Genomic DNA, 461373 nt, shown 5'->3' with positions numbered 1-461373 from the left:
ATGTCAATCCCTATTATTTAGGTTGAAATTCGACCCCGAAACCAACACCCTTTCTGATGCCGACCATCATTACGGCACGAACTATCCTTCCCTACAAACATGAAGAAATACATGGAGCACTTAGGGATCGTCTCTCTTGGATAAGACGAGCATGCTACTTCCATGATCACCAACCAGCATAACACAAGCTTGGCAAAGAAACTTAGGAGATTTGGGAAGGGAGCCGCGGCAGTCTTAGCATCAGGGATTGCTACACCCTTCCAACCCACATCCTCCTAAAAGGGCTCGCTATGACGTTTTAATAATAAAACAAGGCATCAAGTAATATTTATGGGGGCAGCTTTATTTAAAAGGATGCTATTTCATCTGTGGACTGGATAAATCCAAGGTTTGCCGAGAAGTCCTCTTCATGGCCAAAAGCATGGGCATCGTAAATGTTTAAAGTCATGTAAGCCGCGGATAAAAGATATGAACATGGATTTGCCATTTCTTAAGCATTCTATCTGTGTTTATCAGCATTCATCCGTGGCCAAATAGAACCAAAGTTGGCAAAAAAATATTTACCCATCGAAATAGGCTATCCCCCAACTTTTCGACTTGAACCATAATCTTCCCAAATGACAAGGCTTTACGGTACAAAAAAAGGACTACCTAAGCAGGCAGTCCTAAATTTCTTAGCTAAGAAGTTGGGTTTAGAGCGCAGAGAGGTATTCTCCGACTCCTTTTTCGTCCCTCACCTCGAAAACAAGGTCATCTAGAGACGCTACTCTTTCGAAAGTGAATAATTTCCCGTATTTATTTCCCTCGAAAGTGTCTTCAAAGATCACATGGCCGTCATCCAAAATACGAACATATTTCTTGTTCGCTCCCTGGGCTTTGACCAGCAAGGCAACCTTTTTGGCATCAATGACTTTTACTTTCGTAAAATAGTTTGATCCAGCAGATTTTTCCTCACCAAGTGTGATTTCAAAATTGTTGATCGTGCCATCCTGGCGGGTGAATACTTCAAATTCATAATCCCCCTCTGCCAGTGCAGATAGATCGTAGTTCTTTTTAAATTCTTTTTCTGTCTTGATGATCTCTTTAAAGATCACTCCACTATCAGCATCTTTGATCCTTACCAGGATATTCCCTTTCGGTTCGGTCAAAAACTTAAGCTGAACTTTTTTGTCCCCGATTTTTTCAAGGACCGCCTTAGCTTCTTTTTCTTCTTTCTTGAGGTCAGTGTGACCTGCGGTTACGGCCGTAGCACTAAATGAAATGCTCAAGGCCAACAATGTTACAATAATTAATCTCATGGTTTTAATGATTAAAGGGTTAACAATCTAACTCTTGTAAAAACCTCCCGATGAATACATCGGATTTTCTGAGGCTAATTATTTTGGGCAGGTACTATTAATTAATGAATCACGTGATTATACTTCAAACGTAAAAAAGAGAATCGGTTATTACAAATTCAACAATAAAAAATATTTACAATTAACATTTTAGCAACAATACAGTAAAAACGATAACTTTTTCATATTTTCAAACCGAAACCGTTTGCGGGACTTATTTTAGGCCATATACAAATAGATTCAAGCCGATTATTTACATATTCTTCAATTATACCACCGAAATCACCAATAAAAGTTTTTTTCACCAAGGTAATGCCCCATCTTAATTTATGGGTCGAAAAGACCACCCTTTGGCAGGTGCGACCCTTCCTATTTCACTTTCAACTTATAAAACACATTATAATCCCGCTCTACCTCCGGATCCTGATTGTCATTGACATAGATAAAGCCATCTTCATCCGCAAAGTCAATCACACCGTGCACAGGTAATTTATCGATCACCCCCACTTGTTTTCCTCCTTGGACAAGCATATAATACGGCTTCGCGTACTTTTCATTTGCCTCTTTTGTTTCAGGTAATTTATAATATTCCTCACTTTTGGCTCGGAGCTCTTTTACTATTTCCGCAGGAACCCTAGTATAAAATCCTACCAAAAAACCGTCACCGCACACCCTTAAATCAGTAAATAGGGGATAGTCATCCAGCCATTTTGCTGCATCCAAATCCGCATCTGGAGCCGCCTCAGGTCGAAATCGATGGGTCAGTGAGACGGTATCTTCTAAAACCGGTTCATTTCCCGAATAGTCGTAAATAAACAATTGATTCCCGACAGTAGGCAACAAGGCCATCTTCATGCTTTTTCGGTTAATGGTCACGAGGGGAAATGATGGCCCCACATAACGCCCTTCTGATTTGGGCACCCAAGCATCCGGAAAGGTGGTGAGCAATTTGAAATCCCCTCTGGTGATATCATAGTTGAAAATGGTCTTCGCTTGGTCATAAAACCCACTCCCTAGCTCCTTGGCGCTTATGGCTTTGTGATCGAATGCATTTTGCTCCTCACCCAAGATATAGGCTTTACCGTCTTTCATATAAGGATTGAATGTCGTACGGTTGGTATAGATGGAGATCGAAAACATGCCAGCCCATTGAGCCGGTAGATGCTGCTTTCGGTTTCCTTGATAGTCAAATACATAATATCCCTGCATCAGGTTTTGGGCTATCCAACTGGTGTCATTGAGCAGCCTGTACCCTGCCCCGAAAGTACCAATCCCATCAGGCCCTTCGTTCAAAATATCAAATTCCCGGATCACCGTCCCCTGTTCATCCACCAATAGCGGCTGCCGCCCTTTCCTATTGCGAAGCATAAAGTACCCCAAGTCACTTCGGTGATCATCCATTACCAAAGGTTCCAGTTCGTCCACCACTAAGGAATCTACCACTTCCAACTCCACTTTGACAGTAGGTCCAGCGGCCTTTTTCTCGGTCTTCCCACAGGCCCCCAAACTGGCCAACACTGCCAAACTGTATATAAACGTATTTAATTTCATCTGATTCACTTTTAGAGATTTTAGCAGCACATAACCTACACTGCTTCAGCACGATTACTATGGATATATAACTCGACTGCAAATCAACAGCCAATTGGTGCACAAGATAAATAAAACAAATTAAAAAGCTTTTAGTTTTAAAACTATTTTGATAGTTTTATTAAACATCAACCATGCTACTTTTGGCCATGCGAAAGTTTTTTATCGTAATATCCTATTTTCTATTGATAGCCTGTACCAAGGAGAGTGATGATAAAGCATCGATGACTTCGATATCCTTGGAAAATATTAAAGAAGTGAGACATACTAAACTAACATTGGCCGAAGCTAAGGGGTTAGAGACCACTTCTGAAAACCTGATGGGTTTAAAATTAAGAATACGCTTCTCTAATCAAAAGATCTTTATCATGGACGAAGAAGCGAAACAAAAGAGCATTCAGGTATTCCATCAATCTGGCAAGTATCTGGGTGCGGCCATAGAAGAAGGAGAAGGTCCTGACCAAGTTCCCTCCATAATCGATTTTCACGTAAGTGAGGATGATGAACTCTTTGTACTCTCCGGTGCGGGTGATAAAGTCGCCATTTATCAAATCGATGAAAATCCCATTCAAAAATTTGAGGTAAATTACATTGCTACATCATTCACCAAACTTCCTAATGGTAAATACCTCCTTTATGGAGGTTATAATTCCCCCTTCGTCCAAAACAGGATCATCAAACTATCCAACAAAGGCAACCTCGAAGGCACCTACTTACCCAATGACTACAGTGGAAAACTACTGCCTATGAGCGAACGGAATTTTTATAAACAGGGCAATGAGCTTTTCATTATAGAATCATTTAGCGACCATATTCTTACCTATGAGCACGATTCCTTACACCAAGTAATGAAAATTGATTTTGGTGCCTATGCAATCCCCAAATGGTTTTGGAAATCGGACATTATGGAGAGCTTTCCAAAGTTAAATGAAAAAGGTTTCGGAAATATTATCGGTGTCTACCGCGGACACAACCTAACATTGGCGGAATGTATGATTCAAGGCACTAACGGAGTAGAAAAAGAACTTCTTCTGATAGATCATAAAGGCAGCCCTGTTAAAGTTAGTATCACAGATGCAAAAACGCCATGGCTCTTTCATCCTGTCGGTATAGATGATAAGGACAACCTGCTCTTCATTACCTACCGTAGTATCCTTGAGCAATACCTAAAAGAAGCAGGGGGATCCGAAACGTTCTCCCTTCCAAAAAAAGCGTTTGATTATCCAATCCTTATTTCAATGACATTAACTTCCTAATTACATGGTCTTCCTTCGTTCATTCTACTTAATACTGTTTATGTTTTTCACCATTGCTTGCAAAAAAGCAAATGAACCTTTAACCCTTCCAGAAAACCTAGACATTGTTACGGCTAAAGGAAGCTCAAATGAAATTTGTTTTGATTGTGATAATCAAGTGGTGGTATATTTCAATTATGATAAGCTTATGCTCGTTCCATTTTCAAAAGTATTTAGGTGGGATGAAACGAAAGAAAAATATCCAGAAATAACATTCATTTTTTATTTCACCGGGAAGGATAAAGAAACCCTTAAAAAAGAACTAGAAAAAATGTCTTTCCCTTACCCCGTATTACATGACCCTACCAATTCCTTTTACAAAACCAATCATTTGGATACCACATCCTTGAACAACAAACATTTTATGGCATATATATTAAAACATCAACGTGCTAAATCATTGGCCAATTTAGGCATGGTAGACCTTTTTCATGAGCAATTGGATAAGATTGTAGCTAAAGAGGCTTTGTCTATGGAGGGAGTCAATTAGATTACCGAATGCTAAGTTTTTCAATCGATGAGAAGAAGGGCAATATTGTATTTTAAGCTTTCCACCTGATCTCCTAATCGAGCGTTAAAAAAAACAGCACCCAGCTCGCCAAGGTGAACAACCCCTTCACCCAATTGGCAAAAGGACTCTACCGTGACAGTGGGAGGATTCTTGCCCTTTATCATTTAAAGAATCACCCCCAAAACTAACCGATCGGGAACGTCTTCTCAGGCCTATGTCACGGATCTCAAGCCTTTTGTTTGAATTCTTTCCTCCACAAAAACACCGGCAGTGCCAAAAAGACCCCTACCATGCTGAACACCAGCCCCCCGATGGTGCCAATGGCCAGGGAAAACCAGAAAATCTCATTCTGCCCTTCCATGATAAAAGGGACCAAGCCAAAACAAGTGGAAAGAACGGTCAGCAGGATTGGAATAGCCTTGCCCGCCACGGATTTCAGCACGTTGCGGTTGTACCTTCCCTTGCTGCGGTTGTTCAGGTCATTGACGATAAAGATGGCCGCATTCACCGCCAGGCCACCCAGCATCACAAAGGCCGCATAACCGCCCTGGTCAAAGTAAAAATCAAACAGGGAAAAGATCAAAAACAACCCGATAAAGGCAATGGGAATCACGGCAATGATGTAGAATGGCTGCTTCAGGTTTTCGAAGAGCACCCCACAGATAAAGAAAATCGCTACGATGAGTACCAGCAACAGGGTGTATTGCCGCTTGGCCTTGTCATAGCCCCAATAGTAGGATGACGTCTCAGCCGAATAACCAATGGGCATACTGGCCTTCATTTCTTCCAGCACCTCCTCCAGGTACTCGCTGCCAAACTTCCGTGAGCCCATGTACTCAAAGGCCACCCTGCGGATGTACTGCCGGTCTTCCTTGTGCAGGGAGTTGGTCGTGGTCTCCTTCTCCAACGTCCCCAAGCTGGACACCTTGAACATCCGGTCTTCCCCACTGATCAGCGTGGTCTCCTCCAGGTCAAACCGGGAAAAACCTTCCGAATCTTCCTCCCGTACCATCACACCGTAGTTGGTATCGTCCAGGTTCAGGTAAAGTGAGCTGCGCGTGGGCTTGGAGACCCCCTCCAATGCGTTGATCACCTCGTACTGGTTGACCCGCTGCAGTGCCAGCTGCCGCTGGTCAAACCGCAGGACAAACTCCTCAGAGGTCCTTTCCCCGTAGCCCATCCGTTCGTTGGTGTTCACCTCCTGGATACGCTTGTGCCGCAGCAGCTTTTCGGCGAGCACCTCGGACTGCCGCTCCAGTTCGTCAAAATTGTACCCCTTCATCATGACCGTAAAGGATGGAATCCCCTCTCCACCGGGGCCGGCCGAGAAGCCCTGCCCCACACCATAAATACTCCAATTGGCCCCGCTCCAGTCGGTGGCCTTTACCGACAGCCGCCCTTTCAGCTGATAGGGAAGCGCAGAATTCTCATAGGCATCCTCAAATGTGATGGTGATCGAAGCGTACTGCCCGGAGGATACGTTGCTGACAAACTTGTCCACGCCCTTCACCCCTTTCAGGAACTCCTCAAATTCCCTTACGATAAAGTCCATCTGGTCGAGGGTGTTGCCAAAGGGCAACCGGATATTGACATATAGCCGGGTCTGCGAGGCTTCGCGGTAACCCGATTTTTCGAATACCCCGCGGACAAACATGCGCAAAGACCCTCCCAGGGCCTTGTCCACATAAGGACGGATATCTTCTTGGTAGACCGTACTGCCAACGGTCTTGTTGTACCATTCCTGTCCTTCCCATTTGGCCGGAAGGTAAAAAATGGGAAGGCCAAAGAGCAATACGAGCAAGGTGATCAGTGTTTTCCGAAACCGGGCCACAAAGCCGATCATGCCAACATACCTCCTGAACCAGGCCGCCCTTCTCCGCAGCTCCGGCAAGGTCAACTTTCGTCCCTTCTGTGCCCTCTCGCCAAACAACAGCCCGTACATGGCCGGGGTAAACAGCAGGGCCACCAGCAGGGATACCGCCAGCATCACCGCCACCACCACGGCAAAATCGGTCAGGTTACGCTGGTCTTCCTCTGGCAGCAGGAACACCATCAGCAATGCTGCGATCGTCGTGAAGGATGCGGCCAAAAGCGCCAGAAAGACCTTCCTGTTGCGGTGCTTGTGCAGGTGGTCGATCATGATGATGGCATTGTCCACGATCAGCCCAAAGGAAATCGTCAGCCCTGCAATGCTGTACAGGTGCAGGTGGGTCCCCAGGGCATACAGGATGATCCCCGTGACGCTCAAGTTGATCAGGATCCCAAGGAAAAGTACTGTCAGGTACCGCCAGTTGCGGTTGATCAAAAAGATAAAGACCACCAATATCAGAATGGAAAGCCCGGAACGTTGGTAGATTTTATGGAGTTCCTTGGACAGGAATTCGGTGTCGTCCTGCTCCAGGCGCACATCATAGCCCGCCGGAAGCAATTGTCCGGCCTGCCCGACTGCCTCCCGCAGTTTTTTGGCCAGAACCACCTTGTTCACGCCCGGCCGGCTGGTGATGCTCATGGTCACCGAGTTGTTGCCATTGATCCGGTAAAAGCGGCTGGGTTCGGCCTCTTCCAAGGTCAACCTGGCCAGGTCCCGAAGGTATACTTCCTTCCCGTCCAGACTGGTGATCCGCAGGTTTTCCAGCTGGTCCATACGGGTCAGGCTCCGGTTCAGCTGGATGAAGAGCGCTTCCCCCTGGTGGTTCACCGCCATCCCCGGATACCCCGTCCCAAAGGCATTGCGCAGCACTCCCGTCAGCATTCCCCGGGTAAGGCCCATGGCCTGTAGTTTTTGGATATCGTAGGTCACATAAAGCTGCAGGTCGTTGGCACCATAAACCTGGATCTCTTCCACTTCGTCAAAACGCGTAAGGACGGATTTCAGTACATCCTCGGTCACCTTCTTGATCTCAAAAGGCGCATAGGGCGCATTGATGCTGTACTGGAGGATGGGCGGCTCCTCATGCTGCTGGGCAGATTGGTAGATCAGCGGATAGCTTACCTTTTGGTCCAGCGACGGGTACACCTGCCGGATCAGGGAGGCCACCTCGAATTTCTTGAACTCCATGTCCGTGTGCTTGTCAAAGCGCAAGGTGATCCGCCCGTTGTTATAGTTGGACACCGACTCGATCTTCTTCAGCTCCGACAACTGCGAAAACAGCCCTTCCAGCGGCGCCGTACCGAGCTTCTCGACCAGCTCCGGTGCCGCCTGCTGCACGGCAAACGAGACACTCAGCACAGGCTGCTGTTCACGCGGGTTCAGCTCCACGGTCAGCCGTGGTACCAGCGCAAAGCCGATGATGGCCAGCACAAAAAACGATATCGTGATCCTGAATGAAGTCATTTTTTAGATAAAAGAACCAAGATGAAAGAATCAAGACTCCGTTGTCCCACGTCTCTGACGTGGGACTGCAAGAGTTGAGTCTCCAGACTCAATCTATGCTCTTTCTTCTTATAAACTGCTCGATTAATCTTTATACTAATATTTTGCTACTTGATACTTTGTCATCTGTTAGGCTTTAGTAGTGAGATAAGAGCAGGGAGTGGGCTGATTTTTATCCATCATCAAAATTCGCTGTTCGTCGCCATACAATTAACCCCTCCAAACCTCCCCTACAAGGGGAGGAACAATGTCAATACTCGTATCTCACTACTTGATGCTTGATATTTTTTCACTCTCTCAATCCCCCTAAAAGAGGAACTTTTCGCATTCTCTCTTCTCCAATCAATCTTTGTTCTTTCCTCTTGACTCTTTACTCTAATCTTGATACTTTCTCCCTACTCAGCGCCCAATACGCCAGCGGCACGAAATACAATGCCGTCAGCGTGCCGATGGTGAGGCCACCGATGACGCTGAAGACCAAGGGCCGCTGCAGGTCCGCTCCAAGTCCCGAGCTGAACACTACCGGCAGCAGCGCCAGGATGGTCGTGATCGAAGTCATCAGGATGGGCTTCAACCGGATTTCCCCGGCCCGGAACAATGCCCGATCCAGTATTTCCCTGCTTGTCCCCCCGGGATGTTCCGAGGCATAGCGCTCCCGCAGGCGGTTGACGGTATCGATCTTGAGAATGGCGTCATTGACCATGATGCCCAACATGACCACCAGGCCAATGGCGGACATCACGTTCAGCGAGGTACCCGTCAGCCAGAGCATCAGCAGCGCCCCGCCAATGCCCAACGGCAGGGTAAAGATCACGATCAGCGGCTGTACAAAACTCTCAAACTGTGCGGCCAGGATAAAGTACAGCAACAGCACCGATACACCCAATATCCCCATCAGTTGACGGATATTTTCCCGGTCCCTGAAATATTGTCCCGTAAAGGACACACTGAAATTCCTCTCCCGGCCCCAGTCCCTCAACTTGCTTTCCTGCTGCTCCGGATGGGCGCCCGTCAGGCTGACCGATTGATAGATTCCCGTCTTGTCCGCCGTGACATATTTGTAATGGTCTTCATAACTGACCCTGATAAAATTGTCAAGGGCATAACGCTGCCCTTCCGTTCCTTCCAGGTAATTGCTGCGGAGGATGGTCCTAAAGTCTGACGTGCTGCCCTCCAGCCGGATCGGCGTCACTTCACTGAAACGCTTGATCTCATCGATGGTATAGCGGCCAAAGAGCCTTTCGATCTCCGCAATCAACACGTCGATATCGATCCCGTAGAGGGCCAATCTTTCCAGGTCGATACGGAACAGCACCGCCGATTCCTCCTGCAGCCCGGGGCCCTTCTTCCAGTTGGCAACGGGCAGCTCTTCCAGCCAAGGAGTCATCTCGGCAGCAGGGACCGGCCGCTTGCTTTCCAGTTCCTTCCAGCGCATTTCGTAATGGGGAATGTCAGAGGCAAACAACTGGTCAAAGGCGTTCGGGGCATCGCTGACCTCCACTGTCGCTCGGGGAAAGTCCCGTTCCATCATCCTTTCCAGCCGTGCCGTCAGTTGCTCCTTGGACGGCTCGTCCTTGAAATCCAGGTACACCGTCGCCTGTTGCACGGAATTCTCCCTGTCAAAGAGCAAAAACTGCCGCACGCCCACATCCGCTTCTGCCTGTTCAAAATCCCCTTCCAAGTTGGCCATGATGCCCTTTACGCGGTCACGGTTTTCCTTCACGCCGATGGGCTCGTTCCAGTCCACCTCCAGCACGGCATCTTTTTTGGCAATGGGCGGAAGGCCTTCCGTGGGCAAAACGGTACCCACCAACAAAAACACCGGGATCAGCGCAAAGAGCAACGCCAAACTCCACTTCCTATTGGCCATGACCATTTGGTAGCCCTCTTTGTACAGCTTTATGATCTTCCTGAAAAACGGGCTGTCCTCGCGGTTGCCTTCCCAGGCTTTACGGGCAAAGAATACCCGGTACAGCAATGGCAGCAGCACAAAGGCCACCACCAGCGACACGAACAGGATCGCCGCCACCGAGACCGCCTGGTCCAGGAACAGGGCGCCGGAAATCCCGCTCAGAAATACCAGCGGCACAAAGACCGCCAAGGTGGTCAGCACCGAACTGATCAGTGCGGACATCACCTCGTTTACCCCCTGCACACAGGCCTCGAACAGCGGCAGCCCCTCTTGGCGCTTGCGGGTAATATTGTCCAGCACGATGATGGCATTGTCGATAAGCATGCCCAGCCCAAGGGCCAATCCGCTCAGGGAGATGACGTTGATGGAAATGCCCGCTGCCTGAAAGACCAAGAAGCTGATCACCAGGGAAGCCGGCAGGCTCAGGCCAATGATCACCGGCATGCGGTAGTTGCCCATGAAGATGAACAGCACCCCGAAGGCAAAGATCCCCCCAAAGAGTAGGCTGGTCTGCAGGTTGCTGATCCCTGCATTGAGCAGGGTGCTCTGGTCCTGGGTCATGGCAAAGTCCACCTGTGGGTAGTCCTGCTTGAAATGGCCCACGGACGCCCGGACCTTTTCCATGAGTTCGTTCATCTTGGCCGCGGCCTGCTTGTGGACCGTGATCACCAATCCCTCCTGTTTTCCATAGAGGTGGTAGCCCATGGTCTCGCCCATGCGGTATTGCACGTCGGCCACTTTGCCCAACGGCACGGCCATTCCCCCGGGACCACTGACCGGAAGGTCTTCGATGTCCTCGGGCGTGTCCACACGTGTCGCCAGCCGCAGGAAGTAGCGGTACTGCCCGTCCTTGACACTGATGCCGGGAAGCTCCCGGTTGCCCGCCGTGATGGCATTGAGCACATCCTGCTCGCTCAGGCCCAGCCCTGCCAGCACGGCCTTGTCCGGGCGCACGGTGATCACCCGTTCCTGCTTGCCGTTGATGTCCACCAGGGAAATCCCTTCCAGTTGTTCAATGCGCTTTTTGAGGACATTTTCGGCCAGCTTGGTCACCTCGGCGTAGTCCGTTCCTTCCTTGGGCACCACTTGGATGTGGACCATGGGAATGTCATTGGTATTGATGCGGATGACCTGGGGGCGGGAAAGTTCTTCGGGAAGGCTGTTGGTCAATCGATCGATCTTTTCGTTCACCTCGATATAGGCCAGCTCCATGGAAGTACCGTAGGCAAACTGCAGCCGTACCGTGCCCGTTTCGCTGCCAGCCTTGCTCTGCATGTCCTCCAGGCCGTTCAGCGTGATCAGGCTTTCCCGCACGGGGCGCAGCACGTTCTGCTCGATCGCCTCGGGCGAGGCATTGGGGTAGTTCACCTTGACCACGATCTGCGGCACATCGATGGGCGGCAGCAGCGATACGGGAAGCTTCGTGAAGGCGATCACGCTGAACACCATCAGGGCCATAAAGACCATGGTCACCGCAATCGGTCTTGCCAATAAAAATCTGACCATGGCTATTCGTTTTCTTTTGCGATTTGGATTTGCGCCTGGTGGCCCAGCTGCAGGTTGTTGCTGGTGATGACGGTTTCCCCGTCCTTGATGCCGTCCAGGATTTCGATCTCACGGCCGTTGTCCTTGCCCACCTCCACGTAGTTCCACTTGGCTTCTTTGCCGTTGACCGTAAAAACCACCGGCCGGCCGGAGCGATAGACCAGCGCCTGCTTGGGCACCACCACATTGTCCGACTGCGGGGCGCGGATCACCGCCCGGGCGTTCATGCCGGGGAGCAGTTTCTGGGCACCCGTCAGTTTGATGCCCACTTCCACCAGGCCGTTTTCGTCCACCTTGGGGTTGATGCTGCCCACCTTGCCGGACAGTGTGCCCGTACCGGCAGAAACGGGATAGACCTCCGCTGTCTGGCCGAGGGAGATAAAGGGAATGTCGGATTCGAGGACTTTCACGTTGAGCAGCAGGGTGTGGGTATTGAGCACCTCACAGAGTTCATCGCCGGCATTGACGAGGCTACCGGGTTTCACCTGCAGGTCGGCCACCTTGCCCGAGACGGGGGCCTTGATCGTGGCCTTGGCCAGTTCCAGCTCGGCCTCCTTCAGCTCGATCTCCGCGGACAGCAGGCCACTGCTGGCCTTCAACTGCTCGTCCAGCTGGAGCACTTGCTCCTGGTCTTCTCCCTCCAGGATGGATCCAAAGCCCAGTTTTTCGCTGTTATAGGAAGCCTGTGCGTTTTTCAGCTGCACCAGCGCCTTTTCCTTGCGGAAGACATTGTCGGTATTGTCCAGACGGGCGATGACCGCCCCGGCCTCCACATACTGGCCTTCTTGGACGCTCAGCTCTTTGAGGTAGCCCTGTCGCTCGATGACCACCATTACCTCCTGACCTGCCTCTACCTTGCCGGAGGCATTGATCAGGTAGTCGAAGGAACGCTGCTCCGCCTTGGCCACCGTCACCTTGGTGGCAGAGACTTCATTGCGCATGGATTCGAGGGGGATTTCCTCTTGCTGCTCCGTACTGTTTTCACAGGAAAAAAGAAACGGGAAAACCAGCAATAAAAACAGGCTGTTTGACTTCATGGAAAAGATAATAAAATATTGACCTCCTTAATTAACTAAATATTTAATTAAAAGCAAAGGGAGTGTGGCGCCTTTTAAGGGGTCAAGCGATATTTTATTGACTTGATTTTTATAATTAACATCACACAGGTATCAATCCAATATTATTCGTCATATGAAAATAGTACTACATTAGGGTCTTCTTCGTGGAAGCTCACGCAATAAAACTTCTTCTCCTCCTCATCCACGGTAAACGATAGGATCGAATTATCCAGGAAATATTGATTGAGTATGTTTCCCCTGTAATCAAACTCAAATATCCTCGATTCCTGCTTCTCTATGCTCTCCTTATCGGTAAATCCACAATACAATGCAAAGATTGAGGATTTTCCAAAAAACAAGCCTCTATAATAGATTTTATCTGATTCTATTAACGGATAATCAAATCCTCTACTATTGCTTATTTCAAATTCTGGATCTATATTTTCTGGCCCTCTTATGGACAAAACCTTACCCGTTTCACGATTTAGGATATCTATATAGTCTCTCTGAACTCCACAGATTCCAAAAAAAATTCTATCCGCAGATCCAATTAGCTTTCCTTGGTTTACCACAAACAGAATAAATGAAGAGAAGCTTTCCTCAGACATATGCTCCCACTTACCATAAGTGTTTATTAAACCCCCATTCCAGTTATATTCCAAAAATTTATGTTCGCTATCCATCGCCATCGCCATAAAGGTCGAGTCTGTGATGGGGACGAAATTCGTTACTGATGACAAGGCGTCCGTTTGCTTTATCTGGTTTACGGCGAGTTTATTAGTGTCATTGTAGAGATTAAATTTATTAAAGGTTCTTCCTTCATTATCATACACCCAAAAATCCCCCTTGCTCAGCCCCTTGTGCAAAAAATTACTTCTGGATATCTCTCCAGGACCAAAGCCATCTTTCCCCATGCTCTTCACATAGGTTAGTGCTTCTTTGTCATATACATAGAAAATATCGTTCAAGCCGTTTTCGCAAACTAAGATATAGTCCTCATTTACCATAATGTACCGAGGCTCCAAGAATTCCCCAAAATCAAGTTTTTCTCCTTTCAGGAACTTTGTATTTGGAATATCATCCCTCATAAAAACCTTGACTTCATAGTTAGGGAATACTTCTTCTTTCTCTTGCGTGCAAGAAAAAAGAAGCAAAAGACACATCAATAAACTTAATTTTCTCATTATTTTTTGTTTAAAAAAGCCCGACCAGAACAAAAGTACTTTCTGGTCGGGCAAGCATTCAAATTAACTACAGGTACTCGCTCCACTCTTCCAAATGGAATCGGCGAAGTATATATTGTCAGGATGATAGCATGTCTTATCCTTCGTTTGACAACATACTCCTCCTCCAGTGGTCTGAGCCTCCGCATCAAAAGACTGGAATACTCCCACGCCCATAACAGCCACACTGGCAGCCATCACTACTTTTGGTAACATTCTTTTCTTTTTCATGTCAACATTGTTTTTTGGTTAAAGAATTGATTTACACCGATAGCCTAAACAAAATATCAATATAAAAGGGAAAGTGTACCGATATAACTCGTGAACGTTGAAATCTTAGATGATGTTAAATCAGCTCTTTGCATTTACTAAATGCAAACATTGGTAGGTTTCTTTCCGCCTATTTTTTCGTAAATTGTTTACATTACCAAAAAAGACTCCCTCCATGATCATTACACATGATATCCGGTTGAGCCGCATTGTCAGGGGTACGTGGAAAAACACGATATTGGTTGCCCTGACCTGCTCGATGGCTTATTTTTTCTATAGGTATTTTGTCCAGTATCATTTCGAAATGCCTGCGATCATTCCCACCATCCTGGGTACTGCGCTGGCCTTTTTTATCGGTTTTAATAACAACCAAGCCTATGACCGCTGGTGGGAAGCCCGTAAAATCTGGGGTACATTGGTCAATAGTTCCCGCACTTGGGCCCGTCATGTCCTGCAATTCCCCGTTGCTTCTGAACACATCAAAGACCAGCACCTGCAGCTGATGAAAGAATATGCCATCAAACGCCATATTGCCTTTCTGTACGCCCTAAAGGAAAATCTCCGTGGTACCGATGAGCATGAGTATAAGAAATACCTCATTCAAAGCGACCTGGATATCATAGAAAATGAAAGCAATAAACACAATGCCATCCTCAGCCTGCAAACGACGGAACTGAAAACCTGGCGAAAGGAAAAACTTATCGATGGTTTCGAATTTTTGGAGCTTAACAGGGAAATCACCCGTTTCTGTGATGAGATGGGCAAGTCCGAACGGATCAAGAACACCGTTTTTCCGACTTCCTATAACTACTATACCAAAGCTTTTATTTGGCTATTTAATATTGCTTTTACCCTTGCGGTGGCTCCTACGGTAGAATGGAGGGCCATTGCCTTTGGTACCATCATCGGCTATGTCTTTCACACCATCCATTTTATTGGACAGGCCATTTTGAATCCATTTGAGCCCATCCCGACAGGTATCCCCCTCGATCAGATCACCCGTACCATCGAAATCAACTTGCTCGAAATGATCCACGAAGAACACATCCCCGACCCCGTCAGCCCTATCAATGACGAATATGTGATGTAGGGGGAGGGTTGGAAGGTTTTAAGGTTGGAAGGTTAGAAAGTGGAGTCGCCATATCGACAAGAAACTCCCTTAGTCAAGTAACAATTCCTCCTTATAGGGGGCTCAATGCTCTTAAGTTAGGGTAAATACAACTCGCTTGTCACCCTGAGCCCTTCGACAAGCTCAGGATAAACTAAAGTCGAAGGGTAATGCCGGGCCTCGACTCCCTGCCTGCCGGTCAGGCAAGCGCTCGGACTGACACCACATAAATTTCCATTAACTTAATAGCATTGAGGGGACTAGGGGCGTAAATAAAAGTTGAACTGTTTTAATGATGTGATTTACCTCAGACAGCAACGTAATTCTCCCCCTCAAGGGGAAAAGGTAAAAATATATTCAGCCGCCGCTATCGAAATCCGCTGCCCAGTCTGGCCAAGCAAAAATCACGGTGGTGTCTTTCTCCACCGCTATGGGCTCAAAGTACAACCTTAGCCGTAGGCTGCCCGGCACATCATCTTCGTAGTAATCCATAAGCCGGGCCATCCCTTGAGGTTTTAGGACGCTGATGGTGACAGGTGCCAATCCCATCTGGATCATGCCGAGCTTTCGGGCAGCACCTTTTGCCAAATCGATGGTGCGTTTGGAATTCTGGGGAAGACGGTCATTGACTTTCACAATGATATCTTTGCCATTTCGGAGGTTTGTCACCCGAATCATGGTGCCGAAAGGCAGGTTTTTGTGTGCTGCCGTCATCCCTTCCATGTCGAATATCTCGCCATTGGCCGTCTTCCTGTTGTGAAAAAAACGCCCGTAATAACTTGCTATCCCCTCTTCTATCACCAAGGTAGAATCCACTCCCAATACAGGCGGCTGTGCCAACAGCTCCCCGAACCCTAACACACTCAATAACAGGGACAAAAACAATATTTTTCTCATAAGCATCGGCTTAACAATTTAAATGCCAGATTTTCAATTGGGTATCATAAACCATCATACACGAGCAGAACGGCACAGCCCAACGCTTGCCCACTTGCCCTTCGGTAGACAAGCTTTCCTGACATCATAAATGCTTTACCATTTCCGCTTAGGACTGATAAAACGGCCATGAAAGTCAATATATTCAGGACAACGAATATGTTGGCCTTTTCATACCTTAGAACTGCTATTGGGTTTGTTTACCAATTTTTAAGCCCCTAAATTTAATCTGATTTTCCATTAAAAAGAAAAGCTCTTGCTTTTTAAAATATGTTAAAACTCTTACATTCAGCGGATTGGCATTTAGGCAAACGCCTACAAGAATATGCTAGACTGCCCGAACAACAGCTCGTACTGGAAGAAATGATTGAAGTGGCCGATCGGGAAGACGTCGATTTGGTACTGCTGGCAGGAGACATCTTTGACAGTTTCAATCCCAGTCATGAGGCGGTCGAACTGCTCTATAAAACCCTCCGCAAGCTCTCCAAGGACGGGAAAAGGCCTGTGGTGGCCATTTCCGGCAATCATGACAGCACCCAATTCATCAGTGCCCCGGATCCGCTGGCCAGGGAGTTGGGCATTCTTTTTTACAGCAGCTATGAGCAAGTGCTCGCTCCAGGGAAGGTGGACAGCGGTCTGGAAATCACGCAGTCTTCCCCAGGGTTTGTTGAGCTTAAATTGCCGCAACACCCTTTTCCAGTGCGCATTATCCTGGCGCCCTATGCCAATGAAGTGTTGCTAAAAACGTACTTGGGTGAAGAGGACAAAGAGGCTGCTTTACGGGAAGTTTTGGGCAAAAAGTGGCAAAATATCGCTGACAATTACTGTGATGATGCAGGAGTGAACCTCTTTATGGGGCACTTTTTCTTTATGAAAGAAGGTGAAAAACCCGAAGCCGAACCGGAGAGTGAACGCCCCATTCTTCACGTGGGCGGCACCCAGGCACTTTACACGCACCTGATTCCAGACAGCATCCAATATGCTGCACTGGGGCACCTCCACCGCTACCACTCGGTGGACAAGCAGCCGTGTCCTGTGGTGTACAGCAGCTCGCCACTGGCCTACAGTTTCAGTGAAGCCAACCAAGAAAAAAAGGTGGTTCTGGTGAAAGCGGAACCTAACACCCCCGTCCAATACGAACCCATCTCACTAAAACAAGGGCGGCCGCTATATCAAAAGACCTTTTCCAACTTGGCCGACACCTTAGCTTGGCTGCAAGAAAACCCTTACTGTTTCGTAGAAATCATCTACGAAACGACCTCTTCCATCGATGCAGAAACGCGCAAAACCATCATGAAAGCCCATGACGGCATCGTCAATTTGATCCCCAGACTTACTGGAGACCAGAATGCTGACGGAAGTGGCCTTCGCGCAGAGGATTTGGGAAAAGACATGGGAACACTTTTCTCCCAGTTTTACCAAAGCAGCAAAGGTGTGGCCCCAAACGAGGAGATCAGCGTACTTTTTAACGAAATCATCAGTCAAAACGAACAGCTATGATCCCTGTAAAACTGGAAATTGAAGGACTATATTCCTATAAAGCAAAACAGACCATTGACTTTACCCACCTTACCGGCGCGGGTCTTTTCGGTATTTTCGGAGCGGTAGGGAGCGGCAAATCCTCCATACTGGAAGCCATTCTGCTCGCCCTTTATGGCACTACTGAACGGCTGGCCAGCAAGGGAGAAAAGAACAGCATGGTCAACCTCCAAAGCCCGGGCATCGCCATCCACTTTGAATTCCAGGCAGGCAAAAACAATGAAACCAGCTACAAAGCTTCTTACATTGCCAAGCGAAACACCAAGAATTTTGATGATGTAAAACCTGCTACGCACACTTTTTATGAAAAGTCTAGCGAAGGCTGGCTTCCGCTGGAAGCAAAAGGTGAGGAGTTGGTCGGCATGAAAATGGACCACTTCCGCCAAACCGTCATCATTCCCCAAGGGAAATTCAGGGAGTTTATCGAACAGAAGCCCAAAGACCGGGCGGAAATGATGAAAGAACTCTTTGGCTTGGAGCGGTTTGACCTCGCTGGAAAGACCAAGCAGCTGCTTTCAATCGAAAAGGAAAAGAAGATCAAGCTCGAAACCCAACTGGAGGGATTGGCAGCATTTACCAAAGAGGCCCTCCAAACCTCCGAAGGCCAGTTGCAACAGCAGTTGGCCCAACAAAAAGAAGAGGACCAACGGCTCACTGAAAAAGAAAAGCAGCTCAACAGCAGCTTAGCAGTAAAGGAAAAGGCAGAACAGCTGATCCAACTCAAAACCCAATTGGCGGCGTCCGATCAGCAGCTGCCAGCATTCCAGGAAAAGCAACGCTTGCTCCAACAGTACCAAAAGGCACAAGCCTATGTAAAACCGCTCCTCGATCAATTTCAAGAACTCGAAATTGACCTGGAAAAATACCGGGTAAGTGTGGCGGATTGTGAGCGATTCAAGATACGCTTCGAGCAGGAAATCGAAGAGAAAAACACCCGCTATCAGAAGCTTTACAAGGACTACAGCAACAAAGGAGAGAAAGAAGCCCGCATCCGTGACCTCCTCCAAATCAAGGAACTCAACAAGCTTTCTTCTGAAAAGGACTCCTTAGCGCAACAACTGCAGCAGCTCAACCTGCAAAACAGCGCTCAACAGGAACAAAAAGATAAACTGACCCACCAAATTGAGGATGCTGAAAAAGCACTTGAGCAAATAGCGGCTCCGGAACTGGATCATGTCAGCAAAATGGAAGCTGCCTTGCTGGAACTTCGGCAATTGGAAGACCGGTCCAAGCTGCTTTCCGATCAGCTAAAGGGACTTTCGGCAGACATTGCGTCCACCCAAAAGGCCCAACAGCAACTCCTGCAGGAAGCGGCCATGGAGGCTCCCACTTTCCCGTCCGCGATCCAAACCACCACCGAGCAACTCCATCAAGTACAAAAGGATCGTGAACACCTCTTACAGCAGCAGGGTTTATTTACCTATGCCCATCAATTAAAACCTGGGGAAGCTTGTCCCCTTTGTGGAGCCATGGAGCACCCCGCTCCTTTGGAGCATCACTTTGATGAGGAAAAGCTGCAAAAAACCGATGAGGCCATCCAGCGCTTCAGCCAGCGGCTGGAAACCTTGCGCTCCACCCAATCGAGCTATGAAAAGCTGCACTTGAACATGGAGAATGCAGAAAAAAGCCATCTTGAAAAACAACAAGAAGCCGATCAACTTCAAAACCGCATCCAGCAACTTTTAAAAGAAAATGGTGGCGCACAGGAAGCGGACCTGGCGCAGGCGTTGCAAACCGCCAAGGACACCCTTCAGCGCGAAAAGAACCTCCAACAACAACTCAAGGCCCTGCTTGCGGAGCAGAAGGCGTTTTTGACCAAAGCAGAGCAGGACCTGAACCGCTTCCAAGCGGCCGAACAAGAAGTAAAGACCCTGCAAACCAAAATCGAAACCAAGTTAGCCGAAATAAACTACCCTGACCTGCTGGAAAAATACCGATCTGCCAGCGCCGCCCAAATCGATGAAGACATCTCCAAAGTAAAGCGTTACTTGGATGACCTGGAAGTAAACCTACCCAGGGCACAGGATGCCCTAAACGAAGCACGGCAACAGCAAACCACCAATTTGGCCCACCTGAAAACCTATCAGGAACGGTTGGCGGAAGTAAAGACCAAGCTGGGAAAAACCGATGAATCCCTTTCCCTGGCCTTGGCCCAACATGATTTTACCGGTATCCAGACCGTCAAGGACTTGTTGGAAAAATCCCTGGACCAGACCAAAATGGAAGAAGAGATCAAGGCCTTTGACCGGCAGCGCGCCCTCATGCGAGACAAAATCCAAGCCTTGGAGGCAGAAGAAGCCGTGGCCACGTTTGACCAAGAACAGTTTACAGCTGTCCAGGCAGCCTTTCAGGCCGCCAAAACGGCTTTGGAAGCTACCCAAAAACGTGTGGCACTGCTCCAGAAAGAAATCGATGATATCAACGCCAAATTGGAAGAAAAAGCCCGCCTTAAAAAGGATTTTCAATCGGTAGAAAATCGCGAAACCAATCTAAAAGAGCTCTATGGGCTCTTCCAAGGCAGCGGATTTGTAAAGTATGTATCCAATATATACCTAAAAGAGCTGGTCCAAACAGCCAATATCCGGTTTATGCAATTGGCCAAAAATAGCCTTACCCTGGAAGTGGATGACAGCAACACCTTCTGGGTAAAAGACCACCTCAACGGCGGAAAAAGGAGGCTGCTCAAAACCCTTTCAGGTGGTCAGACATTTCAGGCATCCCTCTGCCTGGCCTTGGCCCTCGCGGAAAAAGTGAAAGCCCTCAACCGCGCCGACCAGAGTTTCTTCTTTCTGGATGAAGGTTTTGGGGCATTGGACAAAAATGCCCTGAGGACGGTTTTCGAAACGCTCAAATCCCTCCGGCATGAAAAAAGGATTGTCGGAATCATTTCCCATGTGGAAGAGCTGCAGCAGGAAATCGGGGTATATGCTCAAGTGGAGCTGGATCCAGAAAATGGCAGCCAAGTATCGTATTCCTTTTGAGCCGAAAATGACATGGTCGCTACTTCTTCATAAACCGGATTTAATCATGGTTGTATCAAAAACCATTCCCCCCTGTTTATGGGGAAGGATGCGTTGGAAACAGGTTCATTAGATCGATTGATGAGTCCGCCTATGAGGAGCTGCGCAGTTACCAAGTCAAGGTGCCATTGAGTGTCAAAACGGAGTTGTTGTCCGCATTGATTACCCGGGCATTGGAAAATATCACTTCTTTTGTCGCGGTGCTGATCGTGACATTGATCGGGTTACTCACGTCAGAAATATAATCCCGCTTTACTCCCTCCGCAAAAATGCTCATCGAAATGGCCAGTTCAGAAGCCACCAGTACAAATTGCTTTTCCAAATTTGTTCCTTCAGGGATCAACTGACCTTCACCGGCTTTAGGAATGAAAATCCCACTGGATACAGCCACCAAAGACTCTTCCAACCCTGTCAAATCCTCCCGGCCATAGGCCGTCTCACTGACTTCCAGTTTATTGGAGGTATAATGGGCTTCATCTCCAGTCAAGGTTAATGTTCCTCCTCCCGAACTTACTGGATCCGGCTCATCGTCGCCATTGTTACAGGATGAAAATAAAATAACAGTCAATCCAATAAGCCAAAAATAATTCTGAGGTTTCATGTTGTTGAATTTTGTTAACGGATAAAAAAACAAATGAATTTACCCATAAATAAATGATATTCAATTCATTAAAAACAAACGGTTGTTTTTTGTAGGCTTAAATGTATTTTTTGTAAATCAATATTTTCTACTAAGGCATTGGATTAAGCGGTACAAGGTGAGGCTAGTTGTATCTGCAATGTCCGATTCTTGATGTAGCCACACCCGAAAGATGGTTTGATCCAAGATATTTTCCACCCCGACCTTGTGATCATCTCCGTATTAACGATGCTAAAATTACTTTTTATTTATACCTCCCACCTGTTTTCCAGCACTTTATCTTAAAAACACAGATGATTTACAAATGGCTACAAACCATATTCTTCTATGCTAGAATTAAAGTAATATCGACCCTACAAACAAGCACTATTTCATTACTAACCAAAACTTTACAACTATGAGTCGAACAACAACTTTTAGAAACCTTTTGTTGGCGTTTTCCACTTCTGCCATATTGGTATCGTGTAACCAAACAGAAGAATCGCAAGAAATTCAAGAAAGTGAAGTAACCCTTTCTGCAAAGGTAAGTACCAACATCCCTTCTGAAGGGGATGATGGAAGCTTGGTATTCAAAAATGTCACCGTTACCGATGTAAACATCGCTGTCAAGGATGTCAAAATGCACTTAAAAATTGCTGATAGCAAAACCAGGCCCATCAACATTATGACACCTAATAAGGGGCCAAAATTTGTAGTTCCTATGGTGAAAGACGAGCATATCTTGCTTTCAAGAATGGGGAGTTTCTTAGCCCCAAATGGCTTCTATACCAACCTGACCTTTGACCTGACCAAAGCAGACAATCTACCGGAAAACAGTGAAATGTATGGAAAATCCGTCCTTATCAAAGCCGACTGGAAAGGGATTCCTTCCATGATGTATATGGACATCGAAGATAAAATCGACATCAAGTTCAATCCAGGCACTGAAGTAAATGCTACCCAAGAATTGGTGCTTGAGCTGTACATGGACCAACTCCTAATGGGCATTGACCCTGGTTTAGTACAAGATGGCAATGGTGATGGCATGATCATCGTTGGTCCTAACAATGAAGATGGTAATGAAGCGGTTTATGATATGATCGAGGCCCATCTTGCAGATGCCCTCAAACTGAAAAACGGTGAATTCAAATAATAAACTTTCATTGGCAAAAAAGCCCTCGTCGTAAACGGGGGCTTTTGAACTGGGCGTTTGCCATGATGCGCTATGAAAGAAATCACATTTCCCAGGCGAGCATTGCAAATGCCCTTATCAAAACACATCAATGTACCTCGTTACAAACGAGGTACATTTTTTTAGACGAGCGGACCATGCCAGGCCTGAATTCTTACTACTTTCGCTCGTACGGCAACCACACCATCATTTCACCATCGCCTCGATTTGCCCAGCTGTAATAAGGAATCAAACGAATATTTCCCTTCTCAAATCCACTATCAGAAACTTCCCTGTAGAGTTGATTCTCCCAGTTGTCTTCAGACTGATAATACACCTCTCCCGTAAGACTGATCAGTTCGCTATTACCAATCGTGAATGCCTCGGGAGATAGTTCCTCGGAAAGAGCGATGACCACATCATCCACGGATTTTCCAGCGGGGAGGTCCATCGACTCCACACAATACACGACCGGACCTCTTTTAACCGCCACTTGGCCACGAGCTTGCTCCACCAAGGGGTTGGCTTCCAAGTATTGCACCGGCATGGCCAGGGTCAAAGTCACTTGGTCTCCTTTCTTCCACGACCGATTGATCTCTACATATTGGCCCGCGGCCAAATCCATGTGCTGCTCCTCCCCATTCACCGTCACAGAAGCCTCGTGGCACCAGCCTGGAATCCGAAGGAAAACGGAGTAATCATCTTTTGGGGCCTTTTCGATGTCCAAAGAAATGGTTTCATCCCACGGATAAGAAGTAGATTGGTTGATCAGGAGCTCTTGGCCATCGGCCAATGTGGTTTGCAGCTTATTGCTTCCGTATAAATTGACATACAGTCCGTCTTCGGTAGTGCTATAAGCATAATTGGCCACCTCTGCCAAGGTCCTGGCCACATTTGGCGGACAGCAATTGGAAAGGGCTATATAGCCTTCCCGGGTATTGGGCCACCTCAGGTGATAAGGGAGATCTTTCTTGGCACTAAGGGGATTGGTATAGAAAAATTCGGTCCCCTGTAAGCTGATTCCTGAAAGAATGCTATTGTACAGATTAAGCTCGATCACGTCCATGTATTTGGCCTCTCCGGTAAGCTGCAGCATGCGCCAGTTCCAAAGGACATTGCCAATATTGGCACAGGTTTCATTATGAGCAGCAGCATTGGGCAGCTGGAAAGGCTTGCCATAGGCTTGGTGGATCTTTTGGACCTCCGTGGGATTATAGGAAGTCCCGTTCGGGGAAACACCATCATAAAGTGCTCCGCAACCTCCGGTCACGTACATTTTGCGATAAACGACATCTTCCCAAATGGACTTTAGGTTTTCAAGCAGTTTTTCTTCACCCGTTTCTGCATAAAGGTCCGCTACCCCTGCATACAGGTAATTGGCCCTTACGGCATGGCCCATGGCTTCTGTTTGCTCGCGAAATGGCACCCGGTCCTGATTGTCATCGGTACCGTCGTCGGTTTTGCCACGAATGTCAATCAGGTTTTGCGCCAGCTCCAAGTAACGCTTATCGTCTGTGGTTCGGTACATTTCCACCACGCCCATATAATGACTCGGACAGATGGCATTACGGGCAAGTGCTGGAGAAGCTTCCTTATAAAAATCATACAGAAAGTCCGCCACACCTTTTGCGATATCCAAGAAATTATCTTTTCCCGTGGCCCTATAATGGACACAAGCAGCCGTCATCAGGTGGCCCATATTGTATTTTTCGAAACCCAACTGCTTCTGGAGGTATTCGTCTCCTAAGGTTCCCCACCGCTCTTCGATCAACACCGGCGTATGCAGGTAACCGTCTTCTCGCTGCGCTTTAGCAATAAGGGCAATGGCCTCATCCATCTGTGCATCCAGTTCAGGGTCCTTGGTCTCGGCATAAAGCGCCGCCATTCCTTCAAAGACCTTGTAAAAATCTCCATCGTGGAAAGATGGGCCATCGTGCTTGCCTTTCATTTCTCCAGCAGCAATTTCAAAATTTCTCACCGCATGGTTTTGATCGGCATCATGGTACAACGCCCACATAAACGGCATGGTCTGCTCCCGGCTGATCTTGAATTTCTCGCCCCAAAAACCATCGGTCCATGTGACGTCTTGGAGGTTGACACTTTTGAGTTTGGCGTAGGGACTTTGGGAATTGTCCACTAGGCCCTCATGCTGGGCCATGGCTGAATGGCTCGTGAAAATCCCCATCCCAATTCCTGCGATTACATATTTTAGGTTCATGTTATTAATGTTAATTCGTTTTTGTCATGAAAATGGTGCCGCAAGCATTTTCGTATGAAAATGAATTTCTTCGGCTTCTTCAAAGGGGATTGCAAATCCCCCTTATCGTTAGTTCCTGATTGCAAATCAGGAACAGACAAATCAGGACCAGCACCAACAGGAGCTCCTCTCAAAAAAGCACTGCTACCCCCTACATCCCCCTAAAAGGGGGACTGAACGTAGCCGTAGGGACTTGGGGATTGCAAATCCCCCTTATTGTTAGTTCCTGATTGCAAATCAGGAACAGCATCCTGCTCTCTGGTCTTTACTCTTGATTCTTTACTCTTGATTCTTTGCTCTTGACTCTCCACGTCCCATCCCAGCAAATTCCTCACATCCGCTTCCCGCTCCTTGGGAAAGACGTTCAACTCCTTGAGTTCGCCATCTTCCAGTATGCCCTCCACAGTCGTTTGGTAAGGGGCATGCAGTTTAAATTTCACATCCCAGTCCTTTGGCCAAGCCGGAAAGAGGTAAATCTTTTCGCCATCCGTCTGCAGCAGCATCTCTTGCATCCCAATCATCCCCGATCCACCCCAATTGTGGTCTGGCACCCAATCAAAACCTGGCCCCCAGAAGGCAGGGAAACGCCTTCCGGAATCCCCCATTTTCTTCAAGGTCCATTTGGCTGCTTCACTGGTCAATCCCAGACGCGCCGCGAAGATATTATCCTGTTTCCAGCCTACATGACTTCTGAACGCTAAGGCATCAGGATCATACTTGAAAGTATTGATAGCGGTCTGAAGGTCTGGCCTCCCGATGCCATAAATCCCCCACGGATATACCGGATAAAGCTGCGGTACTTCCGTATTGTTTACCCGCTCCCACAGCTTTGCTGGCGCCAACAGCCGATGGCCATCGATTTCCCTATAACTCAAAGGCGGAATCCGCTCCAGCATTGCCTGCCAATATGTAGTGCTATCCGATGAGGAAGAGGCTATTAGCCGTTTTAAAACAGTTTTAAGTGCCGAAATGGTCGAATTGGCATTATAGGCCATTTTATAGGTTTCATTGGCAGAACCTGGATAGAGGACCAAGTCTCCGTTTTCATCAAAGACCTTTGCTCCGCGCTGACGGGCCAAATACTGGTAATGCTCATCGAAAAACCGCAAACAGCTTTCGATAAACGGAATGTACGCGGGAACATCTTTACCTGCATACCGCTCTTGTTCCAGCATCATCAGGCAAAACTCCAGTACTGTATCCCATTGGTGTTCCAGCCAAGCATTGTACTGCATGCCGGGATCATAGTCCTCCGGACGTTCCCAATTATATTCTGCTGGATTTGGCAGGCCATAATTTTCGATTTGCTCTGTAAAACTTGCCCCCTCATGCCCCCAATACACTTGACTTCTCAATTCTGCATTTTTCAGCATGCGAAGGTAAAAGTCAAATTGTGGCTTCATCATGTCCACATCACCCGACCGCAGCATGGGGAAATAAACCAACCGCTGGTTCTGGGCAGTCATAGTCCCTCCTCCCCAATTGCGGTGGTCTGGCGTAAAGGGCATATCGGGTTTGGTATAGACTGGATCCACTGTAAACAGCCCTCCGTTAAATTTGGTAGGGTAAGTTCCATAGGCATTACATCCCAGCATGTAGCGGAACAGCTGATAGTTTCGGCCAATCTGCCAAACCGTATCATTCGCCGCCTTTTGCTGAGGGTCTGTGATCACGTAACTTCGTTTCCAGAAGTCATTCCACCATTTTTTCGTTTTTTCTCTGGCCCCGGAAGACGCTAACGTTGCCGTATGCACCACGCTATCCAATCCTGCCTTCCACTGCTCCAAAGAAGGAGTCTGATCCGTGTGCAGGTAAATCTCAAATGCATGATCCTTTTGAGGGCTAATGCTCTTTAGTGGGTAAGCCCTAAAATCAGTATCTTGATAAACACCGCTTTTCACACTAGTAGGAGCCAAATCCTCTCCCCTTAAGATCCCTCCAAAAACAAGGTGACCGATAGGATTCATCATTTGATCCTTTACTGCCGTCATTTGCTGCTGTGCTACAGCCACGTCAAAAACCGTTTCTTCTCGATTTTGATGGTAAAACAAAACCCCTCCATCCTGAAATCCAATACTGTCACGGTAGGTAATGACCTCTCCTTGCGGTGCCCACTTGTAGGAATTGGCGTTATTGGCAGCTCCCTTTACCGTCCGGTCTTTGTAGCGCCAACTTTCATAGGCTACTTCCAAGTAAGTGGGGGTTTCGCCGTTGACTTCCACATGGATTACCGGCCGAAATACATCCACCCATAAGTCGATATTGATCGCTTTATCCTGGACATACCCTGTGATCCGGACGTTCCCATCCTGAAGGTGAAGTTCTTGGCGGAATGCTTCACCCTCCTCAAAAGGATTTGGCGTCAGCCTGACCCTACCTCTTCCCAGTTTCAATAGTGTATTATGCTCATCGAATGTCCCACTTCTGGAAAAATAAAACAGCAGCTCGCCATCCTCCACCCACACATTCATCCCGATATCTCCACCTCCTAAAGGCATGGATTCGCTGGCATTTTTGCTCATGGATGTCCATACGGGATGGTAAGCGGCTAGATCTTGGGCACTACTTGAGGTTATTCCGAGCCAAAAAAGACTAAAGACAATCAGTAAGGGTTGCTTCATTTTTACGTTAATATGACCTCAAAATATAAAAAAGTGAAGTAGTTACCTTCCTGTGGTATGCTGTGAGCAGTCTTTAATTGAAGTCACTTTAGAAATCATAAGCCCGCATTTTGCAATGCGGGCTTTCTGAGCGGGGAAGTTGAAATGCCCTGCTCTCCTACCTCATGCGATCATTCCTCCGTTTGATCTGGGAAAGCAGAAAATGGTTAGCGTCCTTTTTCAAATAGATTCACATAATCTTTAAAGATGTACATCTTACCTCGCTGTCCCCCGGTAATCTCATCAATAATGTCCATCTTTTCCATTTCAGCAATTAACTTATACGCTGATACATTGGACTTTTGGATGATCTTTTCCACTTTCGTCACATCTGTAATTGGTCGGGAATATAGCTGATCTATGACCATCCGAGCGTCATTTCCTCGACTTCCCATTCTCTTGAGCTTTTCATCAAGGATCTTTTGAAGCTGCAAAATGCCATCAAATGTATGTATCCCCTGTTTCGCAGTTTCAATTACTCCAACTAAAAAAAATTTAAGCCATTGATTTAAATCATTATGTGTTCGCACTCTCATAAGGTTATCATAATAAAGCGACCGATTTCGTTCAAAAAAATCAGATAAATATAAAATAGGCCGCTTCAGTATATTCTTGCTCACCAAAAAGAGGGTTATCAATAATCTCCCCACTCTTCCATTCCCATCTAGAAATGGATGAATGGTTTCAAACTGATAATGTATTAACGCGATCTTTATTAAATCAGGCAAAGGATGCTGGTCATCATGCGCAAATTTCTCCAAATCAGACATCAACTCTCCAATTTCAGTGTGTGGCGGGGCAATGAAAACTGCATCGCCTAGTGTAGCTCCTCCGATCCAATTCTGGCTAGTCCTATATATTCCTGGAAGCTTATGCTCTCCTCTTACTCCTTTAAGTAAAATTTCATGGGCCTTCTTAATCAATCTACTAGAAAAAGGTAAGGTATTTAATTGATCTACTGCGAGGTTCATTGCGTCTATATAGTTCTGCACCTCTTCCCAATCATCTCTTTTCTCTGCAGCTATATCATCTCTCCCCATAAATGCTTCCTCCATATTGGTCTGTGTCCCTTCTATCTTGGAGGATTGTGTAGCTTCCTTGGCAATGTGCATACTTACGTAAAGGTCAATATTGACATAATCTGAATACATATCTAATCTTCCCAGCTGCCGATCGGCTTGACTTAACAGTGTCAAAACCTCCATATTCTCTATTTGCCATTCCCTATTGATTTGATTTGGCATGAAGGCTTTATAGGTACCTTGATTAATATATTTTCCAGAAACAAACTTTTTCATAGTATCACCCATTTGCTTATTTAACAAAAGTAGCTATTTACTTAAACAAGCAATGGTGTTATTTAAGAAAAACCATGAAAAACTTAAATAAGCCTCTCTCTTATTTAAGGAAAAGATCAAAAAACTTAAACATCAAAGAAATTAGTTAAGCGGAATAATGCAGTATTTCTGAAAAAACCACACACTAACAAAGAACATGGTTTTTTGATTTTATAGAAGTTGATCTTTCAAACGAAATCCACCTTGAAACTTTTCAACCTTCAACTAACTAATTTTCCAATCCTAAAATCTAGGCGATCAGCAGGACTTTTCATCCGTTTCAAGCCTTAAAAAAAGAGGCTGTCTCATAAATAAATAATCCGTCATCACGAGCGGAGTGCAGTGATCTCGATGTGCTTGCATTGCACGTATGACGAGATTGCTTCTTCCGATATCCATCGGAATCGCAATGACGAGGAGTTATGAGACAACCTCGTCTAAGCAGGGCAATTAAAATGCCCTGCTTCAAATTACTTGTATTTGCTTTCCTTCACACATCACCAATCATCCGTCCTAAAGGAACTCATCGGAATACCTCCTGTGCTGAAAATTTCCCCTACCACAAAATCCTTAAACGCATAGCGCACGGCCACAGGCTTATCTACATGCGGCGAAGAAAGCATCACCGACTTCCTTCTCAAAACGGCAGTAGCTGGATAGAATTTTTTATCTTCTCCGGCCAACTCAAAACTGGTCACTTCCTTACCGTACGAAGTGATGCCCACCGGCACATTCTCAAGCGCAACGATGACCGTACTGCCCTTGATTTCCATCGCTTCGAACCGTGGACTCTTGTATTCAAAGCCTTCGATTCCATAAGTCTCCGCCAACGCCCAGTAAGCCAACCGATGCCCCCCTGCTTTTTTATCCGCCGGGTGGATATTTTCCTTTTCCCCAATATCCATCAATACCGCCATCCCGCTGTTGGGGATCCTGTCCATGGCCTGTAGTTGGGCCTCTCTAAGGTAAGCCGAGTTGTTCTTTTCGATCACTTCATTTGGGGTGAACATCCCGTAATTAAAGGGTGCTATTTGGGCATAATAAAATGGAAAATCGCCTACGCCCCACTCATTGCGCCATTCCCGGACCATGGTCACCATCAGCTCTTCATACTGCTCAGGGCGACCGTTATTGGATTCACCTTGGTACCAGATAGCGCCTTTTATACCATATCCGGCAATTGGTGTGATCATCCCATTGTAAAGTGCTGTGGCGGTCCGATTGGGCACATCGATTTCATCTTCACTCTTCGGAATGCTGATCTCATCCTTAAAATCGGCCAACATCTGTTCGCTCATCCAAGCTTCTATACTCGAACCTCCCCAAGAGACATGTACCAAGCCAATCGGGACACCAAGTGATCGGTGCAGCTGCGTGCCAAAAAACCAGGCCGTAGCACTGAAATTGGAAGTCACGCCGGGTGCGGCTTCTTGCCATTGGCCCTCGAAGTTGTCCTGCGCTTGGACGGTGGATTTACGGGGGACGGTAATCAGGCGGATTTGGTCATTCTTGCTGTTGACGATGGCCTCATTTCCTCCTATGATCGGCTGACCGGGAAATCCTTTCAGCGGCATCTCCATATTGGACTGTCCGGAACATAACCAGACTTCACCGACCAGTACATTCTCCAGGGTCAACTCTTCTCCATCGGTAATGCTGATGACAAAAGGCCCTCCAGCCTCAGGCGTACTGAGTTTGGCCTTCCATTCTCCATCCGCATTTGATTCGGCGGTATAAACATGCTCATCCCAGCTAGTGGTGATTTTTACGGATGTATTAGGCGATGCCCACCCCCAAATAGGGGCCTCCATCTGCTGTTGGAGCACCATATTGTCCGTAAAAATGGAAGGTAAAGTCACTTTGCCAAATGACACATTTACCAAAAAGAAAAGTCCTAAAAAAACCAAACTATTTTTCATGGGTATTTTAAGGTTAAAAGGTTTTTATGGTTGTATGTTGAAAGGTTTCAGGCTTCCAATTGAATGTTTTCGTATTAAGGGATTACTAATCCCATTTATTATCGGTTCGCGATGATAAATCACGAACGGTTAAGTTTTCCTAATGTCTTCATGGGATAACGCTACAGCACCGGCTTCCTACTTGTTTTGCTCCAAGATGCGTACAGGCCCCAATAAACCTGCTTCAAGCGGCTCTCTCCCTTCCATCCGCTCCAAATCAGCTATGGTATTGGTAAATCGCTGCGCTTCAGGAAGCTTCAAATCCCCGATGATCCGATTTGCCCAAGTGTTTGTCACGGCGATTTCCAATTCATTTTGGCCATTTCTCAAGGCATCGGAAATGTCTACTTGATACGGAAAAGTCCACGCGATACCGCAATCCTTTCCATTCACCTTGACCGAGGCGATATTGGCCACTTCCCCTAAGTGAAGCCAAAATACACCTTCATCTTTTTTATTCCAATCAAAAGAAGTTTTATACACTGCCGTGCCCGAATAGTACTTTATACTGTCATTGGCATGGCTGCTCCAATCTTCCAAGGTAGTCATCTCCAGGACTGCATGAGGACCCCGATAATCGGGATCAAAGGCCACTTCCCATGGACTGCTCACGGGCTGCACCTCACTGTAGGTAGGCCAGTTGTCCCCTTCATTGACGGCTTTTTCTGCAGTATCTTCCCTGAAGATCACGAATAAAGATCCATTTGCGGGCAATTGTACCGGAAGAACGGTCCTGCCATCCACTTCTTTCCACTTGCTCACCGGATACTCCCTGTCCAACACCGCGTCATAAAACACCGGTCTCTTGCCACTAACGCGAAAAGAAATGTCCCATCTTCTCGTTTCTTCCTGTTGGTTTGACAGGAAATACACATCCTCTGTCCCGCTTCTGCGATGGGCAAAGGCGAATCCGGCATTCCGCTTTCCGTTTTGGTCTACCGCCACCACATCGGGTGCCAGGCCTATGCCCTCAAAAGTCGCCTGCTGATAAGGCAACTGGACAACTTTCCCTTTTCCGACTTGCCACGTTTTGGGATGGCCTCCTTGTTGGGAGGCATTTTGTTCTCCAGCCCAAAGCTCCTGCACCACAGCTGCCAACCGCGATTCATCTTCCTGATACCCTAAGGTACCTCTTGGCTCTTCGCCCACCAAAACAGTCGCGCCTTCCTTGACGAGTTGCAATAATTTCTCCGCTACCTCCACCGACATCAAACGGGCATTGGGGTTCATCTTCCGCTGCCCGGGGAATACCAAAAAGGAATAGCTGGTACCTTTACCAAAAACCACCTTTCCATCTTCCACTTTTGCCAATGTTAAAAAAGCATCCTTGTTGAAACTGTCATAGTGGTAGCCCCTTAAAGGATCTGTCCAATCTGCTGCATCGGCCATATTTGCGGAATGCTTTACCCCTTTTGGGATGACGCGGGTAGGTTGGTCCTCATTGGCCCAGCGGGCTTTTTCTGCTGCCATTTTTTCCTTTCCTGCCGGACCGGGCAAAAAGGGCACCAAGCGCTCGGGGAGCACCGACCTACTGGGCAAATCCTCTCCCGTAAACACCGCCAAGTCAATCACTGGATGGCCCTTTTGCAATTGATATTGCACCCGTTGGTGATAATCTACCATGGCCTTGCCGGGCTTCCACCAGGTCTGGTCCCGCTGAAAGTACAATCCTATCACATCCAAGGTCATGCCCGGTTTACGGTCTAGCCAAGGATTATGAACAAATACATGGTAAAAAAAACGGTTGATGCCCAGGGCATAATTCCGATCCCCCAAAGCTTTTAACATCCCGGGATATTCATCCCAGTCCATTCTCAATTCTGTATAGGCTTCTGCTTGAATAATCTGCTTCCCATAAATGTGCCCTCCCGAAATCGCATCCCTCATATCATTGGGCTTATCGTGTGTAGGGCTGTTCAGCCAAAATTCCCCCGAGGGATAATCGATGTATTTAAAATGCTCCATCCCATCACTCACCATGGTGGGCGCCACATTTTCGGAGCTGAATTTCACGTCATTTTTAGTGGCTTCGGCTTGCAGGGTCCCAAAGAAATTGTCCATCACTACTTCCGAGATGGTCCTGCGAAGGTCGTAAAGAAGCCGCTCGGATGTCTCGGCACTTTCCAGGGGCACACCTGCCATGACCGGCAAATAGCTGACCATGTCATATCCCCTACGCTTTTTGAATTCCTCCCGAAAAACAGGCGACCAGTTTTGGCTACCGGCTTCCCAGCTGTCAATATGGAAAATCTTCAATACCTTCTCTGCCAACTCAGGCCCTGCGGTGCGCAAAGCCTCTCCAAACCACTGGTCAAACTGAAACTTTACCGCCTCGGCGTTGAATTTATCTACTTCCAGTCCTTTGGCGCCGCCTCCGGTGTAATTGGTATGCCCCGTGGACGTATAGCCAAAACGCATAACCTTCCATTCTCCATCAGGCGCATCCCAGACCAACCTTCCATTAGCATCCATCTGATCGGAAACATCTACCAATTGGTCCAAGGGAACACATTCCGAAGAGGGCAACACCTCCTTGTCCGCACGTTCACTCACGCGCCAGACGGCTCCTGATTTGCCTTCATACTGATTTATGGTAGGCCTGGAAGAAAGGGCGATGGTCTTCACCTTTAGCGATGGCTTCCATTTGGCTGCATCCAAGTCCTCTGCCCCGGGTTCTGTGCCGGATTTATCATAGATAAAACGAAAGTACTTGGCCGTGGTCGCAGGAATGCTGTGGGTGTAATCATAATCCCAATCTTGCCACCCATGTCGCGGTGGAGTGAGCCGTGTTACTTCTCTAAAATGCTCCCCATCATCACTAACAGCAATTTTTAGTCGGTGGGCCTGATAGCTGTTGCCACTGGTCTTGATCCGAATGGACCTGCAGGTAAAGGGTTTTTCAAAGGCATACTGAATCCAAGCTTCATCATTGGTCCCGAAGCGCTGGTCATCGGCATCATCCAACAAATATTCCAAGGATTGATCTCCAAAACTGTTGGTTACCCTCGGCCGTAAGGTTTCTGATGATTGCTGCCATTCAGCTTTTACCGGAAAGGCAAATACTGCCAATTCCCGATAATAATCCTCATAGCTTTCTGGCTGATTTAGCTGAACATCCACTTTGGCTCCCCCCTGTATCAACGTATCCGTCCATACCACTTTTTGCATGGATTTCTCAGGGGTAATCCAAGGCCCGCCCGCTACGGCAAACCCATCACAAGCATGCATGGCCAAACGAAGTCCGAGCCTGTCCGCTTCTTTCATGGCATGATGGACCATCTCCCACCACGCTTCAGAGCCCTGTAAGGTAGGCTGAGGGGTCAACGGCGGCGTGGCAGGGCCCTTGATGGACATCAAAAACGCCCCTCCTATCCCCGCTTCTTTCATGGCCTCCAAATCTGCCGTAATCCCCTCTTTTGAATAAGTGGAATACATCCAGTACCAATACACCCATGGCTGGGAGGTTTCATAAGTGGGCTTAAAATCGTCGGTCGCATCTTTGCCTTCCTCTGCGGAACCGCCACACGACACGGCAAGCAAAGTAAAAAGCAAAAGACAAATGATATGTTGGGTCTTTATTGAAGACATTTGTTTTAACGGTTAAGGCTTTCATGCCGGTACCCCTAATCCCCCTAAAGGGAACTTTTTAGGCGCTCTCCGGTCTTTACTCTAGATTCTTTTTCTTCTTGATTTTAGAATGATAAATCCATGTTATAGTAAGTTCCTCGTTTCTCTTTCGAAATGCTAGGGGAAGGTATTGGGAACAGCTCAGATATTGGTTTTTTCGCTCCAACAATACCCCTCCTAACCTCCCCTTTAAGGGGAGGAATCTTGGCCCTTGCTACTCACGTCTTGATACTTTTACCCCCTCAATCCCCCTAAAAGGGGGACTTTTTAGGCGTTCTCCGGTCTTGATTCTTTAATCTTTCCTCTTGGCTCTAATATAATAGCTGTACCGATAAGGTTTGGCCGGAAGCTGATACTGCTGGAGGGGCTGGGCTACGTCTGACCAACTGTCATTTCCTCCCACTCCCATTTGGGCCAAATCAATATTAACGGTGATAAATCCTGCGTCATCAAGCTCGTAAGTATGCTCGGCCGCATTGATATTTTCTGCCGTGAATGGCCAAGCACTCATGCTCAGCAGGCTATCCGCAGTGATGTTCAATCCATTCTCACCTGATTTATCCGTGAGCTCCATCCAGCGGACATCGGTTCTGTTACCATTTTCTTGTGGCATCACATAGGGTTCCATGAATTGATCGATGGGCTGTTGGTAAATTCCTGCCATGAAGCCATGATTTTTGTCAATGTAATTTTCGACAGGCCCTTTGCCGTACCACCTGATCTGGTCATATTCCCTGCGAATGCCCAAATGCATGCCTACTTTTGGAAGGTTTGGAAGGTCGTCAAGCGGAATCAGCGTATAATCTACCTTTACCACTCCTCCGGCCAGCACCGTGTACACCACCGTAGCTTCCGCTTTACCATCTATCAAGGCATACTTACTCGTTACCTCAATGGATCCATCCTCCTCTTTGGAAGAGGACATATCGCTCAACTTGGGAGTCGCTTCATACCAAACTTTTAATTTTTCATGGGGCTTCCATCCTTTTCGGTCATTATCAGTAAGCGGGCGCGAAAAAGACAACGCCATCGGCTGGGAAATTTGCTCTTCTCCCGCCAACTGATAGCTTTCCAGTGCCCCAGTGGATTTGCCAAAGGCTACTTGAAAGCCTTCTCCCTTCACTAAAATATTCGTAACGGATTCTTCTACTTCGAAAGCTTGACGCGGTGCAGGAAATTCGGGTGAGTTTCCTTTTTGGACCTGAAACTGCTGCTGCGCGACCTCATGGCCTTTCCCTGCCCATAACTCCTCTTCTGACAAGCTAAAGGTAAGATGGGCAAGGTATTCGTCGCCAGGTTGCAGGTCTGGAAGATAGGGCTTAAGGTTTATTACAGTATCTTCTCCTGCTGCCAAGGCCAGGTTCGGCAAATCCCGCCGATTTACTCTTTCCCCGTTCTGCAGCAATGAAAGTTCAAACAGATAATCCTCCAAGCTCTTATCTGCATGCCGGTTGTGAATGCGCACGGTCATCTCAGTCGAATCTTCCCACGTCATCTCCACCGGTTGATACACCCATTTGCATTCGTACATGGCGGCTTTTGGTCGTCCATCGGAGGCAACAATGCCGTTGATACAGAAATTGCCATCATGTCGCTCCTCGTCAAAGTCCCCGCCATACGCATAAAATGCCTCCCCATCGTCGGTTTGCTTCAGCAGTCCCTGATCCTTGAAGTCCCAAATACATCCCCCGATAACTTGTGGCAGTGACCGAAACTTATCCCAAAGCTCCTTCATATTTCCGGTACTGTTCCCCATGGAATGGGAATATTCAATAAAGACAATGGGACGATGGTCTGCGTGCTGATTGACCAATAAATCCGGGGTAAAAATCCCGGGATAAAAACGGCTGACCATGTCCACATAGGGTTGATCGGTGGGTACTTGGATCCGATGGGCATGATCCTTTGGGTAATCGGGATGGTTTGGGGGAATGTACCCTTCTGCACGGTGATTTCCCTGTGCCGGTTCATAATGGACCGGCCGGGTAATGTCCACATCATGCACCCAAGCAGCCATGGCCGCATGATTCGGCCCGCGCCCTGCCTCATTGCCCAAACTCCAGAAAATGATGGATGGATGGTTTTTGTCACGCTGCACCATTCTGCTGACCCGCTCCATATAAGCATGGGTCCATTGGGTATCATTGCTCAACTTCCCGCCAATGCCATGGGTTTCGTGATTGGCCTCATCGATCACCAAAATACCGTATTCGTCGCAGAGCTCGTAGAAATACGGATCATTGGGGTAGTGACTGGTGCGGATGGTATTGAAATTAAATTGCTTGATCGTCTTTACGTCTTCCTCAATATCTTGGCGGGTAAGGGCCTTTCCTCGGACAGGATGATGGTCGTGGCGGTTGACGCCGTAGATATAGGTCTCTTTGCCATTGATGAGCAATTTGCTCGTTTCAGGGTCAAATCGAATATCGCGAAAGCCTACTTTACAGCTTTTGGCTTCCAGCAGCTGTCCCTTTGCGCCCTCCAAACCAATGACCAGCGTGTATAAATAAGGATGCTCATCACTCCATAGATGCGGATTTTCCACAGTGGCTTCCAACAGGCCAAACTTCACATTGTCCAACCTGGGATAGCTTTCGTTCAAAATATCTTCTACCGCCATCTCCAGTGGTGTGGCAAACACGGGCTTGCCTTCTGCATCAAAAAGCTGAGCGGTCAGCTTACTGTCTGGCACCCTTTCTCCAGTGAGGTTTTCGACTTTAGGCCGAAGGCTAAAAGTAGCGTTGGTATAATCTTCCGCTAATGTGGCCTGCCAATGGAAATCATAGACCCTCAGCTTGGGTTCGGCCATCAAAAACACCTCCCGCTGGATGCCACTGAGTCGCCAATGGTCCTGGTCTTCGAGGTAGGAGCCGTCACTCCAGCGAAGAACCTGCACGGACAGCACATTCTCCCCAGAACGTAAGTAGGGCGTAATGTTAAATTCGGAAGGTAAAAAGCTATCTTCTCCGTAACCGACAAATTCACCGTTTAGCCACACCTTAAAAGCAGAACTCACCGCTCCAAAATGAAGCGTAATGTTCATGTCTTCCCAATTTTCCTCCAATTCAAAAGTCCGCTGATAGGAGCCCACACCATTGTAATCTTCTGGGACATAAGGTGGATTAATAGGGCGAAAAGGGTAAACGGCACTTTTATAAATGGGCTTATCATAGCCTTTGAGCTCCCAGTTGGAAGGCACTTCGATCTTGTCCCATCCTGTTACCCTTGACCTGTAAAAGTCACTTGGTGCTTCCTTCATGTTCATGGCGAAATGGAAGTCCCAATCACCATTCAGCAACTGAATGCGGCTTTCCTCTCGATCCCCTATCTTGGCGGTTTCCGCATCTTTATAGGAATACGCTGTGGTCCTTGCTGGCATCCTGTTCAGGCTGGTGATCAGCGGATCCTCCCATGGGTTGAGGTGAAACTTTTCTGGCCGATGGGGGATGGCTGCCGGCTCACCCGTCACCGTTTGGGCGAAGAGCGCATGACCACTTAGGAAAATGACAAAGGCAATACAAAAAACGTTACGCATGCGTTTGATTATAAGGTTTAAGGTTATTGTGTTTGGAGGTTGGAACGTTTGAAAGTGGTTTTGGGGATTGCAAATCCCCCTTATTGCTAGTTTCTGATTGCAAATCAGGAACAGCATCGTGCTCTCCGTGTACCGTGTCTTTATTCTTTGTTCTTTCCTCTTTCCTCTTTTCTCTTTCCTCTTGATACTTGATACTCACGACTCACTACTTTTTCTCCCCCTGAATCCCCCTAAAGGGGGACTGAGCGTAGCCCTAGGAAGCATTTCGGGGATTGCAAATCCCTCTTATTGCTAGTTTCTGGTTGCAAACCAGGAACAACATCGTGCTCTCCGATCTTTCCTCTTGATTCTTTGTTCTTTCCTCTTGATTCTTAATACTTGATAATCATGTCTCAAATCTAGCATCTCACTTCTATTCCCTTTCCAAAGGAAGAAAATCCAAGTCACTTGTGCCAAGGTCTTTTGAGGTAGCCACCGCAATGCCTCGCTGTTCATCTTTGTTGACCGCACAATAGAAATGGTAAACTACTCCATCGTGCTTAACCACAAAGGATTTGTGGGCAAAAAGATTATCATAGGGCTCTGAAGGGCTGATCAAATCGGCTCCTTCCCAATCCACCCAGTCCACTAAATTGTTGGAAACGGCAAATCGGTTAAAAGCTGTGGTATTTTCCCTGTCAGGCCAAAAAGCCCCAAAGTAAAACATCACGTACAATTCCCCCATCTGCTGGATATAGGCATCCCCAGAGATCCCCTTATGGTGATTGATCAGTGGAGCCTCTCCATATCGCTTCCAATTCACCATATCATCTGATACTGCCATGGCTATCCTTTCGGCACCCCGACCAGGATTAATGCTGTCGCCGCGGGCATTATAGTACATGACAAATGGGTGTCCGGTATATTCTTCCTCGTCCCTAATAATGGAGTTTTTGTACATGGTGCTGTTGTCCCACCATCTCGCGTCCTCATCATGCGGTGTCAACACCGGCTCTTTTAGCCGTTGCCATTCATGGGCGGTGGTGGGGGCTTGGTCTGTATAGGCCATACCGATGGACAACACACCGGCTTCATAGCCACGGGTATTGCCGCCAAAATAGCTCATCCAATGCTTGTCTTCATACGTGCCCCAGTGGTAACTTCCGCCCCATTCCATATCCTGAAGGGCAATATAACCTGCTTTTTGGTTCATGTCCCAGTCCGTGGTATCCGAAAAAGACATGATCTTTCCTTTGTCTTCCCAATGCAAAAGATCGTCACTTTCTGCCAGCCATGTCTCGTAACCGCGCCCCCCATAAATCAGGTACGTCATGTACCACTTGTCTCCTTCTCGGAAAATACTGGGACAGTCCATTTTCAGATCGTTGCTTGGCGGGATTTTTACCAAACCATATTTATGGGGCGTTTTGATTTCCTCATAGACCTGCTGCATCACCGATTCGGTTATCACCGGCTTGGATGCCGTAGCTTCTTCGGCGATTTTTTCATTTTTAGAAGAGCAGCTAAGACCTAGTCCTATCAATAAGGACCAGGCACATAGGTAGGTTATCGGTTGTTTCATATTGGCGTTTATTGAAATTGCCCAAAGCAGATTTCTCATTTTGTCCAATAAAATTACAAAACACCCTGTTTTTACCTTCCTGTGCTATCATGGTAGGCTGATGGTTGGAAGATTGTAAAATTGAAAGATTAGAAGATTGGAAAAGAATCGCTCTTCAGGAATTACAATTCTGAATCCATAAAAAAGGGGATTTGAAATCCCCTAAAACTACTCCCCACTGTTCACCCAGCGGTCGATGACTTTTTGGATTTCACCGGATTCTTTGAGTTTTAGAATTTCGATGTCCACCAATCTCTTCAAACTGGAAGCTTCATGAAATGCAAAACCATAATTCTGGGGAAGAATATTCTTTTTGCTAAGCACAAAATCATCTTCATCATGGCTTCTGTAGGTATACTCCAATGCAATGACATCGTACACCAAGGCATCCACATCCCCATTGGAAAGCTTCTCAAATCCCTCATGGATATCGGATACCGGAGCAGGCCTGCCACCGACAGTAGTGATGTTATCGATGATTTTTTCATTGTCGGGGACAGCTACTCTTTTTCCTTCCAAATGCAAAAGAGAGGTAATGGTTTCGTCCTCGCCTTTGATCTGGGAAATGGTCGTGGCGATGCCCGCCACAAACGAGGTCGCCGTAATCAGGGAAATGATCATCCAAATGCCGACAATGACCCTTCCAGAGAGCGTTTTAGGAGCAAAATCCCCATACCCTACAGTGGTCATGGTCACAATGGCCAGCCAGATACCATTTCCGATTCCACGGACGGTACCATTTTTCCCTTCTGGGGTAAGGGTTTTACGCTCGACCATCCACAGCAAGACCCCTACAATGGAAAGTAACAAAAAAAGCCCCAACACGCCGAACAAAAAGGTGGTGCTAAAGATCGGTTTTACGTAATCCCAAAAGCCCTGCTCGATCTTGGGTGCCAATATGGCCATCTCGGTTTCAAAAAACGGCTGAGAAAAAGTGACTTCAGCTGCACGATCAGAATTGATGGTAATCGGCCCCACCAAAACATCAATCGACTGGTTCTTAACGGCCTCCAGACCAGAAGACACCCCTTCGAAATGGGTCAGTTCGTAATCCAATTTTCCCTCAAATGCAATATCCCGCCAAAGGTCCACGGATATCCCATCACCCTCCGAATCCGGGATCACAAAAGGCTGGGAACCTGTAAATCCTACTTGGATAACGGAATCGCTTTCGGTCTGGGCAATGGTGCTCCCACAAAAGATTAAAAAACAAAAAGACAACAGGAAAATGCGGATCATTTGACTAAATTTTAGTGTAGAATTCATTTTTCAGTTTTAAAATTGTTCTGATGCACGTCTAAAGACATTAAGTGCTAAGGATATTAAAAAACGCTCACTAAAAAAACGTAAAAATTAACGAAATAAGCAACCTATCAACCAGTTATCTGTGATTCATCTCTCCCTGCAGCCAAAAAAATAAAAACTGTCCATCCATGAGACAGTAGAGGTGATTCAAACGAAAGATTACTGAAAAAATCAGTTATCCCTTTCATTGGCGGGTCTTTTTCGCCAATAATTGGCCAATATGGAGCCGGTGATATTCATCCATGGACTGAACACCGCCGGTGCCAAGCCCACTGTCCCCAGCTTGCCCATCGAGCCCGCCAGGCCAGAAGCCATGCCGCCATTTTGAAGTCCTACTTCCAAGGCCATTGCTCTTGCAGAAGGAATGTCCAAACCCAACAACCTGCTGAGCCAATAACCGAAGAAGTACCCCAACCCGTTATGGATGACCGCAACCAAAAACAAAAGCATGCCTACCTGGAGGAGATTGTCCCGACCTGCCGCCGTAGTCACGGTAGTAAAATACACAATGCCAAACATGGAAATATACGGCATTAACTTGTCCAACTTTTTGAATTGGCGGGTGCACAAGTGATAAGCCACTCCAAATACCACTGCGCCCATAAAAAAATTCATCAATTCCAAGGATTGCAGTGCAGCGGGAGAAAGACGACTTGCATAAAACTGCCAAAGCCCAAATGGCAAAAGCATCAAGTACCCCGCGCAGCTCACTGCCACCCCATAAATTCGGTTTTTCGTGTTCTTGTCTGCCTTCTTCAGGTAGTCATGGAGCAAGGCTGCGCCAATGGGAACGAGTACAATCTTGATAATATTGAACATCATGTCCAAAAACTTGATATCGATCAAGGTTCCCGCCAATGTCTTCATCCAAAAAGGCGTCATCAGTGGCGCCAGCATGGTCGCCATGGCCGTCACGGTCACTGAAAGAACCAAATTGGCCCTGGCCAAATACACCATCACGTTTGACGCCAAACCGCTGCTGCACGCCCCCATCAAGATGATCCCCGCGGCTATTTCAGGGTCAAAATCAAACAGATTGGTCAGCATAAAACCTACTAACGGCATGATGCTGAACTGGCTCAATAAGCCTACAACAACACCCTTTCCGGTGCTGGCCAAATTGGAAAAATCCTGTAAACTCATCTGGATGCCCATGCCAAACATCACCGCCTGTACGACAAATAATATCAGCCATTTGTTTCGCAAATCCACATCTCCCCACTGCAAAAAGGCGGTTGGGTAAATCATCCCGGCTACCACGGCGGTCATGATCCACGCCGTATACTGATACCCACCAAACCGCTTGGAAGCGCCAAGCCCCAACGAAAACACCACACTGCATGCTACGGCACTGATTTTCCAGACATCGGTAAATCCCATCGCCAAGGCAATACCAAAAACGATGAAGATGACAGGTGAACTGAATAAAAGAAACTTCCGAGTCCGCTGCATGGGTTAGGTTATGGGGGTTATAAGGGTAGAATGTTCTAAGGTGGTAAGGTTTGGAGGATTGGGATCAGGCTAAAGGTGCTACTTCATGCTCCGCGCCAAGTATTTCACCGATTCAGGCGGACTGGCCACGATGGGCACTTTTTTATCTGCTTCATCCAGCTTGTCCACTACCCTGGCCATAGAGGCTTGCGCCAAAAGGATGACATCTACTTCTTTGGCCAGCGCTTTCAGTGCTTCGGCAACCATTTCATCGTGCTGGTCAGGAGCTCCTCCCATCAAGGCCTCAAAAGCACCTTCGCAAAGCTTGGAGGTCAATTTAATATCTTTTCCCATCACGTCTGCCCTTCTTCTCACCAAGTCAGAAGTAGGTTCCAAGGTCGTCGGCAAAGTGGCTACCACTCCAATTCTCACCCCAGTCTGAACAGCCAAATCTGCCATGGGCTGATCTACCCGCAACACCGGAACTTGGGTCAAGTCGGCCGCGGCCTCTACCGCTGCCCCTATCGAGGAGCAGGTCACCATGATCTGATCGGCACCTGCCGCCTCGGCAGACCCCACATAATCCACCACTCTCCTGGCCGTATGGGGCGTTAACTTTCCTTTGCTGATCACGTCTTTGATCAAGCTGTCATCGACAATATTAAATACCTTTACATCTGGCAAATGTTCCTCGCAAAGGGCCTGGAAAATCGGCACCAATGTGGCAGATGTGTGTATGAGTCCTAATGTTTTCATGTTATTGAATTTTAAAATTGAAAGATTATCCAGTTGTCAAGGGGCATGCCCATGAAAAGAAGTGAGCGCTTGTCTCATTTCTAATACCTCGCTGTCCTAAATCACCTTTTCATCCGCCGACATTCCCCTCCATCACTTTTACGAAATAGTCTTCAGCTCCCACCTGGCCGCCTTTGAAGTTTACTTCCATACCATCGATCGGTGATGCTGGGGCATGGGCCACGCACAATGGTGCCCCCGGCACTAAAGGAGCAATCATCTCCACGGCTTCTATTCCGAGGACTCTCGCCACTTTGCTGGAAGTATCTCCCCCAGCGATCAGAAGTCTTTTATAGGGATATTTTTCAGCTACCTTGCGGGCAATCTCTCCTAAAGCTTGCCCAAAGAAGTCGGCCGTTTTGGCACTGACATCTTCGGGAGGAACACCTTGGTTGATCAGTATTTTACGGGTAACGGCCCTCCTCGAATCTTCCGCACCACAAGCGGTATGGACGATTACCGGTTTTCCCTTCTCCATTATTTCCAGCACTTCCTGAACATACTGTTGGACGGCTTTTGGACCTGACACCAGTTGCTCAGGATCTATCGCAACTTCCCCAAATCCATGGACGCGAGCATGGGTAATCTGCCCTTCTGTGATGGGGGAGCAACTTCCGGACAGCACCAACATGGGCCCTGCCTTGCCCGGCTTATCCCAAGTTATTTCCTTCGGAAGGAGTCCCTCGGCCTTCCAATAGGCCCCTAAGGCCATTTCTATCCCCGAGGATCCCACGGAAAAGTGGGGACGTTCGTTTGCTGCTCGGTCCATCAAACCGCCAATTGCGGACAATTGCCTAGAATACATGGCATCAAAAAGCACCGCCTTGGCTCCTGCCTCCAGTTCATGCTGCAACGCCTCTGCCAACACTTCACCGCCGGTCTCCACCGCTAACACATCCACTAACCCTACTTTTAGATCTGTCTGTTTGGCCAAATGCAGTCGAAGATCACTTTCATCGGCGGGGGTGGTCGGATGCTTGCTCATGGAAGGATGCCTGTCGAGACGATAGATTTTTCCTTGGCTGCCAATGCCCATGCGGGCAAACAAATTCCCAAACGCGCAATAGCGCCCAAGTTCAGGCGCTGCCACCAACAGCGAGGCATAAGGTACCTGAAATGCCTCCAGCCCCACCTCCAATGCCTTGCCGATATTGCCGATTTTTGGAGAAGAATCAAATGTGGAACAAACCTTATAATGTACTTGGCGGGCTCCCGACTGCTTCAAGGCCCCAAAAGCGTTTCTCAATTCATGTTCCATGGCTTCCGGAACCATCGACCGCGTCATCCCTGCCACCCCAATGGCCTGTACGCCTTCGTACTTGGCCAACTGTGCTGAAGTGGGGGGAGCGATAAACAGGACGGTTTTCACTCCTGCCTTACTCAAAAAATCAAGCGCATCGGATGAGCCTGTAAAATCATCGCCATAAAAAGCCAACAATAACGGGGATACTTTCTCACGCATTTTTACTTGCCAAATTTCTGTACAGATAACCCAAATTCCTCATACTTCTTGGCTGCTTCTTCGACAGAAAGCCCGTCCACCGCAGCCCTCCAAGCTTGTTGAAGTGCTTTAACACCCCCAGCGGGACCCGCTGGATGCGCCATGATGCCTCCACCAGCCATGTACAATAAATCGGTCGTCTCCGTACGACGGTAGGTTTCTGGTGCTTGGCCTCCCCATTGTCCTGAAGAAACGACCGGCAGCACCTGATAGCCTCCCAGCATAGGGGTCAAACATCCCGCTATTGACCGTACTACGGAATCATCCGATTCCCAAAATTTATTTTGAATGCCGTTTACATGGAGCTGATCCACACCGGCCAAACGCCAAAGCTTCTGATATGCCCTAAAATCGATGCCCAGCAGTGGATGCCGGTTGAGCATTCCCCAGCCATTTCTATGGGCATGAATGGCCAGCTCCCTTCGGTCACAAATGCGCTTTACGCCTGCCATCCCGACGCTGTTGATGCTCATCATCGCACAGGTACCGCCATGCTTCACCACCGTGTCGTAATGTTCGTGCATGCGGTCCATTTCATCGGAGATGTTAAAAGCATACATCACTTTTTTGCCTGATTTATCAGCATGGGCATTGATCACCCTCATGATGGCCTCTACCCGTTTGTCAAAGGGTGAATTGGCCGCCGACCCCATCAATTCATCGTCTTTGATAAAATCAATTCCAGCCTCCACCAAAGTCTTCACCAAGGCCGCGGTCTCTTCGGGACGCATGCCGATGCTTGGCTTAATGATCGTCCCGATCAATGGTCTCCCCGCTTCCACTCCGGTCAACTCCCGACAACCCTTGATCCCAAAAGCAGGGCCAGCAAAGTGCTGTGCAAAAGAGGCCGGCACCTCCAAGTCCATCAGCTTCAGCCCTGTAAACTGGGTAATTTCGTATAAGTTGCCCTGTAGGGTTGATATCATGGTGGGCAAGTTATAGCCAAAGTTTTCGATGGACCAAGAAACGGAAATCATCGCCCGATGGTACTTTCCATGAGAAGACACTGCCCCGGGGATAGCCGGCTGACTGACGGTTTCCAGTTTTTCGATGGATTCTACCCGGGCAGCAAAACGCTGCTTCAGCTCGGCCGTCTCGCCAGGTACCGCCACAAACGTTCCTGAGGATTGCTCCCCTGCCAATACCGCTGCTGCTGATTCCACCTCAAAAGGTGTTTCGATGTAATATGTTGCTGAAATTCTTTCCATAAAATGAAGGCGGGATTAGGGATAAGGTCGGTGATAAAAAAAGTAAGACGGGAGAAATCCCCCCATCCTACTTAAAAACCTAATAAAACCCTATTAACACAAATGTAATTAAGACACTTTATATCAGCATCCTGAACTTACCTGCTTGTGCGGGATTGAAATATTTTGACATTTGGAAATTGGCATGCGTTAGTCTCCAAGTGTACCCGTATCACTGGTCGATAGTAGGCAACACCACCCCGCCCTGCTCACTGGACTGATGGGCGGCCTCCACACAAGCCATGGTGTAAATGCAGTCTTCCACACTGTTGTCGGGAAGATATGCCGGGTTTTCCAGTGCTTTTTTCATCTCGGTCATGGAGCCTATAAAAGCATGAGGAAACCACGTTCCCGCTATTTCTACTTCCTTCCATTCGGCCTCCTTCCCTTCCGCTGCAATGATATATTCAAATTTGTCAGCAGTTCCTTGGGGATAATTTTTTAACAGCCCCATTTCAATCATGATCGCCCCTTTGGTGCCTTCAATCTTCACGTAAGACTGTTGGTGTTTTAGCCCAAATGCATGCGCATGATTGGTGAGAATATTGGCTCCTTTCAGTGCTCCATAGTCCATGATGATATTGGTCTTCACCGAGGCCAGTTGTGTCATTTTGGGGTGCTTGATGGTCTTGGCATATACTTTTTCAGGATTGCCGAAAAAGGAGCGAACAAGGTCCACATAATGAATGCTGTGGTACAAAATCTCCACTCGTGAAGCCGTAAAAAGAAAATCCCACAGGTGCCAAGGGGTATAAACGTTGATTTTGACCTCTATATCACATACCTCGCCAATGTGGCCCGCTTGGATGATTTCGCGGGCCTTTTGGATGTAAGGCGCATAGCGCATCTGAAAATTGACCCCTGCCTTCAGCTTTTTCTTTCTGCACAGGGCCAAAATGGCTTTGGCAGCCTCCAAATCTTCCCCCATCGGCTTCTGGATCAGGACCACGGCTCCATCAGGTAGCTTCTCCAACACCTCTAACACGGCACTCCCGGGCACTGCCACATCAAAAACCGTATCCTCTGTGGCATGGGCTGTCAACTCATCCAGAGAGCCAAAAACACGCGGAATCCCAAACGCAGTAGCAAGGCTAATAGCATTTTCTTCGTCAAGGTCATAGACACCTTCCACCTCAAAACCGGCTATTTTGTAGGCCGGCAAATGGGCGTCCTTCACGATTCCGCCCGCTCCGATTTGTAGTATTTTCATATCATTGATTTATCGCTTGCTGCGCCTCCAAAAAACGGCGAAAGTATCGGCCAAACTTCACATTCCCTCCAGACCTACCCCTTCCGGTATAAAGGCTTTACGAATTCACATTCATTTCTTAAGGTTATCAACAATTTTTGATATTCCATATTTTTAACCCGAAATGCTGCTAACATAACCGCATTTTCAGCTAAACACCTTAATTCTATCGTGACCTGCACGCCATCGCGTAACTTCTTAGGCCCCGATAGCATTCCCTACTGTCAAGGCCAAAACTGCCGCCAGTAAAACGGCCAAGGCCAGTACTAGCGCATAAACCGTTTTCCCCTTTGCGTGCGTCCATTCCTTCATGGCCAACCCGGCCACCGTGCTGAACATCACCAACATGATCATGTGTACGGCCCAACTGGTAAATTTATAATCCCCCATGCGAACGTGTCCTAGCCCATAAAAGAAAAACTGTGAGTACCACATCATTCCTGTCATGATGGCCAGCAAGTAATTTTTGGTCAGGGGAGCCTTTGCCTTGCGGGTAAATTCCCTGAATGTCCTTTGCTTCCGGTGCAGGTAAAGGCAATAAAAAAGGGTCACCAAAAATGCTCCGGTATTGGAAAAAATATAGACCACGTTGCTTTGGAAATCGCCAGCACCGTATTTCACGGCCACATCCGCAATGGGCTGCCCCTGATCAATCGAAAAGCCATACAATGCCGAAAGCACGCCCGCCAAAATGCATAACGGAAGGCCTTTGGATACGGAAAAGCTGGACTGGGCACCAATTTCAAGCTTTGCCAAATCCAGTTCCTTGTACCTTCCTGCCAAGCCACACAAAGCGATGCCCAACACTCCCAACACCATGCCGGTCACAATCCAGCCGGATCCTTCTTGCTGTAAAACAGCCGCCAATTCTCCTTTTACCAAAGGAGGCAACAGCGTCCCTACCACACAGGAAATACCGATCGATATGGCATAGGTCAGCGAAAATCCGATATAACGGATGGCTATTCCAAAAGCAGTCCCGCCTACTCCATAGGCCATGCCCAATCCAAAAGCCTTCCACATCGCATCCTTGGGGGCCTCATCCAATACTTTCATCAGTTCCGGAATCGTCAACCAAGCCCCGATAATGGGCAATAAAAACCAACAGAAAAAGGCTTGTGCCAGCCAATAAGTTTGCCAAGACCAACTGACCACTTTTTTCTGCGGGGTATAACAAAGTGCTGCAAAGGAAGCCCCGACAGCATGAAACATTACTCCACCGATGACACTCATGTTAGGTTATTTTAGTTTTAAGGTTAGCATGATGCTGGGATTACAAATCCCGAACAGTTTCAGCACTCTATCTTCTTTTCTCTCTCCTTGTTTTTTCATTGGATACCGTAAAATGCTAAGGCATTATCATACAGCACCTTTCCCTGTTCCTTTTCGTATAAAAGCGTGTCCAACACTTCACGGTATCGCTTCCAAGAGTATTCATAGCTCCCCGCCAAGAGCGATACGGGCCAATCTCCGCCGCAAAAACAGCGATGCATTCCAAACGTATCCAAGGCAAATTCGACATAAGGCAAAATATCATACCTTCCCCATTCGAATGGTTTTCCAGTGGTGGTTCCCATCCCTGAAATCTTCACATGAAACATCGGATGTTCAGCAGCCTCCCGCATTTTGTTGCCCCATGCGCCGAAGTGAAGCCCTTCCTGTATGGGGGGCTGGTTGAGATGATCGAAGACCATCTTCAGCTCGGGCACTTTCTCGGCCACCTTCAATGCAGTATCGATGTGTGCTGGCAATACCCCCACCAGGTCATAGGTGAGGTGATGATCTGCCAACAGCTGTAAACTTTCCAGCACGGCCGGTTGAAGCAGCCACTTTGGGTCGGGCTCGTCATGGATCAAGTGGCGTACTCCCTTGAAATAGCCATTGCTAAGATAACGATCCTCCAAGGCCCTTGCGGTGGCTGAAGGATCCATCAGCGGTAACCAGCCCACCACTCCCTTGATCCAGTCATGGGCAGCGGCATTTTCCAGCATCCAATTGGTGTCTTCAAAATTGTTTGCCGCCTGCACCAATATCCCTTCTGAAACGCCTGCCGCTTCTCGCTTATCCTCCAGATCTTTCAACTGGTAAGGTTGCTTCAGGATAGAAGTATCGTTTTCCAGCCAAGCATACTCCGCCTTTTCAAAATCCCAAATGTGAATATGTGTATCTATGATCTTCATCATTACTTGCTATTCGTTATTTTTTCCTACTGAAATGCTTGGTCATTTGCCTTACAGGCCAAACTCCCGGGCAAGCGCATCATTGTGCTCTCCCAAAAAGGGGGCGCCGCGTCCCGGCAATATCCGCTCGCCATTTACCCGAATAGGACAGCGGGTGGTCCTGATGCGATCGCCATTTGTGGTCCTGACCTCCATCTCCATTTCCAATACTTGGTACCCCTCTTCTTCCATCATCGCTTCCATGTCCAACACCTTTGCACACCAAATGTCCGCTGGCTCTAATATATCCAGCCAGTGTTGGGTGGTATTGTTTGCCAAATGTGCTGCCAAGACGGCCTTGATTTCATCCCTACGGTCAAACCAACCTTTGGGGTCATCAAAAACCGCCAGCTCTTCGCACGCCAATAAATCGCCTAACGTGACAATATTTCCCATTGCCAAGGCCAAAAAACCGTCCTTTGTCTCATAAACTCCGTAGGGAGCAGCAATATAACAATGCCCATGATTGACCTTACTTCGCTGGGGGAGCTCTTCTCCGTCGTTCAAAAAGGTGGTGAATACTTCAAACTGAAAATCCATGGCGGATTCCAGCATGCTCACTTGTACCAAACTGCCCCGCCCGGTATCTTCCTTCCGGTACAGTGCAGCCAAAATCCCTTGTGCCAATTGGGTGCCTGCCAATAAATCCACCACCGATATCCCCATGGGTGTGGGGGCTTTGTACTCCTCCCCATTGAGAAAAGTTAAGCCTGTCAGGGATTGGAGTAATAGGTCCTGGCCCGGCAAATCTGCCCAAGGGCCATCTTGGCCATAACCGCTGATTTCCGCATAGATGATCTGTGGAAACCTGGCTTTTACCTCATCATATGAAAAACCCAATCGCGCCATCACTCCCGGCCGAAAATTATGCATCACCACATCCGCCGCGCCAATCAACTTCCAAATGGCTTCCTGATCGGCCTTTTCCTTTAAATCGGCCGTAAAACTCTCCTTGTTCCGGTTTATGGTATGAAAAATGGTGGATTCCTCTGCAATCTCTACCGCTGAAACATAGAGCTGTCGGCAGATATCCCCTGTCTTTGGTTTCTCTACCTTGATCACTCGCGCCCCAAAATCGGCCAACCTCAAACTTGCAGAGGGTCCTGACAAAAATTGGGAGAAATCGACGATGGTTATTCCTTCTAGCAATGGCATGGGTACTTAGTGAGTGAATGATAGATTAATAGCAAATGATCAATTAAATTCCTGCTTAATGGAGGCGGTATGTTCGCCCAATGTCGGCGCCGGCCTATCACTGAGGAGCACTTCTCCGTCGATCCGGATCGGGCAGCGGTTGGTTTTGATGGACTGTCCATTGGTGAGTTTTATGATCTGCTCAAGGTTGCTTTGTCGGTAACCTTGGGTTGCTTTAAGCTGCTTCCAATCTTTCACATCCATGGCCCATAGGCCTTTTTCACGAAGCTTGGCGAGCCAATGATCCGTAGTCGCTGATTTCAGGAAATCGGCCAACACCTGCTTGATCGCATCACGATGGGTAAACACCATCGACTGATCAAACCTTTCCAATTCCCCACAGCCCAATGCTTCCCGGAGAGGTGCTATAGGAATCATCGCTATGGCCAAATGGCTATCCTTGGTAGCGTAAATCCCGTACGGTGCTCCCAGCAGCGGATGAGCACTGTTCACCGCAGATCGAAGGGGCCGCTTTCCACTGGCAAAATAAGTCGTCAACACTTCAAACTGCATGTCCAGCAGCGATTCCAACAAGCTCAATGATATCCGGCTTCCTTTCCCGGTCCGCTTTCGATGGACCAAAGCCGCTAAAATCCCCTGCACTGCTTGGGCTCCACAAAGCATGTCCCCAATGGCCAATCCAAAAGGCATCGGCCCATCTTTCTGATTGCCACTGGCAAACATCAAACCGCTCATGGCCTGTAGCAAAAGGTCTTGCCCCGGCTTACGTGCCCACGGCCCCTCTGCTCCATAACCGCTGATTTCAGCATAGACAAGCCCTGCATTGAGGGCTTTTACAGCTTCATAGCCCAGCCCCAACTTCTCCATGACCCCTGGGCGAAAGTTATGCATGAGCACATCGGCTTTTCCGATGAGTCGCTTGATTTCGGCAAGTTCATGCTCGGATTTGAGGTTAGCGGTATAGCTTTCTTTATTTCTGTTAATGGTATGGAAAAGCAGGGAATCGTTTTCCACCCACCTGTTTTTGATGGGTAAAATTCGACAAAGATCCCCCTTGCCCGGGTTTTCAATTTTGATGACCCTCGCGCCTAGGTCTGCTAGCCTTAAGCCTGCGGAAGGACCGGATAAGTACTGGCAAAATTCCAACACGATCACCCCTTCCAACGGTAAGCTTTTAGTGGTGCTTTTTGACTCAGGATTCATGGGCAACGGTTCGCTGGGAGATCTGATAGATTTCATTGACACGGTCGAGGACGGCCTCCGGGCTTCCTGACCCCATCATGTATTCCCGGATCGGGTCTCCGGCATGATCCTGAAAATGCAGGTAGCCATGATACCGCGGTCGCATGTACGAAGCATCTAAAGTCTCCAGGGTGCTTTTAAAATAGTGATGCGTGACGGCATTGGCCTGCTCACTCAGCCAAGCTTTACGATGGCCGGGCTGGCCGCCGTTGAGTACATATTCGGTAGCTTGGTACCTTTCTGACATGATCATTTGCGCAAACAGTAATGCTTCCTTCTTATGCTCACTAAAAGCAGAAACGGCCAATCCTGTCCCCCCTATCGTACTTCTTAATTTTTTGCCGGGGGCAAAATCCACTAAATTGCCATAGGTCAACAAATGGTCGCTGTAACCATCCCGAGCATAATTCGAATATCCGTAAGCAAACGGGCAGTACCAATAGTCATCTCCCATGGACATGTACTCCGCCACCCGAATGGGGTTGGCGTCAAACAGCTTCCTGTCCAATAAACTGTAAAAGGCCTTCATCGTCTCCAGGGCTTTTAACCCGGTGGATTTATCGATGACCTCCTCCGTACTTAAAAAAGGCTCTCGGCCATGGGCTTGGCAAAACATGTAGAAGTTCATCAGCAAATCAATGGGAATGGCAGGGGCAGCTACTTTTCCTTGCTTGGCCAAAGCCATTACTTCTTCCCACCTCCTTGGAACGGCCACCGCATGTTGATCCAACAAGTCTTTTCTAAAACTGGGCACCGGCGTGGCCGCATCAATGGCCAAAGCCCACTGGTGGCCACCATAATGGTAGCTCTGATGGGAACGGCCTACGTGGTTTTCAGCCTGATTTGCAAGAAACTGTTCCGGTAAATGCTCGTCCAATGCCAACACGCAATTTGTTGCGGCAGCACAGCCTACCCATGGATGGTCAATGATGAGCAGATCGTAAGTTTCAGTGAGTTTTTCAATGGGGTAATCAGCAAACTCCTGTAGGGTCCGCTGTCGCCATTGCACTTCAATATCGGGATAAAGCTGGTTGAACCGCTGGGCAAATGCCTGCAAGGGAGAAATCCCTCTGCTATGCCCCCAGGTCATGCCTTTTAAAATCTTCTTTTCCATGATGTAGGTTTATTGTTTCTTTTCGGTCAATAAAATATGCTCGCAAAGCATCACCAACTCATCTTTCTGGTTAAACACCTCTACCAACTCCGTCACTAAGCCATACGCGGGCCTTTTATGGTCTTTTTTATCCTTTATGGATACTTTTACCCTTATGGTATCCCCAATAAATACGGGTTTGGTAAAGCGGAGTCGTTCATAGCCATAGGTCATGGCCACCTCATTGATCACCTGAGCAGTCATCCCTACCGCCACGGAAAAGATCAAAGTTCCGTGGGCAATCCGCTCTTTGAAAGGCTGGGTCTTGCACCATTCTGCGTCCATATGATGCGGAAAAAAGTCTCCCGTTTGCCCCGCATGCATCACTATATCCGTTTCTGTAATGGTACGCCCTAGCGTTTCCCTCGTCTCTTCCAGCTCGAATTCTTCGTAATACTTCTTTATAAACATGATCGGTTATTGGTTTATAGCCATTTTCTCTGTGGTCAATAGGTAATCGTCGGCCGCTGCACTTAACGGTCGCATCTGAGATTAAAGTTACGTTCCTCCATACAAAAACCTTCCTGTGGTATCATGGGGATCAGTCTAGCAATATGAAATATGGGAAAGTCAAAGATGGTGGAACCTCAGGAGATATTGATCGCTGAGGATCTGAAAATTAGCGGGGTATACTATTGAAAAAATCTGGTCATGTGCACATGAAAGAAGAAAGCCAAATACCTAACCACTGCGAGTCCTCTCATTGCTTACCTGCCTTGTAGACGTATTGCCCAAAACCTTAAACCCGGCACCTGAAAATTCAGGGCAAACGCATTTTAAAATGTCAGCATAGCACTTTGGGCGAGCGGTACGGATGATCACTGTCTTTTACAAAGATCGCTCCCACCCCAAAATAAGTTCATGCGTTTGCCCTGCTGAATACTTGCGGAAAGTACGCTATGGTTTTTATCCTTCCCGCTTCAATGCTTCCTCCCAACATGCCGCCGCCAACTCCTTGTAAAGTAAGGCTTGCTGCCATCGGTCCCCTTCTTCTTGGGTGACTCCTTGGGAATTTCTGAACGTCCTGGCATAGAAAATATCCGCTTGGAGCAGCTCCACCGCAAAACAGATGTAGTCACCGGTATCAGCAGATCGTAAAAAGCCCTGAAAAGCCCGCGTCCACATTTCCTTGAAATGATCCACATAGGATTGACCTTGGCCGTCGCCCACATCCACTTGGATATTGCCGGGGTTGCCTATCCTTCCGTGCATAAACCGAACCCGGTCAAACACTGGCTGGATAAACTCCCATTTATTTTCGATTCCTCCATAAACCATTTCCTGACCAGTGTACCAGTGGGAAAAGTCCCCGTTAAAACGGATCTCTGGAAATCGCTTGGTCAGCTCCACTGTCCGCCACATGTCTTGGGTGATCGTAGCCCGATGGGTTTCGATATAGATGGGCAAATCATATTTTACCGAGCTGTTAAGTACATATTCCACCAATCGGTTCACCTCATCGTCACTTTCCATACCCCAGCCTACGTGGAGGGTGGCACAATTATAACCACCGTCTTTCCACTTGGGCAGCAGGGCATCCAAGTCCCCCACTTGGTTCATCCTTGCATGGGCCGTCAGTGCCAAACCTAGTGCTTTGCACAAGGCCGGATCTCCATCTTGAATTCCTCCAAAACCTGCTTCGCTGATGGCTGCATGCTTTTCCTGATCATCCCCTTTTGGCCCTGAGGAAAAGGGGGGTAAATCATTGCATCCACCATAATTCATGTCCACCCTGAGGTATGGGGCTTTATCCGTTCCGTCGTTGGTGTTTTTGATCATATCATTGGATAATTAAAAGATTTTAAAATTGTCGGGCGTCCCTCTGTCTCTGACACAGGACGCTGGCCTTACGAAGTCCCTAATCCCGATAGTCATCGGGACAGGACTCCTTAACGCCGGGGATCAATGAGCCTTAAATTTAAAGTAAACCCGGCCTTCCTTCTTACCGCTTACATGCTGTGGCTGGGAAGAAGGACCAACCAAGTCAGTGGCATTCACCTTGTTTCTCACCCCAGGAATGACATCGAAAACAGCCAGCCCTGTCTGAGGCAAGGTGTACAAAAGTGCGTCGCGGCCATCGCGGGGAGTATATACACCCAGGTAATTGTCAGGTCGGTCATTGGCCATGTAGATTTTACCTTCCTCGGTTTCAAATGCTGCCCAATGCCAGTCATGGAAATAGCCTTTAAACTCCGGATAAGTAAAGGATTCCCCGGGAATAGGGTCATTATAGTCATTTCCCCAAATATCCAAAGTGGTCCCGTGAATACGGTTTTGCCACGAACGATAAGGGCCTTCTCCCAACCAGCGAATGGCTTTTACCTTCTCCTCAGGATAATCAAAACTTACCCCCATCAATTCCACCACGCCATTATACCTATACGTATAATCGAGCTGCACCAATCCTCCTGGCTGAATAGTCCAAACCACTTCTTCCAAAGGACCAAAATAACTGGCCTTTACCGTTACCTGCCCGTCTTTCTCCTCTGCGGTAATTGCCCTTAGCTCTTGCTCTAAATCCAGTGCTTTGTAAATCCTGTCCATTCCTTTTTCGAAATCAGGATCTACTGTCCCATCCAAGGTTCTATCACCTCTTCTGGCCGCCACAAAACGAGGGCCTCCGCCGAAGGAAATCGTGCTTCCCCCTTCTTTTACCGCCACGATTTGTCCATTTTCTTTGCTGAACGTCACCTTCAAATCTCCTGATGACACCACATAATCGGATTGCTGCTCTTCCAGCTCCACCGATCCATTGCCTGCCTGCAGGTACTGCGTGGGCTGCTCCCATGTGAAGTGCCAAGTCCATAGCTCCTTGCCCGATGGATCCTTGGCGGTCAGATAAAGGACATCTGCTGCCTCCCAATCGGCCGGCAAGGGAAGGGTGATTTCACCTGACTCGTGCGGAGCCACATCCGGGCCATTCAGTTCACCGGACTTGATGACCTTGTGGCCACTTTCTCCTGTCTCGGGACCATAAAATGCCCCCAAGGACCACTCAAAAGTACAGGCATCCAAATTGGTGAAATCATACCTGTTTTCCACTGGAAAGGTGCCGTCAAAATCAGGCGACAATTCATCCTCCTGCATGACCATCACGGGAGACCAAACCTCCTTGATGGTGAAGAAACTTCCTTCCTTTTCATGATGAGGCCCGACGATGCCATCGGCACCATAATTTCCTTGATTATCGATACGGCCATCCTGATCGGTGCGGGCGATGCCCTCATCGGCAAATACCCACAAGAAACCTCCACCACTTCTTGGGTGGGTGCGCATCAATTCCCAATAATCGTACAAACCTGCTCCATGGCCTCCATCATACAAGCCATGTAAAAACTCGGTCGGCATAAAGATATAGTCTCCTCTAAAGTATTCTTCTGTCTCACCATAAGAGCGATAATGCATGGTTTCCACCCCATTGAGCAGCTGCTGGGGATGAAGGACGGGGCGGTTTTGGGGATCCCACTTCGCAAATTCATCGTCCAATTCCGTATTCCATCCACCTTCGTTGCCATTGTCCCAAAAAATCACGCTGGGGTGGTTTACATCGCGGGTCACCAAGGACTCCACCAGCTCCATGCCGATGGCTTCGTCATAGTGGCCGTGCCAGCCTCCCAGCTCATGAAGCACATACAGCCCCAGTTCATCACAGGCATCCAAAAATTCCGGATCAGAAGGATAGTGCGAAAGGCGCACCGCATTCATGTTCATTTCTTTGATCAGCTTGGCATCAGCATAATTCAATTCCTTGTTCAAGGTCCTGCCGGATTCGGGCCAGAAGCTATGCTTGTTTACCCCTTTCATCAGCACCCGCTGGCCGTTAATGTATATGCCGTCACTTTCTTTCAACTCGATGGTACGAAAGCCAAATCGGTCGTCGACCTGATGAACCAACTCATCTCCATCATATAGCGAAAATTGGATGTGATATAAACTTGGTGTCTCAGCAGTCCAAAGATCCACTCCCTCAAAAGCACTTTCCAGCACGACCTTGTCACCTCCAGCGGTAATGGATTGCTCCATGGGCTGTCCCAAAGACTGTCCTTCCTCATCCTTGACGGTCGCCACCACCTTCATGTCATCTGCGCTCGCATGGCCCAAAAACACCTCGGCCCTGAATTGGCCATTGGCCTGCGCATCAATGGCCGTGCGGTCAATGAATTTGGCCGGGAAGGCCTCAAGGAACACCGGTCGGAATATCCCGCCAAAGTTCCAGTAATCGGCCCGTCGCTCGGCCAGGTTGACACTGGCATTGGAAGACTCTTTGCTTACCGTCACCTCCAGGAGGTTTTCCTTCCCGTATTTCAGCAGGTCGGTGATGTCATACTTAAAACGGTAAAAAGCTCCCTGATGCTTATCTCCTGCCGAGCGGCCATTGACCCGTACTTCGGTGTCGGTCATGGAACCATCAAAAACGATTCTCACCAATTTATTTTCCCATGCTTTGGGCACTTCAAAGGTGTATTTGTATTGGCCCACTTCATCGGCAATCCCATCTGGAAAGGGCTTGCCATAAAACTTTATCCCATATTGGTACTTCCCAAAGCCTTCTTGCTCCCACACAGAAGGCACGCTGATGGTGCTCCACTCACCACTCTTGCGGCCGCCGGAAATTTTGAATTCCCATTCTTTGGTGTCTTGATAGCCTTTACCGGAGAGGTACTGTATTTCTGTTTCCTGTGCCTTTACTCCCCACACCACAAAAACAGATGCCAACCCCAAAAACAGCCTATTGATACGTTTTGATCTGATCATTTTATATTGATTCTTTTTATTTCATTTTTTTTCCTTCGCCTCTAATCCTCGTTTGTAACGAGGATTCCACAAACCAGGCATTTGTAATGCCCCTACAGCCCTTCTCTCCCTACTTCACCGCTGCCTATAACCTCGTTTGTAACGAGGGGCAACACTAATCAGTTTGTAACGAAAATTCCACGAGCAAGAGGCTGTCTCATAAATAAATAATCCGTCATCACGAACGGAGTGAAGTGATCTCAATGTGCTTTCATTTCACGTATGACGAGATTGCTTCTTACGATATCCATCGGAATCGCAATGACGAGGACTTATGAGACAACCTCCCTACTTCAGCGCCTTATACTTCACCACATACTCCTTCCCTGCTCCCAAGGCCAACTCATATTCGTCACCGCCCAAGGCCTTAATTTCTCCTTGGTCAGTACGGGGCTTGGACTTACTTTTGAATATCAGGACACCCTCTCCTTCATCGGAAGAAACCTTGATCTCCTTGGTGGAGCAATACACCGAAACATCTCCGTTGGGTGTCGGCACCTTTCCTTCCATCCAGTCCAACCCACCCAATTCAGGACGAATTTCATAGGTCTCATATCCAGCTGACAGGGGTTTTACGCCCAAGTAATATTTCCCAAAGAGATAAACAGGACTGGCTCCCCAAGCATGGCAAAGACTTTTGCCGTAAGGTCGCCCATACATGGACAAATGCTCTGTTCCGGATTCATTGGGATCATATTTTTCCCAAAAGGAAGTTGCGCCCAAGTCCAACATCCCGCCCCAATAATCACGAATTTCATCAAGCACAAATGCTTGCTCGCCCATCGCACAGAGGGCTTCCAGTTCATAAAAACGCATATAGGGCGTCGTGATTTTTTGTACCTCATCGTTCAGCAGCACGGAATGTTTGACGGCCTCTTTTTGATCATCTGAGAAGTAATCAAAGAATATCCCGAACATGTTCGCATACCTCGTCACATTGTCGAGCACTTTACCATCGACACGCTGGTGCATGATGGCTTCGCGGTCTTCAGACCAAAACACCTCAAACAATTTTTCCTTCATCTCATCAGCCAGCTTTTGGTAGGTGGCATGTCCTTCGTGATCACCCGCTATTTCAGCACTCACGGCCATGGCTTCCAAACTCCTCGCCAACAGCATCTGCTCAAAACTCACCTCTCCCTGTTTGCTCAAGCCATCGGCCCAGTCAATAAAGATCCAATCTCCCGGCAGCCCTTCCATCATGCCATGCTCGTTTCTCCTGCCCAAGCAAAAATCCATCATGCTGACCATCCGGGGGTAAAAGTTTTTGATAAATTCCTCATCACCTGAATACAGGTAATAATCATAAATGCCCACAAACCAGTAAAAGGAATAATCCATAATGGTATTCATGTGGCTGGACACCGGCTCCTTACCCCGCAAGGCCAGCAGCGTTCTCCGCACAGAGGCATTGTCAAAGAACAAGTAATAGTTCATCAAGTAGCTTTGGTAGGCATCGCCGGACCAGATCCAGCGGTCCCGTTTGATCCCATCCAAGAAAAATTCGCGGGTATTGAGGTGCATGGTATAGGCCGAAACATCCCAAATTTCGTTCAGCAGTTCATCGGAAGAATTCCACTCTCCACGGTATTCTACCGGCAAGTATTCATATAACATCGAAACCGAATCATAGCTTACCCCAGGATCATGCTGCACCTGTACGTACCGAAAAGCCTTGGAGTTCTGGACCGTGTAATCCTCTGCTTGACTGCCATCGAAGCTCAGGTAATCCAAGGTCTCGCAATAAGCGCTATCCAACGCCTCCTCCTCAGATTCTCCATAATAAATATTGACATTCCCTTCTCCCTTCAGGCCATGAAACTGAATATATCCAAACGTCTCTTTTCCAAAATCAATCAACTGCCCCTCACCGGCAGGCTGTACCGCCGCTGCAAATTGGGGCGTAGTGGCTAAGCTAAATTCAGAAGGCAAATCCTCTGGTGTGTTAAAATCCCAAGTTCCTACAGCCTCCCAGTTGGTACCGGATTGGTCAGAAGCTTTGCCGGACTCATCAATCCATTCCTTGTCTTCAAAGGTCACCTTCCAGCTATCATCGGTCACCAAATAATCCCCTTCGATAAACACCGCAGGAACACGTTCTTGATTATAGACTTTAACGACAATGCTGTGATCGCCCGGAGGAATGGTAATTTTTCTGGATGATCCATGCTGCTGCTTGCCGTCAATCTGGAGCTTAAACTGCCCCTCAGTATAGATAGCGATTTCATCTTCGGCAGGAAGGGTAAATTCTTTCCTGAATGTCACCAGTGCATACGGACTGTAATACCGCCACAGGGGTGGTAAAAAAGCACCTCGCTCGGTCCTTCTGGCCTGCATTTTATTGCTTAACCAGATTTCATAATCTCCCGGATACCAAATCCAGGTGGCCGATGGCTCATTTTCATTTTCCTGCGCCCACGTTTCCTTTGGAGCGACGAGGAGTATAAAAAGTAATAGAAGGGGAATATATTTTTGGGTTTCCATTGAAGGTTTATTGTTTATGATACCAATTTGGTTATTTGTTCTAAAAATGGGATCCTAATCCCAATTCTCCATCCTGCACATTCCCGTGTTGTTAGTAGTGAATCTTTGCTCTTGGTTCTTGGCTCTTTAATCTTGCTACTTGCTTCTCACTACTTTCTTACCCCCTATATCCCCCTGAAGGGGGACTAGCACTGCGCTTTTTCCGCATAAAACCAAAGTCTCATGTCTCATGTCTCATGTCTCAAGACTCAAGACTCAAGACTCACTACTAAAGACTCAAAACTAATTCCCATTAAACACCACATACATCCCCACCATTACCACGATCAGGGCAATCCATAGCCATTTCACCTTATTCGGTAATTTGGGAATAGTGCCATAATCCAAAGTACTTACATGCAAATCCTTGCGGTTACGCTCCACATAGGAAATCACCACGATCAATGCAGCCAAAAACACGAAAATATAGAAGGAAAGCAGCAGGAAATGTGGCCAGAAGGCATATTCAGCATTGGGGAATACCCACAGGTACAGCACCCCTATGCCTAGGCTCAAGATGGTACCGAAAAGCAACACGGTATTGGCTGCCTTTGTCGTAGTTTTCTTCCAAAGCACGCCAAATAAAAACACAACGGACATCGGTGGTGCGATAAAACCCAAAATGGATTGGAACACATCAAACAGATTAAGCCCTTTGATACTGTCAATGGCCAAGGTCAAGAAAATGGCAATTACGGCTCCCAACACTGTCACCACCCTACCGATCGTGACGATCTGTTTTTGCGTGGCTTCAGGCTTGTATTTTTTTACGTAAATATCCATGGTAAACACCGTACTCAGGGCATTCAATGCCGAATCAATCGTGCTCACCAGCGCCGCGATCAGCACCGCCATGACCAGCCCGGTCATTCCTACCGGAAACAGCTTGGTCACCATGGTCATATAGGCTTCATCGGGATTGTCCAAGTCCGGAAACAACACATAGCATATAATGCCCGGAATAATGAACAGAGCCACATCCAGTATCTTTAGCCAACCGGTAAAATTAGCTCCCAACTGCCCTTCTTTAAGGTTTTTGGCACCCAGGACAGACTGCACCATCGACTGGTCCGTACACCAAAACCAGACCCCCATTACGGGATAGCCAAGCGCGATCGCTACCCATGGATAATTGGGATCATCTGCCGGCAAGAGCAAATTCCAGTATTCCCCGGGGGTATTGGCGATGAGTTCACCCACTCCTCCGACTTTATAAAGTCCCGTAAGCGTCAATGCCAAGGAAACGACAATGAGCAGCACCATCTGAAATACATTGGTGTAGGCAATGGCCTTCAGCCCTCCAGCAATCGTGAAAAAAGCAGCAATGAGAATGAGGATCACCACCGAAAGCCAAAGCGGCAAATCCAAAATCTGGCGGATCAAAATGCCTCCTGCAAACAGTGTCAGGGAAAGCCAGCTTATCAGCACCGTGACGATGGTATACCAAGCGAGAATGTTCTGGGTGGAACTGCCAAATCGCTTTCCCATAAATTCCGGAAGTGTCTGCACCCGTGCTCCCAAATACCGGGGTGCAAAGACCACTGCCAGCAAGAATATAAAGATAAAGGCATACCAAGCGAAATTACCGGCAACTACCCCTGTAGTGTATCCAATACTGGCTGAAGCAATCAACATGGAAGGTCCTACATTGGTGCCCCACATGGTGAAGCCAATACTCGGCCATCCCAGGGAGTTGCCCGCCAGAAACAGGTTTTCATCGGCATCTCTTTTTTTCTTAAAACTTACCCAGTAGCCAATGCCTATCAGGGTCACCAAGTAAAGACCAAGCACTGCAAAATCCAGTGGTTGGAGTATTTCATGTATTTCCATGGGTATCTTGGGGTACTTTAGTTGTCATAATTTAAAAACCAGTTGGGAGTCAATGCTAACATGACGATCCCTTTCGCTCTCCCCTCGATCCACTTAAGGAGGTAGGGGCGCGATGGAAAAGCGTCAAAGTACATGTGCCTTGACATTAGTGGTACATCCCATTCAAGCCGGCACTTCTTTTTTACGGTCGCCGTTGACCACAAAGGGATCTGCCCAGTACAGCGGCTTATCTCCTTTCATGATGGGTTCTGCAGAATACTGAATCAAGAGCACCCTACGGGACTTCCCTGTCTTATTGGAACCACTCCGGTGGAAGCAAGTACTGGAAAAAAGGGCCACATCACCTGCCTTGAGGATCGCTGGAATTCCAGGGTTATCGCCAAAGTAGCCTACCTTGTCATTGGTGCCTTCTTGAAGCTCATGGTCAATCCGGTTCTTGGTTCCAGCGTCCTTATAGGGTAAAAGGTAAACGGTGCCATTCTCTTCGGTAACATCATCCAAAGGACACCATACCGACAAATAAGGCTTGTGCTCAAAATCAAGGTATCCTGAATCTTGGTGCCAGCTGAAGGTCATGCCCTTGTCTGCTGCTTTGACGACAAACTGCTCTAAAAAAAGGTACACATCTTCACCCAGAATTTTGCGGGTAATCTCTTCCATCTCTTTACCGAAGATCAAATCCTGCATGGTCTCACTGTCCTTATAGCGAAGGGCTATAAAATACCGCTTGCCTTTGTGGTTGATCTCGTCTACTTCCACACCCTTCCGGTCCATTTCGTCGTCTTTCTCCTTCATAAAGCGTTGACACTCGTCCTGCAATCGCTTTAGCAGTTCCTTGGGGATCACGTTTTTGACAATGCAAAAACCATCCTCTTTAAACTGGTTTAATTGTTCGTCTGTTAAGATGTTGCTCATGATTGGTTTTGGTTAAATGGTTGTTAATTTTTTTGTTGAGTAGTGAGATGTGAGACTTGAGATATGAGATATGAGACCTTAGGCTTTTGCCTATTCAGCCTCTCTTCAGGTAATCCTCCAGCCCAAATTCAGCAATCACTTCAGCCACTTTTTCGGGCTTGCCGCTAGCCAAGCTTTTCTCCATGGTTTTCAGCAGGGCGATGGTTCCGACCCCTTCGATCAAATCAGGATATGCCACAAAATCGTAATTGATACTATCGGCAAAATGCTCCAAATAGTTATTGTACTCCCCCGCATGATGACTCTTGCCCTCAAAACGGAAGTAATGCTTGGACTTATGCTCCCAGGTCACCACCTGCTCCTCTCCGGTATTATCAGTGATCGCATAGCGCAACTCCATATAATCCCCTTGGCTGCTACCTTCCGTTCCACGAAGGATACAACTCATCTCACTGTCCCGCAGGGCAGGCTGCACTGGTCCGGTATACGCGCCAGAAACCCTGGCGATACGGCCATCTGTAGCTTTATAGATAAAATGCATGGTATCGGGATTTTTTAATCCACCTTGCTTCCCATTGGCACTGAGCATGCCATAGCCCATTACCTCCTCTATTTCGGGCAGATACCACCGGATAAAATCCACGGGATGGCTCAACCCTCCATAGAGCCACTTAAACGCCGGCTCCAAGGCCCAGGGTTTCTCCAAAAACCACCGGTGATCCGCATGGTAATAAGCCTCCACGGTAATCAGGTCTCCGATAAGTCCCTTTTTATAATCGGCTCGCTGTCGCTTCATTGGTTCAAAGAACCGGCTGCTTTGCCCCACAAAAAGACGCTTACCTGTTTTCTTTTGAAGGTCAATCAGCTCCTTGGCATCCTTGAGGTCATCGAGTAGCGGCTTGGTGCATACGACGTGCTTGCCATGCTCCATGGCCATTTTGATGTGGCTGGCATGTAGCTTATCGGGAGTATAAATACCTATGGCGTCGATGTCACTGTTTTCCAACATGTCTTCATAGCGTGTCGTATAGTGGGCAAAATCAAATTCCTTTGCCCGCTGCTTGCACAATGCCTCATTGCGGTCACATATCTGCACCAGCTGGATTTTCTGACTGTTCAATGCCGCAGAAATGGTGCTGCGGCCTTCCCCAAGCCCTAAAATCCCTAACCGTAATGTTCCTTCTTTTGTCATCTATTTTATAATGTTTTTTTCCGTTTTTGCTACTCCTTATGCGATAGTCGATGGGGTTATCCCTGCCCCAAATTAATCCATCCCTTTCTCCTTTAGCACCTGCCAAATTCCATTAAACCCGCCATCGATCACCAAGGGCTGGGTCTTCTTGAAATCCATTTCATCCGTGCATGAAACGGATGTAGGATAAATCGGAATCGAAGCACCTTGCTTTACCCACACGGGCATTTCCTCCAATGGAATAGGATCCATGGCTACCCATTTGGGGCCTTCCTGGCAGGTCCCTGTGAAGAAATCCACCCAACTTCCCTCTGGAAGATAAACCTTTCGAGCATTTCCACTGTTCATGACCGGCGCCACCAAGAAATCCTCTCCAAAGAAATACTGGTCATCCAAGTGCCAGCACATGGGATCGTCAGGGAAATGCAGGAGCATGGCCCTCAGCATAGGCATTCCGGAGCGGATGGACTGTTGGCTTTGCTCCAGGATATAAGGCAGAAGGACATAGCGTAATTCCCACCATTTTCTGACCACATCTGCAATGGCGGGATACTCGTAGGGTTCTCTTTTGGAAGTGCCGTGATATCGGATGTGGGAAGTAAAGACCCCAAACTGAGTCCATCGGACATACAGGTCATCGGGGATCACAGAATTCATAAAATTGGGCACTCCATGGAATCCCGGCACATCATGGCTCCAAAAGCCAAAACCCGATAGTCCCAGGTGCAGTCCACCTTTGAGTGATCCTGCCATTCCGTCCCAGCTCGCCGCAGCATCTCCTCCCCAATGGATCGGGTATCGCTGACACCCTGCCCAACCGGCACGTGCCCAAACCACCCCTTCACCAGCCACTTCTTCAGTCACCTCAAAAGCAGCTTTTTGATACAATAAAGCATAAAGGTTATTTAAAAGCGGTGCGGGCATGTCATGGTAGGCTGCATCTAAATGTATTTCTTCGCCAAAGTCTGTTTTGATACAGGTCACGCCCATTTCGAGCAGCTCCCGTAGTAATCCTTTGTACCACTCCACCGCAGCGGGATACGTAAAATCGATCGTTCCGGCATAGTCCAGCGCACTGAAATTGGATCCTCCCTGGACTTTGCTTTCTTTTAATGGGCCGATATAGTTATTGGCCTTCGCCTCCTCATGCTGCATGGCGTTGGCAGCGATATACGGCATTTGCCAAAGACTCACGCGATAGCCTTGTTTTTTTAGTTTCTGGACAAAACCCTTGGGATGAGGAAAACGATCGGTATTAAACTTCCATTCACACAGCCAATCCGTTTCAAACCAGCCTGTATCCAAATGAATCACGTCACAGGGAAATCTCTCGGCCCGCAACCGGTCACAAATCCCCTCTACCTCTTCGGCAGAAAAATAGGTCATCCTGCTCATCCAAACCCCAAAGGTCCACAACGGCGGCATGGCCGGAAAGCCCGTCAGCCTGCGGTATTCGTGCAAGATCTCATGGGGATTATCGCCCCCCAGCAAAAACACATCTGCCAGCGGCTCTTCTACCAACAGCTGCACGGATCGCGTACTGTGATCGGCCAAAGAAATCTTTCCATATGCCGAGGTATGGAGAAACAGCCCGTACATTTCACTCGAAAGGTAAAATGGGATATTTTTATAGGTCCTTCTGTTATTGACTCCTTGTCCGTCTTGGTTTTTGAGCTGAAAAGTCCTGCCGGACAAATCCATTTTGGTAAAACGCTCCCCCGTACCCACAAACTTTTCATCGGGCTGAGCAGCAAAAGAAAGGGTGGCCTTGGTGGGGATCTCATTTTCGGAAATCATGGCCAAGCCCATCGCGTCCACCCGGGCCGGAAAAAACTGGTCATGACCGTTAAGTTTTACCGCTTTCTTGCCATCAGGAAAAAAAGTGGCCTGAAAGACCGGTTCAGGTGGCGGCAACAAGTCACTCCACCAGTCCGTCACGGGATCTGTCAAGTCAATGATCGCGCGAACCACTTGCCGATCATCTTTGATGACCCACTCATTATCCGCTTTTTCTATGGACAAAGGAACCTCCTCCAGGTCATCGGCGATCTCCAGCATGGGAGATGCTTTGGATGCCTTTTGGCCCAACTCCGCCGTAACCCGTAAAACCCGCTCACCAAAAGCCCGAATATGCACTTCAAATGACTGTGGCGCTACCTCCGAGTCAGGCTGGATATCCACCGCCGGTTTTTGGCAATGGAAAGGAACATGGACAATAATGCCCTTGTCAAATGATTCGATCGCCAATGGTCTGCCCGCTCGCCAAAGTCGGTCAGCGGACACTTCCAGTCGCTCTGGATCGAAATCCAAAAAATCAAAAAGTTGGTAGTTTGTTTGTTTCATTGATTTATCCAATTAGAACATTAAAAGATTGGAAAAACCGATGACCACTTGGCTTCGACCTTTCATCTTTCTTTTCATTCTATACTTATTATTTAATGACCATTCAGCGGCCCATCTCAAGTCTTTCCTCTTGGCTCTTCCATCTCATCTTGATACTTGCTACTTAATATCCCTATAGGCCTCTTCCAATCCAGCCTTCTCTTTTATCGCTGGATCCACATCCGGGCCATTATTTTCCCATTTGTTGCCAGGACCGGGGCTGTTGGAGAAGAACTTATCCCGCTCTGTCCAGTTGTTTATCGCCCGGATATAAGAAGAGCCTTCATCAAAATAAATGTACTGGTGATGATGCGGCATATGGGCATAGGGAGCATCCTGAAGATCATAAATGGCATTTTCACTGATCTCTGTATTGGGCTGGGCAGAAAGGGTATAGACGCCGCCCACGTCATACATTTGCTTCGCAAAGTTGTGGATGCGATTGGCATGGATACGATTGTTTTTGGTCACCGTGATGGTCTTGGTCCAGAACCAGCCGACACAGATTCCCGAATAATTGACATCGCTGACCTCATTGTGCGCGATGTTGACATCATGTGCTGCCCCAATACTGATGCCGACACATCCCCAGTCTTCATTGGTCACATTGGTAATGTAATTGTTGGCAATGGTAAGGTGATGCACCAGTTCCCGCTGGTCCTGCGGATGGTATGGCAGATGGGACTCAAAATCAGGCCCTCCGAAGAAGCCCCCCTGAATGCCGGTCCCGCCGATATCGCGAAACACATTGCCAATCACTTCACTGTCACTGACGCCTTCTACCAAATCCAGTCCTGTGGCTGCCATGTGCTCGAATCGGCAACGCTCAAAACGGATATGCTGTGCATAATTTACGGCCACTCCCGCAGGCTGGCGGCCTGTCCATGCTTGATTTTCCAAGCTGGCCTTATCTGGAGTTCCCGGTTGCTTTAACTTATAAGCCTCCAAAATATACCAACCCGCCTGCAAGGGCACATGCCCACGATGTGAAGGCCTCATCCACGTCGCATGCTCAAAGCCTATCCCCTCAAAACGTACATGCTTGACTGGAAGGTCTGCCGTGCCATCCACCAGAACGATGGTCTCCAAAAAAGGCACAATGGCCGTTGCTGTCTCCATATTTTCGCCGGCTTTTGGCCAATAGTAAACTTTTCCGTCTCGCTTATCATGGTACCACTCCCCTGGCTGGTTCAGCAGTTCCGCAGCTCCCTGCCAGTAAAAAGCTGAATTGCCATTATATTCTTTTTTGGCATCGATAAACGGTGCCGGCCAAGGGTGTTGAAACTCTATTTGGCTTTCTGGTTGGTGAAAGGTCAGCTTGGTTTTGTCCCCTTGGACATCCACTGACTTTACCCGCAAATTCGCAATCGCCCACCATTGGTGAATGACAAACTCCAGCTGATCGAGGTTCTTGAAATCCCATTCCGGCGTAGGAACCCACATCTCCTGTCGAGCACTGTCTACCGAAAGGATCCGATCCAATGCTCCCTCATAGAGGTTGGTAGCCCTTTTGGCTTTTTCACCATCAATCCAAAGCTGGCGAAAGCCGACCTCCTGGCCTCCTACCACCGGCACATCGGCCACCCAAAGGTGCTCCTTTCCCGCCTCAGGGAGACCATCAGGAAGCGCCTCGGCTCGCTGCCAACCGAGCACTGGAACGCCCCCCGAAAAAACAGGGCTGGCACTGGGTGCTGCCATGATGGTCGTAGGACTCTCTGCCGTCCCGGCATCTTCTGGGCGGATACGAAGGGGCTCAAAGAAGCGATACACGCCATCTCCCACCATAATATTAATCCCCTCTGCAATGGAAGGGTCCTGTATCCGGCGTAACTCCCGGGCTTTCCGCAAGGCCATGTGAACTGTGGCCAGAGGGCTTGATTTCGAACCCTCATTGGCATCATCGCCACTCTTGGCCACCCAGATATCGAGGGCCATCACATCGGACATCAAACTGGTCAAAAAGACCCCAAGGATCAATAAGGTTATAATTGGTTTATGCATGCTGTTATGATATAACTGATTGAAATTTTATGAAATCGGAACGGTTGAAGTTTTCCCCGTTGACGCCGTAATGTCTGCTTCCTGCTTCCACCTTCGGTTTTTCCGGCGCTTCCGGCTGTACGTTAAGCTAATATTACAGCAGACTCCCCTGAACACTATCCTGCACTTTCGGGATGAGCTGCCCGTTGCCTTTTTGAGCAGTAGTGCATAAAACCTATTTGCCCATAGGCATGGGGCTTCCTCCACCGATATTCCCAATTTCCAAGGCTCCATTAAAACCCTGGGTTTTGCTCTAAATTCGGATTGGACAGGACATCGGCTGGAGGGATCGGGAAGATCAGGTACTTGGGATCAGAGGCTTCCTTGAGGGTCCATTCCCCCAAAAATGTCCCGAAACGAACCATATCTTGCCTTCGATGGCCTTCCCAAAACAATTCCCTACCTCGCTCGTCCAGCAGCACTTGGGCATTCACCTCTTCCAATGGCCCAATGTTATTTCGCTCCCGCACCTGGTTTATGATTTCCAGGGCACTGGCCGCATCGCCGTTACGCCATTGGGCCTCTGCCTTCATCAGCAAAAGATCCGCATATCGGAGCAATACGATATCATTGTTTGCGGCACCGGGATATTGATAATCCGGAATGTATTTTACGGGACGATAGCCGTTCCAGAGGGTCGCACCGACAATGGTAGGCACTTCCTTCGTAAACACCACGTCCGGCAGCGGATTCCCTTCGGCATCGGTTTGTTGGCCTGTCAGAAAACCTGCATTATAGCCGTGTGCTTCTGTCAGGGGATGTTCATAATACCTCCTGACATCATTTTCTTCAAATAGCTCATACACCTCCGGCGTCGAACAGAAGCCATTCCAGCCTCCACCATTCGGCAGGGTCATTTCCGTAGGGAATATGGCATGCCACCATACCCAAAGGGAATGTGACCTGACACCGCCCAAGCCTTCGATCGTAAAGATCAGTTCAGAGGAAGCACTGTTATTTTCTGGCACAAAACTGTCCCAGTAAAAATCCAGACTTTTTCCTTCGACCGCATCCACATGAGCGATCACCTGATCCATATCGGTAGTGGAAAACTGTGGTGATGCCCGATTTTCATAGACTGCTCTGTTCAGGTAAAGTTTGGCCAAGAGGCCATGGGCGGCATTTTTTGAGGCGTGATAAGCGGGGCCCGTAGCAGGAAGATCAGGAAGCACTTCCTCCACTTCCTGAATGATAAAATCCGCTGCTGCCTTTCCACGAAGGACCGTGGAAGGTTCCAAAAGATTGTCTCCAGGCTCTCGAAAAGGTACTTGGTCAAACAAGTCCAAGACCGAATACATAAAAAACGCCCGTAGAAACCTCGCCTCTGCAGCCAATTCCGCCGTAGGCTCAAAAGAGAGTACATTGGTGGCATCGAAGATTCCTTTGTTCAGGCCTCGCCAAAGCGATTGGATATAGGGATTGGTCGGTACCCAAGTGTGGGTGTGCAGTTGACGGTACACGCCGCCATTATCCCAGCCGGATGGACGGGAGGGCACCACCGCGGCATCTGCACTGATTTCCTGAAACAGCCACACGCACCCCGCATGTTGGATATACCGACTGTCAAAGTCCCGGTAGACTGTCTCCATCAAGGAGCTGAAGTCTACATTCTCTTTCAGAAAAGCTTCTGCCTTTTCCTTGGGCAACTCTGAACGCAATTCTTCCTCCAAATCCGTACATGAAAGGAGGGCGGTCAGCGCTAACGTATATAATAATGATTGTTTTTTCATGGTTATTGGGTTACTCGTTTATGGGTTATCGTAGGCTATAAATGGACATGGAAAGTGGGCAAGCCCCACCTCGCTCAACCTCAGAAAGAGGCACTTACTCCCAACAAAAAGGTCCTGGCCCTTGGGTAAGGAGCATATTCGATTCCATAGGAAGGTACACCATCCACGGCCCTGTTGGTATTGACTTCAGGGTCAAAACCACTGTAGTTCGTGATCAAAAACAGGTTTTGACCGGTGAGGGAGAAGCGGAGGTTGCTGATCACGTTCCCTATTCCCCCCAGGTTGTAGCTGAGAGAGGCATTTTGCAGCCTTATAAAATCTCCATCTTCCAAAAAGCGAGTAGAGACGACATTGGCATTGGACAAGCTTTCATTGCCCAATCCAATTTCTGGCGATGAATTCCTGCCAAGGCCGAAATTGGGCGCCGTCAAATAGGCATTGGCGGTGTTGTTGTAAATTTGATGCCCAAAGGCTCCATTTAAGCTCATGTTAAAGCCAAATTTCCCATAATCCACCCGCGTATTGAGGCCCAAAAGAAAATTGGGATTTGGATCCCCGACAAATGCTTCCTGATCAGCATATTGGGCCACCCCATTTTCATCCAGGCCTTCAAAAACCAGCATCTTAAAGACATTGAGAGGATGGTCATTGACCAATTGCTGGGAATTGGATCCTCCACCAAGGCCATTGCCATTGATTTGGCCTGTCCAAACAGGAGCACCATCATAATCGGTCAGCTCATTGGTGAGGTAAGTGGCGTTCATGCCCACTTCCCAAAGCAATTTCTCCGAATCGGCCACAATGGTGCTCAGCATCAGCTCCATCCCCCGGTTTCTGACGGTGGCAGGCACATTGGTCCAAAACTGAGCTGCAGGAGCCGGCTGGATTGTGGGCAACTGAAACAGCAAGTCGGTAGTGGCCTTGTCAAAATACTCCAGTGAACCCATTACTTTAGAGCGGAAAAGGGAAAAATCAAGGCCGATATTCACCGTTTCGGTCGTCTCCCATTTCAAATCCGGATTGGCCACATTGATCAGAGAAATTTGCTGATTCCCGAAGGCATATCGCTCTTGTGAAGCGCCCGCAGGAAATTCCTGGTTGCCCGTAATTCCCCATCCAATTCTCAACTTCAGGTTATCGATAAGACTGCTGGACTTCAAGAAACCTTCTTCACTCAGTACCCACGCCCCGGCAAATGAAGGGAAATAACCGTATTTATTGTTTTCCCCAAATTTGGTGGAACCGTCCGCCCGCATGGTGCCTGTCAGCAAAAAGCGATCGGAAAAGTTCAGGTTCAAGCGTCCGAAGAATGACTGTAGCTGGTTGGTAGGATCGCGAAAGGAGCTCACACCTACATTGTCCCGGGAGGGATTCTGGAGGATATCCGTCCCAAACACATCAAAAGAAGTGAAACCCCGAGCAGAGATATTGTTCACATAGCTTTTATAATCCTGAAATTCATAGCCCAGCAAGGCATCGAGGTGAACATTCCCCAGTTCCTTTTTATAGTTCAGGGTATGATTCAGGGTTTGACTAGTCAAGGTAGAGGTATTGGACAGGGCCAAGCCCAAGTCTGTAATGGTGCTCAAAAACAACTCCCCGGAGGTGTCCACGGTACGATTCCCCTTGGCGTGGTTTACCCCTATACTAAAGCGGTAATCGAGGCCGTCAATGATGTTGACGGTGAGGGCCAAATTCCCCAATATATTGGTCACATTACTTTCGTCATTGTAATAGGCCAAAAGCGCTGCCGGATTGGTGGACAACCCGTCCACCCCATTGCCTCCCTGATCGTACATCCGCTGGACAAATGACCCGTCCGCGTATCGAAAAGGCACGGTAGGGTTCCATTCGATGGCATTGCCGATCAAACTGCCATTGACATTGGAGTTTTCGGCTATGGGTGCGCCTTGCTCTACCGTGTTGGAAGCAATCAGGCTGACATCAAGCTTTACCCGGTCTTCCGGCAAAAACCGGTAGCCGGTGGTATAACTGGCCGTATATTTCTTTAGTCCGGACTCTTTTACCACGCCTTCTTGATCGTGGTATCCCAACGACAGGCGGTAGTTGTTTTTTTCTCCTCCTCCGCTTACACTTAGGTTGAGCCGATTGGTCAAGGCCGTCTGGGTGATTTCATCGAATGCATCTACGGCACCACCGCCATTATTCCCTTCAATGCCCCTATGCTGCAAAGCCCTTCGGTAGGTATCCCCATTCATAATATTTGGACGGCGCACCATGGTGCTCACTGCTGTGCTCATATCCACGGTCACTTTGGGAGCACCTGACTTCCCTTTTTTGGTCGTGATCATCACCACTCCGTTGGCACCGCGAGAGCCGTAAATGGCTGTCGCCGATGCGTCCTTGAGCACATCGATGGATTCGATGTCATTGGGATTGATGAAATTAAGCGGGTTAGACCCTTCGGTACTGCCCAGCTCCCCTGCAGTGGCGCCAGGTTTGGTGTTTCGGCCATCCAACGGCACTCCATCCACCACAAAAAGCGGCTGATTACCGGAGCGCACCGAAGAAGTACCCCGGATCCTAAACGTCACTTGGCCCCCTGGAGCACCACTGTTGTTGATGATGTCTACTCCAGCGACTTTGCCTTGGATGAGTTGGTCAGGTGACACATTCACTCCTTTGTTAAAGCCCTCTTCCCCTACACGGCTGACTGCACCGGTAAGGTCCCGCTTTCGAGCCGTGCCGTATCCCACTACAATGACCTCATCGAGGTTTTGGACGTCTTGTTCCAGGAATACTTCGAGATTCTCCTCGGCGGTAATGGACACCTCTTGGGAAAGGTATCCGACAAAGGAAACAACCAACGTAGTGGCATCATCCGGAACGGACAATTGGAATGCACCTTCCATATCGGTAACGGTGCCGTTTTGGGTTCCTTTAAGCATGACATTCACACCCGGAATCGTCTGTCCATCTTCGGCATCTTTTACAACACCGCGGATGGTTCTTTCCATCGGGGTTGGTACCGAAATCGAATGTGTGGCCGGCCCCGTATCAGCGACGGTGGCCGTTGATGTCGCATGGGTACCTAGCCAGGTACCGGCTAACATCACAAGTAATTTTGGGTTCATAAATTAGTGTATTTTGGGTTAAAGACTCAACACAACTCACCAGCATCAGTCCTATTTCACCAAACTCTATTCGGATGAATGAACAACAACCAATACTTTTAACTGCATTGCACTCCCAATATCTATTTTAAAAAATTACCAAAAGAAAAATAAAAACGACGGTCGATTTTATAACTACTTACACTACAACAAGTATATCAGCACTCAAATAAAGACCAGGTAAAAGTTGGGGAATAGCCTATTTTGATGGCTAAATTATTCTTTATTACCTGTAATTTCTATTCTGCTAAGGATGAACACTGATAAATACAGATAGGATGCTTCATCCGAATTCAAGTATAAAAATTTGCGACGGCCAGGGAGCAAAATGGTAAATCCATGGATAAATAAAAGTACCATAAAAACACCCTTATCCAAGCCAAAAAAAGAGGTTGTCTCGTTTGTTTCCCTTGCGCTCCAAATATGGCAGCAAATTCAACTTTCGAGACAACCTCCTAAGCGCCTTTATCGCCGATCAATCGTTATAAATAGCCAGGGTTTTGCTTTAAAGGAGCGTCTATGTTTGCATCTATCGTCGTCTGTGGAATAGGGAACAGTTCATGATGCTCCTGAATGGAAGGGCCACTTTGAGGATTGTACATTTTGGTACGCTCTACCAATTTCCCCATTCTATTCAAGGTCAACCGCCTATTCTCTTCAATAATAAGCTCTCGAGCCCGTTCGTCCAATATAAAATCCAAGTCCACTTCTGCTCCAGTAATGGGACTGGCATTGGCCCTCTGGCGCACTTCATTGATATCTGCTGCTGCCAGATCAGGATTGCCATTTAGCAAATAGGCTTCCGCTCGCAACAAGTACGTCTCGGCTAGCCGCATCAAATATACATCTTTAAAGGACCTACCATAATTGGCTCCCTCCAGGTATTCGGCAGTTCCTTCGATCTTTGTGAGCATAGGATAAAATTGGACCATCGAATCCAGTCTGTTAGGATCCAATTGGACCTCCTGACCAAAGTATTCTGAGGCCGGATTGTTATAGTAATAGGTTCTTCGAATGTTAAAAGAAGAATTTCTAACATCGTCTTCGTCCTCCCAAATGTCATAGGAATAATAATTGGTCGGCCTCACCCAAGCTACTCCTCGGCCTAGGCTGTCCACCGAAAGTTCCATCCCTGGTTCACCATTAGGATCGGTGATTTCCCACCATTTCGGCCCCCAAGCCCTTAACCAAGTGACTCCTTTCCATCTACTGTTTTCTACGGTACCGCCCGGGGTAGACCTTGGCTCAAACTGCAAATTCCAGATGGTCTCCATGTTTCCTGTGGAGCGGTTTTGGTTATCTTGGGCATGCAGGTCTGAAATAACATCTCCCGGCTGATCTACCCAGCTTCCAAAACGTTCCCGCATCAGGTCGTAGTTACCATCATCAATGACCCTTGTAGCCGCCTCTATGGCCGCATCGAAATCACCAAGGCTAATGTAAACTTCGGAAAGCAAATGATAGGCTGCGGCTTTGGTCACCCGTCCATCTACACTGGCTTCATCCGGCAGCCATTGGGCGGCAAACTCTAGGTCTTGACGGGCAAAGTCATATACCTCGGCCCTAGGGCTTCGTTGAAAATCGGCCTTTGGTGCGCGGTACAGCTGATCCACAATGGGGACATCCCCGTATAGATTGGCCATGAAATTATACGCATAGGCCCTGAAAAACCTGGCTTCGGCAATGACCGCATTCCGTTGGGCATCGCTTTCCCAAAAATCCTGCTCAGTTGCATATTGGATAATGGTGTTTGCCCTGGGCATTAAGTTTCGATATCCCCAGTTCCAGTAATGGTCCACTGCATAAAGTGTAGGCGTAAGCCACGTTCCATAATCTTTAAAATCTGCCAACGACCGATCTCCTGTGGTGGCCACGTCCGTGCCGTAGTACATGGCCTGCATTTTCGAACCATCTTCCCTGAAATACAGGTGCCTGACAGATTCATAAAGTCCGGTAATGGCACTTTCGAATCCCTCAGGATTGGTCAATACCACATCAGAGTTCAGGAAATCCAAGGGCTTTTCTTCCAAAAAATCATTTTCACATGACAGTACTGCACCGACAATGCATGCTCCAAACAATAGTTGCGTTGCTTTTTTGATGTATTTATGTGTTATATTTTTCATGATATTGGGCTTGTTTGTTAAAAGCTGATATTCAACCCAGCGATGATGGTGCGTGGGGTAGGATACAAATTGGTGATGGTATTGTTTCCACTTTCGGGATCAGGCCCCATCCAATCGGTAAAGGTGGCAAGGTTTCGCCCACTCAAATACACTTTTAAACCTGACATCCGCCATTTTTCCAACATCACTTCGGGAAAACTATAAGCGAGTGTCGCGTCCTGGATCCTGACAAAATCCCTGCTGAGGTAGTAGCCCCGTCCCAATGGATTGGTATAGGTCAGCCCCGGCCGTTCAATGGATTGGTTTTCGGGTGTCCAATATCCGGCATTGAGGAAATTCACTGATCTTCCAGGATAGCTATTTCCCGTTTGGGTACTTATATCCAGCAGGTTAAACTGTGCCTCCCAACCGGTCATGGCATTGACAAAAACCGATAAAGACCAGTTTTTATAATTGAATTGATTATTGATTCCCCATCGGTATTTTGGAGCGGTTTGGCCCAGCACTGTTCTGTCTTCGGGAGAGATTTGACCATCATTGTTCAGGTCTTTTACCCTGACCCATCCAGCTTGATACCCATCAGGGATCTCATCACCTTCTTGGTAGATGCCATCAAAAGCATAATCATAGGTCACTCCAATTGGCTGCCCAATGAACCACCGGTTGCCAAGGTCATCATCTTCTCGTCCGTCCCCATCAGAATCCGCATAATACAGGTGATCGATGCGGTTTTTATTGGTAGAGAACGTCAGGGTACTGTTCCAAGAAAAATCCTGCTTTTGGATAATCCCGCCGTTCAAGGTCAACTCGAATCCGGTATTACTGGTTTGTCCCAAATTGGCCGTGGTGGACCAAAACCCCGTCATGGCAGGAAGGCTTCGTGCCAGCAAAAGATCCGTCGTGGTCATGTCATAAAACTCAGCCGTTCCTGAAAGTCTCCCTCTCCACAGCTCAAAGTCTACTGCAGCATTGAAGGACTCGGTAGTTTCCCAGCCCAAGCTGGGATTGGGCATGTATTCAGGATTGGGGAATAGCGCCGTATACGTATCAGCTCCAAAAACGTATTGGAAGGAATTTGACCGGTCCAGTGATCGGTACGCTGAAACGGCTTGGTTTCCCACCTCACCATAGCTCAACCGCAGTTTTAACATATCGACGGTATTTTGCTTCATCATAAATGCTTCGTCACTCATCACCCAGCCCAAGGCCACGGAAGGGAACGTCCCAAACTTCTTGTCCTCGCCAAATACCGAGGCGCCATCTCTTCTTGCCGTGAGGGTAATCATATAGCGGTTCTTATACCGATAGTTTAACCGGGCCATGGAAGATACCCCATCCTGCTGGCTTCCCTCTGTTTCGATCTGCTGGGTTTCGGCTATTTCAAGGTTATGCCAACCATTGGCATCATTGACAAAGCCCCTTCCTTCCGCAAAGGTTCCTTCACGAAAAGAATGGTTACGCCCATATAGCAAGGTCAGGTCAAAGCCATGGTCATTGATATCTTTAGTATAGGTCACAATATTTTCATACTGCCAATTCATCCGGTTTTGATTGTATTTCCTGCCGGTACCTGGATTATTGATCCCGTTTCTTTGATAAATCGGCTGGAAAGAATAGTCGTGGCTCCAGCGAATGTTTGGGTTATAATTAAACCGATAACTTAAGCCTTCCAAAAAAGGGACATCAATGATCGCAAACAGATTGGCCATAAGGTTATTTGAAATCTGTTCGTTGTCCATCAAAAGGGCATTGAACATCGGATTGCTCACCAGATTGTCGCCTGTAGGATACGGCACTGGATCTGTTTTGGCATCGTCATAATACATTTTGGCGTAAGGGGTAAGCCAGTAGCCATTGAGCACTGAGGCTTCTACGCCCGACAGGTCTCGCTGGACATATTGGGTATTGGCTCCCACCTTTAACCAATTGGTGATTTCATTCGTGAGGTTTAGGCGCATGGATATCCTGCTGGCCCGGTCTCCATAAATCAGGCCTTCTTCATCCACATAACTTCCGGAAATAAAATAATTGGTCTTATCGCTCCGTCCCGATACGCTGAGGTTAATGGATTTCTGGGAGGCATTTTGCGAAATCTCTTCCCAAGGATCCACGGTCCTTCCCGCATCATACATTTCCCTTTCCTCTGCAGTTAACAGTTCCCGCACAGGCAATTCAGGATCATTCGGCTGATTTTGGGACCTAAAATCCAGCCTACGCTGAAGATACTCATCCGGGGAATAGAGGGGCATTTTATAGCTCCAATCCGAGACCCCTGCATAAGAATTGATCCTGATGAGCGGCTTTTCTGACGTACCTTTTTTGGATGTAATCAATATCACCCCGTTAGCAGCCCTGGACCCATAAATAGCCGAGGCACTTGCGTCCTTTAGCACTTCCATGGACGCCACATCAGAAGGGTTAATATCGGATAGTTCTCCATTAAAAAATGCCCCATCCAAAATGATCAAGGGATCGTTACTTGCGGTAATGGAACGCTGGCCCCTTACCAGCACATTTCCGCCTTGACCAGGGCGGCCGTTATCGGTAAATTGCACCCCAGCTACCCGGCCCCGCAGTGCCTGACCTATATTGGTGTTGGGTTGTGTTTCCAACTGATCTACTTCCACGGAGCTTACCGAACCTGTCACGTTTCGCTTTACCTGCGTTCCGTAGCCGACCACCACGACTTCTTCCAAACTCTCCATGTCGGCATGCAGGGATATCTCCATGACCCCTCGGTTGCCTACGGTGACTTCTTGGGCTTCATAACCGATAAAGGAAAACGTCAAAATACTTTCTGGACCTTCAACGGTGATTTCGAATTTTCCATCGATGTCCGTGACGGTTCCTTTGCTGGTTTGCTTTAAACGAACATTGACTCCCGGAATGGGCTCACCCGATTCTGCGTCCCTTACCGTTCCGCGAACGACTTCATTTGCCTGCTGAAATGACATTTCCAGCGGTGGAGGGCTTGGGTGAATAGAAACAGGTTGTGTGGCAGCATTTACATTTAAGAGTAACATGCTGCTTCCTACCACCAAGGTGGCAAAGCGTAGTGTTGATTTCATAAGTTAGGAAATTTTGGGTTGATAATTGAGATAATATCTTCATCAGGGGCTGAAGTAAATATCCCTAGAGCAAACCAAAACCGAATAAAAATTAAAACAACGGTCGATTTTATAAAAAGGTCGTTATATTAGTACTTTATTGCGCAAAACACCCAAAAATCAGTCAAAATCATCATCAATCAACCCAAAACCATGACCGAACGTAGCGCTACTACCTCACCCAAATTTAAGGCTGGAGAATCAGGCATGTGGTACCATGAGGAAAACCCCGGCCCCATCGCCTCCCTCCCGTTTATCAACCAATTTGGCAGCATGAAATTCTCTAAAGTCCGGATGGACGAAAACATGCGCCCACACCTGAACGACGGAATTGAAATCCACTTTATTGAAAGTGGCAAATACGACTGGGTCATCGAAAACAGGTCTGTGGAACTGCTGCCGGACGACTTATCCATCACGGCCCCATGGCACTGGAACGGTAGCCCCGCAGGTAAAATGGACATGGGCCAGATCAATTGGCTGATCATTAAGCCCGAAGCCTTTTCCCCCGGAGCACCATTGCAGCTGGGCAACTGGTCGAAGTTATCATCTGGATTTCAAGAAGAGCTGGGCAATATGATTGCCGCTGAAAAAGGCATGGTGCTCAAAAAAGCCCGTGTGTTCAAAAAGTATTTTGCCGAATTAAAGGATGAACTGCTCCATCAGCGGGAAGGATATGAAAGGATCATCGCCAATCTAATCGAAAATCTATTGATTGAACTGTACCGGGACCTCAAGCACCGGAAATTAAAGATCGATGAAGATGATCATTTTATCGAACAATTGACCTCTATGGTCCAACATGACCTGACCAAAAAATGGATCGTCGACGATATGGCCAGCCATTTCGGAATGGGTAAAACCAAGTTTACCGATGAGGTAAAACGCCTCACGGGATATCCTCCAAACAGTTTTATCATCAACCTCAAAATAGAAAAGGCCAAAGCCCAAATCCTCGACCCGAAAGGCATGGACCTGTCAGACATCGCTTATCATTGTGGATTCTCCTCTTTACAGCATTTCACCACTACCTTTTCCCACCGCACCGGCATCACTCCCGGCAAATACCAAAGTCAGTCAAAAAAGCATGAGTCTCCCTAATGCCTTTAAAAAAGGAAATAGCATAAAAATCACGGGAATTATTGGCTTGGCTACCGTGCTACTTCTGCTCACAGCACTATTGATCTTTGGAAATTTAAACAACGACTTTAGTTTTTTTAAGGACTATATCAGCACCCTGGGTGCCAAAGGGGCTCCCTTCGCTTTAGGTTGGAATATTTGTGGGTTTGCCTTGGTCGGGATCGGGTTAGTAGGCTTTGGGTTCATGTATGGCCTTCTGTTAAAGGATAAAATTGTGGCGTTTTGCCTATCCCTGTTTGGAGTAGGATATGCGTTTACCGCCATACCAATGGATATGGAATTGGTCAATAGCGCTGTTTCCAAAGCTCATATCCTTGCCATTTGCATAGGTTTAGCCGCTTGGTTAACAGCATTATCCCGAATAGGCTTTAACACATCCATTAAAAAGACCATTCGACATCGGGCCAATACCATAGCCTTATTGCTTTTGGCTTCCATGATAGGCTATGTGGCAGGCCTATGGTCCATGCCCCTTACCCACCGGTTGGTTTTTGGTTTGGTCTTTGGCTGGACCACCATCACTTCTATAGGTCTTTTAACAGCATCGAGAGCCAATGACACTGCTGAAAGGAACACCACGGGTAAATAAAAACATTAGCTCATACGCCCAAGGAAATGGCTTTTAACCCGATGAAGTTATTTAATTTAGGCAAGCGCTCAGGCTGACATCTTTCTACTAATAGTTTAAAGCGATTTCCCTGCTCAGACCCCAATGAATCCTGGATCAAGCAGAAAAGATGGGGGGGGGTAGCCTATTTCGATGGGTAAATATGTTCTTCGCCACCTTTGGTTGCTATTTGGCCACGGATGAACGCTGATAAACACAGCTAGGATGCTTAAGGCGTTGCAAATCCGAGGTATGGTGTATGATGTAAACTCGAAAGTTAGCCCCACGGCACATTCATAGCCATGGGTGAAGCCCATGGTAAATTACCCCATTCAACTTTTTCCGTATTAGCGGTGTGCAATTTTCTTTCATAAGAACATGTCGAAAATCATCCCCCCAAAAATATTGCTTGATCCGAAATCCTTAATGGAAGAAAATTTCCAACTTTAACACACACCTTTACGCTTCTCCATCAATCCACCGTCTCCAAGACAATCTCCCCTGGCTGGAGATGCTCTGAAGTGGCCCGAATGGAAATCTCGCCTGCCTCTCTGGCGGACTGGACGATCAACAAGCACTTTCCTTTAAAAGCTTTGCGATAATTTGCCTTAAACGGTTCCAAGCTGGCCTGATAGCCATTGTCTACCCCCATAATCTTCCCCTCTCCCTGAATTTCAAAATTGACCATATTATCTGCATTGGGCACGATATTTCCGTCCATATCGCAAATGCTCACCGTGATAAACGAAAGGTCCTTTCCATCCGCTTTGATGGTTTTCCGATCGGGTGAAAGGGTTACTTTTTGGGCATCACCTGCAGTAGTCACCTTCTTCTCTGCCACTTTCTTCCCGTCCTTACGGGCTACCGCCTTCAGCGTTCCCGGCTCAAAAGGAGTACGCCACATGACATGCAGGTCGTCCCCCTCTTTTTGCTTGATTCCTAACGATTCTCCGTTCAGGAACAATTCCACTTCATCGGCTTGGTTATAATAAGCCCATACGTCCACCTCTTGGCCAGCTTCCCAGTTCCAATGCGGAAATACGTGCAGCACCGTATCAGCTGTCCATTCACTTTGATACATGTAGTAGGCATCCTTGGGAAATCCTGCCAAATCCACGATACCGAAATAGGAACTCCTTGCTGGATAAGGGTAAGGAATTGGCTCGCCCAAGTAATCAAAGCCTGTCCAAACAAACAATCCAGCCATAAAATCTTGGTCCTTGATGGATTTCCAGGTCTCTTCATGCGTACTGCCCCAATAGGCCGAAACTTGGTCATAGGCCGAAACGGTCAAATCTTCATTTCCTGTTTCCAAAGGCTTGTCATGGGCCTGAGGCCACCGCATGATGGTATCCGATGGCAAGTCATAATGTCCACGGGTCGCCAACGCAGACATGTTTTCCGTGGCAATCAGCTTTTCCCCGGGATACCATTTTGGAAAGTTTTTATGGTCTTTGTGCTTGTAATTAAAGCCCAGCAAGTCCAGTGCTTTTGATTGATAAATAAAGTTCTTTGAGGGAATATTCTCGGTCAACGCACAGGTCACCACCCGCGTCGTATCCAGTTCTTTTACGATCCTTACCAGTTCCTTGGTAATGCTGATGCCCGTGCTGTCAAACTGCTCTCGGATCTCATTGCCAATGCTCCACATCATGATGGACGGATGGTTTCTATCCCGCAAGATCAAATCCTCCAAATCCCTGCGGTGCCATTGGTCCCAAAACAAATGACTATCGGCATCCACTTTTTTCTTTTTCCACACGTCAAAAGCCTCGTCCTGTACGATGAAGCCCATCTCATCACATAGCTGCAACAGCTCTGGTGCTGGGGGATTGTGCGCGGTCCTGATGGCATTGACGCCCATTTCCTTCAGGATTTCCAGTCGCCGCTCAATCGCCCGTTTATTGACTGCTGCTCCCAAGGCACCCAGGTCATGGTGATTACAAACGCCCAAGATCTTCATCCGCTTCCCGTTAAGGGAAAAACCTTTTTGGGCATCAAAATTAAAATACCGAATCCCCAGGGGGGTCACATAGTCATCCATTAATTGCATCCCTGCATATACCTGTGTCACCACCTGATACAAATAAGGCTCGTCAGTGGACCATAGTTTGGGTGAAGGTACGGTAAAACGCTGGGTGACGTCAGTACTTTCACCTTTGCCGAGTACCAACGGTTGCTCCTCCTCCGTGACCGCTTCACCATCTGCATCCAAAATGGTCGATCGCACCGTTAACTTCCGCTCATTGAAGCCGTCATTCTTGACCATTACTTCTAAGTTTACCACAGCAGAAGAATCCGTGATTTCCGGCGTGGTGACATAGGTTCCCCAATGCTCCACATGAACTTTTCCGGTGCGGATAAGGCGCACATTTCGGTAAATTCCCGAGCCAGTATACCAACGGGAGTTGGGCTGTTCGGAATTGTCCACACGCACGGCCAAAACATTTACCTTGTCGCCATAATTCAAATGTTCCCCTAGGTCATACTTGAAAGAACTGTAACCGTTTGGCCGTTTTCCTAGGCGGTGACCATTGATCCAGACCTCTCCATTGCGATACACCCCGTCAAACTCAATCCAAATGCTTTGCTCCTTTGCTTCAGTGGGCAACTTAAAGGCCTTCCTGTACCACCCGATTCCTGCTGGCAGGGCTCCCCCTTCTGGCTTGGTCGGGTGATCTTCACTGAAATCCCCTTCGATGCTCCAATCATGCGGAAGGTTCAGTTCCCGCCAATTGGACACATCAAAGTCCTCACTGATCGCATTGGGATGGTCTCCCAACTGAAAGCGCCAACCATAATTAAAGTCAATGACTTGCCTTTCCTTGTCTTCAGAAGAAGCACAATTCCAACTGACCACTGCCAGGGAAAACACAAGGATAAAACTCAGGAATTTTTGCATGGTATTTATTATTTGGCCTTTAACCGTCCCATTAAAGTTATAGGTAAAATAGGACACTCACTGCATTTTTTTAAGGTTTTGCTCGTTATTCATTTCATTTTATTGAAATTCCACCCGGTCCAACCATAAGCCGTCAAGTCCTTCTCCAGAAAGGGTAATGGTATATTTGCCGGCATTCAGCTGCCCGCCGGAAGTGGTGTTCAGGATTTTCCATTTGACATCTGCCACAGGAAATGCGATCACATCATCCCGCATGACCACCCCATTGGCCGCCGTAATGCGCAGTCGCACCTTTTTCGGATCATCGCCATTGTTCATGTACCTAAATCGAATCAAAAAAGTCCCTGCCAACCCTGGATTAACCTCCCAGGAGAAGCTATTGTCTTTTTCAAAGGCGATATAGTCACTTTTCTTAAAGTTTCCAGTGGTAAAACTTCCGTCGACTTGGGCCGATTCTGCTTCCAGTGCCTCCACCGGACGCTGCTCCTCTCCATCTCCCATCTCATATGCTGGCACCAGCACCAAGGTGTACATGGATGCTTCGCCTTCCGATACCGCTCCATTTTCTCCAAAATCAACCTCCTCTCCGCTTTTCAATGCTTTTTCGTACACGTGGAAGTGCGTTCCTTGGCCATTAGCAGCTAGCTGATCTGTCCGTTCAAATCCCGCCATCCAATCAGGCAGCACTGTCACGGCACTGTCCATGAGCACGTATAACGTAGCACTTTCCAACGCTTGGAAGGTACCTGAAACGCTTTGGGCATCCGTGGGAAACCTCACCCAATCAGCACCATACAAATTGTAAGGCAATTGGCTAAAAGCAATCTCCTTGTCGGCATATTGAGGCTGGCCGGTATCCAGCCACGACTGTACACTCGCCCCTTTTTGGCTTGATTGGAAGTTGGTGATGGTCTTCGGGGATGGAGGTGCCGGGTGGATGCCGCCTTCCTTAGTGGCAATGGCAATGGCGGAAATCACCGCTTGGCCGGCCGTGATTTTGGGAAAGCTAACGGTCAATAAACCATCCTTTGCACTTCCCTTCACCACCTTCTTCATGGCTTGATCATGCCCCTCCAACTGCCAAATATCCACATTCCGCAACACCGTATCGCCACTGATGGCTACATCAAAATCACGCCAACCTGCTGCTTCCAAGCTCCCTCCGGTACCGTACCAAGGCTCGACAAAATAGAGCTCGACCAAATACTCGCCATCTGGTAATGGAAATGCATACCGCAACTTGTGTTTGCCATATCGGAATGTCTGGAGCAGTCCCCAGTCTGCCACACCTCCGATAGGATCAAAGGTCCTTCGCTGACTGGCATAATAAGCCGGCAAATCCTCAAAATCATCCGTCCATGATAACGACCCCCAGCTATTTTTATCTTTGCGCTGTACATCAGCATGCCAGAATTGTCCATGCTGGTCCGTATAGGCCGGTCCTCCTGCATTTACACGATACAGGTAATGGTACCCGGGGGCTGACTTCAGCATATCGGTCTGGTCTACCAATTGGTCAAAGTCAGGCGCTTCCGGCAAATGGTGCAGCAAGATCATATCCTCTGCCACAACTTCTCCATCGCGATAGCCCACTGCTTTCAGGACGTTATAGCGGATATCCACATCATCCCATTGGAAATTGCTCCCCAAGCCTGGATTTACTTTTTTGCCAAGGGAATGGCCATTAACGCTATTGAACAATTCTACTTCTTCGCAATTGGAAAATACCACTACGCTGTCCTTGATTCCCGGCTCGATCCAGCGGTCTGGCCAAGTATGGCTCACAAGGTACACCATGGGCTCGCTGGTTTCAGGGGCATATTCCGACCGATACATGTAATACGCATCTGTGGGTTCTTCCCAAGGCGTTACCAGCCCTTTATAGTTTACCGGTCCCACACGGTCGATGTCACGGAAGGCTTCTCCATTCTGGATTCTCCCGGGGTTCTCATGGGAATTGAATAGCCAATGGAATTGTCCGGCCAAACTGTCTTTATGTTGTTCCGCCTCTCGGACTTTGATTTGCATAAGTTGGTAAAAACGATCCTCACTATAGGCTCCTTTCTGGTCAAATGGCCCGGTTGTATGCAAATCCAACGTACGCCAAGCCCCATATTCTCCATTCAGAATTTGCTCACTTAGCTCTTCGCCGTACTGCTCTGGTTCACCGCCATAAGTACCGGACCAGTTTTGGATTACATTCCAATCTGTCCCTTCGCCGCCATTGCAGGTGGTCACCAGCCGTTGGGAAGAAGTGGTGGGATCCATTTCCCGGATGATTGCAGTGCATTCTTCCGCAAAGGCCTTCGGGATGGTGCTTTCATTTTGCAATCCCCATAAAACCACTGAAGGGCTGTTGCGCCGCTCTTTCACCCAGTCGCGCAGCAATTTCTTGAAGTTTGCCTTAAACTCGGGGGTATCGTACCAGATATGGGCCGAAAATTGGGTCCAGAAAAGGATTCCATGGCGATCCCAGGCTTCATGGTAGGTAAAATTATGGGGCTGATGAGCATCTCTAAACGCATTAAAACCAGCTGCCAACATCTGCTCCACCCGGGACATGACCTGCTGATCGGTGAAGGCGTGGCTTTGGCCCATCAGGTGCTCGTACTCGCAAATCCCATTGACAAACAAGGGCTTGCCATTGATAAAAAACCGGTGGTCACCATCCTTTCGCCCCGCTGGCCAACTGATCCAACGAATACCATAGGGCGTGCTTATTTTATCCATTAAACGGTCCCCTTCATACACTTCCGTGACCATGCTGTAGAGGTAAGGGTTTGCGGGAGACCAAAGGTTGGGCTGTTCGATGGTAGCAGTGGTCTGAGGAATGGTGTCCAATTGGCCTGCTGCCAATGAAAGTCGACGCTCTTGCCGATCTATTTCCTTTCCATCTGCATCCAGTAGTCGGTTGACCAGTGTGATGTCCTTTGGGGCTTTACCGTAATTCTTTAGTTCTGTGGTCAAATGCAGTTTGGCAGATTTCTCGGATATGGCTTCATCATTCCAGATATGCACCCCAAAAGGTGCTATGCGAACAGGATCAGTCACAACCAAGGTCACCGGCCTAAAGATCCCCATGGGCTGGGAGCCTTCAGAAAAACCCCACTCACCGGAACATCCCCCACACACCCAAGGCAAATCTGCTATCCATGCAGGATGGTCAGCCTTCACCGCAATGGTGTTTTCGGCTCCAAAAGCCAAGGCATCGGTAATATCCAAGGTGAAAGTGGTCCTGCCACCTGCATGCTTGCCCACCAGCTGGCCGTTTACCCACACCGTAGCGTAAGATCCCACTCCTTCAAAAAACAAGAAATGCCGCTTGCCTTCATCCGTGGACGCAGGCTTGAAGGTCTTGCGGTACCAGGCCGCTCCGTGGCGGTTGCCGTGCTTCATTCTTCGGAAGCCTTCGTATTGGTCCCAATTATGCGGCACATCCACTTGTAGCCATTGGGAGTCGTCAAAAGCTGGTTTCTCGAAACCCTTCTCTTCCAAAGGCAATGCACCAGAGGCAATGGTTTTCCAGCCGTGGTTCAAGGAAAGCTCCTTTCGTACTTCCTGGGCATTCCCTATAGCAATAGCACTCCAAAAAAGGAGCAAAAAGAAGGAAATATATGTGCTAATCGTGTTCATCTTGTGATTGTTTTTTGGGGATTACAAATCCCTTTATTGCAGGTTCGGGATGACAAATCCCTAACAGCCAGATTCTTGAAGAACCAGAGAACTGAGCATCTTTCCTCTTGGCGCTTTCATCTAATCTTACTACTTGATACTTGATACTAGTTTCTCGCATCTTAATAAAACACCCAATCCACCGCCACTTTCTGTGCATCCCCGATCAGTCCTACATCACGGGAAACGATTTCTTGATCACCTTTTACCGCCCCCAGAAACAGTACTTTTCCGTCCTGTAGGGTGAGTTCATTTTCGCCGGCTTCAAAATCATACGTGTGAATGTTTACCGGCGGCAAGCCTTCAATCTGAAGGGCATTGGCCAGCTGGACTTCCGCTTCGCCACGCATATTGCCCATGGCATTGGTCTCCAAGGTGGGCGGTGTCAGAAAGTGCTTGTCCCCGGTGTTAAAATACCCCAACACCAGTTTGATCGGCTGGTCGTTGCTAAAGGTGAGGGTGATCCCCTCGTCATCCAGCTTTTCTGATGAGAGCATCCAGCCTTTCAGCTGCTGGAGCTCGGGAGCAAATTGTGCGATCCTACCCGGATCATCGGTAAATACCTTTTGGCCTTCTTTGACCGTGAAGGGAGCTGCTTCCAGTCCCAAGTCCACCGATACGGCTTCCCAAGGCGTCACCTCAACCTTTGGGCGCTGGCCATCTTTGGTGTCCTGTAACAGTGCGATATTCCTTTTGAAGCTGGCCAACTCCTTTTCATAATGGGGAAGTAATTCTTTCCAATGTTTGTTTTGGCCTTCATCTCCTCCAATCGGGATCCGACGCATGGAGGTTTGCATGCTATTGGCATAGTGGTAGGCATCCTCGGTCAATGCCACCAACTCGCGGTAATGAACGACACTTTTTTCCAAGTGTGGAAGGGCCGCTTCCAAGTCTGCCACATCACCCGAATACTTAAACTCCAACACCTTCATGGCCGCTTTTACCTTTTCCGAAAAAAACTCGGCAAAGGAATGGTAACTGTACACATCATTCTGCAGCCGGAGAAACTCATCCTTATTCGCTTTCACTGCTGGAGCCGCCGCCTCTATGGCTTCCACAGCCTTTCTTCCGTGCTCCACCACCTCCGCAATGAGTTGCGGCGGAATCTCCCCTTCATGTGGAATGCCCTTGTGCTCTTTTTCAGCATATTCGATCAGGATTTCTCCCAGTGGCCCACAGGAAGAATGAAAGCCCGGATATACCCGCCATTTGTAAGGATTGACCAATTGGCTCCCAAACATTCCCAAAAGGAGGGTTTGACGGTTTCCTTCCGTGATCCCAAATTTCCGCAAAAGCTTTGGCGCTATTTCCCCGGTTTCCTCATAAGCTGTCAGGATTTGCCTGCCTGCCTCCTCATGGGTACCATATTCCTTTCCCAGCACTTCACTCCAATAAGCCACTTCATCGGCTCGGTCTCGCCGGCAATTCCAGGCATAGCGTCCCCAAGCCTTGTACCACATCCAATCCCGGTCGATCTGTAGCAGTCGCTCGCCACTTACAGTTTTATCCGCCGTATAAGGCCAGTCCCAATAGGAGGCTTGCGGATAAAGATGAAGGGCATTGGCACCGTGGACGTCGTGCATGGCCTGCACGCTCTTCTGGATAAAATCCGGTGAGCCATAGCGGAAAGGCTCCAAATTGGCCAGGATGTGTACATTGGAAATATGGATGTTGCCTTTGGAGCTCAAGCTTTTGTGGATGTCGGTCCATGGCCCCCTTGGCTGATAGGTGGTGAGGGATTCACCATTGTACTTATGGGTAGTGTAAAGGTTTTTATAGTGCGGCAATGCTTTCTCCATGACCAGTGGAGCATTGGTATCGTGCGCCCTTAAAATAATCGGCGGCTCATCGGTCCTGCCCAATGCCTTCAGCCCGTCTTTTACACCGGGAATGATCGTTTCGGTAAACCATTGCACGTCATTTTCCTCCCCAGACATGGCCTCTCCCAGTGCTACCAACAGGCCCACATTCGGATACTTTTCTATAAAAGCCGCAATGGACTTTTGGGTATAATCGGCTATGTAAGGGATGATTGGACGGTTGCGGTCTTGGGTTTTGATGTCATAGTGCTCCGCAAAAGGTTTGGATACGATGATGTTATAAAACATTTGGATCACCCAAATACCCCGTTTATCGGCTTCCTCGGTGATAAACCGAAACATTTCTTCGTTCTTCTGGAAGGTCTCTTCGTCCACTTCCACAGCAAAAGGGTAATCCTCCAGCTTCACCAAGGAAGCAAAAGGATGGCCATTCCACAGGTACAAGGAATTCATCCGGTTTTCCACCAGCATGTCCAGATAATCTATCCAGAGGTCCTTGTCATAAAACCAAGGGAAATTCTCGGGCGTATAGGGATACTCATAGACCCCACGGCCAGGCAAATAGGAGGTCTTCTGAAGACCAATGCACGCCCCACGAAGCACCATTTCTGGCCCATCGCTCAGTTGCTGGTGAAAATCAATCGCTCCTCTTTCGTTCAACTGATCCACCAGCGCTAGGGCACCATAAAGTGCACCGGACGGGTCCGCCCCTTCTACCAACAGCGTGTTTTCATCAGCACTCCTGATCTGAAAAGCTTCTTTCCCCGCCACTTCCAATTCGGACGCATCCCAAGCATGTCCCTCCTTCCACTGGCGCACAGCCGGGTCATGCTGTTCCCCGATGACAATGATCTTGCCCTCGGGAGTTGTTGCCCCAAGCTTGCTCTGCTGCAAGTCGTAAACATCCGAGGTCTTCAGCGCTTCGGCGAGTTTCTCTGCGCCAAAGACGACCCTTTTGGAAGCATTTTCGGAAGTGAGGATCGTGATTTTTTCCGGCTGTTGGCATGCCAATAGGGAAAGCAATAGGAAAACAGGAGCTAGTAATTTCATTTCAGTTGGATTTTGGGTTTTGGGGGCTTACAAGTCCCCTGTATGAGGAGTTCCTGATTGCACCCTTCGACAGGCTCAGAACAGGAATCAGGAACAGCCAAACCTAAGATTATTATTTACAAATCAGGAACAACATCGGTGTACATCGCCACAATATTATCGATAGCTTTATACGCCAAATATTGTATATATCAGCCTTGGAACACGGACTTCAAATAGGCCACATTACCGCCATAGTTTGCACGGACGTTGTGGACGTCATCTGTGTCGCGGGAACGTTCAATGATCAGCCAACCTCCCCAGCCCAACTTGTCCAAGGTGTCCTTGATGGCGGGCATATCCAGTGCCGGATCATTTTCGATCAGCTCTCCATCGGTATTCGAACAGTGGATTTGGGCAATACGGTCTGCCCCGAGGATTTTCAGTTCACTGGGAATATCTTTGCCATTTTTGATGGCATTGGCAAAATTAAAGCAAATTTTTACGCCTGGAGAATCCACTTCCTGCAGCAGGGCTACTTCCCCTTCGGCATCCAATGCCGTTTCTACGGCAATAACGCCCCCAATTTCCTGCGCTTTGGCACCGGCCATTTTAAGCCTTTCCACAATGGCCGGTCGGAGTTCGGGATGCTTTACCAAATCACCAGGAACACCTAGCGGCAAATAGGCTACATTCACGCCCATTCCTTTCATGGTATCTACCGTATCCTGCACCATTTGGGGCACAGTGGGACGCTCCGCGAAGGATTGCGCATAAAAGCCTGACATGGCAATGGAGCTGATGCCCACGCCCTGCTTCTTGGCTTCTGCCAAAAATTCCTGCCTTACCGCTGGATCACCTAACTTACTGTCAAAGGTATCCCGATTGCCCAGTCCTCCCATGTCCAGCTCAATACCGTCGGCATTGATTTCATTGGCCAGGGCAAAGGCACTTAGTTTTTGGCGTTTCAGAATCATCCAATCACAAACGGCTATTTTATACCGCTCTTTTCCTGTCACAGCCATTCCGCGGCTGGAAGAGCAGGCTGAAAGTGCTTGACCTGACCACACCCCAGCACCAATGACGGCCAGGGATTTGATAAAATTTCTTCTATTATGGGATGTATTGTTCACGGGTTATCGTTGGTTAATGGGATGATTTTAAAATTGTAAAATTGGAAGATTGAAAGATTGAGAGATTGTGCCACTTCCATCTCTTTTCTTGCTTCTTTGCCCTATCCTTACTCCGCAGCCGCTTCTTCCACCGCGGTGTTTTCTTTTGGAAGTTTTGGCCATTGCCCATCTTTGATGGGCAGGGAAGTCAATTTGCTGGGATCGATTTTTACGTACTTGATCCGCTCACGCCTCCACGTATATACAATGTGCACCATGCCATCAGCTGACTGGATGACCGATGGATACGAATATTGGCTGATTTCGGAATCCTCCAAGATCAATGACGCATTCCAGTGGATGCCATCGTCAGACAAGGAAACATTTAGGGGTGTTCTGGGGCCTTTGGCTTTTTCTCCTGGAGGCAGCACATGGTTGTACACCAAAAGGTGCCGGCCATCCTGTAGGGTTACCGCATCGGTTCCGGAGTTGTTGTTAGGCAAATTTGACTTCTCCATAGGGCTCCATGTTTTTCCATAGTCTTCCGACCAAGAAGTGCCAATGGCCCTATTGCGCGTTCTGGCAAGGATCTGAAGTTTGCCGTTTCCATGGTCCAGGACACTGGGCTGAATGGCGTTGATATCGTCCTCTCCTCTGGCGATCGGCCCTACATTCTCCCAAGTCTCACCAAAATCCGGTGTCACTTCAAAATGGATGTTCCAGCCATTACCTTCCGTACTGGAAGGAGCAATCAACGCTCCATTATCCAAAAGCACAGGCTTGTTTTTGACCGGGCCAATGGCACTGTCGGGAAGTGCCTTGGGCGCCGACCATGTATGGCCTCCATCAGCGGAGGTGATCAGCATGCCCCACCATTGGGAAGGATGCGGCCCTACTTTGTAATAGAGCTGAAGGTCCCCGTCAGGCACCTGATACAGCACCGGATTCCATGTAGGATAGCGTAGGGTATCATTGATCACACCATTGGCGACTTCCACGGATTCGGTCCACTTCCCATCCTTTCGGTGACTGACCCAAATGCCCACATCTGGATTTCGCTCATGGGTTCCACCAAACCAAGCCGCCACCAGTCCTTCTGGTGTTTCTGCGATGGTAGCGGCATGACAGGATGGGTATGGAGCTTCTTCATAGATAAACTCATCCACCACTATGCCGTCTCTCCATGTCTCTTTTTGCTTTTCTCCTGCACAGGAAAACAATATTGGCAATGCACACAGGCAATATATCCACAGGTATTTCTTGTTCATGATAGGTATTTCTTTTGGGTTAATAATCCAACAATAAACGGGGATATCCCCAGATTCAAGAACAAGTTAGAAAGATCAAGCAAAGACGCTATCCTGTACCTTCCCGTCAAACAGTCTACGGAATGCTTCTAAAAATGAATCCCGATACCTCCACCATTCCTCGTACACTTTTCCTCATCTGTAATCCTACACTATCCCTCGTATGCAACGAGGAATCTACAAACTCGGCATTTGTAATAGGTGGGCTATATTTGGGCATAAAAAAAGCAACCAACACCCCTAAAACGAGGGGTATTGGCTGCCTTCATCAGTTAGTGTTACTATTTACTTAATTTTCACTTTTCCGACATTCACAGACTGGCCTTGAAGGGTCAGTTCGATGGTCTTCTTTTTGACCTCAAAAGATTTCGTCTTTGGGCTCACTGCCGTAGGATTATCCAGGGAATTATACGCTTCCAAGTCCCTATCGGCCATTTCCAGCCAAGTGCCTTTACCGTTACCTTTATATTTCCCGTCAAGGGCAATGGTGATCTTCTTCGCCTCAGGGGCGATGTTGACCACCTTAAAGATCAACTCATTCGTCGTTTCATCGATGGTAGCAGAAGCGTACAGTCCGTCTTCCCCTGCCAAGCTTTCTCCTTCAGCCGTAATGGGTACTACTGCGGTACCAGGGTTGGTAGAAAATAATTTCTGCACATGATAATTGGTGGTACCGTAAGAACGTAAATTGTCAAACCAGATCAAATCCGGATTCCACTGCCAGCCATCCACATGCGCAAACAACGGAGCATAGGATGCCAATCGAACGATATCTGCATTTCGTTCCAATCCCGTCATAAACGCTGCTTCGGACATGGCAGCCTCCCAATTGTTTCGCTTGAAATCTTCACTTACTGTAGTACTGTGGGCAGCATATTCACCGGCAAAAACTTTGGGTCCGTTACGGTCATAATCGTCGTATCTTCGAGCATTTTCCCGGAACCAGGACGGTGGACGGTAGTAATGTTCATCCACCAATTCGGCGTCCATCTTTTTCAGCTCGCCCCAAAGGTATTCAAACTCTCTTCCATCAGGGAAAGGACCTGATGTGGAAACAATGGTTATTTCTGGATAAGCGGCCTTAATGGCTTTCTCAAAAATCTTTGCACGTTCGATGTACTGGGGACCCCAGTTTTCGTTGCCCACACCGATGAACTTAAGATCAAACGGTTCTGGATGCCCCATTTCTGCCCGCTTGGAACCCCATTCGCTGTCCACAGGACCATTGGCAAACTCAATCAAATCAAGGGCATCGTTCACATATTGGTCCAAGGCGCCGATCGGCACCTGCTCTCCCGTATTGAATTGACAAGCCAAGCCACAACTTAAAATCGGCAATGGCTCAGCACCAATTTCCTCGGAAAGCTGGAAGTACTCAAAAAAACCTATTCCAAATGATTGGTAGTAATCAGGTGTGGTACGGTGGGCAAATTCAATGTTCCATCGATTCTTCATCACTTCCCGGTCTTCCATTTCACCAATCGTTTTTTTCCATTGGTAACGGTTTTCCAAGTCAAATCCCTCTACGATACACCCACCTGGAAAACGCAAAAAGCCGGGGTTCATGTCGGCCAAAAGCTGTACCAAATCTTTTCTCAGGCCTCTTTTACGTCCTTTCCAGGTATCTTCAGGGAACATACTGATCATGTCCACATCCAATTCTCCTTCGCCTTCCAGCAAAAACTGGAAGTTGACACCGTCAAGCGTTTGACCAGCCGTCATGACAATTTCATATTCGGCCCATTGATCGCTAAAATCGCTTACCGACCCTTCGCCGATCACTTGATCCTCATCGAGCAGCTTGGCAGTGACGGTAAGGTTATGGCCCTTGGCAACTTTGGCCAAAAACGTCAGGGTATACTTCAGCCCTTCTTTTACCGCTATCCCGCGGAAGCCTTGATTGTGAAGACCAAAGTTGCCCGCTTCATTGAGCCGTTGCATCCGCAGGTATTTGTGGTTCACTCCTGCTGCTTCATGGTTTTGGTTAAAGACATAGCCCTTTGCCCCATGATCTTCCACACGATTCCACCCCATCATGGGATTTTCAAATTCAAAGGAGTAATTTTTAATCATTTCGGCATAGAGCCCTCCATCTGCGGCAAAATTGATATCCTCAAAAAACAGGCCCCACATGGTCGGGGCGATATCAGCGGTCTTTTCGTTAAGCGCTACTTTTAATGCGGTAGGTTCATCTTGGGCTTGGGCAATGAATGGCAATAGTGCCATGGCTACCCCAAGCATCAGGGGTCTAAATTTCTTCATGGGTTTAGGTTATGATTAGAATTCACTTAATGCTGCTGTTACTAGTGGTAACTAACGGATTCTAATATAAGAAAAAATAATTAAATGTTTTTTATACACTTAAAATAGATTTCAGATTTTATACGCTAGAAAGGACACTACACTATTCCTCGTTTGCAACGAGGAATTTACGAACACGGCATTTATAATGCCGGTCAGCGCACGCGTGCGTGCATTGCAAATGCACAGCTCGATAGTGACTCGTTGTAAACGCGCGGCTATATCTCTTTCCTCTTTATTCTTTATTCTTTATTCTTTACTCTTTTATCTATCATCATGCTACTTGCAACTCAATTCCCGTCCGGTTTGATCACCGAAACATTAGGACTAAGTGGCCAATAAAAATCTTCAAACCGCGGGGGATGGGCCGGATCGAAAGTTGGAATATCTTTCTTTAGGTATTTTTTGAGTTTTAAATCGGTTTTTCTCAGACCTTCCACGACACATCGTGCCAACTGGTAGGCTCCGTAAGTACTAAAGTGGGTATTATCTGCAAAATCCTCCATCTGCCCTTTAAAGGTTCCCGCAGGAAAGTGGACAAAGGCCTTTTTGGATGCTTCCACACCCCAAGCTTCATAAAGCGTCTTACTCATGGCATTCAAATCGATCAGGGCAATTCCATCTTCTTGGGCCAATTGGCGCATGGCTTCAGGGTACTCCTCCAAGGTATTGATGATTTTACCGTCCTCATCAAACCTCCTCCGGTGCATGGAAGTCACCAACACCGGAATGCCTCCTTTAGCTTCTGCAGCGGCCACATATTCACGGATCATTTCCTGATAGGTCGTAAAGGGCTCCACATGGCTCCCTCCCGGCTTTTGGTCGTTGTGTGCAAATTCGATAAAGAGGTAATCCCCTGGCTTCATCATACTGAGTACATTCTCCAACCTCCTCGCTCCTTTAAAGGCCTTTAGGGTCTCTCCTGATTCCGCATGGTTGGCAATGACTACTTTACCAGGCTTGAAAAACACAGGAAACATCTGACCCCAAGCGGCCCAAGGTTCATTGGCCTGGTCCACGACGGTGCTGTTTCCGGCTAAAAAGACCGTTGGGGCAGAAGTATTTGGGGTAATTTCGACCGATGCTACACAGGGTGCCTCTCCGTTAAATTCGATCGTCAGCTGATGATCCCAATGAAAGTATTCCAGTTCACGGGATTTTAGCCTGACTTTTTTATCGGTACCGGCAATTTCGGGATAGCGGACATGCACCGAAAACTGTTTCTTTTGCTGCTTTCCGGCTTTTGTGTCCGTCTTATCTACCATTAATCGGCGATTTTCTACACGAATGGTCGTCGAAGATGGAGCCTCTGAGCCTCCCAATATCACCTTCACATCATAATTACCTTCTGGGACATCCACCGTAAAAAAGAAAGGGCTATCGCTGGAAATCAAATCTCCTGTTAGCGCATTTCCTCCTCTGCTCACGGCTTTTGGAGATTTCCCCTCCAAAAAGCCATAGCCTCTCGCAGCATCGTAAGCCATGGAGGGCAGCACCTGTTCATATCCCTTGGCCACTGGACCATTGCCGAAATCAAATTTATAGGATTGTCCACGTAAAGCCGAAGTGGATAATATCAAAAGCAAAAGGAGAAAACTACGCATCAAGAAGTTCTGTTTTAACATTGACTAGATTACCACAAAAGTAACGGTCATAGACGTAAAAACTGTACGTTGCTGTACGGGTGGCTTTGAAAGCTCTCGTTTGTGGTAGAATCTCGTAAGCCTCAAAAACATGCTCGACTATTCCTCGTTTGCAACGAGGAATAGTCGAATTACAAATGCACATTTTCGAAAGCCCTCATTACAAACGAGGGCTATTTAATAGCTATTCCTTCAATTGATCACCGATCAAGCCAAGGCATTGGATCGCAGCCAAGCCCCATTGGGCGGTGGCATTGGTAGAGATATATCCCTCTTCTACAGGATGCAGGACTTCGGCACCTTTCACCTCATAGATTTTTGGCTTTCCGAAACGGTATCCTGCGGCACCGCCAAAAAACTCTTTCCAAGCCCTTTCTGCCAAAGCAGCATCGTCGGTCTGTTTGGCTGCATAGGCGGTCAGCCGGCTATGCCCTTGCCCCAAGTTGAGCTTGCCGAGGGCATTGCCCAGCGCCTTCTCTTGCTCCTCATCAGTAGCATTATAAAGGGTGCAATATTGTAGCCACGCAGCTTTAAACTCCGGCATATCGATGTTTTCAATCAACTCTGCACAGATTTCCATCAGGCCAAAAACAGCACTTAAATGCGAAGCCCCGGCACGTTGACGCTCTTGGATCTCAAATACTCCTGTCCGCAAGTCCATTCGACTGCCTCCCGTAAAAAATCCTTTTGGCTGTGCAGCGATGGTGCGCATGCTGTTCGTCAACTTTTCCTTCATCTCTTTACTGCCCGTTCGCTCCCACTCTGTCAGCCAAGCTGCTGCGATGGCACTATAATCGGTACCAAAACCTGCATATACGTGGTGGGGATCATCTTCAGTCTCCCACTCAGATTTGCGGCTTACTTTTCTGGTAGGCGGGATTTCTTTCAAGGTAGCCACAGCATTGATCTGCTCACGCATCAGGTCACCGACCCGCTCATCTCCGGTAAGGAAATAATAGAAGCGCCTATTGGCAGCCGTGGATATCCGCAGCTGCTTGGCACTACAGCCCCAGTGCATTACATTATGACGACTGCCCAGCGGTGCAAACTTACCCAAATGGTGGACGTCCACTTCTCCTGTATGGCGGGTCATGGCCTCTGCCATACGGTAAACATCTGCCCTGCCTGTACGGAGAAAATAATACCACAACCATAGGTCTGTGGACAGCTCCGAATTGTCCCAGGCAAAGCCTCCGACATCATAGCGCCAAGTATGCCGGTCAAAATCGTAGCTGTGCATTACATCGCCATAATCCCAAAAGCCATACCAGCGGTGGTCATCGATTTGGCCTTTGTAAAACTCAAAATAGTCATTCAGATAGGCTTCGATTTTTGATTTGGTGGGCGTACTGGTGTCCGGCAGGTCCCAAATTTTTCCAAACACCCCCACCTGGTGAAGGTATTCCGGCGAGGCCATAAGCTGCGGGGGAGTTTCCACCCCATTGGCCAAAGCACTAAAGGCCTCGTGGCTCGGGGTCTTATCTAAAATCCATAGCTGCATCTCACTGGTCCTGGCCACTCCTTTGGCTGTTCCGAATCCCGGCTCGTAATCTTCATAGGTGATGTTAAGCGCATCCAACTGCTTTTCATAGGTGTCTTGGCCCATACCGTCATGATAAAACCGCAGATCCATGGCCGGTGCATCGGGAGCCCATAACCACATGGTCACTTCTGCGCGATCAGTCTCGGCATTTCGGATGTCCAGCTGGGCCGGGTAGCTCTGCCAGAAATTCCGGATGCCAAAGGCCACTCCCCCAGCAGGACCACCAATATAGCCTGTCCCCCTGCTGCGATCGCCAAAGCCTGATTTTAACCAAGCATGACCCGATGCTGTCCGCTTTCTGATCGAAAAGGCGTCGGAACTGGTTTGTGACAACGTATAATCGCCAAAAGCAGGAATATAATGCAACCTAGATCGAACACTATCAGGAAAACTGCTTTCAGGAGGGGTCTTTTCTCCTTTGATTTGTGCTTGGCGAACGGCTTCACCAGCATCTCTCCTCAATCCCGTCAGTCCCCGAACGGCTTCTCCAAAAACCCCTTCTCCTTTGCCTGCAAACCGAACGTGACGGTCGTACAATTCATCCTCCATGGGCACCTCGAAGCGTACGCCCAAGCCTTTTATGAAATCTTTTTCCTCATCCCCATCATAGATAATCGTATGCATGGTGCGGATATTGGCTTCTCCTGCATAAAAATAAAAACGGATCACAAACGGCAACCAAGCCTCCTCGCCGGAAGTATGGTGCTTTCCTTCTACTTTGATGACGGCCCGCACCGAACCGTCTTGCTCCACCGTCACTTGGTTGATTTCTCCTTCAAATAACGCGGTAGCAATCTGTTCGACTTCGCCTAGGATCCCATTCTGCTTTAAAAGCACTAACCTTCCGTTCTTGAGGCTCTCCCGGCCATTTCGAGTGACACTTTTAAGCAAAGCACTGCCACTTTTGCCCACTGTGCATTGGATAACACCTGTATCTACTTTTATGGATGCAGAAGTCTCTTCTACTGATATTTCCTTCTCCGGGCGAACCCCTTTTCCAGGCATCAGCTTCCAATTGCCTTTCATATCCGTCGGCTGCGAAATGGCCAGACCGGCCCATTTGATGGACCCGTCTGGCCAGTAGGCCAATGGCCAACTCTGCACTGGAATTTGCTTGCCAGTATCATCAGCCATAAAAAATTCTGATTTCTTCAGCTGTCCTTTTGGCCAAGGGACACCTAAGGTCACCCCTCCAAAACGAGTATTTTTCGGATCTTCCAGCCAGCTAAGGTCGACAGGGGATTGGACACTGATTTTGCCCCCATCAAAGGCTGAAGCCAGCTGGGGAGCCATATAAAGCCCACCTGAAAACAAGGCAGATCGCTTTACGAAATTTCTTCGGGAAAGGGAATAGTCGTTCATTGCGTTGGGTTATTTGGTTTTATGGTAATTATTGAAAGATTGGAAAATTGTTTAATGTCGGATGTTCGAAGTTGGTGGCTGAGCGGAGCCGAACCTGATGGCTGAGCGGAGCCGAACTTGGTGGCTGAGCGGAGCCGAAGCCAGCTCAACATTAAGCATCCCGCGTCACAGACAGCGAAACAACACGCTCAAGTCCTACCTTTTTTTTTGATACTTCATCGCCATTTATCTCAAGGCTCATATCTCAAGACTAATCACCCTCAACTCATCAATTTCGTGTCTTGACCAAGTGGACCTGAAACCAAAGTAACCTTCTTCAAGTGGGGTCTCATCGGTATATTCAAAGAATTTTTCGCCATCCACCCAGTAGCTGACCACTCCGTCTTCTACTTTGATGTTAATGGTATACCAATGGTTGGGCTTGAGCAAATGTGCCTCATCGTCAAGGTCAAAAAGCAAGGTCTTTACACCATTCCCTTGGTATTCTCGAAAGCGGGTGGTTCCATTATAATTGCCTCCAAATCCTACATAATACATGCTCAGGGAATCATACTCCTCAAATTTGCCAGTCCGTGTAAACAAGTTCTCCTGGCGGGGATCTGTGGCCATCCAAAACTGGTTGAGATCGGATAAGCGATCATTGGGACCATCAGCCACGACGACCTGTCTTTTGTAGGTGATTTCAATATTCCCTTTCAGCTTTTGGTTCAGCCAAACCGTCACCCCTCCTTTGGTGTCCAGCACCAGTTTTCCATCTTTTACGCTGACAGACGAATTGGGCAAGTCATCCATTTCTACTTTCCAGCGCGCGCTGTCCAATGGCGTGGAGAAGTCTTCTGCAGCCAACACTTTATTCGACGCTGCCACTTCCGAAGCCGTTGTTTTGTTACTTTCGGAACTTCCACAGGAAGCCAAAAATGCTCCTGTGATGAATATTAAAAATAATCGCTCCATTATATGATATTTTTGAGGGGAGGCTGAACAATGCCCCCCATCTTCAATAATGCTTACTTTCTCATTCTCCGTTTGCTTCCCAGTTCACCGCAACCTTAGCGCTCAGCTGCTGTACGAGGTTGGTAATGTAACCGGTAAAATATTCCCTATCGGTAAATTGCTCATCAGAAAGCTCCCATCCTGCTGCGGCAAAATACTCGACCGGTTGGCCATTTTCTACGGCCAATTTTGCCAAATAGGTTTTGGAAAGTGGCCCCTCCTCTGGAGCTTCCGTATAGCCTTCATATACTGCTTTTGGCAGGATCAAGGCCATGCCGAGCCACCATTCCTTTTCATAGCTTTGCTGATCATGGGTCAGCAATACGACCCATTCGTCATTGACTTCTATCTCACTGATTTCACGGTCATTATTGATATTGACCAGTCCCACCAACAAGGTCTCGTCACCCTGAAGGCCTTCTACGGAAACGGCATTTTTATAAGCATACATGCCCGGCCAGATGGTGCTGACTTCTTGGACATCATAGCTGCGTTCATGCGTCTGCCAATTGTTATAATTGTACTGAATCACAGAGCGTACAGGGCCTTCCTTTACTATTTGAAATACACTCTCCTCCACATTATTGACGGCATCGTTTACCGTAACCCCCAATCTGGCAGGCTCACCATCAATCATCAGGGCTACGCCACCAAGGCCTACGGAATTGCCCACAGCCAATATATCGCGGCCCCAATCGTGCATGACGTGATAATTATCTTCGACCGCTCCTTCACTGCTGATGCCTACATCTTCAGGACTCATGGCCGATGTCTTTTTGCCAAACAGGTCCTTGGCATTCCGACCGTCAAAATAGTGGCGAAAACCTACCTTATCGTTTTCCCAAGTGGGGCCATCCGTTTGGTAAGGCTGATAGCCCACGCTTTTGGGCAGTCCGTCAGCAGGCAGTGTATCACCCATTGCCGGATGAAGAGGAATGTCCGCCCCTTCACGCTTACCAAAGCGAACACTGGTGCGTGGGGCAAATTCAGGTGCTTCTTCAGCCCAGCCTACTGTATAGGTTTTGGTATCATTTGCCGCAAGGTCAGTCACAAAAAACAATTCATCCCACTTCCCATCACCGTCCGTATCGTCCCATTGGGTAGCAATGGTATCTCCTGCTGAAATGACCAAGGGCAGTTTGCCGGAATGTCCTTCCAAGTCAGGGAAATCGCCCCTTTTGAGCGTTACTGGCTTATCTGTCAATGCCAGCGCTGCTTGATTGGTAACGGTAAACTGTAACGGTTTTTCCTCTTTTGTTTCCGGGCTACAGGCACATGCCAAGAAAACTGCCGATCCAACTAACCAAAAAGAATGCTTCATGATGTGTATTTTTTAATATTACGGTTTCAAAGTAAGTAAAAACACTGACGAAACTCTTCTGGTCTGTCATGGTCGGTTTTGAATTTGAAGCTTTTTAGAATTGAAAGATTTTAACATTGGAAGACTGGGGATTTCTCCGGTAGACAGGCCAGAAATAGTTCACTTGAGTCAGAGACTCTAAACTTGCCAGTGCTGGGGCTCCGCCCCAGCACCACCAAGCAAGATTGAAAGATTACATCTGTCTTTCTTCTTTTATCTTTACTCTTTTGTCTTTACTCTTTTATCTATCATCTTGCTACTTAATACTTGATACTTGTCACTTGCTACTTATCTGCGGCTTTGGAGGCTTGGTCATGCCTGCTCCTAGGTAAAATCCAGTATGTGCCGGCTGATTGTACCCCACATTTTGCCATGCAATGCTAAGGCGATAAACAGGATCGTGCATCAAGGTATACAAGCGGTATTCCGTAGGAATGGTAGTGCTAAAAATCCTTAATTCACGGCCGTCTGCCGTTCTGCCGATCAGCTCTTCTCGCCAGTCACCAAAAATATCTGCACACAAGGCGGGGTTGGATTTTGTGCCGTTGTTTTTGGCCATGTTATAATTTTCACCGGTAAAAATCCTTTCTGATCGCTCTGCTTCAAAGTCCCACTTGTCAATGTCCACACCGTTAAGGATTTCCCTGAGCAAATCACCATCCCACCAAATGCCCATGTTACAGGAACGGGGCTTACGCTCGGAAATCATCTCTCCTTTCACATTCCATAGGCCGTGCAGCCCTTCTCCGGAAGCCCAGCACTCATAGCCTTCGTACCGCGGATCGATGTCAATGGCCAAACCACGGCCCACATCAGGAGAAGGATAAGACCAGATAATTTCGCCCGTGGCCGCATCCCTTAGATTGGCACCATGCTCATGTTTTACATGTTCGTGGATCCCAAAAACCTCCATGCCTGGGCGCTCCGGATCAATGTCCGAAAGATGTAAGGCATCTCCGTGCCCAAGGCCCGTCGTGTAGATCCCGGTACCGTCATCATCGATCGCCATGGCTCCAAATACAACCTCATCCTTGCCGTCTTCATCAATATCTCCGACAGAAAGGCTGTGATAGCCCTGGCCTCCATACGGCTTATGGACAGGATCACCATCTTCACTGTCAAACGTCCACACTTCGGACAATTCCCCATCACGCCAATTCCAAGCCGCCAGCACGGTTCGTGTATAATAGCCTCTGGTCATGATCAGGCTGGGCCGCTCCCCGTCCAGGTAGGCAATACCAGCCAAAAAACGATCCATACGGTTGCCATAGCCATCGCCCCATAGGGACTTGAGTTCTTCAGTAGTGGGATGCAGTTTTCCAGGATGCCTGGGAGGAATATAATCCGTCGTCGCCAAAGCCTTACCGGTCTGGCCGTCAAAAATGGTCAGAAACTCAGGTCCTTCCAGGATATAGCCATCGTCATTGCGCCAATCGGCTTGTGGGTCACCGATGACGGTACCAAGTCCATCAGTGGTACCATCGGCCGTTTTACAGGCCACTTCAGCCTTGCCGTCACCATCCAGGTCATAGACCATAAACTGGGTGTAATGGGCTCCATCTCTGATGTTTTTGCCCAAGTTGATTTCCCAGAGCATCTCCCCTTCCAAGGTATAGGCCTGCAAAATGGGCGGATCTGTCAAGCCCTTGTGGGAATTGTCGTGTGTTTTGCCGGCTTGGTGCAGCACAAGTTCATATTGCCCATCGCCATTGAGGTCCCCTACGGAGGCGTCGTTGGGCATATAGCCTTCCGGGGTTTGGAGGGCTACGGAAAGGTACCCTTGGTTCCAAACGGCAACTGCTTTGGTTCCTTCTTGCTCTTTACCATCAATGATGGCCTTCACTTGATAGGAAACATCCCCACCAGCAGCGGCTTCATCCAAAAAGCTGCTGGCCTTGGTCAATGGAGTGGGATTGAGCTTTTCAGCATCGCCAGAAGCCGAAATCCTATACAGGTTAAAACTGATATCTTCGGGCTCGGTACCGAGTACCCTCCAGCTGACGAAATTCCCCCCTTCTGGAGTTGGCATCGCCACTAGGCCTCTGTCCAAGGCCTCCATCTGCCGTTGGTGCTGGGCAGGAGCTGAAAATGATATACAAGAGAGTGAAAGTAGAACGGCAAGGTTCATCACCTTGCCGTTTTTAAATAAGTTGGTATACATGGTTTATTTTTCAATAGTGGAAATTTCAACATTCATATTTTGATGATTTCCTGTAAAGTGCTGTATTTCGGGGCGGAAGTTTGCCGCCAAGATACAAAGCAGTATGGTAGCCAAATAAACCAACAGTCGTTCTTTCCAGCTGAGGCCGGATTTTCCTTTAAGATTAACGTACTTTTTCATCTTTTTGGGTGATTGTTAATATTGGCTTAATATAATGCTTTCCACTTACAGTACAAACGATTGCATAAAATCTTTATAGTTGTTTTGTATACAATTTTATGTATTTCACTTAAAGGGCAATACTTAGAAAGAGACCTGTCTTATAATTTAAAAATTAGGTCATCACGAGCCGAGCAAAGCCTGCCTGACCGTAGGCAGGCTTCTTCCGAAATTCATCGGAACCGCAATGGCGATAAATTATGAGACCACTCCTTCCTTTTTTGCGCCATTATCCTTTACTCCTCCCAGTGAAACGGCAAGAACCAGTCACCTGCCATAAGCTTGGCCCTAACACCTGCTGCGCGGGATACAGTCTCTGGATCATTGGACTTGGACATTTTATCATAGACCCTGTCGGCCAAAATCGATGGATCGTTTGCGCGCATCGCCATTCTCAACAGCTGCGGCCAACGGTGTCCTTCGAAGGCCAGTTCCAGAGCCGTTTCATCTATGATCATTTCCTCTGTCCAGTCCCTTTCCGCCTGAATAGTAGTGATTTCTTCTGGAAGCGTTACCGGTGGCAAATAAGCTCTTCCACGAATCCCTTGATGACGGTACCAAGTACCTCGATAAAAGGGAAAATCTCCTTGTCTGGCATCAAAATCGTAAGGATAAGACAAATAGAGTGTGTTTTGAACATCGGTCACATCGTCCCCAGAAAAATCATCCGGGGTATACGCAGCATTCAGGCTTTCATTCACCAATGCCCTGGCCAGCTTGGGCAGTTCATCAATACTGTTGTCACGATTGGCCGCCTCGGCATATTTCAAGTGAACAGATGCTGCCCTTTCCAAAAACCATTTGCCATCCTTTACCAAGGGAGAGGTCATGGGATTATAATGGAAGGTATATTTTGCCACTTCAGGATAATCCGTTTCCCAGTTGTTTGTGGACAACGCCCCTCTTGCATCAAACTCAAAATTATTCCATTGAGTCTGCTCATGCCAAAGATCCAAGACTTCCTTTGAAGGCTTGAGCTGATATTCTCCGTCACCAGAATTGGCAAACAACCTTACAAAAGGATATTCTGGAGCAAAATCACTGTCATAATGCATGACCCAAACCCACTCAGTCACCTCATAACGCTCTCCAGAAGCCATTCCAAAGATACTTCGCCATCCATCGGAGTTATTGTCCAATAGGGTATTGATATCATTATCTTTACCGTACTTGACATTAAACTTAGAACCACCTCCCCAAGACATCCTGTATCGATCGTAATAGTCATTATTTGATGGCCCTCCCGCAGTCGCGGTTTCCATGATATCACGATAGTTTGCGGCTGCTTGCTGATAGTTTCCTTGCCAAAGGTATAAATCCCCCATGACCAGCTTTTTGCTGATGAAAAAAGGCGCCATATTGTATCCGTCATAATTTCCAACCAGTCCCACATTATTTGGATAGGCATCCATATAAGGCAGTGTCTCCATGAACTTCACCAGTTCGTCCACTAACTCCGATAAACTCAGCCTTGGAGACATGGAAGGATTATTCACCTGGTCAATCGATTCCAGACTCTGGGTCACATACGGCACCTCTCCAAAGTGAATGCCCAGCTGAAGGTACACCCAAGAGCGAACGGCACCGATATCCGAATACCGTTGGACATACTGCTCTTCCGTGATCCGGTTTTCATCGCGCATTTTCCCCAATCCCTCCAGTGCATCGTTACAATTAAGGATGATTTCATAGAAAGGTTTGGGATCCGCATATTTATTATGATCAGATGCCACGACGCTGTGATTGCTCAAATCCGTCAGGTCTGCATCGGCCATCATGGTGGCTTCTATCAAATCCGCCCGTACTTCATTCAGCACGACATATTGCTCTGCCAATCCCATCAGCTGGCCATATACGCCGATGACTGCAGCGTCCGCATCAAATTCATTTTGGTAATAACGGTCCTTGTCCAATTCTGCCGAAGGTTCTACTTCCAGCATGTCTGAGCAGGAAAACAGCCCCAAGCTCAGCATGGCCATTCCGAGGTATTTTTTGACAGGAATATGTATCATTTTCATCGTTGAAGCATTTAAAATTCTCGTTAACTTTTCCATGATTACAGTCCTATTTTAAGGCCTAACAACACACTGGTAAACTGTGGGGTAAGCCCCACATCTACACCTTGCCCAAAAACACTACTGGTGTAGCTGAATTCCGGATCATAACCAAGGTAATTGGTAAAGGTCAGCAGGTTTTGTCCAGAGGCATAGACATCGATGTTTTTTACAATGTCCCCATTGATCGGAATCGTATAATTCACGCTAAGGGTCTTTAGGCGGAGGTAAGAACCGTCCTCGATCCAGCGATCTGAAAAACGGCTGTTGCCCATCGGGTCACCATAAGCCAGTTGTGGCATATTGGTTTTCTGTCCCTCTGTTCTCCATCGGTTGCGGACACTTTCCAGCTGGTTTTCATAGCCGGACATGCTCTCCAGCTCGTGGCGGACATAATTATATACATCGTTTCCGACGCTAAAAGAAAAGGCTGCATCAAAGGTAAAGCGCTGATAGGCCGCATGGAGGGAGAAACCACCATAAAAATCAGGATTGGGATTGCCTATGATTGTCCGGTCTTTTTCATCGATGACATTGTCATTGTTTTGATCCACAAACTTCACATCTCCTGCCCCAAATGCTCCCAAAGTACCATCTGGCAAATAGGTGCTGAGGCCCGCTGTACTCGCCTCTTCTGAAGTACTGTAAACACCTTCGGTCTGATAACCATAAAACATGGAGGCCGACTCGCCTACGGTGGTGATCACTTCACCTCCTGCCACAGGGGTAATCCGGTGTGAATAAGGCAAGTCCTTCACTTCATTTTTATAGGTACCCACCTGCGCCGCCAAGGTCAATTTCACCTCCCGGTCAAGCACTTTGGCAGAAAGCCCCACATCCACGCCGGTATTGGTCATTTCTCCACCATTGGCAAAGTAATAGTCCAATCCTGTGAAGGCCTCCAAGGGCTGAAGGGTCAGCATATTGCTGATGGTATTTTGATAAACATCCACGCTTAAGCCAAACACACTGTTTGCCGATGCGAAGTCGATCCCGGCATTCACCTTGGAGTTGGTTTCCCACTGGATGGCTTCGTTGGCCAAGTTGTTTCGCACCAAGCCCTGAAGGGCCAGCATATTGCTTCCACTGTAGGTCTGCATGTATTTATAATTGCCAATGCCATCATTACCCGTCTGGCTATAGCTCAATCGTAACTTCAGCAAGTCCAGGTTTACTCCGGACATAAAGTCCTCTGAAGAAATTAACCATGCTCCTTTGATAGAAGGAAATACGCCAAAACGATGGCCAAACAACCCGATGCCGTCAGCCGTTTGCTTTCCAAAGCGGGAAGAGCCGTCCACGGCAACATCCACATCGATGAAATACTTATCCAAGTAGCTGTAATTTACATCCGCATAATAACTCATCCATATCCAATCTCCCGCAACAGCGTTGGCATCGTTCAGGGTAATTACACCGGAATTGAGGGTGATCAAGTCATCCGTACCGGAATTATAAGCAAATCCCCTGTCTTCCTGTAGCTTATTGCTGTTGTATCGGAATCCTAGCCCCACATTCAGGTCATGTGCAAAACCAAATGTATTGGTATAATCAAAGCGGGAATCGCTGTAAGTACTGAACAACCGCTGCACCTGTCCGCCAATTTCATTTCTGATCTCCGCATTGGGACCTTCTGTTTCGTCCGTACCTAAGTCTGGAATAAAGAAAGATTCCCGGTTTTTGTCTATGGTCAGGCCAAACAAGGTCTGCAAGCTAAAGTGCTCATTAAACTGGTATTTGGCATCGTATGAGCCAAAGAACCTGTACCGCCTGTTTTGACCGCTCATATTTTCGACCATGGCCCTGGGGTTACTGATTCCCAAGGAATCCACATCACTCAAATTAGGAGACCGAATTCCCTCTTCAGAGTAAATATTCGGCGCCAAAAACGGTGACTTGACCAACCCAAGGTACAATGGACTGACCGACTCAGCACCGAAACCATATTCATGCAGGTTGTTCACGGCATAGGAAAAGGACATGTTCGTACCTGCCGTCAGTTTCTCGGTGATCTGGAAATCCGCATTGAACCGGACATTGGAACGGGACATGTCTTCCAGGTCCATGATGCTGCTGCTTTTCAAATGCCCAAGGGAAAGGGCGTAGCGTGCGATATTGTCCCCACCGGATACCTTAATGTAATAATTCTGGTCATAACTGGTCCGCATGACTTGGTCCTGCCAATTGGTATTGTTATGGTAATTATAATATCCCAAGGTATCTGCCCGCTCATTCAAATAGCGGTTGCCAATGACCTCATTGGTGGTCAGGCCACTGCTTGCCAGCATTTCAGCATAGTAAGGCTTAAATTCATCTGCCTCCATGACGGGCAAATTCTTGGGCTGGATGTTTACCCCTCCATAGGTGTAAAAATCAATCTTTGTGGTCAGGTCCTTTGCCCGTGATGTGGTGATCAAAATGACACCATTGGCACCTTTGGTACCGTAAATAGATCCGCCATCTTTGATAAAGGAAATGTTATCGATGTACTTTACGTCCAAGAAGGACAATGGATTGGAGCTGTAACCGTTCAGGATGGACCCCTGGTAAGCATCCATATCATAGATCATACCATCCACGACCACCAGCGGCTGCGTACTGGCATTTAAGGACCCCAGACCGCGGATAAACATGTCCGCGCCCATTCCGGGCGTGCCGGCCCTTCTGATCATGTTCACCCCGGCGGCCGCTCCCTGTGTAAAAGTCTCAGGGCTATTGGCCTTTAATTTTGCCGCTGCGGAATAATCCACAGCGGACACCGCCCCGGCCACATGCCTGCGGTCTACTTCCTCATATGGCAATTGGACAAATCCGCTGCCAGCAGCTGCCAATTCCATAGCGGTCAGGGCTATTTCCAGTTGATCACGGCCTTTTAAGGGAATTTCCTTTACCAACTGATCGCCGAAGTTTACCCGAATGGTCGTCGTATAAGCCGGCACCATCAGTTCAAATTCCCCATTGGAATTGGTAAAAGTAGCCGAGAGGTCCTGATAGGCAATGCTAAGCCCTTCCAGTGGTTCACCGGTGCTTTTGGAAATCACCCGGCCCGTGACCTTTTCGATCAAGTAATCCATCTGCTGATTGGGCTGTACCTTGACTTCCTCTACCTCCTGCGCCCATACCGTACCGGCAAAACCCATTTGCAATGCCAGCATGGCGGTACAAAATTTCTGTATATTTTTTCGCTTCATCGTTTCTTGTTTTGGGTTTATTCAAATACCGGTACCAAACGTATATAATCGAGCACCAAGCTGTTCCAATCGTTGCTTGTCGTCGGATATGACTGTAACAATAACCTAAGGTCACCGTAATTTTGCACCTCATGCTGCCCTATATACACTTCTTCGTACGTATTGGGCACCACAAACATCAGGGAAAACAATTCATTCTGAACCGAATCCACCGCAATCCGCTGTTCATTGGTCCGCGGGATATAATCGTCATTTACAGCCCGCCAATAGATATCGTACTTGGTAGAATGTGCCTGAGGGACTTCGTACCGTACACTGTATCCTGCGATGCCGCTATTGATCACCAGCAGATCGCGATTGTTGGAAGCCCAAGTTCTGGCGCGGATATTTACCGGACCGGAACCGTCGCTGAGCCCGTCGTAATATTCACCCTCGATTTTGATCTCTGGAATCTTGTCCGAGAGTTTATAGTCATAGCCATTCATTAGGTAGACCACGCCATTGGAAGCATTGATCTTTTCCACTACCTGATCGGCATGGAAAGCCACCTTCACACTGTCCACGGAAAGGATCGTGTCGGGCACATTGTCATAATAGGCCGTCGTAAACACCAAGTCCTTGGCGAGCCCCAAGGAAAGGGGCATCGAAAGTGTTTCGGTTTCGGGTAGGGTGTCCTTAAAATAAGGCTCCATGGCCATTTTAAAGGTTCCATACGCCTCATCATTTAAAAGGAAAAAGGTGTACGTACTGTCTTCATTGGCGAGATCGGTCACGTCGTACTCGAAATAGTTGTACGTTTCATTGGTCAAGGAATCGGTAATGGTCATTCCTGTAATCAATTGGCTGACGGGATTATCCGATCTTTCCTTGACAATTTCCCATACATTTTTCTTCACCTCCAGGAAACGATCGATCTTATACAATACCCCATTTTTGGACAGGCGGTCTGCATAGTCAAAATTTGCCGTCTGGTCCACGGAGGTGATGCTGTTTTGACGCAGTACATTGACTTTGTCATTGAGCATCTTTACCCGCATAAGTGTATCTTCCGCCTGGTGGCTGAGGCGCTGTTGGTAACCGATGTGGTTTCCCACGAAGGCCTTTAATGCCGCTTTATCTCCGGTGATGCTTTCGGGCAGGTTTTCCAGGGCCGCGTTATTGGGGGCCCATACGGTATAGGAACCGGATGCCAGCTGAGCATCCAGCCCACTTTGCTCCAGCAGGGAAGCAAAGGTGCTCAGATCCGCATCTGCGCGGATCATTTGCACCAAGTTGTTGTTCAGGTCTTGTGTGGCCTCATTATGCTCTTCCCACTGATCACCACAGGAAAAGGCTCCTAGGCAGATAAGGCACAGCAAGAAATATTGATATCTTCTATTCATTGTCGTTGCGATTTGTATTGTTAATCTCTGAAAGCCCATTATTCCTCCCCTTCATACACCGGTGAGCCATCTAAGGCAAACTTCGGATAGATCTGGTCTTGGTCTTCTGGTATAAAATGGATCATATCCAGCCACAAGCCACCATTACTTCTCCCAATACCCGTTACCCGGTCAAAGCGTAGGGTATGCTCTCCGGTCGTGGGCACTTCGATGGTGCCGATAAACCGGCCCATGATCTTTCCTCCATCGGAGCCTGCGGTCAGGTATTCCTTCCACCCTCTGGACTCCAGTTCATCTTCGTTCATGTCCGTCGGAGCCTTGATGGTCGTATCCAGCAGTCTGGCTCCCGGAATATCCTCCCCATTGAAGGTGACTTTCAGCTCACAACCGTTATTCCACTTATCTCCGTGATGACAGATCCATAACTTGTACCTGCCTTTTACCAAGGTAGGGGTTTTGATCTCTGCTGCTGTCAGTCGATTGGCCTGGAGCTCGATTCGTAAATAATCCCCAAATGCATAGTACACTTGATTAAGGCTCGGTGGAAAATAATTCACCATGGCATCCACATAATTGCCTTCCCATGTCATCCTCGACAATTCCCCTAGCTTGAACGTATAGTTTGGTGCCCCGGGAACGCGGAAAAACTGTGTCAGCTGGCGAATCTCCGGCTGCTCGGCCACATCCCAGTACACGGCCGTAGGCGCACGCAGCTTGATCGCAAAGTGATCTTCCACACTGTGTACTACACCGTTGGTGACGGAATTGTCACTCTGCGCCCGAATGATGGGCGATCCCGGTTCATGGACACCAAAGAAGGTATCGTCATTGACCAGTACATCGGTACCGTCCAGCTTAATGGTCACTACCTCCTGTGGAGCCTCCGTAGGGTGCGCTGTAGCAGTCAACAGGTCAGCGATAAACTTGATATCCGGAATCACGTGATAGGCCACGTATAAATTCAAACTGTCCGAAGGATTGGTAGGATCACCTGTCTGGGAATAATGTTCTTTCATCGCTTCAAACGATTCATATCCAGCCGCGGAAAGGGCTTCGTCTGATTCGGCCAAAACGGTGTACCACTGGCCTTCTTCCTCCCGATCCAGGCTATCATACCATCCGGTTTCCTTCAGCACTTGCGAAAAAATAGAAAACCGCTGGTTTTCCTCCAGCCACTGCGCCACGGTTTTGGTAGGTGGCGAAAGCACATTGTCTATGGCATGGATAAATCCATTGCCCAATTTGATATTGCTTTGGATGATATTGGCCTGGCGGTTTACCCGGGTGTAGGTTTCCCCATCAGCAAATTCAGCTCCCGTCACCAAATACTTGCCATACTCGGTGGGAACGGAAAGCTTGCCGTCCGTAAAATCCGCCGTGGACAAGGTATCCGTCAGCAGGTGAAAGCGGACGATGTCCTTGGCTTCTTCTTCACCAAGGCCATCCAGGCTAAGGCCGTTTTCTTCTAAATATCCATCTACCGCCTCGTTATTGGGCGCAAAAAACGTGTAGGTTCCATATGTCCCCAGAAAGCCCTCAGTATTGGAAATTTCCAATATTCTGGAAAGGTTACTGAATTCATCCGGGTGCTGCCTGAGGTAACCGCTGATATTGGTGTCTTCCGTAACATTGATATTGGAAGGAGGATCAAACTCACAACCTATTGCTGCCAAACAAAGCACCACCAGCAGCACCATGCTGCTTCTTATGCGCCATAAGGTATTTATCTTGAAGGTATTCATCTGCAATTATTTTTAGGTTTATTTGAGGTAATAAGGATTTTGTTCCAGCAATGGATTAGCATTAAGCTCCACATTATAGATAGGAAGATAATGGCTACGTGTATCCCTTAGCTGGTTTAAAATCGAACTAAGATTGATTTCCGGCGCATTGGTAATGGCCGCATCCAACATCAAATCCAAGTTGGCATAATCATCCATCTTGGATACCCTCAGCAAGTCAAACCACCACTTGCCTTCAAAGGCCAGTTCCCGGGCCCTTTCGCGCAACACATAGCGGATGACGTCATTGGCACTGGATGGGGAAGGGTTTTCTTCCGTAGCTTGGATGGCGCCGCCCCTTTCACGGATTTCCGCGACGATCTCCAAAGCCTCTTCTCCCCTGCCAATTTGAGAAAGCGCCTCTGCTTTCATCAGCATCACATCGGCCAGTCGGTAAACGATCCAATTGGCATAAGAGTCGGTAGGCTGCCGCCGCTGTGTTTCGCTCACCCCAATGTATTTCCATATTTCACCACTACTTTTCAGCGTGGCATCGATACTTCTTAGGTCAATATCCTCCGGTTGGTCAATACTGAATCCAAAGTTTTCTTCCAGCACCGATGGATAAGCCAAAAACCGGGTTATTCTAGTCGTGCTGAACATGTCAAAGAAGGTGTTTGACTGAGGCGCTTCGTATTGGATCTCGAAGATACTTTCCACGGAATTCCCCTCTACAAAAAGCGCTCGCATCCAGTTTTCCTGTGTCACCAGGGCATAAGGTCCTGCCAGCACCTTATCGGCAGCCTCGGCGGCCGCTTCATAATTTTGCATCCAAAGGTACACGTCTGCCTGAAGGGCGTTTACCGCATAGCGGGTCATCCTGCCCTTGCTCTCCCGAGAATTTTCATGCTGCTCGAAGATATCCGCTTCGGCCATTTCCAGGTCCGTCACGATCTGCTCCAGGACTTCTGCTTGTGAAGACTTTGCAATGGTAAGCTGATCCTCATCGCTGTCCACAGCCTCAATCGACAAGGGCACCTCTCCGAAGGTTCGCACGAGGTAAAAGTACATCAGTGCGCGAAGGGCCCGAGCTTCCGCCACGTAATTGTTCAGGTCTTCCTCTTGGAACGTCTCATCCGTCTCCAAAGCACCAGGCCCATTATCGATCACATTATTGCAAAGGTTAATGGTGCCATAAAAACCACCCCAATCAGCAATGGAGTTAGTGGACTGGATATTGCCCAGCTGCACTTGGATATCCTCAAAGCGAGCGCCCGTACTGGGAGCGATCATATAGCCCCGCAGCTCTCCCCATAAAAACATCCTCTCCGAAAGGTGATAGCCCCGGTAATTTCCATTCAGGGAGGCATAGGCTCCCATCAACGCGGAGCGCACCTGCTCCTTCGTTTTCCAAAAATCCTGCTTCACCACACCGTTTTGGGGACGCTGATCCAGCCAGCTGTCACAGCTGGTCCCTGCGACGATCATCAGTGCAAGCAACGTGTAGGATATATATTTCTTTAACATCTTTCTTTCTTTTTAATGGTCAAATTAGAACCGTACGTTTATACCCAGCGTGTACGTCTGCGTAGGCGGTGTCCGCGCATTGTCATAGCCAATTTGGAACAGCCGATTGGCATTGCTACTGGTCAAGCCTACTTCCGGATCTTGTCCGGTATAGTTGGTCCATGTGTACAGGTTCTCCGCAGTCAGGTAAAAACTCAAATCCCCCAGTTTTGTCCGGTCAAGGAACGGCTTCGGCATGCTGTACCGAACGGTCAACGTCCTGAACCGCATAAAGGAACCGTCTTCCACATAGCGGTCAGAGCCCAGCCAGTTGTAACCGGTTCCGATCAATGCCCGTGGCATGTCGGTCTCATCGCCCGGCTGTCTCCACCTGTTCAGCACAGCTGCGTTTTGATTGTCGTAGGAGTACATGTTTTCGGTCAGCATTCTGGTGCTGTTGACGATGTCTACTCCGTAGCGGAAATTAAAATAACCGGATACTTGTAGGTTTTTATAGGTGACCCTTGGGCCGAAACCACCCGTTAGTTTTGGATTGGCATCCCCGAGCCACACGATGTCTTTGTAATCAATATTTCCGTCATGGTTGATGTCTTCGTACATGGCATCCCCCGGCTGAAACTCATAAGCAATGGTCGGGTACGTAAACATCATCTGAACCGGATCGCCATTGGGGCCGGTGATGACATTGCCATTGGCATCTGTGGCCAAGGTGGCTTCACCATCGGTATAGACGCCTTTGTACTTAAAGCCGTAAAAAGATCCCAGTGGATTGCCTTCCTGAATGGTCACGAAGTAGTTCCCATTTGATTGCATCGCTTCCAGGTTGTCGGTTTGGTATAACTCGGAAATGGATTGGATGATGTTTTTATTCCTGGCAATGTTAAAGTCAAAGTTGATCTTCAAGTCTCCCTTTTGGTAAGGCGTCGTAAACACCGACAGCTCCCATCCTCGATTATCCATCGTGCCAATGTTCATGTTTACACTGGAAAAGCCTGTCGTGCTCGGTATGCGAAGGTTGTCCAAGAAGAGATCGGAAGTCCGCTTTTGGTACCAATCAAACCCGACAATCACACGGCTCTGAAGGATTTCCAAATTAAGCCCCAAGTTGGTCTGGGCCACATTCTCCCATTTGAAGTTGGTCAGCTCCAGGTTATTGGGCACGACACCGGTTTCACCAAGGTAGTTCCAGTTCAGGTTGGAGAACGTACTGAAATGCACGTAGTCCTGTCTTGGAGTGTTTCCACTTTCCCCGTAACTGGCCCTTAAACTAAATTCATTCAGCCAAGTAAAGTCTTCCATAAACGGTTCACCAGAGACTCTCCATCTACCGGAAACACTCGGGAATGTTCCCCAGCGGTGATTATCACCGAATTTAGAACTACCATCCCGGCGGATGGAGGCATTGATGATATAGCGATCCAAGAGGCCGTACTGCACATTGGCGACCATGCCGATAGATCGGGAGATACTCGTTCCGGAAGAAAGGAAGACATTGTCATCCCGGTTTACGGTACCCGGTACTTGCAGGAAGGAGGAAGCGGAATTCGTTGTGCCCACGGCATACCCGTCACTTCTGCCTTCATAAGTGGTAAATAACAGCATAGCCATCAAACTGTGATCCTCACCCAACTCTGGCGTATAGTACAGCTTGTTAAAGGTCTGGGTAATCAGAAAATCCGTGTCGCTTCCAGAAGCCATATTGACATTCTGGTTGTTCATCGGAAGGCCAGTGGCCACCTGTGGCAAAAAGCTTTCTCGCTGGGTATTATTGATATCAAAGGCCACATCCGACTGGAACATCAGATCAGGACGTATGTGGTATTGCAGGGTAAACTTGGGAATGATCCGGTCACTTTCTGTTCTGTTCGTGGCTTCATTGGCCAGTGCCAATGGGTTGTAGGTACCGGGAAAAGCTCCCTGGATGTTACTGGCCGGAGAGAAATAATTAGGCGTCAGGTTACCGAATTCGTCGTACTCATAGGGAGACATATTGGGCATCTTCTCATAGGCAATGCCCCGCACACGGTCTTGGCCGTCTTTGTCGTTTACCCAGTTTCGGTCCGTAGTCGACTTGGTGTAAGCCAAGTCTGTCATGACCCGGATTTTTTTCGACACCAAATAGTCCAAACTGACACGGGTGGCAAAACGGTCAAAGCCAGTTCCTACCGTGGTACCTACGGAATTGTTTTTGTTTACCGAAACCCGGTAACGGGTTTTCTCCCCACCCCCTGACAAGGCCAGGTTATGGTCGAACATATAGCCCAGTTGCGTGATCTCATTGATCCAATCGGTATTGTTTCCATAATTATAGAAATAATACGGATCCTTCGGGTCATAGGAAAACTCTTTATTAGCAGAAATGTTTAGCGGCACCCCACGGCTGTTCATATAGCCTTCGGCAATAAGCGTGGAATACTGGTCGCCGTTGAGCATCGGAATCTGGTCCGGCTGCTGGGTCATGGCGCCTCTGAAAGAATAGGTAATGGTCGGCTTTCCTTTGCTGCCCCGCTTGGTGGTGATCACCAATACGCCATTGGATCCCCTGGATCCCCAAAGCGCCGTCGCCGCAGCATCCCGCAGTACCGTAATGGATTCGATATCTGCCGGTGCTACATTCAGCAGCTGGGCATATTCCTGCTCATTGGCATTCGCAAAGTCAAAAGAAGAAGTATTGGTTTGGAAAGGAATTCCATCCACCACGATCAGCGGTTCGGAGGAGCCGTTAATGGAAGTCGTTCCCCGGATCCTGATGGACATCCCTGCTCCGGGATCACCGGAATTGGAGACAATGTCCACCCCGGCCATTCTTCCTTGCAGTGCCTGATCAATGGAAAGCGCAGACATCTCCTTGAGCAATTCCGCGTCCACCCGGGTAGCGGAAGAAGTCAGGTCACGTTCATCGATCTGCATCATGCCCTGATCGATCAACTTATCCGCCGTCACCTCTGCCACATCCAGGTCACTGACTTGGAATTGCAGTGGCACGTTGATTTCTGATCGGCCATCGATCGGCACAGTTACTGTTTTATACCCGATAAAAGACACCCTGATCAGGTTTTGCTTGCTACTTACCCGGAGGGAAAAATCACCGTTTACATCGGTGGCGACCCCACGCAAGGTTCTTTCATCATTTCGATCCACTTCTACCACCGTGGCGCCGATGATGGTGGAACCGTCTTCTTTGTCCGTGACTTTTCCTTTGACAATTTCCAAGGACTGGGCAGGCTGTTGCTGTGCCCAAGCGTACCCTGAAGTGATCAAAGTCAGCCCCATGACAAACCACAACAGTTTCTTTGTAAAGTTCTTCATAAGAAATATTTTGGTTATTGGGGTTAGTTACTTTCTAAAACTCGGTCTATCTGGTGCAACACCGCATAACTGGCGAGCACGTTACTTTCAGGAATGTTCACATTCGCCACATTTCCATTGAGGTCGGTGACCGTCATGGTATAAGGTGCCTGAAAACCATTTGCACTGTTGTCGATCACCACTTTCTTGATCTCCCCTTCTAAGGAGGCCAACAGTGTACTGAATTCCTCACCGTTATCGCTGACGATTTTCTTACCATCTGGCACGATGGTATTTCTCGGTACAAAATGATACTTCAAAAAGGCTGTGATGGCTTCCCGCTCAGCAGCATCACCCGTCATGGGATCAGCAGGAAGGGTACCGGCAGCCACTGCTGCTTCGATCGCCTCATCACTCGGTACCAACACCGTGAAAAACTGCCCCGGCGATACCCCTTCAATCTGTAAGGTAGAAGCATTGTAGATGCTGGAGTGCTCCAGGTATTCAGCAAACTTGGCAAATTGTGGTGTTTCCATGATAATCTCTGCCAACACTTTTTCAGTGTAGGACACCAATCCTTCGGTATAAAAATCGCGACCGTTGATGGCCTCGTAGGTTTCATCTTCATTGACATCGATCAGTTCGCCACTTTCAACATTTCCAGAGGCAAAAAACTGCCCATTTTCGTAGCGAATATATTCTCCGCCCAAGGTCTCTACTATGCCGGATCCCGAGATGTCTTGCAACTCATCGGGGCTTCCCAGTTTAATGATACTCAGCTCCAGCATTCTGATCAGGCGCTCATATGCCTGAGAGGCAGAACCGTTGTAGGTCCACACATCCCTCGCTCCTGGATCATAAACAAAGCCCGCATCGTTTAGCTGCTGATTTGACATCAGAAGCATGGCAAAATTTTGGCCCGGGTCAGAAACCGTAAAACGATAACTGTTCAACAGCTCCAGCATGATGCTGTAATTTGGATCCAAATAAGGCCTGCTGTAAACGGTAAAGAAGAAGTTTCCTTGCTGCACTTGATTGGTGCCATAAAAGAGGCCATTGCTGAGCACTTTTCTTTCTTCGATGTCCGCTTCAGGATCAAAACGAGCTTCCTCGTTCAGCAAATTGGTCATTAAAGGAAAACGGCTCGGCCAAAGGGCGGTCTGCCACATGTGCATGTTTACAAAGTCAAACAAAATAGGGTCAGGCACATTGGCCAGCTCCCCATAATATTCCAAAAGCACCTCATCCAAAAACTTCTGCAACGCCTCGTTAGTGGGAGCAAAAAGTGTCCAGCTGTCAGATTGCGCTATATTCCCTCCAGATAAGAAATTCTCATTATTGGGGGCGAAGGCATAAGTACCTGTGTAGGACTTCACATACACCGGACCAGCAAGGTCATATACCGGAGCAAAACGTTCCGTTAATTCCGGATAGGTCGTGGCATCATAGTTGACTGCCGTGTTATTGTCCCTGCTCCTAAACTCCATCTCTAAAATGGACTTAAACAAGCTGTATTCAGGCTTGTCCTTTAGGTAATCTGCTATATTCGGCATCGGCTCGATTACCCTGTCCACGGTATGGATGTAGCCGTTTTCAGCTGACACATTAGACTCCACTACATTGGCATTGGCCACTTGGGCACCGGTATAAGGCCGATCATAAAACCCCTCAATGTCCTCGGCGGTAAGCTCCATCCTGTCCAGGTAATGCTGCACGTAATACGGGATGTACTTGTTGTTGTTATCACTGATGCTGTAAGTGGCCACTCCATTTCTATTGGCATCCACCACGTCCAGCTCTTCTCCGTATACATTATCCTTGTAGACGCCCTTATAGTAGGCTGTTTTTCTTCTGAAAGAAGAAGAAAGCGTGTCATTTCCCGGACCTGTTTGATAATAGCCCAAATCCCGCATGGAATAGGCATTGTACACAAGGGAATAGGTGACGATTTCATAGGCCTTTTCATCGGATATGTCATCGATGCCGCTCAGGCCATTTTCTTCAAAATATTGCTCAAAGGCTTCGTCATTGGGGGCAAACACCGTCCAATAGCCCGCCGAGCTGAGGGTTTGCTTGTAGCCTGCCCGATCTACCAAGGCCAGGTAATGGTCAAAGTTTCCCCGAAAGCGGACCGAATCGGAAAGCACTTGATAGACCGGCCCTTCCAGTCCCTCTGGACGGGCATAGTACTCATCGAATTCTTCCTTGCATCCAAAAAGGAAAACCCCTGACAAGCAAAAACACGCAAAAAGCAGTTTTGTAAAGTTGTTCATAGATTATTGAGGTTTTATTGTTAATCAACTCCTTAAATAAAAAGCTTGACGCCCATTTTAATTTTCTTTTGAAAAATCAAACTGAAGCTTACAGAAACTTTTTCTTTAAGTGCAGTATTCGAAATTTAAAAAACTTAAATATTGAAAGTGTTATGATCCATACTGGTAGAAAAAATCAGAATCATCAATCGACATGCAAAGAAATCATCAGTTTATACAAGAAAATAACCTTCTATACGTTAAAAATGATCCTGTTATGAAAATACTAAAAACTGCATTTTACAGTCTCCTAAATCGGTTTTACAACTTATTTGGCCATTTAGACTAAGTATTTATATTTTTGCTTAAAACAATACTTTTTTTGCATCCCTTTTAATTTTAAAAAAAATACTATTTCATGACTAGTAAAAAAAACATTGCAAGTAATAGGTTATTAACATCTCACTATCAGTATTTTTCACAAGCCACACATCTCGTAAACCATCCATTACGCTAGCATCCGACTTGACCTTCATCAAATGATTGCAACGGTTAGAGCCTCTAAAATGCATGCTTGGAGACACAACCTTCGCGTCCATGCAAGATGACAGGATCACCTTGTACATCTTTACTCTTCACTCTTCACTCTTGAATGTGGATGGCAAAGCGCTTGGCCATAAAAAAGAGGCTGTCTCAAAAGTTTACGTCAACGTCATCGATGCTATCTGAAGAAGTGATCTTATCATCAGGTGCACTATAGGCACGTGAAGACCACTTCATCACTCGTGACGTATGGTAGACTTTTGAAACAGCCCCTTCCTATTGGATGGCCGTATTTAACCCGCGGGTATCAAAATTGGCTTACATCAAAACCATCCGGAGGATTTCCTCAAAGTACACCGCCTTCGCTTCATCGGTAAGCTCCCAGTAATAGGAAACTCCTCCCTCGTCAGCACCAAAACCGAAATACGTTCTTGGGCCTGCAGGAGATTCTCCTGCTCCTGAATAAAACTCTACCCCAGCAGTAAAGCGCACATACAACATCGCACCACCTTCATCACTTCCGCCACTGCCAGGTGCTGTCATGGCCATGATATCTCCATTCGTCTCCGTGTTGATGTAGAGTAAATTGGCAGGAGGATTGATCCAAGAAAGCAAGTTTCCTTCCTCTAAGGTTACTTCATCGAAAGCTTCATCTTCTGCATTAGGAATTTGGGCCGTTACGACGTCCCCTCCAGTAGGATTAAAAGCTGCTGGATTTCCATTATTATCAAACCAGTTCAAGCGATTGTTCCTGGCCATCCATTGGGAGTTAAGGATCAGCGGCGGCGTCAAGGCATTCCAGACCTGCTTATCAGGAGCATCAAAATCAGCTGAACCACCACTACGTCCAATGATGATCAAATCGGCAGCATTCAGCATATCGATGTCCTCTTGAGGGGCCGAACTTAAGGACCCGTTATAATAGGTGCTTACATTAAAGCCCTTTTCGCGTAACCACTCGATCTGTGGATCGTCAAGGGAATCATCGGTAATAAACACAATCGAATACAGAGACGTATCGATCGGTACTTCCACCGTAATTTCCTGACTGGTCTCTACCACTACACCATCTTCATCTGTGGCGGTAAGGACCACGGTATACGTTCCAGCTGCCGCAAAGGTGTGACTTGGACTCTCTTCTGTGGAAGTGCCTCCATCTCCAAAATCCCATGAATAGGAAATAACATTCTCAGAAGTATTGGTAAAGTTTACTGTGAGCCCTTCATCCTCAGCGATATAATCAGCCACAGGTGGTCCTACAACAGTCACTTCCTTGGTGGTCTGCACGGTAGTCCCGCCCGGAGCAGTACTGTATAAAACCACTTCGTAAGTGCCCCCTTCCTCATAGCTATAAACCGGCTCCTCTTCCGTGGACGTATTGCCGTCTCCAAAATCCCATGAATAGCTGACTGAATTCTCGGAGGTATTACTGAAGGTGACGGTCAAATATTCACTTTCAAAGCCAAAATCAGCTTTTAGATTTTCGACGATTGTAATGTCCTTATCGGCTTCCGCGATGCTCCCATTGGCACCTTTGGCGGTCAAGACCACCGTATAAATTCCTGCGGCTTCATAATTATGGGTCGGATTCTCCTCGCTTGAGGTATTGCCATCCCCAAAGTTCCAAGAATAAGAAGTCACATTTTCTGATGAATTGGTAAAGGTAGCCTCCAATTCATTGGTGGCAGCCGTAAATCCTGCCGAAGGCTCCACCGGTTTCATATCTTCTTCCTTGCAAGATGTAAAAAGTACAAACGATAAAAAGAGGATCGTTAAACACTTTAAATTTCCATAATTGTTTTTCATAATCGATTATTTTGGGATTGAATTGGATGTTAAACTCATAAAACATTGATGATCAGAGCCATTATTATACTGGTAATGATTTTTTCACGTTTAAGAACATGCTTCATCTTGAAACAAAATCACCCACAGGGTCATACTCCAAGATCAATTTATAATAAAATAAAAGCAAAACCGTTATGCACTGTTATGAACGGAACCCATTATTACCTGTCACCATATAATATTTGCAACAACCCACCATTTATACTATTCTCTAAACCGCAGATAATCGGTCCAGAAAATGTAAAGCATCACCGTCTGGTCTTTCCGCTTCGCTTCAAAATATTATACGCTAATGCTATTTGCTACAGGTTACTGAACCTTTTACCCCCTTTTGCCAAAGGCCAAAAGACAATGATTGACGGGACGGTTTCTAGCCACGATGCTACTGATGAAAAAACCGGGTATTTATTTAGAACAGTTTAGTTGGGATTATCTTCTATTCATAGTAAAAGTCCAAAAATAGCGTTATTTTCGTCTCAGGCACCAACTTTAATGAAGCATAATGCCCAAGGCACCCCATATACACCTCCTCTGCTCTCTTTTAACATTACTTTTCTCCGCAGGGGAAGTCTGTGGCCAACAGCTTCATTTGAAATTTGACCAACTGACCGTCGACAACGGACTCCCTCAAAATTCTGTTTATTCCATCGCTAAAGACAAATACGGTTTCATGTGGTTTGGCACATGGGGAGGAGCCGTGCGGTATGACGGCTACAATGTACAGGTGTTTCGCGCCAATGAAAAGGACAGCACGGCCCTATCGGACAACAGGATCAGTGGAATCGTCACGGATTCGCTTCAAAACATCTGGATCGAAGTAGAACCGCATGGAGCACTTTTCCAATTTGATTACCAAACCGAATCGTTCCACCGCCCCCGTGAAGGACAAGTCCCGGATTATCTGCGTGAAAAACTCCTTAAACGATACAGTTATCACACAAAATATGCCTCCAACCAGCAATATGAGTGGCAGACTTCCGACTATGGGTTGGTCCAAATCAACAAAACCACGCATGATACACTTATTTATCATGCCGATGCTCGAAACCCAATGTCACTTTCTGATCATTTGGTCAAAGATGTTTACCTGGATGACAATGGACACTTATGGGTAGGAACCCAATCTGGAGGTGTAGACCATGCAGATCTCTACGACAAGGCCTTCAAAAACTACTACAAAGGCCGTAGAGGAGAAGGCCTCATCGACAATGTGGCCCGAGCGATTTGTATGGACCAATCGGGAAGGCTATGGATTGGATCTGAAAACCAAGGTATTACCATTCTTTCATTTGATCACGCCACACCTTCCTACTCCTATATTGGCGGAAAAAACCTCCCAGACCTTCGCATCAGGACACTTTTTTGTGACACAAAAGGACGGGTGTGGATCGGCACGAAAAAGGGCTTGTTCTATTTCGATCCCAAGAAGCAGGAATTCACCTCCTGTACCATGGATATGTGCCATCCCAGTGTCTTCTCTATTACTGAGGACCACAATGGTACCATCTGGGTAGGAACATTTTATGGCCTCGCCAGCTACGACCCTCAAACGGATAAATTCCATTGTCTTTCCACCACGAATGGCCTGGCAGGAAACCAAATCATGGACCTGCTGATGGACCACAAAGGCCAACTATGGGCGGCCACGGAAGATGGAGGCATCAGCTGCATCAAAAACCCTGTTCCCTACTCAAACGAACAAGACATCACCAACTATCGCCATAATAGCGCTCCCGGCAATAGATTACTGAGCAATCGTGTATTTTCACTCGCAGAAGACCATCTTGGCCACATTTGGGCGGCCTCTGATGCGGGACTAAATTGCATCTATCCTGACCAGCAATCCATTCAGCATTACAGCACATCAAACGGCCTAATTGATGATTTGACCATGGCAGTGGCTTTTGATGGGAGCCACTCCATTTGGACGAGTCATACCAAAGGCTTGTCCCGTCTGGACCTTGCTACCAATAAAATCCAGCATTTTAACCGAAAAGACGGCCTTCAAGGGAATGAGTTTAAGCAAAGCGCCGTCTTTAGAAACCCTACGGATCACCGTTTGTACTTTGGCGGCTCCAATGGCATGACCACCTTCATTCCCTCCCAGATCAAAACCAACCCCAATCCTCCAAACATGGCCCTCACCAGGCTTAGCGTCATGCACCAAGAACTGAATATCGGAACCAAAGTCAGGGATCGCGTCATTCTCAAAAGCTCATTATTGACAACAGAGGCCATCACCCTTACTTGGTGGGAAAAATCTTTTCAAGTGGAATTTGCGGCCATCCACTTCACCAATCCACTGAGCAATAAATACCAGTACAAACTGGAGGGATACGATGAAGCATGGATCACCACTGATGCTACCCGGAGGATCGCCTCCTATGCCAATCTGCCGCCAGGGGAATATACTTTTAAGGTTTTGGGAGCCAATAGTGACGGCGTATGGAGTGAATCGCCCGCCATGTTAAAGATCATCGTGCTCACCCCTTGGTGGCTGAGCTGGTGGGCCGTATGCTTTTACTTCATGGTAGTCGCCTGTGTCGTTTGGTTGGTTTATCGTTACCTGGATTCCAAAATCCAACTGCGTAAAAAAGAAGCCATTCACCACTCAAAACTTCAGTTCTTTACTGAAATATCCCATGAATTCAGGACACCCCTGACCCTGATCATTGACCCGCTGGACCGGCTGATCCACGAGAAGCCCAAAAAGCAACTTGCCGAGCACTATTATCACCTCATGCGCAACAACGCCCAGCAGCTCCTTATGCTGATCAACCAACTACTGGATTTCCGGAAATTGGAAGCGGGAAAGCTCCGGTTAAATTTACAGTCGATCGATATCGTCCCCTTTGTGAAAAAGACCGTGGCTTCCTTCGAGCATTTGGCAGAAAAGAAGGACATTGCTTTGGGGGTAGAAACAACGCTATCCTCGTATCCGATCAGGATAGATGAGGACAAGATTACCATGGTCCTGAACAACCTCCTGTCCAATGCCCTCAAATTCACCCCGAGTCAGGGGAAAGTCCAAGTATCCCTTCGTCCTGAAGAGGGGACAGCCAAAGGGGTTTATATCGAAGTAAAGGATTCTGGCCCCGGCATTCCCAAAGCAGAGCAAGAAAATGTCTTTGGCATTTTCTATCAGGTAAAAAATGGCAAAGCCCGATCAGAAGGCTCAGGCATCGGCCTTGCGCTGACCAAAGAACTGGTCGTGCTCCACGGAGGGGAAATATCCATCGAAAGTAGTTTGGGAAAAGGAACAACGCTGGGCTTTTTCCTCCCTGATACCTCCTCGGCACCGCAAAGCTCCCGAAAGTCAAAAACTCCAGAAGAAGCCAGCTCCCCTGTATCAGCAGAAATGGAAAGCTTCACCATCGACCAGCCCGCTCCTGGCGATGCTCCGTTGCTCCTCTTAGTCGATGACAATGAAGAGATCAAAAGCTATATCAAAATGCACCTTCAGGGGCAATACACCATCATCACCGCAGCCAATGGAAGGGAAGGAGTAGCCAAGGCCTTTGACAATATTCCGGATTTGATCATCAGCGATGTCATGATGCCGGATATGCACGGCCTACAGCTCTGCCAGCAGCTCAAAACAGACATGCGTACCAGCCATATTCCCATCATTCTCCTGACAGCCAAGCAATCGGACGAAGCCAAATCAGAAGGGTATGGAACGGGCGCAGATTCTTACGTCACCAAGCCTTTCAGCACCCAAGTCCTGAAAGCCCGGATAAAGAACCTGCTCGATCAGCGACAACACTTGCAAGTCAAATTTGCCTCAGCATCCCCGGAAGAACTCCCTTCCTGTACGGCCAACCCAGTGGATAAAGCCTTCCTAGAAAATGCCCGTGAGTACATCGAACACAACTTGGAATCCGAGGACTTGGATGTCGATTCCCTTGCAAAAAAATTAAACATGAGCCGCCCTCAATTTTACCGAAAAATCAAAGGGCTTACCGATAAGTCTGCCGCTGAATTCATCACCAGTTTCAGAATGGAAAAAGCTTCAAAACTACTGCGCAGTGGTGAATTCAATGTCTCCGAAACCGCCTATAAAGTAGGGTATAATTTACCCAACAATTTTTCGCGAGCATTCATCAAACATTTTGGCGTATCTCCAAGCCAATATATCAAGGGGAAAAGAAAAAACACCTAAAAAACTAATATACAGCGTTTTAACGCCTACACATATCAGCCACTATTCAAAAAATGATAGGTTTTTGAACGATAATGATAAGTTCATTCGACAAGAATTGGCGTACTTTAAATCAGTTTAGTAACGAAACTAAGCTTAGGGTTAATTACATCAGTAATGTCTCCATGGTCGGGGATCGATTGCTTGCGGTTTGCCACGTTCAATGTGCTCATTAACTATACCAACCCCATGCATCGGCCACTGCCACGGAGACTTTATTTTTTTATATCGCCCTTCATCACATCATCATCTGAGATGGGTTTTCCATCCAGCTGAATCCCCAGAGACATTTCGTTTACATCCTCCACAAAAACAGCAGGTCGATGCTCCTCTCCCGGGCGGTTTATCGCTATGTTCTCCATGGAAATCCCCTCGACATGCCGGATAAAAAATCCATAAGCGGGTAATACACCGAATTTCTGTGGCTCGGGATAAGCCTCTTCATACTCAGGCACATCTTGCTGGACATTAGGGATTTCTCCTTCGGGCAACGGCCGGTACCAAATACGAATATTGCTCAGGCTTACCGCCTCGATCGGATGCCCCGGAATCCCACTGATAATGGACGAGAAACGGGAATCGGCATCATAGACATTGACGTTATTGATAGACACCCGACCCAGCTTGCCCACTTCAGCACCTTCCGGACCACGCATCCGTGCTCCCAGTCGTAGGAAGAACGGGGAATTGGTCACGTCACGCATGGTGATATTGGTAATGACAATATCCTCCAACAACGCTCCATCTACCGTTTCGAGCGCCAGCCCTCTACTGTGCTTAAAGACACAATTGCTAATCGTGATGTTCTTAAATCCTCCGTTGGATTCGGTTCCCATCTTGATCCGGCCGGTAGGTCCTTCTTGGTCAGGCACCTGATCGGCCTCATTGGTCTGGTAAGTGCCATCAATAAAGGTTCCCAGGTCATACCCGCTTACCTGGCAATTGGTAATGGTCACATCCTCGGTGGCGCGGGCTTCCCCTAGGGCATAGGAGCTTTTTAGGCAAATAGCATCATCATTCGGTGAATTGATCTTACAGTTGGAGATGCTCACATGCCTGCAGCAGTCGATGTCCATGCCGTCCCGGTTGGTATCCATCTTCAGGTTATCGATGGTGAGGTTATCCACCCCAGTGGCCAAAATCCCAAAGTGCCCGCCACGTAAAATGGTAAAATCCTTCAAGGTGACATTTTTGCAAAGCTTCAGGGCAATGGCTTTGTTAGCACCGCCCTCCCACATGTACGGCCGAGCATCCACTCCTATGTTCTCCCAGTGTTTATTCGTGCTATAAAAGCCTCGACTTAGTCCTTTGCCATCGATTACACCTGTTCCCAATATCGCCACATCTTCCAAGCCGATTCCCCAAATCAAGGAATTTTGCCAATGGCTATGCCCAAAATCCTGGAACTTATTTCCGGGGCCAGGTTCTGGATCATCATACCTGCCACCGTCCTCCGGTCCCGCCGCAATCAGCTTACTGCCATGGTCCAAAAACAAGGAAACATGGCTTTTCAGGTGAATGGAATAAGACAAGTATTCTCCAGCAGGGAAAAAGACCGTTCCTCCACCGGCAGCACTCGCCGCCGCTATGGCCTTGTTAATGGCTTCTGTGTCCAGTGATTTACCATCTCCCACGGCACCGTAATCGCGCACGTCGTATGGAGATTGGGCAAAGGAGCCATGAAAACAAAACAATAAAAAAAAGCAAAGGTAAAAAGGAGATTTAGCCATGAGCGGAATCCATTTTAGGTGAATGATCATTACCGAGCGGAAAGTTATATAAAATCCTGACCAATCAGGAATGATCCTATCAAGAATACAGCAGTACATATCAGCATACTAAACCACCGCTTTATCGCTATATTTGGCTAGCAGGAATAGGTACCTGAAATGTCAACCGCCACAATAGGAGAAATTCACGTTATGGATGCATTATTGTTACCGTACATTCGCTGCTGGCGACATTATAGAATCAACAAATCATACTATAAACGAATGCAAATCCGACGAATAACCGCCATGCTTGCCCTCCTGATATTTGCGGCAAGTGTTTCTAAAGCCCAAGAGCTTCCTACGAAAGAGGCTGTCATGGATCAAATGGTCTTGACCAACCAGTACTTTATGGAAAAATGGCCAGATCCAGGCCAAAATGTCATCACCAATAAAGAGCGTACCAGCAATTTATGGACGCGCGCCGTTTACTACGAAGGATTAATGGCACTTTATGGATTGAAACCCGATAAAGCTTATTATGACTACGCCGTAAAATGGGGAGCATCTCACGGCTGGGACCTCCGAAACGGCACCCAGACCCGACATGCCGACAATCATTGCGCCGGCCAAACGTACATCATGCTCTATGAAATCGACCAACAGCCGGAGCGCATTGAACATATCCAATCCTCCATCGATGGCATGATGGACACTTACAAGATAAACGACTGGGACTGGATCGATGCCCTTCAAATGGCCATGCCTGTCTTTGCCCAACTGACCAGTCTTACTGGAGATGCCAAGTATTCCGAACGCATGTACGAAATGTACATGGACACCAAGGTAACACAAGGGCTTTTTAACCCCCATGATGATCTTTGGTGGCGAGACAGCGACTTCCGCCCGCCCTATGCAGAGCCAAATGGCAATGACTGCTATTGGTCTAGAGGAAATGGCTGGGTAGTAGCTGCGATGGTCCGCACACTAGAATTTTTACCTGCCGATGATCCGCACCGCTTCGAATATGTGCAAATGCTGCAGCGTATGCTAAAGGCCGTATTGCCAGTACAACGTACCGATGGCTTCTGGAATGTCAGCTTACACGATCCGACCCACTTTGAAGGTAAAGAAACCTCTGGCACCGCACTTTTCCTCTATGGAATGGCCTGGGGCGTAAACAATGGACTTCTTGAAAAAGAAGTCTATATGCCTGCTATCAAGAAAGCCTGGAACGCCATCGCTTCAGAATCCATCCATGACAATGGCTTCCTCGGCTACCTACAAGGCACCGGAAAAGAGCCCAAAGATGGCCAACCGGTCACCTATACCAGTAAGCCTGACTTTGAGGATTATGGCTTAGGATGCTTTCTCCTAGCTGCTACAGAAATGTATAAATTAGTGGATTAACCCTTTATTATAAACTTGAAAAATGACTGCTAAAACAGCATAGAATTGAGTCAAAAAGTCACCCTTGGCGTACTGAGGGTGACTTTTTTTATTTCCTTGATTTAAAAAACCACAAGCCCATGAAGACCTACTGTTTTTTTCTTTTTTTCATTGCACTTACCTTTTCGGTCACAGCCCAGAACTACCCGTCCCGCAGCAATGTACTCTGGGTCACGGAGCCGGATCATTCTGACTGGCTGTACCAAGTCGGTGAGGAAGCAAAAGTAGCCATATCGCTTTTTGAGTTTGGGGTACCGGCAGATCAGGTGACGGTTCATTATGCCGTAGGCCCTGAAATGCTCCAGCCTGATTCAGAAGGAACCATTACCTTGGATCAAGGAAAAGGAAATATCTCCCTGGGCACTGCTACAGCTCCTGGTTTCCGGGATTGCTGGCTTACGGCCACACTTCATGGCCAAACGTACAAACACCATGTGAAAGTAGGTTTTGAACCGGAAAAACTCAAGCCATACACGGCCTTTCCTGCTGATTTTGAAGCCTTTTGGGATCAAGCCAAATCCGAGGCTGCCCAAACCCCAATGCAAATAGAAAAAGTTTTTGTTCCGGAATACTCCAGCCAAACCGTAGACTGCTACTTGGTCAAACTTCAGGCCTATAAAAAAGGCCAGCATGTCTACGGCTACCTGACGATCCCTAAAAAAGACGGGAAATTCCCCGTGGTCTTTGCACCGCCAGGAGCTGGCATCAAGCCCATGAATCCGTTGAAGCATATGTTTTATGCAGAAAGTGGTGTGATCCGTTTTGACATGGAAATCCACGGCATCCGCCCGGATCTGGACAAGGATACTTACCAAGAAATCAGTGCTGCCTTTGGCAACCGAAACAACAGCTACTTGGTCAATGGGCTGGACGATAAGGACCGTTACTATATGAAAAAGGTCTACCTTTCCTGCATCCGGGCCTTGGACTTTCTCACTACCTTACCGGAATGGGACGGCCAAAACCTCATCGCCCAAGGAGGCAGCCAAGGTGGAGCATTGGCCTTGATCACCACTGGCCTCGATGACCGAATCACTGCCTGTGCGGCCAATCACCCCGCCCTCAGTGACATGGCTGGCTATAAGGCAGGAAGAGCAGGAGGATACCCCCATCTGTTCACCAATTTTGACGGCATGGACACCCCTGAAAAGCTCAAAACCTTAGCGTACTATGATGTGGTCAATTTCGCCAAATTGATAGATGTTCCGGTCTTTATGACTTGGGGCTATAATGACAATACCTGCCCGCCCACCACAAGCTATATCGTCTACAACACACTCGACACCGAAAAAGAATCTTACATTACCCCCATCAATGAGCACTGGGTATCGGAGAAAACCAGAAGGGTCATCCTCGAATGGATTAAGTCAAAACTGAAGTGATGCCAGGAACTGGCGGTTTAAAACGTAAAAATCAGGAATTCTACATGACAACTAGCGTGACTATAAAGGGATTTTTGGCTTGCCAAAACCAACCACATTCGGCAGGTGACCGTAGGGCGTGCCGCTTAAAGAAATGGATGCTGCTATTGCTGGCGGTAATCCTCTGGTCTGGCACAGCACACAGCCAAATCCTAAAACAGCCCATTCCGGACAAGTTAGTGGTCCTCACTTTTGATGATGCTCCCGCCAGCCATTACTCGGTGGTGGCACCATTGCTCCAAGAACATGGCTTTGGGGCGACATTTTTTGTCTGTGAATTTCCCCCAAATTTCGCGGACACGACCAAATATATGAACTGGCGCCAGATGCAGGCACTGCACCGCATGGGATTCGAAGTGGCCAACCACACGCATACACATGCCCATGTCAATGAATTGACCAAACAGCAGACACACGGAGAGTTAGAATACATAGAAGAAAAGTGTGCAGCGATGGACATACCATTGCCCAAAAGCTTTGCCTACCCTGCTTATGCTATCAGTGAAACATGCTTTGAGCTGTTGGAAGAAAAGGCCTACGAATTTGCAAGAGCCGGTGGGAAAAGGGCTTATGACCCACTAAGCGATCACCCTTTCCTTATTCCGAGTTGGGCTACCACATCAGAGAACGAAGAAGAAATTATGGCTGCACTTGGTGAAGCCAAAGACGGAAAAATTGTCGTCCTGACGATTCACGGGGTACCGGACATCGAGCATCCATGGGTAAACACTCCGATTTCCCTTTTCGAAAAATATTTGGAATACCTCAAAGAAAATCATTTTCAGGTAGTCTCCCTCCGAGACTTAAAGCAGTATATTGACCCCATGGCCGCTAAAAAGGTTCTTCCCATTGACACAAATAAGCCTTACAAAAATTGAAGCCTTAGGCAGTACGTGGAAGGGGACGATCCTACAGGGTAAGTATCCATCCGTGCCGCTGGCCCTTGGAGCTCGTAATTTCCCATAACATTTGATAACCTAACATTTTTTCAAATGTTAAGGATGTGAATGTCAGATTTCCCGCTGCCCGTTTCCCCTCCCTTCAATGCTATTAAGTTAAGGGAAATATAGCTCGATAGTCATCCTGAGCGCTTGCCCCGTAAAATTCAACCGATTTGTTTTAGCCCTACATTTTCTACCCTTTCTCGATTTACCTCTAGGATTTTTTACGTAACTTATTGATTAATAAAACACAACTATATTTCCAGTAGTTTTAACCTATCCCTCATGCCATGAAGAAAAAGCTGTCCAAAAAAGACGTTAAACAGGAGGTTTTTGACCTATACGATGCCTACGCCCATAACAAATTGGAACGACGTGAATTTATCGAAAAACTTTCCACCTATGCCGTAGGTGGGATCACGCTTGGTGCATTGACCAGTTTTTTGATGCCAAATTACCGGGACAATATTCAAATCAAGCAGAATGATCCATCATTAAAGACAGAAACCATCACCTATGCATCCCAAAAAGGAGGTGGCAGCATCTCAGGCCAACTCTCTCATCCGGTGGATGCAGCCGGTAAGCTTCCTGGAATCATCGTGGTACATGAAAACAGGGGCCTTAATCCCTATATTGCCGACGTAGGCAGAAGGGCTGCCAAAGCTGGATTTATCAGCATCGCCCCCGATGCTTTATCGCCTTTGGGAGGGTATCCTGGAAATGACGATGATGGCAGGGAAATGCAGCGAAAGCGGGATCGAAATGAAATGCTGGAGGATTTTATAGCTGCCTTTGACCATTTAAAAGAGCATCCCAAGTGTAACGGTAACATTGGTGTGGTAGGCTTTTGCTTTGGTGGCTGGATCTCCAACATGATGGCCGTAAAAGTCCCTGATCTAAAGGCTGCAGTCCCCTTTTATGGCAGCCAACCACCGGAGGAACTGGTACCGCAGATCGAAGCTCCACTTTTACTACATTTCGGTGAACTCGACACGCGGGTCAATGCCGGCTGGCCCGCATACGAAACGGCCCTAAAAGCCAATGGAAAAGAATATCAAGCATTTACCTATCCGGATGCCAACCATGGGTTTCACAATGACACTACCCCTAGGTATGATGCTGAAGCGGCCACGCTAGCTTGGAAAAGGACAATCGACTTTTTTCATAAAAAGCTGGCTTAAGTGTTTTTAATCTTTCATCTGGAAGCCGTTGACATTTTCATTGATGACTTTTTGGTCACGAATTGATTCGACTTGTATATTTTTTAATTGGACTACTTCTACGGGACTTTCAGGATCAGCTTTTATGCGAGAAACAAACGCCACATCAGCAGCTCGGACGTTTTCCATATAAATATTTTCAATTGGAGTCAACCTCCGCTCATAAGTTGGCACCAAGTCTCTCCATTGATAAAGCACATCAGTCTCAATACCTAATACCCCTTTATCAATTTTCCCGCATTGGATATTCTTCATATGAACATTACGGACATAGCCTCCCCTTCTTTCATTTGTTTTCACATATAGCAAGTGGTTGAGCTTAGCCCCTTCCTGGACTTCACAATTTTCCATATATACATTTTCCACCCCACCAGAAAGCTCACTTCCAATAGCCAATAACTGATGGCCATTTTTCACCAAGCTATTTCTTATGACGATATTTTTAGTGGGCATGTTCAGCCTCCATGCATCTTGGTTTCTACCTGATTTTACTGCAATAGCATCATCACCTTGATCAAAAATACAGTTTTCGATCAGCATATTTTGGCTCATTTCTGGGTCGACCCCATCATTGTTATGGCCATGGGCAAAGACTTGTACGTCCCTGATGACCACATCTTTTGACATAAAAGGATGAATTACCCAAAAAGGGCTATTGGTAATCTTCACCCCCTCCAACAATACCTTTTCACAGCGATTAAACTGAATAAATTGAGGGCGAAAATTAGAGGAATCATTCACAAAATTACGTTCTTCTACCGGCACGTCCGTTGCGGCCAAGTTATAAAGCCTCTTGAGACTTTCCATGTGAGCTTTTGGCCTGGAAAACCATACTTTCCACGTATTCATTTTTGCCTTCAATTCACCTTTACCTGTAATGGCAATATTTTCACAATCAAATGCATAGATTAGCGGAGAATAGTTAAAACACTCCATTCCTTCCCATGTAGTCTTTACAGCTGGAAGATAATCTTTTGGATCCTCGGAAAACAATAATGTAGCCCCCTCTTCAAGATGTATATTAATATTGCTTTTAAGGTGGATCTTTCCAGTTGGCCACTCTCCTGCGGGAATCACTATACGACCACCACCCGCCTCTACTGCAGCAGAAATGGCCGTCACAATAGCTTGTGAAGTCGCTTGCTGATCATCTTCCTCAGCACCAAAATCCGTGATTACAAATCGCTGTATATCACTAAAATCAGGCACCTTGATCATGGGCATTTCAAAAGGAGCCTCAACAGACACCTCGTTGATTGGAACATTTACCTTCTTTTGATCACAAGAGGCAAGCAAAATTATGGCCAACAGGAATACCGGGATTTCTTTATGCATCTCATATGATTTTATTATTAAAACTAAAATAAAAAACCCCGGAGAAATTCCCGGGGTTTTTAAACGTTTAAAACACTCCCATTTTAAACGTTAAAATAAACCCATTTGTATGAACGCTTTCGTTAGCATTATCATACAGCAGGCATTTTCTCTCCTGCTGATTTCAAGGGTGAAATTAAAAAATACACTACACAAAAGTGTGCTGTGCTATACTGAGGAGCATACTTTTAAGGCTAACCAAAAGTTTTTACCTTGACACTTCAGCAACCAAAAGAGCATTATAATGAACACAAAATTTATCATGACGGCAAGTGCCATTTTCATGTTTGGCTTGGGGATCGGGTTTACTTTTTTACCTAATGAGCTGGCCCTTCATATCGGCGCTGGTCAGTCACCAGTAAGCATAATATCGCTACAACTTCTGGGAGCATTGTACATTGCCTTTGGAGCCATGAATTGGATGCAGAAAAATGGCCTCATCGGTGGGATTTATAACCGGCCATTGATACTCGGGAATTTTGGGCATTTTATGATAGGAGGCATGGCCTTGATCAAATTTTTGTTTTCGGATTACCCCAAAGGCCCTGTGGTGTGGGGAGTAGCCGTTATCTATCTGATTTTCGCTGTGTTTTTTGGGAGGCTAATGTTTAAAAGCCCTGTCTTGGAAGATGAGGCAAAATAAAAAAGCCAGCCCCCTAAGGGACCGACTTCTTCATGGATAAAATCGTATGGCTACTTTTCTTAGTATCCTGGGTTTTGAATGGCATCCTTTTCCGCAGCAGTCAATGGCTGTCCATCGATGATCAAGGCATCCAAATAACTCTGTGGCACAGGCCTTAGGATATGCCTTTCGGCAATATTGGCGGCTGCCTCAGGATTAAATGCCCTGGCTCGCTGCAACAACGTACCCGTACGGGACAAGTCTACCCAGCGATGAAATTCACCCAGGAGTTCTCTGGCACGTTCATTCAGGATAAAGTGAACAAACATATCCGCCTTAGAACCTACTCCTTCAGGGTAGATCTCTGTAGCAGCTTCCGAAGTACCAGGGGTAAATACCGCTTCAGTTACCGTCATGGATGCTGCAGTACTTCCTTCTTCATCATATGGCACCTGTTCGGCAAGGTGATAAACCCTTCCCCTATCTTCTCCTGCTTGATACGCAGCCCTCTGGCGGACTTCATTGATATATTGCAACGCTTGGCCATAATCTTCCATACGGCCATAAGCTTCAGCGGCGATTAAATACGTCTCGGAAAGCCTGGCCAAAATACCGTCCCGCGTACCTTTGGCATCGTTGAAATTGGTACGGAAAGGATCGAGGTATTTGGAAAGTGATGGGTAGGTGCTCAGCCCCCAATCGGTTCCATCAGGTGTGTTTCTTACCAGCATAAGCGGTGCAAAACTACCTTTATAATCCTCTGTAAAGCGCTGATCATTGGCCTCATTCACCAAATAAATAATTGCGGTATCTCCCTCCGCAAATTTTGGCTGCCCTACCAAGTCAGGGCTTGGAGCATTGGCTGCCGTCCACTCAGGAATATTATCACTGCTCTGAGAAGCAATGTATGCGGTCTTGATGCTCTTGTAAAACCTCGAGTCATTTACCCTGTCAAAATTATCCAACGCAAAATCGGTCGGCTTGAGACGGTCAAACTCACGCCCATTTTCCAAGTCCCTGGTCATTCCTGGGAAATTCCGATAGATCGATAGAAAATACATGTGGGTCTGATTGCCATACCTGCCCAATAATGCTTGGTTATTGTCAAATTGAGAGGCCAGGATAATCTCTGAAAGGTTCTCGTTCGGCCCATTCACGGCTGTATACTCGAAGATATCTGCATAATCTGGTGCCAACGATCGGCCAGAATTATTGATCACCTCCTCAGCAAAGTACGCTGCGCTGTCCAAGTCATTGGCTTGGGCAATGTCAGCATTTCGCTCACTGGCCCTGAAAAGGTAGGCCTTTGCTAAATAGTGCTGAGCAGCAGACTTGGTAATCCGGCCCACTTGCGCGGCGGTAGGCGGCAGCAATTCTTCTGCCCTTCTCAAATCACTGATGATCTGCGCCACGTTCTCGGCCACTGTGGCCCGAGGGAAATTGGCTTCATCACCTTGGGTAGGCGTCAATTTCATGGGAACAGCACCAAACTGTTCTACCAATTTCAGGTAATTGAATCCCCTTAGGAACAAGACCTCGCCCAAACGCGTGTCCCTAGTGGTTGCCGAATTGGGATCCGTGTAGACCTCCGGAATATTCTGAATCCCGATATTGCACACGTTGATTTGTGCGTACATATTATCCCAAAGTGGCCGTAAATCCATCGTTTCTGCTGGATTGAGCAAGCCAGTATAGGTATTGTACATCACATGATTCACACCGCCACCATTGGTAAACTCATCCGTACCGTAATTGGTCAAGGCGTAAGACCACTCGTAATTGTGATGAAAACGGAGCCCTTCATAGGCACCATTCACCAATTCTTCTATCCCTTCCGGGGAATTGTATCGCTCTTGCGTCAGGGTAGCGACCATTTCTTCCTGCAGAAAATCTTGGCAAGAGAAAAGGCTACCAGCTGCCAACGCTATGATTAAGATATTCTTTTTCATAATGTTCAGGTTTTAGGGGTTTAGAAAGTCATGTTCAGACCAAACACAAAGCTCCGGGTCGTGATGCTGGACGCACTTGGATTAGAACCGCCGATCTGATAGCTGCTGTCAGGATCTATAAAATCCGTTTTTGAAAACAGGAACGGGTTCTGCACCTGTGTGTAAAGCTTCAGATTGCTCATCCCCCATTTACCGATAATGTCTTGAGGGAAAGTATACCCCAGCGAAATAAACCGAACTTTCACAAAGGAACCGTCTTGATAGTTCATCGCACTGTAATGGATGGGCTGGCCACCATTGTTATAATCCGCTCTTGGATAAGCATTGGTAGGATTGGTCGGTGTCCAGTAATCGATGATCCTGGAAGCATACCTCCCGGACATGTCTACAGCACCACCCTGTACTAAATTCCCCCATCGGGCATACACAAATGCCGAGAGTTCAAAGTTCTTATAATTAAAGGTGTTGGTAATCCCACCAGTCCATTTAGGAGCCGTCTGCCCTAAGATGACACGGTCATTGTTTGGATCGATTCGGTTGTCACCATTGACGTCCTGCACGCGGATATCACCTGGCTCATAGTCCGACCCGTTCTCGCTGTATTGAGCCAATAGATCCGCATCACTTTGTTGCCAGATGCCGATTTTATTGTAATCATAGTAAACACTGATCGGCTTACCGATAAACCACTGATTGTTCACGTCATCCACAGCTCCATTCTCCAACTCTACAATCTCGGTGCGGTTACTGGAAAAGGTGAAATCCGTAATCCAACTAAAATCGCTCTTATCAATATTGACTGATGACAAGGTCAGTTCCACACCTTTGTTACGGGTTTTACCGGCATTGACGGTTATATTGCTATAACCGGTAACGGAGTTTGGCGTCTTATCCAAAAGCAGGTCATAAGTATCGGCATTATAGTATTCGATACTACCGTAAAGGCGGTCTTTCCACAGCCCAAAATCCAACCCAAAGTTCCATTGTCTGGTTTTTTCCCATCCAAGGTTTCTGTTTGGCAGCGCTCCTTGGGAAGAACCTTTTGGATTTCCGGTCACATAACCGTTGGCTGGGTCGCTACCAAAAACATACGGTACTTGCACCAGTCCACCTGCAGTGTTGTACGGTGCCACGGCTTGGTTACCCACAGTACCCATGCCGATCCGCAATTTCAATTGGTTTACCCAATCCACATCACTCATAAAAGCCTCGTCATGGATCTTCCATCCCAAGGAGAACGATGGGAAAAAGTCCCATTTATTTCCTTCACTCAAGACAGATGCTCCATCTGACCGGCCAGTCAGGGTAAGCAGGTATCGGTCCTTATAAGAGTAATTGAACCGGGCCATATAAGACATCAAGGTATATTGGGAAAATCCGGAACCCCAGCCATCCAGTGCGCCGCGATTGGTGGATCCAAGGTTATACCACAACTGACTGTCATAAGGAAGGTCAGAAGCTGTCATGTCGGAGTTTTCACTCTTCCAGTAAGAAGAACTCTGCAGGAAGGTCGCATTCAGGGTGTGATCGCCAAAGGTCTTGTCATAATACACCAAGTTTTCCCAAGTCCATGAAAACGCTTGGCTTTGGCTCAATCGCGCATAATTGGTCGAAGAAGCAGATCCTCCACCTCGAAGACTGGACTGTGCCGCTTGGAACTGGCCATTTCGGTAATTCCTGATATCCGGACCAAAAATGGTCTTAATCCTCAAGCCTTCGGCTAATTTTGCTTCTGCAAAGAAGCTACCGAATGCCCGCAAGGTGGTACGCTCGTTGATCACATATTCGCCATCCTGAATAGGGTTGACGATATTAGGATCCCCGCCCGGGTTAAAGATATAATTGCCATTGGCATCGTAAGGCTTCGCAAAAGGTAGCTGTCCCAAGGCGGCTTCAAAGATGGTTCGACTTCCCCTCGAACCGCCTGCGGAATACCCGTAGTTTTGGATGCTGTAGCTGGCATTAATAGAGCCGCCAAGTTTCAGCCAGTCCACCGCTTGGATCTCAAGGTTCACCAAGGCATTGTATCGCTTGTAATCTTGGCCGACATTGGTGCCGGTCTGATCCAAATATCCACCGGAAATAAAGGCTTTGGTCTTTTCATTTCCCCAGTTGGAGCTAAGGTTATAATTCTGGGTGATGCCCGTCTGCTCCACATAATCGGTCCAGTCTGTCGTTTCCAGTCTGCTTGGATCATATGCGGGAACCTCGGAAACACCCCACATCTCCTGTTCAGCAGCCGTGGTAGGACGCATGGCAGGAATAAGGTTTTCCCTGTCCACCCAGTCATAGCCATTGGCGATATTGTTCCAGGCGGTGGCATCCGCGCCGAAAAAGTCAAAATCATCTTGTGGGTTTGGATATGCTGTGCCGTACGCTCCTGCACCACGGGCTGCATCCCTGCGATAGTTGGCATAGCCTGCGGCATCGTAATAATCTGCCAAGTTCCTGAGGTTTTGCACCATCATGGATGCATCAAAGTTGATCTGAGCACGGCCGTCTTTTCCTTTTTTCGTAGTGATCAACACCACGCCATTGGCTGCTCGGGAACCATAGATGGCCGATGCAGAGGCATCTTTCAACACCTCAATGGATTCGATGTCATTAGGGTTCAGCATCTCAATGCCGCCCGACTGCAATGGTACCCCATCCAATACGTACAAAGGGTCATTGCCCCCGGCAATAGAACGGCTACCACGAATTCGGATCGAGCCTACTTCACCCGGACGGGCATTGCTGGCAATGTCCACCCCTGCCGCACGGCCTTGGATCCCTTGAAGGGCATTCTGGATCGGCGTGGCTTCCAGCTCTTCAGATGATACCTGGGATATTGCCCCCGTAATGTCACTCTTCTTTTGTGTACCGTAACCGACCACAACGACCTCTCCCAATTGTTGGAGATCTTCGCTCATCGCGATGTCAAGCGTGGTCCGAGAACCCACCGTAATTTCCTGTTTCACATAACCGATGGAACTCACCACCAGTACCGTCTCATCACTGGGAACTTCCAAGGTGAAGTTTCCGTCCAAATCAGTTACTGTGCCACTGCCAGTACCTTTGATCAGGATATTTACACCAGGAAGGGTCTCTCCAGTGGCCGCAGCGGTCACCGTCCCTGTAATGGTCTTCTCTAGCTGATCAACACGCATCTCCAGACGATTGGACATCCCGGAAGCCAGCGCAGGGGAAATCCCCGCTCCACTCGCTCCCACCGTTCCAAAAGCCATTGCCATCAACACCCACTTTTTGGTGTTGATGCGGTTTTTTGGGGTTTGCTTTTTTCTCATTGTATATTGATTGATTAAAAACGATTTTATTTCGGCAGGAAAAAACCTCCTTGCTCAAAGAAGTTGTAGGATTTCTATTTCGCCCATAAGGGGCAAGTTGGGAACGAATGTACCCTCCCATAAAAAAAGGCTTGTACTGTACTATACTGGTAAAAAATAAGGGTAAAAACGTAACAAAAAATTTAATTTAAGCCATAAACATCATATCCGATAACTTATTTTACCCTCATCAATAATGTCAAAATAAACATGACTGGTTTCCACAAAAATCCTACACCCCCTGTCTACACAACTGTTATGAAGTGTCCTGCCAACACTCATTTAAGAGGAACTTTTTTGGAAGCTGGAAATATGCTGGGGTTAAGCCACCGGTAAAAAGGATGAAAATCCCCTAAAAATCATGCATACCACATACTAACACTTGGTTTATTTCTGGGGACTATAGATCTCTTTTTCTATTGGAAGGATGGTATGCCACTAAGATTCTGTGTTAAATGTCAAGAAACAGTTTATTTTTTTATCTTTGGATATAAATCAGCTTAAGCTAGATTCAAAAGGTCCTGCGATGTTTTGCGGGGCCTTTCTTTTTTCTTCATAATCCGGATCAAAAACTGTTTCGGTTTTGTAAAGGATATACATTAGTTCGAGTATTTTTCTCTGGACAGCAACCAAAGCTTTCATTTTTATTCCATGTCTGCCCACTAATCTTGCATAGGTGTTTTTGTATTGTTCACAGTGTTTCACTGCTGACAGGGCCGGTAGATGCACGGCTTTTCTGAGATACCTGTTTCCTTTTTTTGATATTTTGGGCTTGCCTTTTACCGATATTCCAGACTGTTTTTCCTTTACATCAAAACCGGCATAACTTGCTAATTGCCTTTTGTTTTTGATCAGCTCAAAGCCGTTGGTTTCTGCCAACACTATGGCAGCGGTAAGTTCGCCAACACCTGGGATCGAGGTCATATTGGCCACATCCTGTTTCACTTTTTGATCTTGATTTATAAGCTGTCTGATCTCGGTTTTTATCTCGGCTTCCTGTTTATTGAGCAATCTCAACCTGGAATTCAGTCTTTTAATCGAGTTTTTGTTTGGAAATGCCTGGACCTTCTCTGCGTGCAGCTGGTTTTTGATCACCACCCTTTCGGCGACGATCTGCTCTCTTTCCCTTGTGAGCTGTTTGATTTCCCTGAATAGCTGTTTGGGGGGCAGCCAGGTTTCAAGGTGTCTTTCCAGGCCAAAACGTGCTATCGCTTCAGCAGCAGTTTTATCGGTAACGGTCTTGACATCAAGTGTCTTGCTATAATTGCTGATTTTATTGGGAAGCACAATTGCCACTTTTCTTGATTGGCCATGGAGCCAATGGGCAAGCTTTTCGTGGTAGACACCTGTAGCTTCCATTACAAAAAGGATCTCCCCCTCAGCAGTCTTATGTTTTTCAGCCCATTTGAGTAATTTGACAAAACCGGTTGGCTTGTTTTTAAATACCTCACAGGAGTTCAGCTTGATTTTGAGCTCATCAGTTAGAAGGCTGAAATTGCAGACCAATTCCCCCATGGCGACATCAATTCCAATTACTTGCTTTAGTACATTCATAGTTAAAAGAGAAAAAGGTTAACACTAAACAAGTGGATGTCTCTCTCCGTCTTTTCTCCAGTTTGGTTATTGTTGCTATATCGGGTAAATGACGATATGCCTTACATTCTGTTTAAACTCTAAGAGAAAGAAAGAGATGGGGCAATATCTTAGCGAGAATATACCTGTGATGGCTATTTAGGCGCAAATTCGCTCCCATCTCTCACCACTTTTTCCTTTAAATTTAGGAGATTATTCAAACATAGGAGGCGCTAAGACAAAAAGCAATTTTACATTCCTTTCCATGCAGGACCAACGTGCACTTGGTGCCTTTGGGGCGTTGTGGCATGTTTATTTATCCAATGTTTTGCCATTAAGTAAAAATTGGTAGTCCCCGAATCCCATGCTAGAACCGAAGGCTGAAAGCCTTTTATCACGCTAGCCCAAGGCAAAGCCTTGGGGTGCAGGCCTCATAATTTCTTCCTTTCAGGCTGAAAGCCTAGCTCAAAAGTTTGGTAAACCCCGACTTGATGATCAATAGATGGGTAAATATGTTCTTCGTCACCTTTGGTGGCTATTTGGCCACGGATGAACACTGATAGGATGCTTAAGGCGTTGCAAATCTGTGTTCAAATCTTTTATCCGTAGGTTACATGACTTAAAAGTTTACGACGCCCATACCTTTGGCTACGAAATGGGCTTTTCGGCAACGCTTGGATTCATCCAGTTCATAGATGAAATAGCATCCTTTTAAATAAAGCTGCCCTCAGCAATATTGCTTGATCCGCGGTATGGTGTATGATGTAACCTCGAAAGATAGCCCCAAAGGGGCGGCACATTCATAGCCATGGGTGAAGCCCATGGTAAATTAGCCCAACCAACGTTTTCCGTTTTAGCCGCATTGACTGCCCTATTCCCCACAACTTCCTGCTAAAACCCATTCGTACGGATGGAGGAAAACCATCGTTTTAGCGGTGTAAAATTTTCTTTCAGAAGAGCATGTCGAAAATCATCCCCCCAGAAATATTGCTTGATCCCTTTTCAGCTTCCCTTCATTTACCTAAATAAAAAAACCTCCTATCCGAAAATTACAGATAGGAGGTGAAACTAATTAGGGGTTTAATAACCTGAGTTCCCATTTCGCTAAGTTAAACAATTATAGCATGTGGGAGATTTTAAAAAACCTCCCAGGGATGATTGCAAATCCGCCTCAGATCAACAGGTTAATAGGTTTGATAATGCTTATTTCGATGATTCAACTGATCAGAGCAACTGCTCTCTCGTGTGATCAGCCTTCTATAATCAAAGGCAATTTAAAGATGAAATTTTAAAATGTAAAATTTACACTTAATATTTTGCCAAAGGATTTTTTTATTATTGATGCTGAGATAAATATCGCTTGGTAAGCGTAGCCCATGCTTTTAGGTCACCATCTCCCCAACCTCCTGAAGATGATGCGGAAGGAAGGAGCATGGAACAGGTCTCGTCCTTGTCTGAAACTGACCATGTCAGCCAGCTGATGCCATTTTGCTCCATCCATGTGTACCAAGCCTCCCACGAAGCCTGATCGATTTTTCCATCCCCGGAAGCTTCCATGGATGCACATTCTGACACAAACAATGGCAGCCCTTTCGATAAAGCATAATCGGCACGTTTCCTTAAAGGTTCCTTGTGCGTAGCAGCATAAAAGTGCAGCGTATACATCAGGTTTTCATGGCCGATAATGGGATCATCTGCGGCCAAATGCACATCTTGACCCCAATGTGGAGATCCTACCAAAATCAAATTATCGGCATCCACTTTCCTGATAGCCTTGATCACTTCCTCACTGTATGCCTTGACTTCCGGCCAAGTGTCATCCTCCGGTTCATTGTAGATTTCATAAATCACATTCGGATGATTTCCATATTTAGTGGCCATTTTTACAAAAAATTCCTTCGCTTCTTCCAAATGGATATGATGGCTATGCCAATCGATGATCACATAAATTTCTTCCGCTATAGCCGCTTCCACGACCGCCTTTACTTTCTCCATCCCCCATGCCGGACGCTCCAAATAGCCGTCTTCAGGCTCCACTCCCATGGCCGCGCGGACCACATTGACGTGCCAGTCTTTTTTTAACCATTTTACGCTATTCGCATTGTAAAATCTTGGCCACCAATTGTGCCATCCAAAACTCACTCCTCGCAGCGAGACCAAATCGCCATGCTCATCTACCAGTTGCGTGCCCACCACCGAAAGGGGGCTGACACCTTCATCATCGACCAGTTCCGAAACAGGGCTGCCATCTGAAGTGGTATTGCAGCCAAAAAGTAAAAACAGCAGGATATAAATTGATTGGTACATAGGGAATGGGGTTCATTGGTTTGATCTAGGTCAAAATTAACCCATAACCTTCTTTCTTATGGCTGCTTAATGTTTCAGAATAGGATGAAATTTGATAACACCCCAAAAGCTGGCCCATGCTTGGATCGGACAAATCTATCCAAAAACCGTCGATCGTTGCAAGCGACGGCTCTGCTCCCTAAAAACAACAAAACCCTGTGGTAGGTCACCACAGGGCTTGTCATTTCGTTATCAGAAAGGTCAACTATTAGCCTTTTGAGGACTCATCCAGCAGTTGTACTGAACTGTCGTTAATTTCGAAATCATGCATTTGGAGCATGCGGATTACTTCTGCACCTGCTGCGATGACGGGACCGTAACCATGGGCCGCATAAGGATTGATGGGACGATGATAGTAAAACGCTGGATCAAAGCCCATTCCCGTACCGACACAAGTCCCTTCAACCTGGCCTTTGTCATTTACTTTGGTGCTGACGGCATTCCAGGCCAATAACGTCATGGGGGCATAAGCTTGGTCATCTACCCAGCCTTCATTGACGGCTTTGGCGATACAGTACGTGTAGATGGCTGTCGCAGAAGTCTCCAAGTAAGAATCGCTTTTGTCCAGCAATTGATGCCAAAAGCCTGAACCAGACTGCAGCTTGGCAAGTCCCTTGATGTGTTTTTGGAGCAAGTCCAACACAAACGGCCTTCCCGGGTGATCCTCAGGCAATGCATTCAGCACTTCCACTTTGGTCAGGATTGCCCAACCATTGGCACGTCCCCAGTGGAATTGCGGATGCTCGTCCATCCCTTGCACCCATCCGTGCATATAAAGACCTTTTTCTTCGTTGAACATACGGCCTGAAAAAAGCTTGATTTGCCGAACGGCTTCGTCAAAGTATTTTTGCTCCCCGGTCAGCTTGCCCATTTGCACAATGGCCGGTACGCTCATGTAAAGGTCATCCAACCACAGGGTATTCTTAAGGGGCCTATTCCTGGCCAACGTACCATCCTCCAGACGGAACTGACCGTTCATGATATAATCCATAAAATTATCCACCACCGGCCGGACATCAGCATCCACTCCTGTCATCGATGTTTTGATAAATGACGCACAAAGGGCCCCGGCATCATCCAAGGCTCCTGGATAGAGCACGGAATGCAGTGCATGCGCTTTGCCATCCACCTTTTTAAACTGTGGATAGAGATCTGCGATGAACTTGACACGCTGCTTGGTATAATCGGTATAGCGCTGGTCACCGGTCACCTCTCCAGCCAATAACATGGAGGAATAGGTCACGCCCCACTCATAGCTCAACAGCCTGAAGTCACCTTGCTTCAACACGCTATTTCCATCTACTTTGCTGAAATCAGAAAGGGGAGCCCCGTTTTCCTTGTCCAGTATCTCCGTAGGAGTGGTGGAATCCAGGTATTCATATACCCGATCGATCACAGCCTTCACTTCTTTTTCTTCCGGAAAGCCATACGGCACCGGGTAATCTGGCTGCAGCAAGTGCAATGGAGTATTGGTATCGGTAAGCACTTCTTTGGGTTCGGTGCTGGCCGCTTGATCTTCTTGTGTTTGAGGAGAGCAGGCAATGGCGAGGCCCAATGCCCCGATCATCCCTGGTTTAAGTATTTGTCGGACGTTCATAAATGATATGGTAAAGTTTGGGTCTTTGATATCAATGACTGATTTAAAAATATAAAATTAAGCATTACCAAAAAATTCCTGTGCTGTACTGTAGGGGATATTGCTGTGCAAACCTTTGCTTTGGACAAAAGAAGTGAGAGATCGCGCTACTCACATTCCAACGTAGCGATGCCTTGCCCTTGGGAAAGCATATGCATTCCTCTTTGCATTTGATCCCCATATACTACAGTACAGAAATTTTGGCGCATTTAGGTAGATTTATTTCTTGGTTGAACTGATCAGCCAAAAATGCAAACCCAAATCAACGGATATTTCAATCATGAAAAACCTAAAATATGGACTCTCGGCAGGCATCATCTTATGGACATTGTTGATGGCTTTTACGCCGAAAGCAGAAAAACACACCCTTTATATCATCGGGGACAGTACTGTCCGTAACAGCCGCGGGGACGGTGGCCCAGGACAATGGGGCTGGGGGACATTTATCGATGATTTCTTCGACAGCTCGCAGTTGGCAGTTAGTAACCAGGCCATGGCGGGAAGAAGTACCCGGACATTTGTGAAGGAAGGCCGATGGCAACGGGTGCTGGATGCCCTTCAGCCCGGCGATTTTGTCATGATGCAATTTGGTCACAATGAAGGCAGCAAACCCGACACCACCAGAGCGGGTTATCGCGGGGTGCTTCCCGGCACTGGAGAGGAAACGGTCGATCTCACCTGGCCGGACGGAACAGCGGAAACGGTGCATACTTATGGCTGGTACCTGAAGAAATTTGTGACGGAAGCCAAGGCAAAAGGCGCCACGCCCATCATCTGCTCGATGATCCCCAGAAATAAATTCCAAGATGGCGAAGTGGAGCGGGCGGACCAAGATTACGGCAAATGGGCCAAGGAGATTGCCCGTAAAACCGGGGCCCATTTCGTGGATCTCAACAGCATCGTCGCCGATCAATACGATCAATGGGGGCCACAGGTGGTGCCTTCCCTCTTCGAGAAAGACCATACCCATACCAACGAGGCCGGGGCACGGATCAATGCTTGGTCAGTGGTTCAGGGCATTAAGGCCCTGGAAGATTGCTCCCTAAAAGCCTATCTCTCCAAGGACAAGCCAACCCTCTACTTGATCGGAGACTCTACGGTCAAAAACGGCCAAGGTGATGGCGCTGGCGGGCTCTGGGGCTGGGGTGATTATATGGCTCCTTACTTTGACCTGGATCGGATAAAAGTCCAAAACCACGCACTGGGCGGCACCAGCAGCCGAACGTACCAGACCTATGGCCTTTGGGAAAAAGTCCGCGAGCAACTCGAACCTGGCGATTATGTCATCATGCAGTTTGGCCATAATGATAGCAGCCCACTGGATGACAGCCATCGCGCCAGAGGGACCATCCGAAGTGCCGATACGGCGGCAGAGGAAATCTACAACCCCATCACGGAGCAATATGAAACCGTCTACAGTTATGGCCAATACCTCAAACAAATGATCACCGCCACCAAAGCAGCCGGAGCCACACCGATTGTTTGCTCCCTCATCCCGAGAAACAACTGGAAAGACGGAAAAGTAAACCGTGCAAATGACAGCTATGGCCTATGGGCTAAACAGGCCGCAGAAGCCAGAGAAGCTTGCTTTATCGACCTGAACAACATCATTGCCGATGGCTATGACGAACTTGGCGAGGACTATGTGAGGGCCCATTTCTTCAATGACACCGACCACACCCACACCATTCTAGACGGGGCCAAATACAATGCTAAAGCTGTAGTGCAGGGCATCCAAGGATTGGAAGATTGTGACTTGAAGGGGTATTTGGTGGAGGATTGATGATTGGAAAATTAAAAGATTGGAAGATTGAAAAATTGCCCCCCATGCCCAAGTCGGGGACTTGGGCATGGGGGCTTAAAAGTCTGAAGACTTTTGCCTATCGAGTAACCCCATGCTTGATTATGAAACGTCCTCGTAAAACCTTACCCCAAAAGGCATGTTTTGCAGTTGGACAATATCCGTTGTGTTTCCGAGTACCTCGTCTACCAAGCCATATTCTTTGGCTTCCGGCGCACTCATATAACGGTCTCGGAGAAACAACTCCTCGATTTCCTGCCATTTATGGCCGATATTGTTGCCAATAATATGAAAAAGCTGGACCTGAAGACGCTCCTGCTCCTTGGTCGCTATCCTGACATCTTCCGTATAACCTTTGGATCCTCCGCTGGTAGGGTGCATGTGGATAGTGGCATGTGACAGGGCTTGGCGTTTGCCTTTTGCCCCACTTGTGAGCAAGGCCGTCGCCATACTTCCCGTAAACCCCACTGCCAACGTGATCACCGGTGCCGAAATCATCTGGATCGTATCATATATCGCCATCCCCGCATAGACACTCCCCCCAGGGCTCTGAATATACAGGCTAATTGGCCTTTTGGTGTCTTGGCTGTTCAGGAACAGTAGCTGGGCCACCACCAAATTGGCCACTTGATCATTGATGGCACTTCCCAAAAAAATGATCCGCTCCTTGAGCAATAAACTGAAAATATTGTAGGCCCTTCCGCTATAATCGTTCTGGTCGATCACCATTGGGACGACCTGTGAGGCATTTGCTGAAATCATCCTTTATCTTTTAAAGAGGTTAACAATTCGCTTTCTAAATCCTTGGTGTCGGGGAGCCTCAAAAAGCTCATGCTCGACATTCCGAATTTCTTCCCGTAATTTCTCCCTTCCATAGTCACGCACGAGCTGATAAGCCATTTTCTGACGGTTAATTTTCTGGGGCATGGAGGTATCCAGCTGCATTTTGGCTTCCATAAGTAGCCGCTCTTCTGGTAAGGAGATGCCCTGGATGAATCTTTCCAGTTCCCTAATTTCACGTAGTGAAGTCCTCATAGGTCAGTGATTTATCTTTTACTTGTGCTCGTACTTTTTCCAGGCATTTAAATTTCTGCACCGTGGCAGACCGTGTGGTTCGATATCCATATCGGTGGGCAACTTCATCCATCGAAAGTCGATCGTAATAAAATGACCTTAACATCTCCATGCATTTTTCACCTGCTGATTGGAGAAAGCTCAATAGGTGCAAAGGTTTGTCTGCTTTGTCCTGCTCACTATCCGTGACCTGTGACAGCGCTGATTCATCTGCTACAAGCGGCAAAGATGAAGCTTCACGAAAACGCTTGTACCAAAGATGCCTGGCTACGCCAAAAAGATACCCCTCATGCTCGTGAACCTTTTTTCCTGCTACCAACTGCTCGTAATAGATCATCAAACTTTCCTGAAAGACATCCTTTGCATCCTCCATCGAACCTCCTCGCCTACTCACATAGCGGGCGACGGATGGAAATGACTCATAATACATCTTCAGGAAAAACTCCTCCCTGCCTTTACGGGTTTTCAATATATTCCTCATAATCAATTGCCTTGGTATACATTATCATGTGTCACAATCTAACCAAATATCACCTCAGAAGACAACTTTTATTTTTGCAGCTCTTATACCCAGGTAAAAAACAAACTGGTCCAAGTCTTCAGACCTGGACCAGTACACTCAAAAGTCTTCAGACTTTTGAGACTTTTCCGCTTACTTTGTCAAGGCTTTTTCCAGCACGGTATTCCAAGCATAAGGATCTTTCTCCTTCCCGGCACGGATGGCTGACAGTCGAGCTTTCAATTGGTACATCTGAGCATCCTCGGCGATATAGGGCCGAAAATCTTGGCCATCTATCTGGATAAGCTCCAAAGGGGCTACCACTGCTGCCGTTCCGGCTCCAAAGGCCTCTACTTTCTTCCCTGTGCTAAAAGCCTCCTCTAGCTCCTTCAAGCTGATTGGCCGCTCTTCCACTGGCCAGCCCATGTCCCTTGCGATGCTCAGCAGCGAATCCCGCGTCACACCAGCCAAAACCGTTTCTCCTGCCGGTGGCGTCAGCAGGACCCCATCTATGATAAACATGAGGTTCATCGTCCCGGATTCTTCCACGAACTGGTGATCACGGGCATCGGTCCAAATCACCTGGTCAAACCCTGCTTGCTGCGCTAAATGGGCGGGGTAATAGGCCGCGCCATAGTTCCCGCCATTTTTGGCTGCCCCTACCCCTCCTGGGACTGCTCGAGTATAGTGCCTTTCCACTTTTACCTTCAGGGGCTTCGCATAGTAAGCAGCCATCGGTGTGCATACCACCATAAACAAATAATCGGTAGAGATACTGACCCCCAATCGCGCTTCAGTCGCAATCACAAACGGCCGGATATAAAGGGAGTTTCCTTCCCCTCCCCTGATCCATTCCTGCTCCAAGTCCACCAATTCCCTGATTCCTGTTTCAAAAAGTTCCTCGGGTATTTCCGGCATCGCCATCCTGCGCAAAGACTGATTGATCCGCTCGTGGTGGCGCGCTAGGCGGAAAATACTGATGGTGTCATCTTCCTGCCGGTAAGCTTTCAGCCCCTCGAAGACCGTCTGCCCATAATGAAGACACATTGCCAAAGGAGATAAAACCAGCTGTTCATAAGGCTGAATGGTCGCCGAATGCCAATGGCCATCACTGTACCTGGCCACCAGCATGTGATCTGTAGCCTCTACGCCAAATTGAAATTGATTAAAATTAAACTGTTTGATGGCACACTGAGACGTTAACTGCCTTTTAATTTCCATACCCGTTATTTTTCAGATGATTATTTTGATTTTATCCAAAATTAAAAAACCTTTTCAGTTCATTACAGATACAGTTTTTGTATTTTTGACCATAACAGATAGGAAAAAGTAAGAAGTACGAAATGAGGGGATAGCAGATGAGCATACAGATGACTCGACCTGTGTCGATCTCAAGACTTAATACTCAATACTCAATACTCCTTACTTTAACCTCACGTCTACCATCTATTTCCATGAACCTATACGAAAAACTAGCCGCCGAGCTTGAAAAGCAAATCAAAAGTGAAACCTACCGATTTGGGGAGAAACTGCCTTCAGTGAGGGAGCTGCACCGTAGCGCTGGCATGAGCATAAGCACGATCCTGCAGTCCTTGTACCTGCTGGAAGCAAAAGGACTCGTGGAAGCCCAGCCCAAACGTGGCTATTATGTCACCTATCATCCTAATCAAGGCAAGAAAACGCCCGTTGTTTACCATCCGACCCAAAAAGAAGGGACAGGGGATATCGAAGACCTCATCCAGCAAGTCTATGGGGCACATGATGAACCCAGCCCAACCGTAAATTTCGCTATCGGAGTTCCTTCCACGAACATGCTGCCCATTGCCCGGCTGAAGAAAATCGTCCGTGAGACCATGTTGGACTTGACGGATGCTTGTGTGCAGTATGAGCCCATTACGGGCAATGACTACCTTCGCCGCCAAGTAGCCCAGCGGACGTCCCTGTGGCATCATGCCCTCTCCCCGGACGACCTGGTCACCACCAGTGGCTGCATGAATGCCCTGGCCTTAGCACTCATGTCCATCACCAAAAAAGGAGACCGCATCCTCACAGAGAGCCCCGTGTACTTTGGCACCCTACAGTTGGCCCAAAGCTTGGGACTGGAAGTCGTGGAAATGCCCACACATGGCGAACATGGGCTTGACATGGAAGAAGTCAAAAAGACCCTGAAACAAACCGCCATTGCCGCCGTGATTGTCGTCAGTAACTTTAGCAATCCCTTGGGGTACAGCATGTCTTCTCAATGCAAAAGGGCGCTGGTCAATATTTGCACCACCCACCAAGTGCCCCTTGTTGAGGAAGACCTGTACGGGGATGTATATTTTGGCACGGAAAGACCACTTTCCTGCAAAAGTTTTGACCGGGAAGGAATCGTCTTATGGTGCAGCGCCGTATCCAAGACCTTGGCCCCGGGCTATCGGGTAGGGTGGATTGCTCCAGGAAAATACAGGGACAAAGTACTCAAAACCAAACTTTATCATCAGGTATCCAGTCCCTCGCTTTCCCACGAAGTGGTCGCCAGGTTTATGGACAAGGGACGCTATGAAAACCACCTCAGGCAGCTCAGGGTTACCCTGCATCATAACCTCCTCAAGTACCTGAAGATAATCCAGGAATATTTTCCCGAAAACACCAAAACCACCTTCCCCAATGGCGGATTTTTGCTTTGGGTCGAGCTTGATCCACGAATCGACACGTCATTGCTCTATCAGCCTGCACTGACTTTAGGCATCAAATACGCCCCGGGAAGAATGTTTACCCTACGAGACCAGTACAAAAATTGCCTCAGGCTAAGCTTTGGCCTGGACTGGAACGAACAGACCGCCACTGCCTTGACCAAGCTGGGACTGCTATTGCAGCACCAGCTGGTAAATTATTAGATCGGAATGGTTCAAAGGATCCTAGGTTGGATGTCAGGCCATGAACCTGGTCGGCATTTTCCCTTTTTCATCCCTACCGCGATGGGCACCTGAGCGTAGCCGAAGGCCGCCCACGCCTACTCCAAACTTGATTGTACCGGGGCAGGATCCAAGCCCAAGTTAGGAAACAGTACCCTCCCCCCTCAATACTCTTAAGTTAATGAAATTAAGTGAGGTCAGGCGGAGCGGAGTCAAGGTCCTACACTAGCCTTCAACTTTAGTTTATCCTGAGCTTGTCGAAGGGCTCAGGGTGACAATTAAAAATTGAAAGATTAGAAAATTGCGCATTACATTGCGAATAGAGGATTACAAACATGGAACAGCTTAATTGAGTCAGAGACTCAAAGCTTGCCAGTCCTGGGGCAGAGCCCCAGCACAACCCGGGTACAGCCTTCTTGGTTCTAATGCCTCATGTCTCACTTCTCACATCTCCACACTCCTTCATTCCCTCTCCAACGTAACGGCCATCAATCCGATGACCACCTCAATGGTAGTGGCCTTTACTTCCAAGGATTTTAGCTCCTTGGCCGGATCCAAGCGCAAATCCAACACCGTAGCGGCTCCGCCATCTATCCCATAGGTGGTAAAATGATCGATAGCGGTGTAGTCATCATGGGCTTCACGGCTGATCTTTCCGGTTTTCAAGTGAACCCGAACCGGCCGGGGCACTCCTAGCGCAAAGGCATGATCATCAATGAAATAATCCTGTTCTATCGGCCACCAACTTTCAGGATTCCGAAGCGATAAGACCTCTTGACTGCCATCTTGATAGTGAACGATCACTTGGCCATTTTCCATTCGACTCTGCATATGATTGGTAGATCCCGCCATCAGAAGGTACGCATGGCTGGCCTTTCCCGACAACGCTACACTTACCTGCTCGGGGTAATTGTCCCATAAAGAAGCAAACAGGATGTTGTTTTTGGTGGAATCTCCCGGAGTGCTGAAGGGAATGCCTTGGGGCAAAACAAACTGATCAGCCTTACCCGCCAATTTTCGCAGCCCTTGGTCATCGATATCCATATAAGCTGCATACGATGCCCAATCCCCCATTCCCTGGACAGGGATCTGTAAGGTAGGATAAGGAGAACGCGGACTTAGGTATTTATTTCTGAAAATGGACGTGACCTTGTCGTTCAGGGCATTAGAAAGGTCCACTGGCTCCAAGCTTCTGGTGGATGCGCCCAACGCCCAATTGGTCACCTGCTGCCTTGCCATCAACTCACCATCGTCATAAACCTCCACCAAATTAGTTCCTGTTTGAAGCATGGATAGTTCTTGGACATCAAATGCTTGTTCTGCTGTCGGCGCCAAGGTCAATGCCGCTTTCCACGGTTTGCCATTCACGTGAATGGATACGGGCAAGGCCTGCTTTTGGTGGTTGGCGACCGTAAAGGCCAATGCTGAAGAAGAGGTGCTATTTGCAGGAGTAATTTCCACCTTTGGCAGAACTTTTACGGGGATCGGCTCCCACCAAGTCAATTCACCTTGGTGCAATTTGACAAAATAGGTCTTGTCACCAATTTGTTCGCCCACCTTGGCTTCAAATCCATGATCTGCGATTGCTTTTTCCATAAACACCTGCTCCGGATCATGCCACTTCAGCACTTCAGCATCTTGCCCTTCTATCACCAAATTTTCTCCCACCGTAACCTGTTGAGGAAAGCTAAAAACTTCAACCGGCGTGCCTTTCCAAGATATGGAAATACGGGTTTTCTCTGCCAAGGGCGCCTTGATCATAATGGAAGGCTTACCCACTTGGTTTGCCAAAACCCGCCACTCCCCGGGCTGACCATTGACCAAAACTTGCTTTATGGCTGCTTTCTTGGCCCGCACCACCAGCTCCAGGGTCATCTCCTGACCGAACCTATTGGTAACCGTATAATGATCCTCTTCACCGCTTCGCTTAAAGTCAATTCCCACATCCGGAGTGCTCAGGGAAGCCTTATCCCAATCGGCAGGAAAGCCTGGCTTGATCTCCAACCGGTTGTTCATCAAATCGGGCTTTATCCCAAAAAGCCCCTCGATAAGCGACCTCGCTCCCATGCCAACTGCATCTGCAAAATCCCGGTACAGCTCGCTTCTCATCGCATCCAAAAAGGACAATTGCTGAAAATTACCTGGACTGCCGCCCAAGTACATGCTTTCCAGCAAGGCACTCTTCCACAAGTTAAATGCTTTGTCGGTATTTCCTGCTTGCCAATAGGCCAAACTCGTATGCAACACCTCAGCCAGGGCCACATTATTGACCGACCACGTGTAAGGCATCCAATTGGTCGTCGAAAGGGTATGAAAAGCTCCTGCTTCCAGTCCATCGGCCACCAACGGGATATGTGGAATGTGATTGTCCACATAGCGGGTCATTTCCCAAGCCTGAAAAGGGTCGGGCACTTCACTGTCAATGGTATGATAAACGGACCAAACACCTGCTTGAGGGTGAAGGTTTTGGGGACCCAAAAAATCCTTGTATTCGGCATACCAGCCACTAGGAAGCCAAAGGGTTTCGTTCATGGCCTTAAGGATCGCTTCTGCTTCTGCTGCATACTGTTTGCCGTCCTCCCCAATAAAGGCCGCCAGCTCAGCGGCTTTTTTATTGGCAAAATAATTATAGGCGGATGCATGGGCCACTCCTCCACTGTTGTATTGGAGGGCATCACTGGCCCAGATGCTGGCATAAGCATTATATAGGCCATCTCCGTCGGGATCGAAATTTCGTTTCTCCCAAGCCAAATGTCGCTCGATGGACGGCCACACGGCTTGCAAGTAAGCCTTATCCCCTGTCCAATCAAAGTGCCGCAGCAACTGATCAAAAAACACTTGGTTCATGTCATAATGGTGCGGAGAGGATGGGGATCCCGGACGGCGGCTGAGATAGCCACGGTTAAAGATGGATTTACCGGTCTTCTCCACCTGTCGTGCCAGGTGTTTGGCCGTGTCAGGATCATTTCTTGTCCCACTGGGCTCCAAATATTGGGATGCCAGATACCCGTCGAAATGCGTCTTGGCACGGTCATGCCAGCCCATCCAATCGGCCACATATGCACCCCTCCAGCCCGGAAGGGGCATTCGCCAGGCCACTGCTCCATGGACGTACGCTGGGGCATCATATATGGCGTCCGCCGCGATGCCCAAGGCACCTCCAATCGTGTTTATATAAGGATCCGGCGTTTCTACCTGAATGCGATTGGCCAATTGGCTTCTTGCTTCATCCGCTTGGGCATAAGCTGTCGCCAATTCTCCATAAGGCAATTCCCGAAATCCGGGGCGGTAAATGGCAACATAATGCGCCTCCTCTCCTGCGGCAACCTTACCTGCCAATACCGGAGCTTCTACCACTTCTGATTCCCATAAAGTGGCTGGGCTGCCCATCTTTTCCGGTGCTGCACGTTTAAGTTGTGCCGAAGATGGAAAGGTGGCCAACATACGTGGGCGATCTTCGCCATCTTTGGCCTCGCCATAAGCCAATATCATTTCATTTTGGCTATTGATTTCAATATCATTGCCTTGGCACTTCTCTACTGTAAGGTCAAAAACAGAAGGTGGATCAGCACCAAGGTCCCCCATCCTGCTGAAACGTTTACCGGTCACACCACCGTAGACAAAAACCAATTCAGCCCCTTCAGGCAATCCCTCCGTTTCTGTCCTAAAAATGGCACCTTCTTGAGCACGTAAGGGCATTACGTTGACACTGACTGTTGCATTGCCCCAGCGTGGATCAGCAATGGCATACATCATCATGCCGGCCCTATAGCTGGCTTTTACCTGCTCGGCTTCATGGAGCCATATGGATTGTCCATCTACTTGGACGCCGATCCTAAAATGCCCTCCCATGCCGGGCAGGTAAAAAGAAAACAATGGCTGATCGCCCGCTTCTGTGCGAAAATCCGAATGGTAGCCGTAGAGGGCACGATTAAACCTGCGCGCTCCATTCTGGATGACAAAATCCTTTCCCTCTGGGGAATACCGTACTTCCCTAGGAATGTCATGCCAATATTCTTGTGCCGTTATGTGATAAATACTGCCAAGGAAGCACAACAGAAACGCAAACAAAAAAAGTAGCTTATTGCCCTTTGAATAATACATGATGGTTTAGTCTTTTATTTTAAATAGATAGGTACTCGAGGTCATGAACGCTCCCCCCTGACTGGTCAAAAAGAGGTAGTCCGGCTGATCATCCTTAAAGAGGAGCTGTGGCCGCTCAAACCGACCATACTTCGACAAATGACCAGGCTTTGGGGGCTGGCTAAAATAATGATCCGTTTCGTAATAGGCAATCTCCGGCGGATCACTGAAATGGATACCATCTTCGGATTCGAGGTAAAGCCCATATTGGTGATTGTAAATTCCCATATCCCGCATGAGCATTCGGAATTTGCCCTCTTGAAACCAGACAAACCCATCTTCCGCTTGGATATTGTCGCCCTTATCCGCATAGTTGATGATGGGATTTCCATCATACTTTCTATAAGGCCCCTCCGGTTGATCAGCTATGGCCAAGCCATATTTTCGGTTTCCACGTATTTTAGGATCGGTATAATGCTCATATTCATAGGTATTCCACGATTTGTAATACAGAAAACACCGCCCATCCGGGTGTTGGACAAAGGACGGATTGGTGGTACAGTGATCGTCCCAACTCCCCTCTTCCCCTGCTTCCAACAGCGGCTTGTCTGGTCGCTTCCACGGGCCATCCAAGGAATCTGCCATCGCCAAGCCAATGCGCTTGGTATTGGTCCGCTTGTTATGGTTGCCCATGTAAAAGAGGTAAAACTTACCGTTTACTGCTTTGATATGCGGATTATGACAAGTGGTGGCGTCCCAATGATCTCCTCCTCTCGGAGAAAGCACCACTTCTTGAAACGTATAGGGCCCTTCCGGCCGATCGGCCACCGCATGGGCGATTTCAGATTGATGGATCCATCCTCCCATGCCAAATTCCGACTTCCACCTTGAGTAAAACACATGGACTTTTCCTGCTTGATCATAAATGGGACTGGTACCCCAAACGTAATACCCTTCCGTCTCCAGTAATCGGTGCATTGGCTCCAGGCGTTTGGCAAACGCTGATACTGGATCTCCACGGAGCAAAGGCTCCAAGGAAGATGGAAACATGGCCATTGCAGGTAACATGGCGGTATATCCGAGAAAATCCCTTCGTTTCATAAATTGAGTTATTTTAACCTTTTCCATCAAAAAGCCACCCGCCGTTAGCGGATGGCTTTCATCTATCTTTCATCTATCTTCTTGACTCTTTCATCTATCTTAATACTGTCCTCGTACCTAATACTTCGTACTTCTAATAGCCTGGATTCTGCTCATACAGGCCCTCTTTTACGTCCAGCTGATTGATCGGCACGGCATAAATCATATCGTCCGACGTGATGTCCGTAGAAATCTTATTTCCGGAATCATCCGTGGCGATCCAATCCAGCATTACATCGATGGCCATTCCAGAACGCACCAAATCATGCCACCTCAAGCCTTCACCGATAAATTCCCTTCTTCGCTCTTCCATGATCTGATCATACGTGACATTGGAAATGGGTGTGCTGATGCCTGCTCGACCCCGGATTTCGTTGACGATCTCGTCAATTTCAGTTTGGGAGCCACCACTTTTGCTCAAGGCTTCTGCTTTCATCAACAGGATGTCGGCATAGCGGATGACCGGGTAGTTCAACTCAAAGTCAAATCGGTCCACACCAAGGTTATCCAAGTCCAGGTATTTCTTGATAAACCTATCCTGAACGGTATTGCCATTGGCGTCGGTATAATTTACCCAAACCGAGAAATCATCCCGCACATCGACGGATTCATAGGAAGCCATCAAATCCGCAGAAACAGTCTTGGGTGCATCAGGGAAGGTCCCGCCAGCAAATGGAATTCCATTGGATCGGGCAAAGGCTTCAGGATAGTGATACTGCACATACTCACCGCCTACCCCAAGGCCTCCACTTAAAAACTGAATATCAAAGATGATCTCTTCATTGTTTTCATTATCATAGGCAAAGATATCTGCATAATCATCCACCAAGTCAAATTGGCCGCTATTGATGATTTCATTCAGCAAGGTCAGGGCTTCACTCCACTCATTGGTGCCGAGCACGGGACCGTCTGGATGCAGCTGTGTACCGGAACGGGTCATGTATACCCTGGCCAGCAAGCCTCTTGCCGCATGGGAAGTCGCCCGGCCCAAATCACCCGCACTGGTATATTCGTCTGGTAAGTTATCGATTGCAAACTCCAAGTCGGCTATGATCAACCCATAAACATCTGCTACGGGGCTTCTTGGAATCTCCAATGCTTCCAGTGGCGTCACGGGCCGGTCGAAAAGCGGCACTTTTCCGTAAAACCTGATCAAATCAAAGTAATATAAGCCCCGCAAAAACTTGGCCTCTGCTTCAATCCTACTGCGCATCGCTTCATCAGGAAGGACATCAGGACTGATGTTGTCCAAAATGGTATTGGCGCGCATGATATTATTGTACAGGCCATTCCAAGTGGAGTTCATTATCCCCGCCGTCGCCAAGTTGGTATTGAAATTATTGATCAGGTTATAATCCCTGACCCCCGCTGTCCCTGGAGAGTAAATATTATCCGAACGCACTTCACTCAGTTCAAAGTGGTTGATGGGATAAGCATTCAGGCCATTGTACGCACCTGTAAGCCCTTTTATAAAATCTGATTCGTTCTGATAAAAGGCATTGGAACCGATAGATGAAATCGGAGACTGGTCCAGCTTGCTTTCACAGGAAACCATTGCTCCAGTGGCCAAGCCCAACAGCGTAATATAGAGTTTATTCAACTTTTTCATTGTTCTTGTTCTTTTGGGTTAAAACTTCAGGTTGACACCAAATACAATTGATTTGGACAAGGGGAATGCGCCATAATCGTCCCCATCACTGTTTACCGCCTCAGGATTAAACCCTCCGGTGTATTTATCCCCGCCAAAGAAGTTTTCAGCTGTCATATAAACCCGGGCGCCAGAAAGCAATTTTTCATTGGCAATAAGCCGTCCGAGGTCATATCCCAACGTAATATTTCGGATACGCCAGTAATCGGAAGGATACAGCCAGTCGGTGTTTTTGATTCGCCCAAAACTGGACACGGCTTTTCCTGTCTCCCCATCACCTGGATTTTCTGGAGAACGCCACCTGTTGCGGTGTCTTCCCAAGGTATTTTCAACATAGCCCATGCCTGGACGGTCCATGGCACGGCCAAAAGTAGAATAAATCAAACCTCCCCATTGGCCCTGCACCAAGATGTTCAAGTCAAAGCCTTTGTAACGGAAATTATTGGTAATGCCCCAAATATAATCCGGGTTAGGATTGCCCGACAAAATTCTGTCATCAGGGTCGATCACACCATCATTATTAGCATCCAAGTACTGTGGATCACCTTCCTCTTGATTGCCATAAAGGGCCGCTCCATTGTCAATTTCCTCTTGGGTCAGGATCCCGATATTCTGCACCAAAAACAAGGTATTCATCGGCTGGCCAACCATGGTGATCCGGTGGTTAATGTCAAAACTTCCGCCCAAGATCGGCGTATTGTTCGGACCAAGCTGCCTTACCTCGTTGTTGTTATGGCTGAGATTGACATTTGTCGTCCATTCAAATTGCCCCGTGATATTCCTAGAGGTCAACTCCAACTCCCAACCTTTATTCATTACTTCACCGATATTGGTCAGGGCAGTCGTAAAGCCTGTAGCAGACGGCACCGGTATGTTCAGGAGCAGGTTGGTGTTTTTTCGGGTATAGTAATCAAAGGATACGTAAAACCTGTTTTCCAGTATTCCCAAATCAAGGCCTACGTTCATCATTTCGGATTCTTCCCAGCCCAACTCAGGATTGGGGAAATTGCCGGGGATCAAGCCATTGCTCAAAGCCCCTCCATAGGAGTAATTGGCAAAATCCAACGTCGCAATATGGGAATAATCTCCGATGCCATTGTTTCCGGAAAGTCCCCAGCTACCCCTTACCTTTAGGTCACTGATAAAGGGAACATCCTGCATGAATGCTTCGTCAGAAAGCCTCCAGCCCAAGGATACTGAAGGGAAAAAGCCCCATTTGGTCTCGTCCCCAAAGCGCGATGAACCGTCTCTTCTGGCCGAAGCCGACACCAAGTATTTGCCTTTATAGTCGTACTGTACCCGACCAAAATAAGACAGCAATGTGCTCTGTGTTTCGGTGGTATTGGTGCTGCCAGCATTGATCACGGCGGCATTGAGGGTGGTAATGCCTTCTACGTCAAAATTACCGCCCATCGTATAGGTATTTCGCTTATTGAAATTGTACGACATACCGATGACCGCATTCAGGTTGTGTTCCTCGTTAAAGGACTTGACATAGGTCAAGGTATTCTCATTCACAAAAGTCAATTTCCGATACCCGTTAAAGCCACCGGTGGTTTGATTGTTTCTGGTCACCGCAGCAGGGGTATAGTTTTTATTTTGCTGATCCACATTGTCCACGTTTAGCGTGGTCTTAAAAGCAAGGCCGTCGATAAAGTCATATTGCCCATAGGCAGTGGCCAAGTTCCGGAAAATGGTCGTTTCATTCAGCCGTGATTTCGCATAGGCAATTGGGCTTAACCGCGAACTGGCCCACGTATAAAGCGGGATCTCCCCTACACCGGTATTGAGTCCCGCATCCGCTTCTACCACTGGCGCCATCCCTACGGTAGTATGGGTAATCGCATCCTTACCTTCCACGCCTGGATCATTTAAGGTGGAGTAAGACGGATTCAGGTTCAGGCCAAATTTCAGCTTATTGCTTGCCTGCACTTCCACATTGGCACGGGCAGAATAACGCTTATAGTCCAATCCCACGGCAATGCCCTCTTGGTCGAGGTAATCCCCGGAAATAAAGTACTTCACGTTTTCATTTCCTCCCGAGGCATTGAGTTGGTAATTTTGGACCAGCCCTTTTCGGAAAAGGTGATCTTGCCAATCCACCAGCATCAAGCCCGGATAACCTTCCATCGTCCAGCGCTCATCGTACATGTAGTTTCGATCAAAACCACCAATAATCGCTTCACGCTCGGCCAAGCTTTGGGATGCACTGCGTCCTTCACCGGACTGCTCCCATTGCGTATTGATCATTTCGGTGGCACGATCGATCCACTCGGTAGGGCTCAGCACGTCCAGCTTCTTCACCGTTTCGTTAAAACCGATGTAAGAGTTCAAGCTGATTTGTGCTTTGCCAGATTTACCACTTTTGGTATTGATCATCACCACGCCATTGGCGGCACGGGAACCATAAATGGCCGCTGCTGCTGCATCTTTCAGGACTTGGATGGATTCAATGTCATTGGGACTGATATTGTCCATGGGATTGCCGCCTGCAGCCTCAAGCGGGAAACCATCGATCACATACAGTGGCTGGCTATTGGCCGTGATAGAGCCCACACCACGGATTTGAATATCAAATCCTCTCCCGGGGACGCCGGTCGTCTGCTTGACGCGGACACCTGCCATCTGCCCGACCAACGCTTGATCTACCCGCTGGATGGGCCGCTCTGTTAAATTCTCCGGTTCCATTTGGGCAATGGCTCCGGTGATATTGGCCTTTTTCTGGGTACCGTACCCGACGACCACTACTTCTCCCAACTGCTGCATGTCCACCTGTAAGGTTACGTTCAGGGTAGTCTGGCTCCCTACAGCGATCTCCTGCGTCACAAAACCAATAGAGCTGAAGGTCAATACCGCCCCTTCGTCGGGTACTTCCAAGGTGAAATTTCCATCAATGTCCGTAACGGTCCCTTTTCCGGTGCCTTTCAGCAAGATACTGACCCCCGGCAAGGGAAGGTTATCTTCACTGGAAACCACGGTACCACTGATCTGCTTTTCTAATTTGTTGATGGTAACTTCAGGAACTTCTTTCTCCAGGTAACTTGCAGGAAAGGGGATTTCCGCTGCACCAGCTACCGTGCCATAGGCCATGGACATTAACAAAAATGTACACTTCTGCCATGGATTTTTAAGGGTTAATTGTCTTTTCATGGGTTATTTTTTAGGGTTTGCTAAACCGGAAAACATCGTTTTATCCGATCATTTGATTACATCAGCTTTTACATCAAAAAGCCACCTGTTTGCATTCCAGAAAGTAAATTCAACTTTACGTTGGTAAAAACTACCTAAATTCACTTCCTCTACAAGCCTCTAATCTTGTCCTCCTAAAGTACAGTAAAAGTTCTTTTTCTTTGTGCTGTAGTATCCCGCTCCCCATTTCGCAAAATGGCTTTAATGTGTCCTTAACCTCCTATTGAGTCGGTAAACACCACTCATAGTCGCCACACACCATGTTGGATATTGCTTGACGCACCATGGCACCAAGGGAGCCTACGAAACAGTCCTCCGGCGCTCATACCTGTCAGATCATAACAGTTATTTCCGTATTATTATGTTTCTTAGGAGCTAGGACAATAATTCCCTTAAAATGACAAAACAAATTGCCTTTAAAATGAAGTTACTGCCGGGCTATGAGGCAGAATATGAGCAACGGCACCGTGAAATATGGCCTGAACTGGTGAAGCTTCTCAAAGACAGCGGTGTGCAGGATTACAGTATCTATCTGGATCGGGAAACCTCCACTCTATTTGCCGTTCAGACCGTCACCGGTGACAGCAATTCCCAGGACTTGGGTAATACCACCATTGTCCAAAAATGGTGGGCTTACATGGCAGACATTATGGAGACCAACCCGGATAATTCACCAGTAAGTCTTCCCTTAAAGGAAGTGTTTACCTTATAAAGGCTGGCCATCCCAATAATACAACGGCCACAGCAGGACCTTGCTCCAATCGTAAATGGCATCGTCCGCATTTCAAAAAGTAAAAATTAGCAATGAAACTCACCTTAAAAGCACTACTTCCAGCTGCCTGTTTGATGGTTTTTTCTTGTCAGACTCCTTCAGAAAACGCAGCCGACACACCTTCCATAACGCCCGATACCTGGCCGGAAATCACCCAGCAATCCAAGCCGTGGACCCGCTGGTGGTGGATGGGCAACGCCGTGGATAAGAAAAACCTCAGCTACCTGCTGCATGAATATGCTGATGCGGGGCTTGGTGGTGTGGAAATCGCCCCAATTTACGGAGCCAAGGGATACGAAGACCGTTACCTCGACTTCTTGTCGGACGAATGGCTGGAAATGCTAAAATATACTGTTAATGTAGCCGACAGCTTGGACATGCAAGTGGACCTGACCCAAGGAACCGGCTGGCCATTCGGGGGGCCATTTGTCGACGTTGACCATGCCGCTTCTAAACTGGTCACCAAGGAATTTGACTTCAACGGGCAGGGGGAATTCTCGCAAAACCTCACGTGGAAAGACGAAAAACATCCCGAACGCAGCCCAGAACTTCTCGCAGTGATGGCCTATGGAAATGATGGACAAGTGGAAGAGCTCACTTCCCAAGTTACCGCCGATGGCCAACTGACGTGGGAATCTTCCGGCAACTGGAAGATCATGGCCATCTACAATGGCAAAACAGGCCAAAAGGTCAAAAGGGCCGCTCCGGGTGGACAGGGATACACCTTGGATCACTTTTCGGCCGAAGCCGTAAACCGCTATTTGGATGTCTTTGGAGAAGCCTTTGGAGAGGACCTTCCCGGCATTCGGGCTTTTTACAACGACAGTTTTGAAGTATACGGGGCTAATTTCACCAAAAACTTCTTGGAAGCATTTCAGCAGCGAAGAGGCTATGACCTGAAAGCTTACCTGCCACAGCTGCTCGGCAAGGAACACTCGGAAGAAACTGCCCGCATCAAATCCGATTACCGCCAAACCCTGCATGAGCTCCTTCTGGAACACTTTACGGAGAATTGGACTGATTGGGCACACAGCAAAGGTAAAAAGACCAAAAACCAAGCTCACGGCTCTCCAGGAAACCTGATCGATTTGTATGCTACGGTAGATATTCCCGAATGCGAGACATTCGGCTCCAGCTATTTCCCAATACCGGGGCTCAGGAGAGACAGTGCCGATATCCGAAACGTGGATCCCGATCCGATCATGCTAAAATTCGCTTCTTCCGCGGGGCACTTGGCCGGAAAACCCTTGATTTCCTGCGAAACTTTTACTTGGCTCGGCGAGCACTTCAAGTCTTCCTTTTCTCAGATGAAGCCCGAAGTGGACCAAGCCTTCCTTGCAGGCATCAACCATGTATTTTACCATGGCGTCACCTATTCTCCGCAGGATATTGATTTTCCGGGATGGTTGTTTTATGCCTCCCTGAACCTTACCCAGCAAAACAGCCTTTGGCCACATTTCAGAAGCTTCAACGACTATATCGCCCGGTGCCAGTCTGTCCTTCAGGCCGGAAAGCCGGACAATGAGCTGATGGTCTATTGGCCCGTTTATGATGTCTGGGCCGAGGAAGGCAATATGTTCCAGATGATCTCGGTACACCACATTGATGACTGGCTTCACCCTACGGCCTTTTATGCCCAAACTACCAAACTAATGGGGCAAGGGTATTCGGTGGACTTTACTTCTGACAAGCTCATCCGAGAAGCTCGGGTGGCGGAAGGAAAAATCCTCACGCATGGAGAGGCCTCACCGGCCAAAGCGCTTCTGATCCCACAAATGGAATATTTCCCCCTTCAAACACTAGAGAGTGCCATTGCATTGGCCAAAGAAGGAGCGACAGTGATCTTTGAAGCGGCGCCAAAGCATGTACCGGGACACTTTGAGGTAGAAAAAAGAGAAAAGGACCTGGCGGACACCTGGGCACAATTAACGTTTGATGATCATGGAGTGGCCACAGTAGGAAAGGGAAAGGTAATCCTGAATGGAAACTTCCAACAGGCACTGGAGAATGAATCCATCGAAAGAGAGACCTTGGCAGACACCGGATTACAGTTTATCCGAAGGACAGTGGGAGATGACAAGTACTATTTCCTCGTAAATCACACTGCAGCGGCCATTGACAAAGAAATCAGCCTGAACGTGGATGCTTCCTCAGTAGTCCTGATGAATCCACTCACAGGAAAAAGCGGTCTTGCCAAAAGCCGTCGTCAAGAAGGCAAAACCTTCGTCAACGTACATTTGGAATCCGGTGAGAGCTTATTGGTGCAGGCCGCAGCAGCAGAAGCCCAGTCGGTCAGCCCATGGACTTATCGCACGGAAGCAACCAAGACCATCCCTGTAGAAGGCCCCTGGGAGCTTCATTTTGATGCGGGAGGACCTGAGCTTCCAAAAAATCAAACTACCGAGACCATCCAACCTTGGACGGGGCAAGGAGACGATATTGCGGATGCATTTTCAGGCCAAGCCACTTACCACACGACCTTTGACCTACAAAAAGAAGCGGACAAGCATTACTTGCTCAAACTGGCCAACGTCCACGAAAGTGCCAAAGTTTGGATCAATGGTCAAGAGGCCGGCTATGCCTGGAGCATTCCCTACCAACTCCGTATAGGAGAGTTTCTGAAAGACGGCAAAAATGACATCAAAATCCAAGTCGCCAACCTCATGGCCAACCGGGTCCGCTATATGGACCAACATGGAATGGAATGGCGAAACTACCACGAAATCAACTTTGTCAACATCAATTATAAGCCCTTCGATGCCTCCACATGGGATGTGATGCCATCGGGGATAGAAGGATCCGTGGAATTGGAAGTATTTTAACACACGTTGTTCATGAGAAAACTTGTGCTGCCCATAAACATGAACATTTAAAGAAATCAGCCACAGGCCAAAACAAGGGACTTTCTCATTGCCTCAAGTCGTTTTAACTTCACTACAGATTTCAACGACCTGTTATGAGAAAGTCCCTACTCCCCACCAACCCTTTTAAGCTTGCAGCCATCACTTAATGGATATGCTTCTATTTGCAAACATGCGCAATCGATTGTACAAAATAGTATTATGGTTTGGCTAATTCAGTGATTTATATTTACAGCAAACGATTTCGACAATTTGGACAGCCTTTCTTCTTTACAAGAAAATCACTAAATTTCTACATAAACGACACCAAATTAAATTTCCTTAAAAAAAGCGTTTAAACTACGAAAAGATCACATTTAAATAGCATAAATATTAAAACACCGCTAAAAACAGGCTACCATCCATATAAAATAACTTCCGGTACTTGCTTGGTATAGCAAGTTCTATTTATATTACAATCGATTGCGCAAACGACTAACCCCCAAAATGATCGAAGCTCCAACATCCATCCGTATTGATTCGGAGTCCAGGATTCCGAAATACCAGCAAATCGTCAATTCCATCATTGAGGACATTGAGAAAGGCAGCCTATCAGTGGGTGAAAAAATCCCTTCCATCAATGAAATCAGTGAAGAGTATTACCTTTCCAGAGATACCGTAGAGAAAGCCTACAACCTTTTAAAGAAAAAGAAGATCATCGTTTCGGTAAAAGGCAAGGGTTATTATGTCGCCAGAAATGTATCCCAATCTCAGGTAAAGGTACTTTTTTTACTCAACAAGCTCTCCAATTACAAGCTTCGCATTTACAATTCATTTGTCAACAGCCTGGGGGCAGACGCGCAGGTAGACCTCCACATCTATCATTGCGACCCAAAGAATTTACTCAATCTCTTAAACGAAAATACGGGGGCCTATGATTATTATGTAGTTATGCCCCATTTTAAGGACGACGACTTACATCATAACAATTACAATCAAGATGTCATTGATGCGCTTCGAAAAATATCTCCTGATAAGTTGATCATTATGGACAACTACATGCCCGACCTTGGGGATGAAGTAGCTTCTATTTATCAGGATTTTAAAATGGACATCTATAAAGCACTCAAGGAAGGCCAAGCCCGTTTGCAAAAATACGATACCTTAATTTTAGTCTATCCCGACAATGTCATCTATCCTTATCCAAAAGAAATCAAACAGGGCTTTAAGAAATTTTGTGTGGAATATGGACTAGAATTTGAAATCATCAACACCATCTATCCAGAAATGGAACTTAGCCCCAATGATGCCTATATCCTGATCGAAGAAAATGACTTGGTCAACCTCATGAGGCAAATCAGGGACGAGGAATATTTACTTGGTGAGGACGTAGGGGTCATTTCTTATAACGACACTCCTCTCAAGGAGCTTTTGGGCATCACAGTCATGTCCACGGACTTCAAAGTCATGGGAGAAACTGCCGCCTATATGATCAAAAAACGAAAAAAGGAGGTGGTCAAAAACGTCTTTAATTTCATCGATCGAGGGTCTATCTAAACCTCCCGTACTTTCGTTCGTCATAACAGTACAGGATAGCTTTCACACCGTGTTTTTTTAATTTCACAGCTACCCAAAATACGATTTAACAACATGTCCGATAAAAAGAATCTTGTACAGAAACTCGAATCTGTCAATGAATATGAAAGGGAAGCTATCCCTCAAAACAAGCTCAAAAGCTGGAAATCCTTTGTAGGAACCTATGCTGGTGAACACACCGCGGGAACGGAATTTGTCCTGGGGCCACTATTTGTGGCGCATGGTGCGAGTGCCGTTGACTTGGTCAGTGGCTTGCTCGTCGGCAATATTCTTGCCGTGCTCAGCTGGGCTTTTTTCACGGGAAAAGCCGCTACCAAAACCCGGCACACCTTGTACTTCCAGTTGGAGAAAATCGCGGGAAGTCGCTTCACCATGATCTATAACTTGGTCAATGCCGTAGCCTTTTGCTTTTTGGCAGGAGCCATGATTACCGTGGCGGCCACCGCCGTGGGCATCCCGTTTGACTTGGCCATGCCTGCGCTGGATGACACCTTGCCCACGAGCTTGGGGTTTGTCCTTACGGTATTCGTAGTGGGCGCCATCACCACGGTGATCGCCATGTTTGGGTTTAACCAAGTCGTGAAATTTGCGAATATTGCCGCCCCATGGATGATCATGATCTTTGTGGCAGCAGCCGTAGCGGTATTGCCCCGATTAGGGATCAACTCCATTGGAGATTTTTGGCCTGTGGCCAAAGAAACCATCTGGTCGGGAGTCCCCTTGGAAGGGAAAACCAAATTCACCTTCTGGCACATCATGTTCTTCGCATGGTTCTGTAACATGGCCATGCACATCGGAATGGCAGACATGTCCATCTTACGATATGCCAAAAAATGGACAGCCGGGTTTGCCACTTCCACAGGGGTGTTTTTAGGGCACTACGTGGCATGGATTGCCTCAGGGATTTTATACTCCCTTTTCCTACTGGAATCTGATGGCAGTTTGGTTTTTGCTCCTGGGCCTATTGCCTACGAGGCAGTCGGTATTGCTGGCGCGATTTGCGTGATCATCGCAGGCTGGACCACTGCAAACCCAACCCTATACCGCGCAGGACTGGCCATTCAGTCCATTAATCCCAACTGGAAAACTTGGAAGGTCACCCTCTTTGTGGGATTGATTACAACCATTGCGGCATGTTTTCCAGCTTTGATGATGCAATTACTAGACTTTGTCGCCCTTTACGGATTGGTATTGATGCCACTAGGGGCGGTTATCTTTATCGACATTTTCTTGTTCCCAAAAATGGGGATGCAGTCTAATTTTGCAGCTTTGACCCATCGTAATTTTAATCCTGCCGTGGGCATCACCTGGCTCATCACCTTGATATTCTGCTTAGGACTAAACTTGTTTGCAGGAGTAGAAATTTTCTTCCTGGGGCTACCCGGCTGGTTTGTGGCTGTCTTGGTGTACATCGCCAGCAGTAAAATCGTCCAAAAAAACACCTCGATACCCCACACCGCTAAGCCAAACGCTAAAAGTGAAGTTCCCGCATCATAACCCAAATCAACCATGAAAACGATCGTTAAAATAATATCATTCATCGCGCTGGGCTTAAACCTAATTCCTGCCTTTTTGGTATTCCAAGGGATCATTTCCTCCGACCAATGTAAGACACTGATGTTTATAGGCACGGTACTTTGGTTTATCACTGCCCCAATGTGGATGAATAAAAAATCTGAAGAGGCCTCGTCATAGGCCTCTTTTTTTTAACTTACAGACCAAAAGACCTAACCCCATTGCCATGTTTTCCTCAAAAAAAACCTTGGTAGCAGCTTTTATTTTCGTTGCACCATTGTGGACACTTGCCCAGCAAAAAACCTATTCCCTTTATTCAAAAGAAGCCCCCAACACCAGAACGTTACTCGCCAAAGACGGGATCGGTGAAGGAGGGCGCATCACAGAAGTCGCCGTCCCACAGCTGACGGTCTATCGCCCCCAGAACAAAAACTCCAACGGAAAAGCCATTCTCATCTGTCCGGGGGGAGGCTATAAGATCATCGCCATCCAGCATGAGGGACACCAAATAGCGCGATGGTACAGTGAAAGGGGCTATACGGCCGCCGTATTGAAATACCGGTTACCAGAAGAGGAATTGCTTACCGAATCCTGGGAAGTCCCGTTAATGGACGCAGAAGAAGGCATGCGCTTTTTACGAAAACATGCCTCCAAATGGGGTTATGCGGAGGACAAAATTGGTGTATTGGGATTTTCGGCAGGAGGACACCTTGCTTCATCAGTATCGGTTCACCACCACCCAACCAATGGCAAAGTCCCTAGCTCAAAGCCAAATTTCAGCATCTTGGTATATCCGGTGATCAGCATGGACACCACCATAACCCATCAAGGTTCTCGACAAAATCTTCTTGGGGAAAAACTGAACACCGAATGGGAAAACTATTTCTCCAATGAAAAACAGGTAAACGGTGATACACCTCCGGCCTTTTTGGTGCACTCTTGGGATGATGGTGGGGTACCGGCCGAAAACTCCATTCGCTATGCCAAAGCACTTCACAGATACGAAATTCCAGTAGAACTGCATCTTTTCCAAAAAGGCGGGCATGGCTATGGCCGTGGCAACTATGAACAGCATGGTAACGCAGCCGCTTGGCTGGAACTAAGTGATCGCTGGATCACCGATCTTTTTCCTACGAAAGATTAAAGCGGATCATCGCAATTTGACCTTAGAAAATTTCACCAAGTCAACTCCAACGTATGAAGTTCACCCCTCCTATTTGATCATGAAGGTGGTTTTTATAAAATAAACCGCCTATTTTTTTTGTAAAAAGTTTTTCAAAAATTGGGCACTTTACACGGCAATAGTTATATTGCACTCAAAGGCAAAGATGATTCACTCTCCATTGCTGCCTTTAATTGGTTGGCGCACACCAATCAATTTTTCCGATAGTTTCGCGGAAAGAGTTGTTAACCCTAAGCATAAGATTAATTGACCCGATTGTACCTTTGGTTTTTTCCAGTGGAAAAGCCATACGTTTACAGCAATTAAACCCTTAGTATTAACCAACTCGAAAGCGTTATGACATTAGTAGCAGAAGGACTTCTTTTACAGATCGACAGCAAGTCCAGGATTCCAAAGTACCAGCAAATCGTCGACTCCATCATTAAGAACATTGAAAACGGTTATCTAAAAGTTGGCGAAAAATTACCTTCCATCAATGATATTTCAGAAGAGTATTACTTGAGCAGGGACACCGTTGTGAGGGCTTATAATCTGCTAAGGGAAAAGAAAATCATCACCTCGGTGGTATCTAAGGGTTTCTATGTCAACAAAGCCGTAAACAGTTCCAATAGCAGAATACTTTTCATTCTCAATAAACTGAGCAATTATAAGCTGGAGATTTATAATACTTTTGTAAACAGCATGGGCTCTGACAATCAGGTAGACCTTAGGGTTTATCATTGCGATCCCCAGCTTCTGATCAATATCCTAGAGGAGAACATGGGGGCTTATGATAACTTTGTCATCATGCCTCATTTTAAGGATCAAAAATCGGGTCACACCAATTATGACAAAGAAGTCATTTCTTGCTTAAAGAAAATCCCTAAGGGGAGGCTGGTGATCATGGACAACTATTTGCCAGAAATGGGGGATAATATCGCCTGCATCTACCAAGATTTCAAAATGGACATTTACCGGGCCTTGGAAGAAGCTAAGGACCAGTTGAAAAAATACGACAAACTGATCTTAGCCTTTCCAAATAACCCCATCTATCCCTATCCCAAAGAAATCAAACAGGGCTTTTTAAACTTCTGCAACACCTATCATTTTGACGCAGAAGTCCTCGATAAGATCTACCCTGACATGGAGCTTCAAAAGAAGGATGCCTACATCGTCATCGATGAAAATGATTTGGTAAGCTTGGTGAAGCAAACGCGGGACATGAAGTATCAGATCGGAAAAGACATCGGAGTGGTCTCTTACAATGACACCCCGCTAAAAGAACTCTTTGATATTACGGTGATCAGCACGGACTTTGAACTGATGGGAGAATCCGCAGCATACATGATCAAAAAGCACAAACAAGAGGTCGTACCAAACATCTTTAGCTTTATCGACAGGGGATCGCTTTAAGGGTTCAAGCGATAGTGCTAGCAGAACAATAATACTCCACCAAGGGGCCAAGGCAATGAAACATCATACATTCCTTCAGTGCAGGCAAAGCATGCAGTTGGTGCCTTCGGGTAGTTGTGGCAAGTTTACTTAGCCGTTGTTTTGCCACTGGACAAACGGTTTCTCTTTTGGGTCAAACCTATTTTCAGAGAGATTTCCCAAATAGAGGGCATTTTAACTATTGGCTGGATGATGCAGAGATGGTGGTGACGCAGAGGGGCATCACGGAAAGGGTTCTCGCAGATGAGAGTGGATACACTGATAGCATGATTACTAAGCAGGATGCCATCATCGTTGCCAAGACAAGGCCCATGAAAAACATTTAAGTTAGCCACAGACAAAATGGACGAACACAGATGGTGTAAGAATTGCATCTGTGTTTATCTGCATTCATCTCTAACCAAATAGAGCCCAACGGTGGCAAGGAATGTGTTTAGCTTTTAAATCAATCCAATTTCCCCAAGCTTTTCCCCTTGTTTTGATCCAACGAGATGTGTTTTGGAGAGCCAATTACTTGTGAGCCATAAATCCCTGAATGCCCACTGAACAGGTAGGCCAATACACACGCCAAGCCGACATACACGCCAGATTCAGCACCAAAAAGCTCAATGCCCATCAGGGTACACGAAAGCGGGGTATTGGTAGCGCCAGAGAAAACCGCCACGAACCCCATGCCGGCCAGTAACGCCATAGGAAGCGGAATCACTCCCGAAAGCATATTTCCGAGTGTGGCACCAATATAAAAAAGCGGGGTCACCTCACCACCTTTAAATCCTGCGCCCAAGGTCAAAGAGGTAAAGCCGGTTTTGGCAAGAAAATCGTACCAAGGCAAGGGAGCATTAAACGCCTCCTCAATGGTGGGTACCCCCAAACCAATGTATTTTGTGGTACCGATCATAAACACCAAGACCGCCACCATGGCACCTCCTATTACCGGTCGAAGGGGCGGATACCGCACGGAGGTTTTAAATGCCGCTCCAAAAAACTGCGTGGCTTTTGAAAACAGCCTGGCCGCCAAGCCAAAACAAATTCCTGCCGGGATAATCCAAAGTATATTTAACAACGTCAAGGAGGGGATAAAAGGAATCTCGTACGGCGTGTGGTGCGCATGCCAAAAATCAGCACAAGCATAATCCGCCACATAAGCCCCAAGGAACGCCGGCAAAATCGCTTCATACCGGACCCTCCCGACAATCAGCCACTCCAAGGCGAAGATCGCGCCGGCCAAAGGAGTCCCAAAAACAGATGCAAAACCAGCTGCCACCCCAAGGGTAATGATGGCCTTTCTGTCAATGGCATCAAGCTTAAACCATTTGGTAAATCGGTCGGCAATGGCGCCGCCCATTTGCACGGCAGTGCCCTCCCGGCCTGCAGAACCTCCAAAAAGATGCGTAGCGATGGTCCCAAAAACGACTAATGGAGCCATCCTGAGCGGTATTGGGGTCAAGGGATTGTAAAATTCCTCCAAAAGCTGATTATTGCCCTTTACTACGGATTGCCCATATTTATGATAAACCCACCCTATAGCAAAGCCACCTACGGGTAACAACGCGATCATGTATACATGCTCTTCCCGGAACAACGTCGCCCACTCCAGCCCAAACAAAAAGAAAGCGGAGGCTGTTCCGACCAGCAGGCCAATAAAAATGGCCAGCACCAGCCACTTTATGGTATACTGTATACTGGGAACAAATTCTTTGGTAAAGAATCTTTTAACATGAATCAAATCACGCGCCTTCTCCAACATAGGTATCGCTGTTTTTTTCAATGGTAAACTAGTCGAAGCAGGAGTCATCAGCGCTGAAAAATCAGAGCGGTTATAGGTGGCACCCCATCACCTTGTACCATCACCAGCCACTTATGGGATAACATCAAAAAACTCACCAGATGCTCCTTCAGCTTGGTTTTTGCATGATACTAGGACAAATATAGGCTTTTTCTTAACTTATTCCGAAAGATTGAGTTAATGAATAAAAAGCCATGATGAACAACATTCTGATTACCGGGGGATCTGGCCTGATAGGGCAAGCACTTACCAAGGCACTGGAAGCGAAGGGTTATGCCGTCGCTTGGCTTAGCCGGAACCCAGAAAAGCAAACCCAAAAGAGTTTTGCATGGGACATCCAAAAAGGCCACTTGGATACTCAAGCATTGGAATGGGCTGACGCCATCATTCACCTGGCTGGTGCAGGGGTAGCGGAAAAAAGGTGGACCGCCTCGCGCAAAAAACTGATTCTGGAAAGTCGTACCCAGTCTACGAAGCTGCTTTTTGATCAAGTAAGGCTCTTGGAAAACAAACCCAGCACTTTTATCTCGGCCAGCGGAGCCAATTATTACGGCTTGGACAATGGGGAAACATGGCTCAATGAAGAAAGCAAAATGGGCGATGATTTCCTCTCCTTGGTAGTGGAAGCATGGGAAAAATCAGCCTTCCAATTTGAGGGACTAGGCATCAGGACCGTGGCCTTCCGTACTGGAGTAGTCCTCTCCCAAAAAGGAGGCGCCCTGCCCCAAATGCTTCAACCCCCCATTGCCGCACCACTTGGAAGCGGGGAACAATACATGAGCTGGATCCACCTTACGGACTTGGTCGAAATGTACGTGTATGCCCTAGAGGCTGATAACATATCGGGATACTACAACGCCGTCGCCCCGCAGCCCGTGACCAATCGCGAACTCACTAGAAAAGCTGCCGCTGCCAAAGGAAAGCCTTTTGTGAACATTCCTGTTCCAGGCTTTTTGCTTAAACTTGTACTGGGAGAAATGGCAGAAATGATCCTGGGAGGCAATAAAATTTCCTGCGATAAAATCATCAGTGGGGGCTATAGTTTCCGCTATTCATCCCTTGACCATGCCTTAAAAGACCTCTTCGGAAATTAAAGCACCGCCTTCCCCCTACCGATCAAAAACCATAAAATACTTCCCACTAAGGGAAGCAGTATCACGATCAGTACCCAGATCACTTTATCTGTATCAGTGTGAAATTTACTTCTGACCACATCTACGATCGTCAAAATGTAGATAATGGTACCGATGATGCCAAGCTTTCCCATGTTCCTTTCCGTTTTCGATGGATAAAAAATACTATTCGATCAGTTTATTTTACCTTCAGAATTAATTTACTTAATTTTTTTAAGAAATATTGTGCAGCTTTGGATAATGATAAAATAAAATCCTTTAAACGAAATAAGATGTTGAAAAGAATATTATCACTTATTCTCTTTCTGGCAGCATTTCACGGGCTAGCCCAAGAGAATGTATCGCTTGACTATTATCTAAAACCTGGCTATTCGTATAATCCGGACATCCCCACACCAGCATCTGTGCTGGGATATAATATTGGGGAATGGCACGTGAGCTACGACCAAGTGCATATGTACATGAAGGCCCTTGCCGAAGCTTCAGATCGTATAAAACTGGAAATCACGGGGCGTACCTACGAGCAACGGCCACTGATGATGTTAACCATCAGCCATCCGGACAACCTCAACAAGCTAAACGCCTTGAAATTTCAACGCTCCCAACTTCGGAATCCTGCTGAATCCCGAGAGGTAGACATCGAAAACATGCCTGCCGTGGTATATATGGGATATTCTGTCCATGGCAACGAAGCCAGTGGAGTGAATGCTTCCTTGTTGGCAGCATACCATTTTGCGGCAGCCAATGAAGTAGAAGAAGACCTTAAAAATATTGTCATCATCATGGAGCCGGGCATCAATCCAGACGGCATCAATCGCTTTGCAAGCTGGGTAAACAGCAATCGCAGCATCCATATGAACGGTGACCCCAACAACCGAGAGCTTAACGAAGCTTGGCCCCGCGGCCGTACCAACCACTATTGGTTTGACCTGAACAGGGACTGGCTGCCAGTACAGCATCCCGAATCCCGCAGCAGGATTACTAAAATCCAGGAGTGGAAGCCAAATATGGTCTTGGATTTCCATGAAATGGGCACCAACAGCACGTTCTTCTTCCAACCGGGCATCCCAAGCAGAAATCACCCGCTAACACCTACGAAAAATTTTGAATTGACTGAAAAAATTGCCCAGTATCATGCCAAATACTTGGATGAAATTGGTTCCTTATATTTTACCCAAGAAAGCTATGACGACTTCTATTACGGAAAAGGCTCTACCTATCCAGATGTCCAAGGACAAATCGGGATCCTTTTTGAGCAGGCATCTTCCCGTGGTCACTTGCAGGAAAGTGTAAACGGCCCACTGAGCTTTGCCTTCACCATCCGCAACCAGTTTACCGCGTCACTTTCTTCCTTTGAAGCAGCCATTGCCATGCGAAATGAGCTGAACAGCTATATGCGGGATTTTTATATCGATGCCAAGTCCGATGCTGATGCCGACACAAACAAGGCTTATATCTTCGGTGTGGACAACGATAATGGTCGAACATTTCACTTGGCCGACATGATCTTACAGCACCAGATCAAACTGTACAGCCTTAAAGAAGACATCACCGTAAATGGGGTGGATTTTAAAGCAAACAAAGCTTATATCGTCCCGCTGAACCAACCGCAATACCGTTTGGTCAAAGGGATGTTTGAAACCCGAACTACATTTCAGGACAGCTTATTTTACGATGTATCCGCTTGGACCCTGCCGATGGCTTTTGATATGGAATTCATGGCGGTCAACAGCCGAATCATGAACCTGGCCAATGTGGAAGAGGTCAAAAAGGGATTGACGATGCCCCAAGGAAACGTTGCTGGAGCTGCAGGAGCTTATGGCTATGCCTTTGAGTGGGGAGAATATTATGCCCCTAAGGCCGCTTACCGTTTAATGGACCTTGGTTATAATTTGCGCGTGACCCATGAGCCATTCGAAGTAAGCGGAGATTTGCAGTTTAGTAGAGGCACCATTTTGGTGGATAAAGGACAATCGGGAGCTTCCGACCAGGCCTTTTTCGAAGACCTCCAAGCAGTCGCCCGTGAGACAGGAATTACGGTTCATGCTATCAATACAGGCTACACTGGAGGAATCAATATGGGATCCCCCAGCATCGATGTACTGGAAAAACCTGAAATAGCCCTATTGGTGGATAGCGGTGTATCCAGCTACGAAGCAGGTGAAATATGGCACCTGATGGACCAACGATTGGAAATCCCAATCACCCTGCTGCCACTGGACATGGTTTCCCGAGCTGACCTAAACCGCTACAATGTGATCATTATGCCAAATGGCAGCTACCATCCCCTGAGCAACTCCGCTACCGAATCCCTGCAGCGATGGGTAAGTGACGGCGGGACCATCATTGCCAGAGGTCGCGCCCTCAACTGGCTGAACGACCATAAACTGGGTGAGTTTTCCTTTAAAAGTGAAACCGAGAAAGACAGTACTGTCCAAAAAAGTTATGCCAATCTCTCCAACGACTATGGCTCGAAGGTGACAGGTGGTGCCATCTTTAATGTCAAACTAGATCTCACACACCCGATTGGGTATGGATATAAAAATGAAGAACTGTATACCTTCAGAGACAGCAATCAATTCCTTTTACCTTCCGAAAACCCATATGCCAATCCGCTGATCTATACGGATGAGCCTTTGGCAAGTGGATACGTTTATCCATTCAACCTGGAGCAAATGAAAAATACCGCCATGATAAGGATAAGTGCCAAAGGGAGAGGGAAAATCATTGGCTTTGTCGACGATCCAAATTTCAGGGCCTTCTGGTTTGGAACAAACAAACTGTTCTACAATAGTATTTTCTTCGGTCAGACCATCAGTGGTAGTTCGGCCAGGTAAATGCAAGACACCAGCCCTTCTCGAAGGGAGAAGGGCTGGTCCTTTTTCGTAAAATCCCTTGACATGATTTTTTAATCCTTCAAAGAAATGGATACCTGTCTTTTCCTTCCCGCAGACCATTTAAAAACACCTACTCCACACGGCAACGTATAAACCAGCCGTTCCTAAGTGACACTCATCCCTGTATTGCAAGTGATGTTGAAGAAGTATCGGGATCAAGTAACCAAATGGCAATATTGGATTACTGGGTTTCCTCAGTGATATTTTCATAAAGGATCTTTTTTAATGCCGGCAAGGAATAAGGCTTTATGATGTACCCTTGTATTCCTGAATCTTCCATAAGCTTCCGATCCAATTCCTCCTCCATCACAGCTGTATGGGCTATGATCGGTACATCAACTACCTCTTTGATTTTTCTGGATAATGCATATCCACTGATGGAGGGCATGTTCAAGTCCATGAGGACTAAATGAATTTTTTCTTTTAATATGATGGAGACCACGTCATCGCTATCGGTAGCCTTGAAGCATTTATATCCCAACTTGGTAACCAAACGCTCTGCCACCATCAAGTTGATATCACTGTCGTCCACCACCAAAATATGAAGCCCCTCCTTTTTTGGTGATAATTCCGCGTCCCGAACAGTGACCTCATTCTTATTCGTTTCCATTAGGAGTTCAAAAGAAAACGTTGCACCTTCCCCTTCTTCACTTCGTAGATGGATCTTAGAGTCCATTTCTTGCAGCAGTTTCTCCACCACAAAAAGTCCAATCCCCACCCCATGAAGATCAAAAGGATTATGGGAGGAGTCCTGATCCCCGATCCTGTCCATAAAGTTAAACATCTTTTCCTGCTGCTCTTTTGGAATGCCTATTCCGTTATCAGAAACTTTAAAGTTAAATTTTCCGGCATTGTCCTCTGCCCCCACTTTCTCGACACTGAGAACCACCTTGCTATCTCCACTATACTTGATCCCGTTAATGATCAGGTTTAGCAATACCTGCATTAATTTTTGACGTTCGCCTTTTACCCACATTGGTCCTTCCCAAGTGGTGTTCAGTAGCAGGTCAACTTCATTTTGCTGAGCGAAATAATGGGCCGAATCAATAACATCTGCCAAAATCTCGCTCAGATCAAAATAGGATTTATTGGGTTTAGACTGGTCCTTTTGACCTTGCTCAAAATTCATCATTTGTAAGATATTATTGATCAAAAGAAGCAAGTAGTCTCCCGAATGTTTGATTGCCTTGATTTGCTGAGGGACCACCTTGTCCACATCCATAACAGAAGTAAGGCCAGTAATTGCGTAGACAGGAGTCCTCAATTCATGAGAAACCACCGAAAAAAATTTTGATTTGTCCCTGCTTACATTCTCCAACAGCTTATTTTGAGCCATCAAGCTTTCATTAAGCGCCATTTGAATCCTTCTATTTCTTAAGGCCAAATAGAAATACGTCCCCATCAACACCAAGATCAGTACAATTAATCCAATATAAAGCTGTTTCTCTAGGTTCAAACGCCTATTTTTCATCTGTGTCATCTCAAGCTCTTGCTCAAGATTAGAGAGCTCCTTGAGGTAAACCGGGATCTCATGGGTTCTTTGTACGAACTGCTGCTTACTCATCCTCAAATGAAAGTTATACTTTTCCAGACTCGCTTTTACCGCTTCCAAGTCCCCCAACTTGAGGTAATAGTTAAGGTACTCTTCATAGATCCTGGACAATTTTTCTTGATCTCCGTATGGTTCAAAAAAATATTTTGCTTCATCTAAATATGACTTTACCAAATCAAATTTTTGTTCAGTCTTAATGTAACATTTAGCCAGTTCAATTTTAATAATCACCGTTTCGGTAGCCACCCGATAATCCAGCATTGGATCTGGAGCATCCATCTTCTGGTGGTATTCTGCCCTTTCCAAAAAACGCTTTCCAAACACAATTCCTTGTTCATAATTTTGAATATCATAACTATTATACAAGGCAAGTTCCATCAAGGGAATTAACTCCTTAGACTTGACTTGGTAACGTTGGGAAATTTTCAGGCAATAGTCCATTTCAGCTTTTAGCTTGTCGTATTCTCCCAAACTTCTATATACAGTGGCCAGTTCTTTTGCCAGCTCCAGATAAAGCCCCCACTCTTCGATCGATTTTGCCAGCCTCATGCCATTTAAGATGTACTTTTCGCTGTCTTGGAAATAAAAAATGGACCTATAATAAATCCCTAAATACCGAGAAGCCTTTACTATATCCAACGGATCTTCGATCTGATGATAAAAGTTTTCCAATTCTAGGATATAATCAAAATCCATCGAATCGCGGATGTCCCGATTGATCACTCCCTTCGAAGCTTCTAGTACCCTCTCTAGGCGAGCTGTGTCCATACTGGACTGACCCGAAACGAAGGAATACCCCCCGATTAGCAGCCCAAGGACAACCAACGTATTTATGAGCAAACCTTTCCCTAACATTTTAAGCATAATTTAAAATGGTACTTATAGCTATTTATGAGCACTATTAACCTAAAGCCTAATATTTAAAACATATTGATAAAACCATCCTATAATATGCCTATTTTCATATTAAGTCCTTATGTTTTATATGAATTTTTACAATTTATCCAGCAAAAATAAACGGTATAAATGACCCTTGGTTCTTCCTTTTCACCCCTACCCGAAAATTCCTCCCTCTTTGCATTTCCATTTTGACGATAAAACCGTAATTTGCAGGATTATTGTACATAGCTCAACATGATTCAAAAACTCTTTCCATTAGACAAGAACTATATTCTCCGGCAGGCCCAATCTGTCATGGAAGAAGAGTTGGTGGAAGTGCTGGTACAGGAACTCAAAAAATCGTATACTTTACTATACAATCCCTTAGGATTGATGGACAACACGTACCAGCAAATTGTTGAAACACAGGTTTTTCCAAAAGACCGTGTCCGGGTAATTTACGAGCAACTTTGTGGAATTTATCGATTTAAGTATGGCTCCAACCAACTTGAGTTCTTATTTGATGGCCGTAGCCACCTTGATAAGTACAGGGAAGATTGGAAAGCACAGTTTACCAATTGGCTTAGAGAACTGGGCACCCATGAACCCTATGTCAAAACCATGCTTAGAATGACCGTCCTTTTCGACACTGAAAACAGGGCTGAGTTTGCAGAAAACCGCTGTAAAAGCTTTATAAATGATTTTTTTAAATTAAAAATTGTCAAAAGAAAAGGCGAACTTAAGTTAAAGATCGCCTAGTCTCCTTTCCTGTTATTGCCTATCGTTTAATCTCGAAGGTGTCATGCTTAAGATCATATCCTTCACTTAGCAACAAAAGTGCTGTTACTTCGGCTTGGGGAGGCCCATGTTTTAGCCATTTCTCCATGGCTTTCACCTGTTCCTCATTCCCTTGGATCACTGTCAGGACAGAACCATCTGGCTCATTTTTCACCCAACCTTTCACCCCGATTTCCTGGGCTTTTTCTTGAGTACTCTTTCTAAAAAATACCCCTTGGACTTTACCTAGTATTTTGTATTTCTTATTCATTTCTAGTAAAAATTAATACAATTACAAATTAAACAAAGATCAAATTCTTTAAAACCTCTTTTACATTCTCGGACAATTATTTGTAAATTAAAAGGTATAAATGCGCTTGCTTGAAGCAGCATAGATCCTCAAATCACAACCGTTTTTTTAGGATTAAAATAAAAAACAGGCATTCTCCAAACTACTCAACGCGCTATCTTGTTATCCATACAATATGAAAGGATTTAGATTCACTCAATACACCCCTCAAAAGGATCCTAACAAAAATACTTTTGAGAACCTCTTGGATGTATTTTTGCAGCTTGTCACCATGACTGGTGGCGATGTAGGCGAGGCTTTGAGCTGGTTGACGAACTTGGACAATCGCTATGGCATGACCAATCCGGGATACGGGATCGGCGATTTCATCGATGACCTCAAAGACAAAGGATACCTCACGGAAGAAAATCAAAAGGGAGAAATCAAAATCACCGGGAAATCGGAACAACAAATTCGTAAAAGTGCTTTAGAAGAGATTTTCGGCAAATTAAAAAAGGGAAAAGGCGGCCAACACCGGACCACCCTTACGGGGCAAGGTGAAGATAAAGGCAGTGAACGAAGGCCGTTTGAATTTGGAGACAACCTGGAACAAATTGCCCTGACAGACTCCCTTCGCAATGCCCAGATCAACCATGGTTTCGGTGGTGATTTCCTGCTTACCGAAGATGACCTGGAAGTCACCGAAAACGAATACCGTACCCAGACCAGCACGGTGCTGATGATCGACATTTCCCACTCCATGATCCTGTATGGCGAGGACCGGATCACCCCTGCCAAAAAGGTGGCCATGGCCCTTGCTGAACTCATCAAAACCCGATATCCAAAGGATACCCTTGATGTTATTGTCTTTGGGAATGATGCTTGGCAGATCGAGATCAAGGACCTCCCTTACTTGCAAGTAGGACCCTACCACACCAATACGGTGGCGGGACTCCAGCTGGCCATGGATTTATTAAGAAGAAGAAAAAATCCCAATAAGCAAATCTTTATGATCACCGACGGGAAACCCACCTGTCTGAAAGTAGGGATCAAATATTACAAAAACAGTTTCGGCATTGACAGCAAAATCCTAAATGAAACCCTAAAACTGGCTGCTCAATGTCGAAAAATAAAAATACCGGTCACCACCTTTATGATTGCTTCAGATCCCTATCTCAAGGAATTCGTGCAGGAATTTACCAAAGCCAACAATGGCAATGCCTATTACAGCAACCTTAAAGGGCTAGGCCACCTTATTTTTGAAGACTATCGAAGAAACAGAACAAAACGCTTTTAAGCATGACATACCAGCAATTGAAGAGCAAAGATTTATTAAAAATAAAAACACTTGGCGAATTAAAGGCCAGCGGTTATCAGCCTAAATCCATTAAGGAAGAACTCCGCCAAAATCTGATACAAAAAATAAAAGCAAAAGAAAATGTTTTTGCTGGAATTTGGGGTTATGAAGACACGGTCATCCCGGACATCGAGCGTGCCATCCTTTCCCGCCACAACATCAACTTTCTCGGCCTAAGAGGACAGGCAAAAACGAGAATTGCCCGGCAAATGACCGAGCTTTTGGATGAATACGTGCCCGTGGTGGAGGGTGCTGAGCTTAACGATGACCCCATGCAACCTTTAACCAATTTTGCCATAGAGTTGGTGGACGAAAAAGGGGACGATACGCCCATTGGATGGTGGCACAGGGATGATCGATACACCGAAAAACTGGCCACGCCCGACGTCTCCGTAGCAGACCTTATCGGGGATGTGGACCCCATCAAAGCCGCCACGCTAAAACTCTCCTATAACGATGAGCGTGTCATCCATTATGGTTTGGTGCCCCGTTCGCACCGCTCCATATTTGTGATCAACGAGCTTCCTGACTTGCAGGCGAGAATCCAAGTGGCGCTGTTTAACATCCTTCAAGAAGGTGACATTCAGATCCGGGGCTTCAAACTCAGACTTCCACTGGACATCCAATTTGTCTTTACGGCCAATCCAGAAGATTATACCAATCGTGGCAGTATCGTCACCCCGCTGAAAGACCGGATTGAATCCCAAATCATCACCCACTATCCCAAAAACATCGAAATCGGCAAAAAAATCACTGCCCAAGAATCCAAGATCAGTGGAAAGCCGATGGATAAGATCCATGTGCCAGAACTGATGAAAAACCTGATAGAACAGGTGGCGGTGGAAGCGCGCACAAGCGAATATGTAGATGAAAAAAGTGGGGTTTCGGCAAGGCTGACCATTTCAGCCTATGAAAACTTACTTTCAGCCGCCGAACGCAGGATTTATCTGAACGACGAAAACGAAACCGTCACCCGAATTGCAGACCTAATCGGGATCATTCCAGCCATTACGGGAAAAGTGGAATTGGTATATGAAGGCGAGCAGGAAGGCGCCGGACTGGTAGCCTATAACCTTATTGGCAAAGCGATTAGGACCTTGTTTGCACAACACTTCCCCACCCCAGAGCAAAAGAAAAAAGACAAAGAAGGCAATCCTTACGTCTTGCCCCTTTCATGGTTCGGAGAAGGCCACCACATCGACATCTTGGCATCACAAAGTGACAAGGAATACAAAAAATCCCTACATGAAGTCCCTGGATTGGAAAAAGTCACCACGGATTTTGTAAAGCAGCTACCTGAAAAAGAAAAGGAATTCTATATGGAATTTGCCTTGCATGGCTTGGCCGAATACAGTCAACTCAGCAAAAAACTCCTTGACACCGGTATGCAGTTTAAGGACCTTTTCAGCAGCATGTTTGACATGGAAGCCCCTGACGAAGATGATTTCGATGAGGAAAATTTAAATTGACCTGGTTGAGGCTGCCCCATTATGTGATGTCCCTTGCCCCAAATATCTATGTATGTCTTTTGGTGAGTGCATGCGTAAATAATTGGAGCAGCCTCTGATATATTTCACTAATCCAAAACATGTCCAATGGAAGATAAAATCCAACCTTTTAGACAACCCATAATCACTGGAGGAGGCATCATATTAGGTTTTATTTTGAACTTTGCTGCCGAGTTTGTCAAAACCGACACAAAGCACAACACCTTGGCCTTTATCATCGGTGGTTTCACTTTAATAGGAGTCATTTTCATTATCATCTCCATGGCCCGTATACTTAACTTTAATTACCCAAAAGATAAAGCCGACATATACTATCAGAAAACTTATCTTTTTTTTATTATGGGAATTATATTTTCTTTTATCGGGGTATTCATCAATATGACCATCACATTTTTCACCTAATCCGGTGACTCACATTCATTTATAAATATTTTTTTACTAAAATTAATTTATATTCACCTATAATATTAAGAGTAATAGGGAAGCATTTTAGCCACAAAACATAATATTCGTCCCTAGAAAACAACCCTCCTCCTCTATCCTTTGCAATGCATTTAGGTTCATGGCTAAAGATATCATTGGTCATGAAAAAAATTCTCTTAAAGGAGGTGCACCCCCTGCCGTTAGGTAAAGCCATCGACAGGGATAACTGACTATTCAGGACCTTTATTAGCAAAATAATCCTATGCAAAAATGGACATTATTCCTACTATTTTCATTTCTCCTATTTGATAGCGCTTTGGGTCAAGACCGCTTTTTGACCCTCCAATCTCCAGACAGCATCCATGGTGTCCCACGATTTAGCACCAGCTTGGGAGTAAACATGAAACTCAATGGCTATATGGACATATTTGGTGGCCTACAAGACAGCGAAACATTTAAAGTAGGCCAAATCAATGTTTTCGGTAATGACGATTCCAAAAGCTTGCACGTAGACATGTACCAAACGCAGCTAAAATTGGCTACCACGCTCATGCTACCGGATGGTCAACGAATAGATGCCTTGGTGGAATCAGATTTTTGGGGAGGCAATGGTACCATAAGGCTACGAAGGGCATTTGTAGAGATGTCCCATTGGCAGATTGGGCAAAACTGGCATAACTTTGGCGATGAAGTATTATGGCCAAACATCATGGAATGGGAAGGACCTCCATCCGGGATCTGGCTGCGAACCCCTCACATAAAGTATAAAAACCACTTCCAAAACAAGCAATTCATCTATGAAATCAGCCTTGAGGCTCCTCTTAGTGACTACAATCATTTTGGAGAATTGGAACCTTTTGTGGAGGAAGCCCAGCAATTCACCCCTGACCTGACATTTGCCCTCAAAAACAAACGCAGCTGGGGACATATACGACTTTCATCTGTTTTACGATATATACGATACCGCCTTCAAGACCACAACAGTGGCTTTATGGGATATGGATTTAGCCTTTCAGGCATTTACACCAATGCTCTACGCCGTAACAATCTTCAATTCCAACTGGTCGGAGGAAAGGGCATCACGGCATTTATGACCAGTATCGCGGGCCAAGGTTACGATGGGTTTCCTACAAATGACGGACGCTTCCAGGCTACTCCCGTGTATGGGGGCTGGATAAGCTACGAATATTTTTTTACCCCCACCTTACATGGGAACATCGTCACGGGGTACACCCACTTTTCGGCGCAGAACTTGAGCAGATACCTCCTCACCCCTGAGCCAGAGACACCAGAAATCCACTTGGACGGCCATGTGCAGCACATGCATTATTACGGGATCATTAACCTCATGTACGACCCTTACGAACGCATGACCATTGGTTTGGAATTGGATTATGGTGTAAAAGACCTGAAAGCAGATGGGTATGTAAACGGGACGCCTCTATCCAGGGGGAAAGCAAGGGATGCCATGCGGATAAGTTTTGGCTTTATGTTTTATTTCTAAAAATATTAACCCTGCTTTTATTATATTGGTTTTAAGATAATATATAAACTGACAATCTATGGTTAAGAAAATTCTGTTTACCCTATTGGTCATTTTCATCATTATTCAATTTTTTAGACCTGAAAAAAACGACTCAAATGCTCAGCCCGCTCCGCTTAGCGCGGACTATGTCCTCTCAAATGAGGTGAGTTCGATCCTAGAAAAAGCCTGCGATGACTGCCATAGCAATCACACCAATTACCCTTGGTATGCCAATGTGCAACCGGTCGCCTGGTGGCTGGACGGTCACATCAAGGACGGCAAGCGCCACCTGAATTTCGATGACTTCACCAATGCGCCCATCGCGCGTCAAAACCACAAACTAGAAGAAGTCATTGAAGTGATCGAGGAAGGAGAAATGCCCCTCAATTCATATACCGCACTGGGCATGCACAGTGAAGCTAACCTCACGGAAGAAGAAAAAGCAGTCTTGATCGACTGGGCCAAAAACCAAATATCCATGCTCAAAGACAAGTATCCGGCGGACAGTTTGGTCATGAAGAGGCGTCAAAGACCCCAAAATGCAGCTGGCAACCACTAATTCATATGGAACGATTTCTCCATCTCCTCAACCAAAACCAAAAAAACATGCCCTAAGGACAGGAGCCAGATGACCGTGATGCCATATCTCCCATGACCATTTCCATTTTGGTAGGATCGGCACCATTGTCACGGCGATGAAGGCAGTGGCAGGGGGCGACTATCGCCATAGTTGCGATAGCGGTGACCTTGATCCATTGGCCTTTATCGGTACCGGAACGGTCCTTAACAGGATCAGGATAGCATTCAGGAATTGAATTCACTTTTTCTTTTCCAGTAACTCCAAGTACAAGCCTTCCACCTTGGCCCTTGCCCACGGGGTACGGCGAAGGAATTTTAAGCTGCTTTTGATGCTTGGGTTGGAAATAAAACAATTGACGGGTACCTTTTCGGCCAGGTTATCATAGCCGTAATATTTTACCAGCACCGTCACAATTTGTTCAAGTTTTACCCCGTGCATGGGATTATTGGGTTGATCTTCCATGGAATCAAAATAATTTCTGATTTATAAAGATACTTGAATTACCTTTGAGGCATGACACTTTCTAACTTAAATCAGCAAAAAGTCCTTCAAAATTTGGGCATTTCAGCACTCAATGAGATGCAAGAAGCAACGCTTGAGGCCACAAAAAAGCATGCAAACCTTATGCTTATCGCTCCCACTGGCAGTGGCAAAACACTTGCCTATTTGCTCAGCCTGCTAACCAAACTCGAAGAAAAGGATGGAATACAAGCCCTGATTCTTGCCCCTACCAGAGAACTGGTGCTGCAAATAGAAAGTGTCCTCAAAAACATGAAACTCCCCATCAAAATAAACGCTTGTTATGGGGGGCACATGTTCAGTATTGAGCGAAAGAACTTTTCTGTACCACCAAGTATTTTAGTCGGCACACCTGGCCGGATAAAAGATCACTTGGAGCGTGGGACTTTTTCTCCTGACACCATCCGTCATCTTATTTTCGATGAATTTGACAAATCCTTGGAAATGGGATTTATCGGACAAATGAAATACATCACCGGACAGTTATTTCAGGTGACAGATAAAATCCTGGTTTCTGCCACCAAGGCAATAGAGGTGCCGTATTACCTGGACTTTGAAGATCACTTTACCCTAGAAAGTCAACAAACCGCTACAACGACCCTCAAAACCCAAAAGATCACCACCGCTAAAGAAGGCAAACTGGAAGGCCTGCTCATGCTGATCCGCAGTCTGGGAAGTGACCAAAACGCCATCGTATTTGCCAACCATCGCGATGCCTGTGACCGTATAGGAGAATTCCTCGATCAGCATGGAGTGATATTTTCACTCTTTAGAGGCGGATTGGAGCAAGACGAACGGGAATCCCAACTGACAAAATTCAGAAATGGAAGCACCCAAGTGCTCATCGCCACGGATATTGCTGCGCGGGGAATTGACATCCCAGAACTGGACTACGTGGTGCACTTCCAACTTCCCCCACAAGAGACAACTTACCTCCATCGAAATGGCCGAACAGCCCGGATGAAAGCCTCCGGAACCTGTATTCTGATGATGACGGAAGGGGATTATCTTCCCCACTTTCTAGATGAGGTTCCGACAGAATTCAGCCTTGCCCCCCAAAGCCAACCCATCACGCCCGCTTTTGTCACCTTGCACATCAACAAAGGAAAAAAAGACAAAGTCAACAAAATCGACTTGGTGGGCTTTTTCCTGCAATTTGACTTTATGGAAAAAGAAGACCTCGGGCTCATCGAGGTAAAAGACTTCTTTTCTTATGTCGCCGTGAAAAGGGAAAAATTCAAAGAAGCCATTGCCGCTTCCAAAAACCAACGCATCAAAAGAAAGGCCATCAAAGTAAGTCTGGCGAAATAACATAGCCGTCTCGTCGACTGACGAGACGGCCGGTGATTATTCTGCCTCTGAGATCAGCGCAGGCTTTTTCTTCAAGATCACTGGCTCTTGAAGTTTATTGACCATAAATTCCATAAAAGTCTTTAATCCTTGATATTCAGAAGCATACACAATTTCGCTTTTCACATCAAACAACACATTGATTCTGAGAATATTGGTAGCTTCACTCGCTTGAGGCAGGTACATGAATTTCGCCACGCCTCCGGGCATTGAAATGGCCAGCTGCTCTGGAAAATCATCCAGGACATACCCTTCTGGCACATGAATCGTAGCGATATAATTATCAGAAACAAGGTAGTTAAAATCCACTGGGAAATTTCGTTCGTCTACCTTAAAAGGATTTTCCTTATGCCTGGAAACAATGATGGGATTGACCAGCAACATCTCCGCAGAAGCATCGAAAGGCTTGGAAACCTCAAAGGTACTTTCCACTTTCAAGTACTTCTCTAGGCTCTTTTCCACGTTAAACTCCTCCACCGCTGCAGTTTCTTCCAGGGCAAACCAGGATTGAGCATCCTCCAAGTCCACCCCTTCATTTTCCTTCAAAAAGTCTACCGCATCATAATCCAAATACCTCACTGCATGATTATAATGGGCTGTATCCTGATTAAATGTAATGTCCACCATCTGCTTGATCCCTGACTGGTGTTCCAAGGTCACGTCAATCAACCCACTATTCTCTTCCATGACCAAAAAACCACCCTTCACATGATTATTTAACGGTAAATAGCCAAACGGCAAGTGCTCCTCTGAGGTATCTGCATATACAGGCTTATCATCCACCAAAACCTGTACAATTAACCTGTTAAATTGGGTCACAAAAGGAAATTGAACCAGATAGGAGCGTCCATTTCCCTTGCTGCTGATCAGCAAAGGATCTGCTTGGATACCATGGGCCCTTAGCATGGCCATAAAAAGCAAGTTTAGATCCGTCTCACTTCCTATTTTACCATCCATCAACCGCTTGGCAGTTTGGGTGGGAACAAATCCTCGCTCATCGTTCAGCTTATAATTATCCTTGATATATTGATAGATATATGCCGCTTTGGAAAAGTCGTCTTCTCCCTCCACCTTAATTTCTTGGAGGTCCTTTGCTACATTATTTCTAAAATAGGACTTGAAATCATCGATACTGAATAGTTCATCCGCCAATTTTTGCCAAGACCCCAAATAAGACTCATAAAGTCCATTATTGCTAAAGTCCTTGTATCCTGCCAGCTGAAACTCTATCCTATCCAAATAGTCTACAAAATTGCTCATATACGGCTCCGGCTTGATCGACCTGAGATTGGTCAGCACCCATTCATTCTCCCCATATTTATTTTCTTTGTTTTGATTGGCCAACACAAAATTCTCTCCCTGACCCAAAAACCGGTAATCCAAATGTTCGGGGATATCGATTTTGTATCGGGAAAAAATTGTCGGAATCTTGTTTTGGAAACTCCAACCATCCAGAAAGGTAATCGATTTTGAATACACCTTGTATTCGTACTCCAAAATTGAACCGGCTTTTACATCGGGAAAGGTAAATCGAATTTCCTTATGGCCATTTCCGAGGTCAGAGTCATAAAAATCACGCTTTGACAGCTTGGTCGTTTCTTCCTTTCCGTTTTCATAATTCATGACCTGGGCTTTGAGGCCACTGATGCTTTCCAAGTCACCATCCTCCCCTACATAGTACCGTATCGTAATATCTGCATGGTCCTTGGCTTTTTCACTATCAAACACTTTGATCCTTCTCTTAATTTCGGTGACCAAATGTGAATTTGAAAAGAAACTGATGCCTTGCTCTCCTAATACTATCGCAGAGGCTTCTGGCTCAAAACTACAAGAAGTCATATCTAATTCTTTTTGACTGTATTTTCCCAGCTTAATTTCCTGGGCATTACTGGTAGCGGTAAATAGGATCAAGATGGCCATGGTCAAAACAGCCCATCCTTGACACTTGATTGAGTAGTTCATTTTCTTAAAAATATTGGTTGATTATCGAGTTGTGCTATTTTCTTAAGGGCTTTATCCATGGTATCCCGGTCGGTGGACTCGGGAAAATGAAAATTCACCGTGCGGACTACGGTCAGGGTATTGTCTGCAAACTGAATCTCTTTGGCATAATCAAAAAAATCTTCCGACAATTGGACCGGATCTCCACCACTTTCCAACTCCACTGATTCTTCGTTTAAAATCTCCCATCTCTCTTCCCATTTCATGAAGCGGTTGCCCAGCAAATCACTGTCCACAGACTGAAACTTGGGGGTGATGATCATCCGCTTGCTCGTGGACTGATAGAATTGCTGCAAAAACGTATCATGGTTTAGCTCCGCTGTAGGCACCTTTTTACTGCCATCTACACGAAGCTCAAAATCCTCTATGTGTGCACCGCTAAGTCCCAAATCATGGTAAAGGTACTTTTGGATGTCCTTTTCATTAAGGACACTTTGGGCATATAGGTAATTTTGGGCTGCAAACCCTGTCAATTCTTTGGCTTGATGGATCCGGGCCATGCCATTCCCAAGGAGGTTTACCTTGGAGACATTTTTGATCTGATTATAATCGATGGCATCATAACAGGGCGTCTTTAACAAAACCCCTCCTTCGTCCGTAATCGCCAGCACATGGCGGTCCATCGTGAAGTCACCCAAAAATCCTGCTGGAAGGGTGTTGGAAGTACATTCCAGCCAGAGGGTATCCTGCTCAACAGGCACCTGTAAAATCACATGGTTAAACTGGTTGGAAGGAAAACCGGTATCGATATCGTCTTCATCACTTCCTGCTTGCACCAAGGTGTAATTGGCCGCAATACCAGCTTCCTGAAGCATCGACTTCATCAAAAATGTCAGGCCTTTGCAATCTCCATATTTCTTCTCGAAAACCTCATTGGCATAAACTGGCTGAAGTCCCCCGATGCCCATTTGGATACTTACGTAGCGGTAATTTCCCTGCAAATAACGGTAAAGGGCTTTGATCTTCTCCCGGTCAGTCTCCAAACTGTCAACAATTCCTCCTACGGTGCTTTTGGCTTGGGGAGAAAGCTCCGCCCTTCCCGCCAGAAGTTGGTTCACCCACATCCCAAATCCATTCCAAGTGCTCATGTCAGCAGCATAGCCTTCCATGGAAAATGCCTTCGGCGCAATCTTCACCAACGCCACACTATCCTCCTCCGGATCATCAAGGTTAAAAAGGTTCTCAAACATCCATTTCATCCGTACCTCTCCATTGTCTTTGGTGATGTTCGGAGCAGTGGCTATATTCTCCGTCTTATACCGTAATCCCAACTTCTCGGGATAGATGACTTCCAAAACATTTTGTTCAACCAGCTGCTTTGGCTTTCCCTCGGGTGTCCACGAAGGGAAATACATGTTTCCTCTGATCTTTTGGGTGTATTCATACGTGATCTCTACGGGAAATTGATAAAGGGATGGCTTGTAGTATTTTAATCGATCATCCTCAAACACCGACCCCTCACTGATGTGGGAAACATCCTTAAAGTGCTTTAGCTTTAGCTTCTCGATGGTTTTTCCGGTTTGGGGATCCGTGATTTCTCCCTCAAAATCCTCAATAGACAACAAGTCACTATACGAGAGCCAAATATTTCCATCCTTTAGCCCGTCCTCGTTAAGAATAAGAATCTTATTTTTCTCCCTGAGAAAAACCTCATAGTCTTCGGTAAGCCGAATGGTGTTGACACTGTTGATCTTGGAATTGATCAACTTTACTTCTTCCATTCCTTGGCCTGCAGCGAAATTTACCGTCCATAAAAGTAACGAAAAGGGGATTAGCCATGCCCTATCAAAAATAGCAATCATCTTAAAATCAAGCAAGTAGCGTTTCTTAAAACAAAACAGTTTGTTAAAAGAACTATTTTTTTCGCAAAAACAATAACTTTTACATAAAAACGTTCATTTTTTCCTCCAACAACTATCCAACACTTAGAAGCTAATATCATCCATAAAGTGTCATACCAAGAAAGATCACGGCCCTCAAACTAACCTATACAGCACCGGTCATCGAAACGACAAAGGCTACCTTGACGCGTGACAAGTGGCAAATGCTACTCGCTGGCCTAGCCCTCGACGACCTCTGGTTTCTAATCTATAGTCTTTTGTGTATATTCGCTTTTTGAAAATATCAACTTATTTCATGAGCCAATTAGTCATTAACAGTTTTGAGGAGTTTGAAAAATACATCGGCCAAAGCCTAGGAACCTCCGAATACCACAAAATCACCCAAGATCAGATAAATAAATTCGCGGATGCCACGCTGGACCATCAGTGGATCCATACTGATCCGGAAAAAGCCAAATCGGAGGGTGCTTTTGGAAACACCATTGCCCATGGTTACTTGACCCTCTCGTTGGTGCCCTACCTTTGGGAACAGATCGTCAAAGTCAACAACCTAAAAATGTTGGTCAATTACGGCATTGAATCATTCAAATTTGCCCAGCCCGTACTGGTGGACAGCGAAGTAAGGCTTCACGCCTCATTGGCAAACATCACGAATTTACGGGGTACCGTCAAAACTGAAATGAGCATCAAACTTGAAATCAAAGACCAGAAAAAACCTGCCTTTACCGGAAAATTGATCTTCCTATATCATTTTAAGTAATAGCTGACAGCCCTTCTCGCTATCCATTTTGAATAAAACGTAACCTGAGCCCCTGACTTTTAGCAAAGCCTGTGGGCTTTTGTTATTTTAAGCGGAATATCATCGATTATTTGCCCATGATTTTTTCCCATGGCTACTGAAATTAACCCCTTCCGGAGTTAGCTCGGAGGACACGATAGTCCCTATCAAATACCAACCTCTAAATCCACTGATTTTCTACCACTTACACATTTACATACATGCACTAAAATTGGTTATTTCGATTTCTTACCCATCAAAATTATATACCTTTTGTAATTAAAATTATAACTATTACAATATTGCGTACATGTGCGTAGCGTAATTTTTGCCATCTGAGGCTCTTATAGGTAAATTATCTTACACGGCATCTTACCATCCCCTAGTTTCGTCCATCCCATGACCTATGCAGGTGGTCGAAATCTTCTGATGCCTTTATTTAACCAAGAATTCAAAGACATGAAAAAAATAGTGATACCATTGATCATAGTGATGTTGCTGGCCGGATGTGGCCATCAGGAAAACAGGGAGACCTATGCTTTACTGGACCAGTTTGTCCATGAAACCGATACACCTGACAGTCAGGTGTACCTTGTCAGCCATACCCAACCTATCCAGTACTTCCTTAAACCACAAGGTTCCTTGACCGAGGCCTATGGTGCAGTAAAAGACCATCGCTCTCCCTTGACGGGCAAATCCTTTAAGAAGGTTGTTTCTGAACAAGCCTTTACAGAAATCTGCCAACAGCAAGGTAAAAAAATCTATTTTAACCCGCTCAAAGCCAATCAATTTGGCATTCACCTTATCGATGCCCCGCTTCCAAAGAAGGCAACTGAAGGAACCACCCCCTATCAATTGGCCTCAAATGCTGCTTCTAAGGATTACGTCATTACCACTTCCAAGCCGTTCTTTTTGAAAAACTATGCCATCGCCTGCATTTTTTATGCGGCTGAGACCCAAAAAGCAACCACTCGTTCACTCGCCCTTTACCAGAAAATCAATGGTAAATGGACGAAAACCTATGATTTCCGCTTAGAAAAATGGTAATCCCTATCCCGTCTGCTGAGGCTGTAAGCGTAAATGGCTCCCTTTAGTAAACGGTGGACATTTCTAAAACAAAAAATAGCCCCCACTCGGAGACTATCTTTTTATATTAAATCAAATCAACCTCTTTGTTTAATCCAATCGGTTTCGCTCCTCGGCACTACCACTCCTATTGGACACTTTGAATTTTTCGCCTTTGGAGAAGTTCCACCTAAACGTCACCCTGACGGCTTGCTGGCTATTGTATTGCCTGATATCGGTATTGATATCGGCAAAATTCACCCCGCCTTTGATCCCTCGCGTCCTGAAAATATCCTGGCCATTTACTGTCACACTGAACTTATCGTCTTTAAAGGACTTGGTAACCCCGGCATCCACCCAGCCAAAGCCGTTGAATTTCATTTGTCCTTCAAGAAAAGGACTGATATACATGCCCACGAGCTCTACCTTAAACCCTTTGGGAAGGGTGATGTTGTGTTGGGTCCTTGCCATGTACGAAAACTGACTTACATCAAGAAAGTCATCCCCTAATTGAGACTGGTAAGCTTTATAATACAAGTGAAGCATATTACTGGTGCTATACCATTCAGCAATCTCTACCGGTACCATCATCCTTAAGCTAAAATCCTCTGATTTATCAAAGTTTTGTACTTGAAGGGTGGTTTCTTTGGTTTCATCGTTTTGGATCATCACCTGATCGATAGAATTCGTGGTCCTGGAATAGGCCAAGGTAAATTGGTAAGCCTGCTTAAAAACATGGCTCATTTCAAAATTATTGGCATACTGGGGCTGAAGATTGGGATTACCTTTTTCGGTAGTCAATGGATCCACATAAAACACGAAGGGATTCAGCAAGCGATAATTAGGCCGGGTGATCCTTCTGTTTACATTATAGATGATGGAATAATTATCGGACACTTTGTGCTGTAAAAACATACTTGGAAACAGGTTTAGATATTCCTGTTTGTTGACTTGGTTAAGCGTCACTGAATTTCCGGTGATGTCCGAATATTCCATTCTGAGCCCAGCTTGAAAGTCCAGTTTTTTGCCTAGCGGAGATTTTACTGAAGCATAAGCTGCCAATACATTTTCATTGTAAATAAAGTGGTTGCTATTTTGGTCTGGCTCGAAAGGGCCATCTTCAGTGCTCTTGGAAATGTCCAGCATATTGTCCGATTCCACCCAGCTGCCCTTCACTCCAGTTTCAAGCTTCACCTTTTCACTTAGCGGCTTGGTAAAATCTGCTTTGGCCGTAAAAATCGTGTAGGCCATGTCATTGTCCGTTCGAATCCTATCCATGGTACCGGCCTCTGTGGCCTCATTGACCCAATAATTGTTGGTCAGCAAGCTAAGACTTCCTCCATCCACAACGGTATAGTCTACATCAGCCGATAACTTTGTGCCCAGGGTGTCCAAATTACCTACGTAATGGAAGTTGGTGAAAACCCGGGTATTCCCTGATTCGCTGTCATTCAGCGCCTGCAGGTGATTGATGTCCGGATTGTCCGGATTGGAAATATCCGTTCGGGAATCTCCATTTTCCTCGCCATCCCGATCAGAAGCCTGAAAACTAAACCCAACGGAATGCTTTGTGTTTATCTGATAATCCGCCCCGCCAGACAGGAAAAAATTCTCCTCTCCAAGCTGTAAAAGAGCGTCCTGATCAAACTCAGAAGTACCGTTTTCTTCTTTAAACCTCCTTAAGATTTGCAGGTCAATATCACGTACCCAAGTGTTATAGTTTAAGCTAAGATTGGTGGTCCACTTCCCCCGTTTAAGGTTTAAGCTTCCTCCAGCAAAGGGAGCATGTCGACCATTATAATAGTGTCCGGCCTGGATGCTTCCGTTCATGCCATTGTAATCATTCTTTTTCAATTGGATATTGAGCACACCTGCGGCTCCTTCCGCATCGTATTTGGCAGGTGGATTATTGATCACTTCTATGCTTTTGATATTGTCCGCAGGCATGGCCCTTAGAAAATTAGCCAGGTCTTTTGCGCTCATGTAGGTTTGACGATCATCTATCAAGACAATCACCCCAGACCGTCCATTAAGGTTGATATTTCCATCGGCATCTACATAGACACCCGGAGACCGCCCTACTACATCAAGCGCCGTACTACCTTCTGCCATTACGGTACCTTCGACATTTACCACGGTCCTGTCCGCCTCAATGATGACTTCTGGCCTGCTACTCCTAACTTCCACGGCATCCAGCGAGGTCGCCTCCTCTTCCACTTGAATGGTTCCAAAATCCTTTTTCATACCTGACTCAAGGGTAAATGGGGATGTTTGGTAAGTCTTGTATCCAATGGAAGAGATGCTCAGGATGACTTCTCCCGTCTTGGATGTGCTGATCAAAAAGTCGCCATTTTCATCTGAAACAGCACCTACGACCATACGCCCACCTTCTTTTTCCAAAACGGAAACATTCGCAAAGGGCAAGGCCACTCCATCGACATCCTCCACGCTACCCTTCAGCTCGGTATGCTGCCTGGCCACAGCATGGCCTGATGCCAACAGGAAGAAAAATAGGACGGTACACAATTGGTAAGATATTTTCATAGTTCTTTAATTTTCAATGCTACGACCTACCTTTAGAAAAAGCAGTGCCAGACCAAAAATAAAATTACAATCATCTGTATTACAGTGATTTACGAAAACATGAGGTGTACAAAAGTGTACACTTACGTACACTTTGATCGTTCATTTGTATACACTTTGGCCCGTCTAGAAGAGCAACTCAACGCTTAAGGCATCAAAAAACACGAAACAATTGGTACAAGGGCAATCAAGTGCTAATGGACTTTTGGTCTGCCAACTCCACGGTAAACAACATGCTTTACCGTTTCCTCTTTTGACAGACAGAAGAGCATGTCATATTTTCCTGACAGAAAATTGGACAAGCTGACGCAGGTAATGAAGAATTTCGCTGGTCTTTATTGAAGGCACCATCCTAAAAGCGGTCACCTTGGATTTTTTCAGCCCGACAGGGGGCTTCTAATGCTATTAAGTTAAGGGAAATCTAGCTCGATAGTCATCCTGATCGCTTGCCTATCCCGCAGGCGGGGAGTCGAAGTATGACGTATGGCCTCGACTCTCTGGCCTCCGTATGAGGGCGCTCGGCCTGACATCTATTAATTATGTTGACCAATAGCATTGAAGGGCATTAAGCGGATATTTATCCCCAAACCCCATGCTGTAACCGAAGGTTGAAAGGAATTTATGATTGCCAAAGTCCAGCTTTGCTTTGGCTAAAAGCCCCTATCCCTGTTTATCCGTGTCCTTCCGTGCCCCCAGGAATATTGCTTGATCCTACATGCACTATATTCCTACCACGTACTTTTTCATTTTCAGCAAAAAAAAACCCCGACCCGCACTAGCGAATCGAGGATATTTCTCAGTTAATTTTACTTCAGCAAATCCACTTATTTGGCGGCTGCATATCTTTTGCTCACTTCTTCCCAGTTCACGACGTTCCAGAAAGCTGAGATATAATCAGGTCTTCTGTTTTGGTAATTTAGGTAATAAGCATGCTCCCAAACATCAAGTCCAAGGATTGGGGTACCTGGACATTCTGCGATATCCATCAATGGGTTATCTTGGTTTGGAGAAGAGCATACACAAAGTTCTTTATTTTTGTCTACACAAAGCCAAGCCCATCCAGAGCCAAATCTTGTTGCAGCAGCTTTATTGAATTCTTCTTTGAATGCGTCAAAAGATCCAAACTTCGCATCGATAGCGGATGCCAAATCACCAGAAGGCTGACCTCCACCATTTGGCGAAAGAATAGTCCAGAAAAGAGAGTGGTTAAAGTGTCCACCACCATTATTTCTTACAGCCCCGTTAGAGCCAGCAACTTTCATTAATTCCTCAAGGCTTTTACCTTCCAAGTCAGTCCCCGCTACTGCATCGTTCAGTTTAGTTACATAACCATTGTGGTGTTTTCCATGGTGGATTTCCATTGTCTTAGCATCGATATTTGGTTCCAATGCGTTAAAGTCGTACGGTAGTTTTGGTAATTCAAAAGCCATTGTTTATAAAATTTTATGGTTAAACATTAAAATAATTCTTCTATACTAAAATCATGTAATATCCCAACCAAGATAATGCTAAAAGAGTTCTCTAAACCGCTTAAAAATGCTATTTTCTCAGTTGTTCGAAGAAGGAATCTAACAATTCTTTTGCTTCGGCCTGCATAATCCCTTTACTGACTTTGGTTTTGGGATGTAAAAGACCGCTGGAAACGTTAGAATATCCTCTTCTAGGATCTGAAGCTGCAAAATGGATGCCACCTAGCTGCGCCCAAAAACTGGCTCCTGCACACATCACACAAGGCTCCAATGTGACATACAGTTCACACTCTGTGAGGTATTTTGCACCTAGCGCATCCGATGCTGCTGTGATGGCCAAAATTTCTGCATGAGCAGTCACATCGGTAAGTTTTTCCGTTTGATTATAAGCCCTAGCTATCACCCGGTTTCTACAGACCATCACTGCGCCCACCGGAATCTCTCCCTCCTCATAAGCCATCTTGGCCTGCTTCAGGGCTTCATTCATGAAATACTCCGGTGTGTACAACTCCATATTCATTGATTTTGGAAAATGAAGTTAAGGTAAATTTGGCGGGAGACAAAGCGCTTTTTTAGACCTGCACGCAAGATTTTAAAGATGAGGCAAAAAAAAAGCGGCCAAGGCCGCTTTTTCATTCCTGAGATGATCAAAAGATCATGTCTATTATTTCATTCCGCACTCCTTCATTGATGATCAATGCCAATATCAGGGACACCAGCAAGCCGATAGCAGCTTTGACCATGTCATTCCTAGCCATCAAATAGGCACGTACCAAACGGGCTTTTCTCTTTTTAAGCTTTTTGGATTTAGCCATGGCAATGGCTATTTCGCGCCCACCTAAAAGCCCAATAAATACCCAAGTGGTACTCATAGGCATTTTGCTGTACATTTTAAAATAAAACAGCAATATACAATACACAAAATCCACTATCGTGGCCGCCCGAACATCGGTTACTTGTGTTTTTTCATTCACGATACCTTGAATCCGGTCTCCTTTAAAATAGAACAAGAAGCCCATTCCAAAGAAAATAAATCCGGCATAGGCGATGAATTCATAAATGTTAAGGACCCTTGGCAAAAACACCGCTATGTTCGCCGCGTCCTGCATCAGCCAAAGTGACCATAATGCCCCAGAGGTAATCCACTGAAGGATGTACCAGTAATTCTTTGTCTTGCCTTTTAGGTAGGAGGTGACAAACTTCTCCAGCACATACCAAACCACAATGGCAATAACAAAGGCCAGTACATACCCAATCAAACTTTTCTGCACCACGCCCCCTATGGTACCTGCTTTGTAGGTAAATACGTTGAGCAGTAAGAAGGTAGTCGACACGGGCATTCTCAGCCTGGTCATGACCATCAGCACAATAGGGGCTGCCAATTGTAAAAATACAAACTCTTCTGGTGCCTTGTCCAGCCCCTTAACATAGAGGCGCTGGTAACTCACGTCACCACCATAGGTAACCCAACTATAGATGGCAGTGGCCACAAATATACCACCCATGAACAACCACAGCCAGTACCACTTGCGGCGCTGGTTAGAGGCGATGAAGGTACCAATGGTCTGAATACTGTCATTGCCTATGGCAGAGTAAGCTGCTAGGGAAAACCCAAACCACATAGCGGCATATGTGTACTGAGTGATAAAACCGGCAATAGAAACCAGGATACATAAAACAATCAAAAAGGATTTTTCCTTCTTTGTAAAATCAAAAAGTGAATAGGCCGCCTTGGATAATGCATCCTGATTAATGTTTTGATCTTTTAATTTAGCCATAGATTTTTTTTTGGCGATTAATGGAGAGGAATTTTACTCGGCCACAAAGTTAAATAACTTTATAGGAGTTATATATTATGAAATTGTTAACATAACATCACTGATCTGCGAAAAAACTTAATCTACTACAATATGTTCTAAAAAAAATTGCCACCAAAATTTTTGAAAAAAAATCCGTCTTTTCCAAGAATAAAATATTGATCAAGTATTTCATTTTTTCAAAAGGATGAGGTATTATTAACATAAGCTTCACATTAATTACAAAATTATCTAAGGTTATTCGCCTTATTTTGTGAATTACCCTAAATTAGGCCTTAATTTAAGCAGAGCACTCATTACTAGATGACAGAATTGACCCAGAAAAAAGATTACACCAAAAGGTGGATCATGGCAGCGCAAATGTTATTTGCGCTTATTCTTTTCATGACCTCTATAGATCTTTTGACGGTCTCACTCCTGAACATGAACAATGAGGTGGCAAATGAAATTTTCTTGGCCACCAGCAATCCCTTTATTGGACTTTTTATCGGATTGCTCATGACTGGGCTTATCCAGTCCAGTAGCACGGTGACCGCCATGGTCGTAGCAGTGGTCGCCTCAGGCAATCTCAGCCTCACCCAAGCAGTACCAATTGTCATGGGCGCCAATATCGGTACCACCATCACCTCGACATTGGTTTCTTTTACGTATATCATGAAGAAAAGCGAGTTCCGAAAGGCCATTTCTGCTGGAATCCTACACGACCTCTTCAATATCATCACCGTCATCATACTGTTGCCGTTAGAGTATTATTTTAATTTTCTTAGCAAACTGGCATCATTCTTCTCTCAAAGCTTATTCTCCCTAACGAGTGGAGTAGAGGGCGACTACAGCTACAATATCATCTTCACCCGGTCATTGAGCAAGTTAATTATCGATTGGATCCAGATCCCTGTGCTGGCCCTTGCCATCAGTGTGGTCTTGCTCTTCCTGTCCATTAAGATCCTTTCCTCTACCGTTTACAAGACCTTTATTTCCTCTAGCTTCAAAGAAGTCAGTAAACATATTTTCAAATACCCTTACCGATCATTCGCATATGGCGTGTTTTTTACGGCCGCTGTCCAGTCCAGTACCGTGACCACCTCCTTATTGGTGCCGGCAGTCGCCACCAAAAAAGTATCCTTAAACAAAGTTTTTCCTTTTATCATTGGTGCCAATATCGGCACCACCATCACGGCGGCCATCGCGGCTATTTACAAGACTGAGGCTGCCATTGCCATTGCCATCGTCCATTTCCTTTTTAACTTTATAGGTGCCCTGATCTTTTTACCTTACGCTGGCCTTCGAAACATTCCGGTGAAGCTGGCGATCTATTTTGGAAAAAATGCCGCTAAAAAAAAGGTAATTGGTGTGGCCTACATCCTGCTGACATTCTTTATTATCCCGTTTATTTTGATTTATTTGAACAAGGATGGGGATACCGAAAACCTGGAGGTCGATAAGGAGAAAGTGGAAATTCAAGCAACCCAACCCTTTAAAGCTCCGTCTAATGAAAACAAGTGACTGCCGACAATCGGTATCGTCGTCTAGAAAACCAAATGGTAATTTTTAACCATACCCCCAATAACCACTTTATGACAAAAGCTATTTTCGCAGCAACAGTGCTGTTGTTCTTAGGCATTTTTCAGCTCACTTCAGCCCAACAACCGTACGCCGGCGTCGTCCAATCCATCGACATCCAAGATTATCAGGGTAAAAAATTTACATTCACTGCGCTTACCAAGTATAAATCCAGCAACCAAATGATAGGTTTTGCAGCTTATTATGATGACCAAGGCCGGTTTTTGGCAAATCACCTGGGGGATGGTCCCGCTCCAATGGAAGGCAGGGAATGGCAAATGCTCACCCTTTCTGGGAAAATCAATAAAAAGGCCGCTAAGTTATTAGTCGGAGTACTTTGTCAAGGAAAAGGAGCATTCAGCTTAGACGACATGACCCTGAGCATCAAAGGGCAACCAAACGATTCTCTGCTATTGGTAAATGGCAACCTTGAGCAACACGAAGTTGGCGTATCGGCATTTATAAGCCTTAACAAAGACGATAGCATCAGCATCACCCCATCCCCGCTAAAAAAGGACAATCACATCCTAAAGTTGATCACAAATGAAGAAAGTACTGCCATTGGAAGTAATAAAAATGCGGGGAAACGGGTAAATGCCAATGGCGTAGCGCTTTACTATGAAACATATGGAAAAGGGGATCCATTGCTGCTATTGCACGGTGCTGACATGTCCATAGCAAGCTTTAACCGCATTATTCCCATTTTGGCAAAACATTACAAGGTCATCGCGCTGGACACTAGAGGCCATGGCCAATCCAGCGAAGACGGCAAAAAACTGACCTATGAACTGTATGCTGAGGATGTCAACGCCTTTTTGGACGAACTGGGACTGGAAGCGGTGAACGTCTTAGGGTGGAGTGATGGAGGAAACACCGGCTTGATACTTGCCATGAACCATCCCGATAAAGTCAAGTCCCTGGCTGCCATGGCCGCTGTACTGTATAACGACAAGAGCTCCGTAGATCCGCAAGTCAATAAAATATTATCAAAACAAATTAAGGCTTTAGAAAACGGGGCATTAACAGACAGGGAAGCCTTTTCCCTACGTGTCAAAAAAAGCCTCCTGACAGAGCCCAATATTTCTCCTTCCTCTCTATCGAAAATTACTTGCCCCGCTTTGATCATGGCCGGAGAAAATGACTATGTCAAGGAAGCACATACCAAGCTGATTGCCGACCACATCTCCGACGCCACACTGGTGACATTTAAGGATACCGGTCACAATGCCCCTTTAGAGATTCCAAAGAAATTTAGCGAGATAGTGGTTAACTTCTTGAAAGGAAATTAAGGGGAAGCTCAGCCATTTAGGGAAAGCCATTCCTCCATGATCTGGACGCCTGCACTGGTACCGATCCTATCGGCACCTGCTGTGACAAAAGCCTTTGCCTGCTCAAGTGTTTTTATGCCTCCACTGGCCTTGATCCCCACCTGATCTGGCAAGAACTCCCGCATCAGCTTCACCTCTTCCAGCCGCGCACCAGAAGGAGCAAATCCTGTCGAGGTCTTGACAATATCCACCCCGGCATCGCTGCAGATCTTACAGGCTTGCCTGAGTTCGTCAGTCTCAAGATAGGCCGTCTCCACAATTACTTTCAGCAGCTTTCCTGCTTCATGACATACCGAAGAAAGCTTGACCAATTCGATTTTTGGCCAATTCATACCAGCCTTAAAGGCACTCAGTGACCAAACCACATCGATTTCATCGGCACCATTTTCAATGGCCTTTTGCGTTTCGAAGACTTTGGTTTCGGTCATTTGGTAGCCCAAGGGGAAGCCTACTACCGTCACCACCGTGATGCCTGTATTTTCCAATTCACGCTTGACTTTCTTTACCCAAAATGGCGGAACACAGACTCCCAAAAAGCGATATTTCATCGCCTCATGGATCACTCGGTTTACCTGTTGATCTGTAAGGACAGGGTTGAGAGCGGTATGTTCTAGATAAGTATTGATGGAATTCATGAATCATCGGAACGTTCGCGGACAAAGTCCTCCAAATAATCAAAGTAATGGGTCAATTCACCATTTTCTGCAATGGTGGCCTTTTCAATTATCCCGCTTTCATCCTCCAACAAAGCAGGGATCACCGTCTCCATCAGCTGGCTACCAAAATCCTCCGAAGCATCCCTGGGCAGTTCACACGGCAAATTATCAATGGCCATGACCGATATGCTCAATTGCTCTCCAAACGCCGGTAATACTTCAAATGACTCCCTGTCCACATCATACACCGGAGCATCAATGGTGCTGGGCTTTACCGTGGTCGGTACCGAACCATCAATATCACAAGTAATGTCCGCGATCACCGAAAGGTTAAAATCTTCACTGACGACATCCTTCCGCTCGAATAGTTTAGGAGCCTTTGGATCCCAAAAAGCCGCTGCAAATAGCACGTCACTCACTTCTGCGAATTTAAGAAAGTGGCTTTCGTACTTTTCAGGCTGACTGTAAAACTCCGCTTTATCATATCCTCCATCGGTTTTGCGGCGATTATAATCCTCCATTGCCAATTGCACAAAAACAGGCTCATCATAATAATTCTGTAGAAGTTCTTTTGGGCTTACTTCTCGGATACCGGCCACCTGCAGGATTTCCTTTACCCCGTTTCCCACACGGCCATTACCTGTGATGACCATTTTGATCGGTGGGAGCTGGATTTGTTTCACTTCTTCATGAAGCTCCATCAAGTCAAAACAGTCTTTGGCCCGTTTCATATCGAAAAGACCGGTCTTTTTACCATAGGTCCATAACCCATTGTATCCACCTACAATACCGGCCCACCTCCCAAAAGCCACCACTCGCTCGCCCGCATTGCGCAGGACTTCATAGTCAACCAGCCGAATATCCTTTTCCAACACGGCCTGCAAAAGTCCTCGGTTATAGGGCTGTGCCTTAATGGTATGAGAAAAGAAAAAATACGTTTTTCCTTCCATTAACGAAGCTATGGGCACTTCTTTGATGCCCATTAACACATCACAGTCTGACACATCATCCACCACCTCTATACCTTCCTCCTCATATTCCTCATTCTTGAAAGCACGGATATCGCTTTTCTCCACGACAAAAACAGCACGGCCTGCATAAGCCTCATTCATTGTCTTCAACTGCTGTGGACTGAATGCCACACGCCTGTCAGAAGGTACTTTACCTTCTTTGATCAAACCAATTTTCATAATAAATTATAATTACGGATATTCGCAGCTCCTATTGATAGGTAAATCCATTAAATCCATACGGGTAATCAATATAGAAAGAAAATATCATTTTCACCTGAACAGCCTGCTTCAAAAGCCCCTTTATCCCTTCCGATATGACAGAACTCATCATCTATGCCATTATTTTCCTGCTTCTCTTTGGGCACGCCACCATGGCGTCCATGATGTATTCCCAAGTGCACAAAAACACATCACTCAGCATCAAAGAAAAAAATGACTGGAAGCTCAAGGCACTGATATTCCCCATTTACTACTGGGGGCAATACAAAAACGCCACGAAAGACAACTAATAGGCCATATTCTGGGGGACGATAAGTTTCTTTTAGGGTAGGTAAAGCATCCTATCTATATTTATCAGCGCTCATCCGTGGTCAAATAATAACAAAAGGTGGCAAAGTATATGATTTGTCATCGAAATAGGCTAACCCCATCTTTTCTGCTTGGTCTCGCTTTTACTTGGTCAACGCAATCAATGAACACTAAAAAAGGATCAAGCAATATTTATGGGGGAATGATTTTCGACATGTTCTTATGAAAGAAAATATCACACCGCTAAAACGATGCTTTTCCTCCATCCGCTCGAATGGGTTTTAGCGGGAAGTTGTGGGGAATAGGGCGGTCAATGCGGCTAAAACGGAAAACATTGAATGGGGTAATTTACCATGGGCTTCACCCATGGCTATGAATGTGCGCCCATCTAGGGCTAACTTTCGAGTCTACATCATACACCATACCACGGATCAAGCAATATTCTTGAGGGCAGCTTTATTTAAAAGGATGCTATTTCATCTATAAACTGGATGAATCCATGCTTTGCCGAGAAGTCCTGTTCATAGCCAAAGGCATGGGCATCGTAAACCTTTAGGTCACGTAAGCCACGGATAAAAGGGATGCACACAGAATTGCAATGGTCTAAGCATCCTATCTGTGATTATCAGCGTTCATCCGTGACCAAATAGCAACCAAAAGCTAAGAATGTGCGCCCATCTAGGGCTAACTTTCGAGTCTACATCATACACCATACCACGGATCAAGCAATATTCCTGAGGGCAGCTTTATTTAAAAGGATGCTATTTCATCTATGAACTGGATGAATCCAAGCTTTGCCGAGAAGTCCTCTTCATAGCCAAAGGCATGGGCATCCTAAACTTTTAGGTCACGTAAGCTACTTAAAAAAGATCTGAACACGGATTTGCCATTTCTTAAGCATCCTATCTGTGAGTATCAGCGTTCATCCGTGACCAAATAGCAACCAAAGGTGGCGAAGAACATATTTACCCATCGAAATAGGCTCCCCCCCATCTTTTCAGCTTGATCCTAAAAAAGCCATGTCCGATAACAGACATGGCCTTGTAAACGAGTGTATATATTGAGTTGGACTATTCTTTAATCAGCTGAACACTGGCTAAGATTCTGATAGGATCGCCCACCACGACACTGCCAGCTTCTGTTACCGCATTCCAAGTAAGGCCAAATTCCTTTCTACTGATCTTACCTTCCAGTTCAAACCCTGCCTTGGTATTTCCGTAAGGATCCTCTGCGACTCCTCCAAAGTCCACATCAAGCACCACTGACTTGGTGGTTTCTTTGATGGTCAAGTCTCCCTTGAGCTTGTATTCGCCTCCTTCTTTAGATAAAACCCCATTGTCGAAAGAAAGTTTTGGGAACTTTTCGGCATCAAAGAAATCTTCAGATTTCAGGTGTGCATCCCGGTCACTTTGGTTGGTGTCGATGCTGTCAATGTTTGCCGAAAAAGCCACCTTAGCTCCGTCAAAGTCTTCTGAAGGAGTCGATGCCTCTCCTTCGAATTCCTTGAATTTCCCAGTCACGGTCGAAATCACCAAATGCTTGACCTTGAAGTTGATTTCAGAGTGTGTCGGGTCGATTGTCCATTTTACTGTGCTCATAACAAATTGAATTTTATAGTTTTATAATTTAAGTTTTTACATTTAATGTCTATACATTTATACAACGAAATTTTTTATCCTCTTAGTTTATCCAAGAGTGAATTTAACATATTCACCTCTTCTTCATCGAGGTTGATCACATCATGGTTAAAGGATTTGATCTCTTCATCCAGCTGCTGAAGGAGCTTGTTCCCTGCAGCTGTAATGGTAATATCTACTTGCCGCCTATCGGTGGGACACTCTTTCCTATCTGCCAATCCCTTTTGCTTTAACTTCTCGACCAACCGCGAAGCGTTGGACATTTTGTTTAGCATTCTGTCCTGAATAGAGGATACGGTGATCGGTTCAGGGTGGTGACCACGCAAAATCCGCAGGACATTATATTGTTCTGGAGAAAGACCAAAGGGTTTAAACAACTTCCCCTGACGGGTAACGATATAGCTCTGGGTATATAAAATATTTACCACCGCTTTATTATATCCGCTTTTAAAAGTCTTTTGTTTGATCTCCTCCTCTAATCTCATGATTATATGAACTGTTTTTGTATATAATGTATATACATTTAATACAGGCAAAAGGTTTCAAACTTTACGTTTTTTTTATTTTTTTCACCAACACCCTAAAAATCCAGTGTCAAAAGGTACTGCATCACCCCTGAACGGATGTCAGCAGTATGGAACACAAGGCCCCGAACCTTCGGCATACCAAATGGGGCCGTAAAAAGGTGCTTTCGGTCCCTTTGGCAGACGATTTTCACCAAACATTCCTTCCTAGTTTCCCCTTAGAATTTGCATAGGAGGTTTATTGATTATATTACGACCATTCAGCCAGCCCAGCAAAACCGTTAGCAATGTAATGACTGCATAGATGGCCAATGCACTTCCCCAAGCCAATTTTACGGGAAATTCAAACACAAATACACTCAATAAAGCGGTCGCCAAAAAGGACAGTAAGATCCCACTTAATGAAGCCAAACTGCCCAAGAAGAAATATTCCAGTGTGTTGATCTTTCGCACGATCTGGCTACTCGCCCCTAGCGTCCTGAGCAATATGCTTTCTCTCATACGTTGGTATTTACTGATGATCAAGGAGCTGATCAGCACCAAAATCCCAGTCACAATACTAAAAAGTGCCATAAACTGAATCACGAAACTGATTTTCCCTAAAATTTCCTCCAGGGTATCCACGATCATCCCCAGGTTGATCACAGAGATGTTTGGGAAAGCCCTGACAATTTCATTTTGGACCTTCGCCGCTTGCTCGTCCGTCTTGGACTTGGTGATGACCACATGGAACTTGGGCGCTTTTTCCAAGACGTTTTCTGGGAACAGCACCAGAAAATTGGTAGACACTTTCCTGAAATTAACTTCCCTGAAACTCCCCACATACGATTTGAGGGGCCTTCCCTGGACGTTAAACACAATTTCATCTCCCAGCTTTACACCAGCCCTTTCTGCATATCCTTGGTCAAAGGAAACAAAAATGCTATCTCCCGGTGAGGTCACCTGATGCAGCTTCCCTTCCACAAGGGTTTCGGAGCTGATCAACGTATCCCGATAGGTAACCCTAAATTCGCGGTTATAAAGCCTTCTGGATTTCTGTTCCTCTTCCGGCAAAGCTTCATTTTCAGATTTGTCCAGTCCGTTGATCTCGTCCATCCGCATCGTAACAATAGGCACTTCCTGCATGATGGGCAAATCCTCCTCCAGCACAGCCTGCTTTACCTCCTCCACTTGGGAAGTCTGGATATCGAAGAACAGCATGTTTGGCTGGTCCTCCTTATCGGCAAATTTAACCTGATCCAACAATTGATTCTGCACAAAAAACAGGGTTGAAATCATCGCTGTACCCAGACCAATGGTGGCGATGAGGGAAATGGTTTGATTGTTTGGCCGATATAGATTGGCCAATGACTGCCTGACCGGATAGGCCAGTGACAACGGCAAAAACCGCCTGATCAGCCACATTACACCTGTCCCTACCAGCCATAATACACCAAAAGCTAGCAGTACAAACCCTGTAAAGCCCAACGCCTCTTCCCAGCCATCCAGCAAGGTCATGCTAAACCCAAACACAAATACCGTAATGGCCAGCATCACTGCCCAGCGCCACGGATCCCTCACAAAATTCACCATGTCCGCATCAGTCCTTAACGTCATCATGGGCGGTACATTCCGGATTTTGAGCAAGGGAAGCAATGCAAACAAGATGGAAATACACAAGCCGGTCACGATCCCAAATCCCACGGCTGCCCACGAAACCTGGACCGTCACATCCACCGGAAGAAAATCACTGAAGACCTCTGGCAAAATAAATTGGATGACAGTCCCCAAAGCAGCTCCCAGGATTGATCCCATCAGTCCCATGAGCATGATCTGCACCAAATAGATCAAAAAAGTATCGATAGATGACACGCCCAAACAGCGCAAGATGGCCACAGAGGGCAGTTTTTCTTTAGAAAAAACATTGACAGCACTCGCCACCCCCACACATCCCAACAGCAAGGCGATAAATGCCACTAGGCTAAGAAAATCCGACAGGTTCTCAAATGACCTGCCCGTCCTCTCCTTCCGCTCCTGCACCGTATCCTCATCAATATGGTCGGCTTCCCATTCATCCTCGAATGGTTCGATCAATTTCTCCACATCCACCTGCTCGCCAAAGCTGTAATAACGGGAATAATTGATCCTACTGCCATACTGGATAAGTCCTGTTTCTTCTGCAAATTTCTTGGGAATATACACCACTGGAGCCACGGTGGCCGTAATGCCATTCTGACCGGGTGCTTCATGCAGTGCCCCTGCGATGACAAAGCTCACCTTGCCCACTTTCACACTATCGCCCACCTCGGCCCCAAATTGATCCATCAGTATTTTTTCCACCAATGCTTTTTTGGTCCCATCACGGAACCCTTCCGCCGCTGCGGCCGGCACAGTCTCCAATTGTCCATAAAAAGGAAAGGGACCTTCCAGCGCCCTTACTTGCACCAATCGACTTTCATCACTCTTGGGGAAGGCCACCATACTGGCAAAATTGATCTCTGAAGCCATCCCTATGGCCATGGTATCCAATACTTGGTCACCTAAAGACTGGTTATTTTCCAATACCAAATCTGCTCCCAATAGTTCTTTCGCCTGGTTATCAATATCCTTTTCAAGGTTGTCACCAAAAGAGCTGATGGCCACCAAAGCAGCAATTCCAATCACAATGGAAGAAACAAACAACAGTAATTTGGCCTTGTTTTGTCGAAAGTCCCGCAAGGCCATTTTTAGTATCCACAAAAATCTATGCATGTTGCTCCTCTTGTATTTTACCTCCTTTAATATGGATGATTCTGTTGGTCTTGGCTGCCAGGTCCGTATCATGCGTCACCAAGATCAAAGTGGTTCCAAGCGCCTTGTTCAGGTCAAATATTAAGGTTTCGATCAGCTCTCCGGTTTCTGTATCCAAGTTGCCGGTAGGCTCATCTGCAAAGAGAATCTTAGGCTCGTTTGCAAAAGCCCTGGCTATCGACACCCGCTGCTGCTCCCCTCCAGAAAGCTGTGTGGGATAATGGGTCATACGATCGCCCAAGCCTACTTGCTGAAGCAGCTCAGTGGCCTTTTGTTTGGCATCTTTCCGCTTTTTTAGCTCCAAGGGCACCATCACATTTTCCAATGCCGTCAGAGTAGGTAATAGTTGAAAATTTTGGAATATAAAACCAATTTCTTGGCTCCGGACAGCCGCTCTTTGATCCTCGGAGAGTCCTTCCAGTCGGTGCCCGTTCAGCGCTACACTACCCGAGGAGGCACTGTCAAGCCCAGCGCAAAGGCCCAATAAAGTGGTTTTCCCACTACCAGAAGGCCCGACGATTGCGATACTGTCTCCAGCCTTTACGCTTAGGTTGATGTCCTCCAAGACCGTGAGTGTCCTTGAACCGCTTTGGTATATTTTACTTACATTTTCTATAGAAAGTATGTCCATAAAGTTGTGCAGGATAATTGTCGTTGTAACTGAAACAAATCAGGTCTATTTTTTGGTTATACCAAAAGCATCCTGATTATTTCTTAAAATTGTATGGGCTTAGCGCGAAATTTAATCAATTTTAGGATCCGGATATCGCTTAAGCAATAACTATATAAATCGTAATTCCATCTCAATAAGTTTCACATAATGATTAAAATACGTGTATTTTCTGTTTTGACAGTGTTCTTTTTGGTTGCCTTGGGCACATTTTCGTGCAGTGAAAGCCAGCAAACCTCCGATAAAGAAGCGTCGTCTTCCAAAGCCGATACGGAAAAAGAAAATCAAGTCCCTAAAAAAACCATTCTCTTCTTTGGGGATAGCATGACCGCAGGTTATGGTGTAGATCAGGATGAAGCCTTCCCAGCCCTGCTCCAGCATAAAATTGACAGTCTTAACCTTCCCTATAAGGTCATCAATGGTGGCCTGAGCGGAGAAACCAGCGCCAGCGGATTAACCAGAATCGATTGGTTCTTGGAGTCAAAACCAGATATTTTCATCCTTGAGCTGGGGGGGAATGATGGGCTTAGAGGCATAGCATTGTCTTCCACCAAGGACAACCTCCAAGGCATCATTGATAAAGTCAAAGAAAAATACCCTTCCACCAAAATCATTCTGGCCGGCATGCAAATCCCGCCAAATATGGGGGAAGCATACACGACAGATTTCAAAGAAATCTTCCCTTCCCTTGCGGAACAAAACGACCTGCTACTGATCCCTTTCCTGTTAGATGGTGTAGGCGGAAACCCCGATCTCAACCAACCTGACGGCATCCATCCCACGGCCGAAGGCCATAAGATCGTCGCAAAAACCGTTTGGAAATACCTTGAGCCTGAATTGTAATCTTCCAAATTAATGTGCGCAGGGCATCAACATGGCCCACTCCAAATTCCAAGGAGGACATGCTTGCTCCCTTCATCCCATCAATAAAACCGTGAATAAACCATTTATAAAATTTTTCACTGAAGCGGCTAAACAGAAGATTATTTACACATTTTTCAATCAGAAAATGAATTAAATATTCTTTTGACAATACAGCAATAAAATTTTTAACGATCAATCAACCGCATAAAGTGATTTGCAAAATTTCATCAATTACTAAAACCATTTAGCTAATAAATTTTTATTATATTTCCAGTAGAAATAAAGTCGTCTCTGATCCTGACATTCTAATCTATTTCTCCTAAAAAAGTTTTAGAAATGCTGAATCAACGTCTTTGCTTTCGTGAAAAATTGGTTTAACTTAAGAGACAATTACAAAATAATCACACATGAGTTTTCAAATAAAATCGTCCGGTGAAGCGTATGATGTCATCATCGTCGGTTCAGGAGCCGGAGGAGGTATGGCCTCGAAAATTCTTTCAGAGGCAGGATTTTCTGTGGCCGTAGTAGAAGCAGGAGCGGATTTCGACCCGGCAAAGGAAGAAGACCGCACCCAGCTCAGGCCCCCATGGGAATCTCCCCGCAGAGGAGCGAGCACCCGTAACCGTCCATTTGGAGATTTTGATGCTGCCATTGGTGGATGGGATATCGAAGGAGAACCTTACACCTTTGAAGGTGACACCAAGTTTGATTGGTTTCGATCAAGGATGGTAGGTGGCCGTACCAACCACTGGGGAAGGATCTCCCTGCGCTTTGGTCCAAACGATTTTAAGCGAAAAGACATTGATGGTTTAGGAGACAATTGGCCGATAGGCTATGATGATCTTAAACCCTATTACGATAAAGTCGACAAATTAATTGGGGTCTTTGGCTCTAAGGAGGGCATTTACAATGAGCCTGATGGCTTTTTCCTCCCTCCCCCAAAGCCCAGACTACACGAATTATACATCAAGAAAGGCGCTGACAAAATCGGCGTCCCTGTCATTCCATCCAGGCTTTCGATCCTCACCAAGCCGATCAACAACGAGCGAGGAGCATGCTTTTTCTGTAATCAATGTAACCGGGCCTGCCAAGCATATGCGGATTTCTCGTCGGGCACTTGCCTGGTAAAACCGGCCATGAAAAAAGGGAAAGTAGATCTTTACACCTATGCCATGGTGCGCAAGGTCACCACTGATGACAAAGGCAAGGCCACGGGAGTTTCCTATATCAGTAAAGTGGACATGAAAGAATACAAGTTGCGTTCGCGTGTAGTGGTCTTGGGAGCCTCTGCCTGTGAATCTGCCCGTATCATGCTCAATTCCAAGTCCAAAAACCACCCAGATGGTTTGGCCAATGGCAGCGGAATGATCGGCCATTATTTGCATGACTCCACTGGGTCGGACAGGATGGGTTTTATCCCCGGACTCCTCGACCGGAAAAAATACAACGAAGATGGTGTGGGCGGTATGCACGTCTATACCCCTTGGTGGGAAGACAATAGTAAACTTGACTTTGCTCGGGGCTACCACATTGAATACTGGGGAGGCATGAGCATGCCGGGTTATGGCTTTGGTTTTGGCATGGAGACTATCCGCCAACACATCAAGGATGAATTTGGCAATCCTGGCACCAGCGGCGGCTATGGCGAAGGACTCAAAAAGGACATCCGAGCTTATTTCGGCACCATGGTGGGCATGTCTGGTCGTGGAGAGAGTATTCCGAGATATGAAAACTATTGCGAGATCGACAATAACACAGTGGATAAATACGGCATCCCGGTATTGAAATTTAATTACAATTGGACGGACCAAGAAGTCAACCAAGCCAAGCACATGCACGACACTTTTGAGGAAGTCCTCACCAATGCAGGTGCCGTAATTTATGGAAACAAGCCTGGTCCTGACACCCAATATGGCCTCCTGACGCCTGGCAGAATCATTCACGAGGTGGGCACCACCCGCATGGGCAATAACCCGAAAACTTCCGTGCTCAACAGCAACTGTCAAGCACATGAATGTGATAATTTATTTGTCGTGGACGGTGGGCCATTTGTTTCTCAAGCAGACAAGAACCCTACATGGACTATATTGGCTTTGGCATGGAGAACTTCGGATTATATCGTAAGTGAATTGAAAAAGAAAAACATTTAAAGGACAGGACGATGAATAGAAGAGAGAATTTAAAACTGTTATTCACAGGTTCTTTAGCAACCGGCTTTTTTATGACAGGCTGTGGTCCTGAAGCACCCAAGGAGGTCGTCCACGCGCCTAAAATAGGTGACGGCACCAAGTGGGGCCGTACTCCTGAAGAAATGGCCTTGAATGCCGCGCTCAAAAAAGAGGAGTTTTTCACAGAAGATGAAATGAAAAAGCTGCATTACCTTGTCGATGTGATCATCCCCAAGGACGATGTTTCAGGCAGTGCCACCGATGCAGGCGTTCCGGATTTCATCGAATTTATTGTCAAGGACATGCCCCACTACAAAACCCCTATGCGAGGTGGGCTGATGTGGCTGGACACCCAGTCTGAAGACCGGTATGGTAAGCCGTTTATGGAAGCCAGCGAAGACGAGCGCATCAAAATCATTGATGATATTGCCTACCCTGACAAAGCCAAACCCGAAATGGAAAGAGGGGTTACGTTTTTCAATACACTCCGTGACTTGACGGCCACAGGCTTCTTCACTTCTCCGGAAGGGTTCAAAGATTTGGATTACAAAGGCAATACCCCGAATGTATGGACAGGGGTCCCTGATGATGTCATGGCCAAGCATGGTTTTAAGTTGGAAGAAAAATATCTCACGATATACATGAATCCCGATACACGGCATACTCTTGCCCAGTGGGATGACGAAGGAAATTTAATTGGTTAATTGTTTGTTTTGGATGTGAAAAGGCCATCCGCCACGGCGGATGGTTTTTTTTATGCCTTTTTCTATTCTTGAACTTTCTTTCGTTGAAACTGGCCTTTTAGACCAAGGAAGAGTTCTCTCTTGCATTGTTCACAACGTAATATCTCCACCACTACCCCACAAGAAATCCAAATGAAATGAAAACCATGATCAATTCCTCTACTATTTTTCATCCTCCTATTCGGAGGAATTGGCCCTCTGTTTTGAAGTGTGCTCATACAATTAACATTTTTAGGTGATATAAAACTTTAACATCCACTAAGGGAAAGACATCAATAAATGTCAGGTTGGGTAATTGCACTTCAGGTCGGAATTTTGGGCATTGTCTTGCACTATGTAGCGCCAAAATAATCAGCTACATCATAGCGCATACTAACTTAAAAATATCATAGAGAAGGAGTATTCTTTACCAAACAGTCACTTACATAACCATCATAAAACCAATGTTTTACAAAATTAATCAACCCGATTAATAATAAAAATACACTAAAACATGTATTTAAAAAAGTATATACTGCATTAAAAAATCGGCCTTATTTTAATTCATCAAGTCTTATCGCTAAAATCATTCAATTCGCTTCAAAACCATCTTGCCCTTATTTTCCCCAGCCTTTCCAATTGGAGAAAGCACCAAATGATCAGGCGTTAATTCAAGCATTGTAGCCTTTTTGTCTTCCTTCTTGCCCTCTGAGTGGATCACCAGTAACTTTCCTTCCTTTACGCGATAGGTAGCCTTCCGTTGGACGACGCTGCCGTCACTTAGATCAGTGTAGTTAACGCTGTCGGTGCTGGTAAAATGATAAAAAGTATTAGCGATGAAACGATCAATTTTTCTATCCATCCCTTCACGTGCTTGAGGAGATGCTGTGCGGTAAGCCTCCGATAGCCGGATATTTTCGATGGCATCATAACTTTTGAGCTTCCACTTCCCCTGCAGCATGGATGTATCCAAGTCTTGGCTGCTGGCCGAAACCCCATATAAAACAAGCCCAAATAGCAACAATAATCTTTTCATGTGAATCATCTAATCTGTTACATTAACCAAACCACCCGAAAATAATGTGCCACAGATAGGATTACTAACGAATAGGCCGAAAAAAAACTCGTTGCCCTCCTTTCTTTTAAAAGAAGAGGCCCATTCAACAAAGCTCCTTTTTATTTTGCCTACTATGCAAGCCTCATCAAACCCTCCCCCTAAACGCTGCATAATGCCAAATATGAAGTGATTTAAAAAACTTTTTGATTATATTAATTACCGATAAAACAATAACCCATAACACCATGTCAGATCAAACTACAAATCTTCATCGAAGAAGATTCCTTTCCAAAACCGGGGCGTTGGCAGCCGGTTCATTTTTCATTCACCCCATCGCCAAGGCCTTAAATCTACGTGAAAATCCTGCGCAAAAGCTGCGAGTAGCTTTAGTAGGCACAGGCATAAGAGGCACCAGCATGTTTGGCAGAAGCATCGTCGAGGACTATCCAAATGAAGTGGAATTTGTAGGGCTCTCGGATATCAACGAGGGCCGTCTGGCGTATGGCAAAACATACATTGGAGTAGATTGCCCCACTTTTGTGGATTTTGATGAAATGATGGCCACCGTAAAACCAGACGTCCTTATCGTGACCACCATGGACAGTACCCATGACCAATTCATCATCAAAGGCCTCGAAGCCGGCGCCAATGTCATCACCGAAAAGCCCATGACTACCGATGAGGTAAAGTGCCAAAACATCCTTGACGCGGAACGTCGCACGGGAAAACAGGTCATTGTCACCTTTAATTACCGCTACAGTCCCCACCGTCAAAAAATCTATGAGCTCCTCCATGGTGGGGAAATCGGCGAGGTCACCTCTGTGGATTTCCATTGGTATTTGGACACCGATCATGGCACCTCCTACTTTCGCCGTTGGCACGGTTACCGCGAAAAGGGCGGCACGCTGCTCGTCCACAAGGCTACGCACCACTTTGACCTGCTCAACTGGTGGCTAGACTCCGATCCAGCAGAGGTTTTCGCTTTCGGAAAATTAGAATTCTATGGTAAAAACGGCCCCTATCGTTCCACTAATTGTCGGCCTTGTCCCCACAAGGATGACTGTGACTTTTACTGGGACATCACCAAAAGCAAGCGCTTAATGGACCTCTATGTGGCCAACGAGGAATATGACGGCTATTTACGGGATGGCTGTGTTTACCGGGAAGACATTGATATTTATGATAAAATGGCGGTCCAGATCCGGTACATGAACGATGTACAAGTCAGCTACTCACTCACCACCTATTCACCTTACGAAGGATACCGCATCGCCTTTAACGGCACTAAAGGCCGATTGGAAGCCTGGATAAAAGAAAGTCAACCTTGGGAAGAAAAGCCAGCAGATGAACTTCGACTGACCAAGAATTTTGGTGATACGGAAATCATCACCATTCCCCACACAGGGGGAGGACATGGAGGTGGAGATGTGCGCCTGAAAGATAAACTCTTTAAAGACCCCAACATGGCGGATCCGTATCGGCAATCTGCCGGTACCCGTGACGGTGCCATGTCTATCCTAATTGGCATCGCTGCCCGAAAAAGTATCGAAACCAATAAACCAGTTTACATTTCAGACCTGGTGGACATTAAGCTCCAAGCCAAACGCCCTAAGGGCTAAAAGTCTGAAGACTTTTACAACACGGTATAGGTCCAAGTCTGAAGACTTGGGCCATTCTATGCCCTTGGTTCAAGTCGCCCTAGGTTCAAGTCTCCAGACTTGCAACCATTACTTACAGAAGTCTTCTGACTTCTCACCCAATAAATTTCACATCCAACACTTTATCCACCATCCCTGCATAATTTGCAGCACTGCTATATACATAATCCTCGGGCTGATATACAATTCCAGCCTTTACTGGATTCTGATGAATATAATTCAAGTAGTTTATCATCTTCTTCGTCGAATTTAACTCCAGTGGATGACTATGGTGCTGCCAAAATTGATATTTGGTATTGCTGGCCTTAAAACTTCCCGCCCTTTCAAAAAAATATAACAGCCAATCCTTCCTGCTTTCCTCCGTATTTTGCTCAATAGCCTCTAAAATTTTCACGGAAGTGTATTTTTTTACATCCCGGATGATTCCTTGAAGGGAACTCTTGCCATTTCTACCAATAATCAGATGGACGTGATTGGTCATGATGACAAAAGCATACACTTCCAACCCTTTATTATCCTGGCAAAATTTTAAGGAATCGATAAAAATATCCCTATAGCGATTCCGCGTAAACACGTCTATCCATCTTACAATGGTAAAAGTCACAAAATACAACTCATCCTGATCTCTGATTTGGTACTTTCTGCTCATTTTAACCTCCTTTAAAACAAGCTAATAAAAAAATAGGAAGTCTGAAGACTTCCATAAAGTATGAGGTCCAAGTAGACTTGGACCATGCTGTCCACTGGTTCCAGTCCGGGACTGAAACCGATACTTTCCACCGGTTTCAGTCTTCGGACTGGAACCGATACTTACAGAAGTCTTCAGACTTCTACGCCATCTTCTTTTCACTGGCCTCCAAGACCAAGGCCGCTCCATAGGCGGAGCCAAGCGGAAAATCCGAAAACTCCAATTCGCTTTCCGGGAGGTAATACCTTAACAATTCCATAAAAACCTCATTGTGGACAAAACCACCATCGATAAAAACCTTTTTGATACCTGAATTTCCCCTGGCCAATTTCAAGGACTCCACCTGCAGCAAGGTCAGTCCCCATATCAAATGATGATAAGCTTCATCAAAGTTGGCAAAGGATGCTGGGTTCCATTCATTCCCCTCATACAGCGCTTTTACCAGAGGCGTCTCCGCTATATGTCTGGGGTAAAAGGTATTGCTTACCTTGCCCGTCTTGATCGCTTTGATGATGGCCGGATTGGCTGGAACGGATTTATAAAATTTATCCGGTTTGCCAAAGTGCTTGTTGATTCGGTCGATTTGGTAATTAAACTCGTACCCCATGAAAAATCGGGATGCCTTCACCGGCTTGCCCTCGATACTGAGGAAATTCAGGCAGTCGTTGTGCAATTCATCCTTCGTCAGCGGATCTGTTGTAAAAGGATTCAGGGAAATGCTCCAAGTACCTGTAGAAATCAATAGAAAGGGCTCCTTCACCCGCACCAGATAGGAGGCCAGGGCAGAGGAACTGTCATGGATCCCTACACCGATATCCACCTTGCGCCCACACAGGTCGACCTGATACAATTGTCCGGTCGGTACGATATCAGGCAGCACCCGGTCAATGCCCTCCTGCTTTACCCAATCATGATATTGGTCTTTTTGGAAGTCCCATAGCCGCGTATGACAACCAATGGAAGTCGGTTCGCTGACGGCCTTTTTGGTAAACAAGTAGCTCAAGTACTGAGGGAAGTGCAGCGAATAGGCAATCTTGGAAAACAAATCAGGCTTGGTCTTCTTCAGCCAGTACAGCTGCAATCCTGAATTGAGCATCCCAAGGGATGGAGATGCCGTTTCGAGGTTATTGGTTTCTTCCGGATATTGCCGATAAAATTCGTCGATAATTTCCTGAGGGATTTCTTTCAGGTAATTATAAAGTGGCGTAAGCGGGTTTCCGTCCGCATCAATATGTACAAATGACGCACCGTAGGTGGAAAAATTGATTCCTTTGAGCGCATAATCCGGTGATTGGCATATTTCTTCTACCGTGGATGTAATCCATTCGGAAAGGGCCACCAAATCATCACATTCAAAACCATCTTCATCCTCCGTCAAGGGGATTTTATTGTACTCCTGCTTGATTTCATTGCTATGCTCATCAAACAAAAAGAACTTCTTATTGGTCTTTCCTATATCAAATATGGCAATTACCGGTATTGGCGTCATGGGAGGTGTTTTAATGATGCTTCTCGTTCGAAGCAGGAATAATAAAACCGACAATCCAGTTCAATTTTTTTCAGAAGAAAATCTCAAACCTATTAAACCCTTGAAAAAGAGATGAACGGACTGCCGGAATATATGGTGATAATTTTATGTTCTTGTTGCGTCCATGCAAGCATGCCAGACAAGACCATAACGGTCTCAACTCCTTCATGCCGCACAGGTCCGCAATGGGGCCAAACAGCCTGTTACAGCCCGGTGGAAATCACTTTCTCACCACGCTGGGCTATCAACTCCTTGCGGACATTAAGTTTTCTGTATGCCGCTATCGGATCAAGGGCTCCATCTGCCTGCAACCTGGCCTCTGCCAGCAAGGAGCGGACATCGGTGCGATAGGCAGCTTGCAGGATCTCTTGTGCCAAGGCCGGATCATTATTTTCCCGGGCCTCTTCCAAAGCATCCCGATCCACCAAAAGCGCCTGGGCATAGGCCAGCTTGATCGCTTCCAGTGATTGCAACAGGTCCTCCAAGGGATCCTTAAGGTTATGGCTGGCATCGATCATCCAAGCTGGATATGGATTGTTTGAGGAAGGATCTTCCATTCCGTCCACCAGTTCATTGAAGATCAAAAACAGCTGATATGGTTTCAGCGAGCCTACGGTCACGTCGTCATCGCCATATTTGGAGTCATTGAAGTGGAACCCTCCGAGCTTGCCCACCATCATCAGGGTGGCGACGATTTGCTCAATATTGGTATTGGGCAGGTGATGGCCCAGGTCCACCAAGCTATAAGCACGGTCACCCAGCTTATCGGCCAGCATGTGGGAAGTGCCCCAATCCTGTATCACCGTCGAATAGAAGTTCGGCTCGTAAGGCTTGTATTCCACAAACAACTTCCAGTCTTCAGGCATCCCCGCATAGATTTCCTGCAACGATTCCAACGTCCGTTGGAATGCCTTCTTAAAATTCAGCTGTCCCGGAAAAGAAGAGCCGTCGGCCAACCAAACCGTCAATGACTTGGACCCCAAGGCATCGCCATATTTGATCACTTCAAGGTTATGCTTCACCGCTTGGTCACGGACCTTCTTGTCTGCATGGCAAAGAGATCCAAACTTATAGGACAGCTCTTGGTCGGGTTGGTCCTGAAAAGTGTTGGAGTTTACTGCATCGAAGATCAACCCATGGGAAGCTGCCAGTTCTTTGATGGCTTGCACATCATTGGGAATATCCCATGGAATGTGCAATGAAATCGCCCCCGCAGATTGGCTCAACTGATGTAGCAGCCCTACATCGGAAATCTTGTCCTCCAAGGTACCTGGCTCCCCACCCCCGGAAAACCTTCCGAAACGGGTGCCACCAGTGCCCAGCGCCCAGCTCGGCACGGCCACTTGAAATTCCTTAAGTTTCTCTACAAGGACATTGACATCAATGCCTTTCTTTCCCAACACACTGCTCAAATGACCAAAACTCTCCCGGTGTTCCGAGAGAGCTTGGTCGTTTACTTCTTTTATTTTTTGCTTGTCTATTCGCATAATTATCTAACAAAGGCAGCGGCTACTCCGCCATCTACATTCAGAATATTACCGGTACATTTGCTAAGGTGACCGCCTACAAAGGCAAATACACCATTGGCAATGTCATCAACACCGATGATTTCGTTCAGGATCGTTCTTTTGGCATAGAAGGCCGGCAGTTCTTCTACCGTAATGCCATAGGCTTTTGCACGTCCTTTGGCCCATTCGCCTTCCCAGATTTTACTTCCTTCGATTACGGCATCTGGATTCACCACGTTTACGCGGATCTTGTCCTTGCCGAGCTCGGCAGCCAATAATCTGCTCATGTGTACTTGAGCCGCTTTGGCCGTACCATAACCCACGTTGTTTGGTCCAGATACAAGGGCATTCTTACTGGCAATATTGATGATGTCTCCGCCGAGGTTTTGGGCCCTCAAAGTCTCTACACCTGCTTTGGAAACAGCAAACTGACCTTTTACCAAGATGTCCTGCAGCAAGTCCCAATCTTGTTCGGAAGTTTGCTCGATAGGCTTGGAAATCGCCAAACCGGCACAGTTGACGATAATGTCCACTCCACCAAATTTCAACGCCGCTGCTTTGTACGCCTTGATGATATCGTCACCTTTGGTCACGTCCATCACAGCTCCTCCGCCAACGTCTTTGGAATAAGTGGCAACAGCACCATCCAATCGCTCTTGGTTGATGTCCGTGATGAATACACAGGCACCTTCACTGGCCAGCTTATCGGCAATGGCTTTACCGATTCCACCGGCACCACCTGTCACCAAAGCGACCTTTCTGGAAAGTGGCTGCTCTTTGGGCATTCTTTGCAGCTTGGCTTCTTCCAACAACCAGTATTCGATATCAAAAGCCTCTTGCAGTGGCAAGGCCACATATTCGGAAACGGCTTCAGCACCGCGCATTACGTTGATGGCATTGATGTAAAATTCGCTGGCCACACGTGCGGTTTGCTTGTTTTTGGCATAAGAGAACATGCCCACTCCCGGCCAGATGATGACCACTGGGTTCGGGTCGCGCATGGCTGGACTGTTGTCACGCTTATGGTCTTCGTAATATTTTTTATAGTACGCTCTGTACTCTTCGAAATCCTTGTCAAGTTTTTCCTTGATCTCATCGGCTTTGCTCAAATCCACATCAGCAGGGAAATCCAGCACCAAAGGCCTGATTTTGGTTCTGAGGAAGTGGTCAGGACAGCTTGTACCCAATGGCGCCAGCTTTTCAAGGTCATGGCTATTGGCAAACTGCAATACGCGCTCGTCATCGGTGAAGTGTCCCACCATTCTGTTATAGCCGGAAGCCAACCCTCTCAATACCGGGGCGATGATGGATGCCTGCTCTTGACGTTGTTCAGGAGCAAGGGATTCGATCTTTTGTCCACCGAATACTGGACGGTCTTTGCCGTAATTTTGCTCCAAGTACTCGGACGCCTTGTCAATGACCTCAAGGCTGTTGATATAGCATTCGTAAGCCGTATCTCCCCAAGTGAACAGTCCGTGTCCACCCAGCATGATGCCGCGGATACCAGGGTTCTCGTTCAATGCCTTTTCCAATTGCAAGGCCAGGTCAAAGCCGGGACGTTGCCATGGCACCCATGCAATCTGGCCTTCGAAAAGCTCTTCGGTGATCTTCTCACCATCCTTGGAAGCGGCAATTGCAATGGCTGCATCAGGGTGCAGGTGGTCAATGTGCTTAAACGGCAAGAACGCGTGCAATGGCGTGTCTATGGAAGGTGCCTTGGAATCCAGGTCATAGATGCAATGGTTGAACAACCCTACCATCTCGTCCTCAAATTCCAGCCCTCTGTAAACATTCTTCAAAGAATGCAACTTCTCCACATAAAGCCCGGCAAGGCCACTTCTCTTCAACGTACCGATATCACCACCGGATCCTTTTACCCACATCACCTCTGTCTCTTCCTTGGTCAAAGGATCGACTTCCGTGGTTTTACAACTGGTATTGCCTCCACCATAGTTGGTGATGCGAAGATCGGCGCCAAGGATATTGGACCGGTAAATCAAAAGGGCCACCTCATCCCCCTCAAGTTCCTGGGCTTTTTGCTCGTCCCAGAGGTAGTTAACATGCTTAAAAGTACGTTCTGCTGTGCTCATTATGTTATGTGTTTTTTAATTGCAGATTTGAAGTTTATAATAGCGAATTTATCCTTTTTAAACTAAAATACTGTCCTGTTCTGTACTGATAATACCGCCTGCATAAGGATTTGATCGTCAACCACATTACCTGACGTGAAATTGAATTTCTTCATCGTCGGCTTTTTCTCCGGCTGCCCAAAGCACGTTGGCTTCAGCATCATAGGCCCAGCCGGCTTCTCCTGCTCTTATCGCTGTGGCGTCAAGCGGCTGGAGGGCATCCCCATTTAGCTGCACTGCTTCGGGTTGAATATCGGTATGAATTTTCAGGACATAACTTCTGGCTCCCGGACGATAGTCCCCTTCTGATTTGCCCACCGAAATTTCCATGCCTTGGTCATCTGATGTGGCCCTAAAAAGCGTCTCGGCATAGTGCCCTTCCATGTACTTTTCAGACACTCCATCATCTTCAAACAGACGATACTCAGAAGTACCACCCGGGAAAATATCCAAGGTAATCGTACCAAAGGCTTCCTTATTGTCATACGCCACCTCATCCTGCATCGGGATAATAGCACCTGCTTTCACAAAGATGGGGAGCTCTTCCAGTGGCGTGACAATATTATAGTATTGCTTACCTTCATATTGGGTGCCATCCCAGTAGTCATACCACGTACCCTCAGGCAAATAAACGGTTCTGGTTTGGGCCTCTTTGGTCAACACTGGACAAACGATCATGTGGTCACCAAAATAGTACTGATCGTCGACGGTGTACGTATTGTAATCATCCTGGTGCTCCAATACCAATGCCCGCATGATTGGCTTCCCGGATTGGTATTGCTGGAAAGCCGTCGTATAGATATAAGGAATCAAGCGGTAGCGCAATTTGTCGTATTGGGTAAAGATTTCTTCTGCTTTTGCGCCATAATTCCAAGGCTCTTTATAACCCGGATGATCCATACCAAACACATGCGCTACAGGGCTAAACATGCCAAACTGTACCCATCTGGAAAATAATTCTGGATCTGCCTGATGCTCAAAGCCTCCCATATTATGCGACCAATATCCTACGCCCGATAGGCCAATATTGATTCCTGCTTTGATCACGGGGCCATAATACTGCCATTCACTTGGCCAGTCTCCAGCCCAAATGAAGGGATACCGCTGAATCCCGGCATAACCTTCCCGGGTATGGTTCATTCCTCGCATTCCGTTGTAGGCCTTGAACTTTTCGTAAGGGGCCTTTGCATACGCTACAGGAAAGGCATTGTGCAACCTTCGGGCCTCTTCAGTCCTTGGGCCAGTCTTGTCGCTTTCATTGGCCTTCCGGCCAAAAGCACTCCCTTCATCGGTTTTCAGGAACATGGCGCCAATCTCCGCAATCCGCATCACACCATTTTCCCACCACCAGTCTACAGCTTCTTCATCAAAGAAATTGACGAACTCGCCAGGATTGTCCTCCTCTGGGTAAACAAATCCCTGTTCACGGGCTTGATTCAGTAAATCCAGCTGCTTGCCATTATCAAACCGGGGCCTTAAATGCAGTCCCACCATATTGATATCCATGGCATAAAGGCTATCAAACATACTTGCCGGATCCTTAAAAGTCTCTCTCCACTCAAAAGTCGTCGCACCACTTCCGCCGTTTTCACCAAACATTCTCCAAGTGGAATCCAAGTGCAGTACATCGAAAGGAATTCCCTTTTCCCTGTACTTCCGCGCCAATTCCACGACATAATGCGTACTGGTCATCTCCTCATGGCCCCAAGTACCGCCACTGTAGGTCCCCACTTGAAGCCCATGGGCAAAACGCGGCAACAACGGCGACCTTCCCGTCAGACCTGTGTAATGATACAGCAACTTGGAAAAATCCGGACCATACATAAAGAAGTAATCCAGCTCACCTCCCTCGGCCTCGAAACTCAGGTGCTCATTGCTCTCCGAGCCAAGGTCCCAATGGGTCGCGTAGCTATTGTGAAAAAAGATCCCGTAGCCTTTTGTACTCATAAAGAAAGGTACGGGCGCATAATTGGCCTCCAGCACATTATAAGCACCGATGATATGAGGCCTTCCCAATCCTCTTCCCACATTTAAGTCCACTTCCTTTCCCCTTCGATCGAGGAAATCCATTCGCTCTCCAAAGCCGAAAAAATGCTCATCCGGCTGAAGGGTCTTAATTGCCCCCACGACCCTATCATCTTGATAAGCACCCCCGTCGACATCTGAAACATCCTCACCCGAAAGCAAGTTTCCTTGCGTGTCATACACGGCCAGGTTCAGGCTGAATTCGTCCACCTTTACCAACAACCTGCCGGTGTCGAAGACAAAGGTGCCCTCTTTCTGGGTGGTCTGGACAGGAAGAAGATCAAAAGCTTGCTGCTTGAGCATATAAGAAAAGTGCTCTTCCGGCTCCTCTCCCCAAAAGGTCTTTACGCGAAACACCTCTGGAGAGTGAAACTGCAATTGCAGGGTTTTGTTCCCCGCAGTAATTCGATAGGTATTTTGGTCTTTTGAAAGCTTTCCTGAACTACTTTGAGCCAGTATAAGGCTGGTTTGGGTCAAGAAAATGAAAATAGCTGCAAAGAAATGTTTATGATTCATGAAGCTGTTAATTGATTTTATAGGTTTATTTAAGGTAACTTTATCCTTTATAAAGGCAAGGATAATGTGGCCATTGACGGGAAATATAATTCATTTTCCGTCCAATGGTGTACTTTACTTACCTGTCCCCCGACCAAACAGTGCCATATTCGCCGCTTGGGCTTTTGCAGTATCAGATGCTAAACAGTATGGTGCAGGATGAATGTTTTGGCGGCCAAACCTATATTGGGAATTAGAATCTAAAAACTATGCGAGTAGGACTCTTTATACCTTGTTATGTAGATCAGTTTTATCCAGGCGCAGCGCAAGCCACGTTGGAGCTGTTGGAAAAATACGGCATGGATGTCGTGTACCCCCTTTCCCAAACCTGCTGTGGCCAGCCAATGGCCAACTCCGGGTATGAAAGGTATGGGAAGGCCTCTTCGGAGCTCTTTTTGGAGAACTTCGGTGAGTTTGAGTACATCGTGGCTCCTTCTGGAAGCTGTACGCTACATGTAAAAGACCACGTACTTCCCAAAACGGCCGAGGCTCCCAAAATCTATGAACTTTGTGAATTTCTTACGGACATCCTGAAGGTGGACCACGTAGATGCCAGTTTTCCGTACAAAGTAGGCTTCCACTCCAGCTGCCACGGACTGCGCGGACTGCGTTTGGCCAAATGCTCCGAGCGGATGGATGAAGAGTTTAACAAACCCCTTTCCCTGCTGAGCAAAGTCAAAGGCATCGAAATGGTGGAGCTTGACCGCAAAGATGAGTGCTGCGGCTTTGGAGGTACTTTTGCCGTGGCAGAAGAAGCCGTTTCCGTCACCATGGGCAATGACCGGATCGCCGACCACCAGCGTAATGGGGTGGAAGTGCTCACTGGAGCAGATATGTCCTGCCTCATGCACATGCAAGGCCTTCTCAAACGCCAAAAAAGCCCCATCAAAGTCATGCACATTGCCGAAATCCTGAATGGAAATGATGTCATGGATCGCGAGGTATAAGTCCTGAGACAATAGTTAAAATTTAATGGAAACATGAAAGCAAAGACCCACGCCGAAGAGGCGGCAGCATTTATAAAAGACGATGCCAGGACCCATTGGCATGATGAGACCCTCTGGCACGTCCGCTCCAACAGGGATCGCTCGGCCCAGGGAATTCCAGAATGGGAAACCTTGAGGGATACTGCTTCAGCTACCAAAAACTATGTGCTTTCACATTTGGGGGAATTGCTGGAGCAGTTTGAAGCAAACGCAAAAGCCAATGGCGTCGAAGTCCTTTGGGCACGGGATGACAAAGAGCACAACGAGCATGTCTACCGCATCCTGCAAGAAAATAAGGTCAGCAATATCGTCAAAAGTAAATCCATTCTGACGGAAGAATGTGGCCTCAATCATTACCTGGAAAAGAAAGGCTATGACGTGGTGGACACTGATCTGGGCGAACGCATCATCCAGTTTGCAAAACAGACGCCCAGCCATATCGTCTTGCCCGCCATACACCTCAAAAAGCAGGACATTGGCGAGATTTTCCACGACCATATCGGCACCAAAAAAGGCGCTTCCGACCCCAATTACCTGACAGAGGCCGCCAGGCAGCACCTTCGTAAAAAGTTTGTTGAGGCCAATGCCGCCATCACCGGGGTCAATTTTGGCATTGCGGAGACCGGTGGTTTTGTGGTCTGCACCAATGAAGGCAATGCGGACATGGGCACCCACTTGGCCGATGTACACATCGCCTGTATGGGCATCGAAAAACTCATTCCCCGGGCTGCCGACCTTGGGGTATTCCTACGGCTATTGGCACGAAGTGCTACCGGACAGAGCATCACCAATTACAGCTCTCACTTCCACCGCCCTGCCAAAGGCAAAAAGCTTTACATCATCCTCGTGGATAATGGCAGAACAGCACAACTGGGCCGGGAAGACTTTAAAAACTCCCTGAAATGCATTCGTTGCGGCGCATGCATGAACACCTGCCCGATCTACCGTAGAAGCGGAGGCCACAGCTACAACTATACCGTCCCCGGACCAATCGGATCCATCCTTTCTCCTGGAAGGGACCTAAAGCAATACAGTACCTTGCCTTTTGCTTCCACCCTGTGCGGATCATGCTCAGATGTGTGTCCAGTAAAAATCAATATCCATGAACAGCTGTACAAATGGCGACAAGTCATCACGGAAAACACCAATGTGGATAAAAGCAAACAGCTTTCCATGAAAGTGGCCGGAATGACCTTTGGCAAGCCGGTACTTTATGACCTTGCCGGGAAAATGGCCCGAACAGCCCTGAAAATCACCCCCAAAAGCCTTGTGTACAGCAGCCTCAACGTTTGGGGAAAACACCGGGACCTCCCTGAAGTCCCCAAGGAGAGTTTTAAGGAATGGTTTAAGAAAAACAGAAAACAATGACGAGCAAGGAATCCATATTAGCAGCCATCAAGAACAACAAACCGGAAGCCAGTTCCTTACCCGACCTTTTGTCTTTCCCTGAGGAAGATCATCTCATCGAACGGTACGAAAAAGGCCTGACGGGCAATGGCGGCAAACTAAAGGTGGTGGATACTTTGGCGGAAGTGGAAGCCTTTGTGAAGGAAAATTATTCCAATGACCAGCTCATTGCATCATTGGTGGATGAAGTAAAAGGAAATGTGGACGTCCATAAAATTTCCGATCCTCACGACCTGGAGCATGTCGAATTGGCCATTTTGAAGGGAGCATTAGGGGTCTCAGAAAATGGCGCCATTTGGATGCCTGAAAAGAACATCGTCCATCGCGTGCTGCCATTTATCGCCCAGCACCTGATCATCGTCATTCATGAAGAAACCCTGCTCACCAACATGCACCAAGCGTACGAAAAAGTCCAAGTCGCGGCGGATGGTTATGGTGTATTCATCGCCGGCCCTTCCAAGACGGCGGACATCGAGCAGTCCCTGGTCATCGGAGCCCACGGCCCAAGAAGCTTGACGGTGTTTTTGCTGAAAAAACAAGGTTAATGAAAAACGATAAAGGGGGATTTCACTTCCCCCTTATCGTTACTCTTCATTTAGGTCCAGCACTTTTTGGATATCTTTGATATCCCCGAAAAGGACCAAAATATCCCCCTCCTCGATGACCGTACTGCCACTAACCACACCGAGGACTTTCTGCCGCTCTTGCATGTCACCAAAAAGGTTTGGACGATTTCTGACTTTGATAATGGTCAGGATGTTGACGTTGAAACGATTTCTCACATCCGTTTCCCCAATGGTTTTTCCGATAAACTCATTTGGCGCATTCAGCTCCACAATATTGTACCCATCTGAGATATCAAAGCTGTCGATTACGCCCTTCATCTCCAACTTCTTCGCCAATCGCTCGGCCGTCTCTTCCTCGGGATGAATGATCTCATCAATTCCAATGGCCTTAATGACCGTCTCATGGGTATTGGTGATGGCGCGGCTAATGATCCGCTTGGCTTTCAGCTCTTTAAAAACTGCCGTAGCCATAATAGATGCCCCCATATCTTCTCCTATGGCAATCAATACCACATCGGTATCCTTTATGGGCAAATTCTTGACCGCCTGCTTATCTGTGGCATTCATACAAATGGTATGGGTAACCTTGTCCTTGACCCCTTCGATCTTAGACATGTCACTGTCCACACCAATGACTTCATGCCCCTTGTCCGTCAGCCTTGCTGCCAGATAGGCTCCAAAATTTCCCATTCCCACGATGATAAACTTCATATTCTTGGTCGTTATTTTTCAATTAATGGATAGTGCATTATGCGGTTAAAATTCGGATCATGTAATAAAAACACTCTCCTCAGGATAGCGGTAACTCTGGTTCTTGACACCTTTACTCAGCGCGATCAGCAAGGTCAATATCCCGACTCTTCCAATGAACATGGTCATGATCAATACCATCTTGCTGCCAAAGCTCAAACTTCCCGTAATCCCCAAACTCAGCCCCACGGTGGAAAAAGCCGAAAATGCTTCAAACACCACGCTGATCAGCGGAAGATCGCGGTCAAATAGCGTCAAGGCAAAAACCGCCAACCCTATGATCATAAAAGACAAAAAGGTTACCGTAAAAGCTTTCCTCAAGGTACTGCTGGAAATTTCCCTCCTGAACACCTCTACCCGATCCTTGCCTTTGGCTATGCTGAAAGCACTTAAAATGGCCACCGCAAATGTACTGGTCTTCAAACCACCTCCTGTAGAACCCGGAGAAGCCCCGATCCACATCAGCAGTAAATAAATCAATACGGTCGGCACAGAAAGTGCGGTCATGTCCACGGTATTGAAGCCTGCTGTCCGAGGAGTGACTGCCCCAAAAAAAGAAGTGACGACTTTCCCATAGGTATCCAAGCCCGCCAAAGTATGGTCATACTCCAGCATCCAGTAGGAAACAAAACCAACCAGTATCAATATTCCCGTGGTCAATACAATCAACCTGGTCCCGATATTGACCACCCTTGGCAAATGCCGGTAGCTCTCACCATAAGCTATCTTTCTGTACATCCCCCGCACAAAATGCCGCAAGTATCCGTAATAGTTTAGCACCACCGGAAATCCTATTCCTCCAAAAATAATGGAAAAGGCTATCACCAACTGCATCGTGTAGTTGTCCCGAAAACCTTCTTCATAAAGCCCATTGCTCAGGACACTAAATCCTGCATTACAAAATCCTGAAATGCTGTGAAAGATGCTGAAAAATATCATTTCCCCTACTCCGCCAAACAAATCATTGTCCAATGAAACAAAGATCAGCACGGCAGCGACTCCCTCCACCAAGAAGGTAAACAGGATTATTTTCATCAGGGTACTGAATATTTGACCAAAATCATCCTCATTGATAAAATCCTTTAAAAAGAGTTGGTTTTGGATGCTGAAGCTTCCTCGAAAGAAAAACCCAAAGAAACTGGTAAAAGTCATCATCCCCAGCCCTCCCAGCTGGAACAACAGCATAATGATCAGCTGTCCAAAAAGAGTGAAATCTTTGGCGGTATCCAATACAATAAGCCCCGTAACGCAAACCGCACTGGTCGCCGTAAATAGCGCGTCCACCAAATGGATCGGTTGATGGGTGGCGTTTGGCAACATCAGCAAAACCGTCCCGATCAGGATCAACACCAAAAAGCTCAGGATAAATATCAGTGGCGGGTTTAGCTGCAATTCATTGACGCCCAAACTTACCTTGGATAATTCAATCAAAAACACCCCGGCCACCAACAGGTCCACCAAAAAGCGGTCCGTCGTCGCTTGGGTAATTACGTCCAAGCCAGGAACCGAATAGTCTGTGAAAATAAATAATAGGATCCCACTAATGAGCAAGATGGCGATCAGCTCCGAAATTCTTTTTTTGGTAAAGCCTCCCGTCTTTGATTTTACCAAAAAATATAGCGCAAGGTATCCCGCCCAAATGGATGAAAGCATCACTTTTAGCAGCAAATGGGAATCCGTCACTGTCAAAAACGGCTTTTTGAAGCCTTCCTCATAAATCACCAAAGCAAAAGCCGTAAAGCTCAGCACCAGGATTACCTTTTCGATGATTTGTTTGAGCAGCTTTTTGTTCACATTCATACCCTTTAAATAATGGCAGTAAAGTTAGTCCATCTTTGTAGAAAACAAGCGTGGACAAATGGTTTTGTCATGGGTACTAAAGCCTGGTCCCACAATATTTACAATGATAGGCATCATCGTCATGGCCCGAAGCATGACAGGTATGACATACCCGCTCATCTTGCTTTCTCCGCTTGCTGGATGCTGATATTTCAGAAGTGACGATTCCTGTGGGCACTGCTATGATCGCATACCCCAACAGCATGATCAAAGAAGCCATAAATTGCCCAAGAGGAGTGGCAGGTGAGATGTCTCCATACCCAACTGTCGTCAAGGTCACAATGGCCCAGTACATAGCGGTAGGGATGCTGGTAAAACCACTCTCCGGTCCTTCGATAAAAAACATGACCGTTCCCATGACCAACACGATGGTCACGACAGATCCCAGGAAAACCTGAATCTTCAAACGGCTATTGTACAAGGCGTCCGTCAGTACCTGCGCCTCCCTGAGGTATCGTCCAAGCTTCAGTACCCGCAGCACCCTCAAAAACCGTAAGGCCCTGACCACCGCAAGAAAATGGCTGTTGGCCACGATCAAACTAAGGTAGGTGGGCAGAATCGCCAGCAAGTCTACTAGTCCATAGAAGCTGAAAACATAACCCGCCGTACGCCTGCTTAGCCAGACCCGCAACAGGTATTCCATGGTAAATAGAATGGTAAAGCTCCACTCCAAGAGGTAAAACACTGTGCCATATTCCTTATGTAGCTCTTGGACAGAGTCTAAAATCGCTATGGTCACACTGCCTAGAATCGCCACCAATAAAACTATATCAAAACGCTTTGATGCAGTATCATCAGATTCAAAAACAATATGGGCGAGCCTTTTTCTTGTCAAGTCCATGGGGAAACCATCTTCATGGTGTTTTCAGTATTTACTACTCACTTTGCTTGGCAATGATCCATACCGCATGGACAATTCCCGGAATAAACCCGAGCAGGGTCAACAACACATTTATCCAAAAAGATTTTCCTAATCCAACGGTAAAAAAGACCCCTAATGGAGGTAAAATTACAGCTAGAATAATACGAATAAGGTTTGACATCTTAACTTAGGTTTTATATTTCTACAAAAAGACAATTATTCATCGGAAGGTTTATCAAGTTTATGCTTCTCTCGTAATCTATCAAAAGAATCTTTCTTGATATGATCAGCATCCGGCTCCCCTATCAAGAAGCTGAACGGCTGAGTGGCATCGGTCATTTCAAAAATTATTTTCATGACTGCTACCATCGGCAAGGCCAGTATCAATCCTCCCAAACCAAATAGCATCCCGCCCAATAGCAAGGAAATAATGGCCACCAATGGATTAAGGCTCACTTTTCCTCCCACAATATTGGGGGTGATAAAGTTCCCCTCCAAAAACTGCACCACCTGAAACCAACCGATAACCCCCAAGGCATACCAATAACTGTCCATAGTAGCCAAGGCAAACAATGCCGGCACCAACGAGCCGATGGCTACGCCAATATAAGGGATCAAAATCAATATGGCAGCCAAGGTTCCAAAAAACCATGCATATTCCAGCCCCATGATCAGTAAACCAACCGTATTGAGAACTGCTACGATACCCATCACCGTCACCAGCCCCAAAAGGTAACTTTGGATAACATGGTAAATCCTATTGATGGTATCCATGACTTTACTGGCCGGGGCACCTTTCACCGCTTGGATAAGGAAATCCTTAAAGAAGTCTCGATAATACAGGAAAAAGAAGGTATAAAGCGGCACCAATACGCCATTGGCAAGGGTACCACCTGCCGAGCTGAATACAGAGGTCAAGTACTTTCCTACACCGGACAGTTGCTTTTGGCCTGCCTCACGGATGCGCTGGGTCAGCTCTCCTGGCCTCAGGCCAAATGTCGATTCCAGCCATCCCTGGATACTGTCGTATATCATCCCAAAATTATGGGCAATATCCTGACCGTCTTTTCCGATGACGATCACCTGATGGACGATAAAGTACAGCAACGCCGATAACACCAATGTGGCTATAATGACCGAAATGATGGAAGCTGCCGCCCTGGGCAGTTTCATCTTTTCCAAAAAATTGCAAATTGGAAATAGCATAATGGAAATAACCAAGGCAAACATCAAAGGCACTAAAACACTCTTAAGAAAATAAGCGATGGCCACTGTCAAAAACAAGACGATGAGTTTTGCCGCTAAAATGATACTACTGGGATATTGCTTTTCCATAAAACGTAATTGAAACTGGTTCTGTTAATGTTTTCCGTTAATCGATGTTTTCGCCTGGGTTATCGAAGATAAGGCCCATTTTTTTTGCTCTTTCTGCCCATTTGTTCCGTGCCAATACTTGCATATCTCGTTCTTCATCACTTTCATCCTGAATCTCCATTCCTAATAGGGTCTCTAGAATATCCTCCATCGTGACAATCCCCGACATACCTCCATATTTGTCCACGACCAAGGCCACGTGCTCTCGCTTATTGAGCATGGTTTCCAGTACCGTAGGAATTGGATAATGCTCATAAACGATGGTGATTTCCCGCTTTAATTCCACCAATTTTTTCTCAAACTGATCTTCTGCCATTGCAGCGAGCACATCATGCTTCATGATATAACCTGAAATATTGTCAATGGTTTTATGATAAATAGGAAATCTCGAAAACCGTTTGGAATCAGATTTGGCATAAAAATCCTTAACGGTTTCACTTTCTTCCATGGCTACTGTGACCGTTCTGGGTGTCATCACGTTGGCCACTAAAATGGACCTGAACCGGATCAGGTTCTGGATGATTTTGGACTCGTCTTCCCTGAACACTCCTTCTTTCGTGGCGATGGTGGTCATCGCCGCCAGCTCCTCCCGGCTTGTGGTATGCTCCTCTGCGGATTTGAAAAACTGGGTCAGGTACTCCGAAACCTTCACCAACGGATAAAGGCCATAAATCATCACCTTGAGAATACCTCCGATAAAAGGGGCCATCTGCTTCCAATAATTGGCACCAATGGACTTGGGGATTATTTCAGAAAAAACCAAAATCGCAATGGTCAGCCCCGCTGAGATATAACCAAAATACTGCTGCCCAAATACCTCCACGGCTTGGGCTCCCACGCCTGCTGCACCTACGGTATGGGCAATGGTATTGAAGGATAATATGGCCGCCAATGGCTGGTTGATGTTTTCTTTTAGCCGCATTAACTGTTTGGCATAGGCCTTTCCCTTTTCCTGCTGAGTAGCAATGTACGAAGGGGTAATACTCAGTAATGCCGCCTCCAACATGGAACATAAAAAAGACACCCCTATCGCCAGTGTCAGGTAAAGGATCAATAAAACCATAAATGTGTATGTGGTATTGTCATTTAAATTACTAAAAATAAACAGGTTCTTCAATGAGGTATAAAAAAATCATGCCATGACTGGTGCCATGACATGATATCTTTTCCTTCAATGATAACAACTCCATCATTTCACCTCATACGCCGGAACCTTGGGCTGAACAGATGGCTGCTGCTTCAGCAGTCTCAATGTTTCCTCAATGGCCTTTTCCAACTGCGGATCTGTTCCATTGGCCAGCGCGGTAGGATCTTCGGCCACTTCAATATCAGGATCTACCCCGTGGCCTTCCTTAAACCATTCTCCACTCGGATCAAACATCCGGAAGGTGGGCACGGTCACCGAACCTCCATCGATCAAGGAAGGGGCTCCGGAAATACCGATCAAGCCTCCCCAAGTACGGGTGCCAATCAGCGGGCCGAGGCCTGCCTTGCGGAAGTAATCAGGAAAGGCATCTCCACCCGACCCACTCCAGCCATTGATCAGCATGACTTTGGGACCAAAGTTGGCCACCTGCGGCCATTGCCATGTTTCCCCATCCCGTACAGCCCAAAAGGCCAATGGCTTCCGGTTAAGTAACTCTACAAAACGGTCCGGAATCTGGCCTCCGTTATTGAAGCGCTCATCGATGATCAACCCCTCCTTATCAAACTGGGCATAAAACATCCTCGCCAATTCCTGCTGGCCGTCATAACCGGTGCTGGGAACATAGATATAACCTATTTTACCATCCGTGGCTTCTTCAACCCGCTTCCTGTTTTCCTCTATCCAAGCCAAATTCCGTAAGCGCGTTTCAGTGCCCAAGGTCTTGACCATGACTTTTTTACTTCCGTCCAAGCTGGCCTGATCATTTACCGTCAACTCCACTGTCTCTCCGGCCAAATCCTCAAAGGCCGCCCAAGGATCCTTTTCCATGTCTATAGGAACCCCATTTACGGCTAGGATAAAGTCACCTTCACTGATATCCACACCGGCCTCGTCCAGTGGTGACCTGGCTTCGCTGTCCCAAGGAGCTCCCCTGATAATTTCTTTCACGAAATAGGCGTCGTCCTTTTCACCCCAGTCAATGCCCAAATAGCCAATGGACTTGCTGGAAGTACTTTCTGTATCTCCTCCTCCCCGGTAGGTATGGGAAGCACTGATTTCCCCGATCAGCTCACCTATGATGTAATTGACATCTTCTCGGGTGATGGCATGGTCGATCAATTTGCCATAATGGTCACGCATGGCCTCCCAGTCTACCCCGTGCATGTTTGGATCATAGAAGAAATCTCGCTCCAATCGCCAGGCGTCGTTAAAAATTTGCCGCCACTCTGCCTTGGGCTCCAAGATCATCTCTATTTTGTCCGTAGGCATTTTGTCCTCCAGCTTCTTTCCTTCCCCGATACCGATGATGCCAAAAGAACCTTGTGACACTACCAATGCTTTCTCGCCATTGGCGGTCAATCTATAACCGCTGACATTGCCCATGATCGTTTTGGATTCTCGTGCCTCCACATCATAGTAAGCCAATTCGGATTGATGGGAGTCCGATCCGTTTGTGGGATGCTTCAGGTAAAGGACTTTTCCTTTTACCGCTCCTAGACTACTATAATTTCCAGCAGATGGAGGCAATACCACCATTCGACGCTCCAAACCGTCCCAATCAATTTTCACCTTGTCGCTGTCTTCTTCTGTATCCGCATCATCGCTTTTATCCTTCTTGCTTTTTTTGCTTTTGTCCTCTTCCTTGGCCGATTGCTCCTCCTCCTTTACGGAAGTGGAATCATTTTTTGGGGCCAAGGGAGAAGCCGTTTCTTTAAGCAACGGAATGGCAGCCAATTGGGTAGCATTGGCATACACCCAAGTGCCCTCAAAATCACTGTACACGGGATCAAAATCCCTGTTGGTCAAACAGTAAAGATACTTTCCCTCTGGGCCGAACACGGGATTATTATCGCTGTAAAAGCCTGAAGTGATTTGGTGAAGTGCTTCCTCTTCAATGTCGAATACCGCGATGGCATTGTGCTGGTTGGTCAGGTTCTTCTCGAATGCCAAATACCTGCTGTCCGGTGACCAAGAAACAGAAAAATTGTCCAGCCCATATTGAAAAAGAGACTTCTGCTTGTCCACATGGGTCGTTTTGTCTTTTTCCTTATCGTAGACATAAATATCCATGGCCTTGTCCACGAATGCCACTTTCTTACTGTCGGGTGACCAATAAAGCTGGTAACGATAGCCGGCCCCATAGGCACTGAGGGTCTTTTCTGCCCCACCGTTTTTCAAGTCCTTGATGGTCAATTCGTACTCTCCAGTCCGGTCACTCCAGTACGCCACATACCGCCCATCAGGAGACCAAGCAGGATATCGCTCCGCCACACCAGAAGACTGGGTCAGGTTGATCACCGGACCGTCCTTGGCAGGTACTGAAAAGAGTTCTCCCCTTGCCTCGAACACCGCACGGTTTCCATCATAACTGGGCCAAACATTCTGGATATAGCGCTTCACATTTTCCTTTCGCGGCATCAGGGCCGTTACGTCGCTGCTTACCTGGATGCTTACTGCTTCAAACTCCCCTGACGACAGGTCCAAAAGGTAAATCTCACCTCCTGCGGTAAATACAATCTCATCCTTGCCAATACTTGGGAAAAGCACATCATACGCGCTGAAATCCGTAATCTGAGCGATTTCCTTGGTGGCTAAATCATAACTGTAAATATTATTTCGCTGATGTGCTCCACGATCCGACAGGAAATAGATCTTATCCGCTGTCCACATGGGAAATTCATCGTTATAAATGCTATTGCTGATGTTTTCAGAAGCATTGCTGGCCAGATCAAAGGTGAAAATATCAGTGGCCATGCCGCCTTTATAGCGCTTCCAAGTTCGGAATGCCCGGCTCTTAGGGGTGTACGCTATCTTGTTTCCATCTGGAGAAATCATCCCAAACTCCCCATAAGGAACTGGGAGCTTTTCTGGCAAGCCTCCATCAACAGACACCTTATAGAACTGATTGTATCGTTGCTTTTCACTTTCCCGGGACGAGGCAAACAAAATATGGTTCCCATCGCCATACCAGTCCACCATGCGGTCACTCATACCATGATACGTCAATCGCTGCGGCATGCCTCCCTGGAATGGCATCACGTAGACATCCGAATTGCCATTATAAACACCGCTGAAGGCCACCTTGGATCCATCAGGTGAAAACTTCGGGAAGGACTCTGTCCCTTTTGAGGTCGTCAGGCGATTGGCCAACCCTCCAGTTTTAGGGACTATCCAAATGTCACCACCATAGCTGAAGGTGATATGTGTATCCGAGACATCTGGATATTGGGCAATTTTGGCATCCAATTGGGCCCAGCTGACAAAAGGCACCAGCAATGCCGCACCCAATAATTTGCTAAGTTTCTTAAACATAATCTCTGAAAGTTTTAGGAAAAATTATTTTGATACAAAAGCCCATATCGTTCGCCATCGTGCACAAATCCTCCCAAAAACCATTCGGGCTTTCCAAAGATAAAAAAATCCTTGAAAGTGGTGTAAAATAGATGGTATAATGGAGGAGGTAATAACGTCGCTTCCTAGCTTAAGGAACTCCATCAAGAGGTATTTACACCTCACTTACAAAAGCTCTATGTCATAGCCCATAAGAGAAAATACAAAAGGAGTAAAACGGATCAAGCTGCCCCTTCGAAGGGCAAAAAAAAACGTGGATATTACTACCCACGTTTTTATATGATAAAGGTTAATTAACTAACTATTGAAGGCTCTTCTTTAGAAAGTGTATCCTAGCTTGATGCTGATCTCCGTACCTGGAGACAGGCTAGTGAAAATTTGGTCAGCAGCATTGTAAGAACGGAACACTTCTTCTTTCTTATCATTCAGCAAGTTGGTCACTTTCAATCCGGTCTGGAATCGCTCATCAGGACCAAAAGACTTGTTGATGTTCAGGTTTAAGCTATGGAAAGGCACCGTATAAGTATCGGTTCTGTTCGCGAAGCCAATATAGGAAAGTGTACTTCCCTGCACGTTATAATATACGCCGGCTTCCCAACCAGATTCCCAGTTTTCATAGGCCAATCCAGTGTTAATGATATAAGGAGCTTGTCCTGCCATGTCCCTGGTTGAAGACACTTCTTCTCCATCTCGGGCAGAAATCTCCCTGGACCTTAACTCAGATTCAGACATCTGAATGCTGGATTTAGTAAAGGTCAAGTTGGCATTGAAGAAGAAATTTTCAGCCGCTGGAGTAATGATATCCAGTGATTTTCGCACTTCTAATTCCACTCCTGTCACTTGACCGTCGCCAACATTCCTTGGCTGGAAAGAGCCTGGATCTGAAAGGAACTGTACCATCTCGATCGGATCGGCAAATTGCTTGTAGAAAAGGCTCGCAGAAAAGATCTCACCGCGCTTAGGGAACATCTCCCACCGAGCATCCAAGTTATGGATACGGGTGGATTGAAGGTTACCATCCCAAAGTACTTCCGTACCGCCATTGGTGGTTTCTTCAAACAGACCGCCTACAAAAGTCCTACCGGTAATTGGGTCAAGGATTTCAGCGTAAGACATCTCTTTGAAAGAAGGTCTTGCAATGGTCCTGGAGTAAGAGAAACGTAGGTTCTGAATCTCTCCCAGGTCATAGATCAAGTTAAGTGTTGGGAAGAAGTCCGTATCATCGAGTACTTTTTCATTGTCATAAACGATGGTCGCCATTTGGTTTTTACCCGTATAATACTGCTGGTACATTTCCATTCTCACCCCTACGATAGCCTTAAGCTTCTCCCAAGGATTGATCTCGGTATTCACATAGACGCCCAGGTTATTGATACTGGCATTGTACTCATTCGGGTTGTTTGGCAAGAACAACGGATCATAGCGGATACCATTGACATTGTCTGAAGAAAACAACCTGTCCTCAGTAAATACCTGGTTTGGATCTCCGTCAAATGGATTTGTGGTATTGTTGTCACCCATAGGGAACTGGAAGCTCTGGATCAAGAAATCCCGTTGCTTATAGGTATAGCTGGTTCCAAAACCAAATTTGGCCGGCTTATCTCTGAAATCATAATTTTTGATCACATCCACTTTTCCGACGACATTATCTTCCTCCAAGTTACGCCAGATACGCTCAGGAAGTCCTACTTCCGTAGAGATGGAATTATTGGTGTCTCTGAAACGTAGAATCCTTACGTCGGGATCATTGATGACCGACCTTGTTGGCGACAATTTCCAGTTAAGTTCCCAATCGTTCGTTGGTCCCAACTTATGCTCACCACTCAAAAGGATATTGGTCAGTGAACGCTCACTGTATTCAATATTATACTGGTTTGCACCATAAACGGTACCCACATTGGTACTTTCAAAATCAAACTGTCCTACTTTAGACTCACCATTTTGCAGTCTTAGGAAATTCAACTTAAACTTAGAAAGTCCTGTCTTATAGGCCACTCCAGCCATACCGCCTAACAAAACATTATTCACGCCATAGTCCCCTATTTGAGTTTCGAGTGAAGTCAGTTCATAATCAGATGAGCTGCTTGGTTTACCGTACAGGTTGTATTGTGCATCTTTAAAATACGATGTCTCGTTGCTGTAGGTCAAGGCCAGGTTATAGCCCAGTTTATTTTCATTGCCTACCGTCACCTGATTACCAAAGGACAGTCCAAGGCTCATGTCCATTAAGCTGCGGTCACGGTAACCGCCCATGGTGGGGTTAAAGCCCCTAAGGATGCTTTGGTATTCTTGCCCCCTTGGGCCGTCAGGATTCCCTACCACTTGGGCATACTGGGGAATGTCTGTTTTACCGCCTGTTGGAATATCACGGTATCCATTGTCAAAGCCTAAAAAGTCAGTACCACTACCATTTACACGAAGGTAGTTGCTGTTAAAGTGCATGGAAGGATTATAACCTCCGCTAACGCTCACTTTGAATGTTTTTTCTTCTGGAAAATCTTTGGTTTCGATATCCACTACCCCACCGGTAAAATCTGCCGGAAGGTTACTGGTAAATGACTTGGATACAATAATATTATCCACCACGTTGGTGGGGAAAATGTCCATTTGGATGGAGTTTCGGTCTGGATCCAGCCCAGGAATATCCACACCGTTCAAAACGGTTTTGGTATAGCGATCACCCAGACCACGGATGTAAACATATTTTCCACCCTCGATGGAAACCCCCGTCACCCTTTTGATGGCAGAAGCAGCATCACTGTCTCCGATCTTACGGAAAGTAGAGGCCGAAATTCCATCGATGACATTGGCAGCATTACGCTTAACGGTCATCAACGCTGCCTCGGTAGTTCTAATGGCTTTGGCAGAAACTACCACCGACTCCAATTCTTCAGTGGCTTCACCCATTTTGATATCACTAAGGACAGTGACCTCTCCGGGTTTTACTTCCACTTCACTGATTTCAACTTTATTAAAAGAAATGAAAGACGCTACAAGCGAATAAGTTCCAGGCGCAAGCTTGATTTCAAAAGCTCCGTCCAGATCCGTAACAGCACCGGTTTGTGTTTCCTTTACCAAAACAGAAACCCCGATCAAAGGTTCTCCTAGACCTTCGTCAATGATGTTTCCTCGAATAGTCCCCTGTTGGGCAAAGACGAGTTGAGGGATAGCAGCAAATACCAGAAAGGTAAAGGCCACAAGTATCTTTTTCATTTTTTTAGAATTATTAAGTTACAGCTAACGATTTTAAGTTTAAAAAGTAAGAAGAAGGGATCGCAGTCGATCCCTTCTTATATGGATGATTATTATTATTTCAAGATATCAAGAGAACCAGAAGCGGCAGTCCAAGACCATCCGGCAAAGGCAGACTTGTCAGCACCTACAGTGTTTTCTCCTTCGGCTACAGCAGTAGCAAATGCAGCAGATCCACCTTTGAAGAAGTCTTCTACAGTGCTTCCTTCAGGAAGGGTGATTTCGAAATTGCTGAATTCATGGTCTACAGTTGGCAATTGGTCAAATGTCTGACCTGCCATCACGCTAGTGAAGTAGATATTGGACATGTTTACATTGGTATTGTCATCATTATCCACCAAGCCAGCTGCTCCACCAGCGATCACTGATCCGTTGGTCAAGGTATAGTTTCCATTTACATAAGAAGCTTCAGGGCCATCTAGCTCAAAGCACTTATCGCCACCGTTTACCACGATGAAGTTATCCAAGGTACCATTCCAAGCCATATCTGCATCGATGGCATCATCACCTGCATTCCAAACCACAGCATTTTTTACGCTTACTGTGCCACCAAACCATTCGATACCATCATCTTGGTTTCCGACAACTTCCACGTTTTCAATGACTGTTCCTGAACCTACACCACCAAGGGTAAGGCCATTGATTTCATTACCATCGCCAAGGTTAGCTCCACCATGACGGATAGAAACATATTTCAATACACCAGAATTGTCTTCGTCATCTTCACCGCCATAAAGGCCATTAGAATCGGATGGTGGGATACCTTCGATTTGCTTCTCAGTAGTACCGCCTTCTGGAGAAATTCTAGCTTTACCCAAAACCAAAAGACCGCCCCAAAGACCATTCTGAGTAGGCGCAAGTCCATCTGCATGGAAAACTTCACCTGGCTGGATTTCATCAGCAATAGTAGTGAAGATAATAGGTGAATCAGCGGTACCTTCTGCCATGATCTTACCACCTCTGGCGATGATCAGTGCAGTAGCATTTGCTCCAGAACCAGCTTCACCTTTGATGATCACTCCTGGCTCGATGGTCAAAGTCACACCGTCCAACACTGAAACCCTGCTGGCTAGTGTATATACATTTCCAGACTCCAATGTTCTGTCTTCTGTGATGTTGCCATCAAGTACCATTTCATCTTCTGGATCTGGATTCGGTGTCGGAGTAGGATCATCATCACTACAAGAAGTGAACATCACGGATGCTCCGATCAACATTAAAAAGAGTAGATTGAGTTTTTTCATGATATGAAATTGATTTAGTTTGTTTGCTTTTTTTGTTTTCGCTCCACAAAACTGAATCAATTTTTTCTCGTCATGGAATTTTTCCAATTATGTATTTTTTAAAAAAGATGCGGCCATTTAATATTGAATTAACAACAGGTCAAAAAAAAAGCCTTTGACGAATCAAAGGCTTTGCATATCATATTCAAGGCGGTTATTTCAATGTTACCGATTTGTTAATTGGAATCTTATCCAAGATAATCTGGATCAAGTCTCTGGTGTTGACATTGTCTGCTTCGGCTTCATAATTTAGAATTATCCGGTGATTTAGCACATCTTCCGCCACATCCTTGATGTCTTCCGGGAGCACATAATCCCGGCCATCCATAAAGGCTACTGCCCGTGAAGCAAGGTTAAGGTTGATGCTGGCACGTGGTGAAACCCCAAACTGGATGTACTTGGCCTCTTCCTTAAGGCCATACTGCTCCGGAAAGCGTGTGGCGAACACCAATTCGATGATGTAATGCTCCAGTGGCTCAGACACCTGCACTTGGTTGATCTTGTCCCTGATATCAAAAACATCTTCTTTGGAAAGAATCGGTTCCACTTCTGAGCTGAAGCTCATATTGGCCATTCGGCGCATCACTTCCAGTTCATCCTCCTTCCCAGGATAATCAATGTGAACTTTCATCATAAACCGATCCACTTGTGCTTCTGGCAGAGGATAGGTTCCTTCTTGATCTACCGGGTTTTGGGTAGCCAACACCAAAAACGGCCGATCCAGCTGAAAGGTGGTCTCGCCGATCGTCACCTGCTTTTCCTGCATGGCCTCCAGCAATGCTGATTGCACTTTGGCAGGTGAACGGTTCACCTCATCGGCCAGGATGAGATTGGAAAAGATAGGTCCTTTCTTTACCTCAAAATCACCATTCTGCTGGTTATAGATCATCGTTCCGATGAGATCGGCAGGTAATAAATCCGGCGTAAACTGAATGCGGTTAAAATCAAGGTGAAGCACTTTGGCAAGGGTGTTGACGGTCAAGGTTTTGGCCAGCCCCGGCACACCTTCCAATAAAATATGCCCGTTGGTAAAAAGGCCGATCAATAGTCGGTTGACCATTCGATCCTGGCCTACCACCACTTTTCTCACCTCCTTGATCGCGTCCTGTATCTTTTCCTGATGCATTTGATATTTAGTTACTTAGTTTTAGTTATTACTGATCAATAAAGACGTATGGCCCCGTAAATGTTCATTCTGCTAAATTGCCCTTTAGCTATCATGCTTGAGCCTAGCCTAGCTGGCCTCGCTAAATTAAGAAGCCTAAATTAGAATAAATTGCCATTTAACACAATTTAACAAGCGCCGAAATCCATAAGTTTTACCGCCCCTTGCGCCGCTTAGGTGAAAAGGGCTTCTTCCCACGGCCCTGGCCGCCGGTTGTTTTTGCCTGCAGGTTGGAAGGATTTAGTCTCAGGCATTTATAGATCTCCTCCTTTTCAAACTCACGGACTTCCCCCACTTCGAATCCAGCGATGGTCAAATCTTCCATGGACCACCGCACCAATCGAAGGGTAGGATACCCTACCGCTGCTGTCATTTTACGGACTTGGCGGTTTTTCCCTTCTATCAGTGTCAGTTCCACCCAAGCATCGGGGACCGTCTTACGATAACGAATAGGCGGGTCTCTTTCGGGTAGAAGAGGGGCATTATTTTTTAAGTTTGCCTTCGCGGGCTTTGTATGGTATACTTTCCCGTCCACTTTTATGGCCACCCCGCTTTCGAGGCTTCGCAGGGCTGCTTCATCTGGTGCTCCTTCCACCTGTGCCAAATAGGTGCGCCGGTGCCCAAACTGGGGATGGAGCAAATGATGGTTAAGGGCCTTGTCATTGGTGAGCAGCAGCAGCCCCTCACTGTCCTTATCCAGTCTCCCCACGGGATACACATCCGATGGCAAATCTCCTATGGCCTTCAAGGTATGAGCTTCTCCACTAAATTGACTCAAAATGCCAAACGGCTTATAAAGCACAAAATATCTGAACATAAACTAAATGGATAATGGACAAAGTTTGCGATAATTGGTCTCAAGACAAAAAAAGCCCTGAAATAAATCGGTTATCCCAAGGCTTCTTTGATCAAATGGACGGCATCTATTCCACTTCATTTACCAGCACGTCTCCTTCAGCAGTTTTACTTACGATGACCACTAAGGCCGGTCTGATGGTGTGGCTTTGTTCCTCGCCTTCTTCTACCTTATAGGATAAGGTCAAGGTACCAGCACCATCATCCACAAGGCTTACCGGCGTTAGCTCGGTGGCCATGTTAGTGGATGGCTTGGCCACTGCAATGACAAACTGACGCTGGAAATCGATGGCAGTGGGCTTTCCATCATCCCCCATCACCGTGGCAGATCCGAAGAACTTTTGAAATTCCTCTGCGGAATCTATCTTAGGATCGGACAAGCTCGGGGCATCATTTTTTAGGAAGTATTTCTCTGCTATGCGAAAAGACACCTCTTTTTCCATGGGGGCCTCCTGGCTTTCTTCCTTTTCGGTGGTAGCGGTCTCGGATGTTTGGTTGCCTCCGCATGCCGCCAATCCTACTACCAAGATGGTTGCAGCAAAAAATGATTTGATGCTCATAACGATATGATTTGGTTTGAAATTTCTTTGCATGTCAAATGGTGGCTAGCTGTTTTGGCCAAGACAGCCATTGCCTGACACTTAAGGTGAAGTTAACAAAAAATACGCCCAAAACGTGAAATCATGTAAAAATTATAATTATTACAAGTATTTAAATAAAATATACGTCATTTTAACATATATCAATACCTTAGGATCATATGTCATCCTTGATTTAATGGAAAGGTCATTTCTACGAAAGCCCAAGCATGGGCAAATGCTTCACCTTATGGTAAGTTAAGGCTGCTGCAATGCACTTTTTAAGTGTTTCTTTTGGGAGTGCTTCCTCCAAGCTAAAAACCATGGCCCTGGTTCCTTCAAAAGTAAAAACACCGGGGTAGGCCATCTTAAAACTGGGCACCAATTTACTGGTGCATTTAAAGTAAAGCGCGTATTGATCGGGCTGCTTTTGCTTCCAGTCCATCCGCAGGGTGCTGCCCTTTTTGGTAATGAAGCTAGGCTCTCCCCAGCGAAGGGTTTCTTCCAATGCTCCTATCTCGTCCAGCTCTTCAGCGGTCTCCCGCACCAATGCCCTTAACGCCTCCATCTTTGGCTTTACCGCTTGAGGATACTGGTCAAAAACCTGAACAACGCCCGGGTCGGTGGATATTTGAAGTGCTTGCATTGAAAATCATTTATAGGTTGTTCATTATTTATCTATCAAGGAGGCTATACGGTCAATCGGATCTTCATGGCTTTATTTTTCAAGACATAGGAAAAACTGTAATGGTCTCATCATGAAACAAAAATAATAAACCCCGTCAATTTCCAAAGATCAACGGGGTTTTTCGAATTCAACAAGGCGACTTCAGTTTCTCTCTTTGCCATAGATGATTCCTCAGCCGCTTTAGTTTATGTTTTGTCTTGTATTTTAGATTTGCTTCGTATTTGTAATCGTAAAAGAGTTTCAATTCCTTTAAGGCATCCATCCCACTGATTTCGGCATATCTTCGGACAAGGAACGTCAACATTTCAGGCTGAAATCCCAAACGGTTAAGACTCTTGGCCGCTAGCTTTTCATCGATGGAAGTAAATTTCAGCCGGTTGTTATCGATCACCGTAAAATCAAAATTCCCATCCACCTCTTGATAAAGCACATTGCTAAGGGTATAATCCTCATGAAAGATCCTGTTTTGATGAAGTTTCATCGTAAAATGTGCCAGTCCATCCAGCAAGGCCCTCGCCTTATCCGCATCTGAAGCGTCAAAAGCAGAAAGCGGCTGGTAATCGGTGTACAATGATACGAAATATCCCGCCTTCAGCATTCCATTCTCTACACAATCAATATAGGCCACAGGGTCAGGGGTATTGACCCCATGGTCCTGGAGCAAAAGGCCATACTCATAGGCTCGTTTGGCCTTAGATGGGCGAAAATACGCATAAATGATCCTATTGGCCAGGTAAATTTTGCGGAAAGACTTAATGACAATCTTCACCCCACTTACTTCATCGACCCTCACTTGGTTGCGAAGGTCATAAACCACTTCCCCACGCGCCTCAAATTCCTCCGGTATATTTTCCAGATAGGTCCTTAAATGTTCATATTTAGCATTTACGTGTATACTTTTTCGCATCATCTAGTCATTTGGGCATGGCGCCAGCAGTGGAAACCACAGCTTTCTTCCTTAAAAATCAGTTTTGGTGCTGTATCATGTGCCGGATCAGCTCCTCAGGGCTCCTGAGGGAATGGGCCATTTCTTCGGTAAGCTCTAAGTGCAAGGCATCTTCCACATCAAAGATCAAACCGTCCAAGAACACCCGATCAAAGCCCATGTCTTCCATAAAATCTGATCGCTTGACCTTGGAAATTGGTGTAATGCCATATTTCCCCATCACCTCAATGATGGTCTTTAGTTTGGTGTAATTATTCGCTTTCATGGCTTTATCTTTTCTTTTTAGACGAGACTGCTGGTATTTTTGTCTCAATATTTCTTTTATCACTTTACTAAATGACACCTCAGGCGTCATTTACCCTGACTAAGGATGTAAAAATCGGTGCAGCTTCAAGAAGATCCGCTGAGCTTTCCTTCCTTCATGTTGGCCGCAGTCCTTCCCAAAACCGCACCGACTATCATCAACTAACCATATGCATCAGGAACGGTGATGATCCCTAACACGGTATTTACCTAGTTTAGCAGAAGGTATACTTCCTACTAAACATATTCAGCCACCTCGGATTCTGATTCGGAAAGCTCAGTCTCTTCGATGATAATTTCTTCTTTCTTGTCTTTGCCAAAACGTGCGAGGATTCGGTCAAATATGTAATAGATCACCGGCACCACCACCATGGTCAAAAACATGGAGGAAATCAATCCACCAATCAATGCCCAAGCAAGGCCATTTTTCCATTCCGCTCCGGCTCCGGACGCCAATGCAATCGGCAGCATCCCAAACACCATCGCCAAGGTGGTCATCAAAATGGGACGGAAACGAATTTCCACTGCTTTTACCAGGGCTGCTTTCACTTCAAGTCCTGCCGCTTTGAGCTGATTGGTAAAGTCTACCAAAAGAATCGCATTCTTGGCCACCAGCCCCATAAGCATGATGAGCCCTAGAATACTGAAAATACTCAATGCAGAACCGGACATGGCCAATGCCAACAAAGCTCCAATAACCGCTAACGGCAACGAAAACATCACCACGAGTGGGAAGACATAGTTGTCATACAGTGCCACCATGATCAGGTAGATGAGGAGAATGGAGGCCAATAAGGCCACCCCCAAGCTCCCGAAGCCTTCTTCCTGCATTTTCATGTCACCCTCATAGGCCACCGTTACTTCTTTTGGAAGATCCAATTTTGCTATTCGCTCTTGGATTTCGGTCCCTACGGTACCGGAAGGCCTTCCGGACACTTGGGACTGAACGGTCACGGAAGTAATTCTGTCCTGACGGTTAAGCTCGCTTGGTCCTTCAGAAGGAATGGCTTTGGCAAATTGCTTAAGCAAGACCGTCTGCCCTTTGGTATTCACAAAGGCAAGATTCTCAATATCCGCCACGGATTTACGGTCAAATTCATCCATCCGGATGTTGATGTCATATTCATAATCACCATCCCTGTATTTGGTATCGGTATTGCCGTTAAAGGCTACCTGCATCGTCCCACCGACCATCGCCATGTCCAGCCCGAGGTCGGACATTTTGGCGCGGTCCACCTCTACGCGGATTTCTGGGTTTCCATCTTCTAGGGAAGTTTGTGCTTTTCGCGTGCCGGGCACTTTCTCCACTTCGGCCAATACCCGTTGGGAAAAGCTTTTCAAAGTGTCCAAATCAGGCCCAGACAGCACTATCTGAATGGGAGCATCGTTCGCTGTACCTGTAATTCCTATCGGCACGGCGGTAAATTCTGCCCCGACGATATTTTCCTCAAGGGCAATTTCCATTTCCCGGGCAAACTCTGGTGCGGTTAGGTTTCTTTTCTTTCCATCTACCATTTTCACCGTAATCTCCGATGCATATGGCGTGGATTGGCTGCCGGACATACTCCCCGTCGTCTGCCCCACGGTGGTAAAGACACTGGTCACCATCGGGTTTTTGGTCAAGAAGTTCTCTGCCTCCCTAGTGGTGAAATTGGTCTCCTCTAAAGTGGCTGACTTAGGCAGCTCCAAGCGCATGATAAATTCCCCTTTGTCACCCTGACTGACAAATTCACTTCCTATAAAACCATACCCAACCAGCATGAATGAAGAGACAAATAGCACAAAGGTCGCCACAAGGGTAATGATCTTATGGTTAAAGGACCATTTAAGAATCCCGGTTAACCACGCTACGAAAGCATCCAGGAATCCTTCAAAACCGTTTACGATTTTTCCGAAAATACTTTTTGGATCGAGGTGCTCCAGTTTGGAAAACCGAGAGGTCAGTAATGGAATCAAGGTAAAGGCTACCAGCAAACTCATCATCGTGGCCACTGCCACTGTGATACTGAACTGGGTCAAAATCCCTGAAATCAATCCTCCCGTCATGGACAGCGGGACAAACACCACGACAATTACCAAGGTGATCGAAGTCACCGTCCCGCCAATCTCACGGATCCCATCGTACGATGCCTGAATGGCAGATTTGCCTTTCTCCATGTGACGGTAAATATTCTCGATCACCACAATGGCATCATCCACCAAGATCCCCACCACCAACGAAAGTGCCAGCAAACTCATCAAGTTTAAGGTAAAGCCTGCCAGATACATCACCGTAAAGGTCGCTATGATGGACATCGGTACGGCAATCATCACTATGACTGCATTTCTGAAACTGTGCAAGAACAATAACATGATCACGGCCACCAACACGACGGCAATAATCAAATCGTGGATCACGGCATTAGCTGCCTCCAAGGTAAATTCAGAACTGTCCTGTGAAATCTCAAACCGCAAGTCATCCCCGGCATAGGTCGTCTCCAACTGAGCCAATGCCTTGTTTACACGCTCAGCGACATCCACCGCATTGGCATCGGATTGCTTCTGGATACTGATACCGATGGCACTGTTTCCATTCAATCTACTGAGAATTTCCTCATCTTTATTGGAGTCCACTACCTCCGCTACATCCTTGATCTTTATAGGGGAACCATCCGCATAAGAAACGATCAGCTCACCGATTTCATCCACCTGCGTAAATTTCCCTGCCAGACGGATCAGGATTTGCTCCTTATCACTTTTCAATTTCCCCGTAGGAAAATCCAAATTGGCCTGGGCGATGGCTTGGTTTACCTGCAATGGTGAAATGCCATAAGTGTTCAGCTTATTTTGGTCCAAGTTCACCTTGATTTCCCGCTCGGCACCACCAAGAAGGTTTACCTGCGCCACCCCATCGATCTGTGAGATCATCGGCTGGATCCGCTGGTCCATCAGGTCGTAAAAATCCGTTGCAGTCAAGTTAGAATAGGCTCCCATTTGCATAATGGGCATATCGTCAAGGCTGAACTTCCCTAAAGAAGGTGGATCCACGTCCTCCGGCAAATCCCCCAATACCGCATCGATATCCCGCTGGGCGTCCTGAAGGATCAAGTCTACGTCCACATCATCATCCAACTCAATGGTAATGATGGAAAAGCTCTCCAAAGAGGTGGATTTCATCACGTCTATTCCCTCCAAGGAAGCCAAGGCATCCTCCAATTTTCTGGTAACGGAATTTTCTACTTCCGAAGGTGCCGCTCCCGGATAAACCGTGGATACTGTCACTACATTCGGACTGAATTTTGGCAGCAGCTCGTAAGACATTTGCGTATAGGAAAAAATCCCCAGCAATGTCAAGATCGTAAACAGTACCACCACAATGGTGGACCGTTTGATGGATATTTTCGTAATCTGCATGTTTCTTGATTTTTCGGATTAAAGTTCTGAGACAGCGGTACCGTCCTTCAAGTTTATCAAACCGGAAGTCACCAGCTTATCTCCTTCTTTCAGGCCATCCAGCAACACAAGCTTATTATCTCCCACCTGCGCCAACTTTACTTTTTTAAGCACCGCTTTGCCATTTTCCACCACAAAAACTTCTGGATTCTTAACCCCATTGGCCAAGGCTTTTCGATCGATCAAAATGGCTTCCTCTGCAGGGTATTCAAATGAGGCATAGGCAAACATCCCTGGCTTGATCTGTGCTGTTTCCTCTTGCAGAGCGATCTCTACCTCGTATCGCAAGGAGGCATCGCCTTTATTGCTGGTAAAGCTCACCTTACCGGTAAAATCCTTTTCCGGCAATACGCCCACTTTAACTGCTACCGAATCCCCCACGCTGATCCGGGCAATCTCCAATTCGGAAACATTTACCACTAGCTTCAGGGGTTTCACATTGACGATATCCACCACATTCATCCCCGGACTCATCAAGGTTCCGATCTCGATATAATCTTCATTGATGTAACCAGAAATCGGCGCGGTAATGGCCGTATTGGCCAATCGCTTTTTGTTCATTTTGACTTGGGATGCTGCCATCTTCGTGGCATTGCGGATTTCTTCCAGTTGCTTTTCCGTAATGGCCTCTGTGCCAGCGAGATTTTCATAACGGCCCAGATCTTTCTCGTTTTGGCGGAGTTTTACCTCGGAGATGGACAGCTCAGACTGGATCAATTCATCATCCAACTTCGCTATCACGTCCCCTTTGCGAACATAATCGCCTTTTTTCTTATATATCTTCAGCACCTTTCCACTGGCTTCTGCCTTGAGTGTCAATTCTTGGCTTGGCTCAAACGTGCCGTTAGAAGTAAACGAAATTTTGTGAGCGGTCTTTTTAATGGTTTCGGTTCGCACGGGAATCGATTCACTGGTCTTCATGGCCTGCTCAGCTTTGACCTCCATTTCCTGCTTGTTTTTGAAAAGCGTAAAACCAATTGCAGCGGCTATGGCTACTATTATCAAAGGTGTAATTAACTTTTTCATAGCTGTTGATGATATTAAATTAAGGAAGTAGCTCCCTGATTAATGCTTGTTTTAGTTGATGATTTTTTCAATTTGACCTGTGGATTTGTACAAGTCAGCTTCGGCCGTTTTGACATTGATGATCTGTCGATAATAACTTGATCGGGCCTGACGCAGCGATGTCTCTGCATCCAGCAAATCTGTCAATGGCGAAAGCCCTTCGCGGTAAAGCTGTCCTGTCTGTCTGAACACATCCTCTGACAGTTCCAAGTTGGATTCCTGTGCTTTAAGGCTTTTGATGCTATTGTTCAGTTTTTTTACGGCATTCAGGTATTCGGCTTCTGCATTTTGCTCCGCCATATACTGATCATATTTGATCTTCTGACCTTCCACCCTTGCTTGGGCGATTTTGTGCTTCTTCTGAAAACCATCGAAAATCGGCAAGGACAACTTCAACCCTACCAACGCCCCACGGTACCAAACATGTCCAGTGGACAGAAAATCAAATTCACTCGAAAAGGCATTATAGTTTACATCTGCAAAAGCAGACAACGTGGGATAATATCCTGATTTGATGTTATCGACATTCAGGTCATTTAGCTCCTGCTGTTTGCTCAGCACTTTCAGGTCATACCGCTGACTCAAATCAGGATCCATCTGCAGGGCTTGCAATGGCAAGGATTTGTCATCAAAATCATACTGAGCCAATTCAATTTGGGTATTTACAGGAATCCCCATCACCAACTTCAAGTAATTTTTACGTTGCTCGATCGCAATCTCCAAATTGTCCATTTCGGTCTCCAGTGTGGTCAGGTTTACCTTCACCCGGTTATAATCTACTTTTCGGGCCAAGTCATTCTCATACTGCGACCGAATGATCTCTTCTAGCCGCTTCAGCTGGTCGTGGTTGGCCCGAAGGTTATCCATCTGCAGTTCGGTAGAAATCACCGAATAATAGTTTAAGGCCACATCATAGATAATATCCTCTTCGGTCATTTGTGTCATCAGCCGGTAAAACTCTTCAGAGGTTTTAGCGGCCTTCAACCCCACCAAATACGATTGACTGAAGATCAATTGACTCACTTGCACCCCTGCTTTCATACTTTGAGGGACGCCGAAAGCGATCACGTTAATATCACTCGGATCTGAATTGGGATCCAAGACCCCTCCTGGAATGGCTTGGGGATAAACATCTAGGAAATTGTTGTAATCACCGTAAGCATCCACTTGTGGAAGGCCGGTACCCGTGATTTCCTTTTGCTGATGGTCTGCAGCATCTTCGTCCAATTGGGCTTTTTTGATGTCGGTGTTATGCTTTAAGCCCAGCTTAATGGCTTCCTGAAGGGTGAGCACTTCACCATCCGCCACCGGCTCCTGGGCCATGAGGGAATTCCCCACAAAACACACCGCCATAAGTCCGATCCAAAATTGTTTTTTCATTTTAATAAATTATAGTTAATTTCTTAATCATTACTTTGTTCTGTAAAAAAAGAACTAAACAAACAAAAAATATATCAGCTGTTGTGTAGCCGATCATATTTTTCGATCAATTTGGGCATTTCTTCCTGCATGAATTCGATAAACTTTTGAAAGTCTTCAATGCAGTTATTGAATTCCATATTTTTGGCAGAGCGCATGGCCATCACATCCTTCAAGAGCATGTTGATCCTGAAAATTCCCTGCATATCTTCTTGCATATCTTTTCTCCAATTCCGTACTTTCAGCCTGAAATACCGCTTCCGCTCGCCCGGTTTAGTGGTATATTCTACCTTATTTTGGGTTTGGAGCAGGGTAAGGGCGTTGCTTACCGCACTCTTGCTGACCGATAGATACTCTTGGATCTCATCAAAGGTGGCTTCCGCTTCATCCAGCACCAACAGTAAGCCCATGATCCTCCCCAAAATCGGCTGATGTCCTTTTCGTTCGAAAAAAACCCCGATTCGCTCTATAATTTCTTGTTGCTCAGATGTTAACTTCATAATTCCTCCTCTTGTCTGTGAAGACTTAACGGGACAAAGATACAAAAGGTTTTGTTAGTTCATAAAAAAGAGAACCAAATTTTTACTTTTTTGCATTGCTCATCCTTTTTATCTACAGCGTAAAATAGTTTAAAGCACTGGATGAAAAAATGGATCAAGCGGAAAAGCTGGGGACTGCCAGTTTTACTTAAAGGCAAAACCGCGGGTAAAAAAAGCCACAAAGAGGCTGTCTCATAAATAAATAATCCGTCATTACGAACGGAGTGAAGTGATCTCGATGTGCTTTCATTGCACGTATGACGAGATTGCTTCTTCCGATATCCATCGGAATCGCAATGACGAGGACTTTTGACACAGCCTCGACACTTTCTAGCCATGGGTGAAGTCCATGGTAAATTTGCCCATTCATCGTTTCCCGTTTTAGCGGCATGGACCTAACTATTCCCCACAAATTCCCGCTAAACCCCATTCGTGCGGATAGCGGAAAACCATCGTTTTAACGGTGCTAAATTTTCTTTCATAAGAACATGTCGACATTCATTCCCCCAGAAATATGGCTTGATCTGTAAAAATTCATCCTTGAACTAAGTATGCCACAGCACAATAGCTTTACCCTTAATTCGGGGCGATGGTGCCCACAAAAAAACCGGAAAGCCATGCCTTCCGGTTTTCATAAAAATACATGTGATACAACAATGGATCAGCTCCCACAGCCAATACAGTCAAAATGACTGTCCATGGGCTTGGTGCCGTTTAGCTGCATTTCCAAATTGTGTATCTTATCGCGGATTTCCATATCTTGGAACATATCTCCTGTCAAGGATCCTTGTAGTTTTTCGATTTCAGCAGCAAGGGCTTGTTTTTGTTCTGCAGTCATAGGTTTTTCGTTTAGGATAAAACAATCAAGCAAAATTATCGGTAAATAAGTTCGCCCAAAAAAATCAATTTTCAAATAATTCCAGTAACTAATTGAATACGAGTCAAAAAAAATCGGAAAGATATTTGCTGCTTTTTTCCATGGTCAATTCCATGGGGAAGGGGATCGTAAAATGGTAACCCTACTCAAAAGATGGCCCCATTGGCACTAATCCGGTATCTAAACTGTCTGATTACTTGAACTATCCATCAGAAAGCTTTAATTTAAAACAACCAGTAATTTTTCTTATGATGAACAAAGATGACATTAACCGATTGATAAAACTTCGAAAAGAACTCCACCAATATCCGGACATCAGCCATGATGAAGGTGCCACGGCTGCGAAGATCCAGGCATTTTTTGAGCCGCTGGAGCCTACCAAAGTGCTGGATAAGTTAGGCGGAAATGGATTGGCCTTTATCTTCGATAGTAAGCAAAAAGGGCCGACTACGATGATCCGATGCGAACTTGACGGACTACCCATCACGGAGGAATCCAACGCCAAGCATAAAAGCACAATTGACGGGAGATCCCACGCCTGTGGTCATGATGGACACATGGCCATTGTAGCTGGAGTGGGAATGGACCTCGCGAAAAACCCCATCTCCAAAGGCCGCGTGGTATTGCTCTATCAACCTGCCGAAGAAACGGGCGAAGGGGCAAAGAAAGTGCTAAAGGACAAGCGGTTTCCTACTATCAAACCTGATTATGCTTTTGCGCTGCACAACCTACCCGGCTATCCTAAAAATGAAATTGTCCTTAAAAAAGGGCCGTTTGCAGCAGCATCCAAGGGAATGGTCATCCACCTCAAGGGAAAAACCTCCCATGCAGCACACCCCGAAAACGGCAATAGCCCCGCACTCGCAATGGCCAAAATCATTGCAGGGTTGGAGGCACTCCCTGAAAGCATGAACGGCTTCTGCCTGATCACCGTGGTCAATGCCGTTTTAGGCGAAATTGCCTTTGGCACCACTCCTGGAAAGGCCACCATCCGTGCCACTTTGCGAACTTACGACAATGACGCCATGGAGCGGCTCACCAAGTTTGCCGCTGAACTGGTAACGGTAATTGCAAAATCCCATCATCTGGGAATCGACATTTCTTACACGGAGCATTTTGCCAGCACCGTCAACCATGAAGCCGCCTGGGAACAGGTCAATCACGCAGCAAAAAAACTTAAACTCAAGACCAAGCATATCCGAAACCCATTCCGTTGGTCTGAAGATTTCGGCCAATTTTCCTTAAACACCCCGACCATGTTCTTTGGATTGGGAAGTGGCAAAACACAGCCCCAGCTGCACAACAGTAATTTTGATTTTCCGGATACCATTATTCCATCAGGCGTCGGTATGTTCAACCAAATCATTCATCAACTCAATCGTTAATTCGAGCATTTAAGCTTAATCACTCCGTTAATGAGGCATACTTCACGTATCGAGATCAGCAAATCTGCCTATCGCAGGAACATGAAATTCATCAGAAGTCAAGTAGGAGATGACACCATCGTTTCTGCGGTGATCAAGGGCAATGCCTATGGCCATGGAATCGAAAACATCATCAAGATCGCCGAAAACGTAGGCATCCGCCACTTCAGTGCTTTCAGTACCGATGAGGCCAAACGTGTGCTCCAAGCAAGTGAAAAAAACAGTGACATCATGATCATGGGCATGGTGGACAATCAGGACCTGGAATGGATCATCAAACACCGCATCAGCTTTTTTGTGTTTGAATTTGACCGGCTGATGGCGGCCATTAAAATGGCCAAAAAACTGCATATCCCTGCTAAAATCCACGTAGAAGTAGAAACGGGATTTCACAGAACTGGATTTGAATGGAATGAAAAAGAGTTCTTGGCAGATGTGATCTACGAACATGGAATTCACTTGGAGCTTACAGGCCTCTGTACGCACTTTGCCGGAGCAGAAAGCATTGCCAATTACCTGCGAGTACAAAACCAAATCAAGCAGTACCGTAATTTCAAAAATTGGTTTGACCGCCATGGAATCAAATTCGGGACCTACCACACCGCCTGCTCAGCAGCATCGTTAAGCTATCCCGAAACCATCATGGACATGGTGAGGATCGGCATTTTACAGTATGGATTCTGGCCCAGCCAAGAAACATACATGAGCAAATTCAAGGAGCTGGCTGCCCATCGAAAAAACCCACTCAAAAGGCTCATCAGCTGGAAGAGCTCCATCATGAGCATCAAGGAAGTGGGTATGGGAGATTTTGTGGGGTATGGCACCACCTTTATGGCACACCGCCCCATGCGCATTGCTCTGGTCCCTGTAGGCTATTGCCATGGGTTTAGCAGGATGCTCAGCAACCTCGGCAAAGTACTCATCCAAGGCAAAATGGTCTCTGTGGTCGGCACAGTGACCATGAATTCGATCTCAGTGGACATTACAGACCTGAAAGATGTCAAAAAAGGCGATGAAGTGGTCATCATCGGCAAACAAAAAAACAACGAGATCACCGTGGCCTCTTTTAGTGAAACCACCCAACAAGTCAATTACGAACTCTTGACGCGGCTTCCTCATGACATCCCCAGAAAAATCGTTTACTGAAGCTCACGTGTATCCATCGCTGGAGCGCAGGCCATCTTCATCAGAATAATCCCCAAAGAACGAAAAGAAAGGAAACATACCGCGTGAAGCACCCGCTATGTATGGATCATGAATTAAGGCTTTAACCCGGTTTATGCATTCGGAATCGTAGTGAGAGTTGAAAATGCAAGAAAATCAGTTAGTTTGGAGGTGTAAGCATTACATCGCTACGGTTACACCGAAAACTAAAGCGAAGCGGCTGATTTTAAAGCAATTTCAGTTCGTTATACTTGTGCACCGTGGTGTAGATAAGCTAATGCATATTCCAGGTAAAATCACATTTACCATTTTTTAACATGAATAATTGTCATCACGACACATTTAAGTATGGTATTTGCGGGATTTCACCCAGTAAAACTGTTGTTTTTTTAAACATTTCACATTGAACGATTCAGTTTATTGATGATTTCATAAACAGCAGGATCATAAATCTTTTTCCTAATTAAAAAATTTACTAAAAATGAAGTTATTCAAAACGCTCATTTGCGCTGGTTTACTTTCATTAACCTTATTTTCATGTGGTGGTTCTGATGATATTGGCCAATTTACATGGAAAGTCCGGTCCATCAATGGTGCCCCTGCCACAAAAGAACAGTTGGCTGAGCTTACCCTGAAATTTGGTAAAGAACAGAAAGTAAACGGTCAAGCACCGTGTGATGAATTTCGAGGAAAGGCCGTCTATAATGCCGAAAAGATTAAATTCTCCACGCTCTACACCGACTCCCAAAACTGTGACGAAAAAACCATTCAAACAGCCTACCTTAGCTCTTTGGAAATGAGCAAAACGTACACAACCACCGCAAACAGAATGGTGTTTTATGACGGAGATGGAAATATCACGGTGGAATTTGAGCAGGTAAATTAAAAAAGCCTATTTACAGGGACCTTAAAGGCCCAATCGAATCATCATGGCCTGACATCCCACCTGTAGGGAAAATAATAAAAAGAGGCTGTCTCTTAAAGGAACCATCCGTCATCACGAGCCTCCGCCTCTTGGAAGACAAAGCGCGAAGCCTGCCGGACAGCTGGCTGGTGAGCTCGATGTGCTTTCATGGCATGTATGAGCGAAATTCCTTCTCCGCCACGGCGGATCTTGATGAGGAAGACTTTTGAGACAGCCTCTTTCATCGGCAAGAGGGATCCGATGAATATTTAGTTGAAAATAATGGTCTTATTTCCCATCACCATGACCTTCTTGGTCAAGTGATACTTGATGGCTTTTGAAAGCACGACTTTTTCGACATCCTGACCGATTTGCACCAGCTCTTCCACGGTATTGTGATGCCTTACCCTGGCAATATCCTGCTCGATAATCGGACCGGCATCCAGCTCCTCTGTCACATAATGCCCTGTGGCCCCAATGATCTTCACCCCTCTTTTATGCGCTGCATGGTAAGGCTTGGCCCCCACAAATGCCGGCAAAAACGAATGGTGAATATTAATGATATTGTGCGGATAGGCTGCAATAAACGTTGGACTCAATATCTGCATATACCTCGCCAAGACGATAAAATCCACCTTGTGCTCCTTCAATAACTGCAATTGTTTCTCTTCTTGCTCTTGCTTATTCTCTTTGGTGATGGGTAGATGATAAAATGGAATGTCAAACGCCTCCACCACAGGTTTCAAGGTCTCGTGATTCGAAATGACCAAGGGGATTTCCACATCAAACTGACCAGAGTAATAACGGGACACAATATCAAACAAACAGTGGGAAAGCTTGGATACAAAAATGGCCATTCTGGGCTTGGGTTCATTAAAGTGCAAGGTGAAGTTCATATCAAACTTGCTCCCAACCGTCTCTGAAAACACTCGCTGAATATGATCCTTCTGGATGGCAAAGCTCTTTAATTCCCATTTTGCCCGCATGAAAAAATCACCTGTTTCATTATCAATGTATTGGTCTACCTCTTGGACATTCCCATTATGAAAATATAAAAACTGCGTCACGGCAGCTACGATTCCCTTCTGATCCTTACACTGGATGATTAGTATGGCACATTCCATTTTTTGATAAAAATTTCTGGTTGATATTAAGTGGGTTATTAAATTTCTGCCCCTAAGATATTGAGTTAGGTGAAAATTACCCCTTTAGCCACGTGAAAATATCTTTAATTTCCCTGTGCAGCACTATTCCTTAAACCCGCTTTATGCATTTGGAATCGTTATGAGAGCTGAAACTACAATAAAATCAGGCTGTTTGGAGATGGAATCATCCGCCGCGGCGGATGGTGAACCTGTCTGCCGCTAGGTAGAATCGAAAACAGCAGCGAAGCGATTGATTTTGAAATGGTTTCAGGTCGCAATAGATAGGCTAATGCACAATGCGGGTTAAAAGCATAAACATAAGGTGATTTTTTGAAAAACAACTCATCACGGTGTAGGACAGGGAATTGACCGGCAGCTTCGTTCCCCTTACATTCATCAGCTCCCCATGCCAGCTTCCCAAACATCCTAAGCCAGTAAAGCCTCGATATCCTCTTTTTCCAAACTCTTCATAAAGCTCTCCTCTGTGCTGATCAACTCATCTGCCAAGGCCATTTTACGCTCCTGGAGGGCCATGATTTTTTCTTCCACGGTATTGTGTGTGATAAATTTATAAATGATGACCTTATTCTCTTGCCCTATTCGGTGGGCCCGGTCAATGGCTTGCGCCTCCACAGCAGGGTTCCACCAAGGATCCAGCAAGAACACATATTCTGCCTTGGTCAAGTTAAGGCCTACGCCCCCTGCTTTGAGGGAGATCAAGAAAATTTTCACTTGATCATTCTCTTGGAAATCCTTCACCTGTGCTTGACGGTCCTTAGTCGTCCCGTCCAAATAAGAATAAGCAATGCCGCTTTCATCCAAATATTCTTTCACGATGGCCAAATGCTTCACAAACTGACTAAATACCAAGACCTTGTGCCCTTCTCTGGCGGTAGAATCCAGCATGTGGACAATGTCTTCCAGCTTTCCAGAATCACCTGTATAAGCCGTATCGGTCAACCTCGGGTGATTTGCAATTTGCCGAAGCTGTGTCAAGCCTCTCAGCAATGTAAATGCCTGCCTGTTCATGCCAGGAATGCTCATTTCCTTTACGATCTTCTCGCGATAATAACCCTTCACTTCCTCATAGGCTTTTTCCTGCTCTGGGGTCATGTTGGAGTATTTTACATTGACCACCTTCTCGGGAAGATCGGTCGCCACTTGGGTTTTTAACCTCCGCAGGATAAACGGCTTGATCATGGCATGCAGCTTGGCAGCCTTGTCCATGTCATTTTTCTTCTCGATCGGCTGCAAGAACTGTTTTTTGAAAATGGATTGCGTGCCCAAGAGCCCCTGGTTAACGAAGTTCATCTGCGACCAAAGGTCCATGGTACCATTTTCCACCGGCGTACCCGTCAGGATCAATCGGTGCTTGCACACCAGCTGATTGACCGCTTTCGAAATGATGCTGTTGGGATTTTTGATCGCTTGGGATTCATCCAATATGATATAATTGAAGAAAAAGTCCTTTAATATATCCACATCCAACCGGGTAATGCCGTAAGATGTCAACACCAAATCGTACTTGGAAAACATACTGCTGTCTTTGATCCGCTGTGATCCCGTGTAGACCAATACCTTTAGATCCGGTGTGAACTTGCGAGCTTCCACCTCCCAGTTGTAAATCAAGGAAGTAGGCATTACCAAGAGGGAAGTGGCTCCTTCCGTCCTCTTTTTTTCGTGGGCCAGCATGGCCAGGGTCTGCACCGTCTTCCCCAAGCCCATATCATCGGCCAAACACCCGCCAAAATGGTATTCATTAAGAAACCTCAGCCAATCGTAGCCGGCTTTTTGGTACGGGCGAAGGGTGCCGTTAAAATTATCTGGCAAGTCATAGGATTCCATTTCCGAAAAGTCCTTCAATTTCTCCAACTTCCGGCTTAAGGTAAGGTTAATGAGGTTTCCTTTCTGAAGCTCTTGCGCTAAGGCAATATGGTGCTTCTTCAGCATCATCTTCTCATCCTGCTTTTCACCGGTTTCCAAGAAAGAAAAGATCTCAGAGTAATTGACAAACCAACTGTCAGGAATAACGGCAATCTCCCCATTGGGGAGTTCAAATTCTGACTTTCCTTTTACGAGCAGCCTCCTGATCTGAGCAAAAGGCACCTCGAAGGACCCAAAGCTGATAATCGCATCCACATCGAACCAGTCGATGTTTTCCTTGATATCGACCTTGATGGAAGCATTTCCTATAAAGTACTTTTTCCCCTTAGCGCTTTGGTTTTGGAGAATTTTCACGCCCATATCTTCCAAGGCCTCTCTATTGGAGTTTAGCCAATCGAACGCCTTCGATTTCCCCAGGGAAAACCGTGAAGTCCGCACCGGCAGTCCCAGGTCCTTTAAGTAATCGCCATATGATTTCTCCTTTTCCAGGTCTCGGATGACTTTATGGAAAATATAATTGTCTCCTTGCTGCTCCAGTTGTACATTATTGGATTTTTTTTCCTCGGAGCGAAAAGAGTAATCTCCATACTGAAACCGCAAGTCAAATACGATTTTGTCCTCTTCCTCTGCTGCTTGGACATTGCCAAAGAGGTCAGTTCCCCCTCCCCCTCCGGGCAAATCACTTAAGCTCAATAACGCCTCGGGATTGCTTCGCTGCACTTTGATGTCAAAACCTTTGGCATACACATCAAAGGAGGCCACCAGCTGGGTGATGAACTTTTCATAATAGGACTGCTCCACATTTTTGGGAATGACAATAAATTTTTTGTTGAGAAATGGCTTGAGCTTTTTACCGTCCACGCCTTTTTCAAAATTATACAAACAGCCATTCACCACCAGCCAAGCCGGCTCTTCGCAAAGCAAATACCCCCCTTTATATTGCCAATCCAACTTTTCTCCGCCGTGCTTGAGCGTCGGAAAATAATGGGTATTGTCCTCGTTTCTTCTGAAATGAAAAAGCACTGACGCCTTTTCCTCCATTACATTGATCTCCTTCCAGATGGGATTTCCATCATTGCCCATCTCAAAAAGTCGCTTCCCTATAATACGTTCCAAAATCTTGGCCCGAATTCCCTCCAACCGAACCTCGATCATGCGGCGGATTTCCTTATTCGCCGTCGTTTCACTATTGGTGTCAAACACCTTCCGCAAAAACTCCTTGGGCTTTAGTTTCTTGGTGTTGAAAGTCTTCACGATCGCATCATGCTGCATGCTGTCCATCAGCTCGATCAGCTCATAATCCGTGCTGTCCAGGCCAGAAGCAAACTCCTTGGCATTTTGGGTGGCAATATTTTGATAGGCAAAAGAGAGCCTGCCCTTATCATCATGCTGAATCACAAAGGACTCAAATAGAATCCCTAAATATTCATGACTAAAAAGAGAATATATTATTTCAAAAGACTTATCCGGAGATACTTTCATAATCTTTTCTGCTAAATCAATCGAGCCAAAACCATTCGAAGCGGTATGATTTTCAAAATATACTAGCTTGCAAAGTAAATAATTATTTCAACTTTTAATAGAAAAAAGAGATGAATTAAGGCAAGATTCACCAGAAGTCAGCCTCCCTGCAGGCTGTTTGAGCCAAAAACACTTCCTTTAGGCCGAAAGACCTTTTATTGATCCAAGCATAGATATCCACTCTTTCACTGCCCCCTTCTCCCAATTTTTCCCAAAAGGGGCAATCCCGATGAATGCCTATATCCGTATGTCAGAGAGCACAAAACCAGATATCATCCACTTATATAAAAATCACCTATTGTGCGTATATTTGCGTACACAAAAATCCAATTTTTGTAAACAAAACGTATATTTTTGTCACATAAATCAAAATCACCCAATACATTTTGATTTTCACCTTCCCAATAACCTGTAAAAGCTGTGTATCGCGTTATGCCAGCGATAAGAAAACTATTTTCAAAATTTACTAATTGCTTTTCGAATATATTTTTTTGTATTTCATAAAATATATTCAGATATTCGATTCAAAATCAACCCCTTATGAAAAAGAAACTAATTGTATTCCTCATTGCCTTACTGATCACCGCTCCGCTAAGCATGCTGAGTGCCCAAGTAAATTCAAACTTCCAACTCCACTTGGGCAGCCAACATTTCACCAAAAACAACATGATGCCGCATCAGATTGTGGCCAATGACCCAAACGGCATTTATGTGACCAAGATAAAGCTCAGTGACGAGCTAAGGGGAAGAGAAACATTTCCAGTACTGGAGTTTTATAACAATCAGATGGAACTTAGAAGCTTTCGTCAGTTGCAGGTCATCGACACCAAAAGACCTGTTACATTCGAACAGATCATGCAGATTGGTGGCAGGCTCTATTGTTTTTATAGCACGGAAACAGAAAATTCCCATGTGCTAATGGCTGATGAAATCAACAAATCCACTCTGACGCTCCAACAATCCCCCGTGACTTTACAGGAAATTCCTGCCAGAAAAAACACCTCTTTTAACCAGCCTGGATTCCATCTCAAACTGTCCGAAGAAGGTAATTTCCTTCTGGCCACCTTTAGCCAAGCTGGAGCTAAAAACAACCCAGACGAGTTAAACTTTACCGTTTTCGATCAAGGTCTACAGGCACAATGGACCCACCAATTGGCCGCCACAACGAAAAAAGAGCACTATCAGGTCATCAATTACCACCTCTCCAATACAGGAGACCTTTATGTCCTTAAAAAGGAGGCTGACAGCCAAAAGGCCCTTGAAAAATTTTGGCAACCCCTTTACCAATTTGGCATTACGGCCATAACGGGTGGTGGGAAACATATCACAGAACTGCATCCATCCATACCCGGAAAACACCTGACCAAAATGCAAATCGGCACCAATAAAGCCGCTCAATTGGTATGTGCTGGATTCTACACGGACACAGAAGGCCATGATGCCGCGGGCAGCTATTTCCTGACCTTCCAAGACCAGCAAATCGCACAAAAAAGCTTCAAACCATTTGCCCCTATCTTGATGATGGAGTCCGAAAAAGCCACCAAGGAAGAAAAAGAAGAGGGGCTCTATGCCTACCGACTAAATGACCTTACCTTCCGCAGCGATGGAAGCGTCGTCCTCATTGCGGAGCAAGCCACCCAAACCGCTGGTTTTAATCCCCGCACCAACTTCCGCACAGCCAGGACAGCCTTTAACACCATTGCCGTGGTGAGCGTTGACCCCGATGGAGAAGTGATGTGGACCGAACAAATCCGCAAAAACCAAGTATCGCCTGAAGGGTATAGCTTTTTCTCCTCATACGCCACCGCTGTCCTAAACGACAAAGTCTATTTGGTGTTCAATGACCACCCCGAAAACCTATGTGAGGGCATTTGTGAACCGGTTCATTTCAACCCCAAAGCCACCCAAAAGGACGTGCTGATCGCGATGGTCGAATTAGACTGGCATGGAAACATCAAAAAGGAGGCGCTGCCTTTTAGCCGCGACCTGCACATTCTTACCAAGCCAATGGCCTGCAAGCAAGTGTCCAACCATCAGATGGTGGTATTGGGACAGTATAACAAAGCCTACCGCATGGCAAGGTTAGATTTCGAAAAAACATTTAGCTACCAATAACCGGTAAGTTACGACTGTGCCCGTCCCATCATGATCGCATCAAAACCTCGGAATAAGCCACTGCTTTTCCGGGGTTTTTCTGTTTTAGAAACAATCTCCTTTTCCTAACGTTTCACCCCATTAGCCTTAGCTGGCCTTGGCCAGAAACCAGAAATTTTACGGGAAGGCGGAAAAATTCTCACAAATGCTCCACTGTATTCACCTTTGCTGCAATGGTAGCGGGGCGATAGGCCGCAAAGAAGGTAATGACGATCAGGCTAAGGCTGGTCCATAAAAAATCGGTCCATATCATTTTTACAGGATAGCTGTCTACCACCGAACTCGCCACGCCCAAGGACACCAACCCATAACGATCCTGTAACCAACAAATCGCAAATCCGAGCACCAGCCCTACAATGGCTCCAGAAAAAGCAATAATCGCTCCCTGCTTGATATAAATGGAACGTATGAGTTTTTGAGTGGCCCCCATGGCGATCATCACTGCAATATCCTTTTTCTTTTCGATGGCCAGCATGCTTAAGGAAAAGAAAATATTAAACGAGGCCACGGCCAAGATAAAGGTCAAGGTGATAAACACAAAGAGCTTTTCAATTCGAATGGCCCTGAGGAGTCCAGCGTGCTGCTCGTCGGTGTCCTTTACGGAAAACCCTTCTCCCAATAGGTCCCGCATGGCTGCCTTTACACTGGAAAGGGAGGCGCTGGGGGCTACCTTAATCTCCAAAGCCGTCCGTTTATCCCCGTAATCCATGAGATCCCGCGCAAAGGTCAGCGGTACCACCACAAAACTATCATCAAACTTTTTTTCTACACTGAAGGTCCCTGCGAGTCCCAACCTGCCGGAGTTGTACATCTGCCGCGGATCGATGGTTCCGGCCCTAGGAGCTTTGGGGTAAAACATCCGTAGCTGCTCAAACTCATTCTTTGGATCCACCCCAAGCATAAAACTTACGCCTCTCCCCATGATGGCTTTGGGCTGGTCCGGGCTGCCCAAGGTCATGTCCCCTGCAAAATACCCTTGCTCAAACCGCTCCTTATCCAAAAACTCCTCACTGACCCCTTTCATGGTCACCACCATTTGGTCTTCACCGTACTTTAGAAGTGCATTATCCTCAATAACTTCCGTGATGGACACCACCCCCTCTACAGCCTTCAAACTATCCAAAAAATCGTCCCCAACTTCAAAAGACTTCCCCTTCACCAACTCCACCTTAAGCGGTGCATCAAAAGACGCATAAAGCCCCCTGATCAAATCCTCCAGCCCATTAAATACCGATAACACAATCACCAAGGCCATTGTGCCCACCGCCACACCGATCATCGCTATCCTGGACAGGATATTGATAAAATTCCGCTTCTTTTTACTTTTAAAATACCGGGATGCAATAAAAAAGGAAAGGTTCACAGGACAGTAAAATCAAGATTTAACAGGTGAATTAATTATTTATCATTGAAAAAACGTGGCCATTCGAATGCCACTTTTCAATCTTCCTCCTCCTCATCATCGGGAGCTTCTGGAATATCCAAGCCGCCAATGATTTTGTCCATGTGTTGGGCATATGCAGAGGAATCATCCGGGTAAAAAACCAATTCGGGAATGCTCCTTACCGACTTGCCAATGCGCTTACCCAAGTGTTTTCTGATCTCTTTTTTGTGTGCATCAATTTTTTCCAACAGCTCCTGATTATTGGCCAATAAAAAACTCAAGTAAATTTTGGCCACGCCCAGATCGGGACTCATCAGCACCCTGGTCACGGTGACCATGGCATTGCCCACCAAGGGCTTGGACTCGCGCTGAAAGATATCTCCCAGTTCCTTTTGGATTAACTTTGAATACTTTTGTTGTCTCTTGCTTTCCATAATGAATAATTATCTATACAAATTTAGTGATTTAATCGACTAACCTTTAATTTCGTACGTTCAGAATACATAACTATCAACAGATATTACCCTTGCTGAGTTTTTTCAAAATCAACGATCCGTTTAGAATTTTAGGCATCGCGCTGCTATTCATGGCACTGAGCCTTCCTTATGTGCTCATGGACATCCCGCTCCTGAGTCCAGAACTTTCTTGGATGTTGGTGGGTGAACGGCTCGCAAACGGGCATTTCCTGTACGTTGATATCGTGGACGACATCGGGCCATTGTCGGCTTACGTGTATTGGTTGATCGATTATGTGGCCGGCAGGTCGTGGTGGATGTACAAGCTCCTGGCAGCTTCCATCATCCTCTTTCAGATTTATTATGTTAACCGACTTTTCATTCGATACAAAGCTTTTGATAACACCTCTTATATTCCAGCCTTGGTCATGCTGGTGCTTTTCCACTTTTCATTTGACCTGCTGACACTTTCTCCAGCACTGATGGGGACCACTTTTATCATTTTGGCCTTGGGCCAATTATTTTCCCAAACCTTGCTGAATGAACAAAATACAGAATCCATCCTTCTGGTAGGGCTTTATGGGGGAATTGCGGTCTGCTTCCATTTTCCGATGATCGTATTCCTGCCATTTCTACTGGTAGCAGGCGTTACCGTAAGCGGCTTCAGCTTCAACCAGCTCGTCCTATCGTTGGCCGGGTATTTTCAGCCCTTTGTGCTGTGTTGTATTTACTTCTTTTGGATAGGAGGGCTGCCGGAATTTATCACCGAATTTGTCCTGGCGACGCGGATTACCAGTAGCTACCCGCATGTAACCTATATTGACCTGCTCACTTTGTTGGCTGCACCGCTGCTGTTTGCCGTCATCGGCTATTTTGTCGGCACCGTCACCACCAGCATTACGGTCAATCAGCAAAAACAAAAACAGCTTATGCTGCTCTATACCATTTTTGCGATTTTTTCCATCTTCATTGCCAATAGAAGGACTCCCTACCAGATGGTAATCATGTTGCCGGGATTGACTTACTTTATCGCACAGATATTCCTTTACCTGACCAACCGCAAGCAGCTAAATGTGCTTTTTTACACCTTCATATTGATCATTCCTACGGCTGGTTATGCCTGGACCATCTATAAAATACAATCCAACAAAACCTGGAACTACACCTTGGACGACACCGTCCAGCCCCAGGCCGAAAAAATCGTCATACTTGGGGATGAAATCAGCGCTTATCAGCATGCCACCTTGGCCAGCCCCTACCTCAATTACCGTCTGTCCAAGCGGGTCTTGACCGATTACAGCAATCAAGAAAACATGATGGAAGTGTATTTGAATTTTGTGGAGGAAAAACCTACCCTTATTTACGACCAAGAAGGCCTTTTTGAAAAAATCACCGAGCGTATCCCTGCCCTTGCCAAGCGCTACCAAAAAGAGCAGCAAGGCGTGTACCGTTTGTCAGAATAATACTTGGCTAATTTTTATAATCAGCGATATTTGAAGCTATATTTCTAATTTTAACCATAATCTAAAATGACGTATTTAAAAAGCATCTTTTTTTTGCTACTTTTTCAAGCATTCATCACATCATTTGCCCATGCTCAAGTCACTGTTGGGGCTTATTCCAATGGCATCCTTACCCAACTGGCAGTCGGAACTGATCCCGAGGAAAAGTTTTTCGGCGAAGGGCGCTTGTTTGCAGGAGATTTCCTTAACCGCTATTTCGGAGCGGAAGCGATCGGGCAATACAACTTCCATCAAAGTGAGTGGTATAATGCCTCAGCCGGTTTGATGGTGGGGTATTATGACTTTGACAATGGAGCACGAGTAGGGATCCCTGTCCTATTGGCCTTTAAGCCCATATCCAACCATCGGGCTTTTGCCATCATGATGGAAGCCACTCCAATGTTCAATGGATCACTCGGCTTACGCGGTAATTTCGGACTTCGATATACCATTGGAAAAAATTAGTCCCCAGTAATCCTTTGACACGACACAAAAAAATAACCACAGATGAACAGCTGTTCATCTGTGGTTAACGATTTCCTTCTTGCTCTCGGAGGTCTTTCCTATTTCAAACGGGCCAAAGGGGTAATGCCGCCCTTCGTCTTATCATCAATATTGACTAGGATCTCTGCATCCAACGGCACAAACACATCCACTCTGGAACCAAACTTAATAAAGCCAAACTCCCCTCCTTGGATCACGGGATCACCTTCTTTTACATAGTATTTGATTCTTCTGGCCACGGCGCCGGCAATTTGCCTTACCAATAATTTCACTCCTGTCTTGGTATGCCTGATGACCATGGTGGACCGTTCATTTTCATAGCTTGCCTTCGGGTGCCAAGCCACCATGTATTTTCCGGGGTGGTACTTAAAATACTCCACGATTCCACTTACCGGTGAGCGGTTCACATGAACATTTACAGGTGACATAAAAATGGAAATCTGCTTTCTCCTTTCCTTCAGGAATTCATCTTCCTGCGCTTCCTCTATGACCACCACTTTCCCGTCAGCGGGCGCATATACCATTTGCTCATCTACTGGCATGGGGATAGTGGGACTCCTGAAAAACTGCAGCACCAACAAATAAATGATGATACTGGCCAGCAAAATCAAATTTAATACCGTATCCTGTCCTGGCAACCACTGATGGGTGGCAAAATTGATCCCAGCAAGCACTACCAGCATCCAGAATAATAATGTTCTTCCTTCTTTATGTATCGTCATCAGAATGGGGTTAATTCAATATAAATCAATGTTTTGAAATCAATTTTAGTTCCTTTATTATAAACAACTCTATTGATCCAAATTTAATTCGGCTGCAATTTGCCAATATTTCTCGGTATGTTAAAGAAAAAAATGAATATACCTTCACCATTTGCCGCGGTCAGCAGCTTTACGGGATGTTAAATGTAAATGGCACTGACGGTGAACCTACACCAGCAGTGCCATTTATGCAATTATGTGGTACACCCACGTGAAGGATGCGCTTAGAATCCTCCCCTAAACTGATAGGTTTGGGCTACTTTATCGATGGCCACGATGTATGCAGCTATTCGCATGGGGACCCCATGCTTTACGGAAACCTTATAAACTTGGTCAAAGGCTTCTTTCATGATCCGGTCGGATCTTCTGTTCACCCTTTCTGCAGTCCATTTATATCCGAGACGATTTTGCACCCATTCGAAATAGGACACGGTCACCCCACCGGCATTGGCCAAGATATCCGGCACGACCATGATGCCTTTATCGTTGATGATTTTATCCGCATTAAAAGAAGTAGGTCCATTGGCACCTTCGACGATGAGGCGTGCATTGATTTTATCCACATTGGCCTTGGTGATCACATCTTCCACGGCCGCCGGCACCAGCACATCCACCTTCAATTCGAGCAGTTCCATTGGATCTGATAGCTTCTCTGCACCGTCAAAGCCTTCCAGCGTCCCCTTATTTCCATCACGGTAAGCAATGGCTTTTTGGATGTTGATGCCATTGGCATTGTAATAAGCACCGGAAATATCCGAAACCGCCACCACTTTCAATCCCCGCTCTTCCAGCAATGCCGAAGCCCAGGAGCCTACGTTGCCAAAACCTTGGACCGCGCAGGTGGCCTGAAAAGGGTTGATTTTAAGTTTCTCCATGGCAGCCAGTGCCGAAACCATCACCCCACGGCCTGTCGCCTCTGTCCTCCCCAGAGAACCTCCCAATACGAGCGGTTTGCCCGTCACCACAGCATTTACCGTTGTTCCTTTTGCTTTGGAATACTCATCCATTAACCAGGCCATTTCCTTAGGCCCGGTCCCCATGTCTGGTGCAGGAATGTCCTTGTCCGGACCAAACACATCAATCATGGCAAGGGTATAGGCCCGCACCAAACGCTCGATTTCACCCGGTGACATTTCTCTAGGATTGCAGCGGACGCCACCTTTTCCTCCACCATAGGGAATGTCCACGACGGCACATTTCCACGTCATCCAAGCAGCCAGCGCCCGTACTTCGTCGATGTGCACATCCGGTGCAAAGCGAATGCCTCCTTTTGCAGGGCCCAAGATGTTGGAATGAACGACACGAATCCCTTCAAAAACCTTTATTTTACCATTGTCCATGGTAATCGGAAGGGATACGATCACTTGTTTTGCGGGGTTTTTCAGCACATTGTAGACCTCCTCGGAAAGGCCCAGTTTTTCTGCTGCTATATTAAACCTCTCCATCATTGACTCCAATGGATTTTCTTTATCCTTAATTGGAGCCGGTTCGATATAAGCCATAATTGGGTTTTAGTTTATGTAGAGACTAAATTTGATGCAATATTAGACACATTTTCAAAATAGAACTATGTATTTTAAAATATTTTCAAAAATGCCGCGATAAAAGGCGCTGAAACTAACAATCCGTCAAAACGATCCATAAACCCTCCATGACCAGGAAGGCCTTTCCCTGAGTCCTTGATCGCAATACTTCGTTTAAACAAGGACTCGATCAAGTCACCGTAGGTTCCAGCGATAATGATGATTCCGCTTATGCTCAACCACTTCCACTGAGGAATCACCATGAAATTCAAACTAAGCAGGTAAGCGGTCACGATGGCAGCCGCTGCTCCTCCCAAACTGCCTTCCCAAGACTTCTTGGGAGACACCCGTTCAAACAACTTCGTTTTACCGAATTTTGTTCCAGCAAAATACGCACCACTATCACTTGCCCAAAGGATAAAAAGTGACCCCACAATGACTTCATAATGGAAGGTTTGATCCACTGAAAAGGCCGCTAAATTTAGCAGTGAAAAAGGCACGGCCACATAAAATATCCCCAAAAATGTGTAAGCTATACCTGTAAATGGTTTTTTATCCGATTTTCTGTACAATTTGATAAAGAATATCAGGGATATCATAGGAAAGATAAGAAAATAATATTTATCATCCATATGCTGCATCTCCACAAAAAAGGTCATCACGAAAATCATTAACCCCAAAAAAGTACCGAATGTCTTGAGCGGAAGCATCCCATCTAGCCCACATAATTTGTAAAATTCCAGCTGGGACAGCACCAATATGGTTCCGAAGATGGAAAAATAAGCCCATTCACTATACATGCTCCCAAAGACGATCACCGCCGCTCCCAAAAGAGCCGTGATGATGCGCTGCCCTAACTCACTATAATTGGAAATATTAAAACGATATTTCATTCTTAATTAAATTTGCAGCCTCAAAGGCCTTTTCGGACACCACCATCACATGGTAGCTTCCAATAATTTGGTATACAGACTCTTTTTTATTGAGGACAATGGCGGTAATATCATGCTCGCTCAACACTCCTTTGACAATCTCTGCCCGGACGAGGGATGCTGATTCAAATACCTTCTGCCACTTCTCCATGGGACGATTTTTGCTTGTTTTGTTGAACAAAGAGCCGCATGCATACCACAAAAACAATCAGCCCCAATACCACCGTATACCAGCTAACGCCTTCCGGATCTTCAATATCAAACTCCACCACCCCTAACTTGTTCAAATAAACCATGACTATGGTAAAGGAATTGTTCAATACATGCCCCACTATGGGATACACCAAACTTCCTGAATACAGGTACAAGTAACCAAAGAGTGCTCCCAGCAATAAACGTGGGAAAAACCCAAAAAATTGGAAATGGATGGCAGAAAACACAAAAGCCGCCAACCATACTCCTGCATGTGCATTGCCCAGGTACCGGTGCAGCTTTGGCTGCAGAACACCCCTAAAGAAATATTCCTCTCCAATCCCCGCCAACACACCAATTACCAGCACGCCAGCCAAAAACTCGCCGAAGTCCTGAAAATCCGTCAAAAACTTGGTCATCTTCATGGCTTGGTCCTCCATCTCACGGGCAAAGGTCTCAAACCCTTCCAAAAATGCCGGAAAATTTATGTTCATATTCCACTCGATCACCTTGGCATCAAATAACATAAAACCAAACAGTAACGGCAGCAAGAGCAAGAGGTAATTGAACTTTACACGGGCAAATTGTTGTTGCCAACCAAGACTGGCCTTTTCCACCACCTTAGAGAATAACCAGCCGGCAATAAAAAAAGCCAGGCCTCCACCGATCCCCTGCAGAAATAGCATGGCCATTCGGCCGTTGGGATAGGATAGCTCTCCTGTAAACAGGGGCAGGATGTCTTCATAACTGATATTAAACAAAAAAGGGATCATGACCAATGCAATCCCTTGAGTCAATGCAAGTACGCCAAAAGTAATCAAAACCAAGACAACCAGGGACAATAACCAGTTGTGTTTTGCAGCAATTTGGCTTTGGGTTTTATAAATCTCCATAATTGGGGTAAATTTACAGGAAAATTATAAATCAATCGTGGTAAAAATAGGAAACTTAGCCTTGGGGGAATTTCCCTTACTGCTGGCACCAATGGAAGATGTCAGCGATCCGCCTTTTAGAGCGGTGTGTAAGGAAAATGGTGCAGATTTGATGTATACGGAGTTTATCAGCTCAGAAGGGCTGATCCGGGACGCCGCCAAAAGTGTCCAGAAACTGGATATTTTTGAATACGAACGTCCCATTGGAATCCAGATTTTCGGAAACGAAATCGACTCCATGCGGGAGGCTGCTGCCATTGCCGAACAAGCGGGGCCGGACATTTTGGACATCAATTACGGCTGTCCCGTGAATAAAGTAGCTTGCAAAGGTGCTGGAGCCGGAATATTATTGGATATCGACAAGATGGTCTCCATGACAGCTGAAATCGTCAAGGCGGTAAACATTCCGGTGACCGTCAAGACCCGACTTGGCTGGGACAATAACACCATTCGTATCGTGGAAGTCGTAGAAAGGCTGCAGGACGTCGGCATCCAGGCCATCAGCGTACATGCGCGTACCCGAAAACAAATGTATAAAGGAGAAGCGGACTGGACCTACTTGGCCAAAATCAAGGAAAACCAACGCATCCACATCCCGCTTTTTGGGAACGGGGACATCGACAGCCCCGAAAGGGCCCGGGAATACCGGGACCGTTTTGGAGTGGACGGCATGATGATCGGCCGTGCAGCCATTGGCTATCCTTGGATATTCAATGAAATCAAGCATTATTTCGAAACCGGCCAAAAGCTGGCCGCTCCAGGGCTGGATGAACGCATCAATGTCGCCAAGAAGCATCTTGACTTCTCCGTAAAATGGAAAGGTGAAAAACTGGGTATCCTGGAAATGAGAAGGCACTACACCAACTACTTCCGGGGAATGCCAAATTTCAAACCCTACCGCACCAAAATGGTCACGGCAGACACGTATGCTGAAGTTTCTTCACTACTGGATCAGGTAGCGGTAGATTTTGCCGATTACCAGTTTGTGAGCCAAGGGTAGGGATATTAACTGTTAGTCGCTAGATAGCACGATGTATAAGGCACGAAGGAGGCTGTCTCAAAAGTCCTCGTCATTGCGATTATGGATATCGGAAGAAGCAATCTCATCATACGTGCAATGAAAGCACATCGAGATCACTTCACTCCGCTCGTGATGACGGATTATTTATTTATGAGACAACCTCTTTCTGTATCACGCTTCATGGCACTTCATTGTTATGATAAACAATGAAGACATCGCTCCCAGCAATATTACTTAATCCACTTTTTGAAAAAAGTAAAAGCAATGCTAACATAAGAGGGCTGCCTTCCCACTGGAAAGCAGCCCTCTGGTTTTCTTTGCTCCAAAACACCTCTCCTAGTATTTCCTTCAAGGTGAGGTAATCTAGATACTTGCTACTTGATACTTGCAACTCCTATCTCTTGCTTCTACCCTAGTCTCTACCACCAAAGAAAATCATCGCATAATAGGCCAATGTCGCCAAGGAAGCCAATGCCGCTACCACATAGGTCATGGCAGCCCATTTCAAGGAGTCTTTGGCCATCCCGTACTCGGAAGTGGTCACTATATTTCTTTCTTTCACCCAAGCAAGTGCTCTTCTACTGGCGTCAAATTCCACCGGAAGGGTCACAAAGGTGAACAAGGTAATCACCCCATAAGATCCCACGACAATGACACCTACCGCTTCGATAGGAAGGTTAAATAGCGCCAATCCCCCAAATAAGGAAGCAATCAAGACAAAATTCAGAATTTTGCCGCTGACATTCTGGATAGGGACCATGGCAGAGCGTAAGCCCAACCACGAATAAGCCTGAGCATGCTGCACGGCGTGCCCACACTCGTGAGCGGACACTGCGGTGGCAGCAGCATTTCTGCCATAATACACATCAGGGCTAAGATTGACGGTTTTATTTTGCGGATTATAGTGGTCAGTCAACTTTCCTTCCACACAATTCACCGTTACATTATGGATCCCGTGGTCAGCCAACATTAATTCTGCAATTTCCTTTCCGGACAAGTTGGCCTGTAAGGCCGTTTGTGAATACTTTTTGAATTTCTTCTTGAGCTTTTGACTTACCACAAAGCCCATAATTCCAAATACAACTACAATTAGAATCAGTAACATACTTTTGTTGTTTTAAACGCTTAATTATTACGCAAATGTCCCGCTTGTGGTTTTGTTGTAACAGAAATTTTTGCCACCACCAATAAGCTTATGACACCTGCTACCAGTACAATCAGTACTTGGGAACTGTGGACAATAATAGCAAAAATTTTGCCCTCTTCTTCCGTAAGACCATATGTCATTAAAATAAAGGCTACCAAGGCATGAAATGTACCGATTCCACCTTGAACGGGCGCCACCATGCCAATACTGCCCATTACCATTACCATAAGGACTGACGACGGGGACAAATTGGCAGTGCTGGGCATCGCCATGGCGATAAAATACATCATCAAAAAATAAATCACCCAGATCCCTACCGAAGCACTCCAGAATCCTAGGCGGTTTTTCATTCGCTGGACGCTTTTCAGGCCACCGATAAGTTCACGCATAAAATGATGAAACTTCTTCACCAATCCATGATCGCGGTATCGACTGGTCACCCAGTAAAACACGATCACCAACAAAGCCACACCACCAACCAACAAGGGCATGTATTCCTTAAAGCCTGTCTTGATGGCATCAAGTGAGATCAAGTCTTCAGCCAGCCCTACAAAAACCTCCCGCTCGAGCACAAAGGCCAAAAAAATCACCCCGATCATGAACAGCAGGTCTACCGATCGCTCCAAAATCACCGTCCCCAGTAATTTACTGACCGGCAGCTTATCCGTCTTTTTGAGTACGCCACAACGGGCCACTTCTCCGGCACGCGGCACGAGCATATTGACCAAATATCCGATCATCAAGCCCCAAAAGGCCCTGGAGGTGGGCAACTTTTCAGCCAAGTCCGCATCAATGAGCAGCTTCCACCGCCAAGACCTCAACCCAAAGCCGAGTACCGAGATCCAAATGGACATGCAGATCCAAAACAGTGAAGCCTGCTGAAGTGCTTCCAACAGGCTTTCCATCTTGACATCCTTGTATAAGAACCAAAAAATCCAAATGGCCACCGCTAGGGAAACGACCACTTGGATCCATTGCTTTATGCTTAGTCTCAACTTAAATTAATTTATTGGAGTCATCTGGAAATATGACCACAGGTTTATACTTTTTGGCCTCTTCAAATGCCATCGAAGCATAAGAAATAATGATCACCACATCGCCCACTTGCGCTTTCCTGGCCGCGGGCCCATTTAGGCAGACCATACCGCTGCCGCGCTCACCTTTAATCACATAAGTTTCCAAGCGCTCGCCATTATTGACGTTGACGATCTGCACCTTTTCATTTTCAATGATGTTCGCTGCATCCATCAAATCTTCATCAATGGTAATACTTCCCACATAATGAAGTTCTGCCTGCGTAATCTTAACCCTGTGAATCTTTGATTTCAATAACTGAATTTGCATTGCTTTCTAAATTTGCCACAAATTTAAGGATTAAATCGGTAAGTTGTCGATCAACCTCACATCTCCGACATAAGCGGCGGTACAAAGAGAGTACTCCTTGCCTGTCGTTTGTTCGGAAATATCGATTGTTGACACCACTTCAAGGCTATTTGTCCTCACTAACTCAAAATACTCCAACTCCACGCCAGGCACCAAATTAAATTTGTGTGATATTTTGTCCTGTACCTCAAACCATGGCTTGCCGGCTAAAAGTTCCTTTCTTGCCAACGTCAGGGATTCAAACAGGACCAAGGCATGCTTGCGATCCTCAGCTGTCAACCTTCCATTGCGGGAAGACATGGCCAGTCCGTCCTTTTCTCTCGAAGTAGGCACTACTACCATTTCCACGTCAAACGCCAAGTCATCAACCATTCTCCTGATGATGGCCACTTGCTGCAGGTCTTTCTGGCCAAAAAAGGCTTTGTCAGGATGAATGATATGCAACAACTTGGCCACCACCACCCCAACTCCGTTGAAATGTCCTGGCCGAAAAGCTCCTTCCAGGATCCGTTCCAAATCCCCAAAATCAAAGGTCAATCCTGTGGGTTTCGGATACATTTCTGCTACTTCTGGAAGGAAAACATAATCCACTCCTTCCGCTTCCAGCTTGGCCAAATCCGTTTCGACGGTCCTGGGATACTTGGCCAAGTCCTCAGGATTATTGAATTGTGTAGGGTTCACAAAGATGGAAACCACCACGACATCCGTCATCCTTTTGGCATTTTTTACCAGATTTAGGTGGCCATCATGAAGCGCTCCCATGGTGGGCACCAAGCCAATCGTCCGGGCGTCCTTCCGATAAGTAAATAACTGCTGCTTAACCTCTTTCTTGGTCTTTAGAATTTTCACGGTATTACATTTACACTTCGCAAAATAGGAGCAAAAGTAAATTATTCTAGACAATATCAACGGGTTTTTGTATTTTTTTTTGTATCTTTGTAGTCCCGTATTATCCCTCAACAAAAAAAACAAGATATGTCCAAACTTCGTATTCTCTACGTAGCAAGTGAAATCAATCCATTTCTTCAAACATCCGAGGTAGCTAACTTCGTCAGAGCGTTACCACAGGCAATGCAGGAAAAAGGAATGGAAATCCGTATTCTTGTTCCGAGATTTGGTTTGATCAACGAAAGAAAGAACAGGTTGCATGAAGTAGTAAGGCTTTCAGGAATCAACATTTCTGTAGGGGAGGAGGAAAAGCCATTGATCATCAAGGTAGCTTCCATTCCTAATGCAAAGCTTCAGGTATATTTTATCGATAATGAAGACTATTTCCAGCGAAAGAGCGTTTTCCATGACAAGCAGGAAAAATTCTATGAAGACAATGACGAAAGGGCCATTTTCTTCTGCAAAGGCGTCATCGAAACCGTTAAAAAACTGGGATGGGCACCGGACATTGTACATTGCAATGACTGGATGACCAGCTTGATTCCTTTGTACCTGAAAACCACTTATAAAAACGAACCGTTATTTAAAAACACAAAATCAGTGTTCACTATTTATAATAACGGATTTAATCATAAATTTGACGATGATTTGCTGGAGAAGGTCAAAATGGTCGACATTGATGACAGTATCCTGACACCCTTGAAGTCCAAAGATTATGAAGGCTTCTTGAAAATCGGAATGGAATATGCCGATGTGGTGATCAAAGGGGACGAAATCTCCGAAAATCTGAATCAAATAATTGAAGAGTGCTCTAAAGACAAAAAGTGTGATATTAACAACGAAGACGAAGAAGAACAACTTTTTGAAAGTTATTACAACATCTACACAGACTTGGCAGGCTAAGCTGGCCGGACTGTTATTGTTATGTACACCATTGATCAATGCCTGCACCGATCCATCTGATATCGGCTTGAAGCTTGATCCAGAAGCAAACAGAATAGGGGTTTTCTATGCGGAAATACCCCTTTCTGCTTATTTGGTAGCTACAGATTCACTTAACACCACAAACGCCGGCGTATTGGTAGCGGGTGGTGATATCAGTGATTATTTTGGAGAAACAGAGGCTACAGCCTACAGTAGAATGGCTTTCAGCACCTCTGCTACCAAGCCGGAAAATGAGGCCATCTTGGATTCAGCAAAATTCAGCCTGGAAATTGGGTCCTTGACCGCCGAAGACCTGGATGAAACCAAGACCTTCGCTGCTCATAAACTAACCGAGCCGATCTTGGATACCGCCTATTACAATTTTGATCAACTTGGCTTTGAGGAAACGCCCTTTGCATCAGGGTCTTTTATGCTGGAAGAGAATTCCGACACCGTCGTTTTCATGAACATTGATGAGGCATTGGCCACCGACTTGTTCACGAAGATCAAGGATGAAGACCCAGTCTTTGATGACATCTTTTCCTTCAGGGATTATTTCCCCGGGTTTGCCCTTAAGGGATCTCCCTCACAACAAACGACCCTACATGTTAATCCTGGGACAAACACCGGTTTCAAACTATATTACCGAAACAGTGAAGAAGATACCATATCCAGTGTCTATACGATCTACACCAGCTCCTCACGGCACTTTAATGGTGTCACCAATAATCCCACTGGCACACCAACAGAAATCGTCACTGAGAAAAACAAAGCTTATGACGTTGGCGCCTTAGTCGGTAGTAAAGCCTTGTTGGGCCATTTGGTAAAACTGGATATGGAACCCTTGTCGAATTTCTTGGATACCCTGGACAATGTCATCTTTAACCGTGCCACGCTTTCCATGGGGCCGACGGAAAATTTCCCTGACAGCAAAATGCCCATACAAGGTTTGATCCAGTATTTTACCGATGACAGTAACAAGATCCTGAGAAGGGAAGAAGATAATGCTCCATACAGTGTGCAATTGGGGACAGTCCTCCAAACCATGACCGATGAGGATGGCAATGTGGTCCCTGCGGTCACTTCCGGTGGCACTAACCCACTGGTTTTTAATACCAGTGAATATATATACGGCCCTGCCAATACACGCGAGGGAATTACCTCTTATGTGGATGCCTTATATCGAACGGATGTTATGCGGACAGATCTATTGCTCTACCCGGCCGTCGTTTCTACCTCAGGAACTAGTATAATCACCTCCAGCAGCATCACTAGGTCACTGAGGGAATATGTAGTCAACCAAAATTCGATAACACTCAAAATCTATTATTCTAAACTTAGATAATCGATCATGATATAATTAGAAATTAAATTCGGACCCTAATAAGTAATTTTTATGTGTGGAATTGTTGCCTATGTTGGCAAGCAGGAAGCCCTGCCTGTCATCATAAAAGGCCTAAAACGTCTCGAATATCGAGGCTATGATAGTGCCGGTGTGGCCTTACTAAATGACGCCGGACTCAATGTTTACAAGAAGAAAGGGAAGGTTTCGGAATTGGAAAACTTCATCGAAAGCAACCCGAACCTTCATTCTCATATCGGTATTGGACATACCCGGTGGGCTACCCATGGAGAACCCAATGATGCCAATGCACATCCGCATTACTCGGCATCGGAAAATTTCGCCATGATCCATAACGGCATCATCGAAAACTACGAAGTCCTCAAAACCGACCTGATCAATAAAGGGTATACCTTCCATAGTGATACCGATTCGGAAGTGTTTATCAACTTTATCGAGGATATCTACCAAAACAATAACTGCAGCTTGGAAGAGGCGGTTCGCTTGGCCCTTCACAAAATCGTCGGAGCCTATGCGATTGTTTTGATGAACAAGGAAGAACCAGACACCTTAATCGCCGCGCGTAAAGGCTCGCCTTTGGTGATCGGCGTGGGAGAAGATGAATTTTTCTTGGCGTCTGATGCCACTCCTATTGTGGAATACACCAATCAGGTGGTATACTTGGACGATTACGAAATCGCTGTTATCCGGGATGCCAAGCTCCAGATCAAGACCATCGAAAACGTCGAAACCCACCCTTACATCAATAAGCTGGACATGGAGTTGGAAGCCATTGAAAAAGGTGGCTATGAGCATTTCATGCTAAAGGAGATCAATGAACAGCCCCGGTCGATTGCAGATTGTATGCGAGGAAGACTGGATTCTAGGGCTGGCCGACTGATCCTCGGCGGACTGCGGGACTATATGAACAAGTTCCAAAATGCTGACCGGATCATCATTACCGCCTGTGGTACCAGTTGGCATGCCGGACTCGTGGCTGAATACTTGTTTGAGGAATTTGCCCGTGTTCCTGTGGAGGTCGAATATGCGTCTGAATTCCGATACAGAAATCCAGTAATTAACAGCCGGGACTTTGTCATCGCCATCTCCCAGTCAGGAGAGACAGCGGATACCTTGGCTGCGATCGAATTGGCCAAGCAGAAGGGAGCCACTATCTTTGGCGTCTGCAATGTCGTAGGCTCTTCCATCGCCCGGGCCACCCATGCTGGTTCGTATACACACGCAGGACCTGAAATAGGTGTCGCTTCTACTAAAGCTTTCACCGCCCAAATCTCGGTTCTCTCCATGATGGCGCTCATGCTGGGCTATCAACGCGGCACCTTGCCGGAAAGCAAATACATGGAACTACTCAGTGAGTTGGAAGCCATTCCTGCCAAAGTAGAAAAGGCCTTAAAACTCAACGAGCAAATCGAACGGATCGCGGCTCAGTACAAAGATGCCAGAAACTTCCTATACCTCGGAAGAGGGTATAACTTCCCTGTAGCCTTGGAAGGAGCGCTCAAACTGAAGGAAATCTCGTATATCCATGCAGAAGGATACCCTGCCGCAGAAATGAAACATGGCCCGATTGCGCTGATTGATGAAGAAATGCCCGTGGTATTCATCGCCACTCAGGACAGTTCTTACGAAAAAGTGGTCAGCAATATCCAAGAGGTAAAAGCACGAAAAGGCAAGATCATAGCCGTGGTCACCGAAGGAGACCAAACGGTAAGGAAAATGGCCGATCACGTGATCGAAATCCCAAGAGCCCATGAGGCCTTTGTCCCGTTGATTTCTGTCCTGCCGTTGCAGCAACTCTCTTATCATATCGCTGTCATGCGCGGCTGTAATGTAGATCAGCCAAGAAACTTGGCTAAATCCGTTACCGTGGAATAATCTTATACATCATATTACTCCGAAAGAAGGCTGTGAATTTTAGTTCACAGCCTTTTTTTTGCTGCAAGTCGTCCGTTCAATGGATCAAGTAAAAAAGCCGGAGATGAGCTGTCGATTCCTAAATATCCCAATCATAAAAACTTTTGCCTCGTGCAACTATCCATTTCAATGGATTGTTATGGATAAACTTTGCTTATAGTGGATCATTAATTTATAAAATCAGGCCCGATATGACGACTAACACTGCTGAAAGCCAACCGCTGAGAAGTTGGCTGCTTTTAGGTTTTCTATCACTGGTATGGGGAAGTTCATTTATTTTGATCAAGAAAGGGCTGGTGGTCTTTTCACCTGGGGAAGTGGGGGCGTACCGTATCGTCTCTGCCGCCGCAGTATTGCTACCGCTTTCACTCCCAAGGATCGCAAGGTTAAACAGAAAACAAATCGGAAACCTCATGGCCGTGGGACTGGTCGGCAGCTTTTTACCGGCATTTCTCTTTGCCAAAGCCCAAACCCAACTGAGCAGTTCCATCACTGGTGTACTCAATGCGCTAACACCACTCTTTGTAGTCCTTATAGGAGCCTTATTCTTTAAGGCCAAAATCACTTTAAGAAATGGCCTCGGGCTCCTCATTGCCTTCGTGGGAGTGATCATCCTTATAAGCGTCAAAGAGGGCAGCAGCCTTTCCAGTCTTTCTTCCATCAACAGCTATGCATTTCTGGTGATTTTGGCCACCATTTGCTATGGCATCAACCTGAACATCATAAAACATTGGTTTGAGGCCCTAAAGCCAGTAGAAATCACGGCCATTTCCCTCCTTTTAGCCCTTCCTGTGGCCTTGGGCTATTTGATTTCCCAGACAGACTTTATCCCTAAACTGCTTTATCAAGAAGGCGCACCATTGGCAGCAGGTTACTTGACCATTCTGGGTGTGCTGGGCACCGCCGTCTCCCTCATTGTGTTCAATGGTCTGGTCAAAATTGCCAGTCCCGTATTTGCCAGCACGGTCACCTATCTTATCCCTATTGTAGCCATAGCATGGGGCGTATTAGATGGAGAAGTACTCCTTTCCGGTCATTTCATCGGAATGATTGCCGTGATTACCGGCGTGTGGATCGGAAATAGAAAAAAGCGAAAAAAAGTCATTCCTGCGACTTCCTCCAACGTTTAACTTCCTTCTTGCTCATCTCCTTCGTTATCAATGATTCAGGAAAAACTGGGTGATAAACTTCATTGGATTTTAAGGAAACCACTCCTTTTTCAGCATCTAAGAATTTAATGTAAAGGCTTTTATAAGCCAGTTCTTCTCGAGACTTTTTATAGAGTTGACTTGTATAAAGCCTAATCTGGTATCCTGAATTGTAATTTTCACCACCACATAAGGCTATCTCATCTCCTACATTCACTTCCTGTCCGGGACGGACCTTGACAGATCCGGACTTAAGTACAGAAATCACCGTGAAGGTTCCATCGTCATGCAAAATTTCTACACTATTTGCTGTTCGACTATAAATCAAATTACCGAGTATCGACGTTTCATCCCCTACCACATCCATTACGATACCCCTCCTTGGTGCTAACACCGGCGTCTCTTCATCAAAATGAAACCCCACCACATAAAAATCATCCGGACGTTCCTTATCTTTTAATAATTCGTCAAAATGCCCCGCCATAAATGCCCTGCCCTTTACTCCCTCAGGAAACGGCAATCCATATGGCACTTCATTTAATTTCCGCTTGATCTCTCCTTTAAAATACCGATAACTATACTGATAACCGTCACTGGAATTTTCCCTGACCCGACTCAGGGAAAGCAATTTGCTTTTTCCTCTTCGCACCGTAACTATTGCCGGAAGAGATGTACTGGGTTTTAGATTGGAATAATCCTCCAGGTCCAGCACTACTGTATAGACGCTTGAAGTAGGATTTTCCCCATAAATAATCACATTATTTTCGCTATCCCTCTCAGAACTTAGCCTAAGTTCTTGGCCATTTACGCCATAACAAAAAGAAAGTAAAACAACTAAAATGGCAACTCTGATCATCGTAAAAATAGTTAAACTGAAAAGGTTAAATATGTGAAATTTAAATCAAATAATCAACAGGGAGGGTCCGCACGTCTGCAGAAGTACCTCTCCCCTTACCTGCTTATTTTCCCTTCAATTTATTTCTCCAAGCATACGCAAGCATGGGCATTTGGGCATAACTTTTCACACCTGCTTTTACCCCTTGGGCCTTTAGAAAAAGGTCATTTGACCGCCTGCTGAGTTCCAAGGAAAAAGCCTTGATCTGCCGGTGATTTTCTGAAATATCGATCAAGTCATTTCGAAGTCCTTTATCCAAGGTGGTCAAAAACTGTCGGTATCCAGTGGGATCCAGTCGGTACATATCATTCAACTGATAACTTAACAACCTCAAATGCCCTGAATATTGTAAAAGGGGATTGTCACTGTGGCTGCAGATCACCCAACCGATAAAGTTGGCTTCGCCCTCATCGGTAACTCCATAACTATGAGCCATCTCATGTGCGATCGTAAAGGGCTTTTCCAAGGGGTGCAAAGTGGGGTCAATATAACTCTCCCCTACAAAGGGAAAGTAAATTCCCAAAATACCAAGTTTCCTCAACAAGCCGCCAGGATACAATTCCTTGGTTCGGGGATGGCCTGTAAAATTAAGCCCCATCATATATAGATTTTCACGGATATTGGAACGGACGACATCCTCAAGTTCTCCATAAGGAAGCGTGCTGCCGATCGCTACCGTATCATCTGAAATTTGGGGACGAATCTGATGTAATAAATCCCGAGTAAGCACCATTTCATTCACCAGAACATCCTTTTCCAAGGCCAATGGTTTAAGCCCCAACTGCTGAAAAATAGGCACCCGCTGGTAATTAAATCCCCAAAGGACCAAAAAGAAAAACACCAACAATCCTGCGAAGTTTAATAGGCACCGGCCACTAAAAAATACTTTCCCCTTCCACCCGACACGCCTTCTTACACGCCAGACATAAAGCCCAAAAGCCAATATTACTCCCAAGAAGAAAAGGTAAACTGTCGGAAAAGGCAAACGGGCAATGGAAATATCAATGACATTACGGATTGCTGGAAAAAATTCTCGTGAATAAACACGCTCAGTCGTCTCAGGAAAACGGACTGCAAAATAGCGAATGATCAGGCATATTATCCCCAAAATCATCCACGTCCAGTTTTTCTTAAGCATAGGTCACCAGCAATTTATAATGAGTTGCATCAGCAAAAAAAAGGCCATCCACGAATGTGGATGACCTAAACTATATAATTTCTTTTTCCTAAACCCCTTCGGCCTCTACCGTTTTGACATCATCAGGAAGCATTCGCGTAAGCAGGTTCTCGATACCCGCTTTAAGTGTTACGGTACTGGAAGGACAGCCCGAGCAGGCTCCTTGTAGCAATACCTTCACCACACCATCTTGGAAACTATGGAAAATAATGGCTCCCCCATCCTGCTCTACTGCTGGACGAATATATTCATCGAGGATTCCCTTTATTTTTTTGACTACTTCACTGTCATTCTCATCAAATAAGGGATCCTTATCCAACACCACATCAATGGCCGGCTTTCCTGACTCCAGGTATTGCCGGATATGATCGCGGATAAAATCCTGTACTTCCGGCCATTCTACACCATCATTTTTGGTCACCGTCACAAAATTGGAGGCGATAAAGACCCGTTCCACAGCCGCAAAATTAAACAGCTCTTTGGCCAACTGTGAATTTTCGGTACTTTTCTCATCCGGATAATCGAAACTCACCCCCTCGTCTGTCAACATAAAGTTCACGACAAACTTCAGCGAATTCGGATTGGGATTCGCTTCCATATAGATATGTACTGGCTTTTTCTGCGCTTGTAACATGATTGTTATTTTTCTTTCTTCGAAAATCTATTCTTATAAAATCGCTTTTCCGACCCACTACCGAGCCCAAAGCAGTAATGAACGGCGGTTTGTTTCCATGACGTCCTAGCAATTCAAACAGCAAAACCGCTTATAAGTTCCCTTACTGGCTCATTTTATGCATCACTCGTAGTGGTCAGCGGATTGGATTCCCGGATCAGGCCATCGGGAAGCTCCCCTTCCGTGCTGGCCACCACGGTACAAACCGTCGCATCTCCCGTCACATTGACCACCGTCCTGAACATATCCAAGATCCTGTCCGGAGCCAAAATCAACGCCAGACCAGCAGAAGGCACGCCTATGGATTCCAGTACGATGAGCAACATGATCAAGCCCGCCCCCGGAACACCGGCGGTGCCGATAGAAGCTAGCGTAGCTGTCAACACGATCATCAATTGCTGTGTTAGGCTCAGGTCAAGACCGAGTGCTTGGGCAATAAACACCGCCGCAACTCCCTGATAGAGGCATGTCCCGTCCATGTTGATGGTGGCACCAAGGGGAAGCACAAAACTGCTGACCTCCTCGGAAACCCCAATTTCTTCTTCTACCTGCTTCATGGTCACCGGCAAGGTGGCAGAACTGGAACTGGTAGAGAAAGCCAACAATTGTGCTGGCCTAAGGGCTGCGAAGAAGTCTTTGTATTTCACTTTGGTGAACAGCTTCAAAATGGTCGGATACACCAGCACGATCATCAATAACAATCCCGCCACTACCAATAAGCTATATTTTAGCAAAGCAAACAGCAATTCTATGGCCGAATCAGGATTATCCCCTGCTATCTCCACGATCAGCGAAGCCATTAGGGCAAAGACGCCATAAGGCGCTATCAACATGATATAGCCGACGATCTTGATGATGACATCATTTAGCCCATCAAAAAAGGCTATGACAGGACTGGCCTTGGACTTTGGAATTTCCAAGAGGGCTATTCCCACGATGATGGCAAAGAACACCACCTGCAGCATGCTGCCATTGTCCGCGGCAGCCAGGAAGACATTCTCCGGCACCATGTCCACTAAGGGTTTGAGGGGTGTTTGCTCTTTCAGCTCGGCTGCTTGGGAGGATTTATCACCTACCACGTCATCAAACTGCTCCATCAGCCTTTCCCGCGTTTCTATGGGCAGGCTTTTGCCCGGGGCAAAAACATTCACCAACAACAGCCCCACGGTCACCGCGATCACAGTGGTCATCATATAGGCCCCAATGGTCTTACCACCAATCCTTCCCAGTTTCGTTATATCGCCCAAATTGGATACCCCCACGATCAGTGAGGCCAGCACCAAGGGTACTGCGATCATTTTCAGCCCATTGATGAAAATGGTACCAATGGGCTTAATATAATCCATGGTAAAATCTGGAGACATCTGTGTCTTGATCACAATCAAACCGAACACCAAGCCCAGCACCAGGCCAATGATAATTTGAGTGTGAAGGGGTATCTTTTTTAACATACTATTTGGGTTAAATTCTTAAACGTCCAATTTATTCAATCGCTTTAACAAAACGAAGTCCGCTAATACCAATGCGGCCATGGCTTCCACGATCGGTACCGCACGTGGAACTACACAAGGGTCATGACGGCCTTTTCCAGAAACCGTCACTTGGTCTCCAGCTTGGTTTACACTGTCTTGATCCTTCATGATGGTCGCCACTGGCTTAAAAGCCACGCGGAAATATATATCTTCTCCATTGGAAATACCTCCTTGGATTCCTCCGGAATGATTGGTTTTTGTCCTCACGGTGTCCCCATCCATATAGAAAGCGTCGTTATGCTCAGAACCGAGCATGGTCACTCCTTCAAACCCGCTTCCATATTCGAACCCTTTCACCGCATTGATGCTGAGCATGGATTTTCCAAGATCGGCGTGCAGACGATCAAACACAGGCTCTCCTAGGCCCACCGGAACGTTCTTTGCCACACAACTGACCACACCCCCTACGGTGTCCCGGTTTTTTCTGATCTCATCTATATAGTCAATCATGTCCTGTGCGACCTCCGGGTCTGGGCAGCGGACGATGTTTTTTTCTATCTCTGCGAAGTCCAGTTCTTGGTATGGCTTATCCAGTTTGATATGACCTGCTTGGGAAACATAGGCATTGATTTCGACGCCTATATGCTTCAGAAAAAGTTTGGCTACGGCTCCGGCAGCCACCCGGGCGGCCGTTTCACGTGCACTGCTTCTTCCTCCTCCACGGTAATCGCGGACACCAAATTTTTCCTGATACGTATAATCCGCATGGGATGGACGATATTTATCAGCGATATGGGAATAATCCTTGCTTTTTTGATCCGTGTTCATGATCACAATCGCAATAGGCGTCCCTGTACTTTTCCCTTCAAATACCCCAGATAAAATCTGGCACTCATCCTCTTCCTTTCGCTGGGTGGTAATTTTGGATTGCCCCGGCTTTCTGCGCTGCAGCTCTTGCCGGATGAACGCTTCATCAATCGGCAAACCTGCCGGACAGCCGTCAATGATCACTCCTAGCCCCTTTCCATGCGATTCACCGAAGGTGCTTATCTTAAATACTTTTCCAAATGAATTACCCATTACCTCTTTTTAATAATCAATACGACCAGCAAAACCACTGCTCCGGCCAATAGTATGTTGATAAAAGCCGAAAAATAATACTTATATCGTTCGTTTAAAAGCTTATTGTCTTCAAGTTCTATTAAATCATAAATCCCCCCTAGCCTGGTACTTGAAATGGCCTGGTTGATTTTGCTCTCTCCGACCACGTTTAACACGGCATTGGGCCTCAAGGTGTCATAAGCGGCCTTGTCGGTATTAAAATAAATCCATTCAAAATGATCTGCCAATTTCACCTCACCAGGCTCATTGATGGTAATGTAATATTCAAACTGCTTGATCCCGGTCACACGACCGCGGCCACGGTTGATCTGCTGGCGCTCGTTGGGGTCATAGGTGTTCAGCTTTTGGATGTTCTTCTTTCTCGGTGCCTTGATGGTGCTGACATTTCCTTCACCCGTGATGCCAAAATCGTAGGTTACCCCTTCACCTGTTTCCACCTTTTTGGTATCAAAGTTTTCTCGCAATCGGTAAACGCCTACACTCACCTGATTTTTCAGCGGATGGGGAGGCAGTGGCTTGACAAAAACTGTCTTGCCCGGTGCATGGAAAGTCTTGAAATCCTGCTGGCGATTATTACCAAAGAAAGTAGGGTTCTTGGCGACCTTATATTTGATCATTTCCCAGTCAATCCCGGGCAGTGTTACCTCGCCTTCATTGAAAGGATAATAGGTGGATTCATATACCTTAAAACGCGTCCAATTTTTTCCATCAATGGTAACGCGCTCCGGCTGAATATTGGTGATGTTGAAGTTTTCTTCCCAAGCATTGGTAGGCTTGATTTTTTTAACAATTTCCTCCAACTGCTTGCCCGGCTCATGAAAATCAAATGGCGCTTGATTGGATTCTGACATGTAAAATGCCAAGCTCACATTAAAGCCCTCTCCAACGTAAATACTGTCCTTATTGACGCTCATCGCAAAAAAAGCCTCATCATCAAGCTCGATAAATTCCTGTTCCTGCTGATCTCCTCCACCGAAAAAATCATCAAATGGATCCGTCCGCTGGCGCTGGCTCCGCCTTGACTGCTGTGCATCGGTTACCTTGATGGTCTTTCCCGCTGAAGATACTTTTTCTCCATTGATCTGAACACTAAAATCAGGGAGTGTATAGGACCCTTTTTTGAGCGGTCTATAATACTGTACGATGCTGTTGGTACTGCTCACTTGTCCGTTGATCACATTCATGGATGAGGACTGGGACACTCCTTGCTTCTGGAATCCAGGGATCTCCGGAAACTGGTCGTAAGACTTTATTTTTTCATTAGAAATGGTTATTTTTACACTGAACGTTTCATTCAACCCTATTTCATCAGGACCCAGTTCAACTTTTATTTCCTGCGCATATCCATAGGAAAAAACCATTGTCCAAATGAATACTAGAGTAAAGTATAATTTCGTTCTTTTCATAGATACCGAGATGCTTTAGGTTGCAAATTAACGAGTATATTTTAAACGCAACAAATTCAAAGTATTGTCGTATCAATTTTAGTATTGTTTAACCAACTTAAATATAAATGAGCCATGATAGAATATGTTAAAACCATTTTACTTAAGGTGAGTTTTGACAAGAGACTTTTCGAGAAAGAGTTAAGAAAGGGCCTCAACATGTTGACGCCCCATGAGGTTCAGGAGTTTAAAACCTGGTGTTACAAGACGTTTTCAAAAATTTATTTGGGAGTACTCAATAAATATTTTGTAAAACTCGCCTAATCATAACAGCCCCGCCAAGCGGGGCTTTTTGTTTTTGCTTACTATTTTATCCTGATTTAGAATCATGACAAAATTCTGGGAGCATTTTTTTATTTATCGGAAAAATCATACGCCACGAAGTCACTAAGACACAAAGTAATTTTAAATTCCTTTCAGTGCAGATTACAGCTTTCACTTGATGCCTTTGGGACCTTTTCCTGCTTTTTTATCCGTAGCTATGGTGTTTTTAGGGATCATGCAGAAAAGATAGAGGATCGCCTATTTCGATGGGTAAATATATTCTTTACCACCTTTGGTTTCTATTTGACCACGGATGAACGCTGATAAATACGGATAGGATCCTTAGGGCATTGCAAATCCGTGTACATCCCATTTATCCGTGGCTTAAAATAACTTTGATGCCATGCTTTGGCCATGAAGAGGACTTCCCGGCAACGCTTGAATTAATCAAATCCATAGCAGAAAAGCCCTCTTTTTATGGAAACTACCCCCAGAAAAATTCCTTGATCCGTTTTTATCTCAACACCTCATGGCAGGTTTTTGGCACATGACATATCGTCAACCGCACAGAAAACAATACGGGTAAATGCAACTTATCACCATATCGATGTCATCACTATTTTAATGGGGGATACATCACAAATCCTCCAGGACTTACATGACCTTACGTCCTTTATTTCTCCCCCATGAAATCTCTGCAAATAAGGAAAATAGTATTACCCCAACCTTTCCTACGTGAACAATCACAATCAAAGATCTCTCTAGAACAATTATTCAATTCTAAAAACATCAACTGAAGAATGGGTATTATTCGAAGCATATAAGACACCCTTTCTTACAAAAATTGAATTGTACCAATTGGATCCATTGTCGCCTTTCCGTTTCAATATGTAATTGGCCAATACAGACTTATTTTTCAGATCACAAGCGATCACTGTATTTAATCCCGTTCCCTTTTCCCTGCTGTAACATAGAAGATAAACAATCTCCTCTTCACCTACATAAAAATCTTCCACTATCATAATAGTTGTATTCGCATCCCCATCCTTTCTATATTCTTCAGTGATCGATTCGGACTCCTTCATATAGAAACCTATTTGAGACAAGTCATATACAGTACTGTCCATAGATAATATATTTATCAATTCGATTTCAGGACGAGAAGTTGACACTAGATACAACCAATCACCTACTTTGTGCAACAATTTATCATCATATTTTTCGGCTATTCCAGTATAATAGTTCTTTTGATTTTTAAACCCATATCCTTTTTCCGAATATAATTCAAACACAGGCTGAGCCACCTCTTCGTTCATGGTAGCTATAAAAAAACCATCCTGATCTACATTCATGATCCTTCCATTAAAAACAAAATAGCTTACTTTATGGGACTCCAAAAAAGCTCCATCAGTTGCCGAAAATTTAGAAAGCCTCATCATTTCCCAATCCCAGACATACACCGTATCTCTATACACATCTAGACTTGAAATTGAGCTGATCTCGCCAGGACCAGTACCAAAATCACCAAAGGACATAACCACTTTGTTACTCCCTATACCTATTTTCCCTATCTTATGCTGCTTTCCATCGTAAAAATATACAAAAGGGGACTTTTCTCCTGGACTTACCAGTAACTCTGGATCACTGATCAATGCTCCATCCTCATAAGTATCTATGGAAACAAAATTTTCCAAAATCACTGGACTAATCCCCATATCTGTTAATGAAACGTATGAGTCCTCTCCATGATGTCCACTTACCTTTCCTTTACACCCTAAAAAAAAATGTGCAACTATGAGGATCACCATTAAAACAACTAATTCTCTTTTATGCTCATTCATACCCCTTATGTCATAACACTTTTTTAACAAAAAAGACCTCTACTCCTATATGTCGTAAGAGGAGTAGAGATCAATTTAAATCACCTAGCAACTTGTCCTTTTACCGTCACATTCAACATATCCAGTCCCTCTTTCACATTTTTTGGTACCTGTACATCCTACTGTCCCTGAAACTTTACCACCAATGTTGAAACAATTTGTAGTAACGGTACAGCTATACCCGCCATCCCCTGGTTCTTCTACTTGTTTAAATTCATGATTTTGGGAGTGAAGACTACCTGAAACAGCCATAAACATCACTGCTGCTGCAAAAACTTTCAAACTTGCTTTCATAATAAATTAGGTTAAAACAATTAATAATTTCACCTAGTTTACTCCCGAGTTTATTCTAATCAAAAAAAACACCTACGCACATATACTCAAAAAAATTATCTTCATATATTCTTTAACTCAACATCCCGAAATAGTTTTTTTGACACGACTTGGTGTTAACCGCACAGAAAACAATACGGGTAAATGCATCTTATCACCATATCGATGTCTTCACTATTTTAATGGCAGATTAATTACCTTACCCCAGCTCCTCCATGGTCACCACGGGAATATCCTTCTCTGCCACGGCATTCAGCTCCTTAAACTTGTCGGAAGGATACTGGTAGCCATTTTCCGTAAGTGGCCATAGCAGTGGACTGAGGTTTAGCACCGTGGCCTTATACCCCTGCATGATGGCAGCCATATTTCCGGTACCTTTGGAGAGCCCCGCTTCATTTTCAATTTCAAAGGGCCCAGAAAAGCCTTTTTCTTGCAGCACCTTGATAAAGCGTCTCCAGTCCATGCTGTCCCCGACCCCGAACCCCGGCAAGGTCGCCTCATAATGGTGCCGGTCCCACTCATGCTCCGCTGTCGGTACTCCTGCTCGATCTGCCAGGCCTTTATCTACCAACTGGGTAGGGTACATATTTCCCCAGTAAGGATCGGCATTATTTCGGGTGGACTTCACATGGATCCGCTTCAGGCGATCCATATCGGTATGCTGGATTACCTCCACAGGGTCAGTATGCTGCCATACGTCGTGCGAAGGATCATAGATCTCCCCATGGGCTTTACTGGGGATCATGGTGTACATCAGCTTTCTTGCGGCCAATACACCAGGGAGGTTATTAAAGGTTCCCGTATATCCAGCGGACCGCCAGCCTTCCATCGGGCAATTTTCGTACAGCACTGTTACGCCTAAATCCTCGGCATACTTGATGATGGGACCAAATACCTTCGCGTATTCCTCCAAGTTCTTTTCAAATCCATTTTCTTGGTTGCCCAGTTCATGATTATACCCCACAAACGTCCCCACTTTCACATCATTGGCATCCCCGCCCAGCAGGTGGGCCATTCGGATCAACTTCAGCAAATGGTTTTGGTTCTTAATCCGCTGCGCGGGATCACCTCCGATCAGGTTGTCGAAAGCACCGATGGAAAGCTGCAGTTGGGCACGGTTAAATTTATCCAGCACTTCCTTGGCCATATCAAGGGTGAAATGATCATAATCTAAATGGGTCGCCACAAAATCATCTCGGGTACCATCTTTCCGAAATACACACACATCAAGGCCTTGAACACCCGTCTCTTGGGCTTTTTTGATCACTTCATCCAAGTTCAGCTGGTCAAATGCCGAAGTCATTATCCAAATGGGATTGGTCATGGCTTTTAAGGTTTAAAGGTTGATAACGTTGTAATGCTGTAAAGTTATGAGGTTCTAAGGTTGAAAGGTCAATTGGTTTAATGGTGATAAACCTTTAGTAACGGTAGAATTGTCGAACCGAAACAGCCCTGGACTGTCCAAGGAATAAAGATGTTTACACAACATCCTTCGATTCGACAATTCAACAAGCCCCCGGTTCAAGAACCAGGACCACGAAACGTTAAGCACTAGGCCTTATGTCTCTCGCCACCATTGATAACCGTAACCTTCATCAATGGAACGTAAAGCGGATGGACAGGGCAATCTCATCGCCCCACCAGCCTACATCATCGGTAATGTTAAAGGCGGGCTTATAATCTAACGACAGGTTTATCGGCGCATCGACAAACTTGTAATCCAATCCGATGATGCCATCAATACCGAACACGGTATAGCTGTCATCATAATCATGAAAAGGAGGGTCACTGCGATCACCCCAGGTTCCGAGGTGGGCACCTCCACCATAAAACCACTTAAGCCCTCTGACTTCTCTGATGTCTTTATGCTTTTCATAAAGTCCCGTGATCACCAAGCCCTTCCATCGGGTGTGCAGTATTCCCTCAATCGCCTCGTCGAGGGAAATAAAATGCTTTACCGTAAGGCCATTAGAAACACCAGCTCTCAGGCCGACGCCAGTGGAATAGGTCTGGGCTTCAGCCCGGTGGCTGACGACCATAACCGCTACGACAAAAGCTGTAATAATTGCTTTTTTAATCATAATAATAATCGTTAATAATAGATGGTTTAATTGAATTCGATAATTCCGCTTGGCAAAATACAAATATCCAATGAAATGTCATGCGGTTCTGCAGGAATGGAAATTTCCGGGACAAAGTACGATAGTCCCACCTTAAATACCTCGGGTGATAAACGAGATAGAAACTGGTCATAAAATCCCTTTCCATATCCAATACGGTTTCCTTTCAAATCGCATACCAAAAGTGGGATAAAAACGATTTCTATGCACTTTTCGTCGACTTCCTCCGCCTCAATGGGCACAGGAATCCCCCATTGATCATTGACGTACTGGGTATTACTAAAAATCTCTACGGTCTTCATGCCGCCATTGACATGGTCGGTGATGGAGGTGTACACATGATTACCTGCTGCCAGTAATTCGCGGACGATGGGAAAAGTATCAATTTCCGAAAGTTTGGCAATGGGCAAGAAAAAGTGAATATGCTGAAACCGCTGATGGGCACGGCAATATGCCAAGACCTTTGCCGCCACCTGCGCATCCAGCTTAGCCTTGTGGGAGGTGTCAAATGCCCGCCGCTTTTGTTTATAATGTGCTCTTAGCCGATCCTTTTCATGCATCCTGTACCAGTATAATGTAACGGTAATCCAACGGATCAAAATGACCATACAGCTCCTCAATGAAATGCCCATTGGCCAAGTAAAATTCCAGAAAATTACATGTTCGCTCTTGTGGGGCTCCTCCGGGAAACAACATTTCCTTTACTTCCCTAAGCCTTCTGAGCGCCACTTCCATGTTGCGCTCTTCTCCTTGCCGAAGTTTTTTGCCAAAGTGAGCCAAAACCTTTAGCGCCCTTACTTTTGCAGCTTCTGCTGCAGGCTTCAGCGTCGGATCAATCGCCGCAGCGTCCACTCCCAATTGCTCAAAAACGGCTGCCAATGCTTTCTTTTCCTCCGCCAAATCCAAATCAGACTGGGCATGAGATTGGACATAATCCTTCTTGAGCTCTTCAAAATCCACAAACAGCTGCTCATCGGACAAGGCCAAAGCTGACGCCTTTCGCTGTGCCTTTACTGATTTGATCATCGCAAAGTTACGCGGCATGATCATCGGGTAAGCGATGTCATAATGATCAAACACACCTTTAAGCTGTAGCCAATAGGCTACTTCCGCAGGCCCACCCAGATAGGCTACATTCGGTAAAATACATTCTTGATACAATGGACGCAGTACGACATTCGGGCTGAATCTTGTCGGTTCCTCTGCCACCAGCTTCGTCAGCTCCTCAGGGGTAAAAGTCTTTTCGGTGTCCAGCACCTCATACACTCCAGCATTTTTTACAATTCGGCTTCGCACTCCCTTATCAAGGTAAAAGAAATTGATTTCACGCGGAAATATCTGGCTCTTATACCCCAGCTCTTCCAATTTTTGGGTCTGGGCATTTACCAGATCGTTGGCCTTTCCTTCAAGCAGCTCTGCCTTCATAATGGGCACAAATAGCTCCTTTAGCTGCTGATCATGGCCGTCCACAATCACCAATCCCTTTTCTCCAAACAAATGATTCACATATTCCCGTACAGCCCCTGCCAAGGTAGTATTCTTCCGATAGGCTTCCTTAAAAAAATCAGGCACAAAACTTACCTCCTTTAACAACTCCTCCATGGATGCATCCAGTGCAAAATCCCCCACTGCACCCTTTTGATGCGTATTCCAGCGATACTTATTTCCTTCGTAACGGAAGTAATTGATTTCCTCAAAATCGTGATCCTCGGAAGCCATCCAATACACCGGCACAAACCGATATTGGGGATATGCTTCCCCTAACTGTTTGGCCAGGTTAATCGTCGAGACAATCTTATAGATAAAGTACAGTGGACCGGTAAACAGGTTGAGTTGATGGCCTGTGGTCACGGTAAACGTCTTTTCACTCTCCAGCGCAGCGATGTTCTCCGCAACTGATTCACTTATGTCAACTCCCTCATATTGTGCTTTCAAAGCCTGTGAAAGCACCTTGCGTTTGGAAACCTCAAGATGCCTGTTTTCGATCACAGCCTTAAAGTTCTCCAACGTCGGGTATGCATGGTAAAAAGGCACCAGCTTTTCCTGCTGCCGAATATAATCGATAAACAATGGTGAAAACTGCCCGGTACACTCGGGCTCTACGGTAGATTTCAACATAAAATTTGAAGGTTTTTATTGGGCCGAAAAAGGGCTTTAGGTGATTAAACTGATTAGCGCCCTTTAAAGTTCGGGATTTTTTCATGAAAACAGGCAACGTTTACTCCCCTGTTTAATTTGATCAAAAATTATGTAAGCCATCCTTCTTCTGCTCTTGTAACTTTGTACCAGTAGCTATTGATCTGACTAACCCACTTAGAAATGAATGAGCATGAGCAATAAAATAGAATGGCCCGTGACCGGCATGACCTGTGCGGGCTGCGCCAATACCGTCGAAAAAACGCTGAACAAGCAGCAAGGCGTAAAAAAAGCCACGGTAAACTTCGCCAGCCATACCGCCCTTTTAGAACTAGATGAAAAAGCCAAACCCGGTCTCCTGCAGCAAGCCGTACAGGAAGTCGGCTATGACCTTATCATCCAACAGGACGGTGACGAGGATCCTGAAGCGCTCCAACGAAAAGCCTACCAGGACATGCGAAAAAACACCTATGCCGCCGGCATCTTAGTGGTACCGGTATTCATCATCGGGATGTTTCTCCCGACCATCCCTTACGCGAATGAGATCATGTGGCTGTTGACCACTCCGGTGCTGTTTATTTTTGGCAGACAGTTCTTTTCCAATGCCCTTCGTCAAGCCAAACACGGCACTGCCAATATGGATACCTTGGTAGCCATCAGTACAGGTGTAGCCTACCTTTATAGCACCTTCAACACGTTTTTTCCTGCTTGGCTGTCCCAAAGGGGCATCACTCCACACGTCTATTTCGAAGCTGCAGGAGTCATCATATTTCTGATTCTTTTGGGCAGAATGCTGGAATCAGGCGCAAAGGCCGGAACGAGCGAAGCCCTTAAAAAACTGATCGGGCTACAGCCCAATGAAGTAACGGTCATCGACCAAGGCCAAGAGCTCATCAAAAAAACAGGGGACGTCCTGCCCGGCGATATTATACGGGTAAAACCAGGCCAAAAAATTCCATTAGATGGAAAAATCACCGATGGCCATAGCTTTGTGGACGAAAGCATGCTCACAGGAGAACCGATTCCTGCCGAGAAACAGCCTGGTGACAGCGTTTTTGCCGGGACGATAAACCAGCAGGGGAGTTTTGAGATGGCCGTCGAACAAGCCGGCCACGAAACCGTCTTGGCTCAGATCATCCAAAAGATCAAGGAAGCCCAAGGCTCCAAGGCTCCCGTCCAAGGGCTAGTGGACAAGATCACTTCCGTGTTTGTCCCAGTGGTCATCGGCATTGCACTGCTGTCCCTGGTGGTTTGGGGACTAAGTGGAGCTGAAGACGCTTGGCTCCATGGAATGCTGGCCTTCATTACGGTGTTGGTGATCGCCTGCCCCTGTGCTTTGGGACTCGCCACGCCCACCGCCATCATGGCAGGAATCGGAAAGGGAGCTTCCATGGGCATGCTCATCAAGGATGCCGAAAGCCTACAAACGGGCCAATCCGTAGACACCGTTATCCTGGATAAAACCGGCACCCTTACCGCAGGAAAACCTACCGTAAAGGCCATCCATTTCAGCCCGGATATCAAAAATGAAAAAACAGCTCTGGAAGTCATGCTCAGCATGGAAACCAAAAGTGAACATCCTTTGGGAATGGCCATCGTCAACCACCTAAAAGACCAGCAAAAAGCCCCCATCGAACAATTTCAGTCCCACACGGGAAATGGGATTACGGCCGTTTATGAGGGCATTACCTATGCCATTGGAAAGAAAAGCTGGTTACTGGAAAATAAATTCAAGCCCAATCCCCTCTTGACGGAAGTTGAAGAAAGAAGCCTGGACAAGGGTGAAATCGTCATCCACTTGGCCAAAAAAGACCAAATTATAGCGGTCATCTGCATAACAGACCCCCTAAAAGAAGGAAGCAAAATAGCCATTGACCGACTCCATGAAATGGGCATGAAGGTGCACATGCTTACCGGAGACCAGGAAAAAACGGCGGCGGTCATTGCTCGGGAACTAGGAATTACCACCTTCAAAGCAGGCATGCTTCCCGCTGATAAGGCCCACTATATCCGTGCCCTTCAGTCCGACGGCAATAAAATCGCCATGGTCGGAGATGGGATCAACGACAGCGAGGCCCTTGCCGTAGCTGACCTCAGCATTGCCATGGGCAAAGGAACGGATATTGCCATGGACGTGGCCAAGGTAACGCTGCTTCATGGAGACTTGAGACAAGTCCCCGAGATGCTTCTCCTAACTCAAAAAACGGTTAAAACCATTCGTCAAAACCTATTTTGGGCCTTTATCTATAATGCCATCGGGATTCCTATTGCCGCTGGGGTCCTTTACCCCGCCTTTGGTTTCCTGCTAAATCCCATGATCGCCGGTGCAGCCATGGCCCTGAGTTCCGTTTCAGTGGTGACCAACAGCCTCCGATTGAAAAATGGATAAGAGGAACTCCCCTTTAGGACAAATCGCTTGTGCCTAACGGGTAGCGTTCATGTGGCAAAACCGTTCAACCGTTAACTTGTAAACCTGTAAACATACAAATTCATGATTCAGTTAAAAACCAATATCAAATGTGGCGGATGCATCGAAACCGTCACACCAAAACTAGATGCCCTCCCAAACAGTAAATGGCAGGTCGATCTGAATGACCCGAAAAAAACACTCACCGTGACGGGTGACGCTACAGAAACTGAGGTAAAAACTGCCTTGGAGGCTGCTGGCTACCACGGCGAGCCGATTTAGGGCATTTGGGCGTTAATGTTCAAGGAATTTCTTAGATTTGTTAAGGTCAACGGCTAATTGATCTATATTAGCCGTTGTTTTACAATTTGTTCAAACTCATTTACTAGCATTTTCAAAGCCCCGTCTACCAGACCATTATTGTCGTAGATATTATTTGAAAATTCGCCAAACAAATCGATGATCAACTACGAGCATTACGTATTGGACAACGGCCTTCAGGTACTGATCCACCCCGATCACAGTACCAAGATGGCCGTTACTAATATTATTTATAAGGTGGGTTCTCGCAACGAAGTCCCCGGAAAAACAGGGCTTGCCCATTATTTCGAGCACTTGATGTTTGGAGGCTCCAAGAACGTCCCCCAGTTTGACAGTGCCCTGGAGCGAGTTGGTGGGGAATGCAATGCCTTCACCAATACTGACATCACCAATTATTACATCACGCTGCCAGCCACCAATATCGAAACTGCTTTCTGGCTGGAGTCGGACCGGATGTTACAGCTAAACCTCGGCAAAAAGACCGTCGAAACCCAGCGAAAGGTCGTCATTGAGGAGTTTAAGCAGCGTTACCTGAACCAGCCTTATGGTGATGCCATGCATTTACTGAGGGGCTTGTGCTATGACGTACATCCTTATCAATGGCCGACCATTGGCAAGGAAATCAAGGACATCGAAGGGTTTGATGAAGAAGACATCAGGGCTTTTTACCAGTATCACTATGCCCCAAACAACGCGATTTTGGTGATCGCTGGTGACGTAAAGGAAGCTGAAGTCCTGGAAATGGCCAAAAAGTGGTTTGGCCCCATTCCTGCAGCCAAAACTTCTCCTGCAGACATTCCTGAAGAGCCCAAGCAAACCCATAAACGAACCCTTTACCATTCCGCAGATGTCCCTACTGACGCCCTGTACAAAGCCTATCATATGCCGGGGAGAATGCAAAAGGGCTACTTGGAATGTGACTTGATTACGGATATTCTGGGGTTTGGCAGATCTTCACTTTTGGAACAAAGGCTGGTCAAAAACACCGATATCTTTGCTTCCTGTCATGGTTATATTTTGGGTGCCTTGGATCCAGGGCTGATGGTTTTTTCCGGCAACATGGAAAAAGGCAAAACCGCGGAAGAGGCCGAAAAGTTACTGGATGAAGTAGTGCAGGAGTTTATCGAAAACACCATTTCACAGGAGACGTTGGACAAGGTCAAAAACCAAGCGGAGGCCATGAAAACCTACGAATCCATCCAGCTCATCAACAGGGCCATGACCCTTGCCTATTACACCCAGCTGGGATCTCCAGACATTTACCAAATAGAATACGACCGTAAGACGGCCATCTGTGCAGACCAAATCTCAGATGTGGCCCGCGAAGTCATTCAGGAGCCCAATGCATCCGTGCTGTACTACAAAAGCGACAAGCATTAACGGCTCGACTGAGCGGCTACCATTGTTTTTTTAAACAATTTGGGCAAAATCCATTATCTTCACTGCATGAATAAATTTAGAATTGGATTTGGTTATGATGTGCACCAGCTGAAAGAAGGCTATGATTTTTGGCTGGGGGGGATTAAACTTGAGCATAGTAAAGGGGCTGTAGGCCACTCTGATGCCGATGTACTGATTCATGTGATCTGCGATGCCCTGCTGGGTGCGGCTAACCTGAGGGACATTGGTTACCATTACTCTGACCAAGACCCGGAATACAAAGGCATCGACAGTAAGCTACTTTTGGCCGATGTCCTCAAAATGATCCGTGAAAATGGCTATGAAATTGGTAATTTGGACACCACCATTTGCCTTCAATTGCCCAAAGTAAATCCACATATTGATACCATGAAAACCTGCTTGGCAGAAGTGATGGCCATTGCAGAAGAAGATATTTCCATTAAGGCCACCACCACCGAGAAGTTAGGATTTGTGGGAAGACAAGAAGGTGTTTCGGCGTATTGTGTCGCGCTGATATATAAAAACGATTGATATGGAAAGAGCGATAAAACTTATTGAAACAGAAGACGGTTCCCATTCCCTTTACGTGCCTGAGCTTGATGAGACGTACCATTCTTTTCACGGGGCTTACCGGGAGTCCATTCACGTATTTTTTCTTTATGGCCTGGATCATTGGTTCACGCACCATCCCCACCAAAAGCCCATTCGCATATTTGAAGTCGGTTTCGGAACGGGACTGAATGCTTGGCTGGCGTTGGTATGGGCAGAGCAAAACAAAGTGCCCCTGCTCTATCATACCATTGAGCCGTTTCCTATTGAAAAGGAAGTCTACACCCAGCTTAACTATAAAAATATCAATACGGATATTAGCCACTACCAAGGTGCCTTCGATAAGCTGCACGAGGCAGCATGGGATCAAGGTGGCCCAATCACTCCGTATTTTAACATGAAAAAGGACAAAACCACCTTGGAGGAAGTTCAGCTATATCCTACCGATGTGGTGTTCTTCGATGCCTTTGCGCCGAGCAAACAGCCAGAATTATGGTCCAAAAACCTGCTGCAAAAGGTGGTGGACGCCATAAATCCAGGAGGGATATTGGTCACCTATTGTGCCAAAGGCCAAGTAAAAAGGGACCTTGCCGAAGTGGGACTAAAAGTGGAAACCCTACCAGGCCCTCCGGGCAAAAAGGAGATGATCAGAGGCGTAAAACCCTTGGACTAGCCTTCTTGCCAAACGGTTACTTACGGACCTGATCCACGCTGTACAGGTAGTTATCGGCTGTTTCCAAAAGGCTTTTTCTTCGCCCGGCATCCATTTTATCAAACGTGGCCAGTAACATTTTCATGCGAGGGTTGTTCTCGAAGTAATTCCTGTGGACATGCATAAAGCGCCAAAAGAGTGCATCCCAGGTCTTCTGCCAATCGCCCTTGGGGAAATCGCCCATCTTTAGAAGGTAATTGCTGCCACTGATATAGGGCTTGGTTGCCATCAAGCCCCCGTCTGCAAATTGGCTCATGCCATAGACATTTGGCACCATCACCCAATCGTATGCGTCCACATACATTTCCATAAACCAGCGATAAACCTCGTCCGGGTCAAATTCACATAACAGCATAAAGTTTCCCAGCACCATCAACCGCTCAATATGATGATTGTAGGCGTATTTTAAGGTCTTTTGGATGGTCAAGTCCACGGGGACAACTCCCGTTTCCCCATGCCAAAAGGACGGGGGAATCTGACGTTTGAATCCCCAAAAGTTTTGTGTGCGCTGCTGCCTTCCTTTCCAGATGTAAACTCCCCTGATAAACTCCCTCCAGCCCATTACCTGTCGGACAAACCCCTCCAGTGAATTTAAGGGAACTTTGTGGTTTTCGGCATACCCCATGGCTCGGTCGAGCACCTCCTTGGGCGTGAGCAATCCCACATTCAGCATTGGCGTCAACACACTGTGATGTAAAATCGATTCATCCGCCACGATCGCATCTTCATACGTTCCAAACTCCCTGAAACGCTCCACTAAAAACGCCTCAAGCCAGTTGGCTGCCTCCTCAAACGTCACCGGATAAGGAAACGGCTCCGCCAAATCCCCTGGGTGGTCTGCAAAATGTTCCTCCACGTATTCCTTGGCCTCTTTGACAAAACTGTTTTGGGCGGGGCATTCCACTCGAGGTGGCCGCTTTTTCTTGGGATATTTTTTGCGGTTTTCGGCATCAAAGCTCCACTTGCCTCCCTTTGGCCCTCCTTTATCCATCAGGATATTCCGCTTTTTTCGCGCTTCGATGTAAAAATCAGCTTGATGATATGCCGCATTGGCGCCAAAATATTCCGACAATTCATCCAAATTATTCAAAAAGCCTGGGTTGGCCTCGAGGTCAAGGGAAAGCCCCGCTTGTTGGCAAGCTTTGGTCAACCTGCTTTCCAACCAGTCATCGGTCGGATCCAAGCAGGCCACATTCTCCACTCCCAGTTGTTTCAAATCGGGAATCAGCTTCCGAATGTCAGCAGCATCTCCCTCCACATAGCGTACCTCAAAACCGCGCTGCAGCAGGTGCGCCTCATATGCCTTCATAGAAGCACGATGGAAAGCTAATTTCACCCGGTGGAATTTATACTGCCTGAAAAACAAGGCCTCTTCTATGAACCAGACCGGTATGTCCTTTTGCAGCAAAGCATGGTCCCTGAACAGCTGATGGGGAAAAACCAAGGTGACCGTTTTGCCCATCTTACGCTGAAGTATGGGAAGGAAATTTGCCAAACTTCTCCTCCACGGCCTTGAACCTGTACGCAAAGATGGTGTCCAGCTGCTTTCGGATAAAAAGGGCATTGGCAATGTCGCCCAAAGGCCCCATGGGAGGTTGATAAGTCACGATATCCTTCATCAAGACGCCACCGGCTATCGGTTCCAAATGATGCTGATGGTGCCACATCGCATACGGACCAATGCGCTGCTCGTCCACAAAAAAAGCCTTTTCCTTCACCTGTGTAATTTCCGTCACCCAGGTCATTTTGATTCCCAGCATGGGACTCACCTTGTAGCTGATGATCATGCCGGGGTGCATCTTTTCAGGCATAGCCTTGGAGGTAATGTCAAACCCCATGTGGTCTGGAGTAATCTCTTTTAGGTTTTGGGGAGTAGAAATAAAATCCCATACCTCGTCCAAGCTCGCAGGAATCTTTTGTTCTGAAAACAACTGGTAATGCCCCATGGATATGTCTTATTGCGTTTGTTCCCATTCAACTTCACCGATGGCCAAAATGTTTGTGGGCATGGCTACTTTTGATCACCTATTGAGCCACCAAATGCTGACATTGAGCAAGGTCGCAAAGCTGACCCAGAGGAGATATGGCAATTGTAAATAGGCCGCTAGCTTGTCAACCCGTCTAAAAATCAGGATCATCCAAATGATCATGCCCAGCAGCAAGACAATCTCAATGGCCGCCCAGCCGATCAAATGAAAGTAAAAGAAGATAAAGCTCCAACAAAAGTTCAGCACCAATTGGACGATAAAAACCTGGATGGCCTTTTTTCGCTGTGGTGAATCAGGAGATTTCCAGACGAGGTAAATCCCCACCCCCATCAAAGCATACAACACCGTCCAAACAGGACCAAAGAGACTGTTGGGTGGATTAAAAGGAGGCTTTTCCAAGGTGGCGTACCACGTGGTGATGTTTCCCGCATTGGCAATCCCAGCTAGACTGCCAATGACCATCACCCCAAACATAAAGCCCAGCAGATGGAGCCAATTGATCTTTTTTCCAGAAGCTTTTCCTTTTGTGTCCATCATCATAACTTTTACTTGTAACCAACATCCTGGCAAAATGTTTCAGCCCTTTTTTCTTTTGGATGAAGACATCCTCAGGTAGATCGCACAAATTTGACTGAAGGAAAATACCTTGGCCCTTTGCCTTCATGTATCTTAAAAGTATTGACCACTATTATCGCTGCATTATAAACGTATAAGAAAAACCATATTACCCGCTCTTCAATATAACCGATAGAAAACAAATCACTAGGCATCCCTGTCATGCCCAATGAGATCGCCAGTAACCCGAAAAGCAAGGGAAAGATCAAGAAAGGAAGCAATATCAGCAAAATGGTCCAAGAAATCTGGAAATTTATTAGCGGTCTGGCTACTTCATCGATTCCCTTGACTTTATCCTTATAAAGTACCCATAACACTGAAGGCACTAAAATACCCAGTAAAGGAAAAAGAATAAACGACATCGCTGACAAACTTAATTTTTTCAGAAAATCGGTATTTTCGATAAGGTGAGGGTCGATAAAAGCATCGGGGCTGATCCCTAGTGCCTCCGCTAGTCGCTGACACGTAGAGCCATTGGGTTTTGAACGACCGCTTTCTATCCGCTGGACTGTTCTCAGACTGATGCCGGCCTCTTATGCAAGCAATTCCTGGGAAATTCCTTTGCTGGACCTTAATTCTTTTAACTTTGATGAAATACTGTTTTCTTCCATAGCTTTAGCTTTTTGTTTAACCCAAAACTAGTGGCTATGCCCTGACGTTGATAGTGTCGTAAAGACGCCTAATTTATGACATCACTACGTCTAAATGGGCAAAATGCTAATTTTAAAGCGTTTTCCCCGATGACCTGAGAATTCATTTACGAAATCGATCCCTCCACGTAATATTACATTTCACCAACACCCGCTCTCCTAAATCTTCTTCACCCAAGCATTGGCCAAGCCTTTTGACTTATAGGCTTCTAAGCCTTTGGAAGCGGCATGATAGCTTTCAAAAGTCGTCACATAACAGTAATACAGCTGATCTTCGGCATTTAAAAAATATGCTCCATCGACGAATCCTTGTTTTTCAAGCTCCTTAAGGTGATCCTCGGCATTTTTTTCAGTGCTAAACACGCCTGAAATAAGGTAAATCCCTTCTGAAGCGCTTGGCAAGGAGGACATTTCCCCGCTGGAGGAAGGCTTGCTGGAAGCATCATTAATATTGACCCCATCCAGCATCAGCATGATTTCTGTTCGACGGTTGAGCTGGTGCTCTGCCTCGGTACAGGGCTGCTCAGCACAGTCGTGCACTGGACGGGTTTTACCATACCACTTATAGCTAATGCGGTCTTCCTCGATCCCCAAGCTGATCAAATAGTCTCGGACTACCGCTGCTCGATGTTCCGAAAGACCTTCATTATATTGCTCAGAACCCCGAATATCGGTATGTCCCGCCAAGGCCAATTCCACCGTTGGACGCTCCCGCATCAGCAAGGCCACACGGTCCAACTGTGAAATGCTTTCCGGCCGCAGGGTATGTTTATCGAAATCAAAATAAATGATCGGCACGTCCATCATCACCCCTAAATTGGGCGTTTCGCATAGGTCTTTAAGATCAGCAGGCAATTCATATGCCTTTCCCTCTTCAGAGAATGCCATCAGCACCAATTCACTTCGCCGGTTCAGCTGATGCTTCCACTCTGGGCATGGCTTACCATCTCCACAATCATTGATCAGCTCTTCTTCCCCGTACCAAGCTTCATGGACCCGCTCGGAGGAAATCCCCTTCCCTTCCAAATAGGCCGCTACAGCATCTGCCCGCGAACTGCTCAACTCTTCATTGTATTGATTGGAAGCCCTGGAGTCTGTATGGGAACGGACTTGTAGGTCTAAATAGGACTGGGAAGCCATCAGCTCAGCCACCTTGTCCAGCACGGGCATGGCATCACCCCGAATGACAGCCTTGTCCAAGTCGTAATACACCAAGTCCACAAAAACGGTCCTTCTGTAGGGAATGGGAACCAAGGTATACGATCGCTCGACAAGACCATTTTCGGCCTCAGCCTTGATCAAATCATCGTGCACAGGGAAATAGCCACGCTTGCTGATCTTTAAGGAATAATCAGCACCAGGCGTCAGGTCCCCGTGGAGCTCACCTGCTGACTTCTGATCAAGCTCCAAGGCCGATTGCTCATCCTTCTTGATCATCTCCGCCATAAAGCCATCACTGATCAATGCGCCATCGCAATCCACCACCTTGGCCAAGAAGCGCATTAACCTTGCCTGCATGGTATAAATATCGTCCAATCCGGCACCACCACTGCGGTTGCTGGACAGGTAGGTTTGCCCATCTTCAGCCAATAAAAAGCTAAAATCATCCCGAGGTGAATTATAGGGAACACCAAGGTTTTTCAACCCGGAAAATGCACCACCCCGATACCCTGCACTGAACAGGTCAAATCCTCCCAATCCGAAATGACCATTGGAAGAAAAATAAAAGGTATCGTCCATCAAGAAAGGATCACGCTCATCCTCAGGACTATTGATTGGTTCGCCCAGGTTCTCTGGTGTACCAAAGTTAAAATCATCATCAAAAGACACTCGATAAATATCATAGCCGCCAAGACCTCCTGGCATGTCCGATGCAAAATATAGCATCCCCGCTTCTTCGTCTACAAAAGGAGTAATGATAGAATACCCTGTAGCATCATTCCAAGGGACAGCCTGATAATCGGTGAATTTTCCTTCATCGTCCACATGGCTAAAGTATAATTCCGAATAAAAATCAATATACGAATCCGAGGGCTGGCCATAATCCATCTCTGGATTTACGCGTTTATCCGGCCTGATTTTCTTGCCATTCTGCCGCTTTATCTTTCTCGTAACGGTATAAAAGACCGTATTTCCTCCATCCAAAAAGAAGGGATCTGCAAAATGGTAGCTGTCAGGAACAGGAACTTCCATGCTGCTGATGCCTCCAGTGCTGTCTGCCTTGTAAACCTTTAGGAAATCTCGTCCTGTCCACTCATAAAAGTCTTCATTCATCTTTCCCGATAAGTCAAAACGGATCGCAGACTTTTTCGAATTGCCGGAACCACCCCTGTCAGAGGTGAAATACCGATTGCCCTTTCCATCTTCGACCAAGCCAAAATCTGCGGTAGGACTGTTTACCCCCTCCATGGGCTCCAATGCCAAATCAGTCTTGGATTGGTACCAATACTGGAGGGAATCTAAGTTCAAGGGATCCAAGCCCTCTCGATCGGGCAAAGTGTCCAAGGCTACCAAAACCTCCTCAAGCTTGCCTTCATAATTGGCCGCTGCGGCAAAATGGACATAATCTTCCGTTACGGACTCCTCAAAACCAATCACCTTCTCCCACCACTCAAAAGCGGACTGGTAATCGTTCATTTTTTCATGGCTTAAGGCCGCTCCTTTCGCCGCCCGGTATTTACCCCGTTTTTCAAATGCCCGCTCATAGGCCTCTGCAGATTCTTGGTAATGTAATAGCCCATATTCTTTGTCCGCATATCGCAAAAGTGCTTGCTGGCCATAACTCTTTTCGTACACCAGCAACGCAAAAATGATAACAAATGCTGCTTTAAAAATCTTGTTCATACTTAAAACCATCTTGGGTTATGTACTCTAACATCTCTAGGAATAATATAATACCCCACCGAAATTTCATGGGAATTGTTCCTTAAGTTACTCAAAATATTTACATTATGATCATAGGAATAGCCTATTCTAAGCTGTTTAGTTGCAAAGATTTCTACAATTGCCGCTATTGAATTACGATTATTGAGGTTTTCTTGCAAAGATTCACTTCCATTGCCCAAATTGGACCGGTAAGACGCCCCAAGCCACAAGCGCTCCATCAACAGTAACATCCCGTTGATATCATAATTTGTTGGGCTTCCTTTTGCCTCCTTGATAAGCACCGATGGTTTGAACTGCACATCATCCGAAATAAAAATCATTGCGCCCGCCGTGAAGTAATAGTGCATATCATGGTAGGCCAGTGAAATGGACTCCTTTTCGAGGGCTTTTTTACCAATCAAGTTAAACATGCTAAGCCCTGCATAGAACCTTGAGGTGTGAAAAAACACCCCCGTGTTCAAGTTTGGGGTAAAGGTATTTACCTTCCCTTCTGGAATATCAGGATCATTATACTCATCGGGACTGAACATCGTCCCATCAATGGCGTATTCGGACACTCCTCCACTTACCCCAACACTCAAAAACGAATCGTATCCCATCTGCAACCGGTAGGCATACGTGAGCAATGCAGAAAAGGTAGAGGCAGGCCCCAGCTTGTCGGACAGCAAGGACGCACCAAAACCCATCGTCCCCTCATTGGCACTCAAGTCGGCAGATAGGGAAAAGGTCTTGGGAGCGCCCGGAAAGCCCGACCATTGGCTCCGGTAGGACGATTGGAGGTAGGGGGCGCCTTTGTAGCCGGCATAGGCAGGGTTGATATTCAAGCCATTGAAAATGTACTGGCTAAACTGCGGAAGCTGCTGGGCATGCCCCTCACTTCCCGAAAAGAATATCCCGGCAAATATGCAGAAACAACTTAGTATAAAAATCTTCTTCATGATGGATTTCGTTTTATCGTTCTGTTTGGTTGGAAGTTGTGCCTTTAATCACCTGAACCCAGCCCTTAAATACATGATGAGCCCCCTGAGTGTCGGTCACGGACAAGACATAAAAATAAGCTCCGCCATTTAGCCCTTTGGCGTCCCAATCATTTTGATAGTTTTCCTTTTCAAAAACATGATCGCCCAAACGGTTCATGATCACGATATTGTTTTGGCGAAACTGCTGCAATCCCCTGATCACAAAGGAATCGTTGATATTGTCCTTGGTGCCTGGCGTAAATACATTGGGGATAAAAAATTCGACAATGGTGTTCCAATCTTTATCGGCATTGTCATCTGGGTTTTCCTCTTCATGGGGACTCTCCACCAGCGCCTCGTTCAGCAATTCCCCCAATCCATTTGCCTTAACGGTAAGGGCAATTTCTACACTTTCCCCCGGGGGAAAGTGAGCAATTTCCCATCGCAATGTACTACCCTCTTGCTGGAGCTGAGGCACGATATCCTCTGACGAGGGCACATACGCACTGCTAACGTAGCTAACCAAATCAGGTAGGACATCCGTGATCACCACATCAGTGGCAGTATCTTCACCGTTATTTTGGACGGTAAGGGTGTAGGAGAATTCATCCCCTTGGTAGATCTTTGCGCCATGTGAGGTTTTGCTGATGGCCAAGTCCACGTTGCACTCCCTGATCACCACCGCCTCAGCTTCCGCCTGGGTCTGGTAATCATCCGCGGTAAGCTCCACGATATTGACCACTTCGCCCACTTGGGTCGCCATCACTGACAATTCCACAACCAACTGCTCACCGGGAGCCATGGCCGCAATCTCCCAGCCACCATCTGCCCCTCGCGGCAACGTGGACGATACATACGTCAACTCTTCTGGCAACGGATCCAAAAGTCGGATATCCTTCACCTCCACCGGACTGGTATTGGTAAGAGAAATGGTGTAAGTCAACTGCTGGCCTAACACCGCCCGGGTGATGTCCACCTCTTTGGTCAAATCAAACCCAATGGGCTGGCCAAGACCTTGAAGGATGACCGTGTGGGTGTCACAGTCGGTAATGGGTTCTCCTTTAGGATTTTCCCCTACTGCCGTGGCTTTGTTGGTTACTTTCCCTTGATCAATATCCGCTTGGGTAAGGGTATAGGTGGCTTTAAATGTAGTTTTATCCTTTTGGCCGGGAGCCAAGGTGATGGGGCCTCCGGTAACCTCCACCAGCGTATCCAAAATATGGACATTTCTCAGCGTTACATGACAACTGTTTTTGACCTCGAAGGTATAGCGAATTTCGTCCCCCGGACTGGCAAATCCATCGCCATTGGTATCGTGATATTCTCCGGTCTTCTTTAGCTTGATCGCTCCACTGACCTCAAAAACCTGTTTGTCATCATCTTTATCGACAATAGCTTCTCCGTGCGGATTAATCCCTTTGGCCACCGCTTCATTTATAAGCATTCCCGCATCGATATCCCCTTGCGTCAAGGCATAAACTGCCGAAAAGGTCGTCTTGTCTTTTTCGCCTGGTACCAAGGTAATCGGCCCACCTGTCACCTCCACCAGTGGATCCGTCACGACAACATCGGTCAGGGTCACGTGACAGCTGTTCTTTACGACAAAGGTATACCGGACATGGTCGCCGACATTGGGCAAACCATCTTCATTGGTGTCCACGTAAGTGCCTGTTTTTTCCAGTTTGATGGAGCCCTTTACATAAATGTCCTGAACATCCTCATCTGAATCTTTGACGGACTCCCCATGCGCGTTCCTGCCAATGGCCGTGGCCGTATTCACCAAGGTCCCCGCATCGATATCCGCTTGGGTAAGGGCATAACTCCCCGAAAAGGTAGTTTTGTCTTTTTCACCAGGCGCTAACGTAATGGGGCCTCCACTGATCTCCACCAACGCATCCAGCACCACCACTTCATAAAGGGTGGCATGGCAACTGTTTTTGACTGTAAAATGATAATGGACATGATCGCCTACACTGGGTTGTCCATCACCATTCGTATCTTCATAAGTGCCTGTTTTTTCCAGTTTGATGGAGCCCTTTACGTAAATGTCCTGAATATCCTCATCCTCGGCCGATACCACCTCCCCAGAAGGCAGCTGACCGGAAACGGTGGCCGTGTTTTTAAACACTCCAGCATCTACATCTTGCTGCGTAAGTACATAAAAAGCTGAAAAGGTGGAATGGTCTTCTTCTCCAGGAGCCAATGTAATGGGAGTTCCTTGAAGGGTCGCTGCCGGATCTTTCACCATAATATCCGATATCGTACCCGAACATACATTTTTGACCACAAAGGAATAAAAAACCGTATCTCCGGCACTAAATTCCCCATCTTCGTTGCTGTCCATATACTGTCCTGTCTTTTCCAACAGCAGGTGAACATCATCTACAGTGGGCTTTCCGGATAATGCATTAAATTCATGGTCAAATCCATGGGCAGCATGGACAAAACAACATGCAGCCCAAAACAAAAAGCTGTATAAAAGTGCTTTCATAGTAAGTAGAGTTTAGCGTAGTTCTTTTAATTGTCAGGTTCAAAAATGTAGTAAAAGAGGACCCTCCAATCATACATGCTTCAAAACACACGTAAGCAAATTATTGCGTTTCAAATACATATATTTAATGTAAATATGCACTTTATTGTATCTTTCACCAAAACAAACTGCGTTTATTTTTAATTGAATTACATTTTTGTATACACAAAAATCGTTTAATAATATTTTAAAATGTTACTAAAAAATCAAATAGTTGCACTATTCAATAATGATCCTTGAGGATATTATCTGTTTAGACTTTATTTTATATCTTGTATTGAAGTGCTTATAGTTCTGATATTCAACCCATAAATTCACCCCATGATTCAAGAGACCGTTCAAGCCCAAAAGCAAAAGGCACTAAAAAACCAACAGTCAACACTGTCCAGTAGGATCAAAAAACTGGAGCAGTTAAAAGAGTGGATCAAATCCAATCAAAAGGAAATCGAAAAAGCGCTTTACGCAGACCTTCGTAAACCGGCTGCCGAAGTAGCGGTCACGGAGACCAGCTTTGTAGTGATGGAAATCAATGCAGCCTTGAAGCAATTGCCCAAATGGACCGCCCCCACCAAGGTAGGCCAACCCATTCATATGCTGGGCACCCAGGCATATCTTCAAGCAGAACCCAAAGGGGCCGTATTGATCATTTCTCCATGGAATTATCCATTCAACCTTTCAGTAGCCCCCTTGGTATCCGCTATTGCCGCAGGGTGTAGCGCATGCTTAAAGCCCTCCGAGCACAGCCCACACACTTCAGCATTGCTCAGGAGGATGGTCACTGAATTGTTTGCTGTGGAAGATGTAACCATTTTTGAAGGAGGAGTACCAGTTACCAGCGAACTCCTCGAGCAGCCATTTGACCATATCTTCTTTACAGGAAGTACTGAGGTGGGGAAAATCGTCATGAAAGCTGCCGCTAAAAATCTTACCAGTGTCACCTTGGAGCTAGGCGGAAAGTCTCCAGCCATCATTGACCAGGGCTTTGACCTGGAAGATGCCGCTAAAAAAATCGCCATTGGCAAATTCATCAATAGTGGACAGACCTGTATCGCCCCAGACTACCTTTTCGTCCATGAATCCCAAAAGCAAGACTTTATTGAAACTTTAAAAGCCCAGGTAAACCGGATGTACAATGCCAATGGCAAAGGCTTTGACCGTAATCCCGATTACGGAAGAATCATCCATGCACCACACATCGTACGCCTTCAAAACATGCTCAAAGACGCCCAAACCAAAGGGGCGCATGTGGAGTTTGGCGGTAAAAACTCCCTGGATCAGCAGTTCATGGAGCCTACCGTGGTCAGTAACGTCTCGGAAGCCATGGATCTAATGAAGGAAGAAATTTTTGGCCCCATTCTTCCGATCATCACGTACCATCAACTTGACGATGTCATTCAGCTAATTCAGCTGAAGCCCAAACCACTTGCCGTTTATGCCTTCACCACTGATGACCGGATCATCGAGCAGCTCAGCAAAAACACCAGCAGTGGAGCGCTCGTGATCAATGACTGTGCGATCCAGTTTCTCCATTCCGAGTTGCCTTTTGGCGGCATTGGCGCCAGCGGCATGGGCCGATCACATGGCCACGCTGGGTTTTTGGCGTTCAGCAATGAAAAGGCCATCCTAAAGCAGCGTACGGGAAAGACCTTGCCAAAATTGCTTTATCCACCCTATGGACTGAAGACCTCTGGAATCATCAAGGCCTTTATGAAATGGGTAATGAAGGGATAAGGACACGCTAAAATTTAAGCTGCCCTTTTTCGTGATCCTTGTATAGAATCAACGTTTTTGGCTCATCATCCACATAAAAGTTCACCATATTGCGCTGATCAGGGAAATCACTGACCAATATTTTATTGGATACCTCAACCTTCCCGGGCTTGCTGACTCCTTTGGCTTCCATGTAAAACCAAGCGGCATCTTCCTCCACTTCGAATCCCAGGTATTCCAATGCGGTATTCTTGCCATTAACGACAAGCGCATTATGCTTGAGCAAATAGGATTTGATCATGGAAGACAATTCCTCCGGGTCTTCGGGATGCATAAAGTCCACTGAGGCACCCGCCTCTTTCCCCAAGGCTACCTCCAGGTCATCCCAAAAAATCTTTTGGGCGATTTCCAGGCTTTTGGCCTCTTCATTATAGTTGATGTCCGTGACACTGATATAAAAGGGATGGAAATTTGCCATCCATCCTATCATTATTAAGCATATATAATTATAAAACATTTACCCTTTGATTGTTATTTTTTATGCGAATTTAACATTAATATTACAACCAGTTTTTCCAAACCCAAATTAAATATTAAGCCCAAGCCCTTCTTGCAGACCCTACACGGCTTCCCAGCAGTATGGAAAAGTCGTTTAGCGATTAAATTTTCGACATGCAAAAGGACAAATAAAGTATTACATGAGTCAGTTTCGAGCGTATTTCAATCTTGGTTTAGAACACATCCTTGACCTTAATGGTTTTGATCACATCTTATTCGTCATCGCATTATGTGCCATTTATCTTTTGCGTGATTGGAAAAAAATACTTGTTCTGGTCACCGCATTTACCATTGGCCATTCCATCACCTTGGCCTTGGCGACCCTGAAAATCTTCAGTGTCAATGCCAATTTGATTGAATTTCTGATTCCGGTGACCATTGCCGTTACGGCTTTCTTCAACATTCTGAAGCCTCGCCCATCCAGCGGAAGTGGCATTCAGGCAAATTATGCCTTTGCGCTTTTCTTTGGGCTTATCCATGGACTAGGCTTCTCCAATTACCTACGGTCATTATTGGGCCGTGAAAGCTCTATCTGGGAGCCGTTATTGGCTTTCAACCTCGGCCTAGAGGCGGGGCAACTTATCATTGTAGGTATTTTCATCGTGATTTCTTCGATTACGATCGGTATATTTGGTACAAATAGGAAAGAATGGGCATTAGTCATCAGCGCCATTGTGCTGGGCATGTCCATCATGATGATTTTGGACAAAGTATATTGGTAAAATCAATATCTAAATAATCGATCAACCCAAATAGTCTATACAGACCAGTTTTCTAACTTTAAACAAGAGATATGAAAAGATTTATTCACATCCTTGCTGCTATCCTGACCGTCTCCTCCCAGGCAGTGGCACAGCACAGTGAGCAAAACCACGCCGAACGTTTTGAGCAGTTGGGCAATATGCTCCGCTCTCCCAATGTCTATAGGACAGCCTCTGGAGCTCCAGGCCATCTGTACTGGCAGCAGCAAGCAAACTACGACATCAACGTAACGCTGGATGACGAGAACCAGACCATCAAAGGTACAGAAACGGTCACTTATATTAACAACTCTCCGGATGCCCTCAGCTACCTATGGATACAGCTGGACCAAAACCAACGGGCAAAAGATGCAGACAGCCACAAAGCATCTACCAGCAAAATATATGATAAAATGTCCATGCGTCAATTGGAATCCATCCTTTGGCACGACTTGGACTTAGGCTATAAGATTCACAGTGTAAAAGACGCCCAGGGCAATGACATCCCCGTGGCCATCAATAAAACCATGATGCGGGTGGACCTGCCCGAGCCCCTTACTGCCGGAGAGCAAGTAGAATTTACGGTGGAATGGAGCTTTAACATTCATGACCGGACCAGCTTCATCGGCGGCAGGCCAGGATATGAGTATTTTGAAGAAGACGGCAATTACCTGTACACCATGGCTGAGTGGTTTCCTCGAATGGCCGTGTATTCTGACTTTCAGGGATGGCAAAACAAGCAATTTTATGGCAGCGGTGAATTTGCCCTTACTTTTGGAAACTACAAGGTAAGCATCACGGCACCGGCTGACCACATGGTAGGCGCTACTGGCGTGCTCCAAAATCCGGAAGAAGTGTTGAGCGACAAAGAGCTGGACCGGTGGAACCAAGCAAAGGAGACCTTTGACGACCCTGTCATCATCCGTACACAAGATGAAGCAGAAAAGCTGGAAAAGGGAAAAGCCTCAGGAACGAAAACATGGGTATTTGAAGCAGAAAATGTCAGAGACTTCGCTTGGACGTCTTCTCGTAAGTTTATCTGGGACGCCATGGCCGTGGACGTAGGCAATAAAAACGTAATGGCCATGTCTTACTACGCCAAAGAAGCTAATCCCCTTTACGAACAATATTCTACAAGGGTGGTCGCCCACACCTTGAAATCCTATTCGGCCAGAACATTCGATTACCCTTACCCTACGGCCATTTCCGTAGAGGCATCGAACGGCATGGAATACCCAATGATCTGCTTTAACTACGGTCGTCCTGACAAAGACGGCACCTATTCGGAGGCCATCAAAAATGGAATGATCTCTGTCATCATCCACGAAGTGGGACACAACTTCTTCCCGATGATCGTTAATTCCGACGAGCGCCAGTGGACCTGGATGGACGAGGGCTTGAACACCTTCATGCAGTTCCTTGCGGAGCAGGAATGGGACAGAGACTACCCTTCCAGAAGAGGTCCCGCACACAAGATCGTCGATTATATGAAGGGTGAAAAGCAATACTTGGAGCCCATTATGACCAATTCTGAAAACATCATTCAGTTTGGTGCAAACGCCTACGCCAAACCTGCCACCGCGCTCAATATCCTAAGAGAAACGGTCATGGGGCGTGAATTATTTGATTTTGCCTTCAAGCAATATGCACAGCGATGGAAATTTAAGCACCCGACTCCTGCCGACTTCTTCCGCACCATGGAAGATGCCTCTGCCGTGGACTTGGACTGGTTCTGGAGAGGTTGGTTCTTTGGCACTGAGCCCGTGGACATTTCCCTTGCCGATGTAAAATGGTACAAACTGGACAACAGGACGCCTGCCGAAAAGAAAAAAGCGGAAGCGGAGGAATATGAGAAATATGAAAGCTACCTGACCAAGACCAGAAACGAAGAGGACATTCCTGAAACAGTACTGGAAAAAGATCCTGCCACAAGAGACTTCTACAGCACCTATGACAGGTTTGCGGTCACGCCTAGTGATGAAGAAGCTTACAATCAATTTGTATCAAGTCTTACGGACAAAGAAAAAGAGCTCTTTAACAGTGGCCTGAACTACTATGAACTGACGTTCAAAAACATTGGCGGTTTGGTCATGCCATTGATCATCCAGTTTAACTATACTGATGGTTCTTCCGAAGTACAGCGCATACCAGCCTACATTTGGAGAAAGAATGAGTCGGAAGTGACCAAGGTATTCCCCACCAAAAAAGAGGTTGAAAGCATCGTATTGGATCCGTATAGAGAAACGGCCGATATCGATGAAGAAAATAACTATTTCCCAAGAAGAGACATCCCTTCTCGTTTCGAGCTCTTCAAGCGTGAGAACGGGCCTCGTGGCGCCGCTAGTGGCACCAACCCTATGAAAGAAGCGAAAAAGAAAAAATAATAACAGCAGGAATTTTTCCGTAAATTGAAAAGGCCACAGCACCCCAACATTTTAACGGGTTGCTGTGGCTTTTTTTGTCATTAGATGGATCAGAGGCTTAAACTCGATCAAGCGAAAAAGTTGGGGGCCAGCCTATTTTGATGACTAACCATATTCCATTTGGCCACAGATGAATACTGACAAACACAGGTTGGATGCATAAGCTATGGCATCTGTGTTCACGCTTTTTATCCATGGCTTAAAATGACGTTAAATAAAAAGGGCACAATTTCGGATTAAACCATATTTCTGAGGAGATACATGCTTACATGTTCTTATAATAGAAAATTCTACACCGTTAAAACAATGGTTTTCCTCCATCCGCTCGAATGGGTTTTAGCGGAAAGTTGTGGGGAATAGGGAGGGAAATGCGGCTAAAACTGAAAACGTTGGTTGGGCTAATTTACCATGGGCTTCCCCCATGGCTATGGATGTATCGCCCCTCCGGGGCTAGGCAAATAGCAATTATACAGGATCAAGCAATATTTATGGGGGACAAATTTTGACATGGTCTTATAAAAGAAAAATTCATACCGTTAAAACGATGGACTTCTGTCACAGGGCAAACACCTTTAAAAAAATGTTCCTATTTGCATTTATATCTGCCGTTCCTACGGAACTTAACCTTTTGTGTGTAATCATTTTTGGTGCAGGTTGTCACCTGCACCTTCTATATGACCCTCCGCCAAGGGCGGATTAGGTAGGATGCTCAGTTGCTAGCGCATATTCAGCGTTTAACCTCTACCAAGCCAACCGTTATGCATGAGCAGATAGCTGCGACGGCTTGTACGATCCAAATCAACAAATCATTCTTTCAGCCTATCCCTCCATTCGGCACCACAGGCTACTGCTGCGGTTTCCCATGTACAAATCGGACCAAAGTGCCTGCGGCACGATAAATTTTGTAACCTGCGGATTCATCCGCAGGAACTTAAGCGCTCCTCAACCTCCCGAAGGAGTGCCAGCCGCACGGATGATAGCTCCTCTACACGAAATTAGTACTAAATGTTGTAAAATGCCCCTAACTATTCTGCTTGATCCATCATTTTACGATAAATATAGAAGCTTGCGCCCCAAGAATAATGCTATACCCCTATAAAAAAAGTAAGGAGGCCAAATAAAGCCTCCTCACCTTGGGTTATTGTTAATTGTAAAATGGGTACATTTTTTTAATCTTCTTTGAAACGATCCACGATGTACAGAAAAAGATTGAATGACAAAGTGGACATTTCTTCTTTCTTGGTCTCCTGCTCCCCGCCAGACTTGTAGATTGGATTTTCTTTCCGCTCTTTTACGGAAGATTTGGCGGGTTTAGAGGAGGTGACTTTTTCAGGTTTATACTCTTCAAAAGGAACTTCTGCATACTCATGTTCCTGTGATCTGGCCTCTTCCTCATAGTGTCGGTCACGATCACAGTCCCTTACTTCCTGTGCGCTAACCTCTGCGGAATAAAACACCACAAAACCGATTCCCAAGAGGAAAATCTTGCCGTAATTAGACAGAATTTGGTTAGCTTTGAACATCGTAAAATATAATTTTAACAATAATAAATTATTCTTAGATAATTCGAGGTTTCCAAATATACAAATTATTGAATAATATGCAAACAATTCAGTTCTCTGATTTTCAAAAGGTTGATATCCGTATTGGAACCATCCTTCATGCTGAAATTTTTGAGGAAGCACAAAAACCAGCTTATAAGCTACAAGTAGATTTGGGTGAAATGGGGATAAAAAAATCTTCAGCGCAAATAACAAAGTATTATGAACCGAGTGATTTGCGCGGAAAACGGGTGATTTGTATTTGCAACTTTCCCCCCAAACAAATCGCCAACATGATGTCAGAGGTATTGGTAACGGGCTTTCATGACGAAAGCGGACATGTGGTGCTCGCCACGGTCGACATGCCCGTCCCGAATGGAGCAAAACTGTCCTAATCCGAAACTTGATTCTCGTGGCCTTCACGTTTTTTGAACAATGGTAAATGCGCTAACCCTTCAAGAACTCCTTCTCATCACCAATGGACAGCTCCTTCATCAGGGGCATCATCCTTCGGTAACCGCTATCAGTACCGATTCCAGAAAAATATACCATGGGAAGCAAACCCTTTTTGTTGCTTTAAAAGGCTTTAAAGTAAACGGGCACGATTACCTCATGGATGCCTTTTCCAAAGGAGTAAGAACCTTCATTGTAGAAAATGACAAGCACATTTCTCCATTAACAGACTGCACGATCATTGTGGTCAAAAGTGCATTGGAAGCGTTACAAGCATTGGCCAAGTGGAACAGAAACCAATTTTCAGGCGTCGTCATTGGCATTACGGGCAGCAACGGCAAAACCATCATTAAGGAGTGGCTGGGGCAAATCTTGGCTAGCCGTTTCGACATCGCCAAAAGCCCCAAAAGCTACAACAGCCAAACAGGCGTGCCCCTTTCCATTTTCGGGATCGAAAACCACCACAAAGCGGCCATCATAGAGGCTGGCATATCCTTGCCGGGCGAAATGGCCAAACTCCAGACCATCATCCAACCGAATATCGGCATCATGACCAACATCGGCACGGCACATGCCGAGGGCTTTTCCAGTCAAGCAGAAAAACTCCACGAAAAGCTGCTGCTTTTTAAGGACGCCCAACTGATTGTCTACCGAAAAGACCATGCTGCCATTCACCGGGCCTTGACCGATCAATTCCCTTCCGATCGGCTCGTCTCCTGGTCCGACCAACCGGGAGGAGACTATACCTTATCAACGAAAAAGGAAAAAGAGGGCAGTAAGCTTACGCTGATCAAACCAGACCTGGGATTGTTCACTTTCCATAGCCACTTTACGGATGAAGCCTCCCTGGAAAACCTCCGTCATACCATTGTGGCCGCCTTGGTACTGGGACTGTCGGAAACCCAGATCCAACAATCCATCCCGGTGCTGGACACGGTGGAGATGCGATTGACCTTAAAAGCAGGCATCCACCAGTGCTTGCTCATTGACGACACGTACAACAACGATTTGGCAGGTTTGGACATTGCATTGGAATTTTTGAACAGCCAGCGTCCCAAAAAGCGCAAAATCCTCATCCTTTCGGACTTGCTCCAAGCTGGGGACAAGTCTTCCGTTTATGACAGCGTCAGTAACTTGATTAGCCATTACCAACTGGACATGGTATTTGCGGTGGGATCCGATATTGGTCAGCTGAAAGCTCCCCCTTCATGCACCGTAAATTTCTTTCGAGACACCGCTCATTTACTGGAAAAACTACCAACATATGCCCTTCAAGATGATCTAATCCTCATCAAGGGCGCTCGCATTTTTCAGTTTGAACGCGTGGTAGACGCCCTTCAAGAACGCATTCACGGCACCGTTCTGGAAATCAACCTCAATGCTTTGAGGAAGAATTTCACCTTTTACAAAAGCCTTCTTAAGCCTTCCACCAAGACCATGATAATGGTAAAAGCCTTTGCTTATGGGGGAGGGGCCACTGAAATAGCACATCACCTGGAACAGCTCAAGGCCGACTATCTGGCGGTAGCCTATACAGATGAAGGGGTAAGCTTACGGCAAGAAAAAATCAAACTCCCCATCATGGTGCTCAATCCGGTACAGGAATCATTCGGCAATTTAATTAAGTACGACCTTGAACCGGTGGTCTATAGCCTGTCCTTTTTCCGCCAACTCGGCGAATACTGCCAGTCAAATGCCACCACCATTAAGGTACATCTGGACCTTGACACGGGGATGCACCGGTTGGGATTTGGGGAAGAAGACCTGGAAGCACTCGGCACCTTGTTGCATCAGTTTCCAGCGCTACAAATAGCCAGTTTATACACCCACTTGGCAGGAGCGGATGAAGCCCTGCACGAGGGTTACTCCAAGCGTCAATTGGCCCAGTTCCAATCAATGTGCTCCACCATAAAAGGATTTCTGGGATACGCTCCCCTAATGCATGCCCTAAACTCCGCCGGAATCGTCCGATATCCTGCACATCAACTGGACATGGTTCGACTGGGAATTGGCCTCTATGGAATCGAGGTAAACGGCCTTCACGAAAATGCGCTTCAGCCCGTCAGTGTCCTTAAAACAACCATTTCCCAAATCAAACACCTTAAAAAAGGAGATACAGTCGGCTATAGCCGAAAAGGAACCATGGACCACGACGGCAAAATCGCCACCATCGCCATCGGCTATGCGGATGGCTACGACAGAAGGTTCAGCAATGGCACTGGCCAAGTGCTTATAAATGGCCAAAAAGCTCCTGTAATCGGCAACATTTGTATGGACATGACCATGATTGATGTCACGGGAATGAATGTGCACGAAGGTGATGAGGTCATCATTTATGGTCATGGGCTGTCCCTAAAGGAACAAGCCAAGGCCATTGGGACGATTCCTTACGAACTCCTGACCAATATCAGCAGCCGTGTAAAACGGGTTTATTACCTGGATTAAGAATGCTTTCAGGAGCAATGCAGGGCAATCTTGACAGCACAGCCCTTCTTTGCTGGTCTCTAGAGGTGATATAGGGCGAAAATGGTCTTACGCGGACACATGAATCATCGAGAAACTTTTCCATAGATTTCATAGAGCACTTTAATGATCCTCTCCGCGGCATGACCGTCCCAAAGGGAAATCCCTTGGTATTGTTTCCAATTGCCTGCCAAAATTCTCTCGAGAAAAGGCTTAAGCCGCTCAGGAGACGTCCCCACCAATTCATTAGTGCCTTGATGAATGGTTTCAGGTCGCTCGGTATTATCGCGAAGGGTCAGGCAAGGCACATTCATGACGGAGGCTTCCTCTGTAATTCCCCCCGAATCGGTGATCACGCCTTTTGCATGCTGCACCAAAAAATTAAATGACAGATACGATAAAGGCTCCAAATAGTGTAGCCGGGGATGTTTGATGCCCAAGTTTTTTAGGATTTTCGCTGTCCGAGGATGGACAGGGAACAACACCGGACATTCTCCTGTTCCAGCCAAAATCGCTTCCATGGTAGCTTTCAGCTTAACTTCCTCATCCACATTGGCCGGCCGATGAAGTGTAAGGACAAAGTAACCATTCTTCTCCAAGGCATCGAACAGCTCGCCCTGAGGTTTTTGAAACCGCGGCTGTTGTTTCAGCAAAGTATCAATCATCGTGTTTCCCACGAAATGTATCCGCTGGGCGTCCACACCGACCTTTCTCAAGTTTTCATTGGCCAATTCAGAAGTGGTAAAAAAATGATCGGTAATGCTATCGGTTACGATTCTATTGATCTCTTCCGGCATGCTCATATCACCAGACCGGATCCCGCCTTCCACATGCACCACGGGGACCTGCAGCTTTTTGGCCGTAATGCTGCAGGCCAAGGTAGAGGTCACGTCCCCTACCACCAATACAACATCCGGCCGGTTCGCGATAAGTTCCTTTTCGAAACCAATCATGATGGCAGCGGTTTGTTCTGCCTGAGTGCCACCGCCAGCACCCAGGTTAACATCAGGGTCTGGAATTTCCAATTGCTCAAAAAAGTCTCCGGACATTTTGTGGTCATAATGCTGCCCGGTATGGACCAATCGATATTTCAGTGCATGGCCTGCATGTTGTAAATCATGAATAGCATGGATAAGTGGCGCTATTTTCATGAAGTTTGGGCGAGCCCCGGCGATCAGCGTAATTTGAAGCATATTTAAGGCATTTGGTGGTTTGAGCAAACCAATAATACATGACTGCGAATATACACAATCTGTCTTTCGTGGCCCCCATTCTAGGGTCAAATTCCTGGTTTTGCCGGGCACAAAAGCAATTACAAAGGTGGGATCGAAAACTTTCTTTGAAATTCCCTTATATTTGTGTGCTCGAAAAAAATGAGCAACGAACTGTCCTTCAATGGATAAAATCGGTAAATGAACAATTAATTCCAGCTATATTACCTCATGCAGTTTATTTCATCCAAGATTATAGTATTTTTCGCCTGTGTTTTCCTGCTTTCATTGACCAGCTCCTGCCATGAAGATCAGCTAATGGATGAGGTACTGGTTTATGAAAATGACTTTTCGGCACCGGCTAGTCTTTCTGGCATCGAAAATGGAAAATTGATGGTATTCGAAGAGGACACGGTATTGGGAAATTATAACAATGAAGAAGTATCCGTAGCCGTAAACGGTATGCCGGGACACAACACTGTCCGGGTGGTGATCGAACTACTCGTCCATGACAGTTGGGATGGAAACAACACAGGAGTAAGTGGACCGGATTATTGGTTTATGGAGGTAAGCGGCGTGCAAATCCTCAACACCACCTTTTCCAATTCACCCTGTGTCTCCAGCTATTGTCTGTTCCAGTCCTATCCTGACCCATATGGACGCCACAATGACCCCAAAACGGGAGCCTTGGAAACCGATCTTCCCGGGCTTTGCCAATACGCCGATACTCCGAATTGGACCACCAAGTACAGGATTTCCAAGCTGGTCTCCCACAATGGCCCAACGCTCACCATTACATGTGGAGACCAATTGCTGCAAGAAAATGCTCCTGACCCTATCTGTGATGAAAGCTGGTCCATCTCTAAAATCGAAGTCAGTGCCCTTACTGTGAAGTAAATGAAGTTATTAAAACACATCATAATGCCATTCCGTTTCAAAGCGATATTTTTGTTCTCCATGGTATGGATGCCTTTGGCTGCCATGGCCCAGACCGCTAACCTCAATGCGCCATTTCTGGAAGATTACCTGAGAAGACAGCAGCTAATTGGGAAATTTGACAAGCACTTTTCGTTTAACCTACGTCCACTAAACCCCAACATGGAGGATTTAGAAGGAGCCTTTGCGAACAGTACTTACGCCAAACTCTATGGCTATAATGACGATCAGGTTTTTGAAGATGGTAAGTTAGTGGTCAAGCCCTTGCCCATATTCATAAAGTCCCAGTTCAACTCGAAGTATGCATTTGGGGTGAACGATGGTGCCATGATCCCTAACCGTGGACTTCAAGTATTGCTGAGCGGTGGGGTGTACTTGGAATATGGTGGCCTTACAGTCCAATTCCAACCAGAATTGATGAGTGCCCAAAATAGAGATTACATTGGGTTTCCGGACAAGACCAATGGCTATCACTACATGGATTATTATGAATGGCTGAACACCAGTGATATCCCAGAGCGTTTTGGCACAGGATCCTACACCAAGTTTCTTCCCGGCCAATCCAGCATCAAATATTCCTATCGTGATTTTTCTGTGGGAATTTCCACGGAAATGCTTTGGTGGGGGCCTGGCAAGCGCAACTCCCTCTTGATGAGCAATAATGCTCCGGGCTTTTTACACGCCACGATAGAAACCAAAAGACCTGTGAAAACCAATATCGGTTACTTCGAGGGGCAGCTTATCGCTGGCCAATTGCAAAGTTCAGGATTCCTCCCTCCAAATTCCGGTTTGGTCTATAAAAACACTCCAGCCTACATCCCCAAAAGAGATGAAGACTGGCGGTACCTCTCAGGCATCACCATAAGTTATCAGCCCAAATGGGTCCCCGGCCTAAGTGTCGGCTACAGCAGTGTTTCCCAAATGTACCATAATGACATGGACAGCTTTGGGGACTATCTGCCCCTTTTCAACGGTGAAAAAGGGCCAAAAAACATCGAAAACCCTGATCGTGATCAGCGAAACCAATTAAGCTCCGGATACTTCCGATGGATGAGCCATGGCGGGCTATTTGAGTTTTATGGTGAATACGGCTCTAACGGCAACAGCAGGCAATTAAGGGACTTTCTGGTGAACCCTGATCTGAACAGGGCCTTTACGTTTGGTTTTAGCAACCTTATTCCCCTTAAAAAAGAAGATGCCTATATCCAGATCAGCTCAGAGATGACCCAAACGGGACAGACTGTTCGTGATGCCATCATCTCCTATAATTCTTGGTACACCCACCCTCATGTCAGGCATGGCTACACCCATTTGGGACAAGTTTTGGGTGCAGGGAATGGTCCGGGGAGCAATGTGATTTTTGCCGGCGCCAGCTATGTCCAAAATTACAACAGAATAGGGTTTCAAGTAGAGCGCATTGTTTACAACCTCGATTATTACTACAACACCTACGAGATTATTAAGGACTGGAGGCGTAAATATATTGACCTGACACCTGCTTTGGTAGCGGATTGGAAATTGGATAATTTTCTACTTTCCGGAAAGCTCCAATACATTTATTCGCTCAACTACAAATGGTACTTGGAAAACAGTCCAGACCAATATTTCGTGGCCGGATGGGACCGTAATAATTTTGTAGGACAGGTAAGTTTGATGTATTTATTTGAATAAACGAGAACCAAATTTGGTGGACGTCTTAACAAAGTATGAACTGGGAAAAATACTTTGTCCATGTCGAAAATAAACTTACATCAAAACCGAAACCGTAGTAGCTATTTGATATTCTCAAAAATTTAGTTTTATATTTGACCAGACAGGAATATCATCTTGTTCTTTTTTCGAATTTCAGGATTATCTCGCTCTTATTACATAGCAAATCATAAGCTGTATGGGGATTTTGTTGTGTACCAGATTAATACTTTAAGGGAATACTGTAGCGAAACTGCTTAGATGATCGTCTTAATCATTATAAGGTCCTGATATTAACCAACAAATACGGGCTCTTTATGGAAAATATTTACGAACCACTGTTGTTTACTAAAATGCACAAATTTTTATTTTTTTGTACACTATTATTCTTTATCAATTTTGGAGTAAAGTCTCAGCAAATCACGATTAATGAAGTAATGTCTTCAAATGATGGATCTTTTTATGATGATGATAATGATGATGAAGATTGGATAGAACTATACAACTATGGGGAATCCGCTATAAACTTAGGAGGTTTTTCATTAACAGATGATAAGGATGAAACAGATAAATGGGAGTTTCCAGATTTCACGTTACAGCCAGGTGCTTACCTATTGATTTGGGCATCCGGCAAGAACAAAAAAGACTCCATGTCTCCACTGCATACTAATTTCAGCATCAGTGCTGATGGGGAGGCTCTGTATTTATTCACACCTGACAATGAGGAAATCAGTAAAATAGACGTTCCTCCCGTACCCACTAATTATTCCTATGGCAGATTTCCAAATGGGACTGGTGATTGGTATTTTTATAACTCTCCAAGCCCCAAAAAAAGCAATGGAGAAAATGGACAGTCAAATCTTTTATCACCTCCAACATTTTCAACACCTCCAGGATGGTATTCACAGCCCACAACCATCGAATTAACGTCCTCCGTCCCAGAAGCAATGATCCTTTATACACTTGATGGATCTATTCCGGATATAAACAATCTCGATGGAGAGGGGATTCCGTTTCTCATTAATTATTTTCATTTTGGAGAATGGAACGAAAGCAAAAATATCTCAAGAAGGAATACCACATACGTATACACAACGCCGCTTCAACTTTCCGATAAAACATCCAAAGACAATGATTTATCAGATATCATCACTACATATCGTACTGATTTTGGCCATGGCTGGAAGCGCCCTCAAGAAAACGTATTCAAAGGTCAAGTCATCAGAACGGCCACCTACAAAGACGGAAATATCAGCCCTGTAAATACTGGCAGTTTCCTTTTCCATCCAGATAAAAATAACCGGTATGAATTACCTATAATCTCCTTGGTTTCTTCCCAGGAAAACTTATTTGGTCATGAAGAAGGAATCTACGTACAAGGAAAAGAATATTTTGATGCAGGCGGCACTGAGCACAGCTATGTTTCCGTTGCGAATTATTACCATAGGGGCAAAGATTGGGAAAAACAGGTTCATTTAGAATTTTTTTTAAAAAACGGGAAGCTCGATTTTTCTCAAAATCTCGGCACCCGTATACATGGCGGGGGGTCAAGGTCCAAACCTATGAAAAGCCTTAGGTTATACGGAAGAAATGAATATGATAGTGACAATGAAATGGCTTATACTTTTCTGCCAGAGGCATCAGATGCATTTGGCAATACGATGGAAAGCTATAAGCATCTTTTGTTACGAGCTGGAGGGGATTACATGGATATTTATACAGATGCGGTATCTCAAAAAATCATGTCTCCAGCAAAAGTAGATCTTCAGGACAGTCGCCCCTCTATCCTGCTATTAAATGGAGAATTTTGGGGGATTATCAATCTACGAGAAAGACTAAATGACCACCATATTTCCAGAAAATATCACGTAAAAGATGACAATCTAATAATTCTTAATGCCCCATGGGGAAATGGAAGTGAAAGCCAAGTAGAAACGGGCGAGCCATCAGATATTAGTTATTATCGTAATCTATATCAATTTGCGATTGACAAAGATCTCAGTCAGGAAACAAATTATAGTTATATAGAAGAGCATTTAGACGTTCTTAGTTATGTAGATTATAATATCATGTTTATCTACATGAACAATACGGACTGGGACGGAGAAAAACATTTTAGGTATTGGAGAACAAAGGAAACGAGTAGTAAGCCATATGAAGATGGTAAATGGCGTTTGATGATATGGGATTTTGACGCAAGTGCCCGCTACCAAGCTCCAGCCTCATATGATTTTTTAGACAACTTTATTCACCCCGAGGGCGGAGGTGAATTCCGCCCCACTGGTGATCCGGAGAAAACTGCCCTGTTGCGAAGCCTACTTACCAATGCTTCTTTCAGAAACCTCTTTATAAACAGGTTTGCTGATCACATTAACACTACTTTTCATCCCGATAGGACAGCAAGGATAATCCAAGAAAGATACCAAGAACTTCAACCACATCTGGAAGAGCACTTTAAAAGATGGAACCATCATGGAACAAACGAAGATCGAAAAAATGAGTTGATCACCTATTTCAAAGAACGGCCCAACTATCAAAGAAAACATATCGAGGACCACTTTAATATCGAAGAAGACCTGAAACTGACACTCGATGTATCGAATCCAAATCATGGATTTATCAAATGCAACACCATCGATATTAAGCCGAGCACCCCTGGAATACCGGATCAATCTTACCCATGGAATGGCACCTATTTTAAAAACATCCCGGTCACTTTAGAAGCAAAACCAATGGAGGGTTTTGAATTCCACCACTGGGCAGTAGGTGAGGAAAGGTATAATGATCCAACAATTACATTAAGCTTAGAGGAAAACACAAAGGCCTTAGCTGTATTTACTCCGACTGAAGAGCAATCACAGCGTCTCATTCATTTTTGGCATTTTGATAAAGATAATGTAGAAAATGATGTCGCATTAACACAAATAGAAGCTTCCTACAGTCTTACCGGTTCAAATGCTGTCTTACATTTCCAACCAGTCATTCCATATTATCCTCCTCCTTCTGGCACAGCAGGAATAATGGACCGAGTCAACGATCCGACACCAATAAACTACCGAGAAAAAGGCAACCGTGGCAAGCCTTATCTATCAAACCAAATGCGAGGCATCCGAACGCGTAACCCACTTGTAATGAGCGGAAAAGAAGCCTTCTTGGTATTTGAAATCCCTACAAATAATTTTAAAGACATCATATTATCGATGGCTATCTCTAGGACAGGAAGTGGGCCTGAAAAAGCTTTGATAGAGTACACCATGGATGGAGAAGAGTGGATTAGTGACCAATTAGAAACCAAAGAAATTTTACTGGAAGAAGATTTTAAGTTAGTTTCTATGGACTTCACGTCAATCCTTGGAGCTAACAACAACAAGGACTTCAAGGTGAGACTAAAGTTTAGCGGCCCCACTGTATTCGGTGATGCTGGCAATGCACGTTTCAACAATGTCAGTGTAGATGGATATCTAATTGAAGATGTCATTACGGATCTCCCCTCCAATCCCGAAGAAACACCAGGAAATTATCTTGAAAAGATATATCCCAATCCAACAAACGACAAACTGAACCTGAAGTTCAAGGGTGATAGCCACTCAAATATCAGGTATATGGAAATCATAAATTCAAATGGCAATATTATAAATAAGATCGATAACATCCCATCAAATCAAATTACTATATCGACCTCAGCGTTTCCTACGGGGCTTTACACCCTGAAGATAGTGACAAATCAAAAAATAGAAATTTCCAAATTCATCAAATTATAACACTGACAAGTTGCTTAAAACGCATTAATTTTCAATAAACTATGGATTATTTTAGTCTTCAAACTACCGCTGAATATCCCGCTTTTTTCACAGTGCTCTATTCTGTCATGTTTGCATTTAGCCTAGCGGTATTAGTTGCATTTACCTATTACAAGACGTCAGAAATCGCAGGGTACAGTGCAACATTTATTCAAGCTTTGGTGCTAAGCCCGATAGTTGCTATTATGGTTATTCAAGCTATTGGAGACAGTGTAGCCATAGGCTTGGGCATGTTAGGAGCATTGGCAATCATCAGGTTTCGGACTAATTTCAGAAACCCGAGGAATATTATTTTCCTATTTGCCAGCTTGGCCATTGGGATTTCCTGCGGAGTATATGGATATGCAATCGCTATCGTGGGTACGCTTTTCTTCTGCCTTACTGCCTTCATCCTAAATTTAACCTCCTTTGGAAAGAATCATTTACCAACTGGAATGCTAAGGATAAATTATGAAGGAACTGAAGACTTAAAGGATTCGATCGAAAAAGAGCTTAGCAATTGGTGTAAATCTTTTAACCTTCAAGTATTAAGGTCAAATACCTCCGTAGAAGACTTTAGAAAGTACCAGTTTTCATATCAAGTACGCATGAAAAATCAACAAATAGAAACACAATTATTAGCATCACTTCAAAAAATCAATCCAAGTTTTTCTCTACGGATGGAGTATGATATTGTTAACGAAACTTTTAATTAGTAATGAGCAAGTTTACATATATTCTCACTTTTTGGATCATCATTATTGGATGTTTGATTTATGTCAATTTCAACCTTAGTAATTTTAACAACTCATTTTATGGTATTGCCGAAAACAATGATTTTGTTGTTAGTTATGGAGGTTTAGTGGAAATTAAAGAAATCCATGTAGTATCAGGCCAAAATGTGACAAAAGGGGATACGTTGATTGAAGTAATAAGACCTGAACTGGATCAACGAATCCGCGAAATCTCTGACCAACTGGTTACGCTGAGGAGTCAAAAAATTGCCAATGAAATGAACAATCAGTCCATGATTTCGCAATTGGAAGCTGAAATAAAAGCCAAGCGTGCTGAAATAGAGTCTCAAATCCGGCAAATTGAAATGCAATATGACATCAACAAATCGTTGACCAATGAACTGAAAAGTTTAAAGTTTGAAGCTGACAGTTCTTCCACATTGAATCCAACTGAAGCAAGAATCAATTCGCTAAATAAGGATTTAGAATTGTTAACCAGCCCCCTTAAGCTTCGAATAGAACAGCTCAAAGCACAGTCAAACCCACAAAAAAATCCTCATAACATTCAGATACAAAATTTGGAGAATGAACTAAATAAGCTAAAACAAGAAAAGAAAAAACTTATTGTTTATGCTCAAGCCGATGGTGTAATTGGTACTGTGGGTTTTAAATCAGGAGAAATTGTTTCCCCTTACACCCCGATTTTAATTCTTAATTCGCAAACCCCTTCCTATATCACCGGATTCATTCATGAAAACAGCTACCAAAACATACAAATCGCCGATCAGGTCCAAGTACAGTCCTTGGCGGATAATTCAAAAAAACTTATGGGGGAAGTAGTGGGCGTGGGCTCGAATATCGCCGAATATCCTGAACGGCTTAGGAAAAACATGGAAGTACGATTATGGGGAAGGGAAATCCAAGTAAAAATCCCCAAACAAAACCAATTGTTACTAGGCGAAAAAGTTATCCTCAAAAAGACGCATTAATGCTATGTTACTAGTTTTTTTAATTTCACTTTTAAGTCTTTCCCAACAAGACACGATAAAAATCTCCTCTTCTGCGATATTGGCTACAGCATCGGAAGATCCAATTTATATTCATCACACTGAGCAACTTGACTATATCGATAAAAACACCTACAAACTCTCTTATGTAGATCATCTTGAATTAAGGACCAGAACACGCAATTTTAATTTGAACGAACAAATGCTTCGGTTTAGGGCATATACTAATTTCCCCAAAGAGAGAAAGCTAAATACAACTTACAAAGAAGAGAGTCTCAACGAAGGTAGACTCCAAGGAAAAGAAAAGCTTAACAACGCCCTAAAAAACCGCTATAAATTAATCATATCCTTAATAAAAAACCAACGAGTTTTGCGAGGGAAGCTGGAATTAAAGGATTTATTGGAAGACCGCATCAGCACCTTAAGGAAACTAGCAAATAATCTTGACTTTGATTATCAAGAACTCTTAGAAGCAGAAAATGATTTGCACAAACTCCGGATTGATCAAGTAGACCTTGAAAACAACGTTTTGCAATCATCCAAAGAGATCGGGAGGCTGTTAAATATCCAAGGGCCAATTGAGTTAGAAGAAAAAGACCTGATATCAGTAAATGACATTATGTTGTTTGTGAAATCCTATAGCGGAGAGATTGATAACAATAATTTTTACTATAAACAACAAAGCCTAAATGTAACCTTAGCTGAACTGGAATACAAACAAAAAAAAGCTTCCGCCAAAAATCCTATAAAATTTTTCGAGGCTTCCTACAGGGATGACCTGAATGACACGTTCAGAAAAGACTTTAGTGTGGGCATGGGAATAAAAATCCCTATCGGGTCAGCGGTAAAAGGAAGCCTTAATGAACGGGTTATCAAGATCGTCAAAGAAAAAAATGAACTGGATGAACTCAAATTTGAATTAAATGAAAGCATAAGAGAAATTGTTTTACGGTTAGATGTATTATTTGATAAACACAGGTTATTATCAACCATCCTTAAAGAAAGCAATGAACAAGAGTCATTGAAAAAATATAGATCTATAGAAGGAATTTCCCCTTTGGTCTTATTGAAGGTAAAAGAGAATATTATCAAAAAACAACAAATACGATTGGACCTTGAAAAGGAAATCTTCTCTCTCTATTTGGAATTTCTTGATTTAAATGGACTGCTGATCAAAAGCCCATTGGTGAATTACCTCAACAGTCAACAGATATACATGAATCCATGATAAAGGATAAGCAAAAGTTCCTAAAAAACCTCATTCAACCCAAAATAGAAAGCTGTCTGGTCACCAAAGCCAAAATCAATGCGGATATTGATTCCTTCGTCCATTAACTGGTAACGGAACCCAAACCCTGCACCGTAATGGAACCGGTCGAAGCTATATTGTGAGGCCTGTGCTGCCACTTGGCCTGTGCTGCCAAAAAAGACCATGCCCAAGCTCCGGTAGATAGGCATCCGAAGCTCTGCCTGGTAAATCATGGCTAGTTGGTCGCGGTACCTCCCCTCAAAATATCCCCTCATCCGTTTACTGCCGCCCAAAAGGGACGTTTGCTGAAAAGGAGCCAGCCCGTCCACAAAACTCCAATACCCTTGGACTGCCAAGACCTTATTCTTCCAAACCGGGAAGTACTTCCTCATATCGACCTCATAACGGTCAAATGTGTACTCACTTCCCAAAAATGATTGGTTGGTAATCCAGGAAAGTTGGTGGAATGAGCCTTTGCCCGGTTGGAATATGTCATTTCTGGAATCATAATTCAGTTTTAGGCCCACGCCGGCTACTTGTGGACCATCACTACCGGCAATGGTACCGCTATCCAACAACCCACCAGGCAGGGTTTTATAGACATCCTCCGTCCTGAATTCTATCCATGGCCCCAAGTATACATTTGACCACACTCTTCGCATATAATTCATGCGCAAATAAAGGTAACGACTGGCGTATGACTCTTGGTTTTCAGCAGGCATATCGTTTCCTATGCCATAGAAATCAAAGGGATAATTGGCCAGCTCTAAGCTTGCATTGAAGAAATCCCGGTTTTCATGCTTCCACAGGTCCAAATCCACTTCCAGTATCGCTTGCTTCTTTAGCGTATAAATAAAGGTAATGGGCATGGAGGAAGGGCGAAGGGATGGAGAGGCTCCTTCTCGAGGCTGAAACAGCTTGATGGCCCCAAGCCCCAAGCCCAAACTGGTTTCGGGAGAATACGTCACCACCGGGATAAAGGACCACGTATCCGTACTCATCCAGTCCAATACCTCATCTGCGGTATTGAGCAGCTTATCATGGAGTGCCGCATCACCGGTATCGGCGACCGCTGAACTATCGGATTGTGCCAACACCGAACCAGCCAACTGAACAAACAGGGTGCTCAACACAAACGTGTACAAAGGCAAAGGAATGCGTACGCTCATCAACCAAGAGAATTTAAAACCAAGGCGTAAAAGTACGGCAAAAGCCCGAAACATTTAAAACCCGTTGCCAGGTTTCTTCCCTGGCTTATTTCATTCGCCACAGTTGCCACCAAGGAGTACCCGGAGCATCATGGTGCTCAAAATGATACCCAAAAAAGTAACAGCTCAAAAATGCCCAGAAATGGTTTTTGGACTGTGTGGACGATTTATGCTTATTATGATGCTCTCCCCGGTGAGGCAGATACGTTCCAAAATAAAACAACTGGAAGGTGGACAGGATAGCAGGAAGAATCCAAAATAAAATCAAATTCTCCATGGGTAAGAAAAGCTGCAAGATCCAATACGTAAGGCCCATTAACACCAGCTGCAAAGGATTCAAGTAAGTGGTCATAAAACGCCAATACCATCTCCAAAAATCATCGGATGCATGATAGTCTGGATCCTCATCAGTAGCTACAAATCGGTGGTGAAGGTAGTGCTTGGGCAATAGTCGATGGTAAAAATTATAAGAAAACAAAATCGCCGCCGTCCAACCAATCGCCCTGTTCAAGTCTGCATTTTTCGACACGCTTCCGTGCATGGCATCATGGGCGGTAATAAACAGCCCAGTATACAAATGCATTTGTATCAATATGGCCAAATAAACCAGCGGATTGGATAATTCCATTTCCCATTGAAGTAAAAACACCAATGACACTCCCCAAAGGCCAATTATCAGCAAGGCGATAAGGGGTCCCGTGGGATCTATCGGACGATATGGTGCTTTGGGACGAGCCATGAACATTGAATTTCACACAAGGTACTCAAAAAGTCAAAAGGTCAGTAATCTTTCCTTTACTTCCTCCATCAACCACATGGGAGTGGATGTGGCTCCGCAGATTCCTACTGTATTTCCATGCTGAAACCAGCTCGGATCAAGTTGATCTGGGCGGGATACAAAAATGGTCTGCGGGTTCTGCTGCTTGCACACTTCAAACAGGGCCTTCCCGTTACTGGATTTGCTACCGCTCACAAACACTATGGCATCGTATAAGGAAGTAAATTTCCTGAGCTCCTTGTCCCGGTTAGAAACTTGGCGGCAGATGGTATCATTGGATTGGACTTCTATTCCTTTTTCACGGAGCAGTTTGTTGATGGCATAGAACTTATCGGTACTTTTGGTCGTTTGGCTGAACAGCGTAATCTTGGAAGGCATGGCATCAAAATCCAACTCTTCTACCTCCTGAAAAACCACTGCCTCATTGCTGGTTTGCCCCAAAAGTCCTGCTACTTCGGCATGGCCATGCTTTCCGTAAATGTAGATGGGCTCGTTTTTATCGTAGGCATTTTTGATCCGATGTTGGAGCTTCAGTACCACCGGGCAGCTAGCGTCGATCAGGGTAAGGTCATTTTTTATGGCCAATTCATAGGTGGATGGCGGCTCTCCGTGTGCCCTGATCAATATCTTTTCTCCTTGGAGGGATTTAAGACCATCATGATCAATGATTTTAAGGCCCTTACGGACCAATCGTTTTACCTCCTCGTCGTTATGGACAATGTCCCCAAGGCAGTAGAGATGTCCCTCCTGATCCAAGATATCTTCAGCCATTTCAATGGCATATACTACCCCAAAGCAAAAACCTGAATTTTGGTCGATATGAACGGTCAGCTGCTTCATAACTTATGAACCATTTGCAAGGGCTATTGTTTTGCGCCGGCGAAAAAATTCATATAAGGAAACGTTCATCAACATCAAACCCATGGAATAAACAAAATCTTCGATGGGGATAGTGAAAACGCGAATGCCCAAATTTTCGGTATCATCATAAAACACCACCGGCTCTGGAGTAAAAGCTCCTGTCAATGCGCCGTTTACGATCAGGAAAGGAATAAGGTGAATCAAATAGAACACATAAAACCGTCCCAATAATGCAGTCCGAAACATGAAATAGTGAATCGCCAAAAGCATGGCCACCACGGAAAAGTTCACAGCGGTATACCACTTGTCCGTATGGAGACCTGCCAATACCAACAGCAGCACGATCAATCCAAAAGTAATGGGCTTGACCTGCTTGAACTGCAACCCCTCAGGTTTATAATACAGCAAAACTTCATAAATGAAAATACAGGAAAAGGGTACGGTTACGAAAAACAAATATTCCCCCAAAGGCAAATTGCCCAAGGTAATTCCTGACAGGTACCGGTCGTTAAAGCCCCACACTCCCATATCGGTAAACCAATGGTCCCAAACCAAAAAAAAGACCGCCGTAATGATCATCGCTGGAAAGAGATTGCCCCATTTTTTATAATAAGTGACTTTTGGCTCAAATGACCATAACAACGGAAAAAGAATGGTACCGATATTTAAGGCCAGGTACAGATAATGCTCCATGTTTCGTATTATTCAATTCCCAATTTGGCACCAAAATACATCCCCATCAGCAGCGAAAGCTTTTTGATATTGGGAATCCGTACGCGTTTGGCCGTGATGGTCTGGGGAGGCAATCGCTTGATTTTCGAAAAGAGGCTCAAGTAGTACAGGTACGCAATCTTCACCCCCATTTTGGCTCCGGCCGGCAACTGTTTGATGCCCTTGTAAGCCTCATCAAAATCCTGCTGAATATCACGTTCTATGGCCCTTTTGGCTTGCTGATCAAACTTCAAATAATCCACACCGGGAAAATATACCCTCCCCCGTTCTTCGTAGTCGCTTTTGATATCCCGAAGGAAATTTACTTTCTGGAATGCCGAGCCCAATTTGCAAGCGGGCGCTTTGAGTTTTTCATAGATGGCATCGTTTCCCTCACAGAACACTTTCAAGCACATCAGCCCCACTACTTCCGCTGATCCATAAATATAGGCTTTGTACTTGCTGTCATTATATGTGCTAAAATCCAGATCCATGGCCATGCTGTCCAAAAACGCATCGATCATATCCAAGGTGATGCCGTACTTGTGCACGACCATCTGAAAGGCATGCAGCACGGGATTTAAGGAAAATTCCAGCTTGATGGCCTCATACGTATCTTCCCGAAATTTGCAAAGAAGAAGCTCCTTGTCCTGATGATGGAAGGTATCCACGATCTCATCCGCAAAACGCACAAAACCATATATCCCATAGATCGGTTGGTGAAACTTCACGTCCATGGTCCTAATGCCCAAACTAAAAGAAGTGCTGTAGCGCTGTGTGATCAGCTTACTGCATTCCATGGTGGTCTGATGATAGATTTCTAATGCATTCATAACTTAGTGTTGAAGTGAAGTGGATAGATACGCTTTTACAATTTCATCGGCCACCACCTGCCCTGAAATCAGGGATGGGGGGACGCCTGGACCGGGAACGGTAAGCTGTCCTGTATAGAAAAGATTACTGATCTTTTTATTTCTGATTTTGGGTTTAAGCATGGCCGTTTGTCCAAGGGTATTCGCCAAACCATACGCATTGCCTTTAAAGGCATTGTAATCCTCTATAAAATCCCGATGGGCGTAGGACCGCTTGAAGCAAACTTTTTCACGAACAGCCTGCCCAGTATGCTTTTCAAGCCGCTTCATGACCAAATCATATATCGCCTCGCGCTTTTCTTCTGTGTCCTCCAAATCAGGCGCCAGCGGCACCAAAATAAAGAGGTTTTCCTTTCCCTTTGGAGCCACAGAAGGATCGGTTTTGGAAGGGCAGCACACATAGAACAAGGGTTTCTCGGGCCACTCTGGCTGGTCATAAATGGCCTTGGCATGTGGCCCCAACGGTTCATCAAAAAAGAGATTATGGTGTTGTAAATGGTCGACGCGCTCCTCCACTCCCAAATAAAATATCAGGCTGGAAGGAGCTAAAGTACGCTTGTCCCAGTAGCGATCAGAATAATTGGCAGCACCAGGTGGCAGCAGCTTGGTCTCCACATGATGATAATCGGCCCCTGCGATCACCACATCAGCCGAGAATTTCCGACCGTCTTCCAGCGCCACTGAGGTCGCTTTTCCATTTAAGGTATTGATATGGGAAACGGTTGCTTGGTATTCAAAATGAACTCCCTTTTCCTCTGCAAGGCTGACCATTGCCCTGATGATTTCATGCATGCCTCCCATGGGATACCACGTCCCCAAGACCAGATCGGCATAATTCATCATGCTGTAAAGGGCGGGTATTTTTGCGGCAGTTTGCCCTAAAAACAGCACAGGAAACTCCATGATTTGCACCAGTTTTTCATGTTTGAAATAACTGCGGACGTGCTTTTGCATGGTCTGAAACAAATCCAGTCGGATCAAGTCATTAAAAATTCCGGGTTGGGCAAACTCCCAAACGCTCTGGCAAGGTTTGTATACCCAATCCTGAATCCCCACCTTATATTTTCTGGCGGCTTGATCCAAAAATTGCTGTAAACGCAGTCCTGCTCCCGGCTCCACGGACTCAAACAAAGCCTGAAGTGCTTCGAAATCAGCAGGCATCAGCCAGTTGTCCTGTTCCCCAAAAATAACTTTGTAAGAAGGGTCCAAACGCACCAAGTCGTAGTAATCCCGAGGATGCTTGCCAAAGCGCGCAAAATATTGCTCAAAAATATCCGGCATCCAATACCAGCTTGGCCCCATATCAAACGTAAAGCCCTCGGCAGAAAATTTACGTGCTCTTCCCCCTGCACTGTCGTTCTTTTCTAAAACAGTGACCTGAAACCCTTGGGCTGCCAAGGTGGTGGCTGCTGCTATTCCCGCAAACCCAGCCCCAATTACAATCGCCTCATCATTCCCCATTTAATTGGTCTTGTAGATTTTTAAATTATCCTTTAAGATCTTTCGGGCCAGGTGGATCCGGTTCTTTACAGTTCCGATGGGCAAATTAAGGTCATCGGCAATCTCCTGATACTTAAACCCTTTAAAATACATCATAAAGGGTGTCCTGTAATCTGCATTCAGATGATTGATACAATAATTAATATCATCCATCGCGAATTTGCTGTGCGCGCGATTTTCTATCGAAACATCTCCTGAGTTAATATAGTGAAGATTATCGGTACTATCTACAAAAGTCGCTCTCCTCACCATACGCTGGTAACGCGTAAAAAAGGTGTTCTTCATAATCGTATATAACCATGCCCGTAAGTTGGTGCCATCCGAAAACTTGTCCCGGTTCGTATAAGCTTTTAGCATCGTCTCTTGCAGCAAATCATTGGCATCATCTACGTCTTTGGTCAGTCGAAGCGCAAATGGTTTTAATGACTTAGAATGCTCATTTATCGAATAACTGAATTCTAAAGTTGTCATAATCTACCTTTTTGTTTAATCAAATGTAATTTTAATTAAACAATAATCAAACTTTTGTCTAATATTTTTTAATTTATATTAAACAAAAAATACTGCAAAGATCTCACCAGCTGGCTTCAATCCACCCATAAAGGCCCATAGGAAGTGATCATCCCCGTAAATAATGCTGTAAGTGCTTTAGCGGTAATTTAATAGAAACCTGAAAAAAAAGCGGTGGCGAAAACCAATGGTACCCCTACCGCATGCTTTGGTCATGATGACATCCGCTGGGAATTGGCCTCTTCTCCTCCTAATAATATTAAAAGAGTACCAGCAACAAGGTGAGAAGTGATTGAGATATGATGAATCCCTGAAATAGGTAAAGGACGACGCCCGGGGGACAAGATTTTTGTCCTTTTTATTCCCCCAAGGATTAGACGATCAAATCAAGTATTCCGAGGCAATCGCCAAGAAAGCAGCCAATAAACTCACCAAAAGGCGGGTAAGGTGAAACTTATGGTGCGGACTACTTTCAAAAAATATGGTGGTGGAAATATGCAAAAATCCTCCTGCAACCAATCCAAAAAGCACATCCATCGCCTCTGCAGCCAAGATCTGCTGCGAAAAAGCAATATCGGACACCAGCATCCCCATCGGGGAAGCCAAGGCAAAAACCACCAACAACGCCAAGACCGTATTTCGCTTCAAACTCGCAGACAACACGGCCACCAAAGCAAATGCTGCCGGGGCTTTGTGCATCACAATTCCAAAAAGCAACGTCTCTGTTCCGTGATGATGGCCACTGAGCGAGGGCTGCTGGCTGAGCAAGGTCCCTTCCAAAAAAGCATGCAATGAGAGGCCTATCATGACCATCCACACGGTGTTTTTCCCATGGTCATGATGATGGATGTGTCCATGCTCGATCCCAGAGGACAGGAATTCCAACACCTGCTGTAACAAAAAACCAATTAACACATAAAGCCCCATATAATAGGCTGAGGCTGGATTGGCAAAAAGCTCCGGAAGAATATGCAATACCGTAATGGAAAAGAGATAAGAGCCCGCAAAAACCAAAATCATCTTAAAGTTTTTCTCCTTCCAGCTGGGCATCGCCATAGCCAACAGGCCCGACAACAATGCCGATAAAAAAAGTACTAGGATTTTAACGACCATTTCTATTCTTTTTCTCCCTTGATATACGAAACAAAAGGCTTGAGTTTTTCACTGATATACGTCTGCATCCCCAAACTATCGCTATAAATTAAAAAGACATCGATGTCCTCTTGGCCTTTTTGAAGTGCGATCGCCTTTTCCGTCCCCATTACCATCATGGCCGTGGCAAAGGCATCTGCGGTCATGCAGTCTTCTGCCACCACCGTGGCACTGAGCAGCCGGTGGTTTACGGGCTGGCCAGTCTTGGGGTCGATGGTATGGGAATAACGTACGCTGTCTTTGTAATAAAAATTGCGATAGTTCCCTGACGTGGCCATTCCCTTATTGTCCAATCCGATGATGCTGAAAATATCATTGGCCGTGACATCCTCACTGGGCTGGTTTACGCCCACCTTCCAAAGCTCCCCATTTTCATTGGTTCCGCGTGCCACCAGCTCTCCACCGATTTCCACCAGCATATCGTCAATTCCTTCATCTTGCAAATATCCAGCGACCACATCGACCCCGTAACCTTTGGCAATGGCACTGAAATCCAGATACGTGTCGGGCTGGGTTTTCCAAACTTTCTCCGTATCAAACTGAATATGCTCAAAACCTATCAAGCGCAATAGCTGGAAAATATTGACACTGTCCTTTAATTGTGCTCCTTCTGGCCCAAAACCCCAAGCGTTTACCAGTGGGCCCACCGTAGGATCAAATGCTCCATCTGTACGTCGAAAGATATCTTTGCTGGTTTTCAGCACCGTAGGAAGGTATACCGACTCAAAAGCCAATGTATCTCCGTCATTAAACCGGCTCAATTCTGAATCGGGGATATAAGTGGATAAGGACTGATTAAACACCTCTAATAAGGAATCTACTGCAGGCTTAAAATCCCTCCCCTGCTCATCCAGGTAAACGATGCGGTAACTTGTCCCCATGGTCTTACCGGTGATCGTCTTTTTCCCATCCTTTTCGGGCGTCGGAAGTTGAGGGCTTTGTTGATTTTGTCTGTAAAGGTAAACCAGAAATACCACCAAAAGTAGAATGATGGAGTAGATGATGTTCTTACGAGCGTTCTTTTGCATGAAAAGGCGGAATATTTTCGGCAAAGTTACGCTATATTTTAATAAGGAAAAATAGCAGCACCCTGTTCAAAAAAAGGCCTTTTCCAACATCGCTTCATCCGTTCCCAAAACTGCCCTCCTTTAGTTGGACAAACAAGTTACCGGAGCACCTTGTTTGTCCACGTCTGGAAGTAAACACAGGACTACTTCAGTAGCTCTCTTGAAATCACTATTTTTTGTATTTCGGAAGTTCCCTCTCCGATGGTGCAGAGCTTGACGTCCCGGTAATATTTTTCCACGGGATAATCCTTCGTAAAACCGTAGCCTCCATATACCTGAACGGCCTCGTTGGCCAATTCCACAGCTATTTCAGAAGCATAATATTTTGCTTGGGCACTGGCCAAGGTTACGTACTCTCCTCGGTTTTTTAAATCTGCCGCTTTAAACGTCAGCAACTTGGCCGCCTCGAGTTTGGTGGCCATGTCTGCCAGCTTAAAAGAAATCCCCTGGTAAGCGCTGATGGGCTTCTGGAACTGCTGACGCTCCTTCGAGTAACTAAGGGCTGCCTCAAATGCTCCTTCCGCAATCCCCAGCGAAAGTGCCGCAATAGAAATTCTCCCCCCATCCAATACCTTCATGGATTGGATAAATCCTTCCCCTACTTCACCCAATATCTGAGACTTATGCACCCGGCAGTCCTCAAAAATCAATTCTGCCGTCTCGGAAGTCCTCATGCCCAGCTTATCTTCCTTTCGCCCTCCACGGAATCCTTCAGTACCTTTTTCGACCACAAAAGCGGTCATGCCATGCTTATCTCCTACCTCGCCAGTCCTGGCGATGACCACCGCCACATCCCCGGAAACACCATGGGTGATAAAGTTCTTTGCCCCGTTCAGCACAAAATAATCACCCTCTGCCGTCGCTGTCGTCTTCATATTAGCGGCATCAGATCCGGTATTGGGCTCAGTGAGGCCCCAAGCTCCCAAAAATTCGCAAGAAGCCAGCTTTGGCAGGTATTTTTGCTTTTGCTCTTCCGACCCGAAGAGCATGATATGCCCAGAACAAAGGGAGTTGTGCGCGGCCATGGACAGTCCTATCCCAGGGTCCAGCTTGGCCAGCTCCAAGATCGCGGTTACATATTCCAAATAACCAAACCCACTCCCCCCATACTCACTTGGAATAAGGACTCCCATCAAGCCCAGTTCTCCTAACTTTTTAAAAAGTGGCAGTGGAAAAGTTTGGTGATCATCCCATTCCTTCCGAAATGGAGTGATTTCCTTGGCTCCAAAATCCCTGATCATTTGTGCAATCATGGACTGGTTTTCTGTCAATTGAAAATTCATCATACTAGTGTTATTATTATTTGGGTTTTATTCTTCAGGCGCAATGATCAAAAAAACTCTATATTCTTTTGACCAATATCACCCAGTGTAAGATATTAACTTCCAACTAAAAAAATTAGTTTTCACCCATTTAAAACCAAGAAAAATTTCATGCCTGACAGGTTTAAATTATATTTGTTGTTACGTCATTTGTCGACCCATAACCCCCGTAAAAACAACTACATTTCATGCAACAGATTTTAATCACAGGCGGAGCAGGCTACATCGGATCCCACACGGCTGTAGCGCTCGTCAATGCGGGCTATGAGCCCATCATCGTGGACAATTTTTCCAATTCCAACAAAGAAGTACTCAACGGCCTGGAAAAGATCCTGGGAGCTCCCGTAAAATACCACGAAGGCGACTGCAATGACCGGAAATTTATGCAGGCTGTTTTCGAAGAAAACGACCTACAAGGCGTCATTCACTTTGCCGCTTCCAAAGCAGTGGGAGAAAGCACCAAAATCCCACTTACCTACTACAGCAACAACATCAATTCGCTTATTATCCTGCTGGAAACCATGAAACAATTTGGTGTTAAGGACATTGTATTCTCTTCCTCCTGTACCGTGTACGGCCAGCCTGACAAACTTCCCGTCAAGGAAACTACTCCGAGAAAAGATGCCGAAAGTCCTTATGGAAACACCAAAAAAATATGTGAAGACATCCTGACCGATCATGTCAAAAGTGGTGCTCCCGCAAGAGTCGTGGCCTTGCGCTATTTTAACCCCATCGGCGCCCATCCATCCTCCCTTATTGGAGAGCTGCCATTGGGAGTACCGGCCAATTTGATCCCCTTCGTAACCCAAACCGGCGCGGGTATCAGAGAAAAGATCACCGTTTTCGGGGACGATTACAATACGCCCGACGGCACCTGCATCAGGGACTATATCCATGTGATGGACTTGGCTGATGCACACGTAAAATCCATTCAGTACCTCGCGGACCAGCCGGAAAATTTCATCGACCTCTTCAACGTGGGCACCGGAAATGGGAATACCGTCATGGAGGTGATCAAGGCCTTCGAAAAGGTCAGTGAAAAACCGCTGAATTATGAAATCGGTCCAAGAAGATCAGGCGATATTGAAAAAGTATGGGCCAATACCGATAAAGTCTCCAAGGTCTTGGGATGGACACCGCAATTTGGACTCGAAGAAGCCCTTCGCGATGCTTGGAATTGGCAATTAAGTTTGAAAAAATAACCTTTTTTTCAAAGATCATGGCATACAAGACAGTACAGGACGGTAAAATCAAGTATTTTACCTAATTTTATCGTACAATTATAATTTTAATTAGGGGTTTATTAATCAAAAAACCATTCGCTAAATAGCGAATGGTTTTTTCTTTTTGATGAAAAGCAGCTCGACCTGGAACATATACGAGACTTTCGCGTATTTTTGAAGTATGAATCACTCGCCATCAGCTGAAAAAGCTTTTTCATTTACTGCTTTTTTAAGGATCATCAGAACAGATAACCTGCTGATGATGGCTTTTGCCCAGCTGATGACAGCGTATTTTCTGGTAGAAGAAACCCAAACGGGCACTCCTGCACTTTTGGATCCCAAAATTTACCTATTGATCACCTCCACCATCCTGATCGCGGCATCCGGTTACTTGATAAACGACTATTACGATGTCAAGATCGATTATATCAACAAACCTGACGAGGTCGTCATTGGTAAGGGAATGCGCCGCAGAGTGGTGATGTTTCTCCACACTTTCTTCAACCTGGTAGGCATTGGTTTGGCATGTTTGGTCAGCCTGAAAGTGGGAGCCATTCATTTTATTGCAGCCATCTTGCTTTGGATGTATTCCAATTCCCTCAAACGCCTCCCTTTTGTCGGCAACCTGGCCGTGGCTTTACTGACCGCATTGGCTATATGGATCGTGGGGTTTTACTATCAACAGTCCGCTTTAGTGGTGCTCGCTTATGCTATTTTCGCCTTTTTCATCAACCTCATCCGCGAAATCATCAAAGACATCGAAGATCGGGAAGGAGACAGAAAACATGGCTGCAAAACCTTACCGGTGGTGCTGGGCTTTCGGGCGACCAAGAACATCATCTTTATCATCGCCACGGTATTTGTAACGTCCATCATCGTGGTCGCCTATAAGATAGACCAACCCTTACTCTACTTATATTTTGGCTTGATCGGCTTGCTGTTCCTTTATTTTATGTACCTCATTTACCAGGCCGACCGAAAATCACACTTTACCAGGCTCAGCAAACTCTCTAAAATCCTCATGCTCACAGGGGTGATGAGCATGGCTTTTCTATAATGCATTAAAATTTGGCGTATGTTTTGAAGAATGCTGACAGGCGGAGAACATGGTCGAGGCAAAGTACTTAAGGCTGCCCATGAGATGGAAGCGTTACCTTTGTTCTTTGGATGGAACGGATTATATTGGTCGATCAATCAACAAGGGGGAATACCTCCGATTGGGCACCCGATGCCATCACACTAAACCCCGCTACACCTCCCTTTTCGGGTAAACGATAAATTATGATTATTTTTGCTTACTAAACGTTGTTAAACGCATCCAAACCTGTTTTCAATTGAAAAAAATCGCCATACTCGCTTCTGGAAACGGCAGCAATGCCGAAGAAATCATCAAACACTTCAATGGCTCCACCAAAGGGAAAGTCGCCATCATTGCATCCAATAAAAAGGACGCTTATGTGCTGGAAAGAGCCAAAAACCATGACATCCCCTTCATTTCCTTTTCCAAAAAAGAAATGGACGAAGGCCTCCTCGAAAAAACCTTCGAAGCATTAGAAATTGACCTGGTGGTACTGGCCGGCTTCCTGCTAAAAGTGCCAGATGGGCTGATTCAGATGTTTCCCGAAAAGATCATCAACATCCACCCGGCACTGCTTCCCAAATTTGGCGGCAAAGGCATGTACGGCATGCGTGTCCACGAAGCGGTAAAGGAAAAAGGCGAAAAAGAAACAGGCATTACCATTCACTATGTGAATGAAAAATATGACGATGGCCGGGTGATCTTTCAGGAAAGCGTGAAAGTGGAGGAGACAGACAGTCCTGACGAAATTGCCCATAAGGTGCATGCTTTGGAACACAAATATTTTCCAAAAGTCATCGAAAGCCTGCTTTAATCGGCTGATTTTCCTACCTTTGCAGTTTAAAACAAAATTAAGCAAACCTATTTCATTCAATACTTCAAAAAATGGCTGTTAAGAAAATAGAATCTGCCCTTATCTCGGTCTTTTACAAAGACAATCTTGAACCGATCATTGCCCAGCTGAAAGCCCAAGGCGTGAAAATCTACTCCACCGGAGGAACACAAAAGTTCATCGAAGATCAAGGTGCAGAAGTAACTGCTGTAGAAGACCTGACAGGTTATCCTTCCATCTTTGGAGGAAGAGTAAAAACACTCCACCCTAAAGTCTTTGGAGGCATCCTCCACAGAAGAGAAGACCAAGGAGACCTTTCCCAAGCCCAGGAATTTGACATCCCTGCCATAGACTTAGTGATTGTAGACCTTTATCCGTTTGAAGAAACCGTTGCTTCCGGTGCTTCTGAGCAGGACATCATTGAGAAAATCGACATTGGTGGAATTTCCCTGATCAGGGCAGCGGCCAAAAACTTCAAGGATGTCACCATCATTGCTTCCCGCGACCAATACGGAGAACTGGAAGAGCGATTGAAAAACAACCAAGGAGGCACTACCTTGGAAGACCGAAAATATTTTGCGGCCAAGGCTTTCCAAGTGTCTTCCCACTACGACACACATATCTTCAACTACTTCAACCAAACGGAAGAAATTCCAGCCCTGAAAGTAAGTGAGCACCACTCCAAGGCGCTTCGTTACGGAGAAAACCCACATCAAAAAGCCCACTTCTACGGCAAACTGGACGACCTTTTTGACCAGCTAAACGGGAAAGAGCTATCCTATAATAATTTGGTAGATGTGGATGCTGCAGTGGCGCTCATGGCTGAATTTGACGGAGAAACGGCCTTTGCCATCCTTAAGCACAACAATGCATGCGGCGTCGCAAAAGGTGCCACCGTAAAAGAAGCTTACCAAAAAGCATTTGAGGCAGATACCCTATCGGCCTTTGGAGGTGTCCTGATCACCAACCAGCCGGTGGACAAAGCAGCCGCTGAAGAAATGCACAGCCTTTTCTTTGAGGTCTTGATCGCCCCTGCTTTTGACGAGGATGCCCTGGAAGTGCTGAAAGGCAAGAAAAACAGGATTTTGCTGGTACAAAAAACCAGTGTCGGCGGCACCAAGCAGATCAAAACATTGCTTAACGGTATCATCGAGCAGGACAAAGACTTGGCCACCGAAACCAAAGACGATTTCAAGGTCGCGACCAAAGTCGTCCCTACTGACGAGCAAAAAGACGCACTGGTATTTGCGGCGAAGGTCTGCAAGCATACCAAATCCAACACCATCGTGCTGAGCAATAAAGATCAATTGTTTGCCAGTGGTGTAGGCCAGACCTCCCGAGTGGACGCACTAAAGCAGGCCATCGAGAAGGCCAAATCATTTGGTTTCGACCTGAAAGGATCCGTAATGGCATCCGATGCGTTCTTCCCGTTCCCAGACTGTGTGGAAATCGCCTCCAAAGAAGGCGTCGCCGCCGTGGTACAACCCGGTGGATCCATCAAAGACCAAGACAGCATCGACTACTGCGACAAGGTGGGCATGAGCATGGTGATGACGGGTGTAAGGCACTTCAAACATTAAACTATCCCGCTACAATAGTTTTCCAATCCCCAGCAGAATTGCTGGGGATTTTTTTTGTGCCATTGACGGGTAGAGATTTGTAACGACCTTCCTACAGTAAGGCCACTCACCATCTAATCCGCATTTGAAATGTGGATTGATGAGATGCACATTTTGAATGCCCCTCATGCCGTTAGGCAACCGGGCTTGACTCTAGGAAAATAACAGGCCAAACACACAATTGGACTGTTTTTTGCTTGTTGTGGCCAAAGCTTGGTTCGACAATCTGGCATCACCCAAAAATCAATTATTATCCTGCTTCAAGTGGGCTTTGGTATCAAGGCTGTTTGTATCTCTGTGCAAGTGACTTAAAAAAAGTCAGTGGTCACTATTAGAAATCCAAATTAAGGTAATAATTTTGTCGTCCCTCGTTTTATTTAAGCATTGTTAATGCTAACTTTAAACGATCAACTCAAACGTAAATTCTAAGTAAAACTACCAGGATGGGATTATTTGACTTTTTCTCAAGTGATATAGCAATAGATTTAGGTACTGCAAATACCCTTATAATTCATAAAGAAAAAATTGTAGTGGATGAGCCTTCCATTATAGCCATTGACAAGTCCAGCAACAGGATATTGGCTGTGGGAAGGGAAGCCATGAACATGCATGAAAAAACGCATGAAAACATTAAAACTGTCCGCCCGCTTAAAGACGGTGTGATCGCTGACTTTTACGCGGCGGAACAAATGATCCGTGGCCTGATCAAAATGATCCCCGGGCATAAAAAGGGAATGTTTCCCCAATCTCATCGGATGGTCATTTGTATTCCCTCGGGGATTACAGAAGTAGAGAAAAGAGCGGTACGGGACTCGGCCGAACATGCCGGTGCCAAGGAAGTGTACATGGTATACGAACCTATTGCCGCGGCCATTGGTATCGGTATCGATATAGAAAAGCCCATGGGATCAATGATCGTGGATATCGGTGGGGGTACCACTGAAATTGCCTTGATAGCCCTTTCCGGCATCGTCGCCGACCAATCCATCAGGGTAGCGGGCGATACCTTCACCAAGGACATCTTGGATTATATGAGGAGGCAGCACAACTTGCTGATCGGCGAGCGCTCTGCCGAAAAGGTAAAGATTGCCATTGGGTCTGCCCTTACAGAGCTTGACGACGCACCGGAGGATTATGAAATCCGTGGTCGTGACCTGATGACCGGCATTCCAAAAGTGATCAAAGTTTCCTATTCTGAAATAGCCTTTGCACTCGATAAGTCCGTCTCTAAGATCGAAGAAGCTGTCCTAAAGGCCTTGGAAATTGCTCCCCCGGAGCTATCTGCCGATATTTATGACAATGGCATTCACTTGACCGGCGGGGGTGCGCTTCTTAAAGGTTTGGACAGAAGGCTTCATCAAAAGACCAAGCTGCCCATTCATATCGCCGAGGACCCGCTAAGAGCGGTAGTGCGAGGAACAGGCACTGCCCTGAAAAACATAAATAGTTTCCGAACCGTGCTGATGACCTGATGACTGAATGCAACGCATTTTATTATTTCTATATAGTATAAGGGCCTTCTTGCTGTTTGTCACCTTGGAAACTGTCGCCATTTGGTTGATCGTTTCTTATAATTCACCGCAAGGGGCCGTCTTCTTCAATAGTTCGAATAGCTTTACCGGAGCATTTCTCAGTACCAAAGATAATTTTACGGAGTACTTCACCTTGGGCAGATCCAATGAGGAACTGGCGAAAAAGAATGCCTTGCTGATGAAGCAGCTGGCAAACCTCAGCCCTGTCAAAGACAGTGTCAACATCCCGCTGGACAGCCTGATGGAGAGCACCTATGATTTTAGGTCCGCCAAAGTCATCAACAACTCCATCAACCTGAGGAATAACCACATCACGCTAAACCGAGGTGCTGAAGATGGCATCAAGGAAGGCATGGGCGTCTTTAACGGAGATGGTATCGTCGGGCGTGTAAAAGGAGTCAGCCGGCATTATGCTTCGGTCATCTCCTTACTCCATACAGACCTCCTGGTCTCCTCCAAAATAAGAGCAACAGATGTATTCGGGTCTACCCAATGGGATGGTAAAAACCCACAAAAAGCCAAGCTAAAATATGTCCCCAGACACGTTCAGGTAGCCCATGGCGATACCGTGGTCACTTCTGGATACAATGCGGTATTCCCTGAAGGAATCCTCGTGGGAACGGTGGATTCGGTCAGCAATGGCACAGACACCAATTACCTGGATATCACCATTGATTTGGCGGCAAATTTCAGCACCCTCACGTATGTATATTTAGTAGAAAACAATCGGGAAGCAGAACTAGATTCGCTTCAGGAAATCACCGAAATCGTCAATGAATAGTAGAACAGTCATCGCTTCTATCGGAGGTATTTTTCTCTATTTTATCGTTCAAGTTTTGATCCTAAAAAACTTGGTACTATTTGGCATGGCCTTTTGTTTTCTGTATGTCATTTACTTGCTATTGCTTCCCATCGAAATCAAAACCATCCCCTTGATGGTCATTGCTTTTGTATTGGGCTTTTCAATCGACATTTTTTACGACAGCCTGGGCATCCATACGGCCAGTGCCGTCATGTTGGCTTTTTTCAGAAAACCATGGATTACGGTCATCACACCCACGGGAGGCTATGACTCCAACACCCCTCCCACACTCCTCAACATGGGTATGGGCTGGTTTTTGATGTACAGCGTTCCGCTAATACTTTTGCATCACCTGACTTTCTTCTTAATTGATAATCTGGGGACTTCCTTGTATATTCCAATGGTTTACAAAACCCTTAGCAGCACGGTTTTTACGTTTATCATCGGAATGATCGTTCAGGTATTGTTCTATAAGAAAAGGAGAGGCATTTAAATGAACGAAAATAGACACAGTGTCATCGTCATCGTGATCATTATCGTCGGGGTAATTCTCCTGACCAAACTCTTTATGATCCAAGTGGTCGATGATAGTTTCCTCAGGCGTGCCGAACGAAATGCAGTCCAACGAATCGTGGATTATCCTTACAGGGGATTGATATCAGATCGCCATAATGAGCTTCTGGTCCATAACAACCCGGTGTTTGACCTTATGGTCATACCGCAGGAGTTCAGTATTGAGGATACCGCAAAGTTTTGCGATATCTTTCAGATCGAAAAAGAAAAGCTGATCGAGCGGTACACTGCTGCCAAAAAATACTCTTGGGTAAAACCCTCCCCACTGATCAAGCAGATTTCCACCACGGACTTTGCCAAAATCCAGGATTACTTGATTGATTACCCTGGCCTTTTCGTCATGACCAGGTCCGTCAGGGCCTACCCCGACTCCATTGCCGGCAGTGCCCTAGGGTACATCGCAGAGATCGTCCCCCGCCAACTCGAACGGGACACCATGCACTACTACAGCCAAGGGGACTACATCGGTCATTCCGGCCTGGAATCCTATTATGAAAAAATCCTTCGGGGAAAGAAAGGAGCCAAGTACAAAATGGTCAATGTACGCGGCGTAGACAAAGGATCCTTTAAAAACGGAGCATTGGACACTGCCTCCGTGGCAGGGCTGAACCTCCAGTCCACCATCGACCTGCAATTACAGAAGTACGGGGAAAAGTTGATGAAGGGAAAAAGGGGCTCGGTCGTGGCCATCGAGCCAAAGACCGGTGAAATCCTCTCCATGATTTCTGCACCAGTGTATGACCCAAACCTCTTGGCAGGGGCAGCCTACAGCAAAAACTATAATGTGCTGCTTTCAGACACGACCAAACCACTCTTCATCAGGCCTATTCAAGCCAAATATCCTCCAGGTTCTATCTTTAAGGTCGTCCAGTCGCTTATTGGCCTGCAATGGGGCATTTTGACACCAAACACTACCTTTGCCTGTAACAAAGCACTGGTCGCTTGCCACAATCACCCGAGTCCGGTAAACCTCTTCGGGGCTATACGTAACTCCTGCAATCCATACTATTATCAAGCTTTCCGGCAGATGATCAACCAAGATGTCTCCACCAACACCTATACCGATACACAAATCGGTTTGGACAAGTGGCATGAGGCCGTAGAGAAATTTGGCCTAGGCCATAAGCTTGGTGTGGATTTGCCATATGAGAATAGTGGCAGTGTTCCTTCCAGTCAGCTGTACAATAGAATTTACGGAGAAGGACGCTGGAAATACAGTACGATTTATTCCCTCTCCATTGGGCAGGGAGAGATGTTGGTAACGCCACTTCAGATGGCCAATTTAGCGGCTATTTTTGCGAACAAAGGTTATTATTACACGCCACATCTGATCAAGGCCATTAACGGTGACCCGAACAATATTCCAGAAGAATATACCACAAAACACGATGTAGGCGTATCAGCCCATCATTTCGACATGGTGCACGACGCCATGGCCGAAGCATTGTATGGCACGGCCATGAGGGCAATCATCAAGGACATCACCATTGCAGGGAAAACCGGAACAGCGCAAAATCCTCATGGGGAAGACCACTCTGTTTTCGTGGCATTTGCCCCCAAGGAGGATCCCAAAATTGCCATTGCCGTTTACGTAGAAAACGCAGGCTGGGGAGGACGAGCAGCTGCCAGCACAGCCAGCTTGATGATCGAGAAATATTTGAGAGGACATACAGAAAGACCAGCACTGGAAGAATATGTACTGGCTGGAGAATTCGGAGACTGACGTGAGACAAAACGACTTATATATCAATAAAATCGACTGGCTGAGCATTTTGCTTTACGGCGCTTTGGTCATGATCGGGTGGTTCAATATTTATGCGGCAGTCTACGATGAACAAGCTGCCAAAAGTATCTTTGACTTCAGCATCAACAGTGGAAAGCAGCTGGTATGGATTGGCACCGCGGTGCTGCTGATCACGGTCATCATGGTCGCTGATTATCGGCTCTTTGATAACCTCAGCCTGATCTTATACGGCATTTTCCTGCTAATCCTCTTACTGACGCCCTTCATTGGCAAGGAAATCAACGGCCAGCGTGCATGGTTTGAAATCGGTCCGTTCCGCCTCCAGCCTGGAGAGTTTGCTAAATTTGCCACGGCACTTGCCTTGGCCAAATTCATCGAAAAACCTTCCTTTGACCTTAGCCGGCCCAAATTCCAGTTTCAGGCCATCCTCATCATCATGTTGCCGGTGTCACTCATCATGCTGCAGCCAGATACAGGTACGGCGATGGTCTACATGGCATTTTTTATTATGCTTTACCGGGAAGGGATGCCACAAAAATATTATGTCTTTGCCTTGGTATTTATCGCCATATCATTGCTTTCCCTTGCCGTAGACAACAACCTCTACATCGCTCTTCCCGTGGCTGGACTGACCCTAGTCCTGATCTTAATGGGCAAAAAGAACTGGCAGCGCATTGTGACATTGTGCATGATCGGCATCGCCATCATCGCTTATTCCTACAGTTTGGATCTCGTGGTCTCCAAACTGCCCCAGCACCAGCAAAACAGGATCATGGTTCTCTTCAACCCAGATATAGACCCGCTAGGAGTAGGCTGGAACGTTACCCAGTCCAAGATCGCCATCGGATCCGGCGGCTTTTGGGGAAAAGGCTATCTTGAAGGTACCCAGACCAAGTTTGACTTTGTGCCAGAACAGCATACCGACTTTATCTTTTGTACCCTTGGAGAAGAATTTGGTTGGATAGGCAGCTTGATAGTGGTGTTGTTATTTGTAGCCCTACTGATCAGATTGGTTTTTCTTGCCGAACGACAGAAGACCCGTTTTTCCAGGGTGTATGGCTACTGTGTCATATCCATCTTGCTCTTTCACTTTATGATCAATATCTCCATGACCATTGGCCTGTTTCCAGTGGTGGGAATTCCGCTGCCCTTCTTTAGCTATGGCGGATCTTCCTTATGGTCTTTTACCATTTTGCTGTTTATCTTCATCAAGCTGGACAGCCACCGCATTCAACTGCTTGGAAGGATGAACTGAGCTTTAGCGAGGTTGGACAATGGGATATTTTTTGTCGTATTGGCCTACTTGTACTTTACGCCATTCAGCACCCTCCAAGAACAACGGGTGTGGTAACCTAACATCCCAATCCCCAAGTTTCTTGAGAAGGTTTTTGGTAATTGCTAAATTTTCCAAGGCTACATCATATTGCTCTGAAAAATCCGTTTGGAGGTTAAATAACATCGGCAACCTGTCTGGGAGCCTTACCAATTTCCATTTTCCTTCTCGGATCGCTGCACTAACGGTAAATTTCCACTTCATCTCATCATGTGGCGCACCTTCCTTCTCCCCTTGCAGGTAAGGCATTAAGTTGAGACCATCGAATTGATCTTCCTCTTTGGACTCCCCACCCGCAAGTGCAACAAAGGTAGGCGTGAGATCCAATGAACTTACCGGATGCTCAAAGACTTTTCCAGGTTCAAGATGCCCAGGCCAACTTATGAAAAAGGGTACTCTGATGCCTCCTTCCAGCAGCGTGCCTTTCTTACCATTATATGGTGCATTGATGGAACCATTGGTCATCACAGGCCCACCATTATCACTGATAAAAACGAAAATAGTATTTTCAAGTAAGTCAGCCTCCTCCACAGCTTCGACAATCCTCCCCACATTTATATCCAATCGATGCACCATGGCGGCATAGGTCCTCCTTTTTCTATCCTCGATATGTTGATAGATGGCCAAATCTTCAGCCGTAGCTTGCATGGGCGTATGCGGTGCATTGAATGAAGCATATAGGAAAAATGGCTCATCCTTATGACGCTGAATAAAGTTGATACATTCGTCTCCTTTGTCATCTGTAATATAAGTGATTTCCTGAGGAGTTTTATAATTGCATTTAATCTTGGCCTTATACCCACGCTTAGCTTCCGATGCTTCAAAATAATCATGGCCTCCTCCCAGGTATCCCCAAAATTCATCAAAACCACGATTTAAAGGAGAAAATTGATCTTCATATCCTAAATGCCATTTTCCTACCAAGCCGGTAACATATCCCAGTTTCTTTAGGTGGTCACCCACCGTCTTAACATTTACCGGCAATCCCAAAAAAGCAGGATCAAATCCAGGTTGACTATTTGCCAGATTATTGTCATAGCCAAAACTCACTTGATTACGACCGGTAAGTAGGCCCGCTCGAGATGGACTACACACTGCAGAGGAAACATAGCCCTCTGGAAAAAAAACACCAGATGCTGCAAGCTCGTCAATATGAGGGGTTTTGACTTGGGTGCTGCCAGTAAAACTTAAATCGCCATACCCTAGGTCATCAGCTACAATAAGCACGAAGTTGGGATGGGAATTTCTTCCTGAAGTGGAAGGAGTGGAAATTATTTGAGCCGACAAGGAGAATATCAATAGGCTTTGGAGAAATAGGAAACAACCGATTTTATACATTTTCACTTTTTATAGTAAGCAATAAAGTCCCATCATTCCCATTGTGAACAGGATGGCAAGACTATGAAATCTGAATAATGAATATCGGGTGAGTTAGGGTCAGTAAGATACTATTTTTCGTCAAACTTCCGATAGATCAACTGCAAAAATTCTGCGACCTCATCGGAATCTTTATCCCAGTCCAGCTTTGTGACATAGCGATCATTGACAAGTTCTATGGCTTCCACAAAGCTATCGCATTCATCAATCGATTTCAGTGCATGTCCCATCAGGTCTGGATTGCTGTCAAAAAGCTTTTTGGTAAACATAAATCGTTGGTTAATGGCCAGTCCCTCATCCATGGAGGTGATAGGGCCTTTCAGCACACCACTCTGCTCGGCTTCAAATCTCGCCCAAGCCAATGCGGGGTCAATACCGTCCCCGTGGGAAGTAAAGGAACCACTTTCTTGTGAAATAGCGGCAGGCTCTTCCGGGGCACTCTCCGAATCGGATGGGATGGCTGTAGCTTCCTCTTGGCTATCCGCTGAGGCATCAGCCGGTTCAGGGGATTCCACTTCAGGAATAAGCTCTCCCCAGTCAATGGACACCACTTGTTCCAAGCTTTCCAGCAATGCTTTTGGAGATTCGAGCTGCTCTTGAAATTGCTGGTAAGTATCGCTTAAGGATTTTTGGTACACTTCGGCATCCCCTTGTCCCCCTTTTTCCATCAGCGCATTCAAGAATTTCTCATGCCACTTGATGTACTTTTTGGAAGCCTTCAGGCGAGCATGTGGACTTGCCCCATTACTTTTTTCAATTTCCCCCCAAAAATAAACCATCGGATCTATGGCCAAGAGCACGGTATCCATCACGGCGATCTCCAGCAGTGGCAAAAAATGCTGATGTTCGATTTTGATCGCACGGGAAAGGACATTCATAAACTCCTTCAAGGCTTCGGACACGGCTATATCCCTGTAGTCAAAGAAAGGGTTGGCCTTCATCTTCTCCACCTCTTCATTCCACTTTTCAAACAAGGTTTTGATCACCATAAAATTAACCTGCGAGCTGGGGGTCAATTGGATGATTTCTTGCCCTGACATGTACTTTTTGGTACCGAAATATTCAGCACATATCTTTGCTGATACATCATGAGCATAGTTTTCTAAATAATTGAGGTTAATTTTATCGTTCATTAGTTGTTGTATTTGCTGTAGTCGTTAGAGATTGATGCCTAAAATAATAATTGAAAACCTATACCACAAGGAGATTTCTTCAAAAGGAACCGATCGTAAAGTTATCGAAATTATCCATGATAATAATGTAGATTGGATGCATGCTTGTGGAAAAAAAGGACGGTGTACCACCTGCATGATGATCGTGACAGCGGGAATGGAAAACCTCTCCGAACCGACCGATCGGGAATTGTATTTTCGAAACCTGGGAAAGCTCAAGCCCCATCAACGGCTGACCTGTCAAACCCAGTTAAAAGAAGGGGAAATCCATATTCGGGTTAACGACGCGTATAAGCTACCTCATATGGATTATGGCGAATGAAGCGCTATAACGGTGGATCAAGCTAGTCCCTACTAAAGGCAGCGGACACCTCAAAGTCAACGCCTTTTATGGGTTATCGTTCAGTAATTTTCCTTAACATTGTAAAACCATGTTCATAGAACCCGTCATAGGAAATAATACCCTTAAAGATAAAAAGGGGCACATAGAAGTAATCTGCGGATCGATGTTTTCTGGTAAAACAGAAGAACTCATCCGGCGCCTGAACAGGGCCCTCATTGCCAAGCAAAAGGTGGAAATCTTCAAACCTTCCCTTGATACGCGCTACCATGATCGTGACGTCGTTTCTCATAATGAAACGGTGATCAGGTCCACGCCCGTCCAGTTTGCCGATGACATCATGCTTTTGGCCGGTGACTGCGATGTCGTGGGCATCGATGAAGTCCAATTCTTCGATAAACAAATCGTCCATGTCGCCAATAAACTGGCCATCGCCGGTAAACGCGTGATCATGGCTGGTTTGGATATGGACTTTGAGGGAAAACCCTTTGATCCTATGCCTCAGCTGTTGGCCAGTGCTGAATACGTCACCAAGGTACATGCGATCTGCATGAAATGTGGCGACCTCGCCTCCTACAGCTACCGGCTCACTCCTGCAAAGGAAAAGGTCGTGCTGGGAGAAAAAGACAACTATGAGGCTCGGTGCAGAACGTGTTTTTACGAAACCAAGTCCTAGGAAACTGACTACCACCCATGCTGAAGAAGACCCAGGGCATCGTCATCCATTACATCAAATACCGCGAATCTTCTATTATCGTGAAGATCTTTACGCGGGACCTAGGGCTAAAAAGCTATATTGTCAACGGGGTCAGAAGTGCCAAATCCAAATCGAAAATGGCCCTTTATCAACCCCTAAGCTTACTTGACTTGGTCGTATATGATAAAGAAAACGCCTCCCTAAACCGCATCTCTGAAGTAAAGCTGAACTATCCCTTCCAGCGAATACCGTTCGATTTTCACCGTTCGGGAGTAGCCATGTTTGTGGGAGAAGTGTTAAGCAAGGCCATATACGAAAACTATCAAAACGAATATTTATTTGACTTCATCTATCAATCGGTCACCTTTTTGGACAGTGAGACAGTTGGCCTGAGTACTTATCCCTTATCATTTTTGCTAGAAACCTCTCGCTTTCTGGGCTTTGCACCGGATACTGCCGGGGAATTTTTTGAACAAATACACCCGGATATAAACAGCCCGGCTTTTGCCCAGGAAGAAAAAAAATACTTCGCTGAACTTTTAAAAAGCCCATTCGATCCCGGCATCAAGGTTCCCGCAGCCATCCGAAAGCGTTTACTGGATGAACTGTTGACGTTTTACAAACTCCATTTGGACACCTTTTTCGAAGTGCGGTCATTAGAAGTGCTCAGAAACTTGAGGTAGGCTAACACCCCTACTTTACTCCACCTTCACCTGCTTGATGCTTTTGGAAAAAATTCCGGGCAACTCCTTGCCACTGCCGTCTACAAGTGCTATCGAAATCTTTTGGGAGCCTTTGGACAAGCCTTGGATGCTTATTGTCCCCAACTCATGCGTCATGAATTCCTGACCATCAGCCGTAACCTTCACCTGGAGGCCATCTTCCTCCAAATCACCGCCAACCAAAATATAATCTATCAGGATGGCTTCTCCTGCTTGGAAAACCGCTCCGTTTTCAGGCATGTTGACCGCAATGTATGGGTCCTCGGAATCAGGAAATGGTTGCGAATCACCCACCACAAAATCCCTTTCCACGTAATTGCCGTATTCCTTGAGCGCCCGTCCCTCATCATCTACCAAAAATGCCAGCACCTTAAACGTCCCCGTTTCAAATTCCTTTCTGAAAATGGGCATATTGTATCCAATGGGATCTGCGCCGTTGATGATCATTTTTAGCTGAAAACCTTTCCACCCATGCTCAAACGGATAATTTTTGATGTTAAATTCAAAAGGTACCGCTCCTTCATCAAACGTTTGGTTTTCGAGGGGAGTGTGCAGCTCCAACATGGCATCTGGATAAGAACTTTCCTGCTGTTCATGGTGAAAAGCTATATCCTTCTTTGCCGTCTGGCCCATATCAGGAGTATCTTTTAGTTCGCTGGTGGTCTCTTTATTGGAATCCGACGCACAGGAAAGACAAAAAACACTAGCGATACACCAAACGAATACAATCTTTTTCATAGCGGGAGGATAATTGGGTTAAGTTAAAGATATTTAAATTTCCTATAAAATATTTACCTTGCAGGATAAAATAATCCAGTCATGAGCGAAATCCTTTATAACGAAATACCCTCTTTAGACCTATCCGACTTTACTTCGGGCGATGCCTCACAGAAAGCCGCATTTGTGCATAAGCTTGGCGATGCCTATGAAAATATTGGGTTTGTGGCCATCAAAAACCATGGCCTGACCCAGGCACTACAAGACCAACTGTATACCGCCATCAAAACATTTTTTGCCTTGGATGATGAGACCAAGTCCAAGTATGAGCGCCCAGAGATCGGCTATCAGCGAGGCTATACCGGTAAAGGAAAGGAGCATGCCAAAGGCAGGAATACCGGAGACTTAAAGGAGTTTTACCATGTAGGCCAAGAATTATCCAAAATTCCGGATACGGATCCCCTCAAAAAGGACTATCCGCCAAATGTCTGGCCAGAAGAAGTTTCGGACTTTCAGGAAACAGCATTGGAGGTTTTTCAGACCATCGAAGCCGCTGGAAAAGCCATGCTGCAGGCGATTGCCTTACACTTGGGACTAGATGAGCAGTACTTTGAAGACAAAGTGCTCCATGGCAATTCCATTTTACGTCCCATTCATTATTTTCCCATCGAAGATCCTGCTTCGGTACCTTCAGACGCTGTTCGGGCAGCGGAGCATGGAGACATCAACCTGATCACCCTGCTGATGGGCGCCAGTGCAGACGGACTGCAAGTACTACGAAAAGACGGCCAGTGGATTCCCATTACAGCCCTCCCAGACCAGCTCGTCGTCAATGTGGGAGACATGCTGGAACGGCTCACCAATAAGAAGCTAAAATCCACCATCCACCGTGTGGTCAACCCTCCACGCGAAAAGATGAACAGCAGCCGCTATTCCATTCCGTTCTTTATGCACCCTAGATCCGAAATGGACCTTACTTGTCTGGACAGCTGTGTAGACGAAGATAATCCAAAGGAATTTGCAGACGCTACAGCAGGTGAGTTTTTGGAGGAAAGACTTCGCGAATTAGGACTTCGCAAATAGGCGCCGGTGACCATCCGCAAAGTAAAATACTACCTTTACCTGAAGGATGTCATCACCCTTTCAGTCACGGCCTTCGGTGGTCCACAGGCCTTCTTGGCCATGGTCCTGGACATCATGGTCAAGAAACGGCGCTATATCACTGAAGAAGAGCTGTGGGAACTCCATGCCCTTTGTCAGGTGCTGCCTGGCCCCACCTCTACGCAGACCATTTCAGCCATAGGCTATCGCGTAGGCGGCCCTAACCTCGCCTACTTATCGCTTTTGGTTTGGATACTGCCTGCGACCATCATCATGACAGCAGCGGCCATTTTGGTGGATTTTCTGCAGACCCAAACCAAGGGCTCCCTGAATTTCGCCAAATTTATCCAGCCTATGGCGATTGGATTCATCATTTACGCCGCCCAAAAAACCATTGGCAAGATGGTAAAAACCACCGAGGCCATGGTCCTGATGCTGCTATCCGCTTTTGTCGCTTTCTTCTATAACTCGCCTTACATCTTTCCCTTTATGTTGGTGGCAGGCGGCATCACCACTTCCTTGAAATTTAACAAGCAACCTAAGATTGAGGAAAAAAGCGGCATTAAAATCCAATGGGCCAATTTCTTGCTTTGGGGAGGCGTCCTAATCATGGCGGCCACCTTGGGACATTTTACCAAAATTCTTCCCATCAGGTTATTTGAGAATTTTTACCGTAACGGCAGTTTGATCTTTGGCGGCGGCCAAGTACTCGTACCGTACCTGTACACAGAGTTTGTGGAATTTAAAGCTTACCTTACCTCGGAGGAGTTCCTAACAGGATATGCCATTTCACAGGGTGTTCCCGGCCCCACCTTTAGCATCAGTTCTTATATTGGTGCCTTGTCCATGCGCAGTGCCGGTTTGGGAACCGGAGGAGCCATTATCGGAGGCCTCGTCTCTGCAGCGGGGATTTTTCTGCCCGGCACCTTTTTGATATTTTTTGTCATTCGGTTCTGGGACGAACTGAAAAAGTACCGCCCTGTACGTGCCGCACTGGAGGGCATCAATGCCGTTAGCTGTGGCATGCTGATCGCCGCGGCCTATTTGCTGTTCGAACCCATGCCTGCAAACTTTTTCAATATCGCTGCCATTGCCTTCACTTATTTCTTGCTCCAATTTACCAAAATCCCTTCACCCCTTATCATCATTGGCGGGATAGTGGTCGGACTTGGCTACCAGCTCGTGATTCATAACTTTTTAGGTTAAACGCCTCTTGACTTCATTGCATCCTGATCAATAGAAATAATCAATGAAAAAATAATATCCATACGTGAAATGGATAAAAACGGCCACGAACACCACGATAATGGCATGTTAATTGTTTCATGGAAAAACCACAAACCAACTAATCATTTGCTATGCGAAATTTTCACATTAAAACCTGTCTTCTGGGGCTCGCAGGCTTGGCCGTAATGGCATCCTGTAATTCGGATGACGAAGAGTCCATGGAAGGAGCAGCTACAGTAAACGTATCGCTCGTAGATGCGCCAGCAGATTACGACGAAGTATGGATTGAGGTATTGGGAGTAGAACTTCTTCCTGGTGATGAACCGGAAGAGGGTGACGGTTGGGTTTATATTCCATATGATGAGGAAGACGCCCACATCAACTTGCTATCTTTGGTCAATGGAAACGAAGCCTTCATCGGATCAGAAGAAATTTCTGCAGGCTCTATTTCTAAACTGAGACTGATTTTGGGTGAGGACAATTTCTTGGTAATGGATGGAGAAGAAATTCCATTAACCACTCCCAGCGCCCAGCAAAGTGGCTTAAAATTACAGCTTGATCAAGAATTAATGGCGGGCATCCAATACGACTTGGTCATTGATTTTGATGCTGCGAAATCCATTGTTCAAGCTGGCAATTCCGGTCAATATATCTTGAAACCAGTGCTTAGGGTTATTGCGGAGGAGTCAGCCTCCATTGAAGGTCAAGTATTGCCAATTGAAGCCCACCCGGTAGTTTATGGTGTCATTAATGAAGATACCGTAAGTACTTTTGCAGACGAAACAGGATCCTTCGCGTTAAGAGGACTTGTGGAAGGTAATTATACGGTGATTTTTGACCCCTCTGAGGAATATGAAGCGGATACGCTTTTAAATGTTCCTGCTGTGGATGGTGAAATTACAGTATTGGACCCTGTGGAGCTTGAAATGGCCGCTGATCTAGAAGTAGATATCGAAGCAGGAAATTAAAAAACGACAACCAACTATTATTTTATACCCAAAAAGAGGCTAATCCAAATCTTGGAGCAGCCTCTTTTTTTTTGTCCCTACATGGAATTCAAACTCAAGACCAAGCTGGAAAGTTGGAGCTAGCCTATTTCGATGTCTATCACTGTTCCTGGATCAAGCAATGTTTCTGGGGGGGGGGATGATTTTCGACATGTTCTTATGAAAGAAAATTTCACACCGCTAAATCAATGCCTTTCCTCCATCCGCTCGAATGGGTTTTAGCGGGAAGTTGTGGGGAATGGGGCGGTCAATGCGGTTAAAACGGAAAACGTTGAACGGGGTAATTTACCATAGGCTTCACCCATGGCTATGAATGTGCCGCCCCTTTGGGGCTAGCTTTCGAGGTTAAATCATACACCATAACACTAATTTGCCATTTCTTAAGCATCCTATCCGTGTTTATCAGCGTTCATCCGTGGCCAAACAGCAACCAAAGGTGGCGAAGAACATATTTATCCATCGAAATAGGATACTCCCCATCTTTTCTGCTTGATCCCTATTCCTTGACATCTTTGGTGGCTATGCCGCCACGGATAAGCGCTGATAGAATGCTGAAGGCACACTATAAATTTTAAAACCACTTATTGGCTATAAAAACCAATTTTAAGTAATACAAAACAAGTCCAAATCCTATTCATTCACAATTGAATGATTTGCGTATCAATGCGCATATCTGCGCATGTGAAAGTTTGATTTTAAGGTACGCTCGCCATAGATTTATACTCTCAGTTCACATTTTTCTATCGCTAGCGATTTTTATCTTTAGTCTATCTATTCGTTAATGTCCATCTCTTCTATCAGAGATGGACATTTTTTTGATCAAGCCATATTCCTGGAGGCAATATCTTTGATTACGGAAACCATGAAAGGCCGCTGACCCTATGGCAAAACGCAATTATAATTTCCTTTAAGCCTAGGCACAGCATCCACTTGGTGTCTTTGGGAAGATGTGGCATTTTTCGTTATGTGGTTTTACCATTAAGGAAGCCACCAGTTCCCAACTCTTACGATTGATTCAATTCTTAGCTAATCCCCAGCCTTTTACATAGAAAAGCCCCACCGAATTACTCGGTGGGGCTTTGGTTTGTTAGGGTAGCAATAAAATTTATGCTGACATTTGACGGCCATCATCCCAAATGCTTAGCGAAGCCGTTTAGCTTCAACTCATTTGGCATAAAGGGCCTCAACTTATTCCTTGGTGGCAAAGTCAGGATAGGCACGCATGCTATGTTCGTTGATATCCAGTCCTTCCACTTCTTCCTGCTCATGCACCCGGATACCGACCGTTTTCTTCATGGCATAGAATACCACAAAGCTAAAAATCACACAGAATACGCCAACTGCTCCGATACCGATCAATTGTGACATGACTTGGGAAAAACCAGCCAGGTCGCCGAATAAACCTACCGCTAATGTTCCCCAGATTCCTCCTACCAAGTGGACCGAGATGGCACCTACAGGATCATCAATCTTCACCTTATCAAAGAAGACCACCGCAAAGACCACTAGTGATCCTCCGACAAAACCGATAATGGCAGATTCGCCTACTCCCATGAGGTCTGCTCCTGCGGTGATGCCAACAAGACCTGCCAAGATTCCATTCAGGACCATGGTAATATCGTAAGATTTGAATTTAATGTAAGAGAAGAGCAAGGCACCAAAAGCTCCGGCAGCACCGGCGATGGAAGTCGTTACAAACACTTTGGAAACTGTGCCTGGATCAGCGGTAAGCACAGACCCACCGTTAAAGCCAAACCATCCAAACCATAGCAAGAACACGCCGATAACGGCCATAGGGATGTTATGACCAGGAATAGCCTTCATTCCTTTATCCGTATATTTTCCGATCCTTGGCCCCAACAGGTAAGCCCCTACCAGTGCACCCCATCCGCCAACAGAATGGACGATGGTCGAACCGGCAAAATCATAAAATGGAGTGCTCAGGCTATCCAAAAAGCCTCCTCCCCACTTCCACATACCTACGATGGGGTAGCAAATGGCCACATAAAGGGTAGAAAAGATGATGAAAGGCCCCAACTTGATTCGTTCTGCCACAGCCCCGGAAACGATCGTGGCCGCAGTGGCTGCAAACATGGCCTGAAAGATAAAATCTGTGAAGAACGTATATCCTTCATTATAATTAAAGGTGTCCCAACCTTCCGGTAAACTCAGGCCAAGCCCGCTCAATCCAAAGAAACCTCCTGTAAAAGCCTCTCCTGGATACATGAGGTTAAAACCTACAAAAGCATAAGTCAAAAGCCCCATGGCTGGGATAATCGTATTTTTAAATAGAATATTGACGGTGTTTTTTGCCCTGGTAAGACCTGCTTCCAAGGAAGCAAAGCCCAAGTGCATGATAAATACCAGGATAGTGGCTACCATCATCCACACATTGTTGACGGTAAATAATTCTTGATTCATCTGAATGGGTAATTTTTGGTTACTTTATGTCGTTTGTTAGGGTAGAATCGGAAGACCAATACACTACAAGGCATCAGCTCCTTTGTCATCATTTCGCACTCTGTAGGCTTCCAGCACATCGGTGACGAAAATTTTCCCGTCTCCTATTTGCCCTGTTCGGCCCTCTTTTAGAATGCAGTTGATCACGGGTTCTACCAGTTCTTCGGTAACCACTATTTCTAACTTTGTTCTGGGGATAAATGCGGGTTCATAAGCTACCCCTCTGTATTTTTCAATCTTTGCGTGCTCTAGCCCCATTCCTTTTACTTCATAAAATGTAAGGAATTTGACCCCAAGCGCGGCAATACACTGATGAATCACCTCAAATCGAGATGTTCTAATAATTGCTTCTACTTTTTTCATTTTAGTTAATTGACAAACTGATTGGTTATTTTTATAACCGATTTTTCAATAATCGGATACAAACTTAATAATTTTGATTACTTCAGACACCATAAAAGCAATTATTTTTGACATTTTAACCAAAAAGGGACAATAACACACCTTCAAATGATCAACAACCAATTTTTATAACATAAACAGGTGAAATCGACATCGATTTTGGAGTTTTTTAAATTTTAGCACGGTTTATGGGCGGTTAATAAAGATTATCTTAATTTTATGTGCCAAAACAAACCAGATATATCGAATTCAACATTTAACTTCATGAATAAACCTACACTTTTAATCCTAGCTGCAGGCATCGGCAGTCGATATGGAGGAAATAAACAAATTGAAGGGTTTGGCCCCCATGGTGAGACCATTATTGAATATTCCATTTTCGACGCCATTCGAGCAGGATTTGGTAAAGTGGTCTTTATCGTACGCCAAGAAATCCTTGAAACCGTCAAAGAGATTTTTTTGCCTAAACTGGAAGGAAAAATTGAGGTGGACTTTGTCGTCCAAACACTGAACAGTTTAGTGCCTGAGGAATATCGCGCTCCAGATAGAAAAAAACCATACGGCACCGGACATGCCGTACTCTGTGCCAAAGAGGTGATCAATGAGCCATTTGCCGTGATCAATGCAGATGACTTCTATGGTAAAGAGGCATTTGAGGCTTTAGGCACCTTCCTTAAAGATGATGTCAAGGAAAACCTTCACTGTATGGTAGGATATGCCCTTAAAAACGTGCTTTCAGAAAACGGAACCGTCAGTAGGGGAGTTTGTGAGACCAATGAACATTTCCAACTTATTGGTATGACTGAACGTACCGCCATCGCACGTGAAGGGGATGAAATCGTTAGTAGGGAGGAAAATGATCCGCTTGTTATCGCCCCAGATACTCCCGTGAGTATGAATTGCTGGGGTTTCCATCCTTCATTCTTCGAAGAAGCTGATAGAATTTGGAAAGCTTTCTTACCAGAAAACAAAGACAATATCAAATCTGAATTTTACATTCCCTCGGTGGCCAACACGCTTATTGAAGAGAAAAAAGCCAATATCGCCATTTTGGAAGGCGGAAAGACGTGGTTTGGCGTGACCTACCCAGAAGATAAGCCCGTAGTGGTAGCTGCGCTGAAGCGGCTCCATGAAGCAGGAGATTATCCCGACCATCTTTGGGAATAAAACTTCAAAACCACTACTCCAATAGATTAATCATTTCTACGTTTTATTTTATACATCACTTCTAAATCTCGCTTAGCAAAATGAAAAAGATACTCTTTTCCAATAGTCCCATCTCACGCAGCCTGGCATTGTTACTCCTAAGGGTGGGCGCCGCCGCTTTGATGATGACTCATGGATGGACAAAAATCGCCAATTTCAGTGAACAATTAACCAAATTCCCTGACCCTATTGGCGTAGGCCCTGCAGTATCTTTACAACTAACGATTTTCGCTGAGTTTTTCTGCTCCATTTTATTGGCACTTGGTTTTATGACCCGGTTTGCATTGATCCCGCTGACCATCACCATGATCGTGGCCGTATTCATCATCCATTCAGGAGATCCCATCGGCAACAAGGAAGTTGGGCTGCTTTATTTGGCCACCTTTGTATCCCTGTTCTTCTCTGGTCCAGGAAGTATTTCCATGGATGCACAAATCCTGAAGAAAAACCGGTATCGGTAAGCCCCACGGATAAAAATCGATTTCAGCTGAAAAAGTAGAGCGCTAGAGCATAACACCCATTGGTTGCTGGACTTCTTTGGCTAAAATCACAAGAGGCTGCCTCATAAGTCCTCGCCATACGATCCGCTCGTGATGGGGAATTTTAGATTATGAGACAGCCTCTTTAGGAAATCAAATAAACAGCTCTCATAGCTTTATTTTGGTAGCATATCGACAGATCCTACACCATTCGGGCCGTCTCAATCTGTGAAATAATCGCCCCATAATCAACTTGTTGCCAGTTTTGCATGATCATGGGATCCTCCATCACCTTATCCATCACTTCATCCTGAAGTTTGCCCTGGGCATAGGCATCCGCATATTTCATATCTGAAAATGTCACCATAGTGTAAAGCGGGATCCACTCCGTCGGATACAGTTCATGCAGCTTTGCTTCGATTTTCTTACGTACAAGGAAACGTGGATTGGCGACGCTGTCCCGCATCTCGGTAAAATTGTTCCGTGCCATTTCACTGATGGCATCGGTATCTGGTTTTCTCACTTTTTGGAATTTCTCAAAAACCAATTCCCAAGACGTAGTCCCATATTTTTCGATGAGGCCATCCAAGATAAAACAATCCTCAAACCCACAGTTCATGCCCTGACCAAAGAAAGGCACCATGGCATGACAGGCATCACCGATCAGCATTGACTTATTGGCCAGCCACGGGAAGCATTCTACGTTAATGAGGGATGAAGTGGGATTGCCAAAATATTCCTTGTTCAAGTCAGGCATCAAGGCAAAAGCATCTGCAAAATAAGTTTTAAACACACTCTCCAAGTCTTCTTCATCATTGATCTTGTCAAAGCAAACCTTTCCGCCCTCAAACGGCAAGAAAAGCGTACAGGTGAAAGACTTATCAGGATTAGGCAGCGCAATTAGCATAAATTGCCCCCTCGGCCAAATGTGCAAGGCATTGGGATCCATGGCAAACTCCCCCTCCGCAGTAGGAGGAATAGTCAATTCCTTATAGCCATGGGAAATATACTCCTGTTTATAGTTAAGCCTGGTCTGTCGCTGCATGGCGTCCCGCAGGGAAGAATACGCCCCGTCAGCACCAATAATCACATCTGTTTCACGGTACTCCTGGGTGCCGTCCGGCAAAACCACTTTTATGGCCGTATCTGCAATGCTGATCTCTTCACAGCTATGGTTAAAATTCATTTTAGCACCATACCTCTCTGCTTCATCCACAAGCATATGGTTAAACTTTCCCCTTGAGATGGAATAAATCGCCTGGTTTTCTTTTCCATAGGGCAAAAAGGAGGTTTCTCCGTGTTCATCATGCACCCTTCTCCCATACATGGGAATGACATATGGTGCTACCATTTCACGCAGGCCAATTTTATCCAAGGCCTTCCACCCTCTGTCACTAAGTGCCATATTGATCGAACGGCCTGCTGGAGCATACTTCTTATCCCTCAGATCAGGCCTCTTTTCATAAATCGAAACATCCAGCCCTCTTTTCTGGAGGTAAATCCCCAGCAATGAACCAATCAGTCCTGCACCAATAATGCTGACATCATTTTTCTTCATCGGTTTTATAAGATTAATAGGTTTGTAATAGGTTCTCTTTATTTAAGCGAATTTTGAAAGGGATTGTTCCAGTATTTTGGCAAATCTAAACACATCCTCAAAGCTATTGTAAAGAGGGGTCGGTGCTATCCTGATTACATTGGGATTTCGCCAATCCCCCACAATCCCGTTCTGATAAAACTCATCAAAGACCGCTTTTCCGCCTTTGTGGATCAGCAATGACAATTGACACCCCCTTTCCGCTTCGGCATTTGGGGTAATCACTTCCAACACACCACTTTCACCACTTATCTCACGGATCAAAAAAGCTAAAAAGCCTGTCAGTTGCACACTCTTTTTCCTTAAATGCACCATCCCTGCTTCTTGGAAGATATCCAAGGAAGCTTGGTGGGCTGCCATGCCAAGGACGTTTCCATTGGAGTTTTGCCAACCATCTGCACCATACATGGGCACAAAGCCCTTTTCCATCTTAAAGCGAACTTTCTCATCATGTCCCCACCAGCCAGCAAATCGATTGAGGGCCGGATTATTGCCGTGCCGCTCATGTACAAAAATCCCCGCCACGTTTCCTGGACCAGAATTCAAATACTTATAGCTGCACCACGCCGCAAAATCCACTCCCCAGTCATGCAAATGTAAAGGAGCATTACCTGCTGCATGCGCTAGATCAAAGCCTACCGTAGCCCCTACCGCATGGGCAGCACTGGCGATGGCCTTCATGTCAAAAACCTGGCCCGTATAATACTGCAAGCCTGCCATCATCACACAGGCCAACTCATCTTGATGTTTGGAGATCGCTTGAAGGATATCTTCGGTTCTGATCGTATGCTCTCCCGGTCGTGGCCCAACTTCCACTATCGCTTCATCGGGGTCCAGTCCATGGTATTTAACCTGGGATTCCAGCGCATACATGTCCGAAGGGAACGCACCCGCTTCTGTCAGAATCTTGTTTCGTTTTCCGTTGGGTTGGTAAAAAGAGACCAACAGGGCATGGAGGTTGGTGGTCAAACTTCCCATGGCGACCACCTCATGCTTTTTCGCACCAACAATCTCCGCCAGCGCTGCTTTGGACCTTTCATGCACGGAAAACCATGGCGCATCCCCTTCAAAATGTCCGTCCACCGCCTTGCTGGCCCAACTTTCCAGGTCTCGATCAAGGTGTTCTCTGACCGCTTTTGGTTGAAGTCCGAGGGAATTGCCACAAAAATAAATGGCCGCTTCCCCATTTACTTTAGGAAAGTGAAAGCGACTTTGGAATTTCCTCAGGGGATCCTCACGGTCCCTCTCTTGGGCAAAGGCCAAGCTGTAGCGGTATGAAGACATAGTTTACTGTTTTAGTCTAGGGTGCAGGGGACTTAAGGTTATTTTTCCATCTTGGTCCCGCAGGATTGGCAAGTGGTATTTTCTGGATTGCTCCAAAAGCGCTCCATGATCGGCGGCAGCTGGCTTACAATATCCGTCACCACGGCATATTCTTCGTATAGCTTATTTCCACAATTTTCACAGTACCAGATAAAGCCATCTTTCTCGCCTTCTTTACGGTAACGCTCCATCACCAGTCCCACTGTATTGGCAGGTCGTCTGGGGCTATGGTGCACTTTGGGAGGCAACAGGAAAATCTCGCCTTCCTTGATTTCAATATCCTTCGGCTTCCCTTCTTCGATCACTTTCAGGACAATGTCTCCCTCCAGCTGATAAAAGAATTCCTCCCCTTCATTATAGTGGTAATCCTTCCGGGAATTGGGGCCTCCTACGACCATCACTATAAAATCATCATTTCCCTTGTAGACTTGTTGGTTACCCACTGGCGGCTTGAGCAAGTGCCGGTTATCCTCTATCCATTGCTTGAAATTAAACGGTTTTGTCAACGCCATCTGATTTGTAGTTTTTGGTAAAAAGGAAAGCTCTTTTGACGGCTTCCCCATACTGCCATTCCGCGGATGGAGCGGATGGTATTTGCCCCATAAAAGTAAAAAAAAACTGGCAGTAATTAGGATTCAAGACGTGGTAATTCACAGGTATTGCGGACCCTCATCCGAAAACTTCCACTAATGGGTAAGCTGTACATACCAACTTCCATCTTCGGAAAAATTATTGTTACTTTGAAGCGTAACATTCTTTCAAAACAGTCAAGTAATGTCTTCTCATCATTTTGTAAAAGAGCAGCAGGAACCAGCCTTGCTCCTCTTGGATACCGCACAGCTTTCATACGAGCAGATTGCTCCGTTATTGGAATGGGTTCCCACGGTCCTGGTGGCAGAACCGATGGTAGAAAGGGTGCTTTCGTGGGGAATTAAAATCGATGTCATCCTAGCGACTCGCGAATACCAAAAAGCGCATTTTAATCTTTTAGAAGAACAGTATCCCCTGCGTTTCTTGACCTGTCCATCCGGCGATTACCTGCAGGAAGGGCTTCAGTACCTTATCGCCACCAAGCATACCGCGGTAAACATCATTGGTTACGATCACCGTCATGTTTTTGCACTGGAAGCAACGCTGGACCTGATAAACGTGGTGATCTTTGACGGCCCTATCCGCTATTTTCCAGTAAGGGAAAAAACCTTCAAAAAATGGTTTCCCCAAAGCTCCATTCAGCTCCATGCCCCAGATGAAACGCTCATCGAAATGAAAACCGATACCGACAGCCAATTTATCAAGGTCACCCATGCCACGTTCGTAGAAGCCGAGGAAGGGACCATTACCTTTCAGGCCATGCAGCCTTTCTGGATTGGAGAAATGATCGGGGACGGAAATTCACAACCATGAGCAAGCAGACAGTCTCTCTTTACAGCTTTCGCACCACTTCCTTTTTAGGAATGGCAATGCTCCACATGCCCCTAAGCCCTCCTACTTTGTGCCCTTTGGCCTTATCATCAGGATATAAGCTCTCCAGCTTCCCCAAGGTCGCCTCATCAATATCCGTCGCGGGATCTCCGTGGCATTTCAGGCACATCTCTCCGGGAATTTTAATGGCCTTGGTATAAAGAAGGATTTCGCCATTTTCGATTTCCTGCACATTGGGTTTGCTTTCGATGCCGTTTTCCTCATTGTATTCATACGCCTTTAGCAGCATTTCCTCCGCCTCATTGGGCTGATCGACCGGGTTTCTGAAGTCGTGGGAAACCCTTCTGATGACCACCTTGTGTTTCTTGCTCACTTCGTCCAGTGATGGCAATGCCGCCACATTACAAAATTCCACCGCGCCGGCCACACCTTTCTCATCGATAGATGTGGTCAGTTTAGCCATAAGGGCCTGTTGGGCATCCGTACTGATTTCATTGCCCCATTTGATGGCTTCGTTAATGATATCCACTTCATTGACCTTTTTGATTTCCATGGACTCGTTTACTGCATCAAACACTTCCCGATCCACTTTCTTGCGAGTACCACATGAGACCAAGGCTCCAGCCACCAGTATTGATAAAATTACCCGTATCATATTTCCACCGTTAAGTATAGGGTCAAAGGTAGTCCATTAACCGCTCCAAAGCCAGTTTTCGGCTGATTCATCCTGAGAAGTCCAATTGATTTTGGCTCATGAAGGGCCCCATATCTTAGCGGTAAAACAGGATTCCATAAAACGTGTGATTACTGTGCCGCAAGGTTTTACTTGATACAACGGATCCAAAACACCCCACTTAGGGCCTTTGAGCCTTCAGGACTGTCCCCCTATCCAGCGGAATGAAGTGGGGGACCGTTATCGCGATGTCACTTATTTTCTTAATTTTGTCCCTGCAAAGACCAAAAACTATATGCTTGATAAATTAGAGCACGTCAAAGATCGATTTGAAGAAGTGGGGCAGCTGATCATTCAGCCGGATGCAATGTCCGATATGAGCAAATACACCAAGCTCACCAAAGAATACAAAGACCTGGAGAAAATCGTCAAAGTGTTTGATGAATACAAACTGGTCCTGGACAATATCAAAAGTTCAAAAGCCATTTTGGAAACCGAGAAAGACCCTGATTTCAGGGACATGGCCAAAGCAGAGTTGGATGAGCTAAAGGAAAAGGAAACCGAATACGAGAAAGCGCTCAAACAGATGCTTATTCCCAAAGACCCCAATGATTCCAAGGACTGTATCTTGGAAATCCGAAGCGGTACGGGCGGTGATGAAGCAGCTATTTTTGCGGGAGACCTCTTCCGCATGTACGAGCGCTATGCCGAAAAGCAAAACTGGAGCCTCACGGTACTCGACCTTACCTTTGGTTCTGCCGGTGGATATAAAGAAATCATCAGCACTGTTTCAGGTGCCGATGTGTACGGGATGCTGAAGTATGAATCCGGCGTCCATCGTGTACAACGGGTGCCTGCCACAGAAACCCAAGGTCGGGTACATACCTCTGCTGCTACCGTGGCCGTACTTCCAGAAATGGAAGATGTGGATGTTCAGATCGACATGAACGATGTACGAAAAGACACCTACTGTTCATCAGGTCCCGGGGGGCAATCGGTCAACACGACTTATTCGGCCGTAAGGCTTACGCACGAACCTACGGGAATCGTCGTGACCTGCCAAGACCAAAAGTCACAGATCAAAAACTTCGAAAAGGCCTTAAAAGTACTCCGGTCCAGAATTTATGAAATCGAGCTGGCCAAGCATAACGAAGAAGTAGGTGCCCAGCGTAAGTCAATGGTGGGAAGCGGGGACAGATCAGACAAGATCAGGACATATAACTATCCCCAAAGCCGGGTTACGGATCACCGGATCAACAAAACCGTGTATAACCTTCCTGACGTGATGGATGGCAACCTTGAGGAATTTACAAGTGCCCTGCGCTTTGCAGAAAATGCCGAACGGCTCAAAAACAGCGGCATGGAAGACTAACTTCCATGCCATTTCTTTTTTTTGGTGAAAGCCATATTTTAGGTATGGATTATGCAGTGGGTGCTCCATCAATACGTTCATCAAAAAAAGAAAAGCTGTATATGAAAATCGAAGGAGAAAATGGTATCACTCTTCATACCTGGGGCGGACAGCACTTCCACAAACTGTACCCATTGGCCAACAACCCTGCCATTGCCAAGAACCTCAAAGATAGCTTTCCCCAACCTTACACCTTGCATGATGCTCGTTTCTGGATCGAGCATAATATCAAGTTCAACCCTCCCCACAACTTTGCAATCGAGCAAAACGGCCAACTGGTAGGCGCAATAGGCATCCACAAAGGAGAAAATGAACTCCGCACCAACATGGAGCTCGGATTTTGGCTGGGTGAGCCCTATTGGGGACAGGGCATTGCTACTGAAGCCGTCAGGCTTTTCGTTCCCTATCTGTTCAAAAACTTTGAAGTACAGCGGGTCTTTGCCACCGTTTATGACTTCAACATCCCCTGCATGCGAGTACTCCAAAAAGCCGGTTTTGAAGAAGAAGCCATCCTCAAAGGGGGATTTATCAAAAACAATAAAATTGGCGATATCTTTCAGTTTGTCGTTCTAAGAGAGCAGTTTATATAAGATTTTAGCAGAAAAAATTGGCTTACCAATCAAACTGGTTCAGTTTTTGGAAGCCTAATGGCATGAAACGACTTGTCATAAATTTCTGTTTTGCGGCAGCCTTTATGCTCGGCACCGTAACCATGACCACTTCCTGTGTAGTGCATCACGGACATTATGGTCAACATTATAAAAAGAGCCATAAGAAAATGCCCCCAGGACAGGTCAAAAAACATTATGGAATACATCCCAAACATCAAAAAAAGGGAAGATGGTGATCGCTTCACCTAACTTGCTATTCCCCTTTAATGCCTAACAAATCCAGTCATCAACGGCCATTTGTTAGGCATTTTTTGGATCAAGCATTGTTTCTGGGGACTGGGATTTAACTTTATGGGGAATAGTACATCCAGTACAACCTTTTTCCACCTGCCCACCCTGATAGGCTAACCTCAACAACGCGTAGGCTCGAACTTTCCTTTTCCTATCGTCCATTAAAAACTTCTCGCTACCTTTGTGTGACTTTCACATGCCATGATCAGCGCAAGAGCACTATATCAATCCTACCATTCCAGTTTGCAACCGATGTACCCTGAACAGGAAGCCAGTCAATTGGCCTTTTGGCTATTGGAACATTTCTTAGGCTGGAAGCGGGGAGATATTGTAAGAAATGCTTCGTTACCCGAACTCCCCAATGACATTCAAGTGGCTTTTGAAAGGCTTATGGAAGGCCATCCTATCCAATATATCCTAGGGGAAGCACCCTTTTATGGCCGGGACTTTAAGGTTGACCCAAGCGTCCTAATTCCTCGAAATGAAACCGAAGAACTTGTTCATTTAATCCTCAAGGATAATCTTCAAGCTGGACTCCAAATCATGGATATCGGTACGGGAAGTGGCTGTATTCCCATTACACTTTTCTTGGAAATGGCCCATCCAGTGGTCCATGCCATGGACATCAGTAAAGAGGCATTGCAAATGGCGCAGGAAAATGCCAAGCGCTTGGGAGCAAAGGTAACCTTTCTCCAAACTGATATCCTCAGCAAGGAGATCCCCATAAATCAGCTTGACATTTTGGTCAGCAACCCTCCATATGTGCGTGAGCTAGAAAAAGCACACATGCACAAAAATGTACTGGAGCATGAGCCTTCCCTGGCATTGTTTGTTTCCAATGAGGATCCACTAGTTTTTTACAGGACAATTGCCACAAAAGGCTTGAAAGCACTAAACCCCGGGGGCAAGCTGTATTTTGAAATCAACGAAGCCTTTGCCAAGGAAATGGAAACTTTGGCCGAAAGCTTGGGCTATCGCCACGTGACCATCCATGATGACTTACAGGGCAAGCCTCGGATGCTGTCTGCTATTCGTCCTTGATGAAAAAATCCCCTGCCCAAGCCCGCATGCTTGAACAAGGGGGAAATCAAATCAATCGCAAAAATTAATCTTTCGTGGTTTTAATTTTGAAATGGAAAGTGCCCTGGCAGGTTCGGGTCAATCCTTCATCCTCAACCCCTTCCATTTGCATTTGATAGTGGCCTTTGACTCGATAAATCTCATAATCCGTTGCGGTGCCAGCGTGAGTGATGGACACGATTTCAGTGAAAGAGTTTTCCTCATCAAAACCAGCTTTGGACCTTATTCGACTGTCACTGCCTTGGCTCACGGGGAGCACTTGTGCCATCGAAAAATATTCTTCTGTCCCTATGGGATACTTACCGAAATTTTCAGCCTTAGCCATTTCAGTGCTGCTGGATGGTACGACAAAATAAAAGGTAGAACCAGTCGATTGGGAGGTTGCCTTCAGCAGCGTGCTTTTTGTGGCGTCCAAATCCAAGTGGGTACAGTCCACCTTTCGTTCCCAATCTTCCGTTTTAAACGCGAAGTGTAAGCTGGTGGGGATCTGATTTTCAGGTTGGTTTTCAGGATCAGAAGGATCGGATCCATCTTCATCACTGATCATATCACAGCCCCCTACAAAAATCACTAAAGCAAAGAGTAGTAGTTTCTTTAATGTATTCATATTAACAAAGTTTATACACCATATCGTATTGTTCACACCAAAATTATACGGTTTTAGCCTATATAAAAATACACATAAACATGTAATTTATTCTCATTTGCAGTATAGCTAATGTACTATGGATTTGCCTACAGGCCAGATCATAAAAAAAGTACCGGCGCTGAAACCGATACTTTTCTCGATAAATGGCAAATTATACTTCGAGCAGCTTGGTGGAAGGTGGCGATGGATCTTCCTTACCCAAAGTCATCATTTCTGAAGAAGTTCCCTTAGTGCTTTTTTCAGGAAGGTTTGTGCCCTTACTTTAAGTCCCTCCAAACCCAGCTCTTCCCCCGATTCTTCCTTGATTACATAGTTCATAAAGGATTCATGGAAAAGTAAATGCTTGGTGATGCCCGGCAATAAAGAATAGAGCATCAATAAATCAACATCTGCTCTAAAATCTCCAGCGGCCTGCCCTTCTTCGATAAACTGTTTGACCATTTTATAGTGTCCATGACGTTTCCTATCAATAAACTCCCTGAGGCTTCCTTTGCTGTGCAAGCCACTCTCTCGGAGAATAATTCTATGCAAGTATTGGTGTTCCAAAAACCTGTCAACATATTCATCCACTAGCCAATCCAGTTTTTGCCAACGGGTAAAAGCATCCTTTTGAAGCAGGCTTTCTACCATGACATTTAAGTAATCACCTCGATAGTGAAATATCGCTTCCAGCAATTTTTCTTTGCTCTCAAAATAATAGGAAATCATCGCGATGTTTACTTCTGCCCTCTTGGCAATTTCCCTAACTGAGGTACCGGAAAAGCCATTCTTTGCAAAAAGCTTCTCGGCTACCTCCATGATGTTCACCTTTTTTTTCATTGAGTTCCATGATCCAAAATTAATTTGGTAACATATCTTAAACAAACGTTTAATTAAAAAGGTTAAACAATTGTTTAATATTTAAGTTATTTTAACATAAATCAGGTAAATTATAAAACCCAATCTAATGATGACATTGGGTCGACAACGTTATCAATCTGGAACAACCAACTAGGTCAAACGCACAATTTTGAAGGTTTGGGCAATATTATCCTCTCAAAAATAGAGAAATGGTTACTATAAATCATTGGGCAATTACATGCTTGACCAAAAAGACATAATCCTGATAATCTCCATTGGCCGCTTCTTCAAAACAGACCAGATATTGCGCTGGGAGGACTTTCCCATTACTGTCCCTCACCGCATATACTCTACAGGCATGCGTGGCATGATCCGGATGAAGCGATTGATTCCAGTAATCCTCTGAATAGGCCACATGGCTTGGGCTGGTGGTATAAAACCCAAATGACAACTTGCCCGGATCAAATGAGGGGTGTCCCTCTTCAAGGGCCGGATAGATGGTTTGGTGTTCAGGATAACTGGTACTATTTGCCAGCACTCCAACCTGTTTCAAAACAGGGGTTTCATTGCCCCTTTCATAATACCCAAAAGGAAGGGCAAACGGTGGACTATAGCGTGCTATTGGTATCATCTCTACCCTCTCCGCACCTTCTGCCTTTTTAAAAGAGGTTACGTGCAACTCTTCTCCTTGAAGCTCAGCTCTAGTGTGATTGGCTAGCTGAGTCCATCCTAGATCAATCTTCCAACCAAATGCCTCGACGACCAAAGCCAATGACGGTTCATTTTCTCCCTCCAAGGCTTTTGTGCTCAAGCCACGAACAGGCCTGCTCGCCAATACTTCATCCTCCAGCCTTATTTCCATGACCGCTTCGGCAAGACCAATAAATTCCATGTTGGGTGTAAATTGGACAGATATCATCAGCGTATCATCCAAGACGTCCATTTTCCTGGCCGAAAAATAATCCGCTTGATCTCCCAAAAAGATCACCTTTGCCGTATTTACATCCCCTTCATCAACTTGAAAAGCCATTGTACCCGCTTTACTGTGTTCACTCCTGATCGCAGATAGCACTATTGTTGAATCATGGTTTGTCTGTGCCACGACGGTCTTTAAGAAACTCAAGCACATCATCAACGTAGCCAATAGGATTTTCATAGATTGTCGGACATTTTTTTTGGACGTATAAAAAAGCCACAGATTAAATGCATGAGGTATACCCATCCATTTTATCCATGGCCATAAAGAAAATTTATTACAAATTCTGCTTCTTCAGTTCCTTAACCGCATGATCGCAGGCCCTGGCTGTAAAAGCCATATAAGTAAGGGAAGGATTTTGGCAGGCCGAAGATGCCATAAAAGCACCATCTGTGATATAGACATTGGGCACTTCATGCATTTGATTATAGCCGTTCAGGACTGAGGTCTTCGGATCCTTGCCCATCCTGGCGGTTCCCATTTCATGGATGCAATGGCCCGGAGGCGGTGCACTATCGTATGAATTGATATTTTTAGCTCCGACAGCCTCTAGGATATCCACGGCACTTTGGCGCATATCTTTACGCATGGCCATTTCATTTTCCTTAAACTCACAGTCGATGTCCAATGTGGGCAGTCCATAAGCATCTAACTTATCATGATTGAGGCTTACCTTGTTATCATAATAGGGCAAATGCTCACCCCATGACCCGATACCAAAGCTCCAATCTTCACTTGGTTGGGTTTTGGACAGTTTGAAATCTGCTCCCACACCAGCAGGACCACCTTGACCGCGTCCGCGTCCGGCACCTCCTTGGTAACCAAACCCACGTACATAATCCGGTCGCTCAGTGGCTTCACTGATATTTCTAAAGCGGGGTACATAAATACCGTTTGGCCTGCGGCCATAATAATATTTATCTCCAAAACCTTCAATGGCTCCGGAAGCCCCCACACCATAGTGATGATCCATCAGGTTATGCCCGACCTGCTCACTACCATTCCCCAACCCATTGGGAAAGGCATCCGAAACGGAATTGAGCAGGATCCAAGCCGTGCCCAAGGTGGAAGCATTCAAGAAAACTACTTTCGCATAATATTCGGTATATTCCTTGGTTTCGGCATCCATGATGCGCACACCATTGGCCTTACCAGTTTCTTTGTCATAGAGCACTTCCGTCACAATGGAAAAAGGCCTAAGGGTCATGTTTCCGGTTTGCATAGCGGCTGGAAGCGTAGCTGAGTTACTGCTAAAGTATCCTCCAAATGGGCAACCCCTAGCACAGAGATTTCGATACTGGCATGGCCCCCGACCGTTTAAGGCAGCTGTCGCATGTGCCGCCCTGCCGATGGTAATGATCCGGTCGTCAAATTTCTCCTTTACCCGAGCGGCAACATGCTTTTCTACACAGTTCATCTCCATGGCAGGCAAAAAATGACTGTCCGGTAACTGCGGCAAACCTTCCGCTTGGCCAGAGATCCCCGCAAATTTTTCCACATACGTGTACCACGGTGCCAAGTCCTTATACCTCACCGGCCAATCCACACCGTATCCGTCCTTAGCATTGGCTTCAAAGTCAATATCACTCAAGCGGTAACACTGCCTTCCCCACATCAGGGACCTCCCTCCGACGTGGTAGCCTCTGAGCCAATTGAAAGGCTTTACTTCATTATATGGATTCTCCAGGTCATTGACCCAAAACTGTTGGGTGTCTTCTCCAAAGGCATAGCAGCGGCTTTGGATGGGATGCTTCTCCTTGCTTTCGTTGGTCGACCATCCCCGGTGATCGAGTTCCCAAGGGTTCAGGTTTGTGGTGGGGTAGCCCTTGATGTGTTCCACATTCTTGCCGCGTTCCAGCACCAAGGTTTTTAGTCCCTTTTCACACAGTTCTTTTGCTGCCCAGCCTCCACTGATGCCGGAGCCCACGACGATCGCATCGTAGGTATTTTCTTTTGTTGCTTTGATATTCAAATTCATGGTAAGGATTATTTTAGGTTATGCCCAGGCTTTGTCTCCGGGCTTCAGATCGACACAGCCATCATAGCGGCCGGGCACCAGTTCGTAACGCAGCGCCTGAGTGGCACCTGCCTCCGAACTAAAGTATCCAAAAAGGGTCAACTCTTTGATGATTTTATAGCCCCGCACGAGTCCATCCTCTAGCTCGTTACTTTTGGCATACACTTGGCCATCCAGATCACTTACAGCGGCTACCTGCTCATCAGGTGACAGCGCAGAAAAATCCTTATCCGATTCAAAATAACCTAATGCCAAAGAGACGTTTTCCCGGTCCTCTTGGGAATAACAGTCCTCCAGCATCTTTACCATAAATGCACCAATCCCCACGGCTTTGGCCCCTGGAGAGTCGGGTGTTTCAGGGATAATGATATCCCCGATCGTGGCCATTAACTGGGCATCTTCATCGGTGAAAACACCTGCCACGGCTTCTTTTGAGCGGGTACAGCCCTGCTGGAACACCGCAAGGGTAGATACCGATAGGGCACTGCCAAACAGCAGCCCCACGCCCTTCATTGCTTCGCGTCTATTCATATTTTCTATAGGGTATTACTTGATTTGAACGCATTAAATTATTGATTCCTCGTAGGATAAAAAATTAATTTATACGAAAAGCCTCATTATACAATTTTTATGGCACTAAACCTCTTGGAACGGTGACCATATACGTCCATCCAAATCCTCCCTATTTAAAAGCCTGCAGCATCTACCTGGTCACTTCCCATAAATATGCCCCTGGCAATGATCTTCCTATTAATTTCGTCCAAGCCTCAAAACCAATACCTGCCCCGTTTTTTCCGCAAGGAAATGATCCTTGTTTACCAAAAAAGGGCAGGCACAAAGCTGGTTTAACACACTCACTTATCTTCTTGCTTTCCGATGCTCAATTGGTACCAATCAATATTCCGCGTGAAATACATGGTCATGGCCAACATCACCGTCAGGCCAATGCTTCCCATCAGCAGCGCATAATCAGTCAACTGTAAGGTCACATATAAAAATCCAAAAGCCCCCGCTAACGCTGCCAATAAGAGTAAGCTCAGCATTTTCTTTTTGAAAACGGTCAGTGAATACAGCACAATCATCGACACAATGCCCAAAGTGGCCATGGCATAGGCCGTATTGAAATCCGAATGCTCCGTGATGGATACCAGCAATACATAGAACAAACAAAGCCCTAAGCCGACCAAAGCATATTGGAAGGGATGAATCTTCCGTTTATTGAGCACTTCTACCAAAAAGAAAACCAGAAAAGTAACGACAATGGTCATCACCGCGTACTTGGCAGATCGCATGGACTTTTGGTAATTGTCAACAGGAAATAACAAATCCACGCCAAATGCCGCTGCTTGAAGGTTTCCTCCTTGGGACTCATCCACCCAAAACTGCGGAAAATTCCGGTTCAACTGCAGCACTTTCCAATTGGCCGTAAACCCAACGTTGGTAACTTCACGCTGATCAGGCAGAAAATTACCACTAAAGCTAGGTGAAGACCACGGCGATGTCAGCTGTATTTCGGTCGTCCCGCCCACGGGAACAAACGACATGCTACGGCTCCCCTGCAAATTCAACGCAAAGGAAAAAGGAATCTTCTTTCCTTTCATCAAGTCCAGGTGAGGCAAATCCACCGAGATCCCCTGATGGATCAACGCTGGAATCTTAGATCCCGGCTTCACTTGCAGTTGCTCACCACCCCAATTGACCACCAGCTCCTCCTTAATTCCCCTGAGATCGGATATTCCAATGGTCAAAAAGGCTTTGTCATATTGGATTTCCTTGAGGTTATTCCGGCTAAAATTCTCTTGAAGCTGGAAGTCTCCTGCAAATACCAAATGGGATGTATACACCACTACTTCATAAATCCCCCGGCGAAGGGTTTCTGGAGTGATTTTTCCATCTACCTGCAGCTGCTCGGGGAGTAAGTAGAGGTACTTTATTTCTTCTCTGATCTCCTCCTTATCGTGATATTCATAAAGCAGTGGAACGGTCAGCACCGGACCGTTCACTTGCTGGCTATTGGCCCATTTTGAGCTCACTTCAGCCTTGGTTTGCTCATTGAGCGCTTCGCGCTCAGAAATTAAATCCATGATCATCGACGAGGGAATCAGCAGCAGTAAAACCAAAATGGTGATGACCAATAATTTTAGACTCACGGAATTACTGATCCAAGCACCTAATTTTTCCAAATACGTGTTTTCATTTTTCATAATTATCTGTTTTTAAAAGTACTTTGTATTTCAAAGTACATGGGTAAATTTTTTTATTTCAATAATTGTTCAATTGCCTTAATATGCTTCTCAAACGCCTTGATTCCTTCCGGCGTAGCGGCATATTTGGTATTCGGCTTACGATCGAGAAATTCCTTTTTGAATCGGATATATTTATGCTTCTCCAAGTTTTTCAAGTGACTGGCCAAATTCCCATCGGTCACCCCCAAAAGGTCCTTTAATGCCGTAAAGTCCAGGTGATCATTGACCACCAAAGCAGACATTATCCCCAACCTGATTTTATTTTCAAAGGCTTTATTAAGATCCTTTAACAGCTCTTTCACAACTTATATTTTAATTGCATGACCAATCCATAAACAATATGGAGCACTCCAAAACCAACGGCCCAAAACCATATCCCATACCCTGTAAAACAGGCAGCCAGCAAACCTAAGACTATTTCTGCGAATCCCAAACTGCGAATTCCGCCCACGGTATATTTACTGGCATTGATCAGTGCCAATCCATAAAACACCAGCGTCAAGGGAGCGATCCACTCCAAATTTCCCTTAAGCAAAAGAATTACACAGAAAATCCCTCCTGAAACTATCGGAATGGCCAGGTTGACTAGCAGACGTTTGGACGGGTGATCCCATAGCTTTTGCTGATTTCTCTTTGCGGTATTTCTGGTGAACAAAATGCCAGCTGCAACAGCCCCCACCAAGATCAATCCTCCAATCCACATCAAACGAAAAATCATGGACATTTCGTCAACACCTGTATCGTACGACCACTCAGAATAGACGAGCCGATAGGCCGCAAACGCCCCTATCAAGGCTATGATCCCTGCTGCAATGCCCGACATACCGCTAAGGGAAATAAACTTGGAGGACTTGTTCATCATTTCACGGATTTCCCGCAAATCGTCCATGTATTTTTGCTGATCCATAGAAAGTACTTTGAATTACAAAGTAAATATAAACTGGTTTTTTGCTATTTCAAATGTTAGGATTGTTAAAAATTGTAAAACAGGCCATTAAGGCCAATAGCTAGGCATTAATTAAAATAGGTGCTGCCACCATCGTTCGAAACCAGCCAGTCAAATTAAAAACCTTTGTGACGCTTTATCTCTAACACCCGTTCAATGGGAAGCGCTTTGACCTCATGGCCTTGGTAGCCCTTCATGGTTTCTGCAGCAAACAGGGAGTTGATAATGGCCTCTTCAGTAGCCTCTATGGTCGCTAAAAAAAGTCCGCTCATATAGTCATTGTTCACCACTTCCATCGTCAGCCGTTCCGCTCCATGGCTATCATAAGGAATTCGCAGGTCCTTTGCCGTAGAAAAAGCCACCACGTAATCCCCGGATCCATTAGAGGCGATCCCTCCGGTTTTGGCCAAGCCCATCATGGCCCGTTTTGCCACTCGCTTCAAGTTCCTCGCATGGATCGGTGCATCGGTAGCCACGACGATCATGCATGAACCATCGGCAGATTCCAGTTGATTTTTGAAGGCATATTGGCCAAGTTCCTTTCCCACGGGGAACCCATCGATCTGAAGGACTCCGCCAAAATTGGTCTGCACCAATACCCCAACCGTGTAGCCCCCCATTTCGGCCGGAAGCTTTCGGGAGGCCGTGCCTATCCCACCTTTAAAACCAAAACAAACGGTACCGGTGCCAGCGCCCACGTTGCCCTCTTCTACGGCTCCGCTTTGGGCAGACTGAATCGCTGCCACTACATCAGATGGCTGCACATGCCGACCGCGAATATCATTGAGGTAGCCGTCGTTGGTCTCTCCTACCAGCGCATTCACAGATCGGACATTGTCATTTTCGGGATTTAAAAATGTATAATCGATCACTCCTTCGATCCCCGAGGCCACATTTAAGGTATTGGTCAGGACGATAGGGGTTTCGATATTCCCCAATTCCTCCACCTGGGTGGTCCCAGCCAATTTCCCAAAACCATTGCCGACATAAACTGCTCCCGGCACCTTTTCCTGAAAGACGTTTCCGCCATGGGGCAAGATGGCCGTAACGCCTGTCCGAACACTATCCCCTCTGAGCAGGGTTTGATGGCCCACTTTCACGCCGGCCACATCCGTAATGGCATTCCCATCACCTGGAGCGAGCACGCCAAATGAAAAGCCATAATCCCTGGCCCGCTGCTGGCCATAACCACTAAAAATAATACACAAGGCAAAAGCCAAGACTGGGAGCAATTTCGAAGGAACAGCCATCAAGAAAAGATTTTAAGGTTTGTGATATATTTATGGAATCTACTCGGTAAGGATACCCTTTAGGTCTGCGGGAGAGTAATTGATCGACTTTAGTGTTTTATGGTCTTCTTTTCTGAATACCAAATAACGGTCGCCCTCCTGCTCATAAAAACAATCGACACCTTGTCCTTGATAATGGGAAACGGTGGCTTCGGCTTCTTCGATCGATTTACAGGCTTTGCTCATATTAGAACGCTGTACTTCATCAAAAAGGGCTTTAAACTTATCTGCCAAGCCAAATTCGAGCACCGCGCCTGCCAATACATACTGTATGTCACATAACGCATCCGCTACCTCTACGAGATCCTCATTTTGGATGGCTTCTTCCAATTCCTTCAGTTCTTCTGCTATCAAAGAAACCCTGAGCTTGCTTCTTTTTTCGTCTGGAATGGATGGTTTATCCAAGATAGGATGCTTAAAGGTTTGGTGAAATGCTGCTACCGCACTAAGGGTCTTGGGATCTTTCATAGTTTAAGATTGTAAAAGAATAGACTGGATAACCGAATCCAGAGATCATTCAAAGTTAATAACTCAAGCAAAAAAAGTTAATTAATGACCAAATACAAAGTGGCTGCCCCCAAAGTTTAGCTATATGGAACACGTTTAAGGTGTTACACATAATTCTACACTGGAAGCAGCCACTTGCAATGAGCTGTAATGAATCTATTGGTTCTTAAGCCATACCGCTCCCTCCAAGTTGCTCTCTATCTGACTGTAAAGGGCGGCATTTCCGTCAATATTATCAGGACCTACTTCCACAACACCATCGGAATTAGCATCCAGTGCAGCATCCATATCCACTCCTTCAAACATGGCCTCCAAATCAAACACTACTGATAGATCGGTATCGCCCTTGACTTCATATCCTTGAGAAGAAGCGGCTACTGCCCTCAGTTGCTTTTCAGCCGCCAGCCACACTTGGGTACTTTTGCCTTCCACATCTCCCTCTATGAGCAGGGATTTGTTTTCCATCTCGCTCCCTGCACTTCCTTCAGCATGCTGATGAAGCGTAAATAAAACCTCTGTGTAATGCCCATTGGGGGTTTGCCCCTCACCAATTACAGTTACTTGGGATTCCCCATCTACGATCAATTGCAGACTTTTCTCTTGGGAAACTTCTGTACCGAGTTCAGCACTGAGATTGGTTTCCAACAATCCATCACCGATACTGATCCCCGCATCGATTTCAGCTTGCGAAACATACTTCATCTCCATGTCTTGAGTGCCTACACTAAACGAACTGACGCTCATGACTCCTGCGGCCAATCGACTATTTTCGGAGGATGTCTCCGATTCTCCCTCAGCAGTAGCTTTTAAAGTCACTTGACTATACCCTTCCTTAGGAGCCTCATCATCATCGTTTGAACACGCCATTAACATAACGCCAAGACTTAATGGCATCATCCATTTCGCATAAATTTTCATTGTTCCTTTCATAATTATTTGTTAGTTGATTTTGCAGTCACCTCTTAAAACAAACAAAATGCCAGTTTTAAGACATAACCGAATAAAAATGGTAGTTAAACAACCAAATAAAAAAACCCGGCTGGAAATTACCCAGCCCGGTTAACAATAATTTACGCCAATAAGGATTTACGCAATATTAGTAAGGAACAACCTGTATGGCAAACTAAACAATGGCAACATAGCGCTCTTGTACGGCTGCCCAGTTTACTACATTCCACCAATTGGACACATATTTTCCTCTTTCATTTTGGTAGTGGAGGTAATAGGCATGTTCCCACACATCAATTCCCATCAAGGGAATTCCCTGCAGATCGGAAACATCCATCAGCGGATTGTCCTGGTTTGGGGTGGAACCTACTTTCAGCTTTTTATTGGCATCCAAGACCAACCAAGCCCATCCAGAACCAAACCTTCCTTTTGCCTCGCCTTCAAACTTCTCCACAAATGCATCAAAACTGCCGAATGCTTTATCAATGGCCGAGGCCAGCTCACCTTCTGGCTTACCGCCTCCTTCAGGTGACATGATGCTCCAGAAAAGCTCGTGATTATAGTGCCCGCCACCATTATTTCGCATGGCCGTACTGTAGTTTGAGACATTCATCAGGACTTCCTCCAACGGCTTACTCATGTCCACTCCTTCTTCTTCACAGGCTGCTTTCAGCTTCCTAGCATATCCTGCAGCATGTTTGGTATAGTGGATTTCCATGGTGGTAGCGTCGATATTTGGCTCCAGCGCGCCATAATCATAGGTCAACCCCGCTTGGGAAAAGCCAGTACTTAGCTGCACTGCTTTCTCTTCCTCTTCTTTGGAGGCACCACAAGCCGTCAGGAATGCAGAACCCAATGCACTGCTACCAATTCCCACTGCCAATGTGGCTTTAGTACTTTGTGTTATAAAAGTCCTTCTAGAAGGATTAAATGAAGACTTTTTCATTTCTTGTAAAATTTTATTTTGAAAATATATTACATCTCATTACTATCCAATGAAATTATTTTTCATTGCTATTCTAGCAAGTTAAGTAAATACCTTATAAAATAAAACCAATAATCAGACCATTTGTCTGAATTAATGACAAGATGGTTATGTTTGTAACATAAACGGAAAATGGATTGGTTTTTGAGCCACACCATTATACGCTATTAATGTAAACTACGAGATGGAAATATCATTTTATAAGTATCAGGGCACCGGGAATGATTTCGTGATGATCGATGATCGATCTGCTCATTTTGATGAAAAAAACCTGAAACTTGTCAGCCAGCTTTGTGATCGAAAATTCGGGATTGGAGCAGATGGACTCATCCTCATTCGCAACAAAGAAGGATACGATTTTGAAATGATTTACTACAATGCGGATGGCTCTCAGAGCATGTGTGGCAATGGGGCCCGCTGTGCCGTGGCTTTCTCCAGTTTTCTGGGAATCGTCACCGAGGAGGCACATTTTCTGGCCATCGACGGCCCTCATGACGCACGAATAGAAGATGGAAATATCGCGCTGGGCATGGGAGATGTCACTGCCATAGAACGTGTTGATGACGACTTTTACGTCAATACCGGCTCTCCCCATCATGTCCGGTTTGTGAAAGATGTCGAAAACTATCCTGTCGTGGACACTGGCGCATCCATCCGCTACAGCGATCATTATACACCAAAAGGCACCAATGTCAACTTTGTATCCACCTTGGCCGAAGACCATATATATGTCCGCACTTACGAGCGAGGCGTAGAAGATGAAACCCTTTCCTGCGGAACGGGCGTCACGGCCTGTGCTTTGATTTATGGTGATCAAAAAGGAATCGATCATATAAAAATCAAGGCTTTGGGTGGAAATCTTGCCGTTAAATTCAAGGCCTTGCCGGACGGAAGGTTTACAAACATCCTATTGATAGGACCAGCCCAGCAGGTATTTAAAGGCACCATCACGGTGTGACCATCATTGTATTTGAATTGCATTTTATACCAAAGATCAATCGAACGGTGAAAAACTACCGATTGTTATAAAAAGAAAGTAATTTTAAGCCCAATTACAATTTTACAACTACTATGTTAGATTTTATCGCAAAAGGGCTGACCAAGGTTTTCGGAACCAAGTCAGACCGAGATATAAAAGAATTATACCCTTTCGTAGGAAAGATCAATACCGCTTTTGACCAACTTTCTTCGATCACGGACGAGGAGTTACGAAACAAAACCATTGAAATCAGGGGAGTGGTCGATTCGGAATTAAAGACCTTTGATGATAACATCGCCACGCTCAAAGCGGAGATAGAAGCATTGGCACCGGACAAAGTGCATGAAAAAGATGCCCTTTTCAATCAGATAGACAAAGTAGAAAAAGACCGTAACGAAGCCTTGGAAGTGGTACTTGAAAAAGTATTGCCTGAGGCTTTTGCTGTCGTTAAAGAAACCGCCAGAAGGTTTAAAGAAAATGGCAAGCTGGTCGTCAAGGCCAATGACTATGACCGTGAGCTTTCGGCCAAAAAGGACAATGTGGAAATCAACGGTGATGACGCGATCTGGCACAACCAATGGCTGGCAGCAGGAACCGAAATCACTTGGGACATGCTCCACTATGATGTGCAGCTAATCGGTGGTATTGCCCTTCACAAAGGAAAAATTTCCGAAATGGCCACCGGGGAAGGTAAAACCCTCGTGTCCACCCTTCCGGCCTACTTGAATGCCCTTGCTGGCCGGGGAGTACACATCGTGACTGTAAACGATTACCTTGCCAAAAGGGACAGCGAATGGAACGCTCCCTTGTTTGAATTTCATGGCCTGACCGTAGACTGTATCGATAAGTACCAGCCAAACTCCGCCGGAAGACGAAAGGCTTATAATTCAGACATCGTTTACGGAACCAATAATGAATTTGGCTTTGACTACCTACGGGACAATATGGCGCGAAATGCAGACGACCTGGTCCAAGGCAAGCATCACTTTGCCATGATCGATGAGGTCGATTCCGTATTGATCGATGATGCCAGAACTCCCTTGATCATCTCTGGGCCTGTCCCAAGAGGCGATGAGCATGAGTTTTACGAGATGAAGCCAAGGGTTTCCACCTTGGTGGACGAGCAACGGAAATTGATCCAAGGCTACCTTTCCACGGCCAAAAAACTGATCGGAGAAGGCAACCAAAAAGAAGGTGGACTGGCACTGTTTCGGGCTTACCGTGGCATGCCCAAGTACAAGCCTTTGATCAAATACCTGTCCGAGCCAGGAATAAGGGTAGTGCTCCAAAAAACAGAAAACTATTACCTTCAGGACAACAAGCGAATGATGCCGGAAGCGGACGAACCGCTGTTGTTTACCATTGACGAAAAATCCAACACGGTGGATCTCACAGATAATGGTATTGAGGTAATTACCAAGAAAAATGAAGATTCCAGCTTCTTTATCCTTCCTGACATCGGTACGGAAATCGCCGAAATGGAAAAGGATGAGAGCATAGACGATAAAGAAAAGCTCATTCGCAAAGAGGAGATCATCAAGGATTACGGGGTCAAGGCTCAGCGTATCCATACGGTCAACCAGTTGCTGAAGGCATACTGCATGTTTGAAAAAGACACGGAGTACATCCTGGTAGACGGCAAGGTAAAGATCGTCGATGAACAGACTGGTCGTGTCATGGAAGGCAGAAGGTATTCCGATGGACTACACCAAGCGATAGAAGCCAAGGAAAATGTGAAGGTAGAGGACGCCACCCAGACCTATGCCACCATTACCCTTCAGAATTATTTCCGGATGTACCATAAACTGTCCGGGATGACCGGTACAGCGGAGACCGAAGCCGGGGAGTTTTGGGAGATCTACAAATTGGATGTGGTGGTCATCCCGACCAACAAGCCTATCCAGCGTGATGACCGTGACGACAAAGTCTATAAAACCGTCAGGGAGAAATTTAACGCCGTAGTGGACGAAATCAATGAGCTGACCGAAGCTGGGAGACCGGTACTGGTGGGTACGACCTCTGTGGAAATATCCGAGGTTCTCAGCCGTATGCTGACCCTCAAAAAGATCAAGCACCAAGTATTGAATGCCAAGCAGCACGCCAAGGAAGCCGAAGTCGTCGCAGAGGCAGGTAAGCCAGGTACCGTGACCATCGCCACCAACATGGCCGGTCGTGGAACGGATATCAAGCTGACTCCTGAGGCCAAAAAGGCCGGTGGCCTTGCCATCATCGGTACCGAACGCCACGAATCCAGACGGGTGGACCGGCAGCTCCGTGGTCGTGCAGGCCGCCAAGGAGATGTGGGCTCCTCACAGTTTTTCGTTTCACTTGAAGATAGCTTGATGCGTCTCTTTGGCTCAGAACGGATTGCCAAACTGATGGACCGAATGGGACTGGAAGAAGGAGAAGTGATCCAGCATTCGATGATTTCCAAATCCATCGAAAGGGCTCAACGCAAGGTTGAGGAAAACAACTTTGGTGTTCGTAAACGCTTGCTGGAGTACGATGATGTCATGAACTCACAAAGGGAGGTCGTTTACAAGCGCCGTAAAAATGCCCTGATGGGCGAAAGGCTTGAGCTGGACATCCTGAATGTGATGTACGACGTCTGCGAGGGCATCGTCGAAGTGGCCAAGTCCACCGAAGACATGGAAAGCCTCCGCATGAACATCTATAGCTCTTTGGGCATTGACTACAAATTCAGCGAGGATGACATCAAGTCCAAGCCAGCCCCTGTCCTAAGCCAGGAATTGTTTGATGCTTCTTATAAAAACTACGTGGCCAAAAACCAACGTGTCACTGACCGGGCCCTGCCTGTTCTCAAGGACGTCTACGAAAACAGAGGAGCCACTGTAAAGGAAATCATGGTGCCCATCACTGATGGTATCAAACAAATCGGCGTGGTGTGTAACCTGCAATCCACCCTTGATAATGAGGGGCGTGATTTGATTCGGGCCATCGAAAAAAATGTCACCCTTGCCATCATCGACCAAAACTGGAAAGAACACCTTCGCGATATGGACGACCTGAAGCAGTCTGTTCAGAATGCGGTATACGAGCAAAAAGATCCATTACTGATCTACAAATTCGAGGCTTTTGAAATGTTCAAACGCTTTGTGGGCAAGCTAAATGAGGACGTCATTTCCTTCCTTGCCAAGGCAGAGCTTCCCAAGCAAAATCCCGATCAGGTGAGGGCTGCTCAAGCGCAACAGCAACCAGAACCAAAAGTCCAAGCATCAAAAGAGGAAGCCAATAGCACCTTGAATCCCCATGCCAACAGGGCTGCTCAGGCTGCCGCTGCGGCTAACAGAGGGGCTCAAAAACAAGCGGTAGCTCCTCGCAAGTCTGAAAAAGCCTATGGCCGAAACGACCGGGTTTCGGTGCAGTACACCGATGGAAACGTGAAAAAAGACGTGAAATACAAAAGTGTTGAGCAGGATATCACTTCTGGCAAGTGTGTTGTTATAGAAGATTAAAAAAACTATGAAAAAGCATATCGCTTATCTTTCCCTTTTCGTGGTCATCCTATTGGCAGGGTGTGCAGGTGGAAGCAAAATGAGTAAATCTGCTGCTGCCTACAATGACTACCAAGAAAACCTTTCTTCCTACCGGGAGACCTATCCAGATCTTCCCAAAGAAGAAAGCCTGTCCTCTTCCCAAAACAATGGCCCCGTAAGTTCAGAAGCTGGTGATCCGGTGGACAGTGACCTACAGGCTTCTCTGAAAAACTTTGCACGTACCAATGCCAATCGGGGTGTTTACAATGGCTTTACCATTTTAGTGTATAGTGGAGTGGATAGGGAAAAGGCTTTTTCTACCCGAAACAAGCTTTATAACACCTTGCCCGAGCAAGTAAAAGCTGAAATGGAATACGAGCAGCCTCGTTACTTGGTAAAGGTTGGCAGGTATATCAACCGAATTGAGGCGCAATCACTCTTCCATACCATCAAACAGGAATTTCCAGGTGCCCGGATCATCCAGCAGCGCTTTGGAAAAGAAGAAGAGACGGAAGAAATCGAAGAATCGAAATAGCCAGTATGCTTAAAGATACCATCAAGAAGTTGGCAGCTGACCAGCTTAACCAAACGATAGCGATCCGCCGGCATATCCATGCCCATCCGGAACTTTCCTTCGAAGAGCATCAAACCTGCGCTTTTGTGGAAAAGCACTTGCAGGAAATCGGCATTACGAATATCCAGCGCAAGGCCAACACTGGACTCGTCGCACTGATCGAAGGTAAAAACCCATCAAAAAAAGTCATCGCATTACGTGCAGACATGGACGCCCTTCCGATCGTCGAACAAAACGACGTCCCTTATAAATCCAACAAAGAAGGAGTCATGCATGCTTGTGGACATGACGTGCACACTTCTTCCCTTTTGGGTGCGGCCAGCATCCTTCATGCCGTGAAAGACCAATTTGAGGGAACGGTAAAATTGATTTTCCAACCTGGCGAAGAAAAAATCCCTGGAGGGGCTTCCTTGATGATCAAGGATAAGGCCCTGGAAAATCCCCGGCCAAGTGGTATTGTAGGCCAGCACGTGATGCCGCTGATCGATGCAGGAAAAGTTGGTTTTCGTAAAGGGATGTACATGGCCAGTGCAGATGAACTATATCTAAAAGTCATCGGCAAAGGAGGCCACGGAGCCATGCCGGAAACCTTGGTAGATCCGGTATTGATTGCCTCGCACATCATCGTCGCATTACAGCAAGTCATCAGCCGTAACGCCAGTCCAAAAGTACCTTCTGTACTTTCCTTTGGCCGCATCGAAGCCCTCGGAGCGACAAATGTGATCCCAAATGAGGTAAACATTCAAGGTACATTCCGTACGCTGGATGAAACATGGCGGGCCGAAGCCCATCAGAAAATGGTCAAAATAGCCGAAGGGATTGCTGAAGGCATGGGGGGATCCGTGGATTTTGAAGTGCGCAAAGGTTATCCTTTTTTGCAAAATGCACCTGAACTGACCGACCGGGCCTATAAAGCTGCCCAAGCATACCTAGGAGAGGAAAATGTAGAAGACTTGGATATCTGGATGGCTGCTGAGGACTTTAGCTATTATACCCAAGAAATGGATGGCTGTTTTTACCGCCTTGGTATCAGAAATGAGGAAAAGGGCATTACCAGTGGCGTGCATACGCCTACCTTTGACATTGATGAGAGTGCCTTGGAAGTGGGCGCAGGATTAATGGCCTGGATAGCCATCAACGAGCTGATGTCGGAAGCTTAATTAATTACTGATAACCTATGAAAAGACTTTTTTTTGCGTTTGTGCTTTGCGCCTTGGTGAACACCCAGTCATTTGGCTGGGGCAAAACCGGCCACCGGGTAGTCGGGCAAATTGCCGAATGGCATCTGAGTAAAAAGGCACAACGGAATATCGCGGCCATCCTTGGCCAAGAGTCCCTTGGAATGGCTGCCAATTGGATGGATGAAGTGCGTTCGGACAGGGCTTATGATTATGCTTATACCTGGCACTTCTTGACAGTCAGGGAGGGCAAAGGTTATGAGCCTGAAATCCAAGAAGAAGATGGGGATGCCTATGCGGTGATGTTACGCCTGATCGATGAGCTTAAAAACAAGCCCTTATCTTTAACCAAAAGACAAGAAAACCTTAAAATGCTCATCCATATCGTGGGTGACCTCCATCAACCTCTCCATGTGGGCACGGGGGAGGACAAAGGCGGCAATGAAGTGGAAGTCACATACTTTGGCCAAAAAACCAATCTGCACACCGTGTGGGATACCAAAGTGATCGACCGGCAAAAGCTGAGCTATACCGAACTGGCAGATCACCTGAACCGACAGACGGACAAGGAAATGGTCAAAGCACTTCAAAACGCCCCATATGCCGACTGGCTAAAAGAAGCCGTCAACCTTCGGGGAAGTGTTTACGATCTTCCAGCCAGCAAGCGACTGTCTTACGAATACGATTATGTCACTTTTCCCGTCATCGAAAAGCGCTTGCTCGCGGGAGGAATCCGGTTGGCGGGCATTCTCAACGAAATTTACGGGTGAAAAGATGATAAAAGGTGATGATTGCAGGGCTTAATCATCGACGGCACGATTAGGATAAAAGTGTCTTTTTCACCTCTTGGGGAGCATACTTGTTACGGTACTGTACTGGAGACAGCCCTGTGATTTTCCTAAACACCGTCCGAAACGCCTTGGTATCGCTATATCCCACCTCATACATTACCTCACTGACATTTTTCCGGCCTTTCTCCAATGCTTTTTTTGCCGCTTCAATTTTAACGCGCTGCATATATTCCACGACCGTATTACTGGTAGCCTGCTTAAACCGTCGCTCAAAGCTCCTACGCCCGACTCCGAATTTGAGCGCAAGTTCTTCCACATGGACCTTATCCTGAAAATTTTCTTCGATATATTTTTGGGCACCGAGTATGGCATCATCATGATGCTCCTTTTGTCCGTTAAAGAGGATAAATGGGGACTGACTGTTTCGGTCAATATCAATCATAAATGATTTGGCCGCCATTACCGCCATCTCCCTGCCCAGGAATTTTTCAATAAGGTAGATGAGCAAATTGGTAAAGGAAAATGCCCCTCCACTGGTATAAAGCCCATCGGAATCGGTAATGATCTTATCATCAACCATTATGGCCTTTGGGAACCGCATTCGAAAGTCATTGGCAAACTGCCAATGCGTGGCCACTCTTTTGCCATCCAGCAACCCCGTGGCTGCCAGAAAAAAAGCACCGATGCACAAACTGGCCACTTCAGCTCCTGCTTTATACTGGTTGATAATCCAAGGGATTAACGGCCGATTGGCTTCCAAAACCTCATCAAAATCCCCATGAATCGCAGGAATCACAATCAAGTCCACTCTATCCACCTCACTGATGAGCCGGCCGGGATGGATCTCAAATAACCCGGTACTTTGCTGGGTTGGCCTGGAAAGCCCTACCAGCTGTAAGTCAAAATATGGCTGCCGCCCTGATTGGATGAGCCATTGATTTACCCAAGAAAACACATGATGCGTACCTTCTATGTTGACTACACTAAAATGGCCCACTGGAATTAAGATTGCTACACGTTTCATTTCTTCAAGATACGACCTAAAACTGTCGCAATCAACCCCTTAGTTGGACGTATTTACACACCAGTTTTTATAAAATAGTCTTGTAAGTTTGTATATAACCTAAAACAATAAACACCATGCCTGGAAAAATTTTCGTAAACCTACCGGTTAAAGACCTCTCTCGGTCCAAAGCCTTTTTCGAACATTTGGGGTTTAATTTTAACCCACAGTTTTCCGACGAGAAAGCCGCATGTCTGGTCATCAATGAGGACAATATCTATGCGATGCTGCTCACGGAGCCTTTCTTTAAGCAATTTACTAAAAAGGACATCGCAGACGCCAATAAGACCACCGAGGTGCTCATTGCCCTAGACATGGACAGCAAGGAAGCCGTAGACGAGATGGTCATCAAGGCAGTAAATGCATGAGGAAGCACCTACTCAGACCCGATTGACCAAGGCTGGATGTATCAGCATAGCTTTGCTGATCCTGATGGGCACCAGTGGGAACTTTGTTTCATGAACGTAGCCGCCATTCCTAACGAATAAAACCATGATCAAAATAAACCCATACCTCAGTTTTGATGGAAACTGCAAAGAAGCCATGACCTATTACCAGCATTGCCTGGGCGGAAAGCTCTCCTTTATGACCATGGCCGATGGCCCAATGGCAGAGGAAACCCCTCATGAACAGCTCACCCAAATCATGCATGCCGAGCTCCGAAATGGGGAACTGGTATTGATGGCCACTGACATGCAAGGGCCCGATGGGCACCGCCCCGGAAATGATATGGGTATACAGCTGATCTTTGATGACGAAGCTGAAATACACCAATGCTTTGACCGACTGGCAGAAGGTGGGGAAATCTTTGAACCAGTGAGGAAGCAGTTTTGGGGGGATATTTTCGGTGTCCTCCGAGATAAATTTGGTAAGAAATGGCAAGTCCTCTTACCGTCAAATCAAAAATAAACTAATCATGAAAGCAGCCAAAGATGTATTTGAAGCCTTTGAGGAAATCAGCTCACAGTTGATTTCCCACTTAAAGGCCCTATCAGAAAACCAGCTGAACGCCATTCCTTTCGAGGGCTCGTGGACGGCCGCCCAGGTTGGGGACCATCTCTTCAAGTCTTATGCGGTGGTGCACACCTTGAAAGGTAACACCACGGCATGCGACCGAAAAGTGGACCAAAAAGTATGGGATATCAAAAACGTCTTTTTGGATTTCACGATAAAGATGGCATCACCAGAAGCGATCCTTCCTGAAACCAGCCCCATTTCCAAAGCTCAACTCATCGGTCAATTAACCGAACGAATCGAGCAACTGAAAGCGCTAAAAGATGAAGATCTTCAGCAGGTGTGTCTGGACTTCATTATTCCAGAATATGGTGAATTTACCCGATTGGAATGGATGTGGTTTACCGTTTTCCATACGCGGAGACATGTCTATCAGCTTGAAAAGATCATGGGTAACCTCCCCAAAAACTTCGTTCATCATGTCTAATCATGCTCATCCACGCAAAATCATTTTGTCCATGATGGTCTCCCTCGATGGCTATTCCGAAGGGGAGGAAGGGGACATTAGCTGGCACCGATGGAATGAGGAGATGGATGCCTATATGATGGATTTCTTTCCTGCTGTGGATACCTTTATCTATGGCCGCAAATCCTATGAGCTGATGCTGGAATACTGGCCGGATCAGAAAGGGGAATTTGCGCAGGTGATGAATGACACACCGAAACTGGTATTTTCAAAAACCCTAGAAGAAGCCCGTTGGAACGGCAGCATCATAGAAGACGTTAATCCCCAATTCATACATCAACTCAAAGCTCAACAGGGAAAGGACCTGGTGCTCTTTGCAGGAGCCAATCTGGCGGGGAGTTTTATCCGCCATCATCTGATCGACGAATACCGCTTCATCATAAACCCCGTTGTATTAGGGAAAGGGAATGATCTATTCCAGAAAATAAAGGGACCTTTGGCTTTGGAACTAAAGGCATCGAGACAATTTTCATGTGGGAATACGTTACTTCATTACATTGACCCACTAGCATGATAACCCAAACATCACAAAGAAATGACTGAAAAAGGAAAGTTTTTAAAAAAGTTTAACGAGGCCTTTGCGGCCAGTGATGTAAACTACATTGCAGCACAAGTTACCGACGATGTCGAGTGGACGATCATAGGAGACAAGACCCTTACGGGGAAATCCGCCTTCATCGAAGAACTCGAAAAGATGGCCGTAGATACGACCGGAAAGGCCGAAATCGAGCAAGTGATCACCCACGGCAAGGAAGCTGCCGTCAGGGGCACGATCATCATGGAAGCGGAAAAGGTCAGGAGGTTTGCCTTTTGTGACACCTATGTCTTCAGTGGATTCAAAAATCCCAAAATCAAGAAAATGGTTTCTTTTGTCCAAGAAGTCAGTTGAACCCAAAACCAATTTAATCATGTTACAATCTCATCTCGCATTCAGCAGTTTCGCCGTTAAGGACATCAAAAAAGCCCGCAAATTTTATGGAGATGTACTAGGGCTAACGGTCACCGAAAATGATATGGGCATTTTGGAAGTGGAAACTTCCGGCAATCAGCCGATTATCATTTACCCCAAACCTGACCATCAACCGGCTGTTTTTACGGTATTGAATTTTCAAGTAGATGATATCGAAAAGACTGTGGACGCATTGACTGCCACAGGCATCGTCTTCGAACAATATACCGGTAATATCCAAACCGATGCGAAGGGAATCTGCAGAAATGAAGAAGGCCCACAAGTCGCTTGGTTTAAAGATCCGGAAGGAAATATTCTGTCGGTATTGGAGGACTAAGCGGATACCCAAGGAATTCTACTGGAGCAATCGCACAAATGCTTGTTTTTAAACATTTTGAATTTATTTTTTAGTATTTTATTTACATTTTTACGCTTTTCAAAAAATAAAGAGGGATAATTGTCTAAATTTATTCCGTTAATTTTTTGTTCCATTTACCTTTTTTGTCATGAATAAAACAAGCTACCTACTGTTAATCTTTTTGCTTGCCCTATCCGGCTGCATGCAAGAAGCTAGCGATGAAGCCCCTCAACTTGGCATCGTCAACCTCTCAAGCATTACGTTTGAGGACATGGAGCATTATGCGCCAAACCACCGCAGCACCTCGCTTTCGGCCTGGCAGCATATCTTGCCCGAAGAGGCTGAAATAACCTTTACCGATAAAGCGACCGGTCAGGAATATCACCTCACGTACAATCCTTATGATTTACTTTCCGGAGCCACGATCGTTTTGCCCTATGGGCAATACTCCTACTACACTAAAGTATGGGGAGCCGAGGAGGCAAAATACCTGCCATATAAGCTTAGTGGAGAATTTGAGCTGAATCGCGCTGCGCTGGACATCACGGTAAAAGCCACGACAAAATTCGGATTGATCACATTGGATGCCACCCATGTACAAGAGGCTTACCTTGACCACGGAAAAGCACTTCAGCTTACCGAAAACGGCAAATACTATTACCTATATGTAAGAAAAGGCAGCAATCGGACCCTATCAGTGGTGGAAAATTTCAGCCATCAAATGCTACAACAAACCATCACCCTAAAAGGCTTCCACCATTACCACTATAAATTGGACCTGGAGAAAGAAGAAACGGGTCTGCAGCTTATCAAGCTGAACCTGGGCGAGTTTCACTTCGATTTTAGCGATGTCAATATAGATGGAGAAGGACAAACCGTCACGGATGCGGAAGGCAATGTTTACCCGGTAGTGAAAATCGGCGATCAATATTGGCTAGGGGAAAACCTTCGTTCTGCTACCTATTGTAACGGAGAACGCATTCCGCAGCATCCGCTTCCCATGAAATGGGAGGACAATGAGGATGGAGCATATGTCCTCACTAGACAGGATGCCGAGCGACAGGTTACCAATTTCTACTATCCGACTTCTGTGGCATCAAGTGAAAACAACATCTGCCCGTGCAACTGGCATGTAAGCACGGACGAAGATTGGAAGATATTGGAGCGCTACTTGGGCATTGCCGAAAGTGAGCTGGAGAGCAATTCCCACCTTCGAGGAATTGCTGCCGAGTTGGCTGATAAGATCATGGCCAATGATTGGTTGGACTACTATCCCCCTTATCTTACAGGCATAACCATCACCAATGCTTCAAGGTTTTCGGCCTATCCTACCGGAGGGGTGGACTTTGATTATGAAAGTGACTATTATTTTGGCGTCAACACGGACGATGTCAGCATTTGGTACAGTTTAGATGAAGCATCCAGTGCTAACCCCATGCTCAGCAGAGCCATTTCCCCTACGGGCAATGGTGTCTATGACGGTTCTGGGATTTTACGCGGCCGATCCGGCTATGGCAGCCATTTACCCATTAGATGTGTGAAAGATTGAGGTGAAGGCTCCTCTAAAGATTTGGATGTATTGTCAAAAGGGCCATTTAAAAAGGTACGGCTAAATTTGCGGCCATAAAAAAAGCCTCTCCGAAAATAAATCCGGAGAGGCTTTGTAGCCCCTATTGAACAAATGTCGAACCTTTTTCTACGGGATTTGAGGTTGATGGAGGAGCTGTATAATATGATTAAGTCTAAAAATTTGATTTAAGTATTATCTGCTTTCATAAAATTTCCAGGCCGGAGAAAATTGCCAGAATATTGAGGTCTTTCCAAAATACCTCAAGCTCATATAATATCCTTTAATCCTGTTTTAAGGAGCTGACTGGACTGAATTCGAACCATTTGGCAGAGGATTTGAGGTTGTTGAGTTGGTCATTGCAGGCTAAAAAATGAACTGTCATATCCAACCCATGCGTACGTTGGTGAGAGGTGTACTCCTGCGGTTCTAGTCGGGGCTGTCTATTCAATTGTGGTACCTTTTTTTATTTGAATTATTTCTTGCGACAGACTATCCACTTTTGAGTTTAGATTCTCCATTTGGTTAAGACTTTTCTCTTGATTCACAATGATGCTGTCCTTGGTTTCAATCATTTTGACCAAGTTGTCATTAATTGAACTGGTTGAGCAGGAGTGAATTCCGAAAATTATTCCTGTTAAAACACCTAAAATTGCTATCGCCTTATCAGCAATTTTTAGAAAGGTGTTTTGCCTACTTTTCTGGAACTCCTTGTAATAACTTGAATTTCTAATTAGGATCTCACCATTTTGAGTAAGGCTATATTTTAAGCTGTCTCCTTTATATTTAGGAGCAAAAACGGATAGATTACCATCCCTTTCCATTTCAAGAATAGCAAATTCAATTTCATTCTTGTCAAACTTGATATTCTCTAAAAGTTCCTCCCTTGGAGCCATAGGAACATCCTTGTCCATTAAATATCTGAGGATTCTATCTTTTACGTTATTCTTTTTCATTTGCAAGTATTCCAAGATGCCTTGGTCAAAGCATTATGTCCTAAGAAATTGAAAGCTTCTCCTAAATTTCGTTACTCATTCATTTTCTTTCAAACACTTTGATTCCCGTAGATTACCCAATTAATATCTATTTTTTCTTTGCTGTTAAAGCTTTCAATCTTTTCAATAATTGAATGTCTGTGCGCCACACCACACAAAAAGACAGCCTTATCAAATTGATTATTTCTGCAATACGAATAAATATTTTGCATCATCGAATTTTCATAAGCATCAATATCTTTATCAGCAGCTTTATTTAGCTTATTATCAAGCAAAAGATGGCATTCAAACATTCGCATTTTCTCTTGTAGATATATACTTTTTGCACTATTGAGAAATAGAAAGCCTTGCTCGCTGGCTAACGAATTAAAATCATCAAGCATCGTTTGAAACTGACTATTCTCGCAAACGAGGTCGTATTTCTTTTCAAATGAATCAGATAGTCCATTGTCAAGTACAGGAACATATTCAAACGGGGAGCTATGGCAGTATTTCTGAATAGCTTTTATCTCTAGTTTTCGATGATGTACTCCAAATGAGGAAAATATATTCTTCTCATAGTTTGAATAGGTATTTTCGAGAGCTTCCAAAAAAATAATTTCCGGGCTTACTTTCTCTAAAATAGCACACAGGGCATCAGCATTACATTTTCCCATTTCTTTGTGCACGGTGCTAATAAAAGTGATGTTATTCATTGATTTTACTTGTTGGAAGTGTAATCTTCCCTTAACTAGCTACACCCAAAACTAAAGAATTCCAATCCCACTTATTGTTGTTGTCCTGTTGTAATGTGGGAAACTCGCAGAGTTTTCCATATTTCAACAGGAACTCCGTCGGGGTGAGGTATCCCAGTGCGGAATGCGGCCTCACATTGTTGTACATCCATGCCCATGCGTTGGCATAGGTCCTCAGTTCAGCCACGCTGTCGAACATGTCCCGGTCAAGGACATCATGTCGAAAGGTCCGGTTGAAGTGTTCTACCAGGCTGTTCTGCGTGGGTTTGCCCGGTTGGGTAAATTCCCATTCGATACTATTCTCCACGCACCATTCTTCCATAGCCGCCGAGATAAACTCAGGACCATTGTCCGAGCGGATTTTCTCCGGTTTGCCGCGCCAGCTGACCAACATTTCCAGTTCCCGTATTACTCGCCGGGCCGGAAGACCTGAGTCGACCACAATGCCGAGAGCCTCACGGCTGAAGTCATCAATGATATTCAGCGTGCGTATTTTCCTGCCACAGGCAAGTGTATCATGCATGAAATCAAGGCTCCATGTGATGTTGGGGCCGAGAGGACACAGCAAAGGTGCCTTTACCCGGACCGGAAGTCTTTTCTTCCGCTTGTTCCTTAGGTTCAGCCGCATGGATGTGTAGACCCGGTAAACCCGTTTATGATTCCACATATAGTGCAGCTTGCGAAGCCGTTTGTACATCAACCAAAAACCCCACGTCTTGTATAGCTCCGCAAGCCCCGAAAGTTGCTCAATGATCTCGCTGTCGTCCCTGCGCCTGGGGCGATAATAATATACCGAGGTGCTCATATGGAACAGCATACAGGCCTGCCGAAGGCTCAATTTAAACTCCTGATGAGCATAGCCCACCAGTTCACGCTTCTCGGCAGGCCCTAAAGCTTTTTTTCGATAACGTCTTTCAATACCGTATTCTGCAGCGTCAATTCGGCAACGATCTTCTTGTACTGGGCCAGCTCTTTCTCCATTTCTTTCATCTGCTTGAGCTGGGAGAGATCCATCCCCGAATACTTGCTCTTCCAGTTGTAAAATGTTCCCTGGCTAATACCATGCTCTCGGCAGATCTCCGATACCGAACGACCTGCCTCCTGAGAGCCCAGAATCTTGATGATCTGAGCCTCGCTGAAATTACTTCTTTTCATACCCTAAATTTATTTAAACTACATTTATATTCGTAGCTAATTTTAGGGAAGATTACACTTGTACCTTCTGTTTTGAAATATTCTTTGCGCCTTCTTTGTTTTCTTCCTTTTGCTTGATAAACCACTTAATAATTTCAGGAAATTGTCTGATTGTGGACTGAATTGCTTGAGTAATTTCTTTTTGGGTATTCTTCTTGTTTTTTGGTGGTTTTGGAAGCTTCTTTTGAAAATAGTTATATATTTCGTTTCGCAATTGGTCGTTCTGAATACTGTTGCAAATTCTTGTAAAGTCTCCCCTTAAATCATTACTATTTATCCAATTATCATCTTTTGTTAAAATGTTACGGTGTCTCTCTAATATTGCCACCAACTTGTTTATATTCCCAACTTTCTCCTATATATACTCTTCTCGAAAACCAGTAGCTTGTTAAATACCACTTTTCTCCTTAAGATCATTATAAAGTTTAGACTGACCACCTGATCCAGGTAAATAATTATCTCTTGTAAAGTCTTCTGATGTGAGGTCGATCTTTTCGAAAATCTCTTTGTATTCTTCTAAACTAATGACTTGCCCCGTTTTATTAAGATTTTTATAAATATCTCCAAGGAATCTATTAAGTGCTATAAAGCCAGTGGAGCGATTTAAGATTCTATTGGGTTCTACTTTCATCCATGCCTCTTCCCATTTATTTTCTATTGTTTTGAAATAATTCCAAATTGTTTGGGCAATTTTCCCATCTTCTTCATTTAAAAACAGAGGTCTTAAAAAATATTTTTCATAATCATTCCCTGTGTATTCTTCAGGACTTCCACCCCGTCTATAGAGATCTCTGTCTTTCATTTTATCTTTAGTGATATACCTTAAGATAGCTTCAACAAATGTAGCTTGTGTAATCGTTTCCTTTTCATTGTCTTCGGCCACTCCAAGGATTTTTATTTTATCTTTAAATGGGCTGCCGTCCTTTTGGTTTAATGCTCGCGCAATATTATGAACCGTTCTTTGGGGGCTTCTGGAAGTTGCGAATTCAAACAGATCATAGGATAATGATTTATTTACTTTGGTATGTGTTTTATTAATGGTAGAAAAGACAATTGCTTGATCTTCTAATTCCATATCTACAAAAATTGTAACATTTAATTGAAATTTGTCACCGGGTAGATCACAATTGTTAAGCCCCGCGATTCGATGCTGGCCATCTAAAACTTTGGCTACATTTTGATTTCTTTCAATTATCAACTCATCCTTTTCAGGATCATATGTAGCATTTTTAGATGAAATTGCTAAAATGATGCTCGTTGGGAATGTGGCATCAATAAGATTAACATACTTCCCAATTTCCTTTTCTCGCCTAGGGCTTAGAGGACGTTGAATCCCAATATATTCTTCTACTTCTCTCTTTTCATCTTTCAACCTCCTTACATCAGCATAGGAAATAAATTCTAAATCGTCATAATTAATAACACCAATATAAAACTTGCCTATTGGCTGGATTACTTCTAGACACTTTATAATTACCTGTTGATCCATGCTTAGCCTATTTCATCCATTATATTATCGATATCAGTCTTTCTGTTTTTTAAAGCATCTACTTTTGGTGGATTCTGAACCCCTTCAATATAAAGCGCTCTGTATAAGGCGTATATGGAAAATAAAAAACAAACAATTGAAACAATCCAAAGAAATACCGTATTTATTTTTTCATTAATTGGTAAGTTGACTTTGGCATATACAGCACCATATACAATCGCGACAATAATCCAGACAGGTTGTAGATATTTATGAATCCTCTTATCCCATTTAGATCGAATTGAGTCACTATTTTCGTTCATAAGGAATGTTGCAGAAGTAAGTAATCCAGCAGCAAAAAGGCAAAACGTTCCATCTGTAATGAATGTCACAAGTTCTTTGAATTTGGTAAATGCTATTAATATTACAGCACCAATAATAAAAGGAAGGATTGTGCCAAATACTGTATAGAATAATGTTCGATGAGCCTTTTCTTTAACTAAATCTCTTTGAACTTCTGTTATTTTATTTGTCTCCATAATATTATGTATCAAAATAGCTAAACTTCAAATTTGAGAGTTCTGAGTTATATCTTCTAAAACTAATGTAGAAATCTGCGTATTAAATTAGCTGCGATTAGGAAGAAACAACAGAAATTCGATCAAGAAGCCATTTTTTCACTTCTTTAACTAAATTATACTCTTCCTCTGTGACATCCTTACGCTCTGGGTGCATTACACGATTTCTTATAGTATTAAATTTTACAAACCAGGAAATTTTAGCTTCTTTATTTCCCTGTTTCTGATCAGGGGAGGTATAAATATCTCCCAGTAACTTCCAATTATCTTTAATAATCCTTTGATAATCTAAAACCAGCAAAAAATTCTCAGGAGGTTCAGGCGGATCTGCTTCAACGGCTTTAACTGCACAATCTTTTTGTATTTGTTTTGGTATACCTAATCTCCACCATTTTTCGGGGCTGTCTCCATATTCGTTTTTCAATGTACTAAAGATATGTTCCTTAATTGCTTCTTGTATTTGGAAAATATTGGCGCGGGTTTCATCATTGTATACGCCAGAACTTTCCTTAATATATTGAGATAAACCGTCAGGAGTAAAATCAGCGTGCTTTTCATGTATAACTCTTTGAAATTCCCGTCTAACCTTACTAACCCCTGTAGATCCCCATTGTCTACTCATATTATACAAATCATCTGGTGACAAATTCCTAATAAATTCAATTATGAGTATTAAAAAGGGTTTAAATTCATCAAATATTTCATCAGCTTTTGATTTTTCGAAGGCCATATTTTTAATTTTCCCTAGATATTCCATTATATCCCAGCTGATGACAATGAATGATGATACTCCTATATTTCGAGCAACAAATCCCCCTTCTCCATTTCCTAATTCCCACTGGTCTGTAAGCTTCTCTTCAATGAGTTCAAAAAACAGCTTGAAAAATGTATAAGCCTTTTCTAAAGTTTTTTCTGCTAAATCCCCTGCATAAAGAGGACCTGTACGAATTAAACTTCTATTACTTATTTCGCCGAAAAGGTTAGTCTTATTTAGACCATAATCGAATACGTATGTAAGAGTAATACACTTTGTTTGCGTACTTTTCTCTTCTCCAATTATTATCCTGTTATATAATGGTGATTCATCTCGCTCATTTAAACGTTGGGCTAGCTTTGATTTTAAAGCCCGAATAGCATCATCAGGAATTGGGGAATCCCATTTAAGCTCTGCATCTAACGACTTCAATAAGTTTGCAGGAACAGATTTTTGCTTATGATTAATTTCAACAAAAAGATTAGCTTGTTTATCTGAAGGTAAATTTTCAAAAGCTATTACAGGAATAGTATGCGTAAACCTGTAATTATTATTTCCGTAACCGTATAAACGATGTTGCCCATCAATAACAAAGGCGCTTTTGAATCGCTTTGGTAGGTGAAGTACTCCTAACTTTGATTTAGAATCATGTTGACCTGCATCGGCTAGATTGAAATCAAGGGGTTTTCCTCTTTTTGTATCAATATTGATTATGATCGCATTTGGAAAAAAGTTGTTTTCCCCACCTAAAAAGTCATCAATTTGTTTAATTCGACTTTTCTTAACCATTCTTTGATATGTGCTTAGAGTATCGTCAGAGGTGTTGATTCTATGGAGGATATAAGATATTTTAAGTAGAGTATCTGGTTCGATAGAAAACGAATAATATGTATAACCTCCCATTTTACCTCTAATGGCCGGAACTTTGTTTTTTATTTCGGGAATTTCTTGGTTTGCAAAAATCCTTGCAAACATTTGGTATTTAGCACTAATTCCTAATTGATCAATTAACTGTTCATAGTAGTTAATATCATCTTGATTCAAATAGAATATATTATGTTCTTTTAAACGACTTTTATCATTATCTGACAAGACAATATTTTCTGTACAAAATAACCACGCTATTTTCCTTTTCCCTTCAAATGCCCTTTGCAGCTTTGGAATAATATTACCCCTAATTCCGTTAATTTCATTTATTTCTGATTGAAAGGATTTAGATTTTCTCTTTTTTGACGTCTTGCATTCTACTATGAAAATGGTTTCATCATCTACTGCAAATACATCAATTTGTTTACCGGGAATTAAATTGTCTTTAGTATATTTTAATCGGAAATTTCTATCAGAATTCATGTAATTGAATCCCATTTTTGCAAAAAGTGTCCACACTCGGTCTTCAAACCATTCATCTGTTGGTTTTAATGTTTTAACTCTAAAAGAGTTCTTATTTCGTCGTTGAATTTCCCATCCACTATCCAAATGTTCCTTTAATTCACTCTTCTTAATGCTCTTGTATTGGTATTTAGATTTTCTATACCTTAGTTTAACCTTAATACTATTTTCGTCAAGCAATTCTTTAAATAGTTCTTCTTGATAACTCATAGATCACAATTTGTAAAAATGTACTCACTGATTTCTCTTCTTTCAGCTCCAACCCCTCCGACAACACTATATCGATTAATTTCATGTGGTTTTGTTACATCATTGAATAAGTTGGATATACTTTCATGGGCTGCATTTGTAAGAATAAAATACGCTTCTTTTTTTACAATTTCTTCTAAAAATTCTTTTAACCGTTCTTGGTCTTGCCATGAAAATATTTTTTGATTGTATTTAACAAATCCATTATTTCCATGAGCTACGGTATATGGAGGATCCAAAAAAACTAGGTCCTCCTTTTTAATTTCATTTATGGTTTCTGCAAAATCCCGAAACCTCATTGATGTATTGCTTAATAATCTGCTTAGACTTCTTAAGTTTTCAAAATCAAATAATTGTTTATATTTCTTGAAGCCGTAAGGAACGTTGTATTCCCCTTTTAAATTCACTCTGTAAATTCCATTAAATGAAGTTCTGTTCAGAAAGATGAATTGTCCTGCTTGTCTGAGTTGGTCTGTGAATTTTTGATCTCTTATGAAGTAATAAAAGTCTTTTTCATTTTTATATTCACCCAATATTTTGATGAGTTCTTCTGGTTGGTCCTTTAATATATTGTAAGCGTTTATTAAATCTTCATTCTTATCAGATAAATAAGCATTACCTTTAATCTTCCCAGTAGATTTTAAATAAATAAACACAGATCCTCCCCCAATAAATGGTTCGTGATAATTATTGAATTTTTTAGGCAAAAAAGCATCAAGATATTTGAGTAGCCATGTTTTTCCTCCTGCCCATCTTAAAAATGGTTTTGCAGTTGTATCATTTGTTAGTAAAGTACTTATTGATTCCATCCTAATAGAGTGTTCCTAATTATACAATTTAACAGCATTAAACAAACTTTATTCATTTGTAATTAATACTTTAAGTGTGAATATAGATATTAATAGTAATTTTAAAGTGCCATAAAAGCATATTTTTAAATATTACGAGAGTGTTTCACACATGAAATGTTATTTTATGAGCAAAAAACATGTTATAAATCGACTACTCTCGATCTTTCATGAGTAAGATTTTTTTTAAACTCTAATAAGGTTATCTATACTTGAGTCAAAAATAAGTAAACTTAAGAATATCAAATCCACTATGCATCAATAGCTCGTAAGATTTTATAAAACGATCTTTCCAGCATATCCATTAATTTCTGCAATTGCCTAGCATCCACCCATAATTCATCTTCTTTGCTAAACGGGTCAGTCCCTTCATACCTGAAGCTAATTCCGTCAGGATCAAATTTATGAAGGGAAAGGATTAGATTTTCAAACCAAATTGGTATATCTGAATCAAATTTATCTTTAAGCAAGTTCTTTAGTCTTTGAAATAAACTTCTCAAATTATGTGAATTCCCTTCATCCTCCTTCTTTACAATTGACTTTAAATATAATTCTGTAGCATGTCGGTAATTATACACTATGGGTGCTAGAACTTCATAGACAACTCCATTTTCTATAGCTGATTCTACTAATAAATCTCCTGCCAACTTATATTCCTTAGCTAAAGAAAGTCGATCTACATAATTACCGAAACTACCTCTAAGGGAACCATGTCGCCATGTTTCATCCAATTCCTCAGGAGGCTCCATAAAAAATGGCACTATCTCAATGAAAATCTCATTAAAGGGATATTCTTCATGATTTCTAGCGTTTAACCCAAACTTAATGGATTCAATATCAGGATCATTTTCCCAATGGTAATAGACATAGGCAAGTACGCTTACGTCTGAGAACAAAAATTTACGAGGTACTCCTTTCGGAGGATTGGCCAAAGGATTAAGGTAATCACTAAATTTGTATGCCCATAATTTAATTAGTTCTCGATCTACTTTTAGAGTTTTAGCAACTTCTGAAACACTTAATTTCATATCCTTCATCTTTTTTAAATATAAACCCATCCCCCTTCGGATTACAGTGTGACCATTCCAACGGACGGTTACAGAATTTTGAGCATCATCAAAATGAAATCCGACATGACACAAGATGCTCAAAATTTATCATTTTCAAGACAAGTACCGCCCAAACTGGAAGAAGTAAAATCCTATTTCAATTACCTCCATATTCCCGAGGCCGAAGCCGAGGTATTCTATTTTTATTACCAGGGCATGGACTGGAAAAATGAGACCGGTACGCCAATACGGGATTGGGTGATGGCCGCAGACGAATGGGTGTGGAACCTGGAAAATTAGCCTTCGAATCCCATTACCCCCTTCTATTTTGACTTGACAAGGTGCACAACTATTAGGTTCAATGCGGGTCGGATAAACAACTCATATGGCGAAAAGCTAAAAAAAACTGGTATTTAAACAAGGAGCAATTGAGTTATTCAAACTTATTCTTAAGGATGTAAATGCATCCGTGTAGCAATCTGAATATTTGCGAGAGAGAAGGCTGCTGCTGGATCAAATACACGAACGGGAGATATTGATGTCAAAAGCCAGGAAACTGTACATCAATGAAAAAATAGAATTTGAGGATTTCAATGAACTCAAAAAGGAATACAACCTTGCTTCAAAAGGCCTGAAAAACAATCTGAACAGGATTAATGCCAGACTTCATTTGTATGGCAAATACGATTTCATGGAAGATGAGTCATATTCAGATATTTTCAGCAGATATAGAGGCTTTGATATTGGTGACCAGAGAAAAATCATAAACGGGATAATGCCGGGAAGTATAAACACCAAACCGGCGATCTTGATTCTTTGGTATTAAACAATACTCTTTCAAAGATTTTAACCATCGCAAACAATCAGTCCGCAGCCTTGTCTGCCCAACCCTAATACATGATTAAATTTAAAAAAGATGAACTCAGTATATGAAGACACAAAACGCTTTGGCGATAAGAAGGTGTCGACAAAGCATGCCATTGCAATCCTGGCGAAAAATCACATCAAAGTCGATGAAGACGAAGCTACAACTATTTTAAATTTTCTTTACATGGTTGCAAAGGTCCATGGCCATACCCCAGGGAGGAGATGTGTGCAGAAATCCTTTAGCGGAAATTGAACCGTAAAACATGTGTTAGAATAGTCCTTAAGACAGGTGTTGTATAATAGAAGCAAAAAAAGAGGGTGTCATACGATAATTATCGAACCCTATCCATTTTAACACAACACGCTGTACTTTAAGACACTTTAGTGTAGAAAAAAAGGAAACAGACTAATTTTCCGTTTCCTTAAGTAGCCTCTATTGAACAAATGTCGAACCTTTTTCTACGGGATTTACGATTGTTAGAGGGGCTTTATGCTATGCTTAAATCTAAAAATTTGATTTAAGCATAGGCTGCATTCATAAAATTTCCAGGCCGGAGAAAATTGCCGGGATATTGAGGTCCTTCCAAAATACCTCAAGCTCAAATAATATCCTTTAATCCTGTTTTAGGGAGCTGGCTGGACTGAACTTGAACCATTTGGTGGAGGATTTGAGGTTGTTGAGTTGGTCATTGTAAAGGATTTCAGCCGTCTATCCTTAAATAAAAGGATAGACGGCTGAAAATTTAAGAGGACGATTATTTTTTGGGCGGAATCAATCCATATACACAAGGAATGACCAGAAGATTTAGTAAGGTTGCAGACAACAACCCTCCTAAAATGACTACCGCCATAGGGCTTTGAATTTCATTGCCTGGCTCACCGCCTTTTAATGCAAGTGGAATCAGGGCAAGCCCGGTTGTAAAAGCGGTCATTAAGATAGGGTTTAGCCTGTCCAAAGCTCCGGTTTTGAGCAGTTCAAATCCTAGTAATCCTTCTTTCTTCAAATCTTCATAGCGGGACACCAACAAAATACCGTTTCGGGTAGCAATGCCGAACAAGCTGATAAAACCAATGGTGGCCGCTATGCTGATAATCCCGGAGGTGAAGTAAACAATCAGAATCCCCCCGATCAGGGCCAGCGGTAAATTAATAAGTACAATAAACGATAGTTTTACGTCTTTAAACTCAAAATAGAGCAACAAGAAGATGATCAATATGGCGATAACTGCAGTTATCATGAGCATTTGTGAAGCTTTGGCCTCACTTTCAAACTGACCGCCATACTCCACCCGATAGCCTTCAGGCAGATCAATATTGGTGTTTACTATCTCCTGAATCTCATTAACTACCCCATGCAAATCACGACCCTGCACATTGGCAGCAACCACAATTTTACGTTTTACATTCTCTCTTGAAATGGTGTTCGGAGAACTTACAGACTTAACATCTGCCAATTGATCCAAGGTAATTTCACCACCGTTCGGCAAAGCGATCAAAGCATTTTCTATAGCATCTATACGATTTCTAGACTGCTTTTGGAAGCGGACTATCAGGTCAAAATACTGCTGACCTTCATAGATTTCACCTGCCTTTTCTCCGGCAAAAGCCACATCCACCTGCTCCATCAAACCGCCAACACTCATCCCATAAGCAGCCAACATCTGCCTTTTCGGAGTAATCCGAATTTGCGGTACTTCTATTTGCTGATCTACCGCCACATCGGCAATCCCTTCAATGGATTTGATATTGGTTTCTACACTTTTGCCCAACTCAAATAGTCGCTGCAGATCATCCCCGAAAACCTTGATGGCAATATTGGCACGTGTACCCGAAAGCATGTGGTCAATACGGTGGGCAATCGGTTGACCCAAGGTGATATTTACCCCTGGCACTACACTCAGTTTGGTCCGTACCTCTTCAAAAAATTGCTCTTTCGTCTTTCCGTCAAGAGTAAAGGGCACATCTATTTCAGCCGCATTTACCCCCTGCGCATGTTCGTCCAGTTCTGCACGTCCGGTCCTTCGAGTGACTACATCTACCTCGGGCATTTCCAAAAGTAGCTGTTCAATCAGTTTTCCGTTATTATTGCTTTCTTCCAGCGACATACCGGGCACGCCTACGGCACTGATCACCAATGAACCTTCATTGAACTCAGGTAAGAAACTGCGTCCTAGTTGCGTCAATAGAATCAAACTTATAATGAATGCCCCAACGGTCAATCCAATTACTGTCTTTGGGAATTTCAACACCCTTTCCAATGTCCCTGAATATCGAGCCTGAAGCCAGCGTTCCACTTTCGTGCCTTCGGCTTGCTTGCTGAGTACCTTTTCGCTTTTCAACAGATAAGAACACAGCACAGGAGTTACCGTTACCGCAACAATCAGGGAAGTCAATACCGAAGTAATAAAAGCAATACCAAGTGGCTGCAGCAACCTTCCTTCCATACCACTCAGGAAAAACAAAGGCACAAACGACACAATGATGATGAGCGTGGCAATGATGATGGAACTACGGATCTCTATAGAAGCATCTTTAACCACAGTGATTACGGGCAACTGTTCCGGTTTCGGCTTTCTGATGTTCTCTCGCAATCGCTTAAAAACATTCTCTACATCTATAATTGCATCATCCACCAACGCACCAATGGCAATGGCCATACCACCCAAACTCATGGTATTGATGGTATATCCCAAAAGCTTCAAAACGATAATGGAAACCAATAATGAAACCGGAATAGCTACCAATGAAATGACTGTCGTCCGCCAGTTCATCAGGAATACAAAAAGAACAATGGCCACAAAGAATGCCCCTTCCAGTAACGTTTGATTCAGGTTGTCAATAGACGCATCTATGAAATTGGCCTGCCGGAAAATATGGCTTTTGATCTCCACACTTTCAGGCAGGGTATTATTCAAATCAGCAATAGCTTCATCGAGCCTATTTGTCAATTCTAAAGTATTGACGTTCGGCTGCTTAGAAACAGTCAAGATTATGGCAGGATCGGCATTCAGTGAACCGTCACCAATCTTGTCCGCAGCACCGATTTGTACAGTAGCTACATCTTTGACTTTGATGGACTGTCCATTCACATTTTTGACAACAGCCTCTTCCAGATGCTCCACTGAATAAGCCCTTCCGTTTCCTTTGATGATGTACTGATTGCCATACTCATTCAGGAATCCTCCCGGAACATTTACGTTGCTTTCCTGCACCTTTTCCAACAGTTCGCCAAGGCTCACATCATAGTATTTGAGCTTCTCAGGATTCGCCAATACTTGATATTGCTTGTAATCACCACCAATCACGATCACATTGGCAATGCCGCCAATGGATTTGATCCTTGGCCGGATCGTCCAGTCTGCAAGCGTTCGTAGTTCCATCGATGACAAGCTATCCGATCGTACACCCAACAACATCACTTCACCCATAATGGATGAAATGGGAGCCATCGTAGGCGAACCTACACCGGAAGGCAGGTTTTCTCGCACCATTGGGATGCGTTCGCTCACAATTTGCCTGGCCCTGTAAATATCCGTTCCCCATTCAAACTCTACCCAGACAATGGATATTCCTGCAGCAGAGGAAGAGCGGATTCTTCGCACATCGGGAGAACCGTTCATGGCCGTTTCCAATGGGTAAGTCACCAGCTTTTCCACCTCTTCGGATTCCATGCCGTGTGCCTCTGTCAGGATAGTTACGGTTGGAGCAGTGAGATCAGGAAACACATCCACATTCATGTCTCGGGCAATGTAAATTCCTGCAACACTCAGCACCACAGCACCCAGAAGCACAAATAATCGGTTTTGCAGTGAAATCGATAATATCTTATTCAACATAACTTCAACCTTTTAATGAGCATGTCCATGAGCAGGAGCCTGACCGGACATTGATGCCATTTTTACCTGATACGCTCCTTTGGTGACGACTACTTCTCCAAATGATAGCCCTTTGATTATTTCTACTTCACTGCCATTTCGTTTGCCAAGGGTCACATTCCTGCGCTCAAAGCTTTCACCCGATAGTTGCACGATCACCGAATAGTTACCATAATCCTCCATCAAGCAGGAAACAGGAATAACCAAACTTTCCATAGCACTACCAACAGCCAACTGAGCTTCTGTGAAACTGCCCTCCGGCATTTCCACGCCTTCATTTACTTCAGCGAACACAGAAATCAAAGGTTGATTAGCCTCTACTTCTTTATCCACCGAAAGGATTTTTCCGCCCTTTTCATTCAGGTTTGACCATGCTCCCTCCTTAGGTTGATACCAGATGTTTCTGATGTTTTTAAGCTCAGCACTGTACTTCGGGCTTACCTGTACTTCAAGCAAACTACTCTTATGACTTGTTACAGTCACCAAAGCATCCCCTTGATTGGCAAAACCACCATTTACCGCCTGAATGGATTTTATGAATCCGCCTATAGGAGCGGTGACCTGTTTGCCTCCGCCACTGTAACCACTACTCAATGTTTCATAGTTGGTTTTTGCTATCTGATACTTTTGCTCAACCTGCTCAAATTCTGATTTGGGTACAATCTTGGATTCGTACAATTCCTTTTTCCGCTCATATTCAGATTTAGCTTGCTCATAATCTGCCCTGGCTTTCTGAATCTCCGCACCCAGGTTGTTGGAAGTAAGCCCTGTACTGCTAACGGTCATCAAAACCTGACCTTCCTTCACCGGACTGCCTTCTGTCAAGACTCCTGAGCTAAAGCTCACCCGTCCCGTTGCAGGAGCTACCAGCGTTTGATAATCCGAAGGTGCTACTTTCCAGATACCAGACGTTGGAATGGTTTGATACACTTCTTTTTTCAACACAGGAGCGGTTTGAAACTCCATTTTCCAGGCTTGCTCTTTTAGGAAGGTAATGGCATTTCCATTTTCTTCCTCACCAGCCAAAACCTTTTCCGCCTCCTCAGCAGTTGCAAAAATGGGAATGTCGTTCAGGACAATCCTATCCGTATAAGCAGGAGTTTCCAACTCGAATATCAATTGATAAATACCGGATTCTTTTGGTTGGAGGGATGGTACAAAGATCCCGGGAGAAGAAGGTGCATCCACTGAATGGCGAATACCTTTATTACCCTTTATCAGGCTGACAGTAACAGTCCCTTCCCTGACGGGCTGATGTCCATCCAGCACCGTAAAGTGAGTGGCAAACCGACTCGATTCACCTACCACCAATGCAGGAAACTCTACAAACAATTCTGTTTGATCCGTCCAGATTGTATAATCTACCGAAGGTTTTTCTTCACCCGCATGCGAATGACCGCCCTCCTGGTCATGAGCGTGCCCATGTTCTTCCGTTGATTGGCACGAAATCACCACCAACGAAAGCAATACTATTATATACCGCATATCAACTTTCAGTTTAAAGATTAATGATCGTGATGGGTGCTGCCATCCTCATGTGTATGCGCTCCTTCTTCCTTGACCTGAGTAGAAGAATCACTGCCTACGGTAAACTCTTCCTGCTCATGATGTTCGTGACCGTGTTCATGGTCACCATCTCCATGACTATGTCCATGATCTTCACCAACCTTATCATGTGAATGGCCGTGCTCTTTGTTGGATTTCTTGCCATTACAGGCAATAGCGAATACAAGGGTTAAGGCGATAAGAATATTTGAAATTTTCATTTTTAATGCGTTTTAAAGTTTTTACAATTGATGTTTTAATAATTGATTTTGCGATATATGAAGTTGGTATTGCATGTTCAGCATGGCATCATAAGCCTGTCGATAAAACTGTAATTCCATATAATATTCCAGGAAAGACAATTCTCCCAACTGATAGGCTTGCAGCAATAGTTCATCACTGTTCAGACCTGAAAGTGTAGTCTCATATTCCTGAAATTTGGAAAGCATGATCTGATAATCATTGTATTGCTTTTCAAAAAAGGCATAGGCTTGCAATGTCCTTGATGAAGTAAAAGTTTGCTGATAACCCAATTGAGATTGAGCGGCTTTAACCTTATTGCGGTTACTCCATAATGGAATAGAAATACCGGCATAAATCCCGGAAAACCGCTCACCGGCAACACCCTGGCTATTGTAGCCCGCCGTCAGATTAGGCAAGGATTTGCTTTTAGCCAGGTTCAATGACTGTTGAGCAATAGCCTCTTGTTGTTTCAACTGCATCAATTCAGGGTCTTGCGCCTGCTTTTCTTGCCAAATGGAGTCTTTACCAGCCAAAACCAGGGATGCACTGTACTCTTCGGAAGTGAAATCTATTTCCGTACCCCCGTTCAAATTAGTGAGTTGTAACAGAGTGTTTTTTACATCATTTTCAATCTGCCGAACCTTAAACTGCTCCTGCATCCATGCTACTTTGGCTTTATTCAGTTCCAGGATACCTATCTGTTCCTTTTCGTAAAGTTTCTGTGCCTGTTCAAACACCTGCCTGGCTTGCTCTACACGAAGAGTTTCGGTATTCAGTCTTTTATTCAGGTAGATAAGGTTCAGGCAGTGGACTTTGGCCTGTGTCAGTATGTCCTGTCTTTTCGTTTGGTAGTCCAATTCCAATTGAGCAGACTGTTTGTCAATAAGACTACCACGAGCGCTGTAAACCGTTGGAAATTCAAAAGACTGACTAATCTGAAATTCGGTATAATCGGCTGTGCTATGGTCTCCAAAAGGAAGGTAATAAGCTCCCAATTGGGGGTCGGGCAAATTATTGCCGGATTTCAACTCAAGCCTTTTACTATCCATATATTCGGACAGGGCCTTTAACTCCTGGTTGTTTTGTTCGACCTGTTTGAGGATGCTTTCAATAGATGTCGTCTGGGCAAAAACACTCAATGACAACAAGCATCCGCACAGGGCGAACACAATATTTTTAATCATATAGATTGGTTTTTAGGATGAATCATATATAATCAGTATGGTGTACATACTGATTGGCAGGAGGTCCTCCCACAATTGATTATCCTAATAATGGTGGTCCACGAAGGGAAATAGAGGGTGAGTAAGGCTTTGCAAGAGCGAGGCTTTTATAAAGAAAATACCTGTGTAGATTTTCAGCTATTCGGTCAAAGCATATAGTTGCCGGTTCCTCAGTGTAGCACAAATCCGTTAAGTTCTTCTTGACCTTCACTAGTTCAATAACCGGTGCATGCTGATGGGGGTGCTGAGAATGAGAGTGACTTTTTAATAGAAAATCAAAAAAATCTTTGTGGTCCTCATTGTCGTCCTGATCATGGGAGTGACGGTGATCAGTGTGTTGATGTGATTCATGTTCCAGGGCAACAGTCTCTACCGTCCCATGCTGATGGTGGACATGGGGATAGGCATTGTGCAGCATCATGGATAACATGATAAGCAACATCATCAATGCCTTTATTTGTTTGTCCGGAAACATCAAGAGTCAAATATAGAAATTTTGACATCAATTACATAATGACCTGAATTTGTAGGGGCTGTGATAAAATATAGAACAGATAAGAAACTTAAAATTAAACATATGAATATGGAATCAGCTTATTTATACATCCGGGTAAGCACGGATGAACAGAAAAGAAAAGGGTACTCCCTTCCCGAGCAGGAAGAACGACTGTTGCAATATTGCGGTTTCCACAATATCACAGTCATGGGCATTTATCGCGAAGATTTTTCAGCGAAAAGCTTCAATCGTCCTGAATGGAAAAAACTCATAGCTGCGATCAAGGGGAATAAAGGCAGGAAACCCGAGAACATTTTATTTGTCAAATGGGACCGGTTCAGCCGCAACATACAATATGCCTATGAAATGATCGGGATCCTGCGAAATCTCAATACGCAGGCGGTGGCCATTGACCAACCCATTGATTTTGATATTCCTGAGAGTTCGGTCATGCTTGCGGTGTATTTATCGATTCCCGAAGCTGAAAATAACCGAAGGGCTTTGAATACATCAAATGGTATGCGCCGGGCAAAACAGGCCGGTAGGTATCCTGGGAAGGCTCCTTTAGGGTACATCAACCAGATCTCTCCCGATGGGAAAAAATTCATCGCTCCAAAGCACCCCGAAGCAGATATTATCATATGGTCCTTTCAGCAATTGGCAAAGCGATCTTTCACTATTGAGGAAGTCAGGAGAATGGCCTGTACAAAAGGATTGAAATGTGGAAAATCCAACTTCTGGAAACTTATCCGCAACCCTGCATACTGTGGCATTGTTACTGTTCCTCCAAGAGGTAGTGAAGAAATGGAATTTGTTAAAGCACTTCATAAACCTTTAATATCTGAGGAGTTATTCAATGAAGTCCAAGCTTCCATCAAACGCAAAACGAGGCCTAGAGGAAAAACGGAGGAACTAAAAAAAATATTTCCGTTAAGAGGATACTTGACCTGCCCACTATGCGGCCGGAAATTAACCGGCAGTGTTTCAAAAGGCAGTAGCAACAGTTATCCATACTATCATTGCCTTGGAGGGAAGTGCAAAGCAAGATTCAATGCTGACCGGATAAATAGCTTATATAACGAAAAGCTGGAAAAACTGGTGCTTAAACAAGGGGTTATTGAGTTGTTCAAACTTATTCTTAAGGAGGTAAATGCATCCGTGCAGCAATCTGAGTATTTACGAGAGAGAAGGCTGCTACTGGATAAAATAGACGAACGGGAGATATTGATGTCAAAAGCCAGGAAACTGTACATCAATGACAAAATAGAATTTGAGGATTTCAGTGAACTCAAAAAGGAATACAACCTTGCTTCAGAAGGCCTGAAAAACGATCTGAACAGGATTAATGCCAGACTTCAATTGTATGACAAATACAATTACATGGAAGATGAGTCATATTCAGATATTTTCAGCAGATATAGAGACTTTGACATCGGTGACCAGAGAAAAATCATAAACGGGATAATGCCGGGAAATATAAACACCAAAACCCGCGACCTCGATTCTTTGGTGTTAAACAATACTCTTTCAAAAATTTTAACCATCGCAAACAATCAGTCCGCAGCCTTGTCTGCCCAACCCTAATACATGATTAAATTTAAAAAAAGATGAACTCAGTATATAAAGACACAAAACGCTTCGGCGATAAGAAGGTGTCGATAAAGCATGCTATTGCAATCCTGGCGAAAAATCACATCAAAGTCGATGAAGACGAAGCTACAACTATTTTAAATTTTCTTTACATGGTTGCAAAGGTTCATGGCCATACCCAGAGAGAAGGTATATGCAGAAATCCTTTAGCGGAAATTGAACCGTAAAACATGTGTTAGAATAGTCCTTAAGACAGGTGTTGTATAATAGAAGCAAAAAAAGAGGGTGTCATATGATAATTATCGAACCCTATCCATTTTAACACAACACGCTGTACTTTAAGACACTTTAGTGTAGAAAAAAAGGAAACAGACTAATTTTCCGTTTCCTTAAGTAGCTCTATTGAACAAATGTCGAACCTTTTTCTACGGGATTTACGATTGTTAGAGGGGCTTTATGCTATGCTTAAATCTAAAAATTTGATTTAAGCATAGTTTGCTTTCATAAAATTCTCTAGCCAGAGAGAAGTGCTGGAATATTGTGGTTTTGCCAAAATACCTCAAGCTCAAATAATATCCTTTAATCCTGTTTTAAGGAGCTGACTGGACTGAACTTGAACCATTTGGTGGAGGATTTGAGGTTGCTGAGTTGGTGTTGATTATGAAATCTTTTCAATTGAGCAAATATCGGACTTTCTCTAGGATTTGAGCCTAAAAAAGGACTACATGCAATTTTAAATCTAAGAAGCAGATGTAATAGAATGGTTAACGCAGCAATCCCGTTTTTCTACAGATTTAAATTGTTATTTTGAATGCATGAAGTTGTTAATTGTCGAAGATGAGCCGCAATTGTTAAAAAGCCTGGAAGAGTTTGCTTCCGAAGAAGGATTTATTTATGATTCCGCAATGGGGCTCCAGTCTGCTATGGAGCGTATTTCACTGTATAATTACGATTGCATAATTCTGGATATTAACCTTCCCGATGGTAGCGGTTTTGACCTTTTGGAGACGCTTTATACAGAAGACAAGACGGACGGGGTGATCATTCTTTCAGCACGGAATTCGCTGGATGACAAATTGAAGGGGCTGGGGCTAGGGGCCGATGACTACCTCACCAAGCCGTTTTACTTTTCCGAACTCAATGCCAGGATAAAAGCCATCATCCGCAGAAAACAATTCAAAACCAACAAACTTTTCCGCTTTGCCAACCTGGTTATAGAACCTGACCAATATCTGGTAGGTGTAGATGACCTCGAAAATCTTATTTCATTTACCAAAAAAGAGTATGCCATTCTTACCCACCTGATCAATAACCATAAACGGGTGATCTCCAAAGTGTCATTGGCCGAGTATATTTGGGGCGATTACGTGGATGAGGCCCAGAGTTTCAATTTCCTGTTCTCGCAGATCAGGAACCTCAAAAGAAAGTTGAAAGAAGCCGGGGCACAGGTAGAGATCAACAACATCTATGGAGTAGGTTATCAAATCAAAGGATTATGAAACTACTTACCTACACCTCTCGGATTCAATTGCTTTATTTCCTGATCTTGTTCGGGATTTTTTCCATATTGTTTTACCTGGTGCTAAGCTGGAACGTACTTCAAAATGTAGATGAAGTGTTGTACAACCGCAAAGTCAACCTGCTGGCTTACCTTGAAGAAAACCCTGAAGCTCCCTTCAAAGAAGATAACCCGCTGGACGATTTTACCTTTTATCCTGTTGAAAAAGCTGCTTTTCAGGAAAGCTACGAAAGCTACACTGACACCCTCATTTATGAGCCTGTTGATGATGAGTTCGATGAATACCGCAGGCTGACCACTTTTGCGAAATTACAGGGAAAGCATTACCGGCTGGAAATTGTAAAGCCCCACCTGGAAGCGGCTGAAATGATCAGCACCATTGCCATTACACTGGGAGGTTTATTACTGGGTTTAGCGCTTTCTTTTTATTTATCACAACACATAATCTCCAAAAAAATATGGAAACCGTTTTTTGAAACGCTGGGAGAACTCCGGTATTTTCGTCTTGACAAGCAGCAGTTACCTGAATTATCACCCTCCCGGATAGATGAGTTCCGGATGCTGAATGAATCCATTATTGAACTTGCCCGAAAAAATATGGAAGTGTTTGTAAGCCAGAAGCAATTTATTGAAAACGCCTCCCATGAAATGCAGACACCCCTGTCCATTATCCAGTCAAAGCTGGAAGCGCTTATCGGACAGGCAGAACTCACACAGGAGCAGGCGGAAATTCTGGAAGGCATTATCGGCTCTACACAACGCTTAAAAAAGCTGAATAAGACCCTCTTGCTCCTATCTAAAATTGAAAACCGGCAGTTTCTTCTTGCAGAACAGGTTGATATAAACACCATTATCAACCGTTCAATGGAATATTACGAAGAACAGAAAGCTTCCTTAAATATATCAGTGAAAACCGAAACACAAGATAGCTTGATTGTGCAGGGTAATGTGATGCTTACCGAGATACTGGTACAGAACCTGCTTAAAAATGCTTTTCTGCATAACAAGAAAAACGGCAGGGTGAACATTCAAATGAAAGAGAGAAAGCTCATGATTGCCAACACCGGGCATGAAAAGCAAGAAAAAGGAACGGTATTAGAAAAGGACAAATTGTTCAGCCGTTTCTACAAGCAATCCGGGAATCCCGATACCTGGGGGTTGGGCCTGGCCATTGCCCGCAAGATTGCCGAAACAAGTGGCTGGGAGCTCCACTACCACCAGGAAGAAGGGCTGCATGTTTTTGAGTTGAATTTTCGGTAAACAGATCATTTTCCCAAATTTCTACAGATTTGATGATTTACTTTACCATTATGAATGCGTGTAATATCTAAATTAAAATGACTTCAATGATGAACAGAAAAGATTTCATAAGGAATTCCGCAATATTGGGTGGAGCGAGCATTCTTCCCATCAACAACGTTTTTTCACAGAATGTGACTGAAAACGGCATTGATAAACTGGTGGACAGCAATGGTAATTTCATTCAGAAACCACTTCCATATAACAAGACATTCTTAGAGCCACACATGGATGAAGAAACCCTGCACCTGCATTATGAATTTCATCATGGCGGCGCGGTAAAAGGGGCGAATAAAGACCTGGAAAGCATAAAAAAGCACCTTCAATCGGGCGAGATGGATCAGGTGGATCTGTGGACAAGAAAGCTGGCCTATCATTTTTCAAGCCATGTCCTGCACTCCATCTTCTGGACAAACCTGACCAATAAAAAAACACAGCCCAAAGCGGAATTGCTGAAACAGATAGAAAAGGACTTTGGCTCATTTGATCACCTGAAAACATATATCTCCAAAATCTCAAAATCAGTAGAAGGAAGCGGCTGGGGAATATTGGGGTATCAGCCGTATTCACGGTCCCTCACTTTATTGCAATGTGAAAACCACCAGAAGCTCACCCAGTGGGGCGTGGTTCCGTTATTGGTCATAGATGTCTGGGAACATGCTTATTATCTGAAATACAAAAACAGGAGAGCAGAATTTGTCGACACTGTATTGGAAATTATTAATTGGGATAATGTGGCAGAACGGCTTATAACTGCTAAACAACTGCACGGATAATTCAATTTCATTGGAATATAGGATAATGCCATCACGCCATTCCTTTGTAGCTATACGTATATATTAATATATGATCGATAAACAGGTCTCCTTTAAAGAAGCCTTCAAAGTATGGGTTCGGGTAGCTATTCATAGCTTTGGAGGGCCTGCCGGGCAGATTGCCGTGATCCATAAAATTCTGGTAGAGGAAAAAAAATGGATCAGTGAGAACCGTTTTCTGCACGCCCTAAATTACTGCATGTTATTGCCGGGACCGGAAGCGCAGCAACTGGCGACCTATATCGGCTGGTTACTCCACAGAAGCAAAGGGGGGCTGGTTGCGGGGATATTGTTTGTCCTGCCCGGTTTTATCTCCATATTAATACTGAGTATTCTCTATGCGGCATACCGGGATATAGGAATTGTAGAGGCAATATTTTTTGGCATTAAACCCGCTGTTTTGGCCATCGTTATTGGCGCAGTCATCAAGATAGGGAAAAGGGCATTAAAAAATGAGGTTATGGTGACCATGGCAGCACTGGCTTTTGTCGCCATTTTTTTCTTCCAGGTCGATTTTCCCTATATCGTTGTGGTAGCCGGTTTAACAGGTTTTATAGGCGGAAAACTTTGGGAGGAAAAATTTTATGTAATCAAGGGACATGGAGAAAAAAGTGAGGAAGAGAGTGCCTACTTCATAGATAGCCACATCCGGCCGGTAAAACCATCCCTGGTAAAAACCCTGAAAACCGTATTCCTCTTTTTTAGTTTATGGGCACTGCCGTTAGTACTGATCGCCCTGTGGGTAGGAGTGGAGAACATTTTCTTTTCGGAAGGCCTGTTTTTCAGCAAAACGGCTGTGGTTACCTTTGGTGGAGCTTACTCCGTATTGGCCTATATCGCTCAGAAAGCAGTGGAAGACTATGGTTGGTTGAAAAGCGGCGAGATGCTGGACGGACTGGGTATGGCAGAAACCACACCTGGTCCACTTATCCAGGTCGTACAATTTGTCGGGTTTATGGGTGCGTATCGTTTTGCCGGTTCCCTGGACCCAATGATGGCGGGAATCTTAGCTTCCATACTGGTAACCTGGACTACCTTTATTCCCTGCTTTCTGTTTATATTCACAGGGGCTCCATACATAGAATATCTCAGGGGAAATAAAAACCTGACCACGGCCCTCTCCGGAATTACAGCTGCTGTAGTAGGTGTAGTACTCAATCTTGGGGTGTGGTTCGCTCTCCATACACTTTTTGGGAAAGTAAACGAAAGCCATTCCCTGGGAATAAGATGGTTGATCCCGGAGTGGGCTACAATTGACGTTCCTTCATTGGTTATAGGATTAATTGCGGCATTTGTCTATTTCATCCTGAAATGGGAGATGCTGAAAACAATTCTTGTTAGTGTAATATGCGGCATACTGTATTATTTCACCTTTTTATAATATACCCTGCTTCTAGCTTCCATCTATATTCCCATATTTCTACAGAATCGGGTCATAGGTTTGTGATGAATTGATCACAAATTGAAAAATGGTTCGAATGTTTAAGATCACCCTACCGGTAGTCCTCATTACCCTTGTCTGGACGAATGTACATTCCCAGACCCAGCTTCCTATAAAAAAGCTACTGGAAACAGCCACAAAAAACTACCCTGGAATTCTTGCCGCAGAGGCAAAGAAAGAGGCATCGGGAGAAATGGTCAAATCCACCAGGCGTACATTGATACCCGATATTAATGCTTCTGCCCAAGCTAACTATTCGACTTATAACAACCTCACCGGGATGTTTTATCCTGAATACATTTTACCGGTGAGCGGCCCCCCATCTACTGAGAATCTTAACGATATGGTCTGGGGATCGGCTGCCGGTTTGCTGATGAAATGGGAGCCTTACACCTTCGGGCGTAGGGGCAACAAGGTAAAGGCAGCCGAAAGCAGTTATCAGGCAAGTTCAGCCCTGAACAAACTTACCTTGTTGGAACACCAAGTGCGGTTATCTGGGACCTACCTGGATTACCTCCTTGCCGATCAAATCCTGGATGTACTGGAAAGTGATCGGCAAAGAGCCAAAGTCAATTACGAACAAGCCGTAAGCCTGGCTACTTCCGGATTGGTTTCGGGGGTGGATACCGCACGCTTTCATACCGAACTTTCCAAAGCAAATATTAAGATCCTACAGCAACAAAACACCCTTCTTGAATATGAAGCAATACTGTCAGAATTGATTGCGGCTGATTTACCTGAAAACCTGGCGGATTCTACTTTTTTTAAAGTACTGCCCCGGCTATCAGGATCTACAGAAATGACTCATCCGAGAGAACAACTGGCCATGGCTGACTGGGAAACCTCACAATACCTGTTCAAAGCAGAGAAATTAAGCTGGATGCCCACCCTAAGTGTATTGGGTACTGCTTATGGCCGGGGTTCCGGTGTAGAGCTTGACAACAACGGCAACACCTTTGTCGATAACCCGACTGACGGGTTTCATCTCAACCGGTTCAATTATGGCATTGGTATACAACTGGCCATGCCACTGACCCAGATCAGCCGCTATCAAGCCCGCTGGAAAGTAAAGGAACTGGAAGCGGAAGCTGATAAACAGGAACTGGAAAAGGTTCGTCTGGCTCTGAATAAGCAAAAGTCCGTTGCTGATAACACATTAATCACTGCACTGGCCATTGCCGGAGAAACCCCTGTACAATTCCAGGATGCCCGTTATGCGTATGAGGCCATACAATCCCAGTACCAGGCAGGGCTGATAACCTTTACAGAACTGATTGAAGCCCGGAATGAGCTGGTAGCAGCAGAAATCGAACTCCGAAAATCCTATTGGGAAGCCTGGAAAGCATTACTGTATATCGCTGCTGTAAATGGTGACCTGGAAATCTTTTTTAACCAATTATAAGAGATGATCAAATTAATCATATCCGCATTAAGAAAACCTGTAACCATCATGGTAGCCCTTTTGGCTATCGTGTTTTTTGCGGTCTTGTCCATACGGAACATGCCTGTGGACATATTCCCAAAGCTGGGCACCCCCACCATTTATGTAGCTCAGACCTACGGAGGCCTTGCACCTAATCAGATCGAGGGTTTTATGACCTCCTATTACGAATATCATTTCCTGTACATTAATGGTATAAAAGAAGTAGAAAGCAAAACGATCCAGGGCGTTTCCTTAATGAAGCTCACTTTTCATGAAGGAACTGATATGTCTCAGGCCCTGGCCGAAGTAGTGGCCCAGGTCAACCGGTCCAGGGCATTTATGCCTCCGGGTACCGTGCCCCCTTTTATTACCCGGTTTGACGGAGGAGGTGCACCGGTAGGCCAATTGGTTTTTAGCAGTGAAAGCCGGTCATTGGGTGAAATACAAGACCTGGCACTCTTTAAAGTACGCCCCAAATTCGCCTCTATTCCAGGGGTGTCGGCACCACCTCCTTTTGGTGGAAACCAGCGTACCGTGCTTATTAAGGCAGATCCCTCTAAACTGCGTAGTTACAATATCAGCCCGGATGAACTGGTGATGGCCATTGCCAAAGGCAATACCATCTCTCCCTCCGGCAACATCCGGACAGCGGACAAACTCTTGATCGTTAATCAAAATACGGTGGTAAGTGATATTCAGGAGCTGGCCAATATTCCCTTAAAAAAAGGTTCCGGACCGGCTGTATACGTAAGGGATGTAGCCGAGGTACAAAACGGATCCGATGTGGCCTCAGGCTATGCCCTGATCAATGGTAGCCGCTCGGTGTATATTCCGGTAACCAAACGGGCGAGCGCTTCCACCTGGGATGTCGTCAGGCGCATCAAGGCAAGCCTGCCGGAAATGCAGGCGGCTGTGCCGGATGACATCAAGGTAAGTTACGAATTTGATCAGTCAGGCTATGTGATCAACTCCCTGAAAACCCTGTCCTTTGAAGGAATACTGGGGGCAGTGCTTACCGGTCTGATGGTGTTATTGTTTTTGGGTGACAGACGCAGCGCGCTCATCGTTATTCTTACCATACCGCTTGCCATATTATCGGCAATAGTGTGCCTTTACCTTACCGGACAGACAATCAATATCATGACATTAGGCGGACTGGCACTGGCGATAGGTATTCTTGTAGATGAATCGACTGTGACGATTGAAAATATCCACCGACATCAGGAAATGGGCAAGACGAAGACCCGGGCCATCCTGGATGCGTGCAAGGAAATTGCCTTGCCGAAACTTCTCATCCTGATCAGCATCCTTGCCGTATTTGTCCCCTCCTTTTTTATGAGCGGCACACCCCGGGCCATGTTCTTACCACTTACGCTGGCGGTAGGCTTCGCCATGATCGCCTCTTTCCTGCTTTCTCAAACCATGGTTCCCATTCTTTCCAATTGGTTTTTGAAAGATCATGTTCCTCAAAAAGAGGATGGAAAGTTTCATCGGTTTAGAAACCGTGTAACAGGATATACAAAAGGTATCACAAACAAGGGCGGATGGGCCATCGGTATTTACCTGGCAGTCATTGTTGCCATGCTCGCGTCCCTTTGGCAGTTTACCGGCACAGAGATATTTCCAAAAGTAAACTCCGGGCAGTTGCAGGTTCGGTTAAGGATGCCCGATGGCACCCGTATCGAAAACACCGAAGAGAAAACAAAGCAGTTCCTGGAAGTGGTAAATGAGGTGGTCGGCAAAGAAAATGTAGAGATCACTTCCGCATTTGTCGGCATCCAGCCTCCAAGCTATCCTGTCAATACCATCTTTCTTTGGACAGGTGGCCCGCACGAAGCAGTTGTCAAGATCAAGCTGAAAGAAACAGGACAAGACCTGGACGTCCTCAAAGAGACCCTCAGGAAAAGGATAGCGGAAGCCATACCTGATATGCGCCTCTCTTTCGAACCTGCCGACCTGGTAGACCAGGTGATGAGCCAGGGAGCCAATACGTCGGTGGAAATTGCCGTGCAGGGTAAAAATCTTTCTGAATCACGAAAATTTGCTGAAGCAATAAAGGACAGAATAGAAGGATTATCTTTTATGCGGGACGTACAGTTTGGCATTCCACTGAACTATCCTTCCATCGACCTGGAGTATGACCGTGTACGTGCCGGCCAGTTGGGCCTTACCATTGAAGACATCAGCCGGTCGGTAACAGCCTCCACCTCTTCCAGCCGCTTCACTCAACCCAATTACTGGCTGGATGCCGGATCGGGCCATGCTTACCAGGTGCAGGTGGAATTTCCCCAATACCTAATAGATCAACCTGATGATATTGAAAGGGTGCCGCTTAAATCGGAAAACGGGAAAACCGTCTATGCAGGTGATGTGGGCAAATGGGAACCGGCGACCATGATCGGGGAATATGACCGCCTCAACCAGCAGCGGTTCATTACCATCACGGGAAACCTGCACAACAAAGACCTGGGAGGAGCCATTAAAACGCTGCGCAATGAACTAAAAGCAATGGGCGATCCACCTGCGGGAATGAGTGTGAAATTCAGAGGGCTCGCTGAAACCCTCACCCAAACCTTCAATGAACTGAGTACCGGCCTTTTGTTGGCAGTAGCCGTGATCTTCCTGCTGCTGGCGGCCAATTTTCAGTCGTTCCGGCTCTCTTTCGCGGTGCTTTCTACTGTACCGGCCGTAATAGCCGGTTCCTTCCTTCTCATTTGGATAAGCGGGAGCACGCTTAACATTCAATCCTTTATGGGCAGTATCATGGCCATAGGTGTGGCAGTGGCCAATGCCATATTATTTGTTACCATAGCCGAGCAATACCGGAAAGATCAAAGACAAAACCCGCACCTGGAGGGAATAAAGGATCGGTTGAGACCTATACTGATGACCACCATTGCTATGATAGCAGGTATGACCCCCATGGCGCTTGGACTGGGTGAGGGAGGCGAACAAACGGCTCCATTGGGGATAGCCGTGATCGGTGGATTGCTGTTTTCAGTATTTGCCACTGTCTTCATGCTTCCTGCCATTTACTGGCAATTGATAGGAAGGAAACACTACAAAAGCATATCACTGGATCCGGATGATGAACAGAGTCCTTATTTCGGACAGTAATAAAACTTATATGAAACCGGAGAAAGCGCAAAATCAAAACATAATGAAAAAATACATCCTGCCAATTTTATATATGGCCATTGTTTCAGCATGTTCGAATAAAGCTGAAAAAAGTAGCATGGAAAGCAAGGAGGGGCTGACAAAAAAAGTAGAAACCATAACGGTGAGTTACCAAAATGCCCCACAGGCCCTGACACTGCCGGCAGAGCTGCATGCCTTTGAGAAAGCGGGCATGAATGCCAGAGTACAGGGATATGTAAACCAGGTACGGGTGGATATTGGTGATAAAGTATCAAAAGGTGCGGTCCTGGTGAAAATAGAAGCACCGGAAGTACAGGCAGCTTATGCTGAAGCCCGCAGTGAGGTAGAGTCTGCCCGTGCCGATTACATGAGCAGTAAGGATGTCTTTGAGCGGTTGGTGAAAGCCTCCGGAAAGCCTGGTACGGTTTCAGAATCCGACCTGATCAAAGCAAAGAACAACGCTATGGCTGACAGCACCCGGCTGGTGGCAGCAGATTATACCGCTAGGGCAAAGCAACAATTGCTGGATTATCTTACCATCCGGGCGCCTTTCAACGGAGTGATCACCCAAAGGAATACCGATCCGGGAAACCTGGTCGGAGGGAATAATGGTGTCCCTTTGCTGGTGATCGAAAACAATCAAAAATTGCGGTTAAAGGTACCGGTACCGGAAGCCCTGACCGGTAGTTCTATAGCGGAGGACGCTGTGACGTTTAAAGTAGATCCTTTCCCCGGGACATTGTTCAAAGCAGATTTTTACAGGCGGGCCCGGAGCATCGACCCGGAAACCCGAACAGAGATGTGGGAATTTGTTGTAAACAATCAAAAGAGTGAGTTGAATGCAGGGCTTTTTGCGGAAGTACAGTTGAACATTCAGCGCACCGGTGGAAGTATATGGGTACCTCACAGCGCTGTATTGACCACCCTCCGCAGAAAAGCGGTGGGAAAGGTAGTGGAGGGCAAGCTGAAATGGGTAAAAGTAAAAACAGGCATGAAAAACCAAGGCACGGTCGAGGTGTTTGGCGCACTTGATACCGGGGATCGCATCCTCCTGCAGCCCAATGAGGAAATGACAGAGGGAATGCCCATCAACTAACCTCCGCTTGTATGAGCCGTTTCGTTATCACATTTCTGATTTGGGCCATTTGCTATGCTACTTGCCTGGCCCAGGTCAGTAGACCTGATACGATTTACGCATTTTTCTCAAGTGCACCTACCCAGGTGGATGGTCAGCTTAATGACCCCGCCTGGCAACAGGCCATATCCATCAGCAATTTTACCCAAAGGGAACTCAATATCGGGGAACCGGCCACTGAAAGAACAGAAGTAGCCATTGTATATACCACCAAAACCCTTTACATTGGGTTCAGGGGTTATGATAGTGAGCCTGGTAAACTGGTAGCACGTGAGATGAAACGGGATTTTGATTTTGACCTGGAAGACAACTTTGAAGTGATCATTGACACCTATAAATGATGACCGGAACGGATTTCTTTTTGTTGTCAATCCCAATGGAGCCAGGGCGGATGTACAGGTAATCAATAACGGGGAATCCGAAAATGAGTTCTGGGATGGTGTGTGGGACGCCAAAACCACCATTACTGACGATAAATAAACATGATATCCCGCATATTCCTGTAGATACATTAAAGCGACCTTTAAATTTCCATGATAATTGTGAAAGAATGCTAAATAAAATATGTGGAATGGTATCTCAAGATGTGTTTAATTTTAGAAACCTTTTGGACCATCAAATTTCAGCTGAGACAAAATATGGATTTAAATTTCTAAATAGCGACCATAATGATAAGTTATTCCAAGAAATAGACTCTCTTAAAGAAAAGATTTTGAAGACTGTTGATGACGAAGCCTTTTATCAAATTTCTGCACTGGAAAGAGAAATAAATGAAAAACGAGAGGATGAAATTCTTAATAACATTTATAATTATTGTAAAGAACATGCTTTTGGTCAGGGAATGTTATTTATTGTCTCAGGCCATAGGGAATCTATGCTCAAAAAAATTGAAGAGCGAAATAATGTGGAGGACGTAAAATTAAATTGGAAATTTTTAAAAATATAAACTCTGTGCACAATGGCTATAAGTAATTGCTTGTTCTCGTCTATTCTGGAAATTCTTGCGGAATTTCCAGCAGAGTGCATACTTGCAAAGTATAAATGCTCTTTTATAAATATGTGGATTGGTTGCCATTTATGAGAATAAATTTACGCTATTATTTTAATTCAAGTTTTGGGATATGAAACAGCAAGTAGCATCATATAACTACAATTATGAGTAATCGATAAGAATATGAAAAATGGATTTTGATTACATTAAAATCTTCGTAACCATTATTTTAGTAGTATCCGGCTGGATAATTGGACACTATTTTAATAGTAAAAGAACTCGGGATCAGAAAAGAAGGGAGATTTCAGTTGAACATTTAATAAATTCATATCGAATATTAACAAATGAAATATCCCATCGGAAAGAAACTCCTGAACGCACAGAGAAACTCGAGAATATACTGTCAGACATTCAGTTATTTGGTTCTTCGGATCAAGTTAGATTGGCGCAGGACTTAGCCGATCAAGTTGCTGCCGGTGGAGAATTTCAATTAGACCCTCTCATAAATAGTTTAAGGAATGATCTAAGAGATGAACTACGGTTGCCCAAAATTCATGGAAATATTAAATGGCTCAGATTTAATGATGAAAAATAAACACTTTATATCAAATACAATGAATATAGCTGAAGAATGTCTGAAATGTTTACAAAATAAGAATTGGACACAACTTAACACTTTGCTTTCTGATAACCAGAATAGTTTAGAACTAGCAGAGTCTCCAACTTTCAATATTTTCGAAAACATTCTTGTTGACGAAATTAAAAGATATGAAAGTGAAGTGGATGATGGAAACAACGAGCTTTTCATAGTAGTTGCTAGAATATTTCAGATTCATGAACATAAGGAGTCATCATTTGAAATGTCTGCATCCGGAGAAAAGAAAATTGCAAGATATCTGTTTGATAAGAATCCTCAGGTCAATTATGCTGAAGTTTTAACAGATGATATTGACGCTCAGGAATTTTTGAAAAATCATCAAAATAAAGTTAAATCGATTATCGATACTACTAGAATCAGTGCTAATCTAAATGTGAAAGTTGGTGAATATAATGATTTGGTTTTTGACAAAGAGATTTTTAATTCTCCCCAAGAAAAAGAACTTTTTATTGCAGCCAGAAAAGTCCTCCCGGACTCCATTCTACTGCCAAATACAGCTTTGAGTACAATCATCGATTCAAAAATCTGTAAGATTCTTGACCCGCAGACTGCAACATTCTTTTATAAGTCTACACTTGATCTTTGTATAGTCAACTCTCAAACTTTTTATCCTGAATTGTTCATTGAATTGGATAGCAGCTGGCACGACATACCGAAAAATAATCAAAATGATATTAAAAAGGATAAGATCTTTAAAAAAGCGGGATTAAAACTCTATAGGTTGAGAAAGAAGGAAAATAAAGATATGGCAGAGATATTTGAATTATTTATAAATGAGAATTATGTAAACTAATAGCATAATCCAAGAGAATCAATGATACCATGTAACAATACCACCCATTACATTAGCACCCATTACTTTCCACTCCCCTCCATCCGGTTCATTCCCCTCGTCCCTCGTTCCGTTCACCAGATTCCGGGGACGCGCAGCAAGACTGCCCCACTATTACGTTCCACTCCATAGTAGACCACACTTGCTTTTTACCCACCGCTTTTAGATCAAATCCTCAGAAAAAATCATCCCCCTTCGGGTTTCAGTGTGACCATTCCAGTGGTTGGTTACACAATTTTGAGCATCATCAAAATGAAATCTGACATGACACAAGATGCTCACAATTTATCATTTTCAAGGCAAGTACCGCCAAAACTGGAAGAAGTCAAATCCTATTTCAATTACCTGCATATCCCCGAGGCTGAGGCCGAGGTATTCTATTTTTATTACCAGGGCATGGACTGGAAAAACGAAACCGGTACACCGATAAGGGATTGGGTAATGGCCGCAGATGAATGGGTTTGGAACCTGGAAAATTAGCCTTCGCATTCCAACATTATTCTCTCCTTTTGGAAAGGCGAAGCACCCGCTTTTCCAAAGGATGGCATTGCGTTTTGGCAATGAGCAAGATGTAGGATTGTGCCACAATCCCATCTTGCCCTTTCGCTGCCGGAGTGGCGAAAGGGGTAAAATTCTCCGAAGTCGAATTTTAAATCCCCTGATGTATGGAAAAAAATCAGGCCCCGGAAAAACCCTATTGGCTGACAGTAAGGTTATCGCCGAGAGAAGTCCAGAAGCTGAAAAAACTCCTGGCCCAATCGGCCCATTGCCGGAACCTCAGTGAGCTGGTGAGGACCATTCTTTTCAAACAAGAGTTGACCATAAAAAAAAGGAATGCTTCCCTGGACGAACTGAAATCTGAAATTGTAAAGGTAAAGGGAGAGCTCCGCTCCATAGGGGTCAACATCAATCAGGTCACGCATTATTTCAATGGTCATCCAGACCCGGCAGAGAAAAGGTATTTTGCCCGGAAGATCTTGCCTTTATATAAAAAGGTCGGCCAGAAAACGGAACAACTGATGGTGATGGTCTCCCAACTGTCCAGGCTGTAATATGGTTGCCAGGATCACCACAGGGAAAACGATCCGGGGAGTGCTTCACTATAATGAAAGCAAGGTAGAGAAGGGGCAGGCCAAATTCCTCGGAGCACGGGGGTATCTCAGCCAGGATAAAGAGCTTGATTTCCAAAAAAAGCTGATGAGGTTTCAGGAAATCATAGAAGCAAATACCAGAACCAAAACAAATGCACTTCATATCTCCCTGAACTTCTCTCCCAGGGACAAAATGGATGAAACCCTACTTTGGAAGATCGCAGAGGACTACATGAAAGGTATTGGATTTGGAGAGCAGCCCTATCTGGTGTACCGGCATTTCGATGCAGCCCACCCACATATTCATCTGGTAACTACTAATATCCGGGAGAACGGGCAAAGGATCGAGACGCACAATTTGGGGCGCATCCAATCCGAGAAGGCCAGAAAAGATATTGAACAAAGGTATGGGCTGGTCAAAGCTGAAGAACAACAGCGAAAGCGTGTCAACCTTCTGCAGCCCCTGGATAAAGCTGAATACGGTAAAACCGAAACGAAGGCGGCGATATCCAATATCGTGGGAGAAGTGGTTCGCCACTATAAGTTCACATCCCTTGCAGAGTTGAACGCCATATTGCGACAATTCAATGTAACTGCCTACCGGGGAGAAGAAGACAGCAAAATGTACCAAAAGAAAGGATTGATCTACTGCATTTCAGATGCGGACGGTAACCGAAAAGGAGTTCCTATCAAAGCCAGCTCCATTTATTCCAAACCTACCTATAAGAAACTGGAAAAGAAATTCGAACTAAACCGGACCGCAAGAAAACCCTACAGGGGCCAGCTGCAATCAACTGTCAGCCATGCCTTGACAAGATCTTCTTCCCTCGAAGATTTACAGGTAGAACTTCGAAAAAAGGGAGTCCACCTTACTGTTCGCAAAAATGAAGAAGGAAGAATATATGGGATCACATTTACCGACCATATTCATCGCTGTGTCTTTAATGGAAGCAGCCTGGGTAAAGAGTTTTCTGCCAACAGCATCCAAAAAGCCTTGATGGTTAAATCTACGAATGAAACTCAAGCTGAAAAGCAGCAATCACGGGAGATACGAAGTTTATCTCCTTCAACCGGCTCGCAAACTTCGGGTTACGAACCCACCCCGTATGAGTTGAGCCAAAAGAAAAAGAAGAAAAAACGGAAAAAGAAACATTTGTAAAACATGCAGACCGGTGAAAATACCGAAGGCCTCAGGAAAATTATTGACCTTACCCGAAAGCTTAGCATAGGAATGTTATGTCTCCACTTCTATTATTATTGCTTTTCGGCTTTTGAAGCCTGGGGATTAACCCATGAAATTACCTTTCGGTTGATTAAGGGTTTACGCAAAACAGGCCTTTTTGATCATGGCTTTATATCCAAGGGGTTTGCCCTGGGACTATTGCTGATTTCCCTGGTCGGTGCAAAAGGAAAGAAAAGCGAAGGCCTCAAATTATCACAGGCATTATGGCCATTGACCTTTGGATTGATGATGTACTGGGCGAGTGATGGCATATTCTATCTGAATTTTGAAGGAGAAGAAGTTGCGGTGCTCTACATTGGGGTTACTTCTGTTGGGTTCTTACTGGTGCTATCAGGGGGAGCATTGCTGAGCAGACTGCTGAAGGTAAAGATGGCAAAGAGCGTATTCAATCATTTGAATGAAACATTCCCGCAGGAAGAGCGGCTCTTAGAAAACGAATACTCAGTAAACCTGCCTGCCCGCTATAACCTAAAGGGAAAGATCCGCAAATCCTGGGTCAATATCATTAATCCCTTCAGGGCCTTATTGGTTGCCGGTACACCGGGTTCCGGAAAAAGTTATTTTGTGATCCGTCACGTGATCACCCAACATATTGCCAAGGGATTCTCCATGTTTGTATATGATTTTAAGTATGACGATCTGTCGATTATCGCTTATAACACCTTACTGAAGAACCAGCATGCCTATAGCATAAAACCATCCTTTTATACCATCAATTTTGACAGGCTTTCCCATACCCATCGCTGTAACCCTTTAGAACCGGAAACTATGCTGGACATCACCGATGCCAGCGAAGCCGCCCGTACTATAATGATGGGACTGAACCGTGACTGGATAAAAAAGCAAGGGGACTTCTTTGTAGAATCCCCAATCAACTTTCTAACGGCAGTAATCTGGTTTTTGAAAAAACACAGGCACGGGAAATATTGTACACTTCCGCATGTCATCGAATTGATGCAAGTGGAATACGATCAACTTTTTCCCGTACTTCGAACCGAGCCGGAGATTGAGGTACTGATCAACCCTTTTGTTTCAGCCTATCAAAAGGGAGCAACGGATCAACTGGAGGGACAGATTGCCAGTGCCAAAATCACCATGGCCCGCTTATCCTCACCCCAGCTATATTATGTGCTTTCTGAAAGCGACTTTACCCTGGATATCAATAATCCCGAGGAACCCAAGATCGTATGCATGGGTAACAACCCGCAAAAGCAGCAGGTCTATGGAGCTGTACTTTCTCTCTATATATCAAGGATCACCAAACTGGTCAACCAAAAGGACAAATTAAAATCCAGTTTAATATTTGATGAATTTCCCACCATTTATTTCAACGGGATGGATAATCTTATTGCCACGGCCCGAAGCAATAAGGTAGCTACCTGCCTGGGCGTTCAGGATTACAGCCAGCTTAGAAAAGACTATGGGCGGGAACAGGCAGAAGTAATCATGAACACGGTTGGGAATTTTATCAGTGGCCAGGTTTTGGGAGAAACAGCCAAACAACTCTCCGAAAGGTTCGGGAAGATACTGCAGGACCGGAAAACGATCTCCATTAACAGAAGCGATACGTCCATCACGAAATCCAGGCAACTGGACCAGGCGGTACCTCCCTCTACGATCTCATCCCTTTCCTCCGGGGAGTTTGTCGGTATGGTAGCCGATACCCCGGATCAAAAAATGGAACTGAAAGGCTTTCATAATGAGATCATCAATGACCATGAATCCCTGGCCCTGGAAGCAAGAAATTACCGGTCCCTCCCCAAGGTGCGGGATGTGTCAACGCCGGAGATAGTGGATAACTATAAGGACATTAAACTGGATGTTCAGGAGATCATTGATCTGGAAATAGAAAGAATCCACAATACTCCTCTATTGAATAACCTTGTCATGAATGATGAAAATTCAGATTGATATGGAATGATGTATCCCAGTATAAGAAATAATAATTCCTGCTAAGAAGATTAGAAAATCACCACTTAAAAACAAATTATAGCGTAAAAACAAACTATATATGTTGTTTTTTAGCATATAATACCCATTTTTGTTTGGAAGAGCCAATAATTAAAGATATTTTATGGTTTGACTAAGCTAAATTAATACTTCTCTTTTTAGTAATTTAAGAATGAAATCAATACGCCAAAGACTGACCTTACTCATCAATAACATAGATGAGAACTTACCTGATGAGGAAGACATTTATGGATATGAAGGGATAAGCAAGAGAATAATTACTCAGTCCCTTAAAGAAAGTTATGATCTTTTGGGAAATTTAGATGACTATAAAGACAAATTTGAAGTTATTTTTCTTCAAAGAAGTTTAGCCGATCTAATTAAAGAAAGTAAGGAGAACTTAAAGGGAGGTATCTTAAAATCTGCCGAAAGCAAATTTGATGACTTCTTAAATAATGTACAGAAAATAAGATACCTTATTCGGGAAACCTATATTGCCGTAACGGATCATCCAATAAGAGTAGATATTGACCTAAAAAAAGCCAAGGATCAACTATCTGAACTTGCCTCGGACATAGATGATCTTTCAGATTTATATGAAAAACTAGAGAGTATTAAAAAGTCTAGTGAAGGTTTTTTACAAAAGCTGGAAGAAAAAGATGAATTCTATACTGAACATGTTGAATCCATAAACTCAAGTGAAACAGAAATCAAATCAGCCAAGGAGAAAATTCAGATTATAGCCGAACAAATAGCAGAATGGCAGGAGCAAATCAAAACTTCTTCAACATCAATAGCTAATAATAAAGGGAATTACGAGGCCTTGGTAGAAGATATAAGTTCTTTAAAAGAAGAAATTCAGGAAGCAAAATCGGAATTTTCTGAAGAGTTAGACTCTCTTCATGAAGCTAACAGTAAGAATGAGGAGCAACAAGCTTTAATTCAAAAAACAATTGAAGATGCCAATCGAGCAGGAATGGCGGGGTCCTTTAAAAAGCGTAAAGACGAACTGAGACTTCCTTTGATATTTTGGCAATACTTTACCATTTTAACTTTAGGTTTACTTATCTACTTGTCATTCGTACTGATTAAACCTCTCATCTCCGACCCCAATTGGGAAGAAATCATTATTAAACTTCCGATTTTAGCCTCATGTGTATGGTTATGTTGGTTTAGTGCTAAGCAATACGGTTTTACTACCCGTATTCGAGAGGACTATGCATATAAATATGCTGTATCTATGGCTTTTGAAGGTTACAAAAATGCCGCCAGAGAGATAAATAAGGATTTGCTGGAACAACTACTAAGTCTTACAGTATTAAATATTTCCAAAAATCCGATTTCAATATTTGAAACTAAAAATAACCATGGCAGCCCAATTAATGAGATCATTGATTCAACCCTTAAAAGGATTAACATCATAGGTACAAATGGTAAATCTGAGATAGAGAAGGAATAATTTATTTCTCTTTTTCTTTAATCGAAGAGAAATTATATTCTAATTAAATTGCATAATCTTCAGAAACTATGCCTGTGGGGAGTTGACTCTATTTCCAAACTATTATTATATTTATGTCTAACTCTCATACACATAGTTACTTTGGTGTTTCAAAAAGCTGCTTAATACTACATGCCTCTGGATAGAACTAACCATAATGCCTCAAAATATTCATTTAACTATCGGCAATCATTTGACCGGGTTTTTGAGGAGTTTTATCCCGGATTATGCTTCTATGCTGAAAGGATATTGCAAAGCAAGACCGATGCTGAGGATGTAGTGGAAAACCTGTTTGTAAAGCTCTGGCAAAAGAAGATGGAATTTTCTTCCAGGGATCATCTTCGCTCTTTTTTATACAAATCCACCAAGAATGCCTGTTTGGATTTTATCAAGACTGCTGCACGTTCTGCAGAGCGGAACAGCCACTTTTTAGATACCGCTGAGGATTATACAAAAAGCCACCTGACCAATATGATCCGGGCTGAAGTGATCCGTGAGATTCATCAGGCCATTGAGTCCCTTCCGGCCCAATGTGGAACGGTTATCCGCAAATCCTACATAGAAGGGCTTTCCTTACCGGAGATCGCCCAGGAAATGTCGCTGTCTGTACAAACGGTAAAAAATCATAAGCTCAGGGGATTGGCCATCTTGCGCAAAAAAATATCCCAGGATCAGTTCATGCTGCTGATGATCTACCCTTATGCCCATTTGCTGACTCAAACCTTCGAGTAATTTTTTTAAAATTTTTATAGCCCCAATAGGTACTATTCTCTTTCCGTGTCGTGATAGAAGTAAAAGCAAGGAAAAATCGCGCAACGGAAGAATATGGAAAACGATCCTGCCCATATTGCAAGGGTAATCTACCTGCTTAAAAAACAAGCCGGGAACCAAAGACTTGAATTATCCGAGCAAGTAGAACTCAGGGATTGGATAGACCGATCCCCGCAGAACAAGGAATTATTTGAGCAGCTACAGGATTCAACGCTACGGGACCAATGGCTGGACCAAATAAGGAGGTACAATACTTCCCAAGCCCTGGAGCGTGTGCATAACCGGATTAGCCGTCCATCATTTACAAGAGAAAAAACTCCTGCATCTAAAAACGGAGTTTTGAGAAAAACGATACTATCCATCGCTGCCTCCCTGGTACTGTTGCTGGGCATCGGGTATTTCTTCCGCTATGAACTTCTGAATATCCTGGCACCGGTTAAAATGGAAACAATGCTGACAAGTAAAGCAGAGCGAAAAACGATAGCCCTACCGGATGGCACCCAAGTCTGGCTGAGCCCAGGAAGTGTTTTGGAGTACCCTAAGGAGTTCAGAGGACCGGTAAGGGAGGTGAATCTAAAAGGAGAAGCCTTTTTCGAGGTGCAACCTGATAAGCAGCATCCCTTTATTATCCTCTCAGGACAGCTTGAAACCAAAGTGCTCGGCACGTCCTTTAACCTGACAGCTTATGAAGGGGATGAAGATGTGACGGTCACCCTTCTGGAAGGGGCTGTGTCGTTAAAACCTGCCGGGGAAAAGAACAAATCGCCGACCATTCTTCATCCCAATGAACAGGCAGTTTTCGAAAAAGAAAACCGGTCCATTCGAAAAGAAATGGTTACGGATGCCCGTAAGTACCTCTCCCGGCGCAACGGTATCTTCCGGTATGAGGCAACCAGGCTGGAAGAAGTAGTTCAGGATATGGAGCGTCAGTACGGTGTAAAAATTCAGTTGGACTCAAGCCTGGTCAACCGGGAGTATTATGGCACCATGAATACCGAAGATGAACTTCTTGTCATGCTGGAAAAAATAAGTCTGGTTATGAATGCCGGATGGTATGGAGCCGGTGAAAATACATATCGAATAAAACCCAAATAGACTAAGGAGGTTAACGGTAACTTTCTTCATATCGGTTTAACAAACCACAGATCTGTATAATCAAGAAAAGGCCGTGGCTTTGCCGTGGTTAGATTCTCTAAAAGAAGTGGCTCCTGCCTGCCGCTAAATCTATGTTTCACCTAAATCCAAATCAAACAATCTATTTCAGGCAGTTGGTGGGCGGGGCCATTTTCTAAAAAACAACTCCCGCTTTTGAAAACCTTGGCCGGTAAGCAAAAGCGAGAGTGCATAATCAAATGCGGGCCTAAAAGCGGGCGTCTGGAAAACTTCGCTTTAAGCCCTGACACTTAAACGGTATTAAAAATCATTGTTGTCCGGTAAACCCGGATATTAGTTAAATTCAATTCTCAACCTACTGATTATAAAGCGGTTACTTGGTTTTTGTCAGGAGCAAGCCCCCCTCATCTCAGGGAACAGTGTGTTTTGATTTTTCAAAATATCTTCTTGTATGATGGCTCTCCAGCTTCCTTCCGGATCCTCCAGGAACCTATACAAGCTGATATAATTCATTAATTGCTGTCTGACCAGGGATACCAAGTTGGAGAAAGCCCATTTCCTTTTGACCTGGCTTTTGATCAAGGTCAAAAGGAGATTGGCCAACATGGCCGACCATATCTGTATTTCTATGGCATTTTCATTGTCGCCCAAGAAGTACTTTAAAGGGAAGTTCTGCTTAAGCTGTTTGAATAATAGCTCTATCTGCCAGCGTCTTTTATAGATGAGTGCTATCTTCTCTGCTGCCATCTCAAAATTATTGGTAATGAACTCAAACAGGCGTTCACTTTTGCTGTCCCAATAGGCTATTCTCCTGGAACGGTGCTCCTGTTGCTTGTTCTTGCCATATCGTAAGATGATTTCTTCATCCTTGAGTACTCCGGAATCTGCCTGATCAGGAATATTAAACTCCTTTCGGGCCTGATAGACAGCATTGTCTTTTAACCTGGTCACATACCATATCCCGCTTTCGGTCAGGACCTCATATTTTCCATAATCCACATATCCCTTATCAAAAGTGATGATAGAGCCCCCGGGCAGGTTGAAAACCTCATCCAGGAAGGTATGGTCATGTCGGACAGCCGCACTGTAACGGACAAGATAAGGAACATGGTCACTCGCCCTGATGATGGTGTGGGCCTTAATACCTCCTTTCTTTTTGCCCGTTTTAGGGTTCCTGCCTACTCCCTTGAGAATATCCTTGAACAGACTAATGGTGGTAGAATCCATAATATAGAGCCTCTTCATATCAGCATCCTTCAACCGGCTGTCCGTTAAACTGTCACCATGCCTTTGGTACACACTCATGTATATATCGGCGAACACATCGCTCACACGTCGTTTGTTGGCTTCTGATAACGTACTCCGCCTTACCACATAGTTCAGACCCAAATGGGCCAATCTATGGGCATTGGCCAACAAACCGACAAGTGTCTCACGAATGGAATGATAGCCCTCAAATGCTACAAACAGCATTACTATCAAGTGGTTATAAGTCGTGAACTTCTTCACATAACGCTCCGCATTATGCCTGCGGGCTATCTCCCTTACCTCCCCCTTGTCAATGAACTTTATTAACTGATTGAATATCGGCTGTCCGCTAAAATTACTACTTTTGCCCATGGCTTAACTTTTTTGTGTCGTAACTCAAAAGTAGCCACAATGGGCTGGTTCAGCAATGGACTGGCCCTCTTTCATTTATTTTTTACCGGACACCAATGATTAAAAATATGAAAAAAACTCTACTTCTCCATGTAGAAGAGAGAGGGTGCGGGTCATTGCATTCCCAAAGCACGCTCTCCTATCTGCATCAACTACAATCCCTGGCCAGCCCTTTTGGCCGGAAGTTCATGCTTATTATGAAATGGTCTGTCTTTATTATCGGGATGATTTGTCTTACTTCAGCCACTTTATTTGCTGGAGAAGTTAAAGGACAGTCTATTTTGGATATCCCAGTGACTGTAGAACTTAAAGAAAAACCATTAAAGCAAGTGTTGGATCATGTATCAAAGGTATCCAAAGCAGCTTTTATTTATAGTGATGATGTTGCTGCTTACAGGATGCCTGTAAGCATCAGCGCAAGCAACGTTCCTCTTCGGGGTGTATTAGACCAAATCCTGAAGGATTTACCTTTTACTTACATATCCCTGGGAGGAGATATTGTCATTAAATCAAATGAAGATACAGGGAAGTTTTCTAAACCACCCTCCCAAAATGATCCAATAGAATCCGGCACAGTAAAAGGAGTAATTGTTGATATAACAGGCGCCCCGATAGCCGGGGCAACCATTCAGATCAAAGGCACTCATCGAGGAGCATCATCGAATGAAGACGGAATTTTTGAACTTGAGAATGTCGTTGAAAAAAGTATATTAATTATCTCTATGATTGGTTTCCAACCCAGGGAAATAGAAATAACTGATGTTTCCAAGGAACTTTTTATAACACTTCAAGAAAGCATCTCCGAAATGGAAACCTTTACTGTTTCTACTGGATATGAAACGCTACCACAAGAGAGGTTAAACGGAAGTTTCGCCCTTTTAGATAGCTCGTTACTAAACAGGGCTGTTTCGACAGACATGTTATCCAGGCTTAATGGCACTGTTTCTGGCCTGTTATATTCAGGTGGCACCTCGCAGATTGTTACTCATGACCCGAATGGAAGAAACCCGGGGATTATTATACGAGGTATCAGTACCCTAGATAACAATGTCAGTAGAAGTCCTCTGATTATTGTAGATAATTTTCCTTATGAAGGAGATATAAATAATATAAACCCAAATGACATCAAAAGCATAACTGTTCTGAAGGATGCAGCAGCCGCTTCTATTTGGGGAGCGAGGTCAGGTAATGGCGTGATAGTTATCACTACAAAGAAAGGGAGACAAAATGAGAAGATGCATCTTGAGTTCAATTCCAACTTTACAATACAGGAAAAACCTGATTTATGGTATGATCCAAACTATTTACCATCCAAAGACTATATAGAAGTAGAAAAATATTTATTTGACCAGGGGTACTTTGACCCTTATCTTCAAAACACAGTCTATTATCCGGTACTTACACCTGCAGTTGAGTTACTTGATAAAGCAAGATCCGGTGAAATAACAACACAGCAAGCCCAACAATCATTATCTGATTTAAGCAAATTTGATATTCGGGATAGTTACGACCGCGATATTTATCAAAAATCATTTAATCAACAATATTACTTGGGAATAAGAGGTGGGGCAGACAAAATGACCTATGCTTTTTCGGTGGGGTACGATAAAAATAAACACGCCTTAAAAAGGAATGGCTATGAAAGAGTCACTCTTAACACTTCTAATTCATTTTCTCCCGTTCAGAAACTTACTGTAAAGCTTGGGCTGAACTTTAGTACCAACCAAACATTTAGAAATAATCAAATGCCATTTGGTACAGGCATTTCCATTGGTGGGTTCACACACGCTGGTATTTATCCCTATGCCCAATTTTCTGATTCACAGGGAAGGGCACTATCTGTAAATAAAGATTATAGAAGGTCCTATAAGGAGCAGATGGAGCAAAGAGGGTTTAAAGATTGGCAGTATCGCCCAACCGACGAGCTTAGATTTGCTGATAACCAGACGAAAATATATGATCTGCTTATTAAAACAGGCTTGGAATATCAGGTTACCCCTTTTTTAAAAGCCCATTTACTGTATCAGGCAGAAAGACAGAAGATAAGCAATTATGAGCATTTTAATGAAGATACTTATTACACCAGAAATCTTATCAACCGCTATTCGCTTCTGAATTCTGATGGTTCTATTTCATATCAAATACCAGAAAATGGTGGGATTTTAAATGTTGGTGAGTACGACTGGCTTTCACAAAATATTCGAGGTCAGATATCATTTGACAAAAACTTTCAACAAAGCCATAGTATTTCAGCCATTCTTGGTAGTGAAATTCGAGAACTGACTACCAAAGGGTATCAAAGAACATCTTACGGTTATGAAGAAAGGTTTGGGACAGCATCAATGAATCTGGATTTTTCAACGTTCTTATCGACTTCGCCAGGAGGATTTGCCCGTATTCCAGCACCAGATGGAACAGTAGTAGGGAGGTTGAACCGGTTTGTTTCCTTCTTTTCCAATTTAGGGTATGTCTATGATGACAGGTTATCCTTTACTCTAAGTGGAAGGAATGACGGAACAAATTTATTTGGAGTCAATATTAATCAAAAGATAACCCCTTTATGGTCCGCCGGGGCCGGTTGGACCTTAAGTCGCGAAGACTTCTTTCAAAGTAGTTGGCTGGATTACTTGAAGCTTCGTTTGACATATGGTTATAATGGAAATGTATATTATGGTTCTGCTTACACCACCGGAGTCTATCGATCCAGTTATCTAACAGGCCTTCCAGTTATTTCCAATTTAACACCTCCCAATCCTGATTTGCAATGGGAAAGGATAAGGAACATCAATTTTGGGATCGATTTCGAAACAAGAAATGGGGTGTTTAGCGGAACAATTGAATTATATCAGAAATCAGGTAAAGATTTAGTAGAACCTTATCCTCTGGCTCACAACTCCGGATTTAGAGAATCCATGATCAATTCTGCATCGACCAGAACCAATGGTGTGGATGTAACAATTAACACCAAAAATATAAATCGGGCATTTCAATGGAAAACCAGCTTATTATTGAGTGGCTTAAAAGATAAAATTACCAGTTATAAGCAGGAACCTACGTCCTCATCAATACAAAATCGTGTCCTTGCTGAAGGAAAGCCTTTGTACAGTATATTCAGCTACAAATGGGCAGGTTTAGATCCCGAAAATGGTGATCCTCAGGGGTATTTAAATGGGATGGTCAGTAAGGACTATCAAGCAATAATTAATAATTTTCATCCTGATAGTTTAATTTTCCATGGCTCTTCGTTACCGCAGATATATGGCGCAATTCGAAACGATTTTAGTTTTAAAGGATTATCTCTGTCCGTAAACCTTTTACTCAAAGCTGGATATTATTTCAGGCGATCATCAACAGCCATAAATTATACTGATATTATTGACGGATATGCCAATCTGGACTATACCCAACGCTGGCAAAATCCAGGTGATGAAAAGATAACCAATGTTCCATCAATAGTTTATCCTTCTGATTCCCGTAGGAGTACCTTCTATAATTATTCAGAGAGTTTGGTAGAGAAAGGCGACCATATTCGTCTGCAGGACATTAAGCTCAGCTACAATTTAAAGACAGCCTTAAAAGAAAAACTTCCCATGAAATCATGTAATGTTTATGTCTACTTGAATAATGTCGGAATAATATGGAAGGCTAATGATCTTGGAATAGACCCTGATCAGGCAACATCAACAGCATTACTACATAGGTTACCTAACCCCCTTTCTTTCTCTTTTGGGGTAAGTGCAGGCTTCTAAAAAATGTCAATTATGAAAAAACGAAATTCAATAAGATACTACGGTCTAAGAATTTTTCTGGCTGTAGAAATAATATTTCTGGCGGGGTGTTCAGAGTTGAATACCTGGTTAGATGAAAAATCAACTTTGTCGGACTCCAGACCAGAAACATTAACAGATATGAGAGCTATTCTTGACTATGCAGAGTGGATGAATTACTTCTGTCCGAGTATGGGTGATTTAGGCACTGATAATATTTATATGGATATTCAAGCATTTAATAGTGCTCCGGAGACTCAAAGAAACGCCTACATTTGGGCCGATGTAATTTTTAACGAACCGGAATCCTTAGACTGGACATCTGCATACCGAAAGATTGCCCATGCCAATGTTGCTTTAGATGGACTAAATTCTATCAAAAGAACCTCGGCAAATAGTGCAGAATATGATGCTGTAAAAGGTACCGCATTGTTCTTCCGCGGATTTACCTATTATGGTCTTGCCCAAATGTTCTGCAAGGTCTATTCTGAATCGAATATGCAGAGTTTAGGCCTCCCCCTTCGCATTACTTCTGATATAAATATAACACCAAAGAGATCTTCTCTGGAACAAACATATGATCAAATCTTTCAGGATCTTCATGAAGCTTTAGCTCTGCTTCCTGATGTAACAAGTTATCAAACACGACCCACTAAGACATCTGTCAGGGGCTTACTAGCCCGTGTTTATCTGAACATAGGAGATTTCCAAAATGCATTGATGTATGCGGATATGGCATTAAAAGACAATAACAATTTATTGGATTTTAACGACAGTTCACTCGTTAATCTATCAAGCTTTTACCGTTTTCCAGTTCACCCATTGAATCCGGAAATTATGTTTTGGGCGGCTTCTAACTTACATTATGTGATTTCTCCATTAAACATTATGATTTCCTCCGTCAGCAATGACCTGTATCAGAAGTACGATGATAATGATCTTCGAAAAAAATTCTTCTTTGCTGAAGAGGGGGAGAATGAAATAAAGTTTAGAGGGACATATTCAGGGCTCAATCGAAATTTTGCGGGAATTGCAGTGAATGAAGTCATTTTGATACGGGCAGAATGTAATGCCAGAATAGGCAATGTGTCTGATGCAAAAGAAGATATCAATTTGCTTTTGGAAAAGAGATATCTAAAAGGAACATTTGAACCTATATCCATAGATCATCCTGATAGTCTCTTAAATAAAATCCTGGAAGAAAGAAGAAAGGAACTTCCGTTTACCGCTCAGCTCCGCTGGGACGATCTAAGGCGACTGAACTTAGATGAAAGGTTTGCTAAAACAATGAAAAGAGAGCTGGGAAATCAAGTTTATTCATTACCTCCGAATGATCCCAGGTATGTTTTTCCAATTCCTCTTATGGATGTTCAGTTAGGTGATCTTCAACAAAATGAAAGGTGAGATGATGAGACTTCTATTATTATTGTTTGCCCTAATAGCAAACCCAAATAAGGCCTTTTCTCAATATGAGAACAGTCAAAAAATGGTGTCAGTGACAGTGCGATATGATCAGGCAACTGCAACAGACACATTGATGCTATTTGTTATGAATCCCTTATATGGGGAAACGCCTTCATTAAAAAATCCAGGGAAAAAGATAAAAGCTACAATGGATAATGAGGGTTTATATAAATTCAGTTTTAAGACCAACACCGGTATTGGATATTACATGGTGGCCAACTTAAACCCCAAAGAGGGAAGGATATATACTGAAGAGCGATTTGTTAAAAGAGCAAGATACTTAAAAAAGGCTTTGACGCCGTTATTGATTTATGAGAGTGGGGACAATGTAAAGATCCAAATAAGTAAAAAGAAAGTGCTTCCAACATATGAAACTTATGACCCTATCCAATTATTTGATCTATCATTCTCGGGAGAAGGTGCTACCAAATTAAGGGTATGGACAGAAACGTATTATATCTACAGAAAAATAGGAGGCAGCAATAAATCCTTTGATTCTAATCAAAAATACCAGGACGGTTATGCTAAAAGTGCTGAAGCCATAAAAACCTATATTGAAGATCATAAAGATGCCATGAGCCCTGAGGCCTATGAACTGCTTATGGCAGATGCACTTTATAAATTATATACCCCAGCTCTCAAAAATGGTATTTTAAGGTATTATAAAGAAGCCGAGGAACAACTATCATCGGAAGAACTGGAGAACATCAAAAAAGCTTACTTTGAAAATGTTAGAGACGTTTTACCGGAAACTGATTTGTCAAAGGAGACATTAGCAAGATCCTACTATTATTTTAGGTATTTAGTTCGGAAAAACATTGTGGATAGTTACTTTTTAAATGGAAGTGAAGACCCGTCACAGGTTTTTGAACGAATAATGTCTAAATATTCAGGGGAGCTACGAGAGCGGATGTTAACTCTATTCCTATATACATCCTTTGGAACACGGCAGTTTGATAAGCAGCTTGAAAAAGTCATTAAGATCGCTCGTACTGATTATTGTCAAAATATGCTTACGGAATTAAAAAAAAGGAAGACTGGAAGAGAAATGGTGAATTTTGAGTTGGAAGATCAAAAGGGAAATATTGTTTCATTGTCAGAGTTTAGAGGTAAAGTAATCGTTATAGACTTCTGGTTTACAGGGTGTGGGGCTTGTAAGTGGATGTTTGAAAATGTATTAAAAAAAGCAGAAGAAGTTTATCAATACAACCCAAGTGTCAAGTTTATTTCCATATCTGTTGATGGCTCCAGGAGAGTTTGGGAGAACAGTTTAAAAAAGGGAGGATATACCTCGGATAAGGCTATTAATCTTTTTACCAATGGGGAAGGTATGAGTCATCCAATTGTGTCCAGTTACAATATCAGGGCGTATCCAACCATTGTTATTATCAACAAAGAGGGAAAAATAGACAGCTATGATCTTTCTGATATCAGAAAGGAAGATGGTTTTAAGGCCCTTTCCAATCAAATAGACAAATTACTGTAAGTTAATAATAGGCCCTTTTAAAGAAATCTTAAAAGGGCCTATTTGCTCATGAAAAACTAAAGGGGCTATTCTTTAATTGTAGCCATTCCTGAAGTCATCCACTGTGGCCTGATTCTTAGGAATACGACTTTGCATATCAGGCGGGGTCTCACTTGAAATCAAACAAGCATCGGGACCTCCAGGGCAAGACTCACTTCCAGATGGAGTCTGGACAGTATAGTACTCCACTCCTCCATCGGTGGTTTCACCTGTAACTGCCCATTGAGTGGCAGTCACTGCCTCATTTTTATCACTGCTTTTGGCTTCTGTTTTACCATTTCCTTCTTTGGCAAAAGATACAAGCGCAAAACCCAAAACGAGGGCAAGAGCCATAAATGAAAATTTAACCGTTTTCATAACTATAAAAATTAAAAAATTACGCCTACTCTATTCACAGGTTTTCAGCATCTCCTGATCGTCGCGCAACAATATTTTTAATGACCTTTTTAAAAACTTCAGAGCTAATTTCGTAAGAAAAATAATACCGGGAGGGAGCCAGTTTGCACTTTTTCCGGTAGGCCAGCAGAGATTGCCTGTAAAGACTGGTAGTTTCAAAATCAGATTTTTAGGTTTTCCTTAAAATCATGATAAAACGGCATGGTGAAAATTTATAAACATCTGATTTTCAGTTTAAATTGAAAATCACAGTAGGCCAGTTGTCACTTTTTCCGGTAGTCCAGAAAATCGTTTGGATCAGGGAAAGTACATATTCTACTACATTTGCAGGTTCATAAAACAGAAAACTCAAGCTCCGGCAACTCATCCTCACACATCTTAGTTTAAACCATTCGCCAGGATGCTTGAAAAACATCCGTAGTATGGTACCCAAACTTTTCCATCAGCTCAGATTGCATGACCACGAAAAATATTCCCTGCAAATTGAGGAGTTTATAAAGCGTCAGATACAAAAAGGAATATTAAAGGAAGATTTTCCTATGCCCTCGGGCAGGGAACTGGCAATATTTCTATCGGTTCACCGCAAAACAGTAATGAAAGCCTACGAGCGGCTCACGGCACAGGGCTACCTCTATGTAGTAGAAAGAGTGGGCTTCTATGTAGGCAGCAAAAATAGCGGTCCGGGCCACTTTGAGAAGCTCGCCAGAACTGTGAGCTTAAGCGAGGACTTTCCGGATATTTCACTTAGTCCGGTAAGAGACCTTGCACAGTCCTACCGCCGGTATTTTTGGAAAGGCCGCAAACACGATAAACATCTAATCCAGTCGCAGGGATATCCCCCATTTGAAAATACCCTTCATCATTACCTGGTACAAGAAAGGGGTATCAGCTGTACAAGGGAGGAATTCTACTTCTCCCATGGTCATTATACACTTTTGTTTTTGATAATCTATTCCCTCTTTCCCAATGGTGGCACTATAGTGCTGGAAGAGCCGGGAGATCCGAGGGCATTGGAAATTTTAAGACAAGCCGGGGTGAAGTGCTTTTTTGTTAAAGTAGATGGGAAAGGCATGAAAACCGAACATCTGGAACAGCTATGCTCCCAAAGGAGGGTTGATGCAGTGCTGATAAGCTCCCGCTGCCAGTACCCCACTACCGCGTTTCTTTCACATGACCGGAGAAAGACACTAACATCACTATCCTATAAAGAAGGTTTTTACATCCTCGAATGCGATTACGACCATGAGTTTATCTATAGCAGGGAAGTTCCTATTCCATTAAGGGCCGAATATCCTTCCGGAAAGTTAATTTATATGACCTCACTAAGTAAAATGATGCCCTCCCTGTACCTGATGGATATTTTGGTTGCTCCAAAGCCGGTAATCTCAAAAGTCCGCAGTATTCTACAAAATCAAAGGAATGTGATATTGGAGCAATCGGTCAATGAATTGCTAAAAACAGGAGTCATTCGGTTATATGCCGAGAAGCTCAAAAGAAGATACCGGAAAAGAAGAGATGAGCTGCATGGTATTTTATCCGCCAAAGAGGGCATATACTATCATCTGCCCGAATCAGGCCTGGCTTTTTGGTTGGAGTTCTCCCGTTTCCTGGACCTGGAAAAGCTTTTGGGGAGTATCAGTACCAAGGGCTTTTTTCTTCAGAACCCTTCCGTGTTTTATGCAAGTGGATACCCGGGCAATACCCTTCGGCTTGGATTTGGAAAAATGAACAGGGAGCACTTAAAGGAATTTCTGGAATTAATGTGAATTTACATAGCTTAGCCACATGACTTAAGGTGAAGCTTTATTTCACAAATAACATATAGCCCTTATGTTTGCTAAACGTTTTGTTTAGTATCCAGCCAAAGATGCTAAATGTTCATATAACCAAACTGTCTAGCAACAAAGGGAGATTGGTCGATTTTGAAAGAAAAATCAGAATAAAATTTTGTAAATACAAAGTATTGTTTTACTTTAGCCTGTAAGTTAGTAAGAATATTTTTATAAGGCTCCTCGCTAAGACTAGATGAAAGAAATGATTTAGCAAGGAAAATAGGGGAAAGTAATTCTGCTGACTTTAAAGTTTCTTCGCTCAACACATCAAGAAAGGAAAAATTTTGGATAATAGTTAAGGACCATTCCGGGCTTTTGGTAATGGAAACTTAATTAATAGGAGTAAATGGATTTTTGCAAAAATCGCAACTGATGATTTTTTGTTGCGAAAATTAATTTTACAGAAAAAAGGAGTTGCTGTAAAATTGAAATATAAAACAGAAACCTATGAAAACAAACTTTTTCATCTTTCTCGGATCAATGTTGATTCTTTTTAGCACAGCTTGTAATAAGGATAAGAAAGCACTTCCCACCACGGTTGAAGGATATGTCTATAATGGGGTTGAGGGGTTTACCTGGGACAAACCTATTGAAGTTATTCTTGTAAAAGAAGTTGCTTCGGGAAGTTGGGTCGGTGGAACGGGCGAGGAAACTGTAGCAACGACCTATGCCGATTCCAATGGGTACTACCACATTGATTTTAAAGCGGAGAACGTTCGGCATTGGGTGCGAATATGTGCCAGCGGAATTCCTCTGCATCATAATTATTGTAATTCTGTCGGCGGAACCCCCGTAGAAAGAGGAACTAAACAGAAAATAGATCTCTATCTGCCACCTTACTCATGGTTAAAACTTCATGTGGAAAATGTGAATTATCAACCTGGAGATATAATTAGAATTTCTACAAGATCAGGAGACTATTTAACCTTTTATGGTCCAGCTAACGAAACAAGAATTTTATTATATGGTGGTAAAAAGGTTACTATAGCATATGCTGTAGAACGAGAAAATTCAACATTTTTATATAAGGATACAATTTCTTTAACACCCTTTGACACAACCTATCACAAATTAGAGTACTGAAGTGACCTATTAACCTATGAAAACAAACTTTTTCATCTTTCTCGGATCAATGCTGATTCTTTTTAGTACAGCGTGTAATAAGGATAAGAAAGCTCTTCCCACCACTGTTGAAGGATATGTCTATAATGGGGTTGAGGGATTTGCCTGGGACAAACCTATTGAAGTTATTCTGGTAAAAGAAGTTGCTTCGGGAAGTTGGGTCGGTGGAACGGGTGAGGAAACTGTAGCAACGACCTATGCCGATTCCAATGGGTACTACCACATTGATTTTAAAGCGGAGAACGTTCGGCATTGGGTGCGAATATGTGCTAGCGGAATTCCTCTGCATCATAATTATTGTAACTCTGTCGACGGAACCCCTGTGGAAAGAGGGACTAAGCAGAAAATTGATCTTTACCTGCCGCCTTATTCTTGGTTAAAACTTCATGTGGAAAATGTGAATTATCAAATAGGTGATGAGCTCCATATTAACTTTAGAAATCAGAAGAAAGTATTTTATGGACCAGCTAATGATACTGCAATTTTTTTTGGGAGTGGAGGGGGGAATACTTTTGTAAAAACTCTTTTTCGTAATAACCAGACTGTAATTAAAAAGAGAGATACCGTATACCTAACTCCATTTGACACAACCTATCACAAATTAGAGTACTGAAATGGCCTATGAAAACGAACTTTTTCATCTTTCTCGGATCAATCGCGATACTTTTTAGTACAGCATGTAATAAAGATAAAAAAGCACTTCCCACCACTGTTGAAGGATATGTCTACAATGGGGTTGAAGGATTTACCTGGAACAAACCAATTGAAGTGATTCTGGTAAAAGAAGTCGCTTCGGGAAGTTGGATCAGTGGAACAGGTGAGGAAATCGTTGCCACTACTTATGCCGATTCCAATGGGTACTACCGTGTTGATTTTAAAGCAGAGAACACCCGGCATTGGGTACGGATATGTGCCAGCGGAATTCCTCTGCATCATAATTATTGTAACTCTGTCGGCGGACCCCCTGTGGAAAGGGGGACTAAGCAGAAAATTGATCTTTACCTGCCGCCTTACTCATGGTTACAGCTTCATGTGGAGAATGTGAATTACCAGCCTTTTGATGTATTATCTCTAAGCTGGGGAAACGGGATTTCCCGCAGTTTTTACGGTCCAGCTAATGATACAGCTCTTTTGTTGGGAGCGGGATTAAAAAGAACATTGATTTTCGCATTAAAAAGAAACAATGTTTGGAGTAATATTTATGACACGGCTTACCTTACTCCATTTGATACAACTTACCATAAGTTGAAGTATTAACAAATATAGAAGCCGGTGTCGTTGCAGCGACACCGGCCATCACTTTTTGAAGTTTAACATAAAAACCTCATGCAATGAGACGCAAAATTACCACTTTTTTAGCTGTGCTATGTTTTGTCACGGCTCAGGCCCAACAACCTGGCCTCGACAGCCTCAAAGCACTTTATGATGACCTCCTTCCTTATGCCTCCAGTGGCATATTGATCGACCGCAACCCGGAATGGATCTTGGCAACCCAGAGTAATTACGACCCAAGACTTCATGAAGGAAATGCCACAGACAGTTGCAACCCACTTATCTTTAAAGATCTATACCGGCTTTTTTATCATGCCACCGGGGATCGCAACCGTTTTAGCGTCCATCCCGACAATTATCAGGATGCCATAGATAGTGCTATTTATGGACAGAAGATGGATTTTACGGATTTTGAACAGGTTATTAATACTGTTCCGCAGGCAGATTTTGTGCTGGGACTTATGCACTTCGAGTATGATTATATCACCCCGATGGCTTATGACAGTGCCTATGTTGTATTTGATAGTACATTAAATAAGTTTCAACTATTGACGGGAGATATTGCTGTTTATGACACTGTTTTTCTCGATACGGCGACCATGTCTACCCATCCGGACAGCATTATTATTGCCGACACCTCCTACTACAATGATCCCTCAATTACTCAGGGCCGGAGTTTTCATAAAAAGACCTTAGTGGCCGGATCACTGCTGAGGGACAACGAGGTTTGTCTTGAAAGTCTGAGCGAACCTGTGAAAATTTACATTGATCCCCGCTTTTTTATCGTCAATAATCCTAATTACACATATCACATCGATTTCGCAGATGGCAACGGGTGGCAGCAAGTTACTGTAGGCCAGGTTGTCAACATCACATACGGGTCATATGGACCAAAATATATTAAATTCCAGATAAGGAATTTGTCAGGCAACCCGATGTATGAGGGGCACATGATGGGAGCTTTTATAAAAGTGAATCACTGTTTGTTGGGAAGCCCCGATGGTAAAATTATCAACCCGGAGACCAACCACTGCCAGGTACCTATGTCCGAAGGCAAAGGCAAACTGGTGGGATTTATGAAATATTCCTATGGAGGAAGTGGAAAGCTACATAAACCCATAATACTTGTCGAAGGACTGGAAACTTCCAGTTATGTCCAGGGTTATCCCGAATACGATAAAGGAAATTACTGGGGGTTTGGTGACTTGAACTGGACTTCCGTTTCCAGTGGTAATTTTGGAAGCGTTGCTCCTCAATTGTCCAAATTACCCATATTCGGAGACTCACTGTTATCGGAAGGATATGATTTGATTTACGTGGATTTTCATTCCAATAGATCCGTTATACAAAAAAATGCCAATGCTTTAATCAGCCTTATTCAGGCGGTAAATGATAGTCTTACTGCAAATGGAAGCCCTGAAAATATTGTGGTTATCGGTGCCAGTATGGGAGGGCTTATCTCAAGGACAGCGGTAAGAAAGATGGAGCTTCATGACTGTTGTCATAACATCAGGCTGCACGGTACCTTTTCCTCACCACACCGTGGAGCTAATATTCCTTTAGGTGTCCAGCACTTTCTATATGAAATGGGAACAACTTACAATATAGCAGGGAAGGGTGATGACGCCAAGGATTCTTATGATCACGTTGTGAACAGCCCGGCAGCCAGACAAATGCTCATTTATCACCGGGAATCCGGTGCCCAACCGGAGCATGAAAATTTTATGGAGTATTTAGATAGTATCGGCCATCCCCAACATTGCCGGAATATTGCATTGACCAATGGAAGTGGAATGGGAATAGGGCAAAGACAGGATAATAACAATCTTTCAAGCTATGGACTGCAGCCAAAGGATTTACTATTAAGTGTTGCTATTAAATTGACCGTTCCTGTAGTTGTTCCGGATGTAACCGTAGTGGCATTTTCTCTTGCAAATATGGCATTCGGTGGTTCTACCTCACAGGGAAATTTCACCTTAATGAATGCCAAGGCTTATGCGGTAGATGATAGTCCTACAGCTGTTTCCAATAGTGAGGTATTTGAAGGTGGAGTATCAACATGGGATAATATCTTGCACCTTATTGCCCATGTTGTGTTGTATGCTACGGGAATGATCGTCATTATCAAAATACTTATTGCTCATGGAATAGTAAAAGCTCAGAATGCGATTTCCATGGCGTGTATGTTATGTCCCCTTATCCACGCTTCTGAAATATTAGCCGTTTACATCACTTCGGGGATCTACTCCGGATTACTCCTATATAGCCAGGACTTGAATCAAGACGCAAATCATCATAATATGGCTAAAGAATATGCTACCGTGGCAACACTTCCCTATGATAATGCGCCCGGAGACTTTAATATTACTCAGCAAACCATAGCTGACCTTAGTGGTGGTTTGGTAAAAGCTGATTTCCCCCATCACAATTTTATCTCCACAGTCAGTGCATTGGATATTGATACCAATGATTTGTTTGTTAATGTTCGTGATGCCATCATTGTTAATCCGGATATTACCCCCTTCGAAGCAGTCTGGTATAATCAAACTGAATTAACACCAGAATTGATAGAAAGCTATAACCAGCGGCATGTGGAAATAACCGATGAACCTGATGGAGGGAATATTGGCTGGACATTGAATATGTTAAGGGAAACAGAAGGACCGGCCACAAAAACCGGAGGCGCCCTGGATGAACTAAATACTTATTTTAATTATGGTTTACCTTATGAGGAACCGGTGGCCCCGGACGGGTTTATTGTTTCCACAACGGTACAGGCTAATGGCAACCTCCGGGTAAATGCGGATAATGTGGTAGGCTTTTTATCTTCCGGGTATCCCGCTCCCGAACAAAGGAGTCATTTCTCCATTACTACCGTTAGTTCAGAATGTGGAGGTAGCTACGTCAAAGTCCAGAACGGAGGTGCATTTACCTTGGGGGATAATAACTATCCTTCTGTAAGCGGTAAGGGAAATTCTACCGATGTCACATTTCTGGAAAATTCTGTTTTGGAAATAGAAAACGGAGGAACTTTGACTATTTATGATTTCAGTACATTGGTAATAGATGAGGGGGCTGAGCTCATCATCCATCCCGGTGCGGTTATTAATCTGGAAGGACAAAATTCGGTATTGGAAATAAAAGGCAAACTGATCCTGAAATCCAATGCGGATTTTGCCCCGTCAGGGAGCGGTTTTGTTCGTTTTGATCAGAACATGACAACCGGAACCGCCAACCAGTTGATTGTTTGTGAAGGAAATAACGAAATGTCGTTTTTGGGTACAGGAAAAAGCAACAAGCGGCTTGAAATTGCCTCCAACACCATATTCACATCTGATCTCGATTATGTACAAATTGAGAATGCAAAGGTAGAACTGGCAGTAGGTGCCTATTTGGGAGTCCATCCTGATTTTAAAAGCTGGCATACCCTGTATACCCGGCTGGGAAATTCCTGGACACACGGAGGACTGAGAGTATACGGCCAACCCCTTATGGATATCAGGTACTGTGATTTCAAATATGGAGATGATGGGCTACTTGCTGTGCTTTCTACCTATGGCAATCCTTTGGACCTGGCTTACTGCACGTTTACAGATTGTGGAAACGGCTTAAAGTCACAAGGAAAACGGGTGAATATCAGGCATAGTACCTTTGACAACAACACGAAAGGTTGGCTGGCACTGGATGTGGATGGTACCTGTGAAACATTTAAAAACGACTTCCAGTACAATTCTACCGGAATAGATTTCCTCGGTCAGCAAGGTTCCGGTCTAAAGTTGTCCCACTCAACCTTTTACTCCAACAGTAACGAAGGAGTTAACCTGCAAGGAACCAGCGCCTGGTCTTTTTGCTGCAACTATGCTTCCAATGGTACCGGAATGGCCATAGATGAATCTGAGGTATGGATGAATAACCATTCGCAGAATACGTTCGATAATGCTCAGGATGTTTACCTGCAATCCGCTGACGGCTTGAACATTAATTATGGCTATAACACATTTGAAGGAACATTCTACATCGAAGGCGAATTTTCCTCAAATGCCGCTTCCTCACTGTATTATGACGCACAAAATGACAAGTACTACCTGGAAGTGAAGAATAACCTGATGCCCGCTGCTGGTACTATTGTTCCGGTAGACATCACAATGGATGGAGATCCTGTGGGCCTAAGGGATTGGGGAACACCGGCGGCATATCCAACTGCCTGTGAGGATATGGAAATTGAGACACCTTCCACAATACCCGATGAACTGGAAACAGAGATTATCATACCGGATGAAGGGGGAAACCGTATCCTTAACGAGGCATTGATCTATGCGGTCGGGTTCATCGAATCTCAGAATATAGAGAACGCAGATGACAACCTGACGGCTATGGAGATACTGAGAACCATCATGAACCATGTGAAGGAAGTGGCTCGATACGGTTCTTCTGAACCCAACAACATTCAGTTACCACTACTAACCACCCAGGAACAGCGTGTCATGGATTTGGCGTTTGACTTTTATATGTTGGCGCTTTCCAACGCTTATAGATTTGAGGTACTGGAACCGAACAGGGCGGAATCCGAGCAACCCGTTCCTATGGAAATTGATTATATCATTGATGAAGCGGAATTTCGGTTGGAATATCAGGCTCCTGATGCATCTGATCCTTACCTGATGGAGTTCCATTATAACCTTGCCCAGTCCCATGCCTTCCGTATTGGCGAGTATTATGACTATGCGCTGAATAAGCTTATTGATGCGCAACAGTGGGCGGAAGGGAGAGAACTGGAAATTGCCGAGTACTGGCAGTGCGTTTATGAAGCAGAAGCCGATCTCATACTGGAGAATATTGATGCGGAACAGTTCCTCGATATGACAATGAACTGTCGCTTGACCGCTCCTGCTTATAAGAAGTCCCCATCTCCACATGGTTCCACAGGTGTTGATGTAGGAGATATTATCTATAGTGAAGGTGATGATAAGGGTGAAATAACCTTAACGCTCCAACCTAATCCAACCCGAAGTTTATCGACATTGTCGATACAGGGAAGTCATCCTGAAATGAATATTCGGGTATACTCTAATACAGGGGCTCTTGTTCATCGTGGCATGATCGAAGAAAATCAAAAAGAGTATCTCTTAAACCTGGATGTTAAACCGGGCGTTTATCATGTTCATATATCATACAGGGGTAAGAATGAAGTAATCAAATGGATCATAGCTAAGTAAAACAGGTAAGGTGGTTTTACTTGAACATTTGGTTCAACAGGAGAAGGTTGCTCAATTGAGCGACCTTCTTTTTATCTGTCCATCCATTCCTTAAACCGTTTGGCTCTTTTTTGGCTCACCACGATAGGTGTATCCGTGGCAGGTTTCAAATACAGGAGCAATTTGCCGTGCTCGCCCAGTTCAAAATGACGGCACGAGGCAAAATGCACCAGAACCTGCCGGTTCACCCGGAAAAAAAGCCGTGGGTCCAACAAATCCTCCAGCTCTTCCAACGAATAGGAAATCAAATAACTCTCCCCGCTGAGGGTCGTTAAAAAGTTATGGCGATTGGACCTTTCTATGTAACTGATCTGTACTACGGGCAAAGGAATGTTTTTAGTCCCTTTTTGCACCAGGATGGTTTGCTTTTTCCCGTTTCCCGCATGCTGCACGGATCGCAGCTTTAAAAAGAAATAATGGCAGACGTAATACAGGTTGAAAATAAAGATCATCGCCATGATCAGCGGCAGGGCATAGGCTACGTAATAGGTGTCCTCAATAATGTTCAACCCGTAAACCTTAAAATAAACGGCCGCCAGGATAAAGTCGATGACCCCGGGCACCATCACCCCCAGGAAAAATTGCAGGCATAAACGGATAATGGGCCGCTGCTGCCAGTCGTAGTATTTGTCCAGGTAAACGGTAGTACGGTAAATGAACTCGATAATGACCAGGGTGATCAAAAGGGAGGAAAAGAATTCCACGTAAAATGCGGGCATAAGAAAATGTTCCCAAAAACCCTCCATGGTGCCATACAGGCTGATAAACAAAGCCCCCATCACTCCAATGATCAGCCGGAAATACAAATCATTATAGCCTACTGCACTATGGGCAGGCCTTGCCGCCGGTAAAAAAGATTGCTTTTCTTCCATTCTCCTTTTACACCCTTCCGAGACACACATTAATGTAAGAATATAGCTACAAATATAAAACATCGTAGGTTTTATCGTTAAATAGTTGATTTTAAATGTATTAATAACCAAACTTTTGATATTATGACTGAACTGAATCCGGAAGGAATGAACCAGGTGATGGGTGAGCTTTATGCCCTCAATGACGAACTGCTATTGGAAGAGGCCCAACAGGTGTGCAGCGATTTCAAAAGCTGGCTGACCAATAAGTTTACCGTCACCGACCAGCAGATGGAATACCTCGATGGTGTACCGGAAAAGGTCCTGTTTATGTGGGGTGCCCAGCTGGCGGCATTGCTGGTGGCGCGAACACAGATCGAGATTTTCGGTCCCCCGCAGACTTTCAGAACCAAGCAAACCGATATGGAAAGCCAGAGTAAGATACGGCATATTCCCGGCCAGCCGCCACAGGTGGAGATGTCCGCTTCCATTGAATTTATCCAGCCCTGAGCCAAGGTACCCGCAGGTGTTTTACCGCGGGTACTTTTGATTTCGCCCTTTTATTTCGGGCAGGGAACACGGTATTTCAGTACCGATTTTTAGTAACTGGAACATTCCCCCATCGCCCAATTCCCCGTTCTTTCTCCCGGAAAAGGTAGTTTTGCTCCACTTCAACGTATGTTTCACGGGCATGGCCCGGGATGAAGCAAACAACGGTGACCTACCGGAATATCCCGGCCATTCCAAAACCAACTATTTGTCATGAGACACCTTTGTCATGAACTCTACCAGGGGTTAAAATCCCAATTACACGAGGTCCATCTGGCACAGCACCCGCCTTTGCGGGAAGCGCAGGAATGTTTCTCCTGTGTGCACACAGCCCTGGATCAATTAAAAGAGAAGTTTGCGGGCTATGATTTTACCCCGCCCGAGGAAATTTACTTTTTCAAGCAGGTAAAACCACGCTTTGTATCGGAGCAGATCTATTACGGGGAGCTCTATTACATGCATTCCACCATTCCGATAGAACCCAAGGAGATCGCCCAACACTTTAAAAGGCAGCTCGCCTTTATCCGCAGTTATTTTCAGCGCCACCACTTTTTGTACACCTACTTCAGGCTGGACCGCAATGACCTGGATGAATACCTCTTCCGGCGCAATGCCCCGAAGGTGCCTTTCCTTCCCGATAAACCCTTCATTCAGCGGGATGCCCCGTTTTCCACCCTGGGAAGCTATCGCTTCTCCCGATTTAAGGCATATTCCCGCCTGAAAGAACATCTCCACCAGCAAATCCGCACCTTAAAAAACCCGGAGACCGCCACAGGAAAAGCCCGACTGAAGTGGACGGCTCCCAAGGTGGCCTTAATTGAGCTTACCTATGCCTTGAAAGCGGCGGGTGTATTCAACAACGGCCAGGCGACCATCCGGGATATTGCCACGGTCGTGGAAAAGGTCTTCCAGCAAGATATGTCGCAATACTACCGCACCTTCCAGGAAATCCGCATCCGCAAATCGGGGCGCACCCATTTTCTAAAGCGCCTTACCCATGCCCTGGAAAAGTGGATGGACAACACCGATCTGGACGGCAAAGGGGAAAAATTCGACTAAAAACACCCTTACCGGAACCCACCTTCGGGTCACAGTGTGAACAATTGTGGCCCGTCTCCCACACTTTTGTCCCCGAACATTTTACCAAAATACTATGATCGAGCACATTTCGTGGGAACAGTTCCTCTTTGCCCTGGCCGCAATGGCTGCCCTGTATTACACCTATGTCGGCCTGCGCTATTACCGCCGTGAGCTGGCCGGGGGCTTTTCAAAGCGGACCGTAAAACCAAAGAAAAAAAGATCTACGGTCATCCAGCTAAGCGAAGAAGAGTTTGACCGGGCCTTTACCGAGCTCAGCAAGCTCACCCTGGACATCTCCGCCATAGTGCCCCGCTGCCGGTCCTCCGAGCAACTGCTGGAAGAATTGCGCCAGCGGCTGGCACACTTTAAAGGACGCCATGTCCCGGCCTTTCAAAAGACCATCCTGAACCATACCCTTCAGATGGCCCGCTCCAACGGGATATCGCTCTCTGAGGAAGCTCTCTCCCACACCATCGAAAACGCCTAAACCTCTTATCATGAAACACAAGTATCTCAAATTCCTGCCCACCCTGGCACTGCTGCTATTGGCCTTTTCCGTATTCGGACAGGACGGCAATGCCGGGATCAATGAAGCGACCAACAAGGTGCGCAGCTACTTCCAGAGCGGTACCAACCTGATGTATGCCATTGGTGCCATAGTCGGGTTGATCGGTGCGGTGAAAGTCTTTAACAAATGGAACAACGGGGAGCCGGACACCGGCAAGGTTGCCGCCGCATGGTTCGGCAGTTGTGTATTCCTGGTAGTGGTAGCCACGGTACTGCAAAGTTTCTTCGGAGTATAACCCTTTCTTGTATGAATGCATTGGAAAAACGCATAGCCGGAATCTTGCCCGAAATAGACATCGCCGGGCACACCTACACCATCGACATAAAGCTCCAGGAGCTCCGCAATAAAAAGGAACCGTGGAAAAACCTGAAGTTTGACCAGATGGTCACCAGTGAAAACGGGGAGAATTATTTGTTTTTCTTCCGTTCCCGGAGACAGGAGCTCTTCTACGCTTCACAGGAAATGACCCACGTCCCCAAAGATGTGGTCATGGTGGAGATCCCCCACGAGCTGCACCTGGACCCGGTGGGCATGGCCCGTAAATACGGGATGGCCGACGATTACTTCCAAAAGGGGTACCCCATGCAGGAAAAAAGGGTAGCCAACATCACTCCCCTGGAGAAGACCGGTCTTCTGGAACACGTCGCCCAAAACCGGCGGCAGCAGAAAACCCAAAACACCAAAGGACAGAAACTATGAATCCCTACACGATCAACAAAGGGATCAATGCGCCCCTGGTCTTTAAAGGGCTCAAAGCCCAGTATATCGCCTATCTCGCCGTGGGGCTGGTGGTACTGCTGGTCCTTTTTGCCGTGGCCTACATGCTGGGCCTCTCCAAATACCTTTGCCTGGGGGGCGCCCTTGTTTTGGGCGGAGCCCTCTTTTACGGGGTCTTTCACTATTCCGGTAAATACGGGCAGCACGGGCTGATGAAGGCCACTGCCTACCGGCAGGTGCCCCAAAGTATCCGCTGCCGCAGCAGAAAACCTTTCTTAACCCTTAAAGACCATACATGATCTTTAGCGACCGCCATATCGACCTGAAGGACAACTTTCCTCTGTTTAAAGTGGAAAAGGATCGCATCATCTCCCGGCAGGGGGACATCACGGCGGCCTTTTCCATCACCCTCCCGGAAATCTTTACCCTTTCCGGTGAAGATTACCTGGCCCTGCACCACACCTGGGTAAAGGCCATCCGCATTTTGCCGGTAAACAGCATCTTCCATAAGCAGGACCGGTTTACCCGGGAAGGGCACCAGGCAACCTTTACTTTGGACCAGTCCTTTCTCTCGCAAAGCAGTGAGCGCTTTTTCCACGAACGTCCCTTTTTGGATCACCGCTGCCATATCTTCATTACCCAGCGCCCCCTGGACAAACCTCTGGGCACCTCGGCAGTGTCCAACCTCTTGCGGTCTTCCCTGGTGCCGCCCGAAGCGGTATCGGAAAAGGCCCGCGAGGACTTTGAGGATACCTTAGGGCAGTTTCGCCAGATCCTTGAAGACGGCGGGATGTCCTTAAAATCTCTTTCCGCTGAGGATATATGCGGCACCTCCCACCGTTCGGGGGTATTGGAAAACTACCTTTTCCTGGAAAACGCCGGAAAACCCCGACTGATGGACATCCGGTTTAAACCGGAGTGGCAGATCGGGGATAAATATGTCCAGCTGTATTCCCTGGCGGATGTGGAAGATTTGCCGGGAAGTGTCCTGCCCGACGGAAGACTGGAAAAATACGCCACCGACAAAACGGACTTTCGTTGTGGCTATGCCGTGCCCGTAGGAGCCATGCTTCCCTGTAACCATATCTATAACCAGTACCTCTTTATCGAGGACCACCAAAAGACCATAAAAAAACTGGAAGCCAAACGCCTTAGGCTGGAAAGCCTGGCGGCCTATTCCCGGGAAAATGCCATCGCCAAAGATGCCACGGCTGCCTTTTTAAATGAAGCGATATCCGAGGGGCGCAAAGCGGTTAAAGCGCATTTTAACCTGATGTTATGGACCACTAAAAGGGAAGAGCTCGCCGAACTGCGCAACAAAGCTTCGGCGGCCCTCTCCAAAATGGATGTGACCCCACGACAGGAAACCGTAGGCACCCCGCAGCTGTTTTGGGCAGGCCTTCCCGGCAACCAGGGCGCTTTCCCCGTCAATGAGACCTTCGATACCTTCATCGGCCCGGCCAGCTGCTTTCTGAACATGGAAACCAACTACCGTTCATCGGTAAGTCCCGTGGGCATACGGCTGGGGGACCGCATTACCGGAAACCCGGTCAATGTGGACATCTCCGACGAGCCCATGAAAAAGGGGTACATCACCAACCGCAACAAATTTATCCTCGGGCCTTCGGGCAGTGGAAAATCTTTCTTTACCAACCACATGGTACGCCACTATTATGAGCAGGGTACCCATGTGGTGCTGGTGGATGTTGGCCATTCCTACCGGGGGCTGTGTGACCTGGTGGACGGATACTACTTTACCTATGAGGAAAACAGCCCCATCCGCTTTAATCCCTTTGTGACACCCGACGGCAAAATGCCCGATACCGAGAAAAAGGAGAGCCTGAAAACCCTCCTTTTGGCCCTGTGGAAAAAAGATGACGAGCCTTTCAAACGCTCCGAATATGTAGCTCTTTCCAATGCGATCACGGGATATTACGAGTATCTGTCGCATTCCAGGGAAGTGACTCCTGGCTTTAATTCCTTTTATGAATACCTCGAACTGGAATTCCGGGATGTCTTAAAACGCGACGGGGTGAAAGACAGGGATTTTGACATCGAGAATTTCATGTATGTACTACGCCCCTACTATGAAGGCGGTGAGTTTGACTACCTTTTGAATGCCACCGAAAACCTGGACCTCTTAAACCAGCGCTTTATTGTCTTTGAGCTGGACAACATCAAGGACCATCCCATCCTGTTCCCGGTGGTGACCATCATTATCATGGAGATCTTCATCGCCAAGATGCGAAAGCTCAAAGGTGTGCGCAAGATGATCCTTGTGGAAGAGGCCTGGAAGGCCATCGCCAAGGAAGGGATGGCCGAGTACCTGAAATATTTGTTTAAGACCGTCCGGAAATTCTATGGGGAGGCCATCGTCGTCACCCAGGAGGTGGAGGACATCATTTCCTCGCCGGTCGTCAAAGAGGCGATCATCAACAATTCGGACTGCAAGATCCTTTTGGACCAGTCCAAGTACCAGAACAAATTCGACCGCATCCAGGAATTATTGGGCCTGACCGAAAAGGAAAAGGCCCTGGCATTGAGCATCAACAAGGCCAATGAACCGGGAAGGCTGTACAAGGAAGTCTTTATCTCCCTGGGCGGGCAGCTCTCCAAGGTGTACCGCACCGAGGTCAGCAAAGCCGAATACCTGGCCTATACCACCGAAGAGAAGGAAAAAATACAGATCGACCGGCTGACCCAAAAATACGGGGACCGCAAAAAAGCCATCGCCGCCCTGGCACGGGAAAACAACTAGCATATGAAACTCAAGAAATACATCTCCATCCTGACCCTTTCCCTGACGTTACTGTTTTCGGTGGCGCCCCACCAACAGGCAGAGGCCATCCCTTTGACGGTGATCCTTCAGGTG

At 45.5% G+C, this 461373-nt stretch carries 348 protein-coding genes, 1 pseudogene and 1 riboswitch (1 of these 350 cut by a window edge); of the genes and pseudogenes, 146 read left to right on the top strand and 203 right to left on the bottom strand.

Going from position 1 to position 461373, the window contains the following annotated elements:
• Positions 1-692: 692 nt before the first annotated feature.
• Together ECHVI_RS08425 and ECHVI_RS08420 are read right to left on the bottom strand one after the other, a co-directional pair.
• On the bottom strand, positions 693-1298 hold the full coding sequence (locus tag ECHVI_RS08425; RefSeq protein ID WP_015265545.1) for a hypothetical protein: 606 nt from the start codon (positions 1296-1298) through the stop codon (positions 693-695).
• Between the two features lie 408 nt (positions 1299-1706).
• Complete coding sequence (locus tag ECHVI_RS08420; RefSeq protein ID WP_015265544.1) at positions 1707-2888, bottom strand: hypothetical protein; 1182 nt, start codon at positions 2886-2888, stop codon at positions 1707-1709.
• 173 nt (positions 2889-3061) lie between these two features.
• On the opposite strand from ECHVI_RS08420, the gene ECHVI_RS08415 reads away from it, so the two are divergent.
• Together ECHVI_RS08415 and ECHVI_RS08410 are read left to right on the top strand one after the other, a co-directional pair.
• Positions 3062-4183, top strand: a complete 1122-nt coding sequence (locus tag ECHVI_RS08415; protein ID WP_015265543.1) for a 6-bladed beta-propeller — start codon at positions 3062-3064, stop codon at positions 4181-4183.
• A gap of 40 nt (positions 4184-4223) precedes the next feature.
• A complete protein-coding gene (locus ECHVI_RS08410) occupies positions 4224-4712 on the top strand; it encodes a hypothetical protein (RefSeq protein ID WP_041738438.1) in 489 nt (162 codons plus the stop codon).
• Between the two features lie 247 nt (positions 4713-4959).
• Here ECHVI_RS08410 and ECHVI_RS08405 read toward each other — a convergent pair whose 3' ends face one another.
• The 5 genes from ECHVI_RS08405 to ECHVI_RS08385 all read right to left on the bottom strand — a co-directional run bounded on the left by ECHVI_RS08405 (position 4960) and on the right by ECHVI_RS08385 (position 14075).
• On the bottom strand, positions 4960-8067 hold the full coding sequence (locus ECHVI_RS08405) for an efflux RND transporter permease subunit (protein ID WP_015265541.1): 3108 nt from the start codon (positions 8065-8067) through the stop codon (positions 4960-4962).
• A 409-nt stretch (positions 8068-8476) separates the two neighbouring features.
• Entirely contained in the window at positions 8477-11524 is a 3048-nt protein-coding gene (locus ECHVI_RS08400) for an efflux RND transporter permease subunit (protein ID WP_015265540.1), read from the bottom strand.
• 2 nt (positions 11525-11526) lie between these two features.
• Positions 11527-12600, bottom strand: coding sequence for an efflux RND transporter periplasmic adaptor subunit (locus ECHVI_RS08395; RefSeq protein ID WP_015265539.1), 1074 nt, complete (start codon positions 12598-12600; stop codon positions 11527-11529).
• 143 nt (positions 12601-12743) lie between these two features.
• Positions 12744-13805: a BF3164 family lipoprotein gene (locus tag ECHVI_RS08390; protein ID WP_083891966.1), complete on the bottom strand. Its 1062-nt coding sequence runs from the start codon at positions 13803-13805 to the stop codon at positions 12744-12746.
• 63 nt (positions 13806-13868) lie between these two features.
• Positions 13869-14075, bottom strand: coding sequence for a hypothetical protein (locus tag ECHVI_RS08385; protein WP_015265537.1), 207 nt, complete (start codon positions 14073-14075; stop codon positions 13869-13871).
• A gap of 214 nt (positions 14076-14289) precedes the next feature.
• Here ECHVI_RS08385 and ECHVI_RS08380 point away from each other — a divergent pair, with 214 nt between their 5' ends.
• Positions 14290-15204 carry a bestrophin family protein gene (locus tag ECHVI_RS08380; RefSeq protein WP_015265536.1) on the top strand — a complete coding sequence of 305 codons (915 nt, stop codon included), beginning with the start codon at positions 14290-14292 and terminating at the stop codon, positions 15202-15204.
• A 375-nt stretch (positions 15205-15579) separates the two neighbouring features.
• Here the strand turns inward: ECHVI_RS08380 and ECHVI_RS24235 are convergent, their stop codons facing one another.
• On the bottom strand, positions 15580-16119 hold the full coding sequence (locus ECHVI_RS24235) for a septal ring lytic transglycosylase RlpA family protein (RefSeq protein WP_157501312.1): 540 nt from the start codon (positions 16117-16119) through the stop codon (positions 15580-15582).
• Positions 16120-16428: 309 nt separating this feature from the next.
• Between ECHVI_RS24235 and ECHVI_RS08370 the strand changes: the two genes are divergently transcribed.
• Both ECHVI_RS08370 and ECHVI_RS08365 read left to right on the top strand, forming a co-directional pair.
• The gene (locus ECHVI_RS08370; RefSeq protein ID WP_015265534.1) at positions 16429-17658 is read left to right on the top strand and encodes a metallophosphoesterase family protein; all 1230 of its coding nucleotides are present in this window, start codon (positions 16429-16431) and stop codon (positions 17656-17658) included.
• Positions 17655-20678, top strand: coding sequence for an SbcC/MukB-like Walker B domain-containing protein (locus ECHVI_RS08365; RefSeq protein ID WP_015265533.1), 3024 nt, complete (start codon positions 17655-17657; stop codon positions 20676-20678). Before ECHVI_RS08370 ends, ECHVI_RS08365 begins: the two co-directional genes overlap by 4 nt.
• Positions 20679-20826: 148 nt before the next feature.
• Here ECHVI_RS08365 and ECHVI_RS08360 read toward each other — a convergent pair whose 3' ends face one another.
• The gene (locus ECHVI_RS08360) at positions 20827-21318 is read right to left on the bottom strand and encodes a hypothetical protein (RefSeq protein WP_015265532.1); all 492 of its coding nucleotides are present in this window, start codon (positions 21316-21318) and stop codon (positions 20827-20829) included.
• A 436-nt stretch (positions 21319-21754) separates the two neighbouring features.
• On the opposite strand from ECHVI_RS08360, the gene ECHVI_RS08355 reads away from it, so the two are divergent.
• On the top strand, positions 21755-22489 hold the full coding sequence (locus ECHVI_RS08355; RefSeq protein ID WP_157501309.1) for a hypothetical protein: 735 nt from the start codon (positions 21755-21757) through the stop codon (positions 22487-22489).
• 196 nt (positions 22490-22685) lie between these two features.
• Here the strand turns inward: ECHVI_RS08355 and ECHVI_RS08350 are convergent, their stop codons facing one another.
• The 31 genes from ECHVI_RS08350 to ECHVI_RS08190 form a co-directional block, all read right to left on the bottom strand.
• Positions 22686-24725: an aceric acid hydrolase gene (locus ECHVI_RS08350; RefSeq protein ID WP_015265530.1), complete on the bottom strand. Its 2040-nt coding sequence runs from the start codon at positions 24723-24725 to the stop codon at positions 22686-22688.
• Positions 24726-24925: 200 nt separating this feature from the next.
• Positions 24926-27385: a DUF5703 domain-containing protein gene (locus tag ECHVI_RS08345; protein WP_015265529.1), complete on the bottom strand. Its 2460-nt coding sequence runs from the start codon at positions 27383-27385 to the stop codon at positions 24926-24928.
• Between the two features lie 206 nt (positions 27386-27591).
• Complete coding sequence (locus ECHVI_RS08340; RefSeq protein WP_015265528.1) at positions 27592-28734, bottom strand: Fic family protein; 1143 nt, start codon at positions 28732-28734, stop codon at positions 27592-27594.
• Positions 28735-29258: 524 nt separating this feature from the next.
• The gene (locus ECHVI_RS08335; RefSeq protein WP_015265527.1) at positions 29259-30680 is read right to left on the bottom strand and encodes a sialate O-acetylesterase; all 1422 of its coding nucleotides are present in this window, start codon (positions 30678-30680) and stop codon (positions 29259-29261) included.
• A gap of 177 nt (positions 30681-30857) precedes the next feature.
• Positions 30858-34307, bottom strand: coding sequence for a glycosyl hydrolase (locus tag ECHVI_RS08330; RefSeq protein ID WP_015265526.1), 3450 nt, complete (start codon positions 34305-34307; stop codon positions 30858-30860).
• A 331-nt stretch (positions 34308-34638) separates the two neighbouring features.
• Positions 34639-37881, bottom strand: a complete 3243-nt coding sequence (locus ECHVI_RS08325) for a glycoside hydrolase family 2 TIM barrel-domain containing protein (protein ID WP_015265525.1) — start codon at positions 37879-37881, stop codon at positions 34639-34641.
• Positions 37882-38293: 412 nt separating this feature from the next.
• Complete coding sequence (locus ECHVI_RS08315; protein ID WP_015265524.1) at positions 38294-39442, bottom strand: glycoside hydrolase family protein; 1149 nt, start codon at positions 39440-39442, stop codon at positions 38294-38296.
• Positions 39443-39649: 207 nt separating this feature from the next.
• Positions 39650-40747: a transporter substrate-binding domain-containing protein gene (locus ECHVI_RS08310; RefSeq protein WP_245553457.1), complete on the bottom strand. Its 1098-nt coding sequence runs from the start codon at positions 40745-40747 to the stop codon at positions 39650-39652.
• Positions 40748-40957: 210 nt separating this feature from the next.
• Positions 40958-42238, bottom strand: a complete 1281-nt coding sequence (locus ECHVI_RS08305; protein ID WP_015265522.1) for a bile acid:sodium symporter family protein — start codon at positions 42236-42238, stop codon at positions 40958-40960.
• A 78-nt stretch (positions 42239-42316) separates the two neighbouring features.
• Positions 42317-42973, bottom strand: a complete 657-nt coding sequence (locus ECHVI_RS08300; RefSeq protein ID WP_015265521.1) for an aspartate/glutamate racemase family protein — start codon at positions 42971-42973, stop codon at positions 42317-42319.
• A gap of 109 nt (positions 42974-43082) precedes the next feature.
• Positions 43083-44474, bottom strand: a complete 1392-nt coding sequence (locus ECHVI_RS08295; protein WP_015265520.1) for a four-carbon acid sugar kinase family protein — start codon at positions 44472-44474, stop codon at positions 43083-43085.
• Positions 44475-44476: 2 nt separating this feature from the next.
• Positions 44477-45721, bottom strand: a complete 1245-nt coding sequence (locus ECHVI_RS08290) for a ribulose-bisphosphate carboxylase large subunit family protein (RefSeq protein WP_015265519.1) — start codon at positions 45719-45721, stop codon at positions 44477-44479.
• 211 nt (positions 45722-45932) lie between these two features.
• Positions 45933-46970 carry a Gfo/Idh/MocA family protein gene (locus ECHVI_RS08285; RefSeq protein WP_015265518.1) on the bottom strand — a complete coding sequence of 346 codons (1038 nt, stop codon included), beginning with the start codon at positions 46968-46970 and terminating at the stop codon, positions 45933-45935.
• A gap of 237 nt (positions 46971-47207) precedes the next feature.
• Positions 47208-48242, bottom strand: coding sequence for an L-rhamnose/proton symporter RhaT (locus ECHVI_RS08275; RefSeq protein WP_015265517.1), 1035 nt, complete (start codon positions 48240-48242; stop codon positions 47208-47210).
• A gap of 95 nt (positions 48243-48337) precedes the next feature.
• Complete coding sequence (locus ECHVI_RS08270) at positions 48338-49192, bottom strand: amidohydrolase family protein (RefSeq protein ID WP_015265515.1); 855 nt, start codon at positions 49190-49192, stop codon at positions 48338-48340.
• Between the two features lie 48 nt (positions 49193-49240).
• On the bottom strand, positions 49241-50383 hold the full coding sequence (locus ECHVI_RS08265) for a CaiB/BaiF CoA transferase family protein (RefSeq protein WP_015265514.1): 1143 nt from the start codon (positions 50381-50383) through the stop codon (positions 49241-49243).
• Between the two features lie 39 nt (positions 50384-50422).
• Positions 50423-51622: a CaiB/BaiF CoA transferase family protein gene (locus tag ECHVI_RS08260; RefSeq protein ID WP_245553455.1), complete on the bottom strand. Its 1200-nt coding sequence runs from the start codon at positions 51620-51622 to the stop codon at positions 50423-50425.
• Positions 51576-52739, bottom strand: a complete 1164-nt coding sequence (locus tag ECHVI_RS08255) for an ABC transporter substrate-binding protein (RefSeq protein ID WP_015265512.1) — start codon at positions 52737-52739, stop codon at positions 51576-51578. The genes ECHVI_RS08260 and ECHVI_RS08255 overlap by 47 nt, the downstream gene beginning before the upstream one ends.
• 9 nt (positions 52740-52748) lie before the next feature.
• A complete protein-coding gene (locus tag ECHVI_RS08250; protein WP_015265511.1) occupies positions 52749-53189 on the bottom strand; it encodes a MaoC/PaaZ C-terminal domain-containing protein in 441 nt (146 codons plus the stop codon).
• Positions 53190-53684: 495 nt separating this feature from the next.
• Complete coding sequence (locus ECHVI_RS08245; protein ID WP_015265510.1) at positions 53685-54557, bottom strand: hypothetical protein; 873 nt, start codon at positions 54555-54557, stop codon at positions 53685-53687.
• A gap of 123 nt (positions 54558-54680) precedes the next feature.
• Complete coding sequence (locus ECHVI_RS08240; RefSeq protein ID WP_015265509.1) at positions 54681-57533, bottom strand: glycoside hydrolase family 2 TIM barrel-domain containing protein; 2853 nt, start codon at positions 57531-57533, stop codon at positions 54681-54683.
• A gap of 327 nt (positions 57534-57860) precedes the next feature.
• Entirely contained in the window at positions 57861-60056 is a 2196-nt protein-coding gene (locus ECHVI_RS08235) for an alpha-L-rhamnosidase-related protein (protein ID WP_015265508.1), read from the bottom strand.
• 282 nt (positions 60057-60338) lie between these two features.
• Complete coding sequence (locus ECHVI_RS08230) at positions 60339-61925, bottom strand: sodium:solute symporter (RefSeq protein WP_015265507.1); 1587 nt, start codon at positions 61923-61925, stop codon at positions 60339-60341.
• A 162-nt stretch (positions 61926-62087) separates the two neighbouring features.
• The gene (locus ECHVI_RS08225) at positions 62088-62840 is read right to left on the bottom strand and encodes a phytanoyl-CoA dioxygenase family protein (RefSeq protein WP_015265506.1); all 753 of its coding nucleotides are present in this window, start codon (positions 62838-62840) and stop codon (positions 62088-62090) included.
• A 94-nt stretch (positions 62841-62934) separates the two neighbouring features.
• Entirely contained in the window at positions 62935-64032 is a 1098-nt protein-coding gene (locus ECHVI_RS08220) for a Gfo/Idh/MocA family protein (RefSeq protein WP_015265505.1), read from the bottom strand.
• A gap of 72 nt (positions 64033-64104) precedes the next feature.
• Positions 64105-66375: a glycoside hydrolase family 31 protein gene (locus ECHVI_RS08215; RefSeq protein ID WP_015265504.1), complete on the bottom strand. Its 2271-nt coding sequence runs from the start codon at positions 66373-66375 to the stop codon at positions 64105-64107.
• 159 nt (positions 66376-66534) lie between these two features.
• On the bottom strand, positions 66535-68415 hold the full coding sequence (locus ECHVI_RS08210) for a right-handed parallel beta-helix repeat-containing protein (RefSeq protein WP_015265503.1): 1881 nt from the start codon (positions 68413-68415) through the stop codon (positions 66535-66537).
• A 272-nt stretch (positions 68416-68687) separates the two neighbouring features.
• Positions 68688-70184 carry a RagB/SusD family nutrient uptake outer membrane protein gene (locus tag ECHVI_RS08205; RefSeq protein WP_015265502.1) on the bottom strand — a complete coding sequence of 499 codons (1497 nt, stop codon included), beginning with the start codon at positions 70182-70184 and terminating at the stop codon, positions 68688-68690.
• 80 nt (positions 70185-70264) lie between these two features.
• Entirely contained in the window at positions 70265-73279 is a 3015-nt protein-coding gene (locus ECHVI_RS08200) for a SusC/RagA family TonB-linked outer membrane protein (protein WP_015265501.1), read from the bottom strand.
• A gap of 521 nt (positions 73280-73800) precedes the next feature.
• Positions 73801-75444 (bottom strand): RagB/SusD family nutrient uptake outer membrane protein, encoded by a 1644-nt coding sequence (locus ECHVI_RS08195; RefSeq protein WP_015265500.1) that lies wholly within the window; start codon positions 75442-75444, stop codon positions 73801-73803.
• Positions 75445-75461: 17 nt separating this feature from the next.
• The gene (locus ECHVI_RS08190; protein WP_015265499.1) at positions 75462-78512 is read right to left on the bottom strand and encodes a SusC/RagA family TonB-linked outer membrane protein; all 3051 of its coding nucleotides are present in this window, start codon (positions 78510-78512) and stop codon (positions 75462-75464) included.
• Positions 78513-78704: 192 nt separating this feature from the next.
• Here ECHVI_RS08190 and ECHVI_RS08185 point away from each other — a divergent pair, with 192 nt between their 5' ends.
• Both ECHVI_RS08185 and ECHVI_RS08180 read left to right on the top strand, forming a co-directional pair.
• On the top strand, positions 78705-79652 hold the full coding sequence (locus ECHVI_RS08185; protein ID WP_015265498.1) for a helix-turn-helix domain-containing protein: 948 nt from the start codon (positions 78705-78707) through the stop codon (positions 79650-79652).
• Positions 79639-80280 (top strand): hypothetical protein, encoded by a 642-nt coding sequence (locus tag ECHVI_RS08180; protein WP_015265497.1) that lies wholly within the window; start codon positions 79639-79641, stop codon positions 80278-80280. The genes ECHVI_RS08185 and ECHVI_RS08180 overlap by 14 nt, the downstream gene beginning before the upstream one ends.
• Positions 80281-80770: 490 nt before the next feature.
• Here the strand turns inward: ECHVI_RS08180 and galB are convergent, their stop codons facing one another.
• The 19 genes from galB to ECHVI_RS08085 all read right to left on the bottom strand — a co-directional run bounded on the left by galB (position 80771) and on the right by ECHVI_RS08085 (position 119158).
• Complete coding sequence (gene galB / locus ECHVI_RS08175; protein WP_041738430.1) at positions 80771-83200, bottom strand: beta-galactosidase GalB; 2430 nt, start codon at positions 83198-83200, stop codon at positions 80771-80773.
• Positions 83201-83299: 99 nt separating this feature from the next.
• Positions 83300-86833 carry a malectin domain-containing carbohydrate-binding protein gene (locus tag ECHVI_RS08170; protein WP_015265495.1) on the bottom strand — a complete coding sequence of 1178 codons (3534 nt, stop codon included), beginning with the start codon at positions 86831-86833 and terminating at the stop codon, positions 83300-83302.
• Between the two features lie 161 nt (positions 86834-86994).
• Positions 86995-89742 carry an alpha-d-galacturonidase gene (locus tag ECHVI_RS08165; protein WP_015265494.1) on the bottom strand — a complete coding sequence of 916 codons (2748 nt, stop codon included), beginning with the start codon at positions 89740-89742 and terminating at the stop codon, positions 86995-86997.
• A gap of 191 nt (positions 89743-89933) precedes the next feature.
• Entirely contained in the window at positions 89934-90854 is a 921-nt protein-coding gene (locus ECHVI_RS08160; RefSeq protein WP_015265493.1) for a sugar phosphate isomerase/epimerase family protein, read from the bottom strand.
• Positions 90855-90961: 107 nt separating this feature from the next.
• Positions 90962-92101, bottom strand: coding sequence for a sialidase family protein (locus ECHVI_RS08155; protein WP_015265492.1), 1140 nt, complete (start codon positions 92099-92101; stop codon positions 90962-90964).
• Positions 92102-92425: 324 nt separating this feature from the next.
• Complete coding sequence (locus ECHVI_RS08150; protein WP_015265491.1) at positions 92426-94402, bottom strand: alpha-L-arabinofuranosidase C-terminal domain-containing protein; 1977 nt, start codon at positions 94400-94402, stop codon at positions 92426-92428.
• A gap of 329 nt (positions 94403-94731) precedes the next feature.
• The gene (locus ECHVI_RS08145; RefSeq protein ID WP_015265490.1) at positions 94732-96045 is read right to left on the bottom strand and encodes a rhamnogalacturonan acetylesterase; all 1314 of its coding nucleotides are present in this window, start codon (positions 96043-96045) and stop codon (positions 94732-94734) included.
• A 223-nt stretch (positions 96046-96268) separates the two neighbouring features.
• A complete protein-coding gene (locus ECHVI_RS08140; protein ID WP_015265488.1) occupies positions 96269-98989 on the bottom strand; it encodes an exo-rhamnogalacturonan lyase family protein in 2721 nt (906 codons plus the stop codon).
• A gap of 237 nt (positions 98990-99226) precedes the next feature.
• Positions 99227-99943, bottom strand: a complete 717-nt coding sequence (locus ECHVI_RS08135; protein ID WP_015265486.1) for a DUF6250 domain-containing protein — start codon at positions 99941-99943, stop codon at positions 99227-99229.
• A gap of 61 nt (positions 99944-100004) precedes the next feature.
• Positions 100005-101303, bottom strand: a complete 1299-nt coding sequence (locus ECHVI_RS08130; protein WP_015265485.1) for a DUF4861 domain-containing protein — start codon at positions 101301-101303, stop codon at positions 100005-100007.
• 316 nt (positions 101304-101619) lie between these two features.
• On the bottom strand, positions 101620-103503 hold the full coding sequence (locus tag ECHVI_RS23845) for a rhamnogalacturonan lyase (RefSeq protein ID WP_015265484.1): 1884 nt from the start codon (positions 103501-103503) through the stop codon (positions 101620-101622).
• A 3-nt stretch (positions 103504-103506) separates the two neighbouring features.
• Entirely contained in the window at positions 103507-103683 is a 177-nt protein-coding gene (locus ECHVI_RS23840; RefSeq protein WP_015265483.1) for a hypothetical protein, read from the bottom strand.
• Positions 103684-103958: 275 nt separating this feature from the next.
• Positions 103959-105740 carry a RagB/SusD family nutrient uptake outer membrane protein gene (locus tag ECHVI_RS08115; RefSeq protein WP_015265482.1) on the bottom strand — a complete coding sequence of 594 codons (1782 nt, stop codon included), beginning with the start codon at positions 105738-105740 and terminating at the stop codon, positions 103959-103961.
• 38 nt (positions 105741-105778) lie between these two features.
• Positions 105779-108967, bottom strand: coding sequence for a SusC/RagA family TonB-linked outer membrane protein (locus tag ECHVI_RS08110; RefSeq protein ID WP_015265481.1), 3189 nt, complete (start codon positions 108965-108967; stop codon positions 105779-105781).
• Between the two features lie 17 nt (positions 108968-108984).
• Positions 108985-110349, bottom strand: a complete 1365-nt coding sequence (locus ECHVI_RS08105; RefSeq protein ID WP_015265480.1) for a fasciclin domain-containing protein — start codon at positions 110347-110349, stop codon at positions 108985-108987.
• 38 nt (positions 110350-110387) lie between these two features.
• Positions 110388-112091 (bottom strand): fasciclin domain-containing protein, encoded by a 1704-nt coding sequence (locus tag ECHVI_RS08100; RefSeq protein WP_015265479.1) that lies wholly within the window; start codon positions 112089-112091, stop codon positions 110388-110390.
• Between the two features lie 18 nt (positions 112092-112109).
• The gene (locus tag ECHVI_RS08095; RefSeq protein ID WP_015265478.1) at positions 112110-113597 is read right to left on the bottom strand and encodes a RagB/SusD family nutrient uptake outer membrane protein; all 1488 of its coding nucleotides are present in this window, start codon (positions 113595-113597) and stop codon (positions 112110-112112) included.
• A 24-nt stretch (positions 113598-113621) separates the two neighbouring features.
• Positions 113622-116906 (bottom strand): SusC/RagA family TonB-linked outer membrane protein, encoded by a 3285-nt coding sequence (locus ECHVI_RS08090; RefSeq protein WP_015265477.1) that lies wholly within the window; start codon positions 116904-116906, stop codon positions 113622-113624.
• A gap of 23 nt (positions 116907-116929) precedes the next feature.
• Positions 116930-119158, bottom strand: coding sequence for a fasciclin domain-containing protein (locus ECHVI_RS08085; protein WP_015265476.1), 2229 nt, complete (start codon positions 119156-119158; stop codon positions 116930-116932).
• Positions 119159-119707: 549 nt separating this feature from the next.
• Here ECHVI_RS08085 and ECHVI_RS23615 point away from each other — a divergent pair.
• The gene (locus tag ECHVI_RS23615) at positions 119708-119866 is read left to right on the top strand and encodes a hypothetical protein (protein ID WP_015265475.1); all 159 of its coding nucleotides are present in this window, start codon (positions 119708-119710) and stop codon (positions 119864-119866) included.
• A gap of 132 nt (positions 119867-119998) precedes the next feature.
• On the opposite strand, the gene ECHVI_RS24230 is transcribed toward ECHVI_RS23615, so the two are convergent.
• The gene (locus ECHVI_RS24230) at positions 119999-121486 is read right to left on the bottom strand and encodes a PKD domain-containing protein (protein ID WP_015265474.1); all 1488 of its coding nucleotides are present in this window, start codon (positions 121484-121486) and stop codon (positions 119999-120001) included.
• Positions 121487-122117: 631 nt separating this feature from the next.
• Here ECHVI_RS24230 and ECHVI_RS08070 point away from each other — a divergent pair.
• Positions 122118-125690, top strand: coding sequence for a hybrid sensor histidine kinase/response regulator transcription factor (locus ECHVI_RS08070; RefSeq protein ID WP_041738428.1), 3573 nt, complete (start codon positions 122118-122120; stop codon positions 125688-125690).
• Positions 125691-125944: 254 nt separating this feature from the next.
• On the opposite strand, the gene ECHVI_RS08065 is transcribed toward ECHVI_RS08070, so the two are convergent.
• Positions 125945-127459 (bottom strand): rhamnogalacturonidase, encoded by a 1515-nt coding sequence (locus tag ECHVI_RS08065; protein WP_041739620.1) that lies wholly within the window; start codon positions 127457-127459, stop codon positions 125945-125947.
• A 264-nt stretch (positions 127460-127723) separates the two neighbouring features.
• Between ECHVI_RS08065 and ECHVI_RS08060 the strand changes: the two genes are divergently transcribed.
• From ECHVI_RS08060 to ECHVI_RS08045, 4 genes are all read left to right on the top strand, one after another.
• Positions 127724-128848, top strand: a complete 1125-nt coding sequence (locus ECHVI_RS08060) for a glycoside hydrolase family 88/105 protein (protein WP_015265470.1) — start codon at positions 127724-127726, stop codon at positions 128846-128848.
• A gap of 119 nt (positions 128849-128967) precedes the next feature.
• Entirely contained in the window at positions 128968-130269 is a 1302-nt protein-coding gene (locus ECHVI_RS08055) for an acetylxylan esterase (RefSeq protein ID WP_015265469.1), read from the top strand.
• 44 nt (positions 130270-130313) lie between these two features.
• A complete protein-coding gene (locus ECHVI_RS08050) occupies positions 130314-131186 on the top strand; it encodes a polysaccharide deacetylase family protein (RefSeq protein WP_015265468.1) in 873 nt (290 codons plus the stop codon).
• A 353-nt stretch (positions 131187-131539) separates the two neighbouring features.
• Positions 131540-132430, top strand: coding sequence for a dienelactone hydrolase family protein (locus ECHVI_RS08045; protein ID WP_015265467.1), 891 nt, complete (start codon positions 131540-131542; stop codon positions 132428-132430).
• Between the two features lie 6 nt (positions 132431-132436).
• On the opposite strand, the gene ECHVI_RS08040 is transcribed toward ECHVI_RS08045, so the two are convergent.
• Positions 132437-133804 (bottom strand): glycoside hydrolase family 28 protein, encoded by a 1368-nt coding sequence (locus tag ECHVI_RS08040; RefSeq protein ID WP_015265466.1) that lies wholly within the window; start codon positions 133802-133804, stop codon positions 132437-132439.
• A 283-nt stretch (positions 133805-134087) separates the two neighbouring features.
• Between ECHVI_RS08040 and ECHVI_RS08035 the strand changes: the two genes are divergently transcribed.
• Positions 134088-134486 (top strand): hypothetical protein, encoded by a 399-nt coding sequence (locus tag ECHVI_RS08035; protein WP_015265464.1) that lies wholly within the window; start codon positions 134088-134090, stop codon positions 134484-134486.
• A 59-nt stretch (positions 134487-134545) separates the two neighbouring features.
• Here ECHVI_RS08035 and ECHVI_RS08030 read toward each other — a convergent pair whose 3' ends face one another.
• The 5 genes from ECHVI_RS08030 to ECHVI_RS08010 form a co-directional block, all read right to left on the bottom strand.
• A complete protein-coding gene (locus ECHVI_RS08030) occupies positions 134546-136414 on the bottom strand; it encodes a RagB/SusD family nutrient uptake outer membrane protein (RefSeq protein WP_015265463.1) in 1869 nt (622 codons plus the stop codon).
• 20 nt (positions 136415-136434) lie between these two features.
• Positions 136435-139701, bottom strand: a complete 3267-nt coding sequence (locus ECHVI_RS08025) for a SusC/RagA family TonB-linked outer membrane protein (protein WP_015265462.1) — start codon at positions 139699-139701, stop codon at positions 136435-136437.
• Positions 139702-140235: 534 nt separating this feature from the next.
• Positions 140236-141294 (bottom strand): IS110 family RNA-guided transposase, encoded by a 1059-nt coding sequence (locus ECHVI_RS08020; RefSeq protein WP_015264493.1) that lies wholly within the window; start codon positions 141292-141294, stop codon positions 140236-140238.
• 1353 nt (positions 141295-142647) lie between these two features.
• Complete coding sequence (locus ECHVI_RS08015; RefSeq protein WP_015265460.1) at positions 142648-143619, bottom strand: glycoside hydrolase family 5 protein; 972 nt, start codon at positions 143617-143619, stop codon at positions 142648-142650.
• A gap of 247 nt (positions 143620-143866) precedes the next feature.
• Positions 143867-145255 (bottom strand): glycoside hydrolase family 88/105 protein, encoded by a 1389-nt coding sequence (locus ECHVI_RS08010; protein ID WP_157501303.1) that lies wholly within the window; start codon positions 145253-145255, stop codon positions 143867-143869.
• A gap of 319 nt (positions 145256-145574) precedes the next feature.
• Here ECHVI_RS08010 and ECHVI_RS08005 point away from each other — a divergent pair, with 319 nt between their 5' ends.
• The gene (locus tag ECHVI_RS08005; protein WP_015265458.1) at positions 145575-147077 is read left to right on the top strand and encodes a rhamnogalacturonan acetylesterase; all 1503 of its coding nucleotides are present in this window, start codon (positions 145575-145577) and stop codon (positions 147075-147077) included.
• Between the two features lie 120 nt (positions 147078-147197).
• On the opposite strand, the gene ECHVI_RS08000 is transcribed toward ECHVI_RS08005, so the two are convergent.
• The 4 genes from ECHVI_RS08000 to ECHVI_RS07985 all read right to left on the bottom strand — a co-directional run bounded on the left by ECHVI_RS08000 (position 147198) and on the right by ECHVI_RS07985 (position 149889).
• Positions 147198-147857, bottom strand: coding sequence for a ClpP family protease (locus tag ECHVI_RS08000; protein WP_015265457.1), 660 nt, complete (start codon positions 147855-147857; stop codon positions 147198-147200).
• 3 nt (positions 147858-147860) lie between these two features.
• Complete coding sequence (locus ECHVI_RS07995) at positions 147861-148130, bottom strand: hypothetical protein (RefSeq protein ID WP_015265456.1); 270 nt, start codon at positions 148128-148130, stop codon at positions 147861-147863.
• Positions 148111-148650, bottom strand: coding sequence for an RNA polymerase sigma factor (locus ECHVI_RS07990; RefSeq protein WP_015265455.1), 540 nt, complete (start codon positions 148648-148650; stop codon positions 148111-148113). The genes ECHVI_RS07995 and ECHVI_RS07990 overlap by 20 nt, the downstream gene beginning before the upstream one ends.
• A gap of 171 nt (positions 148651-148821) precedes the next feature.
• Positions 148822-149889, bottom strand: coding sequence for a branched-chain amino acid aminotransferase (locus ECHVI_RS07985; RefSeq protein ID WP_015265454.1), 1068 nt, complete (start codon positions 149887-149889; stop codon positions 148822-148824).
• A gap of 233 nt (positions 149890-150122) precedes the next feature.
• Between ECHVI_RS07985 and ECHVI_RS07980 the strand changes: the two genes are divergently transcribed.
• On the top strand, positions 150123-151547 hold the full coding sequence (locus ECHVI_RS07980) for an aminotransferase-like domain-containing protein (protein WP_015265453.1): 1425 nt from the start codon (positions 150123-150125) through the stop codon (positions 151545-151547).
• 480 nt (positions 151548-152027) lie between these two features.
• Here ECHVI_RS07980 and ECHVI_RS07975 read toward each other — a convergent pair whose 3' ends face one another.
• From ECHVI_RS07975 to ECHVI_RS07960, 4 genes are all read right to left on the bottom strand, one after another.
• Positions 152028-155669, bottom strand: a complete 3642-nt coding sequence (locus tag ECHVI_RS07975) for a DUF4450 domain-containing protein (RefSeq protein ID WP_015265452.1) — start codon at positions 155667-155669, stop codon at positions 152028-152030.
• 6 nt (positions 155670-155675) lie between these two features.
• Complete coding sequence (locus ECHVI_RS07970) at positions 155676-156749, bottom strand: glycoside hydrolase family protein (protein WP_015265451.1); 1074 nt, start codon at positions 156747-156749, stop codon at positions 155676-155678.
• A gap of 133 nt (positions 156750-156882) precedes the next feature.
• A complete protein-coding gene (locus ECHVI_RS07965) occupies positions 156883-158397 on the bottom strand; it encodes a RagB/SusD family nutrient uptake outer membrane protein (protein ID WP_015265450.1) in 1515 nt (504 codons plus the stop codon).
• Positions 158398-158415: 18 nt separating this feature from the next.
• On the bottom strand, positions 158416-161586 hold the full coding sequence (locus ECHVI_RS07960) for a SusC/RagA family TonB-linked outer membrane protein (protein ID WP_015265449.1): 3171 nt from the start codon (positions 161584-161586) through the stop codon (positions 158416-158418).
• A 436-nt stretch (positions 161587-162022) separates the two neighbouring features.
• Here ECHVI_RS07960 and rhaM point away from each other — a divergent pair, with 436 nt between their 5' ends.
• From rhaM to ECHVI_RS07925, 8 genes are all read left to right on the top strand, one after another.
• Positions 162023-162337 carry an L-rhamnose mutarotase gene (gene rhaM, locus ECHVI_RS07955; protein ID WP_015265448.1) on the top strand — a complete coding sequence of 105 codons (315 nt, stop codon included), beginning with the start codon at positions 162023-162025 and terminating at the stop codon, positions 162335-162337.
• A gap of 92 nt (positions 162338-162429) precedes the next feature.
• Positions 162430-165219, top strand: coding sequence for a glycosyl hydrolase (locus tag ECHVI_RS07950; protein WP_015265447.1), 2790 nt, complete (start codon positions 162430-162432; stop codon positions 165217-165219).
• A gap of 525 nt (positions 165220-165744) precedes the next feature.
• A complete protein-coding gene (locus ECHVI_RS07945; protein ID WP_015265446.1) occupies positions 165745-166794 on the top strand; it encodes a GntR family transcriptional regulator in 1050 nt (349 codons plus the stop codon).
• 93 nt (positions 166795-166887) lie between these two features.
• Positions 166888-168330 (top strand): purine-cytosine permease family protein, encoded by a 1443-nt coding sequence (locus ECHVI_RS07940; RefSeq protein WP_015265445.1) that lies wholly within the window; start codon positions 166888-166890, stop codon positions 168328-168330.
• A 12-nt stretch (positions 168331-168342) separates the two neighbouring features.
• The gene (locus tag ECHVI_RS23285) at positions 168343-168528 is read left to right on the top strand and encodes a hypothetical protein (protein WP_015265444.1); all 186 of its coding nucleotides are present in this window, start codon (positions 168343-168345) and stop codon (positions 168526-168528) included.
• Positions 168529-168574: 46 nt separating this feature from the next.
• Entirely contained in the window at positions 168575-169492 is a 918-nt protein-coding gene (locus ECHVI_RS07935; RefSeq protein WP_015265443.1) for an alpha/beta hydrolase, read from the top strand.
• Positions 169493-169867: 375 nt separating this feature from the next.
• A complete protein-coding gene (locus ECHVI_RS07930) occupies positions 169868-170923 on the top strand; it encodes a GntR family transcriptional regulator (RefSeq protein ID WP_015265442.1) in 1056 nt (351 codons plus the stop codon).
• Between the two features lie 167 nt (positions 170924-171090).
• Positions 171091-171288, top strand: a complete 198-nt coding sequence (locus ECHVI_RS07925) for a hypothetical protein (RefSeq protein WP_041738419.1) — start codon at positions 171091-171093, stop codon at positions 171286-171288.
• A 119-nt stretch (positions 171289-171407) separates the two neighbouring features.
• Here the strand turns inward: ECHVI_RS07925 and ECHVI_RS07920 are convergent, their stop codons facing one another.
• Positions 171408-172709, bottom strand: coding sequence for a voltage-gated chloride channel family protein (locus ECHVI_RS07920; RefSeq protein ID WP_015265441.1), 1302 nt, complete (start codon positions 172707-172709; stop codon positions 171408-171410).
• 31 nt (positions 172710-172740) lie between these two features.
• Positions 172741-172810: riboswitch (Fluoride riboswitch) on the bottom strand.
• Between the two features lie 135 nt (positions 172811-172945).
• On the opposite strand from ECHVI_RS07920, the gene ECHVI_RS07915 reads away from it, so the two are divergent.
• Complete coding sequence (locus tag ECHVI_RS07915; RefSeq protein ID WP_015265440.1) at positions 172946-173842, top strand: TIGR01777 family oxidoreductase; 897 nt, start codon at positions 172946-172948, stop codon at positions 173840-173842.
• Here ECHVI_RS07915 and ECHVI_RS23280 read toward each other — a convergent pair.
• Positions 173839-174015 (bottom strand): PLDc N-terminal domain-containing protein, encoded by a 177-nt coding sequence (locus tag ECHVI_RS23280; RefSeq protein WP_015265439.1) that lies wholly within the window; start codon positions 174013-174015, stop codon positions 173839-173841. The genes ECHVI_RS07915 and ECHVI_RS23280 overlap by 4 nt on opposite strands.
• Before the next feature lie 138 nt (positions 174016-174153).
• Between ECHVI_RS23280 and ECHVI_RS07910 the strand changes: the two genes are divergently transcribed.
• Positions 174154-176718, top strand: coding sequence for a M14 family metallopeptidase (locus ECHVI_RS07910; RefSeq protein WP_015265438.1), 2565 nt, complete (start codon positions 174154-174156; stop codon positions 176716-176718).
• Between the two features lie 241 nt (positions 176719-176959).
• Here ECHVI_RS07910 and ECHVI_RS07905 read toward each other — a convergent pair whose 3' ends face one another.
• Positions 176960-179194 carry an ATP-binding protein gene (locus tag ECHVI_RS07905; protein WP_041738416.1) on the bottom strand — a complete coding sequence of 745 codons (2235 nt, stop codon included), beginning with the start codon at positions 179192-179194 and terminating at the stop codon, positions 176960-176962.
• A gap of 270 nt (positions 179195-179464) precedes the next feature.
• Here ECHVI_RS07905 and ECHVI_RS07900 point away from each other — a divergent pair, with 270 nt between their 5' ends.
• The gene (locus tag ECHVI_RS07900; protein ID WP_015265436.1) at positions 179465-179968 is read left to right on the top strand and encodes a hypothetical protein; all 504 of its coding nucleotides are present in this window, start codon (positions 179465-179467) and stop codon (positions 179966-179968) included.
• 19 nt (positions 179969-179987) lie between these two features.
• On the opposite strand, the gene ECHVI_RS07895 is transcribed toward ECHVI_RS07900, so the two are convergent.
• Positions 179988-180257: an acylphosphatase gene (locus tag ECHVI_RS07895; protein ID WP_015265435.1), complete on the bottom strand. Its 270-nt coding sequence runs from the start codon at positions 180255-180257 to the stop codon at positions 179988-179990.
• Positions 180258-180471: 214 nt separating this feature from the next.
• On the opposite strand from ECHVI_RS07895, the gene ECHVI_RS07890 reads away from it, so the two are divergent.
• From ECHVI_RS07890 to ECHVI_RS07870, 5 genes are all read left to right on the top strand, one after another.
• Positions 180472-181572, top strand: a complete 1101-nt coding sequence (locus ECHVI_RS07890; protein WP_015265434.1) for a vWA domain-containing protein — start codon at positions 180472-180474, stop codon at positions 181570-181572.
• Positions 181573-181574: 2 nt separating this feature from the next.
• Positions 181575-183101, top strand: a complete 1527-nt coding sequence (locus ECHVI_RS07885) for a P-loop NTPase family protein (RefSeq protein ID WP_015265433.1) — start codon at positions 181575-181577, stop codon at positions 183099-183101.
• Positions 183102-183227: 126 nt separating this feature from the next.
• The gene (locus ECHVI_RS07880) at positions 183228-183542 is read left to right on the top strand and encodes a hypothetical protein (protein WP_015265432.1); all 315 of its coding nucleotides are present in this window, start codon (positions 183228-183230) and stop codon (positions 183540-183542) included.
• A gap of 283 nt (positions 183543-183825) precedes the next feature.
• Complete coding sequence (locus ECHVI_RS07875; RefSeq protein WP_015265430.1) at positions 183826-185067, top strand: hypothetical protein; 1242 nt, start codon at positions 183826-183828, stop codon at positions 185065-185067.
• A gap of 58 nt (positions 185068-185125) precedes the next feature.
• Positions 185126-185647 (top strand): heme-binding domain-containing protein, encoded by a 522-nt coding sequence (locus ECHVI_RS07870; protein WP_015265429.1) that lies wholly within the window; start codon positions 185126-185128, stop codon positions 185645-185647.
• Between the two features lie 52 nt (positions 185648-185699).
• Here the strand turns inward: ECHVI_RS07870 and ECHVI_RS23610 are convergent, their stop codons facing one another.
• Positions 185700-185909: a hypothetical protein gene (locus tag ECHVI_RS23610; RefSeq protein ID WP_157501300.1), complete on the bottom strand. Its 210-nt coding sequence runs from the start codon at positions 185907-185909 to the stop codon at positions 185700-185702.
• Complete coding sequence (locus tag ECHVI_RS07865) at positions 185906-186130, bottom strand: VF530 family protein (protein WP_015265428.1); 225 nt, start codon at positions 186128-186130, stop codon at positions 185906-185908. Before ECHVI_RS07865 ends, ECHVI_RS23610 begins: the two co-directional genes overlap by 4 nt.
• Positions 186131-186181: 51 nt before the next feature.
• Between ECHVI_RS07865 and ECHVI_RS07860 the strand changes: the two genes are divergently transcribed.
• Complete coding sequence (locus ECHVI_RS07860; protein ID WP_015265427.1) at positions 186182-187498, top strand: DEAD/DEAH box helicase; 1317 nt, start codon at positions 186182-186184, stop codon at positions 187496-187498.
• A 36-nt stretch (positions 187499-187534) separates the two neighbouring features.
• Here the strand turns inward: ECHVI_RS07860 and ECHVI_RS07855 are convergent, their stop codons facing one another.
• Together ECHVI_RS07855 and ECHVI_RS07850 are read right to left on the bottom strand one after the other, a co-directional pair.
• Positions 187535-189499 carry a DUF3857 domain-containing protein gene (locus ECHVI_RS07855; protein WP_015265426.1) on the bottom strand — a complete coding sequence of 655 codons (1965 nt, stop codon included), beginning with the start codon at positions 189497-189499 and terminating at the stop codon, positions 187535-187537.
• Positions 189496-191259 carry a transglutaminase-like domain-containing protein gene (locus ECHVI_RS07850; protein ID WP_169316417.1) on the bottom strand — a complete coding sequence of 588 codons (1764 nt, stop codon included), beginning with the start codon at positions 191257-191259 and terminating at the stop codon, positions 189496-189498. The genes ECHVI_RS07855 and ECHVI_RS07850 overlap by 4 nt, the downstream gene beginning before the upstream one ends.
• Before the next feature lie 415 nt (positions 191260-191674).
• On the opposite strand from ECHVI_RS07850, the gene ECHVI_RS07845 reads away from it, so the two are divergent.
• On the top strand, positions 191675-192139 hold the full coding sequence (locus ECHVI_RS07845; protein WP_015265424.1) for a MaoC family dehydratase: 465 nt from the start codon (positions 191675-191677) through the stop codon (positions 192137-192139).
• Positions 192140-192616: 477 nt separating this feature from the next.
• Positions 192617-193204, top strand: a complete 588-nt coding sequence (locus ECHVI_RS07840) for a hypothetical protein (protein WP_157501297.1) — start codon at positions 192617-192619, stop codon at positions 193202-193204.
• 129 nt (positions 193205-193333) lie between these two features.
• On the opposite strand, the gene ECHVI_RS07835 is transcribed toward ECHVI_RS07840, so the two are convergent.
• The 4 genes from ECHVI_RS07835 to ECHVI_RS07820 all read right to left on the bottom strand — a co-directional run bounded on the left by ECHVI_RS07835 (position 193334) and on the right by ECHVI_RS07820 (position 199052).
• The gene (locus tag ECHVI_RS07835; RefSeq protein WP_015265422.1) at positions 193334-195766 is read right to left on the bottom strand and encodes an outer membrane beta-barrel protein; all 2433 of its coding nucleotides are present in this window, start codon (positions 195764-195766) and stop codon (positions 193334-193336) included.
• Positions 195767-196629: 863 nt separating this feature from the next.
• Positions 196630-197235 carry a superoxide dismutase gene (locus ECHVI_RS07830; RefSeq protein WP_015265421.1) on the bottom strand — a complete coding sequence of 202 codons (606 nt, stop codon included), beginning with the start codon at positions 197233-197235 and terminating at the stop codon, positions 196630-196632.
• A 109-nt stretch (positions 197236-197344) separates the two neighbouring features.
• A complete protein-coding gene (locus tag ECHVI_RS07825; protein ID WP_015265420.1) occupies positions 197345-197788 on the bottom strand; it encodes a nucleoside deaminase in 444 nt (147 codons plus the stop codon).
• Positions 197789-197921: 133 nt separating this feature from the next.
• Positions 197922-199052, bottom strand: coding sequence for a hypothetical protein (locus ECHVI_RS07820; protein ID WP_015265419.1), 1131 nt, complete (start codon positions 199050-199052; stop codon positions 197922-197924).
• 342 nt (positions 199053-199394) lie between these two features.
• Between ECHVI_RS07820 and ECHVI_RS07815 the strand changes: the two genes are divergently transcribed.
• On the top strand, positions 199395-200594 hold the full coding sequence (locus ECHVI_RS07815; protein WP_015265418.1) for a Na/Pi symporter: 1200 nt from the start codon (positions 199395-199397) through the stop codon (positions 200592-200594).
• Positions 200595-200665: 71 nt separating this feature from the next.
• Positions 200666-201940, top strand: coding sequence for an alpha/beta fold hydrolase (locus tag ECHVI_RS22935; protein WP_015265417.1), 1275 nt, complete (start codon positions 200666-200668; stop codon positions 201938-201940).
• Positions 201941-201948: 8 nt separating this feature from the next.
• Here ECHVI_RS22935 and deoC read toward each other — a convergent pair whose 3' ends face one another.
• Together deoC and ECHVI_RS07800 are read right to left on the bottom strand one after the other, a co-directional pair.
• Positions 201949-202614, bottom strand: coding sequence for a deoxyribose-phosphate aldolase (gene deoC / locus ECHVI_RS07805; protein ID WP_015265416.1), 666 nt, complete (start codon positions 202612-202614; stop codon positions 201949-201951).
• Positions 202611-203825, bottom strand: coding sequence for an NAD(P)-dependent oxidoreductase (locus tag ECHVI_RS07800; RefSeq protein WP_015265415.1), 1215 nt, complete (start codon positions 203823-203825; stop codon positions 202611-202613). Before ECHVI_RS07800 ends, deoC begins: the two co-directional genes overlap by 4 nt.
• Positions 203826-203962: 137 nt before the next feature.
• Here ECHVI_RS07800 and ECHVI_RS07795 point away from each other — a divergent pair, with 137 nt between their 5' ends.
• The gene (locus tag ECHVI_RS07795) at positions 203963-204157 is read left to right on the top strand and encodes a hypothetical protein (protein ID WP_015265414.1); all 195 of its coding nucleotides are present in this window, start codon (positions 203963-203965) and stop codon (positions 204155-204157) included.
• Between the two features lie 1089 nt (positions 204158-205246).
• Here ECHVI_RS07795 and ECHVI_RS07790 read toward each other — a convergent pair.
• The 4 genes from ECHVI_RS07790 to ECHVI_RS07775 all read right to left on the bottom strand — a co-directional run bounded on the left by ECHVI_RS07790 (position 205247) and on the right by ECHVI_RS07775 (position 209737).
• Positions 205247-205774 (bottom strand): YceI family protein, encoded by a 528-nt coding sequence (locus ECHVI_RS07790; RefSeq protein ID WP_015265413.1) that lies wholly within the window; start codon positions 205772-205774, stop codon positions 205247-205249.
• A gap of 74 nt (positions 205775-205848) precedes the next feature.
• The gene (locus ECHVI_RS07785) at positions 205849-206298 is read right to left on the bottom strand and encodes a MarR family winged helix-turn-helix transcriptional regulator (RefSeq protein ID WP_015265412.1); all 450 of its coding nucleotides are present in this window, start codon (positions 206296-206298) and stop codon (positions 205849-205851) included.
• A gap of 246 nt (positions 206299-206544) precedes the next feature.
• Positions 206545-209067: an ABC transporter permease gene (locus ECHVI_RS07780; protein WP_015265411.1), complete on the bottom strand. Its 2523-nt coding sequence runs from the start codon at positions 209065-209067 to the stop codon at positions 206545-206547.
• Positions 209060-209737, bottom strand: coding sequence for an ABC transporter ATP-binding protein (locus ECHVI_RS07775; RefSeq protein ID WP_015265410.1), 678 nt, complete (start codon positions 209735-209737; stop codon positions 209060-209062). Before ECHVI_RS07775 ends, ECHVI_RS07780 begins: the two co-directional genes overlap by 8 nt.
• 189 nt (positions 209738-209926) lie before the next feature.
• Between ECHVI_RS07775 and ECHVI_RS07770 the strand changes: the two genes are divergently transcribed.
• The 3 genes from ECHVI_RS07770 (at position 209927) to ECHVI_RS07760 (ending at position 213512) form a co-directional block, all read left to right on the top strand.
• Positions 209927-210619 carry an arylesterase gene (locus ECHVI_RS07770; RefSeq protein ID WP_015265409.1) on the top strand — a complete coding sequence of 231 codons (693 nt, stop codon included), beginning with the start codon at positions 209927-209929 and terminating at the stop codon, positions 210617-210619.
• A 428-nt stretch (positions 210620-211047) separates the two neighbouring features.
• The gene (locus ECHVI_RS07765) at positions 211048-212790 is read left to right on the top strand and encodes a GMC oxidoreductase (protein WP_015265408.1); all 1743 of its coding nucleotides are present in this window, start codon (positions 211048-211050) and stop codon (positions 212788-212790) included.
• Between the two features lie 11 nt (positions 212791-212801).
• Positions 212802-213512: a gluconate 2-dehydrogenase subunit 3 family protein gene (locus ECHVI_RS07760; RefSeq protein WP_015265407.1), complete on the top strand. Its 711-nt coding sequence runs from the start codon at positions 212802-212804 to the stop codon at positions 213510-213512.
• 604 nt (positions 213513-214116) lie between these two features.
• On the opposite strand, the gene ECHVI_RS07750 is transcribed toward ECHVI_RS07760, so the two are convergent.
• Entirely contained in the window at positions 214117-214566 is a 450-nt protein-coding gene (locus tag ECHVI_RS07750) for a lipocalin family protein (protein WP_157501293.1), read from the bottom strand.
• Positions 214567-214832: 266 nt separating this feature from the next.
• On the opposite strand from ECHVI_RS07750, the gene ECHVI_RS07740 reads away from it, so the two are divergent.
• Positions 214833-216206 (top strand): Gfo/Idh/MocA family protein, encoded by a 1374-nt coding sequence (locus ECHVI_RS07740; RefSeq protein ID WP_015265404.1) that lies wholly within the window; start codon positions 214833-214835, stop codon positions 216204-216206.
• Between the two features lie 133 nt (positions 216207-216339).
• On the opposite strand, the gene ECHVI_RS07735 is transcribed toward ECHVI_RS07740, so the two are convergent.
• From ECHVI_RS07735 to ECHVI_RS07715, 5 genes are all read right to left on the bottom strand, one after another.
• Positions 216340-216894 (bottom strand): REP-associated tyrosine transposase, encoded by a 555-nt coding sequence (locus ECHVI_RS07735; protein ID WP_015265403.1) that lies wholly within the window; start codon positions 216892-216894, stop codon positions 216340-216342.
• Between the two features lie 181 nt (positions 216895-217075).
• Complete coding sequence (locus ECHVI_RS07730) at positions 217076-218422, bottom strand: FGGY-family carbohydrate kinase (RefSeq protein ID WP_015265402.1); 1347 nt, start codon at positions 218420-218422, stop codon at positions 217076-217078.
• Positions 218423-218664: 242 nt separating this feature from the next.
• Positions 218665-219948, bottom strand: coding sequence for a sugar isomerase (locus ECHVI_RS07725; RefSeq protein ID WP_015265401.1), 1284 nt, complete (start codon positions 219946-219948; stop codon positions 218665-218667).
• 2 nt (positions 219949-219950) lie between these two features.
• Positions 219951-222059 carry a bifunctional rhamnulose-1-phosphate aldolase/short-chain dehydrogenase gene (locus ECHVI_RS07720; RefSeq protein WP_015265400.1) on the bottom strand — a complete coding sequence of 703 codons (2109 nt, stop codon included), beginning with the start codon at positions 222057-222059 and terminating at the stop codon, positions 219951-219953.
• 126 nt (positions 222060-222185) lie between these two features.
• Positions 222186-224639, bottom strand: a complete 2454-nt coding sequence (locus tag ECHVI_RS07715) for a glycoside hydrolase family 31 protein (RefSeq protein ID WP_015265399.1) — start codon at positions 224637-224639, stop codon at positions 222186-222188.
• A 248-nt stretch (positions 224640-224887) separates the two neighbouring features.
• On the opposite strand from ECHVI_RS07715, the gene ECHVI_RS07705 reads away from it, so the two are divergent.
• Genes ECHVI_RS07705 through ECHVI_RS07695 form a run of 3 tightly spaced genes read left to right on the top strand, consistent with a single transcriptional unit; the run spans position 224888 to position 227616 of the window.
• Positions 224888-225625, top strand: coding sequence for a (Fe-S)-binding protein (locus ECHVI_RS07705; protein ID WP_015265397.1), 738 nt, complete (start codon positions 224888-224890; stop codon positions 225623-225625).
• Positions 225626-225658: 33 nt separating this feature from the next.
• On the top strand, positions 225659-227032 hold the full coding sequence (locus ECHVI_RS07700; RefSeq protein WP_015265396.1) for a lactate utilization protein B: 1374 nt from the start codon (positions 225659-225661) through the stop codon (positions 227030-227032).
• Positions 227029-227616, top strand: coding sequence for a LutC/YkgG family protein (locus ECHVI_RS07695; protein ID WP_015265395.1), 588 nt, complete (start codon positions 227029-227031; stop codon positions 227614-227616). The genes ECHVI_RS07700 and ECHVI_RS07695 overlap by 4 nt, the downstream gene beginning before the upstream one ends.
• Positions 227617-227655: 39 nt before the next feature.
• On the opposite strand, the gene ECHVI_RS07690 is transcribed toward ECHVI_RS07695, so the two are convergent.
• The 20 genes from ECHVI_RS07690 to ECHVI_RS23835 all read right to left on the bottom strand — a co-directional run bounded on the left by ECHVI_RS07690 (position 227656) and on the right by ECHVI_RS23835 (position 253323).
• Entirely contained in the window at positions 227656-228348 is a 693-nt protein-coding gene (locus ECHVI_RS07690; protein ID WP_015265394.1) for a potassium channel family protein, read from the bottom strand.
• Positions 228349-228405: 57 nt separating this feature from the next.
• The gene (locus tag ECHVI_RS07685) at positions 228406-230187 is read right to left on the bottom strand and encodes a TrkH family potassium uptake protein (RefSeq protein ID WP_015265393.1); all 1782 of its coding nucleotides are present in this window, start codon (positions 230185-230187) and stop codon (positions 228406-228408) included.
• Positions 230188-230263: 76 nt separating this feature from the next.
• Positions 230264-231067, bottom strand: coding sequence for an ion transporter (locus ECHVI_RS07680; RefSeq protein ID WP_015265392.1), 804 nt, complete (start codon positions 231065-231067; stop codon positions 230264-230266).
• Positions 231068-231101: 34 nt separating this feature from the next.
• Positions 231102-231269: a YqaE/Pmp3 family membrane protein gene (locus ECHVI_RS23275; protein ID WP_015265391.1), complete on the bottom strand. Its 168-nt coding sequence runs from the start codon at positions 231267-231269 to the stop codon at positions 231102-231104.
• A 35-nt stretch (positions 231270-231304) separates the two neighbouring features.
• Positions 231305-232423, bottom strand: a complete 1119-nt coding sequence (locus ECHVI_RS07670; protein WP_015265390.1) for an AI-2E family transporter — start codon at positions 232421-232423, stop codon at positions 231305-231307.
• A gap of 37 nt (positions 232424-232460) precedes the next feature.
• Entirely contained in the window at positions 232461-233525 is a 1065-nt protein-coding gene (locus ECHVI_RS07665; RefSeq protein WP_015265389.1) for a hemolysin family protein, read from the bottom strand.
• Positions 233526-233651: 126 nt separating this feature from the next.
• Positions 233652-236921, bottom strand: coding sequence for a S41 family peptidase (locus ECHVI_RS07660; RefSeq protein WP_015265388.1), 3270 nt, complete (start codon positions 236919-236921; stop codon positions 233652-233654).
• Positions 236922-237278: 357 nt separating this feature from the next.
• Positions 237279-240173 carry a TonB-dependent receptor gene (locus ECHVI_RS07655; protein WP_015265387.1) on the bottom strand — a complete coding sequence of 965 codons (2895 nt, stop codon included), beginning with the start codon at positions 240171-240173 and terminating at the stop codon, positions 237279-237281.
• A gap of 95 nt (positions 240174-240268) precedes the next feature.
• Positions 240269-241456, bottom strand: coding sequence for a hypothetical protein (locus ECHVI_RS07650; protein WP_052331487.1), 1188 nt, complete (start codon positions 241454-241456; stop codon positions 240269-240271).
• 193 nt (positions 241457-241649) lie between these two features.
• A complete protein-coding gene (locus ECHVI_RS07645) occupies positions 241650-242621 on the bottom strand; it encodes an AAA family ATPase (RefSeq protein ID WP_015265385.1) in 972 nt (323 codons plus the stop codon).
• 193 nt (positions 242622-242814) lie between these two features.
• Positions 242815-243477 (bottom strand): pseudouridine synthase, encoded by a 663-nt coding sequence (locus ECHVI_RS07640; protein WP_015265384.1) that lies wholly within the window; start codon positions 243475-243477, stop codon positions 242815-242817.
• A 106-nt stretch (positions 243478-243583) separates the two neighbouring features.
• The gene (locus ECHVI_RS07635; protein ID WP_015265383.1) at positions 243584-244075 is read right to left on the bottom strand and encodes a hypothetical protein; all 492 of its coding nucleotides are present in this window, start codon (positions 244073-244075) and stop codon (positions 243584-243586) included.
• Between the two features lie 232 nt (positions 244076-244307).
• Positions 244308-244739, bottom strand: coding sequence for a DUF1801 domain-containing protein (locus tag ECHVI_RS07630; RefSeq protein ID WP_015265382.1), 432 nt, complete (start codon positions 244737-244739; stop codon positions 244308-244310).
• 169 nt (positions 244740-244908) lie between these two features.
• Positions 244909-245691 (bottom strand): lipopolysaccharide kinase InaA family protein, encoded by a 783-nt coding sequence (locus ECHVI_RS07625; RefSeq protein ID WP_015265381.1) that lies wholly within the window; start codon positions 245689-245691, stop codon positions 244909-244911.
• A gap of 55 nt (positions 245692-245746) precedes the next feature.
• Positions 245747-245992, bottom strand: coding sequence for a hypothetical protein (locus tag ECHVI_RS07620; protein ID WP_015265380.1), 246 nt, complete (start codon positions 245990-245992; stop codon positions 245747-245749).
• A 275-nt stretch (positions 245993-246267) separates the two neighbouring features.
• The gene (locus tag ECHVI_RS07615; RefSeq protein WP_015265379.1) at positions 246268-249423 is read right to left on the bottom strand and encodes an efflux RND transporter permease subunit; all 3156 of its coding nucleotides are present in this window, start codon (positions 249421-249423) and stop codon (positions 246268-246270) included.
• Between the two features lie 18 nt (positions 249424-249441).
• Positions 249442-250488 (bottom strand): efflux RND transporter periplasmic adaptor subunit, encoded by a 1047-nt coding sequence (locus tag ECHVI_RS07610; RefSeq protein ID WP_015265378.1) that lies wholly within the window; start codon positions 250486-250488, stop codon positions 249442-249444.
• A 51-nt stretch (positions 250489-250539) separates the two neighbouring features.
• On the bottom strand, positions 250540-251907 hold the full coding sequence (locus tag ECHVI_RS07605; RefSeq protein ID WP_157501290.1) for a TolC family protein: 1368 nt from the start codon (positions 251905-251907) through the stop codon (positions 250540-250542).
• Between the two features lie 74 nt (positions 251908-251981).
• Entirely contained in the window at positions 251982-252446 is a 465-nt protein-coding gene (locus ECHVI_RS07600; RefSeq protein WP_015265376.1) for a GbsR/MarR family transcriptional regulator, read from the bottom strand.
• A gap of 700 nt (positions 252447-253146) precedes the next feature.
• The gene (locus ECHVI_RS23835; protein WP_015265375.1) at positions 253147-253323 is read right to left on the bottom strand and encodes a hypothetical protein; all 177 of its coding nucleotides are present in this window, start codon (positions 253321-253323) and stop codon (positions 253147-253149) included.
• Between the two features lie 287 nt (positions 253324-253610).
• On the opposite strand from ECHVI_RS23835, the gene ECHVI_RS07585 reads away from it, so the two are divergent.
• The 3 genes from ECHVI_RS07585 to ECHVI_RS07575 all read left to right on the top strand — a co-directional run bounded on the left by ECHVI_RS07585 (position 253611) and on the right by ECHVI_RS07575 (position 256836).
• Complete coding sequence (locus ECHVI_RS07585) at positions 253611-254747, top strand: amidohydrolase (RefSeq protein WP_342662040.1); 1137 nt, start codon at positions 253611-253613, stop codon at positions 254745-254747.
• 30 nt (positions 254748-254777) lie between these two features.
• Positions 254778-255932 (top strand): alanine racemase, encoded by a 1155-nt coding sequence (gene alr / locus ECHVI_RS07580; RefSeq protein WP_015265373.1) that lies wholly within the window; start codon positions 254778-254780, stop codon positions 255930-255932.
• A 499-nt stretch (positions 255933-256431) separates the two neighbouring features.
• The gene (locus ECHVI_RS07575) at positions 256432-256836 is read left to right on the top strand and encodes an META domain-containing protein (protein WP_015265372.1); all 405 of its coding nucleotides are present in this window, start codon (positions 256432-256434) and stop codon (positions 256834-256836) included.
• 287 nt (positions 256837-257123) lie between these two features.
• Here the strand turns inward: ECHVI_RS07575 and purU are convergent, their stop codons facing one another.
• Entirely contained in the window at positions 257124-257978 is an 855-nt protein-coding gene (gene purU, locus ECHVI_RS07570) for a formyltetrahydrofolate deformylase (protein WP_015265371.1), read from the bottom strand.
• Positions 257979-258425: 447 nt separating this feature from the next.
• On the bottom strand, positions 258426-261365 hold the full coding sequence (locus ECHVI_RS07560) for a DEAD/DEAH box helicase (RefSeq protein ID WP_015265370.1): 2940 nt from the start codon (positions 261363-261365) through the stop codon (positions 258426-258428).
• A 579-nt stretch (positions 261366-261944) separates the two neighbouring features.
• Here ECHVI_RS07560 and ECHVI_RS07555 point away from each other — a divergent pair.
• Positions 261945-263519: a hypothetical protein gene (locus tag ECHVI_RS07555; RefSeq protein ID WP_015265369.1), complete on the top strand. Its 1575-nt coding sequence runs from the start codon at positions 261945-261947 to the stop codon at positions 263517-263519.
• Positions 263520-263697: 178 nt separating this feature from the next.
• Here ECHVI_RS07555 and ECHVI_RS07550 read toward each other — a convergent pair whose 3' ends face one another.
• On the bottom strand, positions 263698-264921 hold the full coding sequence (locus tag ECHVI_RS07550; RefSeq protein WP_015265368.1) for an FtsX-like permease family protein: 1224 nt from the start codon (positions 264919-264921) through the stop codon (positions 263698-263700).
• Between the two features lie 77 nt (positions 264922-264998).
• The gene (gene rbfA / locus ECHVI_RS07545) at positions 264999-265376 is read right to left on the bottom strand and encodes a 30S ribosome-binding factor RbfA (RefSeq protein WP_015265367.1); all 378 of its coding nucleotides are present in this window, start codon (positions 265374-265376) and stop codon (positions 264999-265001) included.
• 92 nt (positions 265377-265468) lie between these two features.
• On the opposite strand from rbfA, the gene ECHVI_RS07540 reads away from it, so the two are divergent.
• Positions 265469-266860 carry a hypothetical protein gene (locus ECHVI_RS07540; protein WP_041738405.1) on the top strand — a complete coding sequence of 464 codons (1392 nt, stop codon included), beginning with the start codon at positions 265469-265471 and terminating at the stop codon, positions 266858-266860.
• Positions 266861-266926: 66 nt separating this feature from the next.
• Complete coding sequence (locus ECHVI_RS07535; protein ID WP_015265365.1) at positions 266927-267364, top strand: hypothetical protein; 438 nt, start codon at positions 266927-266929, stop codon at positions 267362-267364.
• A 98-nt stretch (positions 267365-267462) separates the two neighbouring features.
• On the opposite strand, the gene ECHVI_RS07530 is transcribed toward ECHVI_RS07535, so the two are convergent.
• From ECHVI_RS07530 to ECHVI_RS07510, 5 genes are all read right to left on the bottom strand, one after another.
• Positions 267463-268125, bottom strand: coding sequence for a phosphatidylserine decarboxylase family protein (locus ECHVI_RS07530; protein WP_015265364.1), 663 nt, complete (start codon positions 268123-268125; stop codon positions 267463-267465).
• A gap of 263 nt (positions 268126-268388) precedes the next feature.
• On the bottom strand, positions 268389-269666 hold the full coding sequence (locus ECHVI_RS07525) for a Glu/Leu/Phe/Val family dehydrogenase (RefSeq protein ID WP_015265363.1): 1278 nt from the start codon (positions 269664-269666) through the stop codon (positions 268389-268391).
• Between the two features lie 74 nt (positions 269667-269740).
• Entirely contained in the window at positions 269741-270580 is an 840-nt protein-coding gene (locus tag ECHVI_RS07520) for a phosphatidate cytidylyltransferase (RefSeq protein ID WP_015265362.1), read from the bottom strand.
• Positions 270564-270770 (bottom strand): putative signal transducing protein, encoded by a 207-nt coding sequence (locus ECHVI_RS07515; RefSeq protein WP_015265361.1) that lies wholly within the window; start codon positions 270768-270770, stop codon positions 270564-270566. The genes ECHVI_RS07520 and ECHVI_RS07515 overlap by 17 nt, the downstream gene beginning before the upstream one ends.
• Positions 270745-271704: a CPBP family intramembrane glutamic endopeptidase gene (locus ECHVI_RS07510; protein WP_015265360.1), complete on the bottom strand. Its 960-nt coding sequence runs from the start codon at positions 271702-271704 to the stop codon at positions 270745-270747. Before ECHVI_RS07510 ends, ECHVI_RS07515 begins: the two co-directional genes overlap by 26 nt.
• A gap of 37 nt (positions 271705-271741) precedes the next feature.
• Here ECHVI_RS07510 and dusB point away from each other — a divergent pair, with 37 nt between their 5' ends.
• The gene (dusB, locus tag ECHVI_RS07505) at positions 271742-272743 is read left to right on the top strand and encodes a tRNA dihydrouridine synthase DusB (RefSeq protein ID WP_015265359.1); all 1002 of its coding nucleotides are present in this window, start codon (positions 271742-271744) and stop codon (positions 272741-272743) included.
• Between the two features lie 433 nt (positions 272744-273176).
• Here the strand turns inward: dusB and ECHVI_RS07495 are convergent, their stop codons facing one another.
• From ECHVI_RS07495 to panC, 4 genes are read right to left on the bottom strand one after another with little or no spacing between them, the layout of a single operon-like run.
• On the bottom strand, positions 273177-273869 hold the full coding sequence (locus tag ECHVI_RS07495; RefSeq protein ID WP_015265358.1) for a zinc metallopeptidase: 693 nt from the start codon (positions 273867-273869) through the stop codon (positions 273177-273179).
• A gap of 20 nt (positions 273870-273889) precedes the next feature.
• The gene (locus tag ECHVI_RS07490) at positions 273890-274906 is read right to left on the bottom strand and encodes a lysylphosphatidylglycerol synthase transmembrane domain-containing protein (RefSeq protein WP_015265357.1); all 1017 of its coding nucleotides are present in this window, start codon (positions 274904-274906) and stop codon (positions 273890-273892) included.
• A gap of 1 nt (position 274907) precedes the next feature.
• Positions 274908-275255: an aspartate 1-decarboxylase gene (gene panD, locus ECHVI_RS07485; protein WP_015265356.1), complete on the bottom strand. Its 348-nt coding sequence runs from the start codon at positions 275253-275255 to the stop codon at positions 274908-274910.
• Between the two features lie 30 nt (positions 275256-275285).
• Positions 275286-276143, bottom strand: a complete 858-nt coding sequence (gene panC / locus ECHVI_RS07480; protein WP_015265355.1) for a pantoate--beta-alanine ligase — start codon at positions 276141-276143, stop codon at positions 275286-275288.
• Between the two features lie 126 nt (positions 276144-276269).
• On the opposite strand from panC, the gene ECHVI_RS07475 reads away from it, so the two are divergent.
• The 4 genes from ECHVI_RS07475 to ECHVI_RS07460 all read left to right on the top strand — a co-directional run bounded on the left by ECHVI_RS07475 (position 276270) and on the right by ECHVI_RS07460 (position 281513).
• Complete coding sequence (locus ECHVI_RS07475) at positions 276270-277085, top strand: glycogen/starch synthase (protein WP_015265354.1); 816 nt, start codon at positions 276270-276272, stop codon at positions 277083-277085.
• A complete protein-coding gene (locus ECHVI_RS07470) occupies positions 277045-278451 on the top strand; it encodes a hypothetical protein (RefSeq protein WP_015265353.1) in 1407 nt (468 codons plus the stop codon). The genes ECHVI_RS07475 and ECHVI_RS07470 overlap by 41 nt, the downstream gene beginning before the upstream one ends.
• 51 nt (positions 278452-278502) lie before the next feature.
• On the top strand, positions 278503-280344 hold the full coding sequence (gene glmS / locus ECHVI_RS07465; protein WP_015265352.1) for a glutamine--fructose-6-phosphate transaminase (isomerizing): 1842 nt from the start codon (positions 278503-278505) through the stop codon (positions 280342-280344).
• A 230-nt stretch (positions 280345-280574) separates the two neighbouring features.
• The gene (locus ECHVI_RS07460; protein WP_015265351.1) at positions 280575-281513 is read left to right on the top strand and encodes a DMT family transporter; all 939 of its coding nucleotides are present in this window, start codon (positions 280575-280577) and stop codon (positions 281511-281513) included.
• Here ECHVI_RS07460 and ECHVI_RS07455 read toward each other — a convergent pair.
• The 6 genes from ECHVI_RS07455 to ECHVI_RS07430 form a co-directional block, all read right to left on the bottom strand.
• Positions 281485-282387, bottom strand: coding sequence for a M23 family metallopeptidase (locus tag ECHVI_RS07455; protein ID WP_015265350.1), 903 nt, complete (start codon positions 282385-282387; stop codon positions 281485-281487). The genes ECHVI_RS07460 and ECHVI_RS07455 overlap by 29 nt on opposite strands.
• 103 nt (positions 282388-282490) lie before the next feature.
• Positions 282491-283564, bottom strand: a complete 1074-nt coding sequence (locus ECHVI_RS07450) for a DUF3810 domain-containing protein (protein ID WP_015265349.1) — start codon at positions 283562-283564, stop codon at positions 282491-282493.
• Between the two features lie 88 nt (positions 283565-283652).
• Complete coding sequence (locus ECHVI_RS07445; protein WP_015265348.1) at positions 283653-284237, bottom strand: NifU family protein; 585 nt, start codon at positions 284235-284237, stop codon at positions 283653-283655.
• Between the two features lie 155 nt (positions 284238-284392).
• Positions 284393-285727 (bottom strand): dicarboxylate/amino acid:cation symporter, encoded by a 1335-nt coding sequence (locus ECHVI_RS07440; protein ID WP_015265347.1) that lies wholly within the window; start codon positions 285725-285727, stop codon positions 284393-284395.
• A gap of 18 nt (positions 285728-285745) precedes the next feature.
• A complete protein-coding gene (aroC, locus tag ECHVI_RS07435; RefSeq protein ID WP_015265346.1) occupies positions 285746-286828 on the bottom strand; it encodes a chorismate synthase in 1083 nt (360 codons plus the stop codon).
• Positions 286828-288276, bottom strand: a complete 1449-nt coding sequence (locus tag ECHVI_RS07430; RefSeq protein ID WP_015265345.1) for a BatD family protein — start codon at positions 288274-288276, stop codon at positions 286828-286830. Before ECHVI_RS07430 ends, aroC begins: the two co-directional genes overlap by 1 nt.
• Positions 288277-288390: 114 nt before the next feature.
• On the opposite strand from ECHVI_RS07430, the gene ECHVI_RS24030 reads away from it, so the two are divergent.
• Positions 288391-288579, top strand: a complete 189-nt coding sequence (locus tag ECHVI_RS24030; RefSeq protein WP_015265344.1) for a hypothetical protein — start codon at positions 288391-288393, stop codon at positions 288577-288579.
• A gap of 770 nt (positions 288580-289349) precedes the next feature.
• Here the strand turns inward: ECHVI_RS24030 and ECHVI_RS07420 are convergent.
• The 6 genes from ECHVI_RS07420 to bshC all read right to left on the bottom strand — a co-directional run bounded on the left by ECHVI_RS07420 (position 289350) and on the right by bshC (position 295030).
• Entirely contained in the window at positions 289350-290420 is a 1071-nt protein-coding gene (locus tag ECHVI_RS07420; RefSeq protein WP_015265343.1) for a hypothetical protein, read from the bottom strand.
• An 84-nt stretch (positions 290421-290504) separates the two neighbouring features.
• Positions 290505-290753: a hypothetical protein gene (locus ECHVI_RS07415; RefSeq protein ID WP_015265342.1), complete on the bottom strand. Its 249-nt coding sequence runs from the start codon at positions 290751-290753 to the stop codon at positions 290505-290507.
• Between the two features lie 238 nt (positions 290754-290991).
• Positions 290992-292116, bottom strand: coding sequence for a sugar phosphate isomerase/epimerase family protein (locus tag ECHVI_RS07410; RefSeq protein ID WP_015265341.1), 1125 nt, complete (start codon positions 292114-292116; stop codon positions 290992-290994).
• A 271-nt stretch (positions 292117-292387) separates the two neighbouring features.
• On the bottom strand, positions 292388-292873 hold the full coding sequence (locus tag ECHVI_RS07405; protein ID WP_015265340.1) for a hypothetical protein: 486 nt from the start codon (positions 292871-292873) through the stop codon (positions 292388-292390).
• Between the two features lie 26 nt (positions 292874-292899).
• Positions 292900-293472 (bottom strand): 5-formyltetrahydrofolate cyclo-ligase, encoded by a 573-nt coding sequence (locus tag ECHVI_RS07400; protein WP_041738403.1) that lies wholly within the window; start codon positions 293470-293472, stop codon positions 292900-292902.
• On the bottom strand, positions 293465-295030 hold the full coding sequence (bshC, locus tag ECHVI_RS07395; RefSeq protein ID WP_015265338.1) for a bacillithiol biosynthesis cysteine-adding enzyme BshC: 1566 nt from the start codon (positions 295028-295030) through the stop codon (positions 293465-293467). The genes ECHVI_RS07400 and bshC overlap by 8 nt, the downstream gene beginning before the upstream one ends.
• A 211-nt stretch (positions 295031-295241) precedes the next feature.
• Here bshC and ECHVI_RS07390 point away from each other — a divergent pair, with 211 nt between their 5' ends.
• The 5 genes from ECHVI_RS07390 (at position 295242) to mnmC2 (ending at position 300399) form a co-directional block, all read left to right on the top strand.
• Positions 295242-297437: a heavy metal translocating P-type ATPase gene (locus ECHVI_RS07390; RefSeq protein WP_015265337.1), complete on the top strand. Its 2196-nt coding sequence runs from the start codon at positions 295242-295244 to the stop codon at positions 297435-297437.
• Positions 297438-297539: 102 nt separating this feature from the next.
• Entirely contained in the window at positions 297540-297737 is a 198-nt protein-coding gene (locus ECHVI_RS07385) for a heavy-metal-associated domain-containing protein (RefSeq protein ID WP_015265336.1), read from the top strand.
• A 177-nt stretch (positions 297738-297914) separates the two neighbouring features.
• Positions 297915-299156 carry a M16 family metallopeptidase gene (locus ECHVI_RS07380; RefSeq protein WP_015265335.1) on the top strand — a complete coding sequence of 414 codons (1242 nt, stop codon included), beginning with the start codon at positions 297915-297917 and terminating at the stop codon, positions 299154-299156.
• 66 nt (positions 299157-299222) lie between these two features.
• Positions 299223-299708, top strand: a complete 486-nt coding sequence (ispF, locus tag ECHVI_RS07375) for a 2-C-methyl-D-erythritol 2,4-cyclodiphosphate synthase (RefSeq protein ID WP_015265334.1) — start codon at positions 299223-299225, stop codon at positions 299706-299708.
• Position 299709: 1 nt separating this feature from the next.
• On the top strand, positions 299710-300399 hold the full coding sequence (gene mnmC2 / locus ECHVI_RS07370) for a tRNA (5-methylaminomethyl-2-thiouridine)(34)-methyltransferase MnmC2 (RefSeq protein ID WP_015265333.1): 690 nt from the start codon (positions 299710-299712) through the stop codon (positions 300397-300399).
• A 16-nt stretch (positions 300400-300415) separates the two neighbouring features.
• Here the strand turns inward: mnmC2 and ECHVI_RS07365 are convergent, their stop codons facing one another.
• The 8 genes and pseudogenes from ECHVI_RS07365 to ECHVI_RS22925 form a co-directional block, all read right to left on the bottom strand.
• A complete protein-coding gene (locus ECHVI_RS07365) occupies positions 300416-301900 on the bottom strand; it encodes a cryptochrome/photolyase family protein (protein ID WP_015265332.1) in 1485 nt (494 codons plus the stop codon).
• Between the two features lies 1 nt (position 301901).
• Positions 301902-302384: an SRPBCC family protein gene (locus ECHVI_RS07360; protein ID WP_015265331.1), complete on the bottom strand. Its 483-nt coding sequence runs from the start codon at positions 302382-302384 to the stop codon at positions 301902-301904.
• Between the two features lie 75 nt (positions 302385-302459).
• Positions 302460-302966 carry a TspO/MBR family protein gene (locus tag ECHVI_RS07355; protein WP_245553453.1) on the bottom strand — a complete coding sequence of 169 codons (507 nt, stop codon included), beginning with the start codon at positions 302964-302966 and terminating at the stop codon, positions 302460-302462.
• A gap of 68 nt (positions 302967-303034) precedes the next feature.
• On the bottom strand, positions 303035-303403 hold the full coding sequence (locus ECHVI_RS22930) for a DUF4870 domain-containing protein (protein WP_052331416.1): 369 nt from the start codon (positions 303401-303403) through the stop codon (positions 303035-303037).
• A 72-nt stretch (positions 303404-303475) separates the two neighbouring features.
• Positions 303476-303559 (bottom strand): annotated as a pseudogene (locus ECHVI_RS24300) (helix-turn-helix domain-containing protein); the annotation flags it as partial.
• Between the two features lie 291 nt (positions 303560-303850).
• Positions 303851-306535 (bottom strand): OmpA family protein, encoded by a 2685-nt coding sequence (locus ECHVI_RS07345; protein ID WP_052331415.1) that lies wholly within the window; start codon positions 306533-306535, stop codon positions 303851-303853.
• 2 nt (positions 306536-306537) lie between these two features.
• A complete protein-coding gene (locus ECHVI_RS07340) occupies positions 306538-307515 on the bottom strand; it encodes a PorP/SprF family type IX secretion system membrane protein (protein ID WP_015265328.1) in 978 nt (325 codons plus the stop codon).
• A gap of 13 nt (positions 307516-307528) precedes the next feature.
• Positions 307529-310027 carry a DUF7507 domain-containing protein gene (locus ECHVI_RS22925; protein WP_015265327.1) on the bottom strand — a complete coding sequence of 833 codons (2499 nt, stop codon included), beginning with the start codon at positions 310025-310027 and terminating at the stop codon, positions 307529-307531.
• A gap of 360 nt (positions 310028-310387) precedes the next feature.
• Between ECHVI_RS22925 and ECHVI_RS07330 the strand changes: the two genes are divergently transcribed.
• A complete protein-coding gene (locus ECHVI_RS07330; RefSeq protein ID WP_015265326.1) occupies positions 310388-311797 on the top strand; it encodes an aldehyde dehydrogenase family protein in 1410 nt (469 codons plus the stop codon).
• A 7-nt stretch (positions 311798-311804) separates the two neighbouring features.
• Here the strand turns inward: ECHVI_RS07330 and ECHVI_RS07325 are convergent, their stop codons facing one another.
• Positions 311805-312293, bottom strand: a complete 489-nt coding sequence (locus ECHVI_RS07325) for a DUF6702 family protein (RefSeq protein ID WP_015265325.1) — start codon at positions 312291-312293, stop codon at positions 311805-311807.
• Positions 312294-312474: 181 nt separating this feature from the next.
• On the opposite strand from ECHVI_RS07325, the gene ECHVI_RS07320 reads away from it, so the two are divergent.
• Complete coding sequence (locus ECHVI_RS07320; protein WP_015265324.1) at positions 312475-313056, top strand: HupE/UreJ family protein; 582 nt, start codon at positions 312475-312477, stop codon at positions 313054-313056.
• 71 nt (positions 313057-313127) lie between these two features.
• Complete coding sequence (locus ECHVI_RS07315) at positions 313128-315458, top strand: M1 family metallopeptidase (protein ID WP_015265323.1); 2331 nt, start codon at positions 313128-313130, stop codon at positions 315456-315458.
• Positions 315459-316666: 1208 nt separating this feature from the next.
• On the opposite strand, the gene ECHVI_RS07310 is transcribed toward ECHVI_RS07315, so the two are convergent.
• Positions 316667-317020, bottom strand: a complete 354-nt coding sequence (locus ECHVI_RS07310; RefSeq protein WP_015265321.1) for a hypothetical protein — start codon at positions 317018-317020, stop codon at positions 316667-316669.
• A 77-nt stretch (positions 317021-317097) separates the two neighbouring features.
• Between ECHVI_RS07310 and ECHVI_RS07305 the strand changes: the two genes are divergently transcribed.
• Together ECHVI_RS07305 and ECHVI_RS07300 are read left to right on the top strand one after the other, a co-directional pair.
• Positions 317098-317433 (top strand): tRNA-binding protein, encoded by a 336-nt coding sequence (locus tag ECHVI_RS07305; RefSeq protein WP_015265320.1) that lies wholly within the window; start codon positions 317098-317100, stop codon positions 317431-317433.
• Positions 317434-317473: 40 nt separating this feature from the next.
• On the top strand, positions 317474-319936 hold the full coding sequence (locus ECHVI_RS07300; RefSeq protein WP_015265319.1) for a bifunctional UDP-N-acetylmuramoyl-tripeptide:D-alanyl-D-alanine ligase/alanine racemase: 2463 nt from the start codon (positions 317474-317476) through the stop codon (positions 319934-319936).
• A gap of 104 nt (positions 319937-320040) precedes the next feature.
• Here ECHVI_RS07300 and wecB read toward each other — a convergent pair whose 3' ends face one another.
• A complete protein-coding gene (wecB, locus tag ECHVI_RS07295) occupies positions 320041-321147 on the bottom strand; it encodes a non-hydrolyzing UDP-N-acetylglucosamine 2-epimerase (RefSeq protein WP_015265318.1) in 1107 nt (368 codons plus the stop codon).
• Between the two features lie 249 nt (positions 321148-321396).
• Here wecB and ECHVI_RS07290 point away from each other — a divergent pair, with 249 nt between their 5' ends.
• The 6 genes from ECHVI_RS07290 (at position 321397) to ECHVI_RS07265 (ending at position 330538) form a co-directional block, all read left to right on the top strand.
• Positions 321397-322062, top strand: coding sequence for a hypothetical protein (locus ECHVI_RS07290; RefSeq protein ID WP_015265317.1), 666 nt, complete (start codon positions 321397-321399; stop codon positions 322060-322062).
• 24 nt (positions 322063-322086) lie between these two features.
• A complete protein-coding gene (locus ECHVI_RS07285) occupies positions 322087-323772 on the top strand; it encodes a capsule assembly Wzi family protein (protein ID WP_015265316.1) in 1686 nt (561 codons plus the stop codon).
• Positions 323773-324107: 335 nt separating this feature from the next.
• Positions 324108-327551, top strand: a complete 3444-nt coding sequence (locus ECHVI_RS07280; protein WP_015265315.1) for a CotH kinase family protein — start codon at positions 324108-324110, stop codon at positions 327549-327551.
• Between the two features lie 41 nt (positions 327552-327592).
• Positions 327593-328285, top strand: a complete 693-nt coding sequence (locus ECHVI_RS07275) for a DUF4956 domain-containing protein (RefSeq protein ID WP_015265314.1) — start codon at positions 327593-327595, stop codon at positions 328283-328285.
• Positions 328286-328287: 2 nt separating this feature from the next.
• Entirely contained in the window at positions 328288-329292 is a 1005-nt protein-coding gene (locus tag ECHVI_RS07270; protein WP_015265313.1) for an HlyD family secretion protein, read from the top strand.
• A 4-nt stretch (positions 329293-329296) separates the two neighbouring features.
• Positions 329297-330538 carry a TolC family protein gene (locus ECHVI_RS07265; RefSeq protein WP_015265312.1) on the top strand — a complete coding sequence of 414 codons (1242 nt, stop codon included), beginning with the start codon at positions 329297-329299 and terminating at the stop codon, positions 330536-330538.
• A gap of 20 nt (positions 330539-330558) precedes the next feature.
• Here ECHVI_RS07265 and ECHVI_RS07260 read toward each other — a convergent pair whose 3' ends face one another.
• From ECHVI_RS07260 to ECHVI_RS07215, 10 genes are all read right to left on the bottom strand, one after another.
• A complete protein-coding gene (locus ECHVI_RS07260) occupies positions 330559-331728 on the bottom strand; it encodes a BamA/TamA family outer membrane protein (RefSeq protein WP_015265311.1) in 1170 nt (389 codons plus the stop codon).
• A gap of 85 nt (positions 331729-331813) precedes the next feature.
• Entirely contained in the window at positions 331814-332506 is a 693-nt protein-coding gene (locus ECHVI_RS07255; protein WP_015265310.1) for a fatty acid desaturase, read from the bottom strand.
• 33 nt (positions 332507-332539) lie between these two features.
• Complete coding sequence (locus ECHVI_RS07250; protein ID WP_015265309.1) at positions 332540-333385, bottom strand: 4-hydroxy-3-methylbut-2-enyl diphosphate reductase; 846 nt, start codon at positions 333383-333385, stop codon at positions 332540-332542.
• 3 nt (positions 333386-333388) lie between these two features.
• Positions 333389-334099, bottom strand: coding sequence for a lycopene cyclase domain-containing protein (locus ECHVI_RS07245; protein ID WP_015265308.1), 711 nt, complete (start codon positions 334097-334099; stop codon positions 333389-333391).
• Between the two features lie 8 nt (positions 334100-334107).
• On the bottom strand, positions 334108-334950 hold the full coding sequence (locus tag ECHVI_RS07240) for a phytoene/squalene synthase family protein (protein ID WP_015265307.1): 843 nt from the start codon (positions 334948-334950) through the stop codon (positions 334108-334110).
• A 3-nt stretch (positions 334951-334953) separates the two neighbouring features.
• Positions 334954-336450, bottom strand: a complete 1497-nt coding sequence (locus ECHVI_RS07235) for a phytoene desaturase family protein (RefSeq protein WP_015265306.1) — start codon at positions 336448-336450, stop codon at positions 334954-334956.
• A complete protein-coding gene (locus tag ECHVI_RS07230; protein ID WP_015265305.1) occupies positions 336451-336960 on the bottom strand; it encodes an RNA polymerase sigma factor in 510 nt (169 codons plus the stop codon).
• A gap of 420 nt (positions 336961-337380) precedes the next feature.
• Entirely contained in the window at positions 337381-338112 is a 732-nt protein-coding gene (locus tag ECHVI_RS07225; RefSeq protein WP_015265304.1) for a ZIP family metal transporter, read from the bottom strand.
• A 2-nt stretch (positions 338113-338114) separates the two neighbouring features.
• Entirely contained in the window at positions 338115-339179 is a 1065-nt protein-coding gene (locus tag ECHVI_RS07220) for an FAD:protein FMN transferase (protein ID WP_015265303.1), read from the bottom strand.
• A gap of 182 nt (positions 339180-339361) precedes the next feature.
• Complete coding sequence (locus ECHVI_RS07215) at positions 339362-340501, bottom strand: acyl-CoA dehydrogenase family protein (protein WP_041739585.1); 1140 nt, start codon at positions 340499-340501, stop codon at positions 339362-339364.
• Positions 340502-340728: 227 nt separating this feature from the next.
• On the opposite strand from ECHVI_RS07215, the gene galE reads away from it, so the two are divergent.
• From galE to rodA, 9 genes are all read left to right on the top strand, one after another.
• On the top strand, positions 340729-341742 hold the full coding sequence (gene galE, locus ECHVI_RS07210) for a UDP-glucose 4-epimerase GalE (RefSeq protein WP_015265301.1): 1014 nt from the start codon (positions 340729-340731) through the stop codon (positions 341740-341742).
• Positions 341743-341944: 202 nt separating this feature from the next.
• Positions 341945-342820 (top strand): geranylgeranylglycerol-phosphate geranylgeranyltransferase, encoded by an 876-nt coding sequence (locus ECHVI_RS07205; RefSeq protein ID WP_015265300.1) that lies wholly within the window; start codon positions 341945-341947, stop codon positions 342818-342820.
• Between the two features lie 277 nt (positions 342821-343097).
• Positions 343098-343655, top strand: coding sequence for a phosphoribosylglycinamide formyltransferase (gene purN, locus ECHVI_RS07200; protein ID WP_015265299.1), 558 nt, complete (start codon positions 343098-343100; stop codon positions 343653-343655).
• Between the two features lie 71 nt (positions 343656-343726).
• Positions 343727-345253, top strand: a complete 1527-nt coding sequence (purH, locus tag ECHVI_RS07195; RefSeq protein ID WP_015265298.1) for a bifunctional phosphoribosylaminoimidazolecarboxamide formyltransferase/IMP cyclohydrolase — start codon at positions 343727-343729, stop codon at positions 345251-345253.
• A gap of 482 nt (positions 345254-345735) precedes the next feature.
• Positions 345736-346764 carry a rod shape-determining protein gene (locus ECHVI_RS07190; RefSeq protein WP_015265297.1) on the top strand — a complete coding sequence of 343 codons (1029 nt, stop codon included), beginning with the start codon at positions 345736-345738 and terminating at the stop codon, positions 346762-346764.
• Positions 346765-346771: 7 nt separating this feature from the next.
• On the top strand, positions 346772-347605 hold the full coding sequence (gene mreC, locus ECHVI_RS07185) for a rod shape-determining protein MreC (RefSeq protein ID WP_015265296.1): 834 nt from the start codon (positions 346772-346774) through the stop codon (positions 347603-347605).
• Positions 347598-348119 (top strand): hypothetical protein, encoded by a 522-nt coding sequence (locus tag ECHVI_RS07180; protein WP_015265295.1) that lies wholly within the window; start codon positions 347598-347600, stop codon positions 348117-348119. Before mreC ends, ECHVI_RS07180 begins: the two co-directional genes overlap by 8 nt.
• Positions 348120-349922, top strand: a complete 1803-nt coding sequence (gene mrdA / locus ECHVI_RS07175; protein ID WP_015265294.1) for a penicillin-binding protein 2 — start codon at positions 348120-348122, stop codon at positions 349920-349922.
• 1 nt (position 349923) lies between these two features.
• The gene (gene rodA, locus ECHVI_RS07170; RefSeq protein ID WP_041739582.1) at positions 349924-351198 is read left to right on the top strand and encodes a rod shape-determining protein RodA; all 1275 of its coding nucleotides are present in this window, start codon (positions 349924-349926) and stop codon (positions 351196-351198) included.
• Between the two features lie 3 nt (positions 351199-351201).
• Here the strand turns inward: rodA and ECHVI_RS07165 are convergent, their stop codons facing one another.
• Positions 351202-352614 (bottom strand): sulfatase-like hydrolase/transferase, encoded by a 1413-nt coding sequence (locus ECHVI_RS07165; protein WP_015265292.1) that lies wholly within the window; start codon positions 352612-352614, stop codon positions 351202-351204.
• 110 nt (positions 352615-352724) lie between these two features.
• The gene (locus tag ECHVI_RS07160) at positions 352725-353786 is read right to left on the bottom strand and encodes a hypothetical protein (RefSeq protein ID WP_015265291.1); all 1062 of its coding nucleotides are present in this window, start codon (positions 353784-353786) and stop codon (positions 352725-352727) included.
• Between the two features lie 34 nt (positions 353787-353820).
• Between ECHVI_RS07160 and ECHVI_RS07155 the strand changes: the two genes are divergently transcribed.
• The 3 genes from ECHVI_RS07155 (at position 353821) to recO (ending at position 355545) form a co-directional block, all read left to right on the top strand.
• On the top strand, positions 353821-354147 hold the full coding sequence (locus ECHVI_RS07155) for a 2Fe-2S iron-sulfur cluster-binding protein (RefSeq protein ID WP_015265290.1): 327 nt from the start codon (positions 353821-353823) through the stop codon (positions 354145-354147).
• A gap of 109 nt (positions 354148-354256) precedes the next feature.
• Positions 354257-354841, top strand: a complete 585-nt coding sequence (locus ECHVI_RS07150) for a thymidine kinase (protein WP_015265289.1) — start codon at positions 354257-354259, stop codon at positions 354839-354841.
• A 17-nt stretch (positions 354842-354858) separates the two neighbouring features.
• On the top strand, positions 354859-355545 hold the full coding sequence (gene recO, locus ECHVI_RS07145) for a DNA repair protein RecO (RefSeq protein WP_015265288.1): 687 nt from the start codon (positions 354859-354861) through the stop codon (positions 355543-355545).
• 15 nt (positions 355546-355560) lie between these two features.
• Here the strand turns inward: recO and ECHVI_RS07140 are convergent, their stop codons facing one another.
• The gene (locus ECHVI_RS07140) at positions 355561-356322 is read right to left on the bottom strand and encodes a hypothetical protein (protein WP_015265287.1); all 762 of its coding nucleotides are present in this window, start codon (positions 356320-356322) and stop codon (positions 355561-355563) included.
• 81 nt (positions 356323-356403) lie between these two features.
• Between ECHVI_RS07140 and ECHVI_RS07135 the strand changes: the two genes are divergently transcribed.
• The 3 genes from ECHVI_RS07135 to ECHVI_RS07125 all read left to right on the top strand — a co-directional run bounded on the left by ECHVI_RS07135 (position 356404) and on the right by ECHVI_RS07125 (position 359597).
• Positions 356404-357384, top strand: a complete 981-nt coding sequence (locus ECHVI_RS07135) for an isopenicillin N synthase family dioxygenase (protein ID WP_015265286.1) — start codon at positions 356404-356406, stop codon at positions 357382-357384.
• A gap of 6 nt (positions 357385-357390) precedes the next feature.
• Positions 357391-358608 carry a chromate efflux transporter gene (gene chrA / locus ECHVI_RS07130; RefSeq protein ID WP_015265285.1) on the top strand — a complete coding sequence of 406 codons (1218 nt, stop codon included), beginning with the start codon at positions 357391-357393 and terminating at the stop codon, positions 358606-358608.
• Between the two features lie 152 nt (positions 358609-358760).
• Entirely contained in the window at positions 358761-359597 is an 837-nt protein-coding gene (locus tag ECHVI_RS07125) for a DUF4382 domain-containing protein (protein ID WP_015265284.1), read from the top strand.
• A gap of 1227 nt (positions 359598-360824) precedes the next feature.
• On the opposite strand, the gene ECHVI_RS07120 is transcribed toward ECHVI_RS07125, so the two are convergent.
• Together ECHVI_RS07120 and ECHVI_RS07115 are read right to left on the bottom strand one after the other, a co-directional pair.
• A complete protein-coding gene (locus ECHVI_RS07120; RefSeq protein WP_015265283.1) occupies positions 360825-362057 on the bottom strand; it encodes an ammonium transporter in 1233 nt (410 codons plus the stop codon).
• A gap of 63 nt (positions 362058-362120) precedes the next feature.
• Positions 362121-362459, bottom strand: coding sequence for a P-II family nitrogen regulator (locus tag ECHVI_RS07115; RefSeq protein ID WP_015265282.1), 339 nt, complete (start codon positions 362457-362459; stop codon positions 362121-362123).
• 303 nt (positions 362460-362762) lie between these two features.
• Here ECHVI_RS07115 and ECHVI_RS07110 point away from each other — a divergent pair, with 303 nt between their 5' ends.
• Complete coding sequence (locus ECHVI_RS07110) at positions 362763-363665, top strand: nucleotidyltransferase family protein (RefSeq protein ID WP_015265281.1); 903 nt, start codon at positions 362763-362765, stop codon at positions 363663-363665.
• Positions 363666-363745: 80 nt separating this feature from the next.
• Positions 363746-364165 carry a DoxX family protein gene (locus ECHVI_RS07105; RefSeq protein ID WP_015265280.1) on the top strand — a complete coding sequence of 140 codons (420 nt, stop codon included), beginning with the start codon at positions 363746-363748 and terminating at the stop codon, positions 364163-364165.
• 220 nt (positions 364166-364385) lie between these two features.
• On the opposite strand, the gene ECHVI_RS07100 is transcribed toward ECHVI_RS07105, so the two are convergent.
• The 3 genes from ECHVI_RS07100 to ECHVI_RS07090 are packed head-to-tail and all read right to left on the bottom strand — an operon-like array spanning position 364386 to position 367615.
• On the bottom strand, positions 364386-365741 hold the full coding sequence (locus ECHVI_RS07100) for an FAD-dependent oxidoreductase (RefSeq protein ID WP_015265279.1): 1356 nt from the start codon (positions 365739-365741) through the stop codon (positions 364386-364388).
• A gap of 42 nt (positions 365742-365783) precedes the next feature.
• A complete protein-coding gene (gene kynU, locus ECHVI_RS07095) occupies positions 365784-367064 on the bottom strand; it encodes a kynureninase (RefSeq protein WP_015265278.1) in 1281 nt (426 codons plus the stop codon).
• 38 nt (positions 367065-367102) lie between these two features.
• Positions 367103-367615, bottom strand: coding sequence for a 3-hydroxyanthranilate 3,4-dioxygenase (locus ECHVI_RS07090; RefSeq protein WP_015265277.1), 513 nt, complete (start codon positions 367613-367615; stop codon positions 367103-367105).
• 262 nt (positions 367616-367877) lie between these two features.
• Here ECHVI_RS07090 and ECHVI_RS07085 point away from each other — a divergent pair, with 262 nt between their 5' ends.
• On the top strand, positions 367878-368507 hold the full coding sequence (locus ECHVI_RS07085) for a hypothetical protein (protein ID WP_015265276.1): 630 nt from the start codon (positions 367878-367880) through the stop codon (positions 368505-368507).
• A 19-nt stretch (positions 368508-368526) separates the two neighbouring features.
• Here the strand turns inward: ECHVI_RS07085 and ECHVI_RS07080 are convergent, their stop codons facing one another.
• Complete coding sequence (locus tag ECHVI_RS07080; RefSeq protein WP_015265275.1) at positions 368527-369180, bottom strand: Tll0287-like domain-containing protein; 654 nt, start codon at positions 369178-369180, stop codon at positions 368527-368529.
• A 313-nt stretch (positions 369181-369493) separates the two neighbouring features.
• On the opposite strand from ECHVI_RS07080, the gene prfA reads away from it, so the two are divergent.
• From prfA to prmC, 3 genes are all read left to right on the top strand, one after another.
• Positions 369494-370570: a peptide chain release factor 1 gene (gene prfA, locus ECHVI_RS07075; protein WP_015265274.1), complete on the top strand. Its 1077-nt coding sequence runs from the start codon at positions 369494-369496 to the stop codon at positions 370568-370570.
• Between the two features lie 101 nt (positions 370571-370671).
• On the top strand, positions 370672-371199 hold the full coding sequence (locus ECHVI_RS07070; RefSeq protein WP_015265273.1) for a GNAT family N-acetyltransferase: 528 nt from the start codon (positions 370672-370674) through the stop codon (positions 371197-371199).
• A 513-nt stretch (positions 371200-371712) separates the two neighbouring features.
• Positions 371713-372552 (top strand): peptide chain release factor N(5)-glutamine methyltransferase, encoded by an 840-nt coding sequence (gene prmC / locus ECHVI_RS07060; RefSeq protein WP_015265272.1) that lies wholly within the window; start codon positions 371713-371715, stop codon positions 372550-372552.
• 64 nt (positions 372553-372616) lie between these two features.
• On the opposite strand, the gene ECHVI_RS07055 is transcribed toward prmC, so the two are convergent.
• From ECHVI_RS07055 to ECHVI_RS07000, 12 genes are all read right to left on the bottom strand, one after another.
• On the bottom strand, positions 372617-373198 hold the full coding sequence (locus ECHVI_RS07055; RefSeq protein ID WP_015265271.1) for a hypothetical protein: 582 nt from the start codon (positions 373196-373198) through the stop codon (positions 372617-372619).
• 249 nt (positions 373199-373447) lie between these two features.
• Positions 373448-374059: a TetR/AcrR family transcriptional regulator gene (locus tag ECHVI_RS07050; RefSeq protein ID WP_015265270.1), complete on the bottom strand. Its 612-nt coding sequence runs from the start codon at positions 374057-374059 to the stop codon at positions 373448-373450.
• Between the two features lie 244 nt (positions 374060-374303).
• Positions 374304-375236: a hypothetical protein gene (locus ECHVI_RS07045; protein WP_157501284.1), complete on the bottom strand. Its 933-nt coding sequence runs from the start codon at positions 375234-375236 to the stop codon at positions 374304-374306.
• 97 nt (positions 375237-375333) lie between these two features.
• Positions 375334-377034: a GMC oxidoreductase gene (locus tag ECHVI_RS07040; protein WP_015265268.1), complete on the bottom strand. Its 1701-nt coding sequence runs from the start codon at positions 377032-377034 to the stop codon at positions 375334-375336.
• 18 nt (positions 377035-377052) lie between these two features.
• Positions 377053-377604, bottom strand: a complete 552-nt coding sequence (locus ECHVI_RS07035) for a gluconate 2-dehydrogenase subunit 3 family protein (protein WP_015265267.1) — start codon at positions 377602-377604, stop codon at positions 377053-377055.
• A 323-nt stretch (positions 377605-377927) separates the two neighbouring features.
• Positions 377928-379277, bottom strand: coding sequence for a cell envelope integrity protein CreD (creD, locus tag ECHVI_RS07030; RefSeq protein ID WP_015265266.1), 1350 nt, complete (start codon positions 379275-379277; stop codon positions 377928-377930).
• A gap of 53 nt (positions 379278-379330) precedes the next feature.
• Positions 379331-379621 (bottom strand): winged helix-turn-helix domain-containing protein, encoded by a 291-nt coding sequence (locus ECHVI_RS07025; RefSeq protein WP_041738398.1) that lies wholly within the window; start codon positions 379619-379621, stop codon positions 379331-379333.
• Positions 379618-380226, bottom strand: a complete 609-nt coding sequence (locus ECHVI_RS07020; protein ID WP_015265264.1) for a hypothetical protein — start codon at positions 380224-380226, stop codon at positions 379618-379620. The genes ECHVI_RS07025 and ECHVI_RS07020 overlap by 4 nt, the downstream gene beginning before the upstream one ends.
• 155 nt (positions 380227-380381) lie before the next feature.
• Positions 380382-381515 (bottom strand): P1 family peptidase, encoded by a 1134-nt coding sequence (locus ECHVI_RS07015; protein WP_015265263.1) that lies wholly within the window; start codon positions 381513-381515, stop codon positions 380382-380384.
• A 39-nt stretch (positions 381516-381554) separates the two neighbouring features.
• Entirely contained in the window at positions 381555-382022 is a 468-nt protein-coding gene (locus ECHVI_RS07010) for a pyrophosphohydrolase domain-containing protein (protein ID WP_015265262.1), read from the bottom strand.
• Between the two features lie 195 nt (positions 382023-382217).
• Positions 382218-382928: a hypothetical protein gene (locus ECHVI_RS07005; RefSeq protein ID WP_157501281.1), complete on the bottom strand. Its 711-nt coding sequence runs from the start codon at positions 382926-382928 to the stop codon at positions 382218-382220.
• 256 nt (positions 382929-383184) lie between these two features.
• On the bottom strand, positions 383185-383955 hold the full coding sequence (locus tag ECHVI_RS07000) for a superoxide dismutase (protein WP_015265260.1): 771 nt from the start codon (positions 383953-383955) through the stop codon (positions 383185-383187).
• A gap of 223 nt (positions 383956-384178) precedes the next feature.
• On the opposite strand from ECHVI_RS07000, the gene dapF reads away from it, so the two are divergent.
• The 5 genes from dapF to ECHVI_RS06975 all read left to right on the top strand — a co-directional run bounded on the left by dapF (position 384179) and on the right by ECHVI_RS06975 (position 390992).
• Positions 384179-384952 carry a diaminopimelate epimerase gene (gene dapF / locus ECHVI_RS06995; RefSeq protein ID WP_015265259.1) on the top strand — a complete coding sequence of 258 codons (774 nt, stop codon included), beginning with the start codon at positions 384179-384181 and terminating at the stop codon, positions 384950-384952.
• Between the two features lie 113 nt (positions 384953-385065).
• Positions 385066-388449, top strand: a complete 3384-nt coding sequence (secA, locus tag ECHVI_RS06990; protein WP_015265258.1) for a preprotein translocase subunit SecA — start codon at positions 385066-385068, stop codon at positions 388447-388449.
• Positions 388450-388456: 7 nt separating this feature from the next.
• The gene (locus ECHVI_RS06985) at positions 388457-389005 is read left to right on the top strand and encodes a hypothetical protein (RefSeq protein WP_015265257.1); all 549 of its coding nucleotides are present in this window, start codon (positions 388457-388459) and stop codon (positions 389003-389005) included.
• 5 nt (positions 389006-389010) lie between these two features.
• Entirely contained in the window at positions 389011-390204 is a 1194-nt protein-coding gene (locus tag ECHVI_RS06980) for a M20 metallopeptidase family protein (RefSeq protein WP_015265256.1), read from the top strand.
• Between the two features lie 17 nt (positions 390205-390221).
• The gene (locus ECHVI_RS06975) at positions 390222-390992 is read left to right on the top strand and encodes a S1/P1 nuclease (protein WP_015265255.1); all 771 of its coding nucleotides are present in this window, start codon (positions 390222-390224) and stop codon (positions 390990-390992) included.
• Between the two features lie 49 nt (positions 390993-391041).
• On the opposite strand, the gene ECHVI_RS06970 is transcribed toward ECHVI_RS06975, so the two are convergent.
• Positions 391042-392037 carry a GlxA family transcriptional regulator gene (locus tag ECHVI_RS06970; RefSeq protein WP_015265254.1) on the bottom strand — a complete coding sequence of 332 codons (996 nt, stop codon included), beginning with the start codon at positions 392035-392037 and terminating at the stop codon, positions 391042-391044.
• 116 nt (positions 392038-392153) lie between these two features.
• Between ECHVI_RS06970 and ECHVI_RS06965 the strand changes: the two genes are divergently transcribed.
• The 7 genes from ECHVI_RS06965 (at position 392154) to ECHVI_RS06935 (ending at position 396412) form a co-directional block, all read left to right on the top strand.
• Entirely contained in the window at positions 392154-392444 is a 291-nt protein-coding gene (locus ECHVI_RS06965) for a VOC family protein (protein ID WP_245553450.1), read from the top strand.
• 124 nt (positions 392445-392568) lie between these two features.
• Positions 392569-392985 (top strand): VOC family protein, encoded by a 417-nt coding sequence (locus tag ECHVI_RS06960; protein ID WP_015265253.1) that lies wholly within the window; start codon positions 392569-392571, stop codon positions 392983-392985.
• Between the two features lie 7 nt (positions 392986-392992).
• Positions 392993-393517, top strand: coding sequence for a DinB family protein (locus ECHVI_RS06955; protein WP_015265252.1), 525 nt, complete (start codon positions 392993-392995; stop codon positions 393515-393517).
• Positions 393510-394070, top strand: coding sequence for a dihydrofolate reductase family protein (locus ECHVI_RS06950; RefSeq protein WP_015265251.1), 561 nt, complete (start codon positions 393510-393512; stop codon positions 394068-394070). Before ECHVI_RS06955 ends, ECHVI_RS06950 begins: the two co-directional genes overlap by 8 nt.
• Positions 394071-394091: 21 nt before the next feature.
• Entirely contained in the window at positions 394092-394445 is a 354-nt protein-coding gene (locus ECHVI_RS06945; protein ID WP_015265250.1) for a nuclear transport factor 2 family protein, read from the top strand.
• A gap of 19 nt (positions 394446-394464) precedes the next feature.
• Entirely contained in the window at positions 394465-394842 is a 378-nt protein-coding gene (locus ECHVI_RS06940) for a VOC family protein (RefSeq protein WP_015265249.1), read from the top strand.
• 169 nt (positions 394843-395011) lie between these two features.
• A complete protein-coding gene (locus ECHVI_RS06935; RefSeq protein WP_015265247.1) occupies positions 395012-396412 on the top strand; it encodes a fibrobacter succinogenes major paralogous domain-containing protein in 1401 nt (466 codons plus the stop codon).
• Positions 396413-396873: 461 nt separating this feature from the next.
• Here the strand turns inward: ECHVI_RS06935 and ECHVI_RS06930 are convergent, their stop codons facing one another.
• The 9 genes from ECHVI_RS06930 to ECHVI_RS06885 all read right to left on the bottom strand — a co-directional run bounded on the left by ECHVI_RS06930 (position 396874) and on the right by ECHVI_RS06885 (position 405667).
• Positions 396874-397386, bottom strand: coding sequence for a hypothetical protein (locus tag ECHVI_RS06930; protein ID WP_041738397.1), 513 nt, complete (start codon positions 397384-397386; stop codon positions 396874-396876).
• 89 nt (positions 397387-397475) lie between these two features.
• Complete coding sequence (locus ECHVI_RS06925; protein WP_015265245.1) at positions 397476-398120, bottom strand: hypothetical protein; 645 nt, start codon at positions 398118-398120, stop codon at positions 397476-397478.
• 31 nt (positions 398121-398151) lie between these two features.
• A protein-coding gene (locus ECHVI_RS06920) for an IS3 family transposase (RefSeq protein WP_245553448.1) occupies positions 398152-399314 on the bottom strand; the annotation gives its coding sequence in 2 pieces (ribosomal slippage) (positions 398152-399062 and positions 399062-399314; 1164 coding nt in all).
• 52 nt (positions 399315-399366) lie between these two features.
• Positions 399367-399681, bottom strand: a complete 315-nt coding sequence (locus ECHVI_RS06910; RefSeq protein ID WP_157501278.1) for a hypothetical protein — start codon at positions 399679-399681, stop codon at positions 399367-399369.
• Positions 399682-399741: 60 nt separating this feature from the next.
• Positions 399742-400842, bottom strand: a complete 1101-nt coding sequence (locus ECHVI_RS06905; protein ID WP_015265242.1) for a DGQHR domain-containing protein — start codon at positions 400840-400842, stop codon at positions 399742-399744.
• Positions 400843-400844: 2 nt separating this feature from the next.
• Complete coding sequence (locus ECHVI_RS06900; protein ID WP_015265241.1) at positions 400845-401360, bottom strand: hypothetical protein; 516 nt, start codon at positions 401358-401360, stop codon at positions 400845-400847.
• A 97-nt stretch (positions 401361-401457) separates the two neighbouring features.
• A complete protein-coding gene (locus ECHVI_RS06895) occupies positions 401458-403752 on the bottom strand; it encodes a DGQHR domain-containing protein (RefSeq protein ID WP_015265240.1) in 2295 nt (764 codons plus the stop codon).
• Positions 403749-404600: a DNA adenine methylase gene (locus tag ECHVI_RS06890; RefSeq protein WP_015265239.1), complete on the bottom strand. Its 852-nt coding sequence runs from the start codon at positions 404598-404600 to the stop codon at positions 403749-403751. Before ECHVI_RS06890 ends, ECHVI_RS06895 begins: the two co-directional genes overlap by 4 nt.
• Positions 404601-404890: 290 nt before the next feature.
• Positions 404891-405667: a hypothetical protein gene (locus ECHVI_RS06885; protein ID WP_015265238.1), complete on the bottom strand. Its 777-nt coding sequence runs from the start codon at positions 405665-405667 to the stop codon at positions 404891-404893.
• Positions 405668-405772: 105 nt separating this feature from the next.
• Here ECHVI_RS06885 and ECHVI_RS06880 point away from each other — a divergent pair, with 105 nt between their 5' ends.
• From ECHVI_RS06880 to ECHVI_RS06870, 3 genes are all read left to right on the top strand, one after another.
• Positions 405773-405988 carry a hypothetical protein gene (locus tag ECHVI_RS06880; RefSeq protein ID WP_157501275.1) on the top strand — a complete coding sequence of 72 codons (216 nt, stop codon included), beginning with the start codon at positions 405773-405775 and terminating at the stop codon, positions 405986-405988.
• 238 nt (positions 405989-406226) lie between these two features.
• Complete coding sequence (locus ECHVI_RS06875; protein WP_157501272.1) at positions 406227-406514, top strand: hypothetical protein; 288 nt, start codon at positions 406227-406229, stop codon at positions 406512-406514.
• 90 nt (positions 406515-406604) lie between these two features.
• Complete coding sequence (locus ECHVI_RS06870) at positions 406605-406808, top strand: hypothetical protein (RefSeq protein ID WP_015265236.1); 204 nt, start codon at positions 406605-406607, stop codon at positions 406806-406808.
• Positions 406809-407310: 502 nt separating this feature from the next.
• Here the strand turns inward: ECHVI_RS06870 and ECHVI_RS06865 are convergent.
• The 4 genes from ECHVI_RS06865 to ECHVI_RS06850 are packed head-to-tail and all read right to left on the bottom strand — an operon-like array spanning position 407311 to position 413402.
• The gene (locus ECHVI_RS06865) at positions 407311-410391 is read right to left on the bottom strand and encodes an efflux RND transporter permease subunit (RefSeq protein WP_015265235.1); all 3081 of its coding nucleotides are present in this window, start codon (positions 410389-410391) and stop codon (positions 407311-407313) included.
• A gap of 12 nt (positions 410392-410403) precedes the next feature.
• Positions 410404-411915 (bottom strand): efflux RND transporter periplasmic adaptor subunit, encoded by a 1512-nt coding sequence (locus tag ECHVI_RS06860; RefSeq protein ID WP_015265234.1) that lies wholly within the window; start codon positions 411913-411915, stop codon positions 410404-410406.
• A 20-nt stretch (positions 411916-411935) separates the two neighbouring features.
• On the bottom strand, positions 411936-412196 hold the full coding sequence (locus ECHVI_RS06855; protein WP_015265233.1) for a hypothetical protein: 261 nt from the start codon (positions 412194-412196) through the stop codon (positions 411936-411938).
• 21 nt (positions 412197-412217) lie between these two features.
• Positions 412218-413402, bottom strand: coding sequence for a TolC family protein (locus ECHVI_RS06850; protein WP_015265232.1), 1185 nt, complete (start codon positions 413400-413402; stop codon positions 412218-412220).
• Between the two features lie 622 nt (positions 413403-414024).
• Between ECHVI_RS06850 and ECHVI_RS06840 the strand changes: the two genes are divergently transcribed.
• The 20 genes from ECHVI_RS06840 (at position 414025) to ECHVI_RS06745 (ending at position 436426) form a co-directional block, all read left to right on the top strand.
• Entirely contained in the window at positions 414025-415521 is a 1497-nt protein-coding gene (locus ECHVI_RS06840) for a recombinase family protein (protein WP_015265230.1), read from the top strand.
• 23 nt (positions 415522-415544) lie between these two features.
• Positions 415545-415754, top strand: a complete 210-nt coding sequence (locus ECHVI_RS06835; RefSeq protein ID WP_015265229.1) for a hypothetical protein — start codon at positions 415545-415547, stop codon at positions 415752-415754.
• A 588-nt stretch (positions 415755-416342) separates the two neighbouring features.
• Positions 416343-417026 carry a response regulator transcription factor gene (locus tag ECHVI_RS06830; protein ID WP_015265228.1) on the top strand — a complete coding sequence of 228 codons (684 nt, stop codon included), beginning with the start codon at positions 416343-416345 and terminating at the stop codon, positions 417024-417026.
• On the top strand, positions 417023-418306 hold the full coding sequence (locus ECHVI_RS06825; RefSeq protein WP_015265227.1) for a sensor histidine kinase: 1284 nt from the start codon (positions 417023-417025) through the stop codon (positions 418304-418306). Before ECHVI_RS06830 ends, ECHVI_RS06825 begins: the two co-directional genes overlap by 4 nt.
• A gap of 86 nt (positions 418307-418392) precedes the next feature.
• Positions 418393-419121 (top strand): superoxide dismutase, encoded by a 729-nt coding sequence (locus ECHVI_RS06820; protein ID WP_245553446.1) that lies wholly within the window; start codon positions 418393-418395, stop codon positions 419119-419121.
• 70 nt (positions 419122-419191) lie between these two features.
• Positions 419192-420541: a chromate efflux transporter gene (chrA, locus tag ECHVI_RS06815; RefSeq protein ID WP_015265225.1), complete on the top strand. Its 1350-nt coding sequence runs from the start codon at positions 419192-419194 to the stop codon at positions 420539-420541.
• A 97-nt stretch (positions 420542-420638) separates the two neighbouring features.
• Entirely contained in the window at positions 420639-422003 is a 1365-nt protein-coding gene (locus tag ECHVI_RS06810; RefSeq protein WP_015265224.1) for a TolC family protein, read from the top strand.
• 3 nt (positions 422004-422006) lie between these two features.
• Complete coding sequence (locus ECHVI_RS06805) at positions 422007-425141, top strand: efflux RND transporter permease subunit (RefSeq protein ID WP_041738386.1); 3135 nt, start codon at positions 422007-422009, stop codon at positions 425139-425141.
• Positions 425142-425184: 43 nt separating this feature from the next.
• The gene (locus ECHVI_RS06800; RefSeq protein ID WP_157501269.1) at positions 425185-426258 is read left to right on the top strand and encodes an efflux RND transporter periplasmic adaptor subunit; all 1074 of its coding nucleotides are present in this window, start codon (positions 425185-425187) and stop codon (positions 426256-426258) included.
• 11 nt (positions 426259-426269) lie between these two features.
• The gene (locus ECHVI_RS06795) at positions 426270-426638 is read left to right on the top strand and encodes a DOMON domain-containing protein (RefSeq protein ID WP_041738385.1); all 369 of its coding nucleotides are present in this window, start codon (positions 426270-426272) and stop codon (positions 426636-426638) included.
• 83 nt (positions 426639-426721) lie between these two features.
• Positions 426722-427243, top strand: coding sequence for a hypothetical protein (locus ECHVI_RS06790; RefSeq protein ID WP_157501266.1), 522 nt, complete (start codon positions 426722-426724; stop codon positions 427241-427243).
• A gap of 235 nt (positions 427244-427478) precedes the next feature.
• The gene (locus ECHVI_RS06785; RefSeq protein ID WP_015265220.1) at positions 427479-427883 is read left to right on the top strand and encodes a hypothetical protein; all 405 of its coding nucleotides are present in this window, start codon (positions 427479-427481) and stop codon (positions 427881-427883) included.
• Complete coding sequence (locus ECHVI_RS06780; protein WP_157501263.1) at positions 427843-428739, top strand: DUF2726 domain-containing protein; 897 nt, start codon at positions 427843-427845, stop codon at positions 428737-428739. Before ECHVI_RS06785 ends, ECHVI_RS06780 begins: the two co-directional genes overlap by 41 nt.
• 303 nt (positions 428740-429042) lie before the next feature.
• Complete coding sequence (locus ECHVI_RS06775; RefSeq protein WP_245553445.1) at positions 429043-429258, top strand: hypothetical protein; 216 nt, start codon at positions 429043-429045, stop codon at positions 429256-429258.
• 185 nt (positions 429259-429443) lie between these two features.
• Positions 429444-429830 (top strand): plasmid mobilization protein, encoded by a 387-nt coding sequence (locus ECHVI_RS22920; protein ID WP_015265217.1) that lies wholly within the window; start codon positions 429444-429446, stop codon positions 429828-429830.
• A 40-nt stretch (positions 429831-429870) separates the two neighbouring features.
• A complete protein-coding gene (locus ECHVI_RS06765) occupies positions 429871-431028 on the top strand; it encodes a relaxase/mobilization nuclease domain-containing protein (RefSeq protein WP_245553444.1) in 1158 nt (385 codons plus the stop codon).
• 3 nt (positions 431029-431031) lie between these two features.
• On the top strand, positions 431032-433023 hold the full coding sequence (mobC, locus tag ECHVI_RS06760; protein ID WP_015265215.1) for a conjugal transfer protein MobC: 1992 nt from the start codon (positions 431032-431034) through the stop codon (positions 433021-433023).
• A 211-nt stretch (positions 433024-433234) separates the two neighbouring features.
• Entirely contained in the window at positions 433235-434521 is a 1287-nt protein-coding gene (locus ECHVI_RS06755) for a coiled-coil domain-containing protein (RefSeq protein WP_015265214.1), read from the top strand.
• 171 nt (positions 434522-434692) lie between these two features.
• Positions 434693-435292: an RNA polymerase sigma-70 factor gene (locus ECHVI_RS06750; RefSeq protein ID WP_015265213.1), complete on the top strand. Its 600-nt coding sequence runs from the start codon at positions 434693-434695 to the stop codon at positions 435290-435292.
• A 93-nt stretch (positions 435293-435385) separates the two neighbouring features.
• A complete protein-coding gene (locus ECHVI_RS06745; RefSeq protein WP_015265212.1) occupies positions 435386-436426 on the top strand; it encodes a FecR family protein in 1041 nt (346 codons plus the stop codon).
• A 405-nt stretch (positions 436427-436831) separates the two neighbouring features.
• On the opposite strand, the gene ECHVI_RS06740 is transcribed toward ECHVI_RS06745, so the two are convergent.
• Entirely contained in the window at positions 436832-438064 is a 1233-nt protein-coding gene (locus ECHVI_RS06740; protein ID WP_015264509.1) for an IS4 family transposase, read from the bottom strand.
• A gap of 107 nt (positions 438065-438171) precedes the next feature.
• Between ECHVI_RS06740 and ECHVI_RS06735 the strand changes: the two genes are divergently transcribed.
• Genes ECHVI_RS06735 through ECHVI_RS06725 form a run of 3 tightly spaced genes read left to right on the top strand, consistent with a single transcriptional unit; the run spans position 438172 to position 444820 of the window.
• The gene (locus ECHVI_RS06735) at positions 438172-441852 is read left to right on the top strand and encodes a SusC/RagA family TonB-linked outer membrane protein (protein WP_015265211.1); all 3681 of its coding nucleotides are present in this window, start codon (positions 438172-438174) and stop codon (positions 441850-441852) included.
• Positions 441853-441864: 12 nt separating this feature from the next.
• The gene (locus ECHVI_RS06730; RefSeq protein WP_015265210.1) at positions 441865-443274 is read left to right on the top strand and encodes a RagB/SusD family nutrient uptake outer membrane protein; all 1410 of its coding nucleotides are present in this window, start codon (positions 441865-441867) and stop codon (positions 443272-443274) included.
• A gap of 1 nt (position 443275) precedes the next feature.
• Complete coding sequence (locus tag ECHVI_RS06725; protein ID WP_015265209.1) at positions 443276-444820, top strand: TlpA family protein disulfide reductase; 1545 nt, start codon at positions 443276-443278, stop codon at positions 444818-444820.
• A gap of 72 nt (positions 444821-444892) precedes the next feature.
• Here the strand turns inward: ECHVI_RS06725 and ECHVI_RS06720 are convergent, their stop codons facing one another.
• Positions 444893-445216 (bottom strand): hypothetical protein, encoded by a 324-nt coding sequence (locus tag ECHVI_RS06720; RefSeq protein ID WP_015265208.1) that lies wholly within the window; start codon positions 445214-445216, stop codon positions 444893-444895.
• Between the two features lie 461 nt (positions 445217-445677).
• On the opposite strand from ECHVI_RS06720, the gene ECHVI_RS06715 reads away from it, so the two are divergent.
• The 5 genes from ECHVI_RS06715 to ECHVI_RS06690 all read left to right on the top strand — a co-directional run bounded on the left by ECHVI_RS06715 (position 445678) and on the right by ECHVI_RS06690 (position 454697).
• Entirely contained in the window at positions 445678-447021 is a 1344-nt protein-coding gene (locus ECHVI_RS06715) for an aminotransferase-like domain-containing protein (protein WP_015265207.1), read from the top strand.
• 513 nt (positions 447022-447534) lie between these two features.
• Positions 447535-448170 (top strand): hypothetical protein, encoded by a 636-nt coding sequence (locus ECHVI_RS06705; RefSeq protein WP_015265206.1) that lies wholly within the window; start codon positions 447535-447537, stop codon positions 448168-448170.
• Between the two features lie 16 nt (positions 448171-448186).
• Complete coding sequence (locus ECHVI_RS06700) at positions 448187-448822, top strand: hypothetical protein (RefSeq protein WP_015265205.1); 636 nt, start codon at positions 448187-448189, stop codon at positions 448820-448822.
• An 8-nt stretch (positions 448823-448830) separates the two neighbouring features.
• The gene (locus tag ECHVI_RS06695; RefSeq protein ID WP_015265204.1) at positions 448831-449466 is read left to right on the top strand and encodes a hypothetical protein; all 636 of its coding nucleotides are present in this window, start codon (positions 448831-448833) and stop codon (positions 449464-449466) included.
• 74 nt (positions 449467-449540) lie between these two features.
• On the top strand, positions 449541-454697 hold the full coding sequence (locus ECHVI_RS06690) for a right-handed parallel beta-helix repeat-containing protein (RefSeq protein WP_015265203.1): 5157 nt from the start codon (positions 449541-449543) through the stop codon (positions 454695-454697).
• A 71-nt stretch (positions 454698-454768) separates the two neighbouring features.
• Here the strand turns inward: ECHVI_RS06690 and ECHVI_RS06685 are convergent, their stop codons facing one another.
• Positions 454769-455608 carry a LytR/AlgR family response regulator transcription factor gene (locus ECHVI_RS06685; RefSeq protein ID WP_041738378.1) on the bottom strand — a complete coding sequence of 280 codons (840 nt, stop codon included), beginning with the start codon at positions 455606-455608 and terminating at the stop codon, positions 454769-454771.
• 123 nt (positions 455609-455731) lie between these two features.
• Here ECHVI_RS06685 and ECHVI_RS06680 point away from each other — a divergent pair, with 123 nt between their 5' ends.
• The 8 genes from ECHVI_RS06680 to ECHVI_RS06645 all read left to right on the top strand — a co-directional run.
• Positions 455732-456097 (top strand): hypothetical protein, encoded by a 366-nt coding sequence (locus tag ECHVI_RS06680; RefSeq protein WP_015265201.1) that lies wholly within the window; start codon positions 455732-455734, stop codon positions 456095-456097.
• A gap of 252 nt (positions 456098-456349) precedes the next feature.
• Positions 456350-457195: an RteC domain-containing protein gene (locus tag ECHVI_RS06675; RefSeq protein WP_015265200.1), complete on the top strand. Its 846-nt coding sequence runs from the start codon at positions 456350-456352 to the stop codon at positions 457193-457195.
• Positions 457196-457289: 94 nt separating this feature from the next.
• The gene (locus ECHVI_RS06670) at positions 457290-457703 is read left to right on the top strand and encodes a hypothetical protein (RefSeq protein WP_015265199.1); all 414 of its coding nucleotides are present in this window, start codon (positions 457290-457292) and stop codon (positions 457701-457703) included.
• Positions 457704-457713: 10 nt separating this feature from the next.
• Positions 457714-458019 carry a DUF4134 domain-containing protein gene (locus tag ECHVI_RS06665; protein ID WP_015265198.1) on the top strand — a complete coding sequence of 102 codons (306 nt, stop codon included), beginning with the start codon at positions 457714-457716 and terminating at the stop codon, positions 458017-458019.
• 11 nt (positions 458020-458030) lie between these two features.
• The gene (locus tag ECHVI_RS06660) at positions 458031-458483 is read left to right on the top strand and encodes a hypothetical protein (RefSeq protein ID WP_015265197.1); all 453 of its coding nucleotides are present in this window, start codon (positions 458031-458033) and stop codon (positions 458481-458483) included.
• Complete coding sequence (locus ECHVI_RS06655; RefSeq protein WP_015265196.1) at positions 458480-458800, top strand: DUF4133 domain-containing protein; 321 nt, start codon at positions 458480-458482, stop codon at positions 458798-458800. Before ECHVI_RS06660 ends, ECHVI_RS06655 begins: the two co-directional genes overlap by 4 nt.
• The gene (locus tag ECHVI_RS06650; protein ID WP_015265195.1) at positions 458797-461259 is read left to right on the top strand and encodes a TraG family conjugative transposon ATPase; all 2463 of its coding nucleotides are present in this window, start codon (positions 458797-458799) and stop codon (positions 461257-461259) included. The genes ECHVI_RS06655 and ECHVI_RS06650 overlap by 4 nt, the downstream gene beginning before the upstream one ends.
• Before the next feature lie 3 nt (positions 461260-461262).
• Positions 461263-461373 carry the 5' end (the start) of a hypothetical protein gene (locus ECHVI_RS06645; RefSeq protein WP_015265194.1) on the top strand. It continues 576 nt past the right edge of the window, so the window shows 111 of its 687 coding nt (coding positions 1-111); it begins with the start codon at positions 461263-461265; the stop codon falls past the right edge of the window.

Source organism: Echinicola vietnamensis DSM 17526 (assembly GCF_000325705.1).
GTDB lineage: Bacteria > Bacteroidota > Bacteroidia > Cytophagales > Cyclobacteriaceae > Echinicola > Echinicola vietnamensis.
The sequence above is the reverse complement of the archived record's forward strand: the minus strand, read 5'-3'. Positions and strand labels throughout refer to the sequence as shown.

Bases quoted from the DNA above. Each gene is read 5' to 3' on its own strand.
- ECHVI_RS07995 (WP_015265456.1), bottom strand. From the start codon at position 148,130: ATGAGGACTTCACTACGTGAAATTAGGGAACTGGAAAGATTCATCCAG.
- ECHVI_RS06650 (WP_015265195.1), top strand. From the start codon at position 458,797: ATGATCTTTAGCGACCGCCATATCGACCTGAAGGACAACTTTCCTCTG.
- ECHVI_RS08055 (WP_015265469.1), top strand. From the start codon at position 128,968: ATGAAGACCTACTGTTTTTTTCTTTTTTTCATTGCACTTACCTTTTCG.
- ECHVI_RS07600 (WP_015265376.1), bottom strand. From the start codon at position 252,446: ATGAAGTTAACATCTGAGCAACAAGAAATTATAGAGCGAATCGGGGTT.
- ECHVI_RS23835 (WP_015265375.1), bottom strand. From the start codon at position 253,323: ATGACTGCAGAACAAAAACAAGCCCTTGCTGCTGAAATCGAAAAACTA.
- ECHVI_RS06885 (WP_015265238.1), bottom strand. From the start codon at position 405,667: ATGAAATTAAGTGTTTCAGAAGTTGCTAAAACTCTAAAAGTAGATCGA.
- ECHVI_RS07225 (WP_015265304.1), bottom strand. From the start codon at position 338,112: ATGGTCGTTAAAATCCTAGTACTTTTTTTATCGGCATTGTTGTCGGGC.
- mobC (WP_015265215.1), top strand. From the start codon at position 431,032: ATGCAGACCGGTGAAAATACCGAAGGCCTCAGGAAAATTATTGACCTT.
- ECHVI_RS08050 (WP_015265468.1), top strand. From the start codon at position 130,314: ATGACAACTAGCGTGACTATAAAGGGATTTTTGGCTTGCCAAAACCAA.
- ECHVI_RS08235 (WP_015265508.1), bottom strand. From the start codon at position 60,056: ATGGAAACCCAAAAATATATTCCCCTTCTATTACTTTTTATACTCCTC.
- ECHVI_RS23285 (WP_015265444.1), top strand. From the start codon at position 168,343: ATGAAAACGATCGTTAAAATAATATCATTCATCGCGCTGGGCTTAAAC.
- ECHVI_RS07240 (WP_015265307.1), bottom strand. From the start codon at position 334,950: ATGAATGCATTAGAAATCTATCATCAGACCACCATGGAATGCAGTAAG.
- ECHVI_RS07510 (WP_015265360.1), bottom strand. From the start codon at position 271,704: ATGGAGATTTATAAAACCCAAAGCCAAATTGCTGCAAAACACAACTGG.
- ECHVI_RS08355 (WP_157501309.1), top strand. From the start codon at position 21,755: ATGAGTCGAACAACAACTTTTAGAAACCTTTTGTTGGCGTTTTCCACT.
- ECHVI_RS08105 (WP_015265480.1), bottom strand. From the start codon at position 110,349: ATGAATAGAAGATATCAATATTTCTTGCTGTGCCTTATCTGCCTAGGA.
- ECHVI_RS06785 (WP_015265220.1), top strand. From the start codon at position 427,479: ATGGATTTTGATTACATTAAAATCTTCGTAACCATTATTTTAGTAGTA.
- ECHVI_RS07920 (WP_015265441.1), bottom strand. From the start codon at position 172,709: ATGTTGGAGAAGGCGCGTGATTTGATTCATGTTAAAAGATTCTTTACC.
- ECHVI_RS07115 (WP_015265282.1), bottom strand. From the start codon at position 362,459: ATGAAAAAAGTAGAAGCAATTATTAGAACATCTCGATTTGAGGTGATT.
- ECHVI_RS08135 (WP_015265486.1), bottom strand. From the start codon at position 99,943: ATGGAGCGATTATTTTTAATATTCATCACAGGAGCATTTTTGGCTTCC.
- ECHVI_RS06665 (WP_015265198.1), top strand. From the start codon at position 457,714: ATGAAACACAAGTATCTCAAATTCCTGCCCACCCTGGCACTGCTGCTA.
- ECHVI_RS06655 (WP_015265196.1), top strand. From the start codon at position 458,480: ATGAATCCCTACACGATCAACAAAGGGATCAATGCGCCCCTGGTCTTT.
- ECHVI_RS07455 (WP_015265350.1), bottom strand. From the start codon at position 282,387: ATGATCAGAGTTGCCATTTTAGTTGTTTTACTTTCTTTTTGTTATGGC.
- ECHVI_RS06795 (WP_041738385.1), top strand. From the start codon at position 426,270: ATGAGCCGTTTCGTTATCACATTTCTGATTTGGGCCATTTGCTATGCT.
- ECHVI_RS07005 (WP_157501281.1), bottom strand. From the start codon at position 382,928: ATGGCGTGTTCAAACGATGATGATGAGGCTCCTAAGGAAGGGTATAGT.
- ECHVI_RS08035 (WP_015265464.1), top strand. From the start codon at position 134,088: ATGAACACAAAATTTATCATGACGGCAAGTGCCATTTTCATGTTTGGC.
- ECHVI_RS22920 (WP_015265217.1), top strand. From the start codon at position 429,444: ATGGAAAAAAATCAGGCCCCGGAAAAACCCTATTGGCTGACAGTAAGG.
- ECHVI_RS07820 (WP_015265419.1), bottom strand. From the start codon at position 199,052: ATGGCTAAATTAAAAGATCAAAACATTAATCAGGATGCATTATCCAAG.
- ECHVI_RS08415 (WP_015265543.1), top strand. From the start codon at position 3,062: ATGCTACTTTTGGCCATGCGAAAGTTTTTTATCGTAATATCCTATTTT.
- ECHVI_RS08140 (WP_015265488.1), bottom strand. From the start codon at position 98,989: ATGAACGACTATTCCCTTTCCCGAAGAAATTTCGTAAAGCGATCTGCC.
- ECHVI_RS07720 (WP_015265400.1), bottom strand. From the start codon at position 222,059: ATGAGCACAGCAGAACGTACTTTTAAGCATGTTAACTACCTCTGGGAC.
- ECHVI_RS08360 (WP_015265532.1), bottom strand. From the start codon at position 21,318: ATGAAACCTCAGAATTATTTTTGGCTTATTGGATTGACTGTTATTTTA.
- ECHVI_RS07980 (WP_015265453.1), top strand. From the start codon at position 150,123: ATGAACCTATACGAAAAACTAGCCGCCGAGCTTGAAAAGCAAATCAAA.
- ECHVI_RS07535 (WP_015265365.1), top strand. From the start codon at position 266,927: ATGACGTATTTAAAAAGCATCTTTTTTTTGCTACTTTTTCAAGCATTC.
- ECHVI_RS07870 (WP_015265429.1), top strand. From the start codon at position 185,126: ATGGTTAAGAAAATTCTGTTTACCCTATTGGTCATTTTCATCATTATT.
- ECHVI_RS23275 (WP_015265391.1), bottom strand. From the start codon at position 231,269: ATGTCAAACCTTATTCGTATTATTCTAGCTGTAATTTTACCTCCATTA.
- ECHVI_RS07220 (WP_015265303.1), bottom strand. From the start codon at position 339,179: ATGCAAAAGAACGCTCGTAAGAACATCATCTACTCCATCATTCTACTT.
- ECHVI_RS06870 (WP_015265236.1), top strand. From the start codon at position 406,605: ATGAACTCAGTATATGAAGACACAAAACGCTTTGGCGATAAGAAGGTG.
- ECHVI_RS07445 (WP_015265348.1), bottom strand. From the start codon at position 284,237: ATGTTACAAGCGCAGAAAAAGCCAGTACATATCTATATGGAAGCGAAT.
- ECHVI_RS06930 (WP_041738397.1), bottom strand. From the start codon at position 397,386: ATGAAAAAGAATAACGTAAAAGATAGAATCCTCAGATATTTAATGGAC.
- ECHVI_RS08045 (WP_015265467.1), top strand. From the start codon at position 131,540: ATGAAGAAAAAGCTGTCCAAAAAAGACGTTAAACAGGAGGTTTTTGAC.
- ECHVI_RS07610 (WP_015265378.1), bottom strand. From the start codon at position 250,488: ATGAAAAAGTTAATTACACCTTTGATAATAGTAGCCATAGCCGCTGCA.
- ECHVI_RS07665 (WP_015265389.1), bottom strand. From the start codon at position 233,525: ATGGTTTTATTGATCCTTTACCTGACACTGGCGATAGGGGTGTCTTTT.
- ECHVI_RS08245 (WP_015265510.1), bottom strand. From the start codon at position 54,557: ATGATCAAAAACACCAACGACGGAACGGATAAAGCCCCATACCTCAGG.
- ECHVI_RS07450 (WP_015265349.1), bottom strand. From the start codon at position 283,564: ATGCTTAAGAAAAACTGGACGTGGATGATTTTGGGGATAATATGCCTG.
- ECHVI_RS07840 (WP_157501297.1), top strand. From the start codon at position 192,617: ATGAAAAAAATAGTGATACCATTGATCATAGTGATGTTGCTGGCCGGA.
- ECHVI_RS07985 (WP_015265454.1), bottom strand. From the start codon at position 149,889: ATGGAAATTAAAAGGCAGTTAACGTCTCAGTGTGCCATCAAACAGTTT.
- ECHVI_RS08210 (WP_015265503.1), bottom strand. From the start codon at position 68,415: ATGCATAAACCAATTATAACCTTATTGATCCTTGGGGTCTTTTTGACC.
- creD (WP_015265266.1), bottom strand. From the start codon at position 379,277: ATGAAAAATGAAAACACGTATTTGGAAAAATTAGGTGCTTGGATCAGT.
- ECHVI_RS07900 (WP_015265436.1), top strand. From the start codon at position 179,465: ATGATTCAAAAACTCTTTCCATTAGACAAGAACTATATTCTCCGGCAG.
- ECHVI_RS08205 (WP_015265502.1), bottom strand. From the start codon at position 70,184: ATGAAAAAACAATCATTATTATATACGTTAGCGCTGACCGCCCTCCTT.
- ECHVI_RS08215 (WP_015265504.1), bottom strand. From the start codon at position 66,375: ATGAAACAAACAAACTACCAACTTTTTGATTTTTTGGATTTCGATCCA.
- ECHVI_RS08305 (WP_015265522.1), bottom strand. From the start codon at position 42,238: ATGCAGCGGACTCGGAAGTTTCTTTTATTCAGTTCACCTGTCATCTTC.
- ECHVI_RS07790 (WP_015265413.1), bottom strand. From the start codon at position 205,774: ATGAGCACAGTAAAATGGACAATCGACCCGACACACTCTGAAATCAAC.
- ECHVI_RS06695 (WP_015265204.1), top strand. From the start codon at position 448,831: ATGAAAACGAACTTTTTCATCTTTCTCGGATCAATCGCGATACTTTTT.
- ECHVI_RS08370 (WP_015265534.1), top strand. From the start codon at position 16,429: ATGTTAAAACTCTTACATTCAGCGGATTGGCATTTAGGCAAACGCCTA.
- ECHVI_RS07825 (WP_015265420.1), bottom strand. From the start codon at position 197,788: ATGGAGTTGTACACACCGGAGTATTTCATGAATGAAGCCCTGAAGCAG.
- ECHVI_RS06735 (WP_015265211.1), top strand. From the start codon at position 438,172: ATGAAAAAAACTCTACTTCTCCATGTAGAAGAGAGAGGGTGCGGGTCA.
- ECHVI_RS07520 (WP_015265362.1), bottom strand. From the start codon at position 270,580: ATGAAATATCGTTTTAATATTTCCAATTATAGTGAGTTAGGGCAGCGC.
- prmC (WP_015265272.1), top strand. From the start codon at position 371,713: ATGATCAGCGCAAGAGCACTATATCAATCCTACCATTCCAGTTTGCAA.
- ECHVI_RS08335 (WP_015265527.1), bottom strand. From the start codon at position 30,680: ATGAAAAATAGTTTGGTTTTTTTAGGACTTTTCTTTTTGGTAAATGTG.
- ECHVI_RS06810 (WP_015265224.1), top strand. From the start codon at position 420,639: ATGTTTAAGATCACCCTACCGGTAGTCCTCATTACCCTTGTCTGGACG.
- ECHVI_RS07715 (WP_015265399.1), bottom strand. From the start codon at position 224,639: ATGAATCATAAACATTTCTTTGCAGCTATTTTCATTTTCTTGACCCAA.
- rhaM (WP_015265448.1), top strand. From the start codon at position 162,023: ATGACAAAACAAATTGCCTTTAAAATGAAGTTACTGCCGGGCTATGAG.
- ECHVI_RS08165 (WP_015265494.1), bottom strand. From the start codon at position 89,742: ATGAAATTACTAGCTCCTGTTTTCCTATTGCTTTCCCTATTGGCATGC.
- ECHVI_RS07265 (WP_015265312.1), top strand. From the start codon at position 329,297: ATGTTACTAGTTTTTTTAATTTCACTTTTAAGTCTTTCCCAACAAGAC.
- purU (WP_015265371.1), bottom strand. From the start codon at position 257,978: ATGGAATGTGCCATACTAATCATCCAGTGTAAGGATCAGAAGGGAATC.
- ECHVI_RS07360 (WP_015265331.1), bottom strand. From the start codon at position 302,384: ATGGGGCATTACCAGTTGTTTTCAGAACAAAAGATTCCTGCGAGCTTG.
- ECHVI_RS07205 (WP_015265300.1), top strand. From the start codon at position 341,945: ATGAATCACTCGCCATCAGCTGAAAAAGCTTTTTCATTTACTGCTTTT.
- ECHVI_RS08130 (WP_015265485.1), bottom strand. From the start codon at position 101,303: ATGAAGCATTCTTTTTGGTTAGTTGGATCGGCAGTTTTCTTGGCATGT.
- ECHVI_RS07340 (WP_015265328.1), bottom strand. From the start codon at position 307,515: ATGAAGAAGATTTTTATACTAAGTTGTTTCTGCATATTTGCCGGGATA.
- ECHVI_RS07290 (WP_015265317.1), top strand. From the start codon at position 321,397: ATGCAGTTTATTTCATCCAAGATTATAGTATTTTTCGCCTGTGTTTTC.
- ECHVI_RS07045 (WP_157501284.1), bottom strand. From the start codon at position 375,236: ATGAAAATCCTATTGGCTACGTTGATGATGTGCTTGAGTTTCTTAAAG.
- ECHVI_RS07930 (WP_015265442.1), top strand. From the start codon at position 169,868: ATGACATTAGTAGCAGAAGGACTTCTTTTACAGATCGACAGCAAGTCC.
- ECHVI_RS06680 (WP_015265201.1), top strand. From the start codon at position 455,732: ATGACTGAACTGAATCCGGAAGGAATGAACCAGGTGATGGGTGAGCTT.
- ECHVI_RS08330 (WP_015265526.1), bottom strand. From the start codon at position 34,307: ATGTCTTCAATAAAGACCCAACATATCATTTGTCTTTTGCTTTTTACT.
- ECHVI_RS06780 (WP_157501263.1), top strand. From the start codon at position 427,843: ATGGAAATATTAAATGGCTCAGATTTAATGATGAAAAATAAACACTTT.
- ECHVI_RS07020 (WP_015265264.1), bottom strand. From the start codon at position 380,226: ATGGATCAGCAAAAATACATGGACGATTTGCGGGAAATCCGTGAAATG.
- ECHVI_RS08025 (WP_015265462.1), bottom strand. From the start codon at position 139,701: ATGAGAAAAAAGCAAACCCCAAAAAACCGCATCAACACCAAAAAGTGG.
- ECHVI_RS08315 (WP_015265524.1), bottom strand. From the start codon at position 39,442: ATGAAACAACCGATAACCTACCTATGTGCCTGGTCCTTATTGATAGGA.
- ECHVI_RS08275 (WP_015265517.1), bottom strand. From the start codon at position 48,242: ATGAGTGTCATCGGTGGAGTAATGTTTCATGCTGTCGGGGCTTCCTTT.
- ECHVI_RS07160 (WP_015265291.1), bottom strand. From the start codon at position 353,786: ATGAACGATAAAATTAACCTCAATTATTTAGAAAACTATGCTCATGAT.
- ECHVI_RS07050 (WP_015265270.1), bottom strand. From the start codon at position 374,059: ATGAAAAAAAAGGTGAACATCATGGAGGTAGCCGAGAAGCTTTTTGCA.
- purH (WP_015265298.1), top strand. From the start codon at position 343,727: ATGGCTGTTAAGAAAATAGAATCTGCCCTTATCTCGGTCTTTTACAAA.
- ECHVI_RS07815 (WP_015265418.1), top strand. From the start codon at position 199,395: ATGACAGAATTGACCCAGAAAAAAGATTACACCAAAAGGTGGATCATG.
- ECHVI_RS08180 (WP_015265497.1), top strand. From the start codon at position 79,639: ATGAGTCTCCCTAATGCCTTTAAAAAAGGAAATAGCATAAAAATCACG.
- glmS (WP_015265352.1), top strand. From the start codon at position 278,503: ATGTGTGGAATTGTTGCCTATGTTGGCAAGCAGGAAGCCCTGCCTGTC.
- ECHVI_RS08365 (WP_015265533.1), top strand. From the start codon at position 17,655: ATGATCCCTGTAAAACTGGAAATTGAAGGACTATATTCCTATAAAGCA.
- ECHVI_RS07770 (WP_015265409.1), top strand. From the start codon at position 209,927: ATGATTAAAATACGTGTATTTTCTGTTTTGACAGTGTTCTTTTTGGTT.
- ECHVI_RS07990 (WP_015265455.1), bottom strand. From the start codon at position 148,650: ATGAGGAATATATTGAAAACCCGTAAAGGCAGGGAGGAGTTTTTCCTG.
- ECHVI_RS07530 (WP_015265364.1), bottom strand. From the start codon at position 268,125: ATGACGATACATAAAGAAGGAAGAACATTATTATTCTGGATGCTGGTA.
- ECHVI_RS07865 (WP_015265428.1), bottom strand. From the start codon at position 186,130: ATGGAAGATCAACCCAATAATCCCATGCACGGGGTAAAACTTGAACAA.
- ECHVI_RS07085 (WP_015265276.1), top strand. From the start codon at position 367,878: ATGTCTTCTCATCATTTTGTAAAAGAGCAGCAGGAACCAGCCTTGCTC.
- ECHVI_RS06725 (WP_015265209.1), top strand. From the start codon at position 443,276: ATGATGAGACTTCTATTATTATTGTTTGCCCTAATAGCAAACCCAAAT.
- ECHVI_RS07415 (WP_015265342.1), bottom strand. From the start codon at position 290,753: ATGAAAGCAAGTTTGAAAGTTTTTGCAGCAGCAGTGATGTTTATGGCT.
- ECHVI_RS08150 (WP_015265491.1), bottom strand. From the start codon at position 94,402: ATGAAGAAATTTAGACCCCTGATGCTTGGGGTAGCCATGGCACTATTG.
- ECHVI_RS07365 (WP_015265332.1), bottom strand. From the start codon at position 301,900: ATGGGCAAAACGGTCACCTTGGTTTTTCCCCATCAGCTGTTCAGGGAC.
- ECHVI_RS07760 (WP_015265407.1), top strand. From the start codon at position 212,802: ATGAATAGAAGAGAGAATTTAAAACTGTTATTCACAGGTTCTTTAGCA.
- ECHVI_RS07260 (WP_015265311.1), bottom strand. From the start codon at position 331,728: ATGAGCGTACGCATTCCTTTGCCTTTGTACACGTTTGTGTTGAGCACC.
- ECHVI_RS07090 (WP_015265277.1), bottom strand. From the start codon at position 367,615: ATGGCGTTGACAAAACCGTTTAATTTCAAGCAATGGATAGAGGATAAC.
- recO (WP_015265288.1), top strand. From the start codon at position 354,859: ATGCTGAAGAAGACCCAGGGCATCGTCATCCATTACATCAAATACCGC.
- ECHVI_RS07945 (WP_015265446.1), top strand. From the start codon at position 165,745: ATGATCGAAGCTCCAACATCCATCCGTATTGATTCGGAGTCCAGGATT.
- ECHVI_RS23615 (WP_015265475.1), top strand. From the start codon at position 119,708: ATGCTTGGAGACACAACCTTCGCGTCCATGCAAGATGACAGGATCACC.
- ECHVI_RS06925 (WP_015265245.1), bottom strand. From the start codon at position 398,120: ATGAATAACATCACTTTTATTAGCACCGTGCACAAAGAAATGGGAAAA.
- ECHVI_RS06940 (WP_015265249.1), top strand. From the start codon at position 394,465: ATGTTACAATCTCATCTCGCATTCAGCAGTTTCGCCGTTAAGGACATC.
- ECHVI_RS07700 (WP_015265396.1), top strand. From the start codon at position 225,659: ATGAAAGCAAAGACCCACGCCGAAGAGGCGGCAGCATTTATAAAAGAC.
- ECHVI_RS07970 (WP_015265451.1), bottom strand. From the start codon at position 156,749: ATGAAACGAAGGGATTTTCTCGGATATACCGCCATGTTACCTGCAATG.
- ECHVI_RS07735 (WP_015265403.1), bottom strand. From the start codon at position 216,894: ATGAGCAGAAAGTACCAAATCAGAGATCAGGATGAGTTGTATTTTGTG.
- ECHVI_RS07695 (WP_015265395.1), top strand. From the start codon at position 227,029: ATGACGAGCAAGGAATCCATATTAGCAGCCATCAAGAACAACAAACCG.
- ECHVI_RS07280 (WP_015265315.1), top strand. From the start codon at position 324,108: ATGGAAAATATTTACGAACCACTGTTGTTTACTAAAATGCACAAATTT.
- ECHVI_RS07780 (WP_015265411.1), bottom strand. From the start codon at position 209,067: ATGCATAGATTTTTGTGGATACTAAAAATGGCCTTGCGGGACTTTCGA.
- ECHVI_RS07310 (WP_015265321.1), bottom strand. From the start codon at position 317,020: ATGTTCAAAGCTAACCAAATTCTGTCTAATTACGGCAAGATTTTCCTC.
- ECHVI_RS07040 (WP_015265268.1), bottom strand. From the start codon at position 377,034: ATGAATTTGAATATCAAAGCAACAAAAGAAAATACCTACGATGCGATC.
- ECHVI_RS06935 (WP_015265247.1), top strand. From the start codon at position 395,012: ATGAATAAAACAAGCTACCTACTGTTAATCTTTTTGCTTGCCCTATCC.
- ECHVI_RS07635 (WP_015265383.1), bottom strand. From the start codon at position 244,075: ATGAGCATCAAATCATTTTTTGCTGCAACCATCTTGGTAGTAGGATTG.
- ECHVI_RS23280 (WP_015265439.1), bottom strand. From the start codon at position 174,015: ATGGGAAAGCTTGGCATCATCGGTACCATTATCTACATTTTGACGATC.
- ECHVI_RS07795 (WP_015265414.1), top strand. From the start codon at position 203,963: ATGACAGAACTCATCATCTATGCCATTATTTTCCTGCTTCTCTTTGGG.
- ECHVI_RS07080 (WP_015265275.1), bottom strand. From the start codon at position 369,180: ATGATACGGGTAATTTTATCAATACTGGTGGCTGGAGCCTTGGTCTCA.
- ECHVI_RS08225 (WP_015265506.1), bottom strand. From the start codon at position 62,840: ATGAGCAACATCTTAACAGACGAACAATTAAACCAGTTTAAAGAGGAT.
- ECHVI_RS06975 (WP_015265255.1), top strand. From the start codon at position 390,222: ATGAAAAGACTTTTTTTTGCGTTTGTGCTTTGCGCCTTGGTGAACACC.
- ECHVI_RS07640 (WP_015265384.1), bottom strand. From the start codon at position 243,477: ATGTTCAGATATTTTGTGCTTTATAAGCCGTTTGGCATTTTGAGTCAA.
- ECHVI_RS06740 (WP_015264509.1), bottom strand. From the start codon at position 438,064: ATGGGCAAAAGTAGTAATTTTAGCGGACAGCCGATATTCAATCAGTTA.
- ECHVI_RS07730 (WP_015265402.1), bottom strand. From the start codon at position 218,422: ATGACGCCAATACCGGTAATTGCCATATTTGATATAGGAAAGACCAAT.
- ECHVI_RS07410 (WP_015265341.1), bottom strand. From the start codon at position 292,116: ATGACCAATCCCATTTGGATAATGACTTCGGCATTTGACCAGCTGAAC.
- ECHVI_RS07725 (WP_015265401.1), bottom strand. From the start codon at position 219,948: ATGCGAATAGACAAGCAAAAAATAAAAGAAGTAAACGACCAAGCTCTC.
- ECHVI_RS07180 (WP_015265295.1), top strand. From the start codon at position 347,598: ATGAATAGTAGAACAGTCATCGCTTCTATCGGAGGTATTTTTCTCTAT.
- ECHVI_RS06730 (WP_015265210.1), top strand. From the start codon at position 441,865: ATGAAAAAACGAAATTCAATAAGATACTACGGTCTAAGAATTTTTCTG.
- ECHVI_RS06820 (WP_245553446.1), top strand. From the start codon at position 418,393: ATGATGAACAGAAAAGATTTCATAAGGAATTCCGCAATATTGGGTGGA.
- ECHVI_RS08290 (WP_015265519.1), bottom strand. From the start codon at position 45,721: ATGGAAAGAATTTCAGCAACATATTACATCGAAACACCTTTTGAGGTG.
- ECHVI_RS08065 (WP_041739620.1), bottom strand. From the start codon at position 127,459: ATGGCTAAATCTCCTTTTTACCTTTGCTTTTTTTTATTGTTTTGTTTT.
- ECHVI_RS06670 (WP_015265199.1), top strand. From the start codon at position 457,290: ATGATCGAGCACATTTCGTGGGAACAGTTCCTCTTTGCCCTGGCCGCA.
- prfA (WP_015265274.1), top strand. From the start codon at position 369,494: ATGCTTGATAAATTAGAGCACGTCAAAGATCGATTTGAAGAAGTGGGG.
- ECHVI_RS06825 (WP_015265227.1), top strand. From the start codon at position 417,023: ATGAAACTACTTACCTACACCTCTCGGATTCAATTGCTTTATTTCCTG.
- ECHVI_RS08300 (WP_015265521.1), bottom strand. From the start codon at position 42,973: ATGAAAACATTAGGACTCATACACACATCTGCCACATTGGTGCCGATT.
- ECHVI_RS07270 (WP_015265313.1), top strand. From the start codon at position 328,288: ATGAGCAAGTTTACATATATTCTCACTTTTTGGATCATCATTATTGGA.
- ECHVI_RS07765 (WP_015265408.1), top strand. From the start codon at position 211,048: ATGAGTTTTCAAATAAAATCGTCCGGTGAAGCGTATGATGTCATCATC.
- ECHVI_RS07855 (WP_015265426.1), bottom strand. From the start codon at position 189,499: ATGAACTACTCAATCAAGTGTCAAGGATGGGCTGTTTTGACCATGGCC.
- ECHVI_RS24235 (WP_157501312.1), bottom strand. From the start codon at position 16,119: ATGAGAAAAATATTGTTTTTGTCCCTGTTATTGAGTGTGTTAGGGTTC.
- rbfA (WP_015265367.1), bottom strand. From the start codon at position 265,376: ATGGAAAGCAAGAGACAACAAAAGTATTCAAAGTTAATCCAAAAGGAA.
- ECHVI_RS06955 (WP_015265252.1), top strand. From the start codon at position 392,993: ATGAAAGCAGCCAAAGATGTATTTGAAGCCTTTGAGGAAATCAGCTCA.
- ECHVI_RS08020 (WP_015264493.1), bottom strand. From the start codon at position 141,294: ATGAATGTACTAAAGCAAGTAATTGGAATTGATGTCGCCATGGGGGAA.
- ECHVI_RS07630 (WP_015265382.1), bottom strand. From the start codon at position 244,739: ATGCAAGCACTTCAAATATCCACCGACCCGGGCGTTGTTCAGGTTTTT.
- ECHVI_RS08380 (WP_015265536.1), top strand. From the start codon at position 14,290: ATGATCATTACACATGATATCCGGTTGAGCCGCATTGTCAGGGGTACG.
- ECHVI_RS22935 (WP_015265417.1), top strand. From the start codon at position 200,666: ATGACAAAAGCTATTTTCGCAGCAACAGTGCTGTTGTTCTTAGGCATT.
- ECHVI_RS07055 (WP_015265271.1), bottom strand. From the start codon at position 373,198: ATGAATACATTAAAGAAACTACTACTCTTTGCTTTAGTGATTTTTGTA.
- ECHVI_RS07885 (WP_015265433.1), top strand. From the start codon at position 181,575: ATGACATACCAGCAATTGAAGAGCAAAGATTTATTAAAAATAAAAACA.
- ECHVI_RS06715 (WP_015265207.1), top strand. From the start codon at position 445,678: ATGGTACCCAAACTTTTCCATCAGCTCAGATTGCATGACCACGAAAAA.
- ECHVI_RS07385 (WP_015265336.1), top strand. From the start codon at position 297,540: ATGATTCAGTTAAAAACCAATATCAAATGTGGCGGATGCATCGAAACC.
- ECHVI_RS08295 (WP_015265520.1), bottom strand. From the start codon at position 44,474: ATGCGTGAGAAAGTATCCCCGTTATTGTTGGCTTTTTATGGCGATGAT.
- ECHVI_RS07515 (WP_015265361.1), bottom strand. From the start codon at position 270,770: ATGGAGAAGTGGCAGAAGGTATTTGAATCAGCATCCCTCGTCCGGGCA.
- ECHVI_RS07495 (WP_015265358.1), bottom strand. From the start codon at position 273,869: ATGTTACTGATTCTAATTGTAGTTGTATTTGGAATTATGGGCTTTGTG.
- ECHVI_RS07940 (WP_015265445.1), top strand. From the start codon at position 166,888: ATGTCCGATAAAAAGAATCTTGTACAGAAACTCGAATCTGTCAATGAA.
- ECHVI_RS07235 (WP_015265306.1), bottom strand. From the start codon at position 336,450: ATGGGGAATGATGAGGCGATTGTAATTGGGGCTGGGTTTGCGGGAATA.
- ECHVI_RS06660 (WP_015265197.1), top strand. From the start codon at position 458,031: ATGAATGCATTGGAAAAACGCATAGCCGGAATCTTGCCCGAAATAGAC.
- ECHVI_RS07325 (WP_015265325.1), bottom strand. From the start codon at position 312,293: ATGTTTTATAATTATATATGCTTAATAATGATAGGATGGATGGCAAAT.
- ECHVI_RS07015 (WP_015265263.1), bottom strand. From the start codon at position 381,515: ATGGCTGTTCCTTCGAAATTGCTCCCAGTCTTGGCTTTTGCCTTGTGT.
- ECHVI_RS08185 (WP_015265498.1), top strand. From the start codon at position 78,705: ATGACCGAACGTAGCGCTACTACCTCACCCAAATTTAAGGCTGGAGAA.
- ECHVI_RS08060 (WP_015265470.1), top strand. From the start codon at position 127,724: ATGCAAATCCGACGAATAACCGCCATGCTTGCCCTCCTGATATTTGCG.
- ECHVI_RS07245 (WP_015265308.1), bottom strand. From the start codon at position 334,099: ATGGAGCATTATCTGTACCTGGCCTTAAATATCGGTACCATTCTTTTT.
- ECHVI_RS06865 (WP_015265235.1), bottom strand. From the start codon at position 410,391: ATGTTGAATAAGATATTATCGATTTCACTGCAAAACCGATTATTTGTG.
- ECHVI_RS08385 (WP_015265537.1), bottom strand. From the start codon at position 14,075: ATGAAAAAGAAAAGAATGTTACCAAAAGTAGTGATGGCTGCCAGTGTG.
- ECHVI_RS07880 (WP_015265432.1), top strand. From the start codon at position 183,228: ATGGAAGATAAAATCCAACCTTTTAGACAACCCATAATCACTGGAGGA.
- ECHVI_RS08265 (WP_015265514.1), bottom strand. From the start codon at position 50,383: ATGCCATTGCTAGAAGGAATAACCATCGTCGATTTCTCCCAATTTTTG.
- secA (WP_015265258.1), top strand. From the start codon at position 385,066: ATGTTAGATTTTATCGCAAAAGGGCTGACCAAGGTTTTCGGAACCAAG.
- ECHVI_RS08115 (WP_015265482.1), bottom strand. From the start codon at position 105,740: ATGAAAATGATACATATTCCTGTCAAAAAATACCTCGGAATGGCCATG.
- panD (WP_015265356.1), bottom strand. From the start codon at position 275,255: ATGCAAATTCAGTTATTGAAATCAAAGATTCACAGGGTTAAGATTACG.
- ECHVI_RS08425 (WP_015265545.1), bottom strand. From the start codon at position 1,298: ATGAGATTAATTATTGTAACATTGTTGGCCTTGAGCATTTCATTTAGT.
- ECHVI_RS06960 (WP_015265253.1), top strand. From the start codon at position 392,569: ATGATCAAAATAAACCCATACCTCAGTTTTGATGGAAACTGCAAAGAA.
- ECHVI_RS07775 (WP_015265410.1), bottom strand. From the start codon at position 209,737: ATGGACATACTTTCTATAGAAAATGTAAGTAAAATATACCAAAGCGGT.
- ECHVI_RS07215 (WP_041739585.1), bottom strand. From the start codon at position 340,501: ATGAATTTTCAATTGACAGAAAACCAGTCCATGATTGCACAAATGATC.
- ECHVI_RS08145 (WP_015265490.1), bottom strand. From the start codon at position 96,045: ATGCGTAGTTTTCTCCTTTTGCTTTTGATATTATCCACTTCGGCTTTA.
- ECHVI_RS06970 (WP_015265254.1), bottom strand. From the start codon at position 392,037: ATGAAACGTGTAGCAATCTTAATTCCAGTGGGCCATTTTAGTGTAGTC.
- ECHVI_RS07800 (WP_015265415.1), bottom strand. From the start codon at position 203,825: ATGAAAATTGGTTTGATCAAAGAAGGTAAAGTACCTTCTGACAGGCGT.
- ECHVI_RS08310 (WP_245553457.1), bottom strand. From the start codon at position 40,747: ATGAATTCTACACTAAAATTTAGTCAAATGATCCGCATTTTCCTGTTG.
- dapF (WP_015265259.1), top strand. From the start codon at position 384,179: ATGGAAATATCATTTTATAAGTATCAGGGCACCGGGAATGATTTCGTG.
- ECHVI_RS08155 (WP_015265492.1), bottom strand. From the start codon at position 92,101: ATGAACAAGAAATACCTGTGGATATATTGCCTGTGTGCATTGCCAATA.
- ECHVI_RS07975 (WP_015265452.1), bottom strand. From the start codon at position 155,669: ATGTATTATTCAAAGGGCAATAAGCTACTTTTTTTGTTTGCGTTTCTG.
- alr (WP_015265373.1), top strand. From the start codon at position 254,778: ATGAGGCATACTTCACGTATCGAGATCAGCAAATCTGCCTATCGCAGG.
- ECHVI_RS06675 (WP_015265200.1), top strand. From the start codon at position 456,350: ATGAGACACCTTTGTCATGAACTCTACCAGGGGTTAAAATCCCAATTA.
- ECHVI_RS07345 (WP_052331415.1), bottom strand. From the start codon at position 306,535: ATGAACAAGATTTTTAAAGCAGCATTTGTTATCATTTTTGCGTTGCTG.
- ECHVI_RS07475 (WP_015265354.1), top strand. From the start codon at position 276,270: ATGTCCAAACTTCGTATTCTCTACGTAGCAAGTGAAATCAATCCATTT.
- ECHVI_RS07890 (WP_015265434.1), top strand. From the start codon at position 180,472: ATGAAAGGATTTAGATTCACTCAATACACCCCTCAAAAGGATCCTAAC.
- ECHVI_RS07895 (WP_015265435.1), bottom strand. From the start codon at position 180,257: ATGAATAAGAAATACAAAATACTAGGTAAAGTCCAAGGGGTATTTTTT.
- ECHVI_RS07615 (WP_015265379.1), bottom strand. From the start codon at position 249,423: ATGCAGATTACGAAAATATCCATCAAACGGTCCACCATTGTGGTGGTA.
- ECHVI_RS07300 (WP_015265319.1), top strand. From the start codon at position 317,474: ATGGTAAATGCGCTAACCCTTCAAGAACTCCTTCTCATCACCAATGGA.
- bshC (WP_015265338.1), bottom strand. From the start codon at position 295,030: ATGTTGAAATCTACCGTAGAGCCCGAGTGTACCGGGCAGTTTTCACCA.
- ECHVI_RS07165 (WP_015265292.1), bottom strand. From the start codon at position 352,614: ATGTATAAAATCGGTTGTTTCCTATTTCTCCAAAGCCTATTGATATTC.
- ECHVI_RS08410 (WP_041738438.1), top strand. From the start codon at position 4,224: ATGTTTTTCACCATTGCTTGCAAAAAAGCAAATGAACCTTTAACCCTT.
- ECHVI_RS07155 (WP_015265290.1), top strand. From the start codon at position 353,821: ATGCCTAAAATAATAATTGAAAACCTATACCACAAGGAGATTTCTTCA.
- ECHVI_RS07070 (WP_015265273.1), top strand. From the start codon at position 370,672: ATGAAAATCGAAGGAGAAAATGGTATCACTCTTCATACCTGGGGCGGA.
- ECHVI_RS08260 (WP_245553455.1), bottom strand. From the start codon at position 51,622: ATGAAATCTATCAGATCTCCCAGCGAACCGTTGCCCATGAATCCTGAG.
- ECHVI_RS07190 (WP_015265297.1), top strand. From the start codon at position 345,736: ATGGGATTATTTGACTTTTTCTCAAGTGATATAGCAATAGATTTAGGT.
- ECHVI_RS06805 (WP_041738386.1), top strand. From the start codon at position 422,007: ATGATCAAATTAATCATATCCGCATTAAGAAAACCTGTAACCATCATG.
- ECHVI_RS07330 (WP_015265326.1), top strand. From the start codon at position 310,388: ATGATTCAAGAGACCGTTCAAGCCCAAAAGCAAAAGGCACTAAAAAAC.
- mreC (WP_015265296.1), top strand. From the start codon at position 346,772: ATGCAACGCATTTTATTATTTCTATATAGTATAAGGGCCTTCTTGCTG.
- ECHVI_RS06880 (WP_157501275.1), top strand. From the start codon at position 405,773: ATGACACAAGATGCTCAAAATTTATCATTTTCAAGACAAGTACCGCCC.
- ECHVI_RS08390 (WP_083891966.1), bottom strand. From the start codon at position 13,805: ATGAGAAAATTAAGTTTATTGATGTGTCTTTTGCTTCTTTTTTCTTGC.
- ECHVI_RS06985 (WP_015265257.1), top strand. From the start codon at position 388,457: ATGAAAAAGCATATCGCTTATCTTTCCCTTTTCGTGGTCATCCTATTG.
- ECHVI_RS08000 (WP_015265457.1), bottom strand. From the start codon at position 147,857: ATGATTTCAGCAAATGCCTCACAGGTCGTCCCAATGGTGATCGACCAG.
- ECHVI_RS07150 (WP_015265289.1), top strand. From the start codon at position 354,257: ATGTTCATAGAACCCGTCATAGGAAATAATACCCTTAAAGATAAAAAG.
- ECHVI_RS06830 (WP_015265228.1), top strand. From the start codon at position 416,343: ATGAAGTTGTTAATTGTCGAAGATGAGCCGCAATTGTTAAAAAGCCTG.
- ECHVI_RS08090 (WP_015265477.1), bottom strand. From the start codon at position 116,906: ATGAAGAACTTTACAAAGAAACTGTTGTGGTTTGTCATGGGGCTGACT.
- ECHVI_RS07035 (WP_015265267.1), bottom strand. From the start codon at position 377,604: ATGAATAGACGCGAAGCAATGAAGGGCGTGGGGCTGCTGTTTGGCAGT.
- ECHVI_RS08220 (WP_015265505.1), bottom strand. From the start codon at position 64,032: ATGACAAAAGAAGGAACATTACGGTTAGGGATTTTAGGGCTTGGGGAA.
- ECHVI_RS08270 (WP_015265515.1), bottom strand. From the start codon at position 49,192: ATGATGAAGATCATAGATACACATATTCACATTTGGGATTTTGAAAAG.
- ECHVI_RS07645 (WP_015265385.1), bottom strand. From the start codon at position 242,621: ATGCATCAGGAAAAGATACAGGACGCGATCAAGGAGGTGAGAAAAGTG.
- kynU (WP_015265278.1), bottom strand. From the start codon at position 367,064: ATGTCTTCATACCGCTACAGCTTGGCCTTTGCCCAAGAGAGGGACCGT.
- ECHVI_RS06850 (WP_015265232.1), bottom strand. From the start codon at position 413,402: ATGATTAAAAATATTGTGTTCGCCCTGTGCGGATGCTTGTTGTCATTG.
- ECHVI_RS08170 (WP_015265495.1), bottom strand. From the start codon at position 86,833: ATGAACACGATTAGCACATATATTTCCTTCTTTTTGCTCCTTTTTTGG.
- chrA (WP_015265225.1), top strand. From the start codon at position 419,192: ATGATCGATAAACAGGTCTCCTTTAAAGAAGCCTTCAAAGTATGGGTT.
- ECHVI_RS08230 (WP_015265507.1), bottom strand. From the start codon at position 61,925: ATGGAAATACATGAAATACTCCAACCACTGGATTTTGCAGTGCTTGGT.
- ECHVI_RS07010 (WP_015265262.1), bottom strand. From the start codon at position 382,022: ATGAAAGATCCCAAGACCCTTAGTGCGGTAGCAGCATTTCACCAAACC.
- ECHVI_RS08420 (WP_015265544.1), bottom strand. From the start codon at position 2,888: ATGAAATTAAATACGTTTATATACAGTTTGGCAGTGTTGGCCAGTTTG.
- ECHVI_RS06945 (WP_015265250.1), top strand. From the start codon at position 394,092: ATGACTGAAAAAGGAAAGTTTTTAAAAAAGTTTAACGAGGCCTTTGCG.
- ECHVI_RS08015 (WP_015265460.1), bottom strand. From the start codon at position 143,619: ATGTACCAATCAATTTATATCCTGCTGTTTTTACTTTTTGGCTGCAAT.
- ECHVI_RS07650 (WP_052331487.1), bottom strand. From the start codon at position 241,456: ATGAAAAAACTCAATCTACTCTTTTTAATGTTGATCGGAGCATCCGTG.
- mnmC2 (WP_015265333.1), top strand. From the start codon at position 299,710: ATGGAAAGAGCGATAAAACTTATTGAAACAGAAGACGGTTCCCATTCC.
- ECHVI_RS08340 (WP_015265528.1), bottom strand. From the start codon at position 28,734: ATGGGTGATACTATGAAAAAGTTTGTTTCTGGAAAATATATTAATCAA.
- ECHVI_RS06890 (WP_015265239.1), bottom strand. From the start codon at position 404,600: ATGGAATCAATAAGTACTTTACTAACAAATGATACAACTGCAAAACCA.
- ECHVI_RS08325 (WP_015265525.1), bottom strand. From the start codon at position 37,881: ATGCGTAACGTTTTTTGTATTGCCTTTGTCATTTTCCTAAGTGGTCAT.
- ECHVI_RS07560 (WP_015265370.1), bottom strand. From the start codon at position 261,365: ATGAAAGTATCTCCGGATAAGTCTTTTGAAATAATATATTCTCTTTTT.
- ECHVI_RS08010 (WP_157501303.1), bottom strand. From the start codon at position 145,255: ATGAACGTCCGACAAATACTTAAACCAGGGATGATCGGGGCATTGGGC.
- ECHVI_RS06950 (WP_015265251.1), top strand. From the start codon at position 393,510: ATGTCTAATCATGCTCATCCACGCAAAATCATTTTGTCCATGATGGTC.
- ECHVI_RS07380 (WP_015265335.1), top strand. From the start codon at position 297,915: ATGATCAACTACGAGCATTACGTATTGGACAACGGCCTTCAGGTACTG.
- ECHVI_RS07835 (WP_015265422.1), bottom strand. From the start codon at position 195,766: ATGAAAATATCTTACCAATTGTGTACCGTCCTATTTTTCTTCCTGTTG.
- ECHVI_RS06860 (WP_015265234.1), bottom strand. From the start codon at position 411,915: ATGCGGTATATAATAGTATTGCTTTCGTTGGTGGTGATTTCGTGCCAA.
- ECHVI_RS08095 (WP_015265478.1), bottom strand. From the start codon at position 113,597: ATGTTAAAGAAATATATATCCTACACGTTGCTTGCACTGATGATCGTC.
- ECHVI_RS07620 (WP_015265380.1), bottom strand. From the start codon at position 245,992: ATGAAAGCGAATAATTACACCAAACTAAAGACCATCATTGAGGTGATG.
- ECHVI_RS06980 (WP_015265256.1), top strand. From the start codon at position 389,011: ATGCTTAAAGATACCATCAAGAAGTTGGCAGCTGACCAGCTTAACCAA.
- ECHVI_RS07575 (WP_015265372.1), top strand. From the start codon at position 256,432: ATGAAGTTATTCAAAACGCTCATTTGCGCTGGTTTACTTTCATTAACC.
- ECHVI_RS06685 (WP_041738378.1), bottom strand. From the start codon at position 455,608: ATGGAAGAAAAGCAATCTTTTTTACCGGCGGCAAGGCCTGCCCATAGT.
- ECHVI_RS08005 (WP_015265458.1), top strand. From the start codon at position 145,575: ATGAAAAACCTAAAATATGGACTCTCGGCAGGCATCATCTTATGGACA.
- ECHVI_RS08110 (WP_015265481.1), bottom strand. From the start codon at position 108,967: ATGAAGCGAAAAAATATACAGAAATTTTGTACCGCCATGCTGGCATTG.
- ECHVI_RS06900 (WP_015265241.1), bottom strand. From the start codon at position 401,360: ATGGAGACAAATAAAATAACAGAAGTTCAAAGAGATTTAGTTAAAGAA.
- ECHVI_RS07000 (WP_015265260.1), bottom strand. From the start codon at position 383,955: ATGAAAAAGTCTTCATTTAATCCTTCTAGAAGGACTTTTATAACACAA.
- ECHVI_RS08395 (WP_015265539.1), bottom strand. From the start codon at position 12,600: ATGAAGTCAAACAGCCTGTTTTTATTGCTGGTTTTCCCGTTTCTTTTT.
- galB (WP_041738430.1), bottom strand. From the start codon at position 83,200: ATGCAAAAATTCCTGAGTTTTATCCTTGTGTTTTCCCTGGCAGTGGTC.
- ECHVI_RS07420 (WP_015265343.1), bottom strand. From the start codon at position 290,420: ATGAATGAGCATAAAAGAGAATTAGTTGTTTTAATGGTGATCCTCATA.
- ECHVI_RS07690 (WP_015265394.1), bottom strand. From the start codon at position 228,348: ATGAAGTTTATCATCGTGGGAATGGGAAATTTTGGAGCCTATCTGGCA.
- ECHVI_RS07740 (WP_015265404.1), top strand. From the start codon at position 214,833: ATGTCAGATCAAACTACAAATCTTCATCGAAGAAGATTCCTTTCCAAA.
- ECHVI_RS07905 (WP_041738416.1), bottom strand. From the start codon at position 179,194: ATGCTTAAAATGTTAGGGAAAGGTTTGCTCATAAATACGTTGGTTGTC.
- ECHVI_RS07405 (WP_015265340.1), bottom strand. From the start codon at position 292,873: ATGATTAAAAAAGCAATTATTACAGCTTTTGTCGTAGCGGTTATGGTC.
- ECHVI_RS22925 (WP_015265327.1), bottom strand. From the start codon at position 310,027: ATGAAAGCACTTTTATACAGCTTTTTGTTTTGGGCTGCATGTTGTTTT.
- ECHVI_RS08100 (WP_015265479.1), bottom strand. From the start codon at position 112,091: ATGAATACCTTCAAGATAAATACCTTATGGCGCATAAGAAGCAGCATG.
- ECHVI_RS07625 (WP_015265381.1), bottom strand. From the start codon at position 245,691: ATGATGCGAAAAAGTATACACGTAAATGCTAAATATGAACATTTAAGG.
- ECHVI_RS07255 (WP_015265310.1), bottom strand. From the start codon at position 332,506: ATGGCTCGTCCCAAAGCACCATATCGTCCGATAGATCCCACGGGACCC.
- ECHVI_RS07525 (WP_015265363.1), bottom strand. From the start codon at position 269,666: ATGGCTTATATCGAACCGGCTCCAATTAAGGATAAAGAAAATCCATTG.
- ECHVI_RS07555 (WP_015265369.1), top strand. From the start codon at position 261,945: ATGAAAAAGAAACTAATTGTATTCCTCATTGCCTTACTGATCACCGCT.
- ECHVI_RS07670 (WP_015265390.1), bottom strand. From the start codon at position 232,423: ATGGAAAAGCAATATCCCAGTAGTATCATTTTAGCGGCAAAACTCATC.
- ECHVI_RS07830 (WP_015265421.1), bottom strand. From the start codon at position 197,235: ATGGCTTTTGAATTACCAAAACTACCGTACGACTTTAACGCATTGGAA.
- ECHVI_RS07120 (WP_015265283.1), bottom strand. From the start codon at position 362,057: ATGAATCAAGAATTATTTACCGTCAACAATGTGTGGATGATGGTAGCC.
- ECHVI_RS07400 (WP_041738403.1), bottom strand. From the start codon at position 293,472: ATGCATGAAAAGGATCGGCTAAGAGCACATTATAAACAAAAGCGGCGG.
- ECHVI_RS07585 (WP_342662040.1), top strand. From the start codon at position 253,611: ATGATGAACAAAGATGACATTAACCGATTGATAAAACTTCGAAAAGAA.
- ECHVI_RS06745 (WP_015265212.1), top strand. From the start codon at position 435,386: ATGGAAAACGATCCTGCCCATATTGCAAGGGTAATCTACCTGCTTAAA.
- ECHVI_RS08040 (WP_015265466.1), bottom strand. From the start codon at position 133,804: ATGCATAAAGAAATCCCGGTATTCCTGTTGGCCATAATTTTGCTTGCC.
- ECHVI_RS23845 (WP_015265484.1), bottom strand. From the start codon at position 103,503: ATGTATACCAACTTATTTAAAAACGGCAAGGTGATGAACCTTGCCGTT.
- ECHVI_RS06720 (WP_015265208.1), bottom strand. From the start codon at position 445,216: ATGAAAACGGTTAAATTTTCATTTATGGCTCTTGCCCTCGTTTTGGGT.
- ECHVI_RS07850 (WP_169316417.1), bottom strand. From the start codon at position 191,259: ATGGAAGAAGTAAAGTTGATCAATTCCAAGATCAACAGTGTCAACACC.
- ECHVI_RS06895 (WP_015265240.1), bottom strand. From the start codon at position 403,752: ATGAGTTATCAAGAAGAACTATTTAAAGAATTGCTTGACGAAAATAGT.
- ECHVI_RS06835 (WP_015265229.1), top strand. From the start codon at position 415,545: ATGAACTCAGTATATAAAGACACAAAACGCTTCGGCGATAAGAAGGTG.
- ECHVI_RS08285 (WP_015265518.1), bottom strand. From the start codon at position 46,970: ATGAAAATACTACAAATCGGAGCGGGCGGAATCGTGAAGGACGCCCAT.
- ECHVI_RS08085 (WP_015265476.1), bottom strand. From the start codon at position 119,158: ATGAACAACTTTACAAAACTGCTTTTTGCGTGTTTTTGCTTGTCAGGG.
- ECHVI_RS07785 (WP_015265412.1), bottom strand. From the start codon at position 206,298: ATGAGATTAGAGGAGGAGATCAAACAAAAGACTTTTAAAAGCGGATAT.
- wecB (WP_015265318.1), bottom strand. From the start codon at position 321,147: ATGCTTCAAATTACGCTGATCGCCGGGGCTCGCCCAAACTTCATGAAA.
- ECHVI_RS08350 (WP_015265530.1), bottom strand. From the start codon at position 24,725: ATGAACCTAAAATATGTAATCGCAGGAATTGGGATGGGGATTTTCACG.
- ECHVI_RS07315 (WP_015265323.1), top strand. From the start codon at position 313,128: ATGAAAAGATTTATTCACATCCTTGCTGCTATCCTGACCGTCTCCTCC.
- ECHVI_RS07960 (WP_015265449.1), bottom strand. From the start codon at position 161,586: ATGAAAAGACAATTAACCCTTAAAAATCCATGGCAGAAGTGTACATTT.
- ECHVI_RS07320 (WP_015265324.1), top strand. From the start codon at position 312,475: ATGAGTCAGTTTCGAGCGTATTTCAATCTTGGTTTAGAACACATCCTT.
- ECHVI_RS07105 (WP_015265280.1), top strand. From the start codon at position 363,746: ATGAAAAAGATACTCTTTTCCAATAGTCCCATCTCACGCAGCCTGGCA.
- ECHVI_RS08030 (WP_015265463.1), bottom strand. From the start codon at position 136,414: ATGAAAAAGAATATCTTAATCATAGCGTTGGCAGCTGGTAGCCTTTTC.
- ECHVI_RS07750 (WP_157501293.1), bottom strand. From the start codon at position 214,566: ATGAAAAGATTATTGTTGCTATTTGGGCTTGTTTTATATGGGGTTTCG.
- ECHVI_RS07250 (WP_015265309.1), bottom strand. From the start codon at position 333,385: ATGAAGCAGCTGACCGTTCATATCGACCAAAATTCAGGTTTTTGCTTT.
- ECHVI_RS07605 (WP_157501290.1), bottom strand. From the start codon at position 251,907: ATGAAAAAACAATTTTGGATCGGACTTATGGCGGTGTGTTTTGTGGGG.
- ECHVI_RS07875 (WP_015265430.1), top strand. From the start codon at position 183,826: ATGCAAAAATGGACATTATTCCTACTATTTTCATTTCTCCTATTTGAT.
- ECHVI_RS07860 (WP_015265427.1), top strand. From the start codon at position 186,182: ATGACACTTTCTAACTTAAATCAGCAAAAAGTCCTTCAAAATTTGGGC.
- ECHVI_RS07935 (WP_015265443.1), top strand. From the start codon at position 168,575: ATGTTTTCCTCAAAAAAAACCTTGGTAGCAGCTTTTATTTTCGTTGCA.
- ECHVI_RS07355 (WP_245553453.1), bottom strand. From the start codon at position 302,966: ATGATGATGGACACAAAAGGAAAAGCTTCTGGAAAAAAGATCAATTGG.
- ECHVI_RS07140 (WP_015265287.1), bottom strand. From the start codon at position 356,322: ATGAAAAAGATTGTATTCGTTTGGTGTATCGCTAGTGTTTTTTGTCTT.
- ECHVI_RS06690 (WP_015265203.1), top strand. From the start codon at position 449,541: ATGAGACGCAAAATTACCACTTTTTTAGCTGTGCTATGTTTTGTCACG.
- ECHVI_RS07460 (WP_015265351.1), top strand. From the start codon at position 280,575: ATGACGACTAACACTGCTGAAAGCCAACCGCTGAGAAGTTGGCTGCTT.
- ECHVI_RS23840 (WP_015265483.1), bottom strand. From the start codon at position 103,683: ATGAAAAAGTACGTTAATCTTAAAGGAAAATCCGGCCTCAGCTGGAAA.
- ECHVI_RS06790 (WP_157501266.1), top strand. From the start codon at position 426,722: ATGAGTTCTGGGATGGTGTGTGGGACGCCAAAACCACCATTACTGACG.
- ECHVI_RS24030 (WP_015265344.1), top strand. From the start codon at position 288,391: ATGATAGAATATGTTAAAACCATTTTACTTAAGGTGAGTTTTGACAAG.
- mrdA (WP_015265294.1), top strand. From the start codon at position 348,120: ATGAACGAAAATAGACACAGTGTCATCGTCATCGTGATCATTATCGTC.
- ECHVI_RS06840 (WP_015265230.1), top strand. From the start codon at position 414,025: ATGGAATCAGCTTATTTATACATCCGGGTAAGCACGGATGAACAGAAA.
- ECHVI_RS06875 (WP_157501272.1), top strand. From the start codon at position 406,227: ATGTCAAAAGCCAGGAAACTGTACATCAATGAAAAAATAGAATTTGAG.
- ECHVI_RS08405 (WP_015265541.1), bottom strand. From the start codon at position 8,067: ATGACTTCATTCAGGATCACGATATCGTTTTTTGTGCTGGCCATCATC.
- ECHVI_RS07950 (WP_015265447.1), top strand. From the start codon at position 162,430: ATGAAACTCACCTTAAAAGCACTACTTCCAGCTGCCTGTTTGATGGTT.
- ECHVI_RS24230 (WP_015265474.1), bottom strand. From the start codon at position 121,486: ATGAAAAACAATTATGGAAATTTAAAGTGTTTAACGATCCTCTTTTTA.
- ECHVI_RS06965 (WP_245553450.1), top strand. From the start codon at position 392,154: ATGCCTGGAAAAATTTTCGTAAACCTACCGGTTAAAGACCTCTCTCGG.
- ECHVI_RS06905 (WP_015265242.1), bottom strand. From the start codon at position 400,842: ATGGATCAACAGGTAATTATAAAGTGTCTAGAAGTAATCCAGCCAATA.
- ECHVI_RS06755 (WP_015265214.1), top strand. From the start codon at position 433,235: ATGAAATCAATACGCCAAAGACTGACCTTACTCATCAATAACATAGAT.
- ECHVI_RS07440 (WP_015265347.1), bottom strand. From the start codon at position 285,727: ATGTTAAAAAAGATACCCCTTCACACTCAAATTATCATTGGCCTGGTG.
- ECHVI_RS08200 (WP_015265501.1), bottom strand. From the start codon at position 73,279: ATGAACCCAAAATTACTTGTGATGTTAGCCGGTACCTGGCTAGGTACC.
- ECHVI_RS07100 (WP_015265279.1), bottom strand. From the start codon at position 365,741: ATGAAGAAAAATGATGTCAGCATTATTGGTGCAGGACTGATTGGTTCA.
- ECHVI_RS07390 (WP_015265337.1), top strand. From the start codon at position 295,242: ATGAGCAATAAAATAGAATGGCCCGTGACCGGCATGACCTGTGCGGGC.
- ECHVI_RS07110 (WP_015265281.1), top strand. From the start codon at position 362,763: ATGAATAAACCTACACTTTTAATCCTAGCTGCAGGCATCGGCAGTCGA.
- ECHVI_RS08240 (WP_015265509.1), bottom strand. From the start codon at position 57,533: ATGATCAGATCAAAACGTATCAATAGGCTGTTTTTGGGGTTGGCATCT.
- ECHVI_RS06705 (WP_015265206.1), top strand. From the start codon at position 447,535: ATGAAAACAAACTTTTTCATCTTTCTCGGATCAATGTTGATTCTTTTT.
- ECHVI_RS08250 (WP_015265511.1), bottom strand. From the start codon at position 53,189: ATGTTTATAAAGAAGTATTACGAAGAATTCGAGCTGGAAGAGACGAGG.
- ECHVI_RS08195 (WP_015265500.1), bottom strand. From the start codon at position 75,444: ATGAAAAATATAACACATAAATACATCAAAAAAGCAACGCAACTATTG.
- ECHVI_RS07845 (WP_015265424.1), top strand. From the start codon at position 191,675: ATGAGCCAATTAGTCATTAACAGTTTTGAGGAGTTTGAAAAATACATC.
- galE (WP_015265301.1), top strand. From the start codon at position 340,729: ATGCAACAGATTTTAATCACAGGCGGAGCAGGCTACATCGGATCCCAC.
- ECHVI_RS08255 (WP_015265512.1), bottom strand. From the start codon at position 52,739: ATGGAAAAGAAGATTTTAAAAGGCATGACCTGGGGGCATAGCAGAGGG.
- ECHVI_RS07230 (WP_015265305.1), bottom strand. From the start codon at position 336,960: ATGACAACTTTAGAATTCAGTTATTCGATAAATGAGCATTCTAAGTCA.
- aroC (WP_015265346.1), bottom strand. From the start codon at position 286,828: ATGGGTAATTCATTTGGAAAAGTATTTAAGATAAGCACCTTCGGTGAA.
- ECHVI_RS07135 (WP_015265286.1), top strand. From the start codon at position 356,404: ATGAGCGAAATCCTTTATAACGAAATACCCTCTTTAGACCTATCCGAC.
- ECHVI_RS07305 (WP_015265320.1), top strand. From the start codon at position 317,098: ATGCAAACAATTCAGTTCTCTGATTTTCAAAAGGTTGATATCCGTATT.
- ECHVI_RS07285 (WP_015265316.1), top strand. From the start codon at position 322,087: ATGCCATTCCGTTTCAAAGCGATATTTTTGTTCTCCATGGTATGGATG.
- ECHVI_RS06700 (WP_015265205.1), top strand. From the start codon at position 448,187: ATGAAAACAAACTTTTTCATCTTTCTCGGATCAATGCTGATTCTTTTT.
- ECHVI_RS08345 (WP_015265529.1), bottom strand. From the start codon at position 27,385: ATGAAGCAACCCTTACTGATTGTCTTTAGTCTTTTTTGGCTCGGAATA.
- ECHVI_RS07125 (WP_015265284.1), top strand. From the start codon at position 358,761: ATGCGAAATTTTCACATTAAAACCTGTCTTCTGGGGCTCGCAGGCTTG.
- ECHVI_RS07965 (WP_015265450.1), bottom strand. From the start codon at position 158,397: ATGAAAAAGTTGAATAAACTCTATATTACGCTGTTGGGCTTGGCCACT.
- ECHVI_RS07430 (WP_015265345.1), bottom strand. From the start codon at position 288,276: ATGAAAAGAACGAAATTATACTTTACTCTAGTATTCATTTGGACAATG.
- ispF (WP_015265334.1), top strand. From the start codon at position 299,223: ATGAATAAATTTAGAATTGGATTTGGTTATGATGTGCACCAGCTGAAA.
- ECHVI_RS07655 (WP_015265387.1), bottom strand. From the start codon at position 240,173: ATGAAAAAGATACTTGTGGCCTTTACCTTTCTGGTATTTGCTGCTATC.
- ECHVI_RS08400 (WP_015265540.1), bottom strand. From the start codon at position 11,524: ATGGTCAGATTTTTATTGGCAAGACCGATTGCGGTGACCATGGTCTTT.
- ECHVI_RS08190 (WP_015265499.1), bottom strand. From the start codon at position 78,512: ATGAAATCAACACTACGCTTTGCCACCTTGGTGGTAGGAAGCAGCATG.
- ECHVI_RS07910 (WP_015265438.1), top strand. From the start codon at position 174,154: ATGTTGAAAAGAATATTATCACTTATTCTCTTTCTGGCAGCATTTCAC.
- ECHVI_RS22930 (WP_052331416.1), bottom strand. From the start codon at position 303,403: ATGTCGTTTATTCTTTTTCCTTTACTGGGTATTTTAGTGCCTTCAGTG.
- ECHVI_RS07685 (WP_015265393.1), bottom strand. From the start codon at position 230,187: ATGAATGTGAACAAAAAGCTGCTCAAACAAATCATCGAAAAGGTAATC.
- ECHVI_RS07660 (WP_015265388.1), bottom strand. From the start codon at position 236,921: ATGTTTAAGAAACTTAGCAAATTATTGGGTGCGGCATTGCTGGTGCCT.
- ECHVI_RS07915 (WP_015265440.1), top strand. From the start codon at position 172,946: ATGAACAACATTCTGATTACCGGGGGATCTGGCCTGATAGGGCAAGCA.
- deoC (WP_015265416.1), bottom strand. From the start codon at position 202,614: ATGAATTCCATCAATACTTATCTAGAACATACCGCTCTCAACCCTGTC.
- ECHVI_RS07705 (WP_015265397.1), top strand. From the start codon at position 224,888: ATGCGAGTAGGACTCTTTATACCTTGTTATGTAGATCAGTTTTATCCA.
- ECHVI_RS06750 (WP_015265213.1), top strand. From the start codon at position 434,693: ATGCCTCTGGATAGAACTAACCATAATGCCTCAAAATATTCATTTAAC.
- ECHVI_RS06775 (WP_245553445.1), top strand. From the start codon at position 429,043: ATGACACAAGATGCTCACAATTTATCATTTTCAAGGCAAGTACCGCCA.
- ECHVI_RS07680 (WP_015265392.1), bottom strand. From the start codon at position 231,067: ATGGACTTGACAAGAAAAAGGCTCGCCCATATTGTTTTTGAATCTGAT.
- ECHVI_RS07275 (WP_015265314.1), top strand. From the start codon at position 327,593: ATGGATTATTTTAGTCTTCAAACTACCGCTGAATATCCCGCTTTTTTC.
- ECHVI_RS06800 (WP_157501269.1), top strand. From the start codon at position 425,185: ATGAAAAAATACATCCTGCCAATTTTATATATGGCCATTGTTTCAGCA.
- ECHVI_RS06855 (WP_015265233.1), bottom strand. From the start codon at position 412,196: ATGAAAATTTCAAATATTCTTATCGCCTTAACCCTTGTATTCGCTATT.